At 69.4% G+C, this 461373-nt stretch carries 400 protein-coding genes and 29 pseudogenes (1 of these 429 only partly in view); 196 read left to right on the top strand and 233 right to left on the bottom strand.

Going from position 1 to position 461373, the window contains the following annotated elements; genetic code table 11:
• From OG452_RS02145 to OG452_RS02135, 3 genes are all read left to right on the top strand, one after another.
• Window positions 1-234: the 3' portion of a peptidase M23 gene (locus tag OG452_RS02145; protein ID WP_327293875.1), read on the top strand. Its footprint begins 132 nt before the window's first position; only the last 234 of its 366 coding nucleotides appear in the window; its start codon lies beyond the left edge, outside the window; its stop codon occupies window positions 232-234.
• 49 nt (window positions 235-283) lie between these two features.
• Window positions 284-631, top strand: a complete 348-nt coding sequence (locus OG452_RS02140) for a peptidoglycan-binding domain-containing protein (RefSeq protein ID WP_327293874.1) — start codon at window positions 284-286, stop codon at window positions 629-631.
• Window positions 632-804: 173 nt separating this feature from the next.
• Complete coding sequence (locus tag OG452_RS02135; protein WP_327293873.1) at window positions 805-1920, top strand: hypothetical protein; 1116 nt, start codon at window positions 805-807, stop codon at window positions 1918-1920.
• Between the two features lie 245 nt (window positions 1921-2165).
• On the opposite strand, the gene OG452_RS02130 is transcribed toward OG452_RS02135, so the two are convergent.
• On the bottom strand, window positions 2166-2642 hold the full coding sequence (locus tag OG452_RS02130; RefSeq protein WP_327293872.1) for a nuclear transport factor 2 family protein: 477 nt from the start codon (window positions 2640-2642) through the stop codon (window positions 2166-2168).
• Between the two features lie 163 nt (window positions 2643-2805).
• On the opposite strand from OG452_RS02130, the gene OG452_RS02125 reads away from it, so the two are divergent.
• The 3 genes from OG452_RS02125 (at window position 2806) to OG452_RS02115 (ending at window position 5793) form a co-directional block, all read left to right on the top strand.
• The gene (locus tag OG452_RS02125; protein WP_327293871.1) at window positions 2806-3486 is read left to right on the top strand and encodes a PhzF family phenazine biosynthesis protein; all 681 of its coding nucleotides are present in this window, start codon (window positions 2806-2808) and stop codon (window positions 3484-3486) included.
• A 502-nt stretch (window positions 3487-3988) separates the two neighbouring features.
• Window positions 3989-4972 carry a Dyp-type peroxidase gene (locus OG452_RS02120; RefSeq protein ID WP_327293870.1) on the top strand — a complete coding sequence of 328 codons (984 nt, stop codon included), beginning with the start codon at window positions 3989-3991 and terminating at the stop codon, window positions 4970-4972.
• 23 nt (window positions 4973-4995) lie between these two features.
• Window positions 4996-5793, top strand: a complete 798-nt coding sequence (locus OG452_RS02115) for a family 1 encapsulin nanocompartment shell protein (protein ID WP_327299481.1) — start codon at window positions 4996-4998, stop codon at window positions 5791-5793.
• A 73-nt stretch (window positions 5794-5866) separates the two neighbouring features.
• Here the strand turns inward: OG452_RS02115 and OG452_RS02110 are convergent, their stop codons facing one another.
• Together OG452_RS02110 and OG452_RS02105 are read right to left on the bottom strand one after the other, a co-directional pair.
• Complete coding sequence (locus OG452_RS02110) at window positions 5867-6028, bottom strand: hypothetical protein (RefSeq protein WP_327293869.1); 162 nt, start codon at window positions 6026-6028, stop codon at window positions 5867-5869.
• An 84-nt stretch (window positions 6029-6112) separates the two neighbouring features.
• Window positions 6113-7048 carry an MBL fold metallo-hydrolase gene (locus tag OG452_RS02105; protein WP_327293868.1) on the bottom strand — a complete coding sequence of 312 codons (936 nt, stop codon included), beginning with the start codon at window positions 7046-7048 and terminating at the stop codon, window positions 6113-6115.
• A 166-nt stretch (window positions 7049-7214) separates the two neighbouring features.
• Here OG452_RS02105 and OG452_RS02100 point away from each other — a divergent pair, with 166 nt between their 5' ends.
• The 3 genes from OG452_RS02100 to OG452_RS02090 all read left to right on the top strand — a co-directional run bounded on the left by OG452_RS02100 (window position 7215) and on the right by OG452_RS02090 (window position 9502).
• Window positions 7215-7439: a hypothetical protein gene (locus OG452_RS02100; RefSeq protein ID WP_327293867.1), complete on the top strand. Its 225-nt coding sequence runs from the start codon at window positions 7215-7217 to the stop codon at window positions 7437-7439.
• Entirely contained in the window at window positions 7426-8859 is a 1434-nt protein-coding gene (locus tag OG452_RS02095; RefSeq protein ID WP_327293866.1) for an amidase, read from the top strand. Before OG452_RS02100 ends, OG452_RS02095 begins: the two co-directional genes overlap by 14 nt.
• Before the next feature lie 82 nt (window positions 8860-8941).
• The gene (locus OG452_RS02090; protein WP_327293865.1) at window positions 8942-9502 is read left to right on the top strand and encodes a TetR/AcrR family transcriptional regulator; all 561 of its coding nucleotides are present in this window, start codon (window positions 8942-8944) and stop codon (window positions 9500-9502) included.
• 47 nt (window positions 9503-9549) lie between these two features.
• Here the strand turns inward: OG452_RS02090 and OG452_RS02085 are convergent, their stop codons facing one another.
• On the bottom strand, window positions 9550-11745 hold the full coding sequence (locus OG452_RS02085) for an MGH1-like glycoside hydrolase domain-containing protein (RefSeq protein WP_327293864.1): 2196 nt from the start codon (window positions 11743-11745) through the stop codon (window positions 9550-9552).
• A gap of 316 nt (window positions 11746-12061) precedes the next feature.
• Between OG452_RS02085 and OG452_RS02080 the strand changes: the two genes are divergently transcribed.
• The 8 genes from OG452_RS02080 to OG452_RS02045 all read left to right on the top strand — a co-directional run bounded on the left by OG452_RS02080 (window position 12062) and on the right by OG452_RS02045 (window position 21808).
• Window positions 12062-13438 carry a S53 family peptidase gene (locus OG452_RS02080; protein WP_327293863.1) on the top strand — a complete coding sequence of 459 codons (1377 nt, stop codon included), beginning with the start codon at window positions 12062-12064 and terminating at the stop codon, window positions 13436-13438.
• A gap of 241 nt (window positions 13439-13679) precedes the next feature.
• Entirely contained in the window at window positions 13680-14675 is a 996-nt protein-coding gene (locus OG452_RS02075) for an Lrp/AsnC family transcriptional regulator (protein ID WP_327293862.1), read from the top strand.
• 111 nt (window positions 14676-14786) lie between these two features.
• Window positions 14787-16223, top strand: coding sequence for an amidase (locus OG452_RS02070; protein ID WP_327293861.1), 1437 nt, complete (start codon window positions 14787-14789; stop codon window positions 16221-16223).
• 24 nt (window positions 16224-16247) lie between these two features.
• A complete protein-coding gene (locus OG452_RS02065; protein ID WP_327293860.1) occupies window positions 16248-16475 on the top strand; it encodes a hypothetical protein in 228 nt (75 codons plus the stop codon).
• Window positions 16472-17920, top strand: a complete 1449-nt coding sequence (locus OG452_RS02060; protein WP_327293859.1) for a sodium:solute symporter family protein — start codon at window positions 16472-16474, stop codon at window positions 17918-17920. Before OG452_RS02065 ends, OG452_RS02060 begins: the two co-directional genes overlap by 4 nt.
• Window positions 17921-18030: 110 nt before the next feature.
• Window positions 18031-19473 carry an acyl-CoA synthetase gene (locus tag OG452_RS02055; RefSeq protein ID WP_327293858.1) on the top strand — a complete coding sequence of 481 codons (1443 nt, stop codon included), beginning with the start codon at window positions 18031-18033 and terminating at the stop codon, window positions 19471-19473.
• Window positions 19466-20821 carry a carboxyl transferase domain-containing protein gene (locus OG452_RS02050; protein WP_327293857.1) on the top strand — a complete coding sequence of 452 codons (1356 nt, stop codon included), beginning with the start codon at window positions 19466-19468 and terminating at the stop codon, window positions 20819-20821. The genes OG452_RS02055 and OG452_RS02050 overlap by 8 nt, the downstream gene beginning before the upstream one ends.
• Window positions 20822-20974: 153 nt before the next feature.
• Window positions 20975-21808 (top strand): aldo/keto reductase, encoded by an 834-nt coding sequence (locus OG452_RS02045; protein ID WP_327293856.1) that lies wholly within the window; start codon window positions 20975-20977, stop codon window positions 21806-21808.
• 99 nt (window positions 21809-21907) lie between these two features.
• On the opposite strand, the gene OG452_RS02040 is transcribed toward OG452_RS02045, so the two are convergent.
• Entirely contained in the window at window positions 21908-22354 is a 447-nt protein-coding gene (locus OG452_RS02040) for a MarR family winged helix-turn-helix transcriptional regulator (protein WP_327293855.1), read from the bottom strand.
• A 194-nt stretch (window positions 22355-22548) separates the two neighbouring features.
• Between OG452_RS02040 and OG452_RS02035 the strand changes: the two genes are divergently transcribed.
• Entirely contained in the window at window positions 22549-24072 is a 1524-nt protein-coding gene (locus OG452_RS02035) for a UbiD family decarboxylase (protein WP_327293854.1), read from the top strand.
• 22 nt (window positions 24073-24094) lie between these two features.
• Here OG452_RS02035 and OG452_RS02030 read toward each other — a convergent pair whose 3' ends face one another.
• The 9 genes from OG452_RS02030 to OG452_RS01990 form a co-directional block, all read right to left on the bottom strand.
• Window positions 24095-25159 carry a hypothetical protein gene (locus tag OG452_RS02030; RefSeq protein ID WP_327293853.1) on the bottom strand — a complete coding sequence of 355 codons (1065 nt, stop codon included), beginning with the start codon at window positions 25157-25159 and terminating at the stop codon, window positions 24095-24097.
• Between the two features lie 48 nt (window positions 25160-25207).
• Entirely contained in the window at window positions 25208-26194 is a 987-nt protein-coding gene (locus tag OG452_RS02025) for a formylglycine-generating enzyme family protein (protein ID WP_327293852.1), read from the bottom strand.
• A gap of 11 nt (window positions 26195-26205) precedes the next feature.
• The gene (locus tag OG452_RS02020; RefSeq protein WP_327293851.1) at window positions 26206-27888 is read right to left on the bottom strand and encodes a WD40 repeat domain-containing protein; all 1683 of its coding nucleotides are present in this window, start codon (window positions 27886-27888) and stop codon (window positions 26206-26208) included.
• A complete protein-coding gene (locus OG452_RS02015) occupies window positions 27885-28613 on the bottom strand; it encodes a GTP cyclohydrolase II (protein WP_327293850.1) in 729 nt (242 codons plus the stop codon). The genes OG452_RS02020 and OG452_RS02015 overlap by 4 nt, the downstream gene beginning before the upstream one ends.
• Window positions 28610-29965, bottom strand: coding sequence for an MFS transporter (locus OG452_RS02010; RefSeq protein WP_327293849.1), 1356 nt, complete (start codon window positions 29963-29965; stop codon window positions 28610-28612). The genes OG452_RS02015 and OG452_RS02010 overlap by 4 nt, the downstream gene beginning before the upstream one ends.
• Window positions 29962-31878, bottom strand: a complete 1917-nt coding sequence (locus tag OG452_RS02005) for a WD40 repeat domain-containing protein (RefSeq protein ID WP_327293848.1) — start codon at window positions 31876-31878, stop codon at window positions 29962-29964. The genes OG452_RS02010 and OG452_RS02005 overlap by 4 nt, the downstream gene beginning before the upstream one ends.
• Before the next feature lie 583 nt (window positions 31879-32461).
• Window positions 32462-33076 (bottom strand): NADPH-dependent FMN reductase, encoded by a 615-nt coding sequence (locus tag OG452_RS02000; RefSeq protein WP_327293847.1) that lies wholly within the window; start codon window positions 33074-33076, stop codon window positions 32462-32464.
• A gap of 628 nt (window positions 33077-33704) precedes the next feature.
• Window positions 33705-34139, bottom strand: coding sequence for a VOC family protein (locus tag OG452_RS01995; protein WP_327293846.1), 435 nt, complete (start codon window positions 34137-34139; stop codon window positions 33705-33707).
• A gap of 93 nt (window positions 34140-34232) precedes the next feature.
• Window positions 34233-35198 (bottom strand): pirin family protein, encoded by a 966-nt coding sequence (locus OG452_RS01990; protein ID WP_327293845.1) that lies wholly within the window; start codon window positions 35196-35198, stop codon window positions 34233-34235.
• Between the two features lie 250 nt (window positions 35199-35448).
• Between OG452_RS01990 and OG452_RS01985 the strand changes: the two genes are divergently transcribed.
• The 3 genes from OG452_RS01985 to OG452_RS01975 are packed head-to-tail and all read left to right on the top strand — an operon-like array spanning window position 35449 to window position 37738.
• Window positions 35449-36120 (top strand): ABC transporter permease, encoded by a 672-nt coding sequence (locus tag OG452_RS01985; protein ID WP_327293844.1) that lies wholly within the window; start codon window positions 35449-35451, stop codon window positions 36118-36120.
• Complete coding sequence (locus tag OG452_RS01980) at window positions 36117-36791, top strand: ABC transporter permease (protein WP_327293843.1); 675 nt, start codon at window positions 36117-36119, stop codon at window positions 36789-36791. The genes OG452_RS01985 and OG452_RS01980 overlap by 4 nt, the downstream gene beginning before the upstream one ends.
• Window positions 36788-37738 (top strand): ABC transporter substrate-binding protein, encoded by a 951-nt coding sequence (locus tag OG452_RS01975; protein ID WP_327299480.1) that lies wholly within the window; start codon window positions 36788-36790, stop codon window positions 37736-37738. Before OG452_RS01980 ends, OG452_RS01975 begins: the two co-directional genes overlap by 4 nt.
• Window positions 37739-37827: 89 nt before the next feature.
• Here the strand turns inward: OG452_RS01975 and OG452_RS01970 are convergent, their stop codons facing one another.
• Complete coding sequence (locus tag OG452_RS01970; RefSeq protein WP_327293842.1) at window positions 37828-38985, bottom strand: ABC transporter ATP-binding protein; 1158 nt, start codon at window positions 38983-38985, stop codon at window positions 37828-37830.
• Between the two features lie 181 nt (window positions 38986-39166).
• Between OG452_RS01970 and OG452_RS01965 the strand changes: the two genes are divergently transcribed.
• The 10 genes from OG452_RS01965 to OG452_RS01920 all read left to right on the top strand — a co-directional run bounded on the left by OG452_RS01965 (window position 39167) and on the right by OG452_RS01920 (window position 49872).
• Window positions 39167-40465, top strand: a complete 1299-nt coding sequence (locus tag OG452_RS01965) for an alpha/beta fold hydrolase (RefSeq protein WP_327293841.1) — start codon at window positions 39167-39169, stop codon at window positions 40463-40465.
• Window positions 40466-40504: 39 nt separating this feature from the next.
• Complete coding sequence (locus OG452_RS01960) at window positions 40505-41236, top strand: PIG-L deacetylase family protein (protein ID WP_327293840.1); 732 nt, start codon at window positions 40505-40507, stop codon at window positions 41234-41236.
• 371 nt (window positions 41237-41607) lie between these two features.
• Window positions 41608-43272 (top strand): amidohydrolase, encoded by a 1665-nt coding sequence (locus OG452_RS01955; protein ID WP_327293839.1) that lies wholly within the window; start codon window positions 41608-41610, stop codon window positions 43270-43272.
• A 1-nt stretch (window position 43273) separates the two neighbouring features.
• Entirely contained in the window at window positions 43274-44194 is a 921-nt protein-coding gene (locus OG452_RS01950) for a CobW family GTP-binding protein (protein WP_327293838.1), read from the top strand.
• A gap of 155 nt (window positions 44195-44349) precedes the next feature.
• Window positions 44350-44628 carry a DUF3311 domain-containing protein gene (locus OG452_RS01945; protein ID WP_327293837.1) on the top strand — a complete coding sequence of 93 codons (279 nt, stop codon included), beginning with the start codon at window positions 44350-44352 and terminating at the stop codon, window positions 44626-44628.
• Window positions 44628-46112 (top strand): sodium:solute symporter family protein, encoded by a 1485-nt coding sequence (locus tag OG452_RS01940; RefSeq protein WP_327293836.1) that lies wholly within the window; start codon window positions 44628-44630, stop codon window positions 46110-46112. The genes OG452_RS01945 and OG452_RS01940 overlap by 1 nt, the downstream gene beginning before the upstream one ends.
• A gap of 131 nt (window positions 46113-46243) precedes the next feature.
• Window positions 46244-47212 carry an NADPH:quinone oxidoreductase family protein gene (locus OG452_RS01935; protein WP_327293835.1) on the top strand — a complete coding sequence of 323 codons (969 nt, stop codon included), beginning with the start codon at window positions 46244-46246 and terminating at the stop codon, window positions 47210-47212.
• Window positions 47209-48462: an acyl-CoA dehydrogenase family protein gene (locus tag OG452_RS01930; protein ID WP_327293834.1), complete on the top strand. Its 1254-nt coding sequence runs from the start codon at window positions 47209-47211 to the stop codon at window positions 48460-48462. Before OG452_RS01935 ends, OG452_RS01930 begins: the two co-directional genes overlap by 4 nt.
• Complete coding sequence (locus OG452_RS01925; protein WP_327293833.1) at window positions 48459-49550, top strand: acyl-CoA dehydrogenase family protein; 1092 nt, start codon at window positions 48459-48461, stop codon at window positions 49548-49550. Before OG452_RS01930 ends, OG452_RS01925 begins: the two co-directional genes overlap by 4 nt.
• 127 nt (window positions 49551-49677) lie before the next feature.
• Window positions 49678-49872: a hypothetical protein gene (locus tag OG452_RS01920; RefSeq protein ID WP_327293832.1), complete on the top strand. Its 195-nt coding sequence runs from the start codon at window positions 49678-49680 to the stop codon at window positions 49870-49872.
• A 45-nt stretch (window positions 49873-49917) separates the two neighbouring features.
• Here OG452_RS01920 and OG452_RS01915 read toward each other — a convergent pair.
• Window positions 49918-50265, bottom strand: a pseudogene (locus OG452_RS01915) (DUF779 domain-containing protein); the annotation flags it as partial.
• Window positions 50266-50388: 123 nt separating this feature from the next.
• Window positions 50389-51237 carry an IclR family transcriptional regulator gene (locus OG452_RS01910; protein WP_327293831.1) on the bottom strand — a complete coding sequence of 283 codons (849 nt, stop codon included), beginning with the start codon at window positions 51235-51237 and terminating at the stop codon, window positions 50389-50391.
• Window positions 51238-51532: 295 nt separating this feature from the next.
• Here OG452_RS01910 and OG452_RS01905 point away from each other — a divergent pair, with 295 nt between their 5' ends.
• From OG452_RS01905 to OG452_RS01895, 3 genes are all read left to right on the top strand, one after another.
• Window positions 51533-52816, top strand: coding sequence for a hydroxyacid-oxoacid transhydrogenase (locus tag OG452_RS01905; protein WP_327293830.1), 1284 nt, complete (start codon window positions 51533-51535; stop codon window positions 52814-52816).
• Window positions 52817-52944: 128 nt separating this feature from the next.
• Window positions 52945-54264 carry an MFS transporter gene (locus OG452_RS01900; protein ID WP_327293829.1) on the top strand — a complete coding sequence of 440 codons (1320 nt, stop codon included), beginning with the start codon at window positions 52945-52947 and terminating at the stop codon, window positions 54262-54264.
• A 202-nt stretch (window positions 54265-54466) separates the two neighbouring features.
• Window positions 54467-57361 carry an FAD-binding and (Fe-S)-binding domain-containing protein gene (locus OG452_RS01895; RefSeq protein WP_327293828.1) on the top strand — a complete coding sequence of 965 codons (2895 nt, stop codon included), beginning with the start codon at window positions 54467-54469 and terminating at the stop codon, window positions 57359-57361.
• A 57-nt stretch (window positions 57362-57418) separates the two neighbouring features.
• Here the strand turns inward: OG452_RS01895 and OG452_RS01890 are convergent, their stop codons facing one another.
• The 4 genes from OG452_RS01890 to ald form a co-directional block, all read right to left on the bottom strand.
• Window positions 57419-57565, bottom strand: a complete 147-nt coding sequence (locus tag OG452_RS01890; RefSeq protein WP_327293827.1) for a hypothetical protein — start codon at window positions 57563-57565, stop codon at window positions 57419-57421.
• Window positions 57562-59028 carry an amino acid permease gene (locus OG452_RS01885; RefSeq protein ID WP_327293826.1) on the bottom strand — a complete coding sequence of 489 codons (1467 nt, stop codon included), beginning with the start codon at window positions 59026-59028 and terminating at the stop codon, window positions 57562-57564. The genes OG452_RS01890 and OG452_RS01885 overlap by 4 nt, the downstream gene beginning before the upstream one ends.
• A 342-nt stretch (window positions 59029-59370) precedes the next feature.
• Window positions 59371-60741: an aspartate aminotransferase family protein gene (locus tag OG452_RS01880; RefSeq protein ID WP_327293825.1), complete on the bottom strand. Its 1371-nt coding sequence runs from the start codon at window positions 60739-60741 to the stop codon at window positions 59371-59373.
• A 125-nt stretch (window positions 60742-60866) separates the two neighbouring features.
• Window positions 60867-61982, bottom strand: a complete 1116-nt coding sequence (ald, locus tag OG452_RS01875) for an alanine dehydrogenase (RefSeq protein ID WP_327293824.1) — start codon at window positions 61980-61982, stop codon at window positions 60867-60869.
• Window positions 61983-62372: 390 nt separating this feature from the next.
• Here ald and pdxR point away from each other — a divergent pair, with 390 nt between their 5' ends.
• Both pdxR and OG452_RS01865 read left to right on the top strand, forming a co-directional pair.
• Complete coding sequence (gene pdxR, locus OG452_RS01870; protein WP_327293823.1) at window positions 62373-63836, top strand: MocR-like pyridoxine biosynthesis transcription factor PdxR; 1464 nt, start codon at window positions 62373-62375, stop codon at window positions 63834-63836.
• 101 nt (window positions 63837-63937) lie between these two features.
• Window positions 63938-64652 (top strand): annotated as a pseudogene (locus tag OG452_RS01865) (proton-conducting transporter transmembrane domain-containing protein).
• 39 nt (window positions 64653-64691) lie between these two features.
• Here the strand turns inward: OG452_RS01865 and OG452_RS01860 are convergent.
• Genes OG452_RS01860 through OG452_RS01850 form a run of 3 tightly spaced genes read right to left on the bottom strand, consistent with a single transcriptional unit; the run spans window position 64692 to window position 68301 of the window.
• A complete protein-coding gene (locus OG452_RS01860; RefSeq protein WP_327293822.1) occupies window positions 64692-66410 on the bottom strand; it encodes a cobaltochelatase CobT-related protein in 1719 nt (572 codons plus the stop codon).
• A gap of 1 nt (window position 66411) precedes the next feature.
• Entirely contained in the window at window positions 66412-67470 is a 1059-nt protein-coding gene (locus OG452_RS01855) for an AAA family ATPase (RefSeq protein WP_327293821.1), read from the bottom strand.
• Window positions 67471-67485: 15 nt separating this feature from the next.
• On the bottom strand, window positions 67486-68301 hold the full coding sequence (locus OG452_RS01850; protein WP_327293820.1) for an IclR family transcriptional regulator: 816 nt from the start codon (window positions 68299-68301) through the stop codon (window positions 67486-67488).
• Between the two features lie 169 nt (window positions 68302-68470).
• Between OG452_RS01850 and xsc the strand changes: the two genes are divergently transcribed.
• From xsc to OG452_RS01835, 3 genes are all read left to right on the top strand, one after another.
• Complete coding sequence (gene xsc / locus OG452_RS01845; protein WP_327293819.1) at window positions 68471-70279, top strand: sulfoacetaldehyde acetyltransferase; 1809 nt, start codon at window positions 68471-68473, stop codon at window positions 70277-70279.
• 234 nt (window positions 70280-70513) lie between these two features.
• Window positions 70514-71614: a phosphotransacetylase gene (locus OG452_RS01840; RefSeq protein ID WP_327293818.1), complete on the top strand. Its 1101-nt coding sequence runs from the start codon at window positions 70514-70516 to the stop codon at window positions 71612-71614.
• Entirely contained in the window at window positions 71611-72360 is a 750-nt protein-coding gene (locus tag OG452_RS01835; protein WP_405565724.1) for a phosphonatase-like hydrolase, read from the top strand. The genes OG452_RS01840 and OG452_RS01835 overlap by 4 nt, the downstream gene beginning before the upstream one ends.
• A gap of 40 nt (window positions 72361-72400) precedes the next feature.
• On the opposite strand, the gene OG452_RS01830 is transcribed toward OG452_RS01835, so the two are convergent.
• On the bottom strand, window positions 72401-73333 hold the full coding sequence (locus OG452_RS01830; protein ID WP_327293817.1) for a LysR family transcriptional regulator: 933 nt from the start codon (window positions 73331-73333) through the stop codon (window positions 72401-72403).
• Window positions 73334-73432: 99 nt separating this feature from the next.
• Here OG452_RS01830 and OG452_RS01825 point away from each other — a divergent pair, with 99 nt between their 5' ends.
• Window positions 73433-74548: a YeiH family protein gene (locus tag OG452_RS01825; RefSeq protein WP_327293816.1), complete on the top strand. Its 1116-nt coding sequence runs from the start codon at window positions 73433-73435 to the stop codon at window positions 74546-74548.
• Between the two features lie 96 nt (window positions 74549-74644).
• Here the strand turns inward: OG452_RS01825 and OG452_RS01820 are convergent, their stop codons facing one another.
• From OG452_RS01820 to OG452_RS01810, 3 genes are read right to left on the bottom strand one after another with little or no spacing between them, the layout of a single operon-like run.
• Window positions 74645-76120 carry a sialate:H+ symport family MFS transporter gene (locus OG452_RS01820; RefSeq protein ID WP_327293815.1) on the bottom strand — a complete coding sequence of 492 codons (1476 nt, stop codon included), beginning with the start codon at window positions 76118-76120 and terminating at the stop codon, window positions 74645-74647.
• A 59-nt stretch (window positions 76121-76179) separates the two neighbouring features.
• The gene (locus tag OG452_RS01815; protein WP_327293814.1) at window positions 76180-76332 is read right to left on the bottom strand and encodes a hypothetical protein; all 153 of its coding nucleotides are present in this window, start codon (window positions 76330-76332) and stop codon (window positions 76180-76182) included.
• 19 nt (window positions 76333-76351) lie between these two features.
• A complete protein-coding gene (locus tag OG452_RS01810) occupies window positions 76352-77311 on the bottom strand; it encodes a dihydrodipicolinate synthase family protein (protein ID WP_327293813.1) in 960 nt (319 codons plus the stop codon).
• A 164-nt stretch (window positions 77312-77475) separates the two neighbouring features.
• On the opposite strand from OG452_RS01810, the gene OG452_RS01805 reads away from it, so the two are divergent.
• Entirely contained in the window at window positions 77476-78171 is a 696-nt protein-coding gene (locus OG452_RS01805; RefSeq protein WP_327293812.1) for a FadR/GntR family transcriptional regulator, read from the top strand.
• 244 nt (window positions 78172-78415) lie between these two features.
• On the opposite strand, the gene OG452_RS01800 is transcribed toward OG452_RS01805, so the two are convergent.
• Window positions 78416-78601 carry a hypothetical protein gene (locus OG452_RS01800; protein WP_327293811.1) on the bottom strand — a complete coding sequence of 62 codons (186 nt, stop codon included), beginning with the start codon at window positions 78599-78601 and terminating at the stop codon, window positions 78416-78418.
• A gap of 334 nt (window positions 78602-78935) precedes the next feature.
• Here OG452_RS01800 and OG452_RS01795 point away from each other — a divergent pair, with 334 nt between their 5' ends.
• The 3 genes from OG452_RS01795 to OG452_RS01785 all read left to right on the top strand — a co-directional run bounded on the left by OG452_RS01795 (window position 78936) and on the right by OG452_RS01785 (window position 82468).
• Entirely contained in the window at window positions 78936-79730 is a 795-nt protein-coding gene (locus tag OG452_RS01795; RefSeq protein ID WP_327293810.1) for an SAM-dependent methyltransferase, read from the top strand.
• Between the two features lie 120 nt (window positions 79731-79850).
• Window positions 79851-80822 carry a pyridoxal-phosphate dependent enzyme gene (locus OG452_RS01790; protein ID WP_327293809.1) on the top strand — a complete coding sequence of 324 codons (972 nt, stop codon included), beginning with the start codon at window positions 79851-79853 and terminating at the stop codon, window positions 80820-80822.
• Between the two features lie 194 nt (window positions 80823-81016).
• Window positions 81017-82468: a sugar porter family MFS transporter gene (locus OG452_RS01785; RefSeq protein ID WP_327293808.1), complete on the top strand. Its 1452-nt coding sequence runs from the start codon at window positions 81017-81019 to the stop codon at window positions 82466-82468.
• A gap of 94 nt (window positions 82469-82562) precedes the next feature.
• On the opposite strand, the gene OG452_RS01780 is transcribed toward OG452_RS01785, so the two are convergent.
• The gene (locus tag OG452_RS01780) at window positions 82563-83477 is read right to left on the bottom strand and encodes a serine hydrolase (RefSeq protein WP_327293807.1); all 915 of its coding nucleotides are present in this window, start codon (window positions 83475-83477) and stop codon (window positions 82563-82565) included.
• A complete protein-coding gene (locus OG452_RS01775) occupies window positions 83474-84349 on the bottom strand; it encodes a LysR family transcriptional regulator (protein ID WP_327293806.1) in 876 nt (291 codons plus the stop codon). Before OG452_RS01775 ends, OG452_RS01780 begins: the two co-directional genes overlap by 4 nt.
• 168 nt (window positions 84350-84517) lie before the next feature.
• On the opposite strand from OG452_RS01775, the gene bla reads away from it, so the two are divergent.
• A complete protein-coding gene (bla, locus tag OG452_RS01770) occupies window positions 84518-85441 on the top strand; it encodes a class A beta-lactamase (protein ID WP_327293805.1) in 924 nt (307 codons plus the stop codon).
• Between the two features lie 37 nt (window positions 85442-85478).
• Here the strand turns inward: bla and OG452_RS01765 are convergent, their stop codons facing one another.
• A complete protein-coding gene (locus OG452_RS01765) occupies window positions 85479-86099 on the bottom strand; it encodes an L-threonylcarbamoyladenylate synthase (protein WP_327293804.1) in 621 nt (206 codons plus the stop codon).
• 50 nt (window positions 86100-86149) lie between these two features.
• Window positions 86150-86722, bottom strand: a complete 573-nt coding sequence (locus OG452_RS01760) for a TetR/AcrR family transcriptional regulator (protein WP_327293803.1) — start codon at window positions 86720-86722, stop codon at window positions 86150-86152.
• Between the two features lie 105 nt (window positions 86723-86827).
• On the opposite strand from OG452_RS01760, the gene OG452_RS01755 reads away from it, so the two are divergent.
• Entirely contained in the window at window positions 86828-87736 is a 909-nt protein-coding gene (locus tag OG452_RS01755) for an aldo/keto reductase (RefSeq protein WP_327293802.1), read from the top strand.
• A gap of 81 nt (window positions 87737-87817) precedes the next feature.
• Here the strand turns inward: OG452_RS01755 and OG452_RS01750 are convergent, their stop codons facing one another.
• The 4 genes from OG452_RS01750 to OG452_RS01735 all read right to left on the bottom strand — a co-directional run bounded on the left by OG452_RS01750 (window position 87818) and on the right by OG452_RS01735 (window position 92047).
• Window positions 87818-88852: a hypothetical protein gene (locus tag OG452_RS01750; protein WP_327293801.1), complete on the bottom strand. Its 1035-nt coding sequence runs from the start codon at window positions 88850-88852 to the stop codon at window positions 87818-87820.
• A 134-nt stretch (window positions 88853-88986) separates the two neighbouring features.
• A complete protein-coding gene (locus tag OG452_RS01745) occupies window positions 88987-90480 on the bottom strand; it encodes a fibronectin type III domain-containing protein (protein ID WP_327293800.1) in 1494 nt (497 codons plus the stop codon).
• A 464-nt stretch (window positions 90481-90944) separates the two neighbouring features.
• Entirely contained in the window at window positions 90945-91319 is a 375-nt protein-coding gene (locus tag OG452_RS01740) for a hypothetical protein (protein ID WP_327293799.1), read from the bottom strand.
• Complete coding sequence (locus OG452_RS01735) at window positions 91316-92047, bottom strand: 2OG-Fe(II) oxygenase (RefSeq protein ID WP_327293798.1); 732 nt, start codon at window positions 92045-92047, stop codon at window positions 91316-91318. Before OG452_RS01735 ends, OG452_RS01740 begins: the two co-directional genes overlap by 4 nt.
• Window positions 92048-92262: 215 nt before the next feature.
• Between OG452_RS01735 and OG452_RS01730 the strand changes: the two genes are divergently transcribed.
• Window positions 92263-93366: an FCD domain-containing protein gene (locus OG452_RS01730; protein ID WP_327293797.1), complete on the top strand. Its 1104-nt coding sequence runs from the start codon at window positions 92263-92265 to the stop codon at window positions 93364-93366.
• A gap of 114 nt (window positions 93367-93480) precedes the next feature.
• Here the strand turns inward: OG452_RS01730 and OG452_RS01725 are convergent, their stop codons facing one another.
• Window positions 93481-93606 (bottom strand): hypothetical protein, encoded by a 126-nt coding sequence (locus OG452_RS01725; RefSeq protein WP_327293796.1) that lies wholly within the window; start codon window positions 93604-93606, stop codon window positions 93481-93483.
• Between the two features lie 843 nt (window positions 93607-94449).
• On the opposite strand from OG452_RS01725, the gene OG452_RS01720 reads away from it, so the two are divergent.
• Both OG452_RS01720 and OG452_RS01715 read left to right on the top strand, forming a co-directional pair.
• A complete protein-coding gene (locus tag OG452_RS01720) occupies window positions 94450-95940 on the top strand; it encodes an NCS1 family nucleobase:cation symporter-1 (protein ID WP_327293795.1) in 1491 nt (496 codons plus the stop codon).
• Window positions 95941-96021: 81 nt separating this feature from the next.
• Entirely contained in the window at window positions 96022-96747 is a 726-nt protein-coding gene (locus tag OG452_RS01715) for an aspartate/glutamate racemase family protein (protein WP_327293794.1), read from the top strand.
• A gap of 357 nt (window positions 96748-97104) precedes the next feature.
• Here the strand turns inward: OG452_RS01715 and OG452_RS01710 are convergent, their stop codons facing one another.
• From OG452_RS01710 to OG452_RS01695, 4 genes are all read right to left on the bottom strand, one after another.
• Window positions 97105-98067, bottom strand: a complete 963-nt coding sequence (locus OG452_RS01710) for an electron transfer flavoprotein subunit alpha/FixB family protein (RefSeq protein WP_327293793.1) — start codon at window positions 98065-98067, stop codon at window positions 97105-97107.
• Between the two features lie 67 nt (window positions 98068-98134).
• Complete coding sequence (locus OG452_RS01705; RefSeq protein WP_266644789.1) at window positions 98135-98533, bottom strand: hypothetical protein; 399 nt, start codon at window positions 98531-98533, stop codon at window positions 98135-98137.
• A complete protein-coding gene (locus OG452_RS01700; RefSeq protein WP_266644791.1) occupies window positions 98530-99384 on the bottom strand; it encodes an IS5 family transposase in 855 nt (284 codons plus the stop codon). The genes OG452_RS01705 and OG452_RS01700 overlap by 4 nt, the downstream gene beginning before the upstream one ends.
• 101 nt (window positions 99385-99485) lie before the next feature.
• On the bottom strand, window positions 99486-100271 hold the full coding sequence (locus tag OG452_RS01695) for an electron transfer flavoprotein subunit beta/FixA family protein (protein ID WP_327293792.1): 786 nt from the start codon (window positions 100269-100271) through the stop codon (window positions 99486-99488).
• A 107-nt stretch (window positions 100272-100378) separates the two neighbouring features.
• Between OG452_RS01695 and OG452_RS01690 the strand changes: the two genes are divergently transcribed.
• Both OG452_RS01690 and OG452_RS01685 read left to right on the top strand, forming a co-directional pair.
• Window positions 100379-101101 carry a TetR family transcriptional regulator gene (locus tag OG452_RS01690; protein WP_327293791.1) on the top strand — a complete coding sequence of 241 codons (723 nt, stop codon included), beginning with the start codon at window positions 100379-100381 and terminating at the stop codon, window positions 101099-101101.
• Window positions 101102-101222: 121 nt separating this feature from the next.
• Window positions 101223-101603, top strand: coding sequence for a Zn-ribbon domain-containing OB-fold protein (locus OG452_RS01685; RefSeq protein WP_327299478.1), 381 nt, complete (start codon window positions 101223-101225; stop codon window positions 101601-101603).
• Between the two features lie 194 nt (window positions 101604-101797).
• Here the strand turns inward: OG452_RS01685 and OG452_RS01680 are convergent, their stop codons facing one another.
• The gene (locus tag OG452_RS01680; protein ID WP_327293790.1) at window positions 101798-102652 is read right to left on the bottom strand and encodes an SAM-dependent methyltransferase; all 855 of its coding nucleotides are present in this window, start codon (window positions 102650-102652) and stop codon (window positions 101798-101800) included.
• A 358-nt stretch (window positions 102653-103010) separates the two neighbouring features.
• Here OG452_RS01680 and OG452_RS01675 point away from each other — a divergent pair, with 358 nt between their 5' ends.
• Entirely contained in the window at window positions 103011-104516 is a 1506-nt protein-coding gene (locus tag OG452_RS01675; RefSeq protein WP_327293789.1) for a carotenoid oxygenase family protein, read from the top strand.
• A 77-nt stretch (window positions 104517-104593) separates the two neighbouring features.
• On the opposite strand, the gene OG452_RS01670 is transcribed toward OG452_RS01675, so the two are convergent.
• Window positions 104594-105487 carry a LysR family transcriptional regulator gene (locus tag OG452_RS01670; RefSeq protein WP_327293788.1) on the bottom strand — a complete coding sequence of 298 codons (894 nt, stop codon included), beginning with the start codon at window positions 105485-105487 and terminating at the stop codon, window positions 104594-104596.
• Between the two features lie 111 nt (window positions 105488-105598).
• Here OG452_RS01670 and OG452_RS01665 point away from each other — a divergent pair, with 111 nt between their 5' ends.
• From OG452_RS01665 to OG452_RS01640, 6 genes are all read left to right on the top strand, one after another.
• Window positions 105599-107092, top strand: coding sequence for an aldehyde dehydrogenase family protein (locus OG452_RS01665; RefSeq protein ID WP_327293787.1), 1494 nt, complete (start codon window positions 105599-105601; stop codon window positions 107090-107092).
• Entirely contained in the window at window positions 107089-108828 is a 1740-nt protein-coding gene (locus OG452_RS01660; RefSeq protein WP_327293786.1) for a hypothetical protein, read from the top strand. The genes OG452_RS01665 and OG452_RS01660 overlap by 4 nt, the downstream gene beginning before the upstream one ends.
• Complete coding sequence (locus OG452_RS01655; protein ID WP_327293785.1) at window positions 108825-109817, top strand: membrane dipeptidase; 993 nt, start codon at window positions 108825-108827, stop codon at window positions 109815-109817. The genes OG452_RS01660 and OG452_RS01655 overlap by 4 nt, the downstream gene beginning before the upstream one ends.
• On the top strand, window positions 109814-110584 hold the full coding sequence (locus OG452_RS01650) for a hypothetical protein (RefSeq protein ID WP_327293784.1): 771 nt from the start codon (window positions 109814-109816) through the stop codon (window positions 110582-110584). The genes OG452_RS01655 and OG452_RS01650 overlap by 4 nt, the downstream gene beginning before the upstream one ends.
• 68 nt (window positions 110585-110652) lie before the next feature.
• Entirely contained in the window at window positions 110653-111039 is a 387-nt protein-coding gene (locus tag OG452_RS01645; protein ID WP_327293783.1) for a RidA family protein, read from the top strand.
• 181 nt (window positions 111040-111220) lie between these two features.
• On the top strand, window positions 111221-112570 hold the full coding sequence (locus OG452_RS01640) for an MFS transporter (protein ID WP_327293782.1): 1350 nt from the start codon (window positions 111221-111223) through the stop codon (window positions 112568-112570).
• 30 nt (window positions 112571-112600) lie between these two features.
• Here OG452_RS01640 and OG452_RS01635 read toward each other — a convergent pair whose 3' ends face one another.
• The 7 genes from OG452_RS01635 to OG452_RS01605 form a co-directional block, all read right to left on the bottom strand.
• A complete protein-coding gene (locus tag OG452_RS01635) occupies window positions 112601-113827 on the bottom strand; it encodes an oxygenase MpaB family protein (protein ID WP_327293781.1) in 1227 nt (408 codons plus the stop codon).
• A 20-nt stretch (window positions 113828-113847) separates the two neighbouring features.
• Complete coding sequence (locus tag OG452_RS01630) at window positions 113848-114903, bottom strand: polyprenyl synthetase family protein (protein ID WP_327293780.1); 1056 nt, start codon at window positions 114901-114903, stop codon at window positions 113848-113850.
• Window positions 114896-115150, bottom strand: coding sequence for a polyprenyl synthetase (locus tag OG452_RS01625; protein ID WP_327293779.1), 255 nt, complete (start codon window positions 115148-115150; stop codon window positions 114896-114898). Before OG452_RS01625 ends, OG452_RS01630 begins: the two co-directional genes overlap by 8 nt.
• A gap of 344 nt (window positions 115151-115494) precedes the next feature.
• Window positions 115495-115824 carry a hypothetical protein gene (locus tag OG452_RS01620; RefSeq protein ID WP_327293778.1) on the bottom strand — a complete coding sequence of 110 codons (330 nt, stop codon included), beginning with the start codon at window positions 115822-115824 and terminating at the stop codon, window positions 115495-115497.
• A 222-nt stretch (window positions 115825-116046) separates the two neighbouring features.
• Window positions 116047-116478: a TIGR03668 family PPOX class F420-dependent oxidoreductase gene (locus tag OG452_RS01615; RefSeq protein ID WP_327293777.1), complete on the bottom strand. Its 432-nt coding sequence runs from the start codon at window positions 116476-116478 to the stop codon at window positions 116047-116049.
• Window positions 116478-117302, bottom strand: coding sequence for an LLM class F420-dependent oxidoreductase (locus OG452_RS01610; RefSeq protein ID WP_327293776.1), 825 nt, complete (start codon window positions 117300-117302; stop codon window positions 116478-116480). Before OG452_RS01610 ends, OG452_RS01615 begins: the two co-directional genes overlap by 1 nt.
• 488 nt (window positions 117303-117790) lie before the next feature.
• Window positions 117791-118333 (bottom strand): MmyB family transcriptional regulator, encoded by a 543-nt coding sequence (locus OG452_RS01605; RefSeq protein WP_327293775.1) that lies wholly within the window; start codon window positions 118331-118333, stop codon window positions 117791-117793.
• A gap of 384 nt (window positions 118334-118717) precedes the next feature.
• Between OG452_RS01605 and OG452_RS01600 the strand changes: the two genes are divergently transcribed.
• The gene (locus OG452_RS01600) at window positions 118718-119665 is read left to right on the top strand and encodes a bacteriocin fulvocin C-related protein (protein WP_327293774.1); all 948 of its coding nucleotides are present in this window, start codon (window positions 118718-118720) and stop codon (window positions 119663-119665) included.
• A 213-nt stretch (window positions 119666-119878) separates the two neighbouring features.
• Here the strand turns inward: OG452_RS01600 and OG452_RS01595 are convergent, their stop codons facing one another.
• Both OG452_RS01595 and OG452_RS01590 read right to left on the bottom strand, forming a co-directional pair.
• Window positions 119879-120799 (bottom strand): alkaline phosphatase family protein, encoded by a 921-nt coding sequence (locus tag OG452_RS01595; protein ID WP_327293773.1) that lies wholly within the window; start codon window positions 120797-120799, stop codon window positions 119879-119881.
• Window positions 120800-121064: 265 nt separating this feature from the next.
• A complete protein-coding gene (locus OG452_RS01590; RefSeq protein WP_442809940.1) occupies window positions 121065-121571 on the bottom strand; it encodes a DUF488 domain-containing protein in 507 nt (168 codons plus the stop codon).
• 599 nt (window positions 121572-122170) lie between these two features.
• Here OG452_RS01590 and OG452_RS01585 point away from each other — a divergent pair.
• From OG452_RS01585 to OG452_RS01575, 3 genes are all read left to right on the top strand, one after another.
• Window positions 122171-122971, top strand: a complete 801-nt coding sequence (locus OG452_RS01585) for an SDR family oxidoreductase (RefSeq protein WP_327293771.1) — start codon at window positions 122171-122173, stop codon at window positions 122969-122971.
• A gap of 210 nt (window positions 122972-123181) precedes the next feature.
• Window positions 123182-123337, top strand: a complete 156-nt coding sequence (locus OG452_RS01580) for a hypothetical protein (RefSeq protein ID WP_405564920.1) — start codon at window positions 123182-123184, stop codon at window positions 123335-123337.
• Between the two features lie 256 nt (window positions 123338-123593).
• On the top strand, window positions 123594-125222 hold the full coding sequence (locus tag OG452_RS01575; RefSeq protein WP_327293770.1) for a class I adenylate-forming enzyme family protein: 1629 nt from the start codon (window positions 123594-123596) through the stop codon (window positions 125220-125222).
• Between the two features lie 211 nt (window positions 125223-125433).
• On the opposite strand, the gene OG452_RS01570 is transcribed toward OG452_RS01575, so the two are convergent.
• The 5 genes from OG452_RS01570 to OG452_RS01550 all read right to left on the bottom strand — a co-directional run bounded on the left by OG452_RS01570 (window position 125434) and on the right by OG452_RS01550 (window position 130072).
• Complete coding sequence (locus OG452_RS01570; RefSeq protein WP_327293769.1) at window positions 125434-126321, bottom strand: MBL fold metallo-hydrolase; 888 nt, start codon at window positions 126319-126321, stop codon at window positions 125434-125436.
• 217 nt (window positions 126322-126538) lie between these two features.
• The gene (locus OG452_RS01565; protein ID WP_327293768.1) at window positions 126539-126688 is read right to left on the bottom strand and encodes a hypothetical protein; all 150 of its coding nucleotides are present in this window, start codon (window positions 126686-126688) and stop codon (window positions 126539-126541) included.
• Window positions 126689-126966: 278 nt separating this feature from the next.
• The gene (locus OG452_RS01560) at window positions 126967-127830 is read right to left on the bottom strand and encodes an isocitrate lyase/PEP mutase family protein (RefSeq protein ID WP_327293767.1); all 864 of its coding nucleotides are present in this window, start codon (window positions 127828-127830) and stop codon (window positions 126967-126969) included.
• Between the two features lie 614 nt (window positions 127831-128444).
• Window positions 128445-129149, bottom strand: coding sequence for a Clp protease N-terminal domain-containing protein (locus OG452_RS01555; protein ID WP_327293766.1), 705 nt, complete (start codon window positions 129147-129149; stop codon window positions 128445-128447).
• A 488-nt stretch (window positions 129150-129637) separates the two neighbouring features.
• Complete coding sequence (locus OG452_RS01550) at window positions 129638-130072, bottom strand: subtilase-type protease inhibitor (RefSeq protein WP_327293765.1); 435 nt, start codon at window positions 130070-130072, stop codon at window positions 129638-129640.
• 554 nt (window positions 130073-130626) lie between these two features.
• On the opposite strand from OG452_RS01550, the gene OG452_RS01545 reads away from it, so the two are divergent.
• Complete coding sequence (locus OG452_RS01545) at window positions 130627-131037, top strand: VOC family protein (protein WP_327293764.1); 411 nt, start codon at window positions 130627-130629, stop codon at window positions 131035-131037.
• A gap of 17 nt (window positions 131038-131054) precedes the next feature.
• Here OG452_RS01545 and OG452_RS01540 read toward each other — a convergent pair whose 3' ends face one another.
• The gene (locus OG452_RS01540) at window positions 131055-131261 is read right to left on the bottom strand and encodes a hypothetical protein (protein ID WP_327293763.1); all 207 of its coding nucleotides are present in this window, start codon (window positions 131259-131261) and stop codon (window positions 131055-131057) included.
• A 113-nt stretch (window positions 131262-131374) separates the two neighbouring features.
• Here OG452_RS01540 and OG452_RS01535 point away from each other — a divergent pair, with 113 nt between their 5' ends.
• Window positions 131375-132874 (top strand): glycoside hydrolase family 43 protein, encoded by a 1500-nt coding sequence (locus OG452_RS01535; protein WP_327293762.1) that lies wholly within the window; start codon window positions 131375-131377, stop codon window positions 132872-132874.
• A 126-nt stretch (window positions 132875-133000) separates the two neighbouring features.
• Here OG452_RS01535 and OG452_RS01530 read toward each other — a convergent pair whose 3' ends face one another.
• The gene (locus OG452_RS01530; protein ID WP_327293761.1) at window positions 133001-134419 is read right to left on the bottom strand and encodes an arabinofuranosidase catalytic domain-containing protein; all 1419 of its coding nucleotides are present in this window, start codon (window positions 134417-134419) and stop codon (window positions 133001-133003) included.
• Between the two features lie 313 nt (window positions 134420-134732).
• Window positions 134733-135218, bottom strand: coding sequence for a winged helix-turn-helix transcriptional regulator (locus OG452_RS01525; RefSeq protein WP_327293760.1), 486 nt, complete (start codon window positions 135216-135218; stop codon window positions 134733-134735).
• A gap of 143 nt (window positions 135219-135361) precedes the next feature.
• Here OG452_RS01525 and OG452_RS01520 point away from each other — a divergent pair, with 143 nt between their 5' ends.
• The 5 genes from OG452_RS01520 (at window position 135362) to OG452_RS01500 (ending at window position 139159) form a co-directional block, all read left to right on the top strand.
• Window positions 135362-136288, top strand: coding sequence for an FAD-dependent oxidoreductase (locus tag OG452_RS01520; protein WP_327293759.1), 927 nt, complete (start codon window positions 135362-135364; stop codon window positions 136286-136288).
• A 46-nt stretch (window positions 136289-136334) separates the two neighbouring features.
• Window positions 136335-136823, top strand: coding sequence for an oxidoreductase C-terminal domain-containing protein (locus OG452_RS01515; protein ID WP_327293758.1), 489 nt, complete (start codon window positions 136335-136337; stop codon window positions 136821-136823).
• A 77-nt stretch (window positions 136824-136900) separates the two neighbouring features.
• On the top strand, window positions 136901-137476 hold the full coding sequence (locus OG452_RS01510) for a hypothetical protein (protein ID WP_327293757.1): 576 nt from the start codon (window positions 136901-136903) through the stop codon (window positions 137474-137476).
• 1 nt (window position 137477) lies between these two features.
• Window positions 137478-138119, top strand: a complete 642-nt coding sequence (locus OG452_RS01505; RefSeq protein ID WP_327293756.1) for a cytochrome P450 — start codon at window positions 137478-137480, stop codon at window positions 138117-138119.
• Window positions 138120-138208: 89 nt separating this feature from the next.
• Window positions 138209-139159, top strand: coding sequence for an NADP-dependent oxidoreductase (locus OG452_RS01500; RefSeq protein ID WP_327293755.1), 951 nt, complete (start codon window positions 138209-138211; stop codon window positions 139157-139159).
• 117 nt (window positions 139160-139276) lie between these two features.
• Here the strand turns inward: OG452_RS01500 and coaD are convergent, their stop codons facing one another.
• Window positions 139277-139783, bottom strand: a complete 507-nt coding sequence (gene coaD, locus OG452_RS01495; RefSeq protein WP_327293754.1) for a pantetheine-phosphate adenylyltransferase — start codon at window positions 139781-139783, stop codon at window positions 139277-139279.
• Window positions 139784-140209: 426 nt separating this feature from the next.
• Between coaD and OG452_RS01490 the strand changes: the two genes are divergently transcribed.
• The 3 genes from OG452_RS01490 (at window position 140210) to OG452_RS01480 (ending at window position 141913) form a co-directional block, all read left to right on the top strand.
• Window positions 140210-141001 carry a HEAT repeat domain-containing protein gene (locus OG452_RS01490; RefSeq protein ID WP_327293753.1) on the top strand — a complete coding sequence of 264 codons (792 nt, stop codon included), beginning with the start codon at window positions 140210-140212 and terminating at the stop codon, window positions 140999-141001.
• 108 nt (window positions 141002-141109) lie between these two features.
• Complete coding sequence (locus tag OG452_RS01485; protein WP_327293752.1) at window positions 141110-141571, top strand: hypothetical protein; 462 nt, start codon at window positions 141110-141112, stop codon at window positions 141569-141571.
• 57 nt (window positions 141572-141628) lie between these two features.
• Entirely contained in the window at window positions 141629-141913 is a 285-nt protein-coding gene (locus tag OG452_RS01480) for a cytochrome P450 (protein ID WP_327299477.1), read from the top strand.
• Between the two features lie 704 nt (window positions 141914-142617).
• On the opposite strand, the gene OG452_RS01475 is transcribed toward OG452_RS01480, so the two are convergent.
• Window positions 142618-142803: a hypothetical protein gene (locus OG452_RS01475; protein ID WP_327293751.1), complete on the bottom strand. Its 186-nt coding sequence runs from the start codon at window positions 142801-142803 to the stop codon at window positions 142618-142620.
• On the opposite strand from OG452_RS01475, the gene OG452_RS01470 reads away from it, so the two are divergent.
• Together OG452_RS01470 and asnB (OG452_RS01465) are read left to right on the top strand one after the other, a co-directional pair.
• Window positions 142802-143230, top strand: a complete 429-nt coding sequence (locus OG452_RS01470; RefSeq protein WP_327293750.1) for a hypothetical protein — start codon at window positions 142802-142804, stop codon at window positions 143228-143230. The two genes, OG452_RS01475 and OG452_RS01470, sit on opposite strands and share 2 nt — an antisense overlap.
• A 115-nt stretch (window positions 143231-143345) precedes the next feature.
• Window positions 143346-145175, top strand: a complete 1830-nt coding sequence (gene asnB / locus OG452_RS01465; RefSeq protein ID WP_327293749.1) for an asparagine synthase (glutamine-hydrolyzing) — start codon at window positions 143346-143348, stop codon at window positions 145173-145175.
• 20 nt (window positions 145176-145195) lie between these two features.
• On the opposite strand, the gene OG452_RS01460 is transcribed toward asnB (OG452_RS01465), so the two are convergent.
• Window positions 145196-146635, bottom strand: a complete 1440-nt coding sequence (locus tag OG452_RS01460; protein WP_327293748.1) for a purine-cytosine permease family protein — start codon at window positions 146633-146635, stop codon at window positions 145196-145198.
• A gap of 73 nt (window positions 146636-146708) precedes the next feature.
• On the opposite strand from OG452_RS01460, the gene OG452_RS01455 reads away from it, so the two are divergent.
• Window positions 146709-147392: a TetR/AcrR family transcriptional regulator gene (locus OG452_RS01455; protein ID WP_327293747.1), complete on the top strand. Its 684-nt coding sequence runs from the start codon at window positions 146709-146711 to the stop codon at window positions 147390-147392.
• 115 nt (window positions 147393-147507) lie between these two features.
• Entirely contained in the window at window positions 147508-149130 is a 1623-nt protein-coding gene (locus OG452_RS01450) for an amidohydrolase (RefSeq protein WP_327293746.1), read from the top strand.
• Between the two features lie 105 nt (window positions 149131-149235).
• Here OG452_RS01450 and OG452_RS01445 read toward each other — a convergent pair whose 3' ends face one another.
• From OG452_RS01445 to OG452_RS01420, 6 genes are all read right to left on the bottom strand, one after another.
• Window positions 149236-150705, bottom strand: coding sequence for a sensor histidine kinase (locus tag OG452_RS01445; RefSeq protein WP_405565728.1), 1470 nt, complete (start codon window positions 150703-150705; stop codon window positions 149236-149238).
• A gap of 80 nt (window positions 150706-150785) precedes the next feature.
• On the bottom strand, window positions 150786-151526 hold the full coding sequence (locus tag OG452_RS01440) for a response regulator transcription factor (protein WP_327299476.1): 741 nt from the start codon (window positions 151524-151526) through the stop codon (window positions 150786-150788).
• A 99-nt stretch (window positions 151527-151625) separates the two neighbouring features.
• Complete coding sequence (locus OG452_RS01435; RefSeq protein WP_327293744.1) at window positions 151626-153146, bottom strand: streptophobe family protein; 1521 nt, start codon at window positions 153144-153146, stop codon at window positions 151626-151628.
• A gap of 80 nt (window positions 153147-153226) precedes the next feature.
• Window positions 153227-155461: an MMPL family transporter gene (locus OG452_RS01430; RefSeq protein ID WP_327293743.1), complete on the bottom strand. Its 2235-nt coding sequence runs from the start codon at window positions 155459-155461 to the stop codon at window positions 153227-153229.
• Window positions 155462-156042: 581 nt separating this feature from the next.
• Window positions 156043-157077 carry a phosphotransferase family protein gene (locus OG452_RS01425; RefSeq protein WP_327293742.1) on the bottom strand — a complete coding sequence of 345 codons (1035 nt, stop codon included), beginning with the start codon at window positions 157075-157077 and terminating at the stop codon, window positions 156043-156045.
• Window positions 157074-158279: an acyl-CoA dehydrogenase family protein gene (locus tag OG452_RS01420; protein WP_327293741.1), complete on the bottom strand. Its 1206-nt coding sequence runs from the start codon at window positions 158277-158279 to the stop codon at window positions 157074-157076. The genes OG452_RS01425 and OG452_RS01420 overlap by 4 nt, the downstream gene beginning before the upstream one ends.
• 146 nt (window positions 158280-158425) lie before the next feature.
• Between OG452_RS01420 and OG452_RS01415 the strand changes: the two genes are divergently transcribed.
• Window positions 158426-159097, top strand: a complete 672-nt coding sequence (locus tag OG452_RS01415) for a TetR/AcrR family transcriptional regulator (protein WP_327293740.1) — start codon at window positions 158426-158428, stop codon at window positions 159095-159097.
• Here the strand turns inward: OG452_RS01415 and OG452_RS01410 are convergent.
• The 3 genes from OG452_RS01410 to OG452_RS01400 are packed head-to-tail and all read right to left on the bottom strand — an operon-like array spanning window position 159090 to window position 161420.
• A complete protein-coding gene (locus tag OG452_RS01410; protein WP_327293739.1) occupies window positions 159090-159329 on the bottom strand; it encodes a non-oxidative hydroxyarylic acid decarboxylases subunit D in 240 nt (79 codons plus the stop codon). The genes OG452_RS01415 and OG452_RS01410 overlap by 8 nt on opposite strands.
• Before the next feature lie 30 nt (window positions 159330-159359).
• The gene (locus tag OG452_RS01405) at window positions 159360-160787 is read right to left on the bottom strand and encodes a non-oxidative hydroxyarylic acid decarboxylases subunit C (protein WP_327293738.1); all 1428 of its coding nucleotides are present in this window, start codon (window positions 160785-160787) and stop codon (window positions 159360-159362) included.
• 30 nt (window positions 160788-160817) lie between these two features.
• A complete protein-coding gene (locus tag OG452_RS01400; RefSeq protein WP_327293737.1) occupies window positions 160818-161420 on the bottom strand; it encodes a non-oxidative hydroxyarylic acid decarboxylases subunit B in 603 nt (200 codons plus the stop codon).
• Between the two features lie 147 nt (window positions 161421-161567).
• Here OG452_RS01400 and OG452_RS01395 point away from each other — a divergent pair, with 147 nt between their 5' ends.
• The gene (locus OG452_RS01395) at window positions 161568-162401 is read left to right on the top strand and encodes a helix-turn-helix domain-containing protein (protein ID WP_327293736.1); all 834 of its coding nucleotides are present in this window, start codon (window positions 161568-161570) and stop codon (window positions 162399-162401) included.
• Between the two features lie 27 nt (window positions 162402-162428).
• A pseudogene (locus OG452_RS01390) lies at window positions 162429-162857 on the top strand (LysR substrate-binding domain-containing protein); the annotation flags it as partial.
• A 366-nt stretch (window positions 162858-163223) separates the two neighbouring features.
• Here the strand turns inward: OG452_RS01390 and OG452_RS01385 are convergent.
• Together OG452_RS01385 and OG452_RS01380 are read right to left on the bottom strand one after the other, a co-directional pair.
• The gene (locus OG452_RS01385; RefSeq protein ID WP_327293735.1) at window positions 163224-165584 is read right to left on the bottom strand and encodes a GH92 family glycosyl hydrolase; all 2361 of its coding nucleotides are present in this window, start codon (window positions 165582-165584) and stop codon (window positions 163224-163226) included.
• Between the two features lie 494 nt (window positions 165585-166078).
• Window positions 166079-167023 carry an NADP-dependent oxidoreductase gene (locus OG452_RS01380; protein WP_327293734.1) on the bottom strand — a complete coding sequence of 315 codons (945 nt, stop codon included), beginning with the start codon at window positions 167021-167023 and terminating at the stop codon, window positions 166079-166081.
• 84 nt (window positions 167024-167107) lie between these two features.
• Here OG452_RS01380 and OG452_RS01375 point away from each other — a divergent pair, with 84 nt between their 5' ends.
• Window positions 167108-167713 carry a TetR/AcrR family transcriptional regulator gene (locus OG452_RS01375; RefSeq protein WP_327293733.1) on the top strand — a complete coding sequence of 202 codons (606 nt, stop codon included), beginning with the start codon at window positions 167108-167110 and terminating at the stop codon, window positions 167711-167713.
• Window positions 167714-167819: 106 nt separating this feature from the next.
• Here OG452_RS01375 and exaC read toward each other — a convergent pair whose 3' ends face one another.
• From exaC to OG452_RS01320, 11 genes are all read right to left on the bottom strand, one after another.
• Window positions 167820-169343, bottom strand: a complete 1524-nt coding sequence (gene exaC, locus OG452_RS01370) for an acetaldehyde dehydrogenase ExaC (RefSeq protein ID WP_327293732.1) — start codon at window positions 169341-169343, stop codon at window positions 167820-167822.
• Window positions 169344-169497: 154 nt separating this feature from the next.
• Complete coding sequence (locus tag OG452_RS01365; protein WP_327293731.1) at window positions 169498-171075, bottom strand: GMC family oxidoreductase; 1578 nt, start codon at window positions 171073-171075, stop codon at window positions 169498-169500.
• Window positions 171076-171157: 82 nt separating this feature from the next.
• Entirely contained in the window at window positions 171158-172750 is a 1593-nt protein-coding gene (locus OG452_RS01360) for an APC family permease (protein ID WP_405564967.1), read from the bottom strand.
• Window positions 172747-174216 (bottom strand): aldehyde dehydrogenase family protein, encoded by a 1470-nt coding sequence (locus tag OG452_RS01355; RefSeq protein ID WP_327293730.1) that lies wholly within the window; start codon window positions 174214-174216, stop codon window positions 172747-172749. The genes OG452_RS01360 and OG452_RS01355 overlap by 4 nt, the downstream gene beginning before the upstream one ends.
• Window positions 174217-174396: 180 nt before the next feature.
• A complete protein-coding gene (locus OG452_RS01350) occupies window positions 174397-175683 on the bottom strand; it encodes a GAF domain-containing protein (protein ID WP_442809939.1) in 1287 nt (428 codons plus the stop codon).
• Between the two features lie 35 nt (window positions 175684-175718).
• On the bottom strand, window positions 175719-176321 hold the full coding sequence (locus tag OG452_RS01345; RefSeq protein ID WP_327293728.1) for an N-acetylmuramoyl-L-alanine amidase: 603 nt from the start codon (window positions 176319-176321) through the stop codon (window positions 175719-175721).
• 55 nt (window positions 176322-176376) lie between these two features.
• On the bottom strand, window positions 176377-177393 hold the full coding sequence (locus OG452_RS01340; RefSeq protein WP_327293727.1) for an acetamidase/formamidase family protein: 1017 nt from the start codon (window positions 177391-177393) through the stop codon (window positions 176377-176379).
• On the bottom strand, window positions 177390-178955 hold the full coding sequence (locus OG452_RS01335; RefSeq protein WP_327293726.1) for an APC family permease: 1566 nt from the start codon (window positions 178953-178955) through the stop codon (window positions 177390-177392). Before OG452_RS01335 ends, OG452_RS01340 begins: the two co-directional genes overlap by 4 nt.
• A gap of 135 nt (window positions 178956-179090) precedes the next feature.
• Entirely contained in the window at window positions 179091-180536 is a 1446-nt protein-coding gene (gene xylB / locus OG452_RS01330; RefSeq protein ID WP_327293725.1) for a xylulokinase, read from the bottom strand.
• A 481-nt stretch (window positions 180537-181017) separates the two neighbouring features.
• Window positions 181018-182295: an SWIM zinc finger family protein gene (locus tag OG452_RS01325; RefSeq protein WP_327293724.1), complete on the bottom strand. Its 1278-nt coding sequence runs from the start codon at window positions 182293-182295 to the stop codon at window positions 181018-181020.
• Window positions 182292-185300, bottom strand: coding sequence for a DEAD/DEAH box helicase (locus OG452_RS01320; RefSeq protein WP_442809938.1), 3009 nt, complete (start codon window positions 185298-185300; stop codon window positions 182292-182294). Before OG452_RS01320 ends, OG452_RS01325 begins: the two co-directional genes overlap by 4 nt.
• Window positions 185301-185511: 211 nt before the next feature.
• Here OG452_RS01320 and OG452_RS01315 point away from each other — a divergent pair, with 211 nt between their 5' ends.
• Window positions 185512-186573 (top strand): fatty acid desaturase family protein, encoded by a 1062-nt coding sequence (locus tag OG452_RS01315; RefSeq protein ID WP_327293722.1) that lies wholly within the window; start codon window positions 185512-185514, stop codon window positions 186571-186573.
• A 78-nt stretch (window positions 186574-186651) separates the two neighbouring features.
• Complete coding sequence (locus OG452_RS01310; RefSeq protein ID WP_266861614.1) at window positions 186652-186834, top strand: hypothetical protein; 183 nt, start codon at window positions 186652-186654, stop codon at window positions 186832-186834.
• A gap of 96 nt (window positions 186835-186930) precedes the next feature.
• Here the strand turns inward: OG452_RS01310 and OG452_RS01305 are convergent, their stop codons facing one another.
• Both OG452_RS01305 and OG452_RS01300 read right to left on the bottom strand, forming a co-directional pair.
• The gene (locus OG452_RS01305) at window positions 186931-187824 is read right to left on the bottom strand and encodes a hypothetical protein (protein ID WP_327293721.1); all 894 of its coding nucleotides are present in this window, start codon (window positions 187822-187824) and stop codon (window positions 186931-186933) included.
• A 253-nt stretch (window positions 187825-188077) separates the two neighbouring features.
• Window positions 188078-188671, bottom strand: a pseudogene (locus OG452_RS01300) (class I SAM-dependent methyltransferase); the annotation flags it as partial.
• A gap of 250 nt (window positions 188672-188921) precedes the next feature.
• On the opposite strand from OG452_RS01300, the gene OG452_RS01295 reads away from it, so the two are divergent.
• On the top strand, window positions 188922-189455 hold the full coding sequence (locus OG452_RS01295; protein WP_327293719.1) for a DUF4383 domain-containing protein: 534 nt from the start codon (window positions 188922-188924) through the stop codon (window positions 189453-189455).
• Window positions 189456-189466: 11 nt separating this feature from the next.
• On the opposite strand, the gene OG452_RS01290 is transcribed toward OG452_RS01295, so the two are convergent.
• Window positions 189467-189895 carry a PPOX class F420-dependent oxidoreductase gene (locus OG452_RS01290; protein WP_327293718.1) on the bottom strand — a complete coding sequence of 143 codons (429 nt, stop codon included), beginning with the start codon at window positions 189893-189895 and terminating at the stop codon, window positions 189467-189469.
• A gap of 142 nt (window positions 189896-190037) precedes the next feature.
• Here OG452_RS01290 and OG452_RS01285 point away from each other — a divergent pair, with 142 nt between their 5' ends.
• The 6 genes from OG452_RS01285 to OG452_RS01260 all read left to right on the top strand — a co-directional run bounded on the left by OG452_RS01285 (window position 190038) and on the right by OG452_RS01260 (window position 197201).
• The gene (locus OG452_RS01285) at window positions 190038-190451 is read left to right on the top strand and encodes a roadblock/LC7 domain-containing protein (protein WP_327293717.1); all 414 of its coding nucleotides are present in this window, start codon (window positions 190038-190040) and stop codon (window positions 190449-190451) included.
• 121 nt (window positions 190452-190572) lie between these two features.
• Window positions 190573-191502: a DUF6397 family protein gene (locus tag OG452_RS01280; RefSeq protein ID WP_327293716.1), complete on the top strand. Its 930-nt coding sequence runs from the start codon at window positions 190573-190575 to the stop codon at window positions 191500-191502.
• A 46-nt stretch (window positions 191503-191548) separates the two neighbouring features.
• Window positions 191549-192289, top strand: coding sequence for a Clp protease N-terminal domain-containing protein (locus OG452_RS01275; RefSeq protein WP_327293715.1), 741 nt, complete (start codon window positions 191549-191551; stop codon window positions 192287-192289).
• 267 nt (window positions 192290-192556) lie between these two features.
• On the top strand, window positions 192557-193837 hold the full coding sequence (locus OG452_RS01270) for a hypothetical protein (RefSeq protein ID WP_405564978.1): 1281 nt from the start codon (window positions 192557-192559) through the stop codon (window positions 193835-193837).
• Window positions 193838-194445: 608 nt separating this feature from the next.
• Complete coding sequence (gene asnB / locus OG452_RS01265) at window positions 194446-196287, top strand: asparagine synthase (glutamine-hydrolyzing) (RefSeq protein WP_327293714.1); 1842 nt, start codon at window positions 194446-194448, stop codon at window positions 196285-196287.
• Between the two features lie 374 nt (window positions 196288-196661).
• Window positions 196662-197201 carry an ATP-binding protein gene (locus OG452_RS01260; RefSeq protein ID WP_327293713.1) on the top strand — a complete coding sequence of 180 codons (540 nt, stop codon included), beginning with the start codon at window positions 196662-196664 and terminating at the stop codon, window positions 197199-197201.
• A gap of 186 nt (window positions 197202-197387) precedes the next feature.
• On the opposite strand, the gene OG452_RS01255 is transcribed toward OG452_RS01260, so the two are convergent.
• Together OG452_RS01255 and OG452_RS01250 are read right to left on the bottom strand one after the other, a co-directional pair.
• Entirely contained in the window at window positions 197388-197822 is a 435-nt protein-coding gene (locus OG452_RS01255) for an SRPBCC family protein (protein WP_327293712.1), read from the bottom strand.
• A gap of 276 nt (window positions 197823-198098) precedes the next feature.
• Complete coding sequence (locus tag OG452_RS01250) at window positions 198099-199076, bottom strand: PRC and DUF2382 domain-containing protein (RefSeq protein WP_327293711.1); 978 nt, start codon at window positions 199074-199076, stop codon at window positions 198099-198101.
• Window positions 199077-199388: 312 nt separating this feature from the next.
• Here OG452_RS01250 and OG452_RS01245 point away from each other — a divergent pair, with 312 nt between their 5' ends.
• The 3 genes from OG452_RS01245 (at window position 199389) to OG452_RS01235 (ending at window position 201142) form a co-directional block, all read left to right on the top strand.
• Window positions 199389-200093 (top strand): YoaK family protein, encoded by a 705-nt coding sequence (locus OG452_RS01245; protein ID WP_327293710.1) that lies wholly within the window; start codon window positions 199389-199391, stop codon window positions 200091-200093.
• A gap of 107 nt (window positions 200094-200200) precedes the next feature.
• Window positions 200201-200845: a DUF6629 family protein gene (locus OG452_RS01240; RefSeq protein ID WP_327293709.1), complete on the top strand. Its 645-nt coding sequence runs from the start codon at window positions 200201-200203 to the stop codon at window positions 200843-200845.
• A 108-nt stretch (window positions 200846-200953) separates the two neighbouring features.
• Window positions 200954-201142: an antitoxin gene (locus tag OG452_RS01235; protein WP_327293708.1), complete on the top strand. Its 189-nt coding sequence runs from the start codon at window positions 200954-200956 to the stop codon at window positions 201140-201142.
• A gap of 137 nt (window positions 201143-201279) precedes the next feature.
• On the opposite strand, the gene OG452_RS01230 is transcribed toward OG452_RS01235, so the two are convergent.
• From OG452_RS01230 to OG452_RS01205, 6 genes are all read right to left on the bottom strand, one after another.
• On the bottom strand, window positions 201280-202041 hold the full coding sequence (locus OG452_RS01230; RefSeq protein WP_327293707.1) for an MgtC/SapB family protein: 762 nt from the start codon (window positions 202039-202041) through the stop codon (window positions 201280-201282).
• Between the two features lie 159 nt (window positions 202042-202200).
• Complete coding sequence (locus OG452_RS01225; protein ID WP_327293706.1) at window positions 202201-202734, bottom strand: cupin domain-containing protein; 534 nt, start codon at window positions 202732-202734, stop codon at window positions 202201-202203.
• A gap of 212 nt (window positions 202735-202946) precedes the next feature.
• Window positions 202947-204491 (bottom strand): DEAD/DEAH box helicase, encoded by a 1545-nt coding sequence (locus OG452_RS01220; protein ID WP_327293705.1) that lies wholly within the window; start codon window positions 204489-204491, stop codon window positions 202947-202949.
• Between the two features lie 375 nt (window positions 204492-204866).
• Window positions 204867-205070: a cold-shock protein gene (locus OG452_RS01215; protein WP_164265153.1), complete on the bottom strand. Its 204-nt coding sequence runs from the start codon at window positions 205068-205070 to the stop codon at window positions 204867-204869.
• A gap of 276 nt (window positions 205071-205346) precedes the next feature.
• Window positions 205347-205835, bottom strand: a complete 489-nt coding sequence (locus OG452_RS01210) for a MarR family winged helix-turn-helix transcriptional regulator (RefSeq protein WP_327293704.1) — start codon at window positions 205833-205835, stop codon at window positions 205347-205349.
• A 132-nt stretch (window positions 205836-205967) separates the two neighbouring features.
• Window positions 205968-207032 (bottom strand): ATP-dependent DNA ligase, encoded by a 1065-nt coding sequence (locus OG452_RS01205; RefSeq protein ID WP_327293703.1) that lies wholly within the window; start codon window positions 207030-207032, stop codon window positions 205968-205970.
• Between the two features lie 74 nt (window positions 207033-207106).
• Between OG452_RS01205 and ligD the strand changes: the two genes are divergently transcribed.
• On the top strand, window positions 207107-208132 hold the full coding sequence (ligD, locus tag OG452_RS01200; RefSeq protein WP_327293702.1) for a non-homologous end-joining DNA ligase: 1026 nt from the start codon (window positions 207107-207109) through the stop codon (window positions 208130-208132).
• A 35-nt stretch (window positions 208133-208167) separates the two neighbouring features.
• Here the strand turns inward: ligD and OG452_RS01195 are convergent, their stop codons facing one another.
• Window positions 208168-209529: an NAD(P)/FAD-dependent oxidoreductase gene (locus tag OG452_RS01195; RefSeq protein WP_327293701.1), complete on the bottom strand. Its 1362-nt coding sequence runs from the start codon at window positions 209527-209529 to the stop codon at window positions 208168-208170.
• 291 nt (window positions 209530-209820) lie between these two features.
• Between OG452_RS01195 and OG452_RS01190 the strand changes: the two genes are divergently transcribed.
• The 8 genes from OG452_RS01190 (at window position 209821) to OG452_RS01155 (ending at window position 219098) form a co-directional block, all read left to right on the top strand.
• Window positions 209821-210639: a methyltransferase domain-containing protein gene (locus OG452_RS01190; RefSeq protein ID WP_327293700.1), complete on the top strand. Its 819-nt coding sequence runs from the start codon at window positions 209821-209823 to the stop codon at window positions 210637-210639.
• A gap of 127 nt (window positions 210640-210766) precedes the next feature.
• Window positions 210767-211339 (top strand): hypothetical protein, encoded by a 573-nt coding sequence (locus OG452_RS01185; RefSeq protein WP_327293699.1) that lies wholly within the window; start codon window positions 210767-210769, stop codon window positions 211337-211339.
• A gap of 120 nt (window positions 211340-211459) precedes the next feature.
• Window positions 211460-212728 carry a VWA domain-containing protein gene (locus tag OG452_RS01180; protein ID WP_327293698.1) on the top strand — a complete coding sequence of 423 codons (1269 nt, stop codon included), beginning with the start codon at window positions 211460-211462 and terminating at the stop codon, window positions 212726-212728.
• Window positions 212728-213615, top strand: coding sequence for a hypothetical protein (locus tag OG452_RS01175; protein ID WP_327293697.1), 888 nt, complete (start codon window positions 212728-212730; stop codon window positions 213613-213615). The genes OG452_RS01180 and OG452_RS01175 overlap by 1 nt, the downstream gene beginning before the upstream one ends.
• A gap of 219 nt (window positions 213616-213834) precedes the next feature.
• A complete protein-coding gene (locus OG452_RS01170; protein ID WP_327293696.1) occupies window positions 213835-214578 on the top strand; it encodes a FadR/GntR family transcriptional regulator in 744 nt (247 codons plus the stop codon).
• Window positions 214579-215318: 740 nt separating this feature from the next.
• Complete coding sequence (locus OG452_RS01165) at window positions 215319-216197, top strand: cyclase family protein (RefSeq protein WP_327293695.1); 879 nt, start codon at window positions 215319-215321, stop codon at window positions 216195-216197.
• Between the two features lie 31 nt (window positions 216198-216228).
• Window positions 216229-217818 (top strand): AMP-binding protein, encoded by a 1590-nt coding sequence (locus tag OG452_RS01160; protein ID WP_327293694.1) that lies wholly within the window; start codon window positions 216229-216231, stop codon window positions 217816-217818.
• A gap of 215 nt (window positions 217819-218033) precedes the next feature.
• Window positions 218034-219098, top strand: a complete 1065-nt coding sequence (locus OG452_RS01155; protein ID WP_327293693.1) for an SMP-30/gluconolactonase/LRE family protein — start codon at window positions 218034-218036, stop codon at window positions 219096-219098.
• A 112-nt stretch (window positions 219099-219210) separates the two neighbouring features.
• Here the strand turns inward: OG452_RS01155 and OG452_RS01150 are convergent, their stop codons facing one another.
• Complete coding sequence (locus OG452_RS01150; RefSeq protein WP_327293692.1) at window positions 219211-220749, bottom strand: class I adenylate-forming enzyme family protein; 1539 nt, start codon at window positions 220747-220749, stop codon at window positions 219211-219213.
• Between the two features lie 417 nt (window positions 220750-221166).
• On the opposite strand from OG452_RS01150, the gene OG452_RS01145 reads away from it, so the two are divergent.
• The 6 genes from OG452_RS01145 to OG452_RS01120 all read left to right on the top strand — a co-directional run bounded on the left by OG452_RS01145 (window position 221167) and on the right by OG452_RS01120 (window position 227684).
• On the top strand, window positions 221167-222309 hold the full coding sequence (locus OG452_RS01145; protein ID WP_327293691.1) for an acyl-CoA dehydrogenase family protein: 1143 nt from the start codon (window positions 221167-221169) through the stop codon (window positions 222307-222309).
• A 2-nt stretch (window positions 222310-222311) separates the two neighbouring features.
• The gene (locus tag OG452_RS01140) at window positions 222312-223241 is read left to right on the top strand and encodes an acyl-CoA dehydrogenase family protein (RefSeq protein WP_327293690.1); all 930 of its coding nucleotides are present in this window, start codon (window positions 222312-222314) and stop codon (window positions 223239-223241) included.
• On the top strand, window positions 223238-224185 hold the full coding sequence (locus OG452_RS01135) for an acyl-CoA dehydrogenase (protein WP_327293689.1): 948 nt from the start codon (window positions 223238-223240) through the stop codon (window positions 224183-224185). Before OG452_RS01140 ends, OG452_RS01135 begins: the two co-directional genes overlap by 4 nt.
• The gene (locus OG452_RS01130) at window positions 224182-225015 is read left to right on the top strand and encodes an enoyl-CoA hydratase/isomerase family protein (RefSeq protein WP_327293688.1); all 834 of its coding nucleotides are present in this window, start codon (window positions 224182-224184) and stop codon (window positions 225013-225015) included. Before OG452_RS01135 ends, OG452_RS01130 begins: the two co-directional genes overlap by 4 nt.
• A gap of 1 nt (window position 225016) precedes the next feature.
• The gene (locus tag OG452_RS01125) at window positions 225017-226141 is read left to right on the top strand and encodes an acyl-CoA dehydrogenase family protein (RefSeq protein WP_327293687.1); all 1125 of its coding nucleotides are present in this window, start codon (window positions 225017-225019) and stop codon (window positions 226139-226141) included.
• 160 nt (window positions 226142-226301) lie between these two features.
• Window positions 226302-227684 (top strand): MFS transporter, encoded by a 1383-nt coding sequence (locus OG452_RS01120; protein WP_327293686.1) that lies wholly within the window; start codon window positions 226302-226304, stop codon window positions 227682-227684.
• A 79-nt stretch (window positions 227685-227763) separates the two neighbouring features.
• Here the strand turns inward: OG452_RS01120 and OG452_RS01115 are convergent, their stop codons facing one another.
• The 3 genes from OG452_RS01115 to OG452_RS01105 all read right to left on the bottom strand — a co-directional run bounded on the left by OG452_RS01115 (window position 227764) and on the right by OG452_RS01105 (window position 230785).
• Complete coding sequence (locus tag OG452_RS01115; protein WP_327293685.1) at window positions 227764-228237, bottom strand: VOC family protein; 474 nt, start codon at window positions 228235-228237, stop codon at window positions 227764-227766.
• Between the two features lie 78 nt (window positions 228238-228315).
• Window positions 228316-229743 carry an MFS transporter gene (locus tag OG452_RS01110; protein WP_327293684.1) on the bottom strand — a complete coding sequence of 476 codons (1428 nt, stop codon included), beginning with the start codon at window positions 229741-229743 and terminating at the stop codon, window positions 228316-228318.
• Between the two features lie 277 nt (window positions 229744-230020).
• Window positions 230021-230785, bottom strand: a complete 765-nt coding sequence (locus OG452_RS01105) for a GntR family transcriptional regulator (RefSeq protein WP_327293683.1) — start codon at window positions 230783-230785, stop codon at window positions 230021-230023.
• Window positions 230786-231120: 335 nt separating this feature from the next.
• Here OG452_RS01105 and OG452_RS01100 point away from each other — a divergent pair, with 335 nt between their 5' ends.
• The 5 genes from OG452_RS01100 (at window position 231121) to OG452_RS01080 (ending at window position 236508) form a co-directional block, all read left to right on the top strand.
• Window positions 231121-231831: an SGNH/GDSL hydrolase family protein gene (locus OG452_RS01100; protein ID WP_327293682.1), complete on the top strand. Its 711-nt coding sequence runs from the start codon at window positions 231121-231123 to the stop codon at window positions 231829-231831.
• A gap of 122 nt (window positions 231832-231953) precedes the next feature.
• Window positions 231954-233582 carry an APC family permease gene (locus tag OG452_RS01095; RefSeq protein WP_327293681.1) on the top strand — a complete coding sequence of 543 codons (1629 nt, stop codon included), beginning with the start codon at window positions 231954-231956 and terminating at the stop codon, window positions 233580-233582.
• 86 nt (window positions 233583-233668) lie between these two features.
• Window positions 233669-235948 carry an FUSC family protein gene (locus OG452_RS01090; RefSeq protein WP_327293680.1) on the top strand — a complete coding sequence of 760 codons (2280 nt, stop codon included), beginning with the start codon at window positions 233669-233671 and terminating at the stop codon, window positions 235946-235948.
• Window positions 235949-236155 carry a hypothetical protein gene (locus OG452_RS01085; RefSeq protein WP_327293679.1) on the top strand — a complete coding sequence of 69 codons (207 nt, stop codon included), beginning with the start codon at window positions 235949-235951 and terminating at the stop codon, window positions 236153-236155. It abuts the gene before it with no gap.
• On the top strand, window positions 236149-236508 hold the full coding sequence (locus OG452_RS01080; RefSeq protein WP_327293678.1) for a hypothetical protein: 360 nt from the start codon (window positions 236149-236151) through the stop codon (window positions 236506-236508). Before OG452_RS01085 ends, OG452_RS01080 begins: the two co-directional genes overlap by 7 nt.
• 77 nt (window positions 236509-236585) lie before the next feature.
• Here OG452_RS01080 and OG452_RS01075 read toward each other — a convergent pair whose 3' ends face one another.
• Window positions 236586-237557, bottom strand: coding sequence for a formylglycine-generating enzyme family protein (locus OG452_RS01075; RefSeq protein WP_327293677.1), 972 nt, complete (start codon window positions 237555-237557; stop codon window positions 236586-236588).
• On the bottom strand, window positions 237554-238837 hold the full coding sequence (locus tag OG452_RS01070) for an ROK family transcriptional regulator (RefSeq protein ID WP_327293676.1): 1284 nt from the start codon (window positions 238835-238837) through the stop codon (window positions 237554-237556). The genes OG452_RS01075 and OG452_RS01070 overlap by 4 nt, the downstream gene beginning before the upstream one ends.
• Window positions 238838-239156: 319 nt before the next feature.
• Here OG452_RS01070 and OG452_RS01065 point away from each other — a divergent pair, with 319 nt between their 5' ends.
• The 3 genes from OG452_RS01065 to OG452_RS01055 all read left to right on the top strand — a co-directional run bounded on the left by OG452_RS01065 (window position 239157) and on the right by OG452_RS01055 (window position 240936).
• A complete protein-coding gene (locus OG452_RS01065; protein WP_327293675.1) occupies window positions 239157-239423 on the top strand; it encodes a hypothetical protein in 267 nt (88 codons plus the stop codon).
• Between the two features lie 113 nt (window positions 239424-239536).
• Window positions 239537-240577: an NAD-dependent epimerase/dehydratase family protein gene (locus tag OG452_RS01060; RefSeq protein WP_327293674.1), complete on the top strand. Its 1041-nt coding sequence runs from the start codon at window positions 239537-239539 to the stop codon at window positions 240575-240577.
• A gap of 83 nt (window positions 240578-240660) precedes the next feature.
• Window positions 240661-240936: a DUF2087 domain-containing protein gene (locus tag OG452_RS01055; RefSeq protein WP_327293673.1), complete on the top strand. Its 276-nt coding sequence runs from the start codon at window positions 240661-240663 to the stop codon at window positions 240934-240936.
• A 27-nt stretch (window positions 240937-240963) separates the two neighbouring features.
• Here the strand turns inward: OG452_RS01055 and OG452_RS01050 are convergent, their stop codons facing one another.
• Complete coding sequence (locus OG452_RS01050) at window positions 240964-244191, bottom strand: GH92 family glycosyl hydrolase (RefSeq protein WP_327293672.1); 3228 nt, start codon at window positions 244189-244191, stop codon at window positions 240964-240966.
• 285 nt (window positions 244192-244476) lie between these two features.
• On the opposite strand from OG452_RS01050, the gene OG452_RS01045 reads away from it, so the two are divergent.
• Window positions 244477-245160, top strand: a complete 684-nt coding sequence (locus OG452_RS01045; RefSeq protein WP_327293671.1) for a class I SAM-dependent methyltransferase — start codon at window positions 244477-244479, stop codon at window positions 245158-245160.
• Window positions 245161-245166: 6 nt separating this feature from the next.
• On the opposite strand, the gene OG452_RS01040 is transcribed toward OG452_RS01045, so the two are convergent.
• Entirely contained in the window at window positions 245167-246237 is a 1071-nt protein-coding gene (locus OG452_RS01040) for a PhlD (RefSeq protein WP_327293670.1), read from the bottom strand.
• Window positions 246238-246361: 124 nt separating this feature from the next.
• Complete coding sequence (locus OG452_RS01035) at window positions 246362-247228, bottom strand: helix-turn-helix domain-containing protein (RefSeq protein ID WP_327293669.1); 867 nt, start codon at window positions 247226-247228, stop codon at window positions 246362-246364.
• A 152-nt stretch (window positions 247229-247380) separates the two neighbouring features.
• Here OG452_RS01035 and OG452_RS01030 point away from each other — a divergent pair, with 152 nt between their 5' ends.
• On the top strand, window positions 247381-248076 hold the full coding sequence (locus OG452_RS01030; RefSeq protein ID WP_327293668.1) for an SDR family oxidoreductase: 696 nt from the start codon (window positions 247381-247383) through the stop codon (window positions 248074-248076).
• Between the two features lie 159 nt (window positions 248077-248235).
• Here OG452_RS01030 and OG452_RS01025 read toward each other — a convergent pair whose 3' ends face one another.
• Window positions 248236-248562 (bottom strand): (2Fe-2S)-binding protein, encoded by a 327-nt coding sequence (locus OG452_RS01025; protein WP_327293667.1) that lies wholly within the window; start codon window positions 248560-248562, stop codon window positions 248236-248238.
• Between the two features lie 444 nt (window positions 248563-249006).
• On the opposite strand from OG452_RS01025, the gene OG452_RS01020 reads away from it, so the two are divergent.
• Window positions 249007-251136: a phosphocholine-specific phospholipase C gene (locus OG452_RS01020; RefSeq protein WP_327293666.1), complete on the top strand. Its 2130-nt coding sequence runs from the start codon at window positions 249007-249009 to the stop codon at window positions 251134-251136.
• 74 nt (window positions 251137-251210) lie between these two features.
• Here OG452_RS01020 and OG452_RS01015 read toward each other — a convergent pair whose 3' ends face one another.
• The 4 genes from OG452_RS01015 to OG452_RS01000 all read right to left on the bottom strand — a co-directional run bounded on the left by OG452_RS01015 (window position 251211) and on the right by OG452_RS01000 (window position 255809).
• The gene (locus tag OG452_RS01015; protein WP_327299473.1) at window positions 251211-253250 is read right to left on the bottom strand and encodes an ATP-binding protein; all 2040 of its coding nucleotides are present in this window, start codon (window positions 253248-253250) and stop codon (window positions 251211-251213) included.
• Between the two features lie 283 nt (window positions 253251-253533).
• A complete protein-coding gene (locus tag OG452_RS01010; RefSeq protein WP_327293665.1) occupies window positions 253534-254298 on the bottom strand; it encodes an SDR family oxidoreductase in 765 nt (254 codons plus the stop codon).
• Entirely contained in the window at window positions 254295-254960 is a 666-nt protein-coding gene (locus OG452_RS01005; protein ID WP_327293664.1) for a TetR/AcrR family transcriptional regulator, read from the bottom strand. Before OG452_RS01005 ends, OG452_RS01010 begins: the two co-directional genes overlap by 4 nt.
• 99 nt (window positions 254961-255059) lie before the next feature.
• Window positions 255060-255809, bottom strand: coding sequence for a YqjF family protein (locus tag OG452_RS01000; protein ID WP_327293663.1), 750 nt, complete (start codon window positions 255807-255809; stop codon window positions 255060-255062).
• Between the two features lie 173 nt (window positions 255810-255982).
• Between OG452_RS01000 and OG452_RS00995 the strand changes: the two genes are divergently transcribed.
• The 3 genes from OG452_RS00995 to OG452_RS00985 all read left to right on the top strand — a co-directional run bounded on the left by OG452_RS00995 (window position 255983) and on the right by OG452_RS00985 (window position 258717).
• On the top strand, window positions 255983-256843 hold the full coding sequence (locus OG452_RS00995; RefSeq protein WP_327293662.1) for a D-alanyl-D-alanine carboxypeptidase family protein: 861 nt from the start codon (window positions 255983-255985) through the stop codon (window positions 256841-256843).
• 201 nt (window positions 256844-257044) lie between these two features.
• Complete coding sequence (locus tag OG452_RS00990) at window positions 257045-257965, top strand: quinone oxidoreductase family protein (protein ID WP_327293661.1); 921 nt, start codon at window positions 257045-257047, stop codon at window positions 257963-257965.
• Window positions 257962-258717 (top strand): GNAT family N-acetyltransferase, encoded by a 756-nt coding sequence (locus OG452_RS00985; protein WP_327293660.1) that lies wholly within the window; start codon window positions 257962-257964, stop codon window positions 258715-258717. Before OG452_RS00990 ends, OG452_RS00985 begins: the two co-directional genes overlap by 4 nt.
• A gap of 107 nt (window positions 258718-258824) precedes the next feature.
• Here the strand turns inward: OG452_RS00985 and OG452_RS00980 are convergent, their stop codons facing one another.
• The 6 genes from OG452_RS00980 to OG452_RS00955 all read right to left on the bottom strand — a co-directional run bounded on the left by OG452_RS00980 (window position 258825) and on the right by OG452_RS00955 (window position 265415).
• On the bottom strand, window positions 258825-260135 hold the full coding sequence (locus tag OG452_RS00980; protein ID WP_327293659.1) for an alpha-glucosidase/alpha-galactosidase: 1311 nt from the start codon (window positions 260133-260135) through the stop codon (window positions 258825-258827).
• Window positions 260132-261088 carry a carbohydrate kinase family protein gene (locus OG452_RS00975; RefSeq protein WP_327293658.1) on the bottom strand — a complete coding sequence of 319 codons (957 nt, stop codon included), beginning with the start codon at window positions 261086-261088 and terminating at the stop codon, window positions 260132-260134. Before OG452_RS00975 ends, OG452_RS00980 begins: the two co-directional genes overlap by 4 nt.
• A 107-nt stretch (window positions 261089-261195) precedes the next feature.
• Window positions 261196-262092: a carbohydrate ABC transporter permease gene (locus OG452_RS00970; protein ID WP_327293657.1), complete on the bottom strand. Its 897-nt coding sequence runs from the start codon at window positions 262090-262092 to the stop codon at window positions 261196-261198.
• Entirely contained in the window at window positions 262089-263042 is a 954-nt protein-coding gene (locus OG452_RS00965) for a carbohydrate ABC transporter permease (RefSeq protein WP_327293656.1), read from the bottom strand. The genes OG452_RS00970 and OG452_RS00965 overlap by 4 nt, the downstream gene beginning before the upstream one ends.
• Before the next feature lie 13 nt (window positions 263043-263055).
• A complete protein-coding gene (locus tag OG452_RS00960; RefSeq protein ID WP_327293655.1) occupies window positions 263056-264387 on the bottom strand; it encodes an ABC transporter substrate-binding protein in 1332 nt (443 codons plus the stop codon).
• 188 nt (window positions 264388-264575) lie between these two features.
• Window positions 264576-265415, bottom strand: coding sequence for an endo alpha-1,4 polygalactosaminidase (locus OG452_RS00955; RefSeq protein ID WP_327293654.1), 840 nt, complete (start codon window positions 265413-265415; stop codon window positions 264576-264578).
• A gap of 366 nt (window positions 265416-265781) precedes the next feature.
• Between OG452_RS00955 and OG452_RS00950 the strand changes: the two genes are divergently transcribed.
• Window positions 265782-266540: a DeoR/GlpR family DNA-binding transcription regulator gene (locus tag OG452_RS00950; protein ID WP_327293653.1), complete on the top strand. Its 759-nt coding sequence runs from the start codon at window positions 265782-265784 to the stop codon at window positions 266538-266540.
• 34 nt (window positions 266541-266574) lie between these two features.
• On the opposite strand, the gene OG452_RS00945 is transcribed toward OG452_RS00950, so the two are convergent.
• Together OG452_RS00945 and OG452_RS00940 are read right to left on the bottom strand one after the other, a co-directional pair.
• Window positions 266575-266934: a hypothetical protein gene (locus OG452_RS00945; RefSeq protein WP_327293652.1), complete on the bottom strand. Its 360-nt coding sequence runs from the start codon at window positions 266932-266934 to the stop codon at window positions 266575-266577.
• 158 nt (window positions 266935-267092) lie between these two features.
• On the bottom strand, window positions 267093-268124 hold the full coding sequence (locus OG452_RS00940) for a cytochrome c oxidase assembly protein (protein WP_327293651.1): 1032 nt from the start codon (window positions 268122-268124) through the stop codon (window positions 267093-267095).
• 300 nt (window positions 268125-268424) lie between these two features.
• On the opposite strand from OG452_RS00940, the gene OG452_RS00935 reads away from it, so the two are divergent.
• Window positions 268425-269654 carry an aromatic acid exporter family protein gene (locus tag OG452_RS00935; RefSeq protein ID WP_327293650.1) on the top strand — a complete coding sequence of 410 codons (1230 nt, stop codon included), beginning with the start codon at window positions 268425-268427 and terminating at the stop codon, window positions 269652-269654.
• Between the two features lie 67 nt (window positions 269655-269721).
• Here OG452_RS00935 and OG452_RS00930 read toward each other — a convergent pair whose 3' ends face one another.
• Window positions 269722-270321, bottom strand: coding sequence for a TetR/AcrR family transcriptional regulator (locus OG452_RS00930; protein ID WP_327293649.1), 600 nt, complete (start codon window positions 270319-270321; stop codon window positions 269722-269724).
• 298 nt (window positions 270322-270619) lie between these two features.
• Here OG452_RS00930 and OG452_RS00925 point away from each other — a divergent pair, with 298 nt between their 5' ends.
• The 7 genes from OG452_RS00925 to OG452_RS00895 all read left to right on the top strand — a co-directional run bounded on the left by OG452_RS00925 (window position 270620) and on the right by OG452_RS00895 (window position 278583).
• Entirely contained in the window at window positions 270620-271456 is an 837-nt protein-coding gene (locus OG452_RS00925; RefSeq protein ID WP_327293648.1) for an SDR family oxidoreductase, read from the top strand.
• Window positions 271453-273504, top strand: a complete 2052-nt coding sequence (locus OG452_RS00920) for an acetate--CoA ligase family protein (protein WP_327293647.1) — start codon at window positions 271453-271455, stop codon at window positions 273502-273504. Before OG452_RS00925 ends, OG452_RS00920 begins: the two co-directional genes overlap by 4 nt.
• 62 nt (window positions 273505-273566) lie before the next feature.
• Window positions 273567-274739: an acyl-CoA dehydrogenase family protein gene (locus OG452_RS00915; protein ID WP_327293646.1), complete on the top strand. Its 1173-nt coding sequence runs from the start codon at window positions 273567-273569 to the stop codon at window positions 274737-274739.
• Window positions 274740-275525: an enoyl-CoA hydratase/isomerase family protein gene (locus OG452_RS00910; RefSeq protein ID WP_327293645.1), complete on the top strand. Its 786-nt coding sequence runs from the start codon at window positions 274740-274742 to the stop codon at window positions 275523-275525.
• 101 nt (window positions 275526-275626) lie between these two features.
• Window positions 275627-277120, top strand: coding sequence for a purine-cytosine permease family protein (locus tag OG452_RS00905; protein ID WP_327293644.1), 1494 nt, complete (start codon window positions 275627-275629; stop codon window positions 277118-277120).
• A gap of 61 nt (window positions 277121-277181) precedes the next feature.
• Window positions 277182-278048: a 3-hydroxybutyryl-CoA dehydrogenase gene (locus OG452_RS00900; RefSeq protein WP_327293643.1), complete on the top strand. Its 867-nt coding sequence runs from the start codon at window positions 277182-277184 to the stop codon at window positions 278046-278048.
• Window positions 278049-278142: 94 nt separating this feature from the next.
• Window positions 278143-278583: a protein-tyrosine phosphatase family protein gene (locus OG452_RS00895; protein WP_327293642.1), complete on the top strand. Its 441-nt coding sequence runs from the start codon at window positions 278143-278145 to the stop codon at window positions 278581-278583.
• A 49-nt stretch (window positions 278584-278632) separates the two neighbouring features.
• Here the strand turns inward: OG452_RS00895 and OG452_RS00890 are convergent, their stop codons facing one another.
• From OG452_RS00890 to OG452_RS00875, 4 genes are all read right to left on the bottom strand, one after another.
• Entirely contained in the window at window positions 278633-280102 is a 1470-nt protein-coding gene (locus tag OG452_RS00890; protein WP_327293641.1) for an FGGY-family carbohydrate kinase, read from the bottom strand.
• 49 nt (window positions 280103-280151) lie between these two features.
• On the bottom strand, window positions 280152-281486 hold the full coding sequence (locus OG452_RS00885; protein WP_327293640.1) for an MFS transporter: 1335 nt from the start codon (window positions 281484-281486) through the stop codon (window positions 280152-280154).
• 107 nt (window positions 281487-281593) lie between these two features.
• Window positions 281594-282370: a DeoR/GlpR family DNA-binding transcription regulator gene (locus OG452_RS00880; RefSeq protein WP_327293639.1), complete on the bottom strand. Its 777-nt coding sequence runs from the start codon at window positions 282368-282370 to the stop codon at window positions 281594-281596.
• Window positions 282367-283011 carry a histidine phosphatase family protein gene (locus tag OG452_RS00875; protein WP_327299472.1) on the bottom strand — a complete coding sequence of 215 codons (645 nt, stop codon included), beginning with the start codon at window positions 283009-283011 and terminating at the stop codon, window positions 282367-282369. Before OG452_RS00875 ends, OG452_RS00880 begins: the two co-directional genes overlap by 4 nt.
• Before the next feature lie 188 nt (window positions 283012-283199).
• On the opposite strand from OG452_RS00875, the gene OG452_RS00870 reads away from it, so the two are divergent.
• The 3 genes from OG452_RS00870 to OG452_RS00860 all read left to right on the top strand — a co-directional run bounded on the left by OG452_RS00870 (window position 283200) and on the right by OG452_RS00860 (window position 286714).
• The gene (locus OG452_RS00870) at window positions 283200-284261 is read left to right on the top strand and encodes a 2-hydroxyacid dehydrogenase (protein WP_327299471.1); all 1062 of its coding nucleotides are present in this window, start codon (window positions 283200-283202) and stop codon (window positions 284259-284261) included.
• A complete protein-coding gene (locus tag OG452_RS00865) occupies window positions 284258-285742 on the top strand; it encodes an FGGY-family carbohydrate kinase (protein WP_327293638.1) in 1485 nt (494 codons plus the stop codon). The genes OG452_RS00870 and OG452_RS00865 overlap by 4 nt, the downstream gene beginning before the upstream one ends.
• Before the next feature lie 96 nt (window positions 285743-285838).
• Window positions 285839-286714 carry an SGNH/GDSL hydrolase family protein gene (locus tag OG452_RS00860; RefSeq protein WP_327293637.1) on the top strand — a complete coding sequence of 292 codons (876 nt, stop codon included), beginning with the start codon at window positions 285839-285841 and terminating at the stop codon, window positions 286712-286714.
• A gap of 70 nt (window positions 286715-286784) precedes the next feature.
• On the opposite strand, the gene OG452_RS00855 is transcribed toward OG452_RS00860, so the two are convergent.
• The 4 genes from OG452_RS00855 to OG452_RS00840 all read right to left on the bottom strand — a co-directional run bounded on the left by OG452_RS00855 (window position 286785) and on the right by OG452_RS00840 (window position 290466).
• Window positions 286785-287591 carry an HAD-IIB family hydrolase gene (locus OG452_RS00855; RefSeq protein WP_327293636.1) on the bottom strand — a complete coding sequence of 269 codons (807 nt, stop codon included), beginning with the start codon at window positions 287589-287591 and terminating at the stop codon, window positions 286785-286787.
• Window positions 287592-287662: 71 nt separating this feature from the next.
• Window positions 287663-288574 (bottom strand): serine/threonine dehydratase, encoded by a 912-nt coding sequence (locus OG452_RS00850; protein WP_327293635.1) that lies wholly within the window; start codon window positions 288572-288574, stop codon window positions 287663-287665.
• A gap of 83 nt (window positions 288575-288657) precedes the next feature.
• On the bottom strand, window positions 288658-289302 hold the full coding sequence (locus OG452_RS00845) for a LysE family translocator (protein ID WP_327293634.1): 645 nt from the start codon (window positions 289300-289302) through the stop codon (window positions 288658-288660).
• Between the two features lie 153 nt (window positions 289303-289455).
• Window positions 289456-290466: a chitinase gene (locus OG452_RS00840; protein WP_327293633.1), complete on the bottom strand. Its 1011-nt coding sequence runs from the start codon at window positions 290464-290466 to the stop codon at window positions 289456-289458.
• Between the two features lie 722 nt (window positions 290467-291188).
• On the opposite strand from OG452_RS00840, the gene OG452_RS00835 reads away from it, so the two are divergent.
• Window positions 291189-292118, top strand: coding sequence for a serine hydrolase (locus OG452_RS00835; protein WP_327293632.1), 930 nt, complete (start codon window positions 291189-291191; stop codon window positions 292116-292118).
• Between the two features lie 93 nt (window positions 292119-292211).
• Here the strand turns inward: OG452_RS00835 and OG452_RS00830 are convergent, their stop codons facing one another.
• From OG452_RS00830 to OG452_RS00820, 3 genes are read right to left on the bottom strand one after another with little or no spacing between them, the layout of a single operon-like run.
• A complete protein-coding gene (locus tag OG452_RS00830; protein ID WP_327293631.1) occupies window positions 292212-292673 on the bottom strand; it encodes a hypothetical protein in 462 nt (153 codons plus the stop codon).
• The gene (locus OG452_RS00825; RefSeq protein WP_327293630.1) at window positions 292670-293605 is read right to left on the bottom strand and encodes a TauD/TfdA dioxygenase family protein; all 936 of its coding nucleotides are present in this window, start codon (window positions 293603-293605) and stop codon (window positions 292670-292672) included. Before OG452_RS00825 ends, OG452_RS00830 begins: the two co-directional genes overlap by 4 nt.
• Window positions 293606-293657: 52 nt before the next feature.
• Complete coding sequence (locus OG452_RS00820; protein ID WP_327293629.1) at window positions 293658-294365, bottom strand: TetR/AcrR family transcriptional regulator; 708 nt, start codon at window positions 294363-294365, stop codon at window positions 293658-293660.
• Window positions 294366-294574: 209 nt separating this feature from the next.
• Here OG452_RS00820 and OG452_RS00815 point away from each other — a divergent pair, with 209 nt between their 5' ends.
• Window positions 294575-294946 (top strand): hypothetical protein, encoded by a 372-nt coding sequence (locus tag OG452_RS00815; protein WP_327293628.1) that lies wholly within the window; start codon window positions 294575-294577, stop codon window positions 294944-294946.
• A gap of 219 nt (window positions 294947-295165) precedes the next feature.
• Complete coding sequence (locus OG452_RS00810) at window positions 295166-295498, top strand: ArsR/SmtB family transcription factor (RefSeq protein WP_327293627.1); 333 nt, start codon at window positions 295166-295168, stop codon at window positions 295496-295498.
• Window positions 295499-295592: 94 nt separating this feature from the next.
• Here OG452_RS00810 and OG452_RS00805 read toward each other — a convergent pair whose 3' ends face one another.
• Both OG452_RS00805 and OG452_RS00800 read right to left on the bottom strand, forming a co-directional pair.
• Window positions 295593-296006, bottom strand: a complete 414-nt coding sequence (locus OG452_RS00805) for a hypothetical protein (protein WP_327293626.1) — start codon at window positions 296004-296006, stop codon at window positions 295593-295595.
• Entirely contained in the window at window positions 296003-296566 is a 564-nt protein-coding gene (locus tag OG452_RS00800; RefSeq protein WP_327293625.1) for an NAD-dependent epimerase/dehydratase family protein, read from the bottom strand. Before OG452_RS00800 ends, OG452_RS00805 begins: the two co-directional genes overlap by 4 nt.
• A 261-nt stretch (window positions 296567-296827) precedes the next feature.
• Here OG452_RS00800 and htpG point away from each other — a divergent pair, with 261 nt between their 5' ends.
• On the top strand, window positions 296828-298801 hold the full coding sequence (gene htpG, locus OG452_RS00795; RefSeq protein ID WP_327293624.1) for a molecular chaperone HtpG: 1974 nt from the start codon (window positions 296828-296830) through the stop codon (window positions 298799-298801).
• Window positions 298802-299007: 206 nt separating this feature from the next.
• On the opposite strand, the gene OG452_RS00790 is transcribed toward htpG, so the two are convergent.
• Window positions 299008-300126, bottom strand: coding sequence for an alpha/beta hydrolase (locus OG452_RS00790; RefSeq protein ID WP_327293623.1), 1119 nt, complete (start codon window positions 300124-300126; stop codon window positions 299008-299010).
• A 439-nt stretch (window positions 300127-300565) separates the two neighbouring features.
• On the opposite strand from OG452_RS00790, the pseudogene OG452_RS00785 reads away from it, so the two are divergent.
• Window positions 300566-301204: pseudogene (locus tag OG452_RS00785) on the top strand (MFS transporter); the annotation flags it as partial.
• A gap of 16 nt (window positions 301205-301220) precedes the next feature.
• Here the strand turns inward: OG452_RS00785 and OG452_RS00780 are convergent.
• Window positions 301221-302201, bottom strand: a complete 981-nt coding sequence (locus tag OG452_RS00780; RefSeq protein WP_327299470.1) for a S66 family peptidase — start codon at window positions 302199-302201, stop codon at window positions 301221-301223.
• Window positions 302202-302307: 106 nt separating this feature from the next.
• Window positions 302308-302745: a nuclear transport factor 2 family protein gene (locus tag OG452_RS00775; RefSeq protein WP_442809937.1), complete on the bottom strand. Its 438-nt coding sequence runs from the start codon at window positions 302743-302745 to the stop codon at window positions 302308-302310.
• Between the two features lie 294 nt (window positions 302746-303039).
• On the opposite strand from OG452_RS00775, the gene OG452_RS00770 reads away from it, so the two are divergent.
• Window positions 303040-304272: an MFS transporter gene (locus tag OG452_RS00770; RefSeq protein WP_327293622.1), complete on the top strand. Its 1233-nt coding sequence runs from the start codon at window positions 303040-303042 to the stop codon at window positions 304270-304272.
• Between the two features lie 351 nt (window positions 304273-304623).
• Here the strand turns inward: OG452_RS00770 and OG452_RS00765 are convergent, their stop codons facing one another.
• The 5 genes from OG452_RS00765 to OG452_RS00745 form a co-directional block, all read right to left on the bottom strand.
• Window positions 304624-305229: a DJ-1/PfpI family protein gene (locus OG452_RS00765; protein ID WP_327293621.1), complete on the bottom strand. Its 606-nt coding sequence runs from the start codon at window positions 305227-305229 to the stop codon at window positions 304624-304626.
• 189 nt (window positions 305230-305418) lie between these two features.
• Entirely contained in the window at window positions 305419-306027 is a 609-nt protein-coding gene (locus OG452_RS00760) for a hypothetical protein (protein ID WP_327293620.1), read from the bottom strand.
• A gap of 128 nt (window positions 306028-306155) precedes the next feature.
• The gene (locus tag OG452_RS00755) at window positions 306156-306893 is read right to left on the bottom strand and encodes a phosphotransferase family protein (RefSeq protein WP_327293619.1); all 738 of its coding nucleotides are present in this window, start codon (window positions 306891-306893) and stop codon (window positions 306156-306158) included.
• An 83-nt stretch (window positions 306894-306976) separates the two neighbouring features.
• Window positions 306977-307576, bottom strand: a complete 600-nt coding sequence (locus OG452_RS00750; RefSeq protein WP_327293618.1) for a hypothetical protein — start codon at window positions 307574-307576, stop codon at window positions 306977-306979.
• An 11-nt stretch (window positions 307577-307587) separates the two neighbouring features.
• Window positions 307588-307917: an FAD-dependent oxidoreductase gene (locus OG452_RS00745; protein WP_327293617.1), complete on the bottom strand. Its 330-nt coding sequence runs from the start codon at window positions 307915-307917 to the stop codon at window positions 307588-307590.
• A gap of 93 nt (window positions 307918-308010) precedes the next feature.
• On the opposite strand from OG452_RS00745, the gene OG452_RS00740 reads away from it, so the two are divergent.
• On the top strand, window positions 308011-308238 hold the full coding sequence (locus tag OG452_RS00740) for a hypothetical protein (RefSeq protein WP_327293616.1): 228 nt from the start codon (window positions 308011-308013) through the stop codon (window positions 308236-308238).
• Window positions 308239-308380: 142 nt separating this feature from the next.
• Here OG452_RS00740 and OG452_RS00735 read toward each other — a convergent pair whose 3' ends face one another.
• Window positions 308381-309556, bottom strand: a complete 1176-nt coding sequence (locus OG452_RS00735; RefSeq protein ID WP_327293615.1) for an anhydro-N-acetylmuramic acid kinase — start codon at window positions 309554-309556, stop codon at window positions 308381-308383.
• A 101-nt stretch (window positions 309557-309657) separates the two neighbouring features.
• Window positions 309658-311220, bottom strand: a complete 1563-nt coding sequence (locus OG452_RS00730; protein WP_327293614.1) for a sodium:solute symporter — start codon at window positions 311218-311220, stop codon at window positions 309658-309660.
• 277 nt (window positions 311221-311497) lie between these two features.
• Between OG452_RS00730 and OG452_RS00725 the strand changes: the two genes are divergently transcribed.
• The gene (locus tag OG452_RS00725) at window positions 311498-312445 is read left to right on the top strand and encodes a MurR/RpiR family transcriptional regulator (RefSeq protein WP_327293613.1); all 948 of its coding nucleotides are present in this window, start codon (window positions 311498-311500) and stop codon (window positions 312443-312445) included.
• A gap of 475 nt (window positions 312446-312920) precedes the next feature.
• Window positions 312921-313343: pseudogene (locus OG452_RS00720) on the top strand (SMI1/KNR4 family protein); the annotation flags it as partial.
• 904 nt (window positions 313344-314247) lie between these two features.
• On the opposite strand, the gene OG452_RS00715 reads toward OG452_RS00720, so the two are convergent.
• From OG452_RS00715 to OG452_RS00700, 4 genes are all read right to left on the bottom strand, one after another.
• Window positions 314248-314646: a hypothetical protein gene (locus OG452_RS00715; RefSeq protein WP_266644789.1), complete on the bottom strand. Its 399-nt coding sequence runs from the start codon at window positions 314644-314646 to the stop codon at window positions 314248-314250.
• Complete coding sequence (locus OG452_RS00710; protein WP_266644791.1) at window positions 314643-315497, bottom strand: IS5 family transposase; 855 nt, start codon at window positions 315495-315497, stop codon at window positions 314643-314645. The genes OG452_RS00715 and OG452_RS00710 overlap by 4 nt, the downstream gene beginning before the upstream one ends.
• 561 nt (window positions 315498-316058) lie before the next feature.
• Window positions 316059-316313 carry a hypothetical protein gene (locus OG452_RS00705; protein WP_327293612.1) on the bottom strand — a complete coding sequence of 85 codons (255 nt, stop codon included), beginning with the start codon at window positions 316311-316313 and terminating at the stop codon, window positions 316059-316061.
• A gap of 365 nt (window positions 316314-316678) precedes the next feature.
• Entirely contained in the window at window positions 316679-316897 is a 219-nt protein-coding gene (locus tag OG452_RS00700) for a hypothetical protein (protein WP_327293611.1), read from the bottom strand.
• Between the two features lie 748 nt (window positions 316898-317645).
• Here OG452_RS00700 and OG452_RS00695 point away from each other — a divergent pair.
• A complete protein-coding gene (locus OG452_RS00695) occupies window positions 317646-318188 on the top strand; it encodes a GNAT family N-acetyltransferase (RefSeq protein ID WP_327293610.1) in 543 nt (180 codons plus the stop codon).
• A 415-nt stretch (window positions 318189-318603) separates the two neighbouring features.
• On the opposite strand, the pseudogene OG452_RS00690 reads toward OG452_RS00695, so the two are convergent.
• A pseudogene (locus tag OG452_RS00690) lies at window positions 318604-319221 on the bottom strand (helix-turn-helix domain-containing protein); the annotation flags it as partial.
• A 140-nt stretch (window positions 319222-319361) separates the two neighbouring features.
• Here OG452_RS00690 and OG452_RS00685 point away from each other — a divergent pair.
• Complete coding sequence (locus OG452_RS00685; RefSeq protein ID WP_327293609.1) at window positions 319362-320102, top strand: class I SAM-dependent methyltransferase; 741 nt, start codon at window positions 319362-319364, stop codon at window positions 320100-320102.
• Between the two features lie 238 nt (window positions 320103-320340).
• A protein-coding gene (locus OG452_RS00680) for an IS5 family transposase (protein WP_442810146.1) occupies window positions 320341-321230 on the top strand; the annotation gives its coding sequence in 2 pieces (ribosomal slippage) (window positions 320341-320712 and window positions 320715-321230; 888 coding nt in all).
• Here OG452_RS00680 and OG452_RS00675 read toward each other — a convergent pair.
• Window positions 321208-321570, bottom strand: a complete 363-nt coding sequence (locus OG452_RS00675; protein WP_327293608.1) for a VOC family protein — start codon at window positions 321568-321570, stop codon at window positions 321208-321210. The genes OG452_RS00680 and OG452_RS00675 overlap by 23 nt on opposite strands.
• Window positions 321571-321823: 253 nt before the next feature.
• On the opposite strand from OG452_RS00675, the pseudogene OG452_RS00670 reads away from it, so the two are divergent.
• From OG452_RS00670 to OG452_RS35320, 4 genes and pseudogenes are all read left to right on the top strand, one after another.
• Window positions 321824-322066 (top strand): annotated as a pseudogene (locus OG452_RS00670) (FAD-linked oxidase C-terminal domain-containing protein); the annotation flags it as partial.
• A 348-nt stretch (window positions 322067-322414) separates the two neighbouring features.
• Window positions 322415-323944, top strand: a complete 1530-nt coding sequence (locus OG452_RS00665; RefSeq protein WP_327293607.1) for a DHA2 family efflux MFS transporter permease subunit — start codon at window positions 322415-322417, stop codon at window positions 323942-323944.
• A 231-nt stretch (window positions 323945-324175) separates the two neighbouring features.
• Window positions 324176-324598, top strand: a complete 423-nt coding sequence (locus OG452_RS00660) for a DUF6314 family protein (RefSeq protein WP_327293606.1) — start codon at window positions 324176-324178, stop codon at window positions 324596-324598.
• Entirely contained in the window at window positions 324529-324999 is a 471-nt protein-coding gene (locus tag OG452_RS35320; protein WP_442809936.1) for a helix-turn-helix domain-containing protein, read from the top strand. The genes OG452_RS00660 and OG452_RS35320 overlap by 70 nt, the downstream gene beginning before the upstream one ends.
• A 654-nt stretch (window positions 325000-325653) precedes the next feature.
• Here OG452_RS35320 and OG452_RS00655 read toward each other — a convergent pair.
• The 4 genes from OG452_RS00655 to OG452_RS35315 form a co-directional block, all read right to left on the bottom strand.
• Window positions 325654-326906, bottom strand: a protein-coding gene (locus OG452_RS00655; RefSeq protein ID WP_327293605.1) for an IS3 family transposase whose coding sequence is annotated in 2 segments (ribosomal slippage) — window positions 325654-326624 and window positions 326624-326906 — 1254 coding nt in all. Because the reading frame shifts where the segments join, the coding sequence is not laid out codon by codon here.
• 340 nt (window positions 326907-327246) lie between these two features.
• Complete coding sequence (locus OG452_RS00650) at window positions 327247-327852, bottom strand: transglycosylase SLT domain-containing protein (RefSeq protein WP_327293604.1); 606 nt, start codon at window positions 327850-327852, stop codon at window positions 327247-327249.
• 429 nt (window positions 327853-328281) lie between these two features.
• Window positions 328282-328866: a DinB family protein gene (locus OG452_RS00645; RefSeq protein WP_327293603.1), complete on the bottom strand. Its 585-nt coding sequence runs from the start codon at window positions 328864-328866 to the stop codon at window positions 328282-328284.
• A gap of 351 nt (window positions 328867-329217) precedes the next feature.
• The gene (locus tag OG452_RS35315; protein ID WP_405565732.1) at window positions 329218-329448 is read right to left on the bottom strand and encodes a respiratory nitrate reductase subunit gamma; all 231 of its coding nucleotides are present in this window, start codon (window positions 329446-329448) and stop codon (window positions 329218-329220) included.
• Window positions 329449-329903: 455 nt separating this feature from the next.
• On the opposite strand from OG452_RS35315, the gene OG452_RS00640 reads away from it, so the two are divergent.
• Genes OG452_RS00640 through OG452_RS00630 form a run of 3 tightly spaced genes read left to right on the top strand, consistent with a single transcriptional unit; the run spans window position 329904 to window position 333561 of the window.
• Entirely contained in the window at window positions 329904-330455 is a 552-nt protein-coding gene (locus OG452_RS00640) for a (2Fe-2S)-binding protein (protein WP_327293602.1), read from the top strand.
• Complete coding sequence (locus OG452_RS00635; protein ID WP_327293601.1) at window positions 330452-331456, top strand: FAD binding domain-containing protein; 1005 nt, start codon at window positions 330452-330454, stop codon at window positions 331454-331456. The genes OG452_RS00640 and OG452_RS00635 overlap by 4 nt, the downstream gene beginning before the upstream one ends.
• Window positions 331453-333561, top strand: coding sequence for a xanthine dehydrogenase family protein molybdopterin-binding subunit (locus OG452_RS00630; protein ID WP_327293600.1), 2109 nt, complete (start codon window positions 331453-331455; stop codon window positions 333559-333561). The genes OG452_RS00635 and OG452_RS00630 overlap by 4 nt, the downstream gene beginning before the upstream one ends.
• A gap of 681 nt (window positions 333562-334242) precedes the next feature.
• Here OG452_RS00630 and OG452_RS00625 read toward each other — a convergent pair.
• From OG452_RS00625 to OG452_RS00610, 4 genes are all read right to left on the bottom strand, one after another.
• Window positions 334243-335250 (bottom strand): LuxR C-terminal-related transcriptional regulator, encoded by a 1008-nt coding sequence (locus OG452_RS00625; RefSeq protein ID WP_327293599.1) that lies wholly within the window; start codon window positions 335248-335250, stop codon window positions 334243-334245.
• A gap of 161 nt (window positions 335251-335411) precedes the next feature.
• A complete protein-coding gene (locus OG452_RS00620) occupies window positions 335412-336455 on the bottom strand; it encodes a hypothetical protein (protein WP_327293598.1) in 1044 nt (347 codons plus the stop codon).
• A gap of 697 nt (window positions 336456-337152) precedes the next feature.
• Window positions 337153-337704: a TerD family protein gene (locus OG452_RS00615; protein ID WP_327293597.1), complete on the bottom strand. Its 552-nt coding sequence runs from the start codon at window positions 337702-337704 to the stop codon at window positions 337153-337155.
• Between the two features lie 219 nt (window positions 337705-337923).
• Window positions 337924-338475 (bottom strand): hypothetical protein, encoded by a 552-nt coding sequence (locus tag OG452_RS00610; RefSeq protein WP_327293596.1) that lies wholly within the window; start codon window positions 338473-338475, stop codon window positions 337924-337926.
• Window positions 338476-338980: 505 nt separating this feature from the next.
• Between OG452_RS00610 and OG452_RS00605 the strand changes: the two genes are divergently transcribed.
• The 8 genes from OG452_RS00605 (at window position 338981) to OG452_RS00570 (ending at window position 348585) form a co-directional block, all read left to right on the top strand.
• Complete coding sequence (locus OG452_RS00605; RefSeq protein ID WP_327293595.1) at window positions 338981-340642, top strand: ricin-type beta-trefoil lectin domain protein; 1662 nt, start codon at window positions 338981-338983, stop codon at window positions 340640-340642.
• A gap of 199 nt (window positions 340643-340841) precedes the next feature.
• On the top strand, window positions 340842-342260 hold the full coding sequence (locus tag OG452_RS00600) for an extracellular solute-binding protein (RefSeq protein WP_327293594.1): 1419 nt from the start codon (window positions 340842-340844) through the stop codon (window positions 342258-342260).
• 37 nt (window positions 342261-342297) lie between these two features.
• Window positions 342298-343284, top strand: a complete 987-nt coding sequence (locus tag OG452_RS00595) for a carbohydrate ABC transporter permease (RefSeq protein ID WP_327293593.1) — start codon at window positions 342298-342300, stop codon at window positions 343282-343284.
• Window positions 343281-344204, top strand: a complete 924-nt coding sequence (locus OG452_RS00590; RefSeq protein WP_327293592.1) for a carbohydrate ABC transporter permease — start codon at window positions 343281-343283, stop codon at window positions 344202-344204. The genes OG452_RS00595 and OG452_RS00590 overlap by 4 nt, the downstream gene beginning before the upstream one ends.
• A gap of 83 nt (window positions 344205-344287) precedes the next feature.
• Complete coding sequence (locus OG452_RS00585; protein ID WP_327293591.1) at window positions 344288-346336, top strand: glycoside hydrolase family 2 protein; 2049 nt, start codon at window positions 344288-344290, stop codon at window positions 346334-346336.
• A gap of 115 nt (window positions 346337-346451) precedes the next feature.
• Window positions 346452-347468: a LacI family DNA-binding transcriptional regulator gene (locus OG452_RS00580; protein ID WP_327293590.1), complete on the top strand. Its 1017-nt coding sequence runs from the start codon at window positions 346452-346454 to the stop codon at window positions 347466-347468.
• 114 nt (window positions 347469-347582) lie between these two features.
• On the top strand, window positions 347583-347807 hold the full coding sequence (locus OG452_RS00575; protein ID WP_327293589.1) for a hypothetical protein: 225 nt from the start codon (window positions 347583-347585) through the stop codon (window positions 347805-347807).
• A 385-nt stretch (window positions 347808-348192) separates the two neighbouring features.
• A complete protein-coding gene (locus tag OG452_RS00570) occupies window positions 348193-348585 on the top strand; it encodes a YciI family protein (protein ID WP_327293588.1) in 393 nt (130 codons plus the stop codon).
• Window positions 348586-348696: 111 nt separating this feature from the next.
• Here the strand turns inward: OG452_RS00570 and OG452_RS00565 are convergent, their stop codons facing one another.
• On the bottom strand, window positions 348697-349581 hold the full coding sequence (locus OG452_RS00565; protein ID WP_327293587.1) for an alpha/beta hydrolase: 885 nt from the start codon (window positions 349579-349581) through the stop codon (window positions 348697-348699).
• On the bottom strand, window positions 349578-350135 hold the full coding sequence (locus OG452_RS00560; RefSeq protein WP_327293586.1) for a quercetin 2,3-dioxygenase: 558 nt from the start codon (window positions 350133-350135) through the stop codon (window positions 349578-349580). The genes OG452_RS00565 and OG452_RS00560 overlap by 4 nt, the downstream gene beginning before the upstream one ends.
• A gap of 106 nt (window positions 350136-350241) precedes the next feature.
• Between OG452_RS00560 and OG452_RS00555 the strand changes: the two genes are divergently transcribed.
• Window positions 350242-350685, top strand: coding sequence for a MarR family winged helix-turn-helix transcriptional regulator (locus OG452_RS00555; RefSeq protein ID WP_327293585.1), 444 nt, complete (start codon window positions 350242-350244; stop codon window positions 350683-350685).
• Between the two features lie 243 nt (window positions 350686-350928).
• On the opposite strand, the pseudogene OG452_RS00550 reads toward OG452_RS00555, so the two are convergent.
• A pseudogene (locus tag OG452_RS00550) lies at window positions 350929-351387 on the bottom strand (IS5 family transposase); the annotation flags it as partial.
• Between the two features lie 227 nt (window positions 351388-351614).
• On the opposite strand from OG452_RS00550, the gene OG452_RS00545 reads away from it, so the two are divergent.
• Window positions 351615-352817 carry an IS110 family transposase gene (locus OG452_RS00545; RefSeq protein WP_327293584.1) on the top strand — a complete coding sequence of 401 codons (1203 nt, stop codon included), beginning with the start codon at window positions 351615-351617 and terminating at the stop codon, window positions 352815-352817.
• On the opposite strand, the pseudogene OG452_RS00540 reads toward OG452_RS00545, so the two are convergent.
• Window positions 352793-353185, bottom strand: a pseudogene (locus OG452_RS00540) (transposase); the annotation flags it as partial. The gene OG452_RS00545 and the pseudogene OG452_RS00540 overlap by 25 nt on opposite strands.
• A gap of 53 nt (window positions 353186-353238) precedes the next feature.
• Between OG452_RS00540 and OG452_RS00535 the strand changes: the two are divergent.
• A pseudogene (locus OG452_RS00535) lies at window positions 353239-353499 on the top strand (fibronectin type III-like domain-contianing protein); the annotation flags it as partial.
• A 550-nt stretch (window positions 353500-354049) separates the two neighbouring features.
• Here the strand turns inward: OG452_RS00535 and OG452_RS00525 are convergent.
• Entirely contained in the window at window positions 354050-354928 is an 879-nt protein-coding gene (locus OG452_RS00525) for an alpha/beta fold hydrolase (RefSeq protein ID WP_327293583.1), read from the bottom strand.
• Window positions 354929-355039: 111 nt separating this feature from the next.
• On the opposite strand from OG452_RS00525, the gene OG452_RS00520 reads away from it, so the two are divergent.
• On the top strand, window positions 355040-356977 hold the full coding sequence (locus tag OG452_RS00520) for an AfsR/SARP family transcriptional regulator (protein ID WP_327293582.1): 1938 nt from the start codon (window positions 355040-355042) through the stop codon (window positions 356975-356977).
• A 231-nt stretch (window positions 356978-357208) separates the two neighbouring features.
• Here OG452_RS00520 and OG452_RS00515 read toward each other — a convergent pair.
• A protein-coding gene (locus tag OG452_RS00515; protein ID WP_327293581.1) for an IS5 family transposase occupies window positions 357209-358026 on the bottom strand; the annotation gives its coding sequence in 2 pieces (ribosomal slippage) (window positions 357209-357687 and window positions 357687-358026; 819 coding nt in all).
• A gap of 312 nt (window positions 358027-358338) precedes the next feature.
• On the bottom strand, window positions 358339-359232 hold the full coding sequence (locus tag OG452_RS00510) for a LysR family transcriptional regulator (protein WP_327293580.1): 894 nt from the start codon (window positions 359230-359232) through the stop codon (window positions 358339-358341).
• A gap of 101 nt (window positions 359233-359333) precedes the next feature.
• Here OG452_RS00510 and OG452_RS00505 point away from each other — a divergent pair, with 101 nt between their 5' ends.
• Complete coding sequence (locus OG452_RS00505) at window positions 359334-360422, top strand: zinc-binding alcohol dehydrogenase family protein (protein ID WP_327293579.1); 1089 nt, start codon at window positions 359334-359336, stop codon at window positions 360420-360422.
• 430 nt (window positions 360423-360852) lie between these two features.
• On the opposite strand, the gene OG452_RS00500 is transcribed toward OG452_RS00505, so the two are convergent.
• From OG452_RS00500 to OG452_RS00480, 5 genes and pseudogenes are all read right to left on the bottom strand, one after another.
• Entirely contained in the window at window positions 360853-361701 is an 849-nt protein-coding gene (locus OG452_RS00500) for an IS5 family transposase (protein ID WP_327293578.1), read from the bottom strand.
• Between the two features lie 115 nt (window positions 361702-361816).
• Window positions 361817-362152, bottom strand: a complete 336-nt coding sequence (locus OG452_RS00495; RefSeq protein WP_327299468.1) for a hypothetical protein — start codon at window positions 362150-362152, stop codon at window positions 361817-361819.
• Window positions 362152-362461: pseudogene (locus OG452_RS00490) on the bottom strand (transposase); the annotation flags it as partial. The pseudogene OG452_RS00490 and the gene OG452_RS00495, both read right to left, overlap by 1 nt.
• A 52-nt stretch (window positions 362462-362513) precedes the next feature.
• Window positions 362514-362591, bottom strand: a pseudogene (locus OG452_RS00485) (hypothetical protein); the annotation flags it as partial.
• Window positions 362592-362730: 139 nt separating this feature from the next.
• Complete coding sequence (locus OG452_RS00480; RefSeq protein ID WP_327293577.1) at window positions 362731-363888, bottom strand: FAD-dependent monooxygenase; 1158 nt, start codon at window positions 363886-363888, stop codon at window positions 362731-362733.
• Between the two features lie 71 nt (window positions 363889-363959).
• Between OG452_RS00480 and OG452_RS00475 the strand changes: the two genes are divergently transcribed.
• Entirely contained in the window at window positions 363960-364517 is a 558-nt protein-coding gene (locus OG452_RS00475; protein ID WP_327293576.1) for a TetR/AcrR family transcriptional regulator, read from the top strand.
• Window positions 364518-364645: 128 nt separating this feature from the next.
• Window positions 364646-365484: pseudogene (locus OG452_RS00470) on the top strand (IS5 family transposase).
• Between the two features lie 51 nt (window positions 365485-365535).
• Here the strand turns inward: OG452_RS00470 and OG452_RS00465 are convergent.
• The 5 genes and pseudogenes from OG452_RS00465 to OG452_RS00450 all read right to left on the bottom strand — a co-directional run bounded on the left by OG452_RS00465 (window position 365536) and on the right by OG452_RS00450 (window position 368300).
• Entirely contained in the window at window positions 365536-366390 is an 855-nt protein-coding gene (locus tag OG452_RS00465) for an SDR family NAD(P)-dependent oxidoreductase (RefSeq protein ID WP_327293574.1), read from the bottom strand.
• A 201-nt stretch (window positions 366391-366591) separates the two neighbouring features.
• Window positions 366592-366846 carry a DUF1275 family protein gene (locus OG452_RS00460; RefSeq protein ID WP_327293573.1) on the bottom strand — a complete coding sequence of 85 codons (255 nt, stop codon included), beginning with the start codon at window positions 366844-366846 and terminating at the stop codon, window positions 366592-366594.
• Between the two features lie 46 nt (window positions 366847-366892).
• Window positions 366893-367144, bottom strand: a pseudogene (locus OG452_RS35310) (YoaK family protein); the annotation flags it as partial.
• 339 nt (window positions 367145-367483) lie between these two features.
• Window positions 367484-367792 carry a hypothetical protein gene (locus OG452_RS00455; RefSeq protein WP_327293572.1) on the bottom strand — a complete coding sequence of 103 codons (309 nt, stop codon included), beginning with the start codon at window positions 367790-367792 and terminating at the stop codon, window positions 367484-367486.
• A gap of 163 nt (window positions 367793-367955) precedes the next feature.
• Window positions 367956-368300, bottom strand: a complete 345-nt coding sequence (locus OG452_RS00450) for a hypothetical protein (RefSeq protein ID WP_327293571.1) — start codon at window positions 368298-368300, stop codon at window positions 367956-367958.
• Between the two features lie 499 nt (window positions 368301-368799).
• On the opposite strand from OG452_RS00450, the gene OG452_RS00445 reads away from it, so the two are divergent.
• From OG452_RS00445 to OG452_RS00435, 3 genes are all read left to right on the top strand, one after another.
• Window positions 368800-370989, top strand: a complete 2190-nt coding sequence (locus OG452_RS00445) for a hypothetical protein (RefSeq protein ID WP_327293570.1) — start codon at window positions 368800-368802, stop codon at window positions 370987-370989.
• Window positions 370986-372257 carry a S53 family peptidase gene (locus OG452_RS00440; protein WP_327293569.1) on the top strand — a complete coding sequence of 424 codons (1272 nt, stop codon included), beginning with the start codon at window positions 370986-370988 and terminating at the stop codon, window positions 372255-372257. The genes OG452_RS00445 and OG452_RS00440 overlap by 4 nt, the downstream gene beginning before the upstream one ends.
• A 528-nt stretch (window positions 372258-372785) precedes the next feature.
• Window positions 372786-373844: an NAD(P)/FAD-dependent oxidoreductase gene (locus OG452_RS00435; RefSeq protein WP_327293568.1), complete on the top strand. Its 1059-nt coding sequence runs from the start codon at window positions 372786-372788 to the stop codon at window positions 373842-373844.
• Window positions 373845-373874: 30 nt separating this feature from the next.
• Here the strand turns inward: OG452_RS00435 and OG452_RS00430 are convergent, their stop codons facing one another.
• Complete coding sequence (locus OG452_RS00430) at window positions 373875-374444, bottom strand: helix-turn-helix domain-containing protein (RefSeq protein ID WP_405565156.1); 570 nt, start codon at window positions 374442-374444, stop codon at window positions 373875-373877.
• Between the two features lie 131 nt (window positions 374445-374575).
• On the opposite strand from OG452_RS00430, the gene OG452_RS00425 reads away from it, so the two are divergent.
• From OG452_RS00425 to OG452_RS35305, 3 genes and pseudogenes are all read left to right on the top strand, one after another.
• Entirely contained in the window at window positions 374576-376078 is a 1503-nt protein-coding gene (locus OG452_RS00425) for an MFS transporter (protein ID WP_327293566.1), read from the top strand.
• Between the two features lie 15 nt (window positions 376079-376093).
• Window positions 376094-376744: an SAM-dependent methyltransferase gene (locus tag OG452_RS00420; protein ID WP_327293565.1), complete on the top strand. Its 651-nt coding sequence runs from the start codon at window positions 376094-376096 to the stop codon at window positions 376742-376744.
• 79 nt (window positions 376745-376823) lie between these two features.
• Window positions 376824-377890: pseudogene (locus OG452_RS35305) on the top strand (alkene reductase).
• Between the two features lie 155 nt (window positions 377891-378045).
• Here the strand turns inward: OG452_RS35305 and OG452_RS00405 are convergent.
• From OG452_RS00405 to OG452_RS00385, 5 genes and pseudogenes are all read right to left on the bottom strand, one after another.
• A pseudogene (locus tag OG452_RS00405) lies at window positions 378046-378486 on the bottom strand (helicase associated domain-containing protein); the annotation flags it as partial.
• A 54-nt stretch (window positions 378487-378540) separates the two neighbouring features.
• Window positions 378541-379047, bottom strand: coding sequence for a DDE-type integrase/transposase/recombinase (locus OG452_RS00400; protein ID WP_327299467.1), 507 nt, complete (start codon window positions 379045-379047; stop codon window positions 378541-378543).
• A gap of 57 nt (window positions 379048-379104) precedes the next feature.
• Window positions 379105-379464, bottom strand: a complete 360-nt coding sequence (locus tag OG452_RS00395; RefSeq protein WP_327293563.1) for an IS3 family transposase — start codon at window positions 379462-379464, stop codon at window positions 379105-379107.
• Window positions 379461-379754: a transposase gene (locus OG452_RS00390; protein WP_327293562.1), complete on the bottom strand. Its 294-nt coding sequence runs from the start codon at window positions 379752-379754 to the stop codon at window positions 379461-379463. Before OG452_RS00390 ends, OG452_RS00395 begins: the two co-directional genes overlap by 4 nt.
• Before the next feature lie 330 nt (window positions 379755-380084).
• Window positions 380085-382904, bottom strand: coding sequence for a SpoIIE family protein phosphatase (locus tag OG452_RS00385; protein WP_405565164.1), 2820 nt, complete (start codon window positions 382902-382904; stop codon window positions 380085-380087).
• A 288-nt stretch (window positions 382905-383192) separates the two neighbouring features.
• On the opposite strand from OG452_RS00385, the pseudogene OG452_RS00380 reads away from it, so the two are divergent.
• Window positions 383193-383459, top strand: a pseudogene (locus tag OG452_RS00380) (IS6 family transposase); the annotation flags it as partial.
• A 47-nt stretch (window positions 383460-383506) separates the two neighbouring features.
• On the opposite strand, the gene OG452_RS00375 reads toward OG452_RS00380, so the two are convergent.
• Window positions 383507-383896 (bottom strand): fic family toxin-antitoxin system, toxin component, encoded by a 390-nt coding sequence (locus OG452_RS00375; protein WP_327293560.1) that lies wholly within the window; start codon window positions 383894-383896, stop codon window positions 383507-383509.
• Entirely contained in the window at window positions 383893-384201 is a 309-nt protein-coding gene (locus OG452_RS00370) for a hypothetical protein (RefSeq protein WP_327293559.1), read from the bottom strand. The genes OG452_RS00375 and OG452_RS00370 overlap by 4 nt, the downstream gene beginning before the upstream one ends.
• A gap of 634 nt (window positions 384202-384835) precedes the next feature.
• On the opposite strand from OG452_RS00370, the pseudogene OG452_RS00365 reads away from it, so the two are divergent.
• From OG452_RS00365 to OG452_RS35300, 3 genes and pseudogenes are all read left to right on the top strand, one after another.
• Window positions 384836-385969: pseudogene (locus tag OG452_RS00365) on the top strand (IS1380 family transposase); the annotation flags it as partial.
• Between the two features lie 822 nt (window positions 385970-386791).
• A complete protein-coding gene (locus tag OG452_RS00360; protein ID WP_327293558.1) occupies window positions 386792-387214 on the top strand; it encodes an RICIN domain-containing protein in 423 nt (140 codons plus the stop codon).
• A gap of 231 nt (window positions 387215-387445) precedes the next feature.
• Window positions 387446-388512, top strand: a protein-coding gene (locus tag OG452_RS35300; RefSeq protein WP_442809935.1) for an IS630 family transposase whose coding sequence is annotated in 2 segments (ribosomal slippage) — window positions 387446-387892 and window positions 387895-388512 — 1065 coding nt in all. Because the reading frame shifts where the segments join, the coding sequence is not laid out codon by codon here.
• Window positions 388513-388724: 212 nt separating this feature from the next.
• Here the strand turns inward: OG452_RS35300 and tpg are convergent.
• Window positions 388725-389282, bottom strand: coding sequence for a telomere-protecting terminal protein Tpg (gene tpg, locus OG452_RS35295; RefSeq protein WP_442809934.1), 558 nt, complete (start codon window positions 389280-389282; stop codon window positions 388725-388727).
• A gap of 416 nt (window positions 389283-389698) precedes the next feature.
• Between tpg and OG452_RS00335 the strand changes: the two are divergent.
• Together OG452_RS00335 and OG452_RS00330 are read left to right on the top strand one after the other, a co-directional pair.
• Window positions 389699-389947 (top strand): annotated as a pseudogene (locus OG452_RS00335) (helix-turn-helix domain-containing protein); the annotation flags it as partial.
• Window positions 389948-390128: 181 nt separating this feature from the next.
• Window positions 390129-391010: an ATP-grasp domain-containing protein gene (locus OG452_RS00330; protein WP_327299885.1), complete on the top strand. Its 882-nt coding sequence runs from the start codon at window positions 390129-390131 to the stop codon at window positions 391008-391010.
• Window positions 391011-391058: 48 nt separating this feature from the next.
• On the opposite strand, the pseudogene OG452_RS35290 reads toward OG452_RS00330, so the two are convergent.
• From OG452_RS35290 to OG452_RS00320, 3 genes and pseudogenes are all read right to left on the bottom strand, one after another.
• Window positions 391059-391214 (bottom strand): annotated as a pseudogene (locus tag OG452_RS35290) (alcohol dehydrogenase catalytic domain-containing protein); the annotation flags it as partial.
• A gap of 1492 nt (window positions 391215-392706) precedes the next feature.
• Window positions 392707-393081: a trypsin-like serine protease gene (locus tag OG452_RS35285; RefSeq protein WP_405565743.1), complete on the bottom strand. Its 375-nt coding sequence runs from the start codon at window positions 393079-393081 to the stop codon at window positions 392707-392709.
• Window positions 392981-393347 (bottom strand): annotated as a pseudogene (locus tag OG452_RS00320) (helix-turn-helix domain-containing protein); the annotation flags it as partial. The pseudogene OG452_RS00320 and the gene OG452_RS35285, both read right to left, overlap by 101 nt.
• Before the next feature lie 125 nt (window positions 393348-393472).
• Between OG452_RS00320 and OG452_RS00315 the strand changes: the two are divergent.
• Window positions 393473-394585, top strand: a pseudogene (locus OG452_RS00315) (IS630 family transposase); the annotation flags it as partial.
• A 140-nt stretch (window positions 394586-394725) separates the two neighbouring features.
• Here the strand turns inward: OG452_RS00315 and OG452_RS00310 are convergent.
• The 4 genes from OG452_RS00310 to OG452_RS00295 form a co-directional block, all read right to left on the bottom strand.
• Window positions 394726-395040, bottom strand: a complete 315-nt coding sequence (locus OG452_RS00310; protein ID WP_327293556.1) for a nuclear transport factor 2 family protein — start codon at window positions 395038-395040, stop codon at window positions 394726-394728.
• An 85-nt stretch (window positions 395041-395125) separates the two neighbouring features.
• Entirely contained in the window at window positions 395126-395890 is a 765-nt protein-coding gene (locus OG452_RS00305) for an SDR family oxidoreductase (protein WP_327293555.1), read from the bottom strand.
• A gap of 157 nt (window positions 395891-396047) precedes the next feature.
• Window positions 396048-396923, bottom strand: a complete 876-nt coding sequence (locus OG452_RS00300; protein ID WP_327293554.1) for an AraC family transcriptional regulator — start codon at window positions 396921-396923, stop codon at window positions 396048-396050.
• A 241-nt stretch (window positions 396924-397164) separates the two neighbouring features.
• Window positions 397165-397902: an IclR family transcriptional regulator gene (locus OG452_RS00295; protein WP_327293553.1), complete on the bottom strand. Its 738-nt coding sequence runs from the start codon at window positions 397900-397902 to the stop codon at window positions 397165-397167.
• A gap of 105 nt (window positions 397903-398007) precedes the next feature.
• Between OG452_RS00295 and OG452_RS00290 the strand changes: the two genes are divergently transcribed.
• Window positions 398008-398481: a helicase associated domain-containing protein gene (locus OG452_RS00290; protein WP_327293552.1), complete on the top strand. Its 474-nt coding sequence runs from the start codon at window positions 398008-398010 to the stop codon at window positions 398479-398481.
• On the opposite strand, the gene OG452_RS00285 is transcribed toward OG452_RS00290, so the two are convergent.
• A complete protein-coding gene (locus tag OG452_RS00285) occupies window positions 398441-399496 on the bottom strand; it encodes a hypothetical protein (protein ID WP_327293551.1) in 1056 nt (351 codons plus the stop codon). The two genes, OG452_RS00290 and OG452_RS00285, sit on opposite strands and share 41 nt — an antisense overlap.
• Before the next feature lie 183 nt (window positions 399497-399679).
• Between OG452_RS00285 and OG452_RS00280 the strand changes: the two genes are divergently transcribed.
• From OG452_RS00280 to OG452_RS00265, 4 genes and pseudogenes are all read left to right on the top strand, one after another.
• Window positions 399680-399943 (top strand): helix-turn-helix transcriptional regulator, encoded by a 264-nt coding sequence (locus OG452_RS00280; RefSeq protein ID WP_327293550.1) that lies wholly within the window; start codon window positions 399680-399682, stop codon window positions 399941-399943.
• Window positions 399944-400098: 155 nt separating this feature from the next.
• A complete protein-coding gene (locus OG452_RS00275) occupies window positions 400099-400956 on the top strand; it encodes a DUF6083 domain-containing protein (protein WP_327293549.1) in 858 nt (285 codons plus the stop codon).
• A gap of 163 nt (window positions 400957-401119) precedes the next feature.
• Window positions 401120-402586 (top strand): UvrD-helicase domain-containing protein, encoded by a 1467-nt coding sequence (locus tag OG452_RS00270; protein WP_327299465.1) that lies wholly within the window; start codon window positions 401120-401122, stop codon window positions 402584-402586.
• 159 nt (window positions 402587-402745) lie between these two features.
• Window positions 402746-403084, top strand: a pseudogene (locus tag OG452_RS00265) (helix-turn-helix domain-containing protein); the annotation flags it as partial.
• A gap of 36 nt (window positions 403085-403120) precedes the next feature.
• On the opposite strand, the gene OG452_RS00260 reads toward OG452_RS00265, so the two are convergent.
• The 3 genes from OG452_RS00260 to istA form a co-directional block, all read right to left on the bottom strand.
• Window positions 403121-403507, bottom strand: coding sequence for a VOC family protein (locus OG452_RS00260; RefSeq protein WP_327293548.1), 387 nt, complete (start codon window positions 403505-403507; stop codon window positions 403121-403123).
• Between the two features lie 95 nt (window positions 403508-403602).
• Window positions 403603-404373: an IS21-like element helper ATPase IstB gene (gene istB, locus OG452_RS00255; protein WP_327293547.1), complete on the bottom strand. Its 771-nt coding sequence runs from the start codon at window positions 404371-404373 to the stop codon at window positions 403603-403605.
• Window positions 404370-405788, bottom strand: a complete 1419-nt coding sequence (gene istA, locus OG452_RS00250; protein WP_327293546.1) for an IS21 family transposase — start codon at window positions 405786-405788, stop codon at window positions 404370-404372. Before istA ends, istB begins: the two co-directional genes overlap by 4 nt.
• A 123-nt stretch (window positions 405789-405911) precedes the next feature.
• On the opposite strand from istA, the pseudogene OG452_RS00245 reads away from it, so the two are divergent.
• Window positions 405912-406746, top strand: a pseudogene (locus OG452_RS00245) (IS630 family transposase); the annotation flags it as partial.
• 137 nt (window positions 406747-406883) lie between these two features.
• On the opposite strand, the gene OG452_RS00240 reads toward OG452_RS00245, so the two are convergent.
• The 6 genes from OG452_RS00240 to OG452_RS00215 form a co-directional block, all read right to left on the bottom strand.
• Complete coding sequence (locus tag OG452_RS00240) at window positions 406884-409289, bottom strand: SpoIIE family protein phosphatase (protein ID WP_442810145.1); 2406 nt, start codon at window positions 409287-409289, stop codon at window positions 406884-406886.
• Between the two features lie 188 nt (window positions 409290-409477).
• Entirely contained in the window at window positions 409478-409699 is a 222-nt protein-coding gene (locus OG452_RS00235; protein WP_327293544.1) for a hypothetical protein, read from the bottom strand.
• A 34-nt stretch (window positions 409700-409733) separates the two neighbouring features.
• Window positions 409734-410468 (bottom strand): NADPH-dependent F420 reductase, encoded by a 735-nt coding sequence (locus OG452_RS00230; protein ID WP_327293543.1) that lies wholly within the window; start codon window positions 410466-410468, stop codon window positions 409734-409736.
• 704 nt (window positions 410469-411172) lie between these two features.
• A complete protein-coding gene (locus OG452_RS00225; RefSeq protein ID WP_327293542.1) occupies window positions 411173-411679 on the bottom strand; it encodes a flavin reductase family protein in 507 nt (168 codons plus the stop codon).
• A 488-nt stretch (window positions 411680-412167) separates the two neighbouring features.
• Window positions 412168-412638 (bottom strand): riboflavin kinase, encoded by a 471-nt coding sequence (locus OG452_RS00220; RefSeq protein ID WP_327299464.1) that lies wholly within the window; start codon window positions 412636-412638, stop codon window positions 412168-412170.
• A gap of 382 nt (window positions 412639-413020) precedes the next feature.
• Entirely contained in the window at window positions 413021-414205 is a 1185-nt protein-coding gene (locus OG452_RS00215) for an LLM class flavin-dependent oxidoreductase (RefSeq protein WP_327293541.1), read from the bottom strand.
• 519 nt (window positions 414206-414724) lie between these two features.
• On the opposite strand from OG452_RS00215, the gene OG452_RS00210 reads away from it, so the two are divergent.
• Entirely contained in the window at window positions 414725-415762 is a 1038-nt protein-coding gene (locus OG452_RS00210) for a helix-turn-helix domain-containing protein (RefSeq protein ID WP_327293540.1), read from the top strand.
• A 73-nt stretch (window positions 415763-415835) separates the two neighbouring features.
• Here OG452_RS00210 and OG452_RS00205 read toward each other — a convergent pair whose 3' ends face one another.
• From OG452_RS00205 to OG452_RS00140, 14 genes are all read right to left on the bottom strand, one after another.
• A complete protein-coding gene (locus OG452_RS00205) occupies window positions 415836-416402 on the bottom strand; it encodes a zinc-binding dehydrogenase (protein WP_327293539.1) in 567 nt (188 codons plus the stop codon).
• Window positions 416403-416714: 312 nt separating this feature from the next.
• On the bottom strand, window positions 416715-417635 hold the full coding sequence (locus OG452_RS00200; protein ID WP_327293538.1) for an SDR family NAD(P)-dependent oxidoreductase: 921 nt from the start codon (window positions 417633-417635) through the stop codon (window positions 416715-416717).
• Between the two features lie 69 nt (window positions 417636-417704).
• Window positions 417705-419018 carry a dihydrolipoamide acetyltransferase family protein gene (locus OG452_RS00195; RefSeq protein WP_327293537.1) on the bottom strand — a complete coding sequence of 438 codons (1314 nt, stop codon included), beginning with the start codon at window positions 419016-419018 and terminating at the stop codon, window positions 417705-417707.
• Between the two features lie 17 nt (window positions 419019-419035).
• Window positions 419036-421219 (bottom strand): alpha-ketoacid dehydrogenase subunit alpha/beta, encoded by a 2184-nt coding sequence (locus tag OG452_RS00190; protein ID WP_327293536.1) that lies wholly within the window; start codon window positions 421217-421219, stop codon window positions 419036-419038.
• Between the two features lie 87 nt (window positions 421220-421306).
• Entirely contained in the window at window positions 421307-422566 is a 1260-nt protein-coding gene (locus tag OG452_RS00185) for a M24 family metallopeptidase (protein ID WP_327293535.1), read from the bottom strand.
• A gap of 48 nt (window positions 422567-422614) precedes the next feature.
• Window positions 422615-423748, bottom strand: a complete 1134-nt coding sequence (locus OG452_RS00180; RefSeq protein ID WP_327293534.1) for an oxidoreductase — start codon at window positions 423746-423748, stop codon at window positions 422615-422617.
• Window positions 423748-424053: a muconolactone Delta-isomerase family protein gene (locus OG452_RS00175; RefSeq protein ID WP_327293533.1), complete on the bottom strand. Its 306-nt coding sequence runs from the start codon at window positions 424051-424053 to the stop codon at window positions 423748-423750. The genes OG452_RS00180 and OG452_RS00175 overlap by 1 nt, the downstream gene beginning before the upstream one ends.
• A 15-nt stretch (window positions 424054-424068) precedes the next feature.
• Window positions 424069-425649, bottom strand: a complete 1581-nt coding sequence (locus OG452_RS00170) for an FAD-dependent oxidoreductase (RefSeq protein WP_327293532.1) — start codon at window positions 425647-425649, stop codon at window positions 424069-424071.
• Window positions 425650-425707: 58 nt separating this feature from the next.
• Complete coding sequence (locus OG452_RS00165) at window positions 425708-426265, bottom strand: nuclear transport factor 2 family protein (RefSeq protein WP_327293531.1); 558 nt, start codon at window positions 426263-426265, stop codon at window positions 425708-425710.
• A gap of 232 nt (window positions 426266-426497) precedes the next feature.
• Complete coding sequence (locus tag OG452_RS00160) at window positions 426498-427286, bottom strand: enoyl-CoA hydratase/isomerase family protein (protein WP_327293530.1); 789 nt, start codon at window positions 427284-427286, stop codon at window positions 426498-426500.
• Window positions 427277-428854 (bottom strand): CocE/NonD family hydrolase, encoded by a 1578-nt coding sequence (locus OG452_RS00155; RefSeq protein ID WP_327293529.1) that lies wholly within the window; start codon window positions 428852-428854, stop codon window positions 427277-427279. Before OG452_RS00155 ends, OG452_RS00160 begins: the two co-directional genes overlap by 10 nt.
• 73 nt (window positions 428855-428927) lie before the next feature.
• The gene (locus tag OG452_RS00150; RefSeq protein ID WP_327293528.1) at window positions 428928-430532 is read right to left on the bottom strand and encodes a flavin-containing monooxygenase; all 1605 of its coding nucleotides are present in this window, start codon (window positions 430530-430532) and stop codon (window positions 428928-428930) included.
• 51 nt (window positions 430533-430583) lie between these two features.
• Complete coding sequence (locus OG452_RS00145) at window positions 430584-431735, bottom strand: FAS1-like dehydratase domain-containing protein (RefSeq protein WP_327293527.1); 1152 nt, start codon at window positions 431733-431735, stop codon at window positions 430584-430586.
• A complete protein-coding gene (locus tag OG452_RS00140; protein WP_327293526.1) occupies window positions 431735-434389 on the bottom strand; it encodes an acetate--CoA ligase family protein in 2655 nt (884 codons plus the stop codon). Before OG452_RS00140 ends, OG452_RS00145 begins: the two co-directional genes overlap by 1 nt.
• Before the next feature lie 161 nt (window positions 434390-434550).
• Between OG452_RS00140 and OG452_RS00135 the strand changes: the two genes are divergently transcribed.
• Complete coding sequence (locus OG452_RS00135) at window positions 434551-435342, top strand: IclR family transcriptional regulator (protein WP_327293525.1); 792 nt, start codon at window positions 434551-434553, stop codon at window positions 435340-435342.
• Between the two features lie 6 nt (window positions 435343-435348).
• Here the strand turns inward: OG452_RS00135 and OG452_RS00130 are convergent, their stop codons facing one another.
• Window positions 435349-435888: a nuclear transport factor 2 family protein gene (locus tag OG452_RS00130; protein ID WP_327293524.1), complete on the bottom strand. Its 540-nt coding sequence runs from the start codon at window positions 435886-435888 to the stop codon at window positions 435349-435351.
• A 671-nt stretch (window positions 435889-436559) separates the two neighbouring features.
• On the opposite strand from OG452_RS00130, the gene OG452_RS00125 reads away from it, so the two are divergent.
• Complete coding sequence (locus OG452_RS00125) at window positions 436560-437951, top strand: MFS transporter (protein WP_327293523.1); 1392 nt, start codon at window positions 436560-436562, stop codon at window positions 437949-437951.
• Here OG452_RS00125 and OG452_RS00120 read toward each other — a convergent pair.
• The 6 genes from OG452_RS00120 to OG452_RS00095 form a co-directional block, all read right to left on the bottom strand.
• Window positions 437923-438705: an SDR family NAD(P)-dependent oxidoreductase gene (locus tag OG452_RS00120; RefSeq protein ID WP_327293522.1), complete on the bottom strand. Its 783-nt coding sequence runs from the start codon at window positions 438703-438705 to the stop codon at window positions 437923-437925. The two genes, OG452_RS00125 and OG452_RS00120, sit on opposite strands and share 29 nt — an antisense overlap.
• Window positions 438702-439634 (bottom strand): SDR family NAD(P)-dependent oxidoreductase, encoded by a 933-nt coding sequence (locus OG452_RS00115; protein WP_327293521.1) that lies wholly within the window; start codon window positions 439632-439634, stop codon window positions 438702-438704. The genes OG452_RS00120 and OG452_RS00115 overlap by 4 nt, the downstream gene beginning before the upstream one ends.
• 71 nt (window positions 439635-439705) lie before the next feature.
• Window positions 439706-440476: an SDR family NAD(P)-dependent oxidoreductase gene (locus tag OG452_RS00110; protein WP_327293520.1), complete on the bottom strand. Its 771-nt coding sequence runs from the start codon at window positions 440474-440476 to the stop codon at window positions 439706-439708.
• A gap of 59 nt (window positions 440477-440535) precedes the next feature.
• Window positions 440536-441495 carry an isocitrate lyase/PEP mutase family protein gene (locus OG452_RS00105; RefSeq protein WP_327293519.1) on the bottom strand — a complete coding sequence of 320 codons (960 nt, stop codon included), beginning with the start codon at window positions 441493-441495 and terminating at the stop codon, window positions 440536-440538.
• Window positions 441492-442019, bottom strand: coding sequence for a cupin domain-containing protein (locus OG452_RS00100; RefSeq protein WP_327293518.1), 528 nt, complete (start codon window positions 442017-442019; stop codon window positions 441492-441494). Before OG452_RS00100 ends, OG452_RS00105 begins: the two co-directional genes overlap by 4 nt.
• A 776-nt stretch (window positions 442020-442795) precedes the next feature.
• Window positions 442796-443533: a glucose 1-dehydrogenase gene (locus OG452_RS00095; RefSeq protein WP_327293517.1), complete on the bottom strand. Its 738-nt coding sequence runs from the start codon at window positions 443531-443533 to the stop codon at window positions 442796-442798.
• Between the two features lie 153 nt (window positions 443534-443686).
• Between OG452_RS00095 and OG452_RS00090 the strand changes: the two genes are divergently transcribed.
• The 3 genes from OG452_RS00090 to OG452_RS35280 all read left to right on the top strand — a co-directional run bounded on the left by OG452_RS00090 (window position 443687) and on the right by OG452_RS35280 (window position 445913).
• Window positions 443687-444337: a TetR/AcrR family transcriptional regulator gene (locus OG452_RS00090; protein WP_327293516.1), complete on the top strand. Its 651-nt coding sequence runs from the start codon at window positions 443687-443689 to the stop codon at window positions 444335-444337.
• An 817-nt stretch (window positions 444338-445154) separates the two neighbouring features.
• Window positions 445155-445610: an alpha/beta hydrolase gene (locus tag OG452_RS00085; RefSeq protein ID WP_327293515.1), complete on the top strand. Its 456-nt coding sequence runs from the start codon at window positions 445155-445157 to the stop codon at window positions 445608-445610.
• A gap of 144 nt (window positions 445611-445754) precedes the next feature.
• Window positions 445755-445913: a hypothetical protein gene (locus tag OG452_RS35280; RefSeq protein WP_405565175.1), complete on the top strand. Its 159-nt coding sequence runs from the start codon at window positions 445755-445757 to the stop codon at window positions 445911-445913.
• Here OG452_RS35280 and OG452_RS00075 read toward each other — a convergent pair.
• Window positions 445898-446425: pseudogene (locus OG452_RS00075) on the bottom strand (TetR/AcrR family transcriptional regulator); the annotation flags it as partial. The gene OG452_RS35280 and the pseudogene OG452_RS00075 sit on opposite strands and share 16 nt — an antisense overlap.
• Before the next feature lie 301 nt (window positions 446426-446726).
• Window positions 446727-447792 (bottom strand): annotated as a pseudogene (locus OG452_RS35275) (IS630 family transposase).
• 59 nt (window positions 447793-447851) lie between these two features.
• Between OG452_RS35275 and OG452_RS00060 the strand changes: the two are divergent.
• Both OG452_RS00060 and OG452_RS00055 read left to right on the top strand, forming a co-directional pair.
• Window positions 447852-447986, top strand: a pseudogene (locus OG452_RS00060) (NAD(P)-binding domain-containing protein); the annotation flags it as partial.
• Window positions 447987-448216: 230 nt separating this feature from the next.
• Entirely contained in the window at window positions 448217-448519 is a 303-nt protein-coding gene (locus OG452_RS00055) for a hypothetical protein (protein WP_327293512.1), read from the top strand.
• A 416-nt stretch (window positions 448520-448935) separates the two neighbouring features.
• On the opposite strand, the pseudogene cgtA reads toward OG452_RS00055, so the two are convergent.
• From cgtA to OG452_RS00015, 9 genes and pseudogenes are all read right to left on the bottom strand, one after another.
• Window positions 448936-449238: pseudogene (gene cgtA / locus OG452_RS00050) on the bottom strand (Obg family GTPase CgtA); the annotation flags it as partial.
• Window positions 449160-449333 carry a hypothetical protein gene (locus OG452_RS35270; RefSeq protein ID WP_405559456.1) on the bottom strand — a complete coding sequence of 58 codons (174 nt, stop codon included), beginning with the start codon at window positions 449331-449333 and terminating at the stop codon, window positions 449160-449162. The pseudogene cgtA and the gene OG452_RS35270, both read right to left, overlap by 79 nt.
• 54 nt (window positions 449334-449387) lie before the next feature.
• Window positions 449388-450413, bottom strand: coding sequence for an MsnO8 family LLM class oxidoreductase (locus tag OG452_RS00045; protein WP_327293511.1), 1026 nt, complete (start codon window positions 450411-450413; stop codon window positions 449388-449390).
• Window positions 450414-450617: 204 nt separating this feature from the next.
• Window positions 450618-452102, bottom strand: coding sequence for a DHA2 family efflux MFS transporter permease subunit (locus OG452_RS00040; protein WP_327293510.1), 1485 nt, complete (start codon window positions 452100-452102; stop codon window positions 450618-450620).
• A 119-nt stretch (window positions 452103-452221) separates the two neighbouring features.
• Complete coding sequence (locus OG452_RS00035) at window positions 452222-452737, bottom strand: flavin reductase family protein (protein WP_327293509.1); 516 nt, start codon at window positions 452735-452737, stop codon at window positions 452222-452224.
• A complete protein-coding gene (locus tag OG452_RS00030) occupies window positions 452734-454074 on the bottom strand; it encodes an NtaA/DmoA family FMN-dependent monooxygenase (RefSeq protein ID WP_327293508.1) in 1341 nt (446 codons plus the stop codon). Before OG452_RS00030 ends, OG452_RS00035 begins: the two co-directional genes overlap by 4 nt.
• Window positions 454075-454347: 273 nt before the next feature.
• The gene (locus tag OG452_RS00025) at window positions 454348-454644 is read right to left on the bottom strand and encodes a nitroreductase family protein (protein ID WP_327293507.1); all 297 of its coding nucleotides are present in this window, start codon (window positions 454642-454644) and stop codon (window positions 454348-454350) included.
• A 335-nt stretch (window positions 454645-454979) separates the two neighbouring features.
• The gene (locus OG452_RS00020) at window positions 454980-455717 is read right to left on the bottom strand and encodes an NADPH-dependent F420 reductase (protein ID WP_327293506.1); all 738 of its coding nucleotides are present in this window, start codon (window positions 455715-455717) and stop codon (window positions 454980-454982) included.
• An 80-nt stretch (window positions 455718-455797) separates the two neighbouring features.
• Window positions 455798-456391: a TetR/AcrR family transcriptional regulator gene (locus tag OG452_RS00015; RefSeq protein ID WP_327293505.1), complete on the bottom strand. Its 594-nt coding sequence runs from the start codon at window positions 456389-456391 to the stop codon at window positions 455798-455800.
• Between the two features lie 664 nt (window positions 456392-457055).
• Here OG452_RS00015 and OG452_RS00010 point away from each other — a divergent pair.
• Window positions 457056-458372, top strand: coding sequence for a helix-turn-helix domain-containing protein (locus OG452_RS00010; protein WP_327293504.1), 1317 nt, complete (start codon window positions 457056-457058; stop codon window positions 458370-458372).
• 3 nt (window positions 458373-458375) lie between these two features.
• On the top strand, window positions 458376-458966 hold the full coding sequence (locus tag OG452_RS00005) for a hypothetical protein (RefSeq protein ID WP_327293503.1): 591 nt from the start codon (window positions 458376-458378) through the stop codon (window positions 458964-458966).
• Window positions 458967-461373: the final 2407 nt, after the last annotated feature.

Raw genomic sequence — 461373 nt, 5'->3', positions numbered from 1 at the left:
GTCCACCTGCGCGAGGCACCGCGTACCAGCGCGACCGTTCTCGCCACCGTCTCGCACATCCACCTCACCGACTGGTGCCAGACCAACAAGAACACCACGCCGGTGGCCGACCCCAGCGGCGGGACCAACACCTGGTGGAGCAAGGTCACGCTGACGACAGGCAGTGACGACGCCTGGGTCAGCAACGTATTCCTGCAGGGCGGGCGCAAGATCGCAGGCGTTCCCGACTGCTGAGAGTTCCGAGCACCGGGGGCGCCCCCGGTCGCAGACAGGAGTACGGACCATGAATCGAATCAGGCGCACCACGGTCGCTGTCGCGGCTGCGGCGCTGCTCTCGTTCACCGGTGCGGCCACCGCCCACAGCGCAACGGCCGCGCCCTCGGGCGGTATGTCACCGCAGGCGGCGTGTGCCTACTACAGCGGTAGGGCACTGACCGTGTACGGCAACCACGGATCGCGCGTCTCCCAGGTCCAGTGCCTGCTCGCCAACTGGGGCTATCTGCCGTGGAGCGGTGTGGACGGCGATTTCGGAGCGAAGACACTCGCTGCCGTCAAGAAGTTCCAGGGCGCGCACGGCCTCACCGTGGACGGCGAGGTGGGCGCCCACACCTGGGCGAAGCTCTACGCGTGACGCGACTGGGCCGGCCTACGGCCGGAGCCTGCGGCCCTGCCCTGTCCGGCGGGCAGACAGGGCCGCAGGCCCCGGGCCGAGGTGAACCGCAGGCTGTGAGCTGCAGATTGTGAACTCCACCACGGGCAAGCGCTCGGCGGTGACTTCTGTGGTCCCCGTACGTTGTAGGTGGTGTGCCGAACTCTCTGCCCGCCCCTTCCCCCGCCACGGCCGCGCCGACAGCGAAGGGCGCCCCGTCGCCCTATCTGCTGACTCCCCGCCAGGGAGAAGCGGCCCGCGCCCTGCTGGCCTTCGTGGGATCGCTTCCGCTGGAAGGATCATCCGACGCGCAGCTGCTCGCCGCGGTGATCGCCATCCGCGCTGCCCGGGACGGCTCCGGCAATCTGACGGGAGTGGACCTGCGCTCGCTGCGCCTGGGCGATGCCGAGGGCGCTCTCGCCGCGTTGTCCGGCCTCGGGTGGCAACCGCAGGGTGACCTGCTGGCGGGCGATCCCTCCGTACCCGTGTCCGTCGTCGTGCCCGAACTCTCAGGTCAACCCGGCCCCGACCGCAGCCTTCTCTTCGGCAAGTTGCAGCGCTCCCGGGTGTCGGGCTGGACCACCCGCACTCTGGCCGCCAAACCGGTCAAGAAGGTTTCCTCCCCGGCACGGCTGGCCGCACTGTTCCTGGCCGCGCACAGTAGGTCCGACCGCATCGGTACACTTCCCGCCGCCTTCCCCGCGCAGTGCCACGCGGCTCTGCCGGAGCTGCTGGCCAAGAACTTCCTGTCCGAGGTGGAGGGTGACCGGTATCAACTGTCCGACGCCGTACGGCACTTGTCGGGGCGGTACCTGGACCTTGACGACCAGCCCCCCTCCCGACCGGTCGGCAAGGCACCCATCCCGGAGTTGAGTTGGGAGGGCTGGAAGGCCAAGGCGAGTCCTGCGCTGCGCCGACACGTCGAGAACGTCGAACGCTGTCCTCTCTGCAGGTTCTCCACGGTGCGGGTGGCGGAGGCATTCATGCGGAAGGCCGTTCCCGTCCAGTGCGACGATGACGTGCGTACTGCCTGCGCCGAGTGGGAGAAGACGCAGCAGGACCGTGGTCCGCGTGCGGCGGCGTTCGCAGCGGCGTTCCGCGCGGAGCACGGCCACGGTCCGTCCTTCAAGCAGTTGTGCAAGGGCCTGGGCTGGAAAAAACAGCCACGCGCCCTCCGCGGCCTCATTGTCGGTCGGCTGATCGCCGACGACTGGCTGACCAACACCGACCCGGTGCCGTGGACACTGCGCCCAGGGAAGGCCAACCAATGAGTTATCCGGTGAGGGTGCTCTGCTCGGAGGCCGAGAGGGCGCGCAGGCCGGGTACGGGTGAGGGCAGTAGCCACAAGAACGAGGTGAGGTGCCCGCGACGGCGATCCACATGAGGCGCAGGCCGACAGCGCCGGCGAGTGCTCCACCGGCGAGGGAGCCCAGCGGGCGGGCCCCGTAGTTGACGGTCCGGTACGCGGCATGACCACGGAGAACCGGTAATCGTGGCAGGTCGGCGCCGCGATGCTTCAGGACGTGGCGGCCGGCGGCCCGAGGCGTTCGGTCGGTCCGGCGAAAGCCAGAAACGTGGAGCGAGTACACAGAAGCCACCGGCCGTCGGACTTGTGGAACGTGTCCTCGTAATGCCCCACCTGCGTGGGTGGCCGTGGGGGTTCCATGCCGTCGGTGTGGCCGTCGACGCGGTACGTCGTGAAGTACGTGGTCGCTGTAGCTGTCGAACCGGATGTCAGGGTCACCAGGATGTTCGTACAGATGCGCCGCGAAAGCCGGTCGGCGGGCCGGGAGCCGAAGTAGCTGCGGAGTGCTTCACGGCCCTGCACCCTGCGATCGCCCTCAGCCCACTCCCAGACCCCGTCGGCCGTGAACAGCTCAGCCACGTCGCCCGGGTCGCCCAGGTCGAGCCGGCGGACGAACTCGATGATCAACCGCTCGCACTCTCGCTCGGCGATCAGGCGGTCCAGCGGATCAAGTGCTTCAGTAGCCATGACCACTTCCTACCAGCGCGGCAGCGGACATCACTACCGGTTTTGCTCCCGGGAGGGCTGTGTGACCACGACCGGCCGCCGTGACCGCAGGCGCCACATCAGGGCCTGACGACGACCGCGGCTGGCAGATGAGGGGCAGTCGGCCACATGCTTTAGTTCCCATATGACTGATCTGGAGATTGTGCAGGTGTTCGTACGTCCGGACGGCACCGGGGGCAGCCCGCTGGGCGTGGTGTGTGAGGGAACTGCCGTACCCGGTACGGCAGAACGCCAGGAGACCGCTCGGCGGCTCGGTTTCTCCGAGACTGTGTTCGTCGATGACCCGGCTCGGGGGGAGGTCGACATCTACACGCCCAGCGTTCGGCTGCCTTTCGCCGGCTACCCGCTGATCGGGACCGCGTGGCTGCTGCGGCGACACGGCCTGTCGGCCGATGTCCTGCGGACGGTGGCAGGCGACGTAACCACCTGGACCGAGGGCGAGTTCACGTGGATACGGGGTCGGGCGGAATGGGTGTCGGGCAAGCGCACACAGGAGTACCCGTCCGTCGCGGCTGTCGATGCCTTGCCGGCGCCGCCTGCGGGCGATGGCTGGTTGTACGCGTGGGCATGGGCGGACGAGGCCGCGGGCACGATCCGTGCACGTGGTTTTCCCCGGCGGGGCGACGCCATCGCCGAGGACGAGGCGACCGGCGCGGCAGCGATGGTGCTGGCGGGCGAGCTGGGGCGTGATCTACGGATCAGCCAGGGCCGGGGATCCGAAATCCTGGCCCGTCTTTCCGACGGGGGCTGGATCGAGATCGGCGGTCGCGTCGCGGCGACGGAGGTCCGCCCGCTGCACCGGTGAACTGGGCGCTCGAGGCATTGAGCCGTTTTATCGATCGCCCGGATTACTGGATACCTTGATGTTCCGCGTCAATGCCGGCCGTCGATGCCAAGCGCTCCGCTGCGCGACAGCACGTCGAATCGCGCCGCCTTGTGCCATGTGGAAGCGTGGGATGGTCAGCTACTCAGGACGCTCCCCGTTCGGGGCTCTCCCTGAGACCTGCTATGCGCGGGAGGTCGCCCATGTCATCGAAGCGACGACGGAAGAAGAGGGCTCGCCGCAAGCACGCAGCGAACCACGGACAACGACCGCAGTCCTAGATCCACGGCAGTTTTATACGGAAAGCGGGCGGGTAGACGCACGTAAGCGGTGACTCGCCCGCGCTTCCGGCGCAGTACGTCGCACAAGTGACGATGAACTGAGATGCGCGGGTCGGGTTTCGGCTGGAAGCTAGTATTCGGGGCGCCCCCTGACATTGCTGCGGGGCGTATTGCCACAGCGCAACAGCTTGGAGGCAGGCTCCGTGGCCGAGTCGCAGTCCGTGATCACCCCGCCGGCCAGATCCGCCTTGTTCCTTGTGTGCACCATCGCGCCCGGCGGCGAGTCCGTTGTAAGCGACCTGCTCCCCGATGTGGCCGGATTGAAGCGATCGGTTGGTTTCCGCGCTCCGGACGCCGAGCTCACCTGCGTCGTCGGCATCGGATCCGCCGCGTGGGACCGGCTCTTCGACGGGCCGCGCCCGCGCGATCTGCATCCCTTCGTCCCCTTGGCGGGGTCCCGCCACTGTGCTCCGTCAACGCCCGGCGATCTCATCTTCCATCTGCGGGCCCGCCGCATGGACCTCTGTTTTGAGCTGGCCCGGCTGATTGGCGAACGTCTCCAGGGGGCGGTCACCGTGGTGGACGAGGTGCATGGGTTCAAGTCCTTCGACGACCGTGACCTCCTCGGCTTCGTCGACGGCAGTGAGAACCCGGAGGGCGCGCTCGCGGCCGACTCGGTGTTCATCGGCGACGAGGACCACGATTTCGCGGGCGGCAGCTACCTCGTCGTGCAGAAATATTTGCACGATCTCGCGGCATGGAATGCGCTGCCCACGCAGGAGCAGGAAATGGTCATCGGCCGCACAAAGCTGGACAACATTGAATTGTCCGACGATGTCAAATCCGCAGACTCCCACGTCGCCCTCAACACTGTGACGGACGAGGGCGGAAACGAGCAGAAGATCGTGCGGGAGAACATGCCTTTCGGCCGCATCGGGCAAAGCGAGTTCGGCACCTACTTCGTCGGTTATGCGCGCACTCCAGAGGTAACCGAGCAGATGCTGCGCAATATGTTCCTAGGAGACCGGCCGAGCGTCCATGACCGGATCCTCGACTTCTCCACCGCAGTCACCGGCTGTCTCTTCCACGTCCCGAGCGCCGACTTCCTCGACAATCCGCCGGACCCGCCCGCGGGCGCCACGATGACCGAGGGTTCTCTCGGTATCGGCAGCCTCAAAGGAGTCTGATTGTTATGCCCGTGTCCACCGGTATGAACAACCTGCACCGTGAACTCGCCCCGATCACCGCCCAGGCCTGGGCAGAAATCGAGGACGAGGCCCGCCGCACATTTCAGCGCAACGTCGGGGGCCGCCGCGTCGTGGACGTGACAGGACCCGACGATCCCGCGCTGGCTGCCGTGGGCACCGGCCATCTCACCGCCATCGAAGCTCCGGCGGCCGGTGTCAGCGCGCGGCTGCGTCAGGTGCAGCCCCTGGTCGAACTCCGCGTCCCCTTCACGGTCACCCGCGAAGCGGTGGACGACGTCGAGCGCGGAGCGCAGGACTCCGACTGGCAGCCCGTCAAGGACGCTGCGCGCTCCATGGCGTTCATTGAGGACCGGGCCGTCTTCGAGGGGTACGCGGCAGCGGGTATCGGCGGGCTGCGCGAGCGCACCTCCAACCCGGTCCTCAGCCTGCCGGCAGAGGTACGTGAGTACCCGGACACCGTCAGCCGGGCTCTGACGACGCTGCGCCTCGCCGGGGTCGCCGGTCCGTACTCACTGCTTCTGGGCGCCGACACGTACACCGAGGTGAGCGAGACGTCCGACCACGGGTACCCCATCGCGGCACATCTGGGCCGACTCCTGGACGCGCCGCCCATCTGGGCACCCGCACTCAACGGTGCCTTTCTTGTCTCCACCCGCGGTGGTGACTTCGAGCTGCGCCTCAGCGAGGACCTCTCGATCGGCTATTCCGCGCATGACACGAACGAGATCGAGCTGTACTTCCGGCAGACGCTGACCTTCCTCGTCCACACCGACGAGGCCGTAGTGGCACTCACATCCTGAGCGGACCGGTACGGCCCAGCACGACGGAACGCGCCGCGTACTCATACTCGTACGCGGCGCGTCCCCGTCTTCCCTACTCGGCTCCGGCGCCCGGTTCCGGGGGCAGGCCCACGTCGTCGCGGTCCTCCTCCACGCGCTGTTCGAGTTCCTTGTCGTCCGGGCGCCGGGGCATGCCGCGTCCATGCCCGGTCTCCGGGTCGCCTTCGACTTCGTCGTTCGACTTGTGGTGTGCCATCACTCTCTCCTTGCGGTGGAGGTGGGAACCACTCACCACTCAAGCCCTGTGCCCGTCGCCCCGCAAGCGGGGGAGAGGCGCCTTTCAGCCGCTGACAGTCCCGGCCCCATGTGAGGCCGGCACCAGCCGGTACGCGGTGCCCTCGCGCCGTACGTAACCGGCGGTCGGCGGCGGGAAGTGGCTGCCGAGCAGGAGGGTCGAGGTACCTGCCAGCGATTCGAGCAGCTGATGGCGGGTCCTGGTGGCGAGTCCGGGTGCGATGTCCACGCAGCTGCAGAGCTCGGGGTGCCCCATCTGGACCGGGTGGTGGATGCTGTCGCCGCTGATGAGCGCCGTCTCACCCCGGCTGCTCAGCTCCACCGTCACCTGGCCCGGTGTATGGCCGGGGCTGGGAAGCAGGCGGACGCCCGGCGCGATGTCCGTGCCCTCGTCCGCGACGTCGACGAGGTCGAACAGGCCCGCGTCCCGGACCGGGTACACCGAGTCCCGGAACATCTGCTGCCGCGACTCCTCCATCTCCGTACCGGCCCAGTAGTTCCATTCGGCGCGGGACGTGAGATAGCGCGCGTGGGGGAAGGTGGGCACCCAACCGCCGTCTTCGGAGCGGGTGTTCCAGCCCACGTGGTCGGTGTGGAGATGGGTCAGGATGACGACGTCCACTGTCTCCGGTGCGAAGCCCGCCGCGGTCAGCCGCGCTTCGTAGTCGCTGTTCAGGTTGTGCCAGGCGGGGTTCGCGCGCTGCTTGCCATTCCCGATACCGGTGTCGACCAGTATCCGCAGTCCGTCCGCCTCGACTGCGAAGCTGTGGCTTGCCAGGCGGAGGACGCCCTGTTCGTCGGCGAAGTCGGGGCGCAGCCACGGTGACCGGGCCACAACGTCCGCAGTCGCCCCTGGCAGCAGCCACGGGCCGGTCTGGGCGGGAAGCGCTGTTTCGTCGATACGTCGCACGGTGTGGCTGCCAACGCTCCATGCGGGCGCCTGCGGGGTGGTCGGGGCGATGGGCTGCGGATCCGTGGACATGGTGATCTTCCCTTAGCTGACGTAAAAGCAACTGGTTTGCTTTAAGTCACCGTAGGTCCTACTGTCCCTTAAGGCAAACAACTTGCTTTAAGGCGATCGGGGGCTCTGGCCAGAGCCGACGGACCAGAGCCCGGCCCGATGCGCCGTACAGACCGGAAGGACACGCATGACCAGCGAACTCACTCCCCAGCAAGCAGCGCGCGGCGCGTTGCGGGCGGGCCTCGCCCTCGGGGACGACCGACACGAGGGGTTGGCCGCGACCGCCAACCACATCCATTCCGTCATCACCACGCTGCGTGAACTCGACTTCGGCGACACGCCCCCCGCGGTCTCCTACCGGGCCGAACAGGGGTACGAGGCTGGGCAGGGGAACGTCGATGCAACCGTTTGAGCTGTCACTCACCGAGTCCGCCCGCGCGATACGAGCACGGGAACTTTCGCCGATCGAGCTCACCGAATCCGTACTGGCCCGCATCGGCGCGTTCGAAGGACAGCTCCGCGCCTACGTCACGGTCGATGCGGACGCCGCTCTGGCTGCGGCGGCCCGCGCCGAACTGGAGATCTCCGACAGCGGCCCGCGCGGCCCGCTGCACGGCATCCCCATGGGACTCAAGGACCTGATCGACGTCGCGGGCCTGCCCACCACGGCGAGCTCGGAGGTACGGGCAGGGCACGTCGCGGACCGCGACAGCCAGGTGGCCGCTCGCCTGAACGCCGCCGGAGCCGTACTCCTGGGCAAGACGCACACCCACGAATTCGCCTACGGCCTGACCACACCGCAGACCAGCAATGCCTGGGACCACAGCCGGGTCGCCGGAGGGTCGAGCGGCGGCTCGGCGGTGGCAGTCGCGGCCGGCGAGGCGACGTTCGCTCTGGGCACCGACACGGGAGGTTCGGTCCGGGTCCCGGCGGCACTGAATGGTGTGGTGGGCCTCAAGCCGACCTACGGCCTCGTCTCCCGTTCCGGTGTGACCTCGCTGTCCTGGTCCCTGGACCACGTCGGGCCCATCACCCGTACCGTGCGGGACGCGGCTCTGGTGCTGTCCGCGACAGCCGGACACGACCCGCGCGACCCGGCGAGTGTGTCCGGCCCGTCGGCGGACTTCACCGGTGACGGTGATCCGAAGAGGTCGGGCGATGACCTGGAGGGGGCAGGTGGTGATCTGAAGGGGCTGCGGGTCGGCGTACCCCGCAACCACTACTTCGACAGGGTTTCGCCCGAGGTCGAGGAGGCCGTACGCCGGGCGATCGAGCGGCTGGCGGAGCTCGGAGCGGAGCTCGTGGACGTGGAGATCCCGATGGCGCGCTACGTCCAGGCCATCCAGTGGGGCCTGATGGTCCCCGAAGCCACCGCCTACCACGCGGGGTCCTTGCGGGCCGCTGGCGATCAGTACACCCCGGACGTACGCATCCTGCTCGAGGCCGGCGAACTCACATCGGCGGGCGACTACCTTCGCGCCCAACGGGCCCGCACCATGATGCGAGACGCCTGGGCCCGCATGTTCGACCGGATCGACGTTCTCGCTGCGCCGACGGTGCCGATGACGGCCGCGAAGTCCGGCCAGGACACGGTCGAATGGGCCGACGGCACCACGGAAGCGGTGTCCGACAGCTATGTCCGTCTCTGCGCGCCGGCCAACATCACCGGCGTTCCGGCTCTCACCCTGCCGGTCGGCCGGGACCACGCCGGACTGCCCATCGGTATGCAGCTGATGGCGCGTCCCTTCGGGGACGCTACGGTGCTTCGCGCCGGGCGGGTGTACGAGGAGACGGCCACCGGCATGGGGCGGATCGCCCCGCAGGCGGCATGAGCACCGACCGAAACTCCGGGTGGCTCGCGGTTTCCCGGGACGGGGCGGCTAGAAGCAACGTATTCGCATTAAGGTGGAAGGCATGAGCCCCAAGCCCATGGCCCGCCCCGGCGGGCGCAGCGCCCGCGTGCAGGAGTCCGTCCACGCGGCGGTCCGTGAACTCGTCGGTGAGACGGGCCGCGAAGCGCTGACCGTCCCCATGGTGGCGGCCCGGGCCGGCGTGACACCGTCCACGATCTACCGTCGCTGGGGCGACCTGCAGGAACTCCTGTCCGACGTCGCAGTCGAACGGCTGCGCCCGGAGACCGAACCCGCGGACCTCGGCGGCCTGCGGGCCGATCTCGACGCGTGGGCGGAGCAGTTCCTGGACGAGATGGCCTCTCCGCCCGGACGCGCGTACATCAGGGACGCCCTTCTCGGCGATTCGGACGGCACCAACGCCGGTCAGTGCTCCGCCTATGCCGCGGAGCAGATCGACGCCGTACTGAACCGCGCGACGCGGCGCGGAGAGGCAGTACCCGACACGGAACGGGTGATCGACCGGGTCGTGGCGCCGATGATGTACCGCATCCTCTTCCGCCCCGGTCGACTGGACGCGGAGTACGCCCGCGAACTCGTGACGAACGCCCTCGACCGATCCTGACGCCCGTCGGGCGGGCGGGCGGGCCCGCCCGACGGATGCCGGACCCCTCACCGGTCGCGCAGCATCTCCAGAACGGCCGCGGCCGACCAGGAGAAGTTCGCGGAGTTCTCTCCCGCACCGGTCAGCGGCTGGTAGTTCTCGCGGATTGGTCCGTCGCCGAGCAGGCCGTCCGCGTGCTGGAGCAGCTGTTCGCCGATGGCCCGGGCGTCCCGGTCGTAGCCGTAGCCGGACAGACCGCGGATGGCGAAATACGCCTGGTCCAGCCAGACGAGACCGCGCCAGTATCCGGTCGGGTCGAACTTCGGACTGTTGCGTGCGACCGTCGGCAGGGGCATGTGGGTGGCGAACTGCGCGGGGTCGGTGAGCGCCGTGCGGGCAGCGGCGGCCTCGCGCGCGGACGCGACGCCGGTCCACAGCGGGATGGCTCCTTCGATGCCCTTGCCGGCCGCCGTGCGCGGTCCGCTGCCGTCCGGCCCGCAGTCGTAGAAGTATCCGGTGGCGGGGTCGTAGGTGTGGGTCCTGATCCGGTCCCGCAAGGCATCCGCCCCGTGGTTCAGCTCCTTCGCATCGTCCGGCCAGCCGAGCTCGGTGGCCATCCGGGCGAGGAAGCGTTTCTCCGCGTACAGGAAGCAGTTGAGATCGACCGACTGCTGCGCCAGCGAGTAGCCGACGGTGCGCCCCGCCCGGTCGGTGTTGGTACGCACCTGCGTGTCGTCGAACCTCGGAGCGTTGTCCATCCCGCTCTCCCAGGCGGCTGCCAGTCTCCGCTGCTCGGTGCTGTCGTTGGCCGGGTCCACCGTGGCGCCGTACTCGGCCAGGCCGTTCTGATCGTGGTCCCGGTCGCGGTACCACCACGCGTGGTACGCCCTGAGCTTCGGGTACATCCGGTGCAGGAACGCCCGGCCCCCGCCCCGCTCGTACACCTGCCACACCGCCCAGGCGGCCAGCGGCGGCTTGGAGTTGCGTTCGTTCCAGTTCAGGCCACCCTGGCGGATGTCGTTGTAGAATAGTGCGTCCGGCACCATCCCGGCGTCCTGCGGACGGTCCGGGGAATCCGGCTGAATCTGGTAGTCGAACATCGACTCAATGGTGGAGACGGCCAGTTGAGGATCGAAGACGGCCGTCGCGACGGCTTCCTTCCACGAGTCCCAGGCCCAGAAGCCCCCGGCGAACCACATATTGGTGAGGGACGGAGTGATTCCGTCCTTACGCAGTGCACCCGCCGGACTGCGCCAGTTGGTCACCAGTGTCTGTACCGCCTTGGCCGCGGTCCGGCGGCGGTCGGGGGCCACTCCGTCGAGCGCGCGGGTCAGATAGAGCTGCCAGCGGCGGTCCGCACCGCCCGCGACACGTTCCGGGTGCGCCAGGGCCTCGCGTACGGCGGGCCGGTCCGTACGCCGCTCGGCGTCGGTGAACGTGTACGACTCGGTCCAGGTGAACGTGGCCGCCGCGCCCGGCGCCAGCCTCGTCGGCCGGTGCACGGTGGTGCGGTACTCGTCGCCGTGGACGGTCGTGCGTACGGGCACGGCGTGCGCCACTTCGAACCGGGTCAGGGCTGTGGTCAGGAAGTCCTCGAACGAGCGGACCTCGGCGAACCCGACCGCGACGCCGTCATCAGTCGCGTGCAGTCGCGGCGCGCTGCGAACCGGCTCGCTGGTGTGGCGCAGCAGAGCTCCCGTCCAGTGGGCGCGCAGCTCGCGGTGTCTGTCTCCCCGGTTCTCGACCGTCGCGCGGACCAGGGCGGTGCGGTTGCTGGCGTACCGCAGCTCCACCGTCACGCGCAGACCGTCGGTGACGTACGACTGTGCCAGGACGCCGGGCCGGGCCTCCAGGCGGGGCGACCGGTCCCCGGACAGGTCGACAGCCCGCGCCGACCGCTCGTCGACGAGCCCGAACCGGGTGAACGCCCGGCTCAGGTACCAGGGGTACTCCTCTGCCACGTAGAGGGGCCCGCTGAAGCCTCCGAAGTACGCGTGGTCCGCCGCTGAGGGCAGGCCGTAGGCGTGCCAGGCCCCGAGGTCGGCGAAGACATTGAGTGGATTGTCCTCCGGCGGCTGGGCCGCCCCGGGAAGGCCGTGCAGGTCGAGTACGTCGGAGAGCCCGTCCCGGAACGGGTCACCGGCGCCGGGGCGTGGCGCTTCGGACGCTCTCTCCTGGGCATGGGCGGGCACCGCCGGCAACAGGGCGGCGCCCAGCGGTATGAGCGACGAAGCGGCGAACTGCCTCCGCGAAAAATGATTCATTCGAGAGCCTCGGAACATGAGGGGTGTCGGAATCCGGCCACGCTAACAGTTTGTTGACAGCCCGTTCAGAGGTCTGGTCTGCCCGGATTCCGTGAGCGCTTCCTGTCCCAGCGACCCCCGCCAAGTGGTCGGCTCCGCGAGGTGGCCGGTCCCCGGACCGGCTGATTGGCCCATGAAACGGTCATGGACGCGCCAAGTCTTCATCCTTAGGCAAAGCGTTCGATATTAATGAATCAACGCTCTTGTCCTGCGCATGCCCCGCGGATGTGATCGCGGAAGCCGCTTCGTACGGCTCCGCTCCGCACAAGGAGAATCCATGCGCACAGCCCGTACCCGGCTCCGTACCGGGGCCGCAGCGGCGGGGGTCACCACCCTCGTAGCCGCTGCGGTGATAGCCACCCCCCTGAGCAGCAGCGCCACCTCCGCACCCGCACAGGCCGTACCGCAGACCAAGGCGGTCCCGGCTGTGGCAGGTCATCAGCTGGTCAGCGCGGTCAGCAGCCCCCTGCCAACTCAGCAGTGCCAGGCGAAGTGGAAGATCGCCTGCTACACGCCGGTCCAGTACCGCCAGGCGTACAACCTCAACCCGCTGTACAGGGCCGGTGTCACCGGCAAGGGCCGCACGATCGTCATCGTCGACTCGTTCGGCTCGCCGACCGTCCAGCACGATCTGGACGTCTACAGCAAGCAGTTCGGGATGAAGAGCGCCAAGGTGCAGGTCGAGAAGTGGGGCAAGGTGCCCAAGTTCGACCCGAAGAACTCCGACATGACCGGCTGGGCCGGCGAGACGACGCTCGACGTGGAGATGGCCCACGCCGTCGCCCCCGACGCCAGGATCGTGCTCGTCGAGACCGCGGTCGCCGAGACCGAGGGCGTCACCGGTCTGCCGGAGATGATGTCGGCCGAGAAGTCCCTCATCGACCACGGCGTCGGTGACGTCATCACGCAGAGTTTCGGCGCCACGGAGAACACGTTCCCCGGCTTCGGCAACGGGGACTTCTCCAGCATCGGCAAGCTGCGCTACGCGTTCAAGGACGCCGCCCGGCACGGCGTGACCGTCCTTGCCTCCTCGGGTGACGGGGGCGCCACCGACAGCACGGCGGACGGCAAGGGCTACTACAAGAAGCGGGTCACCTCCTGGCCCTCGTCCGACCCGTTGGTGACCTCGGTCGGCGGCACCCAGCTGCATCTGGACGACCAGGGCAACCGCACCGCGCCGGAGAGCGTGTACAACGACTACGGCGCGGGCGGCGGCGGCCAGTCGCACGTCTTCGGCCGCCCCGCGTTCCAGAACGGCGAGAAGAAGGTCGTCGGCACCCGCCGCGGAACCCCCGACATCTCGATGGCCGCCGCGGTCGACGGCGGTGCCTGGGTGTACTCCAGCTTCGACCCGACCGCCGTCGGCTGGGAGGTCTCCGGTGGTACGAGTGAGGCCGGCCCGCTGTTCTCCGGCGTCGTCGCCCTGGCCGACCAGGTCGCCGGCCACCGCGTCGGGGACATCAACAAGGCGCTGTACACCCTGTCCCACCGCCCGTCGTCCGGCATCGTGGATGTCAACGACGGGACGAACAACAGTTACCAGGGGGTGACCGGCTACACCGCCGTCAACGGCTATGACATGGCCACCGGCGTCGGCACGGTGGACGCGTCCCGGTTCGTCCCGGCTCTCGCCCGCGCCGGCCACGGCGGCTGACCGGCGTACCAGGCCGGACCCCGGCGGGCCGATCCTTCCCTGAAAGCCAGTGCCTGCCGCGGCACTGGCCTCCCGGACGCCGGACGGGCTCGGCGGTCGAGCCCGTCCGGCTACCGGGGAAGCTCCGCGCGGAGTGCCTTCCGCCGCGCCCGGCGGCATGTCGTGCCGGCGCCGGTGCCGCCGAGGCCCCACCCCGCCGACGGGCGGCGGCCCCCGCACACGGAGCGCATAGGGTCGAGTGGTGACGCCTCCGACGACTGTGACCTCGCCCGTTGAGCAACTCGACGCCCTCGACCGCCGTATCGCCGCCGCGCTCCAGATCGACGGGCGGGCGTCCTGGCGGCGGATCGCCGCCGCGCTCGGGGAGCCGGAGCGGAAGGTGGCGCGGCGCGGCCTGCGGCTCCTGGAGAGCGGGCGGGTGTCCGTCACGGGTCTTGTGGTGCGGGGGGAGACCGTGATCCTGCGGATGAACTGCCGCCCGGGGGCGGTACGGGAGGCGGCAGCAGCGGCGGCCGGGCGCGACGACGCGATCTTCAGTTACGTGCTGGCGGGGGCGGTCGACTGTGTGGCCGAACTGCAGTGTCAGCCGGGCCGGTTGGCGCATCTGATGCTGGACGAGGTGCCTGCCCTGCCCGGTCTTCTCGCCCAGAACGTCTCGCCGGTCCTGCGGTACTTCCGCACCGTGCACGAGTGGCAGCCGGACATCCTGGACGAGGACGAGATCGAAGCGCTCGGTGGCCGGTCCTCCCTCGCGGACGGAGTCGGTCTTCCGGACTCCGAGGTGGGTCCGGAGGAGCGGGCGATCCTGCGGGCGCTGGCCGAGGACGGGCGCTGTACGCACGAGGAACTGGCCGCGGTGGCGGGAGTCTCACTGGCCACCGCCCGGCGGCGCGTGGAGTCGCTGACCCGCGACGGGCTCGTCAGCATCAGGGCCTGTGTGGAACCCGCACTGCTCGGGCTTCCCGTCGAGGCGCTGCTCTGGATCAAGACGCGCCCCGATGAGGTGGAGGCCGTCGGGCAGCTGCTCGTCGCATCGCCCCTCGTGCGGTACGCGGCCGTGGTCATGGGCGAGTACCAGCTGCTTGTCGACGTCACACAGCCTTCGAAGGCCGCGCTGCACGAGTTCCTGACCGCGGCGCCCTGGGTACGGCAGGTGCAGGCGGTCCAGTCCCATCTGGTGGTGGAGGCTCTGAAACGGAGCGGGACGGTCACACCACTCCTGCACCGACACACCTGACGCCCTTCCTCAGGCTGACCATAATTTTCAGGTGAACGGTGTCCGCGTCTGAAACATTCACCCACGCAAGAGGCTTGACTTATCTGGTCAATGGCCCTCAGTGTGTGCCGCATGATCGAAGACACGGCCGACGGCCTCTGCACGCTCGACGCCACGGAACTCGCAGAGCGTCTGCGCAGCCGCGACCTCTCCGCCCGTGAGGTCGTCCAGGCACACCTCGACCGGATCGCGCGGATCAACCCCGCTGTCAACGCCATCGTCACCCTGGACGCGGAAGGCGCACTCCGCGCGGCGGCGGCGGCCGACGAACGTATGGCACGGGGCGAGGCGACCGGCCCCCTGCACGGGCTGCCGATCGCGTTCAAGGACACCCACCTGACACGCGGAATGCGCACCACACACGGTTCGCCGCTCTTCGCCGACCATGTGCCGGACGAGGACGAACTCCTGGTCCAGCGCATCGAGGCGGCGGGCGCCATCCGCATCGGCAAGACCAATGTGCCTGAGTTCGCGGCGGGTTCGCACACGTTCAACCCCGTCTTCGGTGCGACCCGCAATCCGTACGACACCGGGCGCTCGGCCGGTGGCAGCAGCGGCGGCGCCGCGGCCGCGCTCGCCGCCGGGCTGCAGCCGCTGGCCGACGGCAGCGACATGGGCGGCTCGCTGCGCAACCCCGCTTCGTTCTGCAACGTCGTAGGACTGCGGCCCACCCCCGGCCGGGTGCCGTCCCATCCGTCGGGCGACGTGTGGGACACCCTCGCGGTCGCGGGACCCATGGGCCGCACGGTCGCGGACACCGCCCTGCTCCTGTCCGTGATGGCGGGCCCGGACCCCCGCAGCCCCCTCTCCCTGGAGGCGCCGGGCCACACCTTCCGGGCGCCTCTGGTCCGCGGGGACCTGAAGGGGCTCCGGGTCGCCTGGGCACCCGACCTCGGCGGGCGGGTGCCCGTCGACCGGGACGTGTCCGGCGTACTGGCCCGGCAGGCGGCGGTCTTCGAGGAGCTGGGGTGCCGCGTCGAAGAGGACTGCCCGGACCTCGACGGCGCCGAACACGTCTTCCGGACCCTGCGCGCCCAGGCGTTCAGCCTCGGGTTCGGCACGTACCTCGACGAACGGCGCGAGTCGCTCAAGCCCAGCCTCATCCGGAACATCGAAGAGGGACGGCGCCTCACCGGTGCGGACCTCGAACGCGCCACCGCCGAGCGCACCCGTATCCATCTCGCCGCCACCGGTTTCTTCGAGCGGTACGACGTGCTGCTCGCGCCTGTCAGCCAGGTCTCGCCGTTCCCCGTCGACGAGGAGTACCCCACCGGGATCGACGGGCAGGCCCAGCACAGCTACCTCGACTGGATGCGCTCCGCGTACTTCCTCTCCGTTCTGGGCGCACCCGCCCTCTCGGTGCCCGCCGGCTTCACCGACGCCGGACTCCCCGTCGGCCTGCAGATCGTGGGCCCGCCGCGCGCCGAGGCGGCCGTGCTCGAAGTCGGCGCCGCGTTCGAGGCCGTGACCCGGCACGGGCGCCGGCGACCGGTATTTCCCTCTGCCTGAAGCTGTCGCACTCCGGGAGCCCTCATGAGAAAACTGCACGTGATCTGGGCCGTGGTGCCCGTAATGGCGTTCCTCAGCACACCGTTCCTGCCCTTCGTGAACGGCCCCTACCTGTGGCTCGGCGTCCCCTCCGTACTGGCCTGGTGCCTGTTGTGGACGGCCGGGACGACTGCCGGGCTCGCCCTCACCGACCGCTTCGCCCTGCCCGCCGGGGCACGCGAGGACGCGCCTGAGACGGAGACCACGGCATGAACAGCACCAGTGTCATCGCCACGATCGGCATGCTGGCCATCGCCGTGGTCGGGATCGGAAGACACCGTCCGGCCAAGGGCCCGCTCGGTGAATGGACCGTGGGCGAACGGAAGTTCTCCACCTTCACCACGTGGTTCCTGCAGGCGGGCGAGTCCTTCACCACCTTCAGCTTCCTTGGCCTGGCCGGCCTGGCCTTCGGCGGCGGGGTCGCCGCCTCGTACGCCTTGTGCTACCTCGCCATCAACTTCGTCCTGCAGTACTTCACCGCTCCGAGGATGCGCCGACTCGGCAGCGAGCACGGCTATCTGACACAGGCGGACTTCTTCGCCGAGCGCTACCGCAGCCCGCTCCTGGGCCGGGTCGTCGCCATCGTCGGGGCCGTGTTCCTGCTGCCCTACCTCCAGTTGCAGATCACCGGCCTCGGTCTGATCGTCCAACTGGCGACGGGCAGCCGCACGGGCGGCAACCTCAGCATGATCCTCGCGACCGTCCTCACCGTCGGCTTCGTCCTGTGGTCCGGTATCCGCGGAGTCGCCCGCGTCGCCTACCTCAAGGACGCTCTGATGGTCGTCGGGCTCCTCGTCCTGTTCATCGGGGTCGCGATCTCGGTGAAGGGCGGCATCGGGGGCCTCTTCGAGACCGTACGGGACACCCGCCCGGACCTCCTGACGCTCGACCAGAAAGGCTACGACTCGACCTTTTTCGTCAGTGCCGTCATCATCTCCGGCATCGGCGGCGGCCTGGGGACCATGGCCCATCTGTGGCCTCCGGTCCTGGCGGCCCGGAGCGGCCGGGCGCTGCGCTCCAACGCCATCTGGCTGCCCCTCTACCAGATAGCCCTCGGTATCCCGGTCATCGTCGGATTCGCCGGCATCCTCATGGTGTCGCCCCACTCGCCCGGGAACGCGGTGGCACTGACCCTCGCCGGCCAGACCCTGCCAGGCTGGCTGGTCGGTGTCGTCGCGGTCGCCGCGGCATCGGCCGCCATGGTCCCGTCCGCCGCCATCATCGTGGGCATCTCCAGCCTGCTGTCGCGCAATGTCCTGAGTGTCCGCAGCGAGCGCACCCAGCTGCGTACGAACCATGTGTGCGCGGTCGGCGCCGCCGCCCTCGCGCTCTGTCTCGGACTGTCCCGTCCTGACCTCCTCGCCAATCTGCTGCTGCTCACCTTCGGCGGACTCAGTCAGCTGGCCCCGGCCATCACCATGGGCCTGGCGAGGAAGGTGCGCCTGGACGCGATCCCCGCTCTGCTCGGCATCCTCACCGGAGTGGCCGTCCTCACCTGGCTGACCTTCGGCAACGTGGATCTGGGGACAATGGACCCGGGCCTCGTGGCGCTGCTGCCCAACCTCGTCGTCACCGGTGTGGCACAACTGGCGGTGCGGACACGTACGTCCCGGGAGGAGTCCGGTGGCGTACCGGGTAAGAGGGTTGGGGTGGCCTGAGAGGAGGAGAACCGGCAGCGGCCCGGACCCGGGAACATCCAGCCCCCTCATCCTGTCCAGTGTTACCACCAGCCTCCATTCCGCCCCGCTCTGTCCAAGGAGTTCGACGTATGCCCCCTCTCTTCCCGGCCCTGGCCGCGGGCTCGGCCCGCCCCGCGCTGACCTTCGGGGACCGCTCGCTCAGCCATGCCGAACTGGTCGCCGCGGCAGGAGCGTCGGCGGCTCTGCTCGCCGGGGCCGGCCGCGTCGCCGTCTGGGCCACACCCACCCTGGAGACCGCCGTGGGTGTGGTCGCCGCGCTGCTTGCCGGGGTGCCCGCCGTACCGCTCAACCCGCGGACCGGCGAGCGCGAGCTGACGCACATCCTGTCCGACAGCACACCGTCACTGGTCCTGGCGGCACCCGGCGACGAACTGTCGCCGGTACTCGCCGAGCTGGACCGCGTGGACATCGACGTGCGGGCGACCTCCGGGGCCCGTCCGCTCCCCGAAGAGCCGCCGGCCGAGGCGCCGGCGCTGATCGTCTACACCTCCGGTACCACCGGGCCGCCCAAGGGCGTCGTCCTGCCGCGACGGGCGATCACCGCAACCCTGGACGCGCTGGCCGACGCCTGGGAGTGGACCGGCGACGACGTACTCGTCCACTCCCTTCCTCTCTTCCATGTCCACGGACTGATCCTGGGCATCCTCGGCCCGCTGCGCCGGGGCGGCGCCGTGCACCACCTCGGCCGCTTCGAGACGGCCGCGGTCGCCCGCGAACTGGCCGCCCACGGCACGATGTTCTTCGGTGTCCCCACCATGTACCACCGCATCGCCGAGGCGCTCTCCGGCGATCAGGCGCTGGCCGCGGCCCTGTCCGGCGCCCGTCTGCTGGTGTCGGGGTCGGCCGCGCTCCCCGTGTACGACCACGAGCGCATCGCGTCCGCGACGGGGCGGCGGGTCATCGAGCGGTACGGCATGACCGAGACCCTGATGAACACGAGCGTCCGCGTCGACGGCGAACCCCGGCCCGGCACGGTCGGCGTGCCGCTGGCCGGGGTGAGGGTGCGGCTGGTCGAGGAGACGGGGGAGGAGATCACGGCGCACGACAGTGAGAGCGTCGGCGAGATCCAGGTGTGCGGCCAGAACCTGTTCACCGAGTATCTGAACCGCCCGGACGCGACCGCCGCGGCATTCGACGGCCCGTGGTTCCGTACCGGCGACATGGCGACCCGCGATCCGGACGGTGCGGTCCGCATCGTCGGCCGGAAGGCCACCGACCTCATCAAGAGCGGCGGCTACAAGATCGGTGCGGGCGAGATCGAGAACGCCCTACTGGATCATCCCGCGGTACGCGAGGCGGCGGTCACCGGCGAGCCCGACCCGGACCTGGGCGAGCGCATTGTCGCCTGGATCGTCCCTTCGAACACGCAACGCCCGCCCTCCGTCGAGGAGTTGGCCGGGCATGTGGCGCGGCAGCTGGCCCCGCACAAGCGGCCCCGCGAGGTGCGGCTGCTCGACGAGCTGCCGCGCAACGACATGGGCAAGATCATGAAGCGGGCGCTGCATGGCTGACCTGTGGACGGCCCGCGAGGCGATCGGCGCCGTAGCGGACCCGGGTTCCTTCACCGAGCTGGGGCAACCGCCCCGCGCCACGGAACCCGACGGTCCGCTCGGCTGGCCGGGGTACGACGAGATGACCACGAGGGCAGCGGCGCGGACCGGTGAGCGCGAGTCCGTCGTCTGCGGGACCGCTTCGATCGGTGGCAAGGAGGCCGTTCTCATCTCCTTCGAGTTCGGCTTCCTCGGCGGCTCGCTCGGGGAGCCAACGGGTGACCTCCTGGAAGCCGCCTTCACGCTGGCCCGGGAACGGCGCACCCCACTCGTCTCGCTGATCGCCACGGGCGGCAGCCGGATGCAGGAGGGGATGCGCGCACTGACCCAACTACAGCGCGTGACACGCCAGTCCGCTCTGCTGCGAGCCACGGGCACCCCGCAGATCGCGGTCGCGCGTGACCCCACGACGGGCGGCGGCTGGGCCACCCTCGGCGCGGGGGCGGACGTCGTGCTCGCGCTGTCCGGCGCACAGGTGGCCTTCGCCGGATCACGGGTGCGACCGCCGGGCGCGGAACCGGCCGCGTACACCGCCGAGGGGCAGTTCGCCGCCGGGCAGATCGACGCGCTGGTGCGCCCCGAGGAACTGCGCGCGGCCCTGGCCGACTGGCTGTCGCTGCTGTCCGGGCCACGGGGCGCCGGGGCGTTCGAACCTCCCGGCACACTCGTCGGGGGACCGGCCCGCGCCACCTCCGGCCAGGAGGCGGTCGCGCTGGCCCGCTCCCCGGAGCGCCCACGTGCCGCCGCATACCTCGCCGCCTGCTTCGGCGGCCGTATCCGGGAGATCAGCGGAGACCGCTGCGGTGCCACCGACCCCGGCATTCGCTGCGGCTTCGGGAGCCATCGGGGGCTGACCGTCGCGTACGTCGCGCAGTGCGGCACCGCGACGCGTCCCGCCGGATACCGCACCGCGACCCGGCTGGTCTCTCTCGCCGACGCCCTCGGCATCCCGGTACTCACCCTCATCGACACGCCCGGCGCCGCCAATGACGCCGAAGCGGAGCGATCCGGCGCGGGCCCGGCCATCGCCGGCCTCTTCCTGGCCATGGCGACCGCCCGCGTACCACTCACTGCGCTCCTCATCGGCGAGGGCGGCTCCGGCGGTGCGCTCGCGCTGGCGGCCCCGGGCAACACCTGGGCCACACCGGACAGTTACTTCTCGGTCATCGCGCCGGAGGCGGCCGCCGCCATCCTCAAGCGCGACCCGGGCCGGGACGGGGAGACCGCGGACCAGCTGCGCCTGCGCCCCCACGATCTGGTGGAGCTGGGCATCGCACGCGGGGTGGTGAGCGTCCTGCCCCCTTCGTGATGCCGGCGAGGGCCCCCTGGGCGGGCTGCTGATCAGGGCCGACGGGCCTGCCGTCCGGCGGCCTGCGATCCTGGATCAAGCCTCCTCGGCACTCGTACGTCCTGGTACGGGGCCAGGTGGTGAGGCGCGCGCACCACGGGAGAGAGATACGCGATGACAGCGATGCGGACAGTGACACTTCCCTCCGGGGCCGCGGTGCCCGCTCTGGGGCAGGGCACCTGGTACATGGGGGACGACCGCGGACGGCGCCCCCGCGAACTCGCCGCGCTGCGGCGGGGCATCGATCTGGGGATGACGCTGATCGACACGGCGGAGATGTACGGAAGCGGCGCCGCTGAAGAGCTCGTCGGGGAGGCGATCCGCGGCCGGCGGGACGAGGTCTTCCTGGTGAGCAAGGTGCTGCCGTCGAACGCCGACTCCCGCGGCACGGTCGACGCCTGCCGTGCGAGCCTGCGCCGCCTGGGTACCGACCGGATCGACCTCTACCTGCTGCACTGGCGCGGGGGCGTTGCGCTCGCCGAGACGGTCGAGGCTTTCGAAGCACTGGTGGCGGACGGCAGCATCGGTTCCTGGGGGGTCAGCAACCTCGACGTCGACGACCTGGCGGACCTGCCCGAAGGGGCGATCCCCCAGACGGACCAGGTGCTCTACAACCTCACCCGGCGCGGCCCCGAGCACGCTCTCCTTCCTCGGTGCAGGGACCTGGCGGTCCCGGTCATGGCGTACTCACCGGTCGAGCAGGGCCGGTTGCTGGGACACGACGCGCTGCGCGCGGTGGCCGCGGCCCACGGCAGGACCCCGGCTCAGGTGGCGCTCTCCTGGGTGCTGCGGCACGAGGACGTCATCGCCATCCCCAAGGCGTCCTCCGTCGCCCATGTGGAGGAGAACCGGGCGGCCCTCGATCTGTGCCTCACCGACGACGACCTCCGGACTCTGGACGCCGCTTTCCCTCCCCCTGCGGGGAAGGAGCCGCTGGAAATCCTCTGAGCCCCGGAGAGGGCGGGCGGGTTCAATGGCCGGCGCGGTCCCACCCGGTGGGCCCGCGCGCGCCCATCGGGCCCAGGGGTGCCTGCCTGGCACCTACCGCTAAGGCCCCTGGACCGCACGCCGCAGCAGGGCGAGGAACTGGTCCCGCTCCTGCGGGGAGAAGTGCGCCAGCATCTGCTCGTTCACCGAGACCACGGCGGGGGCGAGGGAGGTGGCCAGTTCCCGGCCGCTTTCGGTAATGCTCACCAGCTTTCTCCGCCTGTCGCTGTCGTCCTTGGCGATGTCCACCAGACCCCGCCGCAGCAGGCGGTCCAGAAGTGGTGCCACGGTCGACTTGTCGAGGTTGGCCAGCGCCCCGAGCCTGCCCTGATCCATCGCCCCGTGGGCGTGCAACAGGCTCAGCACAGTGAACTGCGGCCCGGTCAGGTCCCGGTGGACCTGCTCGTACCAGAGACGGGTGTGCACCTGGTTCAGCTGGCGGGCCAGGGGGCCGATGCCGCCGATCGCACTGAGCAGGTGGCCGGGGTTCTGGTCCTGCGATGACATGTCCCGCCGCCGTTCCGTCGAATTTCCGTCGAGTTGATTAGGACGCACACGTACTATACCGTGGAACGAAACCAGGACGCACACGCCATAACCGTGTGCGACGACGGTGTACGGCAACGGTGCGCGACGCCGCCGGTATCCGCCTTATGCCGAGGGCATGAAGACGACTGCCCGAGCAAGAAAGGTTTTCTGTTATGACACAACGCGGCAGCGCGCTCAACTTCCGTGACTTCGTGGAGGGTTCACTCGACGTCGGCGACGCGGTCGACATCCGCGAGCCGGTCAGCCCCACGCTTGAGGTCGGAGCCATCACGCGGCGCGTCTACGAGACGAGGGGCCCCGCCCCGCTGTTCAGCAACCTGACCGAAGGCAAGGCGGGATGCCGGATTCTCGGAGCGCCCGCCGGCCTGAGCGGCACAGGCGAGGGGAAGTACGGCCGGCTCGCCGCGCACTTCGGACTGGCCCGCGAGACCGTGCCGGGCCAACTGCTGGAACGGCTCATCTCCGCGATGCACTCGGACCCCGTCGCCCCGAGGACGGTGGAAACCGGACCGTGCAAGGAGAACGTGCTGACGGGCGATGACGTCGACCTGGCGCGGTTCCCGGTGCCGTTGCTGCACCAGGAGGACGGCGGCCGGTACTTCGGGACCTACGGCTTCCATGTGGTGCGTTCCCCCGACGGTCGGTGGACCAGCTGGTCGGTCAGCCGCACCATGCTCAACGGCCGCAACACACTCGTCGGCCCGGCCATGCCGCAGCAGCACCTCGGCATGATCCACGCCATGTGGCGCGAGCGGGGCCTGCCGACACCCTGGGCGATGGTGCTGGGGGCCCCGCCGGCAGCGCTGGCCGCTGCGGGTATGCCGCTGCCCGCCGGAGTGAACGAGGACGGCTACGTCGGGGCGCTGACCGGCAGCCCCGTAGAGGTGGTCCGAACCGAGCTGCACGACCTGTACGTCCCGGCCAACGCGGAGATCGTGCTTGAGGGATACATCAGCCCCGATGAGACAGCCCCCGAAGGACCGATGGGCGAGTATCACGGTTACTCGTTCGCCGAAAGCAAGCCGCAACCCGTCTTCCACGTCGAGGCGGTGACCCACCGCGACGACCCCATCCTCCCCGTCTGTGTGGCGGGCCTCCCCCCGGAGGAGAACCACACCATCTGGGGCACCATGATCTCCGCGGCCAGCATGGACCTGCTGCGCTCCAGCGGCTTGCCCGTGGACATGGCCTGGTGCTCCTACGAGGCTGCGACGTGCTGGATCGCCTTGTCCATCGACATACAGCGGCTGGCACGGACGGGGCTGAGCGAACGGGAACTGGCCGACGCGGTGGCTGACGTCCTGTTCGGCTCACACACCGGGTGGCTGGTGCCCAAGGTCCTTCTGGTGGCGAACGACATCGACATCACCGACATCAACCAGCTGGTGTGGGCCCTGGCCACCCGGTACCACCCGGGCACCGGTGAGTACGTCTACCCCGACGCTCCCGGCATCCCCATGGTTCCGTACCTGACACCGGACGAGGTACGCACAGGACGGGGCGGCAAGTCCGTCATGAGCTGTCTGCTGCCGGAGCAGTTCGAAGGACGCACCCGGGGCATCACCGCGTCCTTCCGGCACTCGTTCCCGGACGATCTGCAAGAACGGGTCGCAGCGAACTGGGCCGGATACGGCTTCCCTCCGGGCGGTCCCACGGGCGGTCCCACGCTGAGCTGACGGGGCGCCCGGGAGGGCGGGTTCAAGGGTGGAGCACTCCGCAGGAGGCGTTGCCGAGGATCCGGTCCACCTGCGACAGCAGCCTCGTGGAGGGCAGCAGAGTGGCGTGGACGAAGTTCTGGGCGATCACTTCGTCAGGGTGGAACAGCTCGCCCTCGGCGTTCCTGCCGACTTGATCCAGGTAGTCCTCCCACAGGTCGCTGCCCTGCGTCATGACGTACGTCAGCGGACGGCCGTCGGGTCCCATGTCCGCTGCCCAGCTGGTGCCTTCCTGCTTCAGTGCCATGAAGTACCAGGTGATGTACGGGAAGAAACTGCCCCCCTCGTACGGGCCGTTGGCCGTGAGCAGCGGCATCAGCGGGCGTTCCACCGGCTCTTCTCCCGTACCGGGGGCCGGTGGGACGTGGAGCGGGATGTACACGTCGAGATCGGGGGTGTCCGGGTTGGTGATTCTGAGCGAAGGGAGTGTGGTGCGGGAAGTGGGGGAGGGCCAGGCCACGTCGGGGAGTTGGACGGCGGTGTCGAGCTGCGTGTAACCGATCAGGTCGTACAGGGCCCGCCGTAGTCGCGGCTTGTTCTTGCTGATGATGTGGAAGAGCTCATGCAGGAGGATGTCGCGCAGGCCGGTGGTGCTGCTGTGCGGGAAGAGGGGGTCCGCGCCAGGGGTGGGGCCCAGGGCGGGGACGATTTTGGCGGCGGGGAGTACCACGGTGTCGGTGTGGCGCGTGTAGGCCGCGCGGCCCTCTTCCTGACCGGTGGTCTTGACCAGATACACCACTGGTGGCAGCAGATCCGGCCACCGGCCGGTCAGGCGGACGTCCAGATCGCGGGTCAGCTCGGCGAGTACGTCGGTCTCCTGCCGGTTCCATGCCATCACCTGAGAGGTGACGTAGTCGAGGTAGACGGGAGTGCCGACCGGGGTCTCGGGGCGGGCGAGGCAGACGCGTGCACGGCGGTCGAAGTCGCTGAGGTTGGCGACGAAGTCATCCGTCCTGCCGAGCAGTTGTCGTCCAGAGGCCCGTGCGGCAGCGATGACTTCGGTCGTTCCGATGGTACCGACGGTGATGTCGTCCAGTTCTTCGGCCACAGTGTGCTCCTGTCGGCATCGTGGTGATCGTGAAAAGAGGAGTCGGGCTCAGGCCGGGCCCTCGGCGAGGCGGAAGCCCATGGCGTACACGGGCTTGGCGTACCAGCCGTGCCGTCGGCGGCAGCGGGAGAGGTCGGCGTACCTGGTGAAGCTGCCGCCCCGCGCGACGCGGTAGCGGCGTCCGTCGGCCAGCAGGTCGTCGGAGACCGTCTTGCCGCCGGGATACGGGTGGTAGTCGTCACTGACGTACTCCTCGACGTTGCCGCCCATGTCGTCGGCGCCGAAAGGGCTGCGTCCGGCGGGGTGGATTCCCACCGGGGTGGTGTTGAGCGGGCCGGTCTCCACGGTGTTGGCGACATGAGTGGCGAGGTGGTCGCCCCATGGGTACTCGCGGCCGTCACCGCCGCTGGCGGCGTACTCCCACTCGGCCTCGGTCGGCAGCCGGAACCGGCGCCCGGTGCGACGGGAGAGCCAGGAGGCGTAGGCGTCGGCGGCCTGCGGCGGGACCGTCCACACCGGGTGGTTGGCCAGGTGGACGGGATGGATACCGAACTGCCAGGAGCTGGGCAGCCAGCGGACGTGAGTATCCAGCAGGAACGTGCGGTACTCGCTGTTGGTGACGGGGTAGCGGGCGATACGGAAGGCGCCGATGTCCGCCGTGTACTGGGGTGCCTCCTTGGCGATCCAGTCCCGTTCCACGCCGACATGCCGCCAGGCCGCGGCCACCGAGTCCACCCGTGCGGGCGGCAGACCCAGCTTCACCCGGCCCGCCGGGACGTCGAGCATGACAGGGCTGTCCACATCGATCCGGGGGTCGCCGTGCAGGGCGAGCAGGTATCCGGCTGCCAGCCGGGTCCCGGCGTCGACAGCGATGTCTTCGGCGAGCTGCGCCAGGGCGGTGGGGTCGACGCTGGTGAGGCTACGGCACTGGCGGTTGAGCCCGCGCGGGTCGATGCGGTCGCTGTAGGTCTTTCCCAGCCCCATGGCCTGGCGGTCTTCGAGCGCGTTGGGGTTGCCGCAGGAGGTCTGTGTCATCGCGTTCCCCGTCATCGAGCGAGTTCGTGGACCGCGCCGTCGTAGGAAGTGGCCAAGAAGCGGTCGGACGCGGCGTCGTAGCAGAGGCTGGAGATCCCGGCGGTGGTGGGGCGGGTGACGTGCCAGTCGCCGGTCTCCGTGTCGTGGACGGCGAGGGTGCCGAAGTAGGAGCCGGTGGCGATCCGCCGCCCGTCGGCGGAGGCGGCCACGCATTTGACCGAGTGGTCGTGCGGGGTGGGAACGGCCGTGTCCGTGGTGCCCTCCCACAGGTGCAGCATCAGGTCGCGGCTGACGCTGGCGAACCGCCCGTCGGACAGTGGGGCGCAGCCGTTGGCGATCCGCGCGTGTGCCCCTTCGCGGCGGCCGGATTCGGTGAGTGAGCCGGTGCGGAACCAGGAGGCGGAGGTGTCCGCGCAGACGGCAAAGATCGTTCCGTTGCCCACGGCGAGACCTTTGACGGCGTTGGCGTGCAGGGGCAGCGTCGCGATGTGCCGTACGGCGTTGTCGTCGATCCGCAGTACCAGACCTTCGCCGGTGTAGGCACCGACGATGACGTGGGGGACTCCGTTTCTCTCGAAGGCGGCCGCGCAGTTCAGCGGCGAGCGGTGCTCCAGCAGAACCGAGCCGGTGTCGGCGTCGAACAGCCGGCCCAGCTGCCCGCCGGTCAGGACACGTCCGCCGGCCGCGATCAGGAAGTTGCACAGACTGCCTGTCTCGGCCGCGGGTCTGCCGTCGATGTGGACGACACCGGCGTCACCGACGGTGTACACACGGCCGTCGGCCACGGTCACCGCGTTCAGTGCCGGGGTGTTCTCGATGCCTTCCAGGTCCCAGGTGTTGTGTGGGATGTGGTAGACGGCGTAGGAGGAGCCGAAGGTGCCGAAGACCAGTGTTCTCTGGTCGAGGAAGGCGCAGGAACGGGGCCAGATCTGCGCCGGCAGGGCCGCTGTGCTGACCGGGACGGGTCGTTCGCCGTCGGATGTGATGCGCCAGATCTTCACCGTACGGTCGTAGCTGAGGCTCACCAGGAGGCCCGCGGCCTCGTTCCAGACCAGGCGTTTGATGCCGGCCTCGTGTGCCGGGAAGATCTGGGTGTCGCCGCCCGACAGACGTACGACTTCGCCCCGGTCGTTCCCCGCGTAGACCACGCCCGATGCCGTGATGGCGATGGTGTCGGTCTCGACCCCGTGCAGGTCGATGTCGGCGGTGAGACCGCCGTCGGCCAGTGACCAGCGTTTGACCGTTCCGTCGTCGCTGGAGGAGACCAACTCGTCGCTGGTGCCGACCCATTCCACGGAGATCACGTCGGCGCGGTGGCCGGCGAAGTGGGCCACCTGCGTGCCGCTGTAGTCGTAGACGCGGACGTGGTGGTCGCGGGAGGCGGTGGCGAGCAGTTCGCGGGAGGGGTGGAACACCGACATCTCGACGTCGTCGTCGTGGTCGCACAGCACGGCCCGGAGTTTGAGGTCCGGCACCGACCAGAGCCGCGCGGTGTGGTCGCTGGAGGAGGTGAGCAGGTGCCGGCCGTCCGGGCTGAACGTGACCTGGTTGGCCAGGTGGTCGTGGACGGCGCGTGCGAGCGGCCGCCGGGTCGGTGCTTCCCACAGGATGACTTGGTTGTCGTAGCCGGCGGTGGCCACATACCGGCCGTCGTAGGTGGCGATGCCGCTGATCGGTCCCTGGTGGCGGATCACGTCTGGGGTCCTTCCATGAGGAGCGTGTGCGCGGTGATCGTGGCTTTGGCCCGCAGGTATGCGGTGTTGTGCGCGGTGAGGTGGACTCCGGTGGGCACCACGGAGCGGACGCTGATCCCCTGCTGTTCGAGCTGGCGCCGCTTGTCGGGGTTGTTGGTGAGCAGGTCGATCTCCTGGTGCCCGAGAGCGGTGAGCATCTGGGCTGCCGCCGTGTAGTCGCGCGCGTCGTCCTCCAGGCCGAGCGCGCGGTTGGCGGCATACGTGTCCAGGCCGCGGTCCTGGAGACGGTAGGCATCCAGCTTGTTGTACAGGCCGATGCCGCGGCCTTCCTGGCGCAGGTAGAGCAGAACTCCACCGGTCACGGCGATCCGGGCCAACGCCTCGTCGAGCTGCGCCCCGCAGTCGCAGCGCTCGGACGCGAACACGTCTCCGGTCAGGCATTCGGAATGGAGCCGCACGAGCGGGACAGAAGCGGCTGTGGAGCCCAGCAGCAGTGCCAAGTGCTCACGTCCGTCCACGAGTTCGTGGAACGTGGTCAGGGTGGCGGTGTGCACTCGGCTTCCGCAGCGGACGGGTACGGGTACGGCTGCCCGGACCCGTGCGGGCGTCAGGCTGTTCTCCTCCGGGGGCGGTTCGGGCGGCGGCTGGGCGGTGGGCGGCTCGTGCCGGCCGGTGGCGCCGGACGCGCCTGCCGTCGTGTCTGTGGTGCGTCCTGTGAGTGTCATGTCCTCTCCGGTGCGACGGTCTCCGGCAGAGCGGTGGAGGAGCCGGTGGGCGAGGTCCGGTCAGCGGCCTCCCAGGCCGGCCCGGCGTGGCGCAGATACCAGAGCGCGCTCAGCGACAGCAGCCCCAGGACGCAGAACGCGCGGCGCACACCGAGCGTGTTACTGAGAACGGGGATGAGGAGTGGTGAGAGCAGGGCCGCGCCGCCGGAGAGCAGCGCCAACAGCCCGGAGGAGCGGCCGAGCACCTCCTGCGGGAGGTACTTGACGCGCATCATCACCACGGTGCTCAGCACGAGTCCCTGTCCGAAGGCGGCCATGACCATGCCACCGAAGAAGAGCGGCCAGAACGGTGCCGTGAGAACGAAGAGTGACAACGCCAGCAGCGAGGTGCCCAGAGTCAGGGAGAGGTGCGGGCGGAAGGTGGCGCGCTGGGCCACCAGCAGATTGCCCAGGAGCATGCACGAGTTGGCTCCCAGGACCACCGCTCCCGAAGTGGCGCCGGCCAGATGCCAGGAGTGCCGCAGGTCGTAGATGAGCAGGGCCTGCAGGCCGGCACCGCAGACCAGCGACAGTACGACATGGACGACGGTCATGGTCAGCATCCGCTGGTCCGATGTGACGGCCGACCAGCCCTCGCGGACACCGCTGCGGGCGCGACGCCGTGTCCCGGAGGCCGCCTGCCTGGCCGGAGGGTGCACGCCCAGCGCCCATACGGCGATGGGGGCCGCGAACGTGGCGGCGTTCAGCCACAGCAGAGCCGGGTAACCGGTCCACCGCAGCAGCGCGGCGGTGAGCAGCGGGCCGGTCAGGGTGGTGGCGAAGAAGACGCTGTTCAGCGTTCCCCGGGCCCGGACCGGGCAGCGGGGGAACATGGCCGGTACACCGGTGACCCAGCCGATGAGGTAGGCGGAGCCTCCAAGTGACACCAGCAACGCGCATCCGAACAGCAGCCAGGTCGGCGTGTGTCCTGCCGTCAGACACAGATTCATCACGATGGCCCCGGCCGCCTGGGTCAGCAGCCCGGGTACCACGAGGACCCGAGACCCCCACCGGTCGGCCGCGGAGCCGAGCCATGGACCGGCTACCAGGCTCAGCGGAACGGCCGCGGCGAGCAGGGACATCTCGGCCAGCGACCCGGTCAGGTCGTAGACCATGAGGGGAAGCACGGTGGCGTACACGGACTCGCCGACGTTGTTCAGTGCGTTTCCGGCGGCGAAGATACGGAAGCGGCGGTCGCGCAGCGGGGATGGCTCCCGCTCCTCGGCGGCGACCGGGGTACCGGTGGCGACCGGGGTACCGGTGGCGCCGGGGAGCCGGTGGCCGTCTTCGCCGGTCCCGCTGACCGGACTCACCGGATTCCCGCTCCGTCGGCCACTGCCTTCACCTCGAAGGAACAGGTGGCCGGCGTGCGCGGCAGCCACAACTCCCGCAGCGGACGCAGGACTTGCCCGGAGCCGCGGTCCAGGGCGTACAACCGCAGAAAGCCGCCGCGTCCGCCGACGACGATGACCGGAGCGCCGGTCGAGTCGTGGAAGGAGGCGATGCTTTTGGCGAAGTCGGGCAAGTCCTCGACAAAACCGACCAGTTCCCCGGTGGCGTAGTCGAAGGCACCCAGCTGCATACCGTAGGAGACCGCGCACAGGGTGCCGTCGATCAAGGTGGCGCTTTCCACGGTGTTGTCGAAGAGCTCGACGAACTGCCGGTCCATCTTCTCGGCGTCGGCCAGGTATTCCTTCGCGCCGCCGGAACCGGTCACGCGGATGCGGTCCCCGAACACGTCCAGGCGTTTGGGGTAGCCGCCCAGGTCGATCTCCCAGGTGACCGCTCCGGCACCGTCGTAGGCGCGCAGGACGCCGTTACGGGTGCCCAGCAGACGCCGGCCGTCCGGGAGGTACCCGCTCACCCAGGCGGAGGCGGGCAGTTCACCGATCCGGTCGGTGACCCGTCCGGTCTGCGCGTCGAGTTCGACGCCGCCGTCGTTGCACGCGGCGAGCAGTCGGGTGCCGTCGGGCGAGAGGGCCAGGGTGTGGACGATGTCCGGCAGCTGTACGGACCAGGCGCGCCGGTCGTCCGTGACACGCAGGACCTCGCGGGGCCAGGCGATGCCGTACCACCCGTCGGCGGTCGGCAGGATACGGCGGGTGAAGCCGGAGCCGTTCGCGTCGTGGCTGCTCAGACGCAGGGAGGGATGCCCCGGGTACCGTTCCACCACGTCCACCACAGCGGCCCCGTCGTCCGTCGCCACCGCGAACCGACCGCTGTGGCCGGGAACGGGACGGATGTCCCAGGCGCACTGCCGTTCGTACGAGAGTCGGTTGAGGAAGGTGCCTTCGGGGTCGAAGGAGGCGATCTCGCCGTCCTGGGTCAGGACGTGGACCGTTCCGCTGTCGTCGACGGCGCAGTCGAAGATCTGATGGCTGAAGCCGCTGACGCGCCGTTCGATACGGAGCTCGGCAGAGGTGTTGTCGAAGATGAGCAGTTCGCCGTCGAACCCGCCGACATACGCCTTGCGGAAGTCCGGTGAGAACGCCATCGCCTCCACGTCGTTGCGGGCGAAGAGGGAGCGTTCCAGGACTTGGCCGTCAAACCCGACAGTGGCAACTCCGTTGCGGATGTTGCGGTGTTGGCCGGTGCCGCCGTCGAGCGTGGCCCAGAACCGGTGGTGGCGGCCGTCGTACAGCAGCCGGTGGATGTTGGAGCTGTCGACCTGGGAGACGACCGGGAAGTCCAGGTCGTCGAGTGAGCCGATGTAGACCCGGCCGCTGCGGTCGGTGACGGCCTGCACGTCCGGCGCGTCGGTGCAGAACCATTCGAGCCGTGCGAACTCCGGTGACCATGGCTGAAGTCGGTCCACCGCGAAGGTTTCCAGGTCCAGCACGACCAGTTGGAAGTAGCCGTTACTGAGGTAGACCTTGCCGTTCCACACGCCGATGCCACGGACCATGGTGGGCGAGGGCTCCTCGCCCTCCATCAAGAGGTTCTGGTCACTGGTCGCGGCGGCGTCGAGCCGGTCGGCCAGACGCAGGGTGTCGGCGTCCCAGCGGGAGATGGTGCCGAGTTTGTCCCTGGTGATCAGCCACTGTCCGGCGAGGGCCATCGCGAAGATGGGGGCACCCGCCGGGGCTTGTGCGCTGGACGTGGCTCCGGAAGAGGCCACAAGTTTCAGGTCCGGGTCCAGGCGGTGGACGTTGCCGAGCGCGTCGGATGCGAGCAGGCCACGGCCCGGTTGGCTGACGATACGAGTGATGCGTTCTGTGAGACTCATGGGGGACCGGTTGTCCTTCCGGGCGATCCGATGGGCAAAGGCGGTGCGATGGCCGCCGTACCGAGGGAGAAGGTCTGAAGCACCTCACCCAGGGACGGCGGCCACCGCTATTCGACGGGCCGCGCTGATCGTGGATCAGCGCGGAAGGCGCCGTGGATCAGCTGATCCAGGGCCACGGGCAGCGACGGACGATCTTGCGCATCGGATTCACCTCCTGTCCGGGTCGGGCGCCGGTGGCGCATACCGCTCACGAGGGCGGCACACCGGCCGCTCCCGCCGGGAGCTGGGGGAGCCGGCCATTACCACCTGTGCCTGTTCGATGGGCCGCGCTGATCGTGGATCAGCGCGGAAGGCGCCGTGGATCAGCTGATCCAGGGCCACGGGCAGCGACGGACGATCTTGCGCATCGGATTCACCTCCTGTCCGGGTCGGGCGGTAGTTGGTGTGCCGCCTGACGGACGGCACACCGGTCACTCCCCGCATGAACGGGGAGGAGTTGTGGGCGGCCGGCCGTGGAGCCGGTCCGGGCGGACGGAACAGGCCGTCGGCTCGGCGTCGTACGGGCGCCGGTCCGTGGACCTCTTCAGCCCAGGGCTTCTTCCGGTGCGGGAGGCCGGCGCCACTGCCGGAGGGGCCGGCCCGGTGGAGCGGGCGAGCGCGCGGACAGCAGCGTGTCGAGCAGGTCGGCCAGCTGCCCGGCCAGTACGGACCCCGTGTCGGTGAGTTCCGGGTCGCACAGCCAGTCGGCACAGGGGACGGAGAAAGGTTCCCCGGTCGGCTGCGCTCCACAGCGGATCAGGATCTGCCGCAGCCGGTCCTGGGCAGTACGGGCCCCGCCGGGCCCGGGTGAGGCGCTGAGAGTGACCACCGGTTTCCCGGTCAGCGGGCTGTTCCCCCAAGGCCGTGACAGCCAGTCCAAGGCGTTCTGCAGTACACCGGGCGGCGCCCCGTTGTACTCCGGAGTCGCGATGACAAGACCGTCGCAGGACCTCACGAACCGCTTTGCCTCCAGCACCTCGGCCGGTGTGTTCTCCGCTTCCCTGTCCCCGTCGTAAAAGGGCAAGCTGTGAATGTCGAGAAATTCGACCCGTACTTTATAGGGGCGGTTTTCCGCGACGCTTTCCGCCACTGACAGCAATTGCCTGTTCAACGACTCATGGCGAATACTCCCGGAAACCATGGCAATTTGATGCCCCATCGATTCTCCGATCACACGTGGCCGACAAGAAGGAACCTCCGGGGACCTTCTTTTGCGTTTCTCAGCCCCGTAGCTCGACGTCTGTAAACGTGCCAGATGCCACGTCGAACTGTCCACGGTAACGAGAGATTAAAGTCGGGCCACTGGCGCTGGTGACGGGAACCTGCAGGTAGGCATGGATTCGTCTCGGCTAACTCACCTTTTCGAGGAAAGGGGGAGTGGTGGTCGGCACGGACGGCGCAATTGGGGGCTCGCAAAAATAAAACGTTTTTTCAGGGTGCGTGCAGTGACTGGTCGCGAATAGCTGGCCATTGATCGGCGCTTCGCGCCCCGGTATGCCAGTATCGCTCCCCGTAGCCGGACGGCGCGCTGACCGGCTACGGGGAGGAATGGGAACTTCACGCCATTGCTGAAACGTCCGGCATCGCAGCAGGTGTCATCGGATCAGGATGCTCAGCCGGTCACGCAGCAGCGCTGCTTCGGTGGTTCTGAATCCGGCGTCCGCGACGGGGTTGGCGCCGCGGCCGTCACCGACAGCAGCGCCAGGGCCCGGTCGGCGATCCTCGTCAGGGCGTCGGCCGCCGGTTCGGTGCTGACGATCGAAATCGGATCGGGTCGCGGTCGCCACTCAGTCGAGGCAGAACTCGTTGCCCTCGATGTCCTGCATCCCGAGGCACGACTCGTTTTCGTCATCGGCGAGCAGTAGCTGCCCGCGTACCGCGCCGAGCGGGATCAGCCGTGCGCATTCGGCCTCGAGCGCGGCCACGCGCTCCTCACCCACGAGCCCGGTGCCGACCCGTACGTCAAGGTGCAGCCGATTCTTGACGACCTTGCCTTCGGGAACGCGCTGGAAGAACAGTCGCGGGCCCACACCCGAGGGATCAATGCAGGCGAACGCGGAACCCTGACGCTCAGGCGGCAGCGAGCGATCGAAATCGTCCCACGTAGCAAATCCCTCCGGCGGCGGCGGTACGACGTACCCCAGCACCTCGCACCAGAAGCGGGCGACCCGCTCAGGTTCGGCGCAGTCGAAGGTGACTTGGAACTGCTTGGTAGATGACATCGGCCCACCATAGATGGCCGAGGGTGGCCGGCCGGTTCCCATAGGTGCCGCCGCGTTCACGGGCCGACGGCCACCGGGACGGCCACATGCGGGTCAGCGCACCCGCCCCCGCGGTTTCAGCGGTACGGGCGGCAGTTCGGGGGCGGGCAGCGGATCACCGTCGTAGCCCTTCACCTCGCCGAAGCGTGATCCGGTCATCCAGTCCGAACGGGCCTGTGCGATGTCCTCGTTGGAGCGTCCGATGAAGTTCCACCACATGACGATCTCCTCCGCGAACGGCTCGCCGCCCAGCAGCATCAGACCCGCGTCCGAGACAGCTCGCAGCGGCAGTTCCGTGCGTCCGCAGCCGAGGTAGAGCATCGAGCCGGGCTGGACCGGTACGCCGTCCACGGACGCCTCACCCGACATCGCCAGGACCGCGTACTCGAAGTCCGGATCCAGCGGCAGGGCCGTCTCCGCTCCCGCGGTGAGGTCCAGGTCGGCGCCGACCAGCGGGCTGTACGTCGTGCCGGGGGAGAGGGCGCCGTCGAGCTCGCCCAGGATGACGGTTGCCGTGAGGCCCGGGGCGCGCACGGTCGGCAGGTCCGCGTGGTGCTGGAAGTGCGGTTCGACCGTACGGTGGGCTTCCGGCAGCGCGATCCAGAGCTGCGCGCCGTGCAGATAGCGGGCGTGTTCGGCGGGGCTCTCCTCCGAGTGGCTGATCGCCCCGCCGGATGTCATGAGTCCCAGTTCGCCGGGGCGCACGGTCTGCCGGCTTCCCGTGCTGTCCCGGTGCAGCACTTCGCCCTCATGCAGCCAGCTCACCGTCTGGAGCCCCATATGGGGGTGCGGCGGGACCTGCATCCCCGGTTCGCCGGCGATGTCGTCAGGTCCGTAGTGGTCCACGAAGGCCCAGGCGCCGATCATGCGGCGGCCGAGGTTGGGCAGCAGTCGGCGCACCTCGGTCGATTCGCCGAGCTGCACCTTGCGCGGGCTGAGGAGTTCGCGGACCGGCTCGCCCGGGACGAAGCCGCGGCCGCCGCAGACGGAGAGGGTCGCCTGGCGATCGAGATTGCTCATGCTGTCCAACCTAGACCCGGGGCGGGGCGCCGCACATCCGATGACACCTCTGGGTCCGAAGGCCACCGCAAGTACGTTCCGGCCCGACCGCAAGTGATCTGCTCGGCACTGGAGTTGTGGTTTCGTGCGAACACGGGCGCGGGCCCCGTTCCGGCGGAGCTATGTTCAACGACGGAATTAAGGGGGGCCCGGACACCCGAACGGGCCATCAGGGCGCGCACCGTCCCCGGCGGCGGACTCCAATGGACGGATGACCGCGCCTCCGCACGACTGCCTCGCGCGCAATGAGTGGATCTGTGGTGCGTATCTGTCGACCCGCAAGTCCATCCTCTGGGACGCCGTTCTCCAGCACCTCCAGCTGACGGCCGTCTCCGTGCTCGTCGGTCTGCTGCTCGCCGTCCCCCTCGCGGTGGCGGCCCGCCGCTGGCGGTGGGCCGCCGGTCCGGTGCTCGGGATCACCACCGTGCTCTACACGATCCCGTCCCTCGCGATGTTCTCGCTGCTCCTGCCGGTGTACGGGCTCTCCGCCTCGCTCGTGACCGCCGGCCTCGTCCTCTACTCGCTCACCCTGCTGGTGCGGAACATCCTCGCCGGGCTGCGCGCCGTGCCCGAGGAGACCCGGCAGGCCGCCCGGGGCATGGGGTACGGGCCGGTCCGGCTGCTGCTCACCGTCGAACTTCCCCTCTCGCTCCCCGCCGCGATGGCGGGACTGCGTATCGCGACCGTTTCGGCCGTCTCGCTCGTCACCGTGGGCGCCATCGTCGGATACGGCGGTCTCGGCAACCTCATCTACAGCGGGATGAACAGCTACTTCAAAGCCCAGGTGCTGACCGCCTCCGTGCTCTGCGTGGTCATCGCCGTCGCCGCCGACCTCGTCCTCCTCGGGGTGCAACGGCTGCTCACCCCATGGACCCGCGTATGAACACGCTCTCCTCCGCATGGTCCTGGCTCACCAGCCCGGCCAACTGGACCGGCAGCGACGGAATCACGCACCGGCTCACCCAGCACATCTTCCTCACCGTCGTCTGTCTCGCCCTGAGCTGTGTGATCGCCCTGCCGGTCGCCGTGGTGCTCGGCCACATCGGCAGAGGAGGTGCGCTCGCCGTCAACCTCTCCAACGTCGGACGTGCCGTCCCCACCTTCGCCGTGCTCGTCCTGCTGCTGCTCACCCCGCTCGGCAAGCACGGCGACTGGCCGACCGTCATCGCGCTGGTGCTCTTCGCCGTACCGCCGCTGCTCACCAACGCCTATGTCGGGATGCGGGAGGTCGACCAGGACGTGGTCAGAGCCGCCCGGGGGATGGGCATGACAGGACGACAACTGCTGTTCCGCGTGGAACTGCCGCTTGCCTCGCCTTTGATCCTCACCGGGATGCGGATCGCCGCCGTACAGCTCGTCGCCACGGCCACCCTCGCGGCTCTCGCCGGCGGCGGCGGTCTCGGACGGATCATCACCGCCGGCTTCAATCTCGCCTCCACACCGCAGGTCGTGGCGGGCGCGCTGCTGGTGGCGGTGTTCGCGCTGCTCGTGGAGGTGCTGTTCGTGATCGGCCAGCGGCTGGCGCCCGCGTGGGCGAGAGGCAGTACGGAGTGAGGGCGCGCCGGGACGGGGCCCGGCTGCTGCTGGGATCGCTCCTGCTGACAGCGACGGCCTGCGGCACCGGGCCCGCACTGGAGAGCCGCGGAACGGTCACCGCGCCGCCCGGTGACAGCAAACAGCTGACCATCGGCACCGCGGGCTTCACCGAGAGCGATCTGCTGGCCCAGATGTACGCGCTGCTGCTCAACCGGGCCGGATACCGCACCGGCATCCTGTCCGTGACCAACAGGGAACTCTACGAACCGGCCCTGGAGAGCGGTCAGATCGACGTCGTTCCGGAGTACGCCGCCACCTTCGCCGACTGGCTGAACACCAAGGTGAAGGGCTCAGGAGCGCCACCCGCGGGATCGCCCGACCTCAAGGCCACCATGAAGGCCCTGCGTGGCCTGGCGACCCCGCGCGGTCTCACGGTCCTGAACGCGGGACGGGCCGTCGACCAGAACGCCTACGCGGTCACCGCGGCCTATGCCGCACGGCACCATCTGAAGACCCTCAGCGATCTGGGGGCGTCCAGGCTCCCGGTGAGACTCGCCGCCGGTGACGAATGTGTCCAGCGTCCGTACTGCGCGCCCGGGCTGAAGAAGACGTACGGCATCCACCTCACCGGGATCGACCCCAAAGGCGTAGGCACCACCCCGGCCAAACAGGCGGTACAGAACGGGCAGGACCAGATGGTGCTGACGACGACCACCGACGCCACCCTCGGAGCCTTCGGTCTCGTCATCCTCCGGGACGACAAGCGTCTGCAGAACGCCGACTGCATCGTGCCCGTCGTCAACCGGTCCCGCGCCGGTAGCCGCGGTGTCACCGGCGCGCTCGACCGGCTCAACGCCGTACTGACCACCAAGGATCTGGCGTCGCTCAATGAGCAGGTGGACAGCTGGCGGCGGCTGCCCGAGGACGTCGCCAGGAACTATCTGCGGTCGAAGCACCTGCTCTGAACGGTCCGCCGCCGCACAGTCCACAGCCGCACAGCCGCCGCCGCACAGCCCACAGCCGCCGCCGTACAGCGGTACAGCCGTCGATGCCCTCACACGTCCGCGATGGAGGTGAACTCCACCTCGTCCCGCGCGAGCCCGTGCGCGTCCGCGTCCACCGAGCGCCGCAGCGCCTCGTGCAGTTTGGCCGGAGTCAGCACACCGAGGAACCGGTCCCCGTCCAGCACCGCCACCCACCCGGCGTCGTGCTGCAACATCTCACTGAAGGCCCGCTTCAGCGGCGCCCCCACCGGAACCCAGGCCTCCATCCGGCGGGCCAGCGGTCCCACGGCGCCGCTCGCCCCCGTGAGGGAGTCGGCGGCCGCCCAGCCGTGCAGTCCGCCGTCCTGCCGCAGGACCACGGCCCATCGCGCCCCCTCGGCGCGCAGGCGTCCGGCGACGGTCCCGGCCGTCTCGTCGTGACGGGCCACGGGCGGCTGTTCCAGGTCGTCGGTCTCGATCCGGGTGACGGAGAGCCGTTTCAGCCCGCGGTCGGCGCCCACGAACCCGGCCACGTACGGAGTCGCCGGCGTACCGAGGACCGCTCCCGGGGTGTCGAACTGCTCGATGCGCCCCTCCCCGTACACCGCGATCCGGTCGCCCATCCGCACGGCTTCCTCGATGTCGTGGGTCACCATCAGCACTGTCTTGCGCACCGTCGCCTGGAGCTTGAGGAACTCGTTCTGCAGCCGCTCGCGCACCACGGGGTCGACCGCACCGAACGGTTCGTCCATCAGCAGGACGGGCGGATCTGCGGCGAGCGCCCTGGCAACCCCGACCCGCTGCCGCTGGCCCCCGGACAGCTGCGACGGGTACCGGGACCCGTAGATACCGGGGTCGAGTCCGACCAGATCGAGGAGTTCGGCGGCGCGCTCCCTGGCCCTGGCCTTCTTCCAGCCGACCAGGGCGGGCACGGTGGCCGTGTTGTCGAGGACCGTGCGGTGCGGGAAGAGGCCCACCTGCTGGATGACGTAGCCGATATCGCGCCGCAGTCGGACCGGGTCGATGCCGGAGATGTCCTTGCCGTCCACCCGGATCCGGCCGGAGGTCGGTTCGATGAGCCGGTTCACCATCATCATCGTGGTCGTCTTGCCGCACCCCGACGGGCCGACGAGGGTCACCAGTTCGCCCTCCGCGACCTCGAACGACAGATCGTCCACGGCCGTCGTGCCGTCCGGGTAGACCTTGCCGACCCGCTCGAACTCGATCATGGATCAACGCTAACCGCCGGTACCGCACCGCGCTCATCGGCGGCACCCGCGGGGGCAGGCCGGTCCGGCCGGTGTGCGATGACGGCCGCCGGGCGGGACCGCAGCCTGTGAACCGTCCGGTGAATCGGCTGGGTCGATCGCTGCTTGAATGAGGGTGCCGCCCGTCCGACCAGGAGTACCGATGACCCGTTACCACCAGCCCGGCCTCGTCCTCACCGACCACCGGTTCCAGGTTCCCCTGGACCACGAGCGGCCGGACGGGGAGCAGATCGAGCTGTACGCCCGCGAGGCCGTCGCATCCGGCAAGGAGGACGCCGGGCTCCCTTGGATGGTCTACCTCCAGGGCGGCCCCGGATTCGGCGCGAACCGGTTCCACGGGAAGCAGGCCTGGCTGGGGCGCGCGGTGCGGGAGTTCCGGGTGCTGCTGCTCGACCAGCGCGGCACCGGATCCTCCACACCCGTCAACCGCCAGACACTTCCGCTGCGCGGCGGCCCCGCCGAGCAGGCCGGCTATCTGACGCACTTCGGCGCCGACTCCATCGTCCGGGACTGCGAGCTCATCCGCCCGCGCCTCACGGGGGGTGTGCCGTGGACCGTGCTGGGCCAGAGCTTCGGCGGGTTCTGCGCCGTCCGCTATCTCTCCGCGGCGCCGGAGGGCCTCGCCGCGGCGCTGATCACCGGTGGTCTCCCCACGCTCGACGGACACGCCGACGATGTCTACCGGGCCGCCTACCCGCGGATCGCCCGTAAGACAGCCGCCCACTACGCCCGCTACCCGCAGGACATCGCCGGCGCCCGCCGGATCGCCGCCTTCCTGCGCGCCAACCGCCCGGTGCTGAACAGCGGCTACACCCTCACCGTCGAGGCCTTCCAGTCCCTGGGCATCGCACTGGGCGGCGGAGACGGCAGCCACGCCCTGCACTACCTCCTGGAGGACGCCTTCGTCGAGACCCCGCAGGGCCCGCAGCTCTCGGACTCCTTCCAGGAGCGGGTGCACGCCGCGCTCTCCTTCGCCGCGCACCCGCTGTACGCGCTGGTCCACGAGGCGATCTACGGCCAGGACAGTCGCCCCACCGACTGGTCGGCCGAGCGGATACGCGCCGAATTCCCCGCCTTCGACGCCGAGCGGGCCCTCGCGGGTGACGCCCCGCTGCCCTTCACCGGCGAGTCCGTGCACCCCTGGCACTTCGAGGTGGACCCGGCCCTGCGCCCGCTGCGCGAGACCGCCGACCTGCTCGCAGCCCGTACGGACTGGCCCCGCCTGTACGACAGGGACCGGCTCGCGGCGAACGAGGTGCCGGTCGCGGCCGCCGTTTACCACGACGACATGTACGTCGACACGGAACAGGCGCTGCGCACCGCGCGGGCCATCCGCGGGCTGCGCACCTGGGTGACCGACGAGTTCGAGCACGACGGGCTCAGGGCCGGCGGACCGCGGGTACTCGACCGGCTGCTCGCACTGGTCCGGGGTGAGATCTGAGGCGTTGCCGCCGACGGCCGGGTGGGCGATCATGCGGTCATGACCGAGCAGCTGGAGCCCATGCCCACGCAGTGGGAGCGCGCACTCGCCGTCGTGGCCCATCCCGACGACCTGGAGTATGGCTGCGCCGCCGCCGTCGCTGGGTGGACGGACGAGGGGCGGGAGATCTCGTACCTCCTCGCCACGCGCGGTGAGGCCGGCATCGACAGCATCGAGCCCGCCCGGTGCGGCCCGCTGCGCGAGCGGGAGCAGCGGGCGAGCGCCGCGGTCGTCGGCGTGGGGGCGGTCGAGTTCCTCGACCACCACGACGGGGTGATCGAGTACGGCCCGGGGCTGCGCCGGGACATCGCCGCCGCCATCCGCAGACACCGCCCCGAGCTGGTCATCACGCTCAACCACCGGGACACCTGGGGCGGTGTCGCCTGGAACACGCCGGACCATGTGGCGGTCGGCCGGGCGGTGCTCGACGCGGCGGGTGACGCCGGGAACCGCTGGATCTTCCCGGAGCTGGCCGCGCGGGGGCTCCAGCCGTGGAACGGGGTGCGCTGGGTGGCGGTCGCCGGATCGTCCTCACCGACGCACGCGGTGGACGTGACCGGCGGTCTTGAGCGTTCGGTGCGTTCCCTGCTCGAACACCGCACGTATATCGAGGCGCTGACCGACGAGGACCCCGAGACGTACTGCCGTACCTTCCTGACCGGAAACGCCACGGCGGCGGCCGCACGGTTCGGCGGCAGGCCCGCGGTCACCTTCGAGCTCTTCTCCCGCTGAACCGCGCCCGCTGAGCCGCGAGTCCCGCTTCATCCGCCTGGAGCGGCCGAAGGGGGCATCGCCGGTCGTCCGCAAGGAACTGCCCCGCCCCGGAGCCCAGTTGTGCTTCGCCGGCGCCGACGGGTTGTGGGATCGCACGGCTTGCGGGATCGCATACCGGAGCGTTCGGGAGGCACTGCCTGGTCCTGTCACGCGGGGCCGATCTGGATCTGGCCGGACGAGGCACCCGGACGGACAGTTACCGGTGCTGGTTACAGGCGTCACTCGTCTCTCGTGAGAAGCGCCGACCGGACCGCCTGCCACCGTGCGGAGCAGGTCCTCGACGGCGTGCCCGCCTGAGCCTGCCGACAACGAAGCCGAGGGGTAGCACCGTGGACGAGCAGCTGACCATCATCTATCCGGCCAGGATTGTGCGCACCATGGACCCGGCGCGGCCGGAGGCCGAGGCCGTAGCGGTGCGCGGCGCCCGCATCCGCGCGGTCGGCTCCGTTGCCGAACTGCGCGAATTCCCGGAGGCCGTGGTGGACGACCGCTACGCCGACAAGGTGCTGCTGCCCGGGTTCGTCGAAGCCCACAGCCACGCCGGTTCCGGCGGGATGTGGGAGCACGCCTACGTCGGGCGGTTCGAACGGACCTCCCCGGACGGCCGGTTGTGGCCGGGCTGCGCGACGGTCGCCGACATCCTGGAGCGGTTGCGCGTCGCCGAGCGGCAGCTGCCGGCCGATCCGGCGGTACCGCTGCTGGCCTGGGGACTCGACCCGATCTACTACCCCGGCGAGACGGTGCTGGCGCGCGAGCTGGACACGGTTTCCACCGTCCGGCCGGTCCATGTCCTGCACGCCAACGGGCACTTGGCGGCGGTCAACTCGGCCGCGCTCAAGATCGGTGGCGTGGACCACGCCACCCAGGTGGAGGGCGTGGTCAAGCACGCCGACGGCACGCCGACCGGGGAACTCCGGGAATGGGCGGCCATGTCGCTGGTGCAGCAGAAGATCGGTGGCGGCATCACCGGCGGGATCACCGCCGAGGCGATCCGCAACTTCGGCCAGGACGCGGTGAACACCGGCACCACCACGGTGACCGACCTCGGCTCGGCGCAGCTGATGTCGGACGAGACGATGGCGCCGTACCTGGAAGCGGTGACCGAGGACTTCCCGGCCCGGCTTTCGGTCTTCCACTTCGGCGCGGGCAAGGGCGGGGTGATGCCCGCCGAAGCCGCCGCCAGACTGCTCGAACTGCGTGAGCGCAGCACCGGCAAACTGCGGATGGGGCACGTCAAGCTGATGCTCGACGGCTCCATCCAGGGCTTCACCGCCCGGCTGCAGGAGCCCGGTTACCTGGGCGGCCGGCCCAACGGGATCTGGATCGTCTCGCCCACCGAGTTCGAGTCCGCGCTGAGCGCCTACCACCGGGCCGGTCTGCTGGTGCACGTGCACTGCAACGGCGACCAGGCCACCGAACTCTTCCTGAACACCATGGAGAAAGTCCTCGTCGCGCATCCGCGCCCGGACCACCGGCACACCGTCACCCACTCGCAGATGACCACCCCCGCGCAGTACAAGCGGATGGCGGCGCTGGGCATGTGCGCCAACATCTTCGCCAACCACATCTGGGCCTGGGGGGACCAGCACATCGACGTCACCGTCGGCCCGGACCGCGCCGGCCGGATGAACGCCACGGCCACCGCGCTGCGCTGCGGCGTACCGTTCTCGCTGCACTGCGATACGCCGGTCACACCGCTGTCGCCGCTGGCGACGGTCAAGCACGCGGTGACCCGGCGTACCGTGTCCGGCCGGATCATGGGCGTTCATGAGCGCATCACCGCCGCACAGGCGCTGAACGCGGTCACCCTGGGCGGGGCCTACCTGCTGAAGATGGACCATCAGGCCGGCTCGGTGGAGCCGGGCAAGTTCGCCGACCTGGCGGTGCTGGGCGCCGACCCGCTGGCCGTCCCGGCCGACGAGATCGGCGAGATCGACGTACTGGGCACCGTCGTCGGCGGAACGCACCACGCTTCGACCGTCCGCGGGGCCTGACGTGACCGCGCGGCTGACAGTCCTCGGCGGCTACCTGGGAGCGGGCAAGACGACCCTGCTCAACGGTCTGCTGGCTGCCGCCGGAGGGGTGCGGATCGCAGTGGTGGTCAATGACTTCGGGGCGGTCAACATCGACCGCCGCCTGATCACCTCGGCCACCGAGGACACCGTGGAGCTGAGCAACGGCTGCATCTGCTGCAGCCTGCAGGACGACACCTCCGCGGTGATGACGCGCCTGGCCGGGCGCGGCGACCTGGACCATGTGGTGGTGGAGACCAGCGGTGTCGGTGATCCAGCGGCGCTGCGGACCTGGGGCAACTACCCGGGCTTCGCTCCGGGGAGCACGGTGGTCTGTGCGGACAGCACCGCTGTCGATCGGTTGCTGCGTGACGAGTTCGTCGGGGACACCGTGGCCCGGCAGTTGACCCGAGCGGACATCGTGGTGCTGAGCAAGGCGGACCTGGCCGGGCGGGCGCAGCTCACCGACGCCCGACGGCGCTGCCGGGAACACGCGGCCGATGCCCGGGTGCTGGAGTCCACCGGTGGTGATGTGCACCTCAAGGATCTGCTGCGATCCGCTGCCCCGGCGGACCCGGCGGCGGGCGAACCGGATCCGCACCGGTCGGTGCATCGCAGCGCCTCGGTGACCGGCCCGGGCCCGGTGGACCGGGACGCGCTGCTGGCGGCTCTGCAGGAGTTGCCAGAGTCGGTGGTCCGGCTCAAGGGCGTAGTCCGCTGCGCCGACAGCCCGCGGGCCCGCACGGTGGTCCAGTACTCCGGCGGAAGGCTTTCGGTCACCACCGACGGCGACTGGCAGGACGCGGACACCAGCGGGCTGGTGGTCATCGTCGCCGGAGACGAAACGGCCGACGCCGAGCTGCGGTCGGTGTCCGACCGCCTCGCCGAGGTCCTGGTCCTCTGATCAGGCTCCCGCTGACCGCGCTGCTACTACGGGTGCACCGCTCGCCGTGAGGAGGCCGTCAAGGGCAACACCGAGGTCGACCGGACTCGTCCGCACCTGCGTCCCGCCGGCCGGAGCCGGTACTCCCTGAGCTGAGTTCCCATGAAAGGTGTCCCATGCCGTCGCGAACCGCCCGGCCGTCGGGCAAGCGCACCGCCCTCAGCGTCCTCATAGGTCTCGTCATTCCATTCCTCTACGTCGCCGTGGCGCCCTTCCTGCTCGGCGGCGTCTCGATCAAGGTCTTCGGATTCCCCTTCCTGTATTTCTGGATCTTCAGCTCGTTCGTGTTCACGACTGTGTGCCTGGCGATCTGCTGGTACGCCATCGACAGCCCGGTCCACCAGGAGTTCGACGCCGGTTTCGAGGCCGGTTTCGACGCCGGTGAGGAGTGGTGATGCAGACAACCGTCTTCATCGGCATCGTCGCGATCGCGGTGCTCGTCGCCATCGTCGGCACGTTTCTCGTCAAGAGGGTCACACTCGACCAGATGCTGGTCGGCAACCGGTCGTTCGGCACCTGGACGCTGTTCTTCATCTCGGCCGGTGAGTTCTACACCATCGGCACGCTGGTCGCCTTCCCCTCAGGCGTGTACGCCAAGGGGTTCAGCTACGCGATGTGGTTCCTGGGGTACATCGTGCTGGCCTGGCCGGTGGCGTACTTCCTCGCCCCGTACTGGAACCGCGTGGGACGACGCTACGACGCGATGACGCAGGCCGACGTGTTCCGGCGCCACTTCGACAGCAGGACGCTGGAGATCGTCATCTTCTTCGTGACGTTCCTCGCCGCGCTGTTCGGCGCGCAGTACAGCTTTGCCGGGCTGTCCTACGCGATCGCGGGGGCGGGCATCCACATCTCTTCGACGCTGACGCTGATCATCGCCTCCGTGCTGGCGCTGCTGTGCGTGGTGTTCGGCGGGATGCGTCAGCAGGCGACGCTCGCCCCGCTCAAGGACGCGCTGATGATGATCGCGATCTTCGTGGTGGCGGTGGCGGCCATTCTCGTCACGACCGGCGGGGTGGGCGACATCTTCGACGCCGCCGCTGCGACGACCGCCCAGCGCCCGGCCTTCGTCGCCGGTTCGGTTCCCCCGTCGGCGTTCCTGTTCACGCTGACCACGATCATCGCGCAGATGGTGCCCGCGGGCGGCACCGGCTCCCAGACAGCGGGCATGCACGCCTTCACCGCGAAATCGGAGCGCGCACTGAAGAAGCAGTACGTCTGGTTCCCGCTCTACATGCTGATGTATCCGTTCCTGATCATCGCGACGTACTTCGCCGTCGACAGGCTGCCGCACGTGAAGGACCCGAACAGCGTCTTCATCGTCACCGCCATGCGGATCCTGCCGCCCTGGCTCGTCGGCCTCGTTGCCGGAGCCGCGTTCGTGTCGGCGATCTTCGTGCTGGCTTTCGGCGGCCTCAGCCTCGGTGGCCTCATCAGCCGCAACGTCGTCCCGGACATGCCCGAGCGGCGGCAGCGGTTCTGGGTCCGCACCGGGATCATGCTGTTCTTCTGCCTGTCGATCCTGCTGACCCTCTACACCTCGCCGACCCTGCTCGTGACGATCCTCAACCTTCTCTACTACATCGGCGTGCAGCTGGTGCCCGGCACCATGGCCGTCTTCTTCATGCGCGGCATCCGTGCCGTGGGGGTGTCGGCGGGCCTGGTCGGCGGCACGGTCCTGGCGCTGGTCCTGTACTACGGGCACATCGACACGTACGGCGTCAATATCGGCCTGGTCAGCGGGGTACTCAACTTCGCGCTGATGATCGTGGTCAGCAAGGTCTCGCACCGCGGCAGCACACCTCTGCCGGCGACGGCGTGGCGCAGTCCGCGTCCGACGCGGTCCAGCGCCCCGCTCGCGGATAAATCGGCCGGCTGACCGGCGCTGCCGCAGCCTGCAACAGAGGCCGGGCGGTGCGGAACCCGTCGGCGGGGACGGTTCACAGCAAGGCAAGCGACCGCTTAGTATGCGCTGAGCGCAGTACAGCCTATGGTGTGTGGAGGCCCCTGATGCAGGCATGGCAAGTGCACGAGAACGGCGAGCCCGGCGAGGTCATGCGCCTCGACGAGGTGGCGGAACCGCAGGCGGGCCCCGGTCAGCTCAAGCTGAAGGTCCTGGCCGCCAACATCAACTTCCCCGATGCGCTGCTCTGCCGGGGCCAGTACCAGGTACGCCCGCCGCTGCCCTTCACGCCCGGCGTGGAGGTCTGCGGCGAGACCGCCGACGGACGCAGGGTGATCGCCAACCCGGCGCTCCCGCACGGCGGTTTCGCCGAGTACGTCGTCGTCGACGAGGCCGCAGTGCTCCCGGCGCCTCCCGCGCTGGACGACGCCGAGGCGGCCGCGCTGCATATCGGCTACCAGACGGGCTGGTTCGGCCTGCACCGCCGCGCACACCTGCAGAGCGGCGAGACGCTCCTGGTGCACGCGGCGGCGGGCGGCGTCGGCAGCGCCGCCGTGCAGCTGGGCAAGGCCGCCGGGGCCAGGGTCATCGGTGTGGTCGGCGGCCCCGAGAAGGCCCGCATCGCCGCGGAGCTGGGGTGCGACCTGGTCATCGACCGGCGCGCCGACGACATCGTCGCCAAGGTCAAGGAGTTCACCGCGGGCAGGGGCGCGGACGTCGTCTACGACCCGGTCGGCGGCGACGCGTACGCCAAGTCCGTGAAGTGCGTGGCCTTCGAGGGCCGGATCGTGGTCGTCGGGTTCGCCAGCGGTGTCATTCCGTCCGCCGCGCTCAACCACGCACTGGTGAAGAACTACACGATCCTGGGCCTGCACTGGGGCTTGTACGCGCAGAAGGACCCCGCGTCGATCGGCCGCTGCCACGTGGAGCTGACCGCCCTCGCCGCCGAGGGAACCGTCAAACCGCTGGTTTCCGAGCGGGTCGCGCTCAAGGATGCCGCTGCCGCGGTCCAGCGGGTCGCCGACGGCATCACCACCGGCCGCGTCGTGATCGTCCCGGAAGAGGCGGCCCGATGACGGAGAACAGCCCGCAGCCGGACAAAACCGCAAAGCCGGACAACACAGCAAAGCCGGGCAGCAGCGCGCAGCCGGACGCAGAAGCGCTGCGGCTGCGTACCCGCGACCTGCTCGCGGCCCACCCCCCGGAGTCCACCGGCCGTACCGACTTCCTGCGCGCCCGGTTCGACGCCGGGCTCGCCTGGGTGCACTACCCGGCCGGGCTCGGCGGTCTCGGCGTACCGCGCTCGCTCCAGTCCGTCGTGGACGCGGAGCTGGAGGCCGCCGGGGCGCCCGACAACGACCCGCGTCGGATCGGCATCGGCCTCGGCATGGCAGCGCCGACGATCCTGCGCTATGGCACGGACGAGCAGAAGCGCCGCTTTCTGCGCCCTCTCTGGGTCGGTGACGAGGTGTGGTGCCAGCTCTTCAGCGAGCCGGGCGCCGGTTCCGACCTCGCGGCGCTGGCGACCCGCGCGGTGCGCGACGGCGACCACTGGACCGTCACCGGCCAGAAGGTCTGGACGTCGAGCGCTCATCTCGCCCGCTGGGCCATCCTCATCGCCCGCACCGACCCCGACGTACCCAAGCACCGGGGGATCACCTACTTCATCTGCGACATGACCGACCCGGGCGTCGAGGTGCGGCCGCTGCGCCAGATCACCGGCGAGGCCGAGTTCAACGAGGTGTTCCTCACCGGGGTACGGATCCCCGATGCCCACCGGCTCGGCCCGGTGGGCGACGGCTGGAAGGTCGCCCAGACCACCCTGATGAACGAGCGAGTCTCCATCGGCGGCTCCCGGATCCCGCGCGAGGGCGGCATGATCGGCCCCGTCGTGAAGACCTGGCGCGAACGGCCCGAACTGCGCACGCACGATCTCCACCAGCGCCTTCTCACCCTCTGGGTGGAGGCCGAGGTCGCCCGTCTCACCGGTGAACGGCTGCGCCAGCAGCTCGTCGCGGGCCAGCCGGGACCCGAGGGCTCCGGGATGAAGCTCACCTTCGCCCGCCTCAACCAGGAGATCAGCGGCCTCGAAGTCGAACTCCTCGGCGAGGAAGGGCTGCTGTACAGCGACTGGACCATGCGCCGCCCCGAACTGGTCGACTTCACCGGGCGCGACGCCGGCTACCGCTATCTGCGCTCCAAGGGGAACTCCATCGAGGGCGGTACCAGCGAGGTGCTGCTCAACATCGTCGCCGAGCGGGTGCTCGGGCTGCCTTCGGAGCCGCGCAACGACAAGGACGCCGCCTGGAAGGACCTGGCCCGATGACCGACCTCCTGTACTCCGAGACCGAGGACGACCTGCGCTCCGCCGTCCGCTCGCTGCTCACCGACCGCTGCGGCTCGCCGGAGCTGCTGGCCGCTGTGGAGTCCGGCACCCCCGGCGACCTGCGGCTGTGGCCCGCCCTGGCCACGGAGATGGGGCTGGCCGGGCTGCTCGTACCCGAGAAGCTCGGCGGTCAGGGTGCCACGCACCGGGAAGCCGCGGTGGTGCTGGAGGAGCTGGGGCGCAGCGTCGCCCCCGTGCCGTATCTGACGAGCTCGGTCGTGGCGACCGAGGTGCTCACCGGACTCGGTACCGGCAACGGCGCGGCCGCCGAACTGCTCGGAACGCTCGCCTCCGGGGAGTGCGTCGCGGTACTCACCCTGCCGCTGACCACGGCGCCCGGTTCCGTGCCCCTGCTCCCCGGCCTGACCGGCACGGTGAGCGGGGTCGCCGACGCGGCGGCTGCGCAGGTCCTGCTCGTCCCCACGGCTGACGGTCTGTACGCGGTCGGGGCGCAGGACCCGGGCGTCAGCGTCGAGCCGCTGGTCCCGCTCGACCTCACCCGCCCGCTCGCCACCGTCAGTCTCGACGGGGCGCAGGGCAACCTCCTTGCCGGGGCCGGGGATTCAGCGGCCGCGCTGCGCCGGGGGCTGCTCGCCGGGGCCGGGCTGCTCGCGTCGGAGCAGCTGGGGCTGGCCGAGTGGTGCCTGGAGGAGACCGTCCGGTACACGCGCGAGCGCCATCAGTTCAACCGGCCCGTCGGCGGGTTCCAGGCGCTCAAGCACCGGATGGCACAGCTCTGGCTGGAGATCGTCTCGGCCCGCGCCGCCGCTCGCAACGCGGCGGACGCGCTCGCCACCGACGGCCCCGAGAAGGCGCTCGCGGTCTCGGTCGCTCAGGCGTACTGCAGCCGCGTCGCCGTGCACGCCGCCGAGGAGTGCATCCAGCTGCACGGCGGCATCGGCATGACGTGGGAGCACCCCGCACATCTGTACCTCAAGCGCGCCAAGTCCGATGCGGTGGCGTTCGGTCCGGCGGGGACGCACCGGGAGGCGCTGGCGGAACTGGTCGGTCTGGCGGGGCCGCAGTAGCCGGAGCCCGACCATTACAGCGAGTCAACACCCGTACGGCTTACAGGTCTTATGCCGGAATCATGGGTCTCCTCCGCCACACTTACGGCCGAATGCCGCATACCCGGTGTGGCGGAGGAGGACGACCATGGCCATCTCGATCTCACTTGTGCTGCTGCTTGTTGTCCTCGCGGGCATCTTCCTTCGCGGCGGCGGACTCAAGCTCTCCCACGCGATCGTCTGTGCGCTCCTCGGCTTCATGCTGGCCAGCACCAGCCTCGCCCCGACCATCCAGCAAGGGGTCACGGGCACCGCGGACATGGTCGCCAAGATCAAGCCCTGACGCCCCGTACTCTTGTCCGGCTGATCGAGGCGGAGGGCGGCGTCGGATCAGCCGGGACCGGATGAGGAACCTGAGGCCTTCCGGGGCCTCCAGCGAGAAGCCGCCGCCCCGTCCCGCCACGACGTCGAGGATCAGCCGGGTGTGCGCCCACACCTCCTGCTGACTCGCCGAGATCCAGAACGGGACGGGCTCGGCCACGCCGTCCACGGCGAGGGACTCCAGGAGGATGTCCGAGCCTCCGGTACGGAACTCCCCGGCCTGGTAGCACATGGGCGCGCTGCCGTCGCAGCAGCCGCCCGACTGATGGAACATCAGCGGGCCGTGGAGCCCGCGCAGTCTGCGGATCAGCTCGGCGGCGGCGGGGGTGAACTCCACCCGCGGGGCGTCGGACATCGCACTCTCCCGGTTGTCGCTCGGCCTGCGTCTGCCACCCGGCCGGCTCACCGGGCGGCCGGGCTCCGCCCAGTCAACTCCCGGCAACGTTGCGAGGACGTTGCACGGAACACCCCCGCTGCCTCAGTACGTACCCCGGCTCGGCTGCATGGTGCGGTCGGACGGGACGACCCGGGCCACCTCGGTGGCGATCTCCACCACACGTGGGGCCAGTTCACGGATCCGGGTGTCAGGCAGCCGGACGGACGGGACCTGGACCACCACGGCCGCGTGCGCGTAGCCCCGGGCGTCCAGCACCGGGGCGCCGATGCAGCGCACGCCCTCGACGTTCTCCTCGTTGTCGATGCTGTACCCCCGCTCGCGGGTCCGCTCCAGTTCCTCGGCGAACCGCTCCGGGGTCCCGATGGTGTGCGGTGTGACGGCGCGCAGTTCGGCCGGCAGCGAGCTGAGGTACTCCCCGGGATTCTCCGCGAAGCTCATCAGGGCCTTGCCCGACGCCGTGGAGTACAGGGGGAAGTGGGCGCCGGGGTGCTGCTCGAAGCGGAGCGGCAGCGGTGAGGGGACGCGCATCACCACGACGGACTCCTGGCCGTCCCGCACCGCGAGATTCACCGACTCATTGGTCTCGGCGTTGAGTTGCTGGAGCAGCGGGAGGGCGCGGTCGGTGCCCAGGGCGCGCTGGGCCGCCTGGCCCAGCAGTATGGCCGTGCTGCCCAGGTAGTAACCGTCCGTCACCGGATTGCGGCTGAGGAACCCCTCGGCGGCCAGGGCTCCCACGACCCGGTGGGCCGTACCGGGGGTCAGTCCGAGGCGCTGGATGATCTCGGTGACCTGGACATCCCCGTCCGCCTCGATGAGCAGCCGCAGGACGGCCATCGCCCGGTCGATGGCCTGGGTGCCCGCACGCGCGTCGGGCGTCTTGGCCGGCCGCTCGGCCGGGTCCCGTCGTCCGGGAGGAGTGCCGGCAGCCACCTGGTGTCGGTCCTTTCGGCTCTGATCACGATTTCCGTGCAGCCTACCGGTGCCGTCGGCCCGGTTGTGGCGGGTGTTCCGTCGGCGCAGGTGAGCGCGGTGCGCGGAGAGCGGAGCGGGCGTCGGCCGGGAGTCGATTCCTGTCATGGGCATTGACCGGCCGTACGGAGACGTCCTAGCGTGACGGCACTCCACAATGTGGATGTCATTCCAAAACTGTTCTCAGGCCCCGGAACCACCGGCGGAAGGCGGCCCGCCGCACCCCGCCGCAACGCCCCACACGCCAGGAGGGTTCATGCCCAGCTTCGACAACCCCACCGAGTCCGTCTTCACCTGGGCCGCGCCCCCGCTCAAGTTCGGGCTCGGCGCCATCGCCGAGATCGGCGAGGACCTGCAGGCACTCGGCGTCACCAACGCCCTGATCATCACCGACCCCGGTGTCGCCGCGACCGGCGTACCGGACCGGGTCGCGCACGCGGTGAAGGCCGCCGGCCTCGACGTCCGGATCTTCGACGGCGTCGCCGTCGAGCCGACGGACGTGAGCATCGGGGAAGCGGTCGAGTTCGCCAGGTCGGGCCCCTGGGACGGCTACATCGCGGTGGGCGGCGGCTCCGCGATGGACACCGCCAAGGCGGTCAATCTGCTCACCACCCAGCCCGGCACGCTCATGGACTACATCGCCCCACCGATCGGCGGCGGCAAGGTCCCCACCCTGCCCGTCAAACCCCTGATCGCGGTGCCGACCACCGCCGGCACCGGGTCGGAAGCCACCACCATCTGCGTCGTCGACCTCCTGGACCTGCGCCTCAAGGCAGGCATCAGCCATCCACGGCTGCGCCCGGCGCTCGCCGTCGTCGACCCGCTGACCAGCATGACCGTCCCCGCCGCCGTCACGGCGGCCAGCGGCATGGACGTCCTCACCCACGCCGCCGAGAGCTACACCGCGCTCTCCTTCGACGCGCGGCCCGCCTTCCCCAGCGCCAAGGCCCGCGCGGCGTTCTGCGGCGCCAACCCGATCAGCGACGTGTGGTGCGAGAAGGCCATGGAGCTGGTGGGCGTCCATCTGCGCCGGGCCGTGATGAACGGCAACGACCTCTCCGCCCGCTACGGCATGGCGTACGCCTCGGCCGTCACCGGCATGGGCTTCGGCAACGCGGGCACTCACATCCCGCACGCCAACGCCTACCCCATCGCCGGCGCCGTCGAGAACTACCGCGCCCAGGGCTACCCGGAGATGCCGATGGTGCCGCACGGCCAGGCCGTCGCCTCCACCGCCATGGCCGCGTTCCGCTTCACCTACCCGTCGAACCCGCAGCGCCATCTGCGGGCCGCCGAGCTGATCGGCGGACGGCCCGTCGACCCGGACGAGGGCACCGAAGCCCTGCCGCGCGTGCTGCGTGAACTCCTCCGCGACATCGGTATGCCCAACGGCATCACCGCCTTCGGCTACTCCGAGGACCGGCTCGGCGAACTCGTCTCGGGCACGATGAAGCAGTCCCGTCAACTGAGCGTGGTACCACGCCCCTTGACCACCGAAGCGGCGGAACAGATCTTCCGCGAGTCACTCCGCAACTGGTAACGGCGCGCGGCCGGACCGCGCCCCGCTGCCGCCCGCACGCCGGGCGGCGGCCGGCCGGTCCCGTGCCGCGTCCCCCGGTGCCTCTGGCACACCACCCCCCCCTGCGCCCTCGACCCGGAGGCATCCCCATGCCCGCACCAGCGCAGACGCCGATCAGCAAGGTCGCCCTCGCCGGCGCCATCGGCACGACGATCGAGTGGTACGACTTCTTCCTCTACGGGACGGCCGCCGGAATCGTCTTCGACAAACTCTTCTTCCCCAGGTTCGACAGCCTCATCGGCACGCTCCTGGCTTTCGCGACCTTTGCCATCGGCTTCGTCGCACGCCCGCTCGGCGGGGTGGTCTTCGGCCACTTCGGCGACCGGGTGGGACGCAAGACCGCCCTCATCGTCACCATGTTCATCATGGGCGCGGGCACCTTCCTCATCGGCCTGCTCCCCACCTTCGACAGCATCGGCATCTGGGCCCCTGTCCTGCTGATCCTGCTCCGCATCGTCCAGGGCATCGGGGTCGGCGGTGAGTGGGGCGGCGCGGTCCTGATGTCCGTCGAACACGCTCCCGAAGGCCGCAAGGGCTACTACGGAAGCTGGCCGCAGATCGGCGTTCCCGCGGGCCTCATGCTCGGCACCGGCGTGTACGCCCTGCTGTCCAGCTCGCTGTCCAGTGCCCAGTTCCTCGACTGGGGCTGGCGCATCGCGTTCCTGCTCAGCGGTGCGCTCGTCGTCATCGGGCTCTACATCCGCCTCCAGGTCTATGAGACCCCCGCCTTCCAGGCCGTACAGGAGAAGCAGGACGAGGCCCGGATCCCGATCGTCGAGCTGCTGCGCACCTCGAAGCTGAATCTGCTGCTCGGCATGGGCACGCGGATGGCGGAAGGGATCGCATTCAACACCTGGGGCGTCTTCGCCATCGCGTACACCACCGGCGAACTGAACGTGTCGCGGACCCATGCGCTGATCGGCGTGATGGTCGGCGCGGGCGTCTGCATCCCCATGATCCCGGTGTGGGGCGCGATCTCCGACCGGTACGGGAGACTGCGGACCTTCGGGCTCGGAACGGTCCTCTTCGGCCTGTCGGCCTTCCCGGCGTTCGCGCTCTTCGACACCGGCTCCGCGCTGGTCATCGGGGGAACGCTGGTCGTGACACTCGGCCTGTTCTACGGGGCGATGTACGGTCCGCAGGCGGCGCTGTACGCCGAGCTGTTCCCCGCGAAAGTCCGCTACAGCGGCGTCTCCTGCGTCTACCAGGTCTCCGGGGTCTTCGCGAGCGGGCTCACCCCGCTGATCCTCACCAGCCTGCTCGCCTCCGGCGGCGGCAGGCCGTGGCTCATGTCCGTCTACATCGTGGCCATGTCCGCGCTCAGCCTGGTGTCCGTCATCCTCATCGCCGTACTGCGCCGCAGAATCGGCGTGCAGACACCGCGGCCGGTACCGGTGCTGCAGAGCTGAACCGCAAGGTACGGGGGAGGGGCGGGGCCGTACGCGCGGCCCCGCTCGGTTTCTTCGGACCGCTATGTTCCGCCGGACTGCCGCTCTGTCCCTTCGGACCGTCGTGTTCCGTACCGCCCCTCCGGCACCCCGTACATCTGCCCGCCGCGCCCCGCTCCCCTCATCCGCACGGGGCGCCCCTGACCCACCGTGAGGTAGCGCTGTGCACACGCCCCATCCCCGAACCGCGACGGAGATCACCGACGCGCTCCGCCGCGCAGGAGTGGCGGAGGTCGACGAATCCCCGCTGGCCCGGTCCCTCTACGCCTCGGACGCCTCCCTGTACCGGGTGGAGCCCCGGGCGGTCGTCTTCCCTCATGACGCGGCTGAGATCGCCGCCGTGCTGGCGGTGTGCCGGGAACACCGGGTCCCGCTCACCATGCGGGGCGCGGGCACCTCCATCGCCGGCAACGCCGTGGGCCCCGGCATCGTCATCGACACCTCCCGTCATCTGGGCCGGGTACTGGAGATCGACCCGGACGCCAGGACCGCCCTGGTCGAACCAGGTGTGATCCAGTCCGGCCTTCAGCGGGCCGCAGCCCCGTACGGCCTGCGCTTCGGCCCCGACCCCTCCACCCACAACCGCGCGACTCTCGGCGGCATGATCGGCAACAACGCCTGTGGCTCCCGGGCCCTGGGGTACGGCCGCACCAGCGACAACGTCCTCGGACTCGACGTCCTCGCGGGCACGGGGGAGCGGCTGCGCCTCGGCGCGGTACCGCAGACCACGGGCCCCTCCCCTCTGCTCGACAGCCTCCGGGAAACGACCGGCAGCGAACTCGAAGTGATCCGGACCGAGTTGGGGCGTTTCCCCCGGCAGGTATCCGGCTACAGCCTGGAACACCTGCTGCCGGAGCGCGGCTTCGACGTGTCCCGCGCCCTGGTCGGCAGCGAAGGCACCCTGGCGCTCACCCTCGCGGCCAGGGTCCGGCTCGTACACGACGAACCGCAGCGCATCCTGATCGCTCTCGGCTACCCGACCATGGCGGACGCGGCGGACGCCGTCCCGGCGATCCTGCCGTACGCGCCGGTGGCCTGCGAGGGGCTCGACGCCCGGATCGTCCGTGTGGTCGTCGACCGGAAGGGAGCCGCCTCGGTCCCCGAACTCCCCAGGGGCGAAGGGTGGCTGCTGGTCGAACTGGCCGGTGAGAGCTCCACGGCCCTGGTCGCCGACGCGGGCAGGCTGATCGCGGGCGCCGGGGCCCTGGACTCCCTTACGGTCGTCGACCCCGCGCACGCCGCAGCACTGTGGCGCATCCGCGAGGACGGCGCCGGGCTCGCCTCCCGTACCCCCGCGGGCGACCCGGCCCACGCCGGGTGGGAGGACGCGGCAGTCCCGCCGGAGCAACTGGGCGGATACCTGAGGGAGTTCGAAGGCCTCATGGCCGAACACCGGCTGACCGGACTGCCCTACGGGCACTTCGGCGACGGCTGCGTCCATATCCGTATCGATTTCCCGCTCGGCTCCGCCGACGGGACACGCGCCCTGCGGGAGTTCCTCTTCCAGGCAGGTGAACTGGTAGCCCGGCACGGCGGGTCCATGTCCGGCGAGCACGGTGACGGACGGGCCCGCGGCGAACTGCTGCCGCTGATGTACTCCCCGAAGGCCATCGGCCTGTTCGAACGGATCAAGGGCGTCTTCGACCCCGACGACCTGCTCAACCCGGGCGTCATCGTACGGCCGGACCCGGTGGACCACGCCGTCCGCGCCAGCGGCGCACGGCCCCTGCGCCGCAAGGAACTCCCCACCCTCGGGCTGGCCCACCGGCACGACCGGGGCGACCTGTCCATGGCCGTCCACCGCTGCACCGGGGTCGGCAAATGCCGCGCCGACACCACCGCGACCGGCGGTGTGATGTGCCCCAGCTACCTGGCCACGCGCGAGGAGAAGGACTCCACCCGCGGCCGGGCCAGGGTCCTGCAGGACGTTGTCTCCGGGCGGCTCGGGCCGGACGGCTGGCGCTCCCCGGCCCTGCACGACGCGCTCGACCTCTGTCTGTCCTGCAAGGGCTGCTCGTCGGACTGCCCGACAGGGGTCGACATGGCCGCGTACAAGGCGGAGGCGCTCCACCAGAAATACCGCCGCCGGCCGCGCCCGCGCAGCCACTACGCCCTCGGCTGGCTCCCCCGCTGGGCGCGCCTGGTGCGGAGGCTGCCCGGCCTCACCCGGCTGGCGAACCTGGTGATGCGCTCGCGGGCTCTGCACCCGCTCCTCGTCCGCGCCGCCGGAGTCGACCCGCGCCGCCAGCTGCCCGCGTTCGCACCCGAGACGTTCCGCAGCTGGTTCGCCCGGCGCCCGGCGGAGCCTCGTAACCCGCGCCACGGTGATGTGGTCCTCTTCGTCGACACCTTCACCGACGCCTTCTCTCCTGCGACCGGTATCGCGGCGGTGGCCGTCCTGGAGGACGCCGGGTACCGGGTCACCGTCACCGAACGGCCCGTATGCTGCGGTCTGACCTGGATCTCCACCGGCCAACTGGACGGCGCCCGGCGGCAGATACGCGCCACGGTGCGAGCGCTGGCGCCATACGTGCGGGCCGGCGCGCTGGTGGTCGGCCTTGAGCCCTCCTGTACCGCTGTGCTCCGCGCCGACGCCGCCGAACTCCTCGGAGTCGGGGAGGGGGAGGACGGGGGCGACACGGACGGGAAAGCCGTGGCGGAGGTCGCCGCGGCCACCAGCACGCTGGCCGAACTGCTCGGCGGGACTCCGGACTGGACCCCGCCCGACCTGACCGGCACCACCGCCGTCGCCCAGCCGCACTGCCATCACCACGCCGTCATGGGCTGGGAAGCGGACGCCGACCTGCTGCGGACGGCCGGCGCCACGGTCGAACGGCTGGGTGGGTGCTGCGGCCTCGCGGGCAACTTCGGCGTCGAACAGGGCCACCACGACGTCTCCGTCGCGGTGGCCGGACAGCAACTGCTGCCCGCGGTCCGCCGGGCCGCCCCGGACGACACGATCCTCGCCGACGGCTTCAGCTGCCGTACCCAGCTCGACAGCCTCACCGGCCGCTCCGGCGACCACCTCGCCCAGCTCCTGGCCCGGCACCTCCGCTGAACCCCTACCGGCCGTGAAGCCGCCGTCGCCCTGACCGGGAGGCGGCGGCGACCTGTGTCAGCTGACCGCGGCAGCCGATCCGTCCTCCTCGCGGCCGGTGACGACCGGTCGTACGGGGGTGGACCCGGCTCCCGTTGCGCGGACGCAGGCCAGGGCGGTGCGCGTCGCACCGCCCTGGCCCATGGTGCACAAAGGCGTGGTCACTTCTGGGTGTCCAGCACAGGCTCGGACACGGGTTCGGGGCCGGTCTCGGCGGGCCCGGCGTCCGCACGCGCCTGACGGCGTGACCGGTACGCGCGGATTCCGTACGCGCCCAGGACCACCGCGAGTGTCAGCACACTGGCGGCGAAGTCGGAACGGGTGGCCGGCAGGACCGCCATCGCGACGATCACCACGGCCATCGCCGCGATGGTGCACCAGCTCAGATACGGGAAGCACCACATCTTCAGCGTGAGCGACCCCGGATCCTCGCGCTCCAGCCGCCGCCGCAAGCGCACTTGGGAGAGGGCGACCAGGAGATAGACGAAGAGCGCGACCGCGCCGTAGGAGTGGACGATGAAGGAGAACACGGCGTCCGGCGAGACATACGCGATGATCACCGACACATAGCCGAGCACCGTCGCGAGCAGGATCGCGCGCCGGGGTACGCCCCGCTTGCTGAGCTTGGTCAGGCTGTGCGGTGCGTCGTTGTTCCTGGTCAGGGCGAACACGATCCGGGAGGCGCTGTAGAGGCCGGCGTTGAGCGACGAGAGCACCGCGACCAGGATCAGAACCCGCATGAGGTTGCCGGCGCCGGAAATCCCGATGTGCTGGAGCGTAGCCACGTACGGGCCCTGCGCCACCGACGGATCGTTCCACGGCACGATCGCGATGACGAGGAAGATCGAGCCCACGTAGAACAGCAGGACACGCAGTACGACCGAGCGGGTCGCCCTGGCCACACTGCGCTGCGGGTTCTTGGACTCGGCGGCGGCCAGCGCGGCGATCTCCGCGCCGGTGAAGAAGCCGACCGCGGGAATGACGGCAGTGAGGATCGCGCCGATGCCGTGCGGGGCGAAGCCGTGGTGCTGGGTCAGATTGCCGACGTCGGCATGGGCGCCGGGCCACAGGCCGAGGACGAAGACCAGGCCGACGACGAGGAAGACGGTGATGGCGGCGACTTTGATCGAGGAGAACCAGTACTCGAACTCCCCGAACGACCGCACCGAGAACATGTTGACCCCGGTGAGCAGCACCATCAGGCAGAGGCTGACCACCCACAACGGGATCCCGGGCAGCCAGGCGTGGATCTGGCTGGCGCCCGCCACTGCTTCCAGAGCGACCACGTTGACCCAGAAGTACCAGTAGAGCCAGCCGATCGTGAAGCCGCCCCAGTTGCCCAGGGCGAGCCGGGCGTAGGCGTAGAAGGAGCCGACAGCCGGGCGGGCCACGGCCATTTCACCGAGCATCCGCATGACGAGGATGACGAGCCCGCCGGCCAGCAGGAACGAGATGATCGCGGCCGGCCCGGTCTCGTCGATCACCACTCCGCTGCCGACGAAGAGCCCTGCTCCGATCACCCCGCCCAGGGCGATCAGAGTCATGTGCCGCTGTTTGAGTTCGCTCCGGAGTCCGGCCCCTCCGGTCTCTTCGCGTCCGATCTCGCCGGACCCGTTGTTCTCTGCCACGGGGACCCCTTATGTCGGAAAGTGCGTGGAGCTGCCGTAGGGAAATTCAGCAGTGCCCGGAATGCTGGCCGAAAAGTGGATGTGTGAGGAAGATCCAGAACGGGCCGCCGACCGGGTACCAGGCCCCGGGTGCTGGTCCCGTGCCTGTTCCGCGGGAAGTGCCCCAGCGTAGCCACGAGGGGCAACGGGGGTGGAATTCCGGCCATGGAACGGAAAAAGTGTGTGAGAGTGCGCAGTTGTGTTCACAGAGGGTGCGTCTGTTGTGCGCAGAGGGTGTGCAGCACGGCAGCCGGTGCGGGGAGGGCCATTCCCCTCCCCGCACCGGCGTACGGCTGCTTCTCGTCAGCCGGCGACGCTCTTCTGGACGTCGCCGATCATCACGTCGACCCCCGCGAGCAGCTCGTCGAGCACCTCCCGGTCCGCCACCAGCGGCGGCGAGATCATCAGCATCGTCGCGCCGCGGTCGTCCGGGCGCAGGATGACCCCGGTCTTCCTGAATGCCTGCGGGAGGACCTCGCGCAGCACCTTCTGTGACTGCTCAGGGCTGAGCTCGCGCCCGGTGTCACGGTCGGCGGTCAGCTCGACCGCGTAGAAGAAGCCCATGCCCCGCACGTCCTTGACGACGCGGTGGCGCCGCTTGATCTCTTCGAGGCCCGCGCGGAGTTCGGGCCCGAGGCTGCCGACGTTGTCCAGGACCTTCTCGTCCCGCATCGCGGTGATGTTGGCGACCGCGACGGCGGTGGACACCGGGTGCCCGCCCCAGGTGGCGCCGTGCGTGAACGTGCCGCCGCCGGGAGCGTCGTAGAGCCCTCGGACCAGCGGCTCACGGGCGATCATGCCGCCGAGCGGGGCGTAGCCGGAAGTGGAGCCCTTGGCGAAGGTGATCATGTCCGGCACCACGCCGAAGTAACCGCTGCCGAACCAGTGGCCCAGCCGCCCGAAGGAGCAGATGACCTCGTCGGCGACGAGCAGGACCCCGTACTTGTCGCAGATCCTGCGCAGTTCGCGCCAGTACCCGTCCGGCGGGACCAGCGCGCCGCGCCCGTTCTGCACCGGCTCGGCGAAGACGGCCGCGACGGTCTCGGGGCCCTCTTCCAGGATGGCGGCCTCGATCGCCCGCACGCACTCCAGCTCCTCGGCCGGTCCGCAGTCGCCGGTGAGGCCGAGCGTGTTGGGCACATGCCGGATGCCGGGCAGCAGTGGCAGGAACGGATCGCGGATCTTCGGCAGGCCGGTGACGGACAGGGCGCCCAGGGTGACGCCGTGGTACGACATGTTACGGCTGATGATCTTCGTACGCTCGGTGTGGCCCTGGCTGCGGTGGTACTGCCGGGCGAACTTGATCGCCGTTTCGACGGCCTCCGAGCCGGAGTTCACGAACCACGTGACATCCAGGTCGCCGGGGGCCAGCTCCGCGATCAGGCTCGCCGCTTCCACGGCAGGCGGGTGCGCGGCGCCCCAGTTGGTCGAGTAGGCCAGTGTCTCCATCTGCCGGGTGGCGGCCGTGACGATGTCGCGGCGGCTGTGCCCCATGTTCACGCAGAACAGGCCCGCCAGACCGTCGAGGAAACGCCGGCCCTGCTCGTCGTACAGATGGCATCCCTCGCCGCGGACGAAGACCGGCAACTCGGCGCTCTGCCAGACGTCCTGGCGGGTGAAGTGCTGGCCCAGATGGCGCTGCGCCCTGGCACGGAACGCGGACTCGGTGGTCACGATGGATCTCCCCTCCTGGCCCGGCGGCCGCCGGGCGGGTGGTGTGCGGTGGACTGCGGATGTGCTTGGCCGCGGCGGCAGTTGAGCCGGCCCGCGGATGCCGCCAGGGCGAGCGCGGTGGCGGCTCAGCCGAGCGCCTGGGCGGCCTCGACGTACTTGAGACCGTGCGCCTCGGCCACCGGGCGGTAGGTGACCTGGCCGCCCACGATGTTGATGCCGCGCTCGATGGCGCCGTCCGACTCAGCGGCGGCGGCGATCCCGTTGTTCGCGATGTTCAGGACGTACGGGAGCGTGACGTTGGTCAGTGCGTAGGTGGAGGTGTTCGGCACCGCGCCGGGCATGTTGGCGACGCAGTAGAAGACCGAGTCGTGCACGCGGTAGACCGGGTCCGCGTGGGTGGTCGCCCGGGAGTCCTCGAAGCAGCCGCCCTGGTCGATGGCGATATCGACGAGGACCGAGCCCGGCTTCATGCGCGAGACCAGCTCGTTGGAGATCAGCCTCGGCGCCCTGGCGCCCGGGACGAGTACCGCGCCGATGACGAGATCGGCGTCCAGAACAGCGGCTTCGACCTCGTACGCGTTGGAGGCGACGGTGGTGATCCGGCCCCCGTACATCCGGTCGGCGGCCCGCAGCTTGTCGATGTTCTTGTCGAGCAGCACCACGTCGGCCCACATACCGGTGGCCACCGCCACCGCGTTCATCCCGGAGACCCCGGCGCCGATGACGACGACTTTGGCGGGACGGGTTCCCGAGACGCCTCCCATGAGTACGCCGCGCCCGCCCGCCGCCCGGGTGAGGTGGTGGGCGCCGGCCTGCGGCGCCAGCCGGCCGGCCACCTCGGACATCGGGAAGAGCAGCGGCAGCGAGCCGTCGACCGCCTGCACCGTCTCGTACGCCACCCCGGTGATCCCGGAATCCAGCATCGCGTCGGTGCACTCCTTGGAGGCCGCCAGATGCAGGTAGGTGAAGAGTGTCTGGCCGGCGCGCATGCGGTGGTACTCCTCCGCGATGGGCTCCTTGACCTTCAGTACCAGCTCCGAATCCGCCCAGACCTCGTCGGCGGTCGGCACGATCGTGGCGCCGGCCCGGACGTAGTCGGCGTCGGCGATCGACGAGCCGGTGCCGGCGTCCTTCTCGACCTGGACGGTGTGGCCGGCCCGGACCAGCTCATGGACGCCGGGGGGAGTGATGGCCACCCGGTACTCGTGGTTCTTGACCTCGCGCGGAATCCCGATCTTCACGATGATCTCCCCTCGGTGATGCGGGGCGCCGGCGGCTCGTGCCGGAGCGCTGGAGCCGTGCCGGGGCAGACCCGGAAACGGCTCACCCGCAGTGCGGACGGGTGCCCCGACCGGGCACACCGTGCTGAGTGCACCACCAGAGTGCCGACCGGCTGGTCCGGGGGAAAGCGCCAGTTCTGCCCCGCCCGAGGGGTCCAGGACGGAATCGCGATCCCGGCATCTCACCCGGCCCGACCTCTGGAGTAAAGGCTGTTGTACGGCTACGCTCCCGGTCAGCTGGTACCCCCACGCGGCCCGGAAACGGCCTGCTGGATGGGGACAGCGGAGTACCGCGCCCGGGGCCCGGCCCGGTGGGCCGCGCGCGGCCCACGTCATCCGCAGGAGGCGCGTATGCCACGTACATTGATCGAGATCGACCGGACGTCGGGGGAGCCGCTCTACCGGCAGATCCGCAAAGCGCTCGAACACGGCATCGCCGTCGGCACCATCGACGCCGAGCGGAGGCTGCCGTCGTCACGGGAGCTGGCCCGGGAGCTGAGCCTGTCCCGCAACACCGTCAACGCGGCCTACCAGGAGCTGGTCGCCGAGGGGTTCGTGGAGAGCCGCGAACGGCAGGGGATCTTCGTCAACCGCGAGATGCGTCCCTACTGCGCGGTGGAGGAGCGCCCGCCGGCCGAGCGTTTCGACTGGGGGGCGCGGCTGCGCGGCCACCCCGAGGACCGGCTGCCGCACATCGAGAAACTGCCCGACTGGGCCGACTACCCGTACCCGTTCCTCGCCGGGCAGGTGGACCTGCGGGCCTTTCCCGCCCGCGACTGGTCCAGAGCGCTCAACGAGGCCCTCTACCAGCCGCACGCCCAGTACAGCCTCCAGGACAGCATCGCCGCCGACGATCCGCTGCTGGTCGAGATGCTCTGCCGTCAACTGCTGCCCGCGCGCGGGGTGGAAGCGACCCCGGACGAGATCCTGGTCACCGTGGGATCCCAGCAGGGGCTGGATCTGCTGAGCCGGGCCCTGCTGGGAACCGGCTCCACCGTGGCCGTGGAGGACCCCGGCTATCTGGACGCCCGGCACATCTTCGTACGGGCCGGGGCCCGGCTGCTCCCGCTGCCGGTCACCGCCGCCGGGGTGGTACCGCCGGCCGGTCTGGCCGGGGTGGACCTGCTGCATGTGACGCCGTCCCACCACCATCCGACCAACGTCACGCTGAGCATCGGCCGGCGCAGGGAACTGCTCTCGCTGGTACGCGAGAGCGGCACGGTCATCGTCGAGGACGACTACGACAGCGAGTTCCGCTACCAGGGCAGCCCGACACCCGCGCTGAAGGGACTGGACAGCACCGGCCAGGTCGTCTATCTGGGCACGTTCTCGAAGTTCCTGGCACCGGGACTTCGCATGGGGTACGTGGTGGCCTCCCGCGAACTCATCAGGGAACTGCGGGACTTGCGGCGCTACTCCGTACGGCACCCGTCCGGGCACATCCAGCGCGCCCTCGCGCTGCTCATCCAGTCCGGCGAGTACCACCGCGCCGTACGCCGCTACCGCGGCCAGCTGATGCGCAAGTGGGAGGCCGTCACCGCCGCAGTGAACACCCATCTGCCCTGGCACACCACGCCGTCGCCCGGCGGGGTGAGTCTGTGGATGACCGGGCCCCGCGAACTGGACTGCCGCAGACTGGTGGAGCTGGCCCAGCGGCGCGGCGTGCTCATCGAGCGCGGCGACATCTACTTCCTCTCCGGGCAGCCGCCGCTGAACCACTTCCGGATCGGCTTCGCGGCCCCGCAGGTACGCGCGATCGACCCGGGGATCAGCATCCTGGGCGGGCTGGTGGAGAGGATGCTGGCGGGGGCCTGAGCTGCGCCTGCCGACAGCGGCTCCAACGGCACCCCTTCCCTTGTCAGCCCCGACGGGCAAGGTGGTCCCCGCCACCGACAAGAAGCGCAAGAGCACCGGCAGTGCCCCCGGCGCAGTTCGGCGGCCTGATCGCCGGATACCGCCTCCTTCACCAGGCACTGGCCGGCTCGGACGTCAACTGGCCCCTGCTGCTGGCCGTTCTCGCCGCGGTCACCATGACTCTGGGCAACCTCGCCGCGTTCTTTCAGACGTCCGTGAAGCGTCTGCTCGCGTACTCCACCATCAGCCAGGTCGGCTACCTCCTGATGGCCCTGGCCCTGGCCGTGGCCACGCGCAGTGACCTCGCGCAGAGGAGTCTGCTGTTCTACCTGGCCGCCTACGCCGCCACCAACCTCGGCGCCTTCGCCGTCGTCACCGAACTCCCCCACGCCCGCACGCTCCAGGACTACCGCGGTCTCACCCACCCCCCCCGGCCTCGCCGCCGTCCTCGTCGTCTGCCTGCTCGGCCTGGTGGGCACCCCGCCCACCGGCGTCTTCCTCGGCAAACTGGAGATCTTCAGCGCGGCCGTCGAGGGCGGCTGCCCGTGGCTCGCTGCTCTCGCCGTCGTCAACACCGTCGCTTCCCTCTTCTATTACCTGCGCTGGCTCGCCCCCCGCTTCGCCGCCACCGCCACCGCACCCGCCGGCACGCAGGCCGTCCAGGGCCGCTGGACCGCCGCCACCGCTTACACCGCCGGCGCAATCGCCCTCGCCCTCGCCCTCGGCCTGGCCGGCGTCGCGGTACTTCCCCTCACCACCGGGCCCCTCCTCCCCTGAAAGGCCACTCGGCCTCACCCGAGCGGCCAGACCGCTCCGTCAGCCGATCAGGCCGAGGATCTCCCGGAACACCCCGTTGTCCGGACCCCGCGAGAGGTCCAGGACACGTGACGTGCGGTAGTACGGGCTCAGGTCGAGCCCCAGCCCCACTCCGTGGACCTCGACCGCGCCGGACTGCTCGTACCGCGCCACCACGTCCTTGAGGTGCCGGTCGAGGAAGTGGCGGTCGTTGGCGAGCTGTGTCGCGGTGTCCATGGGGCCGCCGTCCGACAGCACGAACAGCAGCCGCCGGCTCCCGGGGCCGCGCTCCGCCGCCGTGCCCTCGGCGCGGCGGGCCGCCCAGGCCACTGCTTCGCCGTCCACGCCCTCGCGGAAGAGGTCCGGCTTCAGCAGGGCGGCGATGTCCCGGCGGGCGGTGCGCCATGGCGTTCCGGCGTCCTTGAACACCAGGTGGCACTGCTCGTTGAGCCGCCCGGGGCGCGGCGGCCGTCCGGCGCGCAGCCAGTCGCGCCGGGCCCGGCCGCCGTTCCAGGCTCCGGTGGTGAAGCCCAGGATCTCGCACTCCGCCCCGGCCCGGTCCAGCGCCCTGGCGAACACATCGACCAGCAGGGCGAGCGATTCGCCGTACTCCTTCATGGAGCCCGAGCAGTCGATCAGGAACGTCACCCTCGCGTCGGTCGCCGGCTCGGTCCGCTCGGCCCTGAACACTCGCCGCTCGGTGGGAGATCCGATCAGCCGGGCCAGCATCCGGCCGTCGACGTACCCCTCTTCCTGCGCGCCGTCCCAGCCCCGGGTCACGGGAGATGCGAGCCGCGCCGTCAACTCCCGTGTGATACCGGAGAGATTGACACCCTGCGAGGCGATCCGGCGGTCGAGCCGCTCGCGGTAGCCGGCCAGCGCCTCGGGGCGCACCAGAGTGCCCGCGCGCCGCTCCCGGTCGTAGGCGGTGGTGAAGACGCGGTAGCCGTCGCCCTCGCCGGTGTCCGTGCCGTGGAGCGCGGTGGCGCTGCCTGCCGGGCCGTCGTCGAACTCCGTCAGCAAAGTGAATCCGTTGCGCGCGGGAGCGGGCCGTACGTCGTCGGCGCGCTCCGCGCGGCCCCGGCGGGCGGCGGCCCCGGCGGAAGCGGTCATCCCCGCCACAACACGGGCGATCGCCAGCGCGTGCACGGCGAACCGGGCCTGGTCGAAGCGGTCCTGGCGCAGCCCCGCAAGCTCGTGGCCGATCAGCGGGGCCAGGGCGCCGCGGGTGGCCTCGATGGCCCCCTCGGTCTCCTCGACGACCGGGCGCCCGGTGATCCTGGCCCTGCACACCTGCGCGACCGTGTGCAGGAGAAGACCGGTCGCCGTCTCGGTCAGCCCCGACTGGTGGAACGCGAGCGACCACTGCTCGTGGCGGTGCTGGAGGTTGCGCTCCATCCCGGGCAGGTGCGCGGGCGCCAGCGACTCGGCCCGGAACTGCTCCAGCATCTCGAAGACCAGCCGCGCCGTCCGGCCGTCAGGGCACAGCCGCCGGTGCAACTCCTGGTCGGAGTGGGCGAGACGCAGCGCCAGGCCGTCCGCCGCTCCCCGGAAGGAGCCGAAGTCGTCCTGCGCGGAGGGATACAGATGCGGTGCGAACACCGGGAGCGCCTGCCGCCCTCGGTGCGGCCGCCCGCCGCGGAAGTACAGATCCGGGACATCGCACAGAGCGCGGACCGCCGCCCCGCACAGCTCCTGGACCTGCTGCCGGTGGCGGACCGCGGCCTGGGTGGCGCCCATGTCAGGCGCCCCGGGCCGGCTCGCCGGCGAGCGGGCCGTGACCGGACACCCGTCCCGGCTCCTCGGGCTCCCGGCCGAAACAGCGCTGGAAGTACTCGGCCACCACATGGCGTTCGTCCTCGTCACAGCGGTTGAGGAAGGACAGCCGGAAGGCGGCGGCGCAGTTGCCGAATATCTCGGTGTTCTCCGCCCACGTGATGACCGTACGGGGAGACATCAGCGTCGACAGATCGCCCGCGCGGAACCCCGCACGCGTCAGCGCGGCGACCGCCACCATCGCGGTCACCAGCTCACGTCCCGCCTCGTCGGCGAAGGCCGGGACCCTGGCCCGTACGATGGCCGTTTCCTCGTCGGCGGGCAGGTAGTTGAGGGCCGCCACGATGTTCCAGCGGTCGATCTGCGCGTGGTTGAGGCGCTGCGCCCCGTGGTAGAGCCCGTTGAGGTTGCCCAGACCCACGGTGTTCGCCGTGGCGAACAGCCGGAACTGCGGATGGGGGCGCAGCACCGTGTTCTGGTCCAGCAGGGTGAACCTGCCCTCGCGTTCCAGCAGGCGCTGGATGATGAACATGACGTCCGGGCGCCCCGCGTCGTACTCGTCGAGGATCAGGGCGACCGGCCGGCGCAGCGCCCACGGGATGATCCCTTCCTGGAAGGCGGTCACCTGGCGGCCTTCGCGCAGCACCACCGCGTCCTTGCCGACGAGGTCGAGGCGGCTGAGGTGGCCGTCCAGATTGACGCGTACGCAGGGCCAGTTGAGCCGGGCCGCCACCTGCTCGATATGGGTGGACTTACCGGTGCCGTGCAGCCCCTGGACCAGCACCCGCCGGTTGTGTGTGAAGCCGGCCAGCAGCGCCAGGGTCACATCGGGGTTGAAACGGTAGGCGGGGTCGGTCTCGGGCACGTGCTCGGACGGTTCGGCGAACGCGGGAACCGTGAGGGGCGAGTCGATGCCGAACACGTCCTTCACGGCCAGCCGGACGTCCGGTCCTTCCGCCGGGGAAGCGGGCTCGCCCTCCGCCGCGCCCTCGGCGCGGCCCGCGGTCGTGGTACAGGTCGTCATGGGGAATGCCCTTCGTCAGGGGGAGTCGGTGGAGCCGTCCGGCGTTCCCTCCGCCTCGATGCGGCTGATCGCCGCGGCGGCGCGCTGGAGCGCGGGCAGGACCTGCAGGGCCTTGTCCGCGGTGAGCCGTACGGCGGGTGCCTGCACGGCGACACACATATTGGAACGGGCGCCCGCGGCCGGCACGAGGACGGCCACGCACACCAGGCCGGGCAGGAACTCCTCGTCGTCCAGCGAGAATCCGTCGCGGCGCACGCGCCGGAACTCCTCCTCCAGAGTGTCGAGATCGGTCACCGTGTTGGGGGTGCACCGCTTGAGCGGCGCGTGGGCGAGCAGCTTGCGCCGCTGCGCCGGGAGCATCTGGGAGAGGATCATCTTGCCGCTGGCCGAGCAGTGGGCGGGCACCCGGGAACCGGCCCGCAGATAGAAGCGCAGCGGCTCGGGGGTCTCCACCCGGTCGAGATAGACGACCTCGTTGCCCGAGAGCGTGGTGATGTTGCAGCTCTCGCCCAGCTCGTCCACCAGACTGCGCAGCACGGCGTGGCGTGCGCCGTGGTGGGTGGCGTTGAGCAGCAGGTTCTCGGCGAGCCGCCGCAGCCTCGATCCGGTGCCGTAGTGCCTGCCGTCGCTCTGGCGGATGAGCAGACCCGCGCTCTCCAGCTGCTGCAGCATCCGGTGCAGCGTCGGTTTGGGCATACCGGTCTCCTCGACCAGGCCCTGGAGCGAGACCAACTGGTCCTTGGAAGCGATCAGTTCGAGCAGCGCGAAGAGCCGCATGGTCGGCGTGTCGCCGTTCAGTGCGGCGGGGTCGGTTTCGCGGGACAGGTCCACGGTAGCTCCAGGTTGATCCAAGTTCCGGAAAGTAGCGTACCAGGTATCGATTTTCGGAACGCACCGTTGACGGGGCGGGGTATGGCTCCTATGGTCCACCCAGATCCTGATTTCAGGAACGCCACGTACCGATTCTTTATGAGATCCGGTGTGCTGAAGGAGTGGAACCATGAGCGAGAACCCCGCGGACACCAGCCGTACTGTCGCGGCAGGCCCGCAGCGGATGACCCCCTCGGAGGCGTTCGTCGAGACGCTGGTGGCCAATGACGTCACCGATATCTTCGGCATCATGGGCTCGGCGTTCATGGACGCCATGGACATCTTCGCGCCGGCCGGTATCCGCCTGGTACCGGTCGTGCACGAGCAGGGCGCCGGCCACATGGCCGACGGATACGCCCGGGTCAGCGGCCGGCACGGGGTCGTCATCGGCCAGAACGGCCCCGGCATCAGCAACTGCGTCACCGCCATCGCGGCCGCGTACTGGGCCCACAGCCCCGTCGTCATCGTGACCCCGGAGACCGGCACCATGGGTATGGGCCTGGGCGGCTTCCAGGAGGCCAACCAGCTGCCGATGTTCCAGGAGTTCACCAAGTACCAGGCCCATGTGAACAACCCGAACCGGATGGCCGAGTTCACAGGCCGCGCCTTCGACCGGGCGATGTCGGAGATCGGCCCGACCCAGCTGAACATCCCGCGCGACTACTTCTACGGTGACATCAACACCGAGATCCCGCGGCCGAACCGGCTCGACCGCGGCGCGGGCGGCGCGAAGAGCCTGGACGAGGCGGCCGAACTGCTGGCCACCGCCGAATTCCCGGTCATCATCTCGGGCGGCGGTGTCGTCATGGCCGACGGGGTCGACCAGTGCAAGGCGCTCGCCGAACGGCTCGGCGCCCCGGTCGTCAACAGCTACCTGCACAACGACTCGTTCCCGGCGAGTCACCCGCAGTGGTGCGGACCGCTGGGCTACCAAGGCTCCAAGGCCGCGATGAAGCTGATCGCCCAGGCGGACGTCGTGATCGCGCTGGGCTCCCGCCTCGGCCCGTTCGGCACCCTGCCGCAGCACGGCATGGACTACTGGCCGAAGAACGCGAAGATCATCCAGATCGACGCCGACCACAAGATGCTCGGCCTGGTCAAGAAGATCACCGTCGGCATCTGCGGCGACGCCCGGGAGGCCGCGGCCGCGCTCACCGAACGCCTCGCCGGCCGGACCCTGGACTGCGACGCCACCCGCGAGCAGCGTGCCGCCGTCATGAAGGCCGAGCAGGACGCGTGGGAGGAAGAGCTCAGCGCCTGGACCCACGAGAAGGACCCGTTCAGCCTCGACATGATCGCCGAGCAGGAGGAAGAGGAGGGCGACTGGCTGCACCCGCGCGAGGTGCTGCGGGAGCTGGAGCGCGCCATGCCGCCCCGCGTCATGGTCTCCACCGACATCGGCAACATCAACTCCGTGGCCAACAGCTATCTGCGCTTCGAGGAGCCCCGCTCCTTCTTCGCGCCGATGAGCTTCGGCAACTGCGGCTACGCCCTGCCGACCATCATCGGGGCCAAGGCCGCAGCCATGGACCGCCCGGCCATCTCCTACGCGGGGGACGGCGCCTGGGGCATGAGCATGGGCGAGATCATGACCGCCGTACGGCATGACATCCCCGTCACCGCCGTCGTCTTCCACAACCGCCAGTGGGGCGCGGAGAAGAAGAACCAGGTCGACTTCTACAACCGGCGCTTCGTCGCGGGGGAGCTGGAGAACGAGAGCTTCGCCGCCATCGCCGAGGCCATGGGCGCCGACGGTATCGTCGTGGAGAAGCTGTCCGACGTCGGCCCGGCCCTGCAGAAGGCCGTCGACGCCCAGATGAACGAGGGCCGGACCACGGTCATCGAGATCATGTGCACCCGTGAGCTCGGAGACCCGTTCCGCCGCGACGCGCTGTCCAAGCCGGTGCGCTACCTGGAGAAGTACCAGGACTACGTCTGAGCGACCCGATCCGGCCGGCGCTCGCGCCACCGGGCTCCATGACCGCGGGGGTCCCGGTCCCGGCTGCCCTGCCCGGCCCCGGGCCCTCCGCACCCCACCGGCCCTGAGGCGCCGTGCACGCCCCTCGTGCGCACGGCGCCTCAGGGACCCCGGGCCCCGGACCGCGTATCCGGTGTCTCTTCCACGCCGCTCTCCCCACTCCTCCCGCACCGCCCACGCCAAGGGAACAGCCCCATGCTCATCGACCCGACCGCCCCGGCGCGGCCCCCCGCGGGACCGGCCGGAGCCGCCGTGCAGCACCTGCTCGACACCTGGGCCCAGCGACTGCGGCCCGCCGCCCGGCGGCCCCGCGTCGCCCTGGCAGAGGGGACCGACCCACGGGCGATCTGGGCCGCGGTCCACCTCGCCGAACAGCACGCCGTCACCCCGGTCCTGGTCGGCGACCCGGCGCGTATCCACGCGTGTGCGGCCGAACTCGGTCTGAAACTGCCCGACGACCCCGACCGGCTCGACCTGCTCGACCCGGCGGCGCTGGCCGCTGACGACCGCTGCGCCGGAACCCTCGCGGACGCCCTGTCCGCCCGGCGCGGTCTCAACCTCGACGGACGGCGCGCCCTGGCCGCCGACCCCCTCTACCTCACCGCGACGGCGCTGCGCCTGGGGCAGATCGACGCGTGTGTGGCCGGCAGCAACCGCCCCACCGCCGACGTCCTGCGGGCCGGACTGCACGTCGTCGGCCTCGCACCCGGCATCCGTACCCTCTCCAGCAGCTTTCTCATGGTGATGCCCGACGGCCGCCTCCTCGGGTACGGCGACTGCGCGGTGGTCGTCGACCCGACCAGCAGGGAACTCGCCGACATCGCACTCGCCACCGCCGCCACCTACCGGGCCCTCACCGGCGAGCCGCCCCGGGTGGCGCTGCTGTCCTTCAGTACCAAGGGCAGCGCCTCCCACCCGCAGGTGGACCGGGTGCGCGAGGCGCTGAGCCTGGTCCGTGCCACCGCGCCCGGCCTCGCCGTCGACGGCGAGCTGCAGTACGACGCGGCCGCCGTCCCGGCGATCGGCCGGTCCAAGGCGCCCGCGTCCGAGCTCGCGGGCCAGGCGAACACCTTTGTCTTCCCCGGCCTCGCCGCGGGCAACATCGGCTACAAGATCGCCCAGTGGGCCGGTGGCGCCGCCGCGGTCGGACCCCTGCTCCAGGGTCTTGCCGCGCCTCTGCACGACCTCTCGCGCGGCTGCACCGGATCGGACATCGCGGCCCTCGCCCTGGCAGCAGCCCTGCAGGCGGACAGCGTCCGCCGCACTCAAGCACCGGAGGAAGCACCGTGCCCCTGACATCCCCGACCGCCGCGCCCCGCCACGCTGCCCGGACTGATCACCGCGCCCGGTCCCGCGACGGGGCCCGTGACGGGATCTGTCTCGCCGTCCTCGACATGGCCGGCACCACGGTCACCGACGCGGGCGCCGTGGAGGACGCCTTCGTCCAGGCCCTGTGCCAGCTGGACGTACCCGAGGGCGGCGCGGCCCACACCCGCATGATGGAGCACGTCCGCGCCACCATGGGCGAGTCCAAGATCTCCGTGTTCCGCCATCTCTTCGGTGACCAGGACGCGGCGGAGCGGGCCAACGACGTCTTCGAGCGCGCCTACGCCGAGCTCGTCGCCGCCGGCCGCTGCAAACCGATCCCGGGCGCGCGCGAGACGATCGAGGCCCTCCGTGCATCCGGCGTCGCCGTCGTCCTCAACACCGGCTTCTCGCCCCGGACCCGGGACAGCCTGCTGGCTTCCCTCGGCTGGCAGGACCTCGCCGACGAGGTGCTCTCACCCGCCGACGCGGGCCGCGGCCGCCCGTACCCCGACATGGTGCTCACCGCGCTCCTGCGCACCGGGACGCCCTCCGTCCACCACACCGTGGTCGTCGGCGACACCCCGTACGACATCGAGGCGGGCCTGCGCGCCGGAGCCGGGCTGGTGGTCGCCGTGCTGACCGGCGCCCACACCGAACCCCAGCTGCGCGCAGCCGGCGCGCACTACGTCATCGACTCCGTCCGCCGCCTGCCGGACATCCTGCGCGGCAGCTGAATCGCGCGCCCACCGCACGTACCGCAGACCCGCCCGCGCCCTACCGGTGCTTGGCCACCCGGAGCAGGTGGAGCGCCGGCTCCGGCAGTTCGCGGCCCTTGGGCCAGACCGCGTGCAGGACGCGGTGCAGCCGGACGGAGGGGTCGACCTCGACCTCGACCAGGCGACCCGAGGCCACGTCCTCGCGTACGGCCAGTGCGGAGAGCACCGCGGGGGCCAGACCACGCGCCGCCGCACTGCGCAGCGGGGCGGTGGATCCGAGCTCCAGGACCGGGACGGCGATCCCGTCGTACGGGCGCAGCGCCCGCTCCAGCGTCTCGCGGGTGCCGGAGCCCGCCTCCCGCAGCAGCAGCGGGGTGTCGGCCAGCTCGCGCCCCGTCAGAGGGCTGCGCCGGTGTGTCCATGGATGGCCCGGTGTCACCACGACGGCCAGCCGGTCGCGTCCCACCGCAGAGCGGTGCAGATCGTCGGGGATCCGGGGGCCCTCGACGAAACCCAGGTCGCAGCCCCCGCGGCGCAGCGCCTCGACGACACCCCAGCTGTTGGTCACCGTCAGCCCGACATGGGCGTCGTCCGGCGCGCTGTCCCGCAGAGTGACGAGCCAGCCGGGCATCAGCTCCTCCGCGATGGTCAGGCTGGCGGCGACATGCAGCCTGCTGTCCTGCCGGGAACGCAGCGCCGCGGCGCCCTCGACCAGGGCCGCGGCCTGTTCGAGCACCGCACGGGCCCAGTCGGTCACCACCGCACCGGCCGGGGTGAGCCGGGAGCCCGCGGTGGAGCGGTCCAGGAGCTGGAGCCCGAGGTGGCGCTCCAGCGTGCGCATCCGCGCACTGGCCGACGGCTGGCTGATGAGCATCCGGGCCGCGGCCCTGCCCAGGCTGCCGGTCTCCGCCACGGTGACCAGCAGCTGCAGCGACTGCAGATCGGGCAGCGGCCGCTGCCCGCTGTCCTGGGTCTCGCCGCGCTCGCTCACCGGTGCCTCCTCATAGGAAAACCTTCATAGGGGAACCCTATGACCTGGCCCCGGATTCGCGTCTACCGGGCTGCACGGATCGCCCACAGGCTGGTGATCATGACAACGAGTACGGAACGCACCCACTCACCGTCCCCCGGTCGCCGGCCCGCGGAGCCGTCTCCCGGCGGCGCGTCCGCACCGGGTCCGGTGCGCCGCAACACGCCCGGCCTCGCGCTCGCCGTCGTCGGACTCGGCCTCGCCGAGGGGGTGCACGCGCTGGCCCCCGCCGTGCCGATGCTGACGGCGGCCGTCGTGCTCGGCGTCGTGGCGGCGCATGTCCCCGGGGTGCATTCGTTCGTACGGGGCCAGGGCAAGGCGGGGCTCACGACGGCCGGCAAGCGGCTGATGCGGGCCGGCATCGTGCTGCTCGGACTCAAGCTCAGCATCGGTGATGTCCTGGGCCTCGGCTGGGCGACGGTGACCATGGTGCTCTGCGTGGTCCTCGCGACCTTCTTCGGGACCTGGTGGCTCGGCCGGAAGATGGGCCTGCCCGGCGACCAGCCGCTGTTCATCGCCACCGGCTACTCGATCTGCGGCGCATCCGCCATCAGCGCCGTCAGCGGTGCGCTCGGCAAGGACGAGGACGACGAGCAGCTCGCGGCCGACGTGGCCACCTCGGTCGCCCTGGTCACCCTGTGCGGGACCCTCGCCATCGCGGTCCTTCCGCTGCTGCACCACCCGCTCGGCCTGAACGATCTCCAGTTCGGCCGCTGGGTCGGCGCCGGCGTCCACGACGTCGGCCAGGTCGTGGCCACCGCGCAGACCGCGGGCCCGACGGCGCTCGGCGAGGCCGTGATGGTCAAGCTGATCCGGGTGGCGATGCTCGCACCGCTGGTCGCCGGGGTCGCGATGGCCCACCGGCGGCGCCGCGCCCATGACGCTGCCGGCGGCAAGGAGGCGCTGGGCACCCGCCGCCCGGCCATCGTGCCGCTGTTCGTGATCGGCTTCCTGGCGATGACGGCCCTGCGCAGCACGGGCGTACTGCCCACCGGAGTGCTCGACGCCGCCGACACCGCGCAGCAGCTGCTGCTGGCCATGGCGCTCTTCGGCCTCGGCAGCGCCGTCCATCTGCCGTCGCTCGCCCGGTCCGGAGCCAGGACGGCCGCCCTCGGTCTCGCCTCCTGGGTGGTCGTCGCGGGAGTGAGCTACGCGGGCGTGCTGCTCACCACCTGAGCGTGCTCACCGGGCCCGCCGCCCCGGTGACCGCCGACACCCCGGCGGGGCAGTCGACGACGACCGCCCCGCCGGCGTGTTCCGCGTACGGACGTGTCAGGCCCGGGTCCGCGCCTGCTCGGGCAGCGGGGAGAGCGGCGCACCGGGCAGATCCGCGGCCAGGTGGTCATGGACGCCCCCCGGGTCCGTCAGCCGGTTGAGCCGCGCCGGCACATCGAAGCCGACCAGCAGGACGACCAGGACCGTACCCCCGAAGGTCAGCACCGCGAGGGCGCGGCCGAGCGGCATACCCGAAGCCAGATGCGCGCCCAGGACCGGAGCCACCGCACCGCCCAGCGCGCCGACGTTGTAGGTGAAACCGAGCGCAGCGGCCCGGCCCTCGGTCGGGAAGTGGCCGCCGATGTAGCGCGGCAGCAGCCCGGAGATACCGAAACTGAGGGCCTGGAGCACGAACAGCAGTCCGCCGAGCAGCAGCAGGTTGTGGCGGACTGCGAACACCGGGAAGACGAAGACCATCGACGCCAGCAGCGTGAACGCGTACGCCTTCCTCGTGCCGATCCAGTCCCCGACGAATCCGGCGAGCCAGCAGCCGGCCATCGTGCCGAACCCGGCGAAGAACAGGGCGTCACTGACCTGGCTCGGTGAGTAGCCCAGTTCGGTCTTGAGATACGTCGGCAGCAGCGCCTGGATGGGCCACGTGTAGAGGAAGGCGAAGAAGATGGTCACGATCATCGACACGTACAGCAGCCAGCTGCGCCTGCCGCCCAGCTGCACCGCGAGGGCGAGCAGGCTTATCCCCGCCAGGACCGAGAGGACTGGTACGAGCCCCGCACCGGTCGGGGTGAAGACGGCGAACAGGGTGACGGTCGCGACGACGACCAGCACCGTGTTGACCGTGGCCAGGGCCGGCGTGGCGAAGAGCGGGCGGAACGGATTGGGCCTCGCCGTCTTCTCCTTGACCGACTCGCTCCACTCCGGGGCCTCGGGCAGGGCGCGCCGCAGCCACAGGGCGACCACGATCGGCACCAGGCCGATGTAGAACATCCAGCGCCAGCCCAGCGCCGGAACGATCCACTTGTACGCCTGGGCGGCCAGCACCGAACCCACGGAGAAGCCCGAGATCAGGAAGCCGCTCGCCCGGTTGCGCAGCCGCGCGGGCCAGCTCTCCATGGCGTACGTGGCGCTTGCGCTGTATTCACCGGCCATGCCCATGCCGATCGCGAGGCGCGCGACGAACAGGCTGATGTAGTCCCACGAAAGACCGCAGGCGAAGGTGCCGAGTGAGTAGAGCAGGATGCTCACGATCATCGACAGCTTGCGCCCGTACCGGTCGCCCAGGGCGCCGAGTACGGCTCCGCCGAGCCAGCGGGTGATGAACGCGGCGGACACCAGGCTGGCGGCCTGCACCGTGCTCAGATGGAAGTCGGCGCTGATCTCGGTGAGGACCAGGGTGATGACGACGAAGTCGAAGCCGTCCAGGACATAGCCGATCCAGGCGGCGAGGAACGACTTCCACTGGGTGCGGGACACCTCGCGGTACCAGGGGAGCGGGGCTTGGGTCTTGTTCTGCACGATGCCTCCAGAATGCCGGACGGGCTCGGCGCTGAGGCCGGCCGGCAGGCGGTGATGCGCTATGGCTGGGCGAGTTCCGGGACGAACGTGGCGGTCAGCGCCGCTGGAGCGGTGATCGCGGGGCCGACGACGAGGCTGTGGGCGCCGTGCGCGAGTGCTGCGGCGGCCCCGTGCGGATTGCTGAAACGCTCCCCGGCCCTGCGCGGGTCCACCACACCGGCCGGGGCGGCGTCATCGGGACGGGGTGAGTCCGGCCGCGCGCAGCCGCTCGGCGATGAGCGCGACGGATTCGGCGTCGAGCTGGACCTGCGGGAACGCGGTGTCCCCGCACGCGATGACTCCGAGGAGCCGCAGGGCGCCCTTGAAGGAGCCGAGCGCCGAGGAGCTGCGCCCCATGTCGGCTTCCGGGCCCACGTCCACGATGTCGAAGAGCGAGACGAGCCGCTCCTGCTCCTTGGCGGCCAGCGTCCAGTCACCGGCGCGTGCGGCCTCGTACAGCCGCACATAGGCCGCGGGGTCGACATTGCCGATGCCGGGTACGACACCGTCGGCGCCGGCCAGCAGCGCGGCGTCGACGGTGAGTTCGGAGCCCGTGAGGATGCTGAAGCGGGGGACGGGGCCCTGACTCCGGCCGTCCCGGCCGCCGAGTTCGACGAGCAGGCGGCGCAGCCCGCCCTCGTCGCCGCTGCTGTCCTTGAGCCCGGCCAGGGTGCCGTCCTCGGCGAGCTCGCGCACCAGGGAAGCGGAGAGCTTGCTGTGCACCGAGACCGGAAGGTCGTACGCGAACAGCGGCAGCTCGACGCTCGCCCGGATACGCCGGAAGTGGGCGGCGATCTCCCGTGGGTGGGTGCGTGTGTAGAAGGGCGCCGTGGCGACGAGCGCGTCCGCGCCGAGCCGGGCCGCGACCTGTGCGTGGTCGATCACCCGGGCGGTGGTGGTGTCGATGACACCGGCGAGCACCGGGACCCGGCCGGCGGCCGTGCGGACCACGGTCTCCAGGACCGTCGCGCGCTGAGCGTCGGTGAGGTACGCGACCTCGCTGGTCGAGCCCAGCGCGAACAGACCGTGCACGCCTCCGCCGATGAGGTGCTCGACCAGGCGGGAGAGCGAGCCGGTGTCGATCTCCCCGGTGGCGTCGAGCGGGGTGCAGACGGGCGGTACGACCCCACGAAGGGGGGCGGTCAGGGCCATGGGGCTACTCCTGGTGCGAGTGAGGACTGGAGGGTCTCTCCAGGACATGGGACATCAGATGTCCTATGTCTTGCGGTTAGAATAGCCCCCGCCCTGTGTCAATCGTCAAAGTGACCCCGGTCACACCCCGGGCCCGGAGAGAGGTCCTCGGAAAGGAGCCCCCAGTGGTCCGCAGTACGGCGTCCGAGGACGTGCAGGCCGGTATTCGCCGGCTGATCCTGGACCGCGGCCTCGCACCCGGCAGCCCGCTGCCCACCGAGGCCGAGCTGACCGGGCTCTTCGGGGTCGGCCGGGTCACGGTGCGGGAAGCCCTCAAGGCGCTGCAGGCCCTGCGGGTCGTGGAGATCCGCCGCGGTTACGGCACCTTCGTGGGCTCGCTCTCACTGGCCCCGCTGGTCGAGGGCCTCGCCTTCCGTGCCGCGGTACGCCACCGCAACGGCGAGGCGAGCCTGTACGAACTCATGCGGGTGCGCGAGGCGCTGGAGGCCGGGCTGATCGACAGCGTCGCGGCGTCGGTGCCCGACGAGGATCTCGCGGTGCTGTGGGGAATCGTGGCGGACATGGAGAGCGTGGCCGCGCGGGGGCGTATCGCCCGGAGCACGGACCGCGCCTTCCATCTGGTGCTGTACCGGTCCCTCGGCAACCATCTGCTCAGTGAAGTGCTCGACGCCTTCTGGGCCGCCCTCGACCAGGTGCGCGACGACGTCGGCGACGGACACCAGGACCCCGCTGCGACGGTCGCCCAGCACCGGGAGATCGTCGACGCCATCGCGGCGGGCGACTCCACGCGGGCCTGCGCCGCGATGCGTACCCACTTCGACGGCATCAGGGAGCGGCTCGCGCCCCGCACGGCGGGATGAGGTGTGCGATGCCCTCCTGGACGCGTATCCAGGGGGGCAGGTGGTTATGCACGGCCGCGCTCAGGCCGAGGCGGAATCCGACCATCGGCAACGGGGTGTTCCGCTCGGACGGCCACGTGGACGTGCGGGTTGGCCTGGATGTTGCGGAACCACTGGGCCCGGTCGAGGGGTGCCCGGCCATGAACAGAGCACAGCCCGCCTGGGCGGGCTGTGCTGCGGCCGGCACTCGTGCGGCAGGCCGGCCTCACGGGAAGAGCGCCACTCCCACCATGATCAAGACGATGATGCCGACGACGATGGCCGCGCCGACCCAGGGTCCCCGGTGCTTCATCGGCGCCCTGGGACCGCCACCGCGCGGCCGGTCCTCCGGCAGCACCGGATGCGCGGGCCTGTCACTGGCGTAGAACTCCTTGTCCTGCAACTCAGTCATCGGAAGTCCTTCCGTAGTGACCTTTGCAGTAATTATAGGTTCGACTCACCCAGAATGCGCCAAATCCTCTGATTTGTCCTTCGGCTGCGGTTCCGGCCGTGCTCCAACTGCGGTCCGGAACCGGGAGAACCCGTGCGGTTGCGCATTCCAGCCCCGCAGCGGACCGGGCTGCACCGCGCACGTTCCGCCCGTGACGCCCGTATGCCGGGGTAGGGCCCAACTCCGGCCACCGCCAAGGGTGATGGGGACGGCGAGACGAGATCGCCGGAGGCCGCGGCGTCTAAGCTCTCCGGATAGCGGGCGCGGCACCAGGAGACGAAGAGGGCGGTAGGGGATGGGCGAGCAGAACGGCCGAGTGGACGTACAGGGCAACCGGCCGAACTCGGCGCGGGTGTACGACTGCATCCTGGGCGGCAAGGACCACTACGAAGTGGACCGGGTGGCTGCCGAGGCGTCGCTCCGCGCCTGGCCCGGGCTGCGCACGAGCATGCTGGCGAACCGGGCGACCATGCGGCGGATGGCCCACTGGCTGGCCACGGAGGCCGGAATACGCCAGTTCCTGGACATCGGTACGGGAATCCCGACGGAACCCAATCTGCACCAGGTCGTCCAGCGGCAGGCCCCGGATGCGCGGATCGTCTACGTGGACAACGACCCGATCGTCCTCGCCCACGCCGACGCGCTGATGCGCAGCACTCCGGAGGGGCGGACCGCCTACATTCAGGCGGACATGACAGCCCCGGGCACACTCCTCGCCGACCCCGCCCTGCGCGAGACGCTCGATCTGGACCGGCCGGTGGGCCTGACGGTGATCGCCATGCTGCAGTTCGTGAAGGACGCGCAAGGTCTCATCGAGACACTGATGGGAGCGCTGGCACCGGGCAGCTATCTGGCGCTCACCCTCGCCACCGGCGACCTCGCCCCCGAGTCCGGGGCGCTGGCGCGCGAGTACACCGAGCGGGGCATCCCCATGTACCTGCGCACCCGGACCGAGGTGGAGGCCCTGTTCACCGGGCTCGACCTGGCCGAACCCGGCGTGGTGCCGATGACCTCCTGGCGGCCCGCCGACGGTGTGGTCCCACCGGAGAACGGGACGAACATGTACGCGGGAGTGGCCCGCAAGCCCTGACCCCGGACCGGGAGTCCGGACGTGCTGTCCCCCTCATAGACTGTTCGGCCGGACTCCCGGCGGGGAGCCCGCCACGCCTGACGGCCCATCCCACCCCTGCGAGCCCCGATGGAGCCCCGCATGACGAACGCACTGCCCGTCACCCTCGACGACGTCCGCGACGCCGCCGCGCAGATCAAGGGCGTGGCCCACCGCACCCCCGTGCTGCGCTCACGCACCCTGGACCGGCTCGTCGGCGCGGAGGTACTCCTCAAGTGCGAGAACTTCCAGCGGATCGGGGCCTTCAAGTTCCGGGGCGCCTACAACGCGGCCTCCCGGCTGTCGCCCGGGCAGGTGGCCAAGGGCATCGCCGCGTACTCCTCGGGCAACCACGCGCAGGCCGTCGCCCTCGCGGCGAAGGAACTGGGCACCACCGCGGTGATCCTGATGCCGGAGGACACCCCGCAGTCGAAGCTGGACGCCACCGCCGGCTACGGCGCGGAGATCGTCACCTACGACCGCTACACCGGCGACCGCGTCGCCATCGGTGAGGCACTGGCCGCCGACCGCGGCCTCGCGCTCATCCCCCCGTACGAGCACCCGCACATCATCGCCGGGCAGGGCACCGCCGCGCTCGAACTGATCGAGGACGCGGGCGAGCTCGACGCCCTGGTGGTACCGGTCGGCGGCGGCGGACTCATGGCGGGCAGCGCGACCGTGGCCAAGGGACTGCGGGGAGACCGTATCCAGGTGATCGGCGTCGAACCGGAGGCAGGGGACGACACGAAGCGGTCCCTGGAGGCGGGCAGGCGGGTGTCCATCCCGGTACCGCGGACCATCGCCGACGGCCAGGCGGCCGACATCCCCGGCGAGTTGACCTTCTCGGTCAACCGGCGGCTGGTCGACGGCATCGACCTGGTGACCGATGACGAGATCCGCGAGGCCATGCGGTTCGCGTTCGAACGTCTGAAGATCGTCATCGAGCCCAGTGGCGCCACCGGACTGGCCGCCCTGCTGGCGGGCCGCGTCGACCGGCTCCCGCAGCGGGTCGGCGTGATCATCTCGGGCGGCAACATCGGCGCCCGCCGGTTCGCCGAAATCTGTGGGAGCTGACCGCCCCGACCTTGACGGACATCACAGGTTTCTGGGGGAGTGCCGCGTTTCCGCCTGGGTACGCGAGCGCCGTAAAGGTGACGCGTCGCCGTAAGGGAAAGCGCCCCGCGGTCTCGCGTACACCGACGTAAAGGTCGTTTTCACGGACAGTGGAAGCAGTACCGGACAACGATGTCAGTCAGGTGATTGTGTTCATGGCGGAGACGGCTCCCCTCACAGACGCACCCCAACGTGGCGGTAAAGCTGTAGGCATCTCCATTGCCGCCGCGGTCGGCGGTTTTCTTTTCGGCTTCGACTCGTCCGTCATCAACGGCGCGGTCGACGCTCTGAGCTCGCATTTCCATCTCGGCACGTTCCTCTCCGGCTTTGTCGTCTCCATCGCTCTGCTGGGCTGCGCGGTCGGCGCCTGGTACGCGGGGCGGCTGGCGGACAGCTGGGGACGCCGGCGCGTGATGGTGCTGGGCGCGGTGATGTTCGTCATCAGCTCCGTGGGGTCGGCCACCGCCTTCTCCGTACCCGATCTCATGGTGTGGCGGGTGGTCGGCGGGCTGGCCATCGGCGTCGCCTCCGTGATCGCGCCGGCGTACATCTCCGAGGTGGCGCCCGCGAAGGGGCGCGGCGCTCTCGGATCCCTGCAGCAGCTGGCGATCACCATCGGTCAGCTGGTGGTGCTCAGCTCCAACAAGGGCCTGGCCGGCGCAGCGGGCGGCGCCTCGCAGAACCTGTGGTTCGGCATGGCGGCCTGGCGCTGGATGTTCCTGATCGGTGTCATCCCGGCACTGGTGTACGGCCTGCTGGCCATGCTGATCCCGGAATCCCCCCGCTACCTGGTACTCAAGGGCGAGTACGGCAAGGCGGCCGGTGTGCTGAAGCGGGTGACCGGCGAGAGCGACCCCGACAGCAAGGTCGAGGAGATCCGGGAGACTCTGAACAAGGAGCACCGCAGTACGTTCGCGGACATCCGCGGCAAGCGGTTCGGCCTCCACCCGCTGGTCTGGGTCGGCATCATCATGGCCGCGTTCCAGCAACTGGTCGGCATCAACGCGATCTTCTACTACTCGACCACCCTCTGGAAGTCGGTCGGATTCAGCGAGTCCAACTCGTTCACCACCTCGGTGATCACCGCGGGGATCAATGTGGTGATGACCGTGGTCGCCATGCTCTTCGTGGACCGGGTCGGCCGCCGCCGGCTGCTCACCATCGGCTCCCTCGGCATGTTCCTGTCGCTGCTGCTCACCGCGGTGGCCTTCTCCCAGCAGCACGGCAGCGGAAACCATGTGTCGCTGCCCGGCCCCTACGGGCCGCTGGCGCTCGTGGGCGCGAACGCCTTCGTCGTCTTCTTCGCGCTCTCGTGGGGCCCGATCCTGTGGATCATGCTGGCCGAGATGTTCCCGAACCGGATGCGTGCGATGGCGCTGGCCATCGGCACCGCGTCCAACTGGATCTTCAACTTCATCGTCACCTTCGCTTTCGAGCCGATGACCCGCCAGGTCGGCCTCTCCTGGCTGTACGGCACGTTCGCCTTCTTCGCCCTCGCCTCGTTCTTCTTCGTACGCGGCAAGGTCCCGGAGACGAAGCAGCGGGAGCTGGAATCGATGACGGGCGAGACCTACCGGCGTCCGGCAGCCGGGCAGGCGCCGGTCTGACCGCACGTCGACGCTGCAGGTATCGGCGCCCGGCTGACGAACCGGGTGCCGATACCTGTCAGTTCTTCCGGTGCGCAGTGGCGTACCGCCGCCTTCACAGGCCCTCGTTACCGCGCAGCTCCTCCACCGCGATACGGGCGGCCGCGCCGATGACCGCGTCCGCCCGCGGCAGGGTGCTGTCGGCGCGGGCCGCCTGGGTGAACACCACGGCGGTGTACGCGCTGCCGTCGGCGAGTTCGACCACCCCGGCTTCGTGCCTCATCGACCCGAACGTCCCGGTCTTGCCCGACACGGTCACGTCGTCGTACGGGAATCCGGAAGCGAGCCGGTGCGTCCACGGCTGCTTTCCCATGACGTGGCGCATGAACGCGCAGCTCTCGGCGGAGGCCGCCCGGCCGGTCCAGATCGCCCGGAGCAGCACGGCCATGTCCGCAGGGGTGGCCGATGCCTTGGACAGCGGGTCGTAGACGACCGGCGGCACCGTCGAGTCGTTGTCCGAGATCCGCTCCATCGCGGCGCGCAGCGAATCGGCCCCGGTCTCCGTCACCAGCTGCGCGAACGTGGTGGCGACCCCGCCGTGCACAGTCGTGTCACTCATGCCGAGGTCCCGGCACAGCTCGTCCACGGCCGCGGTCCCGACCCGGTGCAGCACCGCGTCGGCCGCGGTGTTGTCGGAGATGGTCATCATGAGGGCGACCAGGTCCCGCAGTGACATGGACACCGTGTCCCGGAGGATGGAGATGCCGGTCGGGCCGGGCATCCGGGCCGACGGTTCGAGTGTCACCCGCAGCCGGGGGTCGACCGCCCCCGCGTCCACCAGCCGGCAGAAAGCGGCCATCAGCGGGAGCTTGTAGACGGAGCCGACAGGGACCGCCTCGTCGGGATCGACCGCGACGTGCGCCGCCGGACGCCGCAGCTCCGCCACGTGCAGCCAGCCGCGGACCCCCGCGTCGGCGAACAGGCCGCGGATCGTGCGCTGTACACCGCTCGTGCGCCCGGACCCGCTCATTTCGCCGCCTGGAGCGACAGGGCCTCGACCACCAACTGTGCTGTGCGCGCCGTCCATTCGCAGTCCGGGCGCCGCGCGTCCCACACCACCCGCAACCGCAGGGGCAGCGGCGGGTCGGTCGCCCTGACGCGCTCGACACCGTCGGCGGCAAGTGTCTCGTCGGCCGTGACCAGTACCGCCTGCCCTGCCGCGACGAGCGCCAGTCCGGCGCGCTCGTCGGACACCACCAGGGTCTCCACCCGGCGCCCGCGACTGGCCAGGGTGTCGACGAACAGGTCGTGCGCCGCGGGGGCTTCGTCGCGCGGACGTACGGCGACGGGCAGGCGCCGGGTGATTTCCCCGGCCCCGGTCTGCTGGTCCGCAGGCGAGAGAATCCAGCTCGGGAAGAGCACCACCCGGTCCGCCGCCAGACCGTGCAGTACGGCCGGGTGTTGGATCACCGCGAGGTCGAGCCGCCCCGCGGCGGTCTCGGACAGCAGCGTGACGGTCGGCGCGGTCGTCACGGCGATCCGGCTGCGCTCACCGGCGCGGACGGGCGCGGCAGCCACCGCAGCCGCGACTCTGGCCGGCACCTCAGGCGCCAGACCCAGCCTGAGCCGGCGGCCATCGGCCTGCTCGCGGGCCCCCGCCTCCCGGAGCTCCGTGAGCGCCGTCAGCGCGCGGCGGGCGTGCGGCAGCAGCAGTGATCCCTCGTCGGTGAGCGTGACGCCCCGGTCGCGGTCGAACAGCCGGACGCCCAGCAGGGCCTCCAGCCGGCGCAGTCCCTGGGACAGCGGTGGCTGGGTGATTCCCACGCGCAGCGCGGCTGAGCCGAAGTGCTCCTCCTCCGCGAGCGCGACAAAGATCTCCAGATGCCGTTCGGTCAGCAACATGCCCTCCGACGTGCACGTATATCCATATCGAATCGCCCTGAAGCCGAGAGTGTATTCGACACGGATCACGGCGGCCGACTTGACTGTGCGCTGTGCGGATCCGGTCCGCCCCGCATCTCCGGCGCGGCCCGGACCTTCCTGACCAAGCGACGAGGAACGAGGCCACCCGTGCGCATCCCCGAATCCGCTCCGTCCCGCCGGACCGTACTGGCCCTCGGTGCCGGTACGGCCCTGGCCGCCCTGGCGCCTGCAGCCGGCCGGGCCTATGCCGTATCGCCGGGCGACGGGATCTCCCGTCGGCTGAAGGCACTCGAAAAGGAGCACGCGGCCCGGCTGGGTGTGTTCGCCCGTGACATGGCCACGGGTGCGACAGTGCTGTACCGCGCCCGCGAGCGCTTCCCGGTGTGCTCGGTGTCCAAGGCCCCGGCCGTCGGGGCTGTCCTGCGCGACCTCGACCACGACGGCGAGTTCCTGGCCAAGCGCGTCCGGTACACCGAGGCACTCGTCAAGAAGTCGGGCAACGCCCCGGTCACCGGAAAGCCGGAGAACATCGCCAACGGCATGACCGTCGCCGAGCTGTGCGCCGCCGCTCTCGGTCAGAGTGACAACACCGCGGTGAACCTCCTGCTCGCCGAACTCGGCGGCCCGACAGCGGTCACCCGCTTCTGCCGTTCCATCGGGGACACCACGACCCGGCTCGACCGGTGGGAACCCGAGCTGAACTCGGCGGAGCCGTGGCGGGTCACGGACACCACCAGCCCCGGTGCCATCGGGTCCACCATCGGCCGCCTCGTTGTCGGCTGTGTCCTGACCGCCGGTCACCGCGAGAAGCTCACCGGCTGGCTGACGGCGAACACCACCAACGGCGCGCGTTTCGGAACCGGACTGCCCGCCGACTGGATCCTGGCGGACAAGACGGGGACCGGCGACTACGGCGTCACCAACGACGTGGGGGTCGTATGGCCGCCGAAGCGGTCACCGCTGGTGCTGTCGGTGCTCTCCACCAAGTACGACTCGAAGGCACCCGCGGACGACGCGCTGGTGGCCGGGGCCGCCGCGCTGGTCGCCGACGTGCTGACGCCAACTGCCTGACGGAGTAACGGTGTTGGTGACTGCCCGAACGCCGTGGCTACTCGAAGCGTGCGGTGTCGCCGGCCCCGCGCCGTACGATCTCGGGCTCACCGTTGGAGAAGTCGATGACCGTGGTCGGCGCGGTCCCGCAGTCGCCCGAGTCGACCACGGCGTCCAGTACGTGATCGAGCCGTTCCTTGATCTCCCAGCCCTGCGTCATCGGCTCGTCCTCGTCGGGCAGCAGCAGGGTGCTGGAGAGCAGCGGCTCACCCAACTCCGAGACCAGCGCCTGAGCGACGACATGATCAGGGATCCGCACACCGACCGTCTTCTTCTTCGGGTGCAGCAGCTGACGCGGTACCTCCTTGGTCGCCGGGAGGATGAACGTGTAGCTGCCCGGGGTCGCTGCCTTGATCGCGCGGAACACGTCGTTGTCGATGTGCACGAACTGCCCCAGCTGGGCGAAGTCCTGGCACACGAGCGTGAAGTGGTGGCGGTCGTCGAGGTTCCGGATCGAGCGGATCCGGCTGATGCCGTCACGGTTGCCCAGCTGGCAGCCCAACGCGTAACAGGAGTCCGTCGGGTACGCGACGAGCGCACCGGAGCGGAGACTTTCGGCCACCGTGCTGATGGTGCGCCGCTGCGGATTGTCCGGGTGCACGTCAAAATACTTCGCCATCCGTCGAGCCTACGCGGTCGGCGGCCCGGCGGTCGGCAGCCCGCCGACGTTCACCGGCCGTAGCGCAGACCGTCCAGCAGCAGGTCCAGCATCCGCCCGGCCTGGTCGCGCTCTTCGGGCCGTCCGCAGGCGAGGAAGACGCCGACCAGGGCGGCGACCACGTCCTCGGCGCGCACGTCTTCCCTGAGCGTGCCGTCGGCGGCCCCGGCGTCGAGCAGTACGCGCACGGCGGCCGACAGGTCGTGGCGCGCCTGCGAGCTGGTGACGGCCCCGGAGGCGATCACCGCGCGCAGGGCGTCGGCCATCTCCCGCTTGGTCGCCACGTAATCGGCGAACCGGTCCATCCACTCGCGCAGTGCCCGGTCGGGGCTCCGGGAGGCCAGCAGTTCGCCCGTACTGCCGCACAGGCCGCTCAACTCGGCGCGGTAGACCGCCTCGACCAGCGCCTCACGGGTGGGGAAGTGCCGGTAGAGAGTGCCGATGCCGACACCGGCCTCACGGGCGATCGCCTCCAGGGTCACCTTGCCCCCGGCGGACGAGAACGAGCGGCGCGCCACCTCCAGCAGGTGTTGCCGGTTGCGGTGCGCGTCCGCGCGCAGAGGCTTCGAGTGGGAATCAGCCATGGCTAACCGGAGGATCCTCCGTATTCCTGTTAGTCTGCTCTCAAGCCGGAGGGCCCTCCGGATGGTTGCGGTCGAGACTAGGCCATCACAGGCAGGAGTGCGCACGTGACGACAGCAGACGGATCCCGCCAGGCACCCGGCGGCACCGCAACGCTGGCCGGGCGGCGCGTGGCCCGGATCGGGTTCGGCGCCATGCAGCTCGTCCACCGGCCCCGACCGGCCGCCGGGCCGGACACGGCGATGGTGGTGCTGCGCGACGCCGTGGCGAAGGGCGTCAACCACCTCGACACGGCGCAGTTCTACGGCGCCGGAGCCTGCAACGCACTGATCCGCGATGCGCTGCACCCCTTTCCCGACGACCTGGTGCTCGCGAGCAAGGTCGGCGCCCGGGACGACGGGGCGGGCCTTGTCCCTGCTCAGCGGCCCGAGGAGCTGCGTGCCGAGGTGGAGGCCAACCTGGTCGGCCTCGGCGTCGAACAGCTGGCCGTGGTCAACCTGCGCCGCCTCGACGCGCCTCCCGGGCTGAGCGCCGATGGCGACCAGGTGGTCGATCTCGACAGTCAGCTCGCGGAGCTCACGGCCCTGCGGGACGAGGGCAAGATCGGCGCGATCGGGCTGAGCAACGTCAGCCCCGGCCAGCTGCGCCAGGCGCTGCCCGCCGGTATCGCCTGCGTACAGAACGCGTACAGCGTCCTCGACCGGTCGAGCGAACCGCTGCTGGACCTGTGCCGGGAGCACGGGATCGCGTGGGTGCCGTTCTTCCCGCTCGGCTCCGCTTTTCCCGGTGTTCCCAAGGTGACCGAGCACCTCGCCGTGGTGAAGGCGGCCGCCTCCCTCGGGGTGACGCCCGCCCAGGTCGGCCTGGCCTGGCAGTTGGCCCACTACGCGCAGACCCTCCTCATCCCTGGAACCTCCGACCCGGCCCACCTGGACGACAACATCGCGGCCGGAAGCGTACGCCTGCCGTCCGGAACGGTCGCCGCCCTCGACCACCTCGCGGGCTCCCTCGACTGACCCGCATACAAGGACCTTGCGGTGAGGGGTCCTCAAAAGACCAAGCGGCCCCGAAGCGGCGCACAGTGAGGGCCCGTCGGCTCAGCTGTTGAAGCCGACGTGGACGTGGTCGTGGTGCGTGGCGTCCGAGAAGAACTGGTTCGACGTGGCGCCGCCCCCGAGCTGGACGGGGCCGCCGACGTTGTACGAACCGGCCGCAGCCGCGGCGCGCATGAAGGACTCGATCAGGGAGCGAGGCGTAGACGCGGCGACCACAGGCCGGCCGTTGATCCGCCATACGTCGAAGGCACGGCCGAGCGGGTGGTCGCTGGGCCGGTGGGTGCCGAAGACATCCAGCGGATGTCCGGACCGCACGACGCTCACATCGATGCGGTAGCCGCCCGCCAGCCGGAGCAGTGCTGCCAGCGCGGTGGAATGGACGGCGCCGCTGCGGATGTCGGCCGCGGAGGCCGGCGGCAGGCTGATGCGGTGGTCGGCGAGGACCTTCCGGGCCGTGTCGGACAGTGCGGACGAGGCCGGTCCCGGGGTGGCGGGGTGGAGCGCCGTGACCGACCAGCGTGGCTGCGCCCGGCTCAGCCGTACGTCCACCGTCGTACCGCCGGCGGTCACCGGCCCGCCGCCGGAACGGGTCCACTGTCTGCACACGACCAGGACGCTCGCGGAGTCGGTCAGGATGCCGCCGTACTGCGCGTCGATGACCTGCAGGGCGGCCTCGTCCGCGCCGGACAGCAACGGCCCCGCCTGATCCGCGAGCGCTCCGGGCAGGCCGAGCGCGGTCACTCTGGCCCGGGCCTTCGCCGCGCCGCCGCCTCCCGGCCGCCAGGTGCCCAGTGCCTCGATGAGCTGCACGGCGCGCAGCTTCACCTGGGGGTCCACGTCGGCCGCGTTCGGCCGCCAGGGCGTCGGGTGGGGCAGTGCGGCCGCCGAAGGGGCGGCCCCTCCCGACGCCGGGGCAGTCGGGGCGGAGAGCTGTGGGCCGCGGGTGCCATCGGCCGTCGTGCGGGTGGCCGTGCCCGAGCATCCGGAGACGGTGAGTGCGAGCGCCGCCGCGCTCAACAGGACCGAGCGGCGACCGGCGTCCGCCGGACCGTGCGCGATGTCGGGGTTCCGTGCCATCTTCGGCTCCTGCCTCCGTACGGGGTTGACCGTCCTGCTTTACCTGGCCTGGCCAGTGTGTCCCCGCGATCGGCGGTCAGCTCGTCGACGACGGTGGTCCCCCCTCCGGCGCGGGGCCGGGGGAGGGAGCGGCGTCAGGGCCGGTGTCCGAAGCGCACCGGCGCGGTGTCCTTGCTGGGGCGGTACGTGGCGGTTCCGGCGAACGTCGCGAGGTACCCGTGGCAGCGCAGGTCGTCAGCGAGACCGCCGGCACCACGGTTCCGGCCCCGGACGGTGGCGTCACACCGCGCCACGCCGTTGCGGTCGGTGACCGCCGAGCAGAGCTTGCGGGTCCTGGCGGTGTTGGTGAAGGCGATGGTCCGGCCGGCCACCGGTACGCCGTCCACTCTGGTCAGAGTGGCCGAGAGCCCCTTGACCCGCAGGACCGGCGGTCGCAGGTGCTGGACCGCCGTGGCGGGCTCGGCCCTGAGCCGGGTGGCGATGTGCCGGTGCGCCGGGAGGATGGTGACGGCTTCGGACCGGGCGGACGCGCGGCTGGTGGCTCCCGCCGCGTTGGTGGCGGTGACCGTGAACCGGTAGGTGTCACCCGGGGCGAGGCCGGTGACCGTGACATGAGTGTCCCGGCCCGGTGCGGTACGGACGCCGCGGGAGGAACGGGTGAGGTCGATGGCCGTCACGGTGTAGCGGCTCACCGAGGGCGAGATGCTCCGGGTGAACGACACCGTGGCCCGCCCGAAGCCGGGGACAGCATTGACGTTGGCGGGCGGGGCCGGGGAAGGAGGCACCGCTAGGCCGGCCGGGGTGCTCAGGCCGGTGAAGGGGACGGTGGTCTGCCCCCGGCCGTCGGCGGGTACCTCGATCACACGGTCGTTGCCGAAGTCGGCGACGAACAGATTCCCGGGGCCGTCGAGCGCCAGCCCCTGCGGGCCGCGCAGACCGGTGGTGGGGACGGTCACCTGCCGGCCGCCTCCGGCGGGCAGCTTCATCACCCGCTCGTTGCCCGAGTCGGCGATGTAGAGAGCCCCGCGGGTGTCGAAGGCCAGGCCGGTCGGCTGGGAGAGACCGACAGCGCGGACGGTGGTCTGCCCGCTCCCGTCGGCCGGCACCTCGACCACCCGGTCGTTGCTGAAGTCGGCGATGTAGAGGTTGTCCGCGGCGTCCAGGGCCAGCCCGCTCGGATGGAGCAGCGCGGTGGTGGGCACGGTCCGCTGGGGCCCGCCGCCCGCAGGCACCTCGACCACCCGGTCGTTGAAACTGTCGGCGATGTAGAGGTCGCCCGCCGGGTCGAGTGCCAGCCCGATCGGACGGTTCAGGTCGGTGGTGGGGACGTCGCTCTGCGGTCCGCCGTTCGCGGGCACCCGCACCACCCGGTTGTCGCCAGTGTCGGCGATGAAGAGATTGCCCGCGGCGTCCAGGGCCATTCCGGTCGGGCGGGTCAGCCCGGTGGTGGGGACCTCCGTCTGCGAACCCCCGCCCGCGGGAAGCCGCAGCACCTTGCCCGCGGTGTAGTCGGAGACGTACAGGGGCGCGCTCCCGGGCGGGGGGGCCGCGGCCACGGCAGCCCCTGCCGGATGCGCGGAGCCGAGTCCGGCCGTGCACAGCAGCAGGATGCCGGCCGTCGCGGTCAACGGCAGCCACCGCGGCCGATGTCTGTCATGGGCGGGGGAGGAAGGCAGCGAGAAGCGGGTCATGACACACCCATCTGTTCTGGACGGTCGGCACGGTGCCGTTCCGGTCGGCAGAGACTGCGCCCCCGCTCGCGCCGCAGGACACGGGAGGGCGACGATGCGTCACCTGCGTGACGTCCCGTCAGTGGAGAGCGGCCGGGGCCGCGGTCGGGCCACTCCGGGTCCCGACCGCGGTCCGTAGGCGGCGACCCTAGGAAGCGGCACGAGGCGCTCGTATGCGCCACGCCATCGGCCATCCGCGATGCACCCCAACGGCAGGCGGCGGAGTCCACCGGGCGGGGGCATCACCTCTCAGGTTTCCGACCGTCCTCTTGGTGCCTCGGTGTGCCAGGAAATCGGCGCTTCGAACTGCGGACGACCCGGGGCGGGACGACGTCCTTGGGGGCGCGTACGTGGTTACGAGGTCAGGAACGCGGTGACCCCCCATGGCGTATGTCCCGTGTGCCGCCCCCGGCGGTGGCCCCACGCAGCCCGTGCAGTGTGTCGGGACCGGTCAGTGCCGGGAGGCGTGAGTCGTTGAGGGAGGCGAACGCGTCGGCGGCCGCACGGGACGCGGCGTCACGGCTGTGTCCCACGGTGACGGTCTCGATCTGGGACTTCGGGAGCCTCAACGTCCTTATAGGTGACCTGAGTTCGGCTGCGGTGCGCGGGGAAGGGCGGGGCTGGTCCCCGTACGCGGCCAGGCCCGCCGGGCTGATCAGGGGCGAGCTGGAGGGTTCCCGGTCGGAGCAGGTGTTCGTGGTGTGGTGTGTGCTCTCGTGCGGCCGGTCGGGGTTCATGCTGCGTCATGGAAGACGAGCCCGAGAGTGCGTCGGCGTCCGGAGCGCACCGTGCTCACGCCGTGCCGCATGGGGGCGTTGGACCAGCCGCGCTTGGAGGCGACGGGCCGGTCGCGGGTGGTGAAGATCAGCCCGTGGCCCTGGAGCAGTGTGGTGGACGATCCCCTTGACTGTGCGCGGGCGCGCTGTTCGGTCATCAGGAACTCGCCACCGGTGAAGTCGGTTCCCGGTGCGTCGAGGCCGATGACGACCTGGAGCGGGAAGAGCATGTCGCCGAAAACGTCCCGGTGCAGCGCGTTCCAGTCCCCGGGCCCGTACCGCAGGAGAATCTGTGCCGAGCGGTCCTGCCCTGCCGCGTGGCACATTTCGATCCAGTCGCCGAGTGCGTCGGGCCACGGTGCGGGCTTGCCGAGCTTGTCGGCCCAGTCCCGAGCGACGGGGAGCAGCTTCGGATAGAACGCCTCCCTCAACTCGCCTACCAAGGCGGGCAGTTCATGGGTGAAGTAGCGGTACTGCCCAGAGCCGAAACGGTGGCGGGCCATGTCGACGGTGGTGCGGAAGCGTTCGGTGTCGTCGTAGAGGTCCGCGATCCGCCGGCACTCATCGGGTGTGAGGAGTCGGCCGGTCGAGGCGTTTCCGTGGGCGTTGAGGTCGCCGGCCAGGGCACCCCACTCCTCGTGGGCGACACGGTCCGCGACGGGACCCGTCAGGCGGGTGGTATCCGGCATGGTGAAAGTCCTCTCGCTCGGGGGAACAGGGCAGGCAGGAGCCCAGCCCCGAGGCGCCGGACGTACCGCATACGGCCGCAGGCCGACACCTTCGACGCCGGCGATGATTGCTGCCCGCGCGGGCCAATGCTGGCGGCATTCGGACGCCGCGTATCCACACGATCAGCAGTACCGCGCAACAGAGCACCACAACGCACAGCAGAAAGGTGACAGCAGTGTTGATCCGCGACGTCCGTCCGTGGGGTGGTGGCGAGCGCAGCGACGTCATCCTGACCGGCGACCGCATCGCGGCCATCCGCCCGCACGACCCGGCCGCGCAGCCGTCCGGCGAAGTGGTGGAGGCGCGCGGCCGGCTGTTGCTGCCGTCGTTCAGTGACGTGCACGTGCACGTGGACTCGACCCGGATCGGCCTGCCGTTCCGGCCGCACACCGGCGGGCCGGGAGTGTGGGCGATGACGATGAACGACCGGGAGAACTGGCGCTCGGCAGAGGTCCCGCTCGTGGAGCGCGTCGCCGGCACGCTGGAGTGGTGGCCGTCCTCGACCGGCAGGAGACCGGCTCCGAAGACCCGGACTTCCGGCCGGTCGGGTCCCGGACATCCGGCCGGCTCTTCCGCGGGTGGGGCAACGCCGAATGACCTGCGACGCAGTGCGAGAATGGGGGTCATGGCAGGGGATGACACTTTTGAACCCGAGTCGGAGCGGGTCACGCGGACGCTGCGCGATCAGATTCTCGACGGGGTGCGGGCGCCGGGCAGCAAGCTCGTGGAGCGCGAGCTGGCGGCCGAGCTGGGCGTGAGCCGCCTGCCCGTCCGTGACGCCCTCAAGGACCTGGTGAACGAGGGCCTTGTCACTCCGCGCCCGCGGAGCTGGGCGGTGGTACGTGAGTTCACCGCCTCCGACGTCGAGGACCTCGACGAGGTCAAGGCCGCTCTGGAGACGCTGGCCTTCCGTCTCGCGGCCCAGCGGCGCACCCGCGCGGGACTCGCGCGGCTGAGGGCGGACCTGGACGCGGAGCTGAGGGCGGCGGCCAAGGGCGATGCCGTACCGGCGCGCCGGGCCGCGGCCGACTTCCACGAGACGGTGACAGCTCTGGCCGACAACGAGCTGCTGAACGAGCTCGGCCGCACCCTGAGCAGCCGCATGCGATGGCTGCTCGGCCAGCACGACGACATCTCCGGCGTCGCCAAAGAGCACGAAGAGCTGTACGAGGCCATCGAGGCCCGGGACGTGCCACGCGTCGAGGCGCTGGCCCTCAAGCACCTGGCGACGGGCCGCAGCGAAGCCGCCGCGCACCGCGAGCGCACCCCGGAGCGGTAGGCACACGGCGGCGTGCCGCCAGTCGGCCCCGGCCGCCATCACTCACCCGGGCCCCGGTCCGCCATTACTTACCCCGGCCTCGTACCGGCATCCTCTCCAGTACGGCATACGCGATCAGGCCAGTACGGCATACGCGAACAGGCCGACGAGCGGGCCGTTGACCGGGTCGGAAAACCGCGGCGCGTACCAGTGCACGAGCCCTCCGGCCGACACCCGGGCAGCGGGACACTCGGACGGCATCCCCGGAAGCAAGCGATCTACGAACTCGCGTCCGCCGAGGGGCGGACCACACCCGTCCGAATTCTTTGATATCCCCTCGTCAAGGCCCGCGCTTTACGCTTCGCTGCCTATTTGTGATTTCTCTAGGATTGTACGGAGAAGCATTTGCGCATACAAATGCGCGCGTAAAGTGGCGGTCGGGCAGCGTGTACGTCGCGACGGATGCCGGCAGGACCAGGGCACGGGGGATCCGGACCGCCGAGGTGAAGCCGTGCAGGGGGACGCCCCGCTGAGCCTCCGCCCGGCTGCACGCGTACGCCACCGCTGCAAGCCGCGCCGCACTCGAGCAGCGCACCAGCGATGGCAGCCACTCACGGGCGATCACCATTCGCCATGCCCCGTTCCGGCTGTATGGACGGCAGTGCCACGTTCACGGTCGCGCTGTCCAGAAGGGGATCATCAGCTGCGCCGGACCGAGGACGCAGAGCGCCCCACCGGCGCCGGTGAACCGGGCGCTGCTCATGAGGGATGCGCGGTGGGGGCGGAGCAACTGGCATACACGTTTTGTATACCAAAACAGGGGTGAACGTAAAGGCTAAGCTTGTGGAGCGGACAAGCCCCCCTGTCTTGGTATGCAGAATGCCTGCCCTCGGGCCCATGAGGTGACGACGGACGGGTCAAGGGTCCACGCCACGTCTAATTTGCTTACGCAATCTCCACTGCATAGGAGGCGTCACGACAGGGGGTCCGGCGGCGGCGCCTGAATTCTGGGCAGTCCCCTATTGACCGCCCCTATCGGCCCCCGTAATCTCCCGTCCCGAAACGGAAACCTTGTTCCGCAGTACGGAAACACCGGGAGTGTCCATGGCCGCCGTGCACGAAACGCCACCCACCGCAGCGGTCGACGGGGAGCCCCGGACGAGCCCCGGGCTGTACAGCCCCGACCTTGCCCCCACGAAGAAGGAAGGGCGCAAGTGGGGCGCCTACAACGTCTTCACCCTCTGGGGCAACGACGTGCACAGCCTCGGCAACTACGCCTTCGCGATAGGCCTGTTCGCCCTCGGGATGAGCGTCTGGAACATCCTGGTCTCCTTCGCGATCGCCTCAGCGCTGCTGTTCCTGCTTCTGACCCTCTCCGGGTACATGGGCAACAAGACGGGTGTCCCCTTCCCCGTCATGAGCCGCATCGCCTTCGGCGTCAAGGGAGCGCAGATCCCGGCCGTCGTCCGCGGTGTCGTGGCCATCGCCTGGTTCGGCATCCAGACGTACCTTGCGGCGTCGGTGCTGCGCGCGCTCGTCAAGGTGCTCTTCCCCGGGCTGCGCTCCCTCGACGAGAACTCGGTCCTCGGGCTCTCGACCCTGGGCTGGGCAACGTTCCTTACCCTGTGGGTCGTTCAAGTCGTCATCGTCAGCTACGGCATGGAACTCATCCGCAGGTACATGGCGTTCGCGGCACCGACGATCCTGATCACGATGTCCGCGCTGGCGATCTGGATGTTCGTCCGCGCCGACGGCTCCATCTCCATGTCGACCGGGCACGCGCCGGCCGGCCTCGACATGTGGCGTCAGATCTTCGAGAGCGCCGCCCTCTGGGTCGTCATCTACGGCACCTTCGTGCTCAACTTCTGCGACTTCACCCGCTCCGCCAAGAGCCGCCGGGCGATCGTGCGCGGCAACCTCGTCGGCATCCCGGTCAACATGCTCTTCTTCGCCGGTATCGTGGTCGTGCTCAGCGGGGCCCAGTTCAAGCTGAACGGCGCGGTCATCACCGGCCCTGAGGACATCGTGCGGTCGATCCCCAACACGTTCCTGATGGCGGCGGCATCACTCGCGTTCATCACGCTGACGATCGCGGTGAACCTCATGGCGAACTTCGTGGCGCCCATCTACGCCCTCGTCAACCTGTTCCCGCGCACGCTCGACTTCCGCCGCAGCGGCGTGGTGAGCGCAGTGATCGGCCTGGTCATCCTGCCGTGGAACCTCTACGACAACCCGACCGTCGTCAACTACTTCCTCGGCGGCCTCGGAGCTCTGCTCGGCCCCATCTTCGGTGTTGTCATGGCGGACTACTGGCTGGTCCGCAAGACCCGCGTGAACGTCCCCGACCTCTACACCGACGACCAGCAGGGCGACTACTTCTACCAGCGCGGGTTCCACCTGAAGGCCGTCACCGCCTTCGCGCCCGCCGCGGCCGTCGCCGTCGTCGTCGCGCTGGTCCCCGGCTTCAAGTCCGTCTCCGGGTTCTCCTGGTTCATCGGCGCGATCCTCGCCGCCGTCATCTACCTGCTCCTCGCCGACCGCAAGAAGCCGACCAGCGACGTCGACGGTGAGGCCATTGCCGTCGACGCCGGCTGACCACCCCGCACCACCCTCCACCCCTGCACGGCTTTCGCACCACCTCCGGCCCCGGCCGGCCCCCGCAGAGAAAGTCCAGAGATGCGCATCCTCGTCATCAACGTCAACACCACCGCCTCTATGACCGCGAGCATCGGCGCGCAGGCCGCCGCCGTCGCCTCACCCGGGACGGAGATCGTGCCCCTCACCCCGCCGTTCGGAGCGGAGTCCGTGGAGGGCAACTACGAGAGCTACCTCGCGGCCGTCGCCGTGATGGAGGCCGTCCGCTCCTATCCGTACCCTTTCGACGCCGTCATCCAGGCCGGGTACGGAGAGCACGGACGGGAGGGGCTCCAGGAACTGCTTGATGTCCCGGTCGTCGACATCACGGAAGCCGCCGCGAGCACTGCGCAGTTCCTCGGCCACCGCTACTCCGTCGTCACCACGCTCGACCGGACCGTGCCACTCATCGAGGACCGGCTCAAGCTCGCCGGTCTCTCTGACCGCTGCGCGTCGGTGCGGGCCAGCGGAATGGCCGTACTGGACCTGGAGAGCGACGAGGAAACCGCCGTCGGGGCCATCGTGGAACAGGCGGCCCAGGCCGTCGAACGCGACAAGGCCGAGGTGATCTGCCTCGGGTGCGGCGGCATGGCAGGTCTCACGGAACGAGTCGTCGAGCGCACGGGTGTCCCGGTCGTGGATGGCGTCGCCGCGGCCGTGACCATCGCCGAGTCCCTCGTCCGCCTCGGCCTCTCCACCTCGAAGGTACGCACGTACGCGGCACCGCGTCCCAAGGCCATCAGGAACTGGCCCCCGCGGGCAGCGTGAGCCGGAGCGGGGCCGCTCGCGTCTTACGCGCTCGGTGCAGGCGTACCGAGTCCGGCGAGCCTGGCCAGACGCTGAGCGTCCTCGGTACCGCTCGCGTCCATGGTGGCGAGGGCGCAGTTCTCGATGACAAGTCGATTGCCCGGTACGGCGGCAGGATCGACGCCGTCGTGCCCCGGGCACGGACATCGGGACGCTGGACGGCAACTACAACCCGCCCGCCATCGAGCGGCCCGTCCTGCGCCGCCGCCCAGCCGACGACCGCTCCGCCGCCTGCCCTGCGGGTGGTCCCGGGAGAAGCACCCGTGCCCGTACGGACCGGGCGCGGGCACCGTGGTGAGGAGTCAGCCTGGTGAGGAGTCAGCCCTTGCGGGTGGTGATCTCTTCGGTGAGTTGGGGGACGACCTGGAAGAGGTCGCCGACGATGCCGTAGTCGACGAGGTCGAAGATCGGGGCCTCGGCGTCCTTGTTGACGGCGACGATGGTCTTCGAGGTCTGCATACCGGCGCGGTGCTGGATCGCGCCGGAGATCCCGTTGGCGATGTACAGCTGCGGGGACACACTCTTACCGGTCTGCCCGACCTGGTTGGAGTGCGGGTACCAGCCCGCGTCGACCGCGGCACGCGAGGCACCGACAGCCGCACCGAGCGAGTCGGCGAGCGCCTCGATGATGTGGAAGTTCTCCGCACCGTTGACCCCACGCCCACCGGAGACCACGATCGCGGCCTCGGTCAGCTCCGGGCGCCCCGTCGACTCCCGCGCCGTACGCGAGACAACCTTGGTGCCGGTGGCGCTCTCACCGAAGGACACCGGCAGTGCCTCGACGGTGCCCGCGGCCGGGGAGGCCTCGACCGGTGCCGAGTTCGGCTTGACCGTGATCACCGGAGTACCCCGCGAGACACGGGACTTGGTCGTGAACGAGGCGGCGAACGCCGACTGCGTGGCGACCGGACCCTCCTCGCCGGCCTCCAGGTCGGTGGCGTCGGTGATGATGCCGGAGCCGATACGCACCGCGAGACGCGCGGCGATCTCCTTGCCCTCGGCAGAGGACGGGACCAGCACCGCGACAGGCGAGACCGCCCCGTACGCGGCCTGCAGCGCATCCACCTTCGGAACAACAAGGTAGTCCGCGAACTCGGGAGCATCAGCGGTCAGGACCTTCACCGCACCGTGCTCGGCGAGCGCGGCCGCGGTGTCGGCGGCGCCGGCGCCCAGCGCGACAGCGACCGGGTCACCGATCCGGCGCGCCAGCGTCAGAAGCTCCAGAGTGGGCTTACGGACCACACCATCGAGGTGATCGACATAGACAAGAACTTCAGCCATGGAATTGCTCTCCTGCGAATGCGAAGAATCTGGGGGCGATTGAGAGGCTCGGAGGCCTCAGAGGTCGTTAAGTCCGTTTTTGGTAGCGACCTCGTCCGGGTTGGGTGAGGAAGCCTTGGCGGGTGAGGCGTCCGAGGCGGCTGCGGGTGATGTTGACGGATGCCTCGTCGGTGGGCATGCCGAGGAGTTCGTGCAGCTCACGGGCTCGGAACTCTTGGTCGGGGTGCTGGTTGAAGGTGTTCACGATGGCCTGGTAGGCGGTGTTCGTCTCGGGCAGTGCGGGTTGGCCTCCAACCGGTGCGAGTTCGGCGATGACCTTCTGGGTGGTGGCCAGGTCCGTGAGTCGCGCTTCGGTCTCGGCCAGCAAGGCGGTCAAGTGCTGGATCTGGTCGCGCAGTTCACCGGCGCGGGCTGTGGTCTCGTCGTGCTGGGCCTGGAGGTCGGCCAGGAGCTCGATGACGTTCACGCGGCCAGCCCGAGGGTGTCGCGCCAGGCCGGACTCGGTGTGGTGAGGCGGCGGGCCATGTTCGCGATCGAGGCCCAGTAGACGCGCGAGGCGGACGTGTCGGGGCGGTGGTCGTACTCGCGGGCCAGGCGGCGGTGCAGCATCAACGTGCCGTTGACCTGCTCCACGATCCACCTCTTCGGTTGCGGGACGAAGCCTTTGCCCTGGTCGCCCGGGTTGCGGCGGACGACCTCGACGTCGATGTCCAGCAGGGCACCGTGGATGAGAACCTCGTCCTTGAAGCCCTGGTCCACCAGGACCTTCTCCAGGCGCATCCCGCACCGCTCGGCGGTCTGGTCGAGCAGGGCGGTGCCGGCGGTGTTGTCGTGGGCGGAGGCGGCCAGGACGACGACGCCGATGACCAGCCCCAGCACGTCGACGGCCAGTCCCCGCTTGCGGCCCGACACCTTCTTGTTGGCGTCCAGTCCCGTCGTGGTCTTCGGGACACCCGCGGCCGCGCGGACGGACTGGGTGTCGAAGATTACGAGGGACGGGTCCTCTAATCGCCGGGCTCTCTCCCGTACCTGGCAGCGCAGGAGTTCCTGGATCCGCTGGTCAAGACCGTCTTCGCGCCACAGGCCGAAGTAGTAGAACACCGCCGACCAGGCTGGCAGGTCATGGGGCAGATAGCGCCACTGACAACCCGTCCGGTTCTGGTAGAAGATCGCGTTCACGACCTCCCTCAGATCGCAGGTCCCGGGATCGCCGGTCGCCGACCGTGCCGTCCTGTCCTGCTTCCAGGCCGTGATCATCGGCTCGATCAACGCCCAATGCTCATCCGACAAGTCGCTCGGATACGGTCTTCGGTCCATACCCGCATCCCAGCATGCACATGACGAACGGTCGGCCCGTACGGGAACCAGTACCACGATCGAGTGATCACCAACCGGGGAAGATCGGACTTAACGACCTCTCAGATGAACTTCTGGCCCGCGAGGAACTCTGCGAGCTGCTTGCCGCCCTCACCCTCGTCCTTGACGATCGTGCCGGCGGTGCGGGCCGGACGCTGAGCCGCGGAGTCGACCCTGGTCCACGCGCCCTCCAGACCGACGGTGGCCGCTTCGAGGCCCAGGTCCTCCAGGTCCAGGGCCTCCACCGGCTTCTTCTTCGCGGCCATGATGCCCTTGAACGACGGGTAACGCGCCTCACCCGACTGGTCCGTCACCGACACCACCGCCGGCAGCGAAGCCTCCAACTGCTCACTCGCAGCGTCGCCGTCACGGCGGCCCCTGACCGTCGCGCCGTCGACCGACACCTCCGACAACAGCGTCACCTGCGGAACACCCAGCCGCTCCGCCAGCAGCGCCGGGAGCACACCCATCGTGCCGTCCGTCGACGCCATACCGCAGACCACCAGGTCATACCCGGTCTTCTCGATCGCCTTCGCGAGCACCAGCGACGTACCCATCACATCACTGCCGTGCAGAGCATCGTCCTCGACATGAACCGCCTTGTCCGCACCCATCGACAACGCCTTGCGCAACGCGTCCTTCGCATCCTCAGGACCGACCGTCAGCACAGTGATCTCCGCGTCGTCAGCCCCGTCCGCGATCTGGAGCGCCTGCTCCACCGCGTACTCGTCGAGCTCCGACAGCAGCCCGTCGACATCCTCACGGTCCAGCGTCAGGTCATCGGCGAAATGCCGGTCACCAGTGGCATCGGGCACGTACTTCACACAGACAACGATCCTCAAGCTCACGCCGGCTCTCCTAGCTGGGGGCACCTACTGAACTGAAGATATGGCACTCAGTACCCTCTGTAAAGGTACGCAGTGCCCTTCGAGCTGTCTGGTGTTAGGTTCCCGGCATGACCGAGGCGCGCAGATCAGCCAAGAAGGCATCCATGCGGGAGGTGCTGGCAGAGGCGGCGTTCCAGCTCTTTCTGGAGCGGGGTTTCGAAGAGACGACCGTTGATGACATCGTGGCGCGGGCGGGAGTCGGACGGCGTTCGTTCTTCCGGTACTTCCCCTCCAAGGAGGACGCGGTCTTCCCCGACCACGAGCGCTGTCTCGCCGACATGACCGCGTTCCTGGCGGCGGCCGGCGGAGGCGATCCGGTGGAGGTGGTGTGCGACGGGGCCAAGCTGGTGCTGCGGCTGTATGCGGCGAACCCGGAATTCTCCCTCCAGCGCTACCGCCTCACCCGTGAGGTCCCGGGCCTGCGCACCTACGAGCTGTCAGTGGTACGCCGTTACGAGCGCACGATGGCGGGATACCTCCGGGGCCGTTACGAGGGCGCGCCGGACAGCGCGCTGCGGGCCGAGGTGATTGCCGCCGCCGTGGTCGCCGCACACAACAACGCCCTTCGTTCATGGCTGCGTTCGGACGGAGCGGGAGACCCCGAGTCGGCGGTGGACCACGCGCTCGGACTCGTACGCCGGGCGTGGGCCGAGGCGGACGGGGTGAATGGGGCGAACGGCGCGGCCGGCGGCTGGGCCGCCGGCGAGGATGTCGTCGTCGTGGTGGCCTCGAAGGAGGCGCCCATGTGGCGTGTGGTGCAGGGGATCGAGTCGGCTCTCGGCAAGAACTGACCGTATTTGGCACTCAGTACCTTTACTGCTCGGCACTCAGTGCCATATGGTGCTGATGCGCCGACGCGCGATGCGGGCGCATCCGTCGAGTGCGGAGGGTCGAGCCGTGTTCCAGTCAGAGATGGGTGCCCTGTCGGGGGCGCAACAGGAAGCCGGGCTGCAGTATCAGCGCTGCCGCTGGTGCGGCACCGCTTCGTTCCGGAAACTTCTGTGTCCCGTGTGCGCCTCCAGCGATCTGGATTCGGAGCGCACCGAGGGCCACGGGGTCGTGGTGCGTTCGACCGTCGTGCACCGGTACACCGAGGTGGCGCGCAACGAGTCCCTCGTCCGGTTCCCGGAGGGCTTCGTGTTCCGGTGTCGCGTCGTGGGCGCCGCACCGCACCTCGTGTGGGTGGGTGACCATGTGCGTCCCGTCGCCGGTACTGACGCGGACGGGGTTCCGAAGGCCGGTGAGGTCGTCCTCGAAATCTGCGACACGGGCGGACGCACCCGCAACCAGTAGGCGCGGGCGGTCCTGGGTGCCGGCCCATCAGTTCAGCCGAATCTGATGACGGAAGTGATCCCTGAAAGGGCTTCCCGATGTGCGCTTCTGACGTGCTGACTTTCTCGACAGTCAGGAGCAGCCCGGACGGGGCGGGCTGAGTTCTCTCCCGCCGGGGCCGCGTACTCCGTTCATCGGGCCGCTGGGGGCGGCGCCTACTTCTTCACTCCGAGTCCCGCCCAGATGGGGGCCGCGGTGGCGGCGGGCCCTGCACCCGGGCTGCCGATCTCCTGGGCGTACGTCGTGGGCCGCCAGTGGTGGGGCGCGACCAGACCTGGATCAACCAGCTCTGTGCCTTCGAAGAACCGCAGCGTTTCGTCTCTGGTGAAGGGCCGGAGGGCCGTGCCCTCAGCCGCGAAGTCGTCCTGCAGAGTGGCGGAACCCCCCGCGAGCTCCCGTGCGAACACCGATATCAGCAGCCAGCTCCCGACGGGCAGCGCGTCCATCAGGCGCCGGACGACCGCATGCGGCTGGTCCTTCGGGGCGATCCAGTGCAGCAGCAGCCCCATCGTCAGGGCGACCGGCTGCCCGAGGTCGAGGGTGTCGCGCAGTTCCGCGGACGCGAGAATGGTCTCCGGATCGGTGAAGTCGGCCTGGATATAAGTGGTGCGGCCGGCCGGGTTGCTGACGTGCAACGCCCGCGAGTGGGCGAGGACGATCGGATCGTTGTCGGTGTAAACGACGCGGGATTCCGGTGCTGTCGCCTGCGCGACCTCATGCAGATTGGGTGACGTCGGGATTCCGGTGCCGATGTCGAGGAACTGCCGGATGCCCGCCTCGCCGGCGAGGTACCGCACGGCACGCAGGACGAACTCCCTGTTGCTCCGCGCTGCCAGCCGCGCCGACGGCATCTTCTCCGTCACCGTCGCGGCCATGGCCCGGTCGGCGGAATAGTTCGTCCTGCCACCAAGAAAAACATCGTAGATACGGGCTGGATGGGCCCTGTCGGTACGCAAGTCGATCGGCGCACGCGCGTCCGTACGGCTCATCCACTCGTCCGGTGACGACAACGAAATCTCCCTCGGCTCTCAACTCTTCATGATGATAGTGAACTTGATCCATCACCATGTCCAACACACATTGCGGAGAACACCGCATGGACGGGCGGACGGGTGGGCGGATCTCCGCCGACCGCCCTGCCCGCACCATCCGCGCGGCAGAGGGGCAGAGGGGCAGAGGGCAAAGGGGCAAAGGGGCACAGAGGAGCCGGGTGGGGGTGGCATCCGATCGGGGGTGGTGCCGGCACCACCCCCGATCCGGTCCTCAGGGCTCCTGCCCCACAGCGTCTTCAGGAGGACGATTTCCCTTGTGACCGACGAACGGTCGGCAGGCCACTGCCTGACGTGGACGACGAACGGGGAGAGTCAGATGGCCAGTCATACGCGACGGAGGATTCTGCAGGGTGCGGCGCTCACGGCGGCGGGGAGTGTGGTCGGGGGCCTGGGGCTCGGGCCCTGCGCTTCGTCGGCGTGGGCCGCCGGTACGGCCTCCGGAGAAGGCGCGACATCGTTCCCGTTCCTGGAGGGCGCGTTCGCGCCGGTCACCGAGGAACTGACTGAGTTCGGCCTCAAGGTGACCGGCCGTGTGCCGCGCGACCTGGACGGCCGCTTCCTGCGCACCGGGCCGAACGCGCTCGGTATTGAGGACCCGCGGGCGCACCACTGGATGCTGGGCGACGGCATGGTCCACGGAGTGCGGCTGCGCGACGGAAGGGCCGAGTGGTACCGCAACCGGTGGGTGCGCTCCTCGCAGGTTGCGAAGAAGCTGGGCGAGAAGTACCGGGGCGAGGTCCCGCCCGACGACTTCGCCGCCAACACACACGTCATCCCGTACAAGGGACGCATCCTGGCGCTCCAGGAGAGCGGACCGCTGCCGTACGAGATGGACGGCGAGCTGAACACGGTGCGCCCGTACGACTTCCGGTCCACGCTGGAGGGCGCGTTCACCGCGCACACGAAGTATGATCCGGCCGCGGACGAGCTGCACGCCGTGGCGTACTACCCGACGTGGGACTACGTCCGGCATATCATGATCGACCGGACCGGCCGGGTGGCGCGGTCCACCAGGATTCCGGTCGCTGACGCGCCGATGATGCACGACTTCGCGCTCACCCGGACGCACGTGGTGATCGTGGATGTACCGATCACGTTCGACGTAGCGGCCGCCGAGGCCGGGGCGCCTGTGCCCTACATCTGGAATGACAAGCACCCGATGCGGGTGGGGATGATGCCGCGTACGGGCGGCGCCACCCGGTGGTTCGAGATCGACCCGGTCTACTACTCGCACACACTGAACGCCTACGACCAGGGCGACACCGTGGTGGTGGAGTTCATCTCCATGCCCGCCCCGTTCTACGCTGCGGGACGGGGGAACGGCGGGCCCTCCGCGACCGGTACACCGACACTCAACCGGTGGACGATCAACCTCAGCACGGGCCACGTCGCCTCCGCCAGGCTGGACGACCGTCCGCAGGATTTCCCCCGGATCAACGAATCGCTGGTGTCCCGTCGGCACCGCTTCGGCTACACAGCCAGCGCGGCCGAGATGTGGGTCGCGTACGAGACGGTCGACGGGGTCCCGCCGGACGACACGTTCACCAACTGTGTCGTGAAGCACGACATGCTGCGCGGCAGCACGAAGGTGCATCGCTTCGCGAAGGGCGCGGCCGTCAGCGAGCCGGTGTTCGTGCCGCGCCGTGGCGCACGGGACGAGGACGACGGGTACGTCGTGACCTACGTGAACGATCCGGAGCGCGGGGCAACCGACTTGGTGATCCTCTCGGCGCAGGACATCACGGGTCACCCCCTGGCCCGTGTCCATCTGCCGGGCCGGGTGCCGCTCGGCTTCCACGGAAGCTGGGTAGCGGACGCCTGACGGGCCGCCCGCCCGGAGGCCGGGTGCCGCCCGGCGGGTCGTCAGGACCGTACGGCCGGGTGGACCGTCACCACCGGTCAGGTGTCGCCGAACCGCAGACCCCCCACCGTGGCAAGGAAGTTGCGCACCGACGGGGCGTCCTGCCGGTCCGCACGGCAGACGGCCGAGACGGTGGAGAACGCATGCGGGTCCGTCAACGGCACGTACCGCAGGGCCGGGAGCCGGAGCACGCGCAGGCAGTCGGGAACGATCGTCACCCCCGTGTTGGCGGCGACGAGACCGAGCAGGGTGGGGAACTGCACCGCTTCCTGAGCGGCCTCAAGCCGCAGTCCGGCGTGGTGGCACAGCGCCGCGATGTGGTCGTAGAGGCGGGACACCTGGTGCCGGGGAAAGGTGAGGAAGCGTTCTCCCGCGAGGTCGGCCAGTTCGACGGCGCTCCGGCCGGCAAGCCGGTGGGACTCGTGGACGGCGACGATCAGCCGCTCGCGGTGGATGCGCCGGACGACCAGCCCCGCCGCCGCATCCACCTCGCGGGCGATCCCGACGTCCAACCGGCCCTCGCTGATCGACTCCAGTTGCGCGTCGGTCGTGGCTTCGGCCAGTTCGAGGTGGAGCCCAGGCCATGACTGCTGCATGGCCAGCACGCTGCGCGGAACGATGCTCAGCGCAGCCGAGCTGACGAAGCCGATCCGCAGCAGGCCGATGTCGCCGTGCGCGGCGTGTCCGACGGCGGACAGGGCGTGCTCGGCCTCGGCCAGCACCCGGCGCCCCTGGGCCAGCAGTACGCGGCCCGCCTCGGTCAGCTCCACACTGCGGGTCGTCCGGCGGAACAGGGGTGTGCGCAGTTCCTTCTCGAACTTGCTGATCTGCTGGCTCAGAGCGGGCTGCGCGATATGCAGCCGCTCGGCAGCGCGGCGGAAGTTCATTTCCGTGGCGACGGCAATGAAGTACCGGAGTTGGCGGAGCTCCATGCGATTGATACTTGCAGGTTATGAATTCAATGGCAATAGATACTTCTCTCATGTTCGGTGACTGCTTAACGTTTAACGCGAAGCCGCAGTCGAACACCGAGGAGCGCCGCCGTGCCGGACATTCCGAACACCCTTGATCAACCCACGGAGCTGCGGCATCTCATCGCGGGGGAGTGGATCGACGGCGAGGGGGCCGAGGCGCGCAGCTTCGACCCCGCGCACCCGGACCGGGCGGTCGCCGTGTACCGGACAGCCGGTGAGAAGCTCCTGCACCGGGCGGTCACAGCCGCACAGGCGGCACAGCCGGACTGGTCCGCTCAGGGCCTGATCCAGCGCGGCCTGGTCCTGCGCCGGGCGGCCGGGCTGCTCGCGGACCGGGCCGAGGACATCGCGCTGCTGATGACGCGGGAGGAGGGCAAGACGCTCCCGGAGTCGCGTGGCGAAGTAGCCGCGTCGGTGGAGACCCTGTACTACCACGCCTCCCGGGCCCGTTCGGCAGACGGAGCCACCTACCCGTCGGGCCACCCCGACGAGGTCATCCGCACCCTCAGGCGCCCTCTCGGTACCGTCGCGGCGATCACACCATGGAACTTCCCGCTGCAGATCCCTGCGTGGAAGATCGCCCCCGCCCTGCTGTGGGGCAACGCGGTCATCTGGAAGCCGGCCAGCGACACCGTCGCCGTGGCCGCCGCCTTCGCCCAGGTACTGGCGGACGCGGGAGTGCCCGCGGGTGTGCTCAACCTCCTCCTCGCGCCCGGCAGCCTCGGTGCGGCACTGGTCGCCCGCGAAGAGGTCGCGGGGGTGACCTTCACCGGTTCGGTGGCGGTCGGCCGGTCCATCCAGGCAGCCGCGGTCCCGCGCGGAGCCAAGGTCCAGATGGAACTGGGCGGGCACAACGCGGCCATCGTGCTGCCTGACGTCGACCCGGCCGGGGCCGCCGCGGACCTGGTGGCAGGCGCGATGGGAAGCACCGGCCAGAAGTGCACCGGCACCCGCCGGATCATCGCCGTCGGAGAGGCGTACGACGCCCTCCTGCCCGAACTGAAGCACCGGATCGAGGACCTGGTGGTCGGCGACGGCCTGGACGACGGCGTGGGCATCGGCCCGCTGGTCTCGGCCAGGGCACGCCAGGAGGTCGAAACGGCGGTCGAGCAGGCGCTGTCGGAAGGCGCCCAGGTGCTGGCGCGCGCCGATGCCGGGCCCGCATCCGACGGTGACTGCTTCTTCGCGCCCACCCTGCTCGCCGGCCACCCCGGCCTGACGATCTGCCACGAGGAGGTCTTCGGCCCGGTCACCACCCTGGTGCGCGCCGCAGATCTGGACGAGGCGATCCGTATCGCGAACGGGACCCGGTTCGGCCTCACGGCAGCGGTGTTCACCTGCGACGAACGGGCCGTACGGCGCTGCGTCGAAGAGCTCGACGCCGGGCTGGTCAAAGTGAACGCACCCACCACCGGATCGGAGCTGCACGCGCCGTTCGGCGGCCTCAAGGACTCCTCCTTCCCGGCGCCGCGCGAGCAGAACGGCGACAGCGGCGCGGAGTTCTTCACCTGGTCCAAGACAGCGTACCTGCGCACCGGGACCCCGGCCCGGAGCCGGTCGTGACCGCCGGTCCGGAGCTGCGGCCCACCGAACGGCTGCGCCGGGCCCAGCAGTTCGCCCGCCCGGCGGACCAGGTCCTCGATCCGGAGGAGCTCGGGGCCTCCCGCCACACCCGGCACAGCTTCGCCCGGTCCTTCCTGCGCGTCGCCGCCGCACAGCGCTGGAACGTGAAGCGCGAGACCTGGGACATCGACGCGCAGGGCAGGGGCGAAGCTGTCTACCGGATCGACGCCGACGGCCACGAGCTGAGGTTCGCCGCCTTCTCCACGGTCCTGCCCGATGGGCAGCGTACGGACAGGGTCGTCGCCGAGGCCTGGGACGTCACCGCGGCCCTGGTCGAAGGCCCGTGGAACGAGGCCCGGCGGTCGGAACTGAGAGCGCAGGTGCCGGGGCAGGAGACGGGCCGCGCCGACGCCGCGACACTGGTGTGGACGCGGGCCAACCGCAGCAGACGGTTCTTCGACTACGTGGTGGACCGGCTCGCCGAAGGGCGGCAACCCGATCCGGCCCAACTGGGCGACGCCGCGTACGTGCTGCGCAGCACGGCCTTCTACAGCAACGGGAAGTTCGGACTCGCGGACTTCGGCCGGCTGGGCGCCGGCCATCCGCTGCGGCTGCCGTACCGGTCGCAGATGCTGACCGCGTGGCTGCTGCGCGAGCTCAGCTACGACCTGGTCGAGCACTGCGCGGCGGCGAAGAGCCCGCACGCCGTGGCAATGGACGGAGACTGGCGGTGCTTCCTGGGGCTCGGCAACGCCACCGGGCTCGGCATGGTCCCCTACGTGATCAACCACCCGCAGGTGCTGGACGCGTGGTGCGCGGTGCGTGAACTCCCTCTCGCGTACGCACTTCACCAGGCCACGTCACCGCAGGACGCGCGTACGGCGCGGGTACGCCTGCTGCTCGACCGGGCGCGGGAGTACTACCGCGAACGCGACACCCTGGCCACCGCGCCCTATCTGCCGGGCCCGCAACTGGCCGACCGGCTCGACAAGGTGGCCGAACTGCTCGATGGATACATCGCCACCGGTCTGATCCTGGGAGAGCGGACCGACCGCGCCTGGCACGCCCTGCACACGGCGGCCGAGGAGATCGGTCTTGAGGCGCGCGGTGTCGTCGACTCGGTACTCGTCGAGGTCTACGACGACCTCGACCAGGACATCGACGCACTGCTCCGCTGCGACCAGACCCTCCAGGTGGCGCCCGCGCAGACCTGCGGTGAGCTCAGGAGCGAGGTGCTCGACCGCTACGGCTGGGTGCGCCGTTTCGACTTCGGCGATCCCGGCCAGCAGGCGCACTTCTGGTTCTCGTCCCAGGACAACGAAGAACCCCGGCGCGGCCGACGGGGCATCGATCCGGGCGAGGAGGTGGAGCACCCGGTCGACATCGCCCGCGCGGTGACCGAACTTCTCGGCGACCTGGAGAGCGCGGACGACGGACAACTCGTCGGCGAATTCCTGCTGACACACCCATGGCACCGCGGAGCGGCCGGCCGGGTCCAGTCGCTGGCGGGGCTCCCCTACGCCGAAGTCAGGGCCAACCTGCTCGCCGGAAACTTTCTCCCCCTGCACCTGCAACGGTTCCAGCTCGCCCTGTACGGCATGGACAACTACAGCCCCCAGTCCACTGACTGGCTCCGGGTCACGCTGTTCTCCGGGGCCCCGCGAGTGGCCGACATCGCGTCCGGAACCGACCACGACTGGTTCTTCGTTCGCAAACCCCGAAAGGAGGCACGGTGAGTTCGCTCGCGCATGAGGACTTGGTCGTCGTGGACGGCCTGGAGATCAACAACTGGGACCGCAAGGTGCTCGAAGAGCTCCGTACCGGCGGCGTCACCGGTGTGAACGCCACCTGCGCCGTATGGGAGGGGCCGACCGAGACCACCCGTGCGATCGCCGACTGGTACCAGCTGGCCAGGGACAACGACGATGTGGTCGTGCTCGCCGAGACGGCCGGACAGATACGTGCCGCGAAGGCCGCGGGCAAGGTGGCGGTGCTGCTGGGCTTTCAGAACACTTCGCCCTTCGGCGACGACTACCGGCTGGTGGAGGTGTTCCACCGGCTCGGGGTGCGCGTCGCGCAGCTCACCTACAACATCCAGAACCTGGTCGGCGGCGCCTGCTACGACGCACACGACTCCGGGCTGACCGCCTTCGGCCGCCACATCGTGGACGAGATGAACCGGGTCGGGATGCTCATCGACCTCTCGCATGTGGGCAACCGGACCTCGCGCGACGCCATCGAGGCATCCGCGGGGCCCGTGGCCATCACCCACTCCAACCCGACGTGGTTCTTCGAACACCCCAGGAACAAACCGGCCGAAGTCATCAGGGCCCTCGCCGACCGGGGTGGGGTCATCGGGTGCTGCCTGTACCCCAATGTGCTGGGCGGTGAGCTGACCACCCGTGACCAGTTCTGCTCGATGGTCACGCGGCTGGTCGACGAGATCGGCCCGGACCATGTGGCCATCGGCAGCGACTGCACGCGGAACTGGTCGCAGGACTTCGTGGCCTGGCTGCGCAACGGGCGCTGGAGGCCCGCCGCGGCCAACCCGGTCGAACCCGAATGGCCGGCCTGGCCGCAGTGGTTCGGCGGCCCCGAGGACTTTCCGGCCGTCACCGAAGGTCTGCTCTCCGCGGGCCTCGACGATGCCACCGTCACGAAGGTGATGGGCGAGAACTGGCTCCGGCTGTTCACAGAAGTCCTCGACACCACGGAGGCACGATGACCGAGGGACCCACCGGCGCGGGCACGGGCCCCGGCCGGACCGGCAGCGGCTTCCGGGTGGCGGTACGGGAGATCCGCGAGGCGGCCTTCCGCGCGGTCGTCGCCGCAGGAGCGTCCAGCGGCGAAGCCGCGACGACGGCGGACCTCGTCGTGCTCGGCGAGGTCCTGGACGGAGCGGGTGTCCTCGCGCTGGCCGACGAGCTCGACCGGGTACCGCGAGGCCGGCGCCCGGTCCCGAGCTCCGGCGACGCCCTTGTCGTACTCGACGATCCGGCGCGCCGCGGGCCCCTGCTGCTGGGGCCTTCGGCAGCGGATCTCGCAGCGGCGGGCTCGCGCCCGGTCCTGCTGCCCGGAGCATGGACGCCGTCGGTGGAGTGGATCCTCGTCAGCGCCACGGCCCGGACCGGAACCCCGCTCCTCGCCACGCGGATACGGGCGGACGGCTCACCCGGAACCTGTGTGCTGGCCACCGCCGACAGCATGGTGTACCGGGCTCCCCGCCCCGGGGCCTTCGGTATCCGGCACACCGCGTACGCCCCTGGGCAGCACGATGCCGGCCGGCCCGGTGAGGGCATCCGGCTGAGCCGCTGGGACGGGGACACCCGGTCCCTGGAGCTGCCACCGGCCCGCACCCCGGCGCACCACCACGAGCGCTTCGCCACAGCCATGACGCACGGTCTGCGGGTCGACCCCGGCCCGTGGGCAACGGTCTACGGCGCCTCGCGCCGATACCTGGTCCCCGCAACCCCTGAATCCCCGCACCCCTGAATCCACTCACCGCAATCAGCCCCCTGATCCCCGCACGGCAATCCCCGCACCGCAGAGGATGTCCACCGATGGCGACTCCCACTCTCTTCCCCCACCCCGACGGCAGGCCCCGGCCCTACTCCGCCGCAGCCCTCCACAACGGCACGCTCTGGGCCTGCGGCCAGGTCCCCGTAACCACCGACGGCGACACACCGCACGACATCGGCGACCAGGTCCGGCTGGCCCTGGACAACCTTGAGACCGTACTGACCGCAGCAGGCGGCGGCCTGGGCACACTTCTCAAGGTCACCGTGTACCTGGCCGACCTCGCCGAGTTCGACCGCTACGACTCCGCCTACCTCGGCCGCCTGGCGGACGTTGCGCTGCCGCCCCGTACGACGGTCCAGGTCGCGAGCTTCCGCGGTGCCAAACGGGTCGAGATCGACGCGGTGGCGGCGCTCGTACCCGGCCCGTAACGGTTCCCCGCAACGGCCTTCCGTAACGGCTCCCGCGTACGTACACACTGCCGGTTCCCACTCGGCGGACCGGGGCACATCCGGTCCCCCGGCCAAGCGGTTCCCGCCGCCATGGCAACCCAGCTCTCGCCTCGCGCAGAGACGCTTCCCGTGCTCTCGACCCCTTGATGGGACGGACCCGATGGACGTCGATACATCCGCCTCAGCCGGCCACCGGGCCGGCTCCTCGCTCGACACCGCGCAGCTCAACAAATTCCACGTCAAACTCGCGCTGGTCTCTTCCGGAGGGCCGTTCCTCGACGGCTACATCCTCGGCATCATCGGCATCGCCATGGTGCAGATACAGGCCCAGTGGGGGATGAGCCTCCTCTGGTCCGGACTGATCGGAGCGTCCGCACTGATCGGTGTCTTCGTCGGTGGAGCGGTGTTCGGAGCGGTCACCGACCGCATCGGGCGCAAGTTGATGTTCATGATCGATCTGATCGCCATCATCGTCTGCTCCGTACTGCAGTTCTTCGTCACCAACGAGGCCGAGCTCTTCGTGCTCCGGCTGCTCATCGGGATCGCCGTCGGCGCGGACTACCCGATCGCCACATCCCTGGTGACCGAGTTCGCACCCAAGGCCTGGCGCGCGAAACTCCTCGGCGGGCTGAACGCCATGTGGTTCGTGGGCGCGACGGTCGCCGCGTTTGTCGGATACCTCCTGCTGAGTTCGCCCGACGGCTGGAAGTGGATGGTGGCGTCGTCGGCGGTCCCCGCCGCCGTCATCGTCTGCGCGCGAGCCCGCATCCCGGAGTCCCCTCGCTGGCTGCACAGCCAGGGCCGCACGCAGGAGGCCATCGACGTCCTCCGGCAGACGGTGGCCGCACACGCCACACTCGCAGACCTCCCCGAGGAAGAGGGCGCCGTACCGATGCGCGCTCTGCTGACCGGCGGCTATCTGAAACGCGTCGTCTTCATCTCGGTGTTCTGGACCTGCACCATCGTCACTCTCTTCGCCATCTACGCCTTCGGACCGCAGGTCCTCGCCCTGTTCAACCTGGACGGCGGCACCGACGAGGCGAACCTCGGCTACGGCCTGATCAATCTGTTCTTCCTGATCGGCAATATCGTGGCCCTTCTGCTCGTCGACAGGCTGGGGCGCCGCCCCGTCCTCATCGGAGGGTTCGCGGTCTCCGCGCTCGGCCTGCTCTACCTCGCGGTCGAACCGGACTCCGGCCTCTGGATGGTCGCGATCGCGTTCGCGGTGTACGCGGTCTTCAACGGCGGACCGTCGATCCTCGAATGGATCTATCCCAATGAACTGTTCCCCACCGAGGTCCGCGCCACCGCGGTCGGGCTGTGTACGGGGATCAGCCGGATCGGCTCGGCGATCGGCACGTTCGCCACGCCGTGGTCCCTGGCCACGCTGGGTCTGAGTGCCACGATGTACATCGCGGCGGGCATCGCTCTCGTCGGCGCTCTCGTCAGCTTCTTCATGGCGCCGGAGACCAAGAACAAGGATCTGCACGTGACTTCCGCCCTGGCGTGACGCAACAAGCCCCCGAAGGCCGCACCGCAGTCAGCGGCCCTCCTGGGCGGACGCTTTTCCGGAGCGCTGCGGATCGGAGCACCGCGGATCGGAGAGCGGGGGCTCGTACAGCGGGGGAGGGGTCCAGCGGTTGGTGCGGGACGCGGTTGACGCGACGCCGTATTCGGCCTTGAGCTGCTCCGGGATGGCGTACTGCATGACGCGGCCGCGGGTCAGGGAGCTGAGTTCCAGGTTGGTGGTCAGACTGCCGAGGCGGTCCAGGGCCCAGGCGGCCAACGGGGAGCTGTCCTCAAGGTGTTCGAGGATTCCCAGCAGGAAGGGGGCGGTGTGGATGGCGGAATCCCAGGCCGAGCGGGGTACTTCGAGCCAGTCGGCGGCCGTGTCGCCGATGAGGTAGCGGATCAGCGCGGAGACCACGGGGTCGAATACGGTGCCCGGGACGATCTCTTCGTAGAGGTCGATCAACTGGCGGGTCAGCCGGGCCCCGTCCTCGGATGGGCCCATGTGCCGGGTCATGTACAGGTCGGAGAACTGACGCGCGCTCTCCAGGTCGGCCGGCATGTGTTCGAGGCTGATCCCGAGCATCGATCCGACCACGCGCCAGGCGTAGTAGTACGACTGTGCGCCGTCGGCCGACATATGGATGCCGAGCCGGTGCAGGGCGTCCAGGACCTGGATGGAGAACATCATCTGGCCGCCGATCATGTCCTCCAGACAGATCGGCACACCCAGCTTCGCCACGTCCCAGCGGTTCTCGCGGCGCAGATGGTGGCGGATGGAGGCATGGAGCAGGCGGACCTTCTGCGCGGCCGGGATGAAACGGCTGCCGGCTTCGAAGGCGTCGGGGCGCATGAGGTAGACGGTGAACTGGCCGGTCTCGGCCATCCGCCGGGAGGGATACGCCAGCGCGTGGGTGGAGCTGAGGAGCTTGGCGACGTGCGGGACGACATAGCAGGCGGGCATCGCCGCGAAGGACAGCGCGGTGGAGATGTGCACGTTGTTGTCGATGAAGAAGAGCCGGGCCTTCTCCATCTCGCCCCAGTCCACCCATGACGGGGGTGCGCTGGTGGCCTGCAGATACTCGCGGGCGACGTCCGGCAGCCCGTCGGGCGGGTCCTGGCCGGCCTCGGAGAACCAGCGCATGAGGGTGTTGAACTTGCCGACCTCACCCCGTCCGAAGAGGGTGGCCACCGTTGCGTCCGCGAGCTCGTCACCCACTTCCCGCAGGGCGTCCATGGACTGGCTCGTATACGGCACGGGCTTCTCTCCTTGCGTTTTCATGACTGACGAGTGACGGCTGAGCCCACCAGGCCGGTGAGCGCCGTGGCAGCGAGGGACGGCAGGTCCGCACGGTCGATCGCCGCAGTGGCGACCCGCACACGTTCGGCGATCAGCTCCTCGATCCGCCCGACAGCTCCGGTACGCCGCATGATGTCCCGTACCTGGTCGATGCCCTCCTGGCCGAGGGTGCGGCGGCCGAGCAGCCCGCGCAGCACCTTGCGCTCGGCGGCTGTGGCGGAGGTCCAGGTCGTCGCCAGCAGAGTGGTGGGCTTGTGGCCCACGATGTCATCGGCGTTCGACTTCCCCGTCGCCCCGGGATCGCCGAAGACGCCGAGCAAGTCGTCGCGCAGCTGGAACGCTTCCCCCAGCGGAAGCCCGTAGGCGCTGAACACCTCGATCAGAGCCGCGCGGCCGCCGCCCAGACGGCCACCGATGTGCAGCGGGTGCTCCACGGTGTACTTGGCAGTCTTGTACCGGATGACCTGAAGCGAACTCTGGGCGTGCGGACGGGAGCCGGTGCGCAGGACCTCCAGCGCCTCACCCGCCACGAGCTCACGGGCGAGGGCCGCCCACATGGGGCGGGCACGGGCCAGATAGGGGGCGGGCAGGCCGCACGACGTGAACAGCTGTCCGGCCCACGACATCAGGAGATCCCCGGTCAGCATGGCCAGCGCCCGGCCACCGGCCTGGCGGCCCGCGCGGCCGGGGAGCGCGCCCTGCAGCGCGATGTGGGCGGTGGGGGCTCCCCGCCGGACAGGGCTGTTGTCGATGATGTCGTCGTGCACGACGGCGGCCGCGTGGACCAGCTCCATAGCGGCTGCCGCCCGGACCATCTCGTCACAGTCCGGCTGACCGGCCGCCCGCCATCCCCAGTAGCAGAAGGCGGCCCGCAGCCGTTTGCCGTCCGACGTGACCGTGCGCAACTGGTCTGCGAGAGGGGTGAGTTGCTCATCTACGGCGACCAGTTGCACGATCTCCTGATCCACGAAGGAGGTGAGTTCCCTGTCGACCCGGGCCTTGAAGGCGGCGCGTTCGCGCCCGCCGTCAGTCATCGCTCACATCGAGACGGACAGCGGCCCGGCGGGCCAGCAGCTCAAGATGGGGTTCCGGCACGGAGGCGTACCGCTGGACCGCCAGCCGGCCGCGTACCTTCAGGTCCTCCTCACCGTCCTGGGCCAGCTCGACAAGGTCGGAGCGCCCCAGGAGTCCCCGTACGCTGCGCAGAGCCGACACCGCACCACTCAGCGCGAGGTCGGCGACTCCGGCAAGCAGATATGCCGCCTCCGTCCCACGAGCCACACCTTTCGGACCACTGCCGTCACCAGACACCACCGCGTCCTCTTCCCCACCCCAGCGCCGGCCTGATACACAGCCGACGACCCCGGCACCCTGCGGACCTCCAGGTTCCCAGCCCGGCCGAACTACCCGGGCTATACCGTGCGTTGACCACCTGATGGAGTGACCGACCCAGGGAACGGGCCCGCCGGACTCCAAGGAGTGCTCACCTCGCCGCCGGGATCGGTTCCGCGCTACTGCTGCCGCTCGACGTCCGCCGGTGCTGAGCGAGGACGAGTACCGCGTGGTCGTCCCGGCCACCTTGGACCCGCCGGCCACTGCCGCCGAGCTCTCCGGCCGCCCCTGGATCAGCGCCCGGGCACTCCGCGCGCGGCCGTGCCTTCGCCCGGTTCGCGAGCGCGCACGGGGTCGCGCCGTCGGTCGAACACCTCGCCGACCACATGATCGCCGCCCAAGCCCTGCCGGCCGGAGAGATCGGTGCCGCCGTCCTGCCCGCGTAGCTCGCCGCCCAGCTCGAACACGTAGCAGTGACCACCCTGCCCGTCACCGGAAGCCAGATCACCCGCACGCACTATAGAACCGGCCACGGCGGCACCGCCACAGCGGCCAGGGCTGCGGTCGACGCGCTGCAGCAGGCGGCCCGCGACCATGCCGAGGCGGTCACCGTCGCGGGCCACTCGAGGGGTGACACCATCATTTGCCCCCTGCATGACCCAACCGATCCGTTGCCGACGACTCCGCGCCACTCCCCACCGCCCGGGGGAAAGACGCACCTTGCCGCCTCCTAGCCGCAGGCGCCGTCAGCCGGGCAGCCGGGGAAGCGGCACATCCGATCGGTCGTCAGGCGCATGGATGATGGGCAACCAGAGAGATGCGAGCTCACCGGCCCCGAGGCCGGGTTACGTCGCCCGCCACCCCGTCCAGCCGGTGATGAGAACCTCCACCACCTCACCGGCCGGCGGGCGTCCCGCGTACTGCTGTGGGTATTTCCCGGCGAGCAGCGCCGCGTAGCGCGCCGCTTCGGCGGACTGTCCGGCCGGCGCGAGCACGCGCGCCTCCCCGTCCGCGCGGGCCCACCACAGCTGGTCCCAGTCCTCCCGGTACTCGTCGGTGAGCAGACAGACCTGGGGATTAGCACGGATGTTGGCCAGCCGTTTGAGACGGGGCGACCGCTTGGGCTTGTGGTCGACCGCCATGACCAGCGTCTCGCCCGCCACCGCGAAGACCACCGGCACCAGGTGCGGGCGCCCCGCCGCGTCAGCGGTCGCCAGGCGGGCGACCCGGCACGCCGCGAAACGCTCACGCGCTTCGGACCGGGTCAGACGGGGCATCAGCGGAAGCGCCCCGCGACCTCGGCCAGCCGGTCGAGCTGTGCCAGGGCGGCGGATTCCGGATCGGAGGGCAGGTAGAACAGCACGCGTTCCACATCGAGTTCCGCGTACTTCTCGATCGCTTCGGGGGTGTCGGGCACCGCGTAGACCGTTACCGGGACCTCGCGGCCGGCCGCGCCCCGTACCTCCTCGATCTGTGTCCGCAGCGTCTCGGGCGGGACGCTGTTGGCGAGCCAGGCGTCGCCGAGTTCGGCGACCCGGGGGAAGGCGCCCCTTCCGCCGCCGACGTAGATCGGGGGGTGCGGACGCTGTACGGGTTTGGGCCACGAGTAGACGGGGTCGAAATCGACGAACGCTCCGTGGAACTCGGCCTTCTCCTTGGTCCACAGCTCGATGATCGCGCGCAGCCGCTCGTCGACGAGCCGACCGCGGGTAGAGGCGTCGGTGCCGTGGTTGGCCATCTCCTCACGGTTCCAGCCGACGCCGACACCGAAGACGGCCCGGCCCTCGGAGATCAGGTCGAGCGAGGCGACGCCCTTGGCGGTGTGGATCGGGTCGCGCTGCGAGACCAGGGCGATGCCGGTCCCCACCAGGAGACGTTCGGTGACGGTGGCGGCAGCGGTGAGCGCCACGAAGGGGTCGAGCGTGCGGTAGTAGATGTCGGGCAGGTCGCCGCCGCCGGGGTACGGCGAGCTGCGGTCGACCGGGATGTGGCTGTGCTCGGCGATGAACAGCGAGTCGAAACCGCGCTCCTCAATGGCCCGCCCGAGGGGAGCCGGCCGAATGCTCAGGTCGGTGATAAAGGTGGAGATCCCGAACTTCATACGGCTCCTTTGTCGCTGGTTTTCCGGCCGGGCTCTGGTCCACCGGTCCGGTCACGCGCAGTCGGGCACCGTCGGCGGCCCAACCGTCTGTCCATTGTCCGCGCCGGTGAACGACGGCAGGCATACGGCGCGCCGGTCCGGGGGCGTTGTCGGTTCAGGTACTCAGAATCTGCATCATGTTCGCGCAACTATTGTCCTCTGAATGCCACTTACGACGCAGTGCTGAGATTCCCGTGGTGCGTTCTTAAAACCCGCTTCACAATCTCAGGCCCGGCTGCACTGCTGCTGCACATGTGAAGCGCTGATGAGAACCCACTGTTCAGCCTGTTGCGAGCGGCCAACTCCCACCGTGGCAGTCGGTCTCCGTCCAGGCGGAGGCAATGCCGCCGCGCGCCCTCGCCGGCGGTCGGGCGAATCGTCTGCGGCCGGAGAGGAACAGCACGAGTATCGGGTTGCTTTCTTGAAGGCCCCTCCGGCGGTTGCTCGAGTCAACTCGTCTCGCTCTGGCTCGCCGGCCCGCTGGACAGTTGCTGGTTTCCGATACCCGCCAGGAGTTGCAGCTTGTCATAGCTTTCCGTGCCGGGCGTCGCCGTGAAAGTGAGGAGGCAATGTTCCTGGTCGGGGTCGAGGAGTATCTGGCAGTGGAGGGTGAGTTCTCCGACCTCGGGATGGACCAGGTGCTTCTCGTCGGTGAAGGTGAGGCCGACCGGGTGGTCGTTCCAGATGGCTGCGAACTCCTCGCTCTCGTCGAGGAGCCGGCGAGCGAGGGCGGCGGCTGGAGCGTGCGGGCCTTGCTGGGTCGCAACGCGGCGTAGTTGGGCAGTGAAGACGCGCCCGTTGGCCGCGTGGTCGGCTGCGGGGTAGATCAGCCTCGACGAGGGGTCGGTGAACCACCTGTAGACATTACTCCTGGCCAGGCCGGTGTAGTGGGTCTGTTTGCCAAGGAGCGCCACAGCGGGCGGGGTCTGGACGAGAGTCTCGCCGAGGCTGCCCATGATCTGTGCGGGGGTGTCCTGAAGCCGGTCCACCATCGCCTGACAGCAGGGCTCCGGAGAGCAATTCCGCCCGCTCTTCGACCTCTTCATGGAGGTACTGACCGGGGACTCGACCGCGCGCTGAGTCCAAGCTCCCCACGTCGGCACGCCAACCGGAGCGCAGCCACGGTCCATTCAGTGAGCGGCCCTCCCGGCACGTCCACCGGCGGCGCGGATGCGTCCGCCGACGAACGGCCTTCGTCCGCATGTGAGGATTCCAGCCAAACCTCGTAAACCGGTGGCTCGCGCCAGATACCTCGGTAAAGAATTTCTCTTCAGGTAGACCCCGAGCGCGCAAGAGTGCTGAACGGCGCGCCAGGTCTCGGCCTGAAAGCTCACGCCGGGCGGGTACCACGGGACGGGTCGTCACACAAACATGGGGTGAAGCTTGTGACCGAGTGGATTTTGGCATTCGACGCCGATTGTCGATTCTGTGAAGAAGTGGTGGATCGGGTTCGCGTGTCCGTCGATGGCACGTTGACCACTGCGGGCCTTGCGGATCCCCGTATTCGCGGCCTGCGCACGCGTGCCCTGGGGGAAGCGGCCGAGTGGGCCCCGACGCTGCTAGCGGTCAACGGCGACCAGGTCCGGGCCTGGACCGGCACCGCGTTGTCCCTCCGGCTGGCACGGCTATTGGGGCCGTCGGACTCGCTGCGGGTGGTGCGTGCGCTCCGCGACGTCAATGCGCTGCGGCCCCCGAGCCGCCGAGGAATCCTCAAGGCCGTGCCGGGGCTGGCCCTGGGAACGTTTCTGGTCACCGGCGGCCTGGCAGCCTCCCCCGCGCAGGCTGTGACCCGCGCGAAGGGCAGTAAGGCGTCGCGATGGGTGAAGGCCAACCCCGGCCGGCTGCCCTCCGGCTACTCCGAGTTCGCCTCCTACCCCGCGGACTACCGGCGTGCTATTTACGGCGCGCTGTCCGCTTCGGCTCGTAGTGATCTGTGGGTGGCGCACTTTGCGAACTACCGGAAGACACATCCCGGTCTGTCGGCCGAGCAGTCCGCCGTTCTGGACCACGCGACGCGGATGGCACCGCAGATCATCGCAGGGTGCGAGCGGGGGACTGCGGTCGAAGGGATGGAGACGGCGGCTGTGGCGGCGTTCGGCGAGAGCGGGGCCCAGGAGATTCTCAGGACGTTGGGCCCTGCCGACACGCAGAGCGCGGCGCCTCGGAGCGGTCAGAACATCCAGGTCCTCGACTGCAATTCCCAGTGCGCAGGGAGCGGAAGCTGCGACACGGTTTGCTATGACTCACCGTATTATTGCAACTGGACCGATCATGGCTGCGGTCCACTGTGGCTGGGACCGTGCAGCGGGTTCTGCACCCCCTGAAGCCACCCTCCAAGCCACCCCCTGCTCCGATCACGCACCGCCCGATGAGCGTCTGGGGTGCTTGCGGTTGGTGGCGAAGGCGGCCCAGGCGGCGGTGGTTGATGCCGGGTCCGGCTGGGGGCTCGCGCCGAATCGGAGATTCCGGCTGGACCAGTGATCCAGCCGGAACCGGAAGCGATCCCCGAAGCGGGTTCTCGTGGCCCGGCGTGGCTGCTATCGGTGCCGAGGCAGCGGTTGGACCGGGCGCGGGGCGGAGGGTGGCGCGCCCGTGGGGGTGGCCCAGATGTCGGTGATGGGGGTGGCACTGGCGGCGGCTCCGGCGTGGGGCAGGCCGTACATGTCCTCGATGGTCCGCAGCACGCTGAAATGACTGATGGTTTCGCTGTAGTTCCCGGTCTTCACCGGCTGACCGTTGAAGATCGTCGCAATCTGGTTGCCGCCCGAGCCGTCGTTCTCGTCGAACGTAGTGATCAGGATGCTGTTGTGCGTTTTGGCCCACTGCGCGTAGGCGTCAAGATGGGCTTTCAGCCACGTGTCACCGGTTGCGATGGAGCAGTTGTGCATGTCGTTGCAGAGATTCGGCACGACCCACGAGACGGTCGGCAGGTGGGTGAAGTCGGTCGGGAACGCGGTGAACGGCTGGTTGTCGGCGGCCGGGATGTTGGTGAAGTTCGCCCAGGGGTTGTGTTTGCGGGCGTAGTTGCCTGAGCTGCAGGTCGTTGAGCCGGCCGCAGGCAGGTTCTCGGAGTAGCCGGTGAACGTCAGTTTGGCGGCGAGGAGCTGGGAGCCTTCGTTGGCGGTGCTGAACGTGTGCGGGCATGAGTCGTCGGTGACGCCCTGGTTTGAGCCGGAGAACAGGTCGAGGTAGTTCGGCTGGCTGGGGTGCTCGATCGCGTGCGCGTTGGTGAAGTTCGCGCCGGTGTTGGCGAGCTGGTTGAAGTACGGGGCCTGCGGATTGCCGATGATCGAGCTCTCCGAGGTGTTCTCGAAGACGACGATCACGACATGGTCGGGGCGCGGGACACCGTTGGCCGCCTGCGCGCTGCTGGGGGCCAGCGTGCTGAGCGCGCCCAGCAGCAGGATGGAGATCATGAAGAGCACCGGACGTGGTATCCGCAGAGGAGTACCGGTCATTTCGACTCCGTGAGGGGCGGGGGGATTTCGAGGCCGGGGCGCCCGGCTTGACCCGGGCCGGGAGACGGGAGTTCGGGCGCTGACGACATGACACCACCAGTCAGGTCTGTGCGGGTAGGCCCAGACAGTGAACAATCCATGACCGCCCGACCTCAACTGCTGGGCGAACGACCTGCGTTACGGTTCTCCTGTACACCCAGGGCCCGAAAGGGGGCTCTACATGGTGGAAGCTCGAGCCGACGGTACGTTTCCCTGGAGCCGGTGTTCATTGAGGTGGGGGAGGCGGTGTCGCGGCCGCGATGTCGTCGTATACGAGCAGGCCGTCGTCGCGCAGACGCACGCCGGGGGTAGGACGGTGGGCTACGAGTCCGGTGCCGGGCATCAGGTGAAGGACGGGCACGCCGCGAGCCAGGACGGTGAAGTCAGCGATGATTCTGCGGTGGCAGCGCCACCAGACGGCCTCGCTGCACATGATGGCTGTCCTCCGCTGAGCGGCCTGGGGGAGCAGCCGGTCCATGGCGGTGAGGAAGTGTGGATCACGGGTGTACCCCGCATAGCCTCTGAAGGAGTCGTTTCGCCACACGATGTCAGGTGAATCAGGCATAGCTTGGCGGAAGCCGCCAAGATCTTTCTCCCAGCGATAGTCGAGTCCGTACTCCGGCAACCACGCCTGCAACTCCTTCCGTCCCACATCGGGATTGCGTCGGCTGCCCGGCGCGGTACGAACGTCCACCACAGCGGCGATCTCTGCGCTGAGCAGCAACGTTGCCAACTGTTCACGGTTCGCGCTGCTATGGCCGACCGTGATAAGGGGGTGACGGGGCACAAGCCCTATGATCCGCGATCGTCCGAGAAAGCGCAGGCGGGCGCGGCCCCGAACATCTTCGGGGCCGTGGACCAGCGGCGCAGGGTTCGGGCCGGGCGTACCTTCCATGGCACCGAATCGCGGCCCGGCCCAGGTCTCACCAGTGGAGCGCCCGGCAAACGGGTAGCCCCGCTGATGACGACAGCTGCACGTGCGTACGAGCGACGAACTGTCCCGGCCGCCGCTCTCAACGCGACAGGAGGTTGCCCCGCTGCGATGCTGACCCAGAGTTTCTGCAGCGCAGGCGGACGGGCACGACGGTCAGAGCTGCATCCCGCACGCCTGAGCAACCGCCCGCAGTACCGGGCATCCGGAAATCGGTATCCGGGACAGTCCTCTACGCGAAGCGCCGGGGACCGCGAGCCGGGCAACACCAACCAGACCCGTACATCTGCAACCGCGGCGGCGGCGCACGCGACGTTTGGTGCCCGGTGACGGTGGTACTCGGCCTCAACATGCCCGACCGGATGGCCGTCCCGTCGGTGACACCGCTCAAAGGAGGAACGATGACCGAAGATGCCCGGCCTGTCGCGCTCGTGACCGGTGCGGATTCCGGGATCGGCAGAGCCGTCGCTGTGAAACTCGGGCAGCAGGGCATGGACGTGGGCGTCACCTGGCACACCGACAGGGAGGGCGCCGAAAGCACCGCCCGCGAAGTCCGGGCCACCGGCCGGCGTGCCGCGCTGGCCCGCCTGGATCTCTCCGACCTACCGGGAGCGGCGGAGGTGGTGGACGCCCTGGCGGACGAGCTGGGTCGTATCGACGTACTGGTCAACTGTGCGGGCACCGGCACAGCCACCAAGTTCCTCGACCTGGACCACGCGACGTTCCAGCAGGTAGTCGACGTTGACCTCATCGGCCCGTTCCTCTGCTCTCAACGCGCGGCCTACCGCATGATCGCCCAGGGGGACGGGGGCCGCATCGTGAACATCACGTCGGTACACGAGCACCAGCCCAGGGTCGGGGCAGCCCCCTACTGCGCCGCGAAGGGTGGACTGGGACTGCTGACACAGGTGATGGCCCTGGAACTGTCGGAATACGGCATCACGGTGAACTCGGTGGCGCCCGGGGAGATCGCCACCCCAATGACCGGACAGGAGGACACCGACGTGGAGACTGTGGACCGGCCCGGCATCCCGCTCGGCCGCCCGGGTGACGCCCGGGAAGTCGCCTCCGTCGTCGCTTTCCTGGCCGGCCCGGAATCGTCGTACACAACCGGAGCCTGCTGGGTGGTGGACGGCGGAATGCTGCGCATGGGACCGCAGGCGGGCTCCCATCTGCGCTCCGATGACTGGCGCCGCCCCTGACCGGAGGCCGGCGGTCCCGCGTGGCCCCCCGTGTTTGCGCCCCGGCGGACGGCCGGCCCGACGTCCCTTTGCCCCTGGGTGCCGTCTCCCACGTCCGCCCCTCGTACGACGTACCGCCAGTACCTCGGAGGCCCCCATGGTCGATGACACCCTGCCGCTTCTCTTGCGGGGGATACGGCTGGTGACCCGATCGCAGGCGCCGCAGCGGCGGTGCTCCCGTCCGCGCGCGCCTGCTGGGCAAAGCGCGCCATCGCCCTGCACGGTACGGCCGCGGTGCGGTTCTTCTACGACGAGAAGCACATTCACCGGCAGGACGCCCTTCCGCAGCCAGTGATCGACACGCTCTTCGGCCGCGGCGCCGGCTAGCGGACGTCTGCCAGTGATGGCAGCAAGTCCCACGTGCTGGTCGCTCTTGGACCGGTTGGCCTTCGCGCTGACGGCCACCAGGAGGTAAGAGACGAGGGGCGGGTCCCTTACCTTCCTCGACCACCTCCACCTCGCGGCCGCGGACCATGGAGAGCCAAGCCTGTGTGCCGGAAGGGGCATGGTACTCACCCAGTCGGTGATCGAAGGACCTCCCCCGAGAGACCACGGCTCCTGTGCGGCATGTGAGCATATGTTCATGATCGTTAATGCATCGAAAACAAACGCACAGCGGACGTACATCGACCGGATCCTGGAGCAATGGCACAAGGACGAGGACGCCGAGGCGCTCGTCCAGGGTGCGCAGCGGCTGACCCGGGGCGAGGCCCGGCAGCGGCTGTTCCGTCTGGGACACGCGCTGCGCGGGCAGGGACTGGAGCCCGGCGACGGCGTGGGACTGTTCCTGGCCAACCGGGTCGACTCCGTCCTTGTGCAGCTCGCTGTCCACCTCATCGGCTGCCGCGTCGTGTTCCTGCCGCCTGAGCCCGGCCCCGGCGAACTCGCCGCACTGGTCGAGCAGTCCAAGGCGCGCGCCGTGGTCACCGACCCGCTCTTCGCGCAGCGGGCCGCCGTTGCGGCCGGCCGTAGCGTCCACGCCCCCGTGCTGCTCAGCCTCGGGCCCAGTGAGCAGCGGTGTGCGGACCTGCTGGCGCTTGAGGCCGAGTGCCCGGCGGTGCGCCCCGAAGGTGTGCCCGCGCCGGGACCGGACGAGGCCGTGACCGTCCTCTACACCGGCGGCACCCTGGGCCGTCCCAAACTCGCCGCGCACAGCCACCGCCTCTACGACGCGCTGGTGAACCTGGTGCAGGGCACCCCGCAGGGCTCCCGGCCGGCGCCCTTCCCAGCCATGGATCCGGGCACGGACCGCGTACTCGCCTCCACACTGCTCACGCACGGCAGCGGCCACCTCACTGCGGTTCAGGCGCTGGTGACAGGGTCCGCCCTCGTCGTGCTGCCCGAGTTCGAAGCGGGCGCGGCGCTGGAGGTGCTGCGCGAGGAGCGGATTACCGCCACCATGTTCGTACCCCCGATGCTGTACGCGCTCCTCGACCACCCGGAGTGTGAGCCGGGGGCCCTCCCCGCACTTCGGCGGATCGTCGTCGGAGGCGCGGCCTCGTCGCCCAGCCGGCTGCAGCAGGCGGTGAAGGTCTTCGGGCCCGTGCTCAGCCAGGGCTACGGGCAGTCGGAGGCGCTCGGCATCGCCGCGTTCGGTGCGGAGGACCTAGCCTCGGCGGGAGCACAGCGGCCCGAGCTCTGGAGCAGCTGCGGTCGCCCGATACACGACACCGAGATCGAGGTCCGTGGTGAGGGCAGTGCGGTGGCGCTGCCCTCCGGGCAGGTCGGTGAGGTGTGTGTCCGGGGGGAGACGGTGATGCTCGGGTACTACGAAGACCCGCAGCGCACCGCTGAGGCGCTGCACGACGGCTGGCTGCGCACCGGGGACATGGGCTACCTCGACGACGAGGGGTACCTGTACCTCGTCGATCGGGCCAAGGACATCATCGTCACTGGCAGCACCAGCGACAACGTCTACTCCCGGGTCCTGGAGGACTTCCTGCTCACCCTGCCCGGTGTGCGCAACGCAGCGGCGCTGGGCGTCCCCGACGAGGTTTACGGGGAGGCCGTACAGATCTTCCTGGCCGTGGCCGAGGGGGCCGACATCGACCCGGATGCGGTCCGCGCCTCGGTGGTCGCCGAGTTGGGAGAGCTGTACACGCCCCGGGAGACGGTCCTGCTGGACCAGTTGCCGACGACCAAGGTGGGCAAGGTGGACAAGAAGGCGCTGCGCGCCGCGTGGACGAGCACGAATTTGAGCCCCACGCCGTAGGCGCCGGTACTTGTCGAAGTCGTAGCCGCGACAGGCGGGCATCTGCGGCGAGGTGGCACCGACCAGCAGCGACTGTGTCCGGATGACCGAGTCCTGGATCGGGCGGGAGTCGTCAAGTGCCTGGGAGCGGGCCAGAGCCTCGTCGATGGCGTCGTTCATCACCGGCCCCAGTTCTGACTGCCGACCTGGACCGCCCGCGCCGGTCGGGCCGTCACCAGCGCATCGCGGTGAAGTCAATGGGACGGGGCCGTAGTTCCCGGGTGCGCGCCGTCAGCCGCCTCATGCGCCGGGCCATGTCGTCGGCGGACAGATGTCGGCGGTCGCCATGGCCCGGCAGCAGCCATTCGAAGCGCAGCCGGCCGGTGGCCCGGGCCAGGGAAGCGGCCAGCTCGCTGATGGAGTACCAGGTGACGCTGTCGGCCACCTCGATGTCCGCTGTGGTACGTGACCAGTAGAAGCTGTCGCCGCTGAAGCAGTACCGCTCGTCCGCGAGGAACAGCACGCTGCCTGGGGTGTGCCCGGGGCAGGGGAGGGCGAGCACCCCTTCGGCGATCTGCACCGGGTCGGTGCCGCGAAGCACGTTGTCGGCGTCCGGGGCGGCATCGAGGTCACCCTCGTGGATCCACAGCCGGGCGCCGAAGTGGTCGGCGTAGCGGCGGCCGTGGGCGGCGTGGTCGCGGTGGGTGAGCAGGACGTCGGTGACAGGGCCCAGCCCCTCGTAGCGCGTGGCCAGTGACGTGCTCCAGCGCGGGGTGTCCACCATCATCGTGGTGCCACCGGGGCGGCGCAGCAGGTAGGAGTTGGCCCCTGCGGTGTGCGTGGAGTTGTGTCCGCACAGGTACACGTTGTCGTCCAGGCCCATGGGGAAGGGATCCAGCGCCGCATCCAGCCGCCCGGCCGGGGGACGGACCGACCGAGAGGGGCACGCATGCGCCGCGGCGTTCAGCTGCCGGAGCTCGGTCCGGCTGCCCGGCTGGCGCAGAACGACCGAGCGGCCGTCGGCCTCGCCGATCAGGCCGGGGGCGAACTGTCGGGCGACGTCGCAGTTCGTACACCGCTCGTCCACCCGCCAGCCGTCCTCGGATCGTTCCTCGCCCATGGCCCGTTCCCTCCTGTGCCGCGCCCGCCGGCCGGGCGCTCACGGTCCAGGGGTATCCCGCACCGTGCGGATAAAGGAAGGGTGTCCGGATCTTGTACTTGCAGCATCAAGTGGCTCTGAGGGTTTGCGCGATTCGGGCATTTACGGCAGTACGGGCCATCGGCAGTCCGCTGGTCCGCCCGGGGCAACCGCGCGCCAGGCTGTCGGCCACCCACCTTCAGTCTCCACCTTCGTGATCGCTGCCCGCATCGCCTGCGCCGGTCTGGGTGTTGGCCGTACGGTCGACCTCCAGCCACGAGTCCGCGTGCGAGTTGTCCACTTCGACCGCCGCGATGTGGGTGGGCAGAGTCAGGGAGGATACGAGCAACGGGCGTTCTGTTGTGGCAGCTGAGACCCCCTGCCCCCAGGCCGCGCTGATGGCCAGGCCGGCGGCCACCGTGAGGACGCTGCGGAATCGCGTCGCGAGGGGTGACTGGTACACACGTGTCACGTCCGGGCGACGCGCATGGCGCGGTGACCCGGTACATGCTGGAACGGCGTGGGGTTCGCAAGGGGGGTTCATGGTGTGGCGCTCCTCTCGGCCACCGCGACGACGCGGTGGCCGTTGGCAGTCGTGGCCGGCGGGTGGCCGGGCGGAGGTACCGGTCAGACACCCAGGCGCGACGGCGAGTCGTGGTGGCGGCTGATGTTGCGCTCCAGCAGTTTTGTCGACTCGGGCACGCCAACGCTTCGCGGGCCGCTCATCTCGGGGAGTCGCCCGTGCGCGGCCTTGAGACTCCGCATGGAGGCATCGATGGCCTCGTGAGCAGCGAAGAGGCACGGGGTGGAGTAGATCGCGACGTCGACGTCCAGCGCGTCCAACTCCGGGAGGGACAGGCGCGGTGACTTGCCGCCGGCGATCTGGTTGAAGAGCAGCGGCTTGTCCCCGATGACGTCTCGGATGCGCCGGATCCACTCCACACTGCGTACGCCGTCGACGAGCACCACGTCGGCGTCGGTCTTGGCCAGCGCCGCGGCGCGGTAGAGGATGTCGTCCTCCTCGACCGCGTCGGTGCGGGCCACCACGACCATGTCACCACGGCATTCCAGCACCATGTTGAGCTTGTCCAGGTACTCCTGGAACGGCAGGACCTGCTTGCCGTCGGCATGCCCGCACCGGCGGGGGCGCTTCTGATCCTCCAGGATCACGCCCGAAGCACCGGCCCGGTTCAGGCGCTGCACGACGTGGCAGGCGACTTCCGGGTCCACATATCCGTCGTCGATGTCGACGAGGAGGTGCCGGCCCGGGAAGGCCAGACGCAGCCGCTCCACGAAGGCGACCATGTCCGGCCAGGCGATGTACCCGATGTCGGGAAGACCGTAGTGCGAAGCCGCAAAACCGAATCCCGAGACGAAGAACCCGTCGTAGTGTCCAGCGGCGACAGATGCCGAATACATGTCGTAGATACCGATGAGCGGTGTGGTGCCGGGCGCGGAGATTTCCTCGCGCAGCGCTGGTCCATAACGCATCGAAGCTCCAAGGTTCCGATGTCGGAAGGGCGGGCTCGCCCTTCGCTTGACTCCTAATTCACAGATATTTGAAGTTCTCCTGATAGATGTCAGGACCCGCTCATCCGCTGGAAAGAGGTATGGGCACCCCTTTGTGTATCTGTGCAGAATCGTTTCGACATGAGAGCCGTTCGGATGACATGGAAAGTTTTGGGATCCGGGGGTGTCTGGGCGTGTTGGGTGCCGGCTGCGAATGAAGCCCGCGAGGCAACCGCCGCGATCGTCTGCTGGAAACGCCCCCGACGACTCACTGGCTGGATACGCGCGATCGGGCAGCATCCTGTGGTGCGTGGTGCGTGGTGCGTGGTGCGTGGTGCGTGGTGCGTGGTGCGTGGTGCGATGCTGCGCGAATGCCAGGACGCCGCCCTCGGCTTCACTTCGGCGGAAGGCGTCACCTGCTACTTGTCGGGACGCGAGCTATCTGGGATGTCACGTACGCCACTCACGGTGGCAGGTGCCCGAACTGCTTCCAGGGAGGTGAACTGCCGTCAATGCGAAAGGCCTTGCGGGTTCGGGAGGGGTGTGACGACTTGAGGGCTGGGCTGGCCCAGCCCTTCGCGGCTACTGCTCGTTCGCTACTGCTTCTCGCGCGCGGCGGATCGCTCGGTGATCTCGGTTTTGATCGTCTCGCGCAGTTCGTCGGACGCGAAGCCGAGGTTGCGCAGGATCTGCGCGGCTGGGCTCTCCTCGGTGCGGACCAGGCCCAGCAGTGTGTGTTCGGTGCCGACCCAGTCGTGGCCGAGGTCGGCCGACGCGCGGCGCGCCTGCTCGATGGCCTCCTTACTCTCCGGCCGGAAGGCGATGTGCCCCCGCAGCGCCTTCCGCCCGGCCGGCGGCATCGCTTCTTCGATCGCGTCGCGGATGCGTTGCTCCGACCCGGTCTTCGCGATCAACAACTCGTATGCCAGGCCCCGCGGTTCGCCGAGCAGGCCGAGGAGGATGTGTTCGGTGCCGATGAAGCCGTGCTTGTGCGTTCGGGCGGCCTCCTGCGCCAGCACGATGCTGTGCCGGTTCAGGTTGGTGTAGAGCTCGAAAGGACCGGGTGCGTGGCGTTGCTGGGCGGCCTGTTTGGACACCCCGATGGCATCCCCGATCTCGGTCCATGACGCACCGGTCTGCTTGGCCTTGCTGACGTAATGGTCGATGAGCTGGTCACCGAGGTCGGACAGGGTCTGGGCGCGCAGTCGCGCCTCGCTGATGCGGGCCAGTTCGTCGGTCCCAGGGAGTTCCTCGTCGAGCCGGGCGATCAGGTCGGCGAGGCTGATGTCGAGTGGGCTCATGCGTCAACCGTAAATTGACGATCGAGGGGCGTCAAGACTCAATTGACGCTCGTTCCGGTCCGGCTCCCGCAGTTCGATGACTACAACCGCAGGCGCTCGGGTCCTGACGGGTAGTCCCAGCCACCCAGGGGAGATTCATTGGAGCAGGCCGGCTGTAGTGGCGTGACGGCCTGGTGGCGCCTGCGCGGCTGGACCGAAGTGGACGCTTCGGTGAAACTGCCTATGAGGCGTCATCCCAATCCGGTTCAGAAGAGCGGCCGTTGGCTGCGCGTACCAACGCTGTGTCATCGCTCGCCGGATGTTCACTTGCCGGGCTGACGCTTACGGCCGCATTGATATCCGCTGTCCTGTTCGCCGGCGGACCCGGAGTGGGTGCTGGTGCTCCAGGGCCGCGGTGACCAGCCCACGTGCCAGGGTGAGCGCCGCATCCCGCAGGCGCGGCCGGTCTGTGCAACCCCGATCGCGGGGTTGCACAGGTGCGCGGCAGGTCAGAAGTTGAAGACCGAGCTCTCCGAGAGGGTCGCGTTCATTTGGCAGGCGTTGCCGTAGGTGGCCCGCCAGGCAACCCGTCGGCCCTGCCAGACGCCGTCGGCCGTTACCGTCACGGGAGCCCACAGGAACGAACAACGCTGGTCCGACGGTGTGGTGCCGATGAGGGCCAAGTCGCCGCCCACGGCCTTGAGTTCGGCGCAGGCGGCCCGACTCGCAGGGTGGGTCCCCTGTGGCTGGGGCGCACAGCTCAGGGTGACGGCACGGAGGACCGTCGATGCCGCCTCGTCTCCGCGGCCGATGGTGAGCACCAGTGCGGAGGGGGCGTAGACGCTCGTCGGCCGGGCGTGCGCCGTGCCGGCGATGCTCGTCACGCAGGCCGCCGCTGCGAGTGCCGCCGCGCCGAGCGTCTTGAGGCTGAGGCTGTGCCGCATTTCGAATCTCCTGTTCGAACGGGGGTGATTGATTGCGGACAGGAGTCTGGCGGGTGCGCAGAGTTGCCGCACGTGGCTGATCGATTTTCGGACGCAGCTGTCCGTTCACGGCGACGGGAGGCGGGATTCGGGCAGCTCAATGGGGGCGTGGGCGGCGGTGATGAGGTGTCCAACATGTGGACAAAATGAATTGGTCTAATCATAAACCGTCTTCTGGCCTGCATCGATGGAATTATGGTTTCTTTTTAAAGTGCATGCTTTCGGCGGGAAACAGGTGCGATTCCCCGGCGGCGCATGCCGTGTTGCGGGTTCGTCAGCGTGCCCGCGCAGGTAGTCATCGGAGCGCTTGGCCGTGACGCTGAGGGGCGCGCGAGCCCGGAGCCCCGGAGCATGTTCGTGAACCACGGGGGCGGCGGTGAGCCGGAGCGTGTCCCGGCGAGGCCACGGTCTAACCTCGGCACCACCGTTGGGGCGGGCCATCTCGGTCCCCGTCCACCAGGCCGAACGCAACGGACAACGGCTCACGCTACGACTGCCCAGGAGAGTGAAACAGGATGGCCGCCGCGGTACCACAGAAGATCACCACGTTCCTGATGTTCGAAGGCGACGCAGAGGAAGCGATCACGTACTACACCTCGCTGTTCGACGACGCCGAGGTCATCGACATCACCCGTTACGGCGCCAACGAACCGGGGGATGAGGGCACCGTTCACCGCGCCACGTTCTCGCTCGCTGGGCAGCGGTTCATGTGCATCGACAGCAACATGGAGCACAACTTCGGTTTCACCCCGGCGATCTCGTTGTACGTCCGGTGTCAGGATGAGGCCGAGGTCGACCGCCTGTTCGCCGCTCTCTCCGGGCATGGCACGGTGCTGATGCCGCTGGGGCCCTACGGGTCCAGCACCCGGTTCGGCTGGGTGGAGGATCGCTTCGGTGTCTCCTGGCAGCTCGACCTGCCCGCGTAGCTTTGATCCGCTACTGCTCACTCTCCGGAGCAGGGGCGCCATACGGGGCCGGGGCCCGCCACGACAAAGGCGTGGGTGGCGTGCCTGGCATGGTCTTGCCGACGCGCGGCCCCGGTCGCCCCCAGCCGCGTGGCGCCGAGTCGTCCCTCGGCCCGCTCGGCGTGCTGGGCCTTCCCGTGGCCACGCGGTACGCACTCGGCGGTTACGCCGTCTTGACGCTGCATCAGCCACATTCTACGGTGACGCACCATCAACTTACAACGATGCAAAGAGGCGCCCCGTCGCAGCGAAACAGGCGTGTGCGCCGCGAAAGCGGCCCGCATAGAAGGAGTCCGTCATGAGCACGCAACTCCACAGAACCGTAGGTCCACTGCGTCTGCTCGGCGTGCTGGCCGCGCTCGGGCTGATACTCACCGGGACGTGCACCGTGCGGCCCGCCGCCGCGGCTGCCCCAGCCAACACCGCCGCCCGAGCCGCCACTGCGGCACTCCAGCAGACCACCGCCGCGGGCACGTTCCGTAACCCCCTCAATACCGGCCCCGACCCGTTCATGACCTACTGGAACGGGAACTACTACCTGACCACCACCCAGGGCAGCAGCATCCGGATGTGGCGCTCGCCGTCCCTCAGTACCCTGCTCACCGCCGATCCCATCACTGTCTGGACCGACAGCGACAGCTCCCGGAACCGGGACATCTTCGCCCCCGAGTTCTACCGCTTCGGCGACCACTGGTACCTCTACTACACCGCCGACGACGGCGTCGACGACCACCACCGGATCTATGTCGCGGAGTCCGACGGAGACGACCCGGCAGGCTCCTACCACTTCAAGGCGGAGCTGGCGCCGCCCAACCACGCCGCCGACTTCGCCATCGACCCCGGCATCCTCCAGCACAACGGCCGTCTCTACCTGGCCTACAGCGGCATCAACCGGTACCAGCACAACGGCCTCAACCTCGCGCCCCTGTCGAACCCGTACACCGTCTCGGGCGACGCGGTCGCCATCAACGGCGCCGGCGGCTGCCCCGAGGTCCGCGAGGGGCCGGAGTTCCTGTACCGCAACGGACGCACATGGATGACCTACTCCACGTGCGACACCGGGAAACCGGACTACCAGATCTGGATGATGTCGCTCCCGTCCGACGCCGACCCGCTGGTGCCAGGCAACTGGACGCAGCACCAGGGGGCGGTCTTCTCCCGCGCCGACGACCACGGGGTCTTCGGCCCCGGCCATCACGCCTTCTTCCGTTCGCCCGACGGTACCGAGGACTGGATGGTCTACCACGCCAAGACCACATCGGTCTTCACCTACAGCGACCGCACCACGCGCGCCCAGCGCATCGGCTGGAACGCCGACGGAAGCCCCGACCTCGGCCGCCCGCTCGCGATGGGTGCCACCCAGGATCTGCCGTCCGGGGACCCGGGGCCGGGCGCCTACTGGATCAACGACGACGGCCGCTCCAGCGGCAACGGGACCGTCTCCTACACCGGCGCCTGGAACTCGGGCACCGGCTGCGCCGCCCAGTGCTTCTGGGGGGACGATCACTGGAGCGACCGCGCCGGGAACACCGCAACGTACACCTTCACGGGTACCCGGATCGCCCTGCTGTCCGTCCGTGACACCGGCAACGGTTACGCGGGCCTCAGCATCGACGGTGGCCCCGAACAGCGGCTGGACTACTACGGCGCGATCCGCACCGGGGAGACGGTCCAGTACCGCAGCCCGCTCCTGCCCTACGGAAAGCACACGCTCCGGGTACGGGTGACGGGGGAGCACGACACGCAGTCCCAGGCGTCGTTCGTGAGTGTGGACCGGGCGGAGGTCTATGTGAAATGACCACGCCTGCGCCGGCCTCTGCCGTCGCAGGGTGGCCGAGGGAGGGGAGGGGGGCGGGAACAACTGGTTCCCGTACCCCTGCCGTCCCTGCGTGAGCGGATCAGTGCCCCGCTGCTCCGCCGGGTCTCAGTGCAGCGTGAATTTCTGTGCCGTAGCCCCGTTGCAGTCCCAGATCCGGAGGTGGGTGCCGTTGGCGGTCGCGCCGTTGGGGGAGTCGAGGCAGCGGCCCGACTGGGGGTTGAACAGCGAGCCGTCCGAGCGCTGCTGCCAGACCTGCCCGCCGACGCCGTTGCAGTCCCACAATTCGACCAGAGTGCCGTTGGCCGTGCCGTTGCCGTCGATGTCCAGGCATCTGCCGATCGTGCTCAGGGAGCCGTTGGTGTGGTGGTTCCAGTACTGGTCCTCGGCGTATGACTGGCAGTTCCACAGCTGGACGGCCGAGCCGTTGGCACCGGTGTCGTCGGCGGCGACGTCCACGCACTGACCGCCGGGACCTGTGATGGTGCCCTGCGGGCCGTTGGGCACGTCCGTCTCGCCCGAGTAGCCGACGGAGGTGACGTTTGCCTGTACGGCGTTCTCGGCGGCGTCGGTCGGGTAGCCGGCGACCATCACGCCTTCGAAGAAGGTGCCCATGTTCCAGTTGCTGTTGTCCCCGCCCGTGCCGAGGATGATCCCTCCCTCCTGATGCATCGGCATATAGCCGCCGCGGGTCGGCAGCGAGCCGTTCCACCAGGTGGACAGTGGGCCCGACTGCGCGTTGGCGCCCTTGAGGGCGTACGTCGTCTGCCCGTTGTTCTTGAGCATGGCCGTCACGAACGGGCTCCTGTTGCCTGCGTTCGCGGTATTGGAGCCGTTGTCGCCCTGGAACATGCCGTTCTCCATGTCCGCCTCGACCCAGGGGCCCGAGCCGGTGCACGGCGCGAAGTAGCACGTGGTCGCGATGGACACCGCGTCCATGTGACCGTTGCCGGTGTCGGCCGGTGTGCTCTCGGCGTTGCCGTAGTCGAAGCAGCAGGCGGAACCGACATGGGTGCCGCTGGCCACCATGTAGGCGCCTTCGGCCTGACCGTTCACGGCGACACCCGAGGCAGCTCCGGTGGAGCGGTAACCCACCCCGGGTGAGACCCAGATGCCGTACACCTTGTGGCCGCCGGCCGTGACGGCGATCTCACCGGCGTCGGCTCCGCGGTCGGCGCCCATTCCGGAGGTGCCCGCCGGTCCCGGGGTGAGGTCGTTGTGGCGTGAGGTCTGGTCGTAGACCTTGGTGACACGGCAGGTGGTGTCCTGGCAGAACGTGTCCTGCCGGGCGGCGTTGGCATACCCGCCCTGGGCCAGCAGGCCGATGTCGGTCCGGGCGCCGTCCGAGGCGCGTGTGACCTGGTACAGGGGGCCGTTGTAGGAGGACAGCAGGGCGCGTGTGGTGCTGTGCGCCGCGACGCAGGGGGTGCCGGCGGCGCCGTAGATGTCGCAGGGCAGTGAACCGGCCGCCTGTGACAGGGCGGGAAGGCCGATCAGGGCACCGAGAACGAGCCCGAGGGCCGCCACGGCCGACAGCAGCTGTCTCCGGAGGCGGGGAGCGGGTGGACCCTCGGAGAGACGTGCAACGGCTCGTGCGGCTGTGAATCTGTCTTCGCGCATGGTGTGCTCCCAGCGATGTGGTGGGGGAACGGAGCTCAACCTGGCGTTGCGGCACGGGAGTTCACGCCGCTCGGCACCTTCGCCGGGAAGTTACGCGCACGGGTTGTCCGCGTCAATATTTGTTGCTTCGGTTTTCCTTCCGCACTTGGAAACGGTCAGAATCTGTTGACTTTCGTGTGGCAGGGCGGGCTGTGCCGGTCTGCGGCCGGACGGCCCGGGTTCAGGTACTCGGCTCGGTGGCGGCCGTGCTGCCGGATGGGCCCTCGTCCTCAAGGGGCAATTCGACGGGTTCGAGGTCGCGCCCCTGGAGCGCGGCTCCGCAGTGTCCGCACGTCAGGTGTGGATTGGTCAGTTCGCCGCATCCGGTGTGACGCAATCGCCGTCGGGTCGTCGGGTTGGCGCGCAGGTGATTTGCCGCCCACTGGGAGAGCGTGACCCAGGCCGGAACGATTTCCCGTGCGCTGTCGGTGAGCCGGTAGTCGTACCAGTCCTTGTCCTCCCGGTACCGGTGGCGTTCGAGGAGTTCCAGGTCAATCAGTACGGCCAGGCGTGCGGTCAAGGTGTTGGGGGCGATGCCCAGGCTGCGCTGCAGCGCGCCGAACCGCTCCACGCCGTAGAAGACCTCCCGCAGGATCGCGTAGTTCCACCGCTCACCGAGCAGGGCGAACAGTTCCTGGGTCATTGGCAGGGGTGGTCTGGTCGTCATGCGGGTCAGGATACCGGTCGCCACAGATTCGAAAGTACTACTGGACACAAAGTACTTGCGTGACGATAGTAGTTGGACGAGCTGACGCGGCGTCTGCCGCGAACGACCTCGGCGGCGTGAGTGACCGAAGGGAGCAGATGGCGATGCGAGTTGTTGTTGATCTCGCCCGGTGCCAGAGCTACGGACAGTGCGTGTTCGCGGCACCGGAAATCTTCGAACTGACCGGAGGGCCCGAAGTCCTTGAGTACGACAGCGCCCCCGACGAGGGGCTGCGGCAGCATGCCGAACGAGCCCGCGCCGCGTGCCCGGTCCAAGCCATCACGATCGGGCCGGCCGCCGGCCCGCAACGGGATCGTTCCGCAATGGGATCGGGAGCCGAAGAGACCGCGAAGGCGACACCCGATCGGGAGGAGCGGCTTTTCGGTGACCGATTTCTCGATCAGCCACCGGGTGCCGGGCAGGTCGTGATCGTGGGCGTGTCTCTGGCCGCCGTGCACGCGGCCGAGGCATTACGAGAGAACGGCTTCACCGGGCGTGTCACGTTCGTCGGCGCGGAGCCGTATCCGCCGTACGACCGTCCGCCGCTGTCCAAGCGGGTCCTGGCCGGACGCTTGGCCGCCGAGGACACCGGGCTTCCCCTGTCGACCGGCCTGGACGCAGGGTGGCGGCTGGGCACCGCGGTGGTCGCGCTCGACGCTCGGGCCAGGACGGTGACACTTGCCGACGGCGACGTGCTCGGCTTCGACAAGCTGCTGATCGCTACTGGTACCAGGGCCCGCGCCTGGCCGCAGCCTCATGAGGCCTCACTCGACGGGGTGTTCACCATCCGCACCCGCGACGACGCCCGCGAACTGCGGGCCAGGCTGACCGCGCGTCCCCGGCGGGTCCTGGTGATCGGCGCTGGTTTCGTGGGCTCGGAAACCGCTTCGGTCTGTCGCGAGCTGGGCTTGGAGGTGACGGTCGTCGAGCGCGCATCGGCACCGCTTACGGGCGCACTGGGCGGCCCGGTGGGCGCGGCGGCGGGGCGGCTGCAGCGCCGCCACGGCGTGGACCTGCGCACCTCCACCTGACGCGTTCTGCCGCGCTGTCCACGACGACGGACGGCCTGACGACGATGTGCTGGTCGCCGGCGATGTCGCCTGCTGGCCGCATCCCTTGTTCGGTGACGACCCGCTTGCGGTGGAGCACTGGGACAACGCGGTGCGCCAGGCGCGTGTGGCCGCGACGACGATGCTGCACGGCCCGGTGCTTGAACACACGGCGCTGCCGACGTTCTGGTCCAACCAGTTCGGCGTGAACATCAAGGTGGTTGGCGTACCCAGCCGTGCCGACCAGGTTGCGGTCGTCCAGGGCTCGGTGCGCGACGCGGCCTTCGTCGCGGCCTACGGTCGTCAGGGTCGGCTCATCGGCGCGCTGGCGGTCAACACGCCGCGGGCGCTCGACTCCTACGCCGCGATGATCAACGACCGTGTCGCCTTCCCGCCCGATCTCAACGCGGCCGATGCCCCGGGCCTGATCCGGGTCATGGACGCCATGATGCCCGCGGCCCGACAGGCGACCCACACCCCCGAGCGGCGGTCGGGCGAGCGGACTGGGATGCGGTGACCACCGACAGCGCCCGGACACCGCTCTCTCATCTGCCGCCGCAACCGCCCGCCACCCCGAGTCGAAGGAGACCGACCATGCCGACCAGTACCCGGTCCACTGGTGACATCGCGGCATCGACGCCGCACGAGGAACTTTTCGCCCAAGTCCTCGACCAGGGCAGCCGATCGAACCCGTATCCCCTCTACACCGCGTTGCGCACACGGCCGGTGTCCCGCCAGACGGACGGGACCTGGGTCGTCAGCGGCTACGAGGAGATCAACACCCTGCTGCACGATCCGCGCATCAGCTCCGACCTGCACAACGCCAACCGGACGCCGTTGACCGAGGTCAGCCCCTCCCTCATCGTGGAGGACCCACCCGGCCACGATCGGCTGCGCGGCGCGGTCATGGCCAAGTTCACGCCTGCCGTGGTCGAGTCCTTCCGGTACGAGGTGCGCAGGCTGGTCGACAGACTGGTGGACGCCGTCGGGTCCAGGACTCGCCTGGACCTGGTCGAGGAGATCGCCTACCCGCTGCCTGTCAGTGTCATCTGCACACTGCTCGGCGTCGGCCGGGAGGACGAGACCCGGTTCCACGCCTGGGCCGACACATTGGCACGCACCCTCGACAACGACCCGAGCCTGACACCGCGCCAGATCGGCGTCAGATGAGTTGGGCCGATATCTGGAGAAACTGACCAGGGACCGTGCCCAGAGTCCGGGGGAGGACCTGATCTCCGGACTGCTCATCGGGAGCCGGCGCAGTGATCCCCTCAGCGGAAGCGAACTGGTGATCACCACTCGCCTCCTCCTCATCGCCGGGCACGAGACCACGGTCAACCTCATCACCAACGGGATGCTCACCCTGCTGCGTCACCCCGACGCCCTGGCGCGCTTCCGCGCTGAGCCCGGACTGGTCGTGCCCATGGTGGAGGAGCTGCTGCGCTACGAGCCCTCGGTGCAGTTCCGCCACCGCGCGACCCTGGCGGACATCGAGATCGGCGGCACGACGATCCCGCGTGGCTCCGCTGTGGTCCTGCTGCTGGCCGCGGGCAGCCGCGACCCCCGGCACTTCTCCGATCCCGACCGCTTCGTCCCGGACCGCACACTCAATGACCACTTCGGCTTCGGTGGCGGGATCCACTACTGCATCGGTGCGCCGCTGGCCCGGTTGGAGGCGCAGATCGTGCTTCCCGAACTTGTTCGCCGCTTGGACAACCCTCGGCTGGTGACCGATCCGCCGCACTATCGGCTCACCGCCGCGCTGCGTGGTCCACGCCACCTGTGGCTGGATGTCGACGGCATCCGAACGTGACATCGCCCGTCCCTCGCAAGCCGGGTCGCCTGTCAAGACCTGTACCGTGGCTATTAGTTTGATACATATCGTACAAGGAGGTAAGGGCTGTGCGAGCGATCGGCCTGACCGAGTTCGGCGGACCCGAGGTACTGCGGATGATCGACCTGCCCGAGCCGGTGCCGGGCAGCGGTGAGGTGCGCATCCGTGTGCACGCTGCGTCCGTCAACCCCACCGACACCCTGCTCCGCTCCGGCGCCACGAGCGCACGGTTCAACGGTCGTCCCGGGCCGTACGTGCCGGGCATGGACGCGGCGGGTGTGGTCGACGCGATCGGACCGGACACCGACACCCCGCTCCGGACGGGGGATGCGGTGATCGCCATCGTCCGTCCCTACGAGCCGCGCGGCGGCGCCTACGCCGAGTCGGTCGTGGTGCCCGCCGAGTCGGCGGTGCCGATTCCGTCCGGGGTGGACTTCCCAGCCGCCTCGACGCTGCTGATGAACGCCCTCACCGCCCGTCTCGGACTGGACCTGCTCGCCGCGCCGGCCGGTGGCACCGTCGCGGTGACCGGAGCGGCCGGGGCCTTCGGCGGGTACGCGGTGCAGCTGGCCAAGAGCGACGGGCTGCGCGTACTGGCCGACGCCTCGCCGGCCGACATGGAACTGGTGGCAGGCCTGGGCGCCGACGAGGTGGTGCCGCGCGGTGACGACGTCGCCGACCGGTTCCGTGCGCACGCGCCCGACGGGGTGGACGGCGTGCTCGACGGGGCGATGCTGCACGCGCTGGTCGTCCCGGCGATCCGGGACCGTGGCGGGATCGCCGTCATCCGTGGCTGGGACGGCCCGGTCGACCGCGGGGTCCGGGTGCACCCGGTCTGGGTCAACGAGGCTGCCACCGACCATGCCCGACTGCTGCGGTTGCGGGACCAGGCCGATGCGGGCGAGCTGACTCTGCGCGTGGCCGGCGTACTCCCCGCCGACCAAGTGGTCCAGGCGCACCGGCGGCTGGCCGAGGGCGGGCTGCGGGGCCGTCTCGTGCTGGACTTCACCGCCGTGTAGTCACGTGGTGGCCCCAGGTCGAGCGAACGCCTTCCGGATCGTCACCGGCAAGTACGCGGTAGGCGCAAGGTGGCGGGCTTGACCGCCGAACGGCGGCTGGTCCGCGAGGAGTTGACGTCATCCCTCCGGGGTGAACCCATTCGCCGTCTTCCTCGCCCTCGCTCTCCCCTCACCTGCTGGAAGAAGCTCGCTCATATCATCGTTCGGGATACGGCCCTGTTGACTCATCGCGGTGACGAGGGTGGAGGAGATGCGGGCCAGGGAGGGGTCGGCAGCGATGAAGAACGTTTCGACCCCGGCCAGTTCGTTGTTCATGCGGGCCATCGGCATTTCGTAGTCCAAGTCGTGCACGTCGCGGACTCCGCGGATGACGACGTCGATTCCCGCTCGGCGGCAGTAGTCGACCAGCAGGCCGCCGGTGTGGGAGTCGACCGTGACGTTGCTCAGCTCAGCTGCTGCCGCGCGGAGCCGGTCGAGTCGTTCGGTGATGGGGAAGCGGCCGGTCTTGTTCGAATTGAACATCACGCAGACGACTACCTCGTCGAACAGGAGGGCTGCGCGGCGGAGAACGTCCTGGTGTCCTTGAGTGACCGGGTCGAAGGATCCTGGGAAGAGGGCTCGCATGATCGGAAACAGTAACAAGTGACCGGACTCGATAGTGAAGTGCCCGGGCAGCGAAACCGCCGAGATCAAGCTGGGACGGGGAGGCGACGTTGGACAGCCGGCCGCGTCGCCGGAGTGACCAGTTGCCTTCGACGGGGCAGAGGCCGGGGTGCGTAGGGCGGCAGGACTCAGCGGCGGGAGCGGCCACGGACGCGGGCCTTGTGCGTACCGCAGGTCTGCGTGATATCGCACAGGAGACGAACCGTCCGCCTCCTACCGCCCCCACGAGTTCAAAATCGATAATTGACCTCCCGTCATTGGGCAGTGGCATCAAATTCGGGAAGGCAAACGCTTGCAACTTGCGCGGATCCGCAGCATGTCGACTTCGCAGCCTCACAACAGCGTAATGACCGGGACGAGTTGATCGAGAAACTTTCGGATCAGGATGTGCGCAATGCAGCGGCGCTGGAGATCGGGAAACAGCGCGAGATCGAGTGTGGGAATTCGCTGGTCGACGCGTTGTGGCGGGAGCCGGACTTCTTCGTGCGGGAGACCATGACCTGGGCGGTGACCCGGCTGAAGGAGGCCACCCGTCCGGCCGTGCTCGCCGCCATCACGGTGGACCAGTCGCCGGAAGTACGGGTCCAGGCCTGCACGTCGTCAGCAAGTTCGCCAACCCCGAGACGGCAGACGCCGTTCTGCCCCATATCTCGGACCCGGACGAGCTGGTCGCACGCAAGGCCCGCTGGGCGCTCGGCCGCATCCGGGAGCCCCGGGCGGTCCCCGCACCTGATCGCGCTGCTCGGCGACCAGGTGCGCGAGGAAGAACGCAACGCCCTGACCGACGACGTGGCGGCGTTCGGCTCCGCTGCCGTTCCGGCGCTGGTCTGCGCACTCGGGTCGGACGACCGGGTCGTGCGGCGGCACGCGGCGGACATCCTGTGTTACATCGGGCACCCGGATGCGGAGGACGCCGCGGAGGCACTGGGCGCCGCGGTGGAGGACCCGGAGTCGCTGGTGGCCGTGGCAGCGCTGATGGCTCTTGGTGAGCTGCACGGCGATGTGGCCCGGCAGATGGTGGAAACCGCGCGGGAGGCGGAGGACGGCAAGATCAAGGGGATCGCCGAGCGGCTGGCCGTCAAGCAGCGCCGGGCCGCCCTGCGGAGCCGTCGGACGGGCTCCGTGATGGAAGGGCGCGTGACCGGCCGTGAATTCCGGTCACCGGTTTCCGTCGCGTGACCCGGGACGGTGATTCCGTACAGGATAAGAATGACTCTTCGAATCCGGAGTATGCAGTCGGATTCACCGGGGGGCCGGCCTTTCTCATCGAGAACGGAAGGAAGTCACATGAACAGCAACGAGGGGTACTTCGTCGACGTCAGCGACCTCTCCTTCGACGTGTTCGATGTCCTGGAACAGGACGGTGCCGTCACCGCGCTGACCGCTGATCACGGGCGCCGCCGGGGCGACCGGCCTGGCCGCGCTGCGCGCCGCGACGGACCGCATCGCCGCGGACCCCGGGATCTGGTCCGGGCCGCCGCGGCGAAACGGGCACAGCCTGCGGAGGACCTGATCTCGCGTCTGGCGACGGCCGAGGTGGACGGCGGCCTGGCGACAGTCGACGAGATCGCCTCACTCAGCGGCCTGATCCTGCTCACCGGGCACGTCACCACCCACATCGCTGATCGCCGCGCGGCAGTCCACGAGCTGTGCGTCCGGCCGGAGTTGGACAGCGTGGTACGCGCCCACGACCGTGTCGACGACCTGGTCCTGGAGGCGCTGCGCACCGCGCCGCCTTCGCTCAGGTGACCCGGATCGCGGCCCTGGGCAGCACCTTGTCCGGTATCGGCGTCCCCGGTCGGGGCGCTGGTCTCGGCGTGGGTCCTGTCCGCCAACCACGACCCGGCGCTGAACCCGGACGAGCCGGAACGGTTCCTGCTGGACCGGCCGGCCCGCCGTCACCTCTCCTTCGGACACGGCGTGCACTACTGCCTCGGCGCCCCGCTGGCCCGGATCGAGGCGGCCGCCGCGGTGCGCGCGGTCGTCCGGCGGTTCGCCCGGCTGACGGTGCTCGCCCCGGTGGAGTTCCACCCGCTGCCCACGCTCTCCATCCGGCGGCTCGTGCTCGCGGGGCGGGCCCATGGAGCCTGACCGGTTCCCACGGCTGCTCAGCGCGGTGCACGCCGTCGCCGCCCGGGAGAGCACGCTGCTGACCACGCGTACCGGCCACCACCGGGGCCCCGCCGCACTGCATCCGCTGCTGCACCGGCTGTGCCCAATGCTGGACGGCCGGACGGCCGGGTCCGAAGTCCTGGCCCTGGTCCCGGAACCGCAGCGGCCGGTGGTCCGCCGTGCCCTGGACCTCCTGGAGCGCTGCGGCGCTGCGGCGAGAGGCGACGGCGCGTCCCGAGGAACTCCCCGACGAGCTGCTTGCCGTCGCCGACCAGCGGCGACGCGCCGTACGCGCGGTGCGCGGCGCTGCTCGCCGCCGAGGCCGTGGTGCGCGCGCCGGCCGAACCGTGGCTGCCGCTGCTGGAGGCGAGCCTGCGCCAGCTGTCGGTACGGGCCGTACGAGCCGGGCCGCCCACCGCGTCCGATATCCTGATACGGATCGGCGACACCGAGACGAGGCTGGTACTCGACGCCGGGTGGGCCGGTGAACGGGCCGACGGTGCCGGGTGGTTCGGGGACGTCGAACGGGCCGTGGCCTCGGCGGGCGTAGCGGCGGAGGCCGTGGCGGGCACACCGGCTCTCCGGATTCCGGCGCGGACCCGGTGCTGTTCGCGGCGGGGCTCACGCAGCGCCTGCACACCGTGGTGGGCCGTGATGTGGCGCCGTTCGAGCAGGCAGTGGTGTCAGTGCCCGGGATCGTGGCACCTTCCACGGCGGGCCTGCGCGCGCCGCGAGCCGTCGTCACCGTCAACATCCGCACCTTCGAGGAGCATGTGCGGGAGGCGGTCCTCAGCCGCGTCGGCGCCCTGGTTCGGGCTGAGACCGCCGCAGCCGGACTCTCCTTCGGCGGCGACGTCCGGCTGACCCATGACACGCACGTCCCCCGGGTGGAGAACGCCCCTGCGGCCCCGCGACCGCCGCGCCGCCCTGCACGAGCGCCGGCTGTCGGTGCGTCACCTCACCGTCCCGCCCGCGCTGGCCTCTGACGACTTCAGTGTTCTGGCCCGGGCCTCCGGCTGCCCGTCGGTGTACTGGTTCGTCGGCTCCGGCGAACCGGGCGGCGGCCTGGGCGCGGTGCGGCCCGCGTGCCACACCGATACGTACCTGCCCCACCCGGCGACTCTCTCCGTCGCCACCGCCGCGATGCGGGAGGCAATGGCGGCTGCCCTGGCCGGTGCCCTGGCCGGTGCCCTGACCGGTCCACCGGACGAAAGGTCCCGACCCGAGCCATGGGACGGAACGACCGGCCCAAAGTGCCCGGTGGGCAAGAACACCACTCCCGAAACGCGAACTTAACAAGAGTTTACTGGTGAGAAACCACACTCCGCCGGGCGTTGCTGTGGATGGTCGGACCAGCACTACAAGAGAGATGGTGGATACACCTAATCCCCCCACGGAGAGGTTTTCCACTGTGTGCGGCATAACTGGATGGGTTTCCTACCGACGCGACCTGACGGCCCATCGCGAGACCGTCGACGCCATGACCGAGACGATGTCCTGCCGTGGCCCTGACGCTCAGGGCGCCTGGCTGACACCGCGGGCCGCTCTCGGGCATCGCCGACTCGCCGTCATCGACCTCCCCGGCGGCGCCCAGCCGATGGAGGCGCGGACTGAGGACGGCACGGTCGCGATGGTGTACTCCGGCGAGGCGTACAACTACGTCGAGCTGCGCGAGGAACTGCGCCGCCACGGACACCGCTTCGAGACCGATTCCGACACCGAAGTCGTGCTGCGGGGCTACCTCCAGTGGGGCGAGGAGCTGGCCGCCAAACTAAACGGTATGTACGCGTTCGCGATCTGGGACCCGCGGACGGAGAAGCTGGTCATGATCCGTGACCGGATGGGCATCAAGCCCTTCTACTTCTACGAGACCGACGACGGCGTGCTGTTCGGCTCGGAGCCCAAGGCCATCCTGGCCAACCCACTGGCTCCGGCTGTCGTGGGGCGGGACGGGCTGCGGGAGATCTTCTCGTTCGCCAAGACCCCAGGGTTCGCGATATGGGAGGGCATGCGGGAGCTGAAGCCCGGTCATGTGGCGGTTCTGGACCGCAACGGCCTGCGCGAGCACGCCTACTGGCAGCTGGAAGCCACCGAGCACACCGACAGCCGGCAGGCCACCGTCGCGCATGTGCGGGAACTGCTGGAGGACATCATCGCCCGGCAGCTCGTGGCGGACGTGCCCCGCTGCTCCCTGCTCTCCGGAGGGCTCGACTCCTCCGCGATGACCGCTCTGGCGGCCGAGCAGCTCGGCGAACACGGCGAGACCGTACGCAGTTTCGCCGTCGACTTCCCGGACCAGGCGAAGAACTTCCGGGCCATGGACATCAGTCCGACCCAGGACACCCCCTTCGTGCACGCGGTCAGGGAACACATCAACTGCGACCACAGCGACATCATGCTGGACGGTGCCGCTCTGTCCGACCCGGCGGTACGGCGGGCGGCCGTCGGCGCACGCGACCTGCCGGTCGGGCTCGGCGACCGCGACAACTCCCTCTACCTGCTGTTCGCGGCGGTCCGCCAACACTCCACGGTCGCCCTGTCGGGGGAGTCCGCCGACGAGGTCTTCGGCGGCTATCCGTGGTTCCATGACGAGCGACGTGAGGCGCAGACCTTCCCCTGGCTGGCCGGAGAATCTCCGATCGACCTGACGGGCGCTCTGTCCGACGACCTCGCGAACACTCTGGATCTCGACTCCTACCTGCACGACAGCTACTCGTCCGCCCTCGCGGAGGCCCCCCTCAAAGAGGGAGAAAGCGGCCTGGAGAAGCGGATGCGGCAGGTCTGTTACTTGCACTTGAGCCGTATGGTGCAGTCCCTCCTGGACCGGAAGGACAGGATGAGCATGGCTGTGGGGCTCGAGGTCCGGGTGCCGTTCTGCGACCACAGGCTGGTGCAGTACGTGTTCAACACCTCGTGGTCGATGAAGACGTTCGACGGGCGGGAGAAGAGCATCCTGCGCGAGGCCACGCGCGACCTGCTGCCGGACTCGGTGGTGCAGCGCAAGAAGAGCGGCTACCCCGGCAGCTTCGACCCGAACTACGTGGCGGCCATCCAGGCGCAGACCTCCGACCTGCTTGCCTCCCGCCACTCCGCCCTGGACCTGTGCCACCGTACGCGGCTCCAGGAGGCCGCCGAGGCCGACGGTGCGACCATTACCACTCGCCAGCGTTCCCACCTGGAGAGGGCGCTCGACCTGGCCACCTGGTTCGACCTGCACAAGCCGGTCATCAACCTGAGCTGACCGGCCCGGGGTACGGCGGCTCATGCGCGTACCGCCGTACCGAGGCCGCCGAGGGGACGCATGAGGACCACATAGGCGGCCGACGCGACCACCATGCCGACGGGCAGCGCCAGGTCAACTCCGCCCAGGGCGGCGGCTATCGGGCCGGTGTACAGCGTGTTCACGCAGAGGGCGGACGCGACGACGCCCGCCACGAGCGCGCCGGCGCCCGCCCAGTTGACGCCCCCGGTGTACCAGAAGGTGCTGCCGGGGGCCTCGTCCGTGAGCGCGCGTCCGTCGTAGCGGTTGTGGCGCAGCAGGATGTCGGTGGCGTAGATGGCCATGCTGGGGCCGAGCAGGACGACGGTCAGCTGGAGGACGTTGCTGACGGTGTCGAGGAAGTTGGATACGAGCAGCGCGTACAGGGTCAGAGCGACGGCGACGGTTCCGTCGAAGAGCACGCTGACGGAGCGGCGGATACGGATGCCGACGGCCTGGAGGGCCAGCCCGGCGCTGTAGGCGGTCAGCGCGTTGATGGAGATCGTGCCGAGGACCAGGGCGAGCAGGAAGACGGGGGTGAACCAGCCGGGCAGGATCTTCTCCAGCGCGGCCTGCGGGTCGGTCATGTCGACCGTCGTCGCGGCGAACGCGCCCAGGGAACAGACGACCACGCTGGGCAGGAAGCTGCCGAGTGCGGTCCAGCCCACGATCGCCTTCCGGGGCGTCGTGCTGGGCAGGTAGCGGGAGAAATCGGCGCTGGTGGTGTAGGACAGCGGGCCCGAGGCGATGAGAGTGACCCCGGCGATGAGGGTCGCCCACAGGTCCACGCCGGTCAGCGGCTTCGCGGGTACGTAATCGAAGTCGGTGTGCCCGGCCACGCTGACGGCGACGACGGCGAAGGCGGCGGTGAGGGCCACTGTGATCGGAAGGTAGAGCCTCACGATCGTGGCGTGCCCGTAGACGCTGATGGTCAGGGTGAGGGCGGCGATGGCCACCACGACAACGACCTTGACGCCCGTGGTCGTCGGGATGCCGCACTTCCCGACCAGGGAGAAGGCGGCGACCGCGGCGGCGGACAGGTTGAGGGCGAAGTAGCAGACGGAGATCATCCAGCCGACGATGGCGTTGTTGACCCGGTTGCCGAGGACGCCGTACATCGCCCGCGTGATCACCTCGCTCGGTGCGCCGGCGGCCGGGCCCGATACCGCGAGGAATCCGGTCAGCACCCAGAAGAGGTTGCCCATTACGAGCACGGCCAGGGCCTGCCGCAGGCTCAGCCCCATGAGGATCAACGCGCCGCCGACCACCAGGCTGAGGTAGTTGACGTTGGCCGCCGCCCAGACGAAGAACAGCTCCCGCGCCTTGCCATGGCGGTCCGCGTCGGGGATGTGGTCGATGCCGTGGGCCTCAATACGGACCGGCCGATCCGACGGGGGCGCGTCGGCCGTGCCGGGGTGCGGGTCGGGAATCGTGGACGCCATGAGGCCCTCCGGGGGTTCGGGTGGTCGTCGTCACTGTTTGCTTATTGGTCGCACACTCAATAGCATTCGGGGTATGTCGTCAAGCGTTCAGCGCAAGCGAATTCGGAAGCCACCAGCCGTCCGACGTGCGGAAATCGTTGCCGCGGCTGCCGCCGTCGCTCTGACCGAGGGCCTGGAGTGCGTCACGCTCCGGCGTATCGGCGAAGAGCTCGGCGTCCGGCCGGGGCTGATCAGCCACTACTTCCCCTCGGTGGAGGACCTCGTGGCTGAGGCGTTCGGCAGCGCCGCGAGCGGCGAGCTCGACACCCTCCTGCCGGCCGGGCGGCCCGACGGGACGCCCACTCAGCACCTGGCGGAGTTCTTCGCGCAGACGACAGGCGAGACGTACGACGACCTCAGCCGGCTCTGGATCAACGCACGGCACCTCAGCCGCTACCGGCCCGTGCTCCGCGACCGGGTCGCGGAGCAGGAGGCCTTGTGGCGCGGACGGCTGGCGGATCTCGTACGGCGGGGTGTCGAGCGGGCGGAATTCCGCACGGACGACCCGTATGTGAGTGCCATTCAGGTCCTGGTGGTACTTGACGGCCTCGGAGCCCACGCCAACACGGAAACCAGCGACCGCTACGAGGCCGTGACGTACATGGCCGTCATCACGGCGGAGCGTGAACTCGGGCTGGCGAGAGGCGCGCTCGGCCGGCCGGCCGGGGCGTCCCCCGCCTCGTTTGCCGATCCCGGCACGGAGCCCGCTGCCGACTAGGGCCGGACAGGCCACAGTGCCACGGCACCAGCCCCTGCCCGGTGGCGGGACCGTCACAGGCATCGTCCGCCACCCCAACTGACCGACCCTTTCCCATCACCTCCGAGGAGCCGCTGTGCGCACCCCTCTCGTCCTGCTCTCCGCCCGTCTGCTCGACCCGGTCACCGGCGAGTTCCTGCCGGAAACCGCTCTGGCCGTGTCCGCAGGACGGATCTGCGCCCTGGGCGGCGACCGCGAGATACGCGCGCTCGCTGACTCCGCCACGACGGTGATCGATCTCAAGGGGGCCGTGGTGACCCCCGGCCTGGTCGACGGCCACCTCCACCCCGTCTCGGGCGCCGAGCTGACCCACGGCCTTGACCTGTCGCACTGCGCCGACCTGGACGCGTTGCGCGAAGCGCTGGCCCGTGAGGTCAGGACCCTTCCGCCCGGCGCGTACCTGCAGGGCTGGGGCCTGGACCCGAACGTCTTCGGGGACCGGCCCATCGAGACCGCCGCCCTCGCTCCCGTCCTCGACGGCGTACCGGCCCTCCTCCAGCTCTTCGACGCGCACTCCATGCTGGCCAGCCCGCGCGCGCTCGAACTCGCCGGCGTCGACGGGCCGCGCCCCTTCGCCCAGGCCGCCGAGGTCGTCTGCGACGACGCGGGCCGTCCCACCGGGCTGCTCCTGGAGGACGCCGCCTGCGAACTCGTCGAGCGCGCCGCACCGCAGCCCACCCACGCCGCGCGCCGCGACCGTCTCGCCGCCGCCCTGCACGGCATGGCCGCCGCAGGCCTCACCGGCGGCCACGCCATGGACGCCAACGGCGACAGTCTGGCGCTGTACGCCGAGCTCGACGCGGCCGGCGAGCTGCCGTTGCGGCTGCGGGTCGCCCCCTGGTGCCAGCCCGGCACCGACGCGGACGCGCTGCGCGAACTCATCGAGCAGCAGGGCGCCGGCGGCCGGCTCTGGCAGACCGCGGGCGTCAAGCTCTTCATGGACGGCACCATCGACAACGGCACCGCCTGGCTGGAGCGCCCCGACTGTCACGGCGAGTCCACGCACTCCTTCTGGCCCGACCCGGAGGCGTACACCCACATCGTCGGTGAACTCCACCGGGCCGGCGTGCCCACCGCGACCCACGCCATCGGTGACGCAGCGGTGCGGCATGCCCTCGACGCCGTCGAGAAGGCCCAGGCCGGTGTGGACCGCGGGCTGCGGCACCGGGTCGAGCACATTGAGACGGTGCCCGACGACACCCTGCGCCGCTTCGCGGAGCTCGACGTGATCGCGTCCATGCAGCCCACCCACTGCTGCGACTTCACCCGGGCCGACCACACCGACAACTGGTCGCGTCGTCTCGGAGAGGAGCGCGCCTCCCTCGCCTGGCGCTGCCGCGACCTGTGGGACTCTCGTGCCACTGTCGTCCTCGGCTCCGACTGGCCCATCGCTCCCTACCCGCCGCTGGGCACCATGGCGGGCGCCCGGCACCGTCGCCCCAACCGTGATCTCACCCAGCCCCCGCACGGCCCCGACCAGGCGCTCACGGCGCTGGAGTGCCTCCAGGCCATGACCGTCAATGCCGCCCACGCGGCGGGCGAGGAGCACGAGGCCGGCCGCCTCGCCGTCGGCTACCGCGCCGACCTCACGGTCTTCGCCGGCAATCCGCTCACCACCTCCGCCACCGAACTGCCGGACATGCCCGTCCTGTTGATGGTGCTGGACGGCCGGACCATCCACCGCGACACGACCCTGTGACCCATCGCCTGACACGTCCCGTCGCGCGACCGGAAGGCACTTCTACTACCGCGTCAACGGCCAGGGCCGGTCACCGCCATGCAGGAGATCCGCCATCCCCAGGGATCACCGCGAGGCGCGCTGATCGGGCAGCGGCAGCAGAAGGCGAAAGGTGCAACCGCTGCCCGGCTCGGTGATGAGGTCCACCTGACCGTCGTGCGCGGTGACCAGTGAGTGCACGATGGCCAGTCCGAGGCCGGATCCGCCTCCCGAGGTGCGGCTTCGGGAACCGTCGGCCCGGTAGAAGCGCTCGAAGACCCGCTGCCGGTCCTGAGGCGACAGGCCCTGGCCCTGATCGGCCACTTCCAGTACGGCGTGGTCGTCGACCGTACCCACCCCGATGCGGATGGGGGCGCCCGCCGGGGAATGGGTCACCGCGTTGCCGACCAGATTGGTGACGACCTGCCGCAGACGGGCCTCGTCCGCCAGAGCGGGTGCTGTCGCCGGTCTGCCGCCGCCCGGGCCGGTGAGGGTGACCGGGCGGGTGGCGTCCAGGGCGCGTACATCGTGAAGGGCGTCGGCCGCCAGGGTCCGCAGGTCCATCGGCGCCAGGTCGAGCGGGAAGGCCAGGTCTTCGCCGGTTCGCGCGGCCGGAAGATGCGTACGCTCGTCGAGCCGTGCCAGGAGCAACATGTCCTCCACGAGCCGGGTCAGACGATCGGACTCCTGGGCGATGCGCTTCATGGTGTGGTCGATGTCCTGGCGCGTCGGCAGGGCTCCCATGCGGTAGAGGTCCGTGTAGCCCTTGATGCCCGCCAGCGGTGTGCGCAGTTCGTGACTGGCGTCGGCGAAGAAGCGCCGCATCCGGGACTCGGCCTCCGCCCGCGCGTGGAAGGCGGTGTCGATCTGGGCGAGCATCCCGTTCAGGCACTCGGTGAGACGGCCCACCTCGGTCTGCGGACCCGCGAGTTCGGGGACCCGGCGGGAGAAGTCTCCGGCGGCTATCGCCGTGGCGGTCTCCTCGATGGAGGTCAGCGGGCGCAGTCCGGACCGTACGGCGAACCACCCGGCAACCGTGAGCGCGGCGAGCAGAGCCGTGCCGGCAGTGAGCGAGATGGTCCGCGTCTTGCCGACGGTGCTGTCGACCTCACCCATGGACTTCGCCACGACGACACTGCCGGAAGCTCCGGTGTCCTCCGCCGCCGGTCCGATCCGCCGGCCGGACCGGGGCAGGGCGACAACCCTCCAGCGCTGGTCACCTGTGTGGGCCGGGACCGTGAAGGGACGGCCTTCTCTGGCGAGTACGGCCTTCCGGTCCAGGGCGGGAAGCTGAGGGCCGCCGCCGAGCGGGGCGGCGCTCGCGTCGTACTCCGTGAGGGTGGCTCCGTTCTCGTCCACGGAGACCACGGTGGTGTCGCCGAAGAAGTTGAGGTTCTTCGCGGTCTGCGCGGATCCGGCGCGCAGGGTGTCGAACGGCGCCAGGCGGGCGATGACCGGTGCCGCCGTGGTGAGCGTGTCGTCGATCCTCTCCTGGAGGTAGTGGCTGAGAACGGTGCTGACGACCACGCTCGCGGAGAGGAGTCCCACCGCCACCATGGCGATGGAGAGAAACAGCAGACGTGTACGCAGCGACAGCCGTGACAGCGCGCCCTTCAGCTGTGGCAGGGGCCGCCGCCTCACTTTCGTGGCCCGCGTATGACATACCCGATGCCGTGCACGGTGTGGATGAGTTTCGGCTCCCTCGTGTCGACCTTGCGCCGCAGGTAGCTGATGTAGGTGTCGACGATGCTCGGGTCGCCGCCGAAGTCGTAGTGCCAGACGTGTTCCAGGATCTGGGCCTTGGACATGGTCCGTCCGGCGTTGACCATCAAGAAGTGCAGCAGCCGGAACTCCGTCGGTGAGAGCCGGACCCCCTCGCCGGCCCGGGTGACGAGATGTCCTTCCGGGTCGAGTTCCAGATGGCCGATGGCCAGGGTGGCCGGCGGTTCTCCCTTCGTCCGGCGCAGGATCGCGTGGATGCGGGCGATCAGTTCCTCGAGGTCGAAGGGTTTGGTGACGTAGTCGTCGCCGCCCAGCTGCAACCCGTTGATCTTGTCCTGCATGGCTTCGCGCGCGGTGAGGAACAGGACAGGCACGTCACCCAGGTGTCCGGTCCCGGACGACCTGGGCTCCGCGCGCAGCCGGCGGATCACCTCGAAGCCGTCCATGTCGGGCAGCATGATGTCGAGCACGACCAGGTCGGGCCGTCGGCGAGAGGCCATGTCGAGGGCCTCCTGTCCGTCCGCCGCCGCCTCGACGGCGAAGCCCGCGTAGCGAAGTGCCGCCGGCAGCAGCTCCCTTACGGTCGGTTCGTCGTCGACGACGAGAAGGTGGGCGTGTGGCGCCGTGGCGCGCTCGGATCGGGTCGGGTTCTGCATGATCTGCTTCGTCGCCTCGGGGGGCTCGGGGCCGGGGGGCATCCTGGTGTCCGTTTCCGGCGCCGGCCGGGACCGGAAACGGACATCCAGGAGAGCACATTACGGTCGGGACGCCGAGCCGGCCGTGGCACGGCGGCCCTGCACAGGACCACTGCCGGGGTGGCGAGAGGCGGCGGTGTCGTCCCTGCCGGCGTGAGAACCGCCGCCGGGCTTCGCAGGGTTCGGGCGTGCGGTGCGCAGGCCGTGCAGACGGCTTCCGCAGTATCCGGTGATGCCCCCGAGAACCATCCCGGTGAGCCCGGCCAGTCGTACGCTGCCGTGGAGGCCGGCTTCCAGCCCGCCCATGTCCATGCCCATGGCGCTGATGCCGAGCCGGGCGGACGCATGGGCAAGGAAGGGCAGGACCAGTCCCGCGAACGCGGTCGCAACCGCCAGTCGCAGAGCGAGTTCCAGATGACGGCCCAGGAGCGCGTCCGCCTCCTCGCGCCGCGTGCGCACCGGTGTACGGGACGCGGCCAGATACCCGGTGAGTACCAGGGCGCCGACGAGCAGGCACAGCCCCGCCAGCCACACGGGAATGCCCGCCACGCTCCGGTCGGCGATGTCGACGGCCCGGTCCGCGGCGCCGCCCGGCCGGCCGCCGCCTTGCCCGAGCGCCCCCATCAGTCCACCGCCCTGGGGCTGCTGCCGGTGCACCGCCGCCTGCCACGACGATCCCAGCCCGGAAGTGAGCAGTACGCCCAGCAGGTTGGGCCCCGCCAGCAGCAGCACCCCTGCGGCCTTCGCCGCATCGCTCCTGCCGGTCAGAGCGGCGGCTCCGGCCAGGGCTGCCAGCGCCGGGGTGAGGCAGCACAGGCCGGCGAAGACCCCGGTCAGGGCGGAGGAAACAGGGTTCCACTTCAGCCGCAGCCGGCTCAGCGCAATCGGCCGCGGCAGCGTCGTACGCCGTGCGGCTACACAGCCGAGGCCCAGGACGAGCGCCACTGACAGAAATCCGAAGAACCCTGCTGCGGCGGGGTCGGCGTCGAAGTGTACGGAGGACAGCCCGTCCTTGAGCCGGCCGCCGATGCCGCCTCCACCCCCGCCGAAGCCGTCACCCGGGCCCCCGCCGGAGCCCCCGCCGAACTTGCCGGTCACGGACTTGGGCAGATGCAGCGTGCCGTGGGCCAGGAGGGCCAGGGCCGGGAAGAGGAGGAGGGTGCTGAACAGCGCCCCGCCGGCACGGGCGGACAGCAGCGCGGGTGTGAGGCGGCTGCGGCGCCGAAGCGGTCTGAAGAAGCCCCAGGCCAGAACAGCGGTGCCCAGGACGGTCAGTGCGAGCGGTATCGCGGCCATCCGGCCGGAAACACCGAGACTCATGCCGCCGGAGGAGCCGCCCAGCCCGCCGAGGAGACCGCCTCCTGAATTTCCGGTGTTCCTGGAGGTGCCTGAGGTCAGGGTGAGGGTGCTGCCCAGCGCCATGCTGGTCACTGCCGCGGTGAGCCTGCCGAGCGGGGCTGTCGCACCGGCACTCAGGGCACTGAGCGCCGCGTACCCGGTGGCTGCCATCGCCGCGACTGCGGCCAGCAGCGAGAGAGCGCCTTCCAGAGCGTTCCGCGCGGCTCCTCCGGGCCCTGCCACCGTGACTTCACTGGGGCTTTCAGTTCTACGCCGAGACAGCAGGGGCATCCGTCGCATCTTCCGTTCGTCTGTCTGCCGTGTCACGAAGTCTGGCCGGCCTTGTCCGTGACGCGGTGCATGGTCCCCTGCGGCGTCGCGGGCTCACTCCCGTCCGTCTCCGTACGCAGCTTCTCGCCCTCCACATCGATGTCGGGTACGAAGCGGTCCAGCCACCCGGGAAGCCACCACGCCCTGTTCCCCAGCAGGACCAGGGCGGCGGGAACGAGAGTCATCCTGACGACGAAGGCGTCGAGGAAGACGGCGAAGGCCAGACCGAACCCGATGGTCTTGACCATCTGCTCGTTCGATCCCATGAATCCGGAGAAGACCGCGATCATGATGATCGCCGCCGCCGTGACAACCCGGGCCCCGTGCTCGAATCCGCTGGTGACCGCGTGCAGCGGCGACCGCCCGTGCACGTACTCCTCGCGCATACGGGTCACCAGGAAGACCTCGTAGTCCATGGCGAGCCCGAAGACCACGCCGACCATGAAGATCGGCATCATCGACATCACCGGGCCCGGCTGGGACACCCCGAGGAGTGAGCCGAGCCATCCCCACTGGAATACCGCGACGACCGCGCCCAGCGCGCCGGCGATGGAGAGCAGGAAACCCAGTGCCGCCTTGAGCGGGACGAGGAGGGACCTGAAGACGGCGATCAGGAGCAGGAACGCCAGCCCCACCACGAGCGCGAGATAGGGGAGGAGCGCATCGTCGAGCTTCTGCGATACATCGATGTTCATCGCCGTGGTGCCCGACACCAGGACGCGGGCTCCGCTGCCGGCTTCAAGACCCGGATCACGCAGGGCGTGTACGAGCGCCGTTGTCTCCTGGCTGCTGGGAGCGGTGGCGGGAACCACGGTGAGGACGGCCGTGTCGCCGGAGCCGTTGACACGGGGCGGAGTGACAGTCGTGACGTTGTCCAGTTTCCGGATACGCGTGGCGGTACTCCTGGCTGCCGACTGGGCACTTCCGCCCTTGCCGGCTTCGACGACCACCAGCAGGGGGCCGTTGAAGCCGGGGCCGAATCCTTCGGAGAGCAGGTCGTACGCCCTGCGCTGAGTGGTGGAGGCCGGCTGGCTGCCGTCGTCGGGCAGGCCCAGCTGGAGGGAAGCCGCGGGGATGGCGACTACGGAGAGCGCGGCGACGCCGGTCAGCAGGACCGCAAGGGGGCGGCGGGTCACGAAGCGCGCCCACCTGGCGGCCAGTTTGGACTTGAGGGGCGCCCCGTCGGCCGGAGTCCCGTCCGCCGGGATTCCGCGCCGCGCGCGGGCGGGCCGGACGCGCCGGCCGGCGATGCCGAGCAGCGCGGGGATCAGGGTGAGAGCGATCAGCACGGCGAGGACGACGGTGCCCGCGGCGGCGAGTCCCATCTGCGTCAGCAGCGGGATGTTCACCACGGCCAGGCCGGCCAGGGCGATCACCACGGTCAGACCCGCGAACACCACCGCCGATCCCGCCGTGCCGAGCGCCCGCCCGGCTGCCTCCGCGCCGCTCCTGCCCTTCGCGAGCTCGCCGCGGTAGCGGGAGACGACGAACAGCGCGTAGTCGATGCCTACGGCCAGGCCCAGCATTGTGGCGAGTACCGACGTCGTGGAGCCGAGGCCGAGCGGGTCGGCCAGCGCCCTGATCACGCAGGTGCCGATGCCGACTCCCAGCAAGGCGGTGAGCAGCGGCATACCTGCGGCGAGGAGCGAGCCGAAGGTGAGGACGAGGACCACTGCGGCGACGGCGATACCGACGGCCTCGGACGAATGGCTCTGCTTGGACGCCTTGAGCGCGTTGCCGCCCACCTCGACGGTGAGCTTCGAGGAACGCGACTGCTCCACGGTGTCCTGCAGCGCCGTGCGTGAAGCATCCGCCATGCGCGAGCTGGAGACCTGGTAGCTGACCTGTGCGTAGGCGGTGGAACCGTCCGCACTCACCGATCGGGTACGGAAGGGGTCGGTCACCTGCCCGACCTGAGGTGCGTTGCCGAGCTCGCGGACCGCTTCCTCGACAGCGCGCTTGACGTCCGGGGCCGTCACCTTTCCGCCGGTGGCCTTGAAGACCACGCGGGCTGTGGCGCCTTCGGCGTTCTGCCCGGGGAAGTGCTCGTCGAGCCGGTCGTAGGCGCGCTGCGCCTCCGTGCCGGGAATGGAGAAGTCAGTGGGCGGGGCCGCCGGGGCCCGGGCGGCCAGCATGCCGGCCAGGACCAGCAAGCCGGTCCATGCCAACGCGACGTACCACCGCCTCCGGAAGGAGAAGCGGCCTAGTTTGAAGAGGAAAGCGGCCACAGAAGGCTCCTGGTCAGTTCGTGGCTCAACAGGTCTGGACGGCCCGTCTTCGGCGGCCCGACGACCGCAGCGGCCCCGTCGGGCGAGGCCGGCTGATGCCGTCGGACGGCCCGGGAACGCGGTGCGGCACCGGGTGTGCGAGCCGGGCCGCCGTGCAGGTCGGCGAGTTGCCGACCCGGTCCACAACCGGCCCGCCCCGCGAGTTGTCCCAACGGAGGGTCACATCCGGCACTGGCTGCTTCCGGTGAGTTCCTGGGAACCCTCTGAGAAAAACGGCTGCACGGCGGCGGCGGCACCGGAACAGACCTGCGCCCAGGCCATCGCAGCGACGGCGCACACAGAGAACTCTCGTATCCCGGCCGGCAGGGCCGGCTGGGAGACCGATACTCCGGCCGGCCCCCCCCCGAATGGGCACAGCGAAAGGCGCCTGACGGGAAAAACCCAGTTCAGGCGCCTTTTTGCGGGCCTCTGGAAGAAGCCGGGATTCTTCTGTTCGCACAGCACGTCACACGAGACGGTGACGAACTCGCGTCGTCCGAGGCGAGGAACGTCACCGCCCCACAGACCTGGTCCCAGCGTTCTCAGCGGTCAGACAGCAGCTCCCGTCCAGAGCGCAGCAGCGCGGGCACCGCCGAGCCGACGTGCTCGAATCCGGTGCCGACGGTCCGGCCCGCGAGATAGCGGGCGTGGATGCCCTCGGCGATCACGGCGAGCTTGAAGCACCCGAGCGCCTGGTACCAGGCAATGGAGGCGATGTCCCGGCCGGACCTCGCGGCGTACCGCTCTGTCAGCTCGCGGCCGGTGGGGAAGCCGGAGTTGGCGGTCGGCGCGTGGCGCGTGCCGAGGACCGGTTCGCAGACCGGATCCCAGTACATGAGGAGCATCCCGAGGTCGGCGAGCGGGTCGCCGAGCGTGGCCATCTCCCAGTCGACGATCGCCGCGATCCGCCCGAGGTCGCCGGGTGCCAGGATGGTGTTGTCCAGGCGGTAGTCGCCGTGAACGACGGCCGGGGCGCCGCTCGCCGGGAGGGTGGCGGCGAGCCGGCCGTGCAGCGCGCCGAGATCGGGCAGTTCACGCGTGGCGACCTCGGCCCACTGGCCGCGCCACCGGCGTACCTGGCGCCCCAGATAGCCATCGGGGCGGCCGAAGTCGCCGAGTCCGGCGTCGATGGCGTCCACCGAGTGCAGCTCCACCAGGGTGTCGACGAGCGCGTCCCCCGCGCGGCGGGCCTCGGTGGCCGGCAGCGTGGCCGCCTCGTCGCCGTGGCGCAGCACCGTGCCCTCGACGAAGTCGACGACGCAGAACGGCGCGCCGATCACCTCCGCGTCCGTGCACGACAGCACCGCTCGCGCGACCGGCACCCCGGTCCCGCCGAGCGCCGCGACGACCCGGTACTCGCGGTCCATGTCGTGCGCCGTCGGCGTCAGCACCCCCAACGGCGGCCGGCGCAGCACCCAGCGGTGCGCGCCGTCCGTCACCTCGTACGTGAGGTTCGAGCGCCCGCCGTGCAGCAGGGCGAGGCTCAACTCACCTGCACATTCGGGGACATGACGATCGAAGTAGCGCTGCAGGGCGGCCACGTCCACACCGGCCACCGCGGCGTGTGCCGGGCTCATCGCGCGTCACGCTGCCCGGCCGCCGCCCGTACCGCTCGCTTCGCGATCGCCCAGCGGTGGGTCTCGGACGGGCCGTCGTAGATACGGAAGGGACGCACCTCCCGGTACAGCCGGGAGAGCGGGGTGTCCCCGGAGATGCCGAGCGCGCCGCACACCTGGACGGCGCGGTCGACGACGCGGTTGACCGCCTCGGACACATACGTCTTGGCGATCGAGGTCTGCTGTGCCGCCGAGCGGCCCTGGTCCAGCTCCCAGCAGGCCCGCCACAGCACCGCGCGGCTGGTCTCGATGTCGATCTCGGAATCGGCCAGCATCTGCTGCACCATGCCCAGTTCGGCCAGTTGCCCGCCGAAGGCCGAGCGCTCCGCCGCCCGTTCGAGGGCGATGTCCTGCGCCCGGCGCGCCACCCCGAGCCAGCGCATGCAGTGCGTCATGCGCGCGGGACCGAGCCGCACCTGCGCGTACCGGAAGCCCTCGTCCACCGCGCCGAGCACGGCACTGCCAGGCACTTCGCAGCCCTCGAAGACGACCTCGCTGTGCCCACCGAACAAGCCATGGTCCAGCGTGTCGATGTTCCGGAGGATCTTCAGACCCGGGGTGCCGGCGTCGACGAGGAACATCGTCGCGCCGCCCGCGTCGCCCGGAGCGCCGCTGGTGCGGGCCATGCAGATGGCGAAGGCCGCCCCGTCGGCGCCGCTGATGAACCACTTGCGGCCGTCGATCCGCCAGCCGCCGTCCGTCCGGGTCGCCGTGGTGGCCAGCGCGCGCGGATCGGATCCGGCCCCGGGTGCCGGCTCGGTCATGGCGAAGCAGGAACGTACCTCGCCCGCGGCGAGCGGACGCAGATACCGCTCCTTCTGCTCCTGGGTGGCGACCACCTCAAGGAGATGCATATTGCCCTCGTCGGGCGCGGCGCAGTTCAACGCGAGCGGCCCCAGCAGTGACCGGCCGGCCGCCTCGAACACAACGGCCTGATCGCGCAGATCGAGCCCGAGCCCGCCGAACTCCTCGCCGACGTGCGGGGCGAACACACCCGCGGCCCGTGCCGCCTCCTGCAGTCGCCGCCGCAGCGGTTCGGGCCCGGCGTGCACGTCACCGCCGCCGTATGCCTGTTCCTCGGGTATCACCACGTCGCGGACGAACTCCGTGGTGCGCTGTGCGACAGCGGCGACCCGCTCGTCGATCTCGAAGCTGATGGACACATCTCACCCCTGAACTAGGCTACTGACCATTAGCCATCAGATGGCCAGTCCGGGTGGCATGTCAAGGGAGCGAGCTATAGTGACTACTCACTCAAGAAAGTCAGGCGCCCTATTCGGCTAACCTGCAGTAGTTTCATGGGGGTCATGTGAGCGCGTCGCCACACGAGGCCTACGAGCGTCCGCACCGGCCGCCGCGCCCGGAGAGTGCCCCGGCGTCCGATCGCCGCTCGGGGATCCGCGAGGCGGCGCTGAGACTCTTCGCCACGCAGGGCTACCGGTCCACGACCATGACCGACATCGGCGCAGCCGTCGGCATCCGCGGGCCGAGCCTCTACAAGCACGTGGCGTCCAAGCATGAACTGCTGGCCGAAATCATGATCGGCACGATCGAGCAGCTCATCGCCGACAACGAGGCGGCCGTCGCGGGCACCGGCGACGTACGGAAGCGACTGCGTCGTTCCGTGGAGGCGCACATCCGCTACCACGCCCGCAACCGCCTGGAGGCCTTCGTCGGCAACCGCGAGATCGGCAGCCTCGAACAGCCCGACCAGGACCGGGTGCTCACCGGCCGCAGTGACTACGAGCGCCGCTTCCGCGAGCTGATCGAGCGAGGCATGGCCGAGGGCGCCTTCGAGGTGCAGTCGGCCAGGATCGCCTCGTACTCGATCCTCGACATGGGTATCGGGGTGGCCAGTTGGTTTCGCGAGGGAGGGGAGTTTACCGTCGACCAACTCGCTTACCAGTACGGTGACATCGCGCTGCGCATCGTGGGCGTGCGGGAGCCGGATGCGCCGGGTGACGACCGGTTCGTCACTTGAGGAGCGGCGGCACCGGGGGCACCTCGATCGCGTTCTCGATGTCCGCCTCGGTCAGCTTGAAGTTGTCGGGATAGGCCGCACGCTCGGTACGGCGGGCAGGTTCGATGGTGCGCCAGGTGTAGAGGCACCGGCCGCACTGGAGCACGTCCCACACTCCGGGGGCGGGGGAAGTGGCGAGGTGGCTGACCGTCGCGAAGGCGCAGCGTGGGCACTCAGCGGGCTCTACGTTCACGGGAGTTGTCCTTTCGAAGTGTGCGAGGGGTCAGTGGCGGGCCGCGATGAGGCCCTGCAGCCGGGCCGCCCACTCGGCGGTCTCGGGCAGGTCCTTGGCCGGCGTGGAGAAGTTGCCGCGGACCTCGGGGGCGACTGGCGTCGTCGCGTCGATGATCATCTTGCTGGTGATGCCGGCAGGTTCGGCGGCGGGCGCGAGTTCGAGGACCGACAGGTTCGGGATGATGACGACGTCGTCCTTCGGGTTGGTCTTCGCCGACATGGCCCACATGACCTGCGGCAGGTTGAAGGGGTCGACGTCCTCGTCGACGAGGATCACCTGGGACACGTAGCCGAGACCGTGCGGCGTCGTCATGGCGCGCATACCGACGGCCTTGGCGAAACCGCCGTACCGTTTGGCCGTGGAGATGATCACCATCAGGCCGTGGGTGTACATGGCATTGACGGCCTTCACCTCGGGGAACTCGGCACGCAGTTGCTTGAGCAGCGGGACGCAGGTGTTGGGGCCGACGAGGTAGTCGCACTCGGTCCACGGCATCCCGAGGTAGAGAGACTCGAAGACCGGGTCGGTGCGGTACGAAACGCGTTCCACGCGGATGACGGGCATACGGCGGCCGCCCGAGTAGTGGCCGGTGAACTCCCCAAACGGGCCCTCTATCTGACGCTTGCGGGACTCGATGACCCCCTCGATGACGACCTCACTGCCCCACGGTACGTCGAAGCCGGTGAGCGGCGCGGAGGCGATCGGCGCCGGCGCCCCGCGCAGCGCTCCGGCCATCTCGTACTCGCTCTGGTCGTACGCCATCGGCATCGCGGCCACGATCGCCATCACCGGGTCGTTGCCGAGGGTGATGGCGATGGGCAGGTCCTCACCCTGCTCTTCCGCCTTCCGCAGGTGCTGGGCGACGTCATGCATCGGCACGGGCTGGAAAGCCAGCCGGTCGCGGCCTATGACCTGGATGCGGTACGTGCCGACGTTCTGCTTGCCGAAGTTCTCCGGGTCCCCGGGATCGCGGGAGACGACGGCGGCCTTGTCGAGGTAGAAGCCGCCGTCGCCGTCATTGAGGCGGAACAGGGGCAGGACTGAGAACAGATCGACGTCGGCTCCCTGCTGGACGTTCTCGCGCCAGGGCGCGTCCTCGCGGCGCTCAGGGGTGACGGGGAAGGCGTCCCAGCGGCGGGCGAACTCCTCGACCTGATCCTTGACCGGGGTGTTCCTGGGCAGGCCGAGTGCGAGCGCGTGATTGGCCCAGGAGCCGTGAACGTTCAGGGCGATCTGGGCGTTCGTAAAGCCCTTCACGTTGTCGAAGAAGAGCGCTGGGGCGTTCTCACCGATGCGTCCGGTGGCGTTCGCGGCGGCTGCGAGGTCTGGCTCCGGCAGCACCTCGTCGGTGATACGGAGCAGCTGCCCCTCCTTCTCCAAAGCGCCGAGAAAGCTGCGCAGATCGTCATAGGCCATGATGAACTCTTCCTTGCTGGGTACGGGACTTCAGGCGGCGTCGACGGGCAGACGGGACGCGGCGCGGGCCGCCCGCATACCGGCCCAGCGCTTGGCGGCAGGCGCGGGCAGGTCGAACTGGTCGAGGACGCGGGCGGTGACGTGGTCGACGATGTCGTCGACGGTCCGCGGGTTGTTGTAGAAGGCAGGCATGGGCGGCACCAACTGCACGCCCATCCGCGAGAGCGCGAGCATGTTCTCCAGATGGATCTCACTCAGCGGCGTCTCGCGGGGGACGAGGACCAGCTTGCGGCGCTCCTTGATGACGACGTCGGCGGCCCGGGCCACGAGCCCCTCGGCGTATCCGGCCCTGATACCCGCGAGGGTCTTCATGGAGCACGGCACGATCACCATGCCGTCGGTGCGAAAGGAGCCGGAGGAAATGGTGGCGCCCTGGTCGTCGGGGTTGTGGGTGACGTCGGCGAGGGCCGACACCTCGGCCACGGACAGACCGGTCTCCAGCTCGATCGTGGTGCGCGCCCAGCGGGAGAGGACGAGATGGGTCTCCACGTCCGGCAGCTCGCGCAGATTCTGCAGCAGACGGACACCGAACGGAGCGCCCGTCGCCCCGGTCATTCCTACGATCAACCGCACAGGACCACCTCTGATATGTCTGTGAACTGCGGTTTCACCGTAGAAGGCGATTTGATCGGCGCGCCGGTATCCTCGTGACTCACGATGGGCAAAAACGGACACTCTGTCGGCCGACCCGACATCCGGACCCTGGAGTACACCCCGAACGTGGGCGCAGCGGCCGGGGTCGAGGTGATGGAACTCGCCGACCTCTACGAGCGCTCCCAGCGGCACGGCAACGATCCGTACGCGCCGCTGCGGCCTGCCTTCCACCAGCTGATCGGGGCCCGAGCCCGGCCGCTTCGGGTATGGGTGGACTTCGTCGAGCATGACCTGGAGCCCGGATCATGGCTGTGGATCCGGCCGGGCCAGGTGCAGCGGTTCGGGCCGGACCTGGTGAGGGCGGACGGGGTGATCGTGCTGTTTCAGCCGGGCTTCCTCCCGCCGGCCGCCGTATCGGCGTCGCACATGGATCCGCCCTACGAGCAGCGGCCGCTGACACCGGAAGGCCCGGACGCGGAGAGCGTGCGACGGGCGCTCGACCACCTCGCCTACGAGTACGGCGCTCTGGCCTCACTGCCGTTGGAGTCGCACGCCGAGGTGCTGCGCGCGCTGCTCTCGGTCCTGGCGATCCGGCTCGCAGTGGTCCGCGACCCGGCGCCGCGCCCCACGGCGGCATCCGAGACGTTCCGCCGCTTCCACGCGGCCGTCGAGCGGGACCACGCGGTGAGCCGCCGCGTGGAGGACTACGCGACGGCGCTCGGCTACAGCCCTCGCACACTGACCCGGGCCACGCTCGCCGCAACGGGCCGCACTGCCAAGCAGTACGTGGACGACCGGGTGCTCCTCGAGGCCAAACGCCTGTTGCAGCACAGCGGCCTGACAGCGACGGAGGTCACCGTCCGGCTCGGGTTCAGCGATGCGAGCGACTTCGGGAAGTTCTTCCGCCTGCGGACTGGCGTGACACCCGGAGCGTTCCGTGAGAGCCGGGGGCTGAGGTGATGCCACCGCTCACCCGACGCCGACGATCCACCCCTGCATGTCGAGCCGCTGCTGGAAGACCGTCTGGTCCTGGCAGTGCCGACCGGCGGCCGGTTCGCCGACAGCGCCGGCGTCACCGCTCAGCACATCGCCGGCGAGACGTGGATCACCAGCCCGGCCAGCACCGGCGAGCCTCTGCTGGGCATCTGGCCGGGCCTGCCCGGACGGCCCCGGGTCCACCACGCCACCCGCGACTGGCTGACCAAACTGCACCTCGTCGCAGCCGGCGCCGGCATCACCACTGTTCCCTCCATGCTGCTGTCCGCGATCCCGCCCGGCGTCCGCCTCATCACCATCGACGACCTTCCGGAGGAACGACGCCGCGTCAGCCTGGTTCGCCTGCCGGGCTCCACGACGCCCTCGACGGACGCCCTCGTCCATGTGCTCCGTCGGCACGCCGCCGACCTCGCCGAATAGATGACGGTCGCGCGGCACTCTTGGGTCTGTACAGCGAATGGTGGGGCTCGGCACCGAGCCGCTGCCCGACATCCTCGAAGAAGTCACCACTGCCAGCGAGTGGATCGCGCTCCAGCGTCCTCCATGGAACGGGCCGCGTGGAAGGCGAGGCGATTTCACCGTCCACCGCAACGGGACATCAGATCATCCGCAGCCCGCAGCCCGCAGCCCGCAGCCCGCAGCCCGCAGCCCGCAGCCCGCAGCCCGCAGCCCGCAGCCCGCAGCCCGCAGCCCGCAGCCCGCAGCCCGCAGCCCGCAGATCCGGCTCAACCAGTGCCGGCGGGTCCGGGGTGCGGCCCCTCGTGGAAGGGCCCGCACCCCGGAGCCTCAGGGTCGGCCCATGGCGGGCGGGGCAGCGTTGACTCCCCAACTCGTCGGCTTGTCGGAGAGGTTGATCTTGATCGTGCCGGAGCGGAGCAGGTCCTTGTGGGACAGCCAGCTCTGACGCAACTCGCCCTTGCTGGTGTCCACGGAGGACACGTACTGGAGCTGCGAAGCGTTGGCGCCCGGGGCGTCGATCCTGATCGTGCGGCCATGGTCGGGCCGGATCTCGACCTTCTCGAACATGGGCGCGGAGATCACGTAGGTGGCGGAGCCGGGCTGGGGCTCGAAGATGCCGGCCATGGCGAAGACGAGCAGCGAGGAGGTGGCGCCGAGGTCGTCATTGCCGGGCATTCCATACACGTTGTCGGTGAAGAGCGTGCGCATCGCACGCAGCACGGCGGAGGTCTTCCACGGCGCGCCGGTCCACGTGTACATCCACGGTGCGTGGAAGTCGGGCTCGTTGTTGGGGTTGAAGGCGAAGTTGTTGTGGTAGTCGTACGCGCCGGTCACCCACGAGTCGGAAGCTGCCTTCGCCGGGTCGGTGAGCACGGTCGGCATGTCGAAGAACTTGTCGAGCCGCTGCTCGGCCTGCGAGGGGCCGCCCATGAGTCCGAAGAGCGTCTGCGGGTCCTGCTGGGCAAGCCATTCGTACTGCCAAGCGGTGCCCTCGTGGAACGCTCCGGCCTGGGCAGGATCGGGGTCTCCCGCCACAGTGTCGTCAGCGTTCCTGGCGACCGGGAACCCGGAGAAGCCCTGCGACGTGACGGTGGGGTCCCACAGCTTGGTGAAGTTGTCGCAGCGCGAGGCTAGCGTCGCGGCCTTGTCCTGGTAGCCGAGACCGCCCGCCATCGTGGACAGCGCGCAGTCGGCGAGCGAGTACTCAAGTGTGGCCGAACCCGACTGGCGGCTGTCGCCGTACTTGTACCCGGGCAGGTTCTGGTAGCCGACCCAGCCGTTCTTGACGTACGTGGGGTTGCCGTCACGGCCGCGGAAGATCGACTGGTCCGCGGGGACTTCGTTGGCGTTCTTCCACAGCGCGCCGAAGAGCTGGTCCGCGGTGCGTTTGTCGAGCAGGCCGCGGTTGTAGATGTCCACGATCCACGGTGTGACAGGGTCGCCGCTCATCACGTTGGTCTCGCTGCCGGCGAGCGCCCAGCGTGGCAGCCAGCCACCGTCCTGGTAGATGTGCAGCACCGACTTGGCCATATCAGTGGCCTTGTCCGGGTTCAGCAGGGCCACCAGCTGATTCTGTGAGCGGTAGGTGTCCCAGAGCGAGAACATCTGGTAGTACGTGGAATCGGCTCGGTGCACCTTGTCGTCGAAGCCGCGGTAACGGTTGTCCACATCGGACCCGATCGACGGGTGCAGCAGCGAGTGGTAGAGCGCGCTGTAGTACGTGCGCTGGTCGGCGGTGCTGCCGCCGGCCACGCGCATCCGCTTCAGCTCCTCCTGCCAGCTGTTGTGCGCGGCCGTGCGGGCCTTGTCGAACGACTTCGGCTGCTCAGCCTTGCGGTTGAGGCGCGCGCCGTCGATCGACGTGTAGGACAGGCCCACCGAGGTGCCGACCTGCTTGCCCTTCGCCGGGTCGAATGTCGCATAGGCGCCGGCGCGCTTGGTGCCACGCGACGCGTCGCGCTTGTTCGGGGTGATGGTGCCGTCGGTCCAGGTGCCGAAGCCCGAGAACTTCCGGTCGAACTTGGCGCTGAAATAGATCCGGTAGCGCTCCTTGCCGGTCTCTCCACAGAAGTTGCCGCCCTGGAGCCAGCCTTCGACGGTGTCGTCACCGACCACGTGGACGTCGCCGGCATAGGTGCTGCCGTTGCTCTCGCCGGTCTCGATGAGTATGTTCTCGGGGCCCGATCCGGCGGGGTACGTGTAGCGGTGCTGGCCGGTCCGCTGGGTCGCGGAGAGCTCGGCCTGGATGCCGTTGTCGAACTTCACACCGTAGTAGCCGGGCGCTCGGGTTTCGTTGGCGTGGCTGAATTTCGCACCGTACTGCGCCGGGTCGGACGACGTAACCGCACCGGTGGTCGGCATGAACCGGAAGTTGCCCATCGTCTGGCAGCCGACGCCCGAGAGGTGCGTGTGGCTGAAGCCGAGGATCTTGTCCTGCTTGTAGTCATAGGAGGCGTACTGGTTGAGCTGCGTGTCCGGGCTCAGCTGCACCATGCCGAACGGAACGGCGGCGCCGGGGAAAGTGGTCCCGTCGCCGTTGTTGCCGATCGACGTGTCGACCAGTGTGGTGGGGTCAGCGGCGAACTTCGGCCCCCGCTCCTTGGCGTCTGCGACGCTGGGAGTGGAGGACGCCGCGGCCACGGTGGTGGCGAGCAGCAAGGCTGCGAACGCACGTTTCCACGCTCTCATCGCGATCCCTTCTGTGACAACGTTGTCAAGTCGGGTGAACTTTGCCTTCAAAGTCCGGCTCCGTCAATCCTGTTGACCGGAAGGGGTGCTTTGCCCGACCTCGGTGGACGGTCAGGCACGGACCTCTTGCCAGGTGCCGTCTCGCGATGCCGGATGCGGCAGTTGAGGCGGCCCCACTCGGCGCCCGCTCCGCACAGCGACGCGCGGGATCCGCGTGCGGGGTCTTCTCCCAGGCTCTGCTCGTACTCCCCGGGACACGATGGGCGGGCGCTGCGCCTCATGCCGGCCGCCGGGCGGCGCGACGGAGGGGACACCGCCGCGCACCAGGACAGAGCCTCGGTGGGCCTCGGCGGTCAGTGGCAACCGATGCCGCTTCTCGTCCGACTGGACGACATCGAGTGCGGAGCGCGAGCGCGGGGCCCGGAGGTTCTCCCGGCGAGGCTCCAGACGTATTGCGAGCACTCGATCCCGACGGGCGGAGCATTGCGCAGTGTTCAGCGGAGACGCGGTCGCAGGGTGATCACGATCTTGCCGTGGACGTGGCGTCCGGCTTGCAGTGTCACGGCATCGCGGATCTGCTCGACCGGGAAGGCCGCGGCGATCGGTACGGTGATCGCGCCGGCGACGATCGCGTCGCTGATCTGCTCCATGGCGTCCGGGCCCGCGTCGAAACCACCGGTCGCGCGGACACCGCCGGGAGGATTGGGCCCCGCGGCGATCGTGGAGATCCGCTCGGGCGGCACACCGAGCGCGAGCGCGGTCTCGGCCGTTTCGACGCCGAACAGGTCGGTTGCCGCGGTCACGCCCTCCGGAGCCAGGGCCCGTACCCGGTCTGCCAGTCCGGGGCCGTAGGTCACGGGCTCGGCACCGAACTGGCGCAGGAACTCGAACGTGTTCTCCGCGGCGGTCCCGATCACTCTGGCGCCGGTGAGCTTCGCGAGCTGTATGGCGAACACCCCCACGCCGCCTGCGGCGCCGCCGACCAGGACGGTGTCGCCGGACCGCAGGCCGATCGCGGCCAACGCGGCGGCGGCGGTCATGCCGGCCACCGGAAGCGTGGCAGCCACCTCGTCACTGATGCCGTCCGGCGTATGCCAGAGCGGCCCGGCCGCCTCGGTCGGCGTCTTGACCACCACGAAATCGGCAGCGGCCCTGCCCAGCGCGCCGCCGTGGACCCGGTCGCCCACAGCAAAACCCGTGACGCGGGTGCCGACCTCGTCGACGACCCCGGCGAAGTCGTAACCGAAGCCGGACGGCACGGTGATGCCGAACCGGGCCGCCGCCTCGGGCCGCGAGGCAATGCCCCAGTCCATCGGATTCAGGCCGGCCGTCGTTACGCGGACGCGGACCTCGCCCGGTCCGGCATGGGGTTCCGGAACCTCCCGCAGTTCCAGCACCTCGGGGCCTCCGAATGTCTCATAGACAACAGCTCGGCTCATGAATTTCTCCAGCAGAGAGGGTGACGGGACTTAGTTTCATCACTGTACATGAGTGACGGCACCGAGTCCCGTACGATGGTCCCCATGGCCCGATGGCAACCCCACGCAACCGAGCGACTCGTTGTCGCTGCCCTTGAACTGTTCGAAGAACGGGGCTACGAGAACACGACGGTGATCGAGATCGCGGAGCGCGCCGGGCTCACGAAGAGCACCTTCTTCCGGCATTTCCCGGACAAGCGGGAAGTGCTCTTCGGTGGGGGAACGATGACCGGACTACTCGTCGACGGGATCGACGCGGCGCCGGCCGGGGCCGGCCCGCTCGAAGCGGTGGCACATGCTCTGGACGTGATCGGCAGGGAAGTCTTCACCTCCGATCACCGCGAGTTCGCCGCCCGGAGGTCGGCAGTGATCGCCGCCAACCCGGAACTGCGAGAACGCGATGCGTTGAAGGGACTCGGCCTCATCGCATCGATGATCGACGCGCTCAAGCGCCGCGGCGTTCCCGACCTGGCCTCGCGCGTGGCCGCCGAACTCGGCGCGCTCGCCTGGAAGATCGCCTACCAGCGCTGGCAAGACACGGCCAACGGCGACAACTTCGGCGAACTCGCACGGCGAACACTCACCGAAGTGCAAGCGGCCAGTGCCTTGTGCTGCCGGCAGACTCCCGGCAGGGACACGCTCCCCTGCTGAGACCCCTGCACGGACTTGTGACGCAGAACTCCTGGCCGGGGCCAAGAGAGGCCGCGCAGAAGGCGCTTGACGGGCGAATCCCGGTTCAGGCGCCTTCTGCGTGCGTCTAGAAGAAGCCGAGCTTCTTCGGTGAGTACGAGACCAGAAGATTCTTCGTCTGCTGGTAGTGGTCAAGCATCATCCGGTGGTTCTCCCGCCCGATCCCGGACTGCTTGTACCCGCCGAAGGCCGCGTGCGCGGGGTACGCGTGGTAGCAGTTCGTCCAGACACGGCCCGCCTGGATGGCGCGGCCCGCGCGGTAGGCCGTGTTCATGTCCCGGGTCCAGACGCCCGCGCCCAGTCCGTACAGCGTGTCGTTCGCCGTGCTGATCGCGTCGTCGAAGTCGGAGAACGACGTGACGGCGACGACCGGGCCGAAGATTTCCTCCTGGAAGACCCGCATCCTGTTGTCGCCCTCGAAGACCGTCGGCTGTACGTAGTACCCGCCGGCCAGCTCCCCGTCGTACTCGATCCGCTGCCCGCCTGTGAGGATCTTCGCGCCCTCCTGCTGGCCGATGTCCAGATACGAGAGGATCTTCTGCAGCTGGTCGTTGGACGCCTGTGCGCCGATCATCGTGTCCGTGTCCAGCGGGTGCCCCGGCAGGATCTGCTGGGTGCGGGCGATGCCCGCCTCCAGGAACTCGCTGTAGTGACCGCGCTGGATCAGCGCGCGCGAGGGGCAGGTGCACACCTCGCCCTGGTTGAGCGCGAACATCGTGAAGCCTTCGAGTGCCTTGTCGCGGAAGTCGTCGTCCGCCGACCACACGTCGTCGAAGAAGATGTTCGGTGACTTGCCGCCGAGTTCGAGCGTGACCGGCTTGATGTTCTCGGAGGCGTACTGCATGATCAGCCGCCCGGTCGTGGTCTCGCCGGTGAACGCGATCTTCGCGACCCGCGGACTCGACGCCAGCGGCTTGCCCGCCTCCGAACCGAAGCCGTTGACGATGTTGACCACACCGGCCGGCAGCAGGTCGGATATGAGACTCATCCAGAAGTGGATGGAGGCCGGGGTCTGTTCGGCGGGCTTGAGGACCACCGCGTTCCCCGCGGCCAGAGCCGGTGCGAGCTTCCATGCCGCCATCAGGATGGGGAAGTTCCACGGGATGATCTGGCCGACCACGCCGAGCGGCTCATGGAAGTGGTACGCGACGGTGTCGTCGTCGAGCTCGCTGAGCGTGCCCTCCTGGGCCCGCAGCGCGCCGGCGAAATAGCGGAAGTGGTCGATCGCCAGCGGGATGTCGGCGGCCAGGGTCTCGCGGACCGGCTTGCCGTTCTCCCAGCTCTCGGCGACCGCCAGCTCCTCCAGGTGCGCCTCCATCCGGTCGGCGATCCGGTTGAGGACGGTGGCCCGGTCCCCGGCGGGCCTCCGGCCCCAGCCGGGGGCCGCGGCGTGTGCCGCGTCCAGGGCGCGCTCGACGTCCTCGGCGGTGCCACGGGCGATCTCGGTGAACGGCCTGCCGTTGACCGGGCTCGGGTTCTCGAAGTACTGCCCGCGGGCGGGCGGGACGAACTCCCCGCCGATCCAGTGGTCGTAGCGCGACTCGTACGAGACGATCGCGCCCTCGGTGCCCGGCGCTGCGTAACGGGTCATGTCAGTGGCCTCCCGGAATCCGCGCCGCCCGCCCTCGGGCGGCGCTCGGAGCCGAGGGTATTGACCACGACGTTGCAACCACGTTGCGACGGCGACCGGGGGCGTAACCGGCCGCGTGGGCCTTTCGCCCGGGCAGCCCCTTGCCCGGCGCCGATCAGCCTTCCTTGATCATGTCGGCGCACTTCTCGCCGATCATCATGGTGGTGATGCAGGGATTCACAGTCGGCAGGAACGGCATGGCCGACGCGTCGGCCACCCGCAGCCCGGTGACACCCTTCACCCGCAGCTGCGGATCGAGCGGGGAGTCCGTGTCGCCGGCCGCCCCCATCCGGACGGTGCCCGCCGGGTGGTAGACGGTGTTGTGGGTCTCACGGATGTACGCGAACAGCTCGTCGTCGGAGCGCGTGGCCGGCCCCGGAGCCAGTTCCGCCCCCGCCCAGTCGGCCATCGCGGGCTGCGAGACGATCTTCCGCGCCAGCCGCAGCCCGTAGGTCATCACCCGGATGTCGTGGTCGTCGGTGAAGTAGCGCGGGTCGACACGGGGCTTGTCGCGGAAGTCGCGTGTGCGCAGCCGGACTGTGCCCATCGAGCGGGCCCGGGTGACGTTCGGCGTGAGACAGAACGCGTTGTCCGCCGTCGGATAGCCGCGTCGGTAGGTGTTCATGTCGAAGGGCACCGAGCCGTAGTGGAACATCAGGTCGGGTCGGTCCAGACCCGGTTCGGTGTCGGAGAAGATGCCGATCTCCCACCACTGGGTGGAGGAGGTGACCATGGGCTGCTTCGCCTCCCACATGATCACGCCCTCCGGGTGGTCCTGGAGATGGGAACCGACACCGGGGGAGTCCACCCGCACGCCGATCCCGGTCTCGCGCAGATGCGCGGCCGGTCCGATGCCCGACAGCATCAGCAGCTTCGGCGAGTCGATGGCCCCGCAGCTGACGATCACCTCGCGGCGCGCGGTCACCGAACCGCTGTGGATGGTGTCGGGTTCCAGGTACTCCACCCCGGTGCACCGCTCGTCCGCGTCGAAGAGCAGCCGCCTGGCCTGGAGCCCGGTCCGGATCTCCAGATTCGGCCGGTCGGTGAGTACCGGGTGCAGATAGGACACCGAGGCCGACGAACGGGTCCCGTCCTCACGGGCGTTGATCTGGAACCAGTGTGCCCCGCGCACCACCGTCGTACCCGTGTTGAAGGGCGTACGGGGAATCCCGGCCTCCTCGCAGGCGTCCAGCAGCGCCGCCCCGCAGGGGTCGGCCGGCGGAACGGTACGGATGGTCACAGGCCCGGAACGGCCGTGGTGGTCACCGGGCGCGTCATTGCTCTCAAGGCGCCGGTAGAGCGGGAAACAGTCCGCCGCGCTCCAGCCCGTACAGCCCAGCGCGCCCCACTCGTCCAGGTCCTCGGCCGGTGCCCAGAAGGCGATGCAGGAGTTGTGCGACGAGCAGCCGCCCAGCACCTTGGCCCTGGCGTGCCGCATGAAGCTGTTGCCGTTCTCCTGCGGCTCCACCGGGTAGTCCCAGTCGTAGCCGGACTCCAGCAGGGCCATCCAGCGGTCCAGCCGCAGCACGCTGTCGTCGCCGGCGTCCGAAGGACCGGCCTCCAGCACGCAGACGGTGACAGCGGGGTCCTCGCTCAGCCGGGCGGCGACGACCGCGCCCGCGGTACCGCCGCCCACCACTACGTAGTCGTATGCACGGCCGCCGTCGGGGCGCTCGGACGTTTCCTCGGACATCGCTGCTCCAGATCAGGGGTTCCGGCGGGGGAGAAGGGGAGGGGAGGAGGACCGTCGGGGGGTCAGCGGGGGTTCAGCCGGTTCATACGGCGGGCGGCTGCGGGGTCTCCGGGACGGCCCGGTGCGCGTCCAGTACGCCGGTCTTCTTGCGCTGGACGAACCAGTAGTACGCGAATCCCCCGCCGCCGACGATCCCGATGAAGAGGAACGCGCCCCACTGGAGGTACCAGTGGTGCGGGCCCGTCGCGTTGTAGACCTTGCTGCGCGGCCAGGCGAGGTTGAGCGACATCGCGAAGCCCCACAGCACCGCGAGGATGTTGATGGGGAGTCCGAACCGGCCGAGGGAGAAGCGCCCTTCTGCGGGCTCCCAGGTGCCGCGCAGCCGCCGGATCAGCATCGGGGTGGTGACCAGCAGATACGCCACATAGATCATGATGATGGCGATGCTCGTGATCACCGAGAAGATCTGTGGCTGGTTGATGTTGATCACCAGGATCACGATGCCGACGATCCCGATGATGATCGCGGGAAGGACTGGCGTCTTGAAGCGCGGGCTGACCCGGGCGAGCAGTGACGAAGCCGGCAGGCAGTTGTCGCGGGCCATCGCGAACGCCAGCCGGATACCTGCCGCGTGCACCGCGAGCTCGCAGACGGTGATGGCGACGACCACGCACCACAGCACGATCTGGCCGATCGTCGAACCGAGCGTGGAGAGCACCACGTACTGCAGACCGTCCGCGGCCAGTTTCTTCGAGGTCAGGCTGGGCACGGCCAGCAGCGCGAACAGCAGGATGAGCCCGCCGAGCAGGAACGAGAAGAACAGGGCCCGCAGAATCGCCCGCGGAGCGTTCCGGCTGGGATCCAGGGACTCCTCACCGAGCGAGGACGCCGTGTCGAAGCCGTACATCACGTATGCGGAGGCGAGCGAAGCGGTCAGGAACGCACGGAAGTAGCCCAGGGTCTGTCCCGAACCGATCCCGTGCGTCTGGACGATCGCGGCGGGGCCCCGGGTGATGTGCGCGGCCAGCAGGATGATCAGGACGATGGCCGCGATCAGCTCGACCATGACACCGGCGGAGTTGATCCTGGCCATCAGCTTGACCCCGAATGCGTTCACCAAGGTGGTGAAGAGGATCAGTACGCTGCCCAGCAGCACGGCGTTCTCCGCCGCGTCGGTCTTGCCGGTACCGTCCCCGACGAACTGGAACGTCGCCGAGATCTGCGGCAGCGTGATCTGGTACGCGAGCGCCACGGCGGCCAGCGACACCATCGTGGCCGTCACCATCATCCAGCCGCCGAGCCAGCCGACGTGCGGGCCGCCGAGCTTCTTGGCCCAGTTGTAGACGGAGCCCGCCACCGGGTACCGGGCGGCCAGCTCGCAGAAGCAGAGGGCCACCATCAGCTGGCCGATGAAGACCATCGGCCAGGACCACCAGTAGGCGGGCCCGCCGAAGCTGACACCGAAGTAGAACAGCTGGAAGGTACCGGTCAGGATCGAGATATAGCTGATGCCGGCGGCGAAGGTGTGGAAGTTGCCGAGGGTGCGCTTGAGTTCGGGCTTGTAGCCGAACGCCGAGAGCGAGTCGTCGTCGTCCTGGTGCTGTGTGCGGGTCTCACTCCCGGGGCCGGGCGCGGTGTCGTCCCCGCCGGGGCCGCCCCGCCCTTTCCGGTTCACTCGAACCACCTCAGCGGACGCGGCGACAGATTGCGCCACACGTGCTTGGCCTCCTGGTACTCCGCGAGACCGGCGGGGCCCAGCTCGCGCCCGAATCCCGACTGCTTCATCCCGCCCCACTCGGCCTGCGGTACGTACGGCTGGAAGTCGTTGATCCACACGGTGCCAGCCCGCAGCCGGGAAGCCACCCGGTGCGCCCGGCCGACGTCCTGGGACCAGACCCCGCCGGACAGCCCGTAGACGGTGTCATTGGCGAGGGTGACCGCCTCGTCCTCGTCGCGGAACCGCTCGACCGTCAGGACCGGGCCGAACGATTCGTCACGCACTACGGACATCCCCGGCGTGCACTCGTCCAGCACCGTCGGCAGATAGTAGAAGCCGGAGTCCAGCGCCCGGTCCTCCGGCCGTGCGCCCCCGCACCGGAGCACCGCGCCCTCGGCGATGCCGGCCGCCACATAAGCTTCCACCTTCTCGCGGTGGGCGGCCGAGATCAGCGGGCCGGTCCGCGCGCTCTCGTCGAACGGGCCGCCCAGCGGGATGGCCCGCGCCCCGGCCACCACGTCCTCGACGAACCGGTCGTGCAGCTCGTCCTGGACGAGCAGCCGCGCGCCCGCCGAGCAGACCTGTCCGGAGTGGAGGAAAACGGCGGTCAGGGCGTAGTCCACGGCGCTCTCGTACTCCGCGTCCGCGAAGACGATGTTGGGGTTCTTGCCGCCGAGTTCCAGGGCGATCTTCTTCACCGTGGGGGCCGCGGCGGCCATGATGCGCCGTCCGGTGACCAGCCCGCCGGTGAAGGACACCATGTCGACCCGCGGGTCCTCGCTGAGGGGCGCGCCGACGGCCGGTCCGGTGCCCAGGACGAGGTTCGCCGCCCCGCCCGGCAGCCCGGCCTCGGTCAGCAGCCGCATCAGGAAGACGGCGGTGTGCGGCGTCAGTTCGCTCGGTTTCAGTACGAACGTGTTGCCCGCGCCGAGCGCCGGCGCGACCTTCCACGCGGTCTGCAGCAGCGGATAGTTCCAGGGGGTGATCAGCGCGCACACGCCGACCGGTTCGTGCACGATCCGGCTGTCGACGCCGGGGTCACCGGTGTCGACGACCCGGTCGGTGCCGCCGGACGCCACCAGATTGCCGAAATAGCGGAAGCAGTTGGCGATGTCCGCCATGTCGTACTCGCTCTCCACGAGCCGCTTCCCGGTGTCCAGGGACTCGGCGCGGGCGAGCGCGTCCTGATCGCGTTCGATCAGGGCGGCGACCCGCAGCAGCAGCGCACCCCGCTCGGCGGCCGGGGTGGCGGGCCACGGGCCGCTGTCGAACGCCTCACGCGCCGCGCCGATTGCCGCCGACGCGTCCTCCGGACCGGCCTCGTCGACCGTCGCCACCAGCGTGCCGTCGGCGGGGCAGCGGATCTCGCGGAGCGCCCCGTCAGCGGCGGGCGTCCAGGTCCCGCCGATGAACAGCTCAGGCATGCGGTACTCCGTAAGTTGTGAGGCGGCCCGGGCTTGCGCGTGGGCACTCGGTGGTACTCCATGCGGTTGCCCCACCGACCGGCGGTGCCGTATCGACCGGCAGTGCTTTACCAACCGACAGTAGGGAGCCCGGGGCGTCCGCGCAGTACGGGCGAGGCAGCCGGGGGAAGCGACCAGTGGTCAGGAACCCTGCCAGGAGTCCAGTTCGCGCACCCGCGACACGGCGGACGACCGCTGCCGGGCGGGCAGCGCGGTGGCGAGCGCCCGCCAGACGGGGAGGTCGTCCTCGCCCCACGGGCTGTACGCCCAGTCCGCGAGCAGCCCTGGGTCCCGGCGTGCGATCAGGGCTTCCCGCAGCTGGTCCGCGAGCCGCCGCCGCAGCCGGACCACCGCGGGCGCCCGCGACCCGGGCAGCAGCGGACCGGCGTACGTGTTCATCGCCGAGGTCACGGCCCCGGACGCCAGCAGGCGCGCCACCCCGGCGAAGTCCGTGTCGACGGGACCGGCCAGCCGGTAGGGACGCGACCGCAGCAGCTCCGGGCCGAGCAGCCCGCGCAGCCGGGACAGCTCCGCGCGCAGAGTGACCGGGGTGACCGTCTCGTCCTCGTACAGCTCGACGAGCAGCTCGTCCCCCGTCACACCCTCCGGGCGCTGGGCGAGCAGCGTGAGGATCTCGCTGTGCCGTCGGCTGAGCCCGCACGTGCGGCCGCCCGCCACGAGCAGTGCCGTGTCCCGCCCCAGCACCGACAGCCGGACGGATCCGGCTGAGGGCGGCGGCGCCAGGAGCGCGAGCTGCGACTCGGCGGCCCGCGCGACCGCGCTGACGAAGGCCAGGCTGTGCGGATGGGCGAGCCGGTCGCCGCCGGTGATGTCCACGGCGCCCAGCAGCCGCCCGGTGCCCGGATCGTGGACGGGCGCCGCGGCGCAGGTCCACGGGTGTACGGGCCGCTGGAAGTGCTCGGCCGCGAAGACCTGGACGGGACGGTCCACGGCGATGGCGGTGCCGGGCGCGTTGGTCCCGGTCGCCGCCTCCGCCCAGCGCGCCCCCGGCACGAAGTTCATCAGGCCCGCCTCTCTGCGGGGTGTCGCGTGCCCCTCCACCCAGAGCAGCCGACCGTGTGCGTCGCACACCGCCAGCAGATGCTCGCCGTCCATCGCGTAGGCGCCCATCAGCTCGCGGAACAGTGGCATCACCCGGGCCAGCGGATGGCCGTCCCGGTACGCGGCGAGCCCGTCGTCGGACAGCTCGACGCGCGCCGTCCCCTCGCGGCTGACCCGTGCGCGGGCCGAGCGCCGCCAGGACTCCGCGACCACGGGCCGCACGGGGCGCTCGACCCGCCCCGCGGCCGCGAACGACTCGTACGCCCCGCGCAGCGCTCTGCGGCGCCGCGCGGGATCGGCGCCCGCCTCCAGAGCCACCCATGTGTCGGTCAACTCGGCCTCCCCGGACCCCGGTGCACGGCCCATCGTCACCCCGGCGGCGGGACCGGGCAAGCGTCCCGTCAGGCCTGGTTGACCAGCCGCAGGTAGCGGACCCAGTCCCAGTTGGGGCCGGGGTCCGTGTGGTCGGTGCCCGGGACTTCGACATGCCCGATGATGTGGGTGCGGTCCTTGGGGATCGAGTACCGGTCGCAGACGGACGCGGTGAGCGCCGCCGACTTCTCGTACAGGGCGTCGGTGAAGTACTCGGGCTTGTCGACCCAGCCCTCGTGCTCGATGCCGACACTGCGGGTGTTGTAGTCCCAGTTCCCGGCGTGCCAGGCGATGTCGTGCTCCCGGACGCACTGGGCGATGTACCCGTCGGCCGAGCGGACCACGTAGTGGGCGGTGACCGCCTTCGCCGGATTCCGGAAGATGGCCAGGGTGTTGGCGAAGGTCTCCTGGGTGACGTGGACCACCACCCGGTCGATCCGGTACGCCGACGGGCGGGTCGACACTGTGTAGTTGGCGGTGGACGCGGGCGTCCAGTGGGCGGTCGGGTAGTCGGTGTCCGACGCGCTGTCCGCGTCCGCGTGGGTCGCGGGCAGCAGGACGCCCGCGGTGACCATGAGCGCCGCGCTCTGCAGCAGCCGTCTGCGGCTGGGACCTGATCCGTTGGGTGCCATCCGGCTCTCCTGGGGTGGGGGGAACGTACGTCTGCGGTGGTGCGGTCAGGATGGGTCAGGGCCGGGGGAGCAGCGCCGCGGTCTCCCTGAGATGACGGTGCAGACCGCGGTGCGGTTCGCCGGCCGGCAGCCACTCCTTGCGGATCTTCGCGACACACGTGTAGTTGGCGTCGCAGACGTTGGCGAGCGGCGCCTCGCCCGCCTGGGAGAGCAGCTGGTACGCGTCCAGCCGGGACAGCCCGTAGTCGCGTGACAGCCACTGCACCAGGTCCAGTTGCGAGATCCGGAAGGCGTCCTCCAGCGGGCGCGCCGAGCCGGTCGACATCAGATGGGTGTCCGACTCCAGGCGCGGCCACGGGGTCGCCACGCCCTTGAGGAGTTCGACCACGACGACGGTGTTCATGGCGCACTCCACGGCCACTCCGCAGGTCTCGCCCTCGCCCTGCCTGGCGTGCCCGTCACCGAGGCTGAGCAGCGCGCCTTCGACGTTCACGCCGAGGTAGCAGGTGACGCCCGCGCGCATCTCCGGGGTGTCCATGTTCCCGCCGTGCGCGTCGGGCACCAGCGCGGAGCGCACCTCCAGATTGGCCGGGGCCACCCCGACCGTGCCGTGCATCGGGTCCATCGGCAGTGCGATCTCGATGTCGCTGTCCCGCGCCCGGAAAAGGCAGGTGCGCCGCTCCCGGTCCAGCTCCCACATCCAGACGACCTCGGGCAGCGGTGGCTGCAGGGTGGCCGTCGTGTGGGTGGAGGTCAGCGCGCCGAAGAGCGGGACGGTCGTCGACGCGGCCCAGTCGCGGGCCGGTTCGACCGATACGAAGTGCACGGCCACGGTGTCGCCGGGCTCGGCGCCCTCGATGTGGAAGGGGCCGGTCTGCGGATTGAGGAAGGGGAACTCGCAGACCTCGGACACCAGGTCCTTCTCGGACCGTACCCGGCCGGCGAAGCAGTCCTCGGTGAACAGGTCCAGGACGGTGCCGGGAGCGATGCGTGCCACCGGGGCCGCCCCGCCGAACGTCCAGGCGTACTCTCCCTCGCCGGGCCGCACGGTCACGATGCGCGGATCAGTCATGCGCGTAACTCCCCTGTCTCATCAGTTGTGTTGCCGGTCGTGGCGCCCTTCCCGGTCAAGGCGCCGCTTTCCTGTTGGCTGTGGGCTCCGGAGGGGTCCGGCGGCCCGTCCAGATGCACCCGGCCCGTCTCCGCGAGCCGCTCGGGATGCCGACGCGCCAGCACGGCCAGCACCACCACGCCGGTCAGCATCCAGCCGCCGACCACCGGCCCCGCGTACGAGACGGGCGGCTTCAGCGTGGAGACGAAGTCGAAGGCCGGGATCCCGGCCGCCGTCAGGAGCGCGGGGACGAAGGCGGCGATGCCGAGCACCGGGAAGAGCAGATGGGGCACCGGGCGGAACAGGTCGCGCCTGCGCCGCAGGAAGTATCCCGCGCAGGCCAGATTGACGACGATGTACACACCGATGACCACCGTCACGATGACCGTGGCCAGCAGCGCGAAAGCGGTCTCCGGGCCGTACGCGAGACCGAGCCCGAGCACGGCGGCCACCGCGACGGCGAACTGCGCGGCGACCCCGGTGACGGGGGAGCGGTGGCGCGGATGGACACGGGCGAACGGGCGCGGGAACACCCCGATCCGTCCTAGCGCGAAAGCGGTCCGCGTCGACACGTTCGCGCACGCGTTGGCGTTGGCGATGGTCGAGTTGACGATCGCGAGGAAGAGCAGCACCCAGAAGAGCCCGAACGAGGCGCGCGCCACGCCCTCCCAGGACGCGGCGCCCAAAACGCCGAACCCGGCGAACCGGTCGGGGCCGAAGTACACGGACATCGCGTAGGTGGTCAGGACGTAGAACAGACCGATCGCCAGCGCCGCGCCGAGGACCGCCCGCCGCATGGTGCGACGCGGGTCGCGCGCCTCCTCGGCGAGCGGTGCGGCCGCCTCGAACCCGGAGAACGCCAGCACCGTGTAGACGGATCCGGCGAAGACACCGCCGACCCCGGTGTAACCATGGGCGGTGTGGGAAGTGCCGAACACCGAGAGGGTGTTGGCGTCCCCGGCTTTCACGATCAGCAGTACGGCGAAGACCAGCAGGACGAGCACCTCGAAGACGCCGAGCACCGTGCCGAAACGGGCCGAGGCCCGGACACCGTAGAACCCGGCCAGGGCGATGACCACCGCTCCGGCCAGGGACCACGGCCACCACAGGTCCGCCGGGTACGAGGCCCACTCCTGGTGCAGGGTGCCCGCCGTGGTGAAGCCGAGCTGGAGCAGCAGCAGGGCGGGCACCAGCGCCTCGACGAACACATAACCCCAGCCGACCAGGAATCCGACCGCCGGGTGCAGCCCCTGCGCGGAGTACGTCGCCACCGATCCCGCGGCGGGCAGTTGCCGTGCGAGTTCGGCGACGCACGAAGCGGTGAACAGACAGGCGACCAGAGCCACCAGCACCGACAGCGGCAGGCTGCCGCCCGCGAACGCGGCACCCGACGGGATCGACGCCGCGACGGCCGCCGCGGGCGCCATGGCGGTGATGCTCTGGAAGAGCACCTCGCGCAGTCCGATGGCATCGCGTCGCAGCCCCGGACCTGGTTCCCCCGGTTCCCCCGGTTCTTCCGGCATTCTCCGACTCCTTGTGTCCGCCGACCGGCACGAGCCCCGCGCGCCATACCGTACGGGCAGACGCGGGAGGGGCGGAAGGGGCCGATGCGCCTGCACGGCACGGTAGTTGACCCGGTCGGCCGCTGCGCGGCGGCGTCACTCGCGTTGCTCCGTCCCGCACAGCAGCGCGCCCGCGTCCGAGAGCGTGGCCCCGATCCGGTGCAGAGCCGGTTCGTCCACGGCGAGCGGCGCGTACTGGGGGCCCCGCGCGGTGTCCCACCGCCGTGCGACCTCGGTGGCGTCCTCGCCGAGCAGCAGCCCCGCTGCCTGGGCTGCCGCGCCCAGTGCCACCAGCTCCTTCGCCACGGGCACCTGGACGGGCCGCCCCGACAGCCGCCGTACGGTCTCCCGCCAGGCGGTCCCCTGGGCCCCGCCGCCGATCAGCAGCAGCGGCGCGCCGGGATCCGCGTCCTTGTCCAGGACCCGGTCCAGGGCGGCGAGCAGCGCGTAGACCGCGCCGTCGTAGGCGGCCTGGAGCAGCTGCCCCCCTGTCGTGTCGTGGCGCAGCCCGTACAACAGGCCTGCGGCGTGGGGTAGATGGGGGGTGCGTTCGCCGCCGAGGAAGGGCAGCACCACGGAACCGCCACCCGCCTCGACGGCCTCCCGGTCGAGCTGGAGCAGCGCGGCGATCCGGTCGACCGCCAGGGTGCAGTTGAGGGTGCAGGCGAGCGGCAGCCAGTCGCCCCGCGCGTCGGCGAAACCGGAGACAGTACCGGAGGGGTCGACGGGCCGCTGCCGCGACACCGCGTACACCGTGCCCGAGGTGCCGAGGCTGAGGACGGGCCGGCCCGGGCGCAGCCCGAGGCCGAGCGCGGCGGCGGCGTTGTCACCGGTGCCCGGCGCCACCACGGTGCCCGGGGCAAGCGGCAGACCGGGCAGTGCGCGCACGGTGCCCGCTGCTTCCGACGGACCTGTGACCTCGGGCAGCAGGTCGGGGGAGAGGCCCGCGAGCAGCAGGATCTCCTCGTCGTACGCCTCGGTACTGGTGGCCCACCAGCCGGTGCCAGAGGCGTCGCCCCGGTCGGTCGTGCCCCGGCCGGTGAGCCGTTCCGTGAGGTAGTCGTGCGGCAGCCGGACCGCCGCGGTGGCACGGGTCGCGTCCGGTTCGTTCTCCAGCAGCCAGGCCCACTTGGTGACGGTCATGGCGGGCCCCGGCAGGCTCCCGGTGCGGTCGGCCCAGGTGCTCGCGCCCAACTGCCCGATGAGGCGCTCGCTCTGGCGCGCGGAGCGGACGTCGTTCCACAGCATCGCCGGGCGCACCGGCCGTCCGGCCGCGTCCAGGGTCACCAGACCGTGCTGCTGTCCGCCGACCGAGATGGCGGCCGCCCGGGCTGCCGCGGGTCCGCACTGGCGGAGCGCGTCGGTGAGCGCCGTCCACCACTGCTCGGGATCGCTCTCGCGGGCGCCGTCGCTGCCGGTGACGGTGTGCGGGGCCTGGCCGTGCGCGACGACCTCGCCGGTCGCGGAGTCGACGACCAGTGCCTTGGTCGACTGGGTGGAGGAGTCCACGCCGATGACCAGGGGGCCTTCGGGTGCTGTCATCGATCTGCTCCGCTCTGAGGGGCCGGGCGCCGTGGCTTTCCGGCGGCGCCCTGGATACTAATTTGTTAAACCTCATGACGAAATAGGTCGGCGGCGGAGCGGTGCAGGGGGTGGTTCCGGGACCTTCCCGCTGGAACGGGAGGCGCCGTGGTCGTCTCCGGGGGCGGCGGTGAGTGGGCGCGGGCCCTTCAAGAGCTGTGGAACTTCATGGACTGAGGCCCGGTCAGGATCTGTGGACTGGTCCGGAACAGGGGAGCGCAGCCGCAATCCACTCCCCTGAACCGGCCCGGACTACATTGCCGCAGGCCAGGCGGGTCGTTCAATCGCCCGGGCGGGCGGGTGCGCGGACCCGTGTTCGCGGCGCTCATGGATCATGTCCGGGTGCGCCGGTGCCCGGCGGCCAGTTCCCCGCAGGCCGGCCCCGTACCGCCCTCCGGCGTGCGCCCGCGCCCTTTCCCACCGCTGGTCAACTGCCGCTCTGTCACTCGTCGTCGGTCGCCATGGCCAGCGCGGCCGCCGGGTCGGGATCGGCGGGTCCGGCAGGAGTCCAGCGGCCCAGCTCCTTGCGGTAGGGCCACCAGCGGCCGTCCTGCCCGTAGCGCAGCTGGGCGTCGGCCCCCACCACGGTCCAGCGGCTCCCGGCCAGGCCGAACCGTGGACAGGCTCCCTGCTCCCACGCCTGGTCGAGCTGTGCGCATGCCCGCGCCAGTTCCTCGGCGCCGGGCGTCCACTGCTCCTCCAGCACGGACAGCGCCGCCGCGCCGCCGCAGTGCCAGGCCCGGACGGCGAGGGCCAGCTCGGCGCGCTCGCGGCCCGAACTCTCGGCGAGGCGGGCCGATATGCGCGTCTCCGTGGCTTTCGCGGCCAGCCGTACGGCGTCCTGTTCCGCCGTCAACTCCACGGCCAGTGGCCGGTGTTCATGGTCCGGAGCGAGCGCTTCGGCCAGCAGGAGCGCCGCCCTGCATGCCGCGTCCGCCGCGAGGAACTCAAGCGCGCCCGGGTCCAGACCCGGCGCCGGACCCGTCTCCGTGTCGAGGGACGGCGGCCGGCCCGGCCCGTCCGGGACCGGCGGCGGCGCGGGCAGCGGCGGCAGCGTGTCCCCAGCGGCGAACGCCTCATCGGCCCGTACGCCCCCGGGCTCACGGTGCCCCTCGCACGCCCGGGCGCTCTCCGGTCCTGCCGCCCGCCCCGCGGTGCGCCGCTGCAGTTCGTCCAGCAGTCCCCGCTCAGCCCGCCCGCGCATCAGCAGCAGCACGAACGGATCCTCGTCGAGGAGGCGCGCCACCTGGTAGCAGAGCGCGGCCGTGTGCGGGCAGTGGTCCCACGCGTCGCAGGAGCACTCCGGCTCCAGATCCCCGAGCCCCGGCAGCAGGTCCACCCCGGCAGCGGCCGCGTCCTCCACCAGGTGCGGCGGCATCTCGCGGTCCAGCAGCGCCGCGATGTGCCCCGCGCTCTCGACCGCCATGTCGAGGAACCGGTCCCACTCCTGGTCGCTCAGTTGCTGCAGCAGCACGTCGCTGCGGTACCGCGTGGAGTCCGGGTCCTGTACGACCGCGGTGATCCGCCCCGGCCGTACGGACACCGCGCCGACAGCGCCCGCGCGGGCGTATCTGCGGCCCTTCTTCAGCTGCTGCCGGTCAAGGGCCGTGTCCTCAAGGGCTTTCAGCCAGGCCAGGCCCCACCAGGTCCCCGCGAAAGCGCGGCCCTGGGCCGGTGCGAGCGCGGCGAAGGTGCGCTCCGGTGCGTCCGTACCGCTCATCGTGCACTCCCTCGCAGTTCCACCAGATCAGCCAGTTCGGCGTCGGTCAGCCCGGTCAGCGCGGCCTCGCCGGCCCCGAGCACCGCGTTGGCCAGTTCGCGTTTGCGGTCGAGCATGGCGGCGATCCGGTCCTCGATGGTCCCCTCGGCGATCAGCCGGTGCACCTGGACCGGCTGGGTCTGCCCGATGCGGTACGCGCGGTCGGTGGCCTGGGCCTCGACGGCCGGGTTCCACCAGCGGTCGAAGTGCACCACATGGCCGGCCCGGGTGAGGTTGAGACCGGTGCCCGCGGCCTTCAACGACAGCAGGAACACCGGCACCTGGCCGTCCTGGAAGCGGTCCACCATGTCCTGGCGGCGGGCGACCGGCGTCCCGCCGTGCAACAGGAGGGTGGGTACCCCGCGGGCTGCCAGATGCTGTTCGATGAGCCGGGCCATCCGCACGTACTGGGTGAAGACGAGCACACTCGCGCCTTCGGCGAGGATCGTGTCGAGCAGCTCGTCGAGCAGCTCCACCTTGCCCGAGCGCCCCTCGATGAGGGGCTCGTCCTCCTTGAGGTACTGCGCGGGGTGGTTGCAGATCTGCTTCAGCGCGGTCAGCAGCTTCACCACGAGACCGCGGCGGGCGAAGCCGTCCGCGGTGGAGATGTCCGCGAGCGTCTCCCGGACCACGGCCTCGTACAGACCGGTCTGCTCCCTGGTGAGCGCCACCGCGCGGTCGGTCTCCGTCTTCGGCGGCAGCTCGGGCGCGATGCCCGGATCGGACTTGCGCCTGCGCAGCAGGAACGGCGCGACCAGCCGGGAGAGCCGTTCCGCCGCGGCCGGGTCCTTTCCGCCCTCGATGGCCTGGGCGTAACGCGTACGGAAACCGCCCAGCCTGCCCAGCAGGCCGGGCGTGGTCCAGTCGAGGATCGCCCACAGCTCGGACAGGTTGTTCTCCACCGGGGTGCCGGTGAGCGCCACGCGGGCGCGGGTGCCGATGGTCCGCAGTCGGCGGGCCGTCGCGGAGTACGGATTCTTCACATGCTGCGCCTCGTCGGCGACGACGAGCCCCCACGGCGCCCCGGCCAGCCGCTCGGCGTCCAGCCGCATGGTGCCGTAGGTGGTGAGGACGAACTCGCCGTCGGCCAGGCCCTCCAGGCGCCGCGCCGCACCGTGGAAGCGGCGTACCGGAGTGCCTGGCGCGAACTTCTCGATCTCCCGCTGCCAGTTGCCCATCAGGGAAGCCGGGCAGACCACCAGGGTGGGGCCCGCCGAGTCCTTGTCGCTCTGCCGGTGCAGATGCAGAGCGATCAGGGTGATGGTCTTGCCGAGGCCCATGTCATCGGCGAGGCAGCCGCCGAGACCGAGCGAGGTCATCCGGTGCAGCCAGTTCAGGCCGCGCAACTGGTAGTCGCGCAGGGTCGCTTCGAGTGCGGCCGGCGGCCCGATCGTCTGCTGCCCGGTGCCCTCCGGGTCGCCGAGATGGTCGCGCAACCGCGCCAGCGGGCCCGTCGCGGTGACTGCCATCTGCCGCCCGTCCACCTCCGTCGTGCCGGTGAGCGCCGCCCCCAGCGCCTCGATCGGAGCGATGGCCCGGCCCCGGGTGTCGCGGGTGTGACGGGCGCGCCGCATCTCCTCCGGGTCGATCAGCACCCACCGGTCGCGCAGCCGCACGGCGGGTCGGCTCGCCTCGGCGAGCTGGTCGAGTTCGGCGTGGCTCAGCTGCTGATCGCCCAGCGTGAAGCGCCAGTTGAAGGCGAGCAGGGTGTCGGCGGAGAGCACGGACGGCAGGTCGGTGGCGGGTCTCTCCGCCGGGCGTGCGTAACCTGCGGCGGCATCGGCTGCGCCTTCGGATGCGGCATCGGTTCCGAAATCGGTTCCCGCGTCAGTTCCGGCGTCAGGGGTCTCGTCCTCCGTGCCGATGACGGCCTGCGCGGTCAGCGTGCGGGAGAACTCCCGGGGCCAGTGCACCCGTACCCCTCCGGCGGCGAGCGCCCGCGCCGCTTCGCCGAGCAGTTCGGCGACCTCCTCGTCGGCGAGTTCGACCGCGTCGGGCACAGCGGCTGAAAGGAGCGGTGCGAGCGGCGCCCAGGCGCGGGCGGCCCGGCGCAGGGCGAGCAGGGCGTCCATCCGGGCCCGCGGCCCGAAACCCGTTGCCGAGCCCGACCAGACGTCCGAGGCGTCGGCCGTCAGGGAGGGGTCGCTGACGCCGTGCATCTGCAGGACCGCCCGGAAGACCGGCCCGTCGCCGGTCCCCATGTCCGCGCCGGACAGCCCTGTCACCTCCACCCGCAAGGAGATGCGGACACCGGCGTCCTGACCGGCCGCGACATCGGCGGCCCAGGCCTGCTGGCCGGGCAGCTTCCGCGGTTCGGCGGCGGCGAACGCGGGGCTCCCCGCCGCGAATGACGCGGCGGGCGCCCGCGGCAGGCCGTCCGCCACGGCGTCGAGGAAGTCGCGCACCAACTCCTGGGGTGCGGGAAGCAGTACGGGGTCCGCAGCCGGGTCCAGCGGCACCGCGTGCGCGGTCGGCGGCATGGCCGCGGCGAGTTCCCGTACGCATGCCAGATCGGCGGCGTCGAGCGGTCCCGCCCGCCATGCCTCGTAGCCGTCGGCGCTGAGACCCGGCAGCAGCCGCCCGCGGGCGGCGAGTTGGAGAGCGAGCAGAGCGGCCGACCCCCAGAAAGCGACAGCTGCTGACGCGTGCGCACCGCCACGGCCACGGGTGAGAACGGGCAGGGCTTCCTGTACCGTCAGCACACACGCCGGTACGGAGTACGGGCGTGCGTCGCCGCCGACGACGAGCAGCTCCTCCATGGGGCCGGGGCTCGTGGGCGGCTCGTTGCCATCGGGGTGCCAGAAGGCGACCCTTCCGGTACGTGCCGGGTCCGCAGGCAGGAAGACCGCGGAGCAGCGGGAGAGTTGGGCGATCTCGGAGAGCGTTGCCGTGGGGAGTCCTTGCACAGCGATAGCGCATTCCTCAAATTTGACTACTGTGGGTCGGGATCGCCGAGGGTACCTCATACCGAGGGCCGCCGGTGACGCCGTCACCCTGCGACGCGGTTTCGTCCGGCGCAGGGTGGAGGTAGCACCACCTGCTCAGCAGGGGGTGACCCCCCTGTCCCGGCCGGGGGTTGTCCCCTGCCCCGGCGGGGTGGTGGTGCCATGGTCCCCGCAGTCCCGAGACCTTACGTTTCATGAGGTCAGAGCATGGGCCAACAGACCGGAGACCGACATGCCACAGACCGCCTCGCTGCTCGTGGAACCCGAGCAGAAGACGGGCAGCGACTTCGCCCCCCTCCTGAGGGCGGTGAAGGCACATGGGCTTCTGGAGCGGCGCACCGGCTGGTACATCCTCAGCATGAGCGCCAACCTGCTGGCCCTCGCTGCGACGATCGCCGGCATGTTCCTGGTGGGTGACTCCTGGTGGACCCTCCTGCTGGCCCTTCCGCTGGCCGTCCTCTGGTCGCGCACCGCCTTCTTCGGACACGACGCCGGGCACGCGCAGATATCCGGTGACCGCGGGGCGAGCCGGGCCATCGGCTTCTTCCACAGCAATCTGCTGCTCGGCATGAGTTACGGCTGGTGGAACGAGAAGCACAACCGTCACCACGCCAACCCCAACCACGTCGACAAGGACCCCGACGTGGGAGTCGGCGTCATGGTCTGGACGCAGAAGCAGGCGGCGGAGCGCGAGGGACTCGCCCGCTGGCTCACCCGGAACCAGGCACGGCTCTTCTTCCCCCTGCTGCTGCTCGAAGGCGTCGCGCTGAAGGTCTACGGCTTCCAGACGGTGCTGTCCAGGGAGAAGCACGACGGCTGTCGTCAGCCGGGCCGCGAACGGACCGTCGAGGGCCTGCTGCTCCTGGTGCACCTCGCCGGATACGCCGCGCTCCTGCTCACGGTCATGTCCCCGGGAAAGGCCCTCGCCTTCGCCCTGGTGCACCACGCGCTGTTCGGACTGCACCTCGGGATGACCTTCGCCCCGAACCACAAGGGCATGGAGATGCCCGACTCCGACGGCGAGCGCTGGGGGCATCTGCAGCGCCAGGTGCTGACCTCGCGCAACGTACGCGGAGGGGTGCTCACCGACTGGTTCCTCGGTGGCCTGAACTACCAGATCGAGCACCATCTCTTCCCGAGCATGCCCAGGCCCCATCTGCGGCTCGCCCAGTCCCTGGTGAGCGCGCACTGCCGGTCGCTGGGAATGCCCTATGCCCAGACGTCCCTGATCGACTCCTACCGGCAGGCGCTGACCCACATGCACGAGGTCGGAGAGCCGCTGCGCGCGTCGTAGCGGCACCGGAGCGGAACAGTGGGGACCGCCCGTGCGTTCCACAGGCAGAGAGCGGCATCAGCCGCTGAGGAGGCGTTGATGTCCAAACCCGCAATGATCGCCGTCGGCGGTGTGGTCGCCGGCATCATCCTGATGATGCTGATCGGATTCCTTCCGGGGCTGCTGGTGCTGGTCGGAGTGCCCGTCGTGGCGTATCTGCTGCTCGACCCCAGTCAGCGCAGGAGGCTGCGCAGGATCACCCGTAAGGAGATAGGCCGCTGACTCCCGGTTCCCGGTGGGGACGCGCACCGCATCTTCACCGGGAACCGTACGCGGCGCTGCTTGCGGCGTAGGCGGGGAGAGTTTCTGCGTTCCCGGTCAGGCCGGGCGTACCGCCAGCTTCTCCAGGTTTTCGAGCAGCTCCGGCAGAGCGGGGCCCCGGCCGATCGGCACCACATCGCCCGGCTGGTCGTCGAGGAGTACGAAGGCCATGTCGTCGGTCCTGGCGACCAGTGACCAGCCGGGCCCGTCCGCGCGCAGCGTACGGGCGCCGCCCGGTGCGAAGGCCGACCGGATGCGCCCGAGCGGTGGAGGGGTGTCGAGATAGGCGTGCAGTTCGTCGATGACGCGACGGGCCGGACCGGCCTGCTTCTCCCCGGGCTCCGAGGTTTTTCCGGCCCCCGGGGCCTCTTCTCCCCGGTCTGCCCGATCTGCTGATTCTCCCGGTTCTCCAGATCCTCCTGGTTCTCCGGATTCCCGGGAGTCGACGGGTACGAAGGTCTCGTCGTCGCCGATCTGCTCCCGCCACTGCGCCCACTGCAGCGCGATCTCGTCGGCGCCCAGCCGCCGCTGCGCCGGTCCCCAGCTGTCCGCAGCAGGGGGAGCGAGCGGTTCGGGACCGCCGTCGGGCAGCCCCTCGGGGTCGTGCGGCGCGGGTATCCCCGGCGCGGCGACCGCGACGTCGAGCGGCCATCCCGGGAGCGAGGCGACGATCGACCGCTCGTCCGGCGACAGGTCGTACTCCATACCGCAGTCCCAGGACGCGATGGCCACAGCGACCAGCGACACATCGTCGATCACCACGGTCCACCGCGCGCCCGCGCCGTCCTGCCCCAGGACCATGCCGTATCCGTCGGGACGCGGATCGAGCCCGAGCGAGTGGCACGCCGAAGGGAAGTCGTCGCCGAGCACACTGGGGAACTGTGCTGGGGTCAGCAATACCGCAGTCAGGACATACAGCGAGTCGTCGCCGGCATCGTCCGTCCCCGTCACTGGAGCCTCCTGTTGATCAGTCGTCGGCGCACCCTAACCAGTCAGTAACGCCAGCGTCGAGTAGTAGATCGGAGGAATTCACTCCGCTTATGGAGGGTCAGCGCTCCATCGGTGGAGGGGCGGCCCCCCGGGGTGTGCTGGACGGGTCGCCCGGTGGGTCTTTCCGGCCGGATCTTGTGCCGCCCGCGGGTGCACCCGGCCCTGGTGCCGTTACGGGCAGGCGTGGCCTGCCGCGGTGCTGGATTCGTTGGTCGTCGCGCACAGCCAGCGCGAGAAACCGGCCGGGCTCATCGGCGTACGAGGTCATTCGCCACCCCGAGGCGGCGAGCAGTGTGCGCAGCCGACCCTCCTCGCGCAGATCGTCATCGGTGAGCCGGCGCCCCTGCCGGGCCGCCAGCGCCGCCCGCCCGATCGGATGGAACAACGCCAGCAGGCCGCCGGGTTTGACGGTGCGGGCCAACTCCCGTGCCCCTTCCTCGGGTCGGGGAAGATGTGCGATCAGCCCTGCGGCGAACACGGCGTCCAGCGACTCCGCGAGGACCGGCAGCCGCGCGACGTCCGCGAGCAGCAGTTGGGCGTCGCGGTGCCGCCCCGCACGCACGGCCGCTGTCAGCATCTCGGGCGTCAGATCGACCCCGATGACGTAACCCGCCGTCCCCACCGCCTCGCGCAGCGCGGGCAGCGCTCTCCCGGTACCGCAGCCCGCGTCCAGAACGGCGTCACCGGACCGCAGTCCTATTTCCGCGACGGCGGCGGCGTAGGCGGGTCCGTCGTCCGGGAACCGGGTGTCCCAGTCGGCCGCCCGGGCGCCGAAGAACTCCTGCACATGTGTGTGGTCATCGGTCATGAGGAGATGATCCCCCGGCGGCGTCTCCCGGATTCCTCCGCCTGGATACCTGCACGGGGTTCGGCTGCCCGCGCGGGGCCGGAACGGCAGGGTGCCGGGTCGGCCACCGCTCCCGTTCACCATGTTGCGCGGCATCGCATACCATAAAGAGCAGCAAATGGGGCATATCGACCCAGCGCGTGAATGAACGGCTGACCGGCCTGAGCGGCTGACCGGGGTGGGATGCCTCTGAAGCGGAGGAGGATCAGAGATGGGTACGAGCCATACCGCGCGCGCCCCCCGGACCCGCTTCGTCCTGAACGAACATCTGCCGGTCGACCACAGACTGAGCCGGGTCTACCGGTTCGGGGCCGGTCTGATGGGCCTTGTCCTGCTGGCTTTCGGGATACTCGGCGTGATCGACGAGATCGGGTTCTTCAGTACCGGTGGAGACATGGTCGCCGGGCTGAACACCAACGGCGCACTGAGCGTTCTGTCGATCGTGATCGGCCTGATCCTGATGGCCGGCTCCGTCATCGGCGGGAATATCTCGTCGATGCTCAACATGGTCATCGGCGTGGCCTTCATCCTCAGCGGGTTCGTCAACCTGGCTCTGATCGGTACGAGCTCCAACTTCCTGGCCTTCCACCTTCAGAACGTCCTGTTCAGCTTTGTGGTCGGGATTCTGCTGATGACATTCGGGATGTACGGCCGGGTCTCCGGCGGCCTTCCGCACGACAACCCGTACTGGCGCGCCCGTCACGAGAAGCATGAGCGGCGCGCGCGGCAGGCTGCCACGCACTGAGACGGGCGATACTAATCGGCCACGGCGGCCTGGGCGAGTACCTTCTCGATCCGCACCCGGACGAGTAGTTCACCCGGCACGCCGTTGCGTTCGGCGAATTCCGCCGCGCGTCCCTCGCCCATGTACCGGGCGCCGATCCGGCCGGCCCAGTGCGACACTTCGGCCAGATTCTCACTCAGCGTCGCGTGCCCCTGGAGCACGACGAACGAGAACGGCGGGCGGTCGTCGTCCACGCACAGGGCCACGCGTCCGTCCCGGGCCAGATTGCGGCCCTTGACGGTGCCCCGGCCTGTGTTGAACACGAGGTCCGGCCCGTCCAGGACGAACCAGACCGGGGCGATGTGCGGGCTCCCGTCGGCGCGTACGGTCGAGAGCTTGGCGGTGCGCGTGGAGTGCGAGACGAATGCCCGCCACTGTTCCTCGGTCATCTGCTGTGCCATGACAGCATCATCGGCCGTGGACGGCCGCGTCGCGAACCGAACGCGCCCCGAACGCGTCTCCTTGCCCGGAGCGCGGCTGTGGTGAAGGCTGGCCGGAGTTCGGGGGACCGGGGAAACGGGAATCAAGGGGGAGGGCCGGGACATGGCGCTGAGCAAGGGGCTCGACTGGCTGCTGGACGACCTGACGAACCGGGTCGAGCACGTCCGATACGCGTTGGTGCTGTCCAATGACGGGCTGGTCACCGGGGCGAGCAAGGAACTGGCGCGGGAGGACGCGGAGCATCTGGCCGCGGTTGCGTCCGGTCTGCACAGCCTCGCCAAAGGGTCAGGACTGCACTTCCAGTCGGGCGGTGTCCGTCAGACGATGGTCGAGTTCGACGAGGGGGTCCTCTTCGTCACCGCGGCGGGTGACGGCAGCTGCCTCGCCGTCCTGAGCATGGCCGAGGCCGATATCGGACAGATCGCGTACGAGATGACCCTGCTCGTCAACAGGGTCGGCGAGCACCTCGCGGTCGCCGCCAGGCAGCCCGACGACACTTCGTCCGCAACCTGGTGACACCACGTTGACCTGCGAAGTCCGCCCGGCTTGCCGAGTTATCCACAGGCCGGTCGGGCGCGGGGTCTCTCCCGGCTACTCTGATCACAGAGAGTATTCGTACCTCACGGGGGAGGGCATCATGGCGGTAACCGAAGCGGACCGCGGCAGCACGACCGTCACGACCGGGAGGGCCGCGAAGGCGCTGACTCCCGGTCGGGCTGCGCAGGAACTGGGCCTGAAGCGAGGCGAGTTCGAGCTGGCTGTCCAGCTCGGCCACATCAGGGTGACGGTGGACGCGGGGGGCGCGCGGCGCCGGGTCGCACCGGAGGAGACCGACCGGCTCAGGGCGACGGAAGGGTTTCCGGGCACTCTGCGGGAGCGGGTGAGGACGGTCGGGACGGGCGCGGCGGCCGAGCTCATCGGCGTCAGTCCGGGCCGGTTCACCAGGCTGGCGCGCGCCGGCTGCTTCACGCCTGTCTCTTTCCGCCTGAACCGCTACCGAGCCGTCGTCTGGATGTATCTCGCCGCAGAGGTCGAGGAGTTCGCGGTGAACCAGCCCGCGCTGCTCAGGGGCCGGGCCCCGGAAGAGCTGCGCTGCAGGCTGGCGGCGGGGGAGGACTGGCGCGCGCGGAACTGGCGGGGCCGTCGGCAGGCGCTGTTGCTGCGGCGAGCGGACGGCGCCTGGGCCCGCGCGGCCGTGCTGGCAGGTGCGCTCGATCCGGTGCAGCTCGCGGAGGTGGTCGATGATCCGTACGAGCGCGCGTATCTGAACAGGCTCCGGCCGGAACCGGTGGCTGTGCGCCCGGACTCGCCGGCGGCGCGGGAGGTGGCGGAGCGTCTGCTGTCGCCGGACGATCCCGACGAGATCCTCTGGTGCCGGACGAGTCTGATTCTGGCCCTGGAGGAGGCCCGCGCGAGCCTGGGTGCTCCACGGCCGGGTGAGGGCCACCCCGCCGTAATGGCGGCCCGACCGCAAGGCGGCGGGCGGGCGAGGGCGTTGCTGGCGAAGTGGCGCAGCCGGGAGCCGGGCGGGGCCTCCGGAGGAAATGGCGGCCCCTCCCTACCCTGACAACCCAAGGTTGACAGCCGCCTTGCTGTCAACCTACGGTTGTCACATGGTGAATCCAGTGCCTCCGGCTCATCCGGTCCGGCTCGACGACCTGATCGAAGCCATCAAAAAAGTCCACTCCGACACTCTGGAACAGCTGACCGACGCGGTCATCGCCGCCGACCACCTGGGCGAGGTGGCCGACCATCTGATCGGCCACTTCGTGGACCAGGCGCGGCGATCGGGCGCGTCCTGGACGGACATCGGCAAGAGCATGGGTGTTACCCGGCAGGCCGCACAGAAGCGCTTCGTCCCCAAGGGGGCCGGCGAAGCCCTGACCCTCGACCCCAGCCAGGGGTTCGCCCGCTTCACGCCGCGCGCGAAGAACGTCGTGATGGCTTCGCAGGACGAGGCCCGCGCGGCAGGCAACGCCGAGATCGGAGTCGGGCATCTGACCCTCGGGCTCCTGGCCGAGCCCGACGCACTCGCCGCGCAGTCGCTCATCTCGCAGGGCGCCCAACTGGACGCCGTGCGCGAGGCGGTCACCGCCGCACTGCCGTCCGAGGCGGAGACGGTGCCCGAGCTGATCCCGTACGACGCCGCCGCGCGCAAGGTGCTTGAGCTGACCTTCCGGGAGGCCCTGCGGCTCGGCCACAACTACATCGGAACCGAGCACATCCTGCTCGCACTACTGGAGTTCGAGGACGGCGCGGGGGCGCTGTCAAGCCTCGGCATCAGCAAGTCGGCCACCGAGTCCTACGTCGCGCAAGTGCTGGCGGCCATCACGGCCGGCAGGGGACGGGAGTGATCGGGACCCGGGCCGGCAAGCGGTCTGGCCACCGGCGCGAACTCTGCGGCTGCCTGTCCGCCCTGGCTGACTGAGGCGGTGGCACGCGGGGGTACCACCGGGCAGGACGAAAGGAGGCGCCCGCCGTGCGGTCGCTCCCGTGCGTACTCCGGCGCGCGGGGGGCGGACACCGTGAAGTCCGGCCGCCTGAGGGGGCCGTGGCCCCGGCCCCGAACGAAGCCACCGGCTGCGGTACTGATCACACCTCCTACCGGATACGGTTCTGGTGTGATCAATGGGGACGATATGACACCGGGGACCGCGCTCCTGCTCGCGGCCGCACCGGCGGGCAAGGGCCGTCTGACCGACGCGACCTCCGTGCTCGCGACGCTCGCGGCGGTGCCCCCGAGCGCACTCACCGGCACCGCGGTCGCGACCGTGGTGGAACTCGCGGACCCCATGGATCCGCAGACGGTTCTGACACGGCTGCGTGCCGTCGCGGCTGCTCCCGGGCCGCTCCATCTGTACATCGCGGGCCAGTTGCAACTCGACCGCAAGCAGCGGCAGGTGCACCTCGCCCTCGCCCGCACCACGGCGATCACCGTGCGCTACAGCGGCCTGCCCTGGCACTGGCTCGCGACCGAACTCGCCGTACGGCCGCCCGGCGCGACGACCGTGGTGGTCGACCTGGTGGCCGACTCCGACACCTGGGAGCAGCTCGCGCGCGGGGGCTTCGGCCTCGGGCCCGGCGTCCGGCTGTACGGGCGGGTCGCGTCGCCTCCCGGGCGCCGCACCACGCTCGGGCCCAGCTATCTGAAGGCAATGGCCGAGATCTGGCGCACCGGAGCGAGACCGCCGATGGACCAGCTCCACGAACTGGCCGCGGACCAGGGCGGATCCGAAGGAGCCCTGCTGTTCGGCGGCGGCGAAGGCGTTCCGGCGGCAGCGGTCTCCGGCCTCGTATCGCAGCACGAACGGGCCCACGTCCCGCAGCAGGCCTGCCCGGACACCACCCCGGCCCCCTACCGGCCCAGCCGTACCACCGCCCCCGGAGCGGCACCGGCCTCCGCTCCCGCTCCGGCCTCCTCCGCGGCGGTGGTCCGGGCCTCCGCGCCGGACCCCGCCCCCGATCCGCACCCCGCGATCCTCTCGGCGGCGCGGGCCGGACGCCACACAGAAGCCGCCGCCGCGGCCGCCGCCTGGGAGAGCGAGGCGCTGCGCGCCTACGGGCCGGGTTCGGCGCAGGCCCTGCACTGGCTTGAGGTGCGGGCCGACCTCGCCCATCTCGCCGGTGACGCGGGGCGCAGCTGCGAACTGTGGCTGATGGCCGCGGGCGCCCGTCTGCAGAGCGGCCAGGCCGTCGACGACGCCGAGGTCGAGGCGGCGGTGGACCGGGCGCACCACGAGTGGGAGCAGATACCGGACCCGGCGCGTGTCCGTACTCTCGCCCCGGATCTGGTCGGGCTGCGCCGCCGGGTCCCCGGGCGCCAGCGCGGAGCGCTCCAGTTGCTGCAACAGCGCCTGGAACAGCTGGAGATCCGCACCCCTGGCCCTGCGCATCAGTCGTAGAACCACAGGAACCACCCAGCCCGAGGAGCACCGACCCGACCGCAGGGCCCCGTAGCCCTCGAAGCCCCGCAGCCTGTAGCTTCCGCAGCCCCGCCTGTCCCGCTGGACGGGGGTCTGGCCGGGCCCGCCACTGGTCTGGCCTGGCCTGGCCCGGCTTGGCGAGGGCGTCTCGCTCCGACCCGGCAGGCGCTGCACCTCGCCCAAGAACAAGCCCGACACGACGGGCAGTACGGACTCCCTGCGTGGGGTGTCGACCGGGCGGCCGGCGCCCGGATCGGTGCTGGAACGAGACAGCAGCCGGGATTGATGAAGTCTTTGCCTGTGGCTTGATCTTGTCGTTCTGCTGTCGGAACCAGGGCCAGGAGGCGGGCGCGGCAGGGCTTCTGCCCGCCGGGCACCCAGTACCCGCGAACCGCGAACGGCCGAAATGCCTGGGTAGAGGACGGCACTTGCGTTAACCGTGCGTTGACTGCATCCAGTCGCGTGACTCACGCTCGTCATATAGGTGCTGATTACAACTGATCCGGTCCGGCAGCCCGTTCGCCCGTATATCCGCTGGTCAACGCGGGCCCGAGGCTCCGGCCGTGGTCGGAAGCAGGAGGAATCACATGTGTGGGATCACCGGCTGGGTCTCTTTCGACCGTGATCTGCGGGCCGAGTCCGAGACGTTGGATGCAATGACCGAGACGATGGCCTGCCGTGGTCCGGACGACCGTGGCACCTGGGTCAGCGGCCCCGCGGGTCTGGGGCACCGCCGACTGGCCATCATCGACCTTCCCGGCGGGCGTCAGCCGATGACCGTCGAGACCGACCGGGGCGAAGTGGGCATCGTCTACTCGGGCGAGGCATACAACTTCACCGAGCTCCGCCGTGAACTGACCGGCCGCGGACACCGCTTCGTCACCGAATCCGACACGGAGGTCGTGCTGCACGGCTATCTGGAGTGGGGTGAAGGGGTGGCCGAGCGGCTCAACGGCATGTACGCCTTTGCCATCTGGGACAGCCGCCACCAGAAGCTCGTGATGATCCGTGACCGGATGGGTATCAAGCCCTTCTACTACTACCCGACGCCGGACGGTGTGCTCTTCGGCTCCGAGCCCAAGGCAATACTCGCGAACCCGCTGGCCCGCGCGAAAGTCGGACTCGGCGGGATGCGCGAACTCTTCGCGATGGTCAAGACGCCCGGTCACGGGTTCTGGGAGGGTATGCACGAGGTCGAGCCCGGCACGGTCGTGACCGTCGACCACGGCGGACTGCGCCGGCACGTCTACTGGGCCCTGGAGACCCGGCCGCACACCGACGACCAGGACACCTCGATCGCGCATGTGCGTACGCTCCTCGACGACATCGTCCGCAGGCAGCTCGTCTCCGACGTGCCCCGCTGCACGCTCCTGTCCGGAGGCCTCGACTCCTCCGCGATGACCGCGATAGCCGCCCGCCAGCTCGCGGAGACCGGCGAGACGGTCCGCAGCTTCGCCGTCGACTTCGTCGGGCAGGCCGAGAACTTCGTCGCCGATGAACTGCGCGGCACGCCCGATACCCCGTTCGTCCACGACGTCGCCCAGGCATCCGGCACCGACCACCGCGACATCGTTCTCGACTCGAACGCCCTGGCCGACCCCGACGTACGCGCCCGGATGATCACCGCCCGTGACATGCCTATGGGCTTCGGCGACATGGACGCATCACTGTTCCTGCTCTTCAAGTCCATCCGGGAGCAGTCCACGGTCGCTCTCTCGGGGGAGTCGGCCGACGAAGTCTTCGGCGGATACCTCCAGTTCTTCGACGAGGGCGCCAGGAATGCCGACATGTTCCCCTGGCTGGTGCGCTTCTCGGAGCACTTCGGGGACGACTCCGACGTCATGCGCTCGGACCTGACCGCCAAACTGGACCTGCCCGGTTACATCCGGGACAGCTACGCCGGAGCGGTCGCCGGCATCGAACGTCTCACCGGTGAAAGCGACTTCGAGTACCGGATGCGCAAGATCTGCCACCTCCACCTCACCCGGTTCGTGCGGGTGCTGCTCGACCGGAAGGACCGGGCGAGCATGGCGGTCGGCCTGGAGGTCCGGGTGCCGTTCTGCGACCACCGGCTGGTCGAGTACGTGTACAACACGCCCTGGTCCCTGAAGTCCTTCGACGGCAGGGAGAAGAGCCTGCTGCGGGAGGCGACGGCGGACGTGCTGCCGAAGTCCGTCTACGACCGGGTGAAGAGCCCGTACCCCTCGACCCAGGACCCGAAGTACGCCATCGCCCTCCAGGAGCACGCCAAGGACCTGCTGTCCAAGCCCTCTCACCCGATCTTCGACCTGGTCGATGCGGACCGGGTGCGCCGCGCTGCCCAGCGGGACGTCCCGCAGATCACCCAGGCGTCCCGGCGTGGCCTTGAGCGCACGCTCGACCTGGCCCTCTGGCTCGACCTCTACAAGCCGGAGCTGACGCTCTCCTGAGCCGATACCGAGCCGGCTCTGAGCCGTTCTCGACTGTTCTCCACCGTTCCTGAGCCGTTCCGGAGGCATTTCTGAGCCGTTCCTGAGCCGCTCCTGAGCTGTCCGGGCGGGTGGTCGCAGCTGTGCGGCCACCCGCCCGTGCGTGTGCCACGACTGCCGGTATCGGCCCCTCCGTGCGAGGGCCTCCGGACAGGGCCGTAAAAAGGGCAGGTCAGGCTGGTGCCACTCCTGCGCGTTGCGGATTCACCCGGATGGGGTGACCCTGGTGGGAGTCAGAGTGTGTCCATCCGATTACTTTCGGTGTCCTCGGGGCTGTCATGTCAGACGAGGTGTGGCCGGTACACCGCCGCCCACCCTGATGAGGAGACGCAGTCGTGATCACTGAAGCATCCCGCGAGTACGTACTGGACCTGGAAGCAACACCCGACAGAGTGCCGCAGGTCCGGCGTATCGTCGCGGCGCATCTTCGCCACTGGCAGCTCGAAGAGCTGATCCAGCCGGTCAGTCTGGGTGTGTGTGAACTGCTCACCAACGTCCATCTGCACGCGGGCGAGGACAAGCGCTGCACCCTGGAACTACGCTGGACCGGCCGCAGCCTGACCGCTGCCGTGCTGGACGCCAGCACGCGACTTCCGCAGCTGCGCTGTGCCAGCCCGCTGGTCACCCACGGCCGTGGCCTGCCGATGGTGTCCACCCTCAGTGACAGCTGGGGCACGCATGCCACCGATGACGGCAAAGTCGTCTGGTTCACGATCCGCGCGCAGGCCGTCACCGGCAGCCCGCTTGAGCCCCGTAATCCCCTTCCCGCCGTCTCGACGGCGGCCCGCAGCCTCGTCGTCGCGGAGCCGTCCGGGCTGCCGCAGGGGCGCACCGAGGACGTCCGGTTCGCGGAACTCGTGGACGCCGGCTCCTGACACGACCACAGTCCTGCGGCGCCCGGCGCGGCGGGACGGCACCGGTTCCACCGTGCCCTGCGCCGGCAGTTCGGCCGCGCAGGGCACGCGTGGTGCCCGACGGGGCCGTGCGGTCGCGCTTCCCGTACCGGCGCGTGCCCCGCGAGCAATCAGTGTGCCGTCCCGGCGCCTGGGTCCTGTGTGCGGTCAGTCCCGCAGCAGCCCGGCCACCGCACGGCCGAAGAGGAGCCGTCCCGACCGCGCGATGAGTCCGTCGAACGCCCCCGGCAGCCTCGCGATCCGCAACTCCTCGCGCCACACGACACGACAGCCGCATCCCTCGGGACGCACTTCGACCGAGGCCCGGCCCAGCACCACCCTGCCCTGCTTCTCCAGATCGCAGAAGCCCGGATGCCCGGGACGCGGCGGCTCCCAGCGGACGACCTGCATGGGATCGTCGAACCCCGCGCGGCCGGCCCCCGTACGCGCCACGAACCTGGTCCCCACCCTGTTCGGGCCCGGGGTCACAACGGTGATCCTGGTCAGCGGCACATGGGCGGCGTGCAGCTCCCACCGGGTGAGGCGCCGCCAGGCTTCCTCCGGGGGCAGCGCGCTGCATCGTTCGATGCGGAACTCAGCCATGGGGACGGACGTCCGGATGGCTGCGGGCGGGCGCGGTACGGACCATGTCGGAGAGGCTCCCTCTTTGTCGGCCCGGTGGATTGGTCGTCGCGGCGGCGGAACCCGCCCCGGAGCAGATGTGTATGCGGCAGAGCGCGCCCCAGGGTAGGCGCCCGCCAGGCTCCCAGGACAACGGCAGAGGGTGGTGTGTCTCCCCCGTGGAGACACACCACCCTCTTGCCGTGTCCTGGGCCGACCGCGCCCCAGCCGCGTCCGGAACGCGCCGGACCCGCGGCTTCAGTGGCCGGTGCCCTCCGTGTCACCACGCTCCTTCGTGGTGTGGCCGTCGTCGTACTGGATCTGCTCCTTGCGGACCTCGGCGGAGACTTCCTTCTGCTCGGTGACCCTCTCGGTCTCCATCCGAACCCGCTCGACCGCCACAGCCTCCTTGCTGACCACGGGCTGCTCGGCGTGCAGGATCACCTCGGACTCCGCCTCGCCTATGCGGGCCCGGTCCGCGGTGGTGCGGTCGCCTTCCGTGATCGGCTCCCGTACGACGTGGACCTCTTCGTGGCTGATCGGGACGGTGGTCGTCACGTTCTCGGTGACCACCACCTTGCGCAGCCGCGCACGGCCCGAGACATGTTCCTCGGTACCGACCCGCAGCTGCTCCTCGGAGCGTACGAGCTCCTCGTTCTCGTCCATGGCCGCGCGGGAGCCCACTCCGGCGGGGACACCTCGCGCACCGGCGCCCATGTCGGTACCGCTGCCCATGCCGCCACGCGTGTCACGGCTGCCCATGCCGGCCGTCGTCGGGCCGGGTGCTTTCGCCGTGGACCGGGTGCCGGCGGTGTCCGCCGCTTCACCGTGCATCGGACCTGCTGCCTTCCGGTTCGCGGCGCCGGCCGTTCCCGCGGCGCCGGCAGCTGCGGCGGCCTCCGGGGCGGAGGACTGACCCGGGTGGGCGAGCCCGTAGTGCCGGTACAGCTCCTGCTCCTGGGCGAGATCGAGGTGCTGCTCGGCGTCCAGTCGCGGGGCGTCCTTGACGAGTTCCTTGGCGTGGGGGATGTGCAGGGCGTTCTCCTCACGCCGGGCACCTTCGAGCGGGATGAAGGTTTCCTTGGTGCCGAACAGGCCGGTCTTCACGGTCGCCCACTCGGGGCGGCCACTCTGGTCGTCGAGGTAGACCTGCTCGACGCCGCCGATCTTGTCCCCGGTGATGTCGTAGACCATCAAACCGGTCAGCTCATCGGGGCTGCGGAAGTCGGCTGCCATCTGTGATCACTCCCTTGTACGTGGTCCGGCAGAGGCTCGGACGGCCCCGCCCGCGGATTGCACGCGTTCTTCCATCGGGAGCTCATTCCCGCCTCCCGGCAACACGAATGGACCTGGCCGACTGTCGGAAAGTCCGGGGATGGCGCTCGGCGCGCCCTGACGCCCTGCTTGGGAAGATGGCGACCCATTACGCCATTCGAGTGAATCCGGGTGGTGTGCTCCGGGGCGCGGGCGTTCCATCCCGCCGACGGCCTCGCCGGGCGCCGTTGTGCGGGCCGGTGAATGCGGCGAGCATGGGACCGGAGGTCGATCTTGCTGAAGACACGCGCCGCCAGGTGGTCCGATGTCGCGGTGCTGCCCCTGCTGGCGACCGCGGCGGGTGCCGTGGACGCGCTGGCCTTCATCGCCCTCGGCCATGTGTTCGCCGGTGTGATGACCGGAAATCTGATCCTCATGGCCATCGGTCTGGGTAGCGGCTCGCCGGGCGACGCGGTGTATCCGGTGGTCGCGCTCACCGGATTCGCGCTGGCCGTGGTCGTCGGGGGCCGCTTCTGCCGTACGCGCGGCGCTGCCCGTACGGTCGTGGCCCCCGCCGGAGCCGAATCGGGCGCCACCTGGAGCCGAGGGGTGTTCGTCTGCCTCGCGGTCGAGGTCGCCTTCCTCGCCGCCGTGAGCGTGGCCTGGGCGGCCGTCGGGGGACACCCGGGCGGCGACGGGCGCGCCGCGCTGATCGCCGTTCTGTCTCTGGCGATGGGTCTCCAGACGGCCGCGATGTTCGCCGCGGGCCCCACCGGCGCGCCGACGACGTACTTCACCGGGACCCTCAGCTCCCTGCTGACCGATCCGTCCGGCGGCCGCCCGGCCGGGAGCAGGCTCGCCGCACTGCTGGCCGGTGCGGTGGGCGCCGCCGCACTCCGGACCTGGGCACCGGCCTGGGCGGCGCTGCCGCCACCGCTGTGCGCCGCCGGAGCCCTGGCGCTCGCCCTGTCGGCCGGATCACGCGCCCCGGACCCGTGAGAGCGCTGCCCCGCGATCAAACGACAGTGCCGGACAGCCGGGCTCCGGCCCCCGTAACCGATTCCGAAGGTTCTGGCTCATCCGAAGGTCCTGGCCCAGGAGGCGCCATGTGCTGGAGCGCGACGGCCGATCTGGTGGCCGGCTCCGGCATCGCGGCGGTCGGCGTGGCCTGTCTGACGCAGCTGCGCCGGGCCCGGGACCTTCCGCTGGCCGCGCTGCCGCTGCTCCTCGGAATCCATCAGGTCATCGAGGCGGAAGTCTGGCACTCCGGCGGTGGCACCGGCCCTGCCACCACGGCGTGGGCCGTCATCGCGCTGCCCCTGCTGGCCCTCTGGGTACCCTGCGGCGTACTGCTCGCCGCGCCGCGCCCGGCACCCCGCCGCCTGCTGCTGCCCGTTGTGGCCGGGACAGCCACGGCTGCCGTCCTCGCGCTCCGCATCGCCGACCGTCCGGTCATCGCCGAAGTCCGCGGTCACACCGTCGGATACATGGTCGACCTGCCGCTTCCCGCGCTCCTCGTCGCCGGATATCTGCTGGCCACCGTCGGATCCCTGCTGCTCACCCCGGATCCGCTGCTGAGGCTCTTCGGCGCGGTCGTCGGCGCGGGGGCGCTGATCTGCTTCCTGCTCTGGAAGCTCGAATACGTCTCCACCTGGTGCGCCTTCGCCGCGGTCAGCGCTGTCCTCATGGCCGGCTGGGTCCGCCGGGGCCCCGCGAAATCCGCGCGGCCGGCCGGACCTCGTACCCCCTGAACCGGCTGCCGGACGGTGGGTCCGGCGCTACACCCCGGCCGGGATGCGGACCTGGCCAAGTGCGCACACCCTGGAGTGGAGGGGGAACCGCTGCGAGGAGGACGACTCATGTCCATGATGGACAAGCTGAAGCAGATGATGAAGGGCCACGAAAGCCAGGCCGGGAAGGGGATCGACAAGGCGGGAGACGCCGTCGACAAGAAGACCGGCGACAAGTACAAGAGTCAGGTCGACACCGGCCAGGACCAGCTCAAGAACAGGTTCGGCGGCGACCAGAACGACCGGCCCCAGCCCTGACCCCGCCCCGCACATCTCGCTCGCTGCTCATGGCGGCTCCGGCCCCGGGCGGTGAGGTCCGGCGAGTCCGGACCTCACCACCCGGGGCCGCTGTGTGCCGGCCGGAAGCCGACCGGGCAGGACGCGCCCGGAACTGATCAGTCGGCGAGTTCGCCCTTGACGGACGAGACGCTCAGCACACCCTCGAACTCGGAGAGTTCGGCCACCAGCTGATGGACGCTGCCCGTCCCCTCGATGTCCATGTGGACGAAGGCCGTCCCCGCCTCGTCATGCCTGAGTTCGGTGTCCTCGGGAGCCTTGCCGTCCGCCCGGTCCACCCGCACCTGAACGACCTGGAACCCCTTGGTGGTCGCCCGCTCCAGAATCCTCGTCAGCACGCTCGTGCCGATTGTGTACGCGAGATGCAGCCGGGTCTGCTCGGCGGTCGCGATCGAGGGGATGCGCCGCGTCACCCAGGAGTATCCGTGGACCACCAGGAAGTGGACCGCGGTCACGCCGATGGCCAGGAGCGGCAGCCCGCCGCCGCACGCCATGCCGATGGCACAGGTGAGCCAGACCGTGGCCGCGGTAGTCAGCCCGCGTACGGCGTCCCGGCGTACGAAGATGAGCCCGCCGCCGATGAAGCCGATGCCGGAGACGACCTGGGCGGCGACCCGTGACGGGTCGAAGGAGACGTTGTGCAGTGCGAGGACCGCGTTGAACCCGTGCTGCGACACCTCCATGAACAGGGCGCTGCCCACGCCGACCAGGGTGTGGGTGCGCAGTCCCGCGCTCTTCTGCCGGGTGGCCCGTTCGGCGCCGATGAGGGTCGACAGGAGAAGGGCCAGGCCGAGTTCGGCGAACTGACGTGCTCCCTGGCCCGCACCGGGGTCGAACAGAGGCATGGCTACAGCGTGCAACAGACCCTCCATACCGTGCTGGAACAACAGCTCCGACCCTACGGCTTCACCCGCTGGGGCCTGCGGCCGCCACGGCTCCCCGCCCCGTGCACCAGCAGGCGGACGCCGGCCATCGCCTTCGCTGTCTCCCTGCCGATGACACCGGCCCCCGGTCCGCCCTCAGGCAGGAGGCGCGCCCAGCACGTACAGGCCGGGAAGGTTCACCACCACGGCCTCCTGCGTGCTCCGGGCGATGACGACGACAGCGGTCTCGTCGGGGCTCGGGTTCTCCTCGCGGTGCGGCACATAGGGCGGGACGAAGACGTAGTCGCCCGGAGCGGTCCGGATCCGCACCTCCTCGGGCGTACCACCGGCATCGTCGAGGAAGACGAACTCCGGGTGCCCCGACACGACATGGATCGCCGTCTCCGACGCCCCGTGGTGGTGATCGGAGGACGCCGTCTCCGGCGCGACATGCGTCTCGCCCATCCAGATGCGCTCCGAACCGGCGGTCTTCCCGCTGATCGCGGCGAACCGCTGCATACCGCCGCTCTGCGCGGTGCCCTCGTCGAGTGACCCGGCACGTACGTGGTGCAGCCTGGCACGCAGTGGTCCTGGACCCCGGTCCGCGTCCCCGGCGGTGAAGTCGGGGTGGAACGCGTCGTGTCCCGCCGGGGCAGCGCCGTCGGCGGGCGGAGGAGAGTGCGGGGCCATGGGATTCGTGCTCCTCGGTACGGACCGGTTCCAGGCGCCGACCGTAGAGAGCCGGGCAATGGGAAGTCAAGACGCGCCCAGCGCTGCCCCAGCGGGGTTCCGGAACGCCGCCGCTCCACCTCGGAGGCCCGAACGGCCCACCCCCGAAAGTCCGATCGCCGCCCCGCGCAGTGCGGAGCGGCGATCAGCGGGTCACCCGGTACGGGCTTCCGTCAGGCGACGTTCTTGTACGAGGACGACTGCTGCGGCGGATTGCCGGAGCGGCCTCGGGGCGCACCCGCCGTACGGCGGGCCTGGGCGGGGCGGCTGCGCCGGCCGCGAGCCGACGAGGGGCTGCCCTTGGTGCGCTCCGCGACCGGTGAGGAGACGGTGACCGGGACACCCGAGGGTGCCTGGGCGCCGGTGATGCGGCTCAGCTCGGCCTCCCCGGACCGTACCTGGGCGATGCGCGGGGTGATGCCGGCGTCGGCCATCAGCCGGCTCATGTCACGCCGCTGGTTGGGCAGCACCAGGGTGACGACGCTGCCGGACTCGCCGGCGCGCGCCGTACGTCCGCCCCGGTGCAGGTAGTCCTTGTGGTCGCTGGGCGGGTCCACGTTGACGACCAGGTCGAGGTTGTCGACGTGGATACCGCGGGCCGCGACATTGGTGGCCACCAGCACGGTGACATGGCCCGTCTTGAACTGCGCGAGGGTCCGGGTGCGCTGCGGCTGGGACTTCCCGCCGTGCAGCGCGGCGGCCCGTACGCCGCTGTTCAGCAGGTGCTTGGTCAGCTGGTCCACGGCGTGCTTGGTGTCGAGGAACATCAGCACCCGGCCGTCACGGGCGGCGATCTCGGTGGTCGTCGCGTACTTGTCGGACCCGTGGATGTGCAGCACGTGGTGCTCCATCGTGGTCACCGCACCCGCCGAGGGGTCGACGGAGTGGACCACCGGGTCGTGCAGATAGCGGCGGACCAGCAGGTCGACATTGCGGTCAAGGGTGGCCGAGAACAGCATGCGCTGCCCGTCGGGACGCACCTGGTCGAGCAGTTCGGTGACCTGCGGCATGAAGCCCATGTCGGCCATCTGGTCGGCCTCGTCAAGCACCGTGATGCTGACCCGGTCGAGGCGGCAGTCGCCACGCTCGATGAGGTCCTTGAGCCGGCCGGGCGTCGCGACGACGATCTCGGCGCCGCCCCGCAGCGCGCTCGCCTGCCTGCCGATCGACATGCCGCCCACCACCGTGGCCAGCCGCAGCCTCAGCGACCTGGCGTACGGGGTGAGCGCGTCGGTGACCTGCTGGGCCAGCTCGCGGGTGGGTACGAGGACCAGCGCCAGCGGCTGACGCGGCTGGGCGCGCTGCCCGGCGGTACGGACGAGCATGCCGAGGCCGAAGGCGAGGGTCTTGCCCGACCCGGTGCGGCCGCGTCCCAGGACGTCCCGGCCGGCCAGCGAGTTCGGGAGCGTGGCGGACTGGATGGGGAACGGCTCGTTCATCCCCAGGCTGGTGAGCATCTTCAGCAGCTCGGGCGGCAGCTCCATGTCGGCGAACGAGGCGGCCGGGGGCAGTGCCGGTGTGATCGTGACGGGCAGTGCGAACTCGCCCTGCGGTGCGGGCCTGCGGCCTCGGCCACCGGAGCGGCTGGGCGCGCCGGAGCGGCCCGAGCCGCCCGAGCGGCTCGGCGCCTGGGAGCGGAAGCCGCCCCTGCCGGAACCTGCGCCACCACCGGTGCGGGTACGGGCGTAACGGTCGTTCGAGCGTGCTGTGCGGTCCATGCGGATCCTTCCTCGATGTGGCACGTATCGAGGAATTCTCGGCAGCGGACAAGAGGCCGAAGAATCGCAAGAACGAGCCGAAGTAAAGAGCGAAATCAAGGCCGGACAGATCGGAGAAATGCCGGGGCGGTGAGTTCGAAAACGGCCGGAAACTGCCGAACGGAGGCGGCTGGTGCACCGGCGCGTAGGGGGTCAGGCGGGCCCTCGTCCGTCCTCAGGAAGCGACGGGCGGCGCACCCAGCCCCCAGCGGGGCCGCGGTGCGCACCTGGCAACGGGCCTCTCCGGCACCGTAACAGGGAACCGGGCGAAGCCCGAACAAAGCAACGAGCTGGGGCCCGCACCCCAAGGTGCGGGCCCCAGCTGCGTGTCATGCGTCAGGCGGGAACGATGTTCTCGGCCTGCGGGCCCTTCTGGCCCTGCGTGACGTCGAAGGTCACCTTCTGGCCTTCCTGGAGCTCGCGGAAGCCCTGGGCGGCGATGTTCGAGTAGTGGGCGAAGACGTCAGCGCCGCCACCCTCCTGCTCGATGAAGCCGAAGCCCTTTTCCGCGTTGAACCACTTGACGGTGCCAGATGCCATGTGAAACTCTCCTTCGGGGCAAAATGCCCGGAGGCCCGCACTGTGCGAACCCCACGTCGCCGCGATGATTACCACGTCCGGAATACTCCGGAAATACAAAAGTGCGCCCACCGGCACAGAAAGCCAGTGAGAGCACTTGAAGTCTTTGGGAACCACAACTGCAACTGGTAACGACAGTAGCACGCTGCGCACCACGATGCGTGGCAGATTTTCTCGAAGAGTGCTCGGATCGCGGAAAATCAACCCAGCGGCGCCGTTATTCCCGCAGGGCGGAAATTAAATGCCGGTGGACTCGGCCGCCTCCGCTGCCTGCACGGTCGTCGCTGCTCCGACCGCGCTGACGAGCGGCGCCAGCTCGGGGTCGGCCGCCGCCCGGTCGAGAGCGGTGCGCAGGGCCGCGACATTGGTGGGACGGGCCTGTTCCAGGAGCAGCGCGCCGGCGGACGTGACGTCGGTGTAGATGCCGCGCCGGTCGGTGGGGCAGAGGTACCTGGAGAGCAGCCCCCGGTCTTCCAGGCGGGTGACGAGCCGGGTGGTGGCGGAGTGGCTGAGGACCACCGCCTCGGCGACCTGCTTCATCTGCAGATGACCGCCCTCTCCGTCGTGCTGGCGGCTCAGGACGTCGAGCAGTGAGTATTCGCGCACGCTCAGCCCGTGGCCGGCCTGGAGCGCGCGCTCGATGTGGGCCTCGATCCTTCCGTGCAGGAGGGAGAGGGCGCACCAGCTCTGGCTCAGAGCGGTCATCGCCGGATCCGTCGCGGTCATCGGTACCTCCTTCGGCGGGAGCCACCTGGGCGGTTGTCGACCCTTGGGTGCCTGTACGTCCCCGCGGACAACTATAACGCGCCTGCAATTAAGCAGCGCACGCAAGTACCTGGCAGACGTGGCCGGGACGGCTCAGGCGTTCAGGATGTCCGCCAGGCCCGGACCGGCCGGTTCCTCCAGCTGCGCATACGTGCAGCTCTGCGGGTCCCGGTCCGGGCGCCACCGGCGCCACTGGGTGGTGTGCCGGAACCGTGCGCCGTTCTCCATGTGGTCGTACGCCACCTCGAGCACCCGCTCGGGACGCAGCGGAATCCACGACAGATCCTTCTTGCCGCTCCAGCGGCTGGGCGCTCCCGGCAGCCGTGCCGTCTCATGTGCCGCCTCCTCGGCCCACGCCGCCCAGGGGTGCCCGGCTGCCGACTCCATGCGCAGGGGCTCCAGTTCGGTGACGAGTTCCGCGCGGCGCTTCATGGAGAACGCCGCGCAGACGCCGACGTGCTGGAGAGCGCCCTCGCTGTCGTACAGACCCAGCAGCAGCGACCCGACGACCGGGCCGGACCGGTGGAGGCGGTAGCCGGCCACGACCACGTCCGCCGTGCGTTCGTGCTTGATCTTGTACATCGCGCGCTCGTTGGGGAGATACGGCAGGCCGAGCGGCTTGGCCACCACGCCGTCGAGACCGGCGCCCTCGAAGGTGCGGAACCAGTCCTCGGCCACCGCCACGTCGGTCGTCGCCGGCGCGAGATGTACCGGCGGCCCGGCCTGGGCCAGCGCCGAGGTCAGCCGTTCGCGCCTGACCGCCTGGCCCGTCGCCATCAGCGACTCGTCACCGAGGGCCAGCAGGTCGAACGCGATGAACGACGCGGGGGTCTGTTCGGCGAGCAGTCTCACCCGGGACGCCGCGGGGTGGATCCGCTCGGTGAGCGCGTCGAAGTCCAGCCGGCCGTCCCGGGTGATGACGATCTCGCCGTCCAGGACGCACCGCTCGGGCAGGTTGCGCAGCAGTGCGTCCGCCAGCTCGGGGAAGTACCGGGTGAGCGGCTTGCCCGTACGGCTGGTCAGCTCGGCCTCCGGGCCGTCCCGGAAGACGATCGCCCGGAATCCGTCCCACTTGCCCTCGTACTGCATACCGGGCGGGATCTTCTTCACGGACTTGGCGAGCATGGGCCTGACGGGCGGCAGAACAGGCAGATCCATACTCGGATTCTGCCGTCGGACGCCGCGTCCCGCCCGATATGCGAAGCGCGCCCCCGGCGCCTAGCGTGACCCGCATGGGTGCAGCAGTGGAGCTCGAAGCGGGGGAGCGGACGGTACGGCTCTCCAGTCCCGACAAGATCTACTTTCCGGAACGGGGCTTCACCAAGCTCGACCTCGCCCAGTACTACATCGCGGTCGGCGCGGGCATCACCCGCGCGTTGCGGGACCGCCCCACCACGCTCCAGCGCTACCCCGACGGGCTGGCCGGCGAGTCCTTCTACCAGAAGCGCGCGCCGAAGAACCTTCCGGACTGGATCCCCACCGGCACCGTCACCTTTCCCAGCGGCCGTACGGCGGACGAGATGTGCCCCACCGAGCCGGCCGCGGTGCTCTGGGCCGCGCAGTTCGCCACCTTCACCTTCCATCCCTGGCCGGTGCGCCGGCAGGATCCCGAACACCCGGACGAGCTCCGGATCGATCTCGACCCGCAGCCGGGCACCGACTTCGACGACGCCGTGCGCGCAGCACACGAACTGCGCGCCGTACTCGACGACTTCGGCGGGCTGCGCGGCTGGCCCAAGACGTCCGGCGGCCGTGGACTCCACCTCTTCGTACCCATCGAGCCCCGGTGGACCTTCACCGAGGTACGGCGTGCCGTCATCGCCTGCGGGCGCGAGCTGGAGCGCCGGATGCCGGAGCGGGTGACCACGGCCTGGTGGAAGGAGGAGCGGGGCGAGCGCATCTTCGTCGACTTCAACCAGACGGCCCGCGACCGCACGATCGCCTCCGCCTACTCGGTCCGCCCCCATCCGCGCGCCCAGGTGTCGGCGCCGCTGCGCTGGGACGAGGTCGACAGCGTGCACCCCGCCGACTTCGACATCGCCTCCATGCGGGACCGCTACGCCGGCCTCGGTGACGTGCACGCGGACATGGACGACCACCGATTCCGCCTGGACGCCCTGCTGGAACTGGCCGACCGGGACGAGCGGGACCGCGGCCTGGGCGACCTCCCGTATCCGCCCGAGTACCCGAAGATGCCGGGTGAGCCCAAACGAGTGCAGCCGAGCCGTGCCAGGCACGTCTCGGAGCACGACGCATAGCCGGGGGGACTACGGGCAGCCCCGGGTGGTTCGCGTCAGCCCCGGGCCGTCATCGACGCCGTGTGCTGACGCACCTGCTCCGGGGTGAGATAGGAGTCCGTGTACTCGAAGTCGCGCAGGGTCGCGCGCTTCTGGGCCTGGAAACCGGTCCGTACGAAGTCGTCCCCGGCGATGGCGTTGATCATCCAGTTGGTCATCACCCGGGTCTTGGCGACATTGGTGCGCAGCGCCGACCAGTGGTAACCGCGGGCCACCGCCTGCGCCGACAGGCCGCGCAGCTCGATTCCGAGCGGCTTCGAGACGGCGTCCCTGCCGCCCAGGTCGACCACAAGACCCAGGTCCTTGTGGACGTACGGCTGGAGCGGCTGATGGCGCAGCGAGGCCACGATGTTCTCCGCGAGCTTCCGGCCCTGGCGCATCGAGTGCTGTGCGGTGGGCGGGCAGATCGCGTCGTCCCCCTTGGCGAGGTCAGGCACGGCGGCGGCGTCACCGAGGGCGTAGACCCCGTCGAGTCCGGGCACCGTCATCTCAGGTGTCACCGCGAGCCGTCCGCGTACCGTCTCGGTGCCCAGCGTGCCGATCAGCGGACTCGCCGCGACCCCCGCTGTCCAGATCAGAGTGCGGCACGGGAGGACCCGGCCGTCGGTGAACGTCACCTTGTCCGGACCGGCCTCGGCGATCGACACCCCGAGCGAGACCTCGATGCCGCGTCCGCGCAGGATCTCCAGCGCACTGCGTCCGAGCTTGTCGCCCAGCTCCGGCATCAGCTTCGGAGCGATGTCGATCAGATGCCATTTGACCAGCTTCGGATCAATGCGCGGATAGTGCTTCACGGCGTTCGTGGTGAGGCGCTGCAGGCAGGCGGCCGTCTCGGTGCCCGCGTAACCGCCGCCGACCACCACGAACTGGAGCCGGGACGCCCGCTCCGCCTCGTCGTGACTGGCGTCCGCCAGGTCCAACTGGGCGATCACGTGGTCGCGGATGTACGCGGCCTCGGCGAGCGTCTTCATCCCGCGGGCGTTGTCGACGAGGCCCGGGATGTCGAACGTACGGGTGATGCTGCCCGGGGACAGCACGATCTGGTCGTAGCGCTCGTTGACGATCTCACCGGTGATGTCGCGGATGACGCAGACCTTCGCCTTGGTGTCGACCCCGATTGCGCCGCCGGGAATGATCCGGGTGCGGTGTTTCCGGCTTCGGCGCAGCGACACGGCGACCGACTGCGGGGTGAGGACGCCGGAGGCGACCTGGGGCAGCAAGGGCAGATAGAGCTGGTAGGAGAAGGGCGCGACAAGCGCGATCTCCGCCTCGCCGGGGATGAGCCGCCGCTCAAGACGGCGTACGCACTCCACTCCGGCGAAGCCTGCGCCCACTACGAGAATCCTGGGTCGTCCCACGGTGTTCGTCCCTTCTCAGGTCTGCCCGGTCGTCCGTCCCCTTCCCGCCTGCCCCGTGGGACGGGTGACGGCACGTGTGAATCGCGCCCTGACCCCTGCCTGGCACAGCCCATCTTCGCGGGCCGGAGGAGAGTCCGCCTGCTGAACCACGGGGCAGGGCCCCGCCGGATACGGACCGTGCCCTGCCGTGGGCGCTGTGTCGTCGGCGCTCGTTGTGCGACTGAGCGGGTGGATCCAGGCTGAGGGGGCAGGGCCGTACAGCTGCGCCGGCAGAGCAATAGAGTGGCGGGCATGGCGGATTCGCGGCCGACCTCGGCGTTCCACTCGGACAACATCACACCTTCGACCACCGACCGACTGGTCGGAGCGCTGGACGTGCAGGCGGCGAGCCAGGGCGTGCGCCGGCTGCGGGAGTGGGCACACCACGCGCTGGCCGCCCGCCCGGGTGAGCGCGCGCTCGACATCGGGGCCGGGACCGGATCGGAGACCCAGTTGCTCGCGGCGGCGGTGACCGACAGCGGCGCGGCGACCGGGGTGGAGCCGAACCCGGGGCTGCGGGAGGTCGCCGAGCACCGTGCGGCCGAGGCGCGGAGCAGTGCCCGCTTCGTGTCCGGCGACGCCTGCGCGCTCCCGGTGGAGGACGCCGGCCTTGATGTCGTCTGGTGCGAGCGGGTGTTCCAGCACCTCACAGAACCGGACAGGGCGGCCGCCGAGATCGCGCGCGTGCTGCGGCCGGGAGGTCGCGTCGCCCTGCTCGACACCGACTGGGCCACCACGATCCTGCATCCCGGAGACCCGGAGGTGGTGGCGGTCCTCACCGGTGGCGCCCTCACGATGGCGGCCAACCCGAATGCCGGACGCAGACTGGCAGGCCAACTGGCCGCTGTGGGGCTGGAGATCGACGACCTCGGCTCGCAGGCGCTCATCCAGGATCACCGGAAGGTCAGCTGGTCCATCATCCGGATGCTCGGTGAGACAGCGGTGAAGCGCGAACTGATCACGGAGCAGCAGCGGGACCAGCTGTACGCGGACCTCGCGTCGGCCGCTGAGCACAGCGCGCTGCATATGTCCGTCACCATGTTCGGCGTCATCGCACACCGGCCCGTCTGACTCCGCCGCTACGCCGCGACGTCCTGCCCTGCCCTGCCCGCCGGTATTGTGCGGATCCATGAAGACCGATCCCGACACCGCTACCGTGAGGGACCGCCACAGCGCCGGGCGGGGTGCGTATCACCGCATGACGAGTACAGCTGTGGCCCGCACCGTCACGGACGTACTCCAGCCACGTAACGTCCTGTTGGCGGGAATGCCCGGTATCGGCATCGCGGCGGCGGGGGACTGGACCGGCATCCCCTGGGGACTGCTCGGCGCCGTGTGCGCGGGGCTGGTTCCCGCGGCGTTCATCGAGTGGGAGCGCCGGCGCGGCACTTGGGGGGACCGGCATGTGGTGGACCGCAAGCAGCGCGCGCCGATCTTCCTCGTCATCCTCGGTTCGGTCGGGACCGGCGCTGCCCTGATGATCGCGGGCGGCGCGCCCCGGGGGATCCTGCTGGCCATGCTCGCCCTCTGGGCGATGACCGTGGTCCTGCTGGCGGTCAACACCGTATGGAAGATCAGTGTGGACGCGGCCGTGGCCTCGGCGGTCGTCGCGATGCTGGCCGCCGTCCACGCGCCGTGGTGGATCGCCGGGTATGTGCTGGTGGCCGTGGTCTGCTGGTCCCGTGTCGCGCTCGCCTACCACTCCGTCGCGCAGACGGTCGCGGGCGCCTCGCTCGGCGCGGCAACGGCCGCCGTTCTCGTCCTGGCGTAACGCGGTTCACGCCCAGGTTCCGGGGCCCCGTAACGATTCGGCCGACCGGTTGGCACGTCCGAACTCCCCTCCCCGGGAAGCGTTTTGGAGATATGGGGGCAGGCTCCGTACGATCCGGTGATGATCATGAGAAAACGGCTGGCGGCCGGAGTGTGCACGCTCCTGGCTGCCCTGGTCGTCGGAACCTTCCCCACCGGCGCCGCCGCTGCCGATGAACCGTCCGACAAGCCATCGCCCAAGGTCGAGTTGGTGCTCGACGTCAGTGGCTCGATGCGCACGCGCGACATCGACGGCGGCTCGCGGATGACGGCGGCGAAGCAGGCCTTCAACGAAGTTCTCGACTCGGTGCCCGAGCAGGTGCAACTGGGCATACGCACGCTGGGTGCGAACTACCCCGGCAACGACCGCAGGACCGGGTGCAAGGACACCCGGCAGCTGTACCCGGTGGGGCAACTCGACCGGACCGAGGCCAAGACGGCGGTCGCCACGCTCGCGCCCACCGGCTGGACACCGATCGGACCCGCCCTCCAGGCGGCGGCCCGGGACCTCAAGGGCGGTGAAGCCACCCGCCGTATCGTCCTCATCAGTGACGGCGAGGACACCTGCGCGCCGCTCGACCCGTGCGTTGTGGCACGCGACATCGCGGCCCAGGGCATCCACCTCGTCATCGACACCCTGGGTCTGGTGCCCGACGCCAAGACCCAGAAGCAGCTGAGCTGCATCGCCGAGGCGACCGGCGGCACGTACACCTCCGTACGCCACACCAATGAACTCTCCGGGCGCGTCACGCAGTTGGTGGACCGAGCGGCGGCCCCCGTCACCACACCCGTGGCCACCGAGGGTACGGACACCTGCACGAACGCCCCGCAGCTCAAGGCCGGGCTCTACAGCGACCGGGAGAGGTTCGCCGAGCACCGCTGGTACCGGGTGGACGTCCGGCCCGGCCAGGAACTCCGCGCCTCCGTCAGTGTCGCCGCCGACCGGGCCGTCAACAACGACTACGGCGTACTGCTCCGGGCATTGACCGTCCACGGGCGGGAGCTCGTACGAGGGCAGGAGTCGGGCACCGGGCGCACCGACGCCATCTCCACGGGCCTGCGCTATCCGAAGCCGTCTGTCGGATCGGACGACGCACAGAGCCAGGCGGAGACGGTCTGCCTCCAGGTCAGCAACTCCTTCTCGGCGCCGCCGTCGGTCAAGACCACGCCCGGCCTGCCCGTCGAACTGAACATCGCCGTCGTGGACGCACCCGGCAAGGCATCCGACGTGGCCGCCTTCGGGCTCGGCCGCGGCTGGTGGCTGCTCGGCGTCCTGGCCCTCACCGGCCTGGTCGCGGGTGTGCTGTGGGGCTGGGTTTCACGCTTGCGCTTCGCCGGGAGGACCAACTGATGCGGATCAACCGGATATTCCCGCTCACCGTCCTGGCCGGGCTGGCTCTCTTCGGCGGGGCCGGCGCCGCAGCGGCTGACACGGGGACGCCGTCTCCGGATGTCTCCTCTTCGGCTTCCCCGGCGGACGGCAGCGGGGCGCCGTCCCAGGCCGGCACGGCATTCCGGACGGCGACCGCCATCCGGCAGGGCCGGCACGCCACCGTGAGCGCCTCGACCGGCGACTACCTGTACTGGGTCTTCCCCGCCGACGCGGGCCAGTCGGCCACGGTCGACGCCACCGTGAAGCTGCCGGAAGCCTCCGCCCGTCACGGTGCCTCGACCTGGCAGCTCGATGTCTACGACGGGCTGCGCAGGCGGCAGTCGTGCCAGTACGGCAGCCAGAGCAGGGTGGCGTCGGCGGATGCCGCCTCCGTCACCATGACCTGCCATCTGCGTACGGTCCGGTCCTGGGCGGAGCCCTGGGCCAACGACCCGCTGCCGGGCAGCTATTACATCCGGCTGACGGTCATCGACCTTCCGCAGGAGGACCTCGGGCTGCCGGTGCAGGCGGACGTCGTGGCCACCTCGTCCGGTGACGGCGGAGCACATGCCGTGGACGGTTCGCTCTCGTCCCCGCTGACGGCGGTCACCGCGCCGGACGCTTCATCGGCCACGTCGTCCCCGTCGGACACCGCGGGGGCCTCGGACTCGGCGGGTACGCCGGATGCGGCGACGCCCGCGGGTACCGCCGCCGAACCCGAGGACGGCTGGTCGTCCGGCTGGTGGTCCGACCGCTGGATCTGGACCGTGGGCGGCGGAGTCCTGGGCGCGCTCGCCGGTATTGCCGGATACTCGATGGCACGCGGCCCGGGCCGGCCGTCCTACCGGCGCCCGCCGATCGCCTGAGACAGCGGTCCCCGTCCGGCGTGGTCCGCGCCGGGCGGGGACCGGGCGGCGCGCGGTCTTCTGGTGCGCCTGCGCGGAGGATGAGGAGACTTATTTGGTCCCCCTCGCGGAATCGGCGCGGCTTTCTCCCAGGTCACCTATAGTGGGTCTCAGGAAGAGTGCTCTCTATGCACTGCGATGTTGCCAAGGCAATGATTCTCAGACAGGGCAGATCTGTCCATGACGGGCGACTGGAAGAGCGACACCGCACCTGCCGGACGGGGGAGTCAGCGACTCGCCGAGACCGTGGCGGCGCTGATCGAGAAGGACATCGTCAAGGAGGGCTGGCGCACCGGGTCGGTCCTCGGGTCCGAGCGGGATCTGATCGAACGCTACGGCGTGAGCCGTGCCGTGTTCCGCGAAGCCGTCCGGCTCATCGAGCATCACCAGATGGCGCGTATGCGGCGTGGGCCGGGCGGTGGCCTCGTCGTCACGGAACCTGACCCCGGCATCGTCCGCGATGCCGCGCGGGTTTACCTCCGGCACGCAGCCGTCAGCCGGCGTCAGCTGTTCGAGGCGAGGATGGCCCTCGAACTCGCGGGTGTCACCACCGCGATCGAGAAACTGACCGAGGCGGGAATCGCACGCCTGACGGGCGCCCTGGAGACCGAGCGGGAGCTCATGGACCAGGGTGTGACGCTCGGGCACGCGCGGAACCTCCACAGCGTGATCGCTGAATTGGCCGGTAACCCGGCGATCACCCTCTTCGTCGAGGTGTTGGCCCAGCTGGACCAGGACATGGTGCAGGACGAATGGGCGTCCGGTGACCTACCGGACGAGGGCAGTCGCGACGCCGCTCTCAAGTCCCACCAAGCTCACCAGGCGATGGTCGCGGCGATCGTGGCCGGCGACGCCCCGCTCGCACAACACCGGATGCGGCGGCACTTGCAAGCCGTGGCGGAGCTGTTGAAGAACGAGTCGTAGACACAGATCCTGGGCCGCCTGCCCAAGGGCGGCGCCCGGTGAACAGCTCGTCCTGCTCCGCGGGCACTCCCCGTCGGGTCACTTTTGACGCGGCCGTGATCAGCGGGCGACGACCGGGCCGGTAAATGGCGTGGAGAGTGTCGCGATCAGCGTGTCCGCGCCTGGCATTAGCGGTGTGCGCCGAAAGCAGCCTGCGGGAAGACCCCTCCTGGGACCTGGTGCGCGCGAAGTCGCCTCTCGGAGCCGCGCCGATTACGAGCACCCACTGGCCTCCGGAGCGTGGGCTTCCCCCTGCCGGACGATCATTCCCGTGAACTCACCGCCGCGAGGGCTGAGTTGGGTCCGGGCCGCAGCGAGCCGCGCCCAGTGGCGCGCGCGAGGAAGCATAGCGAGGATAAAAGTGCACTCTTTGGTGGCGGTTGGGATGCGTGTGATCAAGGTCTACTGCGCTCCTAGGCGGAGTACGTCTGGTCCACTGCCGGGCTAGACCTTGATATCGGGTAATGAGTACACTGAACTGATGCTGAGCAGAACGGGATGCACGGAGCGCGGTTGTGCCGTGTTCTCCGGCGCGGACAGCGGGACCGGCGGCAGAGCCGGTCGGTACGCGGCCGGCCTCGGCGCGACGCCGCGAGGAGTACCGGAACGGTACTGACGGCCGGTGCCGGCATGTCTGTCACGGCCTGATCGACAGCAGCGATCGGGCCACCTCTGCAGCAACTCGTGAAAGGGACGTCATCATGAACTCGCAGACCCGGCCGGACCGCCAGGCAGACGACCTTCTCCGCAATCTCGGCATCCCAGCCAGGGGTGCGGTGTACGACCTGTCCTCGGGTTGGTGGCGGCACATGCCTACATTTGACGGCTACCCACGTTTCGAGGTCCTCACCTACAGCTCGCCGCAAGGCCAGCGGGTCTCTCAGCGGTTCCCGTTCGACGACCCGGATGCCAACCAGGTCCAGATGGGCTACGTGTCCGAGCTCATGTCGGGGAGCCTGCACACCGGGACCCATATCGACGCGCTCTGTCATGTGACGTGCGGGGAGAACGACGAATGGCATGGGGGTGTGTCGGCGAATGAGGCACTGGGCGATTACGGTGCCGAACGCGGGGACGCCTCGGAACTGGCTCCCATCATCGGAAGAGGCGTTCTGCTGGACGTCCCCCGGGCGCTCGGTCTTGAAGTCCTGCCGCCCCACTTCGCCGTCGGTGAGCAGCATCTGCGGCAGGCGGCGGATGCTGCCGAGGTGACGATCCAGGACGGGGACATCGTGCTGGTGCGGACGGGGCAGATGAAGTTCTGGCCCGACATCGACCTGGTCCGCAAGCACAGCGACGGCAGTGGCGTGGCACTGGACGGAGCACAGTGGCTCGTGTCGCAGGGCGCGCGCTACGTGGGCGCGGACACCATGTCCTTCGAGGTGAGGCCGTCGACGGTGCCCGGGAACCAGCTCCCCGTGCACTTGTTCCTGCTCCATGAGCAGGGCATCCACATCATGGAGTGGGTCAACTGCGAGGGTCTGGCGGCCGATTCGGTCTCCAGCTTCCTCTTCGTGGGCCTGCCGCTGACCATTCGCGGCGGCACAGGGTCGCCGCTCCGGCCGATCGCCGTGGCGTAACCGGGCGGGGAGGCGCGTCAAGATGCACGGGATGGTCTTCTCCGAACTGACTCCGGTGGCGTTCGCCGCGCGCGCCGCCAAAGTGTTCGCCGACCGCCTCGCGGTCGTCGACGGCGACCTGCGGTACTCCTATGCCGAGCTCTGGCAACGGGCACAGGCGCTGGCCGGCGTGCTGGACGGGCACGGAGTGCGGCCGGGGGACCGGGTCGCGGTACTGGCCCCCAACACCCATGTGCTGCTGGAGGCGCACTACGGAGTGCCACTGGCCGGCGCGGTCCTCGTGGCACTCAACACCAGGCTGGCGCCTGCCGAGATCGCCTACATCCTCGACCACAGCGCTCCCGGCGTGGTGGTCGTGGACTCCGCGTACCGCGACGTGCTGACCGAGGCACTGAAGCACTGTGAGATCCAGCCGGCAGTGATCAGCTCAGGACAGCCGCAGGACGAGTACGAGTCCTTGCTGGCAGGCGCCACCCCGCGGGCGGTGACGGCCACCGACGAGAGATCCCTCCTGTCGATCAACTACACCAGCGGTACGACGGGACGGCCGAAGGGAGTGATGTACCACCACCGTGGTGCCTATCTCCAGGCGCTGGCGATGGCCTACCACGCCAAGCTGGACACGTCGTCGCGGTATCTGTGGACGCTGCCGATGTTCCACACGAACGGCTGGTGCTTCCCCTGGGCGGTGACTGCGGCCGGGGCGGTGCACCACTGCCTGCGCAAGGTGAACCCGCCGGACATCTGGCATGCCATTCGCGAGAGCGGTGTCACCCACTTCTGTGCGGCACCCACCGTTCTGGCCATGATGGCAGAGGACCCCGCTGCGACAGCACCGGTCTCCCACCCGGTACAGGTGTTCGTCGGGGGCGCGCCGCCCTGGCCCGCGCTGCTTGCCAGGATGAGCACGCTCGGCATTGAGACCCGTCATCTCTACGGGCTCACCGAGACGTTCGGCCCAGCCGTTGTATGTGACCCGCAGCCCGAGTGGCGGGATCTGCCGGTCGAACAGCGTGCACCGCTGATGGCGCGACAGGGCATAGCGAACGTCATCGCCGAACCCCTGCGGGTGGTCGGTTCCGATGGTGCCGACGTGCCGGCTGACGGCAGCACTCTCGGCGAGATCGTTCTGCGCGGCAATGACGTGATGCTCGGCTACTACCGCGACGACGAAGCGACCGCCGCAGCGACGACCACCGATGGCTGGTTCCGCTCGGGCGACCTGGGCGTCATGCATGCGGACGGCTATGTCGAGCTGCGCGACAGAGCCAAGGACGTCATCATCTCCGGCGGGGAGAACATCACTTGCGTCGAAGTGGAGAGCGCGCTCGCGGAGCACCCGGCGGTGCTGGAGGCCGCGGTCGTCGGTACACCGCACCCGAAATGGGGTGAGGTTCCGATCGCGTACGTCAAGCTCAGGTCCGGCACATCGGTCACCGAAGCAGAACTGGTCACCTTCGTGCGGGCCAGGATCGCGGGGTTCAAGACACCACGCCAAGTGGTCTTCTGCGAGCTGCCCAAGACATCGACGGGAAAGATCCAGAAGAACCTGCTGCGGCAGAGGGCCTCTCACGCCGCGATCGATCAGCCTCCTGCCAGCGGCTCGAAGAATGTCCCGTAGGGCGAGCTTCACCCGTTTCCGGTAGCAGGTTTGCTGTAGCAGGCCGGGGCGCCGCCGGCTGGGGAAGGCCGGGTGGCGGGAGCCCCCGCGCGCGTGCCGGACGGTGAGCCCGGCCGGCCCCCTAATTACGCCCGCGTCGCGACGTCATCCGAGATCTCGGAGCGGGGTCGCGGAGCGGAAGAACCATGATCTGGAGCAGTGGATCGGATGAAACCATGATCAGGACCAGGAAATCGCTCGCGCTCGCGGCCGCCTTTGTGGTGGCCCTGGTTGTCGGCGGCCCAGGGGGCACGAGCGCTGCGAGTACGACCGGCGGCCAGGGCGCCGTCCGGACCTCGGACGCGGGGCGGGGGACGCCGGCGCGTGGCATCCAGGCCGCTCAGGTCGCCAAAGTGGTGCCTCTTGACCCGCCGTCGGCGTTCGGGCACGCGACCGTGCTGGAGGGTCCGGCCTTCGGGCCCGACGGGCAGCTGTACTTCGTCGACTTCACCGCTCCGGCGGGACAGCCCAAGATCCTCCGGTACGACTTGCGGACGAAGACCGTCAAGCCTGTCTACACCGACGCCACGAGCCGCTTCTCGTCCCTGCAGTTCAGCCCGGCCGACGGGAAGATCTACGTCACCGACTACGACAACGGGAAGATCGACCGGCTCAACCCCGACGGCACCGGATTCACGACCGTCTTCTCGGGGCCGGTGGACGGCCGGGCGATGGTGCCCGACGACATCGCCTTCAACAAGGCGGGGGACATGTACGTCACCGACTACCAGGGCTCGCTGGAGAACCCGGTCGGCCGGGTGGTGCGTCTCGACGCCCACGGCACCGACCCGATCGTCCTGCAGGACGGCCTGTCCAATCCCAACGGCATCTCGTTCACCCCGGATTTCTCCGGCTTGTGGGTGGGTGAGTACAACCTCGGCCGCGAGGTCTACCTCACCCTCGCGCCCGACGGGAAGAGTGTGGTCGGGAGCGGCGTGGGCATGTCCGCCAACGTCGGCCAGGGCGGCTTCGACTCCAACTCCGTCGACTCCGCCGGCAACGTGTACCAGGTGGTCCTCGGCGCCGGGAAGATCCTCGTCTGGAACCGGACCGGAGACCTGATCGCCACGATCGCCATACCGCAGCGGCCCAAGCCGGAACTCCTCGTCAGCAACCTGGTGATCAAGCCGGGCACGAAGGACGGGTACATCACCGTCGGTGGCGACAACGGCGGCTACATCTACAAGTTCCGCGCCGTCGCGCCGGGGATCTCGCAGTCCAACGGCGGAGGCGCCGGATAGAGCCTCACACCATGCCTGCGCGGCCGGTGACGGTGAGACCGTCACCGGCCGCGCAGGCTGTGGCTGTTCAGGGGTGCCGCCGATCGCCGGGGCACGGGCCGGGTACGACGCGTTATGCCTGGGCGCTCGTGCCCGCGGTTTCGACGAGGGCTTCCGCGCGCACTCGTCGGCGGTCGGGCTTGCTGTTCGCGGTGAGCGGGATCGTGTCGAGCAGACGCAGGTTCTTGGGGAGCTTGTAGCCGGCCAGGTCCGCCCGGCAGAAGCTGCGCAGCTCCTCAAGATCAACCGTCTCGTCCTGAACGGGCACGATGCCGGCCTCGACCCGTTCCCCCCAGTGCGCGTCGGGCAGGCCGTACACCACGACGTCGGCGACCCGTGGGTGACGGAGGATCACTTCCTCCACCTCCCGTGGGTACACGTTCTCGCCACCGCTGATGATCACCTCTTTCGTACGGCCGACGATGAACACCCAACCGTCCTCCGTCCGTGAGGCACGGTCACCGATGTGCACTCCATCGGCCCGGAACGTCCCCGCTGTTTCCTCCGGCATTCCGTAGTACCCGTGGGCCTGCCATGGGCAGGAGACCACGAGGTCGCCGACGACACCTGCGGGGACGTCGCGGCCGTCCTCACCGAGGATCCGGACGACCGCGCCGGGAAGCGGCCGGCCCACACCGGTGGACCGGCCGGCCAGCAGGTCTTCGTGGTCGAATCCCATGACCGAGCCGAATTCGGTGGCGCCGAATCCGGCACGGATCCTTGCGTTGGGGAAGTCGCGCAGCAGACCGCGTACGAAGTCGTCTGTGGAGGGCGCGGACCCGAAGCGGATCGCCGTGACGTTCTCGCGGCGGGTGGTGGCGAAGTCGGGGTGGCCGCGAAGTGCGGCGAACATCGTCGGGGCACCCATCAGACGGCTGGCGCCGCTGTCGATGGCCGCGAGTGCGGAGCCGGCGTCGAACCGCCGCTGGATCCAGACTTCCCCACCTGCGAGCAGAGGGGCCAACAGGTTCGTTCCCAGCGTGATGTGAAAGAACGGGGAGAAGAACAGCTCGATATCGGTGATTGTCCGCGGATTCCCGTGGGCGCAGGTGTTGAGCCAGAGCCACAGGCTGCGATGGGTGTGAAACACACCCTTCGGCGTTCCGGTCGTGCCGCCGGTGGCGAAGATGACGGCCGGGGCGTCCTCGTCCGGGGGCGTGACAGGCCCATCCTGGAGCGCCAGTGGGGCCGTCCGGTCCGCAATGGGCTTCGGGTCGGCGGCGGCCGGCAACTCGATGACTCGACAGCCCGTCTCATGAGCGAGGGACGTATGGGCGGGGTCCGCGATCACCACGCTGGGGCGGAGCGTGGCGAGGTAGGAGCGTGCTTCCGGCCCGGTCAGGCGGTCATTGAGCGGTGCGGCCACCAGGCCGGAGGCCAGGGCGCCCAGGATGACCACGGTGTGCGGTATCGACGGCTCCATGGCCGTCACGACGCGGTCTCCGGTCCGCAGGCCGGCGCGCCGCAGTCCGGCCGCGACGGCATCCATCGCCTTGACCAGCTCGGTAAACGTCAGTTCGCCGGAGTCGTCACGCAGCGCTCGTCTATGCGCCCCGTGCGGCCCGGCGCCGATCGTGCGCAGCCAGTTCGGCAGTGTCAGTACATCACCCACGAAGTTGCTCCCTTGATCATCAGCCGGTGCGGTCAGCGCGAGGAGTTCCCGTCAAAGTATCGGCTAAAACGGCAATTGAGTGCCATCTTCTCGCCTTCGAGCGCCGGATCACGCTGGGCTCCGGGTGTTTGGTGTGCAGGTGCCGAGATCGCCTTCAGGCCTAGGGAGGAGCAGCCGATCTCTCCTCGTGGGCGCTGGGTCCTCACGTGGCCTTGCCGATCGACATGACGGGCGGCCGGGGCTGTGACGCGTCTCCTTCCGAGATGCGAGAGGTCTTGCCGCCGACCAAATAAAGTGTACTCTTTTCAGTAGAGCGCCTAGCTCCGCCGATGGGAGCGACCGACGTGGCACCACGGGATGCGCTCGCTCCTCGAGGTGCGGCGCGGCAGGCGCACGACCGCACACGGGGAGGGATCGATGGAATTCGCTTTGAGTGAAGCGGACACGGCGTTCCGCAGCGACCTCGTCGGCTTTCTTGACCGCGAACTGGCCGACGGATGGAATCGCTCCGAGCATGGTCTCGGCAGCGCGGTGTACACCGACTTCTCAAGAGACTTCGTGCACACACTGGCAGCCAAGGGGTGGCTGACCCCGCACTGGCCGCCGGAGTACGGCGGTGGTGGCCAGGGGGCGTGGCAGCACTTCGTGCTCGGCGAGGAGATGTGGAAGCGGGGTGAGCCCCGCGGCCCGCAGTACATGAATGTGAACTGGGTCGGCCCCTCCGTCATCAAGTACGGCACGGAAGAACAGAAGAAGGAACTCCTGCCGCCGATCACCCGGGGCGAAGTCTTCTGGTGCCAGGGCTTCTCCGAGCCGGAGGCCGGTACAGACCTCGCGGCCCTGCGAACTCGCGCGGACCGCGATGGTGAGGACTACGTCCTCAACGGCCAGAAGATCTGGACATCGTATGCAAATGAGGCCGACTACTGCTTCCTCCTCGCGCGTACCGGTTCGGTGTCCGACGGGCGGAACGGAATCTCCGTCTTCCTGCTGCCGCTGAGAACGCCGGGCGTCGAAGTCAGGCGGATCGACGGGTTCGTCGGAGAACACTCGTTCAACGAGCTGTTTCTCACCGACGTCAGGGTTCCCGGGAACTGCCTGCTCGGCGAGGAGAACAAGGGCTGGGACATCGTCCGCAGGACACTCGCCTACGAGCGGGTCGGCGCCCCCCGTTACGCACGTGCGGCCCTGGTCCTCGACGGTCTCGCCGACTGGTGCCGAGCGGCCGGCCTGCTCACGGATCCGGGCGTACAGGAGCAGTTCGGCAATGCGAGAGCACTCTGCGAGGCTGCTCGTGTCCTGGTCTACCGGGTCATCGACGAGCGGGCCAAGGCGAAGGAGCCCTCGCCGATGGCCTATCAGGCCCGCGCGGCGATGGTGCAGGCCGAGCGTGCGGTGGGCGACCTCGCGCTCGATGTCATGGGAAGCGAAGCCCTGGCCGAGCAGTCGCCCGGCGATGCGCAGTTCCGCAACTCGCTCGGCGCCGGCATCGCCGCAGGGAGTTATGAAGTCCAGCTCAACCTGATCAGCCGCCTGATCCTGAAGCTGCCGAAGGAATAGACGTGGATTTCGAACGATCGGATACACAACGCGCCCTGCTGGACGCACTGGGCACCCTGCTGAACCGGCACGCCGGCCCGCAGCGCTGCCGGGAGCTCACCGAGCGCGGGGCATACGACCACGAGCTTGAGACCGAGCTGCGCGCGGCCGGATTCCTCGACGTGTTCGGCGAAGCCGGCGCGGGGCCGCTGGAAGCCACCCTGGCGGTCGAACAGATCAGTGCTGAGCTGGGCGCGATCACGCCCGTACCGCATCTGCTCGTGCTGCCCGCGCTCGGACTTCCGGCACCCGAGGGGCCGGTCGTCCTGGCCGACCGTGAGGGGCCGGGCCCCGTACGGTACGGCAGCGAGGCCAGGCAGATCCTCGTCGTCGGCGCTGACCGGTGCGGTGTCGCGGAGCTGAGTCCGGACGACGCGGAGCCGGTTCCGTCGGCATACGGCTATCCGCTGGCCCGGGTGGTGGCGCGCCGTCCCGATGACCTCGCCCCGGGGACGTCGCAGACGATGATGAACTGGTGGCGTGTGGGGGCCTGTGCCGAGGCTCTCGGGATGATGCAGAGTGCCTTCGACCTCACCGTCCAGTACGCGAAGGACCGCACGGTGTTCGGGCGTGCCCTCGGTTCGTTCCAGGCGTTGCAGCACCGGCTTTCCGAGGTGAGCGTGCTGCTCGAAGGGGTGCGCTGGCTCACCTATGAGGCGGCGTTCCGGGGCGCCACCGCGGAGTCGTCGGCTGTCGCCGCCTCGCACACGATGGCCACACTGCACCGGCTGACGCGGGAGACACACCAGATCACGGGTGCTGTCGGACTGACCAGGGAACACGATCTGCACCTCTGGACGCTCCGCCTGCAGGCAATCAGAGCCGAGCTCGGCGGTCTGCGCGCGCATCAGCGGGCCGTGGTGACATCGCGTTGGGAAGTCACAGCGGCATGAGCGAACCTGTCACGTTCACCCCGGATCAGGAAGCGCTCGCCGGGTCCGTCCGGAGCTACTGCGCGGCCCGGTGTACCGAAGAAGTCCAGCGTGCGAGTTCAGGTGCGTTTTCCTGGCCCTTCTGGCAGGGGCTGGCCGAACTCGGTGTGCTGTCGTTGACGGTGCCCGGTGAGGAGGGCGGGGCGGGGGAGATTTCCGCCGCAGCCATGGAGTTGGGACGCGCCTTCGCCCCCGGGCCGTTGGCGTCGACCGTCTTCGCGGCACGTACGCTGCCGTCCGCGCTGTCGCACCCTGTCGTCTCCGGCACACGCCTGGTGTCGTGGGGATGCCCACCGCTGATGCCATGGGCGCCCGTCGCCGACGTGTTCATCGAAGCGGACGGCGAGCGGGCCTGGCTCGCGCGTCCTGCCGGTGAGGTGAACTCGCTGGAGACCCTCGGCAACGAGCCATGGGGACGTGTCGCCCTGGAGCGCGTTCTCCCGCTGGAAGGTGTCCGGGAAGGAACAGCCCTCTCCGACATGGCGCTTGCCGGGTACCTGTGGGGCGCGGGGAAGCGCGTACTGGACGCCGCGGTCGAACATGCACGTACCCGGGTCCAGTTCGGCCGTGCCATCGGCACCTTTCAAGCCGTCGCACATCCGATCGTGAACGCCGGCCTCGGACTGGAGGCCGCGGAGAAGCTGATCAAGGTCGCCGCGCGGGCGATCGACCACGGTCACCATCAGGCATCCAGCCTCGCGTCCGCAGCGCGGCTGTCCGCGTCGAGAGCCGCCATGGACGCGGCTTTCATCTCCCACCAGACGCACGGTGCCATGGGCTACTCCGTGGAAGGGCCCATCGGACACATTGCGCAGCGCATCAGGCAACTCTCCATGTTGCCGTCCCATGCGAACCAAACAGGCGAACAGGTATTGGCGATGTATACGGAGAGTGGTCGGGAATGACGCAGGAGCAGGATCGTCGGGCGGACGTCGAAGAGCCGGAAGTGCTCTTCGAGAAGCGTGAACACGTCGCATACATCACGCTCAATCGACCGCACAAGGGAAACTCCCTGACCGGCACGATGATGCCGCAGATGAAGGCCGTATGGAGTGAGGTCCGGGCGGACCCGTGGATCCGTGCGGCCATCATCACCGGCGCCGGCGACCGGCACTTGTGTACAGGTGCGGACGTGAACGTCGTGGCAGGCCGGGGCGGCATGAGCACCGGCACAGGGCCCCTGACCGACGAGGTCTTCTGGTCGCCGCGGCAGAACCGGGTGTGGAAGCCGGTCATCTGCGCCGTCAACGGCCTGGCGGCCGGAGCCGGGCTGCACTTCGTGGTCGACGCCGACATCGTGGTCGCATCGGAGCAGGCGAGTTTCATGGACACCCACGTCAATGTCGGCCTGGTGGGGGCTATGGAGAACATCGGTCTCGCCAAGCGCCTGCCGCTGGGCTCCGCGCTGCGGATGACACTGATGGGCAAGGACTACCGGATGCCCGCGGAGCGCGCGTACCAGCTGGGACTGGTGGACGAACTGGTCGCGCACGGACAACTGATGGACACAGCCGAAGAGATGGCGCGGTCCATCGCCAAGAACTCGCCGGCCGCGGTGTCGCTCTCGCAGCAGGCGATCTGGGGGTCACTGGAAATGGGCTACACCCAGGCGTGCGAGTACGGATGGTCGCTCCTGCGGATGCACTGGGCGCACCCCGATTCGAAGGAAGGCCCCCGGGCCTTCAGCGAGGGGCGCGAACCCAAGTGGACCACCGCGGCCGGCAGGGAAGACTGACATGGACTTCGGATTCACCTCCGAGGAGGAGGCGTTCCGCAGCGAGGTATTCGCGTTCCTGGCTGACTACCAGGGGCTGGACGGCTACTTCCACCGTGGTGAGAACACCGGGGAGGGCGTGCGGAGGGTCTACCGGGCGCTCGGGGAGCGCGGCTGGCTGTCACTGTCCTGGCCCGCGGAGTTCGGTGGCAGGGGGCTGTCACCCGCGTACGAGTTCATCCTGTGGGACGAGATGGCCTATGCACGGGTCGCCCGGCCGCCCATGGGCCCGGGCCTCGTCGCCAAGGCGCTCATGACTCACGGGACGGCTGAGCAGTGCGAACGTCTCCTCCCCGGGCTCCGGCTCGGGCAGATCAACTTCGCGCTCGGCTATTCGGAGCCGGACGCCGGTTCGGATCTGGCGGCGGTGCGGACCCGGGCCACGCTGGTCGGTGACGACTACGAGATCAACGGCGCCAAGTGCTGGACGTCCAATGCGCACTGGGCCGACTACATCTGGCTGCTCTGCCGGACCGGAGCCCCGGACAGCAGGTCGCGCGGGCTCAGTGTCCTGATCGTTCCACTGGACCATCCCGGCGTCTCGGTCTCCCCGATCCCGACTCATGACGGCGGTCGCCTGAACGAGGTCCGGTTCGACGCGGTGCGGGTCCCGGCCGGGAACCGGGTGGGCGGTGAGAACGACGGGTGGCAGGTGGTCGCGTCCGCGCTCGCGGTCGAACGGCATGTCCAGTTCCCGCCGAAGCGGCTGCGAAGAGACCTGCAGGACCTCATCACCTGGGTGGAGAAGTCGGGCCTGAGCCACGATCCCGTCGTACGCCGGCGGCTGGTCGACCTCGCCGTGAAAGTGGCGGAGACCGAGGCGCTGGCGCTGGCGCTGCTCGGCGAGATCATCAGCGGTCAGCCATCGGCGGTTCCGGCGGCGTACCACAAACTGGCCGGTACCCTGCTCGCCCAGGAGATCGCGCGCTCGGCCATGGAGTTCGGGTCGAACGAGGCGCTGATCAAGGACAGCGACGTCGAGTTCATGTGGCGGCAGGCGATCCTGGAAACCGTCGGCGGCGGAACGTCGGAAATGATGCGCGGACTCATCGCACGACAGGCGTTCGGTCTGGAGAGCAAAGGCTGAGCGCCGTCACGCAGTTGCCGGTCACAGGAAACCTGATCCCGGTTTCGCTCCTGTGAGGGCCGTTCTCCCGGAATCACCGGCGAGAACGGGCCCCGCACACCGCGGAAACCACTCATCGTTCACCAACCCGCAACATCCCTCACGCCCAAGGGAGTCGGTCATGCCCGCTGCACCCTCCGCGTCGTCCCCACAGACCCCTGAGAGATCCGGAGGGCCCGTGGGACCACCCACGGCACCGGATCCCGCTCTGCTGCGCAAGGTGGCCCTTTCGAGCCTGCTCGGCACCGTCATCGAGTACTACGACTTCCTGCTCTACGGCACGATGGCCGCCCTGGTCTTCGGCCCGCTGTTCTTCCCCGAGTCGAACTCCACCGTCGGCACGATCGCCGCGTTCGGGACCCTGGCCGCCGGCTATGTCGCGCGGCCCGTCGGCGGTGCTGTCTTCGGGCACTTCGGCGACCGGCTCGGACGCAAGACCGTACTCATCGTGACGATGGTCCTCATGGGCGCGGCGAGCTGCCTGATCGGGTTGCTGCCCACGTACGGGACCATCGGCGTCGCGGCTCCCGTGCTGCTGATCCTGTTCCGCATCGTCCAGGGCATAGCCATCGGCGGTGAATGGGGCGGCGCCACGCTGATGGTCGTCGAGCACGCCGACGCACGGCGCCGCGGCCTGTGGAACGGCGTGATGCAGATGGGGTCACCGATCGGATTCCTCCTGTCCAGCCTCGTGGTCACCGCGATCACACTCCTTCCCGAGGACCGGTTCATGGCGTGGGGCTGGCGCGTCCCGTTCCTGTTCAGCGCGCTGCTGGTCGGCATCGGCCTGTACGTGCGCATCAGCGTTACGGAGAGCCCGCTGTTCCAGCAGGCGGTACGGACCCGGAAAGAGCAGGCCGCGAAGAAGCAACTCCGCATTCCCCTGGCACAGGTGCTGCGCGCGCCGCGTGTCCTGATCCTGGCCTGCGCGGTCGGCATCGGCCCCTTCGCGCTCACGGCCCTGATCGGTACCTTCATGCTCACCTACGCCAAGGCCGTCGGGTACGAGACTTCCGACGTGATGTCCGGCCTCACGGCCACCGCGCTCACCGGTCTTGTGGCTATACCGTGCTTCTCCGCGCTGTCGGACCGCCTTGGACGCCGGGCGGTGTCGCTGGGGGGCGCCGCGGGAATCCTGCTGCTCGCTTTCCCGATCTACGCTCTGATCAACACAGGGTCCGTCCCTCTGCTGATCCTCGGCATGGTGCTCGGGCAGGTGGTGCAGAACGCGATGTACGCACCGTTGGGCCCGCTGCTGTCCGAGATGTTCGGCACCCGGGTGCGCTACACCGGGGCCTCCATGGGCTACCAGCTGGCCGCACTGATCGGCGGCGGCTTCACCCCGCTCTTCGCGAGCAGCCGGCTCTCCGCTTCGGGCAGCATCTCCAGCACGCCCCTCGCCACCCTGGCCATGGTCTGCGGGCTGATCACCGCGCTCGCCATCTGGCGCACCGCCGAAACCCGCGGCCGGGACCTGTCCGTGGACCCGGCCGCCACCGTATAGAAGCAGGGTGCCGGCCTGATCCGAAATAGAAGCAGGATGCTGCCGGCCTGATCCGAACGAAAGGCCCTTAGCGTTCCGGCTACACCCCGTCGGCGGCAGCGCGGATCGCGGCCAGATCCAGCTTCTTCATGCCGAACACGGCCTTCATCGCCCGCTCGCCGCGCGTGGGGTCGGGGTCGTTGAGGAATTCATGCATCTCACTGGGCGCGACCTGCCAGGACACCCCGTACTTGTCCTTGAGCCAGCCGCAGGGTCCTTCCTGGCCGCCCTCGCTCAGCTTGGCCCAGTAGTAGTCGATCTCCTCCTGGTCGGCGCAGTTGACCAGGAGTGAGACGGCCTCGCTGAAGGTGAACTGGGGGCCGCCGTTGATCGCGATGTACTCCTGGCCGTCCAGCACGAACTCGACGGTCAGCACGGTGCCCGCCGGCCGGGGCCCGGCCGGGGTGTAGTACGTGACGTGCTTGATCTCCGAACGGGGGAACACCGACACGTAGAACGCGGCGGCCTCCTCGCTCTCGGTGTCGAACCAGAGGTTCGGGGTGATCCGGGGCATGGGATTCTCCTGGTCGTCGTCGTATCCGCTTCTGCGTCTGTACTGACTGTCACGCGGGCCGGAATTCATCGCAGAGGCTCAGACCCGTACGGAGGATTCCGCCGGCAGCCAGGTGAGGACGAGAGCGCCCGCGGCGAGGACCAGACCGGCCAGCACCAGCATGCTGGTGCTGAGTGAGTCGGTGAAGGCGGTGATCACGGCCCGGTGCAACTCCGGACCTGCGCTCATGCCTTCCGCGCCGGCCACCGTCGTCGGCGCGTCCGGGCCCCGCAGCGCAGCGGGCAGCCTGGCGGTGAAACCCGCGGTGATCAGGGTGCCGGTGAGGGCCACACCGAGTGCGCTGCCCAGTTCGCGGGTCAGACTCTGCAGCCCCGAGCCGAGACCTGCCCGGTCAGGCGGCAGGGCCGACATCAGGGTCTCGGAGAGCAGCGGCGTCGCCAGCCCGCACCCGGCTGCCGTCAGCCCCGCCCCGAGCGCGTACACCGGGTAAGGGGTGTCCGGGCCGACCCGCGAGACGGTGCAGAGGCCGCCCGCCAGGACGAGCAGCCCGAGGCTGATGACGGTGCGTCGGTGCAGACGTCGGCTGAGCACCGTGGCGCAGCGCGGGGCCAGCAGCAGGGCCGCGGCCATGGGCAGCAGACGGACACCGGCCCCGAGGGCGGAGTAGCCCTTGACGTACTGGAGGTACTGGCCGTTGAGATAGAACAGGCCGAACATGCCGAGGAAGACGGACATCATGCCCACGGCGCCCGCCCGCACGGCCGGGCCGGCCAGCAGCCGGGGATCGAGGATCGGGTGCTCCTCGTGCAGTTCGTGGACGGTCCAGAGAGCCAGCAGGACGACTGCGGCGGCGAAGGCGCCCAGGACCTGTGCGCTGCCCCAGCCCTGTTCCGGTCCGGAGACGATGGCGAAGAGCAGTGCCAGGAATCCGAGGGTCAGCAGCAGGGCGCTGACCGGGCCGACCGGCCGGGTGAGACGCGGCGACGTGGGGGCGACCAAGGCGGCCAGCAGCAGGGCCACGAGGGCCAGGGGAGCCGCGTACAGGAACAGCGAGCGCCACGAGCCACTCTGGATCGCCGCGCCACCGCCGACGTTACCGAGCACGGCCGCCAGTCCCGTCATGGATGCCCACAGCGCGATGAGGCGCGACCGCCGGTCGCCGGGAGCGCCGGTGACCATGAGCGCCAGCGTGGTGGGAAGGACGGCGGCGGCCCCCACACCGCTGACCATCCGCCCGGCGATGAGCAAGCCCACATCGGGCGCCGCTGCGGCCAGCACACAGCCCAGAGTGAACAGGACCAGGCCGGTGAGGAGCACGCCCTTGCGGCCCATCCGGTCGGCCACCGCGCCCGCGGGAACGACCAGACACGCGAAGACGGCCACATAGCCGTCGACCACCCAGAGCACCGCCGCCGCTGAGGGGTGCAGCGAGCCGGCCGACAGCGAGGGAATCGCCAGATTGACGGCCGAGACCATGCCCACGACCAGGGTGACGCACAGGCACATGACGATGACGGTCGCGCGCGAACCGGCCGTACGGCGGCCAGTCGTACGGCTGGCCGGAGTCCGGGACTGAGGCCGGACAGACTCTGGAACGGCCGGGCAACGGGGCACAGGACCCTCCTGGTCGGCGGGGGCGGCAAGCACCCGCGGGGCGGATCGGACAGGTGAGAAGAGCAGCCGGAGCGGCGTCCGGAACGGTCTTCGCAAGCAACCGGAACGGTCTTCGAAAGCAAGGAGCGGGGGAGGGCTCCGGCGGGAGGGAGGGAGAGGAGCGTGCGCGTCAGCCGGCGGCCGGCCCGGTGCGGTGCAGATCGGCCCGGAGCGTGAGCCGGTCGCCGCGTACGGAGAGGAACTCCAGGTCCACCGGCCGCCCGTCCGCGAGCCTGCTGAGGCGCTCCACCGCGAACAGCGCGGTCCCTACGGGGGCCGCCAGGATCCGTGCGGTGTGGGGGTCGGCGTTCACGGCCTGGACCGTCACCTCGGCCGCGCCCAGCCGCTGCCCACAGGACTGCTCGATCAGTGCGAACACGTCCTGGTTCTCCAGGTCGAGGTCGAGGAGCGGCAGCCCGATGTCGACCGGCAGATAGGTGAGGTCCAGGGACAGCGGCATACCGTCCAGGCGCCGCAGGCGCTCGAGACGGACCACCGGTTCGCCGTCCGGCACCGACAGGCGCCGGGCGACCTGCGCGGGCGGGACGACCGTGCCACTGGCTCTGACCTCGTTGTCGACCGTGCCGTGCGACTTCAGTGTCTCGGCCAGTCCGGCCAGCCGTTCCAGCGGATGGGAGTGCTTGCGGTTGAGCAGCACCGTCCCCACTCCCCGCCGGCGCTCGACCAGGCCCTCGTCCCGCAGGATCAGCAGGGCCTGGCGGACGGTGTTGCGTGAGACCGCGAAGTCCTTCGACAGCAAGCGCTCGTCCGGCAGGAAACCGGTGGGGTACAGGCCTGCGGCGGCCTGCTGCCGCAGCACCTCTGCGACGTTGCGGGCCCGGTCGGCGCGCCGTGCGGGGGAGGACTCGGAAGAGGGCGACGAGGTGTGTTCCATGGACGCCGCTCCCGTTCTCCTCGCGCGCCGCCACCTGGCGGCACGGCCCGGCAGTGCCGTTCACCACCGGTCTCCCAAGCTACGTCCAGAATATTTCGCCTCTGTTACGCCACCGGCTTTGACCTGCGGTGATGCCTGGACCTGGGGCGATGGGCCGCCCGGTCCGGGATCCGCCACCGGGATCCGCCACCGGCCGGTGTTCCAGGGGCGGTGCCCCCGGACCGCCCCCGGTCTTCCTGGGACGCCCCGGCCCTCGCGCGACTTCGGGTAGTACGTTTCTGTGGACCCGGCCGTCCGGGCCGGCCCGCCGTATTCGCCGCCTTCACGGAGTCCCTGTGCCCCTTCAGCTGCCCAGCCGCGCCACCGTCCTTTTCCAGGGCGACAGCATCACCGACGCGGGCCGGGTGTCCCACCCCACGGCCGGACTCGGCCACGGCTACGCCGGAATGAGCGCCGAGCTGCTGCGGGCTGCCCACCCGGACAGCGATTACACCTTCGTCAACCGTGGCGTCGGCGGAGACCGCATCGCCGATCTGCGCGCCCGCTGGCACGAGGACGGCGTCGCGCTCGCCCCCGACCTGCTGTCCGTCATGATCGGCGTCAACGACACCTGGCGCCGGTACGACCGGGGCGACCTCACCACCATCGAGGCGTACGAGGACGACTACCGCCACATCCTGACGCGGATCAGGGAGAGCAGCGGCGCCCAACTCCTGCTCATCGAACCCTTCCTGGTCCCGGTGCTCCCCGAGCAGTGGGCCTGGCGGGAGGACCTCGACCCGCGGATCCAGGTGGTGCGCAGGCTCGCCGAGGAGTTCGGCGCCGCGCTGCTCGCGGCCGACGGGCTGCTCAACCAGGCCGCCAGGAGCGCGGGCGGCGCCGCCCATGTCGCAGGGGACGGTGTGCACCCCACGCCGTTCGGCCACCGCGTGCTGGCCCGGGCCTGGGTGGAACTGGTCTCGGCCGGACCGGGGAACGGAACCCAGACCGGGCCGGCGGACAGCGCCCTGGACGGGGCGGCCGCCCTCGGCACCCCGGACCACTGACCCCAGCGCCCCCTCTGATCACGCAGCGCGGCAATTTCCGGCTACGGCAACGGTTACGGCTGCAGTAACCCGTGGCACGCTGGGCACCCGTAGATCACGCAGCAGGCGAGGAGACGTGTCACGTGCCGCAGAACCAGCCACCGGAGGCACGTAACGGTCAAGCCGTACTCGCCCAGGAACACCGGCTCCGCAAGGACCTCGGGTTCTGGGGCCTGACGGCGATCGGGTTCTCCAACATCCTCGGCTCCGGCTGGCTGTTCGCCGCCCTGTACGCCGCCCAGACCGCGGGGCCCGCCGCCCTGCTGTCGTGGATCGCCGCGGGCGTGCTCTGCGCCCTGGTCGCGCTGGTGATGGTGGAGCTCGGGGCGACCCGCCCGGAGGGCGGCGGTACCGTGCGCTGGCCGCTGTACGCGAGCGGGCGGCTGGTCGGCACCGTGATCGGCTGGTCCGTCCTGCTGTCGGTCGGCGGTACGGCCGCGGAGATCAGCGCCATCATGCAGTACGCGGCGCACTACCTGCCCGGCCTCTACGAAGGGGGCAGGCTCACCGCGACCGGCCTCGGTGTGGCCGCCGCACTGAGCGTGCTGCTGACCGTGCTCAACTGGTTCGCGGTGCGCGTGTTCGCACGGCTGAACAACCTGGTCTCCCTGCTCAAGGTCGTCATCCCCGTCATCACCGTGATCGCCCTCTTCCTCTCGGGCACCCACTCCGGCCGCCTCACCGACCACGGCGGCTTCGCACCGTACGGCTACGCGGCCTGCCTCACCGCTCTCGCAGGCGGCGGCATCGTCTACTCCGTGAACGGCTTCCAGGCGCCTCTCGACTTCTCCGGTGAGGCCCGCAACCCGCGCAGGACGGTACCCGCCGCGGTCCTTACCGGTATCGCCCTCGCCGTCCTCGTCTACCTCGGGCTCCAGCTGGCGTTCCTCTTCACCGTCCCCGACTCCCTGCTCGGCCACGGCTGGCACGGCGTCAACTTCGATTCGCCCTTCGGTCAGCTCGCCCTGGTACTGAACCTGCACTGGCTCGCGACCCTGCTCTACGCGGACGCGGTGCTCTCGCCGGGCGGCTCGGCGTACGTCGGAGTGGCCATCGACGCCCGGCACACCTACGCGCTGGCCAAGAACGGCCTGCTGCCCCGCTTCTTCATGCGGATCGACCCCCGCTCCGGAACGGCCCGCCGGGCGCTGCTGCTCAATCTCGCCGTCATCATCGTCTTCATGCTGCCGTTCGGCGGCTGGCAGGACATCGTCAGCGTCATGGGCGACATGTATCTGCTCATCTATGCGGCATCCGCGGTCGCCGTCGCGGTGTTCCGGGCGCACGACCGGGAGCGGGGAATGCCGCGGGCGGACGGCCAGGTTCCCGGAGTCCGCTGGATCGCGCCGGTCAGTTTCATGGTGGCCGGCGAGTTCGTCTTCTGGTCGGGCTGGCACAACCTGCGGCTCGCGCTGCCGCTGGTGCTCGCGGGCGTCCCGCTGTTCCTGATGCTGCGGCGCGGCGCCGAAGGCCCCTCCCCGCGCGACGAACTACGGCACGGAGCCTGGCTGGTGTTCTATCTGGCCGCGCTGACCCTGCTGTCCTGGCTCGGCAGTTTCGGCGGATCGGGACGGCTGCCGGCCCCGTACGACTCGGTGGTGGTGGCCGTCGTCTCGCTGGGGGTCTTCGGTTGGGCGGTCCGCTCGGGCGCCGGCCACCTCAGGGCGCACCCGGACGCCGAGCCCGGGCTGCCCGATCCGATCAGCCCCTGACCTGCCCGGATCCCGGAGACGCAGGCCATGCGATGCTGGTGGCGCAACCGGACCAGGGCCGGAGAACAGGGGAGTACGGCAGCGCGATGGCAGCAACACGGCGGACACGGACCGGGACCTGGGACCGCTACGCGGCATCCGACCCGGGATTCCTGCGACTGATGGCGGGGCTGCGGACCGTCGCGGCGATCGGGCTCGCGCTCATCGTGCTCTCGCTGTTCCACACGCCGGTCCCCCTCCTCGTCGCCGGCGCGATGGCGGCCATGGTCTCCACCTTCGCGATCAGGGAGAAGGAGGTGCGCGGCCAGGCCATCACGCTCGGGTTCGGCCTCCCCGTCGCCCTCGCTTCGATGTCCCTGGGGGCGCTGCTCAACACCCGTGTCATCGCGGGCGACACCTTCTTCGTCCTGCTGATCTTCGGCGCCGTCTACTCCCGGCGCTTCGGCGACCGCGGCACCGCGCTCGGTCTTATCGGGTTCCAGGTCTATTTCGTCTCGCTGTTCGTGCACGCCACGGTCGCCACCCTGCCCCCGCTGTACCTGACACTGACCATCGCCTTCGCGAGCAGCGCTGTCGTACGGTTCGCCGTCGTACCGGAGACACCCGAGCGCACCCTGGGCCGGCTGCGGGAGGCGTTCAGGGCCCGGCTCGCCCAGCTGGTGGCCACCCACATAGAGCTGCTCGACGCCGCCCCGGCGCAGCTCGACAAGATCCTCGACGACTTGCGCGGGCGCACCGCACGGCTGCACCAGACGGCGCTGATGATCCAGGGCCAGCTGGAGTCCGGCACCCGTGACCCGGCGACTGCCGCGCTGGTGCAGCGCAGGATCGCGGACGCGGAGATCGCCGCCGAGCGCCTCGGGATGCTGCTGCTCAACGCCCGCAGCGCGGAACGCGCGGACACCCTCACCCTGCATCTGCCGAACGCACCGGCCCCGGCCTCCGCGAGCACCGCACGGTCCGGCGGGGGAGCCGGAGGCATCGACGGGACGGACGAGATCACAGCCCTGCTGCGCCGGGACCTGAACGCGCTGCATCTGGTGGTGACCCGGCTGGCCCCCGACGAGCGCGGCACGGCCCTGGCCCATCTCCGCAACAGGCTGCTGGGCTACCGGGACGAGGAGAATCTGCCGCGTGCCTCGCTCGCCGTACAGGACGTGTTCCGCGGACTCGGTGAGGCCGCGCGCTCCGTGCTCGGGCTGCGGCTCGCGCTGGACGGACCGCAGGACGAGTCCGACGACACTCCGGAAACGACCCGCTCGCGCGAGGAGTTCGAGGCCGAGGACGTGGCCATCGTCCGCGCCGAGGAGACCGATGAGGACCGTACCGGCCTGCAGCGGCGCACCACGAGGACGGCGTTCCAGGTCTCGGTCGGCTCGACGCTGGCCATCGTCGGCGGCGAGTTCCTGTCCAGCCAGCGCTGGTACTGGGCGGTGCTGACCTGCTGGGTCGTCTTCCTCAACACCGCGTCCACCGGCGAGATCCTCGTCAAGGGCTACCGGCGGCTGCTCGGCACGGTCCTCGGCGTCGTCGCCGGGGTCGGTCTCGCGGGGCTCGTCGGCAACCACACCTGGACCGCCTTCGCCCTGGTCCTCCTCTTCATCTTCGGGATGTTCTTCAGCGCGCCCCTGTCGTACGCGCTGATGTCCTTCTTCGTCACGGCGATGCTGGGCCTGCTCTACACACTCCTCAACACCTACAGCTTCTCTGTACTGGTGCTGCGGATCGAGGAGACCGCCCTGGGCGCAGCCTGCGGGATCATCGCGGCCGTGCTGGTGCTCCCTGTGCACACCGACCGACGTACCGACGAGGAGCTCGCTACGGTGCTGGCCCGGCTGCGGGACGTAGCATCTGCCGCCGTGTCCCAGCTCAGTGGCGGCCCCCCGGCCGACCTCCTGGACATGGCGCGCGATCTCGACACCGCCCTGGACGACCTGCGCCGCTCCACCCAGCCGCTGACGCACCCCATCACCCCGCTGCGGGTGCGGCGGCAGACCGCCCGCTATCTGGTGGCGGTGCTGGAGACCTGTGCGTACCACGCGCGTTCGCTCGCCGCGACGGCCGAGCTGGTGCCGTACAGCAAGACCATCGCGGCCGATCCCCGGCTGGAGCGGTCCGGCGTGCGTATCGCCCACAACATCGACGTGATCGTGGCACGGGTGGCGGACGAGAACGCCGGGGGTGAGGTGGAGTCCGGTGCCAGTATCGCCGCCATGCTGGAGAGCAGCTCGTCCGAAGTGCTCCGGTCGGGCACGGTCACCTACCGCGTACTGCGGCACCTGCAGCGCCTCGACGAGGGAGTGGTCGGCCTCGCCCGCACCCTCGACGTACCGGTCGCGGCCCGCGAGGAGCGGAAGGCGGCCTGAGTGGCGGCCCGTGCCGCCCGCGGCAGGGGCGGGATGGGCGTGGTCTGGCGGGCCTGGGACGAGCGGCTGGAGAGGCAGGTCGCGGTCCAGTTCGCACGCCCGGATGACGACCGGACCAGGCAGCAGCTCAAGAAGGAGGCACGCAATGCCGGGCGGCTGCACCACGCGAACATGCGGCGGGCTTCGGCCGGGGTGCGGGCGTGGTGATCCTGGTCGTAGTACAGGTGGCAGCCCTGACACATGGCCCGGAGGTTGGCCGGGTCGCAGTTCTCCGGCATGTGGTCGAGGGTGTCGCCGGTGTCGAGGAAGGCGTGGCACGCCTTCAGCTCTGGGCGCAGGTCGGTCTGGCCGGACTCTTGTCGGAGAAGATCTTGCGGCACCCAGCGACGGTGAGCGCGTCGAATCTGCCGTTCGAGTTTCTGTCCACCGGTCGGCACCCGCGCATACCCGATCTTGATCTCGGTGCGGACGAGCGGCTCGGCGACGAGGAGTTCGGGATGGCCGGCCGGCTCCGGAAGGTCACTCATGACCCGAGAGCGTGTCAGAAAACGGTGGTCTGAGGTCCTTGAATGACCCAGGTTTTTGGACCCGCTTGCGGCTGAAGGAGACGAGGAGGAGGGCGAGGGGCACGCCAAGCTCAGAGCGCGCAGCGGAACCCCCCGTGCCCCGTCGTGCTGTCGGGTGTGTTCGAGGTACGGGCGGCCACTCGGTAGCGATTGCAGTACGAACGGTGGCAGAGGTACGAACCGCCGCGCAGCACCCGGTTCTCACCGGTGGGCGGCCCGGTGGGGTCGGTACGCGTCTCCGGGCGGGCGGCGCTGTGCCAGTCCGGGCTGAAACGGTCGGCGCACCACTCCCAGACATTGCCCGAAGTGTTGTACAGGCCATAGCCGTTGGGGGCGTACGCGGTGGCCGGGACGGTGCCCGTGCGGCCGTCCGCACGGGTGTTGCGCACGGGGAAATCACCCTGCCAGATATTGCAGCGGTCCCTGCCGCGCGGTGTCAGTTCGTCGCCCCACGGGAAGCGCGCCCCGGCCAGGCCGCCGCGGGCGGCCTTTTCCCACTCGGCCTCGGTGGGCAGCCGCTTGCCCGCCCAGCGGGCGTAGGCGTTCGCGTCGTTCCAGGACATATGAACCACCGGGTGGCCCCTGCGGTCCCCGACCGATGAGCCCGGGCCCTCGGGGGCGCGCCAGTACGCGCCGGCCACCGCCCGCCACCAGGGGGCTCCGGGGACGGTGCCCGGCAGCACCGCGTGGCGCGCCTGCGGGGGGACGGAAGAGCCGAACACGTAGGACCAGCCGATGAGTTCGGCCTCGGTGCGGTATCCGGTGGCCTTCACGAAAGCGGCGAACCTGCCGTTGGTGACGCACGCCGCGTCGATGTGGAACGCGCCGACGGTCACCTCCCTGACCGGCCCCTCGCCGTCGGCGGGAAACGCGTCGGTGTCCTCGCCGCCCATCAGGAACGGCCCGCCCGCGACGGGCACCATGCCGCGCAGCACATCGGCGGGGCGGCGGTCGGGTACGGCGAAGTCCGCCGGGGGAGCGGACAGGGATGTCACGCCGGGGGCCGGGGCCGTTCCCCGTGCCGGTCCGCAGCACGCACTCATCGGACGCTCTCCTTGCTGTCTGTGCCGGTCGTCGTGGTCTCTGCTCCGGGCCTGCCGACCTCGTTCCGATCTTCCTCAGCCGCTCCGGGGACCCGCCGGTCGAGCAGTTCGTCCACGTCCTGGCCGGTGGTGCGGAGCAGCAGCGCCACGCCGCCGAGCGCGGCCGCGTCGGCGCCGAGTGCCGAACCGCACACGGTGATGGTGCGGGGAGCGGACGGCAGGGACAGGGCCGCCAGTTGCTCCCGGATCGGGGTCAGTACCAGTGCGTCGAGGGCGGCCGGTTCGCCGTAGACCACGATGCATTCGGGGTCGACATGGGCCGCGAGGGCCGCGAGGACCCGGCCCGCCGTGGTGGCCGCGCCGCGCAGCACGGCGGCCACGTCCGGCTGCCCCTCGGCGGCGAGCGCGATCAGCCCGGCCGCGTCCCCGACCTCCACACCGCGCTCCGCGCAGGCGGCCAGCAGCACCGGAATCCGGATGACGCCCTCCAGACATCCCCGGCCGCCGCAGTGGCAGAGCGGTCCTTCGGGATCGCAGCTGGTGTGGCCGATCTCGCCGGCCGCGCCGTGGGCGCCGTGCACCAGCACACCGTTCACGACGAGCCCGCCGCCGACCCCGTCCGACCACGCGAGGAAGACGGTGTTGTCCTGGCCCCGGGCGGCGCCCCAGGTGACTTCGGCCAGTGCGGCGAGGCGTGAGTTGTTCTCCGTGGCGACGGGAACACCGAAGTGGCTGCCGAGCGCGGCGGCGACGTGTTCGGCGAACGGCGTCTTCCGGTGCGGGTCCCCGGACGCCGGGTTCTGGACGAAACCGGGCAGACCGAGGCCGATTCCTTCGACGGGCGCCAGACTGATCCCCTCCCGCCGTACCAGTTCCCCGACCGCCGCGACGGCCTGCGCGGCCCGCTCTGCGGGACCGCTGCCCACGGGCAGCGGGGCGCTGAACCTGCCGACCACCTCATGGGCGCAGTTGGCGATGACCACATGGATCCGGTTGCGCTGGAGGTCGATCCCGATCAGCTCGGCGCCGCGCGCGTTGAGCGAGATCTCCAGGGCGGGTCTGCCACGTCCGCGGGGCAGTTCGGAGTCCGCCGCAGGCTGCTCCACGACCGCCTTGCGCTCCAGCAGGTCGGAGACGATCGCGAACAGGGTGGTACGGGAGAGACCGGTCCTCACCTTCAGCTCGCCACGGCTGAGACCGCCGGAGCGGCGCAGCTCACCGAGGACGGCGGCTTCATTGACCCTGCGCAGGCGCTGCAAGGCATCGGTCGGTTCCGTCATGGACGCATGGTCCGCCGGTTGATCACTTTCTGTCAACGCGACGGAAGAATTAACACGCGATTTACTCCGGAGGGTTGGCGTAAAAGCCTGGCCTGGGAGATTCCGCGGGTAGAGGACAAGGCGTCATGGCTGGCGGGCCGGCCGTGTGTCCCAGCGTTGGCTGGTCCAGGCTTCGCGGATGAGGCGTCGGATCACGATGGTCGCGGTCGATGCTCCAGCAGCCACGCACCGGCTCCCGGAGGGAGCGAGCGGGGGAGGCCGGTTGCCGTACGCCGCCACACCGGGTCGACTGTCAGTGGTGGCTGAGATGCTGAACCGCATGAACGGACAGACCTGGCGCCGGGTGTACGGCGCGGACCACGACGACCCCGACCCCGGCCCGCGGCCGGGCCGCGAGTACCGGGAACTGGTGGGCGGACCGCTGGACGGCCTGCTGCTCGACGTCACCGGCTGGCCGGGCCCGCGCCTCACGGACGGAGCGGCCCTGGCGACCGAGATCGGCTCCCACGGCCCCGGCGGCCACGCGCGGTACGGCCCGCGCGTCGCCGGGGCGCTGCTCTGGGACTGGCAGGGCGACACCCCTTGACGAGGGGCCCCTGCTCGGGCACCCGTGACTCGAAACCCGCTACCTGGCGTCCCGTGACCCGACGTCCGTCACCCGGCACCTGGAGATGGTGGCCGCCGATAGGATGGGTAGTTATGCATCTTCTTGTTCTCGGCGGTACGTCGTTCGTGGGCCGCGCCATCGTGGAGGAGGCCCTCCGCACCGGGGCCGAAGTGACCCTGTTCGGCCGGGGGAGAACCGGGACGGATCTCTTCCCCGGGGTGACCCGGCGCATCGGCGACCGCGACACGGACGACTACGCTGCGCTGCGCGACGGCCGCTGGGATGCGGTCGTGGACGTCAGCGGATATGTCCCGCGCCATGTCGGCCAGGCCATGGATGCCATCGGGGACCGGGGCGGACGGTACCTGTTCATCTCCAGCCACGCGGTGTACCAGCGCTCGGGGGTGGAGCCCGGCTCGGACGAGGACACGCCGCGCCGCGCACCGGTACGGGACGTGCACAGCACCGAGTTGCTGGACGAGGACACCTACGGCCCCGCCAAGGTGGCCTGCGAGGACGACGTCCTGGCCAGGTACGGCAACCGAGCGACGATCGTGCGCCCCGGAAAGGTCGCAGGACCGCACGACCCGTCGGACACCTTCACCTACTGGGTGCGCCGGGCCGCACGCGGCGGCCGGATCGCTCTGCCCGCCGACCCGGCGCAGCCCGTGCAGGTCATCGACTCCCGCGATCTGGCCGCTCTCGTGATGCGCCTGCTCGCGGACGACCGGCCCGGTGTGTTCCACGCGGTGGGCCCCGCCGAGCCGACCACGCTCGGCGCGCTGATCGAGACCTGCGCGCGGGCCGCCGGTACCAAGGTGGAGATCGTGCCGGTGCCCCCGGAGGCGGGGGCGCGGATGTTCCCCCTGGTACGCCCCAACTGGCCTACGCAGCAGCGCAGTCCTGCCAGAGCGCGGGCGGCCGGTCTGCCCGCGACACCGCTGGAGGTCACCGCGGCGGACGTCCTGGCCTGGGACCGCGAACGCGGCGAACCTCCCATCCATCGCGGCTACCCGGCCCAGGAGGAAGAGGTACTGCTCGCCCGGACAGCCGGTGGAACCACAGACAGCGGGCCCACAGACAGCGGGCCCACAGACAGCGGGTCCTCAGAGGGCGGCACCACAGTCGGCTGAACCTCCGGCACCGGGGCCCGCGCAGAGCGGTGGCGCCGGAAAAGGCGTTGCCCGCGAACGTCCGGTGCGGGAGGCTTCCGGCCATGTCCGACAACGTATCCAGCGGTTCTCACGGCGTCATGGCGCTGTTCTCCCATGGCCGCGTCACCGCGATCCCCCGCAAGCCCGCGCGCCGCGAACAGCTGCTCGGCCACCTGGCGGAGACGCTGTTCGAGCGGGACCGGGAGTACACCGAGCCCCAGGTCAACGACGCACTGCGCACCGTGCACGACGACTGCGCCGCGCTGCGCCGCTACCTCGTGGAGTCGGCCCTGCTGACCCGGTCCAGGGACGGCAGCGTCTACCGGCGAGGCCGGTAGACGCTCCCTCCCGCTCCGTACGGGCCGTCAGCCGAGCCCGACGGCGAACACATGCAGCTGCGGATTCTTCGGCAGCGTCACGCTCTTGATCTGCTTCCCGTCCGGCACCTTGAAGGGCGCGGTGGCGAAGACGTCCGCCGCGCCGCCGGTGCCACCCGGCTGGTTCCGGTACGCGGAATGTGCCACGAGCGTGTTCCCGAGGACCGGATCCGTACCGCCGCCCGGCAGCGTCCAGTCACCGAACGAGAGATCAGCCGTGCCTGTACTGCCGTCGGTGAAGGTCACCTTCGCGCTGTCCTGGTGATCCCCGTTGGTGGCCGAGCCCACGAACAGCAGTCGCTTCGCGTCCTTGGCGCTCCCGGACAGATCGAGCGTCCGGCCGTCCGCGACCACGTTGTCCGGGCGCCCCTGCGGAGCCGCGGGCCACACGAACGACGTGCCCGACGCCTCGACCCGGGCTCCGCTCTTCAGACCCCCGGCGGCGAGCGCCTGCCGCGAGTAACTGTTGCCCGCGCCGTCGAAGTCGGCCTGCCCGTGGTCCGCGTCGTCGGAGAGCCCGGTGTTGTCGTACGCGGCAGCCGGGCTGCCGTCCGCCGCCACCAGCACGATCGCGGAGAGGCGTACGGTGTTCCCCTTCCCGGAACCCCCTACGGTCAGCGGAACCTCGTAGTAGCCATCGGGTGTCTTCGGCCCCGCCTCGACCGTCAGGCCGACGCTCCCCGAACCGGTTGCCTGGTCCAGCTTGAGCTGTTCCGTGGTCGCGGAGACCGTCAGACCCTTCGGCGGCGAAGCGGTCACGGTCAGGCTGTGGTCGTGTCCGGCGAGCCGCTGCGCGTCGACCGTGACCTCGGCGCCGTCGCCGCCCGGCGCCGAGGTGACCTGGTTGGGGGTCGCGTTCGCCAGGAAGGACCGTTCGCCCGTGCGGTACGACGGGGGCGCGGCCGCCGCCGATGTCGCCCAGTGGGTGTCGGGCGTCCCGGACAGCGTGAAGTCCAGCCGCCCGCCCCGGGACACCGCCGACTTGGGCAGATAGGTGCGCTCCCAGTCGCGGCCGTCCAGCTTCAGATCGTGGACGTACGGAGTGCTCGCCGACGCCTTCGGGGCGCGGATGTCCAGGTCGCCCTTGCCCGGCAGGTCGAGCACGGCGCGCTCGAACAGCGGGCTGTGCACGGCCAGATCGGATGTGCCCGGCGTCGAGGGATACACACCGAGCGCGGCCCAGACATACCAGGAGGACTGGGCGCCCAGGTCGTCATTGCCCGGCTCGCCGTCCGGCGTGGGGCTGAAAAGCGTGGTGGCCACGTCCCGTACGGCCTTCTGCGTCTTCCACGGCTGACCGAGGTAGTCGTAGACCCACGGCACCCCGAAGTCGATCTCGTTCCCCGCCCACATGTACGGCTCGTTGGGGCCCGCGTTGAGCTTGGTGAAGAACGTGTCCAGGCGCTGGGACGCCGTCTCGCGGCCGCCCATGGCGGTGATCAGTCCAGCGGTGTTCTGCGGGACGAGCCAGTTGTACTGGGCGGCGTTGCCCTCGTCGAAGCCGTCCTGGCCGAACTTGCCGGCCGGCGGCGGCTGGAAGCCCGGGCCGTCGGGGAATCGGCCGTCCTCACCGCGTGGCTGGAGGTAGCCGGTCGCGGGGTTGAGGATGTTCTGCCAGTTCTGGCTGCGGAGCGTGAACGTCCGGGCGGTCTTCCTGTCCCCGGCCGCGGTCGCGAGCTGCGCGATGGAGAAGTCGTCGATCGCCCACTCCAGCGTCACCGAGCCACCGACGCGCTGGTGGTCGCCGCGTGAGGCGTCGTTGTTCGGCGCGTAGCCCCGCTCGACGTAGTTGGCGATGTCGGGGCGCTCGTGGTAGGCGCCGGGCGTGCTGTCCACCGTGGTCGCCCCCTTGACCAGATACTTCAGTGCCGTCTTGAGGTCGAAGTCACGAGCGCCGTACGCATACAGATTGGCGATCAGCGCTACGGAGTTGTCGCCGGTCATCTGCCCGGTGTAGCCGTTCGCGAACGGCCAGCGCGGCCACCAGCCGCCCTGTTCGGCGTCGTTGACCAGGGACTGCGCCATGTCGCTCGCCTCCTTGGGCCACAGCATGGCCTGGAGCGGGGCGAGGGAGCGGCAGGTGTCCCAGTCCGAGAAGTTCGCGTACTGGGTGCGGCCCTTGGGAAGTTCGCGGACCTTGTTGTCGAAGCCGATGTAGCGCCCGTCCACGTCATTGAACGTGTTCGGATGCATCAGCGAGTGGTAGAGCGAGGTGTAGAACGTCTTCAGCTGACCGGTGTCCCGGCCCGCGACGCGCACCTTGCGCAGCGCCGACGTCCACCGGTCGCGGGTCTGCTCGCGCAGCTTGTCGAGGCTCCAGCCGGGCACCTCGGACGCCATGTTGGCCTCGGCGCCGTCCACGGACACGTACGACATGGAGATCTTGGCGCGCACGGTGCCGGTCCCGGCCGTGCCGAACGTCAGATAGGCGCCGGCCTTCGGCGCGTTCACCGTGTCGCTGCCCTTCGACACCGTCTTGCCGTCCCAGGTGCCGTGGGCGGTGAAGGGGCGGTCGAAGGTGATGGCGTAGTGAACGGTGTACTCGTTCCCCTTGCCGCAGAAATTCCCGGTGGTGGCGGAGCCGGTGACCTGCCGGTCGCCGACGACGTGCATATCGGCCCGCTTGTCGCCCGCGAGACTCGCACCGCCCTTGACCAGGACCTGCGCCGCGTCCGCGCCCTTGGGGAAGGTGAACGCCGCGAGCCCGGTGCGGGTCGACGCGGTGAGCTCGGCACGCACCTTCGAGTCGGCGAGGGTGACCGCGTAGTACCCCGGCTCCGCCTTCTCGTCGGTGTGCGAGAAGTGCTCGGTCCTGTTCCAGGGCGCCGGGCCGATGTCGCCTGTCACCGGCAGGATCGGCACATCGCCGAAGGCGGTGCAGCCGACCGACGCGTGATCGATGCTGAACCCCCGCAGGGTGTCGCTGTGGTACTGGTAACCGGCGTACGAACCGACCGTGTCGGGCGAGAACTGCATCATGCCGAACGGGGTGGCGGGACCAGGGAAGTTGTTGATCTCTCCCACGGTGGAGCCACCGCTTCCGGTACCGGTCAGCGGGTCCACGTAGTCGGCGGGGTCATCGACGAGCTGGGCGCCAGGTGGAGTGGCGGAACCGTTGGACAACGTTGTCAAAGCGGCTGAGGCCGGAGCTGCTGTTCCGGCGAAGAGGAGCGCCGCGACTGCGGCGACCGCGCCGCGAGTCTTCCAACGTCTCACGTGTACCTCCTGCGAAAGGGTTGCGGGGCGGGCCCACCACACACTCAGGTAGCTGACCGTGCCCGGTCAAGAGGGCGGAGGGGCGGCAAGTCCGCTTCCGGCCGCGCATGCGCGGTGGCGACGCCCCGTCAGCCACCGGCTCCGGCTCGGAGTTGGCTGTGGGGAGGGGGCGCGGGGCGATTGCGCCCGGGGCGGAATCGGGGGGGGATCCATGGATCAGGGCAGGGAACGGGTCGGCGGCCGTACCCGGGCGGCAGCCGCAGTGAAAACGGACGGAAGGGGTACGTGCGTGGCGCCGAAAGCGGCATACGACCGGATAGCCGACTGGTACGAGCGGGATTCCTGGGCGCGGGGGACGCCGAGACCTCCGACGGCAACCCCCGGGCCCTGGGCGGCCTGCTGGCAGGGCTCCTCGGCGGAGGGAACGGTGTCTGCCTCGAGGTCGGCTGTGGGACCGGCGTCCATGCCGACCGGGTGCGCGGTCTCGGCTGGACACCGGTCGGGGTGGATCTCTCGGCCGGGATGCTGGGACATGCCCGCGGCCGGCTGCCCGTGGCGCAGGCCGACGCCGTGCGGATGCCCGTCCTGGGCGGCGCGGTTCCGGCGGCCGTCGCCGTGATGGTCCATACCGACATGCCCGATTACCCGGCGGTGCTCGGAGAGGTCGCCAGGGTTCTGCGTCCCGGCGGAGTGTTCGTACACATCGGCGTCCACCCCTGCTTCTGCGGAGGGTTCGCCGACCGGAGCGACCCCGGCGCGGTGGTGATCGGGCCCGGGTACCTCGACGGCCGCTGGACCACGGAGTCCTGGACCGGTCACGGTCTGCGGGACAAGGTCGGGGCGGGGCATCTGCCGCTGCCCCGCCTGTTTCAGGCCTTCCTGGACGCGGGACTCGTGCTGGAAGGGTTCACTGAGCACGGGGCGCCCACCCCTGTCGTCCTGGGTGTCAGGGCGCGCAAGCCGCTGTGAGCTCCGTCAGTCCCCGGCCGGAGCGGACCATGAACAGCGCAGGGCGGCGGTGGCGAACCCCGGCGCGAAAGCCAGCGCGACGCCCGACTCGCCCGCGGCGGGCGGCGCGGAATGCAGTTTGTCCAGGACGGCCAGCACGCTGATCCCGCCCAGATTTCCCGTCTCGGCCAGAACCGCGCGCGAATGCCGGGTGTGCTCGTCGGTGAGCCCGAGGCTCTTGGCGACATCAGTGATGATGCTGGGGCTCCCGGGATGGATGACGGCCCAGTCCGGCACCTTGTGGTCCAGCCAGTCGAGCACGTACGGCATCGAGTCCAGGGCGCCTTTCTGGCCCGCCTTCGTACTGTCGAAGTGGAGTCCGCTGGTATCGAGTTTCCCGCTGTACAGGTCCTCGGTATCGGGCAGCAGGAGTTCGAAGGTGTTCGCGCTCACGGGATCCTCGATACGGATTCCGGGTGTGCCCGGAGCGGTCGTGGAGACGACGCAGGCGCCCGCGGAATCCCCGAACAGCGCTTTGTAGATCATGGACTGCATTGTCGTGTCGCGGTGGTTGTATACGGAGCTGATCACTTCGGAGACGACCACGAGGACCTTCGTGCCCGGCTCGGCGGCGGCCAGTTGCACCGCGCGGATGAGCGCCTGTATGCCGCCGCCGCAGGCCAGCGTGGTCATCCCGATGCGCCGGGTCCGCATCGGAAGCCCAAGTGCGTTGCAGAGCAGCACATCGAGGCCCGGAACACCCCATGTGGTCGAGTGCGAGGTAACGATGGCACCGATTTCTGACGGCTGGACACCCTCCTGTTCCATTGCCTTCCGCGCGGCCAGTTCGCCCATGCGTACGGCGTGTCCGTAACCGGTGCCGACGCGTTCCGTGATGTCCGCGTCCCCCGAGATGGCCGGCGAGTCCAGGGGGGCCACGAAGTACCGCTTGTCCACCTGGAGATTGCTGATCACCCGCTCGTACACCTTCAGCCGCGGGTCGTCCGGGTGGTTCCGTGCGATGTCGTCGATGATTTCGCGTGTGCTGACCTCGAACTCAGGCAGAACGATCGCGGGACGGCTGACGTAGGCGGGCATGGGTGTCTCCCATTAGTGCTCGATTACATGTACGAACAACGTACGCCAGTGCGATACATCTTTCACGAAAGTTACCCAGTCTGATCACCTGTGAAGTGCGGGGGTGGACTGGTGCGATCCTCCATCAGGAAGCAGGCCGGCCGATCGAATTGTGAGCCGCCCGCAGGTCGGCATTCCTTCGGTGCTCGCCCGGCGGGCCGGGCTGGAAAGAGAGCAGGATCAGCCGGGAGCCCATCGATGTGACCGGCTCCGCGGCGCACACGTTCACCATCCCCTCGCCCATCTGAGGGTGGAACATGGGGCGTTGGGCGCCGTCCGGAAAAGGCAGGGCCAGGAAGGGAGTTGCCTCGTACAGAGGTCCCGCCACCGGATCGTGCAGGACGCTCTCCTCGATCCGGGCCAGGTCCTTGTTCTCCGGGCGCTCCTGGGTCGCCCGGCGCAACTGGCCGAGCACGAAAGGCGCCCAGCTGCGCTCCCAGTCCAGCAGCAGGGCATGCCGTTCGGGGCTGACCGCCATGAACATCAGTGCGTTCTGTGGAGCCTCCCCACTCGGAAACAGTTCCTTGTACTCGCTGTTGCAAGTGATCAGGTTCCAGGCGGAGTCGACGAGATAGGCCATGACGCCGTGGATCAGTTCGACGGCTTTCCAGGCACCGGGGACTTCCATGCCGGAGGTGTTGTGGAGCGGGGCGGGGACCTCGCGGCGGGTCAGCCAGTACAGCGTTGTCCACTCCTGCTCGGTCATTCTCAGTAACCGGGCCAGATCGCCGAGATACGCCGGATTGGGGCGGTGCTCCGGCCCGTTGATGAGGCGCCCGTAGGTGCCACGGGCCCGGTGTGTCAGTGCGTCTATCTGCTCCTGGCTCAGCCCGTTCACCGGGCGGCCGGCTCCGCTCCGCTCCGTATAGCCCACCGTCTCGGGCGCGATGGCTGCCCGCCGGCTCTCCAGCAGCGTGCGCAGGGCTGCCGCGTCCTGGGTCGAGAGTGTCATATTTCCCCCGTAACTGCCCGCCGTGCGGCGGGCCCACAATTATCTGCAGGTCTTTTGCGTGGAAAGACCGCTCGATGGCCGCGAGACTCTGATCTGTCGCAGGTGAACAATGCAGAGTGTCTGCTGCATTCGCGAAAGGTAGGGGACTTGCAATGCCATCCCAGCGGTCCGTGCTCATCGTTGATGGACACAGTGAGGTAAGCCAGGGGATCATCAAGGCGCTGCAAGAGTGCGGGGACAGCGTCGCCGCGATGTACTCCGGCCCGCACGCACCCGCGGGGCCGGACCTGGCTGTGGCGTGTGATGTGACGGACGAGTCGCAGATCGACGGGGCGCTCGCTCTCGTGGAGGAGCGGCACGGGCCCGTCGGGATCGTCATCGCCTCCATCGACCTGTCGTGCGATCTGATGCTGAGGGACGACCGGTTCGTCTCCGTCGCCGACAACCGGATGATCGGCACCTTCCGGCTGATCCGCAGGGCCGTGCCCGCCCTCAGGACTAGCGGCCAGGGACGCATCATCTTCCTGTGTACCTCCGCCCAGGACGGGCTCTCCGCCCGGCAGTTCGGCAGTACGTCCGAGGCGGCGCTGCGCGGCTTCGTCAGCCGGCTGGCCCGCGACGAGGCATTTCACGGCATCACCTGCAATGTCGTCACTCTCAACTCACCTCGGGGTCAGCGTGTTTCGGTGCGCGGCACCACGCACCCGGCATCCGTCTGGCAGACCGGGGCCGACGCGTCACTGGTCGCCGCGGCAGCCAAGAACGTCAAGCTGCTCGCGTCGCCCGACGCCGACGGGGTCAATGGCGAGTACATCGGAGTGGAGAGCCGTCTGCTCATGGTTTCCTGACTTTCTGGCCAGCCGGTGCCTCTGGGAACGGCACCGGCGTTCCGGCCCGGCGCTCTGCCGGTGAGCCGGAAAACCGCAGCGGCGCCACCGTGTTCAGGTCACGGTGGCGCCGCTGTCCGGGGAGAGCACCCGGGCGATCTGCTGTGACGGGGAATCGCCTCAGGCGCTCTGGGGAGTAGCCGTTCGAAGGGTCTCGGCCGATATGTCTTCGTGATCGTTCTGCTGGAGATTCACGAAGATCATTCCGTATCGTATGACGCACCGGACGGGCTGCGGCGCGCCACGTGGTCGTCGCAGGCACCGGAATGCCTCCAGCTCTCCGTCGGCGGCATTGCGGCAGACGACGACGGGCTCGCCCAGGATAGTCACCATCAGTGAATCGCCTGGCTCGGGCAGTGCGCTGAGCAAGTCGATGAGATGCCATCCAGACCTGTGGGCCACGGCCATCTCACGCCGGAACCTCCGGTCTTCCGGGGGGGTTGTCATGGGCGAGACGCTATGGGCGTGGATGTGCCGTTGTCGAGATCTCCGAGACGCTCAGCAGGGTGAACGAATAGTTTCGGACACAGCTTGGGCAAAAACCGATGGTGCGGACCGGGCGTCTCACCGCGCACCCTCCGATATCCAGTAAGCCCGGCGGAATCAGCCTTTTCTACGCGGTACTTCACGATGAACCGCACGCAATGTGGGCCGGCCGCCCCGTCGGCGACGGATTTCGCAGCGGCGTCCCGCGAGAGCCGCGATGCCTGATTCCTCACGTCCCGGCGACATTCCCGCAGCACAGCGGCCTGCCCGCCCGGGCCTCGGCGAACGCAGAGTTGGCCGCTCGATCACCCGGTGGCCTCCAGAGGGCTACCCAGCGGCGGATACGGTCCTGAATGATCGGACGTGTTCGAAAGTCCCTTGTTGCCAACAGAAGGTTGCAGCCACATGGCCACGTTTGATCGTCGGCGTTTCCTCCAGGCAGGCGGCGCGACCGCCGCATCGGCCGCCGCGCTCTCGGTCTTCCCGGGGGCGATAGGCAAGGCAATGGCCATGCCCGCCCTTTCCCGCACCCGGTCGATCAAGGACGTCGACCACGTGGTGATCCTTATGCAGGAGAACCGTTCGTTCGACCACTACTTCGGCGGCCTCCGCGGTGTACGCGGTTTCGGCGATCCGCGCCCCGCCCTGCTGCCCAACGGCAGACCCGTCTGGAACCAGCCTGCCGCGGGCACCCACACCGCGCGCTACCATGCGCGCGGGCTGCCGGACACCGCGACCGAGGTACTGCCCTGGTACATCGACCCCAAGAGCACCACCGAGTACCAGGCGGGCACCGACCACGGCTGGAGCAGCGGACACCTCGCCTGGAACGAGGGCCGCCACGACCAGTGGGTGAACCAGAAGCAGGACGCCCTCACCATGGGCCACCTCAAGCGGCAGGATCTGCTCTACCACTACGCCCTGGCCGAGGCGTTCACCATCTGCGACTCCTACTTCTGTTCGGTGCACGCCGACACCGCGCCGAACCGCATCTACCTGTGGAGCGGCACCTGCGACCCGCGCAATGTGTACGGGCGCCGCCCCAACGGCCCCGGACTCGGCGAGCGCAACAACACCAACGGCTACACCTGGACGACGTACCCGGAACGGCTGGAGGCCGCGAAGGTCAGCTGGAAGCTGTACCAGGGCGGCACCGGCGAGCCGGGCAGCCCCACGGACAACTACACCGACAACTCACTGATGTTCTTCGAGCAGTACCAGGTGGCGGAGGGCGCCACCGGACCGCTGGTGGAGAAGGGGGCCTCGGACCACACGCTCAAGGAGCTGCGCGACGACGTGGAGCACGGCACCCTGCCCCAGGTGTCCTGGATCGTCCCGCCCTACAAGTACTCCGAGCACCCGTCCGCTTCACCGACCGACGGCGCCACATACATCAACCTCGTCCTCGAAGCGCTCACTTCCAACCCCGAGGTGTGGGGCCGTACGGTCTTCATCGTCAACTACGACGAGAACGACGGCCTCTTCGACCACGTGGTGCCGCCCATGCCGCCGGTCGGCAGCGCCCCCGGCGCCCAGGGCATGGTCTCCCGCGACCTGGTCCGCAGCCTCGGCGACGAGATCCTCGACCTCGGCAAGTACCCGGGGGAGATGAGCCCGCTCGTGCCCGGCGCCGACCCCGGAGGGCGCCAGCCGATCGGCCTGGGCCCGAGGGTGCCGATGCTGGTCATCTCGCCCTGGTCGCGCGGCGGCTGGGTGTGTTCGGAGACCTTCGACCACACATCGGTGCTGCGGTTCCTGGAGGCCAGGTTCGGCATCCACGAGCCGAACATCAGCGCCTGGCGCCGCTCCGTCTGCGGCGACCTCACATCGGCGCTCGACTTCTCCGGCGCCGACCCCGCGCCCGTCTCGCTCCAGGTCCCCGCTCCGATCGTCTCGTCGGGCAAGCCGTACCAGGTGCCGCTGGACCAGCAGATGCCCGCGCAGGAACCCGGCGTCCGCCGCGCCCGCGCGCTGCCGTACGACGTCCAGGTCAACGAGGGCGAGGCCCACCAGGGGCGGTTCCAGCTGGAGTTCGCCAACCGCGGTCGGGCCGGCGCCGCGTTCTACGTGTACGACCGCAAGCAGCCCGAGGCAGCTCCGCGCCGCTACACCGTCTCCGCCCGCGACACCCTGAGCGACTACTGGCGGACGGCCGCCACCGACGGGGCGTACCAGCTCTCCGCCTACGGCCCCAACGGCACGCTCTGCGAGTTCGCGGGCTCCTCGGACGACGCGCTGCGTGCCGCATTCGCCCACCAGGGCGGCGAGCGCGTGCGGGTCAAGGTCTCCAACCACGGTCGCACCACGCGTACGGTCCGGGTGGCCGATGCCTACGGCAGCGACAACGGCACCTCGCACCAACTGCGCGCTGGTGCCTCAACCGAGGTCACCCTGCCGGTCCGTGAGCACTCCGGCTGGTACGACATCTCGGTCACCGATGCGGGACACGGCGACAGCGGATTCCGCCGCCGCTGGTCCGGCCATCTGGAGAACGGCCGCCCGAGCACCAGCGACCCGGGCCCGCACCGCGCCTGACGGGCTGCCCGGGCGCAACCGGGCAGGGGCACGGCCCCGGGGCGGCCGGACGGGAACCGGCCGCCCCGGGCGGGTCACCCGGGCAGATCCCCCTGGAGCGCGCGGACCAGGCCGGTCTCGGCGTCCCCCGTCAGACTGCGGCGGTAGGCCCGCTCATAGGCGGGGGCCCCGGCCGCCTCGCGGGCCTGGCGCTCCCAGACCTCGCGGATCACCCCCAGCTCCGGGGTGCCGCGGCGCGGGTGGCCGATCATGAGCCAGTAGACATGCCCCGTACCCGAAGTGCGCGCGGCCTCCACACCGTCGCCCCGCGCGGCGATCGCCCCGGCGAGCAGGTCGAGCCCGAGGGCGATGCCGAGGCTGTCCTGGAGCTGGTGCTTGCCCGACAGCATCGAGCGCGCGTGGCTCTCCGCCTCCTGTGGTCTCCCCTGGAGCAGGTGTATCAGGGCGAGTTGATGGTCGGCGTAGGCACGCGCCCAGTACTCGCCGTAGCGCAGGCTGAGCTGCTGCAGATCCGTGGCGTCCTCGTACGCCTCGTCCAGGCGGCCCAGGGCGGAGAGCGCGAAGACTCTTATCACCCGGCACCGCATCTGCGACGGCGCGTCCAGCGGGTCGCCCGGGAGACTGCGCAGCGCGTGGTCGCTGACATCGTGTGCGGTCTGCGGGCGGCCCATCATCAGGTAGTTGAAGCTGACGGCGTGGGCCGCGGAGAGCATCGACTCCGGGTCGCGGTCGTGCCAGGCGGAGACGCTGCACCGCTCGCCGAGCCCGCGGGCGCTCTCGTGGTCGCCCTGCAGCGTGAGCGTGATCCCGAGGGCCCACAGGGCGCGGGTGCGGTCGGTGCCCCCGCCGGTCTCCAGGCCGAGGGCCCGTTCCAGAAAGTCGCGGGCCCGCTGCAGATGACCGCAGCAGCTCCAGAAGAGTCCGGTGCACCCCGCCATCTCCACGGCCTGCTCCGGGTCCTCGGCGATGAGGTGGTCGAGGGCGGCACAGAGATCCGCGTCGGCGTCGGCGATCCTGCGGTACCAGTCGACCTGCCGCGGGCCGAGCCATCCGTTGTGGGCCCGGCGCGCCAGACCGGCGAAGTGCACGGCGTGCCTGCGGGCCAGCGTCCGCTGCTCGCCCAGCTCCCCGAGCCACATCGCGCCGTACTCGCGCAGTGTGTCGAGCATCCGGTACCGCGTGCCGTCCCGCTGCAGCACGGACTGGGCGACAAGCCGCTCCAGCACCGCGGGAATGTCCGCGGCGGTGAGTGGCCCGCCCGAGCAGACGGCCTGTACGTCGGTCTCGTCGACGGTTGCGGGAAACACGGACAGCCGTGCCCAAAGCAGCCGTTCGGCCGGGGCGCACAGCTCATGGCTCCAGCCGATGGCGGTACGCAGCGCCCAGTGCCGCTGGGGCCATACGCGGCCGTCGTTGTCGCTGAGGAAGTCGAGCCGGGAGGTGAGCCGTTCGGCGATCCCCTCGATGCTGTTCTCCGTGAGCCGGGCGCAGGCCAGCTCGACGGCGAGGGGGATACCCTCCAGCCGCCGGCAGATGGCTGCGGCGGCCGCCGCGCTCTCGGGTGAGTCGAGGGACAGGTGGGGCGCGGCCGTGGCGGCGCGGTCGCGGAAGAGCCGCATGGCTTCCTCGCCTTCCCCACCGGCGGCGAGCGGCGGCACGTCCAGCACGTACTCGTTGGGAATGCCGAGCGGCTCCCGGCTGGTGGCGAGTACGGCCAGTCCCGGTGCGGTCTCCAGCAGTGCGCTGACGAGACGGCTGCACCCGGCCAGGACCCGCTCGCAGCAGTCGAGGACCAGCAGCAGGTTGCGGTCGGCCAGCCGTTCGCAGAGCGCTTCGACCGGGCGGGCCAGATCGTGGTCGAGCAGGCCGACGGCGTCGGAGACCGTGCCGATCAGCAGCCGGTCGTCGTAGAGGTGCGACAGGTCGGCCCACCACACCCCGTCGGCGTACCGCCCGCCGGCCCGTTCGGCAGCACGGAGTGCCAGCCGGCTCTTGCCGACACCGCCGCCGCCGGTGAGCGTGACCAGCCGGTGCTTCTCCAGTGCCCGTGCCGCACCCCGCAGTTCGCCGGCCCTGCCGACGAAACTGGTCGCGACGACGGGAAGGTTTCCCACCACGGGTACATCTTGGACCCGGGCCGGTCCCTGGCCGATACGTGCGAGGAGGAACGGCCAGAATTCGCCGATTGTGAATCGTGAACGATCAGAACACGGTCAGGAGTTGACGTGATCTATCGGCAACCGGCCCGCGGTTTGTACAGGCGCCCGGCGGAGTGGAACATGCCTTCCGCGCGGGGCGCCGCAGGTGCCGCGCCCTGAGCTGCCCCGCGGGCGGCCGTCAGGGTCTCCGCCGGCGGGGCAGGGGCTCACGCCGTCATCGGATCAGACCGTCATCGGGTCACTGGCCCATGACGTACTTGACGGTCGGTCCGGTGGTCCAGCCGCCGTCCACGGCGAGCTCGGCCCCGGTGACGTACGACGCGGCGTCGGAGAGCAGGAACACCACGGCGCCCGCGATCTCCGGGGGCTCGCCGACCCGGCCCATCGGGGTGTTCGGATAGTTCCCCTCACCGTGCTGGATGCCGACCGAAGCGGTCATCGGGGTGTAGGTCATCCCGGGGTGCACGGAGTTGACCCGGATCCGCTCGGTGCCCAGCTCCACAGCCCCGATCTTCGTCAGTCCGCGTACGCCCCACTTGGACGCGCCGTAACCCGCGGTGAGTGCCAGGCCCATCAGGCCCGCGGCCGACGAGATGTTGACGATCGAGCCGCTGCCGCTCTCCTTCATCGCGGGGATGACGGACTTCATCCCGATGAAGACGCCGGTGAGGTTGATGTCGAGCACCCGGCGGAAGTTCTCCACCGACTCGGTCTCCAGATACGCACCGGTCGATATGCCGGCGTTGTTGACCAGCCCCTGGACCCCGCCGAACTCGGCGGTCGTGAACGCGACGACCCGCGCCCAGTCCTCCTCGGACGTCACGTCGTGGTGCAGGAAGCGTGCCTGCGCGCCGAGTTCGGCCGCGGTGGCCGCGCCCTCGTCGTCCAGTACGTCGGTGATCACCACTCGCGCTCCGGCGTCGACGGCCTGGCGGGCGGCCTCGGCGCCCAGTCCACGGGCGCCGCCGGTGATGATGACGGTCTTTCCGGTGAGTTCGTTCATGACTCGTTCCTTCGTTCTGCTCGGGCATCGGCTCCGACCGGAGCTGTATGCGGTACGGGGGCCGTCAGCAGGGCGGCCGTCATCGAGACGAGGTCGGTGAGGAACAGCTGCTCGCCGGTGAGGGGCTCGGCGCCCGCGAGGTACTGGCGGGCGCGGTCCGCCATCGCGGCGCCCACCAGCGTCAGTGCCAGATCCACGCGCTCCAGCCGGACCGCCTCGGGCAGCGCTTCCAGGCACTCGGCCAGCCGGCCGATGAGCTGCCAGTAGACGGTGCCGTCGAGCGTCGGGTGCGGGATGCCGGTGCGTACGCCGCTCTGGTGGCTGAGCTGCGCGGAGACCTGAAGACAGCGCTGCCCGCGCTCGGTGCGCAGCTCGGTCGCCTCGGCCGCGACCAGAGCGGCGAGCAGCCCGCGCAGATCCTGCCCGCCGTCGCCGATCAGCTCCGCCAGGACGGCTTCGGTACGCCGCTGGCGTCCGGCCATCACGGTGTCGAGCAGACCGGCGCGTGAACCGAAGTGGTACTGCACGGCGGATGGGTTGCTCTGTCCGGCCAGCCGGATGATGTCGCGCAGCTGTGCGCCGTCGACGCCCTGCGCGGCGAAGATCTCCTCCGCCGCGCGGATCAGTTTCTCCCGGGTCTCGGGCCCTGATGTCCTCGCCATGCGAGCCATTTTAATGCTGGCCATTATTAATGGCGAACGACCAGGTCAGTGCATATGCCATTGATATTTCGGGGTCTGCGGGCGGGTGCGCCGGGCGCTTCAGCAGGCGCGCTCGGGGCGTCCGAAACGCACCTGGACGCCAGGTGAGTAGAGCACGCTGACGGGTTCGGCCGCAGGTGCCGGAAGCCCCGCAGCCGCGACGAGGTTCTCGGCGTAGCCGGTCAGCTCCGCCCGGTACAGCGGCCAGCGGGGGTGAGTGTTCGGCAGATACAGCGGACGGCCGAGGAGACTCGTGTGCAGCCCCCACCGCGCGGTGACGAAGTGCTCGAGCTCGCTGGGCTCCCGGACGCGTTCCCCGACCCGGATCCCGATCCGGCTGTGCGCGTCGCGCCGGCCGGGCCGGCGCCTGCGACTGGTGTACGTGAGGGTCTCCCCGTCGCGGTCGACGGTCATCCGGGACCACACATACGGCAGCCGGAAGGCCGTTCGCCCGACGGCCACCGGAATGAGGCGTGCGGCGTCGAGCGAGCGGAACACCACGCCTCGCCGTCCCCGGCCGTCCACCGAGTACAAGCGCACATTGGTCTCGGGAAAGGTGCCCAGATACGGCAGCCCCGGCAGCCGGAGCCAGCCGATCCGGTGCATACGGAAGGCGACGAGCCCCACGTAGGTCACCCCGTCGAGCACATCCGGGAATGTGCCAGGCGGCAGCAGAGGTGCCACATCAGCCGGGTCGGCCGCCCAGTGCAGGAAGGCCAGATCCAGCCAGGACTGCGTGAGGAGCGGCCTGGGCTCCTCGCGGGGCGGGTCGGCTGTGATGGGTTCGGGTGCGCTCGGTCCGTAGGGCACGCCGCAAGGATGGCAGACCGCGGCGAGCGCGGCGCCCGGAAATTTTCTCGTGCGCCCCCACATCCTTTGGGGCCCCTCATTCGTCTCACGTGCGAGCGGCACTCCCATCACGCCGCACTGAAGCAGCATTTGGAGTATTCATCTTGAACATTGGCATCAAGGTCATCAGACGCATGTCTGTGGTCGTCGTGACCGCAGGCGCCGTGTCGACGGCCGGGGCGTTCGGCGCCTCGGCCCAGGCCGCCACACCCAAAGCACCCACGATCGTCGCCAAGGGCGGCTTCGTGATGAACAACAGCACGGCGAAGACGCTCTTCACCAAGGCTGCGGACACCCGCCGGTCCACCGGGTCCACCACCAAGATCATGACGATCCGGGTCGTGCTCGGACAGAAGAACCTCAACCTGGATTCCAAGGTCACGGTCCAGAAGGCGTACAGCGACTACATCGTCTCCAAGAACGCGTCATCGGCCCGGCTGATCGTCGGCGACAAGGTCACGGTCCGGCAGCTGCTGTACGGCCTGATGCTCCCGTCCGGCTGTGACGCGGCGTACGCGCTGGCCGACAGGTTCGGCAGCGGCTCCACCCGGGCGGCGCGCGTGAAGTCGTTCATCGGGAAGATGAACTCCACCGCGAAGACGCTCGGGCTGAAGAACACGCACTTCGACTCGTTCGACGGCATAGGGAGTGGTGCCAACTACTCGACCCCGCGTGACCTGACGAAGCTCGCCAGCAACGCGATGAAGTACTCCACTTTCCGCACGGTCGTGAAGACGAAGTCGACCAAGCAGAAGGTCACGACGAAGAGCGGTGGCTACCGCTACATGTCGTGGACCAACACCAACAAGCTGCTCAGCAGTTACTCCGGCACCATCGGTGTCAAGACCGGCTCCGGCCCTGAGGCCAAGTACTGCCTGGTCTTCGCCGCCACCCGGGGCAGCAAGACCGTCATCGGCACCGTCCTCGCGTCCTCCTCGGAGGCCAACCGCACCGCGGACGCGAAGAAGCTGATGGACTACGGCTTCAAGAAGTAGCCCTCGTACCGCACCTGGGGTCTGCGCGTGGCGATCCGGCCGCGCGCGGGCCCCATCCGTGTGTGCGAGGCGTGCCCGGCCTTCCCGCGGGCGGATGAAGACGCTGGAGCTCCGGGAATACGTGCAGGCAGAATGGACTTTTCGCTGAGGAACCACCGGCTGTGCGCAGCGCCGGTGCCCTGATCCGGAGTGAGGGAGTTCATGCCCAAGGCGTACGTATTCACCCGTAACGGCGGCCCCGAAGCGGAGGCTCGGGCCGAGCTGGAAATGCCGGTGCCGGGCCCCGGGGAGCTGCTCGTCGCCGTCCGGGCGGCCGGCGTGAACCCGGTGGACTGGAAGCTCCGTACGGGATACCGCAGGCCCGGCAGCGAGGAGCCGGCGTTCCCCCAGGTCTTCGGCAGTGAGGCGGCCGGGACCGTGGTGGCCACAGGCCCGGGCGCCGGAGGGTTCGAGCCGGGGCAGGCCGTCTTCGGCAACCCGGTGACCGGCGGCTACGCGGAGTACACGCTGATGCCCGTCGCCGTCACGGCGCACAAGCCCGACGCACTGCCCTTCACCGAAGCGGCGGCCCTGCCGGTCGCGGCGGCCACCGCGTACGACGGGGTGATGCAGCTCGGCCCGGCGCCCGGGTCGACGCTCCTGGTCAACGGCGCCGGCGGCGGCGTGGGTGTGGCCGCCGTGCAGATCGCACGTCATGCCGGCGTGCGGGTCATCGGCACCGCGAGCGCGGAGAAGAAGGAGTTCGTGGAGGCGCTCGGCGCGGTGCACGTCCCCTCGGGTCCCGGCGTGGCGGACAGGGTCCGGGCAGCCGCCCCGGACGGTGTCGACGCCGTCTTCGACCTTGTCGGCGGCGAGGCCCTGGAGGAGGTGGCCGCGCTGATCGCGGACCGGACGAGGCTCATCAGCGCGGGCGGGAAAGAACTGGTGGTGGAGCTGGGCGGCGCGCCGGTCGTACGCGCCCGCAACACGGCCGTCCTCGACGCCGTGGCGCGCCTCGCCGTCGACGGCGCCCTGAGCGCCTGCGTCACCCGGACCTTCCCGCTGGACCGGGCGGCCGAAGCCCTGCGCGCCGTCGAGGGCGGCCACACCCGCGGCAAGATCGTGATCGAGGTGGCGGGATGAGCGTCCCGCATCGGACAGCCGCGGCGCACCCCCTGGACGATCCGGTCCGCACCGCGCTGACCGGCCCCCACGCCGGCTTCGCACGCTCCCGCGGCCGCGTCCTGTGCTACCGGGCCGGCGTGGCGCCCTGGTACGCCACGCCCGCGGACCCCGACGCCGCGGACTGGGCGGACGTCGCCGCACTCGCGGGACCCGGCGGGGTGGTGACTTTCACCGCGTTCCGCGAGCCCCCGCCGGACGACTGGGAGGTCCTCTTCCACGCGCCGGGCGTCCAGCTCGTCGACGACGGCGTGGCCGCGGAGCCGGACCCCGAGGCCGTACGGCTCGGACCCGGCGACGTGCCCGAGATGCTCGCGCTGGTCGAACGCACCCGCCCCGGTCCCTTCCTGCCGCGCACCGTCGAACTCGGCACCTACCTCGGGATACGACACGAGGGCAGACTCGTCGCGATGGCCGGTGAGCGGATGCGCCCACCCGGCTGGAGCGAGATCAGCGCGGTCTGCACGGACGAGTCCGCCCGCGGACAGGGCCTCGGCACCCGGCTGATACACGCCCTCTCGCATGAGATCAGGGAGCGTGGCGACACGCCGTTCCTGCACGCGGCGGCGTCCAACACCAACGCCGTCCGGCTGTACGAGTCCCTGGGGTTCCGGCTCCGCCGGCGGCCCGAGTTCCTCTCGGTGCTCGTGCCACAGCACTTCGCCGGGAGCGGGACCGAGGCCACGGACGCGCGGACGAGGGCGCTGAGCTGAGAACCGCAGCAGCCGGCCTCTTTAGCGCCCGGTTCTGTACAGCCCGGTCCCGTTTCAGCCCGGTCCCGTACAGCCGGCAGGGCCCAGTGCCCCGCCGGCGGCTGCGGTCAGTGGCCCAGTACGGCGCGCAGCGACGGCTGCAGCGCTTCGCCGTGGGCCCGCACCATGTCGTCGCACAGCTCCCAGATCCGCTCGACGGGCAGGGCCGCGGCGGTCGCCGGGTCGGTCATCGCGGCCTGCCGGACATGGCGCGGCTCGTCGTGCAGAGCGGCGCGGACGACGAGGTCGTTCATGCTCAGGTAGGTGCGGTTGAGTGCGGCGCACTGCGCGGGGAGCGCGCCGATACGGGTGGGCTGCACGCCCAACGCGTCCACCAGGCACGGGACTTCGACGGTCCCCGAAGCGGGGAGGTTGTCGATGAGCCCGCGGTTGGGCACATTGCCGTAGATGGTACGGGGGGTGCCTGTAACGATGCTGTGGATGACCTGCGGGGCGTACTCCATGGTCCCCTCGACCGGGAGCGGCGATCCGGACGCGAGGGCGGCCCGCGTCTTCTCGTACTCCGCGACGTTCTCGTCGACGATGCGCAGATAGGCGCCGACCGGCAGCCGCAGCCGCTCGATCTCGGCGTCGTGGTGCAGATACCAGGGCACGTACTCGGCGGAGTGCTCGCTGGTCTCCGTCGGATAGTGGCCCAGGCGCCGGTACATGTCGACCCTGACCCGGCGACGCAGCTGGGGATCGTCCGCCACCAGGGCGTCCAGCCGGGGGTAGAGGTCAGTGCCGCCCTGCTCGAAACGGAGCACCCACGCCTGGTGGTTGACGCCCGCGGCGAGGTAGTCGACATCCTCGTACGCGACGCCCAGCAGGTCGGAGAGGTCCCGCATGGTCCAGTACACCGAGTGGCACAGGCCCACGACGCGGGTCAGCCCGGTGGCCTGGCTGAGGTACTGGATGTTCATCGCCATGGGGTTGGTGTAGTTGAGCAGCCAGGCGTCGGGGCACAGCTCGGCGATGTCCTCGCCGAGTGCCTTGAGGAGGGGGAAGGTGCGCAGCGCACGGAAGATGCCGCCGATACCCAGGGTGTCGCCGATGGTCTGCCGCAGGCCGTAGCGTGCGGGCACTTCGAAGTCGGTACGGGTGGCCTCTCCCATGCCGACCTGGACGATGTTGATGACGAAGTCGGCGCCGTCCAGGGCCGCACGGCGCTCCGCGTGGGAGGTGATCCGTGGCGCCGCGCCTCGCTCGGCCGCGATGTGGCGGGCGGCGCCGTCGGCGGTGGCCAGCCGCTCGGGGTCGATGTCGTGCAGGGCGATGTGGACTTCCCGAAGCTCGGGGAAGGCGAAGAGGTCCGCCAGCAGCCCCTGGGTGAAGACGACGCTTCCGGCGCCGATGAATGCGATCTTGGTGGTCGTCATGAGTGGTTCTTTCCGTTGTCGGTGAGGGCTGCGACGGCTTCGTCCCAGGTGGGCTGGGCGGCGGTGCCGCCATGGGCGCGGGTGGACAGCGCGCCGCAGGCCGCGGCGAGTTCGAGGGCACGGGCAGTCGGCAGACCAGCGAGTACGGCGGCGATGAACCCGGCGTCGAAACTGTCGCCCGCGCCCACGGTGTCCTTCGGCCGGACCGGGATCGCGGGGGTCCGTGAGAGGGCGATGCCGTCGTGGGTGACGGCCCCCTCGGCTCCGTCCTTCACCACCACCAGCGGCCCGACGGCGGCCAGCCGGGCGGCCGCCTCGTGCAGCGAACGGGCCGTCGGCCCGGCCAGCGCACGGGCCTCCTGGGCGTTCGGCAGCAGGATGTCGGTGACCGCGAGCACCTCGTCCAGAGCGGCGGACCGCCACTCCCCGGACGGATCGTCATTGGTGTCCAGCGACGTGGTCGCGCCGTGACCACGTGCGGTGCGCAGCAGTCCTGGCAGCGCGCCGGCCAGCTTCGGCATCAGGAAGTACGAGGCCGCGTGCACATGGCGGCAGGCGGCGAGCAGCGCGTCGGGGACGTCGTCCGCGCAGGTCGCGCCCAGGGTGCCGGGTGCGGTGAGGATGGCGCGGTCGTCGCCGTCGGTCAGCACCGCGGTGAGCGGGGTGGACAGCTCGGGGTCGAGGACCAGGGCGTCCGTGTTGACGCCCCGGGCGGCCAGGGCGCTCCGGACGAAGTGCCCGGCGTCGTCGTCACCGACGCGTCCGGCGAAGGCGACGCCGAGGCCGAGCCTGGCGGCCCCGCACGCCATGATGGCGCCCGAGCCGCCGAGCGTGAGGACACCCGTGTCGACGAGTTGCTCGCGCTGCCCGAAGGCGAGAGGCGCGCGGAGGGGACCGAGGACGATGTCAGGGTTGGCGTCCCCGATGACGAGAAGGTCGAAAGTCTGCGGCATACGGCTTCCTGGAGTCGCGGTGAGAAGGTACGGGGCGGTCGAGAGGGAGGGCGGCCGGGCCGGCAGGCGCCCGGACACGGCTGTGGGGCAGCGGAGTCAAGCCCCGCTCAGCCCTTGAGACCGCTCGAAGTGATGGACTGGATGAAGGTCTTCTGCGCCGCCAGGAACGCCAGCAGCACCGGCAGCACCGTGATCACGTTTCCGGCCATCACCGCGGCCCACTGCGTGTGGTGCTGGCCCTGGAAGGTCGTCAGGCCGAGCTGCAGGGTGTACTGGGTGTCGTGGTTGATGGCGATCAACGGCCAGGTCAGATCGTTCCAGGTGGAGAGGAACGTCAGGACGGCCACGGTGCTCAGCGCCGGCCGTGACAGCGGCAGCACGATGAGGAAGAGGACCCGCAGCCGTGAACAGCCGTCGATCCACGCGGCCTCCTCGAGCTCCCTGGGCAGCGACAGGAAGAACTGCCGCAGCAGGAACACCGCGAACGGTGTGACCAGCGACGGGACGATCAGGGCGCCGAGCGTGTCGATCAGGCCGAGGCGCTTCATCACCAGGAACGTGGGGATCATCGTCAGCTGGAAGGGGATCGCCATCGTGGCCAGCATCAGCCCGAGCAGCAGCTTGGAGCCCGCGAACCGCATCCGGGCGAACGCGTACCCGCCCAGCGAACCGAAGAGCAGATTGGACACGACCGCCACCGCGGACACGATCAGCGAATTGGCGAACCAGCGCGGGAACATGGCGTTGCCCAGCACATAGCGGTAGCCGCCCAGATGGATACCGGAGGGCCAGAGCGCGGGCGGGAACTTGTTGATCTCCGCGTTGCTCATCACGGAGCTGAGCAGCAGCCAGATCATCGGCACCGCGAAGAGCAGGGCGAGCGGCGCAAGCAGCAGATGCCAGGCGCTGAACGGCAGCCGCGGGCCCTTCCTCCGCGGCGGGGGCGGTGACGTCACCGGTGCCGGGCGGGCAGTGCGTGGGGGCAGCGGGGAGGTGACGGTCATCGGACGGCTCCTTCGATGGCGGGTCGGCGCCGCCGGACCACGCGCGTCCCTCCGGCGATCACGATCAGGGCCAGCGCGAGGACGTACGCGGCCGCCGCTCCGTAGCCGGCGGTGAAGTTCTTGAAGGCCTGCTCCCAGATGAAGTAGACGATCACCGTGGTGGAGCCGAGCGGTCCGCCCTTCGTCGTCACGTACACCAGGTCGAAGACCTGCAGGGCGTTGATGGTCTGCCACAGCAGAAGGAACACATTGACCGGTGTGAGGGTCGGCAGGACGACATGGCGCAGCAGTTGCAGCCGTCCCGCGCCGTCCAGCCGCGCGGCCTCGATGAGGGAATGCGGCACGTCCTGCAGCGCGGCGAGGTAGACCACGAGGCAGAAGCCGGTGCCGCTCCACAGTGAGATCACCACCAGGATCAGCAGTGCCTGTCCCGGGTCGGTGAGAAATCCCTGCGGGGAGACCCCGAGGGCGTGCAGAACCGAGTTGGCGGCTCCGAACTGCGGGTCGAGGATGAAGGAGAACAGCACGCCCTGCGCCGTCGCCGAGATGACGAACGGCACGAAGATCAGCGTCCGGTAGAGGCCGACCAGTCTGATGCGCCGGTTGAGGACGAGGGCCAGGACCAGCCCGAGAACCATGGACAGCGGCACGTAGAGCCCCGTGTACTCCAGGGTGTTCCACACCGCCTGGCTGAAGTGCGGATCCTTGGTGAGCGCACGGTAGTTGTCGAGGCCGACCCAGCGACTGGGTGTCACCAGGTCGTCGGCCTGGAACGACAGCAGCACGGACCAGATGACCGGGACGACGCTCAGTCCCAGGATGACGAGGACCGCGGGGGAGATGAAGGCCCAGGCGGTGGCCGATTCGCTGCGGCGCCGGCGGCGCCTGGCGCGCAGCTGCCGTTCGTGGCCGGGATCGGAGAGAGTGAGCGGGGTGGGCAGACCGGGCATGGCGTGAGCCTCCTCAACGCGGTATCAGCAGGGCGGCGTTGGCGTCGTCCGCGCAGCGGCGCAGGGCCTTCGCGGGCGTACTCCGGCCGAGCAGCACGGCGACGACTGCCTCTCCCAGTGCCTGGGAGATCTGCGGGTACGCGGGGTGCGCGGGCCGCACCCTGGCGGTCTCCAGCGCCTTGGTGAACACCGAGAGTCCCTCGGTCTTCGCGGCCTTTGTCTGCCAGCGAGGCAGGCTCTGGGTACGGCGGCTCAGCGGCAGGCTTCCGGCCTGGACGTCCCAGCGCACGTCCTGGTCCGGCTGCATCAGCCAGCTCACCAGGGTGCGTGCCGCCTCGACGCGGGCGGAGCCGTTGTCGAAGACCGTCCAGGTGTCGGGTCCTGAGATGGTGACCGGTCTGCCGCTGTAGCTCGGCAGTGGCACCACTTGGTAGTCGACGCCTGCCTGGATGATGTCCGGCAGCTGCCAGGGCCCGGTGACGACCATCCCCATCAGGCCGGACTGGAAGACCTGGTACATCTGCTCGGTGCCGGGCTTGGGGTCGATGTAGACGCTCCGGTCGCGGGCGAGCCCCGCCACTGTCTCCAGCGCCCGCACACCGGCATCGGCGAACCCGATGCTGTGCCCGTCCGGCGCGATCACCTCCCCGCCCAGGTCCCACACCAGCGGCCAGAGCCGCCACACCGTTTCCTCGTCGCCCACCCCTGGCCATCCGGTGCCGAAGACGCCCCTCCCGTGGTCGGTGAGGCGCTTGGCGGTCTCCTGGAACTCCCGCCAGGTCCAGCCGGGTTCGGGGAGCGGGAGACCGGCGTCGCGGAAGAGCTTCCTGTTGCACACCACGGCGAGCGAGTCGAGCAGCGCGGGCGCGGCGCGCACCCGGCCGTTCACCGTGACGGCGTCGCGCGCGGGGGTCCAGAACTGGCTCCAGGGGACGGGTCCGGAGTGGACGGCGCCGGTCAGGTCCACGACCTGCGGGCTGCGTGCGACGCCCGCCAGGTCAGAGCCGAAGACGTAGGCGACATCCGGGTACGAGCCGGAGGCCAGCGCGGCCGTCACCTTCTGCAGCATCGAGTCGGCCAGGACGCCCCCGCCGGTGTCGACCCGGATGTGCGGGTGGGTGCGCTGGAAATCGGCCACCAGCGATTCGATCGCGATACGGCCGGTGTCGGTCTGGCCGTGCCACATCTCGACCGTGACCCGTCCGTCCGCTCCGACGCCGTCATCGGTGCTCGCGCCGCAACCGGGTAGCGTCAGGGCCGCCGAAGCGGCGCACGCCAGGCCGGTGCCACGCCGCAGCACCGTCCGGCGCGAGGGACCGATGTGGCGGTGATGGCCGACAGCCATCCGGACCTCCAGGGGGAATCAGGGCACGGCGCGGCGCCGCATCGGGGCCGGCGGGGACGTGCGGGGGATGTGCGCGACGGTGGGGCCGGGAGAGGACGGACGACAGACGCAGCACGGGAAGCACAGAGGTGGGGCAGCGACCCCGGTGCGCCGTGTTCAAGGGGGGCGCACCGGGGAAGTTGGGGGCGTCAGCAGGTCTTGCGTACGTATCCCTTGCTGCCGCGGGGCGTGACGTCCAGGTCGCGTTCGACGACGCTCAGCCGGTCACCCCAGCCGTTGCACGCCTTCGACAGGCCCTTGTCCGTGTACTCGATCACGATCACATTGCTGCCGAACGCGGCGGTGTATTCGCCGCATTCGTCCCAGGTGCCGCACTCCTCGGCGACGGCGAAGTCCAGGCCGGTCTTCGCACGGTCGCCGGACAGCTGCGAGGTGTTCTTCTGCGCGATGGCCAGGCCGCGGTCGTGTGCGTGCTGGGAGAGCAGGGTGATGTACGCCTCGGCGTTGGCGGCGCTCAGCAGTTTCGACGAGCGGGTGTAGCTGTCGTAGTTGTCCGGCTCGATGGCCTGGAACCCCTTGTCGGCGCAGCCGTCGATCCAGCTGTCGACCTTCTCGGCCACCCGTCGGCGTTTGTCGGCGGTACGGAGGTCGAGCAGCGCCTCGCCCCAGTTCGTGTCGTAGACGACATCGCCGTTGGCTTTCCGCAGCAGCAGATCGGATTCCCAGTCCTTTTCGGCGTCCGGCTGGGCCTGGAAGGCGTTGACGTAGCAGATGTTGTACAGACCGGCGGCCGGAGAGGCTTCGTGGTCACGGCTGACCACCTTCACCCCGGACGGTGGTGTGTAGGCGCCGCCGATCTGATAGTCGAACCCGGCATGCACCGGCGGCAGGGCGGGGGAGGAGGCGGCTGAGGCGCCGGCCGGCGCGAGCAGCGGGACGGCCGCCGCAGCGGTGACCGCGGCGACAGCGGCGGCCCGGCGTGCCGACGACAGGGAAAGCCGACGCGGCTTTGCGGGAGTGTTGGTCATCATCGAGCTCCAGATGATGGAGGGTACGTCCCCGCCTCGGACGCTGACAGCGATCCTGGCGACTTTGTCCGGGCTCGCGGCTCGTGAGCCGCACACCGGCTAGGCGTACCTCTGGCGCCGAATGCTCGAACTCGGCGTTGATCGCAGTAAATCGAGCAGGAATCACCATGTCAAGAGCGCGAACCTGAGCGGTTGGTGCGCGTATTCGCTCAGTCGAGGGCGCTCCGAGCGGCCCCAGGAGGGTGTCGACCAGTCCGGAACGAGACGTAATCGCGCCATCCGCGCAGAGGAGACGCCCACATCACGCCGTGCCACGCCCACATCGCGCAGGCTCATGCTCATATCGTGCAGGGCTATGCTCACCACATGCTGAGAACTGAGCGCCATGCGCGGATACTTGAGCAGGTGTCAGCGAAGGGCAGCGTCGACGTCGGGGAGCTGACCGGCCTGCTCGATGTCTCGGGGGCAACGGTCCGGCGCGACCTCCAGCACCTGAGCGCGCTGAACCTGCTGCGCCGCACGCATGGCGGGGCCGCTGTCGGCAGCATCGGTCTGGAAGTGCCGGTGCAGTACCGCGCGGAGCGCAGCAGGCCCGAGAAGCGGGCGATCGCCATGGCAGCGGCGGCGCTGGTGCCGCAGGGAGCCGTCGTCGGGATGACCGGGGGCACCACCGCCACCGAGATCGCCCGCCTCCTCGCCGAGCGGGGCCCTGTCACCATCGTCACCAACGCGGTGAACATCGCGGCCGAGCTCGTTCTGCACCAGCACGTCACTCTGGTCGTCATCGGCGGCAACGCGCGGACCGAGAGCTATGAACTCGTGGGTCCCATCGCCGAGAAGACGCTCGCCGACTACCACATGGACATGACGTTCCTGGGCGTGGACGGCATCAGCGCAGCACAGGGCTGCACCACGTACGACCAGCTCGAAGCGGCGACGGACCGGGCGTTCGCCGCGAACAGCAGCCGGACCGTCGTCGTCGCGGACCACTCGAAGATCGGCCGGACCACCTTCGCGAAGATCTGCCCGCTGTCGGCAGTGGATCATCTCGTCACGGACCAGGAGGCGCCGGAAGGCGAGTGCGCCCGGATCTCCGACGCCGGAGTCTCCGTGACCGTCGCCTGACGCGGTCCCGAAATCCCCCGCCGCATTCCGGCCGTCAGGCGGCGCCGTGCCCGGGTGGCCGGCCCGGTGCCCGGTCGGCCTGACCGGCCAGCTCCCCCTGGACGAAGGGATCGGTATCGGGGTCGTAGCGCCCGGCGTGGTCGGCGAGTGCTTCCGTGATGCGCTCCCACTCCTCGATCTCCGCCTCCGCCCGGGTGTTCTCCCGCTCCGGGCCGTCGTGCCGGGAGTTCTTCTCGGCTGCCAGCCGGGCTGCTTCCAGGGCCGCCTTCGCCTGGTGGTGCGTCAGGCCCTTGGAGCGCTGCTGTACGGAGTGCCACCCTGCCCGCTGCTCGTCGGTGGGCGACTGCGCGTCGTCGCTGTAGCGGCCTGTCCCGCGGCCCTGATCAGCACTCATCCCGTTGCCCATACCCCTCTTGACCTGGTGGTCCGGTCGCGCCGGTGGCTGCGGGCCACGGTGGCCCGCACCGCATGACGCACCCCAGTATGCCGATGGCCGGTTTACCGGGCGGAACCAGCTTCATGGCGGTGGCTTCCGGCTCGGGTGACGGGGGGCTATGGACGGCGGCCCTGGCGCATCCGGTCACCGACGATCCCGCCGTCGGACTCCCACCAGGGACGGACCCGCTCGGGCTCGGCCGGGCTCTCCTGCGCGGCGACCGAGGACGCCGCCGGGGACACGGCCGAGGTGCTGGACGGAACCGGCGCGGCGCTGGTCGCGGCAGGGATCAGCTCGGCGTCCAGGCGGCGGTCGAGCGCCACTGTCCTGGCCCGTTCGGAACGTACCCACTGCACAAAGATCACCAGCAGGAAGGGCACCCCGACCAGCTCGGCGAGCGTGATCATCGCGCCGCCGCCGATCTGCTGGTCCCGCTGCACATCGGGCGCCCAGGCGGGGGAGTGCTGGGCGTACCAGGTGCCCGCGATCAGTGTGCCGCTGGTCATCACCACGATGCCGGGGACCGCGTCGATGAGCCCGTCGAAGAAGACCATCGCGGCCCGCACCGGATGGCTGCACCAGCTGGGCAGCAGCGCCTCCTCGGTGAGGACAGGCAGCACGAAGAGGGACCCGACGAGCAGGAGTTGCAAATACATCAGCTGGTGCAGCGCGCCATGGCGCAGCGCGGTCTCGAAGTACGGCGTGAAGTACACACAGAGCTCCGACACCAGGACCAGCAGCGAACTGACCAGGGGGAAAGCCAGGAGCCGGGCGAACTTGCCGGTCACCGCACGGCGCAGGCGGGCCGACGGGCGCTCCGGCAGCGCACGGCAGGCCAGCGACAGCGGGTCGCCGAGCGCCAGGCCGAGCGGGGCGATCAGGTCGAGCAGGATGTTCTGCACGGCGGCCGGCCAGAACAGCACCTCGTCGTAGACGGCGAGCGCCGACATCGTGGCCACCACGATCGTGCCGAGACCCAGCAGGGCGAAGACGGCCGTACGGCCCGTGGACCACTGCTCGCCGCCCCGCCGCAGCCGCACCACTCCCCAGCCGTAGAGCCCGCCCAGAACCAGGACCAGCAGCAGAGCCGGACCGTCGAGCTGCCACATGGCCGGGAACCGGGAAAAGGTCAGATCCGGCAGGTTCATTCCAGACATCCTTACCTCTCGCACCCGCCCGCGAAGACCGCCGTGGGGGCCGTACCACGGTAGTCCCGTGACATCGGGGGCCTCCGTTCGGGGCGCCCCACGGGGCACCCGCCGCCGGCGCTCCGTACGCGGCGACCCACCGATGATTCCCGCTCCCGCCCCGCCGGGCCGCCGCGACACCCCGGTGCGCCTGTCGGCGCGTCGGCGCCGGGCGCCGTCACACTGGCCGCTGTCGTGTGTGGACGGGTGCGCCGCCGCCGGGGCACGGAGGCACACCACCCGCGCAGGAAGGAACATGGAATGCCTGAGGTGTCCGCACCCGTGGTCAAACTCGTCCGCTGGAGCGTGGAGCCGATCGGGGCACAGACCCTCCGGTCCACGGCGGCCGCGGTCATCGCGTACGTGGTCGCGTTGGTGACCCTGCCGCAGCACGCGCCCCTCACCGCACCGCTGACCGCCCTGCTCGTGGTCCAGGTCACGCTCTACGCGACACTCACCACGGGGATCAGGCGCGTGAACGCCGTCGTCGTCGGAGTGCTCCTGGCCAGCGGCTTCAGCACGCTCGTCGGACTGACGTGGTGGAGCCTCGGCCTGACGATCTTCACGGCGCTGATCGTGGGGCGGTTCGTGCGCGTGTACGAGTTCGTACCCGAGGTGGCCATCAGCTCCATGCTGGTGCTCGGTGTCTCCCAGGTGGCAGCCACCGCCTGGGACCGGATTCTGGAGACGCTGATCGGTGCGGGGGTGGGACTGCTCTTCAATCTGCTGCTGGCACCGCCGGTCTGGGTCCAGTCCGCCGGCAGCTCCATCGAGGAGATGGCGGAGTCGATGGGCAGGATGCTCCGCTCCATCGGTGCGGAGGCGAGCGGACACATCCCGGTCGAGCAGGCGGCCGCACGGCTGCACGAGGCACGCAGACTCGACCACGACATCGTCGAGGTGGACGCGTCGCTCCGGCAGGCCGAGGAGAGCCTGCTGCTCAACCCACGGGTGCGCCAGGGGCTGCTGTCGCGCGTCGTGCTGCGCACCGGCCTGGACACCCTGGAGATCTGCGCCGTCGTACTGCGGGTCCTCACCCGGACGATGACGGACCTGGCGAAGGAGCGCACCGACGAGCCGCTCTTCCCTGACGATGTGGCCTCGGCTCTGCGGGAGCTGATGAAGAACCTCGCGGACGCCATCGAGAGCTTCGCCGTACTGATCACCACGCCGGTCGCGCAGAGCGCCGAGGACGCCGAGACCCGGCTTACGGCCGCGCTGGAGGATGCCGGGGTCACCCGCGACCGGGTCGCGCATCTCCTCCTGGCGAACGTGCAGCAGCACCCGCGCCAGTGGCAGCTGCACGGCGCGCTGCTCGCCGAGGTCGACCGCATCCTGGACGAACTCGACGTCGAGAAGCGCGCCGAGCGGCTCACCGAGGAACTGGACCGCCGCACCGTGCAGCTGCGCGAACGCCATCCGCAGCTCGCCTCCGCCGTACGCCGGCTACGAGGGACCGCGGTGGGACGCAGGATCCGGGCCGAGATCTGAGCGGACGGAGAGCGGACGGAGGGCGGACGGGGCGGCGCGCGGGCCCAACGCGTCGGGGTTCCGCCGTCTACGCCACCAGTTCCCGCTGGACGAAGTCGACCAGCAGCTCCCGCATCACGGTCGTCGTCATCCGGGGCGCACCGGTGAGGACCTGGATCGCCGCTCCGTCGGTCAGCGCGGTGAGCCGCAGCGCCACGTTCTCGGGATCCACCTCCGCCCGGAACACGCCCTGCGACTGCCCGCGCCGCACGATCCGGATCACGGTCTCCTGCCAGCGGGCGTAGAACTCGTTGTGCGCGGCCCGGAATTCGGGCCGGACCACCGACTCCGCCCAGTACTGGAGCCAGATCGACCACTCGTCGCGGATGAAGCCCACCCTGGGGAGCTGCATGTCGATCAGCTTGAGCAGCCGCTCATGGGCGCCGGTAATACGGCGCAGCTCGACGCTCTGCCGGTTGAAGGCCTGTTCCACGCAGTACTTGAGCGCCTCGGTGAGCACGTCGCTCTTGCCCGGGAAGTAGTAGTGCACGGTGCCGGTGCTGGTGCCGCAGACGCGGGCGATGTCCGAGACCCGCACGGCGTGGAACCCGCGCTCGGCTATCAACTGCCAGGTGGCCTCCAGGATCGCTTCCCTGCGGTCCTCGTCCGTGCGTGGCTGACGCGCCATGCCGCTTCTCCTGGTCATGTGGTCCGGCTTCCCCCGCCGCTGCGTCGCTCTCGCACCATCGGGCCTGATCTCCGAACAGCATACTGACGGGCCAGTCAAAGGCAAGCGAGTGCCTGACAGCGGCCGTACGGGGAGCGGGCCGGTATCCGCAGAACCCCCTGGTGCAGGCCAGTTGAGGGTGGAAGCTCCGGCGGAAAGAACTGCCCACCCCCTTGACAGGGTCTGCCGCGGGAGAGCTAACTGACGCATCAGTCAAACGTTCAGCCCGACCCAGGGAACCGAACCGAGGAGGAGCTCAGTGGGGAGCACTTCACCCCTGCCAGCGGCCACCGTGCTGCGGCCGGACGTGCACGCCGGGAAGGTCGCACTGATAACCGGCGGCGGCACCGGCATCGGCCGTGCCACGGCGCTCGATCTCGCCGCGGGCGGTGCGGACATCGTGCTCTGCGGCCGCCGTCCCGAGCCGCTGGAGGAGACCCGCAAAGCGGTCGAGGCGACCGGCGCCACCTGCCTGGCCGTCCCGGCGGACATCCGCGACGAGCAGCAGATTACCGAGGTCGTGGACCGTACGCTCGACGCCTTCGGCCGGATCGATGTGCTCGTCAACAACGCGGGCGGACAGTTCACCGCCCCCGCCGAGGACATCAGCCCCAACGGCTGGCGCGCGGTGCACCGCCTCGCCGTCGACGCCACCTGGACCTTCACCCGCGAGGTGGCGCGCCGGGCGATGATCCCCCAGCGGTCCGGAGCGGTCTTCTTCATCGCCTTCTCGCCCCGCCGCGGCATCCCCGGCATGGTGCACGCGTCCGCGGCGCGGGCCGCCGTCGAGAACCTCGCGGCCGGACTCAGCCTGGAGTGGAGCCGTTACGGCATCCGTTCCGTCTGCGTGGCGCCCGGCAGCATCGCCACCGAGGGTCTCGCGGGCAACTACTCCCAGGAGGACCGCGAGCGCTGGGCCCAGGGCGTCCCGCTCGGCAGGCTCGGCCGCGCCGAGGACGTCTCGGGCGTCATCTCCTTCCTCGCCTCACCCGGTGGCGCCTACGTGACGGGCACCACCGTCGTCGTGGACGGCGGCGCCGACGCCTGGGGCTCCGGGCACCCCGTCCCCGCGCTCTCCCCGGAGGTCCAGGCATGACCGCACGTGACCTGGACGCACTGTTCGACCCCGGCGGTGTGGCCATCGTCGGCGCCAGCAACGACCGTTCCAAGTACGGGAACTGGATCAGTGTGCAGGCCTTGCGGATGAAGGGCCGCAGGCCGGTGTACCTGGTCAACCGGCGCGGCGAGCCGGTGCTCGGCGAATCGACGTACCGGAGCCTGGCCGACCTGCCGGGACCGGTGGACCTGGTCGTCATCGCGGTCCCCGCCGCCGGATTCGAGGCCGCGGTCGATGACGCGCTGGCGGTCGGCGCCCGGGCGATCGTCGGCATCACGGCGGGCTTCGGAGAGCTGGGGGAGGAGGGCAGGATCCGCGAAGCGGCGCTGGCCGCCCGGGTCCGCGACGCGGGCGCCGCACTGCTCGGACCCAACTGTCTCGGCGTCCTCGACAGCACCAGTGGCCTCTACCTTGCCTCCAACCCGCTGCCGCAGGGCACGGTCGGCCTGATCTCGCAGAGCGGCAACATGGCGCTCGAACTCAGCCGCTTCCTCGCCGAACGCGACCTCGGCTTCTCCCGGTTCGCCTCCCTCGGCAACCAGGCCGACCTCGGCACGGCCGACCTGATCCGCGCCTGCACCGACCACCCCGGCACCGAACTGATCGCCGTCTACTGCGAGGACTTCGGGGACGGCCGGGCCTTCGTCTCGGCCGCCGCCGACGCGGTCGCCGCGGGCAAACCGGTGGTGCTGCTCACGGTCGGCGGCAGCGAGGCGTCCGTACGCGGCGCCAAATCCCACACCGGCGCCCTGACCAGCGACAGCTCCGTCATCGACGCGGCCTGCCGGGCGGCGGGGGTCGACCGCGTCGCCAGCGCACGGCAGATGGCCGATCTGCTCAGCGGGCTGCACCGGTTCGGCCCGGCTCCGGCCCGCCGGGTAGCCGTACTGGCCGACGGCGGCGGCCACGCCTCGGTCGCCGCCGACCTGGCCGAGGCACACGGCCTGGGCTGCCCGGAGTTCAGCACCACGCTGTCCGCCGCGCTCCGGGCCGAACTGCCCCCGTCGGCGGGCGTCGGCAACCCGGTGGACCTGGCGGGCGCGGGGGAGCAGGACATCACCTCCTTCGCCCGGACGCTCGATCTGCTGCTGGCCGACCCGGGGACCGACGCGGTGCTGGTCACCGGCTACTTCGGCGGTTATGGAGACTACGGCCCCGAACTGGCCGCCGCCGAGGTCGGCACCGCTCTCGCGATGGGCGAGCACGTACGCCACCGGGGCAAGCCGGTGGCCGTGCACACCATGTGCTCCGACAGCGCCGCCGCCGCCGAACTGCGCCGCCAGGGTGTGCCCGTGTTCCGGGCGGTGGAGGACGCCGCGCAGAGCCTGGCGCTGCTGGCCCGGCGCTCGGTACCCGACGCCAACTTCCGGCCGCTCCCCGCCCCGGCGCCCGCCGCGGCCGACGACGGCTACTGGTCCGCCCGTGAGCTGATCCGCCGCGCCGGTGTCCGCTTCCCCGACGCCCGGCTGGCCGGAACGGCCGACGAGGCCGCCGACGCGGCCCGCGCCATCGGCGGCCCGGTCGTCGTCAAGGCCCTGGGCCTGCTGCACAAGTCCGACTCCGGCGGGGTCGCGCTCGGCCTCACCGACGAGCCGGCGGTACGCGCCGCGGTGGACGACATGGCAGAGCGGCTCGGGCCGCCCGGCTTCTGCGTCGAGGGGATGGCCGATCTGCGCGACGGCGTCGAACTCATCGTCGGCGTGCAGCGGGACCCGCGCTTCGGGCCGATTGCCATGGTGGGGCTCGGCGGTGTCACCACCGAGGTCCTGAGGGACGTGGCGTTCGCGCTCGCCCCGCTCGACACCGGGCAGGCCCGCGAACTGCTCTCCCGGCTCGCCGCCGCCCCGCTGCTCCACGGCGTACGCGGCAGGCCCCCCGTCGACATCGCCGCGCTCGCCGAAGCCGTCGCCGCGATCACCGCGGTCGCGGCCGAGCACCCCGAGATCACCGAACTGGAGGTCAATCCGCTGCTCGCCACCCCCGGCGGCTGCCTCGGCCTGGACGCCCGGATCGTCCTCGCGGACTGACCGTTCCACCCACCACAACCACCCACCACGACCATCGGCACACCAACAGCAGGAGGAGAACCGTGCAGTTCGCATACACCCCGAGGCTCGCCGAACTGAAGCAGCGTGCGGCCGATCTGACCTCGAAGATCATGCCGTACGAGGACGAGTGCGAGACCAACAACGGCCTGACGCCCGAGGGACTCGCCGCGATCCGTGACGAGGTCCTCGCCAGCGGACTCCAGGCGATCAACATGCCCGCCGAGTGGGGCGGCGCGGGCCTCACCATCCTGGAGCAGGTCGTCGTCCAGGACGAACTCGGCAAGCTCACCAACGCCCTGTGGGACACGGTCTGGCGTCCCGCGAACTGCCTGCGGGCCGCATCGGCCGAGCAGCGCGAGCGGTATCTGCTCCCCGGTATCCAGGGCCGCTGCCGCGACGCCGTCGCGATCACCGAGGCCGACGCGGGCTCCGACCCCTCCCGTATCGCGACCACCGCGACCCCGGACGGCGACGGATACGTCATCAACGGTGAGAAGTGGTTCGTCACCGTCGGCGACGCGGCCGACTTCCTGATCGTGCTGGCCAAGGTCCAGCCGCAGAACGCCCCCACGCTGTTCCTGATCGACAAGGACACCGCCGGGGTCTCCGTCAAGCGCACCCCCCGCTACACCCACACCTTCGTCTACGAGCACCCCGAGTTCCTCTTCGAGGACGTACGCGTGGGAGCCGGCGCCGTGCTCGGCGAGGTCGGCCAGGGATACGACCTGACCCGGGACTGGTTCACCGAGGAGCGCCTGATGATCGGCGCCCGCACCATCGGTGCGGCGGAACGTGCCCTGACGCTGGCCGCCGACTGGTCCAGGGAGCGGGTCCAGGGCGGTGAGCCGCTGATCAACCGCCAGCTGATCCAGGGAATGCTCGCCGACTCGGTCGTCGACATCACCACCAACCGGGCGTTCACCCACCAGGTGGCCTGGGAGTTCGACCAGGGCGCCGACCGCAAGACGCTGCACGCCCGCTCGGCCACGGTCAAGCTCGCCGCTTCCGAGGCGTCCAACCGGGTGGCGGACCGCGCTGTGCAGATCTTCGGCGGCCGCGGCTACATGCGTGACCAGCCGGTCGAGCGGCTCTGGCGCGAGCTGCGTGTGGACCGGATCTGGGAGGGCACCTCCGAGATCCAGCGGCTGGTCATCGCCAACGAGATCAACAAGCGCGGCCTGTCCGGCCTGCTCAACTTCAGCACGGAGGCCTGAGTGAACGCCGACGCCCGCCCCGACACCGGCACGACCACGGGTCCCGGAGTCCACTCCGCAGGTACCGGGGACAACGACGGCACGGTGGAGACCGCGCTGCACGGCGAGGTCGCCGTGATCACCCTGAACCGCCCGGCCAAGCTCAACGCCCTCTCCACCGGCCTGGAGACGGCGCTGCTCGACGCACTCCGCTCGCCTCTGGTGCGCGCCGGCCGGGCCGTGCTGGTCACCGGCGGGGACCGGGTGTTCTCCGCGGGGGCGGACGTCGGCGAGCTGCGGGAGATGACACCGGAGGCGATCACCGCGTACTACCGGGCATCCGGCGCGGTGTACGAGGAGTTCGCCTCCCTCCCACAGCCCACGGTGGCCGCGATCGCCGGGTACTGCCTCGGCGGCGGCCTGGAGCTCGCGCTCGCCGCCGACATCCGGGTCGCCGACGAGTCGGCGGTCTTCGCCCTGCCGGAGGTGGGGATCGGCATCCTGCCCAGTTCGGGCGGTGTGACCCGGCTCGTCAGGGCGGTCGGCCCGGCCCGTACCAGAGACCTGGTGCTGCGGGGCCGCAGGATGCCCGTCGCGGAGGCCCACGCCTGGGGGCTCATCAGCGAAGTGGCCCCGGTCGGCGGGCACTTCGGCCGGGCGCTGGAGATCGCGAACGAACTGGCCGCCCAGCCGCCGCTCGCCGTCTCCATCGCGAAGCAGGTGATCGGCGCGGCCACGGACGCGCCGCGAGAGGCCGCGCTGCTGCTGGAACAGCTCGCGTACGCCGCGCTCAACCGCACCGCTTAGGCCCTGTCCGGGAGCCCCGGAACACCCGGGGCCCACGCCCGGAGGGCCGTACATCCCGCGAGGACATCCCGCGTCGACCGCACTTGATGAGGTGAAGCCGTATGACCGAAGACGCGCCGCATACCCACCCTCCGGCGAAGCCGGACGCCGCTCCCGACCGGAGACGCGGTATCGAGACCCGCTCCATCGACTACGTGCCGCTCGCCGAACGGCACGGCAAGGTCTGGCACCTCTTCCCGGTGTGGTTCGTCGGCGACGCCCATCTGGCGACCGTCGCGACCGGCGCCATCGGCGTGGCCCTCGGCGGCAACCTGATCTGGACCGCGATAGCCGTGGTACTCGGCAGCGCACTGGGCACCTTCTTCATGGCCTTCCACTCCGCGCAGGGACCGCAGCTGGGGCTGCCCCAAATGGTGCAGTCCCGGCCGCAGTTCGGCTTTGTCGGCGCCCTGCTGGTCTGGGTGGTCGCCCTGACCACCTATGTCGGCTACACCGCCTTCAACCAGATCCTCGTCGGCGAGACGATGGGGCACCTGGCCGGCACCCCATCCGGGGTGAGCTACGTCGGGTACGCCGTCGTAGCCATCGTGCTGGCGATCGTCGGCTACGACTTCATCCACCGGGCCTCGCGCTGGCTCACCTACATCACCCTGGCCGGTCTCGCGCTCTTCACGGTGGGAGTGCTGCTGGTCAATCCCTTCACCAGCAGTCAGACCGATCTCGGCGCCTTCGCGCTCACCCCCTTCCTGATCCAGTTCTTCACCGCTGCCGTCTACCAGATGTCCTGGTCGATCTATGTCTCCGACTACTCCCGCTATCTGCCCCCGACGGTGGGGGTGCGCTCCACCTTCTGGTGGACATACCTGGGCGCCTGGGTGGGCGGCGCGTGGATGATGCTGGTCGGGACCGTCGCCGCCGGTCTGTTCCCGCACGCCGATCTGGTCGACTCGGTGATCTCCGCAGGCAACGAACTCTTCCCCGGCTTCGGTGTGACCCTGCTGATCATCTGCGTCGTCCCGCTGGCCTCTATCGGCACCCTGAACTTCTACGGCGGCAGTCTGACCCTCCTCTCCAGCGTCGACTCGATCCGGCGGGTCCGGCCGACCGTCACCAAACGGGTGGTGGCGCTGCTGGTCGTCGGCGCCATGTCCACCGCCATCGCCTTCGGTTCGGACGCGAGCTTCCTCCAGGAGTTCAGCCAGTTCCTGGTCGTGCTCGGCTACCTCTTCACCCCGTGGACGGCGATCAATCTGGTCGACTACTACGTGGTGCGGCGCGGCCGCTACTCGATCAGGGAGATCTTCAACCCGCACGGTGTCTACGGGCGGTGGAGCTGGCGCGGCCTCACCGCGTACAGCGTGAGCTTCCTCGCCATGATGCCGTTCGCCGTGGTCGGCAGCGCCATGGGGCCGGCCGCCCGGTGGGTCGGCGGGGCCGACCTCACCATGGTCGTCGGTCTGCCGGTGGCCGCAGGTGTCTACCTGCTGGCGTGCCGCTCGCTGGACCTCGGCGCCGAACTCCGCGTGGTCGAGACCGCCGACGCGGGACTGGACCCGGACACCGCGGCCGTCGGCCCCGCACTCCACCACGTATGACAGCCCGGCCCGCCCCGGCCCCGTCTCCGGCACGGGCCGCAGAGAAGGAGAAGACGCTCGTATGGACACCATCCACAAGGTAGGCGTCGTCGGCGCGGGGCTCATGGGCTCCGGGATAGCCGAGGTGTGTGCGAGGGCCGGACTGGACGTCGTAGTCGCCGAGACGGGCCACGAGGCACTGGCCGCTGGCCGCCGCCGCATCGAGCAGTCGCTCGCCCGTGCCGTACGGCGCGGAAAGCTCACCGAGCCCAAACGCGAGGCCGCCATCGCACGGTTGCGGCTCACCACCGACCTCGGCGAGTTCGCCGACCGGGAGCTGGTGGTGGAGGCCGTCGCGGAGACCGAGCAGATCAAGGCGGACGTCTTCGCCACACTGGACAAGGTGGTCCAGAACCCGGAGGCCATCCTCGCGTCCAACACCTCGTCCCTGCCCATCGCGAAACTCGGCATGGCCACCGCACGCCCCCAGCAGGTCATCGGCATCCACTTCTTCAACCCGGTCCCGGTGCTGCCCCTGGTCGAGCTGGTGCCCTCACTGCTGACCGCCGACGAGACCCGGCGCCGGGCGGCGGAGTTCGTCACCAGCCGGCTGGGCAAACAGGTCATCGGCTCCACCGACCGCGCCGGCTTCGTGGTGAACGCGCTCCTCGTCCCCTATCTCCTCTCCGCCACCCGCATGATGGAATCGGGGTTCGCATCGGCGTCCGACATCGACCAGGCCATGGTCCTGGGGTGTGCGCACCCGATGGGGCCGCTGGCGCTCACCGACCTGATCGGCCTCGACACCGTCCATGCGATCGCCGAGTCGATGTACGACGAGTTCAAGGAACCGCTGTACTCGCCCCCGCCGCTGCTGCTGCGGATGGTGCAGGCGGGCCTGCTCGGCAAGAAGGCAGGGCGGGGCTTCCACGAGTACGGGGCCCCCTGATCCCGTCCGATGGCTGCGAACAGGCTCCGGGCGGTGTGAAGATGGACCGTACGGGGCCGCCGCAGGGCGGTCCCCGCCGATCCATGGAGGCGCGGTGCCGGAACCGGTGGAGACCTGGAACCCGTCCGCGGCCGGTGTACTGCGCCTGCCGTCGGGCCGCCTGGTCCGGGGGCGGGGCCTGCGCCGGCCGCTCCCGGCGGGTCCCGCACCCACGTTCGCCCTGTACTTGCTGGGCCGTGAACCGGCGGCCGTCGACTGGGAGTCGCGCTGGATCCGCTGGCCCGACTTCCGGCTGCCGGCCGACCGCGCCGCCGCCGCGGACGCCTTGCGCGAGGCGCTGGAACGCGCGGCGGACGAGCGCGTCGAGGTCGCCTGCGAGGGCGGCCGCGGCCGCACCGGCACGGCTCTCGCCTGTCTCGCCGTACTGGACGGAGTGCCGCCGGCCGAGGCGGTCGGGTACGTCCGCGAGCACTACGACCCGCACGCCGTGGAAACCCCCTGGCAGCGCCGATTCGTCCGGCGCTTCCGGTCGTAGGGCAGCCCGCCGAAGCAGCCACAAGCAGGCACCGCCCGAGCGCCGGGACTCATGCCGTGCCCAGCCACCCCCGGGCCACCAGTTCCGTGACGAACCGTTCGTACGACGCGTCGAGTGCGGCCCGCTCCCGCTCCACCGGATCGACCGTCCGCCCCGCGCCCACCATCGCCGCCACAGCAGCGGAGAGGTCCGGATGGAGCGTGCCCGATGCGGCCAGCAGGGCTGCGCCGAACGCTGTCTCGGCCCGTTCCGCCACGCTCAGCGGTCTGTTGAGCACCGTCGCCCGGATGCGGTTCCACACGGCGCTGCGACTGCCGCCGCCCGCCGCGTACAGCGGACCCCGCACCTCGATCCCCAGTGCCTGCACCCGCTCCACGGCCAGCCGCTCCAGGAAGGCGACCCCCTCCAGCGCCGCCCGGTACTCATCCGCCTCGTCCCGCGGCGTCCCGACGCTGAAGCCGCGCGCCGCGCCGGAGACGAACGGGAACCGCTCGCCCTCGCGGCGCAGCGGGTAAGCAAGACAGCCGGCCGGACCCCGTGCCTCCGCCGCCGCGTCCAGACCGGGCAGACGGGCCGCTGCCACCCCGGCGACGGCTTCGCCGCCCGTGTTCGACGCGCCGCCCGGCAGCCACCAGCCATCCGGGTGGCGATGGCTGTACAGGGCGCCCGCCGGGTCCGTGACCAACTCGCGGGTCACGCCCTTGAGTACGTACGTCGTCCCCAGTACCCCGACGAAGCGGCCGGGTTCCACCGCGCCGGTGGCGATCTGGCCCGCGCAGCCGTCCGTCATCCCGAGCCGGACCTCGCAGCCGGCGGGCAGCCCGGTCTCGGCGGCGGCCCGCGCCGAAACCGTCCCGCTCCGCGTGCCGGGGGCCTGGACGGCGGGCAGCAGCCGGGAGGGCACATCGAACGCGTCGAAGACCTCGGTGGCCCATTCGCCGGCACGCGGGTCGTAGCCGGACTTCAGCGCGTGGCTCCAGTCGGTGGCCACCGGATGTCCGGTGAGCCTGAGGCCGATGAGGTCCGGGGTGTGCAGCACCAGTTGGCCGGGGAGTGCCCGGGCCGCCAATCCCACCAGCTTTCCCAGCGCGGCCGTCGGACCGACCGTCAGCCCCAGCGCCCGCCAGCGCGGCGCGCCCAACTTCTGGGCGCGCGCGTTGACATCGGCGGCGCTCCGGTCGTCGTACATCAGGGCCGGTCCGGCCGGTTCGCCGTCAGGACCGGCCGGCACCAGGGTGCCCGAGGTGGCGGACACGGCGACGGCGGTCACCTCACGGCCGCCGCCGGGCAGCGCGGCGGTCGCCCGCCGCAGGGCGTCCGCCGTCGCGGGCCACCAGGACCGGGCGTCCTGCTCACTGCGACCGCCCTCGCGGCGCTCCGGCGGGGCGATCGGGGCCCGGGCCTCAGCGAGGACCCGGCCGCGGGCGTCCGCGCACACCACCCGCACCGCGGCGGTGGCCACGTCGACGCCCGCGACGACGGGGACGGGCGCGGGCCGGGCACCGGTGGCGGAACTCATCTGTGGGAGGGGCCTCTCGTACGCGGAAGACGGCTGCGGGATACGCGGCTCAGGTGGCCGGGGCGGTGAGCGGTTCGTCGCCGGCGGCATCGTGCAGGGACTTGCCCTGCTGGATGGCCTCCTCCGACGCCTTCGGCAGCTTGAGGAAGAGCGTCAGGAGAGCGGCGACGACATACAGACCGGCGAAGATCAGGACCACGCCGTCCCGGCCGAGCGGACCGAGGAAGAGCGAGACGATCGCGGGACCGACGAAGGCGGCGCCGCCCGCGCCCAGGTTGAGCAGGGCCATCGCGCCGCCCTTGTTCCCGGGTGCCAGCGACGGCATCAGCGCGGAGATGGGCACGAATCCGGCGAGCGTGGCGCCGTAGACCATGCCGACACCGACCGCGACCCAGTAGTTCCCGGTCAGCAGCTTCGGCACGAAGTACAGCGCGAGGACACTCAGCGCACAGCCCACCGCACCGAACCAGCCGATGGTGGTGCGCCAGCCGATCCGGTCGCTGACCACCCCGAAGAGCAGATTGAAGAAGATGTTGGTGGCGAACATGATCGACAGCAGCCGCAGCCAGTCGCCGTCCGTGAAGCCCATCTCGTCGGTGAAGAACGCGGGCAGGATCACCCAGAGGCCGAACTGCGGCGCGGTGTTGATGATGCGGACGACGCAGCCGACGGTGACCTTCGGATGGGTCCACGCGATGGAGAGGCTGCGGGTCAGCGACTGGACGGGCCGGACGCCGGGCGGTGCCAGCCGCGAGAACCCGGTGCGTTCGCGTACCCCGATGAGGCAGAAGGCCCCGCCCACGGCGATCACACCGAGCGCGATCCACAGCGTGCCGAACTTCCCGAACAGCGGGTCGGTGACGGACGCGGTGAGCGAGCCGAGTGTCGGCAGCCCGCCGGTGAAGGCGAAGTAGAACCAGCCGACGGCCGCACCCAGCCTGGCCACCGGCGCGGTCGCGGTCACCCACACCAGGAACGAGAACGCGAAGAGCGGATAGCCGAAGCCGCGCAGCCCGTAGAAGACCAGCATCAGCGGGTAGTTGCCCTGCGCGGCGCCGAGCGAGAGGAACAGCACGTCGAAGACGATCCAGACGGTCAGCCCGATCTGCATCACCCGTCGCGGCCCCCACAGCTCGGACAGTGCGCCCGACAGCCAGGAGGCGAGCATGACGGTCACGCCGTACGCCGTGATCACATAGCTCGCACGGACTTCGCTGCCCGCGCCGTTGGTCTTGATGAACGGAGCGATGAACCCGGACTCGACCCCGTCCCCGATCATGAAGATCAGGACCCCGATGAAGCCGAACAGGAGCGGCCGGGGGATACCGGCGCGGTCCCAGACCGTTCCCGTAGGTGCGGCGGTACTTGCGGCGGTGCTGCGCATAGCTCGTGCCTCCACAGTGAGGTGTCATCGGCCCACGGGCGTACAGCCCCGACGAGAACGCATCATGACGTCTGTGAAATTAACACGCAATACTTTAAGAATCGCTGTTATCGGCCCGTGGCCGCGACTCTGACATCCGTACGCTCCCGCAGAGCGGCCAACAGCTCCGCGTCCACCCGGTCGTCCACCACCAGGTGGTCGAAGTCCTCCACCGGGCCGAGCCGGTGGAGTGCCGTCCTGGCCAGCTTCGTACGGTCCATCAGCAGGACCTTCCGGGTACCCGAAGCCAGCATCGCCCGCTTGACCAGCACCACGTCCTGCTCCTGGTGGTACGTCATCCGGGCGTCCATCGCCGACGTCGAGACCAGCACCATGTCCACGGAGAGCGCTTCGACGGCTTCCAGGCACGCGACGCCCAGGAAGGAGTCATGGGGGTGCGAGTACTCCCCGCCCAGTGAGATCAGACGTATCCCGTCCCGGCCCGCGAACAGGTCGATGACCCGCCGCGCGTTGGTCACCACCGTCAGCGGAGCCAGCTCCACCAGAAGTGCGGCCAGCGCGAGCGCGGTCGTGGAGTCGTCCAGCATCACCGACATACCCGGTTCGACCAGAGCGGCCGCGGTCTTCGCGATGGCGTCCTTCTCGGTGGTGTTCACCCCGAGCCGGTAGTCGAGATTGGACTCGAACACGGTCGAAGGCAGCGCGGACACCCCGCCCCTGAAACGGCGCAGCACCCCGCGCCTGGCCAGCTCGTCCAGATCACGGTGCACGGTCATCAGGCTCACGCCGGTGAGCTCCGCCAGCTCGGCGCCGGTCGCGGTCCCGTTCGCCAGGACGTGCTCCGTGATGATCTGCCTGCGGGCCTGGGCGCCGGTCGTCGTCATACGGCCAAGTTTCGCGTACCGCCCGCAGCGGCCGGCCGGGTGGGGACGTTCAGCGACCGCAGGGCGGTGCGGTCACCGCTCACCTCGATCTCCGTCACCGCCGCGTTGTCGAGCCGGGGGAACACCAGCCGGTAGCGGCCCACCGGAATGCCCAGCATCGAACAGAGCGCCATACGGAGCAGCGTGTTGTGCGCGACCACCAGGACCGTGGCCCCACGATGGCGACGTGCCAGAGCTCGCAGCGCCTGGGACGCGCGGGCCGCGGCGGCCGACGGCGCCTCGGAACCGGGGAAGGCTCCGGACTCCGCGTCCTCGTGGAACCGCCGCACCGTTTCGGGGTCCTCGGCCGTCATCTCCGCGATGGTGCGCCCCTCGCCCCAGCCGAAGTCCACCTCGCGCAGCGCTTCGACCACCTCGGGACCGCCGCCGAGCGACCGCGCGGCCGGGCCGGCCGTCAGCAGGGCCCGGCTTACCGGTGAGCTGGCCACCGCGTCGACGCCGCGCCACCGCGCCCACTCCGCGAGCTCCTCCGCCTGCGCGAGGCCCTTGGCGGTCAGCGGTACGTCGGAGACCCCCGCGTACCGGTTCTCGGCATGCCATTGCGTCTCGCCGTGCCGTACGAGCAGCAGCCGGGCCTCCATCGGATCGCGCTCCTTCGCAGCGGGCCGCCACCGGCCCGGGACGGGGCGCCCCGGGTCCGTGTCGGCCCATTGATTCTTCAAAACGATGATGTTAAATCTATCAAAGCCCATGATAGTGATGCGGCGGCCGGGCAGGTGCGGCACCGCTGACGCACCGTGCCCCCGTGATCCGAAGAAGGGCCCAGCCCATGCGCATCCTCGCCGCCGGTGACCACTTCGTCCTCCCCGGTCTGCTCCGTACCGCCCTGCGCGAAGAACTCGGCACGACGGAGGGACCCGGCGGCGCGGTGGAGATCGGTGAACTCACCCTGCCCTGGCCGCACGAGCCCTTCGGCCCGGTCGGCGATGTCCACGAGGCCAGCGGCACCGAGGAGCAGATGATCGCCGCGCTCGACGGCGCCGCCCTCTGCGTCACACAGATGGCCCCGTTCACCGAGCGGGTCTTCGCCGCCTGTCCGGATCTCCGGATGGTGGCCGTCTCCCGGGGCGGCCCGGTCAACGTCGACCTCGCCGCCGCGACCCGGCACGGCGTCACCGTCTCCTTCGCACCCGGCCGCAACGCCCCGGCGGCAGCAGAGTTCGCCGTCGGCCTGATGCTGACCGCCATGCGCCGGATCACCACAGCCGACGCCGAGCTGAAACGCGGAACGTGGCGCGGAGACTTCTACGCCTATGACGAAGCGGGCACCGAACTCGACGGCGCGACCGTCGGCCTCGTCGGATACGGAGCCATCGGCCGCATCGTCGCCCGCGTCCTGCGCGCCTTCGGCGCCCATGTCCTGGTCGCCGACCCGTACGCCGATCCGGTCGCAGCCCGCGCCGACGGCGTCGAGCCGGTCTCCCTCGACCAACTCCTGGCACGCAGCAGCGTGGTGAGCCTGCATGCCAGGCTCACCCCCGAGACCCACCACCTCATCGACGCCGAAAAGCTCAGGCTGCTCCCCGAGGGCGCAGTGCTGGTCAACTCCGCCCGCGGCGGTCTCCTCGACTACGCCCCGCTGCCCGGACTGCTGAGGAGCGGCCGCATCGGAGCCCTCGGCCTCGACGTCTACGACCTCGAACCGCCGCCCGCCGAATGGGAGTTGCACACCGCGCCGAACGTCGTCACCGCCCCGCACCTGGCCGGCGCGACCCGGCAGACCGCACACCGCGCCGCCGCGATCACAGCCGCCGAGGCGGGCCGCTTCGTACGCGGCGAAAAGCTCGCCCATCCCGCCAACCCCGAGGTCCAGGAGGCCGCGCGGCCATGAGCGTGATCATCGGCGTGGACATCGGCACCTCCGTCACCAAGGCCGTCGCCTTCGACAGCGAAGGACGGCCACTCGCCACCGCGACCCGCCGCAGCCACCTGGAACGACTGCCCGGCAGCCGCGTCGAGCAGGACCTCGACGACGTCGTGCGTACGGTGGCCGAGGTCGTACGGGAGACCGCCGCCGCACTGCCCGCGCCACCCACCGCGCTCGCCCTCACCGGCCAGGGCGACGGCCTGTGGCTGCGCGACGGGCAGGGCCGCGCGGTCCGTCCGGCCATCTCCTGGATGGACGGGCGCGCCGCCGACCACGTCGCGCGATGGCTGGCGGACGGCACCGTGCAGCAGGTGTACGCGCGGACCGGCTCCGGCATGTTCCCCGGCTGCCACGCCCCGCTCCTGGCCCACCTGCAGGAACACGAACCGCAGAGCCTCCGCGGCGCGGCCGTCGCCGGCTACTGCGTGGACGCCGTGGCCCAGCGCCTCACCGGCCGGATCAGCGTGGACGCCTCCGACGCGACACTTCCGTTCCTCGACCCGGTGAACCGCACATACGCGCCCGAGGCGCTCGCCGCCTGCGGAATCGAGAGCCAGGCCCATCTGCTGGCCGCCCCCGCCGCCCCCGGAACCGTCCTGAGCCTCGACGCACTGGGGGCCGCGCTCCTGGACCTGCCGGTGGGGCTGCCGCTCACCTCGGGCCCGTACGATCTGCCCGCCTGTGCCATCGGCAGTGGCGTACGGGAGGTGGGCGACGGCCTGCTGATCGTCGGCACCACACTCGCCTGCCAGGTCCTCACCGACCGTGCCCGTACGGACAGTTGCGCCGAACCGGCCGGCATGTCGCTCTGCACCCCCGACCCCGGCCGCTGGCTGCGCTCCATGCCCGCCATGGTCGGCACCGCCGCCCTCGAATGGATCCTCACCCTCACCGGCACGGACACCGCCGACCTCGGAGCCCTGCTCGCCGACAGCCGGCCGGGCGCCCGCGGTGTCACGGCGCTGCCCTTCCTCTCTGACGCGGGGGAGCGCGCACCCTTCGTCGACCCGCAGGCCCGCGGCCAGTTGGACGGACTGACCCTCGCCCACACCCGCGCCGACGCGGTCCGCGCCATGTGCGAGGCCATCGGCTACGCCGCGCGCCACTGCCTGGAGGCCGCGGGCCTCTCCGGCACGCTCGCGGCCTGCGGCGGCGGCACCCGGTCCGGCCCGTGGACGCAGCTCTTCGCCGACATCCTGGGGCGGGAGATCCGGGTCCCGGTGGAGAACGAGGTCGGGGCGCTCGGCGCGGTACGGGTGGCACGCCGCTTCCTCGGCGAACCGGCCGAGACGGAAGCGCAGTTGTTCCACACCGTCGAGCCGCGGCAGGGAACCCGCGAGGTCTACGAGGACGGCTACGCCGCCTACCGCACCGCACTGACCTCGGCACGCGCCCAGTGGGGCGGGACTGCCGTACGGGAGACGACCGGCGCGATCGTCGGATAGGACGGCGGTTGTCGCGAGTCCTGTTCCGGCCCTACTCAGCTGCCCTACCAGACAGTAGCCTCAACGGAGTTCTCCGCCCTCACTGTTGGAGGCTCCATGCGCGTTTCCCTGCTCAGACCCGCCAGGCTCGCGCTGACGGCGGGGCTCCTCGCCGCCGTCGCGCTGCTCGGCTTCTCCGCTCCGGCCTCCGCCACGGGAGCCGCCGCACCGCGCTACTACCTGGCGCTCGGTGACTCGCTGGCCGCCGGATACCAGACGCTGCCCGGCGGCGGCCATGTCACCGGCCGCGGCTACGCCCAGGACATCGCCAGGACGCTGTCGGCGCGCGCCGCCGGCACCGGGCGGCCCTTCGACTTCGTCGGGCTCGGGTGCCCCGGCGAGACCACCGGTTCCATGATCGACGGCCCTTGCCCGTACCCGCACCCGTACACCGGCTCCCAGTTGGCCGAAGCCGAGCACTTCCTCCGGCTCCACCACGACGACCGCGTGATGGTGACCCTGGACATCGGTGCCAACGACGTCGACGGTTGCCTGACCAACGGGAACGTCGACATCGGGTGCGCCGTTTCCGGTGTCGGGAAGGTGGGTTCAGGGCTCAACACCATCCTGGGCCGGCTCAAGGCAGCGGCAGGACCGCAGACCCGGATCATCGGCATGAACCTCTACGACCCCTTCCTGGCAGCATGGATGACGGGCACTCAGGGAAAGACCGCGGCCACTCTCTCCGTACCGCTCGCCGACACGCTCAACGCCACGATCGGGCTCACCGACGCAGCTCACGGAGTGCCGACAGCCGACGTGGCGTCGGCGTTCCGCACCAACTCCTTCCTCCCGCTGGTGCCGCTGGACGGAAAGCGGGTGCCGCTGAACGTGGCGCGGATCCTGCAGTGGACCAACATGGCGCGCGGCGACATCCACGCCAACGACACCGGGTACCAGGCCATCGCGGACACGTTCCTGAAGAAGATCTGAGACGCGCGGCGCGGCCGGTGCCCACCCCGGGCGGGCCGGTCCTGGGCCCGGGCCCAGGACCGGGTCCGGTTCAGGCGAACAGGCGCTCCAGGACGACCGCTATGCCGTCGTCCTCGTTCGACAGGGTCACCTCGTCCGCGGCGGCGATGAGTTCCGGATGGGCGTTGGCCATGGCCACCCCGTGTCCGGAGCGACGGAACATCGGCAGGTCATTGGGCATGTCGCCGAACGCGATCAGCCGCCCCGCCCCATGTCCCAACACCTCGGCGGCCAGGGCGATTCCGGTGCCCTTGTCCACACCGTACGGCGCGAGTTCCACAGTGCCGGGCCCCGCCATCGTGACCGTGGCCAGGTCGCCCACGACGGTACGGGCTACGGCCGCCAGCGCGTCGTCCGAGAGCGCCGGGTGACGTATGAGGACCTTGATGACCGGCCTGGTCCAGAGCTCCGACCGCGACCCGACCCGCAGGACGGGCAGCGCGGGGTGCGGCATCAGATACCCCGGCTCGGCGAGCGTCCGGCCGTCTGCCCCGTCCTGGTCCACGGCGGCGAAGACCGGCCCTGTCTCCGCCTCTATCTTGCCGAGCGCCGTGTCGGCCAGTTCGCGGTCGAGTGTCACGGAACTCAGCATCCGGGCCGACCCGGCGTCGTACAGCTGCGTCCCCTGCCCGCAGACGACAGGACCGCGGTACTCCAGAGCCCCGATCAGCTCCAGGACACCGGGGAGGGACCGCCCGGTGACGATCAGATGGCCGGCCCCGGCCGATGCGGCCAGGGCCAGCGCGGCACGGGACCGGGGGCTCACGGTGTCACCGCGGCGCAGCAGGGTACCGTCCAGATCGGTGGCGACGATGTCGTATGCGGGTGTGGTGGGCATGGCGTCAGCCTAGGGAGATCCTTTCCGTGAGGACCACCGGGGCGGAGACCGGTGCCGGGCGAGTGCCGCGCTCAGCCGGCCGTCCAGTCGGCGTTCGCACCGCACAGCACCACGCACGGCAGCTGTCCGGGCACCCTGTCCGCCAGCCACGCGGCGAAGGGCGCCGCAGCCGCGGGCTCCACGGCGATCCGGCACTCCTCCCACAGGCGGGCACGGGCCCGCAGGATCTCCGCATCGCTGACGAGCACCGACTCCACGCCGTACGGGGCCACGATGCCGAACGCCACGTCACCGATCCGCGAAGCGCCCAGCGCGGACGAAGCGACCGAATCCACCGGGGAGTTGACCGGCTTCCCCGCCGCGAGCGCGTCGTGCAGGGAGCGGCAGCCCTCCGGTTCGACCGCCACCACATGGCGGCCGCCCGCCGCGAGCGCCGTACCGGCGGTGAGTCCACCGCCGCCCGCGGCGACAGCGAAAGTGTCCGTCGCGGGGGCGTCGGCCACCACCTCGGCCGCCAGCGTTCCCTGCCCCGCGACGACCGCCGGGTCGTCGTAGGGGTGAAGGAAGCGGTAGCCGGGCCGCGCGGCGATTTCCTGCGCTGCGGAGGCGGCCTCGGCGAACGTGGCGCCATGCCGTACGAGCCGCGCGCCGGCCTCCTCGATGCGCCGGGCCTTCGCCTCGGGGGCCGTCTCGGGGAGGTAGACGGTCGCCGGGAGGCCGAGCAGCGCGGCTGCGGTGGCGACCGCGAGGCCGTGATTGCCACCGGAAGCGGCGACGATGTGGTCGTCCGATGGCGATTCCAGCATCGCGTTGACGGCCCCGCGCAGTTTGAACGAACCGCTGCGCTGCAGGTGTTCCAGTTTCAGGACGACACGGCGTCCGTCGATCTCCAGGTCCAGCAGTGGCGTACGGCGGACATGGGGGCTGATTCGTTCTGCCGCGGCGGCGACGTCGGTGGCCGAGAGCGTCTGGATCTGGTTCATGCTCCCCATACTCACCAGACCGGGGCGTCAGCGCCAAACAGGGGTGCGGCACCGTGGGCCCTCGCCGCCGTCGGGGGGCGTGCTCACACGGTGGCCGCCGGAGCCCGGTCCGTCGCGAGCTTGACGGCCAGTGCGCCGAGGACGGTCCCCATGACATACCGCTGGACCCGCAGCCACACCGGGCGCCGTGCGAGGAAGACAGCGATGGTTCCCGCCGCCAGGGCGATGGCCAGGTTCACCGCGAGACTGACGGCGATCTGAATCCCGCCCAGGACGAACCCCTGGAGGAGGACATGTCCCGCGTGCAGGTCGATGAACTGCGGGATGAGCGACAGGTACATGATGGCGATCTTCGGATTCAGCAGATTCGTCACGAGCCCCATGGCGAAGAGCCGCCGGGGGGAGTCGGGCGCCAGTTCCTGAGGAGCGAAGACCGACGTGCCCCCGGGACGCAGGGCCTTCCAGGCGAGCCACGCCAGGTAGGCGGCACCGGCGAGCTTCACCGTCAGATACAGCTCGGGGACGGCCAGGAACACGACCGAGAGCCCGAGGTTGGCCGCGCTGAGATAGACGAGGAAGCCGACGGCCACGCCCGCCAGCGATATCACCCCGGCGCGGCGGCCCTGCGTGATGCTGCGGGAGACGAGGTACATCATGTTGGGACCCGGTGTGAGCACCATGCCGAGTGACACCGCTGATACGCCGAGGAAGGCCGGTATTCCGATCATGGAGCAATGGTCGGGGGAAACGGTGGTGAGCACCAGTGGCTTTCTCCGGATGCGGTCAGGCGGCTGCGGACCGGGCGGCAGCCGGGCCCCCACCGGCTCGGGGGCCCGGCTGCTCGAACTCCGTTGTACGGGAAGCCGGTTCAGCCGGTGGCGTCAGCCGCCCAGGATGTCCGCGAAGGCCAGCCGGCCCTGTGTCACGCCGCTGCAGGTGGGCGACGCCGCCGTGGTGACGGAGCCGCAGGACTGGTCCCGGTTGACCGACCAGTACGACAGCCGTCCCACACCGTTGCCGGCTGCCCAGCTCTTCACCGTCGAGGCGTCGGCCGTCGAGAAGACCGAGCCGTCGTCGTTCACGCCGATCATGGGCGTGATGCCGAGGTTGGCGTAGGTGTAGCCGGAGTCGACCGCCTGCATCTGGGCGAAGGTGGCCTTCCCCGCGCTGATCGCGGCCTGACCCATGTCCTGTGAGCCCTGGTAGTAGTCCATCGTCATGATGTTCACGACGTCGATCTTGACGCCCGCGTCCTTGGCGGCCTTGAGGATGTTGACGCCGTCGGCTGTGAGGCCGTTGGGCAGGACGGGCAGCGTGACCGAGAACGTCAGGCCCGGGTTCGCCGCCTTGAGTGTCTTCATCGCGCTCATGTTCCGTGCCGCGGCGGCGGTGTCCGCGATGGCGCCGCCCTCGATGTCGAAGTCGAGCGAGCTGGGCCCGTACGAGTCGATGATCTTCTGGTAGCCGGCGTTGATCGCACTCTGGTCCGTACAGCTCCAGGCGAGCGGCAGCCCCGCGGCACCGCCCGAGGACACGATGACCGATGCGCCTTCGGACTTGGCCTTGCTGATCAGGGGGTCGGTGTACGAGTCGTTGCCGACCGGCAGTGTGTCCCCCCAGATCTGGTTGCATCCGGAGCCGATGACGAATCCGGCCGTGAACGTCTTGACCCCGTGCTGGGTGATCGCGGTGTCCAGCAGCCCTTCCTGGGAGTTGGACATGTCGGTGTACGGCGCGAAGCTCGCGGCCGCCCGTGGGCTCACGGGTGTCGCCGAGGCGGGGCCGGCGGCCAGGGCCGCTCCGGCTACGGCCAGGCATGCAGCCGCGAGAACGGCGGTGGCCCGGGAAGCGGGGATCGTTCGACGTGACGTGGTGGGGGGACGTCGACGCATGGTCCTGTCCTTTCGATGACAGTGGGGGACGTCATCAAGGTGCAGGGGGCCGGAGAAGCAAGGGGTCGGCCTGGGCGACAACTTGACGGCGCACAGACATGAGATTGGACTAGACCAAGTAGGCTGTCAAGGCTGTGTCCCGAAGTCACGGGCAGGTATGGGCGGAAGGGGGGAGGTTTGGGGTGGCGGGCTTGAACTGCCCGCACTGCTGGAGACTTTGGGGCTCGCACGGCTGAACAGGGTGACGCCTCCGGTGGTCGCACTGCCGGCATCTGTCGCGTACGCCTCGAGTGCGGGCTACTGGAGGTGAGCCCGTTGGCTGCGGGTGTGGACCACGGTGACCGGCGGTGGGCGTGGTGGGCTCGGCGGGTGGCTCCGGCCCGCCGCAGGCGGTGGTTGCGCGCGCCCACGGGTTGGCGAACATCACACGCCGACATAGCTACTCAAATTCAGACAATTCACTCACCGTGTCCGCGGTGACCGCCGAGGAAGCCCCTACGGTGGTTCAGATCCAGGAACGGGAATCCGAGCCGGCCCGCACAGTGGGCAGGCCCCCGTCCGGCAACTTTCTCTGCAGGCCGTACCCGGGGTCCGGGCTGCCCCCGCAGGTGCGGCTGCCGGGCGGGACTCCACCGAAGCAGCGGTAGACCGGCCTTCCGGCCGGGGCGTGCGAGGTCAGGCGAGACGGACTTCGGCCCACCGCGGGAACAGGACGTACCTTCATGCACCGCTCACGCATACCGGCCCGCGCGCGCCGCGGACTCGCCGCTTCCGTGGCAGCCGGAGTGCTGCTCACCCCGCTCGCCGGGGCGACCGCGGCCTCGGCGAGCACCGCTGGCGAGCCGACGGACAAGGCCGGCTCCGCGAGCGCTGCCGTGGGCGGCTCGAAGGTCGTCTGCACTTCGAAGAAGTCCGGCCTGGCCCCGGAGCTGTCGCACGACATAGCCGGCGCGCTCAAGGGGCGCAAGGGCGCGTCGGCGCTGGCCGTGTACGACCGCACGACCGGGACCAGCTGCGAGTTCAAGGCCACTGCGCATTTCGACTCGGCGAGTGTGGTGAAGGTCACGGTACTGGGAGCGCTGCTGCGCGAGGCCGAGGAATCGCACCGCAAGCTGACCGCGCGCGAGGTGAAACTGACCACGGCGATGATCACGGAGTCCGACAACGACGCCACGTCCGCTCTCTGGCGTCAGCTCGGAGCGGCACGCGTCCAGCACTTCCTCTCTCTCGCGAAGATGCGGCACACTGTCCCGGGCGCCGACGGAACGTGGGGCCTCACCCAGATCACCGCGGCCGACGAGCTCACGCTCATGAAGCTCCTCACGACGGAGAACTCCGTGCTGAACCGGACCTCACGCGACTACGCCCTGGATCTGATGGCCAAGGTCGAGGCCGACCAGGAGTGGGGCGTGCCCGCAGGCTCACCGGCCACTGCCACGACGCACGTAAAGAACGGCTGGCTGTCCCGCGAGACCGGCGGCTGGCGGGTGCACAGCGTCGGCTTCTTCACCGGGCACGGCCACGACTACGGCATGACCGTTCTCTCCAGCGGAAACAAGACGATGGACTACGGCATCGACACCATCGAGGGCGCTTCCCGCGTCATCCACCGCGACCTGAACAGCAAGGTCCGGGCGGCAGCGAGCCACTGAGCAGCCTCGCCTCTGTCTTCTCGCCGCCCGAGCCCGGGACGGCAAGTCCGCGGTAGCCGGTACCGGCGTTCGTGCGTACGGAACCAGCGGCCGCTACGGTCTTCTCCGCCGGACCTCACGTGTCCGCAGGGCGGGAGGGTCGTTGTGGCGCCTGTGCAGGGCGGGCCCGATGATGGCGAAGGCTACGCACAGCCCGGCTCCGGCGATGATCTGGGCTCCCTGCGACGGGATCCAGCACTGGAGCAGGTAATCGACGGCGAGTGCCGAGGCGATCAGCACCAGCTTGGCCAGGAACAGGTCGCGCACCGGAAGCCCGTTCAGGACGCCGCCTCCTCGCCGGTGTCGCTCGCGCCACCGGCGCACCAGCTGCACCATGCTCATGGCGGCCAGCAGCGTGGCCAGCAACTGCAAAGCGTGCTGCCATGCCGGACCGCTCTCCGAGGCCCAGCGCCAGCCGAAGTACAGGCCGGCGAACCAGAAGGCCGCGTGGACCAGGCGCTGCCTGCGCGCGTCCGGGCTCCGTTCCGGAGATACGTCTGTCTCCGGCGCGGTCACTGGGGCCGGTCACCGAGGATGGTCACGCGCTCCATGACGCGGGTGTGGGGGTAGTAGTCGCCGTTGGCGTAGTGCTGGGTGGCACGGTTGTCCCAGAAGGCGACGGTGTTGGCACGCCAGCGCAGGCGGCACTGGTATTCCGGATGGCGGGCCTGGTCGTAGAGGAACTCAAGGAGTTCGCGGCTCTCCTGCTCGGACAGGCCCTCGACGTGATGGGTGAAGATCCGGTTGACGTAGATGAGCCGGCGGCCGTTTTCCGGAAGCGTGCGGACCACGGGGTGCGCCACCGCTGGATACTTCTGCTGCAGGCGGGCGAGGTCCTCGGGTCCGAGCCGGCGGCCGAAGCTCTGGGTGAAGTCGTGGACTGCGCGCAGGCCTTCCAGCCGCGCCTTCACATCCTCGGGCAGCCCGTCGTAGGCGGCGGCCATGTCGGACCACAGCGTGTCACCGCCCACATCGGGCACATGCACGGCGCGCAGGATGGAGCCCATCGGCGGTGTGGTCTCGAAGGAGGCGTCGGAATGCCAGACGTTCTCCACGGCCGGAGAGTCGGCGCCCCGGGAGAGCCGGACCACCTCGGGCAGATCGGCCTTGGGCAGGAACGGGTGCACCTCCGGGGTGCCCCACCGGCGGGCCAGATCACGGTGCTGAATCGGCGTCAGGTGCTGGTCGCGGAAGAAGAGCACCTTCCACTCCAGCAGCGCGCGGTGCAGCTCCTGGTACAGCTCGTCGGTGAGCGGCCGGGCCAGGTCCACACCGGAGATCTCGGCGCCGATGGTCGGGCTGCACGGAGCGAGGCCGAACAGCTCGTAGCGCAGTCCGGGGGTGAACTCCCCGGTGGGGGTCAACTCGCGTACGGGCACGGCGGACACGCCGTTGTCGAACACCGGGCGGTCACCACGGTGCGCGGTATCGGCGAGGGATGTGCTCATGGCTGGGCCTCCTGGGCCGGGTTGGGAGATGAGTGCGCGAGAGCGCGCCGGTTCAGCCGGCGCGTACAGCGGCGTCGGCCCAGCCCTCGGCGAGTGCCAGGGTCGATGGCCGGCAGGGCGCGGTGAGGACAGCTGCTCCGGTGTCGATCAGACCGGCGAGGAACAGCTCAGTGGGGCCGAGTCCGCGCAGCCCGCCGGTCTGCAGCCGGGCCTCGCGGTCGGCGAGCGAGTGAGCGAGGAAGCCGGTGAAGTGCCACCACCGCTGCAGGCCCAGCGGCGCGGGCATGTCCTCGGCGGCCAGCACCGCGCGGGCGCGCTCGCGCAGCCTCGCCAGACCCTGGGTCCCCGGTCGCGCCTCCAGGTCGTTCAGGGTGAGCGTGGCGACATCGGGGTGGATGGTATAGGCGGCCTGCACGCAGAACCGCAGATACCAGCTGCGGCCCGGCGCGGCCTCCAGCAACTCGGCCAGCGGCAGGACGAACGCCTCAGCGATCGTGTACGGATCGCTGCCGCGCCCCTCGCGGTCGAAACCGTCAATGAGCGCAATGCGGCGCACGTCGATCGGTACCTGCCGGTGCTCGAAGACCGCGTCGACCAGGCCCTGTTTGGAGCCGAAGTGGTACTTGACCGCGTTGTCGTTGCGCTGGCCCGCATCCGCAGCGATCCTCCGCATCGAGACCGCGTTGATGCCGTGCTCCGCGAAGAGTCGCTCGGCGGTCGCGATCAGATGAAGCCGGGTCGACGCGCTCTGACCATCCATAAGCTGGAAGCTAACGCAGCTGCGTTAACAATTCAATGGCAGTCCGGCGTCTCTCCGGGTGGTGTCACTGAGGGAAGCCGTTTGCGCCCCCAGCTCACTCCCGTCTCACTCCCTTCCGCGGCCACTCCTTGGAGTGATGGGCGCATCACGCTGTGTGGTCCGGGGCAGATCGGGATCGCACGTACGCACCGTCATGAAGGGAATCCCATATGAAGCCTCAGCCCCGTCCACGCCGCACCTTCCGCCGCGTCTTCACCGCCACCCTCGGCGCGGCGGCCCTCACGCTCACCTTTTCCGGCTCGGCCCGGGCTGCGGAGGGCGACTTCACCTACGTCTTCCATGACCAGAGCGGCGCCCCGCATCCCGGGAGCCTGACCAGTCCGCCGAGCCGGGAGTGCATCACGCTGCCACAGGTGGCGGAGGAGTGGTTCACGCCCTCCGCCGACACCCCGCGCAACTTCACCGATGCCACGGCGACCGTCTTCACCGGCATCGACTGCCGGGGCGACCACTTCACCCTCCGGCCCTTCGGAGGGCACGCGTCGGAGCGGCTGAAGCTGCGCTCGGTCGTCTTCTCCTGACGCCCTCGCCTTCTCCGCTCATGCGTTGATTCAGTGAGTCGCTGAGCTGTTGATCCGCGATCCGCGCGCTCGGCTCCCCAGGACCGGGGGGCCGTCAGGGGACGTTGACGTTCCGTGCCCGGGGTGGAATCCCGGCCGTCTTAGGTATGGTGGCAGTAATACCTGACAGGCGGGTCGGGCTACGCGGTACGAAGCAATCCGTATCCGAGGTGAGTGATCATGGCGGACGAACCGGGCCGTCCGAGCCTTGAGGAAATGGACCTCGGGAAGGTCTTGACGGCCCTTTCCGACCCGCTGCGCCGCCGCGTCGTGACAGAGCTGATCGCTGAACCGGGGGATGCGGAGCGCACCTGCGCGTCATTCGACTTGCCCGTCTCGAAGTCGACTTGTACCCATCACTTCCGGGTGCTGCGCGAGTCAGGACTTGTCACGGACGTGGACTACGGCAACCGCCGCGGGGTGCGACTCAGGAGGCTGGAGGTCGAGCAGCGGTTTCCCGGTCTGCTGGGGCTGCTCGCTCAGGAGACCGCGGCCGCCCGCCCGCAGGCGTGACACCCCAGCGCTCCGCCCGAATCAGAACGGCTCCTGTCCGGCTTCGCTTCGCCCAGCATCAGCCGATCCCCATGCGGCGCGGATGGCGGGTGACCTACGGGACGATCTTCCGCTTGCGGAATTCGTCAAAGATGCTGATGAACATCTGCTCGGTCTCGACGTACTCGTGGAAACCTGCCCGTCGTGACTTCGACGTGTCGGCGAACATGTCGTAGTCGGGACCGAACACGAAGTCGCCGAAGTTCCAGCAGGAGACTTCTTCGTAGGAGTGCGCGAGACCGTACCGGGCCGACATCTCGTTCCACAGGGCCTCCTTGTCCGCCATGACGGTGGCGAGCGACATCTGCAGGGGCGGGGCCACGTCCATCCCGAAGTACGCGGCGATCCTGGGCCACATCTCGTCCCACCGGAACAGATCGCCGTTGGCGATGTTGAACGCCTGCCCCTCTCCGCTCGCGTCGGTCGCTGCCCAGACTGTCGCCTTCGCGAGCAGGCCGGCGTCCGTCATCTCGAAGAGGCTGGTGTAGGCACCGGGCCTTCCCGGAAATCGCAGGGGCAGGCCGAGCTCCTTCGAGATGGACGCGTACACGACTTGCCCTGGCTCCGGCGTTCCAGGAAGGACTGCTGGTCCACGTTGAACTCCGGCGGCATGTGCCCCGCGTCGCTCTCCCGTGCCGGCGTCTTGAACGGACCGAGGTGCGCGCCGTAGACCTTGTAGCCCTGCATCAGGCTGACGTGCCGCAGCCCGGCCGCCACCGGCTCGACGGCGTCAACGGAGTTCACCAGCATGGCGAGGTTCGGGGGTACCAGCTCCGCCCAGGTCGGCCGGTCCTGGAACGCCGCGTAGAAGATATGTGTCACCTCGGTCAGCCCGCCGAGCTTCTGACGTGGGTCATCGGCGTCGAGCAGATCCACGGCGATGTAGCGGACGCGGCCGGTGTCCGTGCCTCCGCGCCGGGAAACTCCGATGATCTCCCACTCGTTGAGATCGCGAAGGTGCTGGATGGTGTCGCGCCCGACAACTCCGTTCGCCCCGACGACCAGGGCGACTTTGCGTTCCGGGTTCATGACTCTGCTCCTGAGGACCGTGCGCTGCGCACCTCTTGTACGACCGCCTTCGTACCTGGGCGGTGAATCACGCACCAAGGTAAGGCGCAAGGCGTACCTGGAGGTGTGCGCGAGTGGGGACGGCCCGCTGGCGGAGGCGCTCGCTGCACCTCGGTGGGCGATCGTGCCCGGGACGGTGAACGGGACCTGCACCGCCGTCGGCTGATCTAGAGTTCCCAGGTCAGTCCCGTCACTTGATGACCTGAGAAGGAAGCACGGATTATGCCGACTGAGACGTTCGAGTTTCAGGTGGAAGCGCGACAGCTTCTGCAGATGATGATCCACTCGATCTACTCGAACAAGGACGTGTTCCTGCGCGAACTCGTCTCCAACGCCTCCGACGCGCTCGACAAACTTCGTATCGAAGCACTCCGCGACGACTCTCTCGGCGTGGACGTGTCCGATCTCCACATCGCCATAGAGCCGGACGAGAAGGCCCGTACGCTCACCGTGCGCGACAACGGCATCGGTATGTCGCACGACGAAGTGGTCCAGCTCATCGGGACGATCGCGAACTCGGGCACGGCCAAGTTCCTGCAGGAGCTCAAGGAGAAGGAAGCGGAGGGCGCCGCCGCTGCCGACGGGCTCATCGGTCAGTTCGGGGTCGGGTTCTACTCCAGTTTCATGGTGGCCGACGAGGTCACCCTGCTCACCCGCCGTGCGGGCGAGAGTCACGGCACCCGCTGGGTGTCGACCGGCGCGGGTACGTACACCATCGAGACCGTCGACGACGCCCCGCAGGGCACCGCGGTCACGCTCCGGCTCAAGCCGGAGGACTCCGAGGACCGGCTGTACGACTACGCCTCCCCGTGGAAGATCAGGGAGATCGTCAAGCGTTACTCGGACTTCATCACCTGGCCGGTCAGGCTCGTCACCGATTCCGCGGCCGCCGACGCGAGCGGCACGGAGGGAGAGACAGAGACAGACGCGGAGGGGGCCGCCGACGCGGGTGCCTCCGCCGAGCCCGAGACCCTGAACTCGATGAAGGCCCTCTGGGCACGCTCGCGCGACGAGGTCACGGACGACGAGTACCACGAGCTGTACAAGCACATCAGCCACGACTGGAACAGCCCCCTCGAAACCATCAGGCTTCAGGCGGAGGGCACCTTCGAGTACCAGGCGCTGCTGTTCATCCCGGCGCACGCGCCACAGGATCTGTTCACACAGGGCTACCAGCGCGGAATCCAGCTGTACGTGAAGCGCGTCTTCATCATGGACGACTGCGAAGCGCTGATGCCGCCGTATCTGCGCTTCGTCAAGGGCGTGGTCGACGCGCAGGACCTGTCGCTCAACGTGTCGCGCGAGATCCTCCAGCAGGACCGGCAGATCCAGCTGATGCACCGTCGACTGGCGAAGAAGGTGCTGTCGACGGTCAAGGAGATGATGTCCGGCGAGCCGGAGCGCTACGCCACGTTCTGGCGGGAGTTCGGCCGCGTCCTCAAGGAAGGACTGCTGAGCGACTTCGAGAACCGCGACGCGATCCTCGGTGTCTCCTCCTTCGCCACCACGCACAGCGACGACGAGCCGGCGACTCTGCGGCAGTACGTGGAACGCATGAAGGACGGCCAGGAGCACATCTTCTACCTGACGGGCGAGTCCCGCCAGGCCATCGAGAGCTCCCCGCACATGGAGGCTTTCCGGGCCAAGGGCATCGAGGTTCTCCTGCTCACCGACCCCGTCGACGAGGTGTGGGTGGAGGCGGTCCCCGAGTTCGACGGCAAACAGCTGCGATCCGTCGCCAAGGGCGAGGTCGACCTCGGCACCGAGGAGGAGAAGAAGGAGGCCGGGACTGAGCGCGAGAAGCAGCAGCAGGAGTTCGAGCCCCTGCTGACGTGGATGACGGAACGGCTGAACGAGAACGTCAAGGAGGTGCGGCTCTCCTCACGTCTCACCGTCTCACCGGCCTGCATCGTCTCGGACACGCATGACGTGACGCCGGCCCTGGAGAACATGTACCGGGCTATGGGCCAGGACGTACCCCACGTCAAGCGCATCCTCGAACTCAACCCGGGGCACCCGCTGGTCACCGGGTTGAACAAGGCGTACGCGGAACGGACGGACGACACCGCCCTCAGCGGCCTCCAAGAGGCGGCCGAGCTTCTGCACGGCATGGCGCTGCTCGCCGAGGGCGGCGAGCTGAGCGATCCGTCGCGCTTCGTCAAGCTGCTGGCCGACCGGCTGGAGCGCACCCTCTAGCCGCAGGGGTCCAGTGGTCCCGGGGGAGCGTCCCGCCGCACTGGCGGGACGCTCCTGCCCTCCGGGAGCAAGTGCTCGGACGGCCGGACCGGGCCCGGGCGGGGCGGGAGCAAGCGCCCGGGGGTTCGGGGCCTGGTCCGGCCGGGGCGAAAGTACGCGCCCGGACTGCCGGCCTGGTCCGGCCGGGCGCGCGTCGCTGCTTCCCGTCAGCGCATCGGCACCTGGTGTGTCAACCACCGGAAGATCTCCGGGACCTGTTCCCTCCAGACCGCGGTGGTGTGCCCGCCCGCACCGGCAGGCAGTCTGACGGCCTGTACGGTCGTCGGGCGTTTGGCCGCCTGCTTGAGGGCCACCGCGCCCTGGTAGCCGTCACCGGACGCACCGGAGACGAACAGCGCCACCCTGGGCGGAACCCGGTCGTGCCGAAGAATCTTCCACGGGTTGTTCCGGTTGCGCAGCTGAATCGTCCGAGCCGTGAGCGAGGCGGGCTCGCCGACCGGATCGTTGTAGCCGGACATGCCGATCGCGGCCCGGTAGCGGTCCGGGTGCCGGACAGCCAGTTCGACCGCGCAGTGCGCGCCGGCCGAGTAGCCCGCGACGGCCCACCCGGCCGGCCGGCGGTCGGCCCGGAAGGTGTCCGTCACCATCTTGCGGACATCGACACTGAGCCAGGTGTCGGCGTTGACCTTGCCCGGGATGTTGGCGCAGCCCGTGTCGACCTTGCCCAGCAGCGTCGTTCGGGGCGCGACGATGATGTACGGGGCCACCTCACCGCGCTGCATCATCGGTGCGAGCTGCGTGTTGACGTGCAGGGTCCCGAACCAGGCCCGTGCGGAGCCGGGGTAGCCGGGGAGCACTTCGACCACCGGGAAGTTGCGGTGCCGGTAGGCGGGTTGACCGTACTGCGGCGGCAGCCAGACATAGACCTCGCCCTCCACCCCGGAGATCCGGCCCTTGAGCTGGGTGGCCTGCACTCCGGGTCCCATCCGTGGGTCGCCGGCCGGGTGGAACTTCTGCCTGATCCGCGGCTCGTTCCTGACGGACTTGCCGCCGGTTCCGTCCGGGCCGAGATCGGCGGCAGCGTGCACGTGGTTGCCGGTACCGAGGAGGTCGGCCCAGTTGTCGTAAAGGCCGTTGGAGTTGTTGACGATCAGGAACACCAGGAGCACCCCGGTGGCCTGGACGGCGACCAGCATGGCCAGTCGCGCGGTGTGCCGCACCGCGCCGGGGCCGCGGATCCGGCTCCAGAACAGCAGCGGAAACGCGAGTGCCGCCACCACCAGCACGATCGACGTCAGGAAGAAGGGTGTCCCCGTAAGGCTCATCAGTTTCTCGTCTCCGGATAACGAGGAGCCGCAGGGGCGTTGCTGCCCGTCCCGGGCCCCGGTCCGGTGAAGGAGATGGCAGAGGGCGCCCCGGGGTTCCCGAACCGCGTGGATCGGGGGACAGGTCACATTCGTACAATCGTGCCGGATGCGCGGGTGTTCGACCGCGCGGTTCCGTTCGCCGGGTCGTTACCGGTCGGCTCTCAACCCCTGTCGCGCAGGGCCGCCGCGGGCTGATGCGGGTATCGAGACCCACGAGGAGCCAGCCCATGCCCGGTCCTCCGAGCGCGCGTTGACGCCGTAGGCCGTTGAACGGCCCGGTCATCGCGTGCTGCCTCTGATCCGCGGCACAGCGAGCCTTCTCCTGCCTCAATCGCCGGCGCACCTGCAGTGCGCCGGGTGGCGGGCCTCGTACCCGGTATTCCCAAGGGGCGCGACTGTGTCGTCCCGTTCCTCCGCTGTATCCGATGCCGGTTCGCCGGTTCCCTCCCGCCTGTGGAGGGAGAGGGACTTCCGAAGGCTCTGGCTCGGCCAGGCATCCTCCCAACTCGGCGAGCAATCAAGGCTGGTGGTCCTGCCACTGATCGCCGTGCTGACGCTCCACACGGACGCCGGCCTGCTGGGCGCCCTCCGCGCGGTGGGGCAGGCACCGATCCTGTTGTTCTCGCTCTTCGCCGGTGCTTGGGTCGACCGACGGCGGGCCCGTACGGTGATGGTGCTGACGGACGCCGGCCGGGCCCTGGCGCTGGGTGGCGCCGCGCTGGCCGGCCTGCTGGGCGGACTCGGCCTGCCGGCGCTGCTCATGGTCGCCTTCATCGCCGGAACCCTGTCCGTGTACTTCGACGTGGCCTACCAGGCGGGCCTCGTACGGCTGGTACAACGCGATCAACTGGTGCGCGGCAACAGCGCGCTGGAGGGCTGCAGGTCAGCGGCCCAGATCGGAGGTCCGGCGCTCGGGGGCGCGATGGTGTCGCTTCTGTCGGCGCCCGTCGGGGCCGCGTGCAGCGCTGCGTTCTTCGGGCCGTCGTTCCTGTCGATCGGGCGGATCCAAGGCGAAGTGACACCGAAACCGTCCAGGATCGCCGGCCCCGGCATCAGTCCAGGGTCTGGGTGAGTTCGCTGCGGGTCGACGTGTGCACGACCCGGCCGCGTGCGCCGTTGACGATCGGCAGATACGGCGGGACGTGACCGCATTCGACATCGGCGATGATCGGCACGTTCAGCGGCCCGAGCGCGTCCAGAACGGCCTGGTGCTGGGTGAGCGACGCGGCGTCCGGCGCGGCGGTCCGGCCGACGAGTACGGCGTTCGCGTCGTCGAAGAAGCCGGCCAGCCGCATTCCGTGCAGGTTCCTGCAGATGGTGAACGCGTCGTCGCCCCCCGCCTCGACGTATACGAGCAGCCCCTCCGGGGACTCGGCGCGGGCGAAGGCCGGTACATCGAGGTACGGCGTCCCCGCGAGGTTGCACAAGGTTTCGATGCAGCCCCCGATCAGGCGCCCCGCGACATCCCCGCCGCCTTGGCCGTCCAGCCTGGTCCATCTGCCGGGGGTGTCGAGCAGGTACGTGCACGCCTTCGGCTCGGTGCGGAAGTCGTCCCACCCGGTGGTGCGGTGACGGTTCGGCGGGGTCTGCGTAAACCGGTGCCCCCGCGGCGCGGCGGCGATGTCGAGCCATGACAGCAGCCCCGCGGGCACCTCGTACGGGGTGTCCATCAGGTTGTTCCCGTGGATGGTCGCCGTCCCGGTGAGAAGGGTCAGCGGTGTGAGGAGAGCCGACATGTCGGAGTAGCCGACGAGCCAGGTCGGCTCGGCCGCACGCAGGCGGCCCCAGTCGAGCAGGGGCATCAGGTCGATCGCGGTCTCCCCGCCCCACGGCGGGACCACGGCCCGGATCACAGGATCTACCAGCATCGATGTCAGCTCGTCCGCGCGGTCCGCAGCCGGAGCGCTGACATGGCCGGTTCCATCCATGCAGCGCCCGACGACCACCTGGTACCCGCGGGCCTCAACCGTGCGAATCGCCACGTCGAGCCGCTCACGCAGATCTTCCGCCACTCCGCTCGAAGGGGAAGTGATGCCGACACGGTCACCGGGGCGCAGGGGGCATGGGTATCGAACTGAGATGCGCCAGATTCTGGCACGGGTCAGGCGGCTTGCCGACGGGAATTCCGCCGGCCCCGCATCACGGGGTCTCGAACGCCTGGGTGACGGAGAGGCTGTCCTCGTAGACGTGGTGCCGGGTGACGAGGCCGTTCTCGAACGTGAGGTGCAGCGCGAACCGGGCCCGGTAGGCGCGTCCGGTGGGCAGGGCGGTCTGGCGGATCTCGCCGAGTACGACCGCTTCGGTACCGTCGATGAGGATGCGCTCGATCTCGGTGGCCGCGAGCCCGGGAACATGGTGCTCCGCCAACTCGCGGTAATGCGCGGCGGCATCGGCGCGGGTGGACCGGTGGCGGATCCACGGTGTGGCCGTGCGCCCGTGCTCGGCCTCCGGCCAGTCCAGCTTCCAGTCGCCCCTCTCGGCGTACAGCTCGGCGATCCGCTCGGGGCCCCCCTCACCGATCCGGCGCAGCAGCTCCTCCACCAGGGTGCGGGTGGTCGCGGGTATGGCTGTGGGCACGTGCGTATCCTCTCCACTGCTCAACTACGGTGCTCCGATATGGCTCTTCGGACTTCTGCTTCTGCAGGTGCTTCTACGCGACCCGCATCGCGGTGGTGCGGCGGTCGCCATCCTCGCCGGGGTCGCAGGCCCCGGCAATTACCTCCCGGGTAAGGGCGCGGCCCGTGAGGTCCGCCCGTCAGGAGGAGTGCACCGGCCGTCTCCAGAACCGCGTCCTTGAGGCGTGGCGGAATTTCGGCATCAGTTGGCAGTTTCTTGGAAGTGCGACAGGCGCGGGATGCCGAGCATGGATGGGTGTCCAGGAACAAGTTGATCCCTCTGCTGTCTGTCGGTCACGCCTGCGTGGATGTGTACCAGGGTGCCGTGGCGGCGCTGGTACCGTTCTTCGTCGCTGAACGTGCCTACAGTTATGCCGCCGTCTCCGGAATCGTCCTCGCCGCGTCACTGCTGTCGTCGGTGGCTCAGCCCGCGTTCGGGCTGCTGACCGACAAGTGGGCGATGCCGTGGCTGCTGCCGGTGAGCACTTTGCTCGGCGGGGTGGGGATCGCGCTCAGTGGTGTGAGTGGGTCCTACAAGCTGACGCTGGTGTTCGTGGCACTGTCCGGGCTCGGTGTGGCGGCCTACCACCCCGAGTCGGCCCGGGTCGCGCGGCTGGCAGGTGGCGGCAGCCACAGCGGCATGGCGTGGTTCTCCCTGGGCGGCAACCTCGGGTTCGCGGCAGCCCCGCTCATGGTGTCGGCAGTCGTGGTCACCGGCGGCCTCCGGCTCTCGCCGCTGCTGGTGATCCCGGCCGTGGTCGGCAGTGTGCTCTGTCTGCCTGTGATGCGGGCGATGGAGAGGAACGGATCGGGTCGTGCCGTTGCGGCGGCGAAGGCAGGGCGTGATGACCGTGCTTCGTTCGTCAAACTCTCGCTCGTGGTGGTCTGCCGTTCCATCGTGTTCATCGGACTGAGCACCTTCATCTCGCTCTATGCCAAGCAGCGCATGGGAGGCAGTACGCCGGCGGGCACCGCCGCCCTGTTCGTGCTCTACCTGGGCGGCGCCGTCGGGTCCGTGCTGGGCGGCAGGCTGGCCGACCGGTGGGACCGGGTGACCGTGGCGCGCTGGTCGTATCTCGCTACGGCGGCCGCGGTGGCCGGGATCGTGACCGTCCCGGGTCCGGCGCTCTATGTGTTCGTGGCACTGGCCTCCGCCGGGCTCTATGTACCGTTCTCGCTCCAGGTCACCCTCGGCCAGGACTACTTGCCCTCCCGGGTCGGCACGGCCAGCGGGATCACTCTTGGCCTGACCGTGAGCATCGGTGGGCTCGCCAGTCCGCTCATCGGTGCTGTTGCCGACGCGACGTCCCTCCGTACGGCGCTGGCTCCGCTGGTGGTACTGCCGGTCGTGAGCTGGCTGCTGCTGCGCACGCTGCCCGAACCGGACCTGCCCGCACGGCCGTTGACGGCCCAACAGGCGGCACGCACCAAGGGTGGTGAACCTCTACCCGTTCAGCCAGTCCAGCCCGTCCAGCCCGATCGCCGGTGAGCGCTCCTGCGGGCCCGTCGCCCCCGGCCACGGATGGCTGAGAGCGTGGCCGGTCGGCCGACCGGGCCTGTCGGGGTGGAGAGCAAAGTACTGGTGCCCAGCGCCCAGCACGCGTATTCTCCCGCTCGCCACCGGGGTGTCTGAGCCGCCGCGAGCCCGGCTGCCGGGGCCTCGGCCGGCGGACGCAGCCGCTGGGCCAACTCAGCGGGCACTGGGACCACTTCGGGGCCCATGCCCACACCGGGGCGGGCTGCACGGTCCCGGCGCCGCCGCCAGGTGCGGCAGGCGAGCCAGGGGGAGGGTTCGCCGGCCCGAACCAGCGGCGAGCAGCCGGGTGATGATCGCGGTGTGTCAGTCGGCCTCCGGCTCGTCGGCGAGGTAGGGCGGCGCAGGCTCGTACTGGATGTACCGGCGGACGGCGCGGGCGTGGTCGCGGCCGTGGAGGCGGCCGACCAGCCACAGGGCCATGTCGATCCCGGCCGAGACACCCTGGCTGGTGACGAGCGTCCCGTCGACGACGTAGCGTGCGTCGCGTACCACGGTGATGTCGCCCCTGGCCTGCAGCGTGTCCTCGAACAGGTAGTGGGTCGCGACCCTGCGGCCGCGTGCCGGACCTGCCTCGTGGAGCAGCAGGGCTCCGGTGCACACGCCGGTGGTCCAGTCGGCGCTGGCGGAGGTCTCGCGGATCCAGTCGGTGAGTACGGGGTTGGACACTTCGCGACGGGTCCCGTTGCCGCCCGGTACCAGCAGGACGTCCAGCGGAGGGTGGTCGTCCAGGGTGTGGTCCGGCAGGACCCGCATGCCCTTGTTGCAGCGGACGGCGTCAGGGTGTTCGGCGATGAGGAGCGCGGTGTCGGCGTGGCCGCGCAGCATGGAGGAGGCGGTGAACACCTCCCAGGGTCCGGTGAAGTCGAGTTCCTCGGCACCGTCGAAGATCAGCAGGCCGTAGGTGGTCATGTGTGCTCCTTGGTGGATCGGAATCGGTCTCGGTGGTCGGATGGTGCGACCGGCTGCCGTCGGGGCGCGGACGTACGGGCCGGCCCGCCGTCCAGTGCTGTGACCGCGATGGTTCGCCGGAGCCCGGTTGGAGCGGTTGGATGGGGTGCCCCGTCCGTTCGGAGCGCCGAGAGCTTGGGGCGCCTGGTACTACTGCGCCCAGCGTCCCATGGTCGGGGCGGTGCCGATCAGGCACTCGATGCCGATCGGGAAGCCAACGTAGGCGTAGGCGGTCAAGCGCAAGTGACCCTCAAGGCAGACCAGGGTGTCCTGCCTCTCGCCGACGAGGATGAGCGGAGGAAATCGCTCGCCTCCGATGAGTGCCTGGGCTGCGTCGACGAACGGTTCGTTGGGCACGCCGAACGCCCGTTGCCCGGCTTTGATGCGTAGGGCCGCGTCAGTCGGCCGACGGCTGCCACCTGACAGTTCGACCCAGTAGGAATAGTCGAGGTAACGCACGCTTGCCGCCTCGTCGGCTGACAGGAGTGCTCTGGTCCATGTGACTTGAGTGGGGAAGTTCTCGAACAGGGCGCGGTTCTCGCCGTACCCGCGGGTCGCAGCGAGCAGAGCGCGACGCACGAGGTTCGCGCCAGCGTCGGAGAGGTCCGGATGCGTAAGCAACTGCTCGGTCTGCCCGGCTGCCACCAGGTGGGAGCGAAGACTCTGGCCGAACCTCCGGCTGGCCAGCTCGCCGCTCAAGAAACAGGCGACCATCTCGTCCTCACTGCTCATACCCAGTACCTGCACGACGGTCAGCATAGGGTCGGCCTCGTTTGGACGCCGCAGCCGGTCAAGGGCAGGCGAGGCGCTTGAGGAGATGGCCTGCTCGATGCGTCAGGAACGTACTCGTAGCAGTCGGGCCCGCGCAGCCGTGCAGCCTCACAACCTCACAGCCGGGATCTCAGCACGTCGATCTCACAGCCCGGCGCCGACGGGTCGAAGCCGTGCTCGACCAGCCAGCGAACCGCCAGCAGGCTTCGCAACGACCACCACCCGCGGATCACGTCGAGGTCGACGTCGGTGCCGTAGCCGGCGACGACGTCGCCGAGGTGCTCCTCGTGTCCGAGCGTCAGGGTGGCGAGGTCGAACAGGGCGTCACCCTGGCCCGCCTCGGACCAGTCGATGACGCCAGTGATCTCGTCGTCGTCGACGAACACGTGGCTGATCTGCAGGTCGCCGTGCGTGAACACGGGAGTCCGTGCCCGGAGCGCGACCGCGGCGATTTGGCGGTTGCGGGTGACCAGGTCGGCGGGCAGGACGCCGTTCGTCACGAGCCACTCGCACTCGCCGTCGAGATCGGCCGCCAACTCGTCGAGGCCCTGGCCGGGCCAGGGCGGCAACGGCGCGTCGTGCAACTTCCGGATGGCCGCACCCGCCGCGGCCCACGCCGCCGGCGACGCGGCCGACGGCTCGCCGAGGCGGCCGAGCGCCGTCCCCGGGACAGCGGCGATCGCGAGCACGGGCGGCTTGCGCCACAGGACCTGCGGGGTCGGGACCGGCGCCAGGGCCATCGCCTCGACCTCGACGTCGATGCGCGCCTGGTCGGCATCCACCTTCAGGAACACGTCGCCGACGCGCAGGGTCGCGCGCTCGGAATGGGCGACGACGACCTTGACCTCATCCATGGCGACCAGTATCCCGGGGACGATCGTCGATGTCGCCGGGTTTATCGCGTGCGACTGCGCGGCTGACCGAGTCCCGCTGCCCGTCAGGCTGTGCGGCGGTTCACGCCCCAGCGGGTGTCGTCGCCATCGAGTAGCAGCACATCCCACCGCCCCGACCACCGACCCGGCGAACCTTCCCGGTCAGAGCACTGACAGGGGATCAGGTCACAACCCGGCTGCCACAGTGAGGCCTTCCAGTACCGCTTCCTCGACCGTGCGCGGGTGACACAGTCGCCGATGGCGAAGACCTGTCCGGCCGCGATGCCGGCGGCCACCGGGTCGACCTCACTGACCGGCACATGGCCCTGAGCGAGCACCAATGCCGCGACACCGTCGAGCAGCACCGGCTCTTCTGTCAGGGTGTGCTGGAGGTAGACGGTGTCGGAATCCGCTCCGTACAGCCGCACGTTGGGCACGATGTCGACGCGCGCCCGCACCGCCTGCCCCCGCAGGGCGGAGCGTACGTACTGCTGCAGGTGCTCGCCCGCCGCGAAGCCGGTCACGCAGAGCGTGACCTTGCGGCCCTGGCCGGCGAGCCGGAGTGCGACCCCGATGCCGATCCAGTCACCACGCCAGTCCGCGACCACGATCCGGCCGCGCGGCACCTCACTGCCCCGGATCACCTCCCAGGCGTCCAGCACCACCGGGTCGTCGATCAGTTCCAGCTTCGCGCCGCGCGGGCCCCGGTGGCGAGTACCACCGCGTCCGGGGCCACGGCGGCCACGGCCTCGGCGTCCACCCGCGACCCCACCAGGACGCGGGCCCCCGAACGTCGTGCCTCACCCTCCAGGTTGGTGATCGCTCCACCGAACTCCGCCCGGCCCGGCAGGCGTTCGGCGAGCAGCACCTGCCCGCCGACGCGCCGGTCCGCCTCGTGCAGCTCCACCTCGTGGCCGCGCGCCGCCGCCACCGCCGCCGCTTTGAGACCGGCTGGTCCGCCGCCGATGACCAGTACCTTCTTGCGCCGGGTGATGGTCGGCAGCACACCGAAACGGCGTTCGCGCCCGGTCTCCGGGTGCTGGATGCGAGGCCCGCGCCGCCGGCGGGAGCATTCAGTACACGCGCACCCGCGGCCACGATGGAATGCAACACCTGGGTCCACAACAAAGACTCGCTGTACGGCGGCGTCGACTGCACCAACAGGTCCGCGGGCCCCGTCACATTCCACGCCGACATCATCTGCGGGATGGCCCCCGACGTGACGGGGAACTCCGTGACCGTACAGCCGGGGCAGGTGGGCGAATCATCCGGCCACTGCGCCTTCTACAGCACAGGCATCGGCGGCATCAGCTGGACCGTGGAGTAGTGGAGCAGTAGGAGTAAGGCCACCAGAGGCAAGCAGCCGGGCTGGAGCGGAAGTTGGGTTGTCTGCCAGACTGCACGCGTGAACGCACGATTCGCCCGTACGCGAAGGCGGAGCAGCCCCGCGATGTCGTGGGGAGAGGCGGTCAGCGGGCGGTGTGAGTGATGCGCAGCAGATGAGGGGTTTCTGCGGCAGGCTCGGGCAGACGCAGCGGCGACCGGCCGGGGGTGATGCTGCCCAGCAGCGTGGCCCGGCGGGCACCGGTGCCCGAGGGGAGGGTGCCCGGCAGACCGTTGACGGTGAGGAAGCCCAGTACGGCGAAGGCCAGGGCCTCCTTGGCGTCGGATGGCAGGCCCAGGTCGTCGCTGAGCTGCACTGGAACGCCGGACAGTTCGTCGGCGATCATGCGCATCAGTACGGGGTTGCGGGTGCCGCCTCCGGAGACGACCAGGCCGGTGACCCCGTAGGCGCGGCAGGGGTCGGCCACCGTGACGGCGGTGAGCTTCGTCAGGGTGGCCAGCACGTCGTCGGCCGATGTGGGCACCGCGTCCAGTGCCCGCTGCAGGTAGGGAAGGTGGAAGTGTTCCTTGCCGGTGCTCTTCGGGGCGGGCCTGCCGTAGTAGGGGTCATCCAGGAGTACGCGGAGCAGCTCGGGGCTGGTCCGGCCGGCGGCAGCCCTGCGTCCGTCCTCGTCGAAGTCGGCGGCGCCGGCGGTGAAGAGCCGCACGGCCGCGTCCAGCAGCGCGTTGGCGGGCCCGGTGTCGAAGGCCAGCGGCTCGGCGCCGGGAACGAGGACGGTGACGTTGGCGATGCCGCCGAGGTTCAGCGCTGCGGGTGTGCCGGGAAGCGCGCGCAGCAGCAGCGTGTCGGTCATGCCCACCAGCGGCGCCCCTTGCCCGCCCGCTGCCACGTCCCTGCTGCGGAGGTCGGAGACGACCGGGAGTCCGGTGGTCTCGGCGATCCAGGCGGGTTGGCCGAGTTGGAGCGTGCCGCGGACGGCGCCGTCCTCGACCCAGTGGTGCATGGTCTGGCCGTGCGAGACCACGAGGTCCGCGGCGCCGTCGCACAGCTCTCCCAGGGCGCGCTCGGCTGCGTCGGCGAAGGCTTGGCCGATACCGGTGTCCAGCGCACAGATGGCCTGCGCGGTCGTGGCCGCCGGCGGGAGGGTGGCGGCGATCAGGTCCCGCAGGTCGTCCGGGTAGGGGACGGAGAGGTGGCCCAGCGGACGCAGCAGCAGGGTGTCGCCGTCCAGGCGGAGGTCGGCGGCGGCGGCCTCGATGGCATCGTACGAGGTGCCTGACATCAAGCCGATCACACGCATGGTGTCTCCTGGTCTGCGGTCCGCCGCTCGGGCGGGGCCGGGCTGTAGTTGGGGCATATGTCTCAAGGGGCTGTTGGACGGGGAGGGCACGTATGTGCTCCTCACTCCCTGCCCGCGGGTGCCTCGACGCGGTCGGAACTGGGCTCCGGCGCGCCGTCGTTCGCGCCGGTCTCCGGGGAACGGTGGAACAGGCTTGTCAAGGCACCGACGGCCAGGGTGACCACAACGCCCGCCGGCACCAGCCACTGGGCGGCGACCGCTGTCGGGACGGTGGTGCCGGCCACGGTGACGTCGATCTTCACACCGCGCACGACGTACGTCATCACGCCGACCGTCACCAGGAACGCCACGACGGAGTCGGTCTCGTTCGCTCGCCGGACGATCCGGCCGAGCAGGAACGCGCCGAGCAGCGCGCCGTAGGTGTAGCCGGCGATCGTCAGGCCGGTGAGATACACGTTGCCCGTGCTGGTGCTGAAGGCGCAGGCGAAGACCGCCATCAGCACCGCCCACACCAGTGTCATCACCCGGGCGAGCTTGAGCAGGAACTCCTCCGAAGGAGTGCTGCGGAAGAAGCTGTGGATGATGTCGGCGACTGTCGAGTTCGACATGGAGTTCAGAGCCGCGGACAGCGAGCCCATGGCGGCGCCGATGATGCCGGCCACGAGGAGGCCGGAGATCACCACGGGCAGGCCGTGCAGGATGAAGCTCGGATAGAGGTTGTCGGAGCTGCTCAGGCCGAGTTCCTGGAAACTCTTGCCCTTGTTGTACGACCACAGCAGGGCGCCGACGAGGGAGAAGGCGGCGAACTGGACGGTGACGAAGACACCGGAGGCGATCATGGCCTTCTGGCCGTCGCGCAGTGAGCGGGTGGTCAGGATGCGCTGAACGATCAACTGGTCGGAGCCGTGGCTGGCCATCGCGAAGATGGCGCCGCCGATGATCGCGGTCGGCAGGGCGAACGGGCTGGTGAGGATGTGCGCCAGGTCGAAGTTGGTGTCGATCAGCTTGAAGTGGCCTGTGTGCAGGGCGCGTGAGAGGCCGTCGCCCCCGACGTGTCCGTACAGCACGGCGATGGCGAGGATGGCGCCGCCCAGGTACAGGCTCATCTGGATGGTGTCGGTCCAGATGACGGCCTTGATGCCGCCGAGGTAGGTGTAGACAACGGTGATCACCGTGAGCACGATGATGATGGTGCGGAAGCTCGTGTGCATGCCGAGCTCGTCCAGCAGCAGTTTGATCGGGATCGCGGAGGCGAAAAGCCGGACGCCCTCGGCGAGAAGCCGGGTGAAGACGAAGGTCACCGAGGCGAGGCCCTGCAGTTTCAGCCCGAAGCGGCTTCCAAGGTACTGGTAGGCACTGACGAAGCCGCCCCGTTTGTACAGGGGGATCAGCACGGTGGCTACGACGACCCGGCCGATCACGTAACCGAGGGCCAGTTCGACATTGCCGAAGCCCTGCCCGCTGTACGCGCCGCCGGGCACGCTGATGACAGTGAGCACGCTGGTCTCGGTGGCCACTACGGAGAACGAAACGGTCCACCACGGCATATGGCTGTCGCCGACGAAGTAGTCCTTCGCCGTTCTCTGCCGACCTGCCAGGCGCAGTCCGATCACGGAGATCGCCACCAGGTAGATGACGATCACCACGAGGTCGAGTTGGCGCACACTCACTCCTAGGCGGGGGCCGGCGATGGCACCGGCAGGTTGGGGTCGGTGGGCGGGCTGTCATACGCGGTGCGCGGACGGCGTGGGGGTTCGCGGGGTGCCGGTCACAGGACGGCCGAAAAGGGGCGGTGACCGGCGTGGATCCCGGTCCAGCGAGTATCGGAAGGCGAACCTCCGTATGTCAATAAGTAACTTAAGAAAATTCGGTACGTAAATTTTTGACGCACCCTTGAGGGGTGGTTAACGTGTGATCCACCTGCTCAGGGAGGAATGGCCCATGGCCAGCCAGGAACCACAGTGCACACCGCCCCGCCCGGGGGAGGACGCCTCCTCCGCCGACACTCTGGCGCGCATCCGCGCGACGCTGCCGTCCCTGGCGCCTTCGGAACGGCGCGTGGCCGAGACCGTCCTGGCCGATCCCGCCCAGGCCTCGGAGCTGTCCATCGGTGTGCTCGGTGAGCGGGCCAGTACCTCGGTGACGACGGTCATGCGCTTCTGCCGGACCCTGGGGATCGGCAGCTACCCCCAGCTGCGCCTCGCGCTGGCGGCGGCCGCCGCCCGTGAGCGCGCCCTTGGCAGCGAACGCCCCACGCCGGGCAGCGACATCAGCGCGACCGACACCCTCGACCAGATCGTCAGCAAGATCATCTACAACGAAGTCCGCGCCCTTGAGGACTCTGCGGCCGGGCTGGACGTCGAGATACTGGGCCAGGCGGTGGACGCCGTGGCGGGGGCCCGGCGGATCGACATCTTCGGCGTGGGTGCCAGCGCTTTCGTCGGCCAGGACATGCACCAGAAACTGCACCGGATCGGCCACATGGCGTTCATCTGGACCGACCGGCACGCGGCCCTCACCGCGGCTGCCCTCCTCCGGCCCGGCGACGTCGCCGTGGCCATCTCCCATTCCGGCGAGACCGAGGACACGGTAGAGCCCCTGCAGGCCGCCGCCGAACGCGGCGCCACCACCATCGCCCTGACCAACGATCCGCGCTCCACCCTCGCCGAGATCGCGGACCTCGTACTGACGACCTGCGCCCGGGAGACCCCTTTCCGCTCCGGTGCGACCGTCAGCCGCATCGCCCAACTGGCCGTCGTCGACTGCCTGTTCGTCGGCGTCGCGCAGCGTTCCTTCGACGCCACCACAGTGGCGCTGCATGAGACCTACGGGGTTGTCCAGCGCCGCAGGCGCCGACAGCCGCAGCGCCGCACGCCGGCCGACGACTGACGGCCGCCGGCAGCAGAGCTCCTCCCCACGCCGCCAACCCAAGGAGCAACGTGCGAGGGCGTGAGAGGCGGCGAGTACTGACCCGGATGGGAGAGCCTCCGCCGCGGTCAGATCCTCGCGGCGGAAGTGGCTGAGGGCCCGCCCAGCCAGGAAGGCGCCTTGCCCCGGTGAAGGCCGGGGAGGCGCGAGGCCCTGTCCCCTTGAGCATTGTGGCGACCGCGATGAGCGAGCAGGCCGCGATGGCGCACTCGGGGGTCTCGTCGACCTGGGTGCGCAGGTTGGCTTCGTTCACTTTCAGCGATTCTGGCCCAACTTCCGTGAAGCAGTCGCCGAGTGTTGCAAGCCGGCGGGGTGATACCTCAGTGGTGAGCCTGAAGCGGACCAGCACATCGCGCACCAGTCGGCACTGGATGCCGTACCGGTCCACCATGGCCACCGTGGAAAGCTGTCCCCGTGCCACTGTCCGGCGCAGAGGCTTGCGCGCCTGTATCGCGAGGTCGCTGACGGCGGCTTCGGCCCTGACTACCGACTGCTGCCGCTGCTTGGTCAGGGCTCCAGCGTCGCTGGCGACTACCTGACGCGACGTGAGGCGTCCGTTGGCGTGGAGCACCCGGAGTGGCCCGAAGGCATCGTACCGATCCTGACCTGGGGCTGTGCCATGTACGCAGGCGTTGATTGTCTCAGTGAGGACGGTCAGGTCCTGCTCTTCGAGCCGAACCCGTACAGCGGCGGATCGTGGGATCAGTGTTGGTTCCTCGACTCCGCCAGCCTCGCAGCGTGGCTGGCCACATGGCTCGCGGGGACGGGCTGGTTCGAGGAGGACGCCTTCGACAGGGACGACCTGGTCGAGCCTCAGCCATGGGACCAGGCAGCAAGCCGACTGTCCTCCGGCGCATAGCGAAACATCAACACTTCGTCCCGTTGGCGCAGACGCGGTCGTCCCGGCCATGCTCACGGCTCCCTTCGGAGAGTCGGCGTCGGGGCGCCCTGGAGGCGGTTGCGTTGGCTGGTGCCGACGAGGAGTGGAAGCACGGGCAGTTCTTCCCGTGGGCGCTGGCCCATCTTCGCCTTGACGCGGCGCTGGTGCTTCTTCTGGTTGGCTTCCGCGATGGTGACGGGACTGGGGGCTGCCCAGGGCCCCAGGGGCGCGGGGTCCTCGGCGGCCCATTGCGCGAGGTCGAGGTAGAACGCCCGCCCCGTCGTCAGATCCGATCGCGCGCTCTCCCGCGGACTGGTGACCGAGGCCGCGCTGCCATCAGGCCTTCGGATTGTCGTCGTCTTCGTCCGGTGCAGCGTCTTCCAGGCGGAGGCAACCTCCGGTGGCAGGCGAAGAGAGTCGATGGCCGGGTGGTGAGTTTCCAGGTTCCTCCAGAACAGGCTCCCCAGGACCGGGAAACGGCCGAGAGCGACGTGTAGTCCAGGGCGGGCTGGCGCTCGCGCAGGTTGTCCACGAGCAGCTCGCGCACCGGTTTGCAGGCGATCTCGGTAGCGGTCGATCATCTCCGCGACGCTGAGCTGGCCTTGTCCTCCGGTGAAGGCTCGGATCGTTGAGGGCGCGTCCGGAGGCAAGACGCCAGCCCTGTGCCGCAGCCAGTAGAACGCGGTTCGGTCGCCGGTCGTTGCGTGGGTAAGGTCCTGGGCCTCCAGGATGTCCACGCGGTCTCCGACCGTGATTTCGCTGATGGATCCGCCGTTGCGGGCGAGGACAACCGAGATTCGGTGCCGGGCGATCCGTAATACGGCTGGCGGCACTTTGTCGGACGCCGCTTGGGCACTCAGAAGGTCGAACCCCTCAGAGGTCGTTAAGTCCGTTTTTGGTAGCGACCTCGTCCGGGTTGGGTGAGGAAGCCTTGGCGGGTGAGGCGTCCGAGGCGGCTGCGGGTGATGTTGACGGATGCCTCGTCGGTGGGCATGCCGAGGAGTTCGTGCAGCTCACGGGCTCGGAACTCTTGGTCGGGGTGCTGGTTGAAGGTGTTCACGATGGCCTGGTAGGCGGTGTTCGTCTCGGGCAGTGCGGGTTGGCCTCCAACCGGTGCGAGTTCGGCGATGACCTTCTGGGTGGTGGCCAGGTCCGTGAGTCGCGCTTCGGTCTCGGCCAGCAAGGCGGTCAAGTGCTGGATCTGGTCGCGCAGTTCACCGGCGCGGGCTGTGGTCTCGTCGTGCTGGGCCTGGAGGTCGGCCAGGAGCTCGATGACGTTCACGCGGCCAGCCCGAGGGTGTCGCGCCAGGCCGGACTCGGTGTGGTGAGGCGGCGGGCCATGTTCGCGATCGAGGCCCAGTAGACGCGCGAGGCGGACGTGTCGGGGCGGTGGTCGTACTCGCGGGCCAGGCGGCGGTGCAGCATCAACGTGCCGTTGACCTGCTCCACGATCCACCTCTTCGGTTGCGGGACGAAGCCTTTGCCCTGGTCGCCCGGGTTGCGGCGGACGACCTCGACGTCGATGTCCAGCAGGGCACCGTGGATGAGAACCTCGTCCTTGAAGCCCTGGTCCACCAGGACCTTCTCCAGGCGCATCCCGCACCGCTCGGCGGTCTGGTCGAGCAGGGCGGTGCCGGCGGTGTTGTCGTGGGCGGAGGCGGCCAGGACGACGACGCCGATGACCAGCCCCAGCACGTCGACGGCCAGTCCCCGCTTGCGGCCCGACACCTTCTTGTTGGCGTCCAGTCCCGTCGTGGTCTTCGGGACACCCGCGGCCGCGCGGACGGACTGGGTGTCGAAGATTACGAGGGACGGGTCCTCTAATCGCCGGGCTCTCTCCCGTACCTGGCAGCGCAGGAGTTCCTGGATCCGCTGGTCAAGACCGTCTTCGCGCCACAGGCCGAAGTAGTAGAACACCGCCGACCAGGCTGGCAGGTCATGGGGCAGATAGCGCCACTGACAACCCGTCCGGTTCTGGTAGAAGATCGCGTTCACGACCTCCCTCAGATCGCAGGTCCCGGGATCGCCGGTCGCCGACCGTGCCGTCCTGTCCTGCTTCCAGGCCGTGATCATCGGCTCGATCAACGCCCAATGCTCATCCGACAAGTCGCTCGGATACGGTCTTCGGTCCATACCCGCATCCCAGCATGCACATGACGAACGGTCGGCCCGTACGGGAACCAGTACCACGATCGAGTGATCACCAACCGGGGAAGATCGGACTTAACGACCTCTCAGGGTCGCGGGCCGATGCCATCGCTCGTGCGAGGCGCTGTGAGGTGCGGCTGAGGAGCCATGCCGATGTGGTACGGATGATGTCCCCGCAGATCAGCATCAGGAGCCCCGGCGACAACTGCGAGTCACGCAGGACCAGTCCTTGAGTTCGGACTAACCACTGCCGGGGCAGATCGAGCCAGTCCTCCTTCGGCAGGTTCTCGGCCCCCGTGGAAGTCCAGCGTTCCTGCCAGGTGGCTCCGGGTTGGGTCTCCAGCCAGGTCAGTACGTAGCGGACGCCCCGGCACCGGGGCCTCGACGTGGCCTCGTTCTGCGCGGTGAACGGGGGCTGTGCCAAGCGGTGCGCGACTTCGTCCCTGGGTGCCTTGGTGGCCGACCAGGAAGCGGACAGATTCCGAGCGGGGAACTTACCTCTCAGCGCGGACTGTGCTTCCCCGATTCGCCCTCGTTCTGCGGACTTCAGTGCTGGCGGGCTGTGCTCGACGGTGGCCAGGCCTCGGGCCTTCCGAACAGGACGTCCATCGAAGCGGGGGCGTAGCCGGGGGCGGGCAGCGGCGGTCGCAGTTGCCCGGTGGCCTGCCGGGCGTGCTGGGCCAGTATGTGCCCGACGATCTCGTCGGAGCCGGGGGTGGGGTAGATCTGAAGAGTGGTCAGCTGCTTGTGGGCGAGAACCCACTGCACGTCGGTGAGGCGGACAAGGGGATTGCTGCTCATGCGGTAGGTCGCCGTGTGGCGGAGGCCATACAGGGACCAGTTCCACCCGAGGAGCTCCTGGACACGGATGAACATCGCCCTGGCCGCCGGGTACTCCAGCGGCCTCCAGGGGCGCCGGAGCGTCCACCAGAGCGGGGCGTTGCGTCCCCGGGGCCCCCGCAGCGCCAGGCCTCCTCCTGGGCGAGCCTCAGCCGACGAACTCGTCCGACGAGGCCGGCACCCGCTGGTAGTCGCGGGTTCCCTTGCGGATCACGCCGATGACCTCCTCGCCGGGTCGGCGTCGCGGTTTGTGCTGGTCAGTAGCTTTTCCGCGCGTACGCCCGTGGAGACCCAGAAGGCGAGCATCGCGCGGTCCCGGTTGTACTTCAGCGCGGCGAGATCGCGTTGAACATCTCGTCCGGAATCCGTCGCGGGATCCGCTTCGGGACCTTGGGCCGGTAGCGGCCGGTCCGCTCGTGCTTGAACTGCTTCATCGGATTGTGGTGGGCATTCGCCCGGCTGGCTTGATGGGAGCGGTCCAGCGGGAACGGGTTGATGATCGGTCCGGTGCCCTCGCGGAGGTGGAAGTCGTAGAAGGTCCGCATGACCGTTTCTCAGTGAGCCCTCGTCGTCGCCGCGTACTTGACGCCCGGTGACGACTTGCCCGCCACAGGTTTCGGTGTCCCCGGTGGCGGCCTCTTCACCACGGCACCAGGCCCCTTCGGTGTTGCCGTCTGCGGTCGGAGCTGGAGGCGCCAGTGCACGCGTACGGGCTTGTCGACCAGCAGCATCAAGCGCATGAAGTCCCTCGCCTCGACGCTGGTCGCCCGGTCCCAGCTGACCTCGAGACCCAGAGGAATCGCAGCCAGCGCAGCAAGTCCAACGCGTAGGAGCGCAGGGTCGTGTCTTCGCGGCCCGCAGCCTGGAGGTCCTTGAAGAACGCCTGGGCCTTCGCGCAGACCCGCCCGTCCTTGTCGATCAGCTGGTACGGATCCCAGGGATCACCGGTCTCCCGTAAGCGACCCCACTGCGGCAGCTCCAGAGCAGACAGATCACGCTCGGCCCTCTCGTTCTCAGGCCTGCCCGGAAGCTAGCAGCAGCATCCTCCATATGGGCCCTGAACTGGGAAAACTCCCGAGTTGGTTCAGTAAAATGAAACGCTCATCACCTGGGCCGCCCTCACCCTCATGACCCGTGGGCTCACCCGGCGATGTGCTGCAGCAGTACGTCCTTGACCGCCAGAGCACACCACACATCAGCCGGACTGAACGGGATGCCCCTTTTCGCCAGACGCCGGATGGAGGCCGAGACCGCGCGCACCAGGGTGTCAGAGGTGGGTGCCAGGATCTCAGAATGACTACCGACCTCCTCACCTTTCAGCAGCTCACCTCGTCTGGCGGCGTCACTCCCCAACTCCGACAGGCCCTCGCCGATTGCTGGGTCGAGGTCACTAACGCGGGCGGTGCGGCCGGCTTCCCCTTTCCCCCTGTCGATGTCGCCACCGTAACTCCGGCCCTCGATCGCATCATCAGCCTGCTTTCCCCCGACACCAGTCGGCTCCTCACGGCAACCATGGACGGGGAACTTGCAGGCTGGCTCAACATCCGACGCGACCGGTTCGAGCTGATAGCCCACTGGGGCACTCTTCACCACGTCCAGACCCGAACCGCTATAAGAGGGCGGGGTATCGGTCGTGCCCTTATGCATGAAGTGCGCAGGGTCGCCAGGGATGAGATGGGCCTGGAACAGCTGCATCTCGCCGCCCGCGGCGCTGTCGGCTTGGAGGACTTCTACGGGAGCCTCGGCTGGAAGGAAGTCGGCCGGTGGCCCGGCGCCCTCCGGCTCTCCGCAGGCGACGATCGCGATGAGATCCTCATGATCATCACCCCGCTCTGAGCCCACGCCACCCGATCGTGCCGAGAAGCTCAATGATCAGGTCACGCAGTTCGCCACAGAGTACGCCCTGCCGACGAGGCTGACCGTTCGGGGTTCGCAAACAAGTACTAACCGAAGGGGACGATGTGCCCGACAGACCACGGCTGAAGGAGGCCCGTGACTTCCTGCGGGCCGAGCTGGCGACCGGGCAGACGGAGACGACCGAGTGGACCACGCGGGGTTAATGGCTGGCCCTCATGCGTTTCGGGCGGAGGCGCTTTGACACAGCGCCCACGCCCGACCCGGACGGCTTGCTCTTTCAATACGGCACGTACGCCTTCAGCGGGCGACCGATGTTCACTGTGGACCTCACGCGGCAGTTCGACGTCACCGACGACGACGACGAGCATGACCACTTCGTGCAAGTTCACTGCGTGTGGTAGGTGGCCGGTATCCGGTCCGGTCTTCCCTGCTTGACCCAGCAGGAGCCGGACGGATGCCCAGCGGGCCGAACTCGCCGGGGAAGTGCTCGATGGCCTGCTCGGTTCGGTCGAGCTTGGCGTCGAAGTCGGGTCGGTGGACTCCTTCCAGGTTTTGGTGCGCTGGAGGTGATGCCATGCCGCTTGAGTAGCACCGGCAGGGCCTCGCGATCGATGTGGATCACGCGTGCGTGGACTTTGCGCAAGTAGGCGGTGAGCTTGCGGATCGACCAGCGGGTGAACGGCTGGCCGAGCTTGACCGGGCGGGTGGTGGCCGTCTGGATGACGAAGGCTTTCGTCGTCATCGCTGTAGGCGGGGGACTGCCTCCCACCCACCGAGGGTTCAGGCTAGGCCAGGCCGATCGCGTTTGAAGCGGTGGATATCATCGCGGACGGTGTCCTCATCGACGGCCACGAGACGGGCGATGACCGGGACGGTGTCGCCGCCCGCAGAGGCCGGCAGGATCATCGCCCGCCGGTAGCGCACGCTGTTCGTGCTGTCCCACCGGACGTTCTTGCAGCTTCTGCTCCTCGTAGCCGGCGATCTTGCGGACTTGAACCCGTGGTGTCGCCACGTCTCCTGACGCTGGAACGAGTCGATCGACCCCACCCGATCGCATCGGCAGCCAGACAGGACACCCGTGAACCGGTGAACGTTCCCGGTCCCAGCACAATCGTGTTGACCGCCCCCCGCAGGCAATGCTTGAGTCGGCGCGTGGACAGCATTTCTGCCAACCGGCGGTTCTGGAACCAGATCAGCAGCGCCTACCAGCACGAGCACGACCCGCAGATCGGCGCAACGCCCCGGTTGTGGGGCACGTACGCCATCCCCGACGCGCACCTGCACGCCCTGGGCGACGTCACCGGCAAGCGCGTCCTCGAACTCGGCTGCGGCGCCGGCCAGTGGTCCAGGGCGCTCGCCGCTGAGGACGCCACGGTGATAGGGCTCGACCTGTCCGAAGCCCAGCTCGCCGCGGCAGCTCGCGAGATGGGAGCTGCCCGCTACCCGCTGGTGCAAGGCGCCGCCGAAAACCTCCCGTTCGCCGCCGACAGCTTCGACCTGGTGTTCTGTGACTACGGCGGGCTTAGCTGGGCGCCCCCGCACCTGGCCATCCCGCAGGCCGCACGCATCCTGCGCCGCGGTGGGCGCCTGGTGTTCAACGTCGCCAGCCCATGGTTCGAAGCCTGCTACGACGAAGCCGCCAGCCGCGTAACCAAGACGCTGCAGCAGGACTACTTCGGGCTGGCCACCATCGCCGAAGACCAGGGCGCGGTCAGCTATCAGCTCACCTACGGCGGCTGGATCAAGGTCCTGCGCGGCGCAGGTCTCGTCATCGACGACCTCATCGAGCCGCGGCCCGAACCCGGAACAGCCAACGGCTACAACCAAACCGACCCGCCTGACTGGGCATACCGCTGGCCGGCAGAAATGCTCTGGGTAACCCACAAACCGTAAGCACCGCCGCACCGAGACGTGAAGGTACCCCCTCCTCGGTTGGCCCAGTGGCCTGCGGGTGGCCGGCACCCTCGTCGCTGACCTGCTCGGCACGCACCGCCCGACCTGCTCCAGCGCTTGCCGACGGGCGACGACCACCGGTGCTGGTGGAGTATGCGACCGCCGACGAACACGCCGAGCAGCGGCTTGTCACGGCACTCGCGCAACTCGCCGAGCGCGGCTGGGCAGTTTCGTTTGGATCAGTTGGTCGTTGGTGTCGTTGACTGATGCGCAGTGGGCGCGGATCGAGCCGTTGCTTCCGGATCGGACGCCGAGGCGGGGTGGCCGTTGGCGGGACCATCGAGAGGTGGTCGACGCGATTGCCTTCAAGATCCAGACTGGCACGCAGTGGGTTCACCTGCCGGAGAAGTACGGCAACTGGCGAGGTGTCTACAACCGGCTGCGGATGTGGGCTGTCGACGGCACGTGGGAGCGGGTCTTCACCACTCTGGTGGCCCAGGCCAACGCGGACGGGGACCTCAACTGGGCCGTGTCGGTGGACTCCACGATCGTGCGGGCTCACCAGCCCGCGGCCGGGGCCCGGAAAAAGGGGCCCCGGCGGGCGAACCTGACGACCACGCCATCGGCCGGTCCCGCGGCGGACTGAGCACGAAGATCCACCTCGCCGCCGACGACCGCTGCCGCCCACTGGCCTTTCACCTCACCGCCGGACAGGCCGGTGACGCGCCCGCCTTCACCGACGTCATGGCCCGCCTGCGCGTTCCTCGTCGGCGAGGACGGCCCCGCACCAGGCCGGACCTGGTCCTGGCCGACAAGGCGTACTCCTCCCGCGCGATCCGCGAGCACCTGCGCAAGCGCGGCATCCGGGCAGTGATCCCCGTCCCCGCCGACCAGCGCGGACACCGGCTCCGCCGGGGCAGCCGCGGCGGCAGACCACCGGCCTTCGACCGTGAGACTTACAAGTGGCGCAACGCTGTCGAACGGTGCATCAACCGCCTGAAGCAGTGGCGCGGGATCGCCACCCGCTACGAGAAGACCGCCACCATCTATCTGGCCGGACTCCACATCGCCGGTATTTTCCTCTGGTCCGCCCGATCCTTCATCCTCAGACGTGACTGTGGACGTTGATGACACTTCCGTCGGGTGCCTGAACAAAGAAACGTCGGATTCCCCATGGTTCCGTGGTCAAGGGATAGACCACCTGGTACCCCTGGCGCTCGGCCGCGGCGTACGCGGCGTCAACGTCCTCGACTTCGACCGCCAGTGTCGAATGGGCGGTATGCGGGTCCCATGAGTCTGCGGCAGGGGAGACCACGGTCATCTGTGCCGTCGGGTTACCGGGCGAGGCCAACATCAAGAAGCCGGGCTCGTCCATGCGCACGTCCATGCCCAGGAAATCGCTGTAGAAGCTTTGGCTCTCTTCGATGTCCTGGGTGACGACGTTGGGCATGATGCGACGGATCGTCATCCTCGCACTGTAGCGGAGGACCGCTCCAACAGCTTGATCCAAACGAGAGGCTCTAGGTGACCGATGCCACCGTCGGTCCCGTCGGCCGGATGTGGGAAGCCCGGCACGCCGTGCCGGAAATCACTCACCGGATGCATCCGATGCTCCTTCGACATCTCGGTCTCCCGCACGGGAATCTCCGCGCTCCGCACCTGCCTGACAGCGTGATTGACCGAACAGTGGCCCGGAAGCAAGCCCCTGGAACTGGGGCCATTACGGCGACGGCGGCCTCCCTCTGCTGCTGCCCCTCCCGGCGGAGACCGACACAGCGGCGGTGACTCGTGCCGTTCTGGACACCGTCGTCCGCGAGCACCACGGTAGCTTCAGTGCCGAGCACGGTATCGGGCCGAAGAACCTCGATGCCTATCTCACCTATGTCCGGGAGCCGGCTCGGGTCAGGGCAAAGGCCCTCAAGCCACACTTCGATCCCCAGGGAGTGCTCCTCTCGGCTGCCTGACGGGCCGTCGCAGCGCGCACCCGCCACCCACGCCGGAGTGGGCCTGGTGGCTCGTAGTGGTGTGGGTGATGTACGAGCCCGCTCGTCCGCCTGGCCCGATGGTGGTGGTGCGTGTGCGGCGGTCTTGGGCCAGGCTGGAGTGCGAACTGTTCCGTCGGCGGGGCTGGCCTGTGCCTGTCTGCGGTGCATGGTGAACGCGAATGCCACTGGAGGCGATGGGTGGATCAGGGCTCTGCCGGTGGCGGTACGGACCACGGCGAGGGGCGCGGTGACGTGGCACGGGACCGGGACTGCCCCACCGGGGCCGTCTCCCGGGCGGGTGGGGGTGGTCCGGGCCGGGCCGGGGTTGTGCCGTTGGCTTCTCGGGCTGGGCGTGGTGTGTTGGCGTGTGCGGTGCTTGGTTCGGGCATGACGATGCTGGACGGCACGGTGGTCAATGTCGCGTTGCCGCGGATCGGAGCCGATTTCGGTGTGCCGTTGTCGGCGCTCCAGTGGACTCTCACCGCGTACATGCTCCCGCTCGCGGGGTTGATTCTGCTCGGTGGCGGGCTCGGGGACCGTTATGGGCGGCGTCGGGTTTTCATGATCGGGGTGGTGTGGTTCGCGGTGGCGTCGGTGTTGTGCGGGCTGGCGCCGAATGATGGTGCGTTGATCGCGGCTCGTGCATTGCAGGGAGTGGGCGGGGCGTTGCTCACGCCGGGGTCGCTGGCGTTGGTGCAGGGCACGTTCCGGGAGGGGGACCGGGCCAGGGCGGTTGGGCTGTGGTCGGGCCTGGGTGGCGTGGCGACCTCTGTCGGGCCGTTTCTGGGTGGGTGGTTGGTGGATGGGCCGGGCTGGCGGTGGATTTTCTACATCAACGCGCCGCTCGCCCTTGCTGTGCTGCTGCTCGCGGTGCGTTGGGTGCCGGAGAGCCGTGACTGGCAGGCGAGTGGGCGGTTCGATGTGGCGGGTGCCGTGCTCGCTGCTCTCGGTCTGGCCGGTGTCACCTATGCGCTGATCGATGCGACCGGTGGTTTCGGGCCGACGGTGATCGCGGCGGTGCTGGCCGGGCTGGTGTTCATCGCGTTGTTCGTACGGCGGGAGCGCAGCACGGGGCATCCCATGCTCCCGCTGGGGATGTTCCGGGTGAAGCTGTTCACGTCGGTCAATCTGGTCACGCTGTGTCTCTACGCGGCGATCGGCGGGGTGTTCTTCCTGCTGCCCACGCAGTTGCAGAACGGCCTGGGGTACGAGGCACTGACCGCCGGGGTGGCCTCGCTGCCGATCACCATCTTGATGATGCTGCTGTCGGGGCCGGCAGGTGCGCTGACGCAGCGGATCGGCCCGCGCCCGCTGCTGACCCTGGGCCCCCTGGTCGCGGCGGCGGGCATGCTGCTGCTGCGCCGGGTACATCCGGGTGGTTCGTACTGGGCGGATGTACTGCCCGCTGTGGTGGTGCTGGGGTTCGGTATGAGTATGTTCGTCGCGCCGCTGACCGCGACGGTTCTGGCGTCCGTCGATGTACGGAGGGCCGGCATCGCCAGCGGCGTCAACAACGCGGCCGCGCGGGTTGCGCAGTTGCTCGCGGTGGCCGCTCTGCCGCTCGCGGTCGGCCTGTCCGGCAGCGGATACCGCACTGTCTCCTCGGTTGACCGTGCCTTCGGTGAGGCGGTGCTGGTCTGTGCCGGGCTCATGGTGCTGGGCGGGGCCGTGTCGTGGGTCACGGTGCCGGCCGATGTGCTGCGGCCCGCCGAGGACACTTCGCGAGCCCGCCCGGAGTGCAACGTGCACGGCGCGCCGGCGCTCCCGCCGCTGGAGCCGGGCCGGCGCCGCGATGCCGACCCTGCCGGCCCTGGCGGCCCCAGGGATAGCGGGACCGCGCCGGCCCACGACTGCTGACAGGGGGCAGTGGCGGATGAACAGTTTCTGCGGCCTCTTCATGTGGTGCCGGGGGTGGCGAAGCGGTGCGCTCGTCCGGCCCCGGATGAGCTGTGGGCCGGTACCGGGGCCTAGCATGGCGGAGGACCGGCAGGACGGGCCGGCAGGACGGACCGGCAGGGCGGTGGGACAGTGGGGCGACAGGACACGGCGGCGGGCGGGGACGTCTCGCTACCGGGCGGATTTCACCATGTGGCGGACACTCTGGGGTATCTCGCGGGACGATGGCGGGTCGAGAGGTCGGTGTATGACCTGTCCGAGGACCGGTATGGCAGGTTCCGGGGTACGACCGACTTCGTACGTGGGGAGCTTGGCGTCGGCCTGCGGCAGGTCGAGCGGGGAGAGTTCACGTGGGGCGGGGTGACCCGGCCCGCCTGCCGTGAGTATCTCCTCGAGCCGGCCGGGGACGGGGCGGCCTTTGTGCGGTTTGCCGACGGCCGCCCGTTCCATGCTCTGGACCTGCGTGACGGGCGGTGCGTTGCCGGTCATCCGTGCGCCGAGGATGTCTATCGCGGCGAGTTCGGTGTGGTGGGGGTGGATTGCTGGTGGGTGGTGTGGCGAGTGTGTGGTCCGGCCAAGGATCTGCGGTTGGTGACACTGCACCACAGGATCTGACTGCTGGAGCGTCGCGGCAGTCGCTCGGGGCGCAGGTTCATGTGGCTGCCAGTGGCTCGTCTCGGATCCCTGGCCAGGTAATAGGTCGTGATCATGGAGGTGGTCGTGGGGCGTCGTCCGGGGGTGTTCGTTCGACCGGTGAGCATGGAGGAAGGGCGTCGGCTGCAGCAGACCAGTCGAAGTGCGAAGTACCCGGCGAGCTGCGGCGGGCGATCGTCGTGCTGATGTCCGCGCAAGGCCAGTCGGTGCCGGACATTACCTCGTTGATGCAGGTCAGCGTCGACTATGTGCGCGCTGTCAGCCACGCCTTCAACCAGCGGGGGTTCGACGCGCTCGACCCGGAATGGAGAGGGGGCGCCCCAGGTCGATCGGTGGCCAGATGCGCGAGCATATCTGCCTGATCGGCCGGACGTCTCCCGCCGACTGGCGCATCGCCGCGTTCTCCACCTGGAGCCTGACCTGCTGCCGCCCTACGGGTCGCGGCTGAGCTGGATCGAGGCCGAGTTCGCCGCCATGCGCTACTTCGCTCTCAACGGAACCGACTACCGCAGTCACGGTGAGCAGAACGCCGCGATCGCCGCCTACACCTGTTGGCGCAACGCCCGTCCGCACCGAAGACGGCCTTCGCCTCCGACTCACTCATCCGTGTTTGGACTCAGTACCCGGCGAAGGCGGCTTGAGAAGTCCTCTACAGGCTCCTCCGGGGCCGAGGGTCACTTCTCCATGGCGGCGACGATTACCGCGAGCCGGGTCTCGAAGGCCGCCACGTCGACCTCACCGGTTCCATACTCCTGCCACAGTTCGACGAGCTGGTCCTTCCGCTCGCCGAAGTCGCTGATCTTGTCGGCCAGGGTGAGGCCGTCCAGCGAGGGTTCCCGACCTCAAGTACCCAACGGTTCGCAGCCGCGTCCGCGGTGACGCCGCGACCGGCCAGTTCGACGACTTCGACGACGCTGATTTGGCACCTTGGGGCGAACTGTCACAGCGAGGAACACACCCAACGGCACCGAGTTCCACACGGCCTTCTCTGAACCGTTCCGGGTTCGGTAGAGATCTCAGATTGTGGTTGTGACCTGGCGTTTCGTTGCGGCGAGCTGGTAGTTGATCTCGTATTCGACGGGTGAGATGTGCCCTATCTCACCGTGGAGGCGGCGGTGGCAGTACCAGTCGACCCACTCGGCCGTGGCGAGTTCGACCTGGGAGAGCGTCTTCCAGGGGCGGCCCGGCTTGATCAGCTCGGTTTTGAACAGGCCGATCGTGGACTCCATGAGGGCATTGTCGTAGGCGTCGCCGACCGAACCGATCGAGGCCGCGATGCCAACGGCATCCAGATGCTCGGCGAGCCGGAAGCTCGTGTATTGCGACCCGGCGTCCGAGTGATGTATCAACTCGCCTGCTTTGTGCGGGAATCCGTCGCGGTCGCGCTGCCACAACGCCATCTCCAGGGCGTCCAGGACAAGCCTGGTCTCCTTCGACGTGGCGGCGGACCAGCCGACGATCCGACGGGAGAAGGTGTCAACGACGAACGCGACGTGGACGACACCGGCGAAGGTGGCGATGTGGGTGAAGTCCGCGACCCAGCACCGGTTCGGGGCCGTTGCCACGAAGTCGCGGTCTACCAGGTCCGGGGCACGCTCGGCGGACGGATCGGTGATCGTGGTGATCACCTTCTTGCCGCGGACGGCGCCGGCGATGCCGAGCTCGCGCATCAGGCGTTCGACGGTGCAGCGGGCCACCGTATGGCCCTGCCGATTCAGCGTCCGCCAGATCTTCCTGGCCCCGTAGACACGGTAGTTGGCCTCGAAGACCTCCTGGATCAGGGGCTTGAGTTCCTCGTCCCGCACCGTTCGCGGCGAGGGGGTTCCGATGCGCTTCTTGTGGGCGTAGTAGGTGGAGGGGGCGATCTTGCAGTCGTGTGTGGTCAGCACGCGGCAGATCGGCTCGACACCGCCGAAGCGGTCCCGGTGCTCGTCGATGAACGCTACGAGCGCAGGTGTGGCCGGTCGAGCTCGGCCGCGAAGAAACTCGCCGCGGCCTTCAGGATGTCGTTCGCCCGCTTCAGCTCGGCGACTTCCTTCTTCAAGGCCTTGACCTGCACAGATTCCTCGCTGGTGAGCCCGGGACGGACACCTGCGTCGACCTGGTCCTGACGGACCCACTTGCGCAGCGTCTCGGTCGATCCGATGCCGAGCTTCTCGGCGACCGCCTTGAACGCGGCCGACTCGTTCGGATAGTCGCCACGGACCTCGGCGACCATGCGGACCGCTCGTTTGCGCAGCTCAAGGGGATAGGAGGAAGGGCGTGCCATGACTCGATCCTTTCATGGAATCGAGTCTCTACCGAACCCGGAACGGTTCACTCCGACACGCGCCAAGCCCTCCCGCCAGCACCAAGCCGCACATCCAGAAAGTGATCACGGCCGGTCGGCAGCATACGGAGATACCCGATCAAGGATCTGAGCCGAGCCACTAGCTGATTGCTGCTCGCGGTCTGTCTGCGTGTGGTGAGTGGGTGGGCGGGGGCTGGAACGGGTCCACCCATGAACCTGTTCCAGCCCTCGCCAGGACCTGAGTCCTGCCGTCCCCCTGGGGGGGTTGGCCGTCCCACGGACTCAGGTGGTCGTGGGGGTGTGTGGTCGGTTTGCCTGGTCAGTAGGCGGAGTTGACGTTGTCCATCGAGCCGTATTTGTCGGCGGCGTAGTTGGCTGCGGCGACGATGTTGGCGACGGGGTCGGTGAGGCTGTTCTTGGTGCCCTTGACGTGGTAGGTGTCGAAGGTGGGCTGGATGACCTGGAGGAGTCCCTTGGAGGGGATGCCGTTCTGGGCGTTGACGTCCCAGTTGTTCTGGGCGTTGGGGTTGCCGCTGGACTCGCGCATGATGTTGCGGTGCAGGCCTTCGTAGCTGCCGGGTATGTGCTTGGCCTTCATGATGGCCAGTGATTCCTTGATCCAGCCGTCGAGGTTGTTGCTGTACTTGGTGCTCTTGACGATCGCGGTGACGGCGTCGGTGTGCTTGGCCTTGGGGGCCTTCTTCGCCGCGGTGGTGTGCTGGGCGGCCTTCTCGGCGTGGGCGGCCTGTTTGGCGATCTGGGCGGTGGTGATGGCGGCGGCCGAGGCGGGCGCGGTGCGGGTGGGTTCGGCGGCGTGCGCGGAGTGGGGGACCAGGGTCAGCGCGATGGCGGCGGCGCCCGCGCCGGCGATACCGGCGACGGAGGTCTTGCGGAGGTTCAGGGTGCGGCGGGTGGTGGCAGTCATGGGTGTACCTCTCCAGGTGGGACGTGGCGTGGGGAGGCCGACTGGGGGGTCGGCGACACGGTGGGGCGCTGGGGCCGTGGTTCGTGTCGTGGGGCCGGTGTCTGGATGGCGGGCGGTGTGCTGTGCCCGGTCCGGCGCTCGGCTCCCCGGTATGTCCAACACCTTGCGAGAGGGTCCTGGGGGTTGGCAATTATGTGACCTACGACCCCAGATAGTGACAAAACGGACAGAGGTGGGGTGGGGCCCGTAATGAAGGGGTGGAACCTGGTCGTGGGTCTACTAGGCGGCGTCCTGTGTGACGTGGGCCCTATGCCCGGGCTCACATATCACCGGCCTCGGCGCCCCTGATTCTCACCCAGCGTGACACCTCGTACCCAGTAAATGGCCCTCCCGTCCAGCCCGTCGCCCGCCGCGCCCATCGCGCCCACCTCACTGTGATTGCCAACAGCTCGCGGTGTGATCGTCTCGTTCTGCTTCAGATCGGATCTGCGGGGCGCCGCAGACCGGGCCCTGTGCACGCTCTACTCGCCGACGGTCTCGTCGATGGCTTGCCGTAATAGAGTCGATGGCTTCCTGTAATAGATCGGCATGGCCGTTGTGACGCGCGTATTCCTCGACCATGTGTGTCAGGACGTAGCGCAGCGAGATGGTCTCGCCGCGGAAGGCGACCGTGTCGTCCAGGGACTCGAAGGAGTCCGTGACGGCGCGGGAGCTTTCGCAGGCCCCTCGCCAGAGCTTGAATGCTTCGTCCACGTCGGCGTCGGCCACGAGGAACTCGCCTGAGATGCCTTCGGCTGCCGGCCCCCGAGGCGTGAGGTGTTCTTGATTCAGCACGAAGCGGAACCAGCTGGTTTCCACCTCGGCCGCGTGCCGGAGGAGGCTCAAGAGGGTCAGCTTTGAGGTCGGGACGGCTCTTTGCTTCAGCTGGTTGCTGGTCAGCCCCTGGCACCTCAATTCGAGCGTCGCGCGTTGATAGTCGAGGAACGAGGTGAGTGACATCCGGTCGGCGGCCACTTTTGAAGGAAGCATCCGCTGGTCATCTGGCGTCGAGCGATCATGGCAAAGGCCTGGTCTTTGACGTCACCTGTCCGGGGAGCGGACACGAAGCCGCAGGCGCGGTTTCGCGGACGCTGTGGGAGCAGGGCAACTGAGGGGACAAGTCTTGGCCACGGCCATGAGTTGGTCGCGGCCGTGAGCCTGATTGGTTCTCTGGCGTGTCAGGGGGCCGGGCATGCGGCGTCGTCGTGGTGAGTCGTGCGGAGAGCCGGCCGAGTCGGGACGGGATGTGCTGGCGCCGCTGGTCCGTGGTGGCCGGGGCCCGGGGGTATTGCTGTGGTGCTCAGGGCCGGGTCCGGCTGTTGCTTGTCATGGTTCCGGTTGCCGGGCGGCGGTGCGGTGTGGCCGGGGTGGGTGAGCGGTAGAGGAGGCATGGGTGCGGGCGGGTAGTCGGCGGGTGTGGTGGAGGCGTGTATCAGGCGGCTGAAGGGACAGGGTGAGCAGGGTTATGGCGAGCAGGGTGTGTGCCTGGTAGATGAGCGGCGCATGGGGTATGGCTGGCACGTCCGGATCGAGGGTGACCAGGCTGCGGAACCACAGCGGGACGCCGAGCCGTTAGTTGTGGGAGCCGGTGGCCGTCGCGGAGGTTGTGGTGGTCAGACCGGCGAGGATCACCGTTGCGAGCAGCGAGTAGATATGAAGCTGGTCGTGGCCCGTACTGCCAGAACCTGCAGCCCGCGGGCAGAAGGGGGGCGGCGGCCGTAACTGGGGGCGGGTCGGCGCAGCACTGTATGGATGATGCGCAGCCGTTGCGGCCAGTTGTGGTTGGGGGTGGCCCGGGAGCAGTGAGGCGGGGTCTGCTGGAGTTCTCGGTTCTTGATCCCGGTGAAAATGTGCAGCGTGTGCCTGGCGCCCTCGCCGCCGCCAGACCGCGGCCCTGCCAGCCGAAGACCCTCCAGGCTGATGCTCGCAACGTGCCGCCCCTTCCTTCGGCTGTCTGGGTGAGTCCCGCCAGGCGATGCGTGAGCAGGAGTGGGGCAGGGAATCCTTGCGCGGTGAAGAGTGAAATCACTGTGCAGGTCGACGGGACTCCCCGCCGGCTGACCGTCGATACGCGCACGACGCTGCTCGATGCCCTGCGGGAGCAGTTGGGGGTGACGAGCCCTAAGAAGGGGTGCGACCACGGGCAATGTGGCGCATGCACGGTGCTGTCCAATGGGCAGCGTGTGCTGAGCTGTCTCATCCTTGCGGTGACGCAGGACGGCGCCCAGGTCGTTACCGCCGAAGGGCTCGCCGCTGTCGGACAGTGTGCCGAGGGCGACCTGCATCCGATGCAGCAGGCCTTCATCGACTGCGACGCTTTCCAGTGCGGCTACTGCACGCCGGGGCAGGTCGTCTCGGCGGTCGGGATGCTCGAGGAGTTCGCGCGAGGCTGGCCGAGCGCCGTCACCAGCGGCACGCAACCGCCGCTGCTGGACCGCGCTGAGGTGGCCGAGCGGATGAGTGGCAACCTGTGCCGCTGCGCGGCCTACGTCAACATCGTGCCCGCCGTTCAGCAGGCGGCGCCCACTGCGCCACAGGCCCCCGGGAAGGGTGTGGCCGGGTGAAGCCGTTCGAGTACCACAGCCCCGCCGATGCGGCCGCCGCTGTACGCAGCGTCGCCCAGCACCCGGCAGCGGTGTTCCTGGGGGGCGGAACGAATCTGGTCGACCACCTCAAGCTGGGCGTCGTCGCACCGGGCCTGGTCGTCAACGTCACCGGTCTTCTGCCTGCCGGGATCGAGGAACTCGGCGGGGGCGCCCTCAGGATCGGCGCAGGTGTCAGCAACAGCGAACTCGCCGCGCACCCACGGGTGCGCGAGGATTTCCCTGTGCTGTCCCATGCGCTGTTGTCGGGAGCGTCAGGACAACTGCGCAACATGGCCACCACCGGCGGTAACCCCCTGCAACGGACCCGCTGTGTCTACTTCCAGGACGTCACCACGCCGTGCAACAAGCGGGAGCCGGGCTCGGGCTGCTCCGCCATCGGAGGCTGGACCCGTAACCATGCGATCCTCGGCGCTTCGGAGCACTGCATCGCCGTCCACCCCTCTGACATGGCCGTGGCAATGACCGCGCTCGACGCTCAGGTCCGGCTGCTGGGCCCGGACGGCGAACGTACGATCCCCTTCACCGGACTGCACCGGCTGCCCGCCGACACCCCCGAGCACGACACCGTGCTCGAGCACGGTGAACTCATCACCGCGATCGACCTGCCTGCTCAGCCCCTGGCGCGCCGGTCGGCCTACCGCAAGGTGCGTGACCGTGCCTCCTACGCGTTCGCCCTGGTCAGCGTAGCCGCGGCACTCCAGGTCGAAGACGGTGTGATCGTGGACGCACGGGTTGCTTTCGGTGGCGTGGCGCACGCGCCGTGGCGCGCGTACCGGGCTGAGGAGGCACTGCGGGGCTCCGCGGCCACTGAGGACAGCTACCGCGCCGCCGCCCAGGCCGAACTCGCCGATGCCCGCCCGGCCGACGGGCTGGACGGCGGCAACGCGTTCAAAATCCCCCTGCTGCGCCGCACCCTCACCGCCACCCTGCGCGAGCTGGCCCGAGAGGACGCCTTGTGACCTTCCTGAGCGAACCGGATGCCATCGGCCGCGACCTGCCCCGCCGGGACGGCACGGTCAAGGTCCTGGGCACCGCTACCTACGCCGGCGACACGCCGGTGGAGAACGCCACTTACGCCTGTCCGGTCCAGGCAACGATCGCACGGGGACGCGTCACGGAGCTGGAGACCACCGCCGCCGAAGCGATCGAAGGTGTGGTCGCGGTGCTCACCCCCGCTACCGCGGAGCGCCTGGCCTCCACCGAGGACAGGGAACTGGCGGCCCTGCAGGATGAGGAGGTCGCCTTCCGGGGCCAGGTCATCGCCATGGTCGTCGCCGACAGCTGGGAGGTGGCACGGCACGCCGCCGCGCTCATCGCGGCGACCTACGCGCAGGCGGCGCATGACACCGAACTGCGGGCAGACCGCGACGACTTGTACACGCCCGGGAAAGTGAACCCAGACCTGCCCGCCGACACCTCCGAGGGCGACGTCGAAGCCGCTATGGCTGCCGCGGAGGTGAGCGTCGAGCAGACCTACACCACCGCGATGTACCACAACAATCCGATGGAGCCGCACAGCACGACCGCTCTGTGGGACCCGGCAGGCGACGGCTTCCTCACTCTGTGGGATTCCAACCAGGGCGTCCACCCCACGCGTGCCACCCTGGCGTCCGTGTTCGGCCTCGACCAGGCACAGATCCGGGTCATCTGCCCCTACGTCGGAGGAGGTTTCGGGTCCAAGGGCGAGCCGCACGTCAATGTAGTGCTCGCCGCGATGGCCGCGCGGACGGTCCCCGGCAGGCCCGTACGACTGGCCCTGACCCGTCAGCAGATGTTCTCCCTCGCCGGCTACCGCACCCCCACTATCCAGCGGTGCGCCCTGGGCGCCGACCGTCAAGGCACGCTGACCGCCCTGGCGATCGATGTCGTGGAGCAGACCTCACGGATCAAGGAGTTCGCTGAGCAGACCGGTGTGCCCTCCCGGATGATGTACGCCGTCGCGAATCGGCGCACCACGCACCGGCTCGCTGCCCTCGATGTCCCGGTGCCGTCCTGGATGCGCGCACCGGGTGAGTGTCCCGGCATGTTCGGGCCCGAGGTGGCGATGGACGAGCTGGCCGAGCGGCTGGGCATGGACCCGGTCGAACTGCGGATCCGCAACGAACCCGGCGTCGAACCCGGCTCGGGCAGACCGTTCTCCAGCCGGAACCTTGCCGGCTGCCTGCGCGAGGGTGCGGCCCGGTTCGGCTGGGCGGAGCGTGACCCGCGTCCCGGCGTGCGGCGCAGCGGTGACTGGCTTGTCGGCACGGGAGTTGCGTCCTCCACCTACCCGGTGCACCGGATGCCGCAGTCGACGGCGTCGATCCGCCGGGAAGGGAACCGCTACGTCGCCGAGATCGGCGCGGCCGACCTCGGCACGGGCACATGGACCACGCTGCCGCAGATCGCTGCGGACGCACTCGGCGTACCGGTCGGTGAGGTGGAGGTGCGGATCGGCGACACCAACTACCCGATGGCGTCGGTCGCCGGAGGCTCCTCGGGCATGACGACCTGGGGATCGGCTGTGGTCGAGGCCGCGCGCGCCTTCCGCGACAGGCACGGGACCGAGCCGCCGGAAGGTGCCGAGGCGTCGGGTGATGTCGGACAACTCGACGACCGCTACGCGATGCACGCCTTCGGCGCGCAGTTCGCCGAGGCGCACGTCCACACCGACACGGGCGAGGTGCGGGTGCCGCGGCTGCTGGGCGTGTTCGCCGCGGGCCGGATCATCAACCCGCGCACGGCACGGTCGCAGTTCATCGGCGGGATGACGATGGGGCTGTCCATGGCACTGCACGAGAACAGCGTGCTCGACCCCCGCACCGGCCACGTCGTGAACCACGACTTCGCCGACTACCACATCACGGCCAACGCCGACGTCGACGAGATCGAGGCCCACTGGCTTGCCGAGCACGATCCCCATGTCAACGCCATGGGGTCGAAGGGCATTGGAGAGATCGGCATCGTCGGCACGGCCGCCGCGGTGTCGAACGCGGTGTGGCACGCCTGCGGTGTGCGCGTCCGGGACCTGCCGGTCACTCTGGACAAGGTGCTGCACGCACTGGAGGAGCGACCCGGGCAGTGACCACACGCCGCCGCCGGCGGTCGGCGTGACCCACTGACTGCTCTACCACCCCGCCGGCCCTTCCAGGCAGAGCGCGTCTGCCTGACGTCCGTCCCGGCTGCGCGCCCCGTGACGGCCCTCCCCGGCGAAGCAGCCTTACGGCCTCGGCGGACCGGAGATGGAGATCACCCCGGCCGGGCCGTGACGTGAGAGCGACCGCCGGTTGGGGTGAGGGGCGAAGCCGGCCGGGGCCCGTGCGGCCTGTTCCCGCCCTGCCTTGTGGGATTTCGTATGCACACATTTGGGCGCGTTGCAGGCCGGAAACCCCCTCCGTCGAAGGTGTCGGCGCCCAGCGGGGCGAAGTTCTCCCTTGTGCTGCCGGTGTGGTGGGTGAGCGCACCGACGTAGGCGAAGAGCACCAGATTGCCGGCCAGGATGGCGGGCAGTCCGTAGGACACGGCCTCCTGGACCGCCGGCCAGGTCGAGGATGGATCACTGATCATTCGATCCCGCTGCTGGGTCACACCGCATCTGGTCCGGGCCGGTATCGCCGATGACCTCGGCTGTCCCGAAAAACGGTCGCCGTCTCCGCGAACCAGGCCGCCGGGCGGTACCGGGTGGCGGGCCCGGGAGCGTCGGGGAACCACTCCCGCAGGCACCCGGTCAGGAGCGGACAGCAGCTTGTGGCCACAGTCCCACGTGTCACAACCAGCCGCGGCGGACTGCCTGTACACCCGCCTGGAACCGGCTCGTTACAGCGAGGCGGCCCAGCAGTATCGACATCCGCCGGCGCAGGCTCCGTTCGCTGATCTGGAGTTGGCGGGCTATCGCCTCGTCCTTGAGACCCGCCGCCAGCAGCGCCAGCAGCGCTTCATCGCGGGCCGGAGCCTCTGCGGCGCCCGGGCCGCCGGCCCGGGCAATGTTTCCGGCCCCCAGCGGCGTGGCCCGCTCCCACAGTTCCTCGAAGAGCGCCACCAGCGCCTCCGTCAGCGCGGAATGCCGCACCAGTACCGCGCTGTCCATCATCCGCCCGGCGTGTGTGGACAGCGGCAGCAGCGCCCGCCGCCGGTCCGCGATCACCAGTTTCACCGGCACACTCGGCAGCACCCGTATCCGCTCACCCAGCTCTGCCAGCCGATGTGCCTGCCGGTAACCGCCGTCCACCGCCAGCACCTCGGCGGCATGCACCGCGCGGCACTCCACACCCCGCTCCAGCAACCGCTGCATCGGGGCCAGACTGTCGTCCGCCGGATCCAGGAACGGCGGGCCGACCAGCGTCAGCAGCTCCTTCTCCGTGCCGGCCAGCAGATCCTGCACCCGGGCATACTGCGCGGTACCGCCCCGCACCACCTCGGTCAACCGGGCCGGATCATCACGCAGTTGTGCCTCGCGGTACTCGGCGGACAACTCGTCCACCGACTGCCGCACGCGGTCCAGCTCCGAGCGGCGCCGGCGCAGCAGCGCACCGAGTGCGACCTGGGGATCCGCCGGCAGCCACGCCCCACCACCAGGACGGCCGACGGCCACCCCGGCGGTGTCCGGCCCCTCCGCGATCAGCCCGAGCCTGGCCAGCGCGCGCAACGCGGCCCGCACTTCGTCCTCGGCCAGCCCCGTCTGCTCCGCGCACTGTTGCGCCGTGCCCCTGCCGAGCCGCACCAGGGCCCGGTAGACCCGCTCCGCGGTCTCGCCCAATCCCACCGCTTCCCACATCCCCGAAGAGTATCGGCCGCCGCCGGCCCCGACACCGGCCCGGCCACGGCCCGTGGACCCGCAGGCAGCGACCTGCGGGCCACTGGCTTGCGGCCGTCTGCGGGCCCCCTAGCAGCGGCCGCCTCCCAGGCCCCTCCGGGCCGGCCCCGCCCGGTTGGGTCTCAGCGTGTGGTCAGGGCCAGCGTGGTGGGCCCGGACAAGCCGGCACTGTCCAGCGTCCCCGTGACCTTTCCACGCCTCAGATCGACTACGGCGATCCCACCCTTGTTGTTCTGCGCCTCGAACAACTGCTTGCCGTCCGGCGTCGCGGCTACATTGCCGAACCCGTCCGGCACCGCGATCCGGCGGGCCGTCATGTTGCGGGTATCGACCACCGAGACACTGCTGCCGGCTGTATCGGCCACGTAGAGCTTCCGCCCGTCCCGCGACAACTGCGCCTGGTACGGCTGCCCGCCGACATTCACCTGCGCCGGCTTGGCCGCCGGGTCGTCCACCTGGTAGGCCGAGACGGTACCGCCGTAGTAGTCCGTGGAGTAAAGCGTCTTGCCGTCCGGGCTGAGCAGCCCCCGGCGCGGCGCCTTACCACCTCTGTAGGAGGCGGTGACCTTGTACGTCGACAGGTCCATCCGGTCGATCCGGTCGCGGGAGTAGATGCCCAGATACGCGCTCTTCCCGTCCCGGCTGATCGCCACACCCTCTGCCGGCGCGCCCAGGGAGACGGTCGTGACGAGCTTCCCGGCCGTCAGATCCACTACGGACAGGGACTGCGAGACCATGCTCGTGACGTACGCCGTCGTCCCGTCGGGGGAGAGTGTGACGTAGTCCGCGTCCACGCCCAGCGGTATCTCCTTGACCAGCTTCCGCCCGGCCAGATCCACCACCGACAGGGTTCCGCTGTAATGGTTCGCCAGGTAGGCGGTGTGCTGGTCCTTGGAGAGCGCGATCGACCACGTCTCGGCCTCCTTGCCGATACCGAAGCGCGCCACCTCCTTACCGGTGGCGGGATCGACGCCGACCAGCTGTGTGTTGTCGTCCTCACTGAGGCTGCTCGGTGTACTCCAGAGCACCGTGTGCCCGCCACCGTGCCGCTGTCCTGGGTAGGCGGTGCTGCCATGCTGCACGTCCGCGGCACTCGCGCTCAGCGGAGCCGCACAAACCAGCGCCGCCGCCAGCGCCACAGCGGCCAGGGTGCTTCGACGTGACATGAGATCCTCCAATGGTGAGGGGGACGGGACCGACGAGACCGTCACTGCGCCGCACGCTAGAGCGTTTTCTGACGCCCTGTCGACAACTTCGCACCACCATGCCTGGCCGCTACCGGCCTCCGTCCGAACCCGGCCAACCCGCTGGTCGTGATCACCCCCGGGCACGCCTCTTAACACCAGCGCCGCTTGCTGTGGGGTGCCGATACCGGCGGGCCGGACGATGGCGAGTCCAAGCCAGTCGGCGTGCTCACGTCCGCCCGGCAACGCCGGGGACGAGCCGGGTTCCCGGACGTGCCGCCAGGACGTCCGAAGGTGTGAACGGAGCAGCAGGGCCTCTCACGCCGTCCTCTACCCGGCGCTCGCCGCGCCCACCGGTCACCCGTGACCTTGAACAACCGGTGTGCCAGGCCCCGTGCAGGGGACGCAGCACCGCCTCGACCGCGTATGCCACGGGGGACACCGGGTCGGCGATCACCGCGAAGGCGAACGCGAAGAAGAGGACACTGTGACGCGGCGGACGGCCGTGCGGGAGACAGGCAGCCGCAGGGACGGCAGCCGGACTTGCAGGGGTCACGCGAAGTCCCTTCACGAAAAGGAGAGTTGAAGGAACTTCGCAGACCAGGCTTCCCGGCACACCGGCGCCGAGATCACGTCAGGACAGCATCAGCGAGCCGTCAAGAAAGCGATAAGACAGCCGTCACCGGCTGACGCCACCCATCTCCGCCATGAAGCCCACGGGATCGCTGTCGAACCCGCGGATCATCTCGTGCAGTCCCCAGCCCCCGGAGCCGTCCCGGGTGAATTCCGCGACCGTCGCGGCAGTGGCCCCCGTGACCTGCGTGAAGTCGTCCGCCAGAAGTTCCCGGTACCGCTCGACGACCACGACGCCGGGGTTCGCTATCGCACCGAAGGTCCGGGTGCCGGCGTCCTGGTGGATGGCCACCCCCACCACGATCCGACGGTAGGTGGACGCCATCCGGTCGAACTCCAGGACCATCACCTCGTCGAAGCCGAAGCCCTGACCTGTCTCACTGTGCCGGCCCATGGTGATCGTGCCGTCCGGGGAGCGGCTCTCGGTGTGGACGACGAACACCGGCGGCGCTCCCGGGGCGTCCGCGGAGTAGACAGCGCCGATGATGTCCAGATGGTGAGGCGGCTCCCCCAACGGGCTCGGGTCCCACCGAAGCCGTATCTCTACTTTTTCCAGCCCGCTGTTGCTGCCGCCCACGTCGCTTCCCCCATATCGCATCAGGCCATCACGGGAGATCCCCCGCATGTTCAAGTATGGCGGCTGAACAGCCACGTCACGCTTCTTTAGCGCAAGACTGCGGACGCCTTCGGGAGGCGCCCGGTGAACGGGGACGGAGCTCTTGGCCTCAGCGGGGGCGGAAGGGGGTGGCGAGGCGGCCCTTCACCGTAGCTGCCGGGCTCGGGCTGGTCCACCTCCCAGACGCGCTCGTGCACACCCCTACGGCTCGGCCCGCCCTCGACGAACGAACCTACTGGCCTTGGACCTTGACCAAACACATAGGGGCAGGCACCCCGCTCGCCGTCCCGAGCTCAGCCAGTTCGCGAACGCCCGGTCAGCGTCCCTGAACGCCTGTTGGCACACGACCGCGTTCCCGCCCCTCCGCCACGGATACCTGCGCAAGCGTTCGGTCTCACTCTCCGGCAACGGGCCCCAGAGCGGCTTGTCCCGGACCGCGAGGAAGATCCCGCATGGTCGCGGAGGGGATGAGTCCGTGAGGAGGGGGGCCGGAAGGCGCCGGCTGTTTTCATTCCGCGAGGTCCTGATGTACAGCGGCCCCGCGGAGCCGGTGCGCTGCCGCCCGACGCGCGCTGCCGACGTCTGCCCGTCCTTCAGGAGCCCGGTGGCGTCGAAGACCGGTGCCTTCGGACGTATCCGGCCTCCATCCGCCAGGCGGGGCCAGCCCGGGTTATGCGCGGGATCCCACGGGCTCGTCGCGACGAAGTCGGCCGGCGCCTGCCGATTGCCGTCCACACTCAGCCGGGCAGCCATCGGCTCCACGCACTTGCGTTTCCCGTCCGTCAGTGGTCCCCGCAGGTACCTCCGTCACGGACGGCGCTGATCTTACGCGCGAACGACTCGAAGGCCTCCTCCGTGAACGCCAACGCCTCCTCCGTGAAAGCCTCCAACTCAGCCCGTACCGCGGCGTTTTCCTCCGGAGCCACACTCTCTCGATGCGGCAAGACGCCGACGCGCACGCAACACGACACAGATAGCACAGCCGCAGCTCCGGGGCGTCACGCGCGCATGGCCGGAATGAGCCTCCGATAAATGTTCACCGGCCCCGTTGTGGAGGGGCGAGATGGCGGGGTAACCTCCCGCCATCCCTTGCAACGTTGCAACAGGCGGCCCGGCGTGCCAATTTTGCAACGTTGCATCGGGCCGGTCCTCCCCTCTCGGCACCCGGCCGACGCATCGCCCGGCGTGCCGTTCCGATCCTTCCCGCACGTTCCCACCCCGCCGTACCTGGCTGCGCCTGTCTGCGAAGGAGCGCTTGATGCACAGGAAGAGAACACCCCGGTGGCTGTCCCGGCCGGGAGCCTTTTTTGCGGCGATCGCCCTGGCCGTCTTCGGCCTGACGCTCGCCGGGGGACCCGCCTCGGCCGCGGCGACCACCGGCACGCTGTACACGCCGAACATCTCAGCGAACCCCAACGAGGACGCCAGCTATCCGCGGGTGATCCGGCTGGAGCACAGCGGCGGTTCCAACGGCACCCTGCTCGCCACCTTCGCCCACTCCGGCGCCGGTAGCGCCAAGGCGAGCTTTCCGATCTACCGCTCGACCGACGGTGGCGCCCACTGGAGCGCCTCGCCGATCAGCACCGTCACCGACACCGTGCACGGCTGGGACCTGGACGGTCCCACGCTGTACGAACTCCCGCAGGCCGAGGGCTCGCTGCCGGCCGGGACGCTGCTGGCCTCGGGCACAGCGTGGAACCACGGCGACTACACCCAGCAGTCCGTCGAGGTGTTCGTCAGTACCGACCACGGCGCCACCTGGTCGTACCGTAGTTCCTGCGCGAGCGAGTCGGGGACCGCGAACACCATGGGCCACGGCATCTGGGAGCCGGAGTTCACCGTGGCCTCCAACGGCGGCCTGGTGTGCTTCTTCTCCGACGAGCGGCCCTCGGCCCAGGGGTACAACCAGGTCGTGGCCCATGTCGTGAGCACCGACGGCGGGGCCACCTGGGGGAGTGAGGTGTACGACGTCGCCGTGCACGACAACGTGCAGCGGCCGGGCATGGCCTCGGTCGCCAAGCTGCCGAACGGCTCATACGCCATGGCTTACGAGGACTGCAAGGCCGGCTACGACCCCGACACCGCGTGTTCGGTCTACGTCAAGACCTCGCCTGACGCGCTGAACTGGACCCCTGGCAGTCTCGGCAGCCTCGCGCAGACAGCGGACGGCCGCCACTTCCTGCACACCCCGCAACTGGCCTGGAGCTCCTCGGGCGGCGGCAACGGCACCCTGCTGCTGTCCGGCCAGCGCGTGGTGACCGGCAACGACGGCGCGATCACCGTGATGAAGGAGTCCGGCAGCGTCATGCTGGCCAACACCAACCTGGGCAGCGGGGCCTGGACCGAGACCACGGCGCCCGTGGTGGTCGACCCCACCGGCGGTTACGACAGCGGTGAGACGGCCTGTCCGGGATACAGCTCGCCGATCCTGCCCTCCGCCGACGGGTCCACGGTCCTGTACATGGCCGGCACGCATCTGAGCAACGGCAAGTGCGAGGTGCGCTTCGGCGTCGACGTGACTCCCGGGCCCACGGGCCACATCACCGGCCCCGGCACCACCGGCAAGTGCGTGGACGTGGACACCAACACCTCCACCAGAGGCAACAAGGTGCAGCTGTGGGACTGCAACGCCACGGCCATCCCGGGCCAGCAGTGGTCGATCGAGTCGGACGGCACCGTGCGCGCCTTCGGCAAGTGCCTGGACATCGTGGCCGACGGCACGGCGAACTCTTCTCCCGTCGAGCTGTGGGACTGCAACGGCGTCGGCGGCCAGCAGTGGGTCCACCAGGCCAACGGCTCGCTGCTGAACCCGCAGTCCGGGCGCTGCCTGGACGACCCGCAGGCCAAGACCGACAACGGCACGCAACTGCAGATCTACGACTGCAACGGGCTGTTCACCCAGGTGTGGAACATCCCGTAGCGGTCAACTCCGCGTGGGGTCCTGCCCGCAGGGCCCCACGCGGCACCCGGCCCGGCCCCGGACGGGCCGACGCGGCGTCGGCCACGTCCCCGGCGCCCGCCGCCGAGGCGGTCCGACGTGACAAACGAAACCCTTGCAACGTTGCAAGTTACTGCTTATGGCTTTGCGTCGTTGCATTACGCACCATGGAGTGAGCGAGATGTCCGGAGACTACACAGGCACAGGGACACGCGGAACGGGCAGAGGCCGCCTGCGCGGCCGGGGCCGCCGGTGGGCCGCGACGACCGGAGCGGCAGCGCTGGCGACCGTCGTCCTGGCCGCCTGCGGCAGCAGCGGCGACACCACCGCCACTGCCGTACCCGGCGGGACCGGCAGTACCGCCGCCGGCGGCTCCGGCTGCCACTCGGGCGCCACGAACCTGACCTTCTGGGGCTGGTCGGCCGGCTACGACCTGGTGGTCAAGAAGTTCAACCAGACCCATCCCGGCATCTGCGTCAAGCTGGAGAACGCCGGTGCCGCGGGCGACGAGTACGTCAAGCTCAGCGACGCGCTCAAGGCCAACTCCGGTGCCCCCGACGTGGCGCAGATCGAGTACTTCGAACTGCCGTCGTTCGAGATCACCAAATCGCTGGTGGACCTGACGCCGTACGGTGTCGGCGACGCCAGGACGAACGAGGCCCCCGCCGCGTGGTCGCAGGTCATCCAGGGTTCGGCGCAGTTCGCGATGCCCGTCGACCTCGGCCCGCTGGGGCTCTACTACAACTCCAGGGTCTTCACGCAGCACAAGATCGCGGTGCCTGCCACCTGGAGCGACTTCGCCGCCGCGGCCGACAAGCTGCACGCCGCCGATCCCAAAGCCGCGATCACCAACTTCGACCCGGTCGACGCTCAGGACGTGCTCGCGCTCATGCAGCAGTACGGCGCGTTCCCGTTCACCTACAGCGGTGGCGACAAGCTGGGGATCAACTTCACCGGGCCCGCCCAGACCGCCTTCGCGAACCTGTGGCAGGGCATGATCGGCAAGAAGGAAGTCAGCACCGCAGCCGACTTCTCACCCGCCCAGTGGGCCAACCTCGATGGCGGCGCCGATGCCGCGCGCATCAGCCCGGCCTGGGGGCCGGTGGGCATGCAGGGAAGTATCAAGAAGACCATCGGCGACTGGCGGGCGGCCCCCATGCCGCAGACGCAGGCCGGCCAGGACCTCGAAGGCAACTGGGGCGGCTCCACACTGGCCGTGGTCAAGGGCGGCGCCCACGCCAAGGAGGCCGCGACGTTCGTCAAGTGGTTCGGCGGCTCCGCCGATGCCTGGCGGATCCTCAGCGGCGATGTCGCCGGCGCTTTCCCCGCCTACACGCCGCTGCTGAACTCGCCGGCCTTCCAGAGCCGCACGCTGCCGATCTCCGGCACCTCCCAGCCCAATAAGGTCTTCGCCAAAGCGGCGCAGAAAGCCGAGGCCGCCCAGTGGCCGCCGATCATGACCGCGGTACTCACCCAGTGGACCTCAACTTTCGCCGAGGTCACCAAGGGCACCCAGACCCTGCCGCAGGCGTTCAAGACCTTCCAGCAGCAGATGGTCAAGTACGCCAAGGCACAGGGCTTCACCGTCACCGAGGGCTGAGGAGATGACAAGGGATCGCAAGGAAGGAGACGAGATCGTGGTCCAGAAAACCACACCCCACGCGCCGCCGCCCCGAGCGCCCGGCGTCACCCCCGCCGACGGGACCGGTCCCCCCCGCGCCGCGGCCGCGCGCCGGCCCGCCCGGCGCCGGGCCCGCAGCCGGCAGTGGCCCGGGGCGGTGTTCATCAGCCCGCACATGCTGGCCCTGGCCCTCTTCATGCTGGTGCCCACGGGCTACGCGGTCTACGACAGCATGCAGACCACCCGGCTCGTCGGCGGCACCCACTACTCGGGGTTCGCCAACTACAGCACGGTGCTGCACTCGGCCGAGTTCTGGGACGGCGTACGCCGAGTGCTGGTCTTCACAGGCGTCCAGGTGCCGGTGACCATAGCCCTGGGCTTCTTCTTCGCCGCGCTCTTCGACGCCGGGGTGGTGAAGTACGCCCGGTTCTTCCGTACGGTGTTCTTCATGCCCTTCGCCGTGCCCGGCGTGGTGGCCGCGGTGATGTGGTCCTTCCTGCTGCTGCCGGGATTCGGCCCCTACGCCAAGCTGATGCACACCCTCGGCTTCGGACACGTGGACTTCTTCTCCTCGAAGTTGATCCTGCCCACGATCATCGTCATCGTGATCTGGGAGTGGACCGGTTACAACGTGACCATCCTCTACACCTCCCTGAAGTCCATTCCGCAGCACGTCACCGAGGCGGCCGTCATGGACGGGGCCCGGCTCGGCACGATCGTCATGCGCCTGAAGCTGCCCATGGTCCGCCCCACCATCGTCATGCTGTGCTTCCTCAACACCGTCGGCGCACTGCAGCTGTTCACGGAGCCGTCCATCCTGGCCGCCTTCCAGCCGCAGGCCGTCTCGTACGGCTTCACACCCACCCTGTACGTCTACAACACAGCCGTCGGCAGCGGCGACTACAACCTGGGCGCCGCCGCGGCCGTCGTCCTTGCCCTGATCATCGGCGCCCTGTCGCTCGGCGCCTTCGCGATCCGCAAGCGGGCGGGGGAGTTCCGATGAGCAGCAAACGATTCGCCAGGCGCCCCGCAAAGCGCCCCACCGACACCGTGCCCATCCACCTGTACGGGCTGCGCCGCGGCACCGTCACCGTGCTGACCCTGATCTGCGCGGCGTTCGCGCTGTTCATCCTGGCCCCGGTGGCCTGGCTGATGATCAACGCGACCAAGACACAGGCCAACGTCTACAGCACCAACGGCTTCTGGTTCGCCCGCCCCTTCCACCTCCTTCAGAACCTCTCGGCCCTGGGCCACAACGTCAGCGGCGCCGGCGTCTACCTGCACTGGCTGGGAAACACCCTGCTCTATGCGGCGAGCGCGGCGATCGGCGCCACGATCCTGTCGGCCATGGCCGGCTACGGCTTCGCCCGCTTCGGCTTCCGCGGTGCCAACGCACTGTTCTACCTGGTGATGTCCACGCTGCTGGTGCCCATCACCTCGGTGGCCCTGCCGCTGTTCCTGGTGTACGCCAAGGTCGGGCTGGTCAACTCGGTGTGGGGCATGATCCTTCCGAGCATGGTCTCCCCGGTCGGCATTTACCTGATGCGCACCTACATCGACTCCTCCGTGCCCCGCGACCTGATCGACGCCGCCCGCATGGACGGCGCCAGCGAGATCCGCATCTTCCTGCGCATCGTGCTGCCGCTGACCGTGCCCGGCCTGGTCACAGTGCTGCTGCTGACTGTCGTCGCGGTGTGGAACAACTACTTCCTGCCGCTGATCATCTTCAGCCGCAGCCAGCTCTACCCGCTCACCGTCGGCCTGTCCTCGCTGTCCCACGCGGCCGAGACCGGGTCCAAGGCCGAGCTGGTCCCCGTCCTCATCGCCGGCGGCCTGGTCACGATCCTGCCGCTGATCCTGCTGTTCCTGTTCCTGGAGAAGTACTTCAGAGGCGGAGCCCTGCAGGGCAGTACCACCGGCTGAATCTGCTCCGAGCCGCCCGCGGCCGGACCGGCAGCCTCCGGCGCCCACCGTCTTCTCGTACCGCCCACCCTGGAGAGCCCCCAGTGACCTCGGTCCGCCCCGAATATCCCCGCCCGCACTTCGACCGCTCGCACGCCTGGCGAACCCTCAACGGCATCTGGGACTTCGCCCCCGATCCGTCCGGGGCCGCGACCTCGGAGAGCATGGTCCGCGACGAACAGTGGACGCAGGCGATCACCGTGCCCTTCGCCTGGGAGACCGAGGCGTCCGGCATCGCCACGCACTGGCTGGAGCACGGCTGGTACCGGCGCACCCTGGCCGTGCCCGCCGACTGGCAGGGCCTGCGCGTCGTGCTGCACTTCGGTGCCGTCCACCACCACGCCCGGGTGTGGGTGGACGGCACCGAGGTCGGCGAACACGAGGGCGGCTACACGCCGTTCGAGTTCGACATCACCGACGCGCTCGCCGGACGAGACAGCGCCACCCTCCTCGTCCGCGTCCACGCGCCCGTCGACAAGCGTGAGATCGTCCACGGCAAGCAGCGCAGTATCCCGCGCGATGACTACGACGACTGCGCGTTCACTCCGACCAGCGGCATCTGGCAGCCCGTGTGGCTGGAGGCGCGGCCGGCCACCCACATCGCCTCCCTCACGCTGACCCCTTCGCGGGGTCTGGACGCCATCGTGGCCGACGTCGCGCTCGCCGGCCCCCGCCCGGCCGGCACGCGGCTGACCGTCCAGGCCGCCGGCGGCCGGCCGGTGACCGTCGAGGCCCCCGGCGCCGGGCCCGTCCGGGTCACCCTGCCCCTCGACGCACCGCGGCTCTGGTCGCCCACCGACCCGTACCTGTACGGTGTCACCGCGACCCTGGACTCTGCGGACGGCACCGACCAGGTCGCCGCGGCCACCGGCCTGCGCAGCATCGAGGTCAGCGGCGACACCTTGCTGCTCAACGGCGAAAGGCTCTACGTACGCGGTGTGCTCGACCAGGGTTACTGGCCGCATACCGGCCTGACCGCCCCCGACGACCAGGCATTCACCGCTGACCTGGAACTGGCCCGGGAGGCCGGCTTCAACCTGGTCCGCAAGCACCTGAAGCTGGAGGACCCGCGCTTCCTGCACCACGCCGACCGGCTCGGCATGCTGGTGTGGGCCGAGCCCGCCTCCACGGGCGTCTACAGCGAGGAGGCCGCCGCCCGTTTCGACGCCCAGATCGAACCGATGGTCACCCGCGACGGCAACCACCCCAGCATCGTCATCTGGGGACTGTACAACGAGGAGTGGGGCCTGGACTGGGACATCCCCGGCGACCCCGCCAAGCAGCACGCGGTCCGCCGCGCCTACGACCTGCTGAAGAGCCTGGACAGCACCCGGCCTGTGGTCGACAACTCCGGCTGGACGCACGTGGCCACCGATCTCGTCGACTGGCACATCTACGACGAGACGCCGGCCGGATGGTCCGCCAAGGTCCGCGCCCTGCTCACCGACGGCGAGAACGGCTTCCCGGTGGGCCTGGGCGGCGGCAACATCGTGCGCAAGCTCGTCATGGCCGACGGCAGTCCCACACCCCAGGTCCCGAACCTCAACAGCGAGTTCGGCGGAGGCAAGACCAGCGTCGAACGCGGCTGGAACCAGCGCTGGCAGACACAGGAGCTGCGCAGCCACGACGTGCTCTCCGGGTACGTGTGGACCGAGCTGTACGACATCGAGCACGAGATGGCCGGCATCTACGCCTTCGACCGGACGCTGAAGGACGGCGGGGCGAACCCGGCCGCCCACGCCAACGCCGACACCGTGGTGGTCGTCGACGTCGAGCCCGTCGCGCCCGGCCGGGACCTGGTGGCCGGCGGCGACCGCAAGGTTGCCTTCGACGTGCGGATCTCCCACCACGGCCCCGAGCCGGTGGAGATCGCCCTGGCCGCGGCATGGGGGCCGGCGCTGAGCTCGGCCGGCGCCCTGAAGCCCGGCAGCGGCGGCCATGCCCCGGTCACCGTGCGGCCCTACCGGCTCAGCGAGCCCCTCCATGTGTCCGAAAGCCTGCCGGACGGCCTCGCCTCGGCGCGGTTGCACCTCCTGGCCTTTGCCTCTGGCCAAGTGATCGGCAGCACGTGTGTGGACGTGGCCGAACGCTGAGAAGGCGCCCGGCGCCGGGCCCCGCGGCAAGGCCCCGGCGCCGGGGCCGACGGATACTCAATAAGCTGTCTGCCTCCCGGCTCGACCGAGCCGGGACAGGCCCGAAAGGACCACGATGGCCACCACCCGACTGCGTGACGTCGCCGCCCGCGCAGGCGTCTCGATCCGCACGGTGTCCAATGTTGTCAACGGGTACGCGCAGGTCTCCGACAAGACCCGGCTTCGGGTGGAGAAGGCGGTCGCTGAACTCGGCTACCGGCCCAATCTGCTGGCGCGCAACCTCAAGCGCGGACGCACCGGACTGCTCGCGTTGGTCGTCCCCGAACTGGATGTGCCGTACTTCTCCGAACTGACCCGTTCCGTCATCGCCGAAGGCCGGAAGTTCGGCTACACCGTCGTGGTTGACCAGACCGACGGCGAGCCCGAGCGGGAACGGGAACTGATCATGCGCGGCGCCAGCGCGGCCCTCTTCGACGGCGTCATCCTCAGCCCCCTCTCGCTCTCCCAGGCCGACCTCATGCGGCGCGACGGCTCCGAGCCGTTGGTGCTGCTCGGCGAGCGCATCGCCGAGAGTCCCTACGACCACGTCGCCATCGACAACGTCACCGCCGCGTACACCGCTACCGCGCACCTGCTCAGCATCGGCCGCCGACGGATCGCCGCGGTCGGCGAACAGCCCTACGAAACCGGCGAGACCGCCCAACTACGCACCCGCGGCTACCGCGACGCCCACGCAGCGCGGGGCCTGGCCGTCGACGACTCCCTGGTCGTCCCCACCCCCCGCTTCCACCGCTCCGACGGCGCCGCGGCCATGGCTGCCCTGCTCGACCACCCGCAGGGCCCGCCCGACGCGGTCTTCTGCTACAACGACCTGCTCGCCGAGGGCGCCATCCGCACCCTGCTCACCCGCGGCCTGCGAGTCCCGCAGGACGTCGCCGTCGTGGGGTTCGACGACATCGAGACCGGCCGCTACAGCACCCCCACCCTGACCACCATCTCGCCCGACAAGGCAACGATCGCCCGCCTCGCGGTGGAGCGCCTCATCGGCCGCCTCACCGACACCCCGGACGCGCCGCCCGCCGAACTGTGGGCCCCCCACCACCTGGCCGTCCGCGAGAGCACGACGGGATGACCGCGGCAGCCTCCACCCGATCCCTCCATGGCCGATCGAGCGGCCCCACTGGCGAGGCGGCACGCCGACGTCGCAGGTTCGGCCCGGAGACGCGTGTTCCGGGCGCCTGACGGTATGACACCACGGCCCGTGTCCGAGGTGCGGCTGGTTCCGGCGGTGCCACCCGGCGCCCGGTTGATCTGCGTCGGGCTCAACCACCTCAATCGAATGGCCGACGGCGAGATCGTGGCCGTGCGCTACAAGATGTACGCCTACGACGGCCTCATCGCCCGCGCCCGCACCGAGCTGGCCTGGATCGCGGACGGTTTCGCGCTCGTCGACGAGCTGTACGACTCCTGAGTCCATTGCCGAGCTGTCGTTTCGACCCCGCCTGCGGACAGCCGGCCCTTCCCGGCTACACCCTCGTTCGGGGCCACCTCCACCTTCGCCAGTAGGGCACTCAGTAGGCGGAGCCGGTCCTGGGCTGCGGCCCGCCAGGCCGGGTCTCCGGATCCACCACGGGCGCAGGATATTCACGCCGATCACCCCGCCACATTCCACGGCGATGGCGGGTCGCCCGGATGGGTGGGGGAAAGAGAGCCGTCTGTTCACGGCCCAGGTCCTGGCGGCCCCGTGGACGTTCTGCCAGTAGCCGGTAGCGGACGCGATGAGTTTTGCGGTGTCGGGCTGTCTACCCCTCCGTAAGGCTGGGAAGTCCAGCATCAGCCCGGGAAGGGTGAGAAACATGAAGTACATGATCCAGATGAACGTGCCTGCGGCGCAGTGGGACGCCATCATGTCGTCGTTCTCCAAGGACGACATGGAGGCCATGTTCGCCCACATGAACGCCCTCAACGAGGACCTGACTTCCGCTGGGGAATGGGTGGAGGGTCAGGGCCTTGGCGGCCCGTCCCTGGTCAAGACGGTGCGCGCCGGGAGCGACGGACGGCCGCAGGTGACTGACGGGCCCGCCCAGGAGGGACACATCCTGGCCGGGTACTGGGTGGTCGATGTCAAGAGCGAGGACCGGGCCGTGGAGATTGCCGCACGGGCCTCGGCTTGCCCGGGCCCGGGCCGGAAGCCCGGTAATGAACCGATCGAAGTGCACCTGATCCCCCAGGACCCGTCGGCGGCCTGAGCCGATCAGGATCGTCACGGCCGGCTCGGGCAGGCGCCGGTTCGCACGGGCAGGTCACCGATCTGCTGAAGCCGCAGGCCCGGGTACGGGCACCCGGAATGACAGGCGCCCTCAGGCCACGAGGCGATGGGCGAACGCCAGGGAGTGGGTGAAGATCCCATCCACCTGGTCATCGGGCAGCCCATGCCAGCCATGGTTGGCCCGCTGTACCGTCCACAGTTCGACCGGCGATCCTGCTTTCCGCAGTGCCGAGGCGAGGGATTGGCTGTGTGAGCAGTCCACCATGGTGTCCTCGTCTCCGTGGACGAGAAGGAACGGTGGCGCGTCGGCGTGGACGTGGGTGAGCGGGCTGGCCGCACGGGCACGCTCCGGGGCGGCGGCCGGGGCCGTGCCGAGCATGAGTGCCTCGGGGGAGGCGGCGTCCTCGGGAGTGAAGCAGCCCCGTACGGTGGTGAGGTCGCTCGGGCCGTACCAGATCACGGCACCGACCAGCGGCGGGTCGGCGTGGGTCAGGGCGAGGAGAGAGGCGAGATGTCCGCCGGCGGACTCGCCCCACACGATCGTTCTGCTGGTATCGATGCCGAGTTCGGCGGAGCGCAGGGTGAGCCAGCGCAGGGCGGTGCGCAGATCATCGAGTGGGGCGGGGAAAGTGGCCTCGCCGCTGAGTCGGTAGTCGGCGCAGGCGACGGCGAAGCCCGCTCCGGCGATGCGTGCGAAGGGCCGGGGAGACCATTGGCGCGTACGCATCCCCATGTCGTCGCGCCGGCCTCGTCGCCACGCTCCGCCGTGTACGAACAGCACCAGTGGAAGAGGCCCTGTCTGGGGGGCTTCGGGCAACCAGAGATCGAGTTCCAGGGGGCGGCTGCTCTCGACTTCGGCGTAGGGCACGCCACGCAGTTCGTGTACGCCGGGCCCACTCGGGGCGGCGGGTGGCAGCGGAGCCTGGTCGGGATGGGGTGCGGCGATCAGTTCCCCCAGCGAGCCGATTGCCGTCATCGGGTCCGCCACTGGTGGTCCGGCAGAAAGCGCACGTCGTGCTGCTCGGGGACGCTGGCGAACTTGTGGGGGGCCGGGATGACGGGTTGGTGTGGCAGGCCATGTTGTTCTGTGGGCGCGCCCAGGTTTTCGAAGAACCGCTCGAAGGTGCCCCCCGGGCCGGCGGCGACGCCGACGACCTGGCTGTGGTGGCGCTCCATGCGGTAGGCGTGCCGGCAGTTCTTGGGTACGAAGCCGAAGTCGCCGGGGGTGAGCAACTTCTCTTCCTGATTGCCGTCGGTGTCCTCGACGAACAGCCGAACGGCGCCCTGGGTGATGTAGAAGACCTCGTGCGTGTCGGTGTGCAGGTGGGCTGGGATGATGTCGCCCTTCGGGCCTTCGACCGTGAAGAAGTTGAACGTGTTCTCGGTCTGCTCACCGCCCGCGTAGATGGTTATCAGGTCGCCGAACAGGTGGGCGCGGTCCCCCTCGCCTTTCTCGATGAAGTACGGCTTGCCGGGCTCCGGGGGAATGTGCGATGCCTGTCGGTAGCGGGTGGCGTATTCGATGGTCACGCCGTCTCCTCGGTTCGACCACTGGGCCTTATGTCAGGTAGCCTGACATGCGAAGGCTGTCGAAATCAAACGCTGGGCAGGAGCCCGGCCTCGTCGTGAGGAACAGATGCAGTCGACCCGCCGCAATCTCCCCCAACTTCTCAGCGAGGCCCGGCGCTGGTTCGAGGAAGGGTTGTCGGCTGCCATGGAAGCAGCCGGAGCTACGCCGGTGTCGGCGACGCAGGCCCAACTCTTCGCCGTGCTGGACGACCAGGGCATTACGGTGTCCGAGCTGGCCCGGCGCATGAGCGTCACCCGACAGACCGCGCACCAGGCCGTGCACGGCCTGGTCGCCGCCGGACTGCTCGAACAGGTCCCGCACCCCGCGTCTGCCCGGCAGCGGTTGGTTCGTCGCACCCAGGAAGGAGAACGCGCGCACCGGCAGGCTGGCATCATCCTTGAACGGCTGGAGGAGCAGCTCGCCGAGCGCATCGGCCGTGAGGCGGTCGACGTCCTGCGGGCGACGTTGGAGGCGCCGTGGACGCGGCCCCCCTCGCCGAGCTCACAATGAGACCGCCGCCGCGGTGCCCCTTCGACCCGCAGCCGGAACACGGTGGCGGGGAGCCCATCCCACCCACGGAGGCGGCGGAGCACGCCACGGAGCCTGAGCACAGCGCGTCGGTCTCCTGAACGGATCGACGCCTTCCGGCGCGCAGGATGCGTTTCAGCGGTCCAGCTCGTCGGCGTACTTCGTCTGGCACGGGCGGGTGCGGGACCGTGCCCGCCCGGCGATCGCGCACTCTTAGAAGTCATCTCATTTGGTGAGTCTGCGGTAGCAGATGAGGGTGCAGGCGATGCTTGCGAAGGCGAGGAAGTGGTCGGCTTTGCGTTCGTAGCGTCAGTGGAGGCGGCGGCAGCCGGCGAGCCAGGACATGGTGCGTTCGACGGTCCATCTGTGGCGTCCCAGTCGCTGTGATGACTCGATTCCCTTGCGTGCGATGCGTTGCTGAATGCCGCGCTCGCGTAACCTTCGCCGCAGGTGGGAGTAGTCGTATCCCTTGTCGGCGTGGAGCTTGTTGGGTTTGCGGCGTCGCGGTCCGCGGCGGGAGCGGATCGGCGGTATTCCTTGCACGAGTGGGACCAGGGCCTGACTGTCGTGCAGGTTGGCCCCTGAGATTCCCACGGAGAGGGGCAGACCGGTTCGCTCGGTGATCAAATGGATCTTTGACCCGTACTTGCCCCGGTCGACAGGATTCGGACCTGTCAGGTCCCCGTTATCGTCTTCGTGGCCCTGAATCAGGGCTCCCGGCCTCCGGCCCCGGTATGACTCGGTCCCCCAGTCGATGATGATCGAAAAGGTGGTGTCGCCGGTGTCGGAGGCATTGGCAGACCGCTGATTAGAGGCACGAGCGCCCCTTGGGCAGTCTCTTCGTAACGTGGATGCCGGCACGCTGATGCCGCAGGTGAGGCCGGGAGGAATACGAGCGCGGGAGCGAAGGCATGTCGGACGAGACGGGCATCGACATCTATCTGGGCCTGGACGTCGGCAAGGGCGATCACCATGCCGCTGCCGTGAACCAGGCGGGGAAGAAGGTTTTCGACAAGCCGCTGCCCAACAGCGAACCAAAGCTGCGGGAGCTGTTCGACAAGCTTCAGGCCAAGCACGGAACGGTACTGGTGGTCGTCGACCAGCCTGCTTCCATCGGGGCCCTGCCGCTGGCGGTCGCCCGGGACGCGGGCTGTCAGGTCGCCTACCTGCCCGGACTCACGATGCGGCGGATCGCCGCCCTTTACCCTGGTGAGGCGAAAACGGACGCCCGTGACGCGTTCATCATCGCGGACGCGGCCAGAGCGATGCCCCACACCCTCAGGACCATCGATCTCGCGGATGAGGCCGTTGCCGAGCTCGCGATGATCGCCGGGTTCGACGACGATCTCGCGGGCGAGTCCACCCGGATCGCCAACCGGCTCCGTGGTCTCCTCACGCAGATCCACCCGTCCCTGGAACGAGTCTTGGGACCGCGGATCCAGCATCCGGCCGTGCTCAAACTGCTGGGCCAGTTCGGCTCCCCGGCCCAGATCCGCAAAGCCGGACGCCGTCGCCTCGTGGCCCTCATACGTCCCAAGGCGCCGCGAATGGCCGAGCGTCTGATCGAGGACATCTTCACCGCACTCGACGAACAGACCGTCGTCGTTCCGGGCACTGAAGCAGCTGCGCTGATCGTCCCCAGCCTCGCCGACTCACTCCAGTCCGTCCTTGACCAGCGAAAACTCCTCGCGACCCGGATCAAAGAACTCCTGGAGGCCCACCCTCTTTCCCATGTCCTGATCTCGATGCCCGGCATCGGGATCAGGACCGCTGCCCGCATCCTCATCGATGTCGGTGACGGCAGTGGCTTCGCCACCGCCGGCCATCTCGCTGCGTACGCCGGCCTCGCGCCGGTGACCCGCAACTCCGGCTCCTCCATCCGCGGTGAACATCCCTCCCGGCGAGGCAACAAACAGCTCAAGAGGGCGTTCTACCTGGCTGCGTTCGCCTCGCTCTCCCAGCCCGAGTCACGCGCCTACTACGACCGCAAACGCCGCGAGGGGAAACACCACGTTGCCGCTCTGATCGCGCTCGCCCGACGCCGCATCGACGTCCTGTTCGCCATGCTCCGCGACGGCACCTTCTACCAACCACCCACACCAGCATCGGCTTGACGAAAACCATAGAGGCACCTTTTCAGGGCCCGCATGTTCACGGAATCGATCGCGCACCGCGACCAGTCCAACTCGCCCCGGGAGCCGAGCTCGTCGAGCACCACTCGGTGGAGTTTGGCCCACACCCTGGCCTTCGTCCACTCGGAGAAGCGCCGGTGGGCCGTGGCTCCTGACGGCCCGAATGAAGCTGCGGGCACCTGCTGCCAGGTGCAGCCTGACGTCGCCACGAACACGATCGCGGCCAGCACCTCACGATCACCGTGCCGACGCCGCCCACCGCCCTGAGGCCGAAAGGGCGCCTCCGGCACCACCCTCTGAAACAACTCCCACAACTCATCCGGCACCAGCCGCTCAACGATCCCCACCATGACGACAGCCAACCGACCGTGCCAAATGAGATGACCTCTTAGCGCAACTCCCGCGTCCCGTTATCCAGTTGACCGGATACACCCGTGTCCGGCTGGCGCCCGGAGAGCAGCGCAGGGTCACGTTCCGCCTGCACGCCGACCGTCTCGGCTACACCGGGCCCGACCTGCATCGCATCGTCGAACCCGGCGACATCGCTGTCATGCTCGGCGCATCCAGTACCGACACCCGCCTCACTGGCGCTCTCCGCCTCACCGGCCCAATCCGCCGGACCGGGCCCGTCCGCATCCTGGACACACCGGTGCGCGTCGACTGACCCCACCGGTTTCGCTCAGCGCCCACAGGAGCCGGCTGATGAGCGTGGTCGCGTCCAGCAGACCGTCAGCCCCGTGATCGGCGAGCCGCTGCTGGAGGAGGAGGAGCCGGACTGGGGGGTGCCCACCTCAACGGCGAGACGTACGGGTCGTGCAGCTGACCCGACACCGGGTTCGTGCCCACCCACAGGGCGGGCACGAACCCGGTGTGTATCCCGGTCCCGCCACGCCGCAGGGCCCCGGCTCTCATTACCGTGCGGGGGCAGCTGCCCTGCTCAGACCGCGGGTGGTGACCACGCGGGCAGTGCCGTCGGCCAGGCGGTAGGACAGCCCCGCCACGGCCAGGCGACCTTCAGCCACCTGCTCGGCCAGGACGCGGGAGCGTTCCAGCAGCAGCTCTACGGTGTGCTCAATGTGTTCGGCCAGGGGTGCGTCGACACCTGGGGCTGGAGCTGTTCCTGGCCTACCGCAGCGCCCGGGGCTGGTCCATCGCTGAAAACCCAGGGCTCGCCGACCGTCCGTGGCCCGGTCGGCGAGTCGGGGACAGGAGGCTCAGCGGGCCAGCAGGTCCTGGATCGCAGCCGTGATCTCTTCGGGTGCCTCCTCGGCCATGAAGTGCCCCGCTCGGGTCAGCCGGTGGTCCAGGTTCGGCGCCCACGCCTTCCATACCGCGGCAGCGTCGTAGCCCAGCTGCGTGCCCCAGTCCTGCTGGATGACCGTCACGGGCATGGCCAGCTGTGACCCGGCGTCCAGGTCCGCTTGGTCGTGCGTGACGTCGATGCCCGCCGAGGCCCGGTAGTCCGCGACGATCGACGTCACCGCCTCGGCGCTCGCCCGCAGATACTCGGCACGGACATCTTCCGGTATGGCGGTCGGGTCGTTGGCCCAGGCGTCGAGGAACGAGCCAAAGAACGTGTCCGCGCTGTTGGCGATCATCGCCTCCGGCAGGCCTGGCGGCTGCGCCATGAGGAAGAGGTGGTAGCCGACCGCCGCCGAGGTGCCGTGCAGGACGTTCCACATGTCGAGCGTCGGCACGATGTCGAGGATGCCTAGGTGCGTGATGGTCTCGGGGTGGTCCAGCCCCGCCCGGAAGGCGACCAGGGCGCCCCGGTCGTGGCCGACGAGGGCGAAGCGCTCGTGGCCGAGGGCCGCCGCCAGGGTGACGACGTCGGTGGCCATGGTGCGCTTGGCGTACACGGCGGAGTCAATAGCCGCCGGCTTGTCGCTGGCGCCGTAGCCCCGCAGGTCAGGACAGATCACCGTGTACCCGTCGGCGAGCCGTTCGGCGACGTGTCGCCACATCAGGTGGGTCTGGGGGAAACCGTGCAACAGCACGACCGGGATGCCGCTGCCGCCGACAGCGGCAGCCAGCTCCACACCGTCCGCACCGGGCAGGCGGATGTGATCGAAGCCGGGAATGGTGAGCGTCATGAATGGCCATCTTTTCGGTTGGGGGACTGACTGGATCAGCCTGGGCGACGGCGATCAGCAGCCGATCAGTACGGTTGGCCGCAGCCGACCCCTGGCACAGAGGATGGGGGCATGCGAATCGACGTGCTCGGTGCCGTGCGGGCCTTCCGCGACGACGGCAGTCCGGTTGACCTGGGCGGGCCCCGCCATCGTGAGGTACTCGCCCGGCTCGTCGCCGCCGAGGGACGGATGGTTACCACCGACACCCTTGTCGACGACCTGTGGGCCGATCCGCCGGCCCGCGCCGTGGGCGCTTTGCGCACGTTCGTCGCCGCGCTGCGCCGCGCCCTCGAACCCGACAGGCTGCCCCGCAATCCACCGCGCGTACTCGTCACCGAAGGTCCCGGCTATGCGCTGCGCCTGCCGCGGGAGGAAGTGGACGTCCATCGGTTCCAGGACACCCTGGCCCGCGCCCGGCGCAGCCCCGACGCGGTGACCGACCTCGCCACGGTACTCGCGGACTGGCGTGGACCCGCCTATGCCGATGTGCCCGGCTCCGCATGGACGCAGCGCGAGCGGATCCGACTGGAGGAGCTGAGGTTGGAGGGGGTGGAACTGCGCGCCCGCAACCTCGTTGACTACGGGGGAGGGGCCGATCTCGTCGCCGAACTGGGTGCCCATGTCACCGAACATCCGTGGCGCGAGCCGGCCTGGGGGCTGCTTGCCCGCGCGCTATACCGCGCGGGCCGCCAGGCCGACGCGCTGGCCACCCTCCGCCGAGCCCGCGCGATGCTCGTTGATCAACTCGGGCTCGACCCTGGTGCTGACCTCCAACGCCTGGAGACGGACATCCTCAACGGCTCCGTGCCTCCCGAAGGCGCACGTACCGCGTGGACCAGCCATGGTGTCCGGCTCGGCCCGCGCACCACCGTGGATCTGGCCCGCACCCTCGCACTGGCCGGTGGCGACGCCCTCGTTCACTCGCGGCGCGACCGCCTCGCCGCTGTCCAGGCGGCGGAACGCACGGGAGACCTCTCCCTGACCGCCCGGATCATCGGCGCCTATGACGTGCCCGCCATCTGGAGCCGGGCCGACGACCCCGAGCAGTCGCGCGCCGTCGTCGCGGCTGCCGAGCGCACGCTCACCGCGCTCGGTCCCGACGGCCCCGCCGACCTGCTCGCCCGCCTCCTGGCCACGATCGCTGTCGAGAGCCGCAGCGCCGATCTGTCCGGGACCGAGCTGGAGCGCGCGCAGCAGGCGGCACGGCAGGCCGAGGCGCTGGCACGGGACCTGGCCGATCCCGCCCTGCTGGCCTTCGCCCTCAACGGGGTGTTCCTGCAGTCCTTCACTCGCCCCGGGCTCGCGGCGGTACGGGACCGGATCGGTGCCGAGATCCTCGGCCTGGCCACCCGGCACGAGCTGCCGAACTTCGCCGTACTCGGCCGACTCGTCCGCCTGCAATCGGCCTCGGCCCTCGGCGACCTCGACGCCGCAACCTCGCACGCGAAGGCCGCCGAACAGCTCGCCGCTACCACCGAGGCGCCCCTCGTCTCCGTCCTCACCGGGTGGTTCCGGGCCCGGGCCACGGCCGCTCGCAGCGCCGAACCCGGCGGACCGACCGCCGCCACGGCCGCAGCCCACTACCGTGCTGCCGAGGACGCCCTCCAGACGGCCGGAATGCCGGGGCTGCACCGGGGCCTGTTCCCGCTCGCCCTACTGGGGCTGCGCCTGCTGCACGACCGGCCCGCGCCCACCGACCCGCGCCTCGACTGGGGCCCGTACCGACCCTGGGCGCGACCTCTCGTGCTGCTCGCCCAGGACCGGGTCGAGGAGGCCCGTGCCGCCCTCGCCTCGGTGCCCGAACCACCACGTGACCACATGCAGGAGGCGCTGTGGTGCCTGACCGCCCGCGCCGCCGTACGCCTCGGCGAGCACGGAATCGCCGCACGCGCTGAGGCTGCCCTGCGCGATGCCCGTGCCGAACACGCCGGCGCCGCCAGCGGAATGCTGACCCTGGGCCCGGTGGCGCGCTACCTGGCTGAGGCGGAAGCATGCGCCGGAGCGGGGTAAGCCGCGCAATTACTTGCAACTTTGCGCAGCTGTGCTGCGGCAGTATCAGGCAGCACGTCGTTGACGAAAGCAGTCGACCTCTGCGCGGCGCCTCCAGCCCGGGTACGCAACGCGCGCTCCAGACCCTCCTCAACTTTTCCCGCGCTCGATCTCCAAGCGATATGCCAACGAAGCCGCTTCTGCGACGCGGCCCGGCTCCTTCCACCGGTTTCGGCATCTTTAGACCGTGTCCTATGTGGTGAGTCGTATGAGCCGTTTGTAGCAGCAGAGTGTCGCGGCGAGTCCGAGAAAGGCCAGGTAGTTGGAGGATTGGCGTTCGTAGCGGGGGCTGAGGCGGCGGTAGCCGGACAGCCACGACATCGTCCGTTCGATCACCCACCTGCGTCGGCCGAGTCGTTCGCTGGACTCGATGCCTTTGCGTGCGATGCGGACGCCGATGTGCTTGCCCCATAACCATTTCCGCAGGTGGGGCACGTCGTAGGCCTTGTCCGCGTGCAGCCGCTGAGGCTTGAAGTAGCGGCCGCGGTGGGGGTCGTGTCTCGTTTGGTGACCGGCGACCATGGGCTTCAGCGCGAGGCTGTCGTGGACGTTGGCGGCGGAGATGCCGACGACCAGGGGCAGTCCGTTCGCGTCCGACAGGATGTGCATCTTGGAACCCGGTTTCCCTCGGTCCACGGGGCTTGGACCTGTGTGTTCGCCCCCTTTTTTGCCCGCACGTGCGCGGAGTCGAGCACAACACGGGAGACGTCGATGAGGCCGGCATCATCGAAGCGATGCACCACCGCTTCATGGAGCTGGCCCCGGACACCAGCTCTCGACCAGATCATGAACCGACGATGCACCGTCGACTTCGACACCCCGAAACACGGCGGCAAAGCCCGCCAGGAACACCCGCTGACCAGCACATAGACGATCGCCGCGAACAACGTCTCATCAGGCGTGTCCTGCGTCTGGCCGCCCTGCGGCCGCACCTTCGACGGAGGGATGAGAGGCCTTGCTATCTCCCACAGCCCGTCCGGAACAATCCAACTCCACTTCTCCTGCCCCATGTTGGACGCCACTACCCAGCTTCACGACATAGGACACGGTCTTAAGGGGGTGGTTTGAGAGGGTTTTGGTGGGGATCGGACACCAAACCCCGACCAGTGCCACGTTGGGCGTGTCCACCGGAAACGTCCGCGGAAGGCCGACGGCCGGCGGCCGTTATTCGCGGCCGCGGGGCGCGAAAAGTACGTGCAGGGCCGTGACGACGGCGAAGCCGATCGCCAGTACCGCGAAGAACAGGCCGACGGTGACCGCGGTGCCCCCACTCGTGAGGGGGAAAGGGGGTACACGCGATTGTGTGCGGCCTTGGTGGCGGTTCAGGCGGTCGAGGTGATCGCTTGGGTGACGGCGGTGATCGCCGGGGTGGGGTGGCCGGAGAGGCGTGCCACGAGCACCCGGCGGATCTCGGGGGGTGCGCCCTCGACGCGCAGCAGGCTCACCCCGGGCGGCAGCACCGGTGAGAGCCGGGACGGCACCGTGGTCACGCCGAAGCCGCCGGCGACCAGTTGGAGCTTCGTCAGCCAGTCGCGCGCGGAGTGGACGACGCGCGGCCGTCCGGGCAGGCCGGGCCAGACGCCGAGCAGCGGCTCGGAGTTCGACGACGAGGTGGCGATCCATGCGGCGTCGACCAGTTCGTCGACGTGCGCCGTGGTGCGTCCGGCGAACTCCCCGGTCGATGGCACCGCCACGGCCAGTTCGGTGTCCGCGACGGCCTCGAGGTGCAGGCGCGGCAACTCGCTGTCGAAGGGACGGTGGGGTGGTCGGGATGTCAGCACGGCGAGGTCGAGCGAGCCCGCGCGCAACGCCCGGATCAGGGAAGGCGTGGTGCCCTCGCGGGTGGTGACCGTGATCTGCGGGTCTGCCTCCGCGAGGTGTGCGAGTGCGCGGGGCAGAATCGCTGAGCCCGCGCTCAGGACCGCCCCGAGCCGGACCAGTTCGGTCTGCGGGACGGTGCCGGTGAGATCACGCTCGGCCGCTGCGAGTGAGGCGAGGATCGTGTGGGCGTGCCGCAGCAGGGTCAAGCCGGGGGGAGTGAGCCGCACCCCGTCCGGGCGGCGTTCGAACAGGGTGGTGCCGGCGCTGTGTTCGAGGGCGGCGGCCTGGCGTGAGATGGCCGACTGCGTGTATCCGAGTCGCGCGGCCGCTGCGGTGAAGCTGCCGGACTCGGCGATCTGCCGCAGGACCCGCAGTCCCGTGCTGGAGATGTCCATGCGTCATACGCATACCATAGATGCGAGATCATCGCTTCCCGCATGCTCGTCACGCTCCTAGTGTTGATTTCAAGAGCACGGACGAACACGGAGGTCATCACGTGCGAGCAGCAGTTCTGACGCGGTTCGGCGCCCCACTCGCGGTGCGGGAGGTGCCGGACCCCGAGGCCGGTAGCGGTGAGGTGGTGGTCGAGGTCCTCGCCGCCGGCGTGGCGCCCTACGCGGCCGAAGTCTTCAGCGGCAAGCGGAAGTACCCCCTTGTCCCTCCTGTCGTGCCCGGTGTTGGCGCGGTGGGGCGGATCGTCCATGTCGGCCCTGACGCCACCCGGCTGCAGATCGGCGACCTGGTGTGGTGCGACTCGACGGTGCGCTCGCGGGACGATGCCCTGACTCCCGACATCACGCTCCAGGGCTGGAGTTCGCGCGGCGAGGGCGGCGCGCGGCTCGCCGAGTACATGCACGACGGGGCGTTCGCCGAGCTCATGCGGGTCCCGACGGAGAACGTCTTTCCGCTGCCGGCGGCGGCCGGGGAGGATGCGGCCCGCTGGGCCGCGCTCACCGTGCACACCATCTCCTACGGCGGGCTGCTGGCAGGCGGGCTCGCGGCCGGCGAGACCCTGCTCGTCAGCGGGGCCACCGGCAACCTCGGCAGCAGCGCGGTCGCGGTCGCGCTCGCGATGGGCGCGGGCCGCGTGGTCGCCCCCGGCCGCAACAAGGCCGCGCTCGACCTCCTCGCCGACCGGTTCGGCCCGCGTCTGCGCCCGGTCCCGCTGGCCGGGGACGAAGCCACCGACCGCGCGGCGATGTCCGCGGCGGCCGACGGCCCGATCGACATGGTGATCGATCTGCTCCCGCCGAGCGCACCCAGCTCGGCCTCGCGTGCGGCGGCCATGACCGTGCGCGAGTACGGCCGGGTCGTTCTCATGGGCGGCGTCGGCATGCTCGGTGGCGACGACCTCGCACTCCCGTACCCATGGATCATGCGCAACTCGATCACCGTGCGCGGGCAGTGGATGTACCCGCGCACAGCCAATGTCGGCATCATCCGGCTCCTCGCCTCGGGCGCTTTGGATCTCGCCCCCGAACGGGTCCGGCCGTTCGACCTCAATGCCGTCAACGACGCCATCACGTACGCCGCCGCGCACGGTGGCCCGTTCGACCGCACCAGCCTCACCCCATCGGCTGGCTGACAAAGCCCACTGATCCCCACCACGGGGCTCGGCCGGTTACTGCTTCCTGGCGAAGCTGCCGGTGTCGACCTCGGTGAGGATGCCGAGTTTGGCCAGGCGTTTCAACTTGGCTCGGGTGCCTTCAACGTTCTTCGGCAGCAGTTTGTGGTCGAGGGCTTCGCAGACGTCCTTGGCCCGCAGCGATCCGGTCGCCTCGTTGAAGACGGCGAGGATGCGAGGGTAGTCAGGGTGCTCGGGCAGGTCCGGTGGGACGGCCGGAAGTCGGTCGGCAAGGCCAGTGACGGTCTCCGAGTGATCGCGAGGTGCTCAAGGTGCGTCTCGGCCTCCCGCAGCCGGGTCTGCAGTTCGCCGATCTGCGCGCGGAGGTCGTCGGCCTGCGCTCGGGCGGCGTTCTCCTGGACGTCCAGCGCGTCGAGCAGGGTCTCAATGTTCATGGGGTCACCGCCTGCGATTCGCGCCAGGTAGGAGCGTTCGCGCCGGCGAGGCGGCGGATCATGACGTGGGACATCGCCCAGTAGACGCGAGAGGCGGACGACGATGGGCGGTGCTCATAGTCACGGACCAGACGCCGGTGCAGTATCAAGATCCCGTACGTCTGCTCGACCTTCCACCGCTTCGGCTGCGGCACGAACCCCTTGTCCTGCGGGTTGCGTTCGACGATCTCGACGTCGATCCCCAGGCCGACGCCATGCAGGACCACCTGGTTATTGAAGCCCTGGTCAACCAGCGCCTTGCGGACATTTCCGCCGGCGTGCTCGGCGACCTGGTCCAGCAGGATGATGCCCACGGTGTTGTCGTGCGTGTTCGCGGCGAGGACGACGACCGCGATGACCAGGCCGAGGACGTCCACGGCCAGTCCGCGCTTGCGGCCCGGCACCCGCTTGGCGGGATCCCGGCCGGTCGTGGCGGCGGGGACCCCGGCGGCCGCATGGACACTCCGGGTGTCCGGCACCACCAGCGTCGGGTCCTCTGACCGGCGGGCCCGCTCGCGGACCTGGCAGCGCAGGAGTTCATGGATGACCTGGTCGGTTCCGTCGTCCCGCCAGGTGGCGAAGTAGTAGTACGTCGCACTCTTCTGGGGAAGATCGTGCGGGAGATAGGCCCACTGGCAGCCGGTCCGCCCCTGATAGAGGATCGCGTTAACGATCTCCCGCAACTCGTAGGCGCCCTGATGGCCACTGACCGAACGGTGCCGGTCCTTCCACGCGGTGATCACCGGCTCAATCCACGAGCACTGCTCGTCCGATAAGTCACTCGGATACGGCTTGCGTTCACTCACCCCGCCACCCCAACAGACCGCAGGCGGCGGACCCAGTGGATTCCGTCCACACCCACACCATCAGGCGACCACAGAACCACTTAAAGGGTCACGAACCGCCCTCTTAGAGGTCGTTTCATTTGGTGGGTTTCGGGCTGCCAGCCAATACGTATAGAGCCAGTTGATGCAGCCGTTGGTAGTAACGGAGCCCTCCTGGTTCGGTGAGCAACGGCAGGACCTGGTCCAGGTCCTCGATGCAGTCGCGGAGAGTCCCGAGGCGCTTCGTGTCGAGAGCCCCGCCGTTGTTCAACCAGACGGACACGCACCCGGCGATGTCCGCGTCGAGCAGGACCATGTCGGTGCCTGCCAGTTCCGCACCACGTAGCGCGGCGGGGAAACGCGCGGCCAGGTGCTCCTGCCACAGGCGGGCAGCCGCAGCTTCAGGCTCTGTAGTTCTCTTCACACGACTCATCATCGTGCAGTGTCCTCCTGGCGGAGCGTTCTCGGCCTCCCGAGGCGGCGGTGACAGATGAGGGCCGCGGCTATGCCGACGAAGGCGAGGAAGTGCTCGGGCTTGCGTTCGTAGCGGCGGTGCAGGCGACGGCAGCCGGCCAGCCAGGAAACGGTTCGTTCGACGACCCAGCGGTGCCGGCCGAGCCGGGCGGAGGACTCGACGCCTTTCCGGGCAATGCGGGGGCGTATGCCGCGCTTGCAGAGCCATCGCCGCAGGTGGTCGTAAGTCGTAGCCCTTGTCCGCATGCAGTTTCGCAGGGTTTTGTCGGAACGTCGCGCCAGGCGACACCGGTTCGCAGCACGTACATCACGCCAGCGAGTGCCACTCGGTCGGGAAGGCGCAGGCGCCCGGGGTGGCGACGGCGTCGTTCGGGAGTGTGCGGCAGCAGCGGGGCCACGCGCTCCCACGGATCGTCCGGAACAAGATCAGTACGGACCCGGACACCTTGCCCACCGTGACTGCCAACAGCAAGACCCACAGCTCGACTTGGCCCAGAAAGTAAGTGCCTGGTAGTGAGGTGGCGGGCGCGAACCAGATCAGTTCAGCGACGGCGGGACCCAGGCGTGGTGCCGCAGAATCATACGTGTGGCGGCCCGGGACGGTGTCAGTCGCATCGCCGTGTTCCGCAGGGTGACGGCCAGCGGGTGGGACAGTTGCTGGCCCATTCTCCCGGCCTGCCGGGCGGCCCCTGCGACGGCCTGGCTGCGCGGTCGACGCTCGGCGTCGTAGCGGGCGAGCGCGGCCTCGACGGTGGACTCGGCACCAAGGGCGGCGGCCAGAGTGACCGCGTCCTCCAGTGCCTGGCAGGCGCCTTGTCCGAGGTTGGGGGTCATCGCATGGGCCGCGTCGCCGAGCAGGGCGATCCGCCCGACCACGTATGAGGGGAGGGGTGTGCGGAGTTCGTTCACGTCGTGATGCAACACGGCCTCGGGCCGGGTCGCGTCGAGTAGAGCGGGGATCGGGTCGTGCCAGGTGTGGAATCGTCGGCGCAGTTCGGTCAGAGGGTCGGTGAACCGCGTTCCGGCGGGGAGGCTGAGGACGGCGTGCCACTCGGCCTTCCCGTCCAGGAAAGCGATGTGTCCGAACTCCGCGCCTCGGCCCCAGGTCAGCTCGAAGTCGGTACGCAGATCGACCGCGTGCTCGGTGATCGCGCGCAGCACCGTCGAGCCGCTGTGGACAGGGCCGGGGTGGTCTGGGAAGAGTTGGCCGCGGAGTTCGCTGCCGATACCGTCGGCCGCCACTACCAGATCGGCCTCCAGGGCCGTGGTGCTGTAGCCGACGTGAACTGTTCCCGGGCCGGCCTGCTTGACCGTGGCCGCCTGGGAGCCGATCACCAGGGACCCGGCGGGCACGCCCTCTCGTAGCAGTCGGTGCAGAGTGGAGCGCGGGATGCCCATGATCGGCGTGCCCACCGCCTTCGCCAGTGCCGAGCCGTCCATCCGGGCCAGCCAGCCGCCCCGGGACGTCCGAGTGCCGCCGCTGTACTGCCCTCGCGACGCGTCCCGAACCGCCCCACCGATGCCGAGTTCGTCCAGTGCCCGCAGGCCGTTGGCAGCCAATGAAATGCCTGCCCCCGCGTCCTCAAGCATGGACGAACGCTCGAGGACTGTCACGTCCCATCCGATGCGGTGCAGGCCGATCGCAGCGGCCAGCCCGCCTATGCCTCCTCCGACCACCACTGCCGTGTTCCCCATGCCGGAGCCCCTTCTTCTACATCTGTAGAAGCCGACTCTATCCTGAGTCTCTACGGGTGTAGAAAGGGGCTATGGCTTCGGATCGGCGCACCCTTCTTGCAACCGCAGCTCTCGACGTCCTCGCCGACGAAGGGATGCGCGGCTTGACTCACCGCGCGGTCGACCGCAGAGCAGCCATGCCGCCCGGCACCACCTCGGTCTACTTCCGCACCCGCGCCGCACTGTTGACCGGACTCGTCGTCCACTTGGTCCGACTCGACCAGACGGAACTTCAAACGACGGCCGACGAGCTTCCGCCCCTGCGTACCGTCGAGGAACTGGTGGACGGCATGGTGACGCTCACCCGACAGCGACTCACCGGCGAGGGCCGTCGGCGCTCGCTCGCCCGCCATGCTTGCGCCGTCGAGAGTGTGCGCGACGAAGAGCTGCGCGAGATCCTCGTGCCTCGCGAAAACGCCGGCCGCGAGGCCGTCCGGTTGTTCCTCGCCAAGCGCGGCGTGACCGACGTTGAGAACCGCACTCACACTCTGCTGACCTGCATCGACGGACTGGTCTTCGACCGACTGGTGAACGGCGGCGAAGTACAGCGCGAGGCCCTCGAAGGACTGGTCGCCGCCGCGCTGCGTTAGGCCCCAAGCGTCCATGGTTCCCTCTCGAACCAGCTGGCAGCTTCGGCTGTCTCCGCCGCCTACGAATCTCATTCTGAAACGAGTAGTTATAAGACATCTCATTTGGTTGGTTGGGTATTCTGTGAGTCATGGTGGGGATCGTTGAGCGGCTCGTGCCACACGAGTTGTGGGAGTTGTTCCAGCGGGTGGTGCCGGAGGCGCCGTCGCGGCCTCAGGGTGGTGGCCGACGTCGGCACGGTGACCGGGAGGTGCTGGCCGCGATCGTGTTCGTGGCCACGTCGGGTTGTACCTGGCAGCAGATGCCTTCCGCGTCGTTCGGCCCGTCCGGAGCGCCTGCCCACCGGCGATTCTCGGAGTGGTCGAAGGCCAGGGTGTGGGCCAAGCTCCACCGCCTGGTCCTCGACGGACTCGGCTCCCGGGGCGAGTTGGACTGGTCGCGGTGCGCGATCGACTCGGTGAACATGCGGGCTCTGAAAAGGGAGACCTGACGGGTCCGAATCCTGTCGACAGGGGCAAGTACGGCTCGAAGATCCACCTGATCACGGAACGGTCGGGTCTGCCCATATCCGTCGGGATCTCCGGCGCCAACCTGCACGACAGTCAGGCCCTGATCCCCTTGGTGAAGGGCATCCCACCGATCCGCTCACGCCGCGGACGGCGCCGGCGCAAGCCCGCCAAGGTCCATGCCGACAAGGGCTACGACTATGCCCATCTGCGGCGATGGTTACGCGGCCGGGGCATCACGCACCGCATCGCCCGCAAGGGAGTCGAGTCCTCGCAACGGCTGGGCCGCCATCGCTGGACATCGAACGCACCATGGCCTGGCTCGCCGGCTGCCGACGACTGCGGCGGTGCAGTCGCCGGCAGCCGACGACTGCACCGCCGCTACGAACGCAAAGCCGACCACTTCCTCGCCTTCACCAGCATCGCCTGCGCCCTCATCTGCTACCGCAGACTCACCAAATGAGATGGCCTCTTAGCGGTTCAGTCGGCCGCTTGAGCGTCGCTTTCGTGGTCGTCACGCCGTGATGTTGGCGCTGTCGCCGCCGGTGGCAGCGAAGCTGGTGCCGGTCACCATGCGTGCCTCGTCGGAGGCGAGGAACACCACCAGTGGTGCGACGTCCTGGGGCTCGACCCACGGCGCCCCGAGCGGCAGCTTGCCGCGCTGGGCGTCGGCTGCAGTCTGCTCATCCTTGGCGACGTCGCCGGTGGGCTCGTGGCCGCCCGTGCGGATGATCTGCGCGTAGCGGTCCTCGTGACGGGTGAGCGCCGTGTTGACCAGCCCCGGGATCACGGCGTTGACGGTGATGCCGTGCTTGCCGAGGTCGAGGGCCGCCGACTTCATCAGCCCGATCAGTCCCCACTTGGACGCCGAGTAGCCTGCGCCGTCGAGGGTGCCGTGCTGACCCTGGGTGGAGGACGTGACGATGATCCGTCCGCCCCCGCGCTCGATGAGAAGCGGCGCGGCGGCGCGGAGAACGTTGGCGGTGCCGGTGAGGTTGACGTCGATCTGGTCGTCCCAGAGCTCGTCGCTCATCTGAAGCAGGGACGCGAAGCCTTGGATACCGGCGTTGGCGAAGACGACGTCGATCCCCCCGAAGCGCTCTACGACCTGGTCGAACCCGGCCTTCACCGCGTGACGGTCGCGCTGGTCGAAGACCACCGGCAGCCACTCGGCTCCCGTCTCCTGGACGAGCCGCCCGGTCTCGGCGAGGTCCTCGGGCGTCGCCGGGTGGTAGTCCATCGCGGAGCTCGCCAGGGCCGCGATGTCAGCCCCGGCGACGCTGTATCCCTCTCGTGCGAAGGCCACGGCTGTGGCGCGACCGATCCCGCGGGCCGCCCCGGTGATGACCACTACTCGGTTCTCGCTCATCTGGCTCCTTGTCGTTCATCGTCCGGCTTCTATCTGGGTCGTTCGGGGATCGTCCGAGTGCTGGCCGCCCGGCGTCCTTCCCGGTGCCGCGCGCCACCCCGAGCCCGATTGCCCCGAGGGTCATGCACGCACCGGCCGCGAGAAGCGCGTCGGCTCCGGACCGGGCGCTGATCAGCAGCGCGCCGAGAGCGCCTCCTGCGCCTACCAGACAACCGCTCCCGCGCGGCGGACCCACTTGTCGCCGGTGCCGCCGGCGAGCGGGCTGTCCAGCGCGAAGTTCACCAGCGTGCTCGTGATGACCACCGTGGTGACGTCGGAGATCCGTGTCCGGCGGGTGACCACCGCCTGCATACCCATCGCCGCGGCGAGCAGAGCCGTGAGCCCGACCAGCCATCCTCCGGCCGGAACGCCCAGCAGCAACCAGGCGACTCCGATCACGAGGACCGTTGGCAGCACTGCCGGACAGGACCAGCAGGTGAGCGGTGGGCAGGCGCGTGACGTGCCTACGCCCGTGCACGAAGCGTCCTGCAACGATTGCGCCGGCGAGGAACCCCACCAGGGCGACCGCGTTGTTCAGCAGCGGCACTTCCCCGGGCCCGGCGAGCCCGAAGCCGACGAACAGCACATTGCCGGTCATGTTCCCGGTGAAGACGTGGTCCAGCGCCAGGTAGATGACCGCGTCCACGAGGCCAGTAGCAACCGTGAGCGCGAACAGTCCCACCAAGTACGAGGCATCGCTGTCCGTCGGCTTCATGGGCTCAGGGTCTCGCGTCATGGCGGCGTTCCGGCGAAGGCGCGTCCCTCATAGCCCTGTGTGTGGCCATCTGGTGAGTTGCGGTTTTCAACCTGTAGCTGCTGACAACACCACGTCGCTGATCTGGCAAACATTCAGATCGGATGAGGTCTGACTCTCCGGGGAACTCTACGGCGCCGACGGGTGGCCCTTGTGTCCTAATTGACCTCCGCGCGGCGGGCGTTGGCTGCGTCGCTGGACATCCAAGGAGATCTCCTCACCTGCACGCCGGAGCACACCACCACATGCGGCCAACTGTGATGCTCAGAGTGGCCAACTGGACTGCTCAGTCCCATCCGATCACCCGTTCCCGAACCCGAAGAACAATGCGGGACACGAGGCGCACCGCAAGGCCTCCTCGGACGAATACCAGCGCCAGGAAGAGGAAACCTCCGACTTCCTCGACTGGGAGAAGGAGCTGGACTGGCGATGACGGACTCCGCCGAAGAAGTCCCGGCCGACGACGACCCCGGCTTCCGCAACATCGGCTGCCAGATCGTGTGCAGCCCGGAGGTCGCTGACGAGATGGCCCAGCGGCTGCGCCAGGCCGTCGGCGAGATCCTCGACGACTACACCGACGACGACGTCTTCGATTACGGCGTCGACCACGAGCGTGAGCATCGGAGCCGATGCCCGTTTCTCCGTCTCCCACGTCGCCCGCTTCGACGCCACCTGACCCAGGACGCGACGCCACCTGACCCAGGACGCACAGGTGCCCGCGCCTGCGCGAACGACGGGGACGGGCACCTGGTGCCGCGTCAGGACAGCGGCGTCACTTCACGAGGACGACCGAGTTCACCGGCGTCATGTCGTACGAGATGGTGGTGACCAGACGGTTGACGCCGCCGCAGTTGGTGCCGTTGTACCCCCGGCAAATCTGGTAACCCGCGCCGCCTGTCTGGTTGTTCACGACGTCGCGGACGCCGAGCACTTTTTCCAAGTTGTGCGCGCCGTACTGGTAGAAGATGTTCTTGGGCAGGATGCTGCCGTCCGGCTCGCGGATGCAGACCGCGCCGGACGGGCAGGGCGCCGCCGCGGACGCAGTGGGCGCCAGGCCGAGGCCAAGGGCCCCCAGAGCGAGAGTGGCACCTGCGGCGGACGCGATAAACTTGCGCATACTTCCCCCATGCTTGTTGGACGGCGGCCTGGCCAGTGCCGCCTGGACGGCGAACGTAGACCGTCGCGGCGAGCATAATCCAGAGCGTCCGAACGAGCCCTCGCGTTCGCCGATTTCAGAGACGGCTGTGGTTCCTGACTGTCGGCGGGACGCGGGGTCGGCCGCTGGGCGGGGTGCCGGCGGCCCTCTACCGCCAGGGGCGGAAGGTCGGCTGCTTCCCCTCGCAAGGAGGCCATGACCTGGCGGCCGGCCTCGAGGCGGTGCTGAACCGGCTCACTGGGCGTCAGCGCCACTCCAGACCCTGACCATTCGGGTGTGGTGGGAGCCGGAACGCACTCCCGCGCCGCGCACCCGGCCCGACCTGCGGCCCCCGACAGCGCCCCGACCGTTATGCATCGGTGATCTTCCGGGCCAAGGACCATCACATGGCACGGCGAGGCTGGCGCGCATTCCGACCCCGCACGACGGCCGGTTCGGACCGCAGAGGTACGGAGAACTCATGCTGCTCAAACGACTCTTGGCCCTCGCCTGCGCCGGGGCGGTGGCCGGCGGGATCGGCGTGGTTTCGGCAGGGACGGCCGTGGCGGGCACGGCCGGGCCCACCACCGCCGCTGCCGCACCCGCCGCCCTCACCCTGGTCACCGGCGACCGCGTCATGGTGACGTCGGCCGGCGGCAGGACGGCCTACACGCCGGTCGGCAGCAGCCGCGGCGCCGCCTTCCACGAGATACGCCGACCCGACGGCGACGTGGACGTGATTCCCGCGACCGCCGTGCCCTTCCTCGGGCACGGACTCGACCCCTCGCTGTTTGACGTCTCGGCACTGCGCACGGACGGCGACACCGGCCGGGTCCCGGTGCGGCTCTCCTTCGCGGCGGGCCACGCGCCCACCGCACCGGCGGGCGTCACCTTGACGTCGGTCAGCGGCAACACGGCAACCGGCTACCTGACTTCGGCTTCGGCCGCGGAGTTCGGCGCGGCGCTGCGGCGGCGGGCGGGGCCGGGTCCGATGCCGCCCGGGCTGACCCGTATGGCGCTGGCAGGCGCGCCGGAACAGGCACCGGCAACGACGTCTGCCCCGGCCCCGACCCATGCCCCGACCCAGGCGCGGTACGCCTTGAGCCCCGTCCAGTTGAACGTCACCGACCTGGCCGGCGCCCCCGCCGCGAACGCACTCGTCACCCTCGTCAACACCGACTCCTTCGCCCGGCAGCGGGCCGAGCAGGTGCCCGTCTCCGACGGCGTCGCGAAGCTCCAGTCGCCCGCCGGCCACTACATGCTGATCGCCTGGTTCCAGGACCAGGACGCAGACGGCAACACCACTGCGACCAGGCAGGTCGTGCTGGACGACCTGACCGTGTCGTCCGGGAGGGGCGTGACCGCGTTCGACGTCAGCGAGAGCGCCGCGACCGAGCAGATCGGCGTACGGACCCCGAAGCCGGCGACCCAGACATCCCTGTCCGACGTGGTGCTGCGCACCGACGCGACCGGCGCCACCATGACGTTTTCCTCCGACGTCACCGGCACCACACCGCTCTACGTCAACCCGGTCGACCCGACCGCGACCGGCACGCTGTCCAACTTGGTGTTGTGGAGCGGCTCTTCCACCGCCTACGGGTACGACCTGGCCTTCACGTCGGGGAACGGGGTGCCGGCGGACGAGACCTACCAGGTGGCTCCCGGCCAACTGGCGACCGTGCGTAACCGGTTGTACCGGGCTCCCGGATACTCCTCGGCCGGCGGCGCCATGACGGACACCCTGACCGACCCGCTGTACGGCATGTTCGCCACGTTCCGGCCGGCGACGTTCGGCACCGAACTCACCGACTACTTCGCGTCCACCGGGGAGGCGACCTGGGCCGAGCAGGTGGCCGCACCCGACGGCGTGACCTTCACCAGCGCTTCCAGCCTGTACGTCGCCGGGCACGGTTACACCGAGGACTGGGGCAGAGGACCAGTCGCCCCGACCTCGACGGCGTCATGGAACGGCCGGGTCTGCGCGATGTGCGCCGCGGGCGGCACGGTGGATTTCGGCCTGGCGGCCTTCGGCGACAGCGATCCTGGGCACTCCGGCGTCTTCATGTTCGGCCTGCCCGCGTCGTTCCATCTCACCGCGTACCGCGACGGCACCGAGATCGGCGAGACCACGCAGGCGCAGCCGCTGGCGGTCGCCGGCCAACCGCTCACCGCGGCCGCGTACCGCGCGGTCTACGACGTGGACGCGGACGGGTCGGCGCTCGGCACCACGAGCCACACCGATCTCACCATGCGGTACACGCCCGACGCCCCGAGCGCGGGCGCGTCCGACTGCGACGGCGTGTCGCCGACCTCGCCCTGCCAGGTGCTCCCCATGCTGGGCGCGCACTACGACCTGGCCGGGCTGGGCCTGGCCGACACCAGCACGTCCTCCCGGCAGGTGCTGCACCTGACGGTCGATCACCTGACTGTCAGCGGTGCCGGCTCCGACAGCCCGATCACCTCCGCGGGCGTGGACGTCTCCTACGACGGGGGGAGCACCTGGCACCACGCGGCACTCACCGGCGCGGCCGGCGACTATCTCGCGTCCTGGCCCAACCCCTCCGACCGCGGCGGTGCCATGCCGTCGATCCGGATCACGGCGGCCGACGCCGCCGGGGACACGCTGAGCCAGACCATCACGCACGCCTACCGGATCGGGAGCGCCCAGTGAGAAGTCCACGGCAGGTGGGTACGGGGCTGGTGGTCGCGTTGGCCGCGACGCTCGTCGCCGCTGCGCCCGCCACCGCCGTACCTGTTGCCGTCATACCTGCCACGGCCGTACCTGCCTCCGCCAACCCGCCGACCGCACGGGTCGCACTCGGCCCGCAGGCACCACGGGACCTGTCGCAGGTGCGTGACGTCTGCCCGAACGCCGCGCCCGGCCATGCCCGGTGCTTCGCGCAGATCCGCACCGACCCGGGCGGCGGTCGCGGAGTGCGCGGTGCGGCCGCGCCGCCCGCGGGTTATGGCCCGGCCGATCTGCGCGCCGCCTACGACCTGCCGGACACCGGCGGCGCGGGACAGACGGTCGCCGTGGTCGACGCCGGCGACGATGCCACCGCGGAAGCCGACCTCGCCGTCTACCGCACGACCTACGGCCTCCCCGCCTGCACCACCGCGAACGGTTGCTTCAGCAAGGCGAACCAGGCAGGCGTCGCCGGCCCGCTCCCCGACGATCAGGGCTGGGAAGGCGAGACCGCGCTCGATCTCGCGATGGTCTCCGCCGCCTGCCCGCAGTGCCGCATCCTCCTGGTGGAGAGCGACGACACCGAGTTCGCCGACTTCGCCGCCGCGGAGGACACCGCGGCCCGGCTCGGCGCGACCGAGATCTCCAACAGCTACGGCGAGACGGAATCGGGCGCGCTGGTGAAGTACGCCTCGTCCTACTCCCACCCGGGCGTGGCGATTACGGTCGCCAGCGGGGACAGCGGCTACGGCCTGCCGAGCTTCCCCGCCGATCTGACCTCAGTGGTCTCCGTCGGCGGCACGTCGCTGACCCGGGCCGACAACGCGCGCGGCTGGAGCGAGACGGTGTGGAACTCGTGGAAGGGGGCCGCGGGCAGCGGGTGTTCGGCGTGGGTCGACAAGCCGTCCTGGCAGCACGACACGAACTGCCCCGGCCGGATGGTCGCGGACGTCGCCGCGATCGCCGACCCCGACACCGGAGTCGCCGTCTACGACAGCGAGGACGGCTGGGGCGTGGGCAGCGGCACCAGTGCCTCGGCGCCGCTGGTCGCGGGCATGATCGGGCTGGGAGGCCATCCCGAACGCTTCCCCGACGCGTCCTACCTCTACGCGCACTCCGCCGACCTCAACGATGTCGTCGGCGGCGACAACGTGGTAGTGACCGACTGCGGCGGCGACTACCAGTGCACCGGCCGGCCGGGCTACGACGGCCCCACGGGACTTGGCACGCCCGCGGGCCTCGCGGCCTTCTGACCACCCGGCCCCCTCCCGGTCCGGCCTCGGGCTCCCGCACCGCACTCCGCGGGTCCGGGCGGGTCGGGCCCGGACCCGCGGGAGTTCAGAGCGGTCAGCACGAGGTCTGCCGGGCGAAGGAATTCGTCGGCCCACCTTCACCCCGGCCTCGATCCGCGCGACCTGACCGAACCCGGACGGCCCGGCAACGGGCCCGCGAGAACACGGAGAAGGGAGGCGGCGGGGCTCCCACCTGCGGGTTTCGCCGGTCAGAGCTTCGTTCCGTGCGTGATCATGAGCACCGATCGAGCACTTTGCGTGATCATGGGCAGCGGTAACGTTCAGTAGCGCGGCGGAGTGCATGCCGTCGAGGTCCTCCCGGCGGGGCTGCGGCGCCCCGGAACGGGACACTCCGTCGACGGAGGGGAGCGGGCGCTCCTCGCGAGGCGACCGCCCGGCGTGGGCTCAACCCCCATTTACGGGGAAGCGCCTTGCTGGTTCAGCAAGAGATGTGGCACCGGTGGCGGGGGGCGCAGCACGGTGGGCCGCATGAACACGGAAGAGATGCCCGAAGAGTTTGATGTCGTTGTTGTCGGCGGTGCAACCGCTGGTCTGTCGGGGGCGCTGACCCTGGCCCGGGCCCGGCGTTCGGTGCTGGTACTCGATTCCGGGCAGCCGCGCAACGCCCCCGCTGCCGCGGCCCACGGCCTGTTGACGCGCGACGGGGTGGCGCCGCGGGATCTGCTGCAAGCCGGCCGTATCGAGGTGGCTCTCTACGGGGGCACTCTGCTTCAGGAAGGCGCGACGTCCGCACGCCGGACGGACGGCGGGTTCGTCGTGGGCACGCAGTGCGGCCGGACGTTCCGTGCCCGCCGCCTGCTGGTGGCGACGGGCCTGTCGGACGAGCTGCCGGAGGTGCCGGGGCTGGGGGCGCGGTGGGGGCGCGACGTGCTGCACTGCCCGTACTGCCACGGCTGGGAAGTGCGCGACAAGGCGATCGGGGTGCTGGGCACCAGCGCCGCGTCGGTGCACCAGGCGCTGTTGTTCCGCCAGTGGTCACCGCGCGTCACGCTGTTCCTCCACAACGGCCCCGAGCCGAGCGAGAAACAGTGGGAGCGCCTCGCGGCACGCGGGATCGAGGTCGTCCAGGGCAAGGTGACCGGCCTGGAGATCACAGACGACGCCCTGAGCGCTGTCCGGCTGGCCGAGGGCCTGCGCATCCCGGTGGAAGCGCTGGTGGTGGCCCCGCGGTTCGTGGCGCGCAGCGAAGTCCTCTCTGGCCTGGGAGTCGACCCGGTGGAGCACTCTATGGGAGTGGGCACCTACGTTCCCTGCGAACCGGGCGGCGCGACCGAGGTTCCCGGGGTGTACGTGGCGGGCAACGTCACCGATCTGATGGGCGGCCTGCCCGCCGTGCAGGCATCCGGAGTGGCGGCGGCTGCGGCGATCAACGCCGACCTGGTGAATGCCGACGCCGACGAGGCAGTGGCCCGCCGCCGGTCCACGCAGGGCTTCAGCCCGGCCAACGAGGCACTCGTGTGCGAGCGGGTCCTGGGTGATCGCCGCCACGGCCTGGATTCGATGCTGCCCCCCGAATCCGGCCGGTAACGGGAGGACCTGCCCTTCGTGGGCGGGTCGTCAGGCGGGGCGGGCGCGCAGGTGGGCGCGTTCGCCCTGCTTGCCGAAGAGGACCAGCAGTTCCACGGGCTGGTCGTTGTCGGGGCCCAGCCAGTGCGGGACGTGGGTGTCGAACTCCGCGACTTCCCCCGGCGCCATCACCAGGACGCGGTCATCAAGGTGAAGGCGGAGCCTGCCGTTGAGAACGTAGATCCACTCATAGCCCTCGTGCGTCCGGAGCTCGGGCTCACCCGCGGCGGGGCTGATGACGAGCTTGTGCGCGTGCATGCCGCCCGGCCTGCGGGTCAGCGGCACGTACGTCATGCCGTCGCGCGTGACCGGGCGTAGATGCACGCGGGGGTCGCCCGTCTCCGGAGCGCCGACGAGCTCGTCGAGCGGGACGTTGTAGGCGCGGGCCAGGGGCAGCAGCAGCTCCAGGTTGGGCTTGCGGCCGCCGCCCTCCAGGCGGGAGAGCGTGCTCTCCGAGATCCCTGTGAGGTCGGCCAGCGCGGCCAGTGTGATGGCGTGCCGGCGGCGCAGGTACCGCAGCCGGGGCCCGACACCGGCCAGCACGTTCTCGAAGTCGTCCATGCTCCGCATCTTGCTGAACCGGCATGAGAGATTGCAACTTCTTCAGGACTGGGCGCACTCTCCTGGCGTCGTGGAGCACGTTTCCCGTGGACCACCGAGCTCCTGCCCCTCATTGCTCTGGAGAGCTGCCGATGTCTACCCCCGCCCGCACCGCCGAAAAGGCCCAGGATGCGGATGCACCGGATCCGCGGCGCTGGATGGCCCTGATCGTCGCATCGGTCGCCACCCTCATGGTCGTGCTGGACGTGTCCATCGTGAACATCGCGCTGCCGCAGGCGCAGAGCGATCTCGCGATGGGCGACGCCAACCGCCAGTGGATGATCACGGCCTACGCCCTCGCCTTCGGCGGGCTGCTGCTCCTGGGCGGGCGCATCGCCGACTTCGCCGGCCGCAAGCGCATCCTCGTCATCGGACTGCTGGGCTTCGCCGCGGCCTCCATGCTCGGCGGCCTGGCACCCAACCCGGGCACCCTGTTCACCGCACGCGCCCTGCAGGGCGCCTTCGCCGCGCTCCTGGCACCCGCGGCGCTCTCCCTCATCACCGTGGCCTTCACCGACCCCAAAGAACGCGCCAAGGCATTCGGGATCTTCGGCGCGTTCCAGGGCGGCGGAGGCGCCGTCGGGCTTCTCCTGGGTGGCGTCCTCACCGAGTACGCGGGCTGGCGCTGGTGCATGTACATCAACGTCCCCATCGCCCTGATCGTCGCCCTCGCCGCCCGCCCCTATGTCCGGGAGAGCCGCGCCACGGGCGACCGGCACTACGACCTCCCCGGCACCCTCCTGGTGACCGGCGGGCTGGTCGCCCTCGTCTACGGCTTCACCCAGGCAGCCGACGGCGGCGGCTGGACAGCGCTCGCCACCCTGATCCTCCTGGCCGTCGCCGCCCTGCTGCTGAGCGCGTTCGTCCTCGTGGAACGCCGCACCGCACACCCCCTGCTGCCGCTGCGGGTGGTCATGGAACGGAACCGGGCCGGGGTGTTCCTGGCCAACCTCCTCATCGGCGCGGGCATGTTCGGCATGAACCTCTTCATGACGTACTTCCTCCAGGTCAACCTCCACTACACCCCGCTACAGGCCGGCGTCGCCTTCCTGCCCTTTAGCGTCGGGATCATCGCCGCTACCACACTCGGCCCGCCCCTGGTCACCCGCTTCGGCCCCAAGCCCCTGATGGTCGCCGGCACCTCCCTGGCCACCGCAGGACTGCTCTGGCTCACCCGCCTGGGCACCGCCTCCGCCTACACCGGGGAGGTCCTGCCGACCCAGATCCTCGTGAGCGTCGGTGTGGGCCTGTTCTTCCTGGCGGGCCCCAACGTCGCACTGTCCGGAGTCGATCCGCGCGACGCCGGAGTAGCCAGCGCAGCCCTCACCACCAGCCAGCAGATCGGCGCTGCACTCGGCCCCGCCCTCCTCAACACCCTCTACCTCGCCGCCGTCACCGGCTACCTCACCCCCCGCACCCCGGCCGGCGGCGCAGCATCCCGGGCCCTGCAGCTCAAGGGCTTCCTGCACGGCTACCGCATCGCGTTCATCGTCGCCGGTGCCCTCATGGCCACCGCCGTCCTCGCCCTGGCCGTCCTGGTGAAACCCCCCAAGTCCCCCTCGGCTGAGCCCACCACTCCGGCCCCCGCCCACTGACCAGAAGGCCACCCGATGCACGACTCCACCCACAACGCGCAGTCCCCGGCCGAGGCGGCCCGATTCTGGGACAACCTCTACCGCGGCAAAGACGCCGTGTGGAAGGGCGACCCCAACCCGGTACTCGCCAAAACCGCAGCCCAGCTCTCTCCTCCCGGACGTGCCCTGGACCTGGGCTGCGGCGAAGGCGGCGACACCGTCTGGCTCGCCACCCACGGCTGGCACGTCACCGCCGTCGACATCGCCCCCACCGCACTGCGGCGCCTTACACAGCACGCAGCACGCGCAGGCGTCACCGACCGCGTGTCCACCCAGCAGCACGACCTCGCCGAAACCTTCCCCACCGGAACATTCGACCTCATCAGCGCCCAGTACCTCCAGACCCCCTACGACCTCCCCCGCGCCGACATCCTGCGCCAGGCCGCCCAGGCCCTTACCCCCGGCGGACTCCTCCTCATCGTCGACCACGGCTCTGTGCGCCCCTGGGCCTGGAACACCGACCCCGACACCCGTTTCCCCCGCCCCGAAGAAATCTTCGACGAACTCGCCCTGGACCCGGCCCGGTTCATCCCTGTCCGCCTGGCCAGCCCCGAACGCGAAGCGACCGGCCCAAACGGCCAGACAGCAACCGTGACCGACACCGTCGTCACCATCCGGCGCACCTGAAAACCCCACCCACCCCGCAGCACCCCGGCTGCACCACCCTCTACGGCGCGCGCAGCCCTCATCCGATAGGAGACCCCTCATGGCAGACCTCTTCTCACCGGTGACCGTCGGCAAGTGGACACTGTCCAACCGCATCGTCATGGCGCCCATGACCCGCAACCGCGCCACCCCCGACGGTGTGCCGACCGACCTCATGGCCGACTACTACGGGCAGCGGGCCACCGCCGGACTGATCATCACCGAAGGCGTACAGCCCAGCACCGTGGGCCAGGGATACATGAATTCACCCGGCCTGCACACGCCCGCCCAGATCGCCGCCTGGCGCACCGTCGCCGACGCCGTCCACCAAAACGGCGGACGCATCGTCGCGCAGATCATGCACGCCGGACGCATCTCCCACCCCGACAACAAGCACCACGCCGAAACCGTCGCCCCAGCGCCATCGCCGCCCCCGGCGAGATGTTCACCCCCACCGGTCCCCAGCCCCACCCCACCCCCCGCGCCCTGGACACCGACAAAATCCCCTCCGTCATCGACGAATACGCCCACGCCGCACGGGCCGCCCTCGACGCCGGACTCGACGGCATCGAACTCCACGCCGCCAACGGCTACCTGCTCCACCAGTTCCTCGCCCCCAACACCAATCAGCGCACCGACCCCTACGGCGGCACGCCCCAAGCACGCGCCCGCTTCGTCATCGAGGTCGCCCAGGCCGTCTGCGACGCCATCGGCAGCGAACGCGTCGGCATCCGCATCTCACCCGCCATCAACCTCCACGGCGCCATCGAAGACGACCCGGACGACACCGCCATCACCTACCGCACGCTCATCGACGCCCTGTCCGCCATGGGACTGGCCTACCTGCACACCATCGGAGACCCCACCACACCCCTCATCGAGGACCTCTCCCGCCGCTTCGCCGGCCCCCGTACCGTCAGCAACGGATGGGACCCCGTGACCGACGCCACCATCGCCCAGGCCCTCCTCGACAACGACCAGGCAGACCTCGTCGCCGTCGGACGCGCCTTCATCGCCAACCCCGACCTCGTCCACCGCTGGCAGACCCAGGCGCCCCTGAACCAGCCCGACATGAACACCTTCTACGGCGGCGACCACCGCGGCTACACCGACTACCCGACTCTGTAACAAGGCCACACCCGCACCCCGGAGACCGCAGCATCTCGTTCAAGTAGTCGAAAGCAGAGCGACTTGGGGGTGCTCAGTCGCCGCAGCGATCGCGCCCTGTCAGCTCCATCGGCCGACAGCTCGGCCGGTCGGCTCAGGGTGGGGCGCAGGGTGCGCAAGCGCAGCCAGGTGCCCGGATTCTTCTGCCGCTCCAGCCACCGGCCGATGTCGTCGCCGTCCATCAGTACGCCGGGTGCGATGGCCCGCAGGACACCGCCCGGTTCGTCCTCGGCGAGGTCGGCGAGGTGGCGGTAGCGGCATTGCCAGTCCAGTGGCCAGGGGCAGTCCCAGTCGGGGTCGATGGCCTTCAGCTGCTTCGCGCGCTTGTCCGCCCGCTCCGCGTCCTTGCCCAGACCGCCCTTCCGGCGCAGGTTGCCCATGTGCTGCCCGACCGGCACCAGTCCCTCGATCTCGCCCTCGCCCCACAGGGCGTCGTGACGCGGCGCGAGGTGCCCGGTGGCCCGCCGGTAGGATCGGAGTGCGGCGAGTTTGGTCTCCCAGGCTTCCTCGCCGGGCTCCCACACCATCCCGGCCTCCGGCGCGTCCAGCAGGGTCTTGCTGTCGCGGCCCGTTTTTTCTGCGCAGGCGCTGCTGCATGAGCTGGGGATTTCTCAGTTGTGAAGCTTCCCCGTGATCTTGGACACTCGATCTTTATGCCGCGAGGTCGTGTTGGTGCCGCTGTCGGGTCTCGGCTGGGTGAGGTAGCCAAAGACCTTGTGCTTGCGGAGGCGGCGGCGGTTGTAAAACGTCTCGATGAAGTCGAAGATCTCGGCGCGGGCGGTGGCCCGGTCAGGCCAGACGCGGGTGCCGATGTCTTCTTTGAGCAGGGCCCAGAAACTCTCCGCAGCGGCGTTGTCGAAGCAAGATCCGGTGCGTCCGCAGCTTTGCCGGAGGCCCAACTCGCTTATGTGGTAACGGAAGTGGCTGCTGGTGTATTCGCTGCCGCGGTCCGAATGCGCTATGTAGCCGGGCTGGAGACGGCCGCGTCCGGAGGCCATCTTCAGCGCGTTGACGACGAGGTCGGCGCGGTGGTGGTCGGCCATCGAGTAGCCGACGACCTCGCGGGTGGCCAGGTCCAGCCAGCAGGCGAGGTAGAGCCAGCCTTCGCCGGTGGGCAGCGCGGTGATGCGCCGACCAGCTTCGTGCCGGGGTCTCGGCGTGGAAGTCGCGGTCGATCAGATCGGGGCCGGCTTCGCCTTCTTGTCCGGCCGGGTCAGCGACCGCCGCCTGCGGCGGTGGGCTCCCTGGATGCCGTGCTCGCGCATCAGGCGGGCGACCCGCTTGCGGTACACACATCGCCCCAGGCGCCGCAGTTCGGCATGGACACGCGGGACCCCGTAGGTGTGGCGGGAGGCGACGTGGATGACGGTGATCTCGTGGGCCAGGGCGTCGTCAGCGGCCGCCTTGCGGGCCGAGCGGGCCTTGGCCGCGGCGAGCCAGGCGTAGAAGGAGGAGCGGGCCACCTTGAGCAGCCGACACAGGAAAGCGCCTCGGGTGGTCTTCTCCGCCTCGATGAACGCGTAGGTGTCGTTCATCGATCGCTCTCCTTCGCGAAGAAGACTGCGGCTTTTCGCAGCACCTCGATCGTCTTGGCCTGCTCGGTGTTCTGCCGACGCAGCCGCTTGAGCTCTTCGCGTTCGGCCGTGGTGAGCTCGCCCGGGGCGCCCTCGCCCCGATCTGCCTTTGCACGGCGGTACCAGCCGCGCAGGGACTCCGAGCCGAGCTCCCGGGCGACCGCCGTAACCGTCATGCCCGAGGAATCGACGAGCGCGATCGCGTCACGCTTGAACTCCTCGGTGTACCGCTTCGTGTACTTGCTTCCCACCTGGTGCTACTTCCTCTGGAACCTCACGTCCCAGTCTCCAGGTGTCCACGCTCAAGGGGAAGGTTCATGGTCCGGCTGGCCCTGGGCGTCGTACGGGCTCTGCTGTTGGGGCGCCTGGTTCACCTGCCGCTGCTGCAGATAACCGTCGGGGACCGGCAGCCCCTCCTCAAGCCGGGGTCCTCCTGCCGCCTCCGCACCGCAGCCTCTTCTCGGACACCACGAATGGGCCGAGGCGCTCTGAGCCGCCACTCACCGCACGCCGCCGCCCGCGCTTGCGCCGACCAGACGAAGAACCACCTCCACAACGCTGATCGATATGTTCCCGTGGGTTCAGAGGGTGGGATCGTCGAATTGGTCAAGGAGGGCTTCCACGGATGTGTCGCTCGTCGCAGCAGGGGCGCCGTTGTGCAGCGGTTGTTCGGTCCAGATGACCTTGCCGCCCGGGGTGTACCGTGTGCCCCACCGTTGGGCGGACTGCGCCACCAGGAACAGTCCACGTCCGCCCTCGTCCGTGGTCGCTGCTCTGCGTACCCGTGGTGAGGTACTGGAGCCGTCCGACACCTCGCAGATCAGGCTGCTGTCGTGCAGCAGCCGCACCCTGATCGGCGGCGAGCCATACCGGATGGCGTTGGTGATCAGCTCACTGAGGATGAGTTCCGTGGTGAACGCGATGTCCTCAAGTCCCCACGCCTGAAGTTGCACCCCGCACTCCGCACGGACCGGGGCCACCGCCGCCGGATCGGGCTGCACCTCCCACTGCGCCACCCTGGAGGGCTCGAGCAACCGGGTGCGCGCGACCAGCAGTGCGATGTCATCGGCCGGGTGCGCCGGCAGCATCGCGTCGATCGCCGCCTGACACGTCTCCTCCGGAGTACGCCCCGCCCCCTCCAGCGCCCGGTGCAGCAGGTTTAACCCGGCGCCGATGTCCTGGTTGCGGTTCTCGATCAGCCCGTCGGTGAACAGTACAAACCGAGAGTTTTCGGGTAAGCGCAGTTCAACAGTTTCGAAGGGGTGGCTGCTGCCCAGGCCGAGAGGCGGCGAAGCAGGCACTTCCGGAGAGGTGACGGTCCCGTCGGGATGCACCACCGCCGGTCCCGGGTGTCCTGCTCGCGCAGTCACGCATACTCCCGTGACCGGGTCGTAGATCGCGTACAGGCAGGTCGCCCCCGTGACCGCTTCGCTTTCGTGGCCGTGCGGCCCGTCGTCAACGCTCTCGTCGCTGTCGATGCGGGTGACCAGGTCGTCCAGGCGTCCGAGCAACTCGTCCGGCGGCAGATCCAGGGCGGAGAAGTTCTGTACCGCGGTGCGCAGTCGCCCCATCGTCGCCGCCGCATGCAATCCGTGTCCCACGACGTCGCCGACCACCAGCGCCACCCGGGCACCCGACAGCGGGATGACGTCGAACCAGTCCCCGCCCACGCCGGCTTCCGCCGGCAGATACCGCCAGGCCACCTCCAGCCCGTCCTGTTCCGGTACCCCTCGCGGCAGCAGACTCCGCTGCAGAGTCACCGCCATCGCGTGCTCCCGGGTGAAGCGGCGGGCGTTGTCGATGGCCACCGCCGCCCTCGCCACCAGCTCCTCCGCAAAGGAGAGGTCCTCTTCCTTGAACGGGGGCGAATCCCCCGTGCGCCAGAAGTTCGTCGTCCCCAGCACCACACCACGCGCCTGGAGCGACACCGTCACCAGCGAATGCACTCCGCGCTCCAGGGCCATACCGGCCCCGCCAGGGTCCTGTTCCCACCACCCCCGGGCCTGCCGCAGGTCGTCCTCCAGCACTGCCCGCCCTGTCTCCAGGGCCCGAGCCTGCGGAGCCGCCGGCGAGTAGGTGATCAGCTCTCCGACCGGGTAGAGCCCCTGCCGCTCCTGATACCCCCCACTGACTACCGTACGGCGCATATCCGCCGCCCTGGCCGGCTCCTCGCCGCGCTCCACCAACTCCAGCAGATCGACCGTGACGATGTCGGCGAACCGCGGAGTCGCCACATCCGCCAGCTCCTGTGCGGTGCGCACCACGTCCAGCGTGGTGCCGATCCGCTCGCCCGCGTCGTACAGGAGCTTCAGCCTCTCCCGCGCCACCTCCGCCCGTCCGGTGACCGACGCCAGCTCTGTGGTGTCGCGCAATGTCACCACCCAGCCCGCCTGACCGCCGTGCGGGGCGGTAGGGCGCATGTTGACCGCCAGCAATCGGTCCCCTGCGAGATGCACCTCATCCGTGGCCGGCTCACCCGACGCCAGCAGCTGCGCTGTCTCCGTATCCAGCTGCAGCTCCCCCAGCTGTCGCTGCTCCGCGTCCACGGGTAGCTCGAGCAGCCGCCGCGCCTCGTCATTGGCCAGCATCAGCTGTCCGTCGGCACCGATGATCAGTACTCCCTCCCGGACTGCATGCAGCACCGCGTCATGGTGCTCGTACATGCGCGTCATCTCCGCCGGCCCCAGACCGTGCGTCTGCCGACGCAACCGCCTGGCCACCAGCGCCGCCCCGGAGGTGGACAGGGCCAGCGCGGCCGCCCCGGCGCCGAGGATGATCGGCAGTTCCCGTCCGGACAGGTTGCTCACATACCGGACCTTGATCCCGGCGGACACCAGGCCGACGACCGAGCCGCGGTCATCGGTCACCGGGACCACTGCCTGGATGACCGGCCCTCTGTCCGCCGGCAGAGGAAGCCCGCTGGCCCGCTCGATGGTGGTGCGGCCTTCCAGCGATGGTTTGATGGTGCCGACGAACTTCTTCCCGATTTGATTCGGGGCGGGGTGCGTATAGCGAATTCCCTTAGTGTTCATGACAACGATGTCGCTGACGCCTGCCCGCTTCCGGGCTGCTTCGGCACGCGGCTGAAGCACTGCCGTCGGATTCCCGCTGCGCAATGCCTGGACCGTGCCCGGGGCGTTCGCGAACGTCTCCGCCGCCGTCAGTGCCTGAACCTCGGCTTCCCGCGTGCTGTCACGCCTCGACTGGAGCACCAGGGCCGTCACTGCGGCCGCAACCAGCAGCGCCACGATCACGACCTGCAAAACGAACACCTGCCCGGCGGCGCTGCGCAGATTCAGCAGAGAGCGCAGCCCCGGGCCCGCGGACTCACCCCGATCAGACGCAGGGCCGGGGAAGAGACGGTGTCGGGTATGCCTTTTTGGGATAGAAAGTCCCTTCATGACTACTTCATAGCACTGTCTTCTGCCCCGCAGCGTGCACGGTACGGTCGCGACACATTTGCAGAGGAGCTGTCCTGTCCAACTGTCCCGAGCTCGACGCGCTCACCGGACACGTCCGGCCCTTTGCCCAGATGCTCACCGAGCGCCAGGGCTAACGGCTCCCGCAGTGGCTCGATGCCGTACGCAAGGACGACTTGCCCAGCCTGCACTCTGGCGCTGTCACGTTGGCTGACAGGGTGGGAGGATCCTCGGGCTGATCACGGTGGAGGGGGGTCGTCCGTGGAGGGCATGTCGCCGTCGTACAAGGGGCACCGGTATACGGTCGAGGTGATCTCGCACTGCGTGTGGCAGTACTTCCGGTTCCCGCTCAGTTTCCGCGAGGCCGAGGAGCTGATGCTGGAACGCGGCGTGATCGTCTCGTACGAGACGGTCCGCCGCTGGTGCCTGAAGTTCGGTCAGCAGTACGCCAACGGACTGCGCCGCCGGCGGCCCCAGCCCGGCGGCAAGTGGCATCTGGACGAGGTCTTCATCAAGATCAACGGTGAGCAGAAGTACCCCAACAACGTGACAACGCCATGGCGACTGCCCGGTTCTGCACGAGATCAGGCGACGGTCCAGTCGCGCAGCTGGCGGGCGATCCGGGCGATGCCGAGCGTTCCGGAGGCCGCGTCCCGCACGAGCGCGACGGCCGCCTTGGGCGGGTAGTCGAGTTCGCGCGCGTTGAGGATCAGATACGCCTCGGTCGCATGCCAGGCAAAGCGCTCGTTGGAATGCTCCAGGCACGGCAGTTTCACCAGCGTCTGCAGCAGCGCGCCGGCCTTGAGATACAGAGATCCGTAGATGTCGCGCTCCATCGCACGGGCATTGACCCGGGCGACAGCGGCGTACAGCGGTCCGAGGTCGTCGACCTGCGGATCATCGTCGAGCAGCTCGGCGGCGTGCAGCAAGAACGTGACGTCGAGCGGGCGGGGCGGCGGTTCGGGCTGGGTCACGCGGCGTGGCCTCGCTCCTGGTGCTGTCCGAGCTCCCGGTGCGCTTCCTGCTCGGCCGCCCGCTGCTCGGCACTGGGGTCCAGACTGCTGGGCTCGGCCGCGAAAGCCGCGCAGCTGCGGGCCATGGACGCCTGGAAACCGTCCAGGAACTGGCGTTCCACGGCGGTCGCACGGTCGTAGGCGGCAGAGAGGATGTACTCCTGCAGGCTGACCCCCGCCTGCTTGGCCGCGGCCGCGATAGCGGCCCGCTGCGCAGGATCGGGGAAGCGCAGGCTCATCGCTTTGGAATCCGACATGGTATCCATGGTAGCAGCGGTATCACATGTGTGTCTCAGGAGCGACGCGGACGGACCCCGGCCCCAGGCCATGGGTGAGGGCGCATCCGCCGTCGCGCCCCGAGAAGACCTCTCACGCGCCTGCTGCGCGCTCGGATTCCCGACAAGGGCGGCTCCAGGGCGAGGCGTCGGGATAGCTCGCCAGTGGAACGGCCAGCGGCCCAGCTGAGCTGGCTGGGTCGCTCACGACCTTAAGCTGCTGTGGCCGCACCTCACCCGGAAAGGAACCGAAAGGGCGGAATGTCTGTCTCTGGGTGTCGTCCCGGGAAGCAAAATCGAACAGGCGTACGCTATCGGGGTGGCGACATACGACTTCCCTCCGGACCTGCGCGATGAGCAGGCGGAGCTCCGGCGGATTCAAGCGGAGCACCGGGCGCTTATGCGCGAGTTGCCCCGCTCGGTGGAGGATCCGGAGCACTGGTACCGGCGCAACCACCCCCTTCCGGCGTCGTCCGGGTACACACCGGAGCAGCGAGAGCAGGCCGTCGAGCAACAGGCTCGCCTGCTGGAGGCCACTGTGCGGGTGAGTACGCATCCGTTCTGGTCCAGCCTGAGTGGCGAGAACCTGGTCGCTGCCCGCATGGAGCTCAAGAATGTCGAGGCGGCCGGGGCCGAGCCGGCTGTGTTCGGGCCGGTGGCCTCCGACCCAACGGTCTCCCGGCTGATCGGCACCCTCGCCGCGGCCGGGGACAAGGCACTGACCGCGATCCGCTCGGCGCGGGCCGAAGTGCGCGAGTACGTCTGGACGTTGGCCACGGACGCGGCGCCGGATGCGGGCCGCCAGGTGATCGTGGACCTGGACGGAGTGCTGGTCCTGGCCCACTCCGACAAGCAGGACGCGGCCGCGACCTGGAAGAAGTCGTTTGGACATCACCCGCTGATGGGCTTCGTCGACCACGGAAGTGGGGGCACCGGAGAGCCGGTGGCAGCCCTGCTACGGCCGGGGAACGCGGGATCCAACACCGCCGCCGACCACATCACCGCCACCCAGCTCGCCCTGGCCCAGCTCCCCAAGCGTCACCGGCGCGGCCGGTCCATACTGATCCGTACCGACTCCGCGGGCGGCACCCATGAGTTCCTCGCCTGGCTCCCGAAACGGGGCCGGTGGCTGTCGTACTCGGTCGGGATGACCATCACCGAGCAGATTCATCAGGCCGTGTTGAAGGTCCCGACCTCCGCCTGGAGTCCGGCGGCCGAGCCGGGCGGCGAGATCCGCGACGGCGCCTGGACCGCCGAACTCGACGGCGACGTGCTCAAGGGCTGGCCGAAGGGGATCCGGCTGATCGTCCGCAAGGAACGACCCCACCCCGGAGCCCAGTTGCGGTTCACCGACGCTGACGGACTACGACTTACCTGCTTCGCCACCAATACGACGGGCGGGAAGATCACGGACCTGGAACTGAGGCACCGTCGACGGGCCAGGCCAGAGGACCGCATTCGCAACGCGCGGGCCACCGGTCGGCGGAACCTGCCCCTGCACGAGACCGCGCAGAACCGGATCTGGCTGGAGATCGTCCAGCTCGCCCTCGACTTGCTCGCCTGGATGCCGATGCTCGCCATGACCGGCAAACCCCGACTCTGGGAGCCCCGCCGTCTGCCGTTGCGGCTGTTCTCCGCCGCTGCCCAAATCATCATCACCGCCCGCCGACGGCACCTGCGATTCGCCGGCCACTGGCCATGGACCGACGTGATCACAGACGCGATCAGACGGCTCGACACCCTCCCGAACCCAGGCTGACCAGCAACGACCCACCCCGACGAGCAGAAGAGCCACCGACCGGAACCGTGGAACCCGGCGTCCACCCGATGTGACGATCGGGCCACCTGCATGCCCGCACGCACTCCACAACGACGAATTGGCCGCCAGTCGAACCTGACGACCAATCACGAAAGATCAAAGTTAGGGCCCAAAGCTACTCAAAACCGGGGATCGAAAACAGGCACTAATGTTGTTCTACTTCGCTCCTTCACGGAGTTGGCCCTTCGCTGCAGGGCCGCCGTGAGAGCGCTCGCCCTCGCCAGGAAGGCGGATTCCGGCCACGGATCAATTACAATCCGCCATTGTGCCCGAGGTTATGCCAAGGCGGGACACCAGTTCGGCGAGCCGGGGATGAGGCGTGGCTACGGCGGCGCGCCTTGTCGGCCCGCGGAGTCCCGTACCACGCCTTGGCGTGGATCGTTGTTGACGACTTCGAGGGGCGAGTCGGGCGCGGAATTACGCTTGATCGAATTTTCCCTTTTATCGCCTTGGCTGCTTTGTTTAATCAGTTTGGGTTATTCGGGTATTTTCTGGAACGCTTCCCTGCGGCAGATGGGAGGCTCGACCTCGCACCATCCGCGGTGCGTGCGCGGTCGACTTTGAGGCCGCCTTTTCGTGGAAAGGGTTCCATCTATGCCAGTCCGAAAGTTGCTTCGTCTTCGCCAGGGCCTGGTCACATCGCTGACCGCTGTCGCTGCGGCCAGCCTCTGTGGCGCTGTGATGCCCGGTCAGGCGACAGCTGCGCCAGGAGTCAGCAGTATCCGGCACCAGGAGATCGTCAACCGAGCTGACGGCTCCCGGATGGAGTCTTTCAACGATTCCAAGGACGCGGGCACCGCGCTGGCCACGATCCGCGCCGCAGCCTTCGACAAGCGGGCAGTGGTCGGCTGGGAGCTGGAGAGGCACGACGACGGCACCTGGGCAGTCCGCAGCGAGGAGGCCGGACTGTGCCTCCAGCCGAAGTCCACGGCAGCAGTCGGAGTGGCAGTGTCCATGGAAAACTGCAATGGAAGCACAGCGCAGAGCTGGAAGATCGTTCCCGAGTCGACCAGCACCGGGGTACAAGGACCGACCGGATGGTGGAGCCTGCGACCAGCCGGTGACACCAAGCTGGCCGCGGCGGTCGACACTGTCGGCGGCGCCTACTCAACAGTCAGCTTGTACCGGGCGACGAACAGCGCCGATCGCCTCTGGCACCACGCAACCCCCGGGCAGAGCTGGTAAGTGAACCTCGCGGCGCGCCGACCGCGCCGACGTGTGCTGGCTGCTCGCCGGCGCGGCGGAAGACACGATCGAGGACGGCGCGCCGCCCTGACCCCCGGGGTGCCTGCTCCCGCGTTCATTCGTAGGCTGGTGCAGGTCCTCGGGCTCCTGGCATAAGAGGTGCTACTGAGGCTGAACTCGTGGTGTCGTAAGGGGTGACGACTGGTCGGTGGCTGCGGTATCACCGGAGTCATGCGGTATCCACAAGGGGGCGGGCTGACCGCCGAACGACAGCAGTTTCGCGAAGAGTTACGGCTCAAGGCGGCCGAGCGGTTCGCCCTGGGCGAGGGTAGTACCGCGATCGCCAGAGATCTGCGGGTCAGTGTCCGCTCGGTCCAGCGATGGCGTCACGCGTGGGCCGAGGGCGGCCCGCGATCCTTGCGGTCGCAGGGGCCAGCGTCGCTGCCGAAACTGAGCGATCAGCAGTTCACGCAGCTTGAAGCGGAGCTGGCCAAAGGCCCGGCCGTGCATGGCTGGCAGGACCAGCGCTGGACGCTTGCCCGGGTCACGACGGTGATCGGCCGACGCTTTCACCTGACATACACGATCCAGGGCGTGCGCAAGCTGCTGGTGCGCAACGGCTGGTCTTGCCAGGTACCGGCCCGCAGAGCGATGGAGCGGGACGACGACGCGGTCGCGGGGTGGGTCAAGGAGGTGTGGCCCTGCGCGGAAGGCTCGCGGCGGCCCATGGAGCCTGGCTCGTCTTCGAAGACGAAGCCGGCTTCTCCATGACGCCGCCGCACGCAAAGACATGGTCGCCACGCGGCCGCACCCCGGTGGTCCGCGTCCGCGGCCGTTCCCGCAGGCGCATATCCATCGCAGCGCTGACCTGCTACAAACCCGGCCACCGGTCGAGGCTGGTCTACCGGCCCCGCCGCGACGACGGCAACCGTGACGGGCGCAAGAGCTTCTCCTGGCGCGACTACCGCGACCTGCTGATCTCCGCCCACCAGCAGCTCGACGGCCCCATCGTGCTCATCTGGGACAACCTCAACGTCCACAAAGCAGCCGGCCTGAGAGAGTTCGCCGAAACCCGCGACTGGCTGACCATCTACTACCTGCCGCCCTACGCACCCGACCTCAACCCCGTCGAGGGCATCTGGTCACTCCTACGGCGCGGATGGCTCTCGAACGTCGCCTTCAGCACCCCCGAACACCTCGTCCAGACCGTCCGGCGCGGCCTGCGGCACATCCAGTACCGCAGCCACCTCATCGACGGCTGTCTCACCGAGACCGGCCTGACCATCCGCCCCGCCTGACCATCAGCACGACATCCCGAGTTCAACCTCAGTAACAAAGGCGTTGGACGTGGCGGTGTGTGATGAGGCAGGTGGCGAGGCTAAGAGGTCATCTCATTTGGCACGGTCGGTAGGCTGTCGTCATGGTGGGGATCGTTGAGCGGCTGATGCCGGCCAGGCGCGCAAGGCCATCGCGACGCTGACCCCTGACGCGGGCGCTCGATGAGGCAGGCTCAGCCGATCGAGCATTCGGCGAACTCGACGTCGCTGAAAGCGATGTGCAGCCCGTGGGCCCGGCGGCCCCACTCGCGAAAGTAGGAGTGTCCCAGCGCCCGGGCCAGGATCACCGTCTGCTGCTGCTCACCCGCGCCGGCATCCCGAGCAGCGAACAACTCCCGGGCTACCTCTCCCGGCAGATCCTGGGTGATCCACCGCACCCGCGGATCGTCCGATGAGCCTGCAGGAGCCGCGAATCCGAATCGCGCACGGGTATGGGAGACGAGCCCCTCCGCCTTTGCCTGGGCACGCCGACGGGCCCGTACTCGGGGCTGCCACCGAGCCAGGACCGCTTCCTCGATCGCCCGCACCTGCGTCGACCCCGGGGGACGACGCGCTCCTGGCTTCTTCGTCACCCACCGCTGCACGGTGCGCTGCGACACCCCCAGCACGGCGGCTACCCTCCGAGTGGAACCACGGTGCACTGCCAGCAAAAACCGCAGGCGGGCCTCGGTGCTTGAGGGAACGGGCCGGGTGCGCAACGCGCGCTCCAAACCCTGCTCGATCCGTCCCACGTCCGCCTCTCGAAGCCGCCAGCCGGCAAGGCCGGGCACCTGCAGTCCGTCGTGTCAGTTCTCCCAGGTCGTCTGCCCCTGCCTGCCAGTTTCTGCATTCTCGGGACAGCGCTGGCTGACACAAGCTACGAGCCCTTGGGTGAGCACCGGTGACAAGCTGGCGGCTCAGGTCACGACGGATGTCGCCGACATTCCGGTGTTGTCCTTCCGGTATCGAGCCCCCAAGAGGGGCGAGGCAGGAGCTCCACCGGATGGAGAACTGGAGTGATCCTTCGACTGCGCTTCGTCCGCAACGTCGTCCGGCAGGAAGCCGCCATGAGGGCCACCCTCGTCGTCGTGGCCGGCCTGCCAGAACGCGTCGATGCATCCGGCGGCCGTGTCGGCGAGCTGCCACGAGGTGGGGCCCAGGTTGCGGACTGCGCCGACCCGCGGCAAGAGCGCGCTCAAGGAGTGCCCGGCGGCCACCCCGGCAGGCTGGCCTGTCCGCCGCAGGCCAGCGCCGGGCGAAAGGGCTGCGTCGCGAAGAGGTCGCGATGCTCGCCGGAGTCAGCGCCGAGTACTACGCCCGCATGGAACGGGGCAACCTCGCAGGTGCCTCCGAGGCCGTCCTGGACTCCCTCGCCCCGATGCAGCTCGACGAATCCGAACGCGCCCACCTGATGGAGCACGAGGAACTGAGGCTCCCGGTCGCCGTGCTCAAGGTCGGCGGCCGGGGTCGCGGGCAGGTGCTCGTGCATGCCCGCCGCTCCGGTCCAGCGCCGGGCGGGGCGGGGGGCGGCTGACCAGGAGGTCAAACGCCACTGCTCAGGCTTGCTTTGCGGAGGAGCCCTGGGAGATGCTGCCCTGGTGATCAAGCCGACTGTAATTATTGCAAGTACTCAAGAACGGTCCGAAAGCGCCGAATCTGAGAATCTATTGCTTTTGGCTGCGCTGACCGAACGGGGCGTGAAAGCACGTGTCGAAGCATGGGATGCCCCGGAGCAGGTAGCCGGCTGGAGCACAGCGGATCTTGTGACGGTCCGGACCACCTGGGATTACACCTGGCGACGTGACGAGTTCCTGGCCTGGGCGAAACATGTGGACACTGTGACCGTGCTGCAGAACCCTCTCGCGGTGATGGAGTGGAATTCGCACAAGCGCTACCTGGTCGAGCTTGCCCGTGCCGGAGTACCGGTTGTGCCCACTACGCTCATTCCCGCCGGTGGCCCGCACGATCCGCTGGGTCCGGACCCCGTGGTGATGAAACCGGCAGTCGCGGCAGGCGGACGGGGGGCATACCTCGGCCCGGGACACGACCTTGACGGAACCCTGACGGACCTCCTTTCCCAGGGGGATGTGCTCATTCAACCGGTTGTGGAAAGCATCGCCGCCGAGGGAGAGATATCACTCGTGAAAATCGGCGACACGTGGTCGCACGCGGTGCGGAAAATACCGGCGGCCGATGGCTTCCTCGTACAGGAAAGTCACGGAGGCCGGCTGGAAGGATACGAGGCCACCCCACGTGAGCTGGAAGTGGCCCAGAGTGCGTTGGCCTGCTCACCGGCACCCGTGCACGCGGCCCGCGTCGACCTGGTTCGCATTGCCGGTGAGCCTGTGGTGATGGAGCTCGAACTCATCGAACCGGACCTGTTTCTCCGGCGCTCTCCACGGGAGGCTGACCGCCTCGCGGACGCGCTGCTGCCGAATCTCCAGGAAATTGGACAGCGGCTGCCCCACCGGCCCCGCTGACGTGGCCGGTACGACGACCTGTTCCGCGTAGGCGCCCCCGTGCGGACCGGTGAACAGCACGAGCACTACCACCCGTTGGCCCACTTCGAGTCGACCGTCGGCCCCGGGCCCGAGTTGGTCGATCACTCCGGCGGCGTCCATGCCCGGTACGAACGGAGGCCGTCGGCCGGGCATTCGCACCGCGTGCCCGCCCGTACGCAGCATGATGTCCGTGGGGCTCACCGCGGCCGCGTGCACCCGGACACGGACCTCACCAGGGCCTGCCTGAGGTTCGGGCAGATCCAGCATCCGCAGGACCTCCGGGCCCCCAAACTTGTGGCGGCGGGCGCGGCGATGGCCGGCATGTGCGCCGGCACCGGTGGCCTTGGGTGCATGCTCGCGGGCGGAGCGATCTGGGGCTCCGCGGGAATCATGGACTACTCAGTCTCGCACCGGTGCGATCTCTCGGTTTGGTGACAGTGGAGTGAGAGACAGCGGGCTTGAGGGTGTTGATGCTGGTCATGGGCTGTGTCAGGGCTGAGAGGTATCTGTCCTGGAGGTGAGAGATCCACGGGGCATCGCTGTCGTGGAGCGCTATCGCGTGCGGGGTGACGCTGCCTCAGTTTCGTGAGTTCTGATCCGTGCAGCGAGAGCAGGACCCGGCCCTGAAAGGAGCGGGTGGTGGTGCGAGTGGGGCTGTGCCGTCGCCCGGACGTCCGACAGGCTCGGGGTACCAGGTCCCGCGCGAGAGCCGCTCCCGCGCACGGCCCCGCTCTCGGACGCCGATCCCACCGTCACCGCGACCGCCGTGGTGGACATGCTCGGTGTAACCCGCAGCACCGCCCAGTACGCGCTGACCTGGCTCCGCGCGGAAGCTCCGGAGCTTTGCCGGTCCTGCGCGGACGTGGGCGGGTGCCAGGGGCCGGTGTCTCTGCCGGTCAAGGGGCCGTATTCACCGTTCTGCTCCTGCACGGGGTGCGAGGCCGCCTCACCGGGCAGGCGGTTGCCCCTGTTCGGAACCGACTAAAGAGTCCGGGTCGCCGACATTCATGAGCCGGTCCAGCAGAGCCAGATCGGCCGGGGCCGGAACCACCGGACCGGTCCCCATCGAGGTCATTACGTTTCGAAATCTGTTAGTCACCGTGAGTGGCCACCGGTGGTTGTTTACCCAGATCATGGAGAACTTGATGGTTTCGCGTGCACACGCGAAAGGGCCTCGCGGCGGAAGCTCGCGCGCCATGCGTGTCGGAGCGCCGTCGACGTATGAGAAGGCGGCCGTCCGCTTCGTGTCCGCAATGCCCGCTGGTCGTTGCTGTGGATGGAAGTGTCCATCGCAGAGAGTAGTCAGCAGCTTTGCTGCCTGAGAGGTACGGAGGGAGGTGCGTGACCATGTTGCTTCCGGTGATGACCGGCTGGTGGAAGTGGTAGCACAGCACGCATGTGGTGGCTGTCCGTCGCCGTGGCCGCGGACAGTCACCAACACAACCTGGAGGGCTGAAGTGCTGGCGCGGGCCGGTTCGGTGGCCCGGAGAACGCCTCGGAACAGTGAGTTCAGGCGGCCCAAGCGGCTCTGGCAAGGTGTTCGCTGTGTGCGTGAAGTAGTCCTGACACTTCCTTCTGCTGCTGCCGACCGACAGGTTCGTCATCGGGGCCCGGGGACACGCCTCGGACTGGCACAGCCTGTCCGAGGCGTGTCGCGTACGGGTCTGACGGTGGTTCACTGCGACTCGAGCCACCGTTTGAAGTACGAGGCGCTGCTGAAGAGGGAAGGCTTGTCGCACCCGGGACCGCCGCCGGAGGTGATGCCGACGACGACGCCGCCCAGGACTGCGGGGCCGCCCGCGTCGCCGTTACAGACAGCCTTCTCGCCGTTGGCCGGGCCTGCGCAGAACCTGCCCGTGGTGTCGAAGGGAGCGCCGGGCTCGCTGTAGACGCCGGCGCAGGAGTCCCGGCTCAGAACTGGCAGTTGCGCAGGCCTGAAGCTGCTGGGGCACGTAGGCGGCGAGCTTGCGGATGGACCAGTGGGTGAAGGGCTGCCCGAGCGTGGTCGGGCGGGTGGTGGCCGTCTGAACGACGAAGTCCTCGTCGTCAGGACTGAGTAGGCGGGGACGGCCTCCCGCCCACCGAGGGTCCAGAGCGGCCAGGCCGATCTCGTTGAACCGGTGGATGACATCGCGCACCGTGCCCTCATCGGCCTGGACCCTGGGCGATCACCGGGACCCGGTTTCCACCGGCCGAGGCCGGTAGCATCATCGCCCGCCGGTAGCGGACGGTGTTCGTACTGCCCCGCCGCACGATCCGCTGTAACTGCTGGCCCTCCTGGTCTGTGAGCCTACGGACCCTGACCGGCTCTGCCATCGCACCCCTCCGAGCTTTACGTCTCAGGACATCCAACCGGCCAAGGGCTCGCCAGCGCCAACCGGGTGGACCTATGCGGTCAGAGCGCTAGTGTCCTGCGCCTGAGATCCGTCGTTAGTTTGTGTATGAGTGCCTCTGGGGCTGTGCCGGTGCCACGTCGTGGCCCGAAGTTGGAACCGTTGTTGTTGTCCGCCGATGAGCGTGTGGTGTTGGAGCGTTGGGCCCGGCGGGCGTCGTCTGCCCAGGCGGTGGCCCTGCGGGCCCGCATCGTGCTGGCATGTGTCGGCGCCGATGTTCCGCCGATTGTCGTGGTGGCACGGGAGTTACGGATCGCGGCGGACACGGTCCGCAAGTGGCGTCGCCGGTTTCTGGCCGGCCGGCTGGACGGGTTGGTGGACGAGCCGCGGCCGGGCCGGCCGCCGAGCATCAGTGTCGATCAGGTAGAGGCAGTCGTGGTCAGCACGTTGGAGGAGATCCCGAAGAATGCCACTCACTGGTCGCGTGCCTCGATGGCCGACTGCAGTGGGCTGTCGAAGTCGACCGTGGGCCGGATCTGGCGGAAGTTCCAGCTCAAGCCGCACCTGAGCGACACTTTCAAGCTCTCGACGGATCCGTTGTTCGTGGAGAAGGTCTACGACGTGGTGGGGCTGTACTTCAACCCGCCCGAGGGCGCGGTGGTGCTTTCGGTGGACGAGAAGTCCCAGATTCAGGCCCTGGACCGCTCTCAGCCGGTGCTGCCGATGATGCCGGGCATGCCCGAGCGCCGCACCCATGACTATGTTCGCAACGGCCTGACCACCTTGTTCGCGGCTTTCGACGTCGCCACCGGTGAAGTCATCACCAGCCTTCATCGTCGGCACCGGGCAGCGGAGTTCAAGAAGTTCCTCGTCAAGATCGAGAAAGAGGTCCCCGGGCACCTCCAGGTCCACCTCATCGTGGACAACTACGGCACCCACAAGACACCGGCGATCAGGGCATGGCTGGCCAAACACCCCCGGTTCCACCTGCACTTCACGCCCACCGGCTCCTCCTGGATCAACCAGGTGGAGCGGTGGTTCGGCTTCCTCGCAGACCAGAAGATCCGTCGTGGCGCCCACAAAAGCGTGCGCTCGCTGGAGGCGGACATCCGTGCATGGGTCAAGCAGTGGAACGAAAGCCCGACCCCGTTCACCTGGACCAAAACAGCCGAAGAGATCCTCGACTCGCTCGCCCGCTTCTGCCAACGGATCTCTGGCGCAGGACATAGTGCGGTTGCGGTGCGGTGTTCCTCATCGGCGAGACGGGCGGCCATCGGCCGGTGCCACGCGCTGATGGCTGTACGACCCCTGCGGTGCGGGGGGGGGCGATGTCACGGGTCGGCCCAAGGGGCTGGCCCGGCTCAGGCTTGGCCGGTCTCGAAGCGGCTGATCTTGCCGCCGGTGACGGTGAAGGTCCATCGCGTGCGCATGCTGCCCCAGGTGGAGTTGGTGTAGACGGCGGTGAGGGTGCGTCCGTCGGAGGAGGCGCTCTCGACGTCCATGCGGCCGTTCGAGGTGAAGATCTCCTTCTCCGTCCACAAGGACAGTTCGCGGTCGGTGCCGTCGTCGGACATGGTGGCGTCCGGGGTGAGGGCGGCGAAGAAGGCGTCGCGGTCGCCGGTGTTGAGGGCGTCGACGAACGCGGCCACGGCGGGATCGGTGAGCTGGGCGGTCATGGGTCCCTCCGGGGGTCGGTGCGGGAGAAGGACGACCGGCCCGGCAGGCGGCGGATGATCGCGTCGCCCGTCGGGCCGGCGTCGGTCAGCGGGTGGTGTAGCCGCCGTTGAGGAAGAGGGTCTGGCCATTGGCCCACCAGCCGTCGGTTAGCAGGTGCCGGATCCACGGCACGATGTTCTCGATCTTGGTGAGGTCGCCGTTCATCGCGGACGACTTGTGGTAAGCGACGGAGTCGTCATCCTCCGCCGGGTAGAAGAAGGGGGTGTCCATCGGTCCCGGGGCGATGGTGTTGACCGAGATGTTCCGGCCGAACAGCTCCTTCGACAGGGCCCGGGTGAAGTGCTCGACCGGGGCCTTGCTGCCCGCGTACGACGAGTACAGGCCTGTGTAGGCGGCCAGCAGTGAGGTGACGATCGTGATGATTTTCCCGCCGTCCTCGATCCGGCGGGCGGCCTCTCGCATCACGAAGAACGCGGCCTTGGAGTTGACCGCGAACATGCGGTCGTACTCCTCCTCCGTGATCTCGGTGAGCGGCTTCTTCAGGACCATGCCGGCGGTGTTGATGCTGTAGTCGAGCCGGCCGAACCGGTTCACGACCTCATCGAAGACCCGCTCGACCTCGGAGACCTGGGTCAGGTCGGCCTGGACTGCGAACGCCTCGCCCGGCCCCTTGTTGATCTGCGCGACGACATCCTCGGCTTTGGCCCGAGAGGAGTCGCTGTTGTAGTGCACCGCGACCAGAGCGCCCTCCGCGCCCAGCGTGGTGCTGATCAGCCCGCCGAGGTTGCGGGATGCGCCGCCGACGAAGGCGACCTTGCCGTTGAGCGTCTTGTCCGGGGTGTTGACCATGACGGCCCTCCTGCGGCGTTCCGAATGGGGACGGGGCACGCCCTGGCGGACACCGAAGGCATGCCATGTCCCACAGACTCACACCGGAAGGGGTGGCGCATCTTGAACGATCCGATCACCGGTGGAACAAACCGCCCCTTGACCTCCCGCGGGATCGTCAGAGCCCGTCGTTGCCGTCCCGCAGCACCTGCGGGGTGGTGCCCTCATGGCGCCGCATCATCCGCGTCAGGTGGCTCTGATCGGCGAATCCCGCCTCCGCCGCGATTTCTGCGATCGGCCTGCTGGACCGTGTCAGCTCACGCCGCGCGTGCTCCAGGCGTCGCTGCATCACGTACTGGTGGGGGGACTGTCCGGTCGACACCTTGAAGACCCGCGCGAAGTGGGACTCGCTCACACCCGCCACGGCTGCCAGTTCCGCCAATGTGACCTTCTGGGAGAGGTTGGCGTGGATGAAGTCCACGACCTCGGCCAGACGGCGCGGTGACAGCCCACCCGCACGGACCGGCGCTGTACCGCCTTCACCTGCGACGCGCAGCACCACTGCCGCGGCGGCCTGGACCAGCGACTGTGCATACAGCGCGTCCACCGGGCCGGGGCCTGCATACTCCGCCACCAGCCGCTCCACCAGCATCTTCAGCAGCGGATCGGTGAAATGGAACCGCGGGACGAGCTCGACCGGACCTCTGGCCCCGCCTTCGGCTGCCAGCTTCTCCAGCCACACCGGATCGATCCCTAGCAGCAGCAGCTCAACCTCGTCCTGCCATCGAGGCCGCGACGCCCACCCAGCCGGATTGACCAGCGCCTCTCCGGTATGGAACCGCTCCCGGCGAGCCGCCCCGTCTGCCGACCAGCGCAGATTAGCCGACCGGCCGGTATAGACCACGAGTACGTGCACCGGCGGGCCCACCGGCAACGGTGCGACGTCCGAGACCCCTGCAGCGGGCTCTATCGCCCGCTCCGCCACCGCGTGGCCGAGATCGGCGCCACTGGTGGACAGACATCGCAGATGGGGCTTGATATGCGAAACGCTCACCACACCAGTATGAGGCTTCAGGTTGCGACGGCCTGATACGAGGGGGGAGACGGCGGGGCCGGAGGTACTGAGAACCGGGGGCACATCAGGGAGTTCAATCCCAAGTTTCAACGAGTGTTGGCGGCGTTGCTTTCTCCGACGGGGACTGACCGCCAGGCGGAAGCCGCTTTTCCCGTGGGCCGGCCGCGTCTTGATCATATTTCGGCCCCTTTGGCTGAAAAGCGCTGGTCGCCGGGCGGGTTCAGATCATGGTGAGGTCGCGTTCGATCGCCGCCATGGCTACCGACAGGGCGCCGATCCAGGTGGGCAACTGCTCACGGTCGAACCTCGCGGTCGGCAGAGCGAGGGAAAGTGCTGCCGGGGTGCCCGACGGATCGCGAACGACCACTCCGAGCGCGGTGAGTCCGGTCTCGGTGAGCTGGTCGTTGATCGCGAATCCGCGCTTGCGGACCAAGCCGAGCTCGCGGCGAAGCTTGGGCAGGTCAACGCCGTCGACACTGTCATACAACGCAGTCAGCTCATCGGCGGGAAACGTCGCCAGGATCGCCTTGCCGCCCGATGCGAGGTGAGCAGGCAGGGAGCGGCCGGCCCGGTCCCCGACTCTCAGGATTTGTTCGCATTCGACCGTGGCGATGAAACGGACCTCGGGTCCGGCCATCACCATCAGGTTTGTCGACTCCTGCACCCGATCCACCAGTTGGTGCATATGGGGCAGGGCCGTCTGCCGCAGGAGGGCGACTGGAGCCTCCGACACCGCGCTGGGGTGCAGCGCCTTTCCCGCTCGGTAGAGCCGGTCCGGTCCCTGCTCCGCGAAGTCCCGGTAGACCAGCATCGCCAGCAGGCGGTGCGCTGTGGACGCCGAGACCCCCAGGCGTTCGGCCGCGTCCGTCACTCGCAGCGGCCCCTCCTGCTGGAGCAGGGACGCCAGATGCAGAGCGTGGTCGACCGACTCGATGGCGTAGGCGGGTTTGTTCTTCATAGCAGAAAAACCTATCCCACTATGAGGAAATGTCGGCAGTCTCCCTGCCATGACGCAGACCACATACCCGGCGGCACGCGGGACCGCGTCCCTCGTGACCGCTCTGTGCTGGGTGACACCTGGCTGGACCACCAGATCACCTGCCAACCTGAGCTGCACCCCCAGCAGGTCAGCCTCCTGGCCCAGCTCACCGCCCAACACCCCCACGCTCACCCGCACGCGATGCTGCTCCATCCTCCTTCCGGCCCCCGTATGTACGCCTTCCACCGAGGCCTACGAGCCGCCCGGCAATTCCACCAGCGCGAAGGGGAGCTCCACGTCCCCCTCGCTCACCGCGAGGACCTCCAGGGAGACGAAGTGCTCCTGGGCCGCTGGATCAAGAAATGCCGCACACAGACAGCCAGGTTGACCGCATCGCAGATCGCCGCCGTGACCGCCCTCGGTATCCAGCCGGACCCGCTCTTCCAGCCTCCCCCGCCCACCTCGACCGACCAGCCCACGGACGACACCTGGTGGGCATCACCGGAAGACCGCATGGCTACACCAGGCGTCGTGGGATGGCCGCAGCCCCGCTCCTGACCTCAGCCCTGATCCAGCACAGTTCATCCGCGTCAAGGTCCCACCACCACGCTGCGATCACGGACGCGTCCACCAGACGACGGAGCGCAGCCTCCATGGCGACGGGATCGAGCCCGCACCCGCGGTGAAGCTGCCCAGAATCGATTCGTCCGGCGCGCCCTGCGGGGGAGCGGTGAGCCGCCAGAGCCAGAGCAACCAGTCGTTCTGAGACCGGCAAAGTGCGCACCGCGGGTACCGTCGCGACCCGTAGCGCCCAGTCGCAGGCCCGCAGCCGCTCGGACCGCGCCGGCTCCGGGAACAGCAGGGTGACGTCCAGCAGTTGTGCGGTGATCGCGGCACCCCGCCAGGGCCCCTCGAGCTCCAGCCAGCCCACCTCCCGCAGCTCCTCCGCCAGGGCGGGCGGGCGGCTCATCCGCATGCTGCGAAGAAGACCGCCGGGGAGACGGACGAGTCCGGTACGGCCGGATCTCAGCGCGCCCTGCACAGCGAGCAGGCGCGCTTGTGGCGTGACGGTCTCAGGGAGAGCGGCGGCCAGGTAGGACAGCATGTTTCCCACCAGCGCCCACGCCTGCTCATGGGGCCCTGGCTGGCCGCCCGGGCCGGCGGGCCTGGCCGGTGCGGGCGGCTCGGCCTTCGGGCCCGGGTCGGTCTCGGGGACGATGGCGGCGTGCTGGGTGGCGGCGGCACAGGCGGTGCAGGTGTCTGCCAGGCGCCAAGTGCGGCCGCTGTGTTCGCGGGCGAGGACCAGAATGACGGGGCCGGAGCAGCCGCGGTGGCGGGGGTGCCAGCGGCAGCCCCGCTCGTGGCACTGACAGGTCCGCAGATACGGCGCGAGCGCATCACGCCGCGCGTGACGGGCGAGGTGCGCCAGGACTGCGGCGCGCGCCGAGGGCAGGGTGAACGATCCACCGTCCGGTGTGCACTGGGGGCAGACGAGTACGCAGTCGCCCTGGTGCGGACGCAGTTCCACGGTCCAGGTGCGGCACCGCAGGGGTTCGGGGGTGCGGGGCCTCATCGGGCGGGACCTTTCTCTGTGTTCCGCATCGCTGCGCGTGTGCTCCCGCCGTGCGGCGCGGGAGTGGGGGACGGGCCCGCACCTTAGTGCAGACCTCTGCCCTGCGCACCTCGGCCCTCACCTGCACAAATAGGGCAGAGGTCTGCACTGACAGGGCAGGTGTCTGCACCGTCGGATGGTGGAGTGACGATCTTCCCGCCCGACCCCAACCTCGCCGCCCTGCGCCTGCAGCTGGCCCGGCTCCGGGGCGCGCGCGGATGGACCTACGACGAACTGGCCCGCCGCAGCGGCCTCTCCCGGCGTACCCTCATCGAAATCGAGCAGGGCCGCACCACCGGATCCCTCCCCTCCTGGCACGCCCTGGCCCACGCCCTCGGCGTTCCTGTCGATCAGCTACTCGGCGCCCTCTGCGAGGACCACGAGCCTCCCGCCGAGCCCACCGACTGACACCGCCCAGCCCCGAGCGGAATCACCCGATCCATTCACCAGGCCGAACATCAGGCCGGACAACCGCACGCCCGTTCCCATGGATTGGGCCAAACGCGGGACATCCACCGCCCGGACACCTCCCGCACGGCGCGGCGCCTGCCACCTTCACCGCCATGCACCCCACCACCGCGTCCGGTCACCACTGGGACGGCAGCTCCCTCCGCCCCCACCGCCCACGGGTCCTGCGCGTCGCCGAGACCAGCCCCACCCGCCTGCTGCGCACCGCCCAGCCCGGCACCTGCCGCCACTGCGGCAACCGCATCCACTGGTACCCGCGCACGGGCCACCACCTCATCGCCCTGCACCCCCACGAACTACCCACCCGTACCGGCCCCGCAACCAGCCGCTGGCACGTCTACGCCGGCACCGCTCACCCCCACGCCGACGGCACACCCTGGTGCTCCATCCCGCACACCGACCTCTGCCCTGCCGAAGACCCGCCCGCCCAGCTCACCCCCCAGCTCACCGAGCTACGCCGCGGCCTCGCCCTGCGCACCCGCCGTCTTCTCGACCATGGCTTCCTCTCCCCACCGCCCGAACAACCCACGCCGTCTCCAGGGGCCCCGTGCCAGCCGGCACGGCCCGTCGTGCAGCTCCTCCAAAGCCGCTACCTTGCCCGCCACCCCATCGAGGACATCCGGTGCGTGGCCCAGACCCGCCGACGCCACCGCTGCCCCCGCCCCGTCCTCGACCCCCAAGGCCCGGCCGGCGTTTGGACCCTGATGCCAGCACCCGTCGGCCATGGACAACTGGCTCTGCCCGAAACGCTGATGGCCGTCTACGACCTCACTTCGCTCCCGTACCCAGAGCACCTGCGCTGGCGCACCCAGCGTTGCCCCAGCCACGCCACGGCCCCCGGCGCGGCCGACCTCGCCCTCGCGGACTGGGAGATTTTCGACCCGCTCCTGCACCATCAGCACATGCACCCTCGCCTGCCCACCACCTCCCGTCGGCCCAGGAACGGTTCATGACCCGCACCACCCCACGAGCTTCCGCTCGCCCCGACCAGGACATGTCCCCGCACAGGATCGGTTCTGCTTCGCCGGGCCCGAGCGAGCCGGGCCGTCAGCCACGGCCGATTCCGGCGGCCGCGGTTCGCGTCCTTGAACCGATCCGTTTCATGGAGTGCCCGTGCTGAAGCCCACCGACGAACAGGTCGCAGCCGCTGACGCCTTCCGTGCCGGCCAGCACCTTGCCCTTCAGGCAGGCGCCGGTACCGGAAAGACCTCCACCCTGGCCCTGCTCGCTGCCGCCACCCCTCGCCGCGGCCGCTACCTCGCCTTCAGCAAGGACATCGCCACCGCCGCAACCTCCCGATTCCCGCGTACCGTCACGTGTAAGACCACCCACGCGCTGGCCTTCGCCGCCACCGGCCACCGCTACCTGCCCCGCCTCAACGGCCCCCGCCAAAGCGGCTGGAGAGCCGGCCGGGCCCTGGGCATCACCCAGCCCCTGCGCATCGGGGACCACGACATCACCCCCGCAGCCCTGTCCTACGCCGCCCTGCACGCCGTGACCCGCTTCTGCCACTCAGCCGACCCCGTCATCACCCGCCGCCACATCCCCCAACTCCGCGGCCTCGAAGGACAGGGCTATACCCAACTGGCGGACGCTGTCCTGCCCTTCGCACACAAGGCATGGGCCGATCTCCAGCACCCTGAACACGGCGCCGTGAGCTTCGGACACGACCACTACCTCAAGATCTGGGCCCTCACCGAACCCAAGATCGACGCGGACTACCTCCTCCTCGACGAAGCCCAGGACACCAACCCCGTTGTCGAGCAGGCCTTCAACGCCCAGCGTGCCCACGCCCAGCTCGTCATGGTCGGCGACTCCGCCCAGGCCATCTACGGCTGGCGCGGCGCCAAGGACGTCATGACCGGCTTCAACGGCACCCCCCTGACTCTCTCCCGGTCCTTCCGCTTCGGCCCCCGCCTGGCAGCCGAAGCCAACCGGTGGCTCACCATCGCCGACGCCCCCATCCGACTTCAGGGCTCCGACACCGTCCCCACCGAACTCACCGACGTGCCCCAGCCTGACGCCATCTTGTGCCGGACCAACGTGGGCACCATCACCCACGTCATGAACCTCCTCGACACCGGCCACCGCGTCGCCCTCGCCGGCGGCGGAAAATCCCTGCAAGCCCTCGCCCACGCCGCCCGCGCCCTCAAAGATGGCCGCCCTACCCGCCACCCCGAACTCATCCTCTTCCGCTCCTGGGGAGAGCTCCAGGACTACGCCGACCGCGACCCCACCGGCGGCGACCTGAAACCCCTGGTCGATCTCATCGACCAGCACGGGGCAGACGCGATCCTCACCGCCATCGGCCACCTCGTCGACGAACACCATGCCCAGGTCACCGTGACCACCGCCCACAAAGCCAAAGGGCGCGAATGGCCGAACGTACGCATCGCCGACGACTTCCACCCGCCCAAAGACAGCGAGGAAAAGGACGACCAGGGCAGGCCGCTGCCAGGGCCCATCGACGACACCGAAGCCCGCCTCGCCTACGTAGCAGTCACCCGCGCCCGCCACCGCCTCGAACGAGGCAGCCTGTCCTGGATCGACCACCACCCGGCGGGAAACACGGACACGGACTAGATGTATTGATCACGGACGTTGTTGACACGGGGGTCTTGATCGAAGGCGAAGACCTCCGGTGTGGTGTAGTGTTTAGTGCCGCGTCAGGCAACGTTCGCCTCGTTGTGACGTGTCGTCTGGTTGCTGCGCCGAGCGGTATCGGTTGGCCAAAATGGTCGTGTGGCTGAACGTGTGCGGGTCCGTGAGAGCGATGATGACGAGGGGCGGCGTCTGCTGCGGATCATCCGCAGGGGCACTGGGTCGGTGGTGACCTGGCGGCGGGCTCAGATGGTGCTGCTGTCCGCGCAGGGCATGCCAGTGGCGAGGATCGCTGAGGTGTCGTTCACCAGCGACGACCGGGTCCGCGATGTGATCCACAACTTCAACACCGACGGCTTCCACTCGCTCTACCCGAAGTACAAGGGCGGACGGCCGAAGATCTTCACGCTGCCCGAGCGCTGCGAGATCAAGAAGATTGCCAAGTGTCCCCGTACTGTTCTGAGTGCTCCACCAAGTACGGAGAAATGTGCACCAGTCTCAGAGGGACGGTCGTGCTCAGACCAGGGTGGAGATGCAGAACGGGTGGCCTGCGGGATCCAGCAGGACCCGCCACCGGTCGGGGTCCGGCTGGAATTCGGGCTTGACGGCTCCCAGAGCGAGCAGGCGAGCCTGAGCGGCGTCCAAGTCGTCGACGCCTAGTTCTATATGGGCCTGCTTCTCCTGGGAGGGATCCGGCCAAGTGGGGCGGCGGTAGTCGGTGAGCCGGTTGAATCCCAGTCCTGCAGCTCCCTCTCGGCCGAGCAGGATGAAATCCTCGGTGGAGAGGACCACAGGCAGGCCGAGGGCCTTTCCGTAGAAGTGGGCCAGCTCAGCGGGGTCAGGGCAGTCGAAGGTGACAGCCGAGTAGCGGAACGTGGATGCTGACGTGTCTTCATGGCTCATGGGCGGGACGGTATTAGGGATCTAGGACAAGCTGGGTCCTATTTGTGATGTGGTCGGCACGTTCGCTCACCTTCTGCGATTGGCCTCCTGGTCGCTCAGGCCACGTCTGTGTCCCGCTCGATGGCCTGGAGCCGGTTCTTGAGCCGGTAGCTGTTGCCGTTGATAGAGACGACTTCGCAGTGGTGGAGGAGGCGGTCGAGGATGGCGGTGGCGAGGACCTCGTCGCCGAAGACCTGACCCCACTCGCTGAAGGTCTTGTTCGAGGTCAGGATGACCGAGCCCTTCTCGTAGCGCTTGGAGATCACCTGGAAGACCAGGTTCGCTTCCGCGCGTTCGAGGGGTTGGTAGCCGACTTCGTCGACCACGAGGACGCTGGGCCGCAGGTAGGTGCCGAGCTTATTGACCAGCCGTCCGGCGGCCTCGGCGGTCTTGAGGTGACGGACCATGTCGTCGAGGGTCGTGAAGTAGATCGAGTAGCCGGCCCGGCAGGCCGCGACGGCCAGGGCGACGGCGATGTGCGTCTTGCCGACTCCCGGCGGGCCCAGCAGGGCCGCGTTGGCCTTGGCCTCGACGAACGAGAGGGTGGCGAGGTCTTTGACCTTGCGGGGGTCGAGGTCGGGCTGGAAGGAGAAGTCGTACTCATCGAGCGTCTTGTGGTGCGGCAGCTTCGAGGTCCGCAGCCCTTGGCGGAAGCGACGGTCGTCGCGGACCGCGAGTTCCTCGGAGAGGACCAGGTCGAGGAAGTCGAGGTAACCCATCTTCGCCTCGTCGGCCCGGCGGGTGAACTCGTTGATTGTCTCCGCGAGATGGGGCAGGCCGAGCTTGCCGGCCGTGGTGCGGATGCGGTTGCCGGTCAGCTGGCTCAAGAGCGTTCCTTCGTCGCGCGGTGGGTGGAGAAGGGGCGGGTGCCGGTCAGTTCGTCATAGACGGACAGCGGGCGGCGGCCAACTTCGACGCTGGCGGCTGCGGCCCGGTTCAACAGGGCTTGCAGCGGGCCGGCTTCGAGGCCCAGTGGCTGGTCATGGCGAGGCCGGGGGACCACGTCGCCGGTGGTGACGCGCCGGTTGTCGCCCTTGGGCAGGCCGTCCCAGTGCTTCTCGTCGACGACACGCGCGCCGCGGCCGACTGCCCGCGGATGGACAGCCAAGAGGGTCCCGCCGCTGGCGTCGGGGACGGTGGAGTGCAGGCTGATCTGCGACTTCGTGGCCCGGACCTCGACCAGTTGACGGGGGCGGACCTTGCGGGCTGGCACCGAGTAGAGGTTCGCGTCGAAGGCGACCAGGCAGTCCTTGCCGACGTGCCGCAGATGCCGCTGGGCGACCACATACGGAGTCGGCGGCGGCGGCCGCAGGGCCACATGATCGCGCACGGCCCGGTGCCCGATGACCTCGCCGTGGGTGCCGTGCACCTTCGCCCTCCGCAGCGGCACCCAGGCGGCGAAGGCGGCATTCATCTCCTGGATCGAGGAGAAGGCCCGTCCGGACAGCACGTGGTCTCGGACGATCAGCACTTGCCGTTCGACCCGGCCCTTCCCTGTCGGCCGATAGGCGGCCAGGACATCGATATCGAAGTCGTAGTGCCCGGCGAACGCGACCGCTTCCGGGTGCAGCGGGACCGCCTCGCCCGGTGCGACGTGCCGGCGCACGACGGTCTTGGTGCGGTCGTAGACGATCGTCATCGGCACCCCGCCGAAGTGCGCGAACGCCTGCCGATGGCAATCGAAGAAGCTCGCCAGATCCTGGCTGGTGGTGAAGCAGCAGAACGGATCACGCGAGTACGACAGAGTCATATGGAACGAGTAGACCTTCGGGATCCCCACGTGGGCGAGGATCTTGCCCTCATCGCCCCAGTCGCACTGGGCCTGGGCGCCCGGGACTACCTCGAACCGGCGATGCAGACCCGCCAGTTCACCCGGACTAATACCGAGATCCTCGGCAATCCGGGGCCGGGCCTCCTGAAGATAGATCTTGACCCGCTGGTAATTGATGGTGACCCCGTACTCCGACGCCAGACGCTCGTGGATCACCGATGCCTTCAAAAGGATCTCTGACCTGAGCATCGCGTCGATCAGCGGCGCCACCTCGTCGACCGCCCGTCGCTGCTGTCGGCCCTCGGCCGTGCGCTTCGGCGGCGCGACGGGAGCCTCGCCCGACAAGTATTTCGTGACCGTGCGACGGTTCAGCCCGGTCTCCTTCGCGATCTCCCGCAGGCTCATCGCACCGGACTCGTACAGACCGCGAAACCGCCTCAACTCCAGCCAGCGATGCGGGTCCAAGACCACCTCAGCCTCCCCTCTACCACCCCGTGACCGATGACAGAACACTCGCGGGACCCACCCGCCACCGCATCAACTTTGGTGCACTCTCATCCGTACGAGATGGTGCACGATCACCTGTACGCCGACACCAAGTCCAAGCCGACTGAGCACGACCTGCCGTTCTCGACCTGGAGTCTGACCAAGCTGGCGGACTTCCTGGTTGCCGAGGGGGTGGTCGACGACATCAGCCACGAGGGCCTGCGCATCCTGCTCCGCGAGGAAGGCGTCTCCTTTCAACGCCTGAAGACCTGGAAGACCTCCCGCGACCCCGACTACGCGGCCAAGAAGGCACGCGTCGAGCACCTCTACGCCGTCGCCGACAAGGAGGTCATACCAGAGGACGGCGAGCCCGAAGCCTTCTTCTGCATAGACGAGTTCGGGCCCCTCAATCTGATGCCGCATCCGGGTCGGCAGTGGGCCGAACGCGGTGGCAAGCATAAGGACCCCGACCGTGAACCGCGCCGCAGGCGGCGGGCGACCTACAACTGCTACGGCGGGGTGTGCCACCTGTTCGCGGCCCTGGACCTGGGCAAGGACAAGCTCTATGGCCACATCAAGCCGATCAAGAGGCGGACGCAGTTCCTGGAGTTCTGCCGCTACCTGCGCAGCCTCTACCCGCCCGAGGTGCGGCTCGCGATCATTAGACAACTTCTCCCCGCACCTGACCACGAAGAAGTGCCAGCGGGTCGGCACCTGGGCTGCGGCGAACAACGTCGAGATGGCCTACACCCCGACCAACAGCTCCTGGCTCAACCGCATCGAGGCCCAGTTCACGGCCCTGCGCTACTTCACCCTCGACGGCACGGAGCACGTCGACCACAAGGAACAGGGCAGCATGATCCGCCGCTACATCATCTGGCGAAACCGCCACGCCGACGACCAGCGTCTACGCGCCGTCGTCGACAGGGCAAACGTTGCCTGATCCGGCACTAGACTCTCCACCGCCAGGGAGTTGACCAGCAGAAACACAGAAGTACGGCTGTATGTCAAGCTGTCGGCGAGGGGCCTGCTCAGCAAATCCGTTTCCAACGGCCCCCGGCGCGCGCGAGATCCGCCGTGCTACGTCGCGGTGGCGAGCGGCAAGAGCTGCTCCGCCCAGATGGTCTTGCCGGATTGGTCGTAGCGGCTGCCCCAACGCGAGGTGAGTTGGGCGATGAGGAACAGGCCACGGCCACTCTCGTCGGCCCAGCGGGCCCGGCGCAGGCGGGGCTGGGTATTGCTGGGGTCAGTGACCTCGCAGATGAGCGTGGTGACGTCGTGGATCAGGCGCAGGCCGATGGGGCCGCCGGCGTAACGGATGGCGTTGGTGACCAGTTCACTGACCACCAGTTCGGTGGTGAAGGCCAGGTCGTCCATCCCCCAGGCGGCGAGCTGCTGGAGGGTGGCCTCGCGGGCATCGGTGACGACGGCGGGGTCGGCCTGGAACTCCCAGGCGGCGGTGGCCTGCGGCGGCAGGACGCGGGTGCGGGCCAGGAGCAGGGCGATGTCGTCGCGTGACGGACTGTCGGCGGCTTCGGCGAGCAGAGCGCGGCCGGTCTCCTGCAGGGGGCCGTCTGGGCGGTAGTGCGCTGCCAGGCGTTCGGTCAGGTACCGCTGACCGGCGTCCACGTCGTGATCGGCTCGTGCGATCAGCCCGTCTGTGTACAGGGCGAGGATGCTGCCGGGGGCCAAGTCGATCGTGGTGGTTTCGAAGGGCATGCCACCAACTCCCAGCGGTGGCCCCGGGGAGAGCTCCTCAAGGACGCGGGCGGTGCCGTCCGGCCGGAGAAGAATGGGCGGCGGGTGACCGGCGGAGGCCAGGGTGCAGCAGCCGGTGACGGGGTCGTATAGGGCATACAGACACGTAGCCCCGATCGTGTCCTGCTGTTCGGGGCCGGCCTCGGTGGCAAGTCGGCTGACAAGGTCGTCCAGGTGGGTGAGTAGTTCGGTGGGATCGAGCTCCAGATCGGCCAGGGTCTGAATAGCGGCACGCAGCCGGCCCATGGTGGCAGTGGAGGGCAGGCCGTGGCCGATAACGTCGCCGACGACGAAGGCGCATCTCAATGAGGGCAGCGAGATCACGTCGAACCAGTCGCCGCCGATCTCGGCGCCGCCCCCGGCGGGCAGGTACACCCCCGCGGTGTCCGCCGCCAGGGAGTCGGTGGTGGCCTGCGGGAGCAGGCGCTGCTGGAGGGCGACGGCCGCTCGGTGTTCGCGGGTGTAGCGGCGGGCGTTGTCCACGCTCAGCGCCGCCCGGGAGGCGATCTCGGCCAGCAGCTCCGCGTCCTGCTGGTCGAAGGGTTCGCGCTGCTCGGTGCGCCAGACGTCGATGGAGCCGAGCAGCAGGCCGCGCGTGAACAGAGCGGCGCAAACAACCGAGTGCCCACCCTCGGGGACGAACCTGCCGAGAATTTCCGGGGTACCGAATGCATCGACATAGCTCGCCCGGTCAAGGATGACGGCCTCGCCGCGCTGGTAGCCGCGCACCACAGGGTGGTCCGGCCATGGGGGAAATACCTCACCGGGCTGAATGAGCGCGGCCGGCCAGGGACCGGAGGCCGAAGCCACCGAGGCCATGCGCAGGTGCAATTCTCCTCCGCCACGGATCTTGGGGGGCTCCTCGCCTTCGAGCACGGCCTCTGCCAGAGCCGCATAGGCCAAGTCCCCGAAGGCCGGAACGAGGACATCCACTAGGTCCTGGGCCGTGTGCTTGACGTCGAGGGAAGCGCCGATCTGGACCGAGGCCTGATATCGCAGCTCCAGCTCGCGGCGGGGCCGCTGCTGCCCGGTGACATCTGTGCAGAGCGCGGCCACCCCACTAGCGCGTCCCTGGGCATCATCCAGCCGGAATGCGGACAGCGCGGACCACCGCCCCCCGGGAATCTGCGGCGAGCCCATCCACTGCTCGTGCCTGACCAGCGGCACACCCGTATCGAGTACCCGGCGCAGTGCCGCCTCGGCGCCCTCGGCGTCCTGCGGGGACATCACGTCCGCCAGACGGCCGCCGATGGACAGACCGATGCCGCCGAACATGTCGGGTGTGATGTTGGTCCGCACGACGGTCAGGTCCGAGTCATGGATGCCGATCCCGATTTGGTCCTGAGCGAATAGCGCACGCAGCAAGGCTGCACCCTGCTCCCAGTCGATCACGCGGCGGGCGGGGGCGGCCAGGACGAGAAGCGAGGAGGCCGGCAGCGGCGATACCTGGAAGGCGACCTCGACTACGTCACCGGAGCGGTGCCGCAGCAGTGCCCGCCCCGCGTGCGGAATCCCGGTCTCCTCGGCCTCATCCCGGCAACACCACTCGGAGGTGTCGGCGAGCAGGTCCTCGGCCGGCTTCCCGCAGACTTCCGCCGCCGTCCGTTCCAGCAGTTCCTCGGCCGCGCGGGACCAGCACAGCACAGTGCCTTGAGCGTCGATCACGACCGTCGCGATCTCGCCGAACACGGACGGCCAGGCGTCTCCGCGCCAGGGTGAGGACCGCATCATGCGCACCTCCAGCCAATGACCATTACGTTCAGTATGCATGGTTGAGCCGGTATGTGAGGTTTCCGATGCGATGAGGCCGCAGGGTCGAACCATCGCCGCTCTTGGTCGAGCGCATCTTCTGCACCCTAACGAGGTCGTGCATGGTTGGCGGTGGCACGTCGAGGGCCGAGGTTTGGCCGTCGTGTTCACATGCGCACGCTGCTGGCGATGGTGGCGGTCTGCTGGTGGGAGAGCAGTCCGGCGACGGCTTGGATGATGTCACTCATGTGCTTGCGGCGGCCGTGGTGGCGGGCGAGGGCCCGCCAGTTCTTGAGGTGCCCAATGCCGTGCTCGACGCGAATGCGGCGTGAGGAGTGGGCCTTGCGCTGGCGTTCGGGGCTACGAAGAAGGTGATTGTGATAGTTCAACTGCGGCCCTGTTGTGGGGCCGTGGCCCGTGTGCTCAACGGTGGACGGAGCGGTTCAGCTCGAGGAGCTGCTCCCGCGTGGGCGTGGAGGTGAACTCGAGGACGCGCTCCAGCATGCGGTCCCGGACGTGCGGGGCCGCGTCCCGGTCGGCCGCGTTGAGGGCCTTCTCCAGGTCCTTCAAGTCCAGTTCGGTGCAGTAGACGGGCATCATCGGCTGCTGGCGCCAGGAGTCGGCCAGAGTACCGGCGTCGAAGGGGTCGAATCCGGATTCGTCCACCAGGCGCATGCCCACACGCCGCGCCTCTTCGGAGTCTGCCGCGACCGGCAGTGCGATGCGGTCCGGGGTGCCCGCGGGAGCGTCCATGACCTCGAGCGTTTGTGACAGTACGGCGTTCCACGCCTTGACCACGGGCCGCCCCAGCTGCTCGGTGACCCACAGGCTTTCCACTTGGCCGTTGTCCACCGCCTCGATGGCGCCATCCCGGTGGGGAAAGTAGTTGGAGGTGTCGATGACTACGGTCTGGTCGGGTACGGAGGCGAACAGCGGAGCCACCGCCGGGATTCGCCCGAACGGGATGGACAGAACGATGACGTCCTTGCCCTGAGCGGCGTTGGCCGCGGTCACCGCATGCGCCCCGAATTCCAGTGTCTCGGCATCGATCGTCTCGGGTCCCCGAGAGTTGGCGACCGCGACGTCGTGTCCGCCGGCGCTGAACCTGCGCGCCAGTGTCGTCCCGATCGGCCCAGTTCCAATAACCCCAATTTTCACGAATTATCCCTTTCAAGGTTGCGCCAGCCCCTGGGGAGGTGGGCGATTCGTTATGGACGGCTGCGCGGAGAGAATTCCCGGCACCCCCGCGGGCGCCTAACGATGTCTGTGAATAGGGCGGCCGGTGGCCTACCCCTCGTTGTCCTGTTCGCGGCGTCCGCTCTCAGTGAGTGCACGCAGGCGGCCGAGCGGTTCCTCGGAGGCGTCCCCGAGCCGCGCGATGTCCGCCCGGGGGGGTGCCCCTATGGGGGCGGACGCCGGCCTCCTTGGCCACCGCTGCTACGGAGGTGTCGAGCCCTTCCCTCGGGAAGTGGCGCTGCGCCGCTTTCAGGGGACTGCATGGTTGCGCTGGACGGCTGCACGAGCTTGCGCCTCTGTCGTCCCTCGGCGCTCATGCACCCTCCCGTTGCTTGTGTTTCCGCGGCCACAGCAAAACGGAGCCTGTCTCCGCATGGAGTCGAGCCTAAAACGGATGCAGCCTCCGGTCAAACTCGTCGCGCCGCCCTGAACCTCCGGTCTACCGGATGAGATGACGGGGCAAGCCGTGACGGCCCATTGATCGTCTCCAGCATGCGCTTGGTCGGCGCTGCGGGTAGACGATGGAGGGTTGGTCGTGGTGGGCTGCGAGACCACACCATGGTGTTGTACGGCGGTAACGGTCTTCACAGGAGGAGCAACCTCATCGCGTGCTTGGCGTCGATCGCCTACGCGTCGATGAGTTCCCGGAACTTCGCGCCATGCCAAACGAGCGGCTCGTTCTGGCCGACGCCGAGCTGTTTCACCTCGAGCAGGGCCATCCAGTGGTCACCTGCCTCGGAAACCTCATGGATCGAGCACTCGAGCCACAGCGCTGCGTCTTCGATGAAGATGGCGCCTTCGTCGCCGACTTCGACCGCAACCTGCTCGAAGCGGGCAGCGCGGTCCTTGCCTGCGAGCTTGCGCAGCAGATCGCCCTGGCCTTTGCCGAATATGGATACGCCGAGCGAGTCGGCAGCCTTGATCAGGCCCCATGTCTCAGAAGACTTCTGCACCGCGACCGCGACGAGGCACGGTTCGAGCGACGCGCCCACCATGAAAGACGACGCGACGAGCGCGTGCTTCTCGCCGCCGATGTCGACCGCGAGCACCGCCACGCCGGACGGGAACTGCGCGAACGCGTTTCGGACGATCATCGGGTCGTCGCTGGACGTGCGCACTTTGGACCGGGTCATAAGTCCTCCTCCTTTCGCGGGGCACATGCACGGACCCCACTGTCCGCCCCGTCGCTTGCCTGATCACGTCAAGGTGACCGCGATGGGAACACTGCAACGCTCTGGGTGAGCCAGAGCTGAAAAAACTTCCGTTGTGATTACGGGTATTGCCGACCCGTCGGTACCGCGCCGCGGGACGCCGGCGTCGTGGCGTGGCCGCGGCCCATGCCTGGTCCTGCTCCGGTGCCGACGGGAACTCGTCTGTCGAAGTCGAGTGGGCCGAAGGCGTCGTCAGCTCGGCTTCGTCACGCCGACCCCGCGATGCGGAGACGTCGGCGCGGAGAGCCGTGAATCTGCCGCGAAGAGGCAAGCGGACGTCATGCTTCGGCTGAGTCCGACGCGTCGTGCGAGCAGGCCGACGTCGATCCGTGCGCGCCCTGCGCGACGCTGTGCCTCAACGGCGTCCACAACGCGCAGAATCGCCCACCGAGGCGGCGGCCGACGCGCGGTCATCGCGCGCCCGCTTCGGGTGAAGTTGATGTCGCCCACTTGCGGACGTCCTCAACATCTTTCGCCAGCTGCTCCACAAGGTCCTCGACGTCACGAAACCGTCGCTGGGGGCGGAGGCGGGTCACGAGATGAACCGATATTTGCCGGTCGTACAGATCGATCTCCACGTCGAGAAGATGGGCTTCGAGGAGTCGTTGGCCGTGGCGGCCGTAGAAGGTGGTCCTCCGGCCGACGGAGACCGCAGCGGGCCAGTGTCGGCCGTCATCCTGCGTGACGACTGCGGCGGACCAGACACCGTCCAGGTGAGCGCTGGTCTCCATGGTCAGGTTGGCGGTGGGAAAACCCAGCAATCGGCCGCGGGCATCGCCGTGTTGGACGACGCCGGTGACAACCTGGTCTCGGGACTGAACGCTTTCGATTGCGAACGGCCGGCTCGCGGCCAGGTACTGGGCACGGCTCTGCCGAGTCATCTGCCGCACTAGGATCCTCCTCGCTGCGGTCGGGGGCCACATCAGTTCACGAGCCGTGTCGTCAGTAGTGCTCTGCGACGAGGGCGTTGTTGTCGTAGTCACGCTGGGCCTGCCGGTGACACCACCCGGCCTTTGTGCATTGATCGGCGCCCCAAGACCGGTGTCGGCACGGCAGTGGATCGGGGTGTCTGCAGCGCGCGCCGGGCACTTCGCGTGATGGACGACCTCGGGCGGGGTGAGCCACCCCGCATCCGAAACAGCCTGCCCCCAAGCCGACATCCCGCCGGTATCGCCGGATTCGGTTGGTCCCGTGACGGCGAGCCTGAGCTGTTGAGGGTCAGGGAAGGCCATCTGCCTTCATTCCTTCATGAATGGTCGGACGTCAGGCGCGCAGACCCGCGTCGCGCATGAGCGGGAAGATCTGCTCGTTCATCCGGTCGAGACCCTCGTCGTAATCGACGAGTCCGGTGCAGATGCCCGTGATGCCCGAGTCGTGCAGCTTCTGGAGCCCGTCGACGATCATCTCGGGTGTGCCGACGAGCGGAACGAGACCGGCCCGGAAGAACGTCCTGATGGTCTCGTCCTGCTTCGGGTCTTCGGACTTCTTGTAGTGATCCCAGCTCCACCCGCGGGCATCGCCGTTCTGGATGATGTGCTTGTAGCGGAGGGCGCTCTCGTAATCGCCCTTCTCCTCGATGTACTCGAGGTACTCCTTGGCTTCCTTCTCCGTGTCCTTGCAGATGATGTGCACACCGGACCACAGGCCGAGGTCCTCACGCCCGGCCGCGTCGGCGTTCTCGCGCAGCTTGGGTGTCACCGACTGGCTGTGCTCGACGCTGCCGATCGCCGCGAACAAGATGTTGGCGTGCTTGAACGCGAACTGCTGGCCGGCAGGGCTGGATCCCGCGCTCATCACCATCGGCCCGGGCGTCTGAACGGGCTTGGGCCACGACTGGGCACCCTGGAGGTGGAAGAAGTCCCCGTCGAAGTCGAACTGGTAGTCGTCCTCGACCGCCCAGAGTCGCTCGACGATGGTCATCCACTCGTCGGCCAGCTCATAGCGCTTGTCGTGCTCGGGCACCTCGACGCCGAACATATGGTACTCGGGCTTGAAGTAGCCAGCTGTGGCGTTCAGGCCCATGCGGCCGCCGCTGATGTGGTCGACGGTGGCCATCATCTTCGCCGCCATCACCGGGTGGATGAAAGGAACGAGGCAAGTGGCGAAGATCTGCATGTTCTGCGTCGCTGCTGCCAGGCCTGCTGCCCAGGTGAACGTCTCGTACTGTCGGCCCCACGGGCGGTCGGGGCCCGAGAGCCCCTGCCAGCGGGCGATGGGGATGAACCCGTCGACACCGTAGCGATCGGCCTTCTGGGCGAGCCCCTGGATCTCGTCCCAGTTGCCGAGCTTGATCGTGTTCTCGGCGAGGTTGAGACCGCCCTGGCCGGTCGTTACGTTCGCGCCGAAAACTGCGACCTTGAACTTGTTCGGGCCGCCAATCATGGGGCGCTGAGAACGTGCGACGGTGTGATCGGCTACGAAGTCGCGTGGTGCGATATTTTGCGTCATGGGTTTTCTCCGTACTGTTGCGACTCTGGATACCGAAGGGCGTCCGGCCCATATCGGTTCCTGCGAAGAGGAAGGCGACTGCTGCGATCACGAGCGGCGATGTCGACCCTGTCGCTAGGGGTGACTTCGAACGGTGGGAGTACTCACCGATCTGTTGTGGTGTCGCTGTGTCGGCTTCTCTGTCCCGCTGATGAATGACGCTAGGAGCGCCGGCACCGGACCACCATGGCAAGGGACGCCATCAACGCAGGAAAACGCGCCAAGGTGTCACCACTTGCCGGTTGGTGGCGTGAGATGTAAGGCTTCTGGCGTTACTTCCGACGCCAGGCGGTTCTCCTGTCGCCGCGGCGCTTCCGGAGCGGCACCCCGTCGCCTCAACGAAGAGGAGAGAGAGATGGATTCTCCGACCGTTCCCCCCGGCATTCCAGCGAACATGCCATGCAGTGGAGCGACACCCGTGTCGGCTTCGTCGGCCCCCCTTGGCCGGCCGGTTCCCCAGCGCGGCGAAAGTGCCAAGCGATGAAGCTGAACTCGTACCAGAACTTGCGCGTGCCGAATTTTAGTGTGCACACGTTGTGTCAGCTGCTCGAGGAAGCGGATCTCGACTGGCGAACCGCGCTCGCGAATGCAGAGATCGACCCCGGCGCGCTGAATCGACCGGGAAGTACCATTCCTGCAAAGAAGGAGCTGGCATTCCAGCTTCAGTTCGTTGCTCTCACAAGAGATCGCGTGGATCTTTGGGTGCGGGCAATGCGCGCCTACACGACAAGCACCTACGGCGTTCGCGGAATGGCCCTGGCGACCGCCCCGACCGTTGAGGCGTGGGTGGAAGTTGCCAGCGCAACCGACAATGCCCCTGGGCTCCTCGAAATCATGCCTCTCCGAGCACCGGATGGGACAGTGGTGGGAATTGAATACGCCTACCCTGACGCCCCGGACGAGTTGATCCCGTTCAGCGTGTACCGTGATCTATTTGCCAGCACCCGATCACTCGCGTGGCTGTACGGGGACACCTTCCCTTTCACTCGGGTCGAGGTGCCTATCGCGGAAATATCGCCCGAGGCTTTGGCGTACGTTTCCTGCGGAATCGAATGCGGCGCAGAGGCGTTGCGGCTGCGGTGGAGCCCTGCGACATCGAAGATGGAACTGCCCTTCGGTAACGCCTTCCAGCACGAGGCGTGGGTCAGAGCGGATACCCAGATCATCGACTCGTTCAGGGCGACTGGTGACTGGCCCCACACCGTCGCGAAAGCCATAAGGGCCGCGCCCAATCTCTACCGCACATTGGCAAATGCGGCCGCGGCGCTGCAAGTCTCCCCACGTACCCTGCAACGCAAGCTTGAACTCACGGGCAAGGACTTCGGCCGGGTGCGGGACGAGACTTTGAGTGAACTGGCCTGCGATCTGCTCTCGAATACAGATCACTCCGTATCGGAAATATCCCGCAAGCTGGGCTATACGGATCCGGCCAGCTTCACCATGGCCTTCAAACGGTGGAGGGGGATGCCTCCGACGGCGTTCAGGGAGGCTGCTCGGTACAGCGCCAAGAATTCCTGACGGAAGCGGTGACCGTGACCGTTGGTGTGTCCGCTCGCTCGGCCCCCGGCAGCTTCTTCCGGGGGACGGAGCCTCAGTGATCGTAGGCAGCAACGATGCGGCCGACGGCTCCGCCCTTGCGGAGGCGGTCCAGGCCTTCCGGGATTTCGTGCGGTGCGATTCGGTTGATCGGCGGGTTGGGCAGCTCCGCTGCGCTTGAGTTCGTAGAGCTCGGCGAGGTCCTGTTGTGTGCCCGAGAGGAGCCGAAGGTACGCAGCTGCTTGAAGATGAGGGCCTGGGTGTTCACCGTGGCCTGTAAGCGGCCGAGGCCGACCTGCACGAGCGTCCCGGACTTGCCCAGCGTTTCAACCGCTTGAGCGGTGGTGGTTCCGAAGCCCGCGTAGTCCACGATCAGCGGCAGATCCTTGTCGGCGAACTCGGTGATTGACTCGGCGACGCCCGCCAGCCCGATCTCGGCGGCGAGCTCCCGTGAGGACGGGGAGATGTCGGCGGCGTAGACCTCGGCTCCCTTGAGGACGGCGACACGCGCGCCGATGTAGCCGAGCCCACCCAGGCCGATCACGCCGACCCGCATGCCCTTCTTCAGGCCGCCGACGGTGACCATGGCGTGGTACGAGGTGATGCCCGCGTCGGTCGCCATCGCGCGCACTGGCGGCCCGGATCTTGGGGCCGTAGCCGTCCCAGGCGCCGTAGCCGATGGCGTCGCCGTCGGCCATCACGGCTGCGGCCCGACCCGGTCGCCGACCTTCCAGCCCTCCATTCCGGGGCCGGTACCTCTTCCAGAGTCAGCGGCCGGCCGGTTCCGTGGAATCGCCATGGCTTGATCGGTCCTACTTCTCCTTTGCTGCGGGAGATACGCACGGTCGGCACATCGCCCACCGCCCGTGGATCGTCGGCGAACCGTATGGTCCAACTTGCCGCACTGAGCTTGTCGTTGGCCTGTTCAGTGCGATCACGTGGTTGCAGGGTCGAACACGACGACTCCGGGCTCGACAAGCCGCGCGTCGGTGTTGGTCAGGGTGCCGTAAGGCTGAAGGCGGTCCCGGAACATGTCGTCGAAGGCCCGCTCGACATCCTGTACGGTCCACGAGTCGCGGGTCAGTGGCCGGTCCAGGACCTGGGGGTGGGTCATCAGGTGCAGTTCGCGCCCGTTCGCGAGGCGTACGACCTGGCCGTTCACGCCCTTGCTCAGGTCGGACAGCAAGTAGAGAACGACGGGTGCGTTCGTCGCGGGTGGCGGCGCGACCGCCTGCCCGCCGAAGTACTTCGTATAAGCGGCCGTGCCGGCGTCCATCATGGGCGTGGAGGCATGCGGGGCCATGGCATTGACCCGGATGTCCCCGTCCTGGCCGCCGAACTCGTTTGCCCAGGCGTACGTGAGCGAGGCGACCGCACCCTTGGCCGCCGCGTACGCGCTCATCATCCGCAGACCGACCTGCGCGCCCGAGGTTACGTTGACGATGGACCCGCTGCCCTGCATCGCGGCGAGACCGTGAACCGACATGAAGTAGGTCCCGTAGACGCCGATGTCGATGTGCCGGCGGATATCGGCCTCGGTCTCGGTGCCCGCGACGGTGGGGTTCAGGTAACCGGCGTTGTTCACCAGGCCGTCGAGTTTGCCAAAGCGTTCCACGGCTGCCGCGACGAGCTTCTCGCAGCTGTCCCAGTCGGTGACGTCGGAAACGACCGCGAGCGCCTCGCCACCCGCGCCGTTGATCGACGCGGCGACTGCCTCGACAGACTCCGCGTTGATGTCCGAGATGACGACGCGCGCGCCCTCGGTGACGGCAGCGCGTGCGTACGCCTCGCCGAGACCGCGGCCTGCGCCGGTTATCAGGACATGCTTGCCCCGGAGGACTCCCGTACTGGGCATGATTCAAACTCCCTTGTCTGAGGGGCTGTGCTGGTCTGAGCTGGGTGTCGTGTGCGACCGAACTCGGTGTCAGACCAGCAGCAGCATCGGGTTTTCGATCCGCTCGACGAACGCCGTGAGCCACTGTGCGGCGAGCGCGCCGTCGATCACGCGGTGGTCGGCCGAGAGCGTCACCGTCATCACCGTGCCCACGGCCAGCTCTCCGTCGTCCACGACGGGCACTTGTCGAACCGCGCCGACCGCCAGGATCCCCGCCTGCGGCGGGTTGATGATCGCTGAGAACTCCTGGCTTCCGTACATGCCGAGGTTCGACACGGAGAAGGAGCCGCCCTCGAGCTCGTGCTGCCTGAGGCGCCCGGCCCGGGCGCGCTCGGCGAGGTCCCGCACGGTGAGCGCTATCTCGCTGACGGCCAGCCGGTCCACGTTGCGTACGACGGGCGTGACGAGCCCGCCCTCGATCGCGACGGCCACCGCGACGTCGACAGTGAGGTGGCGGTGCAGGACGGTCTCGCCCCAGGTGGCGTTCGCCTCCGGGATCGCACGCAGGACTCCCGCGACGGCCTTGAGTACGAAGTCGTTGACCGACACCTTGACGTCGGCGACCGCGTTGACCTGCTTACGCAGGGCAAGCAGCTCGTCGACCCGTGCGTCCGCGACGAGGTAGAAGTGCGGCACCGAGGTCTTGCTCTCGGTGAGACGGCGGGCGATCGCGCGCCGCATGGAGGTCAGCGGGACCTCCTCCACGCCGTCCGGGGCGGAGGCGCCAGAGGCTGGCGCCGCAGGCGCGGCGGGTGCCGATGCCGCGGCGGGCGATGCAGTCGCTGCAGGCTCGGCGCCGGACGCCGCCGGGGACATGGGAACATCGCGTCCCTCACGGACCGCGCCCTCGATGTCACGGCGCACGACACGGCCGCTCGGTCCTGTCCCCGTGATCGTGGCGAGGTCGATGCCGTGCTCCTTCGCCAGCCTGCGCACGAGCGGGCTGGTGAAGCGTCGGCCAGAGGGCTCGGCCGGCCCACGTGTGACGGAGCAGGACTGGGGCACGGCGCTCGAGGCCCCCGCCGAGGAGGCGGCGGGCGCAGGCGCAGTGGCTGCAGGGGAGGAGGCCGGTGTCGCCCCGCCGGTCGCCCCCTCCACCCCCTCCACCCCCTCCACGGCCTCGCCCGGCGCGCCGACCGCGACGATCGGGTCTCCGACCGTGACCGTGGCGCCCTCGTCGGCGAAGAGGTGCAGTACGGTGCCCTCAACCTCGGAGGCGTACTCGACGACCGCTTTGTCGGTCTCGATCTCGGCGAGGGCGGTGCCGACGGCGATCTCCTGGCCGAGTGCGACCAGCCAGGTGGTGATCGCGGCCTCAGTGGTGTCGGCGAGTACCTCGGGCATGCGCACGATAGTGGCCATCAGACACCCCCCATCCCGGCGCGGACCTGCCCGATTCCCACGACGACCTCTTCGGTGCGGGCTATGGCGGCGCGCTCGAGCACCTTGGAGATGCTGGGGCTGGCCTCCGAGCCGGTGACCCGCTGGACGGGCTGGTCGAGCCAGTCGAACAGGCGGCGGTGGAGTTCGTCGGCGAGCCACCCGCCGTACGAGGTGCCCTTGGCACCTTGCTCGACGATCAGCACGGCGTTGGTCTTCCTCACCGACGTCTCGATGGTCTCCCAGTCGACTGAGGCGCGGTCGAGCCAGCGCAGGTCGATGACGTCGGCGTCGAGACCGGTCTCCTCGACCGACTCCAGGACGTGGTGGACCATCGACAGGTAGCTGATGATCGTGACGTCGGAGCCCTCGTGCCGCAGCGCGGCCTTGCCGAACGGCAGTTGGTAGTCGAGGTCTTCGGGGATCTCGTCGGCCCGGGCGTACAGGTCGACGTGTTCGATCACGAGCACCGGGTCCTCCAGAGCGAGCGCGGCGTTCATCAGGCCGACGTAGTCGGCGGCCGTCGACGGTGCGACGATCCGCCAGCCGGGGCTGGTCGCGAAGACGCCTGCGGGGTCCATGAGGTGCTGGGAGCCGTACCCGGAGCCCATCGCGACCTTGGTGCGCAGCACGAGCGGCACGGGGTTGACGCCGCCGAACATGTGGCGGGCCTTGCCGATCTGGTTGAAAACCTGGTCGGCGGCGACCCACATGAAGTCGGGGTACATGAACTCGACCACGGGGCGGAAGCGGCCGTCGAGGGCAAGGCCGCCCCCGAGACCGACGAAGGCGTTCTCGCTGATCGGGGTGGGGAGGACGCGTCCGGGGAAGCGCTTGGCCAGGCCTTTGGTGGCTCCGTTGGTGCCACCACCGAGGCGGTGCACGTCCTCACCAATGACGACGATCCGGTCATCCTGCTCCATGCGGCGGCCCATCACGGCCGAGACGGCATCGATGAACTTGCCGCGCTTGCCGACGACCGGAGTGGTCGCCGGGTCGAGCGTGCGCGCGCCGTCCAGCTCGCTGGTGTCACCGCGCAGGCCCACGTCGACGAACTCCGGCTGGGGCCACAGCTCGGGGCGGATGCGCCGCTTGCCGTCGGCATGGGGGTCGGTCTCGAGCAGCTGTGCGGTGACTTCGCGCATCGCCTGCCGCGCCTGATCGCGCACCGAGTCGACCTGGGTCTGGCTCACCAGGCCCAGCCCTTGCATCTCCGTGGCGACGCGCAGCAGCGGGTCGCGCTCGCGCCACGCCGCCTCCTCTTTCTTCGTACGGTAGCCGAAGGCACTGCCGGGATAAGGCCCGTTCTGGTGGAAGAAGCGGTACACCTCGGCCTCGATGACAGCCGGGCCCTCGCCCGCACGCATCCGCTCGCCGGCCTCGGTCGTCGCGAGGTGCACGGCGAGGGGATCCATGCCGTCGACGCGCCAGCCCGGCACGCCGAACCCTTGTCCGCGCACCGACAGGCGGGTGTCGGCGGTGATCTCGGAGACGTGCGTGGAGACGCCGTAGAGGTTGTTCTCGATGAAGAACCCGCTGGGGAGCTTCCACACGGCCGCGAGGTTCATGCTCTCGAGCACGGAGCCGATCTGGGCTGCTCCGTCGCCGAAGTAGTTGATCGTCAGGTCGGTGGTGCCCGCATGCTTCTGCGCCCACGCGTTGCCGGTGGCCATCGGGGCGCCGCCGCCTACGATCGCGTTGGTGCCGAGCGCCCCTGCCTCGAACCACTGCAGGTGCATCGACCCACCGCGGCCACGGCAGTACCCCTGCGCGAGACCGAGGATCTCGGCGAGGGCCTTCTGCAGGACGTCACGGATCTCGGGCGTGACGAGGGCGGTGAGGTCGGAGCGGACACCGCCCACGTGGGTCAGCGCCTTCGCGAGGAACTGGTGGTGCCCGCGGTGGGACCCGTTGACGGCGTCCGTCGAGCGCAGGCCGATGATCGAGCCGACCGCGCCGCCCTCCTGGCCGATGCTCGAGTGGGCAGGCCCGTGGACGAGCCCCTCGCCGGCGAGTTCGAGCACGGTCTCCTCGAAGGAGCGGATCAGGTGCAGCTGGGCCAGCATGCCCGCGAGGAGCGCGGGGTCGGCACGCTTCCAGTCCGCGGGGGTGGTACTCAGCTCGACCCACGGGGTCTGCGTGTCCAGTCGCCGATGCTTCGGCATGGTCGTCCCTTCAGCACACGCCGGCGTGCGCGTCGTCCTCGTGGAAGTGGTGTGGGGCGCGGGATGGAAGAAGGTGCCCCACCGGTGTCAGGCGGCGGTCTGGATCATCTCGTCGCGCTTGTAGTGGTCGAGCAGCTCGGCGCCGTTGGCGGTGATCACGACGAGGTTCTCGAGCCGGACGCCGCCCACGCGGTGCTGCCCTTCGATGCCCTCGATCGCGATGACCATGCCTTCCTTGATCTCCTCGGGGTGGTCGAAGGACCACTCGCGGGTGATCACCGGCGGGTTGTAGTGGATGGCGCGCGAACCGGCGTTGACCAGGCCGACCCCGTGTCCGAGCTCAAGGCTGAAGCACTCGGTCTCCGACCCGAAGCCCAGCTCCTCGGCGGGGGCGAGCACGGCCGCGACGTCCGCGGTGCTCGCGCCGGGGCGCATCAGGGAGATCGCGTGGTCGAGGCGGTCGGTGAGCTTCGTGTACGACGAACTCTCCGTCGCGGTCGGCGCGCGGCCGACAATGAACTGGCGGTACAGGCACGCGGTGTAGCCCATGTAGGACGTCCCGCAGGTCAACAGGTAGGCGAGGTCGCCGTACTCGACGATGCGGTCGCCGCCGCTGATCCCCCGCGGGAAGGACAGCGGGCCCGACAGCAGACGGGCCGCGCCGGCCTCGGCGCCCGCGTCCTCGATGGCGCGCCGGGCTGCGGTCGAGAGCTGTGCCTGGCGGACGCCGGGGCGCAGGTTCGCACGGACCGTCTCGTAGCCGGCGGCCGCCAGGCTGGCGGCCATGGAGATGCAGGCGATCTCGTCGGCCGTTTTGACGGTCCCGCACTCGAGCAGCAGTGGCAGGCCGGGGACCGTGTCGATGCCTGCGGCGTGGAGAGCACGCATCCCCGCCTCGTCGATCTCGCTCACGGCGAGCTGCTCGCCCGTGAGGGACCGCTCGGCGAGCTCGTCACGGATCTGCGCGGCGAAAGCGATGGACAGTTCCGCGATCGCCGAAGCAGGGGCCACCCCGCCCAGCCAGGAGATGGCCGGACGCCACCCGGGCACCCACGGCGCCTGGTCGGGCATCTGCTGCAGGGAGCCCGCGGGGGAGAACACGACCGGGTCGCCCTCGGCGAAGAACAGGGCGTATCCGGTCTGCAGCTGGAATTCCCCCCAGTGGAATCCCGTGAGGTAGCGGACGTTGTCGGCGCCGGCCAGCAGAAGCGCCGGCACACCCTGCGCGCGCATGAGCGCGCGCATCCGGTCTGCGCGCTCGCGGCGCATCCGGTCGACGTCCACGCCGACGTGGAGCTCGGAGCGGACAGGGCCGAAGTGCAGCTTCTGGTGGTGTCGAGGGTGCATCGGGGTGCCTTTCTTCGCGTACTGGGACCGCGGGGCGGCAAGGCGGGCTCAGGCGCCGCTGAGCGTGTGCCGGGTCCGGTCGAACGGGACGACCCGCTCGAGCCCGCCGTCGCGGACCTTCTCAACCCACGCAGGGTCTGCGATCAGGGCACGGCCGAGGGCGACCACGTCGAACTCGCCGGCGTCGAACTGCTCGGCGAGCAGCTCCAGGCGTTCCTCGAGCGACTCGCGGATCACGACGGGTACCTTCTCGGCAGCGGCCCCGGCGCCGCGGAACTCGGTGTCGACCCCGACGGACCCGACGGTGATGACGTGCGCCCCCGTGAGGCGCTTCGCCCACCCGGCCAGGCTGAGCGTCGGGTCGTCCTCGGGGAACTCGGGCAGCCAGTGGCGCCGGGTGGAGGCGTGGAGGACGTCCAACCCGGCATCGACCAGCGGCACGAGGAGTCTCTCGAGGTCGCGGGGAGTCTCGGCGATGCGTTCCGTGTAGTGGTCGGCCTTCCATTGCGAGAAGCGGAAGACGATCGCGAGGTCGTCGCCCACGGCGCCCCGCACGGCCTTCACGACCTCCGTCGGCAGGACGGTGCTGTTGCCGTAGCGGTCCTCGCGCTGGTTCGTGCGGTGCCAGAGGAACTCGTCGAGCAGGTAGCCGTGCGCACCGTGCAGTTCGACCCCGTCGAACCCGATCCTGCGGGAGAGCGCGGCCGCCTCTGCGAAGCTCGCGACGACCGCGTCGATTTCGGTGGTCGTCAGGGGCTCGCCGAGCGGTCTCCCGTCGAGGTCGAGGCCGGACGGCGACTGCGGTGGCACGCCCGGGTTGAGCGGGGAGGCGGTGCCACGCAGCGCACCCACGTGCCACAGCTGCGGGACGATCGCCGAGCCCTCGGCGTGCACGGCGTCGACGACCTTCCGCCAGCCGTCGGCCGCGGGTTCGCTGAGGTGCGGCACCGTCACTTTGTGCCCCGACGCCTCCCCGCCGACGTACGTGCCCTCGGTGATGATCAGCGCCACTCCGCCCGCAGCACGGGCCCGGTAGTGCTCGGCGTTCTCGGCCGCGGGTATCCCGCTTGGCGACATTTCGCGGGTCATCGGGGCGAGCGCGAACCGGTTGCGCAGGTGGAGCGACCGGACGTCCAGGGGCGAGTGCAGTGCCTCCAAGAGGCCGCGGGTGGGCGCGCCCATCACTCGCCCCCCGCCTGGATCTGCTCCCAACGGACGGTGGACGGGTGGACGACCAGCGGCGTCACCGTGATGTCGAGGTACGGGAAGAGCGGCAGGCCGCTGATCAGTGTGTGCAGCTCGTCGTTGTCCTCGACGTCCCAGACCGCGAGCGTGGCGTATGCCCCGGCCTTGCGCCAGACGTGCAGCTGCTTGCCGGCGCGCCGGGCCTTCATTCCGTAGTTGCTCTCGGCCTGCGTCAGTGCCTCCCACGCTTCGGCGTCGAGCGTCTCGGGCTTGCGGACTTGGATGTCCACCAGGAAGAGCATGACTGTTCTCCTCTCTCAGGCGGGCTGGACCACCGGCGTACCGGTGATCGCGGCCAGCGCTTTTGCGACTGTGGCGGGGGTGTTGTCGGTGACCCGGGCCAGGACGTGGCCGTCCGGGCGGACGAGTACGGCGCCGTCGGTATCGATCCCGTAGGTGGCCAGAGCCCCTGGGGTCAGGGCGACGGACGTGGCGGGCACGCCGTGGTCGGCGGCCGCACGGATCGCCTCGTCCGCGGCGCGTGCCCCGGTGGCGGCGAAGACCGTCACCCCGGCGCCGAGCACGTCGAGGGTCGAAGTGGTGCGGGCCTCGTCGAGCCACACGTGCGGGGCCCGCTCGCCGGGGTCGGCGCTCGGGGTGTACGTGCTGACCGGCCACGGGCCGCGGGACCGGCCCGGCTCCGGGACGACCGCCCCCTGGTCGTAGCGGTAGCCGATGTCCAGGCCCAGGTGGTGGAAGTTCTCGCTGCGGAAGGTGCGCGGGCCGTCGTGCTCCGCCCCCACATGCGAGCGGAAGTTCAGGACCGCCTCCTCGCGGTCGAACAGCGCGACCGGGCGGCGCTCAGGGCCGTAGGTGTCGAGCAGCGCGGGGGCGGCCCAGCCCCGCAGGACGGCGGCGAGCTTCCAGGCGAGGTTGTGGACGTCCTGGATGCCGGCGTTCTGGTTGAACCCGCCGTAAGGAGGCATGACATGTGCCGCGTCGCCCGCGAGGAAGACCCGGCCCTTCTGATAGTCGCTCGCCACCCAGGCGCCGACCTCCCACGCGCGACAGTCGATGATGTCGACGTCCAGGTCGGGGTCCCCGGTGGCCAGGCGGAGTTGCTCCCGCCAGTCGACCTGGTCGACCGGCAGACGGTCGAGGACCGGAGGCCGGCCGAGCATCGCCACGCGTCCTTCGGTGTCGACCGGTGCGAACACCACCGTGCCGACGGTGTCGGGGTTGTCGATGTAGATGAAGGCGGACTCGCTGTCCGTGCGCGACCTGATGAGATCGGAGCGGAACAGCACACTCACGGACTGCTGCAGGGAGGGCTCGCCGTCACGCCCGATGCCGAGCTGCTCCCGGATTCCGCTCTGCGCACCGTCGGCGCCGATCACATAGGCCGCCTCGACCGTCTCGGTGCTGCCGTCCAGTCGGGAGCGCAGCTCGAGCCGCACACCGTCCTCGATCTCGGTCACCGACAGGACCTCCGTCGACAGCCGGACGTCGATGGGAGGCCGCAGCGCGGCCTCGCGCAGGACCGGCTCCAGGATGTCCTGCGAGCACAAGAACACCTCGAGAGGGAGCGGGGAGAGGTCGTTGTCGCCACCGCCGGCGACCACCGAGGACTCGACGACGTCGCTCCAGGGGGAGACAACGTCCTTGCCGAGATAACGGATGGGAGGAGTTGCGAGCCCGGCAGCGCGCACCCGCTCCTCGATGCCCCACGAACGGAAGATCTCCATGGTGCGGACGTTCACGGCGCGGGACTTCGGGTGGAGCGCGGGCTCGGCATGCTTGTCGATCAGCATGACGCTGATGCCCCGGTGAGCCAGGTCGATCGTCGCGCTCAGCCCGACGGGCCCGGCGCCTACCACCGCAACATCGATGCGGGTCATAAAGGTGTCCTCACGCGAATTCGCCGTCACATTGGGGAAGTTGAGCCGTCCGACGGGTTCACCAGTCGGCGGCGTAGATCGGGTCGTCCGGGTACAGGCCGCCGAAGGCCGAGGTGGACGGGATCTTGAACAGCTCGGTGTAGTCCGCCTCCGGTCCCAGGCGCTGCGCCCAGTCCCACACGCAGGTGCGCGACAGCACCTTCCACACGCCCTGGCGGTGATCGCAGAGGTCCCGGTAGCGCCCGCAGAGCACGTCCGAGGGGCCGCCGTCCGGGCGCACCCGCAGGTAAATGAACGCCGTCTCCCGGCGTGCGCGGTCGCCGTCCAGGTCGACCAGCATGTTCGTCACGTAGTGGCTCGACCGGTGGCCGAGCTGCTCCTGGAGCTCCATCGTCCAGTCGCAGAAGTCGTGTGAGGTGCCCACGAACATGCCGTGGTTCTCGGTCGACTCGGGCCAGTAGGTCGACTTCATGAGGCCGAGCTCCTTGCGGTCCATGCCGCGGCAGTAGCGCGCCATGTTCTCCGAGAGCTCCTGCTTGGCGAGCAGGGTGCGCAGTTGCTCCCGCTCGGTGCCCGTCAGAGGGCCTGTGGCGCTCGTCGATGGTGTGTCGGCCATCTTCGATGCCTCCTTGCGTGTGTGCTTTCGGGGCGGCCCGGAGCCAGGTCCGGTCCCCGGCCGGGCAATCAGGGGCGTGCGCTCTCCGGGTGCGGTCGCGGGCCGGCCTCGCACGAGCACTTCTCCGCGCGACATACACACGCCGGACGGGAACGGGGCTGCATTGGGAAGGCAGGCCATCGGCACCTTCAGGGACAACGGGAGGACGCTGTGGTGTCCTGGCAGGGGCGGCTCAGGCCGACTCCTCCACCTTCGTGGGCTGCCAGCCCGTGCCGATGGCGACGAGGCCCTCGGTCATCATGCCGTGGCTGACGCCCTGGAGCATGACCTTCTTGAGCTCGGCGAGCATGAGCATGCGCGTGCTGCGCAGGGTCAGCTGGGGTTGCTTGACGATCTGGCGGGCCAGCTCGTAGGCGCGCGTCACCACCTGGTCCTTGGGGACGATCTCGTTGACAGCACCCCACTCGAGGGCCTTCTGCGCGTCGATCTCCGTGCCGGTGAGAAGCATGTAGCGCGCGCGGTTGAGGCCGATCACGGCCGGCCAGATGACCTGCATGCCGTCACCGGGGACGACGCCCACCGAGAAGTGCGGGTGGTCGCCGAACACGGTGTCCTCCGACGCGATCGAGATGTCACACAGCAGCGCCTGCTCACTGTGGACGCGTGCGGGGCCGTTGATCGCCGCGATCATGGGCACCTCGATCTCGAGGTGGTCGAGCACGAGACGCTTCGCGTCGGCATGGAGCTTGATCCAGATCTCCGGGGTGACCCAGCCCTTGTCCGGGATCGGGACCTCCCGGTCGATGAAGGTCTCGCCGCCGCCGGTGAGGATGACGGCCTTGTTCTCCGGGTCCTTGCCGATGTCGCCCCAGACCGACGACAGGTTGTCGTGGACGTCCGTGCCCCAGTAGACCTCGGCACCGTCGGTGTGGACTGTGACGAGGAGGATGCCGTCCTCGTCACGATCCAGCTTGAGGTGCTTGTACTTGTCCTTGTAGTCGGCGAAGCGAGTCACAGCCATGGTGTCTTCTCCTTGAAGGTGGGGTCCTGCTCTGGGGGAGGCCAGACGACGTCGAGGTGCAGGGCTGGGGTCCGCTCGAGCACGGAGAAGCCCGCGCGGGGCCCGTCCTCGAGACGTGGGAAGTCCGATGCGGCGACGGTCAGCGACAGGCGCGTTCCCCGGTCGAGTCGCACGGCGGTCGGCCCGAGATCCACGCCGATCGTCTCGCCCTGCCTGGCGCTCGCGGTGGTGCGGCTGGAGCCCTCGGCCAGCAGCACCGACTCGCCGTCCTGGTCGGTCGTCGACAGCTTGACGACGACCGCCGTGGGTGCATCGCTCGCCACGGCGAGCGTGCAGGTGATGCTCCCGAGGACGTCTGTGTCCTCGGGCAACGGGTCGCAGAGGAGCGCGACGACGTCGTCGCGCTCGCTCAGGCGTCCTTGGGGGCGGGGGCCGGCGTTCGCGGCGACTTTGTACCCGGGGAGGAACGTGCGCCCGCCGATCGTCGGGACGGGCTCGGCCGACACGAGAGCGTGCGGGGAACCGACCACGCGCAGCGGGACCTCGACCGGCTGGGCCTCCTGCGGAGGCCAGGTCGAGAAGGACCGCCACTCATTGGCACCCATGACGAACGCGGTGACGGGGTCGGCGGGCGGCGGGCCGCCGTCACGCAGCGTCTCGAACCAACGGAGCTGGAGCCCGGTTGGGTCCAGCGCGTCGAACGACGCCGCCGGGCCGTAGGTGTGCCCGGGGAACCAGCCACCCATCACGCCGTGCGCCCAGGGACCGACGAGCAGCCGGTCGTGCGGCTGCCGGGTGCCGGCGGCATCGCGGCGGGTGTAACTGGCGACGGATCCCGGGCCGAAGATGTCGAACCACCCGGCGATCACGAGCGCGGGCACGCGGACGCGCCCGGCCGCCTCTGGGCCCACGATCTCCCCGCTCCGGTCCCGCCAGTCCGGTAGGTACGGGGCGAGGTCGCCCGCGGCCTTGATGAGGTCATCGAATGTGCGGTAACAGCCGTCCGTTACGCCCTGGATGAGGGCGGCGGCACGGGCGCGGTCCTCGGGGGAGAGGTCTTTACTGCTGGCCGCCAGCACGGACACCCAGTGCGCCAGGAACCCGAATGTCAGGTTCTGCTCCTCGTGTGTCCAGCCGGTGGTGACGTCGTCCGCGGTGCTTCCCGGCACGATGCCCAGGAGCCCCTCGGGCGCCCGGGTGGCGGCCAGCCACTGAGTGATGCCCACGTACGAGCCGCCGACCATGCCGACGTGCCCGTCGGACCACGGCTGTTCGCGGACCCACGCGATCGTGTCGGCTCCGTCGTCGGCCTCGTGCGCGAAGGGGACGAAGGTTCCGCCGCTGCGGAACCGGCCGCGCACGTCCTGGACGACGACGGTCCACCCGCTCTCGGCGGCGCGCAGCACGTTGATCCAGGTGTTGGCGTGTGCGGGGTCGTCCTTGCTGTAGGGGGTGCGGATCAGCACGGTGGAGCGGGGCTCCGCCCCCTCGGGCCGGTAGATATCGGCCGCGAGGACCGTGCCGTCGCGCATGGTGACGGGAACGTGCTTGTCGACGACGAGACTCATGACCACCTCCTCGTGGTGCCTCTGATGCGGGTCGGCGGACCAGCAGGCCGGCCTGCCGACCGGCAGGTCCGGGTCAGCTGGTGAACTCGAACCCCTCGTACTTCTCGCCGAGGTACTCATCGACGTCAGCGACGTAGCGGTCGAACCCGCCCGCGTACGGCAAAAAGAAGCGCGATCCGTCGTACCGGTTGACCTGCACCATGTAGTTGTCCACGGCCCGGCGGAGCATCGGCTCGGCGATCTCGTTGCAGTGGTCGCCCCACTTCTTCTCGGCCTCGAGGGTCGGCTCGACGCGCTCGGCCCTCGCCTCCTGGGCGTGGCCGATGATCTTGCCGACGAGGTCGACGTGGTAGTTGTTCAGCGTGAAGAAGTTCGCCAGCACGCTGGGGCTCTGGATCCCCGTGAGGGTGAACAGGTTGGGGAAGGCGTTCGACATGAGCCCCAGGTAGGTCTGCGGCTTGTACGTCCACCGGGCGCTGGGCTGCTGCCCGTGCTCGTTGCGGACGTTGGCTTGGTCCAGGGCGCCGGTGAACGCCTCGAACCCGAGGGCGAACACGATGACGTCGACCTCGTACTCGGCCTCCCCGGTCTTGATGCCGGTCGCCGTAATGCGCTCGATCGGGTCGTCGCGCACGTCGACGAGTGAGACGTTGTCCTGCTTGAAGATCGGGTAGTAGCCGGTGTCGATGACCAGTCGTCGGGTGCCGAGGGGGTACGACGTCGGCATCAGCTTTGCCACGGTCTGCGGGTCATCAACCTGCTGGGCGACCTTGCTGCGCACGAACTGCGAGACCACGTCGTTGATCTCGATGTTCGTTCCCTGGTCGGTGAACGTGCTGAGCAGGCACTGCCCGCCGAACGCCCACCGGGTCTCCAGGATCTGCAGGCGCTGCTCGGGCGAGTAGTCGACGCCGCGGCCCGCGGGTGGCGGCAGCACATACCCGACCGGCGTCGCGTAGCTCTCGTCGCGGAACTCCAGGACCTTGTGCGACAGACGCTCCTTCTTGACCGGATCGGCCGGGCGGTTGTGCGCCGGGACGACGTAGTGCGGAGTGCGCTGCATGACGTAGAGGTGCCCGGCGGTCTTGGCGATCTCGGTCGCCGCTTGGACGCCCGAGGAACCCGTGCCGACGACGGCGACCCGCTTGCCCGCGTAGTCGACGGGCGTCTGCGGCCAGTGGGACGTCTGGTACCACTCGCCCTCGAAGTCGCCCAGGCCCTTGAACTCGGGGTCTTTGGGACGGGACAGATTGCCCGTCGCCATGACCAGGTAGCGCGCCCGCACCGTGCGGCCGGTGTCGGTCGTGATCAGGTACCTGTTCTCCTCCGGATTCCACTCCGCCGACGTCACCCGGGTGCTGAGCGAGAGGTTGCGGCGCACGTCGAGCCGGTCGGCGACATAGTTCAGGTAGCGCAGGATCTCGGGCTGGGCGGCGTACCGCTCGCTCCAGTCCCAGCCGGCGTAGAGCTCCTCGTCGAACATGTACGAGTAGCTGTCGCTCTCGAGGTCGACGCGGGCGCCCGGGTAGGCGTTGTGGTACCAGACGCCGCCCACACCGGGCGCCCCCTCGAAGCCGTGCACGGAGTGCCCCAGCTCGGCGAAGCGGTGCAGGGCGTAGATGCCGCCCATCCCCGCGCCGACCACGACGACCGAATACTCTTCAACCTGACCGTTCACTGGACACTCCTTCTTCAGTGCACGTCCTCGGGCACTGGGGGTACCGGCCGCTCAGGCCTCGGGCAGAGAGACGGTCGCGACGGCGGTCGTGGTCTCGACGCCCAGTTGGTTGACGGCCTTGAGCGTGAGCTCGGCGCAGGCGCCGTGCGTCTCGTCCTCGAATACGCGGGTGACCTCACCGCCGATCCACTGGGTGTCGCCGAAGACGCCGGGCTGCTTGATGCGCACCGAGATCTTCAGGAGGCCGGCGTCGTCGCCCATCCAGTTGGTCACGCAGTGCGTCATCCAGGACACGCGCTGGTTGCCGTTGTCGTAGGCGCCAGGCATTCCGATGGCGCGGGCCATCGCGGCGTCCTGGTGACCCAGGCTCGGGAACGGCTCGGACAGGAAGTGCTCGGGACCGAGGTTGGTCGGCGCCATCGGGTCGCCGTTGCGCACACGCTCCTGCTGGCGCACGCGCGTCTCGACGCCGCGGTAGCCGGCGGTGCCGATGGCACCCGCGTAGTAGGCGGTCATGGTGATCAGGTCCAGGGGACCCTTGACGACCTTGGGGATCACGTCACCGACGTGCACGGTGCCGGCGAAGCGGGCACGCGGTCCGCGGACCTCTTCGGCGAGGATCTCGGTACGGATCTTGGCCATCTCCTCGTCGGTGTACAGGTGCGGGTCGCGGGGCTCGTGCATGCGCGTGCTCTCGGTGCTGCGAGCGACGCAGACGATCGTGTTGCGCACGGTGCCGACGAGCTCCTCGCCGACGAAGTAGTCGGTGCGGCCGACCTGTTCGACCAGGCGGCCGGAGCGGCGGCCCTCACGCTCGCGCACATCCTCGACGAAGGAGCGGGCCCTGATGCGCTCGCCCAGGCGGATCGGGCGGTGGAACTCGACGTCGGCGCCGAGGTGGAGCGCCTGCAGACCCTCGGACATACCCATCGCGAGCTCGGCGTCGCAGACCGAGTACAGGAAGGTCGGCGGGGCGACGCGGGTGGCGAAGCGAGTGTTCCTCGCGTACGTCTCGTCGAGCCACAGGGGGTTCTCGTCACCGATACCCCACGCGTAGTGGCGGATCGTGTCGGCGCTCGCCTCCTCGTTCCACTGGACGACCACGGCCGACTGGCCGATGAAGCTCTTCATGTAGGCGACGTCCTCGTCGCTGATCTGCTTGCTGGGGACGGCCTTGCCGGTGGGGGCGGTGGTGGTGGTCATCAGTTGGGTCCTTCCAGAGTGAGGTGGACAGACACGACGGCGTCGACGACCGTGACGGTCGCCGTCTCGGGGTCTGCCAGGATCGGGTTGAACTCGAACTCGTGGACCTCCCCGCGCTGCTCCGCCCACGCGATGAGGTCCATCACCGCGTCGGTCAGGGCGTCGAGGGTCTGCGCGCCGGGGTCTTTGCGCAGCCCGGCGGTGACGACGCGCACTGCGGCGATCGCGTCGCGTACCTCGGGGCGTGAGGTGGGCAGCGGCAGGATGCTGATGTCGTCGATCGCCTCCGTCATGCTGCCGCCGGCGCCCAGGACCAACACGGGGCCGAACTCGGGGTCGCGGCGCAGGCCCACGAGCACCTCGGTCTTGCCGGGGGCCATGGTCTGTACGGAGATCGTGGCGTTCTCGGACTGGATGGCGGTAAGGCGGACCGCCGCATGGCGCGCGGCCTCGGGGTTGTCGACGCCGATGAAAACGCCCCCTGCATCGGCCTTGTGGAGGATGTCGGGGTCGTCGATCTTGATGGCGACGGGGAAGCCGATCTCCTCGGCGGCGCGGACGACGGACTCGACGTCGCGTTCGGCACGGCTGGCGGGTACGGGGACGCCAGCTGCGGCGAGCTCCTCGGCGATCTCCCGGAACGTGAGGTACTCGGTTCCGCCGGCAGCGGCCGCTGAGCGCAGGGACGTGCCGACGAGCTGACCGCGCGCGGCGCGCGTGCGCTGGACCTTCGACCAAGAGGCAGCGGACGCGATCGCGTCGAGGGCGCGGGTGGCGGTCGGCAGTGCGATCGCTCCTGCGGCGCGCAACACCTGAGCCTGCTCGGTCGTGACGCGGTCGTCCTCGGACAGCGGGACGACGACGACCCGTACACCCTCCGGGGCGTCCATCGCCGCGATACCGGCGGCGAGTTCGTCGAAGTCGTGTGCCAGGCGCGTCGCGGTGACGATGACCCACCCGCCCGTCGAGGTCGTGACCACGCTGTCGACGATGCGTACGTAGTCGGCGGTGGTCAGCTGCACGCCGACGTCGACGGGGTTGCCCACGTGGTCGCTGCCCACGGCCGCGGCGATCCTGGCGGCTGCCTCGGTACCGAGGTCGCGGAAGGTGAGGTCGCGGTCCTCCGCCAGGTCGTTCCAGAGGACAGCCTGTGCGCCGGAGGTGGTGACGACTGTGAGCTCGTGGTCGTCACCGGCGAGCCTGCCGGCGAAGACATCGAACGTCTCCGTCAGATCGAGGAGCTGCTCGGGCGAGGTGCACACCGTCCCGAAGCGATGGCGCAGGACGCTCTGGGCGACCCGGCCGCTGCCCGCGAGCTTCCCGGTGTGCGACCGCGCGCCGAGCGCACCGCGGGCGGAGCGCCCGAGCTTGAGCACCGCTACGGGGACCCCGCGCTCGCCGGCTGCCGCAGCCGCGGCCTCGAGGTCGTCGCCCGGGCGGAAGCTCTCGACGATGGAGGCCAGGACACGCGTGTCCTCCTCGGCGGTGAGCCAGCCGACCCAGTCGGTGAAACCCAGCGAGATCTCGTTGCCGGAGCTGCTCCAGGCGCTCAGCCCGCTGACGCCGCGCGCGACCAGGGACTGCATGAGCGCGTTGCCCAGCCCGCCGCTCTGGCTGAACAGCGCCACGTGCCCGACCGGAAGAGGGGTGCGCTGCAGGACTGACGAGAACGTCGCGGTCAGGGACCGGCCGACGTGCATGAAGCCGATGCAGTTGGGGCCGATCAGGCGTGTGCTGCTCCCGGCGAGCACCGCGCGAATCTTCTCGTCGCGGTCGTGCCGGCCGGTCTCGCCGAACCCGCTGGCGAAGGCGACGGCGAAGGGGACGCCCATGGCCACGGCCTCGCGCAGGTCCTCGATCACGCGGTCTGCGGGGCCGACGAGCACGGCGACGTCCGGGACCTCGGGCAGGGCGGAAAGCGATTGGTACGTGGGTACCCCGAGCACCTCGTCGTGGAGGGGGCTGACCGCGTAGTACCGCCCGTCGAACCGGAGCCGGGACAGGTAGTCGAGCGTGCGGCCCGACGTCTTCCACGGGTCGCGGGAGGGGCCGACGACGGCCACACTCTCGGCCCGAAGGGGGTTGTCGATCCGGGGTGTCTGCGGGCTGGCCGGGTCGGGCTCCGTGGCCCCGGCGGTCCGGCGGACCTCGCCGGGGCGGCGCACGTCGGGAACCTCGATCGCCTCGATCACGGCACCGAGGTCCTTCTCGGTGTCGAAGTAGGCGAACCCGCCGTCTCCGTTCAGGCCGTAGCCCCGGGCCGTCTGCGTCACGCGGTACCCCGACTCGGCCATGCGGGCGACCGCTCCGTCCAGGTCGTCCACGAAGACGCCGAGGTGGTGCAGGCCGACGTGGCCCTCATCGAGGAAGTCCTGGTAGATGCTCGGGCCGGTGAGCGGCTGGATGAGCTCGACCTGCGGGCTGGAGCCGCCCATGGCGAGCAGCATCTCGAACCTGCCCTCGGCATCGCCGTAGCGGGACCAGCGCAAGAACTCAGGTGTGTAGTGGTAGCAGGTCCACTCCTCGATCCCGAACATGCGGCCGTAGAGGTCGAGCGCGGCGTCGAAGTCGTTGACGAGGATCCCGATCTGCCCGACGTCACCGATCGGCGTCGATGCGATGGGAGGGACTGCCAGCGGCGGCGTAGCCGTCATGGTGTCTCCAGTTCCGCCGTGGAAAACTATCGTCATGCGATAGAGGCTTTCGCGATGAGGTATTTCTAGTGGGCGGCAGGGCGTGACGTCAATGGATGAGACAACCGCATTGCGAATCGATGTCGCCCAAACTTTCACCATGCGAGTGATATCCTGGTGGGGTGACGGCCAGGAACTCTGAATCTGACCCTGCGGCACCTCGCGACCTGGTCCAGTCGGTCGTCCGGGCCCTCGACATCGTCGACATCGTCGCCGAGAGCGACACGCCGCTGCGTGCGCAGGTCATCGCGCAGCGCGCGGGCCTGCACCTGGCCACGCTGTCGCACCTTTTGTCCACCCTCGTGTACACCGGCTATCTGCAGCGTCATGAGCGCGAGTACAGCCTGGGGGGCGGCAAGATCCTCTCCCTGAGCTCACGCGTCGAGGCGGACTGGCGGCCCAGCCGGCAGGCCTACGACATGCTGGAAACCGTCGTCAGCACGACCGGAGAGACGGCCTACCTGTCGGCGTGGCACGACGGAGACGTGACCATCGTGGCGATCCAGGAGGGGTCGCATTCGGTGCGCGTGGCCGACCTGCGCGTGGGGGTGTCGGGAGACATCCATGCGCGCGCGTCGGGCAAGGCACTCCTCGCGTACGGCATGCCCGCAGCAGTCGACAGGCTGGGGGACGCCGACGGGAAGCTGTCGGCACGCACCGAGAACACGGTGACATCCCGCGAGGCACTCGTCGCCGAACTCGAGAGGACGCGCGAGCGCGGGTACGCGATCGACGAGCAGGAGTACGTGACCGGTGCGTGCGGGCTCGCGGTCCCGATCTTCGAGGGCGCGCGGTGGCCGCAGACGGCCCTGTCCATCACGACGCCCCTGCATCGCTACGAGGACCCTGAGCACCGCGAGCTGTACGTCAAGGCCCTGCGCAAGGTGCGGGAGCTGGACGCGTCGATGGGCTGAACCTGCTCATTGGGCGAATTCGGTGGGGGCGCTCTTGATCCAGTCCTTGTAGATCGGATCGTCCTCGCGCCAGGCGCCCCAGTGCGAGACCCGGGGGACACCCACGATGCCCCAGTCGGTGTTGGTCTCCCTCACGTCGATCCAGTCCCAGACGCAGGTGCGATGGAGGATCTTCCACTCTCCGTCGCGCTTCTCGCACAGGTCGCGGTAGCGGCCCGCCTGATACATCGTCATGCCGGTCTCCTTGAAGGGCACGACGCAGAGGAACATCGACTCGCGCTTGGCGCGGTTGCCGTCGATCTCGGACAGGACGTTGGTGACGTGGTGGCTGCAGCTGAGGATCTGGTCCTCCCAGGCGAGTGCGGCATCCGCCCAGCCCGGCCCGTCACCGACGTACGCTCCGTGGTTGTCCCAGGAGTCGGGCCAGTAGGCCGACAAAATGAGGTCGCGGTCGTGGCGGTCGGCCCCGCGGACGTACATCATCAGGTTGTCGTGGAGAGCCTGCTTGTCCCACAGTTCCACCAGCTGAGCATCGGTCAAAGACATTGAGAACCTCGCCCTCCTGTGAAGTCGAGGGCCGCGTCGTCGCTGACCCTCGCCAGGAAAAACGTAGGAGGAGCCGGCCGGGGGGCGTGCTGGGAAGACACGACATCCCACGAAGATTGCACGCCAAATAACTCGGAGCTGTCGTTCATGCCGCGGTGGCGGCGCCCGCGGGGCGTCGTCGGACAGGGCGAGCTCCTCCAGGGTGCGGTAGTTGACGGCGCTACTGGTGGGGGCGTGAGGTTGGCCTTCTGAGACATCGCTGCAAGCCTCTTTTCATTTCGCATTGCGGCCACTACCTTCACCATGTGCGAGTTGCCTTGACGGGGAGCTCGCACCAACGACGGTCACGACGGCGTACTTTCACAGGTGCGCCGTGTCGATCGCGGAGAGGCGAGGTCCTCGAGGCACCTCGGCCACCAAGAAGTGACGCAGCCTCCCGTCGACGACACCTTCCTCGACTCCGGCCCTGGATCCGGCTTCTGCAAGAGGTGGGCACCGAGGGTGCTCTTCGCCCGGTGACGTGTGCATCGCCGTCAGAGCGGGACATCCACGCTCAACGCAAGCTCGCGCGAGCAGTCGAGACTCCATGCCGAGTGCGACCGCGCGAGCGAGGAAGTGACCGGCCACGCAACTGAGTTGGCGAAGCAACCAGAGTGAAGGACGGCGCAGGTATGAACATTGTTCCTGAGGTGACCTCCCAGCCGGACCGCTCCATGCTGAGGCGAGTTGCCGCTGCAGGTGGAATCGGCAACTTCGTCGAATGGTTCGACTACGCGCTCTACGGGTACCTCGCCACCACCATCGCGACGGTGTTCTTCCCGTCGCACAACCGGGATCTGTCCCTGCTGGCGACGTTCGCGGCTTTCGGTATCTCGTTCCTGCTGAGACCGCTGGGCGGATTGATATTCGGCAAGCTCGGCGACAGGGTCGGCCGACAGCGCACACTGGCCACGATCATCGTCATGATGTCCGCGTCGACATTCGTGATCGGCCTGCTGCCCACTCACCATCAGACCGGCGTCCTCGCGCCGGCACTCCTCGTTCTGGTGCGTTGCATCCAGGGCTTCTCAGCAGGTGGCGAGGTTGCGGGAGCTGCCTCGTTCACGGTCGAACACGCTCCCGCCGGCAAGCGCGCCACCTACGCGAGTGTGCTGCCGATGAGCAGCTCGCTCGCGTTCGTCGCTGCCGCGGGCCTCACGGCTCTTCTCTCGGCCTCGCTCTCCGCGTCGGACTTCAGCTCCTGGGGCTGGCGTCTTCCCTTCCTGATCGCCGGACCGCTCGGGCTGATCGGCCTCTACATCCGGCGCAGCGTGGAGGACACCCCCGCGTTCCGCAAAGTGCAAAAGGAAGGAAGGGTGGCCACGGCACCGCTGAAGGAGAGCCTCCGGACTCAGGGCAAGCCGATCCTGTTGCTGCTCGGCTTCCTGATGACGAACAGCGTCGGGTTCTACATGCTTGCCACGTACCTGCCCTCGTACTTCCAGGAACGGATCAAGCTCGGCAGCGACACCGCGCTTTTCACGAACATGGCCGCTCTGCTTCTGCACGTGGTGCTGATCGGAGTCTTCGCGGTCATGGCGGATCGCGTGGGACGCAAGCCGATCATGCTCGGCTCCTGCCTCGCGTTCGTCCTGCTCACCATCCCGGCCTTCCTTCTGGCACAGCAGGGGTCGGTCGGGGCACTCCTGGGGGCCCAGGCGATGCTTGCCACCGCGGAGGCAGGCACCTCTGCGGTGAACAGCCTGCTGCTCGTGGAGATGTTCCCGACACGGGTGCGCTATACGTCGGCCGCGGTGAGCTACAACCTTGCGTACATGCTCTTCGGGGGGACCGCGCCCTTCGTGGCGACCTTGCTCGTATCGCAGACCGGAAGCGGGATCGCGGTCGCGCTCTACATGACGATCATCGCCGTCATCTCCCTGGTCGCCGTGCTGCAGATCAGGGAGACCAAGAACGTCTCCCTGCTGGGAGTTACGGATGTTGAGCAGCCCGCACGCGCGGACACGCCCGTGGCCGGGCGGCACTCGGGCCGCCCTACTCGGACCCGAGGACGTCCTGGTTGATTGCGCCCTTGCCACCGTCGACCACGAGGTCGACGCCGTTGACGTAGCCGGCCTTGTCGGAGGCGAGGAAGACGACGGCCTCGGACACCTCGCTCGCGTCCGCGAAGCGCCTCGCCGGGATGTGCTTCGTCACGGATGCGATCGCCTCGTCGGACAGCGCGTCCCGGGCCATCGGTGTCATGATGGCGCCCGGCAGCACAGCGTTGACTCGGATCGCGTGCTTGCCGAACTCGAAGGCCGCCTGCTTGGTGAAGCCTCGGATGGCGAACTTGGATGCCGAGTACGCAGGGTTCACCGTCGTGTCGTAGCGCATGCCGGCCAGGGACGAGATGTTGACGATGGAGCCCCTGCCGTTCTCGACCATGGTGGGCAGCACCGCTTGCATGCCGAAGAAGGTCCCGGCCAGGTTGATGTCCATGATGCTGCGGTAGAGGTACTCACTGACCTCGAGGAGACCGGTGATCGGGCCGGCGATCCCGGCGTTGTTGACCAGGACGTCGACGGTGCCGAACACCGCTTTCGTCTCCTGGACCGCCTCCTCCCAACTGCCCGGGTCGGTGACGTCGAGTTCGAGGAAGAGGGCGTCACCGCCCAGTTCGTCCGCGAGTTTCTTGCCGCTCTCGACGTCCAGGTCGGCGACGACAACCTTCGCCCCCTCCTCGACGAACTTCCGGACGTGTGCCTCGCCCATTCCCTTCGCCCCGCCGGTGATGATGGCAACCTTGCCGTCCAGGATGCCGGCCACCGGGCTCACACCCTCTCCACGTTCGCGGCGTCCTCCGGCAGCACCGAGTCCAGCTCGGGAGCGAGGTGCACCATCTGGTCGCGGAACGACTCGCTCGCGTTGTGGAACACGCGCAGCTCGCCGTCCTTTGTCAGGGCCTGGGCCTGCTCGACCCACGCCTCGGGCGTGGCCGCCGCGGCATCGACGCGCTTCATGCCCGCGATGGCGACACGGCCCGCCGCGACACCCGCGATCTCGAACGTGTCGGCGTACGTCGTGGTGTCCTGGTGGGCGAGGTAGGTCACGAAGGCCGACACCGCCTCCGGCGGGACGTTCTTCTTCATGGCCTCCTGCACCACGGGGTTCGGGAACGCGTCGTGCGTCATCGGCGTCCACGCCACGGGCATGAGCGTCGTCACCTGCACACCGACCTCGCGCGCCTCGGCCGCGAGACCGATGCTCAGGCCCCACACCGCGGCCTTGGCCGCGGAGTAGGCCGAGTCGAGCGGCACACCCATGAGGCCGTTCGAGGAGATGTTGATCAGACGCCCCGTGCCCGAGGCGATGAGGTGCGGCATCGCGGCGCGCGACACCTCGACGACGCCCTTGATCGCGACGTCGAAGACGCGCCACCACGTGTCGCGGTCCATCTCCCAGAACGTGCCGAACGCGTTGATGCCCGCGTTGTTCACGACGACATCGAGCCCGCCGTACGCGTCGATCGCGGTGCGCACGATGGACTCCGCGCCGGTGACGACGTTGTTGACGTCGACCACGGCGGTACCGCCGTGGTCGATGATCTCGGCAACGACCGAGGCGGCGTTGTCCGCATTGAGGTCGTTCACGACGACGCGCGCACCGCGCGAGGCGAGCATCTTGGCGTGAGCGCGCCCCATGCCCTGGCCCGCGCCGGTGACGATCGCGATGCGGCCGCCGAAGTCGAGGTTCTGTGCAGGCATGTCCCTACTCCTCCTGTGGAGTTCAGCCGTTGTCTGTGCGGGGCCGCTCCCGCGGCCCCGGGGCGGGTCGTCTACTTGCCCGCGAGGTATCCGCCGTCGACCGGCAGCGTCACGCCCGTGACCATCCGCGCATGGTCGGAGCAGAGCCACACGACGGCGTTGGCCTGGTCCTCCGGCTCGGCCAGCACTCCCATCGGGATGCCCGCCAGGATGCTGTTCCTGAATTCGTCGCCGGGGTTCTGCTCGAAGGCGTTCATCATCATCGGGGTGGCCGTGGAGCCGGGGGCGAGTGCGTTGACCCGGATGCCCTTGGAGCCGTAGTCCATGGCGACGTTCCGAGTGATGCCGACGACGCCGAACTTGGCCGCGGTGTACGGCGCGTTGTAGGCGATGCCGATCAGTCCGGCACCGGAGGCGGTGTTCACGATCGCCCCGCCCCCGTTCTCCTCCATCGCGCGCACCTCGTGCTTCAGACAGTAGAAGAGGCTGTAGAGGCTGACCTTCATCACGCGGTCCCAGACGGCACTGTCTATGTCACCGATCGGTGCGAAGACACCATTGGTACCCGCGTTGTTGAACGCGAAGTCCAGCTTCTCGAAGGTGGACACCGTCGCGCCGACGAGCGCCTCGACCTGCGCCTCGTCGCTGACGTCGCAGCGCAGGAACGCCGCGGTGCCACCCTCCTTCTCGATCATCGCGACCGTCTCGGCACCGGCCTTCTCGTCGATGTCCGAGACCATTACGGAGGCCCCGGCCCGGGCCAGGGCGACCGCGGCCGCCTGTCCGATTCCGGACCCCGCGCCGGTCACCAGGCCGGCCTTGCCACTCATCGAACTCGTCATGACTCAGATTTCCTTTTCGGATGGGCTGCGGCGACGCGGGTGCGACGCCGGGGGGATGGTCAGTACGTTTCTCCTGCGTGCGGGCTTCTCTCGTAGTCGCGCTGCGCGTCCTGCGGGAGGTACTTCTCCTCGATGCGTCGCACCTCGTCGGAGGAGGGACGGCCGAACATGGCTCCCCAGCCGATGTCGTACTTCGTCCCGGCGTCACCGGTCACCTTCTGGAGGTACTCGGGGAAGCCCGTGGCCTCGCCGCTCTCGATGGCGTCGACCATGAAGTGGTAGACCTCGCGGACCCCGGGCAGGAAGACGGGCAGCGACTGCACCGCCTGCCCCATCGCCGTCATCTCGGCGACCGTCCGGGTCCCGATGAGCGGGACACCGACGACGTACGCGGGGCCGGGTGTCTCCTTGAGGGCGATCTCGGCCTGCTCCCACGTGTGGAAGCCCTCGTAGAAGATGACGTCGGCACCCGTCTCGGCCTTGTAGAGCTGTGCGCGGCGGATTGCCTCATCGAGGCCACCGCCGGCCGCACCGTAGGCGTCGGTGCGCGCGACGACGACGAAGTCCTCGTCGGACTTGTCACGCGCGTCGCACGCCGCGTTCAGCCGACCGATCGCCTCGACGTCGGAGACGAGTTCGACGCCGGCGACACCGCCGGACTTCTTCGGTTCGCGCTGGTCCTCGATGTGGATGCCCGCGACACCGGCGTCGATGAACTCCCGCACTGTGCGCTGCACGTTGAGGGGCGCGCCGTAGCCGGTGTCGCCGTCGCAGTAGATGGGGATGTCGGCAGCCCGCGCAGTGCGGCGTGCGAGGTCGACGACCTCGGTCATGGTGAGCCAGCCGACGTCCGAGACACCCTGCCACCAGGCCGACGCACCGCCGGAGAGCTGGAACGCTCCGAAGCCCGCGTGCTGCGCCATCTGTGCGTGGATCGGGACCGAACCGAGCGGCAGCAGCTCGGTCTTCTCGCACTCGAAGACCGCGCGCAGCGCCTTGCCGGGAGAGGTCAGGCTCATGCTGCGGCCCCCTCGGCGGTGTTGAAGCCGACGGTGACGACGACGTAGACACAGTCCTCGTCGTAGGGGTTCTTCCAGGCATGGGGCACGCCGGCCATGACGAGGAGGTCGCCGGGCACGAGGGTGCGCTTCTTGCCGCCGGGGAGCACCAGGTCGACCTTGCCGGAGATGACGACCTCGTAGTCGATGGTGTCACTGGCATGCATGCCGGCGTCGCTGTCGTCGCCGGTCGCGGACATGCTCTCGTCGAGGGTCGAGGCGTCGACCTCGCCCGACGAGTGTGCGGGGAAGCTGCTGATGCCGAACGTGGACCCGTTCGGCCCGGCCAGGGCGACCTTTGTAGGAGGTGCGCCGAAGGAGGTCTTGCTGTGTCCGCCCTCGATGGCCCAGTAGAAGGCCCCGGAGGACACACCGGGGAAGTCGAACTCGGTGGCGGGGCCCGGGTCGAGGAAGTCCGCCTCGCCGGCCTCGTTCTGGCCGGCGACGACCAGGCGGAACTTCTTGGGGTCGGGGAACGTGCTCATGTCTCTGCGCTCCTCTGTTGAAGGACGGGGAAGGGATGGGCCGGGCGTGGTGTCTCGGCGCCGAGCCAAGGGGAGGTGTCAGGCGTGCAGGCCGGTCCCTCGCATCAGGGGGACGGTGTCGCAGAGTGTCTGCAGGACTTCTGCGATCACCTCGGGGCGCCGCCCAGCGGGGGCAGGCAGGGGCCCTGGTGGATGTGTACGGACCTGTCCGGCCGGGCCGTTGCTCTGCTTGCAGATGTCCTGATCCGGTTGCGGGCGTCGTCCTTCACGCAGATCCGCTGCCGGCGTACGGCGCGCTCTCCGTCGCCTTTGCCTGGCACGCGAGGTGGGCGCCTGCACACAGGGCGGCTTCCCTCAGGATGGGGCGCATGTCACGCTGGACGGTGTGCTTCGTCCCCAGGGATCGATAGCAGTCATCCTTCTCTCCACTCCGTCGTGGTGTCCTGGCAGGAAAGGCGGGACTGACGGCCACGCCTGGCCCTTCTTGGCACGACGGTAGGCGCAGTCCATGGGCACCCAGTCACGGTCAAAAGCGCCATCAGAGCCGGAAATTGCGCCACCTGCTCGCGTACTCGTTTCTGAGTGGCCGCGGCAAGATTCCCGTGGCTGGAGAACATCTCGGTGTCATGGCCTGCACGTCCGCTGAGAAGCGGCGGAGCGCCCAGGCGTGGGTGCGGGTGCGTCAGCCCGTGAGCCGGGCCGGATGCGGCGCACAGGTCTGCCGGACCATCGCCATTTCTGGGGGCCATCCGGCCCACGGGCATCGACCCGCGCTGTCACGCGGCGGTGAAGCCACCGTCCACGATGAACTCGGCACCGGTCGAGAAGCTGGATTCGTCCGAGGCCAGGTAGAGCACCATCGACGTGACCTCCTCGGGCTGTGCCGCGCGGTGCATCGGGGTGCCCAGGATCATCGGGTGGTCGTCCTCGAAGCCGAAGCCTTGGGTCATCGGGGTCGCGATAACGCCCGGGTGGACGGAGTTGACGCGGATTCTGTCGGGAGCCAGCTCGATGGCTCCGGCCTTGGTCATGCCTCGCACGGCGAACTTCGAAGCGCTGTACGCGAGTCCGCCGGAAGCCGCGATGATTCCGGCCAGCGACGAGATGTTGACGATCGAGCCGCCACCCGCCCGCCGCATGGAGGGAACGACTGCCTTCATCCCCAGGAACACGCTGACCTGGTTGATGTCGATGACCTTGCGGTACTCCGCCTCTGACATCTCCACCAGCGGGGTGACATGGCCTATGCCGGCGTTGTTGACGAGGATGTCGACCGGCCCGAAGGCCTCCTCTGCGGCCGCGACGACGCGGTCCCAGGTGGCGGCGTCGGTGACGTCGTGGGCCAGGAAGCGCGCCTTGTCGCCCAGCTCGGTGGCGAGGACCGCGCCCTCGTCCTCAAGCAGGTCCGTGATCACCACGGACGCGCCTTCCCGTATGAAACGCCGGGCATGCGCGGCACCCATGCCGCGTGCCCCACCAGTGACGATGGCGACCTTGCCCGTCAGACGTCCCATGGCTGCTCACTCCTTCGTGCGGGGCTCAAGACCCCTGGCGCGGTCGGACTCCTGTGTGCCAACCGATCTGACGCCACGGTACTCCCACTATTGAGCACGTGCGTAATAGTGCTCGGATAGGCTTCCGGGCAGCACAAGGGCATGGAGGCGCGAGTGGATCCACGAGCACGTAGAACGCGTGACAAGTTGCGCGAGGCGGTGACGGGCCTCGCCGCCGAGCGCGCCATCGGAGAGATCACCGTGGCCGACGTGGCACGCCGCGCCGGGGTGACGCGCAACACCGTCTACAACCATGCCCCCACCCCCACGGCACTGCTCTGCCAGTTCCTGGGCAAAGAGATCGACGATCTCTCGAACGTCTTCCTCGACAAGGTCGAGAGCACTTCCGCAGTGGACGTTCGCGCAGCCCTCTACTCGGACATCGAGGCTCTACTGCGCCATGTCGCCCAGTACGCGACGATCTACGAACAGGCCTTCGCCGGCGCGACGGCTCCGGTCATGAGTGATCTTCTGGGGCAGCAGTGCGCCAAGGGGATGCACGTGTACATCACCCGGCACCCGGAGCTCATGCCCGAGTACGAGGACCTCGCCGACGACCCCGATGCGCTGGCTCTCGCCGCCGAGATCCATGTCGCTTTCGTGTCCCGCGGTGCGGTCGGCGCCATTTCGGCCTGGCTCCGAAGCCCATCTCCGATCAGCGTCGAAGCGGGTGCCGTCGCGCTGCTGAATTCCCTGCCCGGGTGGTGGTACGGCCGGCCCGGACAGGGAAGCGAACGGGAAGCTTCCGCGTCCGGGGCTACCTAGAGTCCGTCCGCCGGCGGGTCGGAAGACACCGTCGCCGCAGGCGTCAGCGGTGACCGACAAGGCAGAGGCAGTGGGAGGCGTTCGACGCTCTTTCCGGCCTTGTTGGCCTCGAATGCTGTGCCGGTCCGATGCGGACGGCTCGTAACCTGAGCCGTGGCGAAGGTGGGCAAAGACAGTGGCGCGCTGGCACTGATGACCATTCGGCCAGGTTTCCGCGACGGCACGCATCCGTGGCGGACAACCCTGCCGATCACCCCCGCTTCGTGGCCACGTCGAAGCGAGACCATCTCGAGGCGATGTCAGCAGCGCCCAGCTCGCCGCTTGTGTCCACCACGCGCTCGTCCAGCAAGGAGTTGCACCGCCTTGGAGCCCACCGAATCGACCGACCCGCAGTTTCCCCCCGCAGATTGGACCGGGATATCGGAGCGGGACCGTCTTGCCTTCGCCCATAGCTGCTCAGGTGATGAACCCTATGAACTAGGCGAGGATTCCCAGCATCAGCCGGGAATCCCTCGAGGGAAGATTCACGAGCACCGGCTCCGCGATTCCACCGTCTACGCCGGAGTCCCACACCGCTACTGGGTCTACGTTCCCGGCCAGTACGACGGCACCGCCGACGCCTCGCTGCTGGTCTTCCTGGACGGTGGTCAGATCTACCTCAGCCCGACAGTCAACACACCAGCCGTGCTGGACAACCTCATCGCAGCCGGCGACGTACCCGTCACGATCGCCGTCTTCGTCGATCCGGGCCCCAACGGGCCCGGCATGCCGGTGTACGGCGGATCCGACAACAGGAGCATGGAGTACGACTCGCTCGGTGGCGATTACGCGAGCTTCCTCCCTGCTCCCCGGCATCGAGCAGAGCTACCGCGTCACCGCCGAGCCCACGCGCCGCGGGATCTGCGGGATCAGCTCGGGCGGGATCTGCGCATTCACTGTGGCATGGGAGCGCCCCGACGCGTTCGGCAATGTCATCAGCCACTGCGGCAGTTTCACGAACATCCGAGGCGGTAACGCCTACCCGTCCCTGATCCGGCGAGGCGAAAAGAAGCCGTTGCGGGTGTTCCTTCAGACCGGACACAAAGACCTCAACATCGTGTTTGGCGACTGGGAGCTCGCCAACCGTGACATGGCCGAAGCCCTCCAGTATCGCGGCTATGACTACAAGCTGGAAGTCGGCCAGGGAGGGCACACACCCATGCATGGCGCCGCGATCCTCCCCGACACTCTCCGATGGCTCTGGCGCTCGCCGGGTCTCCCAAGATCTTCGTAGCCGGTGATCGCAGGGTCCGCTGGATTGTCAGTTGAGCAGGATGCGCTGGCGGGGGCGTCGGCGCCGACGACTACATGACCAAGCCGTTCTCCATGCGGGAACTCGCGCCGGGCCGCCGCCTCGGAACGGCCCAAGTACGGGGCCCTGAAGGTGATGCGGCACGCCGACGGGGCCGCGCCGCGGTTCGGGTCGCGTCGCCCCTACCGGATCGTCGGCAGCAAGGGGTTGTGGGCGAGTGCCGAGGGTAGGGGGCCGGTGCCGGTGCCGGTGGCGCACATGCCGTCGAAGGTGAGCCGCAGGTAGCGCCGCCAGGCCGCCGGATCGGCAGCCAGCAAGGGTGCGGCGGTGTAGTACACGCCGCAGATCAGTAGCATCACGTCCTGCCCGTTCAGGTCCGCGCGGAGTGAGCCGTCGCGTTGCGCCCGCCGCGCCAGTGACTCGGCTGTTGCGATCAGTTGCTCCTGTCCGGCCTGTATCTCCGGGTGCCGGACATCCGACACCATACGTAGGGCCTCCGCGAGTGCCCGGTTGTTTGCGTAGAGATCGACGCCCGCGCTCATGAACTGCAGCAGGGCGGTGTCGGCGTCGGCCTGCTCGGCCTGCTGGCGGCCCACTGTCACCAGCCCGTCGATTTCCTCGCTGATGATCGCGGCGAACAGGTCCTCCTTTGTGGGGAAATGCCGGAAGACGGTTCCCTTCCCGATACCCGCCCGTGCCGCGATCTGCGCGATGGACCCTTCCGCGCCGTGCTCGGCGAACACCTCCGCGGCAGCCTTCAACAGCGCCTTACGCGTCCGCACCGCGTCGGCCCTCATCCGTCGCGCAGGCGGCACTGCAACAGCTTCTTCTTCAGTGCTCATGGGCCCATTCTACGCAACATGACCGAGCGGTCCGGTTAGGTGGTACGGTATTTAAAGTGACCAGTCGGTCCGGTTACGGTTCGTGGCTGTGGTCGGTCCGGCATTTCCTCATCCCATTGGAGAACAGAGCACCATGAGCAAGACACTCGGCATCATCGGCAGTGGCAATATCGGCGGCACCTTGGCCCGCCTTGCTGTCGCCGCAGGGCCTGGACGTCGTCCTACTGAGGTTGAACTCGGGATGTCGTGCTGCTGGTCAGGCGGGTCGGATGGTCAGGCCGGTCTCGGTGAGGCAGCCGTCGATGAGGTGGCTGTGGTACTGGATGTGTCGCAGGCCGCGCCGGACGGTCTGGACGAGGTGTTCGGGGTGCTGAAGGCGACGTTCGAGAGCCATCCACGCCGTAGAAGTGACCAGATGCCTTCGACGGGATTGAGGTCGGGGGCATAGGGCGGCAGGTAGTGGATGGTCAGCCAGTCGCGGGATTCGGCGAACTCCCGCAGACCTGCGGCTTTGTGGACGTTGAGGTTGTCCCAGACGAGGACGATGGGGCCGTCGAGCTGTTGGTGGGCGGCGATCAGCAGGTCCCGGTAGTCGCGCCAGGAGAAGCTTTTGCGCCCGTCACGGTTGCCGTCATCGCGGCGGGGTCGGTAGATCAGCCTCGACCGGTGGCCGGGCTTGTAGCAGGTCAGCGCGGCAATGGAGAGCCTTCTGCGGGAACGGCCGCGGACCCGGACCACCGGGGTGCGGCCTCGTGGTGACCACGTCTTGGCGTGCGGCGGCGTCATGGAGAAGCCGGCTTCGTCCTCGAAGACCAGCCAGGCTCCACGGGCCGCCGCTAACCTTCCGCGCGGGGCCACACCTCCTTGACCCACCCCGCGACCGCATCATCGTCCCGCTCCATCGCTCTGCGGGCCGGGACCTGGCAGGACCAGCCGTTACGCACCAGCAGCTTGCGTATGCCCTGGATCGTGTACGTCAGGTGGAAGCGCCGGCCGATCAACGTCTTCACGCGGCTCAGCGTCCAACGCTGGTCCTCCCAGCCATGCGCGGCCGGCCCTTTGGCCAGCTCCGCCTCCAGCTGAGCGAACTGCTGATCACTCAGTCTTGGCAGCGACGCAGGCCCCTGAGACCGCAGGGATCGCGGGCCGCCCTCGGCCCACGCGTGACGCCATCGCTGGACCGAGCGGACACTGACCCGCAGATCTCTGGCGATCGCCGTACTGCCCTCGCCCCGGGCGAACCGCTCAGCCGCCTGAAGCCGTAACTCTTCGCGAAAATGCTGCCGTTCGGCGGTCAGCCCGCCCCCTTGTGGATACCGCATGCCTTCGGTGATACCGCAGCCACCGGCCAGCCGTCACCCCCTACGACACCACGCGTTCAATCTCAGTAAGCAACTCCCGCGGCCCCGAGTCCCTCGCGGATCTCGTCGCCGAACTCGGCCCCCGCGCCCGGGCTGCCACTCCCGCCGAGGCCGCCGAGGCCGGGGACCTGGTGGTGTCCATCCCGCTGAGCGCCTACGAGAAGATCCCGGCAGGGCCGCTGGCGGGCAAGATCGTGATCGATACGCTGAACTACTACCCGGAGCGCGACGGCCGCATCGCCGAGCTGGACGCGAACGAGCTGACGAGCAGCGAGCTGGTGCAGCGCCACCTGGTCGACTCCCGTGTCGTCAAGGCGGCCAGCAACATCGTCTACAGTCAGCTGTTCAGCCTTGCCCGCTCCTCGGGTGCGCCGGAGGCAGTGCCATGCCGATCGCCGGCGATGATGCCGCCGCCAAGGCGGAGGTTGTGGAGTTGCTCGACATCCTCGGCTACGACGCGGTGGACATCGGCGCGCTCGCCGACAGCTGGCGCAGCGAACCTGGCACGCTCGTCTACTGCAAGCCCTACTACGGGGAAGTGCCCAAGGGTATGAGCGGGGACAAGGCGATGGGATGGATCTTTCGGACCCCGGGCGTTCCGATGCCTGCCGACCGCGTGAGGGAACTGACCGCCACGGTTGTTCGGGGTCCCGCGGGCGGCAGCTTCTCGGTCGACGCCTGGGTCTGAGTGCAGAGCATCGCGGAAGAAGAGGTGGAACCGGAATTCTGACCAGGTCAGGACACCGACCCGCCGCGGTGGTTCGGGCCTGCAGCGGGGAGACGGGCGTCGGCGGCTGCCCGCTCGGCTGCGACTGCTGCGGCTGAGTCGACACCTGCACGAGACAGAGAGACCCCGGCCGTCACATGGCCGGGGTCCTCTGCTGTCCAAGATCATGGTTTGACTGGCATCACCATCCGCCTGGCCGTCCCCCGCACTGACGCGTGAGACGACTACCGGTCAGAGCGGGCTGTGCATGTCCTGCTGGCTGCGCGAGAGCGAGCCGGACCTCCGGCTCTGTGAGGGCGACGTCTGCCGGCATGTGGTCCGCAGGAATGAAGCCTCGCCGTGGTGTCCCAGATGTCCCGATCGCCGGAGGCCAGACGCTAGAACGGCTCGAAGTCGTCGTACTCCTGCTGCGACTCGTCCCGCTCCGCCTGCCGGTCCCGGCGCCGCTGCGCCGCCGGTCGCGGCGCCTCCATACGGTGGTCCTCGCCACGCCGACCGAGCATCTCGGCCCCCGCCATCATCGTCGGCTCCCAGTCGAAGACGACCGCGTTGTCCTCGGGACCGATCGCGACGCCGTCACCGTGCCTGGCACCCGTCTTCATCAGCTCGTCCTCGACACCGAGACGGCTGAGCCGATTGGCGAGGTAGCCGAGCCGCCGTTGCCACCGTCCTGGCCGCTGAGCGGCTTGAACTTCTCCCGGTGAACGGAGGCACAGCCGTGGCCCCCGTTACCCGCGGCGACGTGAATTTCGACGCGGACCACGAAGGTGATCATGGTTCAGTGCCGCCAGAAACGTACGGGACTACTGGGATGCGGAACGATGGCCCGTCAGTTGCGGGCGGGGGTGAGATCGAGGGCCTCGGCGAGCAGGGTCCGAGCGTGTGTCCGGGCTGCGGGGTCCGCGATGATGTCCTGGACCATGACTTCGTCGACGCCGGTGGCCTTGGCCATCTGCTCCAGCTGGTCCCGCACGGTCCCCGGGCTGCCGGCGAGCTGCAGGGGCCAGCGGCCGTCCGTGATGACGGTGGGGGCGTCCTTCTGCGTCTGGGTGAGTTCCCGTTCGGCCTCCTTAACGGTGGGGACCTGGGCGGCGGCGCCCTGGCGGCCCAGGCGTGCCATGAGGGCGGTCCTGGTCCAGTTGAGCCGCCGCGCCTCGGCGTCGGTGTCGGCCACCACGGCGCTGACCGACAGGATTCCGTGCCCGCTGGTCGGCCCGTGGGCCGCAGGCGCGGTGAACGCGCCGTGGCGGAGCAGAGCGCGTTCGGCGCCGGCAGGGTTGATGAAGCCCGCGAAGGCGTAGCCGAGTCCGAGTTCACCGGCCATGCGGGCGCTGCTGCCCGAGGAGCCGAGGATCCACACCTCCGGCCGGGTGACTGTGCCTGCGGCTGGGTTCAGGCGCGCGAAGGGGTGGTCGGCGGGGAAGCCGCCGTGCAGGTGGGCGAGGACCTCCTGGACCTGTTCGGCGAAGTCGTCGGCGGGCGGTGCGTCGCGGTCGCGGCACAGGGCGAGGTCGACGACGGGTCCCGCGGTGGCGCGGCCGAGGCCGAGGTCGATGCGGCCCGGGGCGACGGCTTCGAGCTGGAGGAAGGTCTCGGTGACCTTGTAGGGGCTGTAGTGGTTGAGCAGGACCGCGCCGGAGCCGACCCGGATGCGTGAAGTCGCGCTGCCCGCAAGGGCGATGAGGATCTCGGGCGCGGTGGAGGCGGTGCTGGCTGAGTCGTGGTGCTCGGCGTACCAGATGCGGTGGTAACCGAGGTCCTCCGCCTGCTGCGCGGCCTTGACCGAGTCCTTGAGGGCTTGGGTCTTGTCGCTGCCGGGAGTGACGGTGGAGAGCTCGACGAGAGAGAGTTTCATGGTCTTTCGATCCCTGCTGCCGGCTCTGCTGGAGGGCCGGCGGGAGACGTGTTCGGGGAAGGTTGAAGGGTGCGTGAGGGGTTCGGGCAGCGCGGCGCACCGGTGGCGGTGCTCGACCGGACGCTGCTGATTGCGGACCACCGGAACACCGGCGCCAGGATCGAGCGATACCTGGGCGCCGGTGGTCCGGTGGGCATCCCCGGCTCAGTCCCGTCGAGCGGGCTGCTTGGCCTTGCCGACAAAGACGGTTCCGATGATGGCGAGGCAGGCGACGACCGCCGCCGTCGTGAAGGCGGCCTGCGCTGCCGAGACGGACTGGGCCAGGTTCAGCGTTCCGGCGTCCTGTGCGTGCGACCCGATGGTGTAGGCCGAGACCAGGATCGCGCCGCCCGCGGCGCCTGCCAACTGCTGGACGGTGTTGAACGCCGCGCTGCCGTGCGGGTAGAGCTCGGTACGCAGCGAGGCCAGTGCGGACGTCGTCATCGGCGCCCACATGAGGGCCTGGCCGACGATCATGATGAGGTAGGCGATCAGGAGTGTCGTGGTACTGGTGCCCGCGTCGACTCGGCTTAGGAACCACAGGGCGGCCGTCCAGATGATTGCTCCGGGAATCGCCAGGGGACGCGGCCCGACGCGGTCGTAGAGCCGCCCGCCGAGGGCTGAGACCACGGAGACCACCACTCCGCCGGGGAGCATGAAGAAGCCGATCTCCATGGTGCTCAGTCCGGACACGTGGGCGAGGATCAGCGGCAGGACCATCGGCACGCCGAACCCGATCAGCGGGACGACGACCATGACCAGCTGCGGCACGGTGAACGAGCTGGTTCGGAAGATCCTCATGTCGAGGAACGCGGCATCGGTGCGCTGCAGGACGATCTGCCGGCGGACGAACGCCGCGATGAAGAGGACCCCGGCCACCATGGGGAGGTAAGGCGGGATGGGCGCGTGGCCGGAGGCCGACTCACCGATCGTGGCCAGACCGTAGATGAGCGCGCCGAACCCGACGGCGGACAGGATGAGCGACAGCACATCCAGCGTGGTCGGTTCGGGCGTGGTGATGTTGCGCAGCTTGGCGGCTCCCAGTACCAGTCCGGCCAGGGCGACGGGCAGGACGAGGATGAACAGCCACCGCCAGCTGAGCTGGGAGACGATGATTCCGGAGAGCGCGGGTCCGACCGCGGGCGCCACCGCGCCCACGGCGGTGACCAGCGCCATCATCCGGCCCCGGCGGCCTTGGGGAACCAGGCGCATCACTGTGGCCATGAGGAGCGGCATCAGGGAGGCCGTGCCCACTGCCTGGATAATGCGACCGGTGAACAGCACGCCGAACCCCGGAGCGACGGCGGCGATCACGGTACCGGCGGTGAACAGCGACATCGAGGTGATGAAGATCGTGCGGAGGTTGAACCGACGCATGACGAAGCCGGTGGCGGGGATGAGGACGGCCAGTGTCAGGAGATAGCCCGTCGTGAGCCACTGTCCCGTGCTCGGCGTGATGTCGAGCTCGTCGATCAGCGTGGGCAGCGCCACGCCCACCAGCAGTTCGTTCAGCAGGGCGATGAACGTGGAGAGGGTCAGTACCCAGATGATGAGGGAGTCCCGAGCTGGCAGCTTGTCACCGGCGCGGTGGGAGGGCGGTGGGCTGACGGCGTCCGGAGCGGCGTGCGTAGACGTTTCGTTGAGGGACACGTGCGTGATCTCTTTCGCGCTGTGGCAGGCAAGCAGGCAGGGGCTGGTGACTGCGGTGGCCCGCCGGTGGGTTGGGGAACGGGGCCGGGGGAGTGGCCCGAGGGGAAGTGGCCGCAGCGTCAGGAAGCGAGCGGTGTGTGGGTGCCGAAGGAGCGTTGGTGGTAGGTGAGAGGCCTGAGAATTCCCAGGTCGCCCTCACCCTGTTCGGCGGCGTGGACGTGGGCGAGCAGGACGGTGTGGTCTCCGGCACCGACGTAGTCGTCGACCTCGGCGGCGATCCATGCCGCCGAGCCCAGCAGGCGGGGCAGTTCCTGGCTCGGTGACCAGGTCACGCCGTCGAACTTGTCCGGTCCTGAGCGGGCAAAGACGCCGGCGAGGTCGGCCTGGTGGGCGCCCAGGACGTTGAGGCCGAAGCGGCCGGTGCGGCGGATGATCGTTAGCAGCTGGGAGCGGTTGTCCAGGGACGTCAGCATCATCGGGGGCGTCAGGGACAGTGAGGCGAAGGCGCCGACCGTGGTGCCGTGCGGGCGGTGGCCGTCCATGGCGGTGACCACGGCGACGGGGGAGGCGACGGTGGCCATGGCGTCACGGAACGCCTGGAAGGTGACGCTGTCGGGGACGTGGATGGCGGTCATGACCGGGGTGTTTCCGCGACGCGGGGATCGAGGCCGTACTGGGCGCGGGCCCCGAGGTTCTCGCGCAGGGTGCCGCCCTCGTAGTCGTGGTGGAACAGGCCGCGTTCCTGCAGGAGCGGCACGACCTGGTCGACGAAGGCGTCGACGCCGTCGTGGTAGCCGTCGATAGCCAGCGAGAAGCCGTCGCAGGCGCCCGCCTCGAACCATTCCTGCATGTGGTCGGCCACGTCGGCGGCGGTGCCGGCGACGACCGGGTGGTAGTCGATGACGCCGTGCGCCAGGACGTCCCGCAGACTCCAGCCCTCCCGTGCCACTTCGAGGGCGCGGGCGGAGCGTGCGTCCTGCGGACTGGGTACGGCGTCGGCCAACTGGCTTGCGGTCAGCGGCTCGCCGAGCTGCTCGTGGCTCAGCGGCAGGCCGATCATGGCGCCGAGATAACGCACGCGCTGGCGCAGGTCGACGGACTCGTCCAGGAAGCGCCGCCGGTCCAGGGCGGCGGCGCGGGAGGAGGCGATGGTCGGCATGAAGCCGGCGAACATCTTCACCTCGTCCGGGTCGCGCCCGGCCCGCTTGGCTGCGTCCCGCAGGGCCCCCCGCTGGGCGATGGCGTCGTCGATCGTCATCGGGTTGGCGTACACGCCGCCGGCGTACCGGCCCGCGAGCTCCAGGCCGTAACTGCCGCCGCCCGCCTGGAAGATGACCGGCTGGCCCTGCTCGGACGGTGGGATGGGCAGCGGACCGCGGGAGGCGACGTGGCGGCCCTGCAGGTTGACCGGCTGGATCTTGCCCATGTCGGCGAACCGCTTGCCCTCGACGTCGAGGACCCAGGCGTCCTTCTCCCAGCTGCCCCACAGTGCCTGCACGATCTGAACGAACTCGTGGGCCCGCTCGTACTTCTCCGCACGGGGCGGGACCGGAGAGCCGAAGTTCGCCGCAGCCGCCGGGTGGGAGGTGGTGACCGCGTTCCATCCGGCCCGGCCGTGGCTGATCACATCCAGGGCCTTGAACTGGCGGGCGAGATTGAAGGGCTCGCTGAAAGTGGTGGAGCCGGTGGCCACCAGGCCGATCCGCTCGGTCTCACGGGCGATGACGGTGAGGACGAGGAGGGGGTCGATGGGGTGGTGTGGGTGCTCGTTCTCCAGGTCCACGTCCAGGACCGGGGTGTCCGCGATGAAGAGCAGCTGGACCTTGCCGCGCTCGGCGGCCTGCGCGTAACGCACGAACTGGTCCATGTCCGTGTAGCTGGACAGGTTGGCCCCGGGCAGCCGCCATGCCCCGGGCTCGGATCCGTAGCCGCTGGTGAACTGCATGGCCAGCAGCATCTGAGGGGTTGTCATAGCCGTCTCTCCAGACGAGGCGAAAAAAACGGAGAGTACATCCGTTTACTCTCTCGACAATACGGAGGCTACCTCCGTATTGCAAATGGGTCGGGTCCGGAGGGAGGGGAGGGGGCGCGGGCGCCTGAGACGGCGGGCGCGAACCCGCGGCGGAAACACCAGGAACCACGCAGCTCCCCCACTGCGCGAGGCGCGGCGGAAAGCAAGGGCTGCCCGGGTGGGGGAACTGCGTGGTGATGTGGCCGTGACGTCAGTTCAGTGCGAGAGGAAGAGCTACTGCCCGGCCAGGACGCCAGGGGTGCCGTGCACGACCACGCTCTGCTCGAGCGGGACGCGCCCCATGCGGAAGCTGTTTGCCGGTGCGGTCACGTCGGCTGTGCCGAAGGAGATGCCGAACAGCAGCTTGAGCTCCTTCGAAACACCCAGGTGCTCGCGGATGGTGTCGGCGTAGAACCCGAGCGCGGTCTGGGGGATGCCGTCCAACCCCCGGGTCGCCAGCGCGAGCAGGAAGTTCTGCGCGTACATCCCGATGTCACCGGCCGGCCGTACCCCGTCGCCGAATGTCGGCATGAACAGGAGGGCGATGTGGGGAGCGGAATACCAGGTTCTCGCGGGCTGCGGCCTTCCTGCCCTGCCGGTCCGAGCGCGGTATTCCTCTCTGCGGTACTTACTCCCCGCCGTAGCGGTTCGGGTCTGCCGAGCGGGGTGGCGACAGGGGTGTGGCGTGGAACGAGGCGGTCGGCATGAAGACGGCACAGGACGTGCCACCGCCCTCTCCAATCGGGGCGCTTGGCAAGCGGGTCGTGCCGGAGCTGTACGCCGCAACAGGGGGTGTGTGTTCTTTGCGTCCGTGACGCCGCCGCCTGCGTATTGGCCCGAATACGTAGGCGGCGGCGCCGGGCGGGTCAGCGGTGGGCGGCGCGGTTCATCTCGACGACATCATCGACGGTGGGGTTGGCGGGGAGGGCGGCGAAGCGCTCCGGCAGGCTGTTGCGGACGCGGACGTCCTTGGCGCGGTCGGCCGCGGCCAGGGCTGCCGGCAGGGTGTCGAGGGTCAGTTCGGTGCAGTAGGCGGGGCTGTTCGGCTGCTGGCGCCAGGAATCGGCCAGCGTGCCGGCGTCGTAGGGGTCGAAGCCGGTGTCGTCCACGAGCTGCATGGCCACACGCCGCGCCTCCTCGGAGTCGCCGGCGACGGGGATGGCGATGCGGCCCGGGGTGCCTGCCGGGACACCCTTGGCCTGCTGGGTCCCGGCCAGGGCGGCGTTCCACGCCTTGACCACGGGGCGGCCCAGCTGCTCGGCGTTCCACACGCTCTCGACCTGGCCGTTGTCGACAGCCTCGATCGGCTCACTGAGTGTGCCCGGGTAGTAGTTCGAGGTGTCGATGACGACCGTCTCGTCCTGGACCGTGGCGAACAGGTCGGCCAGCTTCCCCGCCACCCCGAAGGGGATGGCCAGGATGATGACGTCGCGGCCCTGGACGGCGTCGGCGAGGTCCGCTGCGCGGGCCCCGGACTCCAGGACCTCGGCCCGGACGGCCTCGGGGCCGCGAGCATCGGCGATCTGGACGTCGTGACCGACCGTGCTGAGCTTGGCAGCGAGGTTTCCGCCGATGGCGCCAGCGCCTATAACAGTAATTTTCATAATTTGTCCCTTGGGAGGTTGTGCTGCCCCAGGGCAGCGGGGTGTGATGGTTGGGTGGTGGGAGCGGGGCTTGCGGCGGTCTACGGCTGATTGTTCCTCCGGCGGTAGCCGCTCGCGATGAGTGTGCGGAGGCGGTCGAGTGATTCCTCGTCGATGCCGTTTCCCTTGATCCAGGCAGTGGAACAGGCTGCGAGGAACAGGTCGTAGCCCCTCACGCCCGCGCGCACGTACCCTGCGCTCTGCGCGGCTTTCACGTGCTCGTCGGTGGCGGTGATGAGAATGCCGCAGGGAATCGTGAGCGGATTGTCCGGCTCCTGTGCCCGGGCCGCAGCCATGAGCGGTTCCGGCAGCCCGCTGAAGGCGCTGAAATAGTCTTCCATCGCCCGCAGCCACTGCTCCAATGCCTCGGTCGGGTCGCCGAGTTGCTCGATGTCCGCCTGGCGGGCCACCAACTCCTCGGAGCGCGTCTGCAGCACGGCCGCAAGCAGCGCCTCCCGCGTGGGGAAGTGCCGGTACAGAGTGCCGGGCCCAACCCCCGCATCTTTGGCCACCGCCTCGAGCGAGGTGCCGACCCCGTGCTGCAGGAAGTGACGCTGCGCGGTCTCCAGGAGGGCGGCGCGGTTGCGCTGGACGTCCGCACGGGGCTTGCGGCCCCGCTGTTCACTGGCGCTCATGCGCCCTCCCCGGTCAGGTGATCTTGCGGCCGCATCAAAACGGATGCTGCCTCCGTACTCATTCGAGAGTAAAGCGGAGGGTGCATCCGGTCAAATGAGTGCGGTCGGACGGGGCCCGGGATGCCAAGCCGGGGGGCGTGGCCCCCCCCCGGCGGTGATGCCCTCGTCGAACTCTGCGGTCTCGCAGGCCGCCGAGCCCGGCAGGCGGGGCGTGCCCTCGCTTGGCGACCAAGAGACGCCACCGGACTTGTCCGGGTTGAGCGGGCGAAGGGCGTGGTGGGGGCGGCCTCGTGTGCGCGGCTCCGGGATTTGATACGTACCTCGACGGGGTAGCCGGCCCGCCAGGCTTCGCGGCCTCAGTGGGCCTGCTGGTGGTGCGATCATGGCGGCGCGAATCACATCTCGCTCTGCCCGTCGCTTCGCACCGATCATCGCCCAGTCAGGGCCACCGATGACCGCTCGGACCGACACGGCCGGTCCGGCCTTCCGTCGCCCCGCTGCCCACCCGATGAGCGGACGTCAGGCCGGGCAGGGGGGTCCTCACGGTGGCCCGGGCAACAGGCCGAGCCTTGTCCCGCTAGGGCGTCTGACAGGAAACCAGCCTAAAAAATGTAAATACTGGATTGTGTATGCGGAAAGCGCATTCCTGACGTAGTATGAGGTCATGCTGATGAGTACCGAGGAAACCCTCAGGGTGACGGTGACCGCACTCGCGCACCGCACCGGCGAGCAGCAGTCCGCACTGGCAGCCGCCCTGGGACTGACACAAAGTCAGGTCAGCCGCAGACAGAGCGGAAAAGCCGCATGGACTCTCACGGACTGCGACCGCCTCGCCGCTCACTGGGGGATGCCCGTACTGGACCTCCTCGCCGGTCCCACCCACGCCCTGGCGAAGCTGCCCGCCGACCGCATCGCGAACGCCGGGCAACGAACCCCCGCCCCCCTCGACCTCCCCAAACCGGCCGCAACACCCACCCCGGCCCCCTCGGAGCCGGAGAACGCCGCGCCGCCAGCCTCGAAGCAGGCGGCCGCGCCCACGGGCCCGCTCGCAGACCTGGTCCAGGAACGAGTCGAGGAGGAACTAGCAGCGCACAAAGGGGACTTGGCGACCGCGCGGGCCGCGCTCATCAAGACCGCGGTCCCAGACGTGATGGCACTGTTCGCCGCCTCCAGGGTCGGCGGCCGATACGAACACTCGGAGTTCCCGCCCACAGCTGCCATCCTCAAGAAAGCATCACAGAAAGGCGCCGACCAGATCTGGGAAGGCCGCCCGAAATGGCGCTCCGAAGAATTGCACCGCGCCGCCCGCGCCGGACACGTCACCCTCAACGTAACCGCCCTGGACATGAACGCGGCCTACCTCAGCGCACTGAAGACATGGCTCCCGATCGGGAAATTGGTCCACTCCGAGGGCGACTACCACGACGCCAAGCGCTCCGGCGTCCACCGTGTCACCCCGGCCATCTGGGAGGAACCAGACCTCCCCTCGCCGCTCGGCGCACGGAAAGAACCGGGAGACTTGTGGGTCACCGAACCCACGCTCCGCCTTCTACTGCGCTGCGCGAAACTCGGCTACTGCCAGGCACCCGTCATCCACGAATCATGGACATCCGGAGCCTCCGAAGGGCTACTGGAAAAAATGCGCCGCACTCTCGCCGAAGTACGCAAAAACGCCATTTCAAAAAATGACGAAGTGACCCTAGAGTACGTGAAATCAATGTATTCTAAGTTCGTGTCAACTATCGGGGAAAGCAGCGCGAACCGGGAAATCCGACGCCCTGACTGGATGCACACTATTCGCTCGCAAGCTTTCGCCAACCTGTGGCTGAAAGCGCATAAAGCACACACCTCAGGTTTGACAGTCGTGCAGATGTCGGGAACCGACGAACTGCACGTCACAGGGGACTGGCAATCGGTGTTCCTGGAGGGCCGTGATCTGTCCCAGGTCAAGGCGAAGACCACCTACACGCTGGGGGAGTAGACCATGGCCGGCGGAGCTACCGACCTATGGGGCGAGTGGCAGAAACACGGCGCCCAAGGCATCAGCGGCGCCCAGGCACTCGCGGGCGAGCTCGACCGCATCGCCCGGGAGAGCAGCATTGCTTCGCCCGTAACAACCCACCGAGGGCTCTCCGCCCGCCTGCGCTACCTCAACACCCGCCCCGGCCGCGAAGTCTTGCGAGAGCACGGAATCTCGACCCGCCTGCTGCGCTCCTGGGAGCGCGGGACACGCCCCAGCCGACCCAAGTTGGAAGCCATCAACCTGGCCTATCAGGAACGCCGCCGTGACAACCTCGTCCGTTCGGGCGCACTGAAGCGCCTACTGGACAACGGAAGCCGCGGCCGCAGGATCGAGATCTACCCCGTCGACCAGACGGCTGTGGATGAGCGGTATCGCCGACCGAACGTCAGTGAGCGCTCGGTGCAGGCACGGTACGTCTGGGACGACATGATCGATGCCTGGGCCCAGAACGACACGGACACCCTGGACGAAATCTGGGATGACATCATTACCGACCTCGACTCTGACTATGCGGCATACGCATACGTCGGTTCCATTGGAATCGGCGCATGAATCCGGAAACGACTAGTATCGATTTTTGATCGGCCGACTATCTGCTCCACGAAGGACACGCCATACACGGTGTCCTGGAAGGCGAACCAACGGCCAACCGCAAGGCCCTCTCTGACCATGTGTTCCGTTCAAATCAACGGCACTTACGGGCTGCTGAAGCGTCTGCCCGCCCAGAACCCTTATGGAGATGTAGTGGGCGCTAATCTCCGCCTTCCTGGGCTTAATACGCAGTGATTCAGGAGTGGTCTATCTCTGCTAGGTCGTCCTAGCAGAGATAGACTCCCAGCGGTCTAATTTGTTGCCATGTGAAAATTCTGATAGGCTCTCAAATCTCCTTTGGAGAGCAAGGGTTGACAACCGGTCAAAAGAGGACACCTCTCTATCTTGTAGCCAGCCATGAAATGCGCGGAGCGGATTTCATACCGGAAATCGCGGAGCGATTTCCGGAAGGCCGAAATTGCGGAGCAATTCGTGCCGCAGCCAACGAAGTTGGCTGTACCGGTGGCGAAGCCGCCGGCTAGCCGCGCGGAGCGCGGCGGGGTCACCGCCGCGTAGCGGCGGCGCGTCGTGTCTGCGGAAGGTGGGCGCGCGCGCGCGCGCGCGCGCGCGCGCACGCGCGCGCGCACACACACGCGCACGCGCGCGCGCGCTCTACTCCACAGACACGACGCGCCGCCGCCGCGGCGGTGACCCCGCGCTCCGCGCGCTTCGCCACCAGCAGCCAACTTCGTTGGCTGCGGCTTTTCGCAATCCGCGATTGTATGAAAATCCGCTCCGCGCGTTATTTAAATAAATGATCCTCTTTGACCGGTTAATCGAGCTGAGAGCCTATCAGAAACCGCATGGTATTAAAATTAGACCGCTGAAATCTGGCGACCCAGAGATAGACCACTCTGAATCGCCGTGATGGTGCGCCCTGCGGCGGGCGGAACAGCAGGGAACTGCCGTTGTGCCCGGAACGCAGAGAAGAGCCTTGTTTCCAGGACACCGTGTATGGCGTGGTCACTGGTGGAGCAAGCCGATCCGCCGATGCGCCGACCCGATGGGGCCGACATGCCGCCTTCTTGCCGGTGAAGTCGAGGTGTCGGTCGTCGGAATGTCCGTACGGAAAAAAGTCATGTCGTTGGGCGTAGCGCAACGTTCGGTCGGCAATCCACAGGCGAGGCCCTGCGGCCACGAAGCCGCTCGGCAGACGAGGCGGCGGCGTTCCTGATAGGCCAGGTTGACAGTAAGCAATTGGGGTCGGGGCCCGTGCTTCTCAAAACTTCGTGCGGAGCAGCGCAGGCGGGTGAATTTATTACAGGCGAGCAATCTTGCTCTCTGGGGCGATGGACAGGCTCTTGCAGATGCCTGAACCGCTGATGCCTTGTTTTCGTCTTCTGCTGCTGCGCCTCCGTCAGTGGCTCAGGCATGGGTACCTGCAGCCGTGTGGTGTTCTTCCTTTGACCCTTGGGACGGTGCGACACCTCCAGGCACCCGGTGCCCGTTACCTCAGCCTGTGGGACCTAATCAGTTGGTATCCGTGCTCAAGCCCCAGTCTTTCTGCTGCTTTCAGACACGTTGGCCCCGACAGTATGTGCATCCCATTCAAATCGTTCCCAGTTGCCTTTGCTTTCCCCATGGCCTGACAGGGCTCCATTGATTTCGTACTCTGAGATAACAAATGACGTTTTGCATCGCCCTAGGTGTGTCTGCCTCGTTTAAATGGACAGTCACTGGCAGCAACCGAGTTTCAGCGCAGTAGAGCAGACGTGACGGTTCTTCCGACGTTCCGCGGCGGGGTGACGTGGACGCCAGCGTAGTCGGCCTCAATCGCTCAGTAGGCCGTTCATGTCCCGGGAACGTGGGCACCATTCCCGTTCGGTCGTCGCCTTTGCCGTGCTGCCGAGTTGTTGTGGGGGCGAGGGCTCCCGGTGTTCATCGACGCTGCTGGGCGACGTGCCTCGTCTTGGGACCGCGATGGCGGGCGGCCACCTCCTCGACTCGTTCCTGGACGGTACTTCGGCGCGTTAGTGTTGCGGTCGGCGTCGGCAGGCAGCAGGGCGCGGGTGGGGCGGCGGGGTCGGCATCCCCGGTGAGCGGCGGGCGTGCGTCGGTCCATGCGGCTTTTCCGCTCTGTCTGCGGCCTGACGTGTTGTCCCAGGGCGCAGCTGCTCGCCCGTGAGGGCTCGGCCGCCATCGGCATGACCTCATGCCTACGTCGGGGCTCTCACGCCGCATTTTTAGGCTGATTTCCTGTCAGGTAGCGAGACCGACGCCCCGTGAAGGACCCCTGCCCGGCCTGACGCGTCCGCTCATCGGAGTGGGCAGCGGGGCGACGGAAGGCCGGGCCGGCCGTGTCACCGGCCTCGACAGGTGACTAGCAACATTTCAGGCGAGCAGATATTGTTCATGTCCTGTTACGAGT

The organism is Streptomyces sp. NBC_01197, assembly GCF_036010505.1.
In the GTDB taxonomy this organism is placed as follows: Bacteria; Actinomycetota; Actinomycetes; order Streptomycetales; family Streptomycetaceae; genus Streptomyces.
The sequence above is the reverse complement of the archived record's forward strand: the minus strand, read 5'-3'. Positions and strand labels throughout refer to the sequence as shown.

Bases quoted from the DNA above. Each gene is read 5' to 3' on its own strand.
- OG452_RS02140 (WP_327293874.1), top strand. From the start codon at position 284: ATGAATCGAATCAGGCGCACCACGGTCGCTGTCGCGGCTGCGGCGCTG.
- OG452_RS02130 (WP_327293872.1), bottom strand. From the start codon at position 2,642: ATGGCTACTGAAGCACTTGATCCGCTGGACCGCCTGATCGCCGAGCGA.
- OG452_RS02125 (WP_327293871.1), top strand. From the start codon at position 2,806: ATGACTGATCTGGAGATTGTGCAGGTGTTCGTACGTCCGGACGGCACC.
- OG452_RS02115 (WP_327299481.1), top strand. From the start codon at position 4,996: ATGAACAACCTGCACCGTGAACTCGCCCCGATCACCGCCCAGGCCTGG.
- OG452_RS02110 (WP_327293869.1), bottom strand. From the start codon at position 6,028: ATGGCACACCACAAGTCGAACGACGAAGTCGAAGGCGACCCGGAGACC.
- OG452_RS02105 (WP_327293868.1), bottom strand. From the start codon at position 7,048: ATGTCCACGGATCCGCAGCCCATCGCCCCGACCACCCCGCAGGCGCCC.
- OG452_RS02100 (WP_327293867.1), top strand. From the start codon at position 7,215: ATGACCAGCGAACTCACTCCCCAGCAAGCAGCGCGCGGCGCGTTGCGG.
- OG452_RS02095 (WP_327293866.1), top strand. From the start codon at position 7,426: ATGCAACCGTTTGAGCTGTCACTCACCGAGTCCGCCCGCGCGATACGA.
- OG452_RS02090 (WP_327293865.1), top strand. From the start codon at position 8,942: ATGAGCCCCAAGCCCATGGCCCGCCCCGGCGGGCGCAGCGCCCGCGTG.
- OG452_RS02085 (WP_327293864.1), bottom strand. From the start codon at position 11,745: ATGAATCATTTTTCGCGGAGGCAGTTCGCCGCTTCGTCGCTCATACCG.
- OG452_RS02080 (WP_327293863.1), top strand. From the start codon at position 12,062: ATGCGCACAGCCCGTACCCGGCTCCGTACCGGGGCCGCAGCGGCGGGG.
- OG452_RS02070 (WP_327293861.1), top strand. From the start codon at position 14,787: ATGATCGAAGACACGGCCGACGGCCTCTGCACGCTCGACGCCACGGAA.
- OG452_RS02065 (WP_327293860.1), top strand. From the start codon at position 16,248: ATGAGAAAACTGCACGTGATCTGGGCCGTGGTGCCCGTAATGGCGTTC.
- OG452_RS02060 (WP_327293859.1), top strand. From the start codon at position 16,472: ATGAACAGCACCAGTGTCATCGCCACGATCGGCATGCTGGCCATCGCC.
- OG452_RS02055 (WP_327293858.1), top strand. From the start codon at position 18,031: ATGCCCCCTCTCTTCCCGGCCCTGGCCGCGGGCTCGGCCCGCCCCGCG.
- OG452_RS02050 (WP_327293857.1), top strand. From the start codon at position 19,466: ATGGCTGACCTGTGGACGGCCCGCGAGGCGATCGGCGCCGTAGCGGAC.
- OG452_RS02045 (WP_327293856.1), top strand. From the start codon at position 20,975: ATGACAGCGATGCGGACAGTGACACTTCCCTCCGGGGCCGCGGTGCCC.
- OG452_RS02040 (WP_327293855.1), bottom strand. From the start codon at position 22,354: ATGTCATCGCAGGACCAGAACCCCGGCCACCTGCTCAGTGCGATCGGC.
- OG452_RS02035 (WP_327293854.1), top strand. From the start codon at position 22,549: ATGACACAACGCGGCAGCGCGCTCAACTTCCGTGACTTCGTGGAGGGT.
- OG452_RS02025 (WP_327293852.1), bottom strand. From the start codon at position 26,194: ATGACACAGACCTCCTGCGGCAACCCCAACGCGCTCGAAGACCGCCAG.
- OG452_RS02015 (WP_327293850.1), bottom strand. From the start codon at position 28,613: ATGACACTCACAGGACGCACCACAGACACGACGGCAGGCGCGTCCGGC.
- OG452_RS02005 (WP_327293848.1), bottom strand. From the start codon at position 31,878: ATGAGTCTCACAGAACGCATCACTCGTATCGTCAGCCAACCGGGCCGT.
- OG452_RS02000 (WP_327293847.1), bottom strand. From the start codon at position 33,076: ATGGGGCATCAAATTGCCATGGTTTCCGGGAGTATTCGCCATGAGTCG.
- OG452_RS01995 (WP_327293846.1), bottom strand. From the start codon at position 34,139: ATGTCATCTACCAAGCAGTTCCAAGTCACCTTCGACTGCGCCGAACCT.
- OG452_RS01990 (WP_327293845.1), bottom strand. From the start codon at position 35,198: ATGAGCAATCTCGATCGCCAGGCGACCCTCTCCGTCTGCGGCGGCCGC.
- OG452_RS01985 (WP_327293844.1), top strand. From the start codon at position 35,449: ATGACCGCGCCTCCGCACGACTGCCTCGCGCGCAATGAGTGGATCTGT.
- OG452_RS01980 (WP_327293843.1), top strand. From the start codon at position 36,117: ATGAACACGCTCTCCTCCGCATGGTCCTGGCTCACCAGCCCGGCCAAC.
- OG452_RS01970 (WP_327293842.1), bottom strand. From the start codon at position 38,985: ATGATCGAGTTCGAGCGGGTCGGCAAGGTCTACCCGGACGGCACGACG.
- OG452_RS01965 (WP_327293841.1), top strand. From the start codon at position 39,167: ATGACCCGTTACCACCAGCCCGGCCTCGTCCTCACCGACCACCGGTTC.
- OG452_RS01960 (WP_327293840.1), top strand. From the start codon at position 40,505: ATGACCGAGCAGCTGGAGCCCATGCCCACGCAGTGGGAGCGCGCACTC.
- OG452_RS01945 (WP_327293837.1), top strand. From the start codon at position 44,350: ATGCCGTCGCGAACCGCCCGGCCGTCGGGCAAGCGCACCGCCCTCAGC.
- OG452_RS01940 (WP_327293836.1), top strand. From the start codon at position 44,628: ATGCAGACAACCGTCTTCATCGGCATCGTCGCGATCGCGGTGCTCGTC.
- OG452_RS01935 (WP_327293835.1), top strand. From the start codon at position 46,244: ATGCAGGCATGGCAAGTGCACGAGAACGGCGAGCCCGGCGAGGTCATG.
- OG452_RS01930 (WP_327293834.1), top strand. From the start codon at position 47,209: ATGACGGAGAACAGCCCGCAGCCGGACAAAACCGCAAAGCCGGACAAC.
- OG452_RS01925 (WP_327293833.1), top strand. From the start codon at position 48,459: ATGACCGACCTCCTGTACTCCGAGACCGAGGACGACCTGCGCTCCGCC.
- OG452_RS01920 (WP_327293832.1), top strand. From the start codon at position 49,678: ATGGCCATCTCGATCTCACTTGTGCTGCTGCTTGTTGTCCTCGCGGGC.
- OG452_RS01905 (WP_327293830.1), top strand. From the start codon at position 51,533: ATGCCCAGCTTCGACAACCCCACCGAGTCCGTCTTCACCTGGGCCGCG.
- OG452_RS01900 (WP_327293829.1), top strand. From the start codon at position 52,945: ATGCCCGCACCAGCGCAGACGCCGATCAGCAAGGTCGCCCTCGCCGGC.
- pdxR (WP_327293823.1), top strand. From the start codon at position 62,373: ATGCCACGTACATTGATCGAGATCGACCGGACGTCGGGGGAGCCGCTC.
- OG452_RS01860 (WP_327293822.1), bottom strand. From the start codon at position 66,410: ATGGGCGCCACCCAGGCCGCGGTCCGCCACCGGCAGCAGGTCCAGGAG.
- OG452_RS01855 (WP_327293821.1), bottom strand. From the start codon at position 67,470: ATGACGACCTGTACCACGACCGCGGGCCGCGCCGAGGGCGCGGCGGAG.
- xsc (WP_327293819.1), top strand. From the start codon at position 68,471: ATGAGCGAGAACCCCGCGGACACCAGCCGTACTGTCGCGGCAGGCCCG.
- OG452_RS01840 (WP_327293818.1), top strand. From the start codon at position 70,514: ATGCTCATCGACCCGACCGCCCCGGCGCGGCCCCCCGCGGGACCGGCC.
- OG452_RS01825 (WP_327293816.1), top strand. From the start codon at position 73,433: ATGACAACGAGTACGGAACGCACCCACTCACCGTCCCCCGGTCGCCGG.
- OG452_RS01810 (WP_327293813.1), bottom strand. From the start codon at position 77,311: ATGGCCCTGACCGCCCCCCTTCGTGGGGTCGTACCGCCCGTCTGCACC.
- OG452_RS01800 (WP_327293811.1), bottom strand. From the start codon at position 78,601: ATGACTGAGTTGCAGGACAAGGAGTTCTACGCCAGTGACAGGCCCGCG.
- OG452_RS01795 (WP_327293810.1), top strand. From the start codon at position 78,936: ATGGGCGAGCAGAACGGCCGAGTGGACGTACAGGGCAACCGGCCGAAC.
- OG452_RS01790 (WP_327293809.1), top strand. From the start codon at position 79,851: ATGACGAACGCACTGCCCGTCACCCTCGACGACGTCCGCGACGCCGCC.
- OG452_RS01785 (WP_327293808.1), top strand. From the start codon at position 81,017: ATGGCGGAGACGGCTCCCCTCACAGACGCACCCCAACGTGGCGGTAAA.
- OG452_RS01780 (WP_327293807.1), bottom strand. From the start codon at position 83,477: ATGAGCGGGTCCGGGCGCACGAGCGGTGTACAGCGCACGATCCGCGGC.
- OG452_RS01775 (WP_327293806.1), bottom strand. From the start codon at position 84,349: ATGTTGCTGACCGAACGGCATCTGGAGATCTTTGTCGCGCTCGCGGAG.
- OG452_RS01765 (WP_327293804.1), bottom strand. From the start codon at position 86,099: ATGGCGAAGTATTTTGACGTGCACCCGGACAATCCGCAGCGGCGCACC.
- OG452_RS01760 (WP_327293803.1), bottom strand. From the start codon at position 86,722: ATGGCTGATTCCCACTCGAAGCCTCTGCGCGCGGACGCGCACCGCAAC.
- OG452_RS01750 (WP_327293801.1), bottom strand. From the start codon at position 88,852: ATGGCACGGAACCCCGACATCGCGCACGGTCCGGCGGACGCCGGTCGC.
- OG452_RS01740 (WP_327293799.1), bottom strand. From the start codon at position 91,319: ATGAACCCCGACCGGCCGCACGAGAGCACACACCACACCACGAACACC.
- OG452_RS01735 (WP_327293798.1), bottom strand. From the start codon at position 92,047: ATGCCGGATACCACCCGCCTGACGGGTCCCGTCGCGGACCGTGTCGCC.
- OG452_RS01725 (WP_327293796.1), bottom strand. From the start codon at position 93,606: ATGCCGTCCGAGTGTCCCGCTGCCCGGGTGTCGGCCGGAGGGCTCGTG.
- OG452_RS01720 (WP_327293795.1), top strand. From the start codon at position 94,450: ATGGCCGCCGTGCACGAAACGCCACCCACCGCAGCGGTCGACGGGGAG.
- OG452_RS01715 (WP_327293794.1), top strand. From the start codon at position 96,022: ATGCGCATCCTCGTCATCAACGTCAACACCACCGCCTCTATGACCGCG.
- OG452_RS01710 (WP_327293793.1), bottom strand. From the start codon at position 98,067: ATGGCTGAAGTTCTTGTCTATGTCGATCACCTCGATGGTGTGGTCCGT.
- OG452_RS01700 (WP_266644791.1), bottom strand. From the start codon at position 99,384: ATGGACCGAAGACCGTATCCGAGCGACTTGTCGGATGAGCATTGGGCG.
- OG452_RS01690 (WP_327293791.1), top strand. From the start codon at position 100,379: ATGACCGAGGCGCGCAGATCAGCCAAGAAGGCATCCATGCGGGAGGTG.
- OG452_RS01685 (WP_327299478.1), top strand. From the start codon at position 101,223: ATGGGTGCCCTGTCGGGGGCGCAACAGGAAGCCGGGCTGCAGTATCAG.
- OG452_RS01675 (WP_327293789.1), top strand. From the start codon at position 103,011: ATGGCCAGTCATACGCGACGGAGGATTCTGCAGGGTGCGGCGCTCACG.
- OG452_RS01670 (WP_327293788.1), bottom strand. From the start codon at position 105,487: ATGGAGCTCCGCCAACTCCGGTACTTCATTGCCGTCGCCACGGAAATG.
- OG452_RS01650 (WP_327293784.1), top strand. From the start codon at position 109,814: ATGACCGAGGGACCCACCGGCGCGGGCACGGGCCCCGGCCGGACCGGC.
- OG452_RS01645 (WP_327293783.1), top strand. From the start codon at position 110,653: ATGGCGACTCCCACTCTCTTCCCCCACCCCGACGGCAGGCCCCGGCCC.
- OG452_RS01640 (WP_327293782.1), top strand. From the start codon at position 111,221: ATGGACGTCGATACATCCGCCTCAGCCGGCCACCGGGCCGGCTCCTCG.
- OG452_RS01630 (WP_327293780.1), bottom strand. From the start codon at position 114,903: ATGACTGACGGCGGGCGCGAACGCGCCGCCTTCAAGGCCCGGGTCGAC.
- OG452_RS01615 (WP_327293777.1), bottom strand. From the start codon at position 116,478: ATGCCCCGTCTGACCCGGTCCGAAGCGCGTGAGCGTTTCGCGGCGTGC.
- OG452_RS01610 (WP_327293776.1), bottom strand. From the start codon at position 117,302: ATGAAGTTCGGGATCTCCACCTTTATCACCGACCTGAGCATTCGGCCG.
- OG452_RS01605 (WP_327293775.1), bottom strand. From the start codon at position 118,333: ATGGTGGACCGGCTTCAGGACACCCCCGCACAGATCATGGGCAGCCTC.
- OG452_RS01595 (WP_327293773.1), bottom strand. From the start codon at position 120,799: ATGACCGGTACTCCTCTGCGGATACCACGTCCGGTGCTCTTCATGATC.
- OG452_RS01585 (WP_327293771.1), top strand. From the start codon at position 122,171: ATGACCGAAGATGCCCGGCCTGTCGCGCTCGTGACCGGTGCGGATTCC.
- OG452_RS01575 (WP_327293770.1), top strand. From the start codon at position 123,594: ATGATCGTTAATGCATCGAAAACAAACGCACAGCGGACGTACATCGAC.
- OG452_RS01570 (WP_327293769.1), bottom strand. From the start codon at position 126,321: ATGGGCGAGGAACGATCCGAGGACGGCTGGCGGGTGGACGAGCGGTGT.
- OG452_RS01560 (WP_327293767.1), bottom strand. From the start codon at position 127,830: ATGCGTTATGGACCAGCGCTGCGCGAGGAAATCTCCGCGCCCGGCACC.
- OG452_RS01555 (WP_327293766.1), bottom strand. From the start codon at position 129,149: ATGAGCCCACTCGACATCAGCCTCGCCGACCTGATCGCCCGGCTCGAC.
- OG452_RS01550 (WP_327293765.1), bottom strand. From the start codon at position 130,072: ATGCGGCACAGCCTCAGCCTCAAGACGCTCGGCGCGGCGGCACTCGCA.
- OG452_RS01545 (WP_327293764.1), top strand. From the start codon at position 130,627: ATGGCCGCCGCGGTACCACAGAAGATCACCACGTTCCTGATGTTCGAA.
- OG452_RS01540 (WP_327293763.1), bottom strand. From the start codon at position 131,261: ATGCAGCGTCAAGACGGCGTAACCGCCGAGTGCGTACCGCGTGGCCAC.
- OG452_RS01535 (WP_327293762.1), top strand. From the start codon at position 131,375: ATGAGCACGCAACTCCACAGAACCGTAGGTCCACTGCGTCTGCTCGGC.
- OG452_RS01525 (WP_327293760.1), bottom strand. From the start codon at position 135,218: ATGACGACCAGACCACCCCTGCCAATGACCCAGGAACTGTTCGCCCTG.
- OG452_RS01520 (WP_327293759.1), top strand. From the start codon at position 135,362: ATGCGAGTTGTTGTTGATCTCGCCCGGTGCCAGAGCTACGGACAGTGC.
- OG452_RS01510 (WP_327293757.1), top strand. From the start codon at position 136,901: ATGCCGACCAGTACCCGGTCCACTGGTGACATCGCGGCATCGACGCCG.
- coaD (WP_327293754.1), bottom strand. From the start codon at position 139,783: ATGCGAGCCCTCTTCCCAGGATCCTTCGACCCGGTCACTCAAGGACAC.
- OG452_RS01485 (WP_327293752.1), top strand. From the start codon at position 141,110: ATGAACAGCAACGAGGGGTACTTCGTCGACGTCAGCGACCTCTCCTTC.
- OG452_RS01470 (WP_327293750.1), top strand. From the start codon at position 142,802: ATGACACGCACGTCCCCCGGGTGGAGAACGCCCCTGCGGCCCCGCGAC.
- OG452_RS01475 (WP_327293751.1), bottom strand. From the start codon at position 142,803: ATGGGTCAGCCGGACGTCGCCGCCGAAGGAGAGTCCGGCTGCGGCGGT.
- OG452_RS01460 (WP_327293748.1), bottom strand. From the start codon at position 146,635: ATGGCGTCCACGATTCCCGACCCGCACCCCGGCACGGCCGACGCGCCC.
- OG452_RS01455 (WP_327293747.1), top strand. From the start codon at position 146,709: ATGTCGTCAAGCGTTCAGCGCAAGCGAATTCGGAAGCCACCAGCCGTC.
- OG452_RS01445 (WP_405565728.1), bottom strand. From the start codon at position 150,705: ATGGTGGCGGTGGGACTCCTCTCCGCGAGCGTGGTCGTCAGCACCGTT.
- OG452_RS01440 (WP_327299476.1), bottom strand. From the start codon at position 151,526: ATGCAGAACCCGACCCGATCCGAGCGCGCCACGGCGCCACACGCCCAC.
- OG452_RS01425 (WP_327293742.1), bottom strand. From the start codon at position 157,077: ATGAGCCCGGCACACGCCGCGGTGGCCGGTGTGGACGTGGCCGCCCTG.
- OG452_RS01405 (WP_327293738.1), bottom strand. From the start codon at position 160,787: ATGGCCTATGACGATCTGCGCAGCTTTCTCGGCGCTTTGGAGAAGGAG.
- OG452_RS01385 (WP_327293735.1), bottom strand. From the start codon at position 165,584: ATGAGAGCGTGGAAACGTGCGTTCGCAGCCTTGCTGCTCGCCACCACC.
- OG452_RS01380 (WP_327293734.1), bottom strand. From the start codon at position 167,023: ATGAGCCGAGCTGTTGTCTATGAGACATTCGGAGGCCCCGAGGTGCTG.
- OG452_RS01375 (WP_327293733.1), top strand. From the start codon at position 167,108: ATGGCCCGATGGCAACCCCACGCAACCGAGCGACTCGTTGTCGCTGCC.
- exaC (WP_327293732.1), bottom strand. From the start codon at position 169,343: ATGACCCGTTACGCAGCGCCGGGCACCGAGGGCGCGATCGTCTCGTAC.
- OG452_RS01365 (WP_327293731.1), bottom strand. From the start codon at position 171,075: ATGTCCGAGGAAACGTCCGAGCGCCCCGACGGCGGCCGTGCATACGAC.
- OG452_RS01355 (WP_327293730.1), bottom strand. From the start codon at position 174,216: ATGCCTGAGCTGTTCATCGGCGGGACCTGGACGCCCGCCGCTGACGGG.
- OG452_RS01350 (WP_442809939.1), bottom strand. From the start codon at position 175,683: ATGGGCCGTGCACCGGGGTCCGGGGAGGCCGAGTTGACCGACACATGG.
- OG452_RS01345 (WP_327293728.1), bottom strand. From the start codon at position 176,321: ATGGCACCCAACGGATCAGGTCCCAGCCGCAGACGGCTGCTGCAGAGC.
- OG452_RS01340 (WP_327293727.1), bottom strand. From the start codon at position 177,393: ATGACTGATCCGCGCATCGTGACCGTGCGGCCCGGCGAGGGAGAGTAC.
- OG452_RS01335 (WP_327293726.1), bottom strand. From the start codon at position 178,955: ATGCCGGAAGAACCGGGGGAACCGGGGGAACCAGGTCCGGGGCTGCGA.
- xylB (WP_327293725.1), bottom strand. From the start codon at position 180,536: ATGACAGCACCCGAAGGCCCCCTGGTCATCGGCGTGGACTCCTCCACC.
- OG452_RS01325 (WP_327293724.1), bottom strand. From the start codon at position 182,295: ATGAGCGGTACGGACGCACCGGAGCGCACCTTCGCCGCGCTCGCACCG.
- OG452_RS01320 (WP_442809938.1), bottom strand. From the start codon at position 185,300: ATGAGGTACCCTCGGCGATCCCGACCCACAGTAGTCAAATTTGAGGAA.
- OG452_RS01315 (WP_327293722.1), top strand. From the start codon at position 185,512: ATGCCACAGACCGCCTCGCTGCTCGTGGAACCCGAGCAGAAGACGGGC.
- OG452_RS01310 (WP_266861614.1), top strand. From the start codon at position 186,652: ATGTCCAAACCCGCAATGATCGCCGTCGGCGGTGTGGTCGCCGGCATC.
- OG452_RS01295 (WP_327293719.1), top strand. From the start codon at position 188,922: ATGGGTACGAGCCATACCGCGCGCGCCCCCCGGACCCGCTTCGTCCTG.
- OG452_RS01290 (WP_327293718.1), bottom strand. From the start codon at position 189,895: ATGGCACAGCAGATGACCGAGGAACAGTGGCGGGCATTCGTCTCGCAC.
- OG452_RS01285 (WP_327293717.1), top strand. From the start codon at position 190,038: ATGGCGCTGAGCAAGGGGCTCGACTGGCTGCTGGACGACCTGACGAAC.
- OG452_RS01280 (WP_327293716.1), top strand. From the start codon at position 190,573: ATGGCGGTAACCGAAGCGGACCGCGGCAGCACGACCGTCACGACCGGG.
- OG452_RS01275 (WP_327293715.1), top strand. From the start codon at position 191,549: ATGGTGAATCCAGTGCCTCCGGCTCATCCGGTCCGGCTCGACGACCTG.
- asnB (WP_327293714.1), top strand. From the start codon at position 194,446: ATGTGTGGGATCACCGGCTGGGTCTCTTTCGACCGTGATCTGCGGGCC.
- OG452_RS01255 (WP_327293712.1), bottom strand. From the start codon at position 197,822: ATGGCTGAGTTCCGCATCGAACGATGCAGCGCGCTGCCCCCGGAGGAA.
- OG452_RS01250 (WP_327293711.1), bottom strand. From the start codon at position 199,076: ATGGCAGCCGACTTCCGCAGCCCCGATGAGCTGACCGGTTTGATGGTC.
- OG452_RS01240 (WP_327293709.1), top strand. From the start codon at position 200,201: ATGTGCTGGAGCGCGACGGCCGATCTGGTGGCCGGCTCCGGCATCGCG.
- OG452_RS01235 (WP_327293708.1), top strand. From the start codon at position 200,954: ATGTCCATGATGGACAAGCTGAAGCAGATGATGAAGGGCCACGAAAGC.
- OG452_RS01225 (WP_327293706.1), bottom strand. From the start codon at position 202,734: ATGGCCCCGCACTCTCCTCCGCCCGCCGACGGCGCTGCCCCGGCGGGA.
- OG452_RS01220 (WP_327293705.1), bottom strand. From the start codon at position 204,491: ATGGACCGCACAGCACGCTCGAACGACCGTTACGCCCGTACCCGCACC.
- OG452_RS01215 (WP_164265153.1), bottom strand. From the start codon at position 205,070: ATGGCATCTGGCACCGTCAAGTGGTTCAACGCGGAAAAGGGCTTCGGC.
- OG452_RS01210 (WP_327293704.1), bottom strand. From the start codon at position 205,835: ATGACCGCGACGGATCCGGCGATGACCGCTCTGAGCCAGAGCTGGTGC.
- OG452_RS01205 (WP_327293703.1), bottom strand. From the start codon at position 207,032: ATGGATCTGCCTGTTCTGCCGCCCGTCAGGCCCATGCTCGCCAAGTCC.
- ligD (WP_327293702.1), top strand. From the start codon at position 207,107: ATGGGTGCAGCAGTGGAGCTCGAAGCGGGGGAGCGGACGGTACGGCTC.
- OG452_RS01190 (WP_327293700.1), top strand. From the start codon at position 209,821: ATGGCGGATTCGCGGCCGACCTCGGCGTTCCACTCGGACAACATCACA.
- OG452_RS01185 (WP_327293699.1), top strand. From the start codon at position 210,767: ATGACGAGTACAGCTGTGGCCCGCACCGTCACGGACGTACTCCAGCCA.
- OG452_RS01180 (WP_327293698.1), top strand. From the start codon at position 211,460: ATGATCATGAGAAAACGGCTGGCGGCCGGAGTGTGCACGCTCCTGGCT.
- OG452_RS01175 (WP_327293697.1), top strand. From the start codon at position 212,728: ATGCGGATCAACCGGATATTCCCGCTCACCGTCCTGGCCGGGCTGGCT.
- OG452_RS01170 (WP_327293696.1), top strand. From the start codon at position 213,835: ATGACGGGCGACTGGAAGAGCGACACCGCACCTGCCGGACGGGGGAGT.
- OG452_RS01165 (WP_327293695.1), top strand. From the start codon at position 215,319: ATGAACTCGCAGACCCGGCCGGACCGCCAGGCAGACGACCTTCTCCGC.
- OG452_RS01160 (WP_327293694.1), top strand. From the start codon at position 216,229: ATGGTCTTCTCCGAACTGACTCCGGTGGCGTTCGCCGCGCGCGCCGCC.
- OG452_RS01155 (WP_327293693.1), top strand. From the start codon at position 218,034: ATGATCAGGACCAGGAAATCGCTCGCGCTCGCGGCCGCCTTTGTGGTG.
- OG452_RS01145 (WP_327293691.1), top strand. From the start codon at position 221,167: ATGGAATTCGCTTTGAGTGAAGCGGACACGGCGTTCCGCAGCGACCTC.
- OG452_RS01135 (WP_327293689.1), top strand. From the start codon at position 223,238: ATGAGCGAACCTGTCACGTTCACCCCGGATCAGGAAGCGCTCGCCGGG.
- OG452_RS01130 (WP_327293688.1), top strand. From the start codon at position 224,182: ATGACGCAGGAGCAGGATCGTCGGGCGGACGTCGAAGAGCCGGAAGTG.
- OG452_RS01125 (WP_327293687.1), top strand. From the start codon at position 225,017: ATGGACTTCGGATTCACCTCCGAGGAGGAGGCGTTCCGCAGCGAGGTA.
- OG452_RS01120 (WP_327293686.1), top strand. From the start codon at position 226,302: ATGCCCGCTGCACCCTCCGCGTCGTCCCCACAGACCCCTGAGAGATCC.
- OG452_RS01115 (WP_327293685.1), bottom strand. From the start codon at position 228,237: ATGCCCCGGATCACCCCGAACCTCTGGTTCGACACCGAGAGCGAGGAG.
- OG452_RS01110 (WP_327293684.1), bottom strand. From the start codon at position 229,743: ATGTGCCTGTGCGTCACCCTGGTCGTGGGCATGGTCTCGGCCGTCAAT.
- OG452_RS01105 (WP_327293683.1), bottom strand. From the start codon at position 230,785: ATGGAACACACCTCGTCGCCCTCTTCCGAGTCCTCCCCCGCACGGCGC.
- OG452_RS01090 (WP_327293680.1), top strand. From the start codon at position 233,669: ATGGCAGCAACACGGCGGACACGGACCGGGACCTGGGACCGCTACGCG.
- OG452_RS01075 (WP_327293677.1), bottom strand. From the start codon at position 237,557: ATGAGTGCGTGCTGCGGACCGGCACGGGGAACGGCCCCGGCCCCCGGC.
- OG452_RS01070 (WP_327293676.1), bottom strand. From the start codon at position 238,837: ATGACGGAACCGACCGATGCCTTGCAGCGCCTGCGCAGGGTCAATGAA.
- OG452_RS01065 (WP_327293675.1), top strand. From the start codon at position 239,157: ATGAACGGACAGACCTGGCGCCGGGTGTACGGCGCGGACCACGACGAC.
- OG452_RS01060 (WP_327293674.1), top strand. From the start codon at position 239,537: ATGCATCTTCTTGTTCTCGGCGGTACGTCGTTCGTGGGCCGCGCCATC.
- OG452_RS01055 (WP_327293673.1), top strand. From the start codon at position 240,661: ATGTCCGACAACGTATCCAGCGGTTCTCACGGCGTCATGGCGCTGTTC.
- OG452_RS01040 (WP_327293670.1), bottom strand. From the start codon at position 246,237: ATGCCCGCCTACGTCAGCCGTCCCGCGATCGTTCTGCCTGAGTTCGAG.
- OG452_RS01035 (WP_327293669.1), bottom strand. From the start codon at position 247,228: ATGACACTCTCGACCCAGGACGCGGCAGCCCTGCGCACGCTGCTGGAG.
- OG452_RS01030 (WP_327293668.1), top strand. From the start codon at position 247,381: ATGCCATCCCAGCGGTCCGTGCTCATCGTTGATGGACACAGTGAGGTA.
- OG452_RS01025 (WP_327293667.1), bottom strand. From the start codon at position 248,562: ATGACAACCCCCCCGGAAGACCGGAGGTTCCGGCGTGAGATGGCCGTG.
- OG452_RS01020 (WP_327293666.1), top strand. From the start codon at position 249,007: ATGGCCACGTTTGATCGTCGGCGTTTCCTCCAGGCAGGCGGCGCGACC.
- OG452_RS01010 (WP_327293665.1), bottom strand. From the start codon at position 254,298: ATGAACGAACTCACCGGAAAGACCGTCATCATCACCGGCGGCGCCCGT.
- OG452_RS01005 (WP_327293664.1), bottom strand. From the start codon at position 254,960: ATGGCGAGGACATCAGGGCCCGAGACCCGGGAGAAACTGATCCGCGCG.
- OG452_RS00995 (WP_327293662.1), top strand. From the start codon at position 255,983: ATGTCTGTGGTCGTCGTGACCGCAGGCGCCGTGTCGACGGCCGGGGCG.
- OG452_RS00990 (WP_327293661.1), top strand. From the start codon at position 257,045: ATGCCCAAGGCGTACGTATTCACCCGTAACGGCGGCCCCGAAGCGGAG.
- OG452_RS00985 (WP_327293660.1), top strand. From the start codon at position 257,962: ATGAGCGTCCCGCATCGGACAGCCGCGGCGCACCCCCTGGACGATCCG.
- OG452_RS00980 (WP_327293659.1), bottom strand. From the start codon at position 260,135: ATGACGACCACCAAGATCGCATTCATCGGCGCCGGAAGCGTCGTCTTC.
- OG452_RS00975 (WP_327293658.1), bottom strand. From the start codon at position 261,088: ATGCCGCAGACTTTCGACCTTCTCGTCATCGGGGACGCCAACCCTGAC.
- OG452_RS00970 (WP_327293657.1), bottom strand. From the start codon at position 262,092: ATGACCGTCACCTCCCCGCTGCCCCCACGCACTGCCCGCCCGGCACCG.
- OG452_RS00965 (WP_327293656.1), bottom strand. From the start codon at position 263,042: ATGCCCGGTCTGCCCACCCCGCTCACTCTCTCCGATCCCGGCCACGAA.
- OG452_RS00960 (WP_327293655.1), bottom strand. From the start codon at position 264,387: ATGGCTGTCGGCCATCACCGCCACATCGGTCCCTCGCGCCGGACGGTG.
- OG452_RS00955 (WP_327293654.1), bottom strand. From the start codon at position 265,415: ATGACCAACACTCCCGCAAAGCCGCGTCGGCTTTCCCTGTCGTCGGCA.
- OG452_RS00950 (WP_327293653.1), top strand. From the start codon at position 265,782: ATGCTGAGAACTGAGCGCCATGCGCGGATACTTGAGCAGGTGTCAGCG.
- OG452_RS00945 (WP_327293652.1), bottom strand. From the start codon at position 266,934: ATGAGTGCTGATCAGGGCCGCGGGACAGGCCGCTACAGCGACGACGCG.
- OG452_RS00940 (WP_327293651.1), bottom strand. From the start codon at position 268,124: ATGAACCTGCCGGATCTGACCTTTTCCCGGTTCCCGGCCATGTGGCAG.
- OG452_RS00935 (WP_327293650.1), top strand. From the start codon at position 268,425: ATGCCTGAGGTGTCCGCACCCGTGGTCAAACTCGTCCGCTGGAGCGTG.
- OG452_RS00930 (WP_327293649.1), bottom strand. From the start codon at position 270,321: ATGGCGCGTCAGCCACGCACGGACGAGGACCGCAGGGAAGCGATCCTG.
- OG452_RS00920 (WP_327293647.1), top strand. From the start codon at position 271,453: ATGACCGCACGTGACCTGGACGCACTGTTCGACCCCGGCGGTGTGGCC.
- OG452_RS00905 (WP_327293644.1), top strand. From the start codon at position 275,627: ATGACCGAAGACGCGCCGCATACCCACCCTCCGGCGAAGCCGGACGCC.
- OG452_RS00900 (WP_327293643.1), top strand. From the start codon at position 277,182: ATGGACACCATCCACAAGGTAGGCGTCGTCGGCGCGGGGCTCATGGGC.
- OG452_RS00890 (WP_327293641.1), bottom strand. From the start codon at position 280,102: ATGAGTTCCGCCACCGGTGCCCGGCCCGCGCCCGTCCCCGTCGTCGCG.
- OG452_RS00885 (WP_327293640.1), bottom strand. From the start codon at position 281,486: ATGCGCAGCACCGCCGCAAGTACCGCCGCACCTACGGGAACGGTCTGG.
- OG452_RS00880 (WP_327293639.1), bottom strand. From the start codon at position 282,370: ATGACGACGACCGGCGCCCAGGCCCGCAGGCAGATCATCACGGAGCAC.
- OG452_RS00875 (WP_327299472.1), bottom strand. From the start codon at position 283,011: ATGGAGGCCCGGCTGCTGCTCGTACGGCACGGCGAGACGCAATGGCAT.
- OG452_RS00870 (WP_327299471.1), top strand. From the start codon at position 283,200: ATGCGCATCCTCGCCGCCGGTGACCACTTCGTCCTCCCCGGTCTGCTC.
- OG452_RS00865 (WP_327293638.1), top strand. From the start codon at position 284,258: ATGAGCGTGATCATCGGCGTGGACATCGGCACCTCCGTCACCAAGGCC.
- OG452_RS00860 (WP_327293637.1), top strand. From the start codon at position 285,839: ATGCGCGTTTCCCTGCTCAGACCCGCCAGGCTCGCGCTGACGGCGGGG.
- OG452_RS00855 (WP_327293636.1), bottom strand. From the start codon at position 287,591: ATGCCCACCACACCCGCATACGACATCGTCGCCACCGATCTGGACGGT.
- OG452_RS00850 (WP_327293635.1), bottom strand. From the start codon at position 288,574: ATGAACCAGATCCAGACGCTCTCGGCCACCGACGTCGCCGCCGCGGCA.
- OG452_RS00845 (WP_327293634.1), bottom strand. From the start codon at position 289,302: ATGATCGGAATACCGGCCTTCCTCGGCGTATCAGCGGTGTCACTCGGC.
- OG452_RS00840 (WP_327293633.1), bottom strand. From the start codon at position 290,466: ATGCGTCGACGTCCCCCCACCACGTCACGTCGAACGATCCCCGCTTCC.
- OG452_RS00835 (WP_327293632.1), top strand. From the start codon at position 291,189: ATGCACCGCTCACGCATACCGGCCCGCGCGCGCCGCGGACTCGCCGCT.
- OG452_RS00825 (WP_327293630.1), bottom strand. From the start codon at position 293,605: ATGAGCACATCCCTCGCCGATACCGCGCACCGTGGTGACCGCCCGGTG.
- OG452_RS00820 (WP_327293629.1), bottom strand. From the start codon at position 294,365: ATGGATGGTCAGAGCGCGTCGACCCGGCTTCATCTGATCGCGACCGCC.
- OG452_RS00815 (WP_327293628.1), top strand. From the start codon at position 294,575: ATGAAGCCTCAGCCCCGTCCACGCCGCACCTTCCGCCGCGTCTTCACC.
- OG452_RS00810 (WP_327293627.1), top strand. From the start codon at position 295,166: ATGGCGGACGAACCGGGCCGTCCGAGCCTTGAGGAAATGGACCTCGGG.
- OG452_RS00805 (WP_327293626.1), bottom strand. From the start codon at position 296,006: ATGACGGACGCCGGCCTGCTCGCGAAGGCGACAGTCTGGGCAGCGACC.
- OG452_RS00800 (WP_327293625.1), bottom strand. From the start codon at position 296,566: ATGAACCCGGAACGCAAAGTCGCCCTGGTCGTCGGGGCGAACGGAGTT.
- htpG (WP_327293624.1), top strand. From the start codon at position 296,828: ATGCCGACTGAGACGTTCGAGTTTCAGGTGGAAGCGCGACAGCTTCTG.
- OG452_RS00790 (WP_327293623.1), bottom strand. From the start codon at position 300,126: ATGAGCCTTACGGGGACACCCTTCTTCCTGACGTCGATCGTGCTGGTG.
- OG452_RS00765 (WP_327293621.1), bottom strand. From the start codon at position 305,229: ATGACCACCTACGGCCTGCTGATCTTCGACGGTGCCGAGGAACTCGAC.
- OG452_RS00760 (WP_327293620.1), bottom strand. From the start codon at position 306,027: ATGCTGACCGTCGTGCAGGTACTGGGTATGAGCAGTGAGGACGAGATG.
- OG452_RS00755 (WP_327293619.1), bottom strand. From the start codon at position 306,893: ATGGATGAGGTCAAGGTCGTCGTCGCCCATTCCGAGCGCGCGACCCTG.
- OG452_RS00740 (WP_327293616.1), top strand. From the start codon at position 308,011: ATGGAATGCAACACCTGGGTCCACAACAAAGACTCGCTGTACGGCGGC.
- OG452_RS00735 (WP_327293615.1), bottom strand. From the start codon at position 309,556: ATGCGTGTGATCGGCTTGATGTCAGGCACCTCGTACGATGCCATCGAG.
- OG452_RS00725 (WP_327293613.1), top strand. From the start codon at position 311,498: ATGGCCAGCCAGGAACCACAGTGCACACCGCCCCGCCCGGGGGAGGAC.
- OG452_RS00710 (WP_266644791.1), bottom strand. From the start codon at position 315,497: ATGGACCGAAGACCGTATCCGAGCGACTTGTCGGATGAGCATTGGGCG.
- OG452_RS00705 (WP_327293612.1), bottom strand. From the start codon at position 316,313: ATGAGCAGCAATCCCCTTGTCCGCCTCACCGACGTGCAGTGGGTTCTC.
- OG452_RS00700 (WP_327293611.1), bottom strand. From the start codon at position 316,897: ATGCGGACCTTCTACGACTTCCACCTCCGCGAGGGCACCGGACCGATC.
- OG452_RS00695 (WP_327293610.1), top strand. From the start codon at position 317,646: ATGACTACCGACCTCCTCACCTTTCAGCAGCTCACCTCGTCTGGCGGC.
- OG452_RS00675 (WP_327293608.1), bottom strand. From the start codon at position 321,570: ATGACGATCCGTCGCATCATGCCCAACGTCGTCACCCAGGACATCGAA.
- OG452_RS00650 (WP_327293604.1), bottom strand. From the start codon at position 327,852: ATGACTGCCACCACCCGCCGCACCCTGAACCTCCGCAAGACCTCCGTC.
- OG452_RS00625 (WP_327293599.1), bottom strand. From the start codon at position 335,250: ATGTGGGAAGCGGTGGGATTGGGCGAGACCGCGGAGCGGGTCTACCGG.
- OG452_RS00620 (WP_327293598.1), bottom strand. From the start codon at position 336,455: ATGTCACGTCGAAGCACCCTGGCCGCTGTGGCGCTGGCGGCGGCGCTG.
- OG452_RS00615 (WP_327293597.1), bottom strand. From the start codon at position 337,704: ATGCGATATGGGGGAAGCGACGTGGGCGGCAGCAACAGCGGGCTGGAA.
- OG452_RS00610 (WP_327293596.1), bottom strand. From the start codon at position 338,475: ATGGCTGCCCGGCTGAGTGTGGACGGCAATCGGCAGGCGCCGGCCGAC.
- OG452_RS00605 (WP_327293595.1), top strand. From the start codon at position 338,981: ATGCACAGGAAGAGAACACCCCGGTGGCTGTCCCGGCCGGGAGCCTTT.
- OG452_RS00600 (WP_327293594.1), top strand. From the start codon at position 340,842: ATGTCCGGAGACTACACAGGCACAGGGACACGCGGAACGGGCAGAGGC.
- OG452_RS00590 (WP_327293592.1), top strand. From the start codon at position 343,281: ATGAGCAGCAAACGATTCGCCAGGCGCCCCGCAAAGCGCCCCACCGAC.
- OG452_RS00580 (WP_327293590.1), top strand. From the start codon at position 346,452: ATGGCCACCACCCGACTGCGTGACGTCGCCGCCCGCGCAGGCGTCTCG.
- OG452_RS00575 (WP_327293589.1), top strand. From the start codon at position 347,583: ATGACACCACGGCCCGTGTCCGAGGTGCGGCTGGTTCCGGCGGTGCCA.
- OG452_RS00570 (WP_327293588.1), top strand. From the start codon at position 348,193: ATGAAGTACATGATCCAGATGAACGTGCCTGCGGCGCAGTGGGACGCC.
- OG452_RS00565 (WP_327293587.1), bottom strand. From the start codon at position 349,581: ATGACGGCAATCGGCTCGCTGGGGGAACTGATCGCCGCACCCCATCCC.
- OG452_RS00555 (WP_327293585.1), top strand. From the start codon at position 350,242: ATGCAGTCGACCCGCCGCAATCTCCCCCAACTTCTCAGCGAGGCCCGG.
- OG452_RS00545 (WP_327293584.1), top strand. From the start codon at position 351,615: ATGTCGGACGAGACGGGCATCGACATCTATCTGGGCCTGGACGTCGGC.
- OG452_RS00525 (WP_327293583.1), bottom strand. From the start codon at position 354,928: ATGACGCTCACCATTCCCGGCTTCGATCACATCCGCCTGCCCGGTGCG.
- OG452_RS00520 (WP_327293582.1), top strand. From the start codon at position 355,040: ATGCGAATCGACGTGCTCGGTGCCGTGCGGGCCTTCCGCGACGACGGC.
- OG452_RS00510 (WP_327293580.1), bottom strand. From the start codon at position 359,232: ATGGACATCTCCAGCACGGGACTGCGGGTCCTGCGGCAGATCGCCGAG.
- OG452_RS00495 (WP_327299468.1), bottom strand. From the start codon at position 362,152: ATGAGTCGTGTGAAGAGAACTACAGAGCCTGAAGCTGCGGCTGCCCGC.
- OG452_RS00480 (WP_327293577.1), bottom strand. From the start codon at position 363,888: ATGGGGAACACGGCAGTGGTGGTCGGAGGAGGCATAGGCGGGCTGGCC.
- OG452_RS00475 (WP_327293576.1), top strand. From the start codon at position 363,960: ATGGCTTCGGATCGGCGCACCCTTCTTGCAACCGCAGCTCTCGACGTC.
- OG452_RS00465 (WP_327293574.1), bottom strand. From the start codon at position 366,390: ATGAGCGAGAACCGAGTAGTGGTCATCACCGGGGCGGCCCGCGGGATC.
- OG452_RS00450 (WP_327293571.1), bottom strand. From the start codon at position 368,300: ATGCGCAAGTTTATCGCGTCCGCCGCAGGTGCCACTCTCGCTCTGGGG.
- OG452_RS00445 (WP_327293570.1), top strand. From the start codon at position 368,800: ATGCTGCTCAAACGACTCTTGGCCCTCGCCTGCGCCGGGGCGGTGGCC.
- OG452_RS00435 (WP_327293568.1), top strand. From the start codon at position 372,786: ATGAACACGGAAGAGATGCCCGAAGAGTTTGATGTCGTTGTTGTCGGC.
- OG452_RS00430 (WP_405565156.1), bottom strand. From the start codon at position 374,444: ATGGACGACTTCGAGAACGTGCTGGCCGGTGTCGGGCCCCGGCTGCGG.
- OG452_RS00425 (WP_327293566.1), top strand. From the start codon at position 374,576: ATGTCTACCCCCGCCCGCACCGCCGAAAAGGCCCAGGATGCGGATGCA.
- OG452_RS00420 (WP_327293565.1), top strand. From the start codon at position 376,094: ATGCACGACTCCACCCACAACGCGCAGTCCCCGGCCGAGGCGGCCCGA.
- OG452_RS00395 (WP_327293563.1), bottom strand. From the start codon at position 379,464: ATGAACGACACCTACGCGTTCATCGAGGCGGAGAAGACCACCCGAGGC.
- OG452_RS00385 (WP_405565164.1), bottom strand. From the start codon at position 382,904: ATGAAGGGACTTTCTATCCCAAAAAGGCATACCCGACACCGTCTCTTC.
- OG452_RS00370 (WP_327293559.1), bottom strand. From the start codon at position 384,201: ATGGATACCATGTCGGATTCCAAAGCGATGAGCCTGCGCTTCCCCGAT.
- OG452_RS00360 (WP_327293558.1), top strand. From the start codon at position 386,792: ATGGAGTCTTTCAACGATTCCAAGGACGCGGGCACCGCGCTGGCCACG.
- OG452_RS00310 (WP_327293556.1), bottom strand. From the start codon at position 395,040: ATGACCGCCCAGCTCACCGATCCCGCCGTGGCCGCGTTCGTCGACGCC.
- OG452_RS00305 (WP_327293555.1), bottom strand. From the start codon at position 395,890: ATGGTCAACACCCCGGACAAGACGCTCAACGGCAAGGTCGCCTTCGTC.
- OG452_RS00295 (WP_327293553.1), bottom strand. From the start codon at position 397,902: ATGAAGAACAAACCCGCCTACGCCATCGAGTCGGTCGACCACGCTCTG.
- OG452_RS00285 (WP_327293551.1), bottom strand. From the start codon at position 399,496: ATGAGGCCCCGCACCCCCGAACCCCTGCGGTGCCGCACCTGGACCGTG.
- OG452_RS00275 (WP_327293549.1), top strand. From the start codon at position 400,099: ATGCACCCCACCACCGCGTCCGGTCACCACTGGGACGGCAGCTCCCTC.
- OG452_RS00260 (WP_327293548.1), bottom strand. From the start codon at position 403,507: ATGAGCCATGAAGACACGTCAGCATCCACGTTCCGCTACTCGGCTGTC.
- OG452_RS00240 (WP_442810145.1), bottom strand. From the start codon at position 409,289: ATGCGGTCCTCACCCTGGCGCGGAGACGCCTGGCCGTCCGTGTTCGGC.
- OG452_RS00225 (WP_327293542.1), bottom strand. From the start codon at position 411,679: ATGACCCGGTCCAAAGTGCGCACGTCCAGCGACGACCCGATGATCGTC.
- OG452_RS00220 (WP_327299464.1), bottom strand. From the start codon at position 412,638: ATGACTCGGCAGAGCCGTGCCCAGTACCTGGCCGCGAGCCGGCCGTTC.
- OG452_RS00215 (WP_327293541.1), bottom strand. From the start codon at position 414,205: ATGACGCAAAATATCGCACCACGCGACTTCGTAGCCGATCACACCGTC.
- OG452_RS00210 (WP_327293540.1), top strand. From the start codon at position 414,725: ATGAAGCTGAACTCGTACCAGAACTTGCGCGTGCCGAATTTTAGTGTG.
- OG452_RS00205 (WP_327293539.1), bottom strand. From the start codon at position 416,402: ATGGCGACCGACGCGGGCATCACCTCGTACCACGCCATGGTCACCGTC.
- OG452_RS00200 (WP_327293538.1), bottom strand. From the start codon at position 417,635: ATGCCCAGTACGGGAGTCCTCCGGGGCAAGCATGTCCTGATAACCGGC.
- OG452_RS00195 (WP_327293537.1), bottom strand. From the start codon at position 419,018: ATGCCCGAGGTACTCGCCGACACCACTGAGGCCGCGATCACCACCTGG.
- OG452_RS00190 (WP_327293536.1), bottom strand. From the start codon at position 421,219: ATGCCGAAGCATCGGCGACTGGACACGCAGACCCCGTGGGTCGAGCTG.
- OG452_RS00185 (WP_327293535.1), bottom strand. From the start codon at position 422,566: ATGCACCCTCGACACCACCAGAAGCTGCACTTCGGCCCTGTCCGCTCC.
- OG452_RS00180 (WP_327293534.1), bottom strand. From the start codon at position 423,748: ATGGGCGCGCCCACCCGCGGCCTCTTGGAGGCACTGCACTCGCCCCTG.
- OG452_RS00175 (WP_327293533.1), bottom strand. From the start codon at position 424,053: ATGCTCTTCCTGGTGGACATCCAAGTCCGCAAGCCCGAGACGCTCGAC.
- OG452_RS00170 (WP_327293532.1), bottom strand. From the start codon at position 425,649: ATGACCCGCATCGATGTTGCGGTGGTAGGCGCCGGGCCCGTCGGGCTG.
- OG452_RS00165 (WP_327293531.1), bottom strand. From the start codon at position 426,265: ATGGCCGACACACCATCGACGAGCGCCACAGGCCCTCTGACGGGCACC.
- OG452_RS00160 (WP_327293530.1), bottom strand. From the start codon at position 427,286: ATGGCTGTGACTCGCTTCGCCGACTACAAGGACAAGTACAAGCACCTC.
- OG452_RS00155 (WP_327293529.1), bottom strand. From the start codon at position 428,854: ATGAGTCTCGTCGTCGACAAGCACGTTCCCGTCACCATGCGCGACGGC.
- OG452_RS00145 (WP_327293527.1), bottom strand. From the start codon at position 431,735: ATGACCACCACCACCGCCCCCACCGGCAAGGCCGTCCCCAGCAAGCAG.
- OG452_RS00140 (WP_327293526.1), bottom strand. From the start codon at position 434,389: ATGACGGCTACGCCGCCGCTGGCAGTCCCTCCCATCGCATCGACGCCG.
- OG452_RS00130 (WP_327293524.1), bottom strand. From the start codon at position 435,888: ATGTCTTTGACCGATGCTCAGCTGGTGGAACTGTGGGACAAGCAGGCT.
- OG452_RS00125 (WP_327293523.1), top strand. From the start codon at position 436,560: ATGAACATTGTTCCTGAGGTGACCTCCCAGCCGGACCGCTCCATGCTG.
- OG452_RS00115 (WP_327293521.1), bottom strand. From the start codon at position 439,634: ATGCCTGCACAGAACCTCGACTTCGGCGGCCGCATCGCGATCGTCACC.
- OG452_RS00110 (WP_327293520.1), bottom strand. From the start codon at position 440,476: ATGACGAGTTCGATGAGTGGCAAGGCCGGCCTGGTGACCGGCGCGGGG.
- OG452_RS00105 (WP_327293519.1), bottom strand. From the start codon at position 441,495: ATGAGCCTGACCTCTCCCGGCAAGGCGCTGCGCGCGGTCTTCGAGTGC.
- OG452_RS00100 (WP_327293518.1), bottom strand. From the start codon at position 442,019: ATGAGCACGTTCCCCGACCCCAAGAAGTTCCGCCTGGTCGTCGCCGGC.
- OG452_RS00095 (WP_327293517.1), bottom strand. From the start codon at position 443,533: ATGGGACGTCTGACGGGCAAGGTCGCCATCGTCACTGGTGGGGCACGC.
- OG452_RS00055 (WP_327293512.1), top strand. From the start codon at position 448,217: ATGCCGATCGCCGGCGATGATGCCGCCGCCAAGGCGGAGGTTGTGGAG.
- OG452_RS35270 (WP_405559456.1), bottom strand. From the start codon at position 449,333: ATGATCACCTTCGTGGTCCGCGTCGAAATTCACGTCGCCGCGGGTAAC.
- OG452_RS00045 (WP_327293511.1), bottom strand. From the start codon at position 450,413: ATGAAACTCTCTCTCGTCGAGCTCTCCACCGTCACTCCCGGCAGCGAC.
- OG452_RS00035 (WP_327293509.1), bottom strand. From the start codon at position 452,737: ATGACCGCCATCCACGTCCCCGACAGCGTCACCTTCCAGGCGTTCCGT.
- OG452_RS00030 (WP_327293508.1), bottom strand. From the start codon at position 454,074: ATGACAACCCCTCAGATGCTGCTGGCCATGCAGTTCACCAGCGGCTAC.
- OG452_RS00025 (WP_327293507.1), bottom strand. From the start codon at position 454,644: ATGCCGACATTCGGCGACGGGGTACGGCCGGCCGGTGACATCGGGATG.
- OG452_RS00020 (WP_327293506.1), bottom strand. From the start codon at position 455,717: ATGAAAATTACTGTTATAGGCGCTGGCGCCATCGGCGGAAACCTCGCT.
- OG452_RS00015 (WP_327293505.1), bottom strand. From the start codon at position 456,391: ATGAGCGCCAGTGAACAGCGGGGCCGCAAGCCCCGTGCGGACGTCCAG.
- OG452_RS00010 (WP_327293504.1), top strand. From the start codon at position 457,056: ATGCTGATGAGTACCGAGGAAACCCTCAGGGTGACGGTGACCGCACTC.
- OG452_RS00005 (WP_327293503.1), top strand. From the start codon at position 458,376: ATGGCCGGCGGAGCTACCGACCTATGGGGCGAGTGGCAGAAACACGGC.